We start from the raw sequence: 461,373 nt of genomic DNA, 5'->3' as shown, positions 1-461,373 counted from the left end.
TTTATCATACATAATTGTGTAAAGATATGTATGATAAAATGAAGAAAAGTCTTTAGGAAAGGAAAGATGAAAAATGAGTGTAACTGAACATAAAAAACAAGCTCCAAAAGAAGTGCGCTGCAAAATCGTGACGATTTCCGATACACGTACGGAAGAGACGGATAAGAGCGGACAACTATTACATGAATTATTAAAAGAGGCAGGACATAAAGTGACCTCTTATGAAATTGTGAAAGATGATAAAGAAAGTATCCAGCAGGCTGTGTTAGCTGGTTATCATAGGGAAGATGTTGATGTCGTGTTAACGAATGGCGGAACTGGTATTACGAAACGTGATGTAACGATTGAGGCAGTTTCAGTGTTATTAGATAAAGAAATTGTTGGATTTGGTGAGTTGTTCCGTATGATAAGTTACTTAGAAGATATCGGAAGTAGTGCGATGTTAAGTAGAGCAATCGGTGGTACAATCGGGCGTAAAGTTGTCTTTTCGATGCCAGGGTCTAGCGGAGCGGTTCGTCTTGCGATGAACAAGTTAATTTTACCGGAATTAGGTCATATTACATTTGAGCTGCATCGTCAATGAGTAAGTGTGCTGGAATTGTATTAGCAGGAGGTATGTCGAGCCGATTCGGTGAGCCGAAAGCGTTAGTGGGCTGGAAAGAAAGTACTTTTATTGAGCATATTGTGAAAGTAATGGAAAGCGCTGTGCAAGAAATTGTAGTCATTAGTCATACTGATATAAAAGAGAGAGTAGAGCAATTAGTACAAGTTCCAGTTATAGAAGATATGTCGCACTATAAAGGAAATGGGCCACTTGCTGGAATAGTGTCAGGAATGGAATACATAGATTCAGATTGGTATATTATCATGCCTTGTGATGCACCGAACGTTTCAAATGAATGGATTACCATTTTATTAGAGCAAACGAGCGATGAATATGATGCTGTTGTCCCTATTATTAATGGAAGAAAACAACCGTTACTTGCAGCGTATAATAACCGCGTGAAAGAAAAGATTTATGCTTTGCTTCAAGAAGAAAAAAGAAGTATGGGCCAGCTTTTATCACAATGTAATGTGAAATATATTGCTGGTGAAGATGTACAAGCGAATGTAGATTGGTTTATAAATGTGAATACGAAAGAAGAATATGTGCAGGCTCAAAAAGACCTTTCAAATGAATGAAAGGTTTTTTGGTATACAGAAATTGGAGAACACTTGCTGTATAAAGGTATGTGAGTAAGTTGATTTTAAGGGGATTTCGTGAACTACCCGCCACTTAACGTCCTAAAGGAGTGTTTGAAGTGAGGGCTTCTCGGTTAATCATTACTTCTGATAGCTAACGAATTCGTCCTAAGACAGCCGAGCTAACTCCCTTGTTCCAAAGGTTATTTTATTACAATTTATGCTGACGCTAAAAGACGTATTGCTTCATTTTTGATATTGATGGCTGAGTTATAATCTCTATCGAGATTTACACCGCATATACAAGAATAGATTCGTTCAGACAATGTCAGACTTTTCACATTTCCACAGCTACTACATGTTTTTGTTGCTGGAAACCATTTGTCTATTTTCACAAGTTGTTTTCCTTGTTCGTTTAGTTTATAAGTTAAGAAAGAAGTGAACATACCCCACCCATTATCAGCGACACTTTTTCCAAAATGAAGTGCTTGCGATATTCCTTTCATGTTTAGATCTTCAATAGCTACAACATCAAAATTGGCAGCTAACTTTTTAGACTCATGATGAAGAAAATTCTTACGTTGGTTAGCTACTTTCTCATGTAACGTAGCTACACGAATACGTTGTTTATTCCAACGTTCAGAACCTTTATTGCGTCTTGATAATACTCGTTGAGCCTTTGTTAATCGGTCTAACATGTTACGATAGAACTTAGGATAATTGGCTTTCTCATCCTCAGAACTGACGTATAATCCATCCATTGCAAAGTCTAATCCAACAACTGTTTCTACTTCTTTTTGTACAATCTCTTTTTCGTATTCAGTCAAGATTGACACATAGTATTTACCAGTAGGTGTCATAGAAATCGTACAAGACTTGATCATATAATCTTGTGGTATCTCTCTATGTTTTTTGATACGTACCATTTTCAGTTTTGGCAATTTGATATGACCATTAAGCAACAGAATATTACCGTTTACTACATTCGTTGTATAAGACTTTCTGTCCTTTTTACTTTTGAATGTTGGGAAGTTATTTTGACCACTAAAGAAATTCTTATATGCAGTTTGCAAGTGTAGTTGAGCATTTGCCAAAGCTAATGAATCAACTTCTTTTAACCACTCAAATTCTGCTTTATATTTCGCAGGGGTTGGAGGCTTTTGTTTCTTTAGTTGTTCCTTATCATCTTTGTATTTTTCGTACGCTTCTTTTCGCTCAGCTAACATTCTATTGTACACGAAACGTACACAACCGAAGGTTTTACGTATAAGATTTGCTTGTTCTTCTGTTGGATACAACCGGAATTTATATGCTTTATTCTGCTTTGTCATATCATTTCACCTCACTTTTTACCTTGATTTTCAATATGTTTCTTTACTACGTCTATTGGCGAACTACCAGTAGTTAGTAAGCAAAAACTTCTTGACCAAAACATTTCTTTCTAAAGTTTTTTTCACTTGTGGAAAGTCTTTCTTGATTAGTTGAGAACTTGCACTTTTATAAGCATTAATAAATTTTGTCATTTCTTTTTAAGCGAGTAATTCTGATGCGGTGTGCTGAAGGACTGTTTCATATTGGTCAAGTAAGCCACGAAAGATTCCATCCCAGCTTTTTGATTGGGCATAAGACGAAGCCGCTATACCCATTTGCATAAGTTGATCTTCATTTTGCAATAAAGAATTGATGGAGAATAGAAAGGAATCTGTATCTTTTGGTGGACAAAGAATTCCTGTTTTTCCATCTGTAATAATATTTTTAACCCCGCCACTATTTGCACCAATGACAGGTGTACCGCATGCAAATGATTCAAGTACGACATTTCCGAACGTTTCAGTAGCTGATGGAAATACCATCATATGAGAAGAAGCATATGCTTCAGCTAAATCTGTGGCTTGTAAATATCCAGTAAAAGTGACATTTGTTTTCGGAACAGCTTCACGTAAATTTGTTGCTAGAGGCCCGTCTCCAGCGATGAGCCAATGAATATCGTCACGTTCTTTGTTTGTCGTTTGAATAAGTGTTTGAAGAGTATCGATATCTTTTTCAGGAGCAAGGCGCCCGACGTAGGAAAGAATATATTTCGCTGTAATATTATATTTTTTTCGGAATAGGTCTTTATTGTAAGTTGGATGAAAGAGAGTACAATCTACACCACGTCCCCAAATATAGAGCTGTTGAAATCCTTTTTTCTTTAATTGATGTAATGTTTCAGGAGAAGGAACAAAGTTTTTTTGCATATGACTATGAAACCAGCTTAAATAGTTCCATAGTATATTGGAGAGAAATTCGATTTTGTAATAGCGTAAATAGGCGTCAAAATCAGTATGATAAGAACCGACAACTGGGATATTCAACTTTTTGGCATAATATAACCCACAAAGTCCCATATTGAAAGGCGTAGCGATGTGAATGATATCAGGTTTAAAGGCAAGAAGTTCCCGCTTAATGCGCGGAGTAGGAAAGGCAAAGCGACATTCTGGATATAATATTGTTAACGGGATACTTCTCATTTTGTTCACATTCGCTACGAAATTATCTTCCGCCGTATGCTGAGGGGCGAAAACAGAATAGGCGATATTTTCTTTTTGAAAATATTTAGTTAAACGTTCCAAAGTTTTCGCCACACCGTTGACTTGTGGTGTAAATGTATCGGTAAATATGGCGACTCTCATCATATCGCTCCTTTACATGAGTGGAATGAGTTGATAAAAAGAGATGATGCCAGAGCAAGTGCCAAGGCACATGCCTACAAATACATCTGACGGATAATGAAGCCCTAAATAAATACGGGAAATACCGACGCATAATGCTAACGGTAATAGAAAAGCAAGCAAGTTTGGATTATAGCAAATAAATGGAATGAGGACAGAGAAAACAGCCGTTGTATGTCCGGATGGAAAAGAATGATCTTTTAAAGGCTGTACTGGATATTTCGCATCTTGAATTGTTAAATAAGGACGTTTTCGTGGATACCATCTTTTTAATATTTGCACAGGAATATGGCTAATTGTTAAAGAAATAGCAGTTGCAATTGCAGCTTGATGCAAATTCCCTGTTGCGAAAATTAAAAAGAATAGGGTAAGTGCAATGGAAAAACTTGCACCACCGATATGGGTAATATTGCTGAAAAAGATGTTTAATGTTTTTTGATCAAAGTAGCGATTAATTCCTTTGAAGATGTAACATTCTATTTTATATAGTCCACTGACCTTCATGAGATTTTTCCTCCCTCATTTACATATATATGGAGTTATTAACTTCTATTTTAATAAGATTTTATTGAGGGGATAATAAGGTTTTGTAAAGAAAAAGTTAGATTTTTTCATAAAAAAAGCTGCCAGTCTTATGGCAGCGATAAAATCACTTTTGTAACGATTTATAATATTGTCCTTTTTCAACGTATTGTGTGCGGATACGTTCCATATCTTTACGGTCTTCTTCTGTTAATTCGCGAATGACCTTCGCAGGGCGACCGAAAGCTAACGTATTAGGAGGGATTTTCTTTCCTTGTGAAACGAGACTACCAGCACCGATAAAGGCTCCTTCACCAATTTCAGCACCATCTAATATAATAGATCCCATTCCAATTAAAGCATCGTTTTTAATATGACAGCTATGTAAAATAACTTGATGCCCAACTGTAACATCGTTTTCTAAAATAAGAGGGTACTGCGGGCTTTGATGAAGTGTACATTGGTCTTGTACATTTACTCGGTCTCCAATGATTGTTGGTGACACATCGCCGCGTATGACTGTATTAAACCAAATACTTGATTCCTCACCAATGGAAACATCGCCTGTAATGGTAACATAGTCAGCGATAAAAGCACTACTCGCAATTTTCGGATTTTTTTCTTTGTAAGGGTATATCATGTAAAGCCTTCCTTTCCTAGAGACTAGTTTTAGTGTATCAAATTATGAGAAAGAGTGAAATGGAGGAGGTCCGTATGTGGAATTATGAAGCAGAGGAAGCGAAAGCTGTAGTCGTTATCGTGCACGGCGCAATGGAATATCACGGACGTTACGAAGCTATAGCGGAAATGTGGAATCATATCGGCTACCACGTTGTGATGGGAGACCTTCCATCACATGGAACGACTTCGAGAAATAGAGGACATATTGATTCATTTGATGAATACATAGAGGAAGTTAAATTATGGGTGAAAGAGGCAAGGAAGTATCGATTACCTATTTTTATATTTGGTCATAGTATGGGTGGTCTTATTGTCATTCGTATGATGCAAGAAACGAAGAGAGAAGATGTAGATGGTATTATTTTAAGTTCACCATGTTTAGGTGTATTAACTGGACCTTCTGCTCCGCTTCGAGCTGCCTCAAAAATATTAAATGTCGTTGCTCCAAAATTGCAATTTGCAACGAATCTTACAGTGGAAATGTCCACTCGTAATCATGAAGTTCGGGACGCGATGGAGAATGATTCATTGTTCTTGCGCAAAGTATCAGTACGTTGGTATAGTGAATTGATTAAGTCTATCGAAATTGCTCATAAAAAAATAGATGATTTTCCAGATGTTCCGCTCTTGCTAATGCAGGCGTGTGAGGATAAACTTGTAGATAAAACACGTGTCCGCATGTGGTTTGATAATGTTAAAATGAGTGATAAGGCTTTTAAAGAATGGCCGAATTGTTATCACGAGTTATTAAATGAGTATGAGCGTGATGAAATTTTGAATTATATTCAGTCATTTACTGAAATACGCATCAATAACATAATAGAAACAAATAAGTAAATTATTTGTACATTGAATAGAGGAGATGAAGGAAGAAGTGAACGTACCGAGTAATCCCATAACGCTCATGGCGAAAGTATACCGTGATGTGTTTCCGGTAGTACACCATGAGCTAGCGATGTGGAAAGAGCGTGCCTACCATATTCCGAATGACGAGCTTCATAGTCAGGCAATCGCAAGTATTGAGAATAAAACGTTTCATTGCGAGGGCGGTGGCATTTTAGCGCTACTAGCAAATGAACACCGAGAGGAATGTATTCGTTTTATCGTAGCTTATCAAACGATTAGCGACTATTTAGATAATTTATGTGATCGTAGTACATCACTTGACCCGAAAGACTTTGCGGCTCTTCATGAGTCGATGGTAATGGCATTAAGCCCTGAAGTTGAAGGGGGCGGTAACTATTATCGTTATCGTGATGATCAAGATGATGGTGGTTATTTAGATGAGCTTGTTGAAACATGTCAGGATGTTTTAAAGAAAACGAAGCATTATGATAAAATCGCTCCAATTCTTCATGAACTTGCTTGTTATTATTGTGATTTGCAAATTCATAAACACGTGAAGTTAGAAGAAAGAGAACCACGCTTAAAAACATGGTTTGAAGCGCATAAAGAAAATTTACCACCGATGAGTTGGTTTGAATTTTCAGCATGTGCGGGTTCGACGCTTGGAATTTTCTGTCTTGTCGCATATGCATTTCATGATGAATTACATGATGAAGATATTGTGAAAATTAGACAAGGGTATTTTCCATACGTACAAGGACTTCACATTTTACTTGATTATTTCATCGATCAAGAAGAAGACCGTATCGGCGGAGATTTGAATTTCTGTAGTTATTATGAAAACGAGCAAGCTATATTAGATCGTATGAAACATTTTGTAGAAGAAGCAGAGAAGAGCATTGGTGATTTGCCTCATGCAAAGTTTCATCGTCTCATAAGCCGAGGATTACTTGGTATTTATTTATCAGATCAAAAAGTATCAGCGCAAAAGAATATGCACAAAATGGCACGGCGCATTGTAAAATACGGAGGGCTCACTTCACGATTCTTCTACTGGAACGGGAAGATGTACCGAAAGAAAATGGCGCAGTGATGAAGAGACCATCTCAAAAGGTATTTTGGGATGGTCTTTTCCTATTGTCGTATTTTGTAGTTAAGTCGATATAATTTCATGTGCTGTTGCAATTTTGCTCCATAATGAAAAAGGGACAGTCCAAAATTAGATTTTTTGGACTGTCCCTTTTTACTATGAGCGTATTTTTAAAAATACATATATGAGAAGTTCAATCGCGAGAATAACTAAAACAGATAGTCCGAATAAAGGCATGACAGCGCCTAGTATAACCATCATGATAAAGAAAACGAATGTACTTTTCTTATCTCTTTGCTTAGGAGGTGCTGCTAATTTTCCTTTCGGTTTTCTCGCTAACCACATTTTTACTCCGTAATAAATAAGAAGTAATAAAGATAACGTCGTTAGTAAGCATAATATTTTATTTGGCCATCCGAATAAATGTCCTTCGTGAAGTGGGATACCGTAAGTAAACCATTGTGCAAATAATCCATAATCACGATAGTCCGTTTTCGAAATAAGTTCTCCGCTATATTGATCAAAATAAGCTGTTATTTCTTCATTTGGTGCGACATGCATACCCGTAATACCGGAACCGCTTGATTTCGAAACGGTGAATACACCTTTCGGATCAGCCGGTAGTGAGATAACATATGGCTTCTTTATTTCAATTCCTTTTTGTAATTCATCGACAGAAATTGCTTTTGGCTCATTTGAATTCGATTCAGGAGGAGCTTCTTTTCTTGTTGCCCACGGCAATTCTTTTACCTTTGATTCAGGCGGTACCATATACAACTTTGGATATCCAATCGATTCATTCGACGATGCGATTTTATAAATTTGGTTACCCATAAATCCTGACCACGGCAATCCAGATGCGACTAACAAAACGAGTGGAATTGTAAATATAATACCGATAATAGAATGACGTCGTTTTGCTTTTTCTCGCTTATTGGATGCTGGTGTGTTTTTGAACTGGCGTATACTCATATACAACCCAGTAAAAATTAAAAAGATTGCCCAGCATGCCGCAAGCTCTACAATGTAGTTAACGACAGTACCACCAACTAAAAGAGAACTATGTAATTCCCTCATTATATTGGCAAACGTTTCACTTGCATTTTGATCTCCAACAATTTGATTATTGCTATCTAAATACACATATTTTTGTTGCCCAGTATATTCATTTGCAATAGTAAGCCTCGTATTATAATCCCCATTAAACTCACTAATTTTCGCCACACTATAATGTGGATATTTTTTCTCTGTTAAGAAAAGCGAATCAGCCATCGAAATAGACTCTGTTTGGGCGCTCTTCCCAAAATATAAATCTTTATAGATGAAATCTTCAACCTCTTCCCGAAATAAATACCCAATTCCGCTCAGTGACAATGTAATAAGAAGCGGCGTAATAAAAAGACCGGCGTAAAAATGCCACCTCCAAAAAATATAATGAAGCGAACGATTTTGTTTCATACTTCAGTTCCCCTAACCTTCCCTATATGAATAAACTACTTATTTAATATAGCGAGATTAAGTGTGATTACTTTGAAAGAATTGTGAAAAAAGTTAAAAGTTTTGGTTGTTTTTATCAAACATAAAACACATTTTAAAAAGGATGTGTTCTATGTTTATGAAGACTTTTTTATATTTGATGCATAGATCCTAACAACTGCTTTCGCAAGACATTGAGCGGAATCAACAAAGTCCTCACTCACCACCGCATTCAAATCGGTACATGCGATAATAGCGGTATCTACTTCGTCTTTTAACTGTAAAACGAGCAGACTCCATAATTTACGAGCTTCCTCAATTTCTCCGCCTTTAATACAAGTAATAATTTGATTAATCATTTCTTGCCATTGTTCATTATGAATGTACTCTATATCACGTTTTGTAATTCCATCTTGGTAAATACTTGCTTGAACAGTCGCTTCTGTTGCAAGAAGAGCGACTCTTTTTGTATTTTCAGGAATTGCTTTTAACGTCTCATCGACTATATTCAAAATAGGAATGGTAATAGAACGTTGTAATTCCTCGAAATAAAGATGCGCTGTATTACATGGCATTGCGATGAAATCTACACCAGTACTTTCAAGTTTTTGCGCTCCTTCAATAATCGCTTTTTTCATCGCCACATGATCAATAGGGCGATCCATATAAAACGGTGTTGGGCACGAATAAATCATCATATGAGGAAAGTCTATATCATGCTTTGCTCCATATATTGTTTGGCACTCTGCTACAACTGTATCGACGAATGGTCCGGTTGATTTTGGACCCATTCCTGCTAGTATTCCAATCATTGTTTAGTCCCCTTTAATATGTAATTAAAAACGTTTTCTGCGAACGAGAAAAAGAAATAAAGTAAGTAATAAAAATGAATATACGATAGCCCAAGCTGTAAGCCATAGAGTATGAGTAAGTATATTATATTTGTATTGTCCAAGCATTATAAAGCTTTCGACAGGTGGTAAAAACCATAGTAACTCTTTTTTTAACCGGATTGAGGCAATCGTCATAAGTAATATAAATGTAAGACTAAGCCAAGCGGTGCTTGCTTTCTGAATAATATTTCTAGTAAATAATGTTGCGATTGAAATTCCTAGTATAGATAAAGACATGTGAGCGAGAAATCCGACTAGAAATAAAGAAGCTGTCATTTTTTCATTAAACATTTGCAAAATAATTGGATAGATTACGGATATAAAAGATAAAACAGTACAAATAAGAAGAGCCGTAATATATTTACCAACGTATAATGCCGAAATATTATTTGTATGTGAAATAGTGATTTGTTCTTGTACAGGATCTTCAGTATGAAAAATTGTGACTGTAATCCAGGCAGATAATAAATAAAGTGCGAGTGCTGTTTCTAAGTATGTCGGTACAATGGGAGTTGGTTTATATGTATATACAAAAAGTAAGCTTATGCAGTACATCGCAATAGGAGGAATGTACTTATACGATTTTGTGTAGTCGAGAAAATGGTAACGAATAAGCGCAAACATAATAAACCTTCTTTCGATTTAAAAATTAGGCTGTAGCAGTGTGATAGATGCTTTTTTATGTAATAAAAACTGAAGCATTTCGTTTGTATATTCCTTTTCGATTTGTAATTGAATGAGGTTTTGATTTGAATTGTGTGTAACTTGTATAAATCCTGATTGCTTTTGTAGTTCTATAACTGAAAATGTTTCGTGAACAATTGCCTCAATATAGACCTGTTCTGTTGAGTTTTGCACAGAGGTATCTTCCGCAATTGTATGATTTGCTAATGTCACAATTCTATCGGCGAAGTTTTCTAGTAGTTGTTTTTCGTGACATGTGAAGAGTATAGATATGCCTTGTTGTTTTAATGAGAGTAAAATATGCTCTAATTCTTGCTGAGAGTTAGGGTCGAGCCCAGAAAGAGGTTCATCTAGAATTAATAAATGGACGTCCGTAAGTAATGCTTGCATAATGCCTGTTTTTTGTTTCATACCTTTTGAAAAGTTTCGTACAACGTAATGCTTTGCATGATGTAGATGAAAAGATTCAAGGAGCATCGGAATTTTATTTTTTAAATATTTTGTTGATAAACCGTGAATGTGGCCGAGATGATATAAATAATCCTCTAATGTAAAACGAATTCCTTCAGGAAAATGTTCAGGGACATAACCGATTTGTATATGTTCTTTTCTTTGAAGTGTCCCTGCCGTAGGTGGAATAAAGCCTGCAATTATTTTGAGTAAAGTACTTTTTCCAGTCCCGTTCCCACCAATAATAGCGAGTGCTTCTCCCTCTGGAATGGATAAATCGATGTTGTCTAGTATAAGTGATTTGCCATATTTCTTTTGAATTCCCTTTAGTTCTACTAGCAAAGTTCTATCCTTCTTTCTTCAAATATTGTATACATCCATTATATAGGAGAATAAGAAAAAGACGTGCAATGAGTGCACGTCTTTTTTTGTTATGTTTTGTCGAACAATCGATATATCTGAAAAATCGTTGATATAATTATCCCGCTATTTGCCGGACAGTAAACCTCACTGATTAAAGTTTCACTTTATCGTTTCTCAATCGCCACAATAAATGGCGGGTTATTTTGCTGGTTAATGAAGCCGTATCGCAAAACGTGAGCTTGTTTTTGATCTAATTCTTCTGCAAATTTGAGAACAGCGTCGCGTTCTACTTGTCCTTCTGGATGACCGTGATAAATAACAAGGACGATGATACCCTCTGGTGCCATTACGCCTAGTAATTGTTCGATAGCCGAGAGAGTTGAGTTCGGTTTTGTGACGATATGCTTGTCACCGCCTGGAAGGTAACCTAAGTTGAAAATTGCGCCTGTTACTTTTCCTTTTGCATCTTCTGGTAATACGGATAAGAGTGTGTCGTGACTGTCGTGAACTAAAACAGTGCGTTCGAAAAGTTCTTTTTCTTTTAGGCGGATAGTAGAGCTTTCGATTGCTTCTTTTTGAATATCAAATCCAAATACTTTTCCGTTATCTCCAATGATTTCAGCTAGGAAGCAAGTGTCATGTCCATTGCCAAGCGTTGCATCTACAGCGTAATCGCCTTCTTTAACAGCCGTTTGCAGCAGCGAGCGAGCAAACGGTAATACACGTTCTAATTTCATTTTTGTTTCTCCTCATTTGCATATTTTCCTTGCCAGCTTCCGCGGCGTACAAATTCTGCATCGATGGAATTTAATACTTCCCATTTATTTAAGCTCCACATTGGGCCAATCATTAAATCAGGCGGACCGTCACCTGTGATGCGGTGCACAATTACATCTTCTGGAATAATTTCAAGTTGGTCAACAACGAGACTTACGTAATCTTCAAGAGAAAGGAACTCGAGTTGTCCTTTTTCATATTGCTTCACCATTGGCGTTCCTTTTAATAAATGAAGTAAATGAATTTTAATTCCTTGTACGTCAAGCTTCGCTACTTCACGAGTTGTTTCCATCATCATGTCGTAATCTTCAAGTGGAAGACCGTTAATAATATGAGATCAAACTCTAATGCCATGTTTGCGTAATTTATTTACGCCTTCCACATAAGATGGATAATCGTGAGCACGGTTAATAAGATTTGCAGTGCGTTCATGAACAGTTTGTAGTCCGAGTTCAACCCAAAGGTACGTACGTTTATTTAAGTCCGCTAAATATTCAACGACATCGTCTGGTAAACAATCTGGACGAGTTGCGATAGAAAGACCGACAACGTCTTTTTCTGCTAGAAGCGGTTCGAATTTTTCTTTTAACACTTCAAGTGGTGCATGTGTATTTGTGTACGCCTGGAAATAAGCGATACATTTTCCGTCTTTCCACTTTGAGCGCATTTTTTCTTTCATTTCATGATATTGCGTTATAACATCATCGCGGCGATCACCAGCGAAGTCACCAGATCCAGCAGCACTACAAAACGTGCAGCCGCCGTAAGCAACTGTACCGTCACGGTTCGGGCAATCGAAGCCAGCATCTAATGAAACTTTAAAGATTTTTTCACCAAATTCATTTCGTAAGTGGTAATTCCATGTATGATAACGTTTATTGTCATTTGTATATGGAAAAGGGTTTTGAACCTTCATTATTTTCCCTCCTAAGACGAGTCAAAATGAAACAAAATCCATTATAACATACTCATAAGGTTCATATGGAAGGGACACACTAAAGGGGAATTGAAGCAAGGAGGGACAATTATGGCAGAGCGTCAATCACTTGAAGAGTATATTACACAGGCAGAACAAGCGGTGGAATATGCGAAAGAACAATTAGACCAAGGCATGAGACAGGAGCATTACAATACGATGGAGTATTCGGATGCTCAGTTGCAATTAGAACAAGCATATAATGATTTACAAACGATGCAACAACATGCGAATGATGAGCAACGTGAGCAATTAAATAGAGCACGTATGGCAATTCGCCAATTGCAACATCAAATGATTATTACACCGCACTAATAAGGAGTGAATGTAATGGCGAAACGTTCAGATCAAAATAATCCAGAGCAAAAAACGCAAAATGGACATAACGCTGAGTTTTCAAATGAACTTGATCCAGTTGTTCAAGTGAAACAGCGTAATAGTAAAAAGGGACAACCTCAAAGATCAAAGCAATCAGAGTAAACCAGGTCGCAATATGACCTGGTTTTATTTTGCTATATGACAATAATGTAAGATTTCTGTAAGGTTTGTCGATAGTTGTAAGCTTACTTTTCCAGTAGAGTAAGGGAGGATTTAATTTTGGACAAGGAGTTGTATTATGGGGAACAATATTACAAACAAACGAATTGATGAGTTAGATTACATTCGTGGCTTCGCATTACTGGGGATTATTTTAGTAAATATTCTTGCACTACTGAATATTAAAGTTCCAGATCCTAGTACAGTGGATGCAAGTTATCAAAGGTTTCTATACTTATTTGTAGAAGGTCGTTTCTTCTCAATCTTTTCATTCTTATTTGGAGTAGGATTCTATATCTTCATTACAAGAGCGATTGCGAAAGGGAAGAATGGATATGTTCTATTTCTACGCCGCTTAGTTGCATTATTTATTTTTGGTTTGATTCATCAAATGTTTCAGCCTGGAGAAGCACTAGCGTTATACGCAATTTGTGGATTAGTCACTTTACCATTTTATAAAGTGAAGAAGCAGATAAATTTGGTAGTCGGTCTTATTCTTACGATAGCTTTTAGTATTATGGCAGCTAAGGAATTATTACCATTAGGTTTAATTTTATTAGGTCTTGCTGCAGGACAGTACAAAGTATTTGAAAATCTTTCAGCGAAAATAAAGCAAGTCGCTATTTTTACAGGAGTTATGTTTGTTTTAAGTGTGATAGCTTTATGGTATCAATATGGGCACGTTCCTGCTAATCCATTTGTAAATATGATACTTATGACTGAGGATGGAACAATGGATGCTGCAGGTCAGTTTTTAAAAATTGGTGTTACAGTTGGACCAATTATTTCAGCTTTCTATGTAGGAGCATTAATTTTATTACTTCAGTTAAAACCAGTTCAAACTTTGTTAGCGCCACTGAAATATTATGGTCGTATGGCTTTAACAAATTATATTGGACAAACTGCAATGATTTTAATTGCAGGCAGTGTATTTAATTTTGCAGGAAACTTAACGTACATGCAGACGCTATATGTGTGTATCGCAATTTATGCAATTCAAATTATTTTCAGTGTGATTTGGATGAAAATCTTTAAAATGGGTCCATTAGAATGGATTTGGCGTGTTATTACGTATTGGACGGTAACGCCTTTAAAGAAATAAAGACAGAAATGGGCTGTTCCGCTTGTGGAACAGTCTATTTTTTTGTCAGCTTTTTGCGGTAAATCGCTAATGAAATTTTATCTACTAATGAAGAAAATGAATTTGTTTTAAAAGGATAAAAGCTAAGCTTACACACTCACCTTTTTTATATTACAAAAGTGTAAGGTAATTGTAATGTTAATAAATAGCAGTTCACCTCCAAAAGGCGCAAAATAGGTAATGGAAAAACAAGCGTAGGAGGATATATATGACGAAACCAGTTGTAGACGTGAAAAACGTTCAAAAAGTGTACGGTAAAAAAGGTGAGAATCAATCACATGCGTTAAAAGGTGTATCATTCTCAATTCAAGAGGGTGAATTTGTTGGTATTATGGGACCATCTGGTTCTGGTAAAACGACATTATTAAATGTAATTTCAACGCTTGATAAAGCAACGGGTGGCGTTGTTGAAATTGCGGGTACGGACATTACGAAAATGAAGCAAGGTGAGCTTTCTGATTTCCGTTCGCAAAAGTTAGGATTCATTTTCCAAGACTTCAACTTATTAGAGAACTTATCTATTTATGAGAACATTGCACTTCCACTTTCACTTCAAGGTGTTTCATCACGTAATATTGGACCGAAAGTAGAGAAAGTAGCGGATATGTTAGGGATTACAGAAATTCTTCAAAAGTATCCAACTGAAGTATCCGGTGGACAGAAACAACGTTCAGCAGCAGCACGTGCACTAGTGCATGAACCGGCAATTATTTTAGGAGACGAGCCAACAGGAGCTCTTGATTCGAAAAATGCAGCAAGTTTACTTGATGCGATGACAAACTTAAATGAAGAACAAGGCGTATCTATTATGATGGTTACGCATGATCCATATAGTGCAAGTTACTGTCAGCGTATTTTATTCATTCAAGATGGTGAGCTATATAAAGAAATTCACCGCGGTGGTACGCGTGAAGAATTTTATAAAGAAATTTTAGATGTGCTTGCGGACTTAGGCACACAAAAAGCGTAAGAAGGGAGGTCTAGGGCATGTTATTTAAACTTTCCATGTCAGGGCTAAAGAGTAAGCTGAAAGATTATATTGTCTTACTTGTTGGTCTTGTCATGTCGATTTCAATTTTTTATATGTTCCAAACGTTAGCGCTGAATAAAGCGTTTATCGAATCCAATTCTGTTATTAAGTCTATTGGTTTCGTATTCCAAGCAGGTTCATTTTTATTAGCAATTATAACGTTCTTCTACATTTTATATGCAAACTCTTTCTTATTATCTCTTCGTCAAAAAGAGTTTGGTATGTACATGATGTTAGGTGCAAAAAAGCATAAAGTTACATTACTTATGTTTATTGAAACGATTGTATTAGGTGCTGCGTCTCTTGCGATTGGACTTACAGTTGGTGTAGGACTTGCAGAAGGTATCGGACAGTTATTAATGAAACAATTAGAATTTGCTGGTGAAGGCTATAAGGCATTTTATCTACCATCTATGACTGTTACTTGCATTTTCTTCTTTGCGTTATTTGTATTATCAGCAATTATGAACAGTATTAAGTTATCACGTATTTCAGTACTGCAACTTGTACATGCAGATGCACAAACAGAGCGTGTTGCAGTAAAAGGTAAAATGACAGGTGTCGTTGCAATCCTTGCTGTTATTTTATTAGGAATTGGCTATGCATCAATGATTTACATGGAAAAACTAAGAGAAATGGGAATCCTTATTGCATTAATTACAACAACAGCTGGTACTTACATGCTATTTGGATCACTTCTCCCAGTTATTATTAAAAAGTTAAAGAGCAATAAAAAACGTAGTGAAAAAGGACTTAATGCTTTTACGTTTGCACAATTAAATTTCCGTATTAATAGCTTAACGAAAGTACTTGCAACGGTAGCGATGTTAGTTGCTCTTGGAGCGGGTGCAATTTCAGGTGGTATGGCGTTTAAAAATAACGTTATAAAAATGGTTGATGGTTTAGTAATATATGATTCAGTTATTCATAACCCAACAGCTGAAGAAAAGAAAATTTTAGATGGTATTACATTTAAAGAGAAAAATGAATATCGTTACAAAGTTGATAATAAATACGTTTATTATGTAAAAGAAGATTTAGAGAAAAACCCTCCTTTCGTACAAGATACAAAACAGATGGAAAGTATGAAGGATTTAGGAAAAACAAAGAAAGTTTCAGAGGAACTGCCAGTAGGTGCAGTTTCTAGAGAAATGAATGAAAAAGATGCGAGTGCTAAAGAACTTCCAGAAGAATGGAACGAGGCTTTCAGAACAATTCAGCCATTTTATCTATATGAAGATCATGCAATTAAAATTGTAGATCAGAAAATGTACGATACTGTAAATGGTAAAGAAGGAATCGTAGTTACTGGAAAAACAGACGATTTTGTAGCATACACAAAAGAATGGAAAAAACTTGACGAGTTGCAGCTAGTTAAATATAAAAATGTAAAAGCTGAAAGATTAGATAGTAAATATCAATCTTACAATGGATTCTACGGCATTGCGAGTGGAACAGTATTTATGGGATTCTTCCTTGGAATTGCGTTCTTAGCAATGATGGCAAGTTGTTTAATGTTTAAAATTCTTTCTGGTGCATCAAAAGATATTACGCGTTATCAAATGCTTCGCAAAATCGGTGTGCGCCGTGAGTTATTAACGAAATCGATTTATAAAGAATTATTCTTAGTATTCTTATTCCCAGCAATTGTGGGGATCGCTCACGTATTAGTTGGTATGAATATTTTCGGATTTATTTTAATGGATCCTTACTTCCGTATTTGGGTACCAATCGTAATTTTCGTAGTTATTTATGCGATTTATTACTTCATTACAGTTCAATTGTATAAAGGAATTGTTCTTCCAAAAGAAGATTAATAGGTAAAAAGCCGAGTGAAAGTGCTCGGCTTTTTATATTTTCAGAAAAAACACTTTAATGTTACTGAAATATATAATATAATGTAAATAAGTAACATAATATGAAAGTATCAGCAACCGAAAAATGAAAGGAGGAATCCGATCTGTAGAAAGAAGCTGAACTTGTACTCCCCCTATTTTTTCTACCCACACCGTATTTGTACAATCATAAATTTCCAAATGAAAAATTGTCGTAAGAGTATATTGTGAAAATAATGGATAATACATGGAAATCTCATAGCATGATAAGGTAAAATGGACAGGATAATGAGAAAATTACCGTTCATAAGATGAGGAGATACATGTATGGAAGTTGTAGAGGCATTAAAAGATATAAGCCAAATTGAGGCTATGAAAAAGTATTTAAAAGAGCACTCGCAGCGAGATTATCTTTTATTTGTTATTGGAATTAACACTGGATTAAAGATCACTGAGCTACTTAGTATGAAATTTGAAGAGGTATTAAATGAAGATAAGACTGTTAAAGAGTTTTATTCTCTTCCTGTGAAAGATGAAAAATTTAAACAAGATATTTATTTAAATACAAAAGTAAAAGAAGCCCTTTTAGATTACGTACAATCTATTGATGCTCAAAGAGAAAACTACGTATTTCAATCTAATAAAACGACAAATTCAATCTCACGCCAACAAGCATATCGTGTTATCCATAGCGCAGCTGAAGCGGTTGGGATTGTTGGAAAGATTGGAACGAATTCAATGCGAAAAACATTTGGATTTCATGCGTACAAAAGAGGAATAGCGATTGCGCTATTGCAAAAGCATTTTCATCACGCAACTCCATCAGAGACGCTCAAGTATTTAGGAATCTCAAAAGATGAGAAGTTTAAAACAGAGATTGATGTAGATTTGTAAAAGCCGTAACTAAAAACTTTAGGAGGCGGAAAATATGAATATTAGAGAGAGTGAACTACCGGGCATTGGATGTAAATTCGAAGTGATAACAAAAGGTAATGAAAAAATGGTTATCGTTATTCATGATGATGGCCGAAGAGAAATGTATCATTTTGATGCGGATCACGATGAGAGTATTTCAAGCATTTCTCTTCGTGATTCTGAAGCGAGACAAATTGCGGCTATATTAGGCGGAATGGTATATAGGCCGCAAGCGCTAGACACAATTGAGATGGCTTTTGAAGGATTATCAATTGAATGGTTTAAGGTGGAGAATAATGCACCAGTAGTACAACAAACAATTGGTAGCTTACATGTCAGAAAAACGTATAACGTAACGATTATTGCTATTTTGAAAAAGAATATGAAGAAGTTCTTTAATCCAGGCCCAGATTCTATCATTGAAGCTGGCGATATGCTCGTATTATCGGGCGAAAGACATGAAGTGAAAAGAATCATTAAGGAATTACTTTCGGCAGGAGGTGATTCCTAATCGATGGATACTTTAATTTTGGAAGTTGGAACTGCGTTAGTATTAGTAGCTTTTGCAGCTATCCTCGCTGCGAAGTTAAAGTTCTCGATTATTCCGTTTCTCATTATACTCGGTATGTTAGTGGGGCCTCATGCCCCAGATTTAGGACTTATCGATTTAAGGTTTATTGAAAGCGGAGAAGTTATTTCCTTCCTCGGCCGTGTAGGCGTCATATTCCTCCTATTCTATTTAGGCTTAGAATTCTCAATAAAAAAATTAATTAAATCAGGAAAGTCGATTGCTTTTGGGGGTAGTGTTCATATATCGCTTAATTTCATATTAGGTTTACTTTATGGATATGTTATGGGATTCCCCTTATTAGAAACATTAATTATTGCTGGAATTATTACAATCTCATCGAGTGCAATTGTAGCGAAAGTAATCGTTGATTTAAGAAGATCTGGTAATAAAGAGACAGAGCTAATTTTAGGAATCATTATGTTTGATGATATCTTTTTAGCTGTATATTTATCAGTTGTTTCAGGATTAGTACTCGGAGGTGCAACATCATTTGTAGGTGCTCTTACATCCGTACTAATCGCAGTAGGATATATGCTACTATTCTTTGTAATCGCTAGAAAAGCTACGCCGTTCCTAAATAAAGCATTAGATATTTCGTCAAACGAAATTTTTATTATCGTAATATTCGCTATTTTATTCTTTGTAGCAGGATTTTCAGAAACAATTCATGTTGCGGAAGCGATTGGGGCTTTATTGTTAGGACTCGTCTTTTCAGAAACAGAGCATAGTGACCGGATCGAGCATCTCGTCGTCCCGTTTCGTGATTTCTTTGGAGCTATATTTTTCTTCAGCTTCGGTTTAAGTATAGATCCGTTTTCGCTTGGAGGAGCAGTATGGTTGGCATTAGGAGCAGTTTTCATTACTCTCATCGGTAATTTTACAGCTGGAATGATTGCAGGGCGTAAAGCCGGGTTATCCCATAAGGCTTCTACGAATATCGGTTTAACACTTATATCACGTGGGGAATTCTCCATTATTGTCGCGAATCTCGGAATAGCGGGTGGCTTAATGGCAACGATTAAACCATTCTCAGCTTTATATGTTTTAATATTGGCGTCGTTAGGGCCATTATTAACGAAGGAGTCTGGGAGAATATACTCTCTACTAGACAAAATATTTAAATGGAGTGCGAAAGAAAGTGCAAAACGTAAAAAGGAAGTTGGATAACTTTTCGCGAGGGAACGATTCCATTATTTATAGATTAATATTTTACAAAGACGATTAGAATACATTCTAATCGTCTTTGTGCTATTATCTGAATTTCATCAACTATTAATCAGTTGCCTTCCTATTTAAAAACGACTACAATTTTACTGTTATATATATGAACGAAAAAAAGAGAATAGGAGGGGAGACTATGCCAAGGAAAGTATGGCTATTAGTAGCTGGGATGATTATTAATGTCACGGGTGCTTCTTTTTTATGGCCTTTTAATACAATTTACTTACATGATAGTTTAGGGAAATCTTTATCAGTAGCCGGAATGGTATTAATGATCAACTCGCTTACTGGTGTAATCGGAAACTTGCTCGGCGGTGTTTTATTTGATAAATGGGGCGGTTATAAATCAATTTTAGTAGGGATTGTCATTACACTTGTATCGATTTTAGGTCTTGTATTTTTCCATGGTTGGCCATTATATGTTGTGTGGCTAGCATTAATCGGATTCGGTTCTGGAATGGTGTTTCCATCGATGTATGCGATGGTCGGTACGGTTTGGCCAGAAGGCGGGAGACGAGCGTTCAATGCAATGTATGTTGGACAAAACGTTGGGATTGCGATTGGAACAGCGTGCGGTGGATTAGTTGCGTCTTATCGTTTTGATTATATTTTCTTAGCGAACTTTATTTTATATTTTATTTTCTTCTTAATTGCGTTTATTGGATTTCGTGGTATGGAAGCAAAAAAAGAGCAAGAGGTACAAAAAGAAGCCGAAACGAAAAAAGGTTGGTCACTTACACCTGGCTTCAAAGCGCTTCTAATCGTATGTGTAGCATATGCTTTATGCTGGGTTACATACGTACAGTGGCAAGGGGCAATTGCGACTCATATGCGAGAATTAGATATTAGCCTCCGCCATTATAGTTTATTATGGACGATAAACGGAGCGATGATTGTTTGTGCGCAGCCACTTGTTAGTATGTTAATTCGCTGGATGAAGCGTTCTTTAAAACAACAAATTATGATTGGAATCGTCATTTTTGCGGCGTCGTTTATTGTTTTAAGCCAAGCGCAGCAATTTACGATGTTTCTCGTTGCGATGGTGACATTAACAATTGGTGAATTATTCGTATGGCCGGCAGTTCCGACCATCGCAAATATACTTGCACCGAAAGATAAGCTAGGATTTTATCAAGGTGTTGTAAATAGCGCAGCGACTGTAGGGAAAATGTTCGGACCGGTCGTTGGCGGAGCGATTGTTGACTTATACAATATGGAAGTATTGTTTATTGCGATCATGGTAATGCTTGTAGTAGCGCTTATAGCAACGAGTATTTATGATAGACGAGTAAAAGTAGAAGAAACAGTTGAAGAAAAAATTGCAGTTTAGTTTGACGGAACATGCAACATGTTTTAGAATATATTTAAATAAATAGTAATAAAATATCCTTTGGAACAAGGGAGTTAGCTCGGCTGTCCTAAGACAAATTCGTTAGTTAGCAAGAGTAACGATTAACCGAGAAGCCCTCGCTTCAAGTAAGCTCTTAAGAGATACTAAGTGGTGGGTAGTTCACATTAACTCATATTTGTAATAACAGTGAGAAGGAGTAGTAGTAATAGAAGCTGGTTTAGAGAGTTGACGGTCGGTGCAAGTCAATCCACGTTTCGTTATGAACTCGCCTTTGAGTTGCAGTTGTGAAATCATTAGTAGCAATTGCCGTTAATCCACGTTACGGATCTAAGCGAATGTATTTATTACATTAATTTAGGGTGGTACCGCGGGAATCTATAACCTCTCGTCCCTTTCTAGGGATGAGAGGTTTTTTGTATTTTGGGCGGTGAAAATAAATAGAATTTCAAGGAGGGTATCTCATGAGCTTTAATCATCAAGAAATTGAGAAGAAGTGGCAAGGGCATTGGGAAGAGAATAAAACATTCCGTACGCCAGATGAAACAGAAAAACCAAAATTTTATGCACTAGATATGTTCCCATATCCATCAGGTGCAGGCTTACACGTAGGTCACCCAGAAGGTTATACAGCGACAGATATTTTATCTCGTATGAAGCGTATGCAAGGATATAACGTTCTTCATCCAATGGGATGGGATGCATTCGGTCTTCCAGCAGAGCAATATGCACTTGATACTGGGAACAGCCCGGCTGAATTTACAGAGCTTAATATTAATACGTTCCGTAATCAAATTAAAGCATTAGGCTTCTCTTACGATTGGGATCGTGAAGTAAATACAACAGATCCAACCTACTACAAGTGGACACAATGGATCTTCCTAAAACTATTTGAAAAAGGTTTAGCTTACGTTGATGAAGTACCTGTAAACTGGTGCCCAGCACTTGGTACAGTACTTGCAAACGAAGAAATCATTGACGGTAAGAGTGAGCGCGGTGGACATCCAGTTGAGCGTCGTCCGATGAGACAGTGGATGTTAAAAATTACAGCTTACGGAGATCGTCTATTAGAAGATCTAGATGAGCTTAATTGGCCAGAAAGCTTAAAAGACATGCAACGTAACTGGATCGGCCGTTCTGAAGGTGCAGAAGTACACTTCAACATCGACGGTACAGATGAGAAGTTCACAGTTTTCACAACGCGTCCTGATACACTATTTGGAGCAAGCTACTGTGTACTGGCTCCAGAGCATGCACTTGTTGCTAACATTACAATACCAGAACAAAAAGAAGCTGTAGAAGCTTACATTAACTCTGTTAAAATGAAGAGCGATTTAGAGCGTACAGAACTTGCGAAAGAAAAAACTGGTGTATTTACTGGTGCTTACGCAGTTAACCCAGTAAACGGTGAGAAATTACCAATCTGGATCGCTGATTATGTTCTTGCAACTTACGGAACAGGTGCTGTAATGGCAGTTCCAGCTCACGATGAGCGTGACTATGAATTTGCATCAACGTTCAATCTTCCAATGAAGGAAGTTGTAAAAGGCGGAGACATTTCGAAAGAAGCATATACAGGTGATGGTGCGCACGTAAACTCAGCATTCCTTGATGATTTAAATAAAGAAGAAGCAATTGTAAAAATGATTGAGTGGCTTGAAGTAACAAGCGCAGGAAATCAAAAAGTAACGTACCGTCTACGTGACTGGTTATTTAGTCGCCAACGTTACTGGGGTGAGCCAATTCCAGTAATCCATTGGGAAGATGGTACAATGACAGCTGTGAAAGAAGAAGAATTACCATTAGTTCTTCCGAAAACAGAGAATATTCGTCCTTCAGGTACAGGTGAATCACCACTTGCAAACATTGAAGAGTGGGTAAATGTTGTTGATCCTGAAACTGGTAAAAAAGGTCGTCGTGAAACAAATACAATGCCACAATGGGCTGGTAGCTGCTGGTACTATCTACGCTACATCGATCCAAACAACAGCGAAGCACTTGTAGACCCTGAAAAAGTAAAACAATGGCTTCCAGTTGATATTTATATCGGTGGAGCAGAGCACGCTGTACTTCACTTACTATATGCTCGTTTCTGGCATAAAGTATTATATGATATCGGTGTAGTTCCAACGAAAGAACCGTTCCAACAATTATTCAACCAAGGTATGATCTTAGGTGAAAACAACGAGAAAATGAGTAAATCAAAAGGTAACGTTGTAAATCCTGATGATATCGTAGCAAGCCACGGTGCAGATACACTTCGTCTATACGAAATGTTCATGGGACCATTAGATGCTTCAATCGCTTGGTCTGAAAATGGTCTTGACGGAGCTCGTCGCTTCCTAGACCGCGTATGGCGCCTATTCATTCAAGAGAATGGTGAATTGAGTGAGAAAATTACTGATGCACCAAACAAAGATCTTGAAAAAGCTTACCACCAAACAGTGAAGAAAGTAACAGAAGACTATGCAGAGCTTCGCTTCAACACAGCGATTTCTCAAATGATGGTATTCATCAACGATGCATACAAAGCTGAAACACTTCCGAAAGAATATGTAGAAGGTTTCGTAAAAATGATTGCACCAGTTGCACCTCACATCGGGGAAGAACTATGGAGCAAACTTGGATACAGTGAAACAATCACATATGCAAGCTGGCCAACATTTGATGAGTCTAAACTTGTAGAAGATGAAGTTGAAATCGTTGTTCAAATTATGGGCAAAGTTCGCACAAAACTAACAATGAGTAAAGACGCATCAAAAGAAGAAATGGAACAACTTGCACTTGAGGCAATCAAAGAACAAATTGAAGGAAAAACAGTTCGTAAAGTAATTGTTGTTCCTGGAAAACTTGTTAACGTTGTTGCAAACTAATTAATTATTAATAAAAGCTCAGAGCGTTTATGCTCTGAGCTTTTTTGCGTGAAAAATAAGCTCAGGATCACCTTCATCTAAGTTTTCGATCATTCCACTACGCATAAATCCATTTGCTTTAAAAACTTTTTGTATATTTGTATTCGATTTGTTCGTTGAAGAAAATATTTTTTGAGTAGGAGAATGTCTTAACATATATGAGATTAATGAGCTTGCATGACCTTGTCTTCTTTTCGTTGGCGAAACAATGATTAATGAGAGGAAAGTATAACCAAAGAAATTTGTATCGTATGTTAGAAAACCAGAAATGGAATTGTCCTCTTTTGCAATGATGCAGGTTCCTTCGTCAATAGCACGTTTAATATAATTTCGTCTATTATCATTTCCAATCACGTCGATATCTATATCTCCGATTGAATCTAAATCAGTTATTTCAGCATTTGTTATGATCATCAATACAACGCCCTCCTTTTAGAATGAATAATCAGTTAATTGTTTTTAACACGAATGGAGAACAAATAAAAAAGCGCGGAATTCCCATATAGACAAACACCTATTCTTCTATAGAAAATATGATAAAAAAGGTAGGCTAAATGAGAAGAAGAGGTGAAAGTAATGAAAGGAATGGATAATAATGCACCGCATGGCTTTATGGTAGGTGAGGAAGACGGTTATGCACAGATGATGTTAATGGGGGGCGCTGGACAGCAAGGATATGGAGAAATCCCAATGTGGATGGGAGGAGCAGGAGGAGGCTTTCCAGGGGGAATGGGAGGATTTTCAACATCAGTAGCTGGAGCACAAACAGGCTTTCCAGGGGGAATGGGAGGGTTTCCAACATCAGTAACTGGAGCACAAACAGGCTTTCCGGGGGGAATGGGAGGATTTCCAACGTCGGTAGCCGGAGCACAAACAGGCTTTCCAACATTTGTAGGGGGAGCACAGGGTGGAGTTCCTGTAGGTATGCCAACTACATTCCCATCTTTCGTTGGAGGCGTACAAACAGGATTTCCTGTACCTGGCGTTGGTGTTGTAGCTGGTGGAATCGGCGGCTTCCCTCAAGGTGTTCATGGTCATCATGAGCATCACGGTCATCACGGTCAGCATGTACATCATGAGCATCACGGTCATCACGGCCATCACGGTCATCATCAACAACACGGCCATCATCAGCATCATGGACATCATCAACAACAAGTACATCATCATGGTCATCATCAAATTCATCCGCAGGCTGTCCTTTATCAAACTCATCATCATGGTCACCAAGGCCAGCATCAACACCATGGTCATCATCAACACCACGGCCACCATCAGCAACAAGTACATCACCAAGGTCATCATCAAATTCACCCGCAGGCTGTCCTTTATCAAACTCATCAAGGTCAACATCATCACCAAGGCCAACACCATCACCAAGGTCAACATCATCACCAAGGTCAACACCATCACCAAGGTCAACATCATCACCAAGGTCAACACCATCACCAAGGCCAACACCATCATCAAGGCCAACAGCATCATCAAGGCCAACAGCATCATCAAGGTCAACATCATCATCAAGGCCAACAGCATCATCAAGGTCAACAACAACATCAGGGTCAACAACAATACCAACAGTATCAGCAGCAACAACAGCCTTGGGCAGGTGGAATTGGAGCAGGGACGGCAGCAGGAGGAGCAGCTGGTACTGCAGGAGCAGCAGGACACGCGGGACACGTGGGTCATTAATAGACCAAAGGAAAAAAGACATAATAAAAAACTGCTAGGAGATCCTAGCAGTTTTTTTCTGCCTCTTGACGTTGGCGTTCGATTTCCGCACGAAGTTGTGGTTCCGGTGCTTGCCATCCTTCTGGTTTCATAATTTTGCCGTCGCCCTCGCGGAATCGAGGCTTTCCATCAGGGAATAGTTTTGCCATGTTAGCATTGTTTACAATTTCGAATCCTTTATCTGGACGTACGCCCATTTCTGCAAACGTTCCGAATGCAAAGTAAATAAGGTCAATAAGTGCATCATATTGATCTTCAACAGTTGTTGCTTCTAGAAATTCTTCTAGCTCTTCTTGCATAAAGCTAGCACGAATTTTTGCACGCTCTTCTGTTAGTTTTGTTGGAGTACTTGTCACAGGATGTCCGAATTCTTCATGCATTTTTGCAACAAGTTCGTATCCTTTATCTAAACCTTTTTCGTTTGTCATGTTGTTTCATCCTTTCTTACGTTATGCCGAATTTTATCCCGCATTAACGGGCAGTAAGACTCCCACCTCAAAAGTCGCAAATGCGAGGAAGTGAGGTGGGAGATAACTGCCCGTAAAAGCCCGATTGGTGAAGGCTAATAATCAGTGGGTAATGGACAAAATCCCCACTGATTAAAGTTTCACTTTATTGTAACATAAGGTAGTTATTAAATAAAAAGAACATCTTATGAGAAATAAGATGTTCGCTCGTTATTCTTCTTTCTTAATTAAAACGGATAAAATAAGATCGATGCCAAACATTCCGATGAGTAGCATTGGTATAACTACAAGTAAATAACGTGTGAAAGAAACATTTTTTAAGTATGTATGAGCAAATAAAAAGACGCCGAGAAATAAAATACCATTTAAAATAGGTTTTACTAATTTTTTAGACATAAGCTCCCCCGTAAATATCCCTTTTCTCTATTTAAAAATAAAAACTCCCCTCTCCGTTGTACCATGCCAGAGAGGGGAGTTCAATCATTAACTTATTCAATTACACCAGAATTTGTAATATTGACAGTGTATTTCACCTTAATAGGAACATCTCTATACATTCTTCGCCACTCTTCTAATTTGAATGGACGGTAATGTTCTTTATACCTTGCGCCGAGACCGAGTGGATCCACATTTAAAGATTTAAACTGTTTAATTAATTTGTTAGCCGTTGCACCTAATTGTTTTTCAACTGATTTTTCTATTTTTTTTGTGTTCTTTTTATTTTCTAAGTTGAACTGTTTAGATAGTTCTTGAATACGTGCTTCTAGTTTGACGTGTATGAAAAATGATGGTTTACCATCTTTAATACTTACTTGGTAAGTTGGGACGGATCGAATATTATTAATGATTGTGTATCCTGAGTTTGCTTTAAATTCATGTGAATCTAAGCGATGTTTTTCCAATAAACCTTTAAAGGCGAACATATCGTGATAACTAATTTTACCAATATATTTATCTCCTTTTAAAAGGCCGATGCCAGTAATTTTTATTTTATCTTTATCTTTTTTGAGAATTGGTAAATAGGAATCTTGGCCTTCACGATAATATCGATAAGCTCCTAAATGTAGATTGTCAGTAGGTAAAGGGCCTGTTTGCATATTATGGTCTAACATTTTCTTTATATAAATGGCAACGTTAGATGATGTTGTATATTTACCTTTTAGTAAGTCCATTCCAGTTCCTTCTAATAGACCGACATACATTGAGTTCCCGATGTTCACATCACGAATTAATGTGTCAAAGGAAGTTGACAATCCTTTTTTAGCAATTCTTGTAGTAAATAAAGCAAAACGCATTTGTCCACTTGCAAACGGTTGAGAGGATTCTAAAGAAGTATCCGCTTTTACTTGTTTTACTGCGTTTCCTACTCCTTCAAAGACTTGAACTTTATTACCTTTTTTCTGTATAGGACAAACGAATGTGACTTTTACTTTATTATCTTTTGCTGTATCAAAAACAGTCCCTTGAATTAGGTTGACATCATCGATAATATTTTTTTGTAAGCAACCAGTTAGACTAAGGACGCTGATACAAGAAAGAAGCATTAATTTTCTTTTGATTTTTTCCATTTTCTTTTCACCCACACAATAATAAATAGAATTGGGATGTATATGTAAATAAGCCAAAAACTAACCCTTGATGCATTACTAATAAAGTCATTAATATCATGTCTGTTTGTTAAAAGTTGTGAAACAATGAGGGTAATGAGCAAAAAAGTAATTAAAACACCTCTTTGTTTTACACGAAATATTTCGTGTGTTCCTCTTGTCGCAGCCCATAAAGGAAGAATGAAGCTTGTAACAATAACGAGAGCGTAAGCTGAGATTGCAATGTACTCTAGCCTTTCTATGAAAGGAAGTTGGATAACTTGAGTCATAGAGAGCTGGGCCCAAATTGTTTTGGATAATTGTTTTTCGCTAAAGAATGTAAAAGCTAAGAGGGTACTAAATAAATATAAAAGATTAGAGAATAGCACACCGTATTGTGCAAATTTATGAGATTTCTTAGACTCTTTTACAAATGGATAAATCATAAGAAAAATTTCAAATCCGCTCATAGTATAGATTGATAATTGAGCTGCTTTTAAAATGTCTGAAAGCGAATGTGAAAATACAGGGAGTAAATTAGACCAGTGAGTGTATTTTAGGATAAAAAGGCTAATGAAAAGATATCCGAGTGTCCCGCCGATAGAAATGACACAGATACCAGTAATAACACGAAAACCAGATGAGATAATATAATAACCGACTAAGCATAGAAAAGTTGTTAGCATCCAAATCGAAGCAGAAGGAAACATCCATACTTGAATAATTTCTACATATGTTCGAATAACGGAAATACTAACAGTTAAAAAATACGCCATAAAAATGAGGTTAATACCGTTTCCTAGCCATTTTCCAAATGTTTGTCTTTGTAAATCAATTAAATTTCCGTTTGTTTCTTTTAACAAGAAATACATCATCCATAGGAGAATATGAATGATGATTCCTGTGATGAAAACTCCTATCCAACCGTCATATCCAGCAGCCTTAGCAATAATACGGGCAAACCCAAGAACGCCGGCACCGAATTGTGCACCGTGAATTAAAAAGAAAACGAAGACGGGTGATATTTGGTGTTCTGCTTTAATTTTACTCATCGATGCACCTCATTTCTTAATCATCAAAATCAGATGTATGTTTTGTTGAAATTCCGTTTGCTGATTTCTTAACATGCTGTGGTCTAGCTTGTACATCCCTTGTATCAATCATCGTTAATGGAAAGCGAATCCAAGAGTCCTTTGCTGATTGTTGGCGTGTTGGATAAAAAAGTGCGTACGGTTTACGTAAAGAAGTTAGTCTAAAAAGATGGGTAAATAAAAAGATAAATCCAAGAGAGATACCAAATAGACCACCTATTTCTGCAAAGGCGAGAAATGGGAAACGTAGTAAACGAACGGCGTTACCCATTTTATAAATGGGTGTAATAAAGGAAGCTAACGCTGATAAGGCAACGATAATTAATAAAATGTTACTCGTTAACCCAGCTTGAACGGATGCTTGTCCAATTACGATACCACCTACAATGCCGAGTGTTTGTCCTACTTTCATCGGTAACCTAGCCCCAGCTTCTCTTAATAAATCAATAACTAATTCCAAAAAGAGTGCTTCGATTAAAGGTGGGAATGGTACTTGTGCTCTTGATAAAATCAATGTTTCAAGCAAATCGCTTGGAATGAGTTCGTAATGATAATTTAAAACGGCAACATATAATGGGGCTGCACAAATTGAGAAAAGAACCGCGATAAGTCGTAAAATCCTTGAAAATGTAGCGTACAGCCAAGAGACGTTATAGTCTTCTGGTGAAATAAAGAAATCGAAATATGAGACAGGAGTTAGTAGAACGTTTGGTGAACCGTCAACAAAAATTGCAATTTTTCCATCAATAAGTGCCTTTGTCACTCTATCAGTTCGTTCTGTATTTATATATAATGGAAAAATTGACTTTTCTCCCATTAATTCTTGAAGATAAGCACTATCATTAATTTGATCGTATTCAAGAGCTTGCAATGATTCTTCGAGAAAATCCACATTATCTTTTTCTGCAAGGTTGTCTAAATACATTATTACAACCTTTGTTTTCGAAAAGGAGCCAATTATTATTTCTTTTGTCTGCAGTTCTAATACTGGAAGGCGTTTACGGACTAAATTAATATTTGTATCAATAGCTTCTACAAAACCTTCTTGCGGACCGATAACTGTTGATTCATTTAATGGAGGGCTTGGTGCCCGGTAAGTATCAATTGCAATGTTTGCAAGCATACATTTTTGATCTTGCTGGTGCAATTGAATAATCGCATGTCCCTTTAAAACCATGTCCTCAATTTTTTGTAAGTCGTTCGTAATCGTTATACCACTCATTGGAATATGTTCTTTTAGCTCTTCGAGTGAAGAGCAAGATCGTTCCAAAAGAGTAGGCATTAAATACTTTTGTAGTTTTTCCCCATCAAGTGATGGACGATAGTAAGAAATCCAATAAGGCATCGTTTCATCATCAGATGTATGATAATTAACAAAATCACTAGACTGCTTTAGTTTTGCTATTAAGTCTTGTAGAGAGTGAATATGGTCCTTTTCTGGTTTGCTAAAGTCATAAATGCTGTTACTTCCAGCGCTTTGAGAAGGATTCTTTTGTGCAGCCGGTTGCTGTTTGTCTTGAGAAGGATTCTTTTGTGCAGCCGGTTGCTGTTTGTCTTGAGAAGGATTCTTTTGTGCAGCCGGTTGCTGTTTGTCTTGAGAAGGATTCTTTTGTGCAGCTGGTTGCTGTTTGTCTTGAGAAGAATCTTCTTGTGTAGATTGCTGCTGTTTGTCTTGAGAAGAATCCTCTTGTGTAGACTGTTGCTGCTTGTTTTGAGAAGAATCCTCTTGTGTAGATTGCTGCTGTTTGTCTTGAGAAGAATCCTCTTGTGTAGACTGTTGTTGTTTGCTTTGAGAAGAATCCTCTTGTGTAGATTGCTGCTGTTTGTTTTGAGAAGAACCTTCAGTTTGTTCTACATTTTTTTGCTGGCTATTCTTATCTTGGTTATGTTCCATGCTTCTAGTTTGCTTTTGGTTATTGCCCTTTTGATCGTTAGACTGTTGCTTCGTATCATCTGTCTCTTTTCTATCTGCTGTATTTGAGTTTTTTTTCTTACGTAACCAATTCCAAATCATATGTATGCCCTCTTTGATCTTGTAATATAGTGCTATTTTGTGGCTAATTTTGTATATTATTCATTTATTTATGAAAAGAAGGAGGAGATTGGTTTGTATAGAAAAAATCCTTTAGTAAGCAGTTCATAATATGACGGGAAGAAGGCGAGTCTGTGCAAATTGTAAAAAAGGAGAAGTTTGTTTTAAAAGAATTTGTGTTTGAAAATGGTAGGGGAATTCCTGTTCAAATGGGGTATGAGACGTATGGCACTTTAAATAGAGAAAGATCAAATGCGATTTTGGTTTGTCACTATTTTAGTGCAACAAGTCATGCGGCAGGAAAATATACAGAGCATGATGAGGAAGCTGGTTGGTGGGATGGATTAATTGGACCTGGAAAAGCAATTGATACAAATAAATATTTCGTTATATGCACTGATAACCTTTGTAATGTACAGGTGAAGAATCCCTACGTAATTACAACGGGACCAAAATCGATAAATCCGATGACTGGTTTTGAGTATGCGATGGATTTTCCAGTTTTCACATTTTTAGATGTAGCACGTATGCAATATGAGTTAATAAAAGATATGGGGATTGCTAGGCTACATGCTGTAATGGGACCGTCGGCAGGTGGGATGATTGCGCAGCAATGGGCTGTTCACTATCCTCATATGGTAGAGCGAGTGATTGGAGTTATTACGAATCCACAAAATCCAATTATAACGTCTGGAAATGTAGCGCAAAATGCGATTGAAGCAATTCAGCTTGATCCAAACTGGAAAGGTGGAAAGTATGGAGAAGAGCAGCCAACGAAGGGTCTTCATTTAGCAAATCGAATGATGTTTATGAATGCGTTTGATGAACATTTTTATGAAACGGCATTCCCGCGGAACAGTATAGAAATGGCACCTTATCAGGAATTTTCTGCATTAACATCATTTGAGAAAGAGATTAATAAAGTGACATGCAAAAGTATAGATTTAGTAGATGCAAATTCGTGGATGTACACTGCGAAAGCAGTCTTATTACATGATATTGCGCATGGATTTTCTTCTTTAGAAGAGGCTCTTTCTAATATAGAAGCGAATGTACTCATGATTCCGTGCAAACAAGATTTACTTCAGCCACCTCGTTATAATTATAAAATGGTAGACATTTTGCAAAAGCAAGGGAAGTACGCAGAAGTATATGAGATAGAAAGTATAAATGGGCATATGGCTGGGGCATTAGATGTTCATTTGTTTGAAAAGAAAGTTTACGAGTTTTTAAATCGGAAAGTATCTAGTTTTGTGTAGGAAATAATTAATGTGGAAAGGTGCATGATTTATAGTAGGCACCTTTTTTTACATGATTTGCAGACGGAAAATATATGAAGCGACTGATAAACCGAAGAAAGCTATACTAAGTAATAGAAATAAGAATGACATTTCTTGAGGGGATTTTATCTTTTTATTATTTTTCATACTAAGAGCAATAACTGCAAAAACTAAGAAAATGATGCCCATAATGAAAAGAAAAAGTGTCATTTTAACTGGCTCCTTTCATCAAACAAGTATATTGAGGATACAATGCGTCAGTTATGTTTGTAAAGAATAAGTTTTGCTGGAAAATTGAGAAATAAATGTTCCATTCTTTGCGTTCCTTCCTTCGCGTGCTAAAATTGATGAGAAATGATTGTTTAAAGAAGAAACTGAAGGTTTTATTGTATATAAGGAGGAACTACATATGACAGAAGTAAAAACAATTACTACAGAAGAAGTGCAAGAGCGTTTAGAAAATGGAGAAACATTATTTTTAGTAGATGTAAGGGAAGATGAAGAAGTAGCGGCAGGGAAAATTCCAGAAGCTGTACATATTAAAATGGGCGATATTCCAAATAAAGTGGATTTCTTTGAGAAAGAGAATGAATATATCTTTATTTGCCGTTCGGGAATGCGTAGTGAAAATGTATGCCATTATTTAAATGAGCAAGGATTTAAAACAGTGAATATGGTTGGCGGTATGCTTCAATATGAAGGCGAAACTAAATAAGTAGCTGCAAAAACTTGAAACGAGTCTGTTTCAAGTTTTTTTCTTTTGCATACAGTATACAAAAGGGGGAGGGGAAATGGGAATTAACATGCGTAAAGTAAAAATTATTAATAATACAGGAGCTGTTAATGTCGGCGACTGTTATGATATCTCACCTTTAGCTGTGGCAAAAATATATGCTGGTGCTGGAGGATCGAGTGCGGCTGTGTTTTTAAATGGGAAACGACAGCCAGAAGCTGTGATTAGAACATCAGTGTTTCTTCCGCCATTAGCGACGAGTACACGTACATTAGGTGCATAAAGGAAAGGTAGAGTGTAAGTATGCCTGCACGTATTAAAGAATTTATTATCGTTAATAATACTGGGAATATATTTACAGGTGACAATTTGAGTGATACTTCATTTACTGCTACGAAATCGTATAGTGGTTCAACGGGTTGCACTTGGATTGATGTTGTTACAGTAATAGGGACGGAGACGAAGCTGTGTTTACAACCGGGAGATTCGGTGACGACAACCTATACACGAGGTACCCCTGCTGGTACTTTAACAGGAACAAATATGGGGCAAAGTGTAAATGCATCGGGTATAGCGCAAGCTGTCCCGAATACAGATAATATGGATTCAATTGCGGGACTCCCTTAAGGAATTAAGGGAGTTTTTATTATTTAAAATAAAAATAGTCTTTGAGATTGTTTTTGTAAATACATATTAAGAAGAAGAGGTTTGTTTAAAGTAAAAAAGATGGTGTGTAGGTGGTGAAAGTGTGAAAGAGCGCGATAGACAAAATTCATTAAACTCTAATTTCAGAATTTCACCGAATCTTATTGGACCTACCTTTCCTCCCGTTCCAACGGGATTTACTGGCATTGGGATTACTGGTCCAACCGGTCCACAAGGCCCGACCGGCCCACAAGGACCAAGGGGATTTCAAGGTCCGATGGGGGAGATGGGCCCGACAGGACCTCAAGGAGTGCAAGGGATTCAAGGACCAGCTGGACAAATGGGTGCAACAGGACCAGAAGGACAGCAGGGACCACAAGGATTAAGGGGACCACAGGGAGAAACTGGAGCGACAGGACCTCAAGGAGTGCAAGGGTTACAAGGTCCGATTGGTCCGACCGGAGCGACTGGGGCACAAGGTATACAGGGGATACAGGGATTACAGGGGCCGATTGGAGCTACCGGGCCAGAGGGACCTCAAGGAATTCAAGGAGTGCAAGGGGTACCGGGTGCAACAGGTTCACAAGGAATACAAGGAGCTCAAGGGATACAAGGCCCACAAGGACCGAGTGGAAATACGGGAGCAACAGGAGTGACTGGTCAGGGGATTAGTGGTCCGACTGGAATAACAGGTCCAACAGGGATAACCGGCCCATCTGGAGGACCTCCAGGTCCGACTGGAGCAACTGGTGCGACAGGGCCAGGAGGTGGACCGAGTGGAAGTACAGGTGCGACGGGAGCGACTGGAAATACTGGAGTAACTGGAAGTGCGGGAGTGACTGGAAATACAGGTTCGACTGGAAGTACAGGAGAAACAGGAGCACAGGGCCTGCAAGGAATCCAAGGGGTTCAAGGGCCAATTGGACCAACGGGTCCAGAAGGTCCGCAAGGTATTCAAGGTATTCCTGGTCCGACAGGAGTAACTGGTGAACAAGGAATCCAAGGGGTTCAGGGAATTCAAGGGATAACGGGGGCAACCGGAGATCAAGGTCCGCAAGGTATACAAGGGGCCATAGGACCTCAAGGTATAACAGGAGCAACAGGAGATCAAGGCCCACAAGGAATACAAGGGGTACCTGGTCCAACCGGAGACACAGGTTCACAAGGAGTCCAAGGAATTCAAGGGCCAATGGGTGATATAGGACCAACAGGCCCAGAAGGCCCAGAAGGACTTCAGGGTCCGCAAGGAATACAAGGAGTGCCAGGGCCAGCTGGAGCAACAGGTCCAGAGGGCCCACAAGGAATACAAGGAATTCAAGGACCAATAGGAGTAACAGGTCCAGAAGGTCCACAAGGAATTCAGGGAATACAAGGGATTCAAGGTATAACAGGAGCAACCGGAGCACAAGGAGCAACTGGAGTTCAAGGTGTTCAAGGGAATATAGGAGCAACAGGTCCAGAGGGCCCGCAAGGAGTGCAAGGTACTCAAGGTGATATAGGTCCAACAGGTCCAATGGGTCCACAGGGAGTTCAAGGTATCCAAGGAATTCAAGGACCGACGGGTGCGCAAGGAGTGCAAGGCCCACAAGGAATTCAAGGAATCCAAGGGCCGACAGGAGTAACTGGAGATACGGGTACAACAGGGGCGACAGGGGAAGGGACTACAGGGGCAACTGGAGTAACGGGTCCATCAGGTGTAACGGGTCCATCAGGAGGCCCAGCTGGACCGACTGGCCCAACAGGTCCATCAGGTCCGACGGGATTGACAGGTCCATCCGGTGGACCACCTGGTCCGACAGGAGCGACAGGTGTAACGGGAGGAGTAGGCGATACGGGAGCAACAGGGTCGACGGGTGTGACCGGAGCAACTGGAGATACGGGTGCAACAGGAGCAACGGGGCTGCAGGGTCCACAAGGAATACAAGGAGTACAAGGAGACATAGGCCCAACCGGTCCGCAAGGTGTTCAAGGTCCACAAGGGATCCAAGGTATAACGGGAGCAACGGGAGATCAAGGGCCGCAAGGAATTCAAGGCCCGCAAGGAATCCAAGGTCCAACAGGTCCTCAAGGAATCCAAGGAGGTCAAGGCCCACAAGGGATACAAGGGGCAACAGGTGCAACCGGAGCACAAGGCCCACAGGGAATTCAAGGGATACAAGGAGTGCAAGGTCCGACTGGTCCACAAGGCCCAACCGGAATACAAGGTGTGCAAGGAGAAATAGGTCCAACAGGTCCGCAAGGTGTGCAAGGTTTACAAGGTCCACAAGGCCCAACCGGGGACACGGGAGCAACAGGAGCGACAGGTTCACAAGGAATCCAAGGTCCAACGGGAGCAACAGGAGCGACAGGTTCACAAGGAATTCAAGGTCCAACGGGGGCAACAGGTTCACAAGGTCCAACCGGAGGCACGGGTCCAACAGGTTCACAAGGAATCCAAGGTCCAACGGGAGCAACAGGAGCAACAGGAGCAACAGGAGCAACAGGAGCGACCGGGGTGACTGGAGTTAGTACAACTGCAACGTATTCCTTTGCAAATAATACTTCAGGAAGTGCTATTTCCGTGTTGTTAGGCGGTACGAATATACCATTACCGAACAATCAAAATATTGGACCGGGAATAACAGTTAGTGGTGGAAATACTGTGTTTACCGTTACAAATGCAGGTAATTATTATATAGCCTACACAATTAATATAACGGCAGCTTTACTTGTAAGTTCGCGTATAACTGTAAATGGAAGTCCGCTAGCAGGAACAATAAATTCACCGGCAGTGGCTACAGGTTCATTTAATGCGACAATTATTAGTAATTTAGCTGCGGGCTCTGCTATTAGTTTACAGTTATTTGGATTACTTGCAGTGGCTACATTATCTACGACAACGCCAGGAGCTACTCTAACTATTATTAGATTAAGTTAATAAGCAAAAAAACCTTGGAACTTTTATGTTTCAAGGTTTTTTATCCCTCTATTTGTGGGCTAATAATCAGTGAGGATGGACAAAACCCCCACTGATTAAAGTTTCACTTTATTCACTTGAGCAAAAACATCGCGGTTCAAAAATATATTATAATAGAATGAAGAGAGGTATAAATTTGGCAGAAAGGGAGAGTGGCGATGCAGGAGAAGGTTAAAGATTTTTTCGGACGCCCACTTCAAGATTTACGCATCTCTGTCATTGATCGTTGTAATTTACGGTGTACGTATTGTATGCCAGCGGAAGTGTTTGGTCCTGATTATGCTTTTTTGAAAGATGAGTTTTTACTGACATTTGATGAAATAGAGCGATTAGCAAAAGTATTTGTTAGCATCGGTGTACGGAAAATTAGACTTACTGGTGGCGAACCCTTGCTCCGTAAGGACTTAACAAAACTTATCGAACGTCTCGTGAAAATTGACGGTTTAGTAGATATAGGATTAACGACAAATGCGATTCATTTAACGAAGCAAGCGAAGGCGTTAAAAGAAGCTGGGTTACACCGAGTAAATGTTAGTTTGGATGCGATAGATGATAATGTGTTCCGCGCAATTAATGGCCGGAATATGAATACGAAGCCAGTGTTAAAAGGAATTATGGCAGCGAAAGAAGCAGGCCTTGAAGTGAAAGTAAATATGGTTGTGAAAAAAGGAATGAATGATCATCAAGTACTTCCGGTTGCTACGTATTTTAAAGAACAAGGAATCACGCTTAGATTTATTGAGTTTATGGATGTTGGCAGTACGAATGGATGGAATTTTGATCAAGTTATTACGAAACGAGAATTAATTGATATGATTCATGGGGTGTATCCAATTGAGCCAGCTGAAGCTCATTATTTTGGTGAGGTTGCGAAGCGGTATCGATACGTTGGAACGAATGTAGAGGTTGGTTTTATTACCTCCGTTTCTGAGTCATTTTGTTCTTCTTGTACGAGAGCAAGAATTTCGGCAGATGGAAAGTTTTATACTTGTTTGTTTGCGACAGAAGGAATGGATTTAAGGAAACTTCTCAGGGAAAACCTTTCGGATAATGAGTTATTAAAAGCTATACAATATGTATGGGAGAATAGAAAAGATCGATATTCAGATGAACGGACAGAAGAAAGTGCGAAAAATCGTCCGAAAATTGAAATGTCTTATATAGGAGGATAAGAAAGGGGGATGTCGTATGCAAGAGCGATATTCAAGACAAATGTTATTTTCTGGTGTTGGGGAAGAAGGGCAACGGAAAATAAGAGGGAAGCACGTGCTCGTCATCGGTGCTGGTGCGCTCGGAGCAGCGAATGCAGAAGCAATTGTTAGAGCAGGTGTTGGAAAAATTACAATTGCGGATCGTGATTATGTAGAATGGAGTAATTTACAAAGGCAACAATTATATACAGAAGAAGATGCGAAGCATTATAAACCGAAAGCAATAGCGGCAGCAGAACATTTAAAGGCAATTAATTCCGAAGTAGAAATTGTACCGGTTGTGACTGATGTAACGGTGCAAGAAATGGAAGAATTAATTAAAGGTGTAGATTTAATATTAGATGCGACAGATAATTTTGAAACGCGCCTTCTTATTAATGATATATCGCAGATGTATAACGTTCCGTGGATATACGGAGGATGTGTTGGAAGTTACGGAGTAACTTATACAATCTTGCCAGGAAAAACGCCGTGTTTTCGATGTTTAATGGAACATCCGGCGAGCGGAGCGACATGTGATACGGCCGGTATTATACAGCCAGCAGTGCAATTAGTAGTTGCACATCAAATAACGGAAGCCTTGAAAATATTAGTAGAAGATTTTGAGGCACTTCGTGAAACGATGCTATCATTTGACCTTTGGAATAATCAACAGATGGCATTTAAAGTGAATAGGCAGAAAAAGGATACATGTTTATCCTGTGGAAAGTTACGTACATATCCGAGTTTAACATTTGAAGCACAAACGAAAACAGAAGTATTATGTGGGCGAAATACAGTTCAAATCCGTCCAGGTGTGCGTCAGGGTTTTAATTTAGAAGAAATTAAAAAGCGCTTACAAAAAAGTGTGGATGTAAAAGCAACGCCGTACTTATTATCATTTCCAGTGGAAGAATATCGTTTTGTTTTATTTACAGATGGCAGGGCGTTTATTCATGGTACGAATGATATGAATGTTGCGAAACGACTATATGCAAGATATATAGGTTGAACCTAAAGGGGAATCCTTTAGGTTCAAATGGAAAAGGTAGGATTAAGAATTTCTAATATAATCTCCATTTTTTCCGCCCGTTTTTTCAAGTAAGTACGTTTCGCCAATAATCATACCCTTATCAACGGCTTTACACATGTCATATACAGTAAGAGCGGTAGCGGAAGCAGCTGTTAAAGCTTCCATCTCAACGCCGGTACTACCTTCTGTTTTAACTTTTACTTCAATAAGTAGCCGATATTGTTCTTCTGACTGTTTCCAATCGAAAGAGACATCAACACCTTTTAATAATAAAGGATGGCACATTGGGATAATATCAGAAGTACGTTTTGCAGCCATAATACCTGCGATTTGTGCGACGGCTAATACGTCACCTTTACCAATTTCGTTGCGTGAGATTTTATCGAAAATTTCTTTTGTAACGAGAATGCTAGAGCATGCTATTGCTGTTCGAACGGTTATTTTTTTGTCACTTATATCAACCATTTTAGCGCGCCCTTGGTCGTTGAAATGTGTGAATGAAGACATGGAATTCCTCCTTGAAGTAATTGCGATTTAATATATAAAGTGTAATCGAGATTAGATATTTTGCAAATATGAGGTGAGAAACAATGGTAGAAAAACGAATCCCGATTCAAGTTGCTGAGGCTGTAGAGCGGGTTATGAAATATGCTAAGCATGGTGAAGTAGAAGAAGTTTCTATTACAGAAAGTTATGGTAGGATTCTTGGAGAGGATGTTGTCTCAGATCACGACGTTCCTCACTTTGATCGTTCTCCTTACGATGGTTTCGCAATTCGAGCAGAAGACACGAAGGAAGCGAGTCAAGAGCAGCCGATTGAATTTGAAGTAATAGGAGAGATCGGAGCAGGATCTGTTTTTGCAGAAGAAGTAGGGGCTTTTCAGGCGGTTCGTATTATGACAGGAGCAGCTATTCCAGAAGATTGCAATGCAGTCGTAATGCTAGAACTGACGGAAGGATTCGAGAGGAACGAAAGTACATATATGAAGTTAAAACGTCCTTTCCAAAACGGTGACAATGTGTCATTTAAAGGAGAAGATATAAAACAAAATCAAGTCCTCGTTAAGAAAGGTGTTGTAATCAATCCAGGTGTTGCCGCATTATTAGCGACGTTTGGATATAGCACTGTGAAAGTTGTAAAACAGCCTGTTGTCGGTATTGTAACGACGGGCAGCGAATTACTAGAAGTGCATGAGGCGTTAGAGCCAGGAAAAATTAGAAATAGTAACTCTTACATGATTGCCGCTCAAATTATGAAAGCTGGCGGAAAAGTGCGTTACTATGGACAACTTGCTGATGAGTTAGATGCATGTTTTACAGCCGTTAAATCAGCGATGGGCGAGGTTGATATTTTAATTACAACGGGCGGTGTTTCAGTAGGAGATTACGACTACTTACCGGCTATTTATGCAAGGTTACAGGCGAATGTACTCTTTAATAAAATAGCGATGAGACCTGGAAGTGTAACGACAGTAGCTGAAGTTGATGGAAAGTTACTTTTCGGTTTATCAGGTAATCCGTCAGCTTGTTATGTAGGTTTCGAATTATTTGTACATCCAATTATGAAAACGTATTTACATGCGAAGGAGTCTCACGTATATAGAACTGATGCTATTTTACAAAAAGATTTTCCGAAACCAAATCCGTATACTCGTTTTGTAAGAGCGAAAGCGAGTATTGTTAATGGGGCACTACAAGCGATGCCAGTCGGTTTAGATAAATCGAGTGCGGTCTCTTCACTTGCGGATGCAAATGCTTTTATCGTGCTGCCTGGAGGAACGAGAGGATTTGAAGCAGGAATGAAAGTGTCTGTATTATTGTTAGAATGCTCTGAGGGAAGTGATTGGCCGTGGGCAAAGCCTCTTCAATCTTACAAATAGTAGGGTATCAAAATAGCGGGAAAACAACACTTGTAGAGAAGATGGTACATGCATTAGCTGAAAGAGAAATGAAGGTTGCTACAATTAAACATCATGGTCACGGGGGCTTTCCTGAAGTAGCGCAAAAAGATAGTGAAAGACACCGAAAAGCTGGTGCTGTAGTAAGTAGTGTAGAAGGTGCTGGATTACTATCTTTGTCCTCTTTGCGAGATGAATGGTCCTTGCAAGAAATTATCCGCTTGTACGAATTTTTTGAAGTAGATACGATTTTAATAGAGGGCTATAAAGCTGAGAACTATCCGAAAGTAGTGTTACTTCGTTCTGCGGAAGACGCTGAACTTTTACATAAAGTAGAAAATATAGCGGCAGTTATTACGTGGTATGATGCTTCGTCAAATGTACGAGAAGAATATAAAGTATTTCATATAACAGAAGAAAAATTGTATATAGACTGGTTTTTACAAACGGCTAGGGGTGCAAAATGATAAATACGTATTATGAAGTAATTGATACAGAAATCTCGATTGAAGAGGTGACAAAGAAAGTAGTTCGCCGTGAATGTGGTGCTGTTACAACATTTATCGGGACAGTTAGGGAGTTTACGAAAGGGCGTCGTACACTATACTTAGAGTATGTAGCTTATAAGACGATGGCAGAAAAGATGCTACAGAAAATTGGGTCAGAAGTGAAGGAGAAGTGGCCCGGTACACATGTTGCGATTACGCATCGCATCGGCACGCTGCAAATTTCTGATATAGCGGTTGTTGTTGCTGTATCAACGCCTCATCGCAAAGAGGCTTATGAAGCGAATGAATATATTATGGAGCGTATTAAGCAAATTGTTCCAATTTGGAAAAAGGAGTTTTGGGAAGATGGTGACTCATGGATTGGTGACCAATTAGAAAAAACACCATATCCAGCAGGAGAGCCTGGGAAGGAGTTATAAATATGATTCGAGTATTGTTATTTGCGAACTTGCAAGAAGAAGCAGGAACGAGTGAATTACAAATAGAGAAAGAAGATATTACTGTTGCAGAGTTAAAAGATATTGTTGCGAAAGAATATAATGTACCAGTTTCAGCGCCAATTATGGTTGCGATTAATGAAGAGTACGCAAATGAAGATGACACGATACACACTGGTGATGTAGTTGCACTAATACCACCAGTGAGTGGTGGTTAATATTGGATTTATGCTATGAAAAACGACTTTCCTAAATAGGGAAAGTCGTTTTTTTATGGCATTTTGGAGAACACTATCTTATAGGAAAAGGAGGAAGTTATGAAAAAGATATGTGTAATGATTGCAATGATATGTTCTGTTTTTTTCTTTTCTCCAAGCAATTCTTTGGCAAAAGAATCGACGGAACAGCTTTTAGAAAGTGCGTTACTGAATCGATATTACTCGGTTATAAGGCGAGTGACAGAAGATCAGTATGAATGTGACTCAGTTACAAATATAAAGCGTCTAGGCAAGAAAGATGAGTTTGTTCCTAGGTTTGAAGTTACGATACAATTTCTTACATTTCAAGGGGCACATAATCCGCCGAATGATAAAGTTACACTTACTTTGGAAGACAATTTAGATCACATAAAGATAAAGAAAGTGGAGCGAGAAAAGAATGTTTCTGGTGCTATTGTAGAAAAGATTTGTGCACGAAAAAACGAAAAAATAAAAGCTCACTCTAATGATTTAGAGCGATAACCTATGACATTTTGTAGAGAAAGGTAATGAGCGATGGATATACTTTTAGCGATTTTACCAGCTATATTTTGGGGGAGTATTGTGCTATTTAACGTGAAACTGGGCGGGGGACCGTATAGTCAAACGCTCGGTACAACGTTCGGTGCACTTATCTTCTCAATTGTTGTTTATATTTTTATGAAGCCGGTATTAACTCCGACCGTTATTGGAGTTGGAATTGTATCTGGCTTATTTTGGGCACTTGGTCAAGCGAATCAATTAAAAAGTATTGATTTAATGGGTGTTTCTAGGACGATGCCGATTTCAACAGGGCTTCAATTAGTCGCGACAACATTATTTGGGGTTATCGTGTTTCATGAATGGTCAACGACGATATCGGTCGTTCTTGGAGTTTTGGCGCTCGTTTGTATTATTATCGGGGTTATTTTAACATCGCTGCAAAGTAAAGAAGAGAAGAATGCAGAGCAAGCAGGAAATTTTAAAAAAGGAATTATTATTTTATTAATTTCAACAGTCGGTTATTTAGTTTACGTAGTAGTTATCCGGTTATTTAACGTCAACGGTTGGTCGGCTTTATTACCACAAGCGGTCGGTATGGTATTAGGCGGGATTTTACTCACATTTAAACATCATCCATTCAATAAATATGCGATTCGAAATATTCTTCCAGGATTGATTTGGGCAGCTGGAAATATGTTTTTATTCATTTCGCAGCCAAGAGTTGGGGTTGCAACAAGCTTTTCCCTTTCACAAATGGGAATTATTATTTCGACGCTTGGCGGGATTTTTATATTAGGTGAAAGGAAAACGAAGCGTCAATTAATTGGGATTGTTATTGGTATCGTTTTTATCATTGCAGCTGGAATTATGCTGGGGATTGCGAAAGGTTAAGGAGGTATTAAAATGTATAGCGATTTAGAAGGGAAAGTCGTCGTTATTACAGGATCAGCAACTGGTCTTGGAAGAGCCATGGGAGTAAGATTTGCTAAAGAGAAGGCGAAAGTTGTTATTAACTATCGCTCAAGAGAGTCAGAAGCGAACGATGTATTAGAAGAAATAAAAAAGGTAGGTGGAGAAGCGATTGCTGTAAAAGGTGATGTGACGGTCGAGGCAGATGTTGTGAATCTCATTCAATCTGCTGTGAAAGAGTTTGGTACGCTCGACGTTATGATTAATAATGCAGGGATAGAAAACGCGGTACCGTCGCATGAAATGCCGTTAGAGGATTGGAATAAAGTAATTCATACAAATTTAACAGGTGCTTTTTTAGGAAGTCGTGAAGCGATTAAATATTTTGTGGAACACGATATTAAAGGTTCGGTTATTAATATGTCTAGTGTTCATGAGAAAATCCCGTGGCCATTATTTGTGCATTATGCGGCTAGTAAGGGAGGGATTAAGCTTATGACAGAAACGTTAGCGTTAGAATATGCACCAAAAGGTATTCGGGTAAATAATATTGGTCCTGGTGCAATTAATACGCCAATTAATGCTGAAAAATTTGCTGACCCGAAAAAACGTGACGACGTAGAAAGTATGATTCCAATGGGTTACATTGGAAAACCTGAAGAAATCGCAGCAGTAGCAACGTGGCTTGCTTCAGCAGAGGCAAGTTACGTAACTGGAATTACGTTATTTGCAGATGGTGGAATGACTTTATATCCATCGTTTCAAGCGGGGCGTGGGTAATATGAAAGGCCAAAGAGATTTAACTCTTTGGCCTTTTTTACGCAAAAAAAAATAGCGGTCGGCTATTTTTAAAATTAATGATTGATTGTATCTTGAAGAAATTCTGTTGCTTGATGTTCTGAAACATTCTGTACGAGCGCAACTTCACTAATAACCATTTTACGCGCATTATCTAGCATTTGTTTTTCGCTCGCATTTAATGCTCTTTCTTTATTGCGACGAAGTAAATCACGAACAACTTCTGCACTATCTTGAAGATTGCCGTTCTTCATTTTTTCCATATTCATTGTATATCTTTGTTTCCAAGAGAGTGAGGGGTCTGATTCCCCATGATGAAATTCAAGAAGTATACCATCTAACGTACCTTTATCGACGATATAACGTATACCTGATTTTTGTAATTGATTTATCGGAAGCATTACTTGCATATCTTTACTAATGATGCGTATAACACAATATTGACGCGTAGTGCCTAATATTTCTTTCTCTTCAATTGCTTCGATGATTCCTGCACCGTGCATTGGATAAACGATTTTATCACCAATTTGAAACAAATCATCCACCTCCGTATGTGGTAACTACTTTTAATGATAACATACTAGGATAAAAATGTCAAATTTTATATAATATCACATCTGATATACTGTAGTCAATATATAAAAGTCGTTTTTTTGTTTGTTTTTTTGCTCTTATAAGTTGAATAAATAGGGGGAATTTTTTTAGAAAAATAGTACAGGCGCAGAAAGAGGGCATATCCACTTATTTTTAAGCATAAAATATAAAATCGCTAATACAATATACCTAAATCCGTTCTTTGCAAGGGAGGGAGAGAAGGTGGGGCGCACAATTAGAATTGATATTACAAATAAAGTTGTAGCCAAATTTAGGCAAGATTATTTGGAATTATATACGAGTAAGTTTATGATAGGTAAGTTTTATGTCTATACTGAAGATAAACAATATGTGTTAGAAGACGGATATATATATGAAGATGGAAAGTTTTATCGCATCATAGATACGCACCGTGGCAATAAACAAGCGGCGGAGGGCTGCGATCTAGGATGGTGTTAACATGATTCGTGTGAAAGTGTTTGATGAAAGTCATGAAAAAGACTTAGAAGACGCTGTAAATGTATTTTTGAAAAAAATTGATGATAGTAACTTTGTAGATATTAAGTACCAAGTCGGTGTTTCTATTAACGATGACGAAAACCAAATTTATTGTTTTTCAGCAATGATCGTTTATAAAGCATAAAAAAGAGCTGGGTGAGCCAGCTCTTTTTTATGTTTTATGTTGGGACAACATGTGTCGGTAATACGTTCATAATAGATTGAGTTGTGCCTAATTTCTTTGTCGCTAAAAGAGGCGCCCCTGTTTCATGGTTTTGGGCATCTGTACACATACCAAGGTGATAACGATCACCTAAAAATGGATCAATATAAAAACCGTTTTTGAAAACTTTATCATTCGGGTGTTTTTCATGGTGAATTTCAGAACAGTTAATGCAATAGAACATAGCTTTCATCTCCTTTTTATTTTGTTTAAAAAAGTGGGGAGGTAGTCATTTCGCTCCTAAGGAAATGTTGAGGAGAAGAGAAATAACTACCTACCCAAATGGCGGGCATACTCCTTCTGATTTTTACATATCTCGCGCATTGTCCCCGAGGGAAGGAGGAGAGACGAAGTACAGATGAGATAAGTTAGGCGCTTCTCTCAATAGGAGTGATAGAGTTTCGTATTGAGGGAATTTTCTATTTTTCATTGCCTTTGTGAGTATATTATGAAGGAATGGTGAGAGGGTGTTTGTCCTGTTGAAAAAATGTTGAGAATTTCTCAACAGTGAAAAAGAGTCTTTCTTGACATGAAACCAAAAGGTGTTATATTGTTAATACGAAACTAAAAGGTGTTATATTTTAATGCCGAATAAAGGAGATATAAAATGGAACAACAAAATACATTAAATGATATTAAACAAACAATCGTTTTTAACGCGCCTATTCAAAAAGTATGGAATGTAGTATCGACTGCAGAAGGAATTGCGTCATGGTTTATGCCAAATGATTTCGAATTGGCGGTAGGACATGAGTTTCATGTGCAATCACCTTTCGGACCATCACCATGTAAAGTGTTAGAGATTGATGAGCCGAATTATTTATCTTTCTCATGGGACACAGATGGCTGGGTTGTTTCATTTAATTTGAAAGACCTAGGAGATAATAAAACAGAATTTACGTTAATTCACGGCGGCTGGAAACATCCTGATGAAATCCTTCCGAAAGCGAATGCGAAGAGCTCTATTATTCGCGATAGAATGAATGGTGGCTGGGTAGCGATTGTAAATGAAAAACTGAAAAAGGTTGTCGAAGGTTAAATGTCCTCATCAGCAGCGAAATATGATGTGTTTCAAGCAATTGCTGATCCAACCCGCCGAGAAGTGTTACGGTTATTAAGTGATAAAGAGTTACCAATTTCAAAAATAACGGATCATTTTCCGATGAGCCGTACTGCAGTTGTAAAGCACCTTCATATTCTTTCAGAAGCGAATTTAGTGAGTGGAAGAAAGAGCGGAAGAGAGAAGATATATCGTTTGCATCCAGAACCATTAGAGGAATTACAGCAGTGGCTCTCGTACTATGAACGATTTTGGGATAATAAATTGTCCGTGCTTAAACATATTGTGGAGAATGAAGAGTAGATTTTATGCAAAAAGGATGACCAAAATGGTCATCCTTTTTTTATTGTTCACTTGTTTGTTTAGCTGGCTTTAATAGGATCCAAGCGATAATTAATGTGAATACCGCTAATACGAAAGTGCTCATATAAATGACGTGTACACTTGATGCTAATGCGGATTGTGACTCGGTTGCTACGTTTGCTGTAGCCCCTCCATGTCCGCCAGAAGAAACAAGATCAAGGTTTTTAATGCCACGTGCATGAATCATCGTATTGAAGATCGTTCCGAAGATTGCAGCTCCTAGTGTTTGACTAAATGTATTAATAAATGTATTTAAACCAACTGCCGTTCCGCGCGTATTCGCCGGTACAGCTGCTTGAATTGTTACCATGTAAATTGGTGTAACAAGCCCCATTCCTAAGCCGAATAATCCGACTGCAACATAAATAAGGAATGATGGTGAATCTGTTGATAATGTAAATAATAAGAAAGTAGCAACTGATAAAATGCTAGCTCCAAGTAAAATAATTTGTTTCGTTTGTAACTTGCCAACTAAGTTACCGGAGAAGATAGCACCGAATGTCCACATAACAGGAATCGGCATTAAAATGAGTCCAGCCTCTGTCGCATTTTTTCCTAAAACACCTTGGCTCCAAATTGGAAGATACACTGTAATACTAATAATCATTGCGCCAGCAATAAGTGTTAGTATGTTTATTGTAGATAATGTACGGTTAGAGAAAAGTGCTAGCGGAATTAATGGCTCCGGAGACTTTTTCTCGATGTATAAGAAAATAATGAATGAAACAGCGGCAAAGATTAATAGGCCGATAATTGAAATGTCTCCCCAGTTTTGCTTACTGCTACCTGTTAATAATGCGTATAGTAAAGCAATTGTACTTAATGAGAAAACTGTCGCACCAAGATAGTCGATATGTTGCTTAGCGGCGGACTTAACAGATTCCTTATAAGAAGTGGCAAACATTAAGCAAGCGATAATTCCAAAAGGAACGTTTAAGAAGAAAATATAGCGCCAAGAAAGAGAATCAACTAAAAATCCACCTACTAACGGCCCAATAACACCAGATACACCCCAAACGGCACTCATCCAGCCTTGTGCTTTCGCGCGGTCTTTAGCTTCGCTATATAGATCTCCAATAATCGTCATTGTGATCGGCATAACGGCACCAGCCCCTATACCTTGAAGAGCACGAAAGAAGATTAATTGTTCCATTGATGTAACGACTCCGCAAAGTGCAGAACCGATTAAGAAGATTGTTGCTCCGATGAGCAGAACTTTTTTACGGCCGAATAAATCAGCTAGCTTTCCGTATATTGGAGTCGAAACAGCTGTTGCAAGCATATAGATTGCATATACCCAACTAACAAGTTCGACACCTGACAAATCACTCGTTATACGAGGGATCGCTGTACTAACAATCGTTCCTTCTACCGCAGAAAGAAACGTCATTAGCATTAAAGACATCATGACTTTTTTTCTCATTTGTTTTCCCCTTACCCTTTTTCGAATATTCAACAATATAAAATATAAAGGTACTAAGGTATATAAAGCAACAAAAAAGAAATGGGAAGTTAGGAGGAAGGGATATTTTTGAAGAAACGGTCGATATATTTAAAGTATCGCCAATATAATTTCGTGTACTGCTTTGCTATTTCAACATACTAAAAAAAGAAACAGGAGTCCCTGTTTCTTTTTTAGTATTGCATTTTCGCATTTTGTCCTGCTGTTGTTCCGGCAATTCGGCCAGTAACAAGGGCAGATGTAATGTTATAGCCGCCAGTATAACCGTGAATATCAAGAACTTCTCCGCAGAAGTATAAACCATTCGTGAATTTCGAAGCCATTTCTTTCGGGTTAATTTCTTTAACGGATACCCCTCCGCCAGTAACGAATGCTTTTTCAATTGACTGCGTACCATTTACATGGACGGTAAATTCTTTAAAGTCTTTCACAAGTGCGCGAATCTTCTCATGAGAAACTTGTCCAGCTTGTTCGCTACCGTCAATTTCATTTTTTTCTAATAAGAATAGGAAGTAACGTTCAGGAACATAGCCTTTTAAAACGTTTTTAATTCCTTTTTTCGGATCTTCTTTCATTTGTTTCAGCATGCGCTGGAACAGTTGCTCACTATTTTCTTCTGGCAATGCATCGATACTCATGTGCACTGTGTTCGTTTTAAACTTTTTCATCGCTTTCACAACGAATTGGCTACAGCGAAGAGCAGCAGGACCAGATAGGCCGAAGTGAGTGAAAAGCATGTCCATTTTATGAGAAATGATAACTTTTCCTTTCGGGTTTAATACACTTAAGTTTACATCTCGTAAAGCAAGACCTTGTAATGTGCGGTCACGAATAAACGGTTCGTTTGAAAGAATTGGTACTTCTGTTGGGAAAAGTTCTGTAATTGTATGCCCAGCTTTTTCAGCCCAAGCGTATCCGTCTCCAGTAGAACCAGTTTGAGGAACAGATTTTCCGCCAACAGCGATAACGACGTGATTCGTTTCTAACACTTCACCTGTTTGCAGAATAACAGCCTTCGTTTGACCGTTTTCATACTCAATCGTTTCGACAGGCGTATTCGTACGTATTTTCACACCTAAGTCTTTTAATCGTGTTAACAGTGCATCTACAACAGATTGCGCTTTATTTGATACTGGGAACATGCGGCCATGATCCTCTTCTTTCAGTTGTACACCGAGATTTTCGAAGAATGTAATAATATCTTCATTACTGAAAATAGAAAAAGCACTGTATAAGAAGCGACCATTTCCAGGTATATGTTTAACGATTTCATCAAGTGGTAGACGGTTCGTTACGTTACAACGACCACCACCAGAAATCGCAAGTTTACGTCCTAGTTTATTTCCTTTATCAAGAAGTAAGACGCTTGCGCCTTCTTCAGCAGCACCGATTGCAGCCATTAGCCCTGAAGGACCGCCGCCGATGACAATAACATCATAATGCATAATATATCGACCTCATTTTCTACATTTCCTGCCTAAAAGAATAGCATGTTTTCCCTTAAAAGAAAAATAGAGTGAAGTACTGCTTAAGAGGAGAATTGTGGTACAATACAAAAGTTAGAGTTCAGCATTATCCTGCTATTTATGGGCAATAAGACTACTATCTTAAGATTTATGAGAAGTAAAGAGGGAGTTAAAAAGGTCCGTAAATGCTCGAATGATTAGTAGGAGGGGAGTCTCCCACTAATTATAGTTTCACTTTATGTAGATGTAGGAGGATTTTCGTATGTCCGATTCAAAATTTCTGCGCGGAACGCTTATTGTGACGTTAGGGACATTTTTAGTAAAGTTCTTAGGCATGATTTACGTTTTTCCGTTTCATGCATTAGTAGGCACAGAAGGCGGAACGCTCTATACATATGGATACATTCCATATACGATATTTTTAAGTATCGCAACGGCAGGAGTGCCGCTTGCTGTTTCTAAGTTTGTTTCCAAATATAATGCACTTGGAGATTATAAAACGAGCCGGAGAATGTTCCGCTCGGGAATGGTTATGATGATAGTGACAGGAGTTCTTTCCTTCTTAGTACTGTACATGACCGCACCATTATTTGCAGAAGCAATGCTTGGTAAACAAAGTTTACAAAATAAGGTAGAAGAAGTTACGACGATTATTCGCCTCGTAAGTTTTGCGCTTATTGTTGTGCCGGCAGCAAGTTTGATTCGTGGTTATTTCCAAGGCCACCAATCGATGGGACCGACTACGGTTTCACAAATTATTGAGCAAATTATTCGTATCGTCTTTTTATTAGCGGGTAGTTTCATCGTTATTAAAGTACTTGGCGGTACAGTAGCAACGGCAGTTGGGGTTGCGACATTCGCTGCGTTCGTTTCAGCAGTTGGAGCACTTGGCGTATTAATTTGGTACTGGTTAAAACGTAAAAAATATTTGGATCAATATTTAATTGAGCAAACTGTACCAGAATCGACGGTAAGTACCGCTCAATTGTTTAAAGAGTTGTTTGCATATGCAATCCCTTACGTTGTAATTGGATTAACAATTCCTTTATATCAACAAATTGATACATTGACATTTAACTCTATTATGCAGGCGATTGGTCAAGGAGATATCGCAGAGCGAGCACTCGGTATTTTCACGATGTGGACGCATAAATTAATTATGATTCCAGTATCACTTGCAACAGCGTTTAGTTTAACGCTCGTGCCAGCGATTACAAAGTCGTTTACTGAAAAGCAATACCGTTATTTGAAATTACAAATTACACAAACATTCCAGGCGAATATGTTTTTAACATTGCCAGCAGTTGTAGGTATTTCTACACTTGCATATCCGATTTACACTGCTTTCTACGATTCAGACCCACTAGGTGGACAAGTATTAATGTGGTATGCGCCAGTTGCATTGTTATTCGCTTTATTCACAGTAACAGCAGCAATTCTGCAAGGGATTAACCAGCAGAAACATGCGATTGTTGCGCTTGTGATGGGTGTTATTTTGAAATTTGCATGTAACGTAATCTTTATTCGTTATTTCGGTACAGTTGGGGCGATTTTGGCTACTGCAGTCGGCTTCTTAGCTTCCGTATGGTATACGAATAGACAAATTAAAAAACACGCACACTATTCATTTGGTGTTGTATATAAGAGAACATTCCAAATTGCAGTCTTAACACTTGTAATGGTTATTGCTGTAAAACTATCACAATGGCTTCTATCCTTCATGATTTCGCCTGATGGCCGTATTGGTGCTCTTATTACAGTTGCGATTTGTGCAGGTATTGGTGGTCTTGTTTACGGATTGTTAGCGATTCGCACAGGAGTACTAGAAAGAGTATTTGGCGGAGAAGCTTTAGAGAAAATCCAGCGTAAACTTGGTAGTAGATTCAAAATAAAGTTGAAATCAAAAGGGGCGTAAATACGTCCCCTTTTCTATGATAAATAAAGAAGGTGAAGAACATGAGATTAGATAAATTATTAGCGAATATGGGACACGGAAGTAGAAAAGAAGTAAAGAAATTACTGAAAGACGGCGTTGTGAAGATTGATGGAACGCCAGTGAAAGATGCGAAGTTTCATGTGAATGTAGAAGAGCAAGAGGTTATGATTCACGGTGAAGTTGTGGAATATAAAGAGTTTGTTTATTTAATGATGCATAAACCACAAGGTGTTATTTCAGCGACAGAAGATGATAACCACGAAACAGTAATAGATTTATTAGAATTAGAAGATGCGATTTTCGATCCATTCCCTGTTGGAAGGCTCGATATTGATACAGAAGGTTTCTTATTAATCACAAATGATGGGAAGTTAACGCATCAACTATTATCTCCGAAAAAGCATGTGCCGAAAAAATATTATGCACACATTTCAGGTGTTGTAACGGAAGAGGATGTAATAGAATTCGCTAAAGGTGTTATTTTAGAAGATGGCTATGAAACGAAGCCAGGCGAACTTACAATTTTAAAAAGTGATGATATTTCTGAGATTGAACTCGTTATTACAGAAGGAAAATTCCATCAAGTGAAGCGTATGTTTGAAGCGGTAGGGAAAAAAGTAGTTTATTTAAAGAGAACAGAGATGGGACCTTTAATGTTAGATGAAGAGTTAGAACTTGGGCAATATCGTGAATTAACAGATGAAGAAGTAGAAATGTTAAAGACGTATCAAGTAGATAACGAAAAGTAACGCCAATTTCAGAGCATAGAAAAGACCCCTTTCTAATGAGTTAGAAAGGGGTATGTATTTATTTACATACAATTATTTTTTATTATGAGGTCATTCTCACTTTCTTTCCTGTCGTTGTCCACTTGCCGCGGCAAGGGCTATACACGAGTTCATTAAACTGCAACACATTTAGATCACGTTGTATTGTTCGCGGTGTGATCCCGAACTCATCTACAAGGTCTTTCGTTGTTACCGTACCGTTTTCATTGATGTACATATAAATCGATTTAATGCGTGTTAGCATACGAGTAGTTGTAGGTTTCAAGAGAAAACCGCTCCTCTACTAGTTTTTTTGACCCCATTCAGGAAAGAAGGTCGTTACTACCATTGTACTCTACATGATAAAATTCATGCTTTAATCTACTTAAATTTTACAAAAGTTTAACAAATATTCATATAGAAAAATATTGGTAGTTGACATTATATATTTGGTCAGTCAACTAACTCATAAATTTCTACGTAAAACGCCAAATTCCTGCAAATTTTTTTGAGAAAATAAAAGAAAAACTAATAAGAAATATCTGAAATATTACAATTGTTCGTCATTAGATTTTCATGTATGGCATAAGAGATTTTCGTTTGCTATGATGAAAGAGACAATATAGTGAAGGATGGATGCGTGATGTCAACGATTAATTGGACAGAAGAAGTTACAAAACGAAAAGATGATTTAATTCGTGATACACAAAAATTTTTACAAATTAAAAGTGTATGGGAAGAAGAATCTGCGAAAGAGGGCGCACCATTCGGTGAAGGTGTAGAAGAAGCTTTATCTTTCATGTTACATAAAGGAGAAGCAGAAGGTTTCACTTCTAAAAATTTAGAAGGATATGCAGGTCATCTTGAAATGGGACAAGGAGAAGAGTTAGTAGGTATTCTTTGTCACGTTGATGTTGTACCAGAAGGAGACGGCTGGACAACTCCTGCGTATAGTGCGGATATTCGCGATGGAAAGATTTTTGCACGTGGTGCAATTGATGATAAAGGGCCGACGATGGCAGCTTATTATGCGATGAAAATCGTTAAAGAATTGGGCTTACCTCTTTCAAAACGTGTTCGTATGATTTTAGGAACAGATGAGGAAAGTAATTGGAAGTGTGTAGATCATTATTTTAAAAATGAAGAAATGCCAACAATCGGTTTTGCGCCGGATGCAGATTTTCCGATTATTAATGCGGAAAAAGGAATTTCTGACATACAAGTTGTGCAAAGTGGTGGTGAAGAGAAAGAAGGCACATTTAAGCTTATTTCATTTGAGTCAGGTCGTCGTTTAAATATGGTTCCTGATTTTGCAGAAGCAGTTATTACAGGAGAAGATGTAAATACACTTACAGTAGCATATGAAGAGTATTTACAAACTGCTAAAAAAATAGGTAAAGCAATTGTAGAAGGAAAGACGGTGACGTTGCAAATCAAAGGGATTTCAGCTCACGGATCTACTCCGGAAAAGGGAGAAAATGCAGGTTTATTATTGGTAAACTTCTTAACGAAAGTTTCTCTTGATGGAAAAGGGGCTTCATTTGCCTCGTTTGTAACAGAAACATTTACAGGTGATATTATTGGAGAAAAAGCTGGTATTTCTTATAAAGACGATATTAGCGGGCCGTTAACAGTGAATGTTGGTCGCTTGTCTTACTCGCAAGAAAACGGTGGTAATTTAGGATTAAATGTACGCTATCCAGTTACAACTAACTTTGAAGAAACGATTGCAAAGTTAAAAGAATATGTTGGTACTCATGGATTTGAAGTAGCGGATTATTCTAACTCTCGCCCGCATCACGTTGACAAAGATCATACGTTAATTCGTACTTTGCAACGTGTATATGAAGAACAAACTGGTGAAAAAGCTGAATTGTTAGCAATTGGCGGTGGTACTTATGCTCGTTCATTGAAAGCTGGCGTTGCATTTGGCCCGTTATTCCCAGGAAAAGAAGAACTTGCGCATCAAAAAGATGAGTACATTGAAATTGAAGATTTATTAAAAGCGACAGCGATTTACGCTCAAGCAATTCATGAATTAGCGAAATAAAAGATATTTAAATAATGACCGCTCTCTACTTTAGAGGGCGGATTCTTTTTAGCTGAATGAGATAAGGAAGAAAAGCAACAATAACATAAAGGAGACGATGTAGATGGTGCCGCATTATTTTGTCGCAGTAACTTTACCACGTCATATAAAAGAAATTCTTTCTAATTATAAAGAGGAAATGAAGGATGAATTACCATTTCGCTCGTGGGTACATGAAGAAGACTATCATATTACCCTTTCATTTTTAGGAAGTGCGACAGAGGAACAGTTAGAAGGAATAAAGAATGGATTACAAACACTTACAGAAAAAACGGAATTATCGTTCACGTTACAAGGACTTTCTACATTCGGACAGGTGGACCAGCCGCGTATATTTTGGGCGGGGATAAGTGATAATCAAGATTTGTTTAGTTTACAAAAGCAAGTGCATACAATTTGTGAAGAAAATGGTTTCTCTCTAGATACACGTCCTTATCATCCACATATTACTGTTGCGCGTAAATGGGTAGGAGAAAAAGTGTTTGATCTGACAAATGTAAAAGAGTTACCTGTAACATCATTTCAAGCAGATACGATTACTTTGTATGAATCTCACGTTAAGGAAACGCCGAAGTATAAATCGATTACTGAAATAAAACTACAAAAATAGAATGTATGAAAACGTTTTTTATACAGGTGAATATACTATAGGGAATAATGTGTTACTGTATAGAGCTTCGCTGATAAGAAAAGCCTTATCACTTGCAGCTCGTTTCATTTTAACTTTAAGAATGATGGTGATTTTTTATGTTGAAAGTAAAACGTCCATTTGATGCCTATTTAGATGAAATGAATAAAATTACAATTTTGCTCCCGCATGCGTATGGAACAAGCCGGACATTTCGTTTACAAGAAGGAAGCAATGTGAAAGAGTTACCGATTGTTCATACTATTGCTCTTCCAGATGCAACGAAGTATGAATGCTTTATAGAAGAGCCGATAGATGTGGGGAAGTATTATACAGTACGGGATGAACGGAATGAAGAAACAGATTTACAAATAGGCGCTGTGATTCGAACAGTAGTTTTCGATGAAAAATATTATTACGAAGGTACCGACTTAGGTGCTGTGTATAAAAAAGAAGAAACAATATTTAAAGTATGGGCTCCGACTGCAAGGCTTGCAAAAGTACGGATTTATAAAAGTGATAAAGAATATATTGATTATGAAATGTACAGAGAAGAAAACGGAGTGTGGATTCATACATTACAAGGTGATCATGATGGAGCACGATATACATTCCTTGTTTGTATTAATTTAATATGGAACGAAGCGGTTGACCCTTATGCAAAGTCTGCGACGATAAATGGAAAATACGGCGTCGTTATCGATTTGGAAAAAACGAATGTGACAAAACGATTAGAATTATCACCATTACAGTCAATGACAGATGCCATATTGTATGAACTGCATATTCGTGACGCTACTATTCACCCAAACAGTGGGGTGAATAAGAAAGGAACATATAAAGGGCTAATGGAAGAGGAGACAGTAGGGCGAAATGGGACATTAACAGGATTGTCTCATATAAAAGATTTAGGCGTTACACATGTTGAACTATTACCTTTACATTGTTTTGGTGGTATAGATGAAGTGAATCCTGCTTCCGCATATAATTGGGGCTATAATCCGTTATATTACAATATACCAACAGGATTTTATGTTACAAACCTTTCTGATCCATATAACAGGATAGTAGAGTGTAAACAACTAATTGAAACATTTCATGATCACGGCATCAGGGTGATTATAGATGTTGTATATAATCATGTTTATGAAAGAGAATTATCATCATTTGAGAAGCTTGTCCCGGGATATTATTTTCGTCATGGGGAAGACGGTATGCCTTCTAATGGGACGGGAGTTGGAAATGATATAGCATCTGAACGGAAAATGATGAGGAAATTTATTATAGAATCTGTTTTATATTGGCTTACTGAATACAATGTTGATGGATTCCGATTTGATTTAATGGGAATTTTAGATGTTGAAACGATGAATGAATTAGAAAAAGAAGTACGAAAAATAAAGCAGGATGCGCTGTTATTAGGTGAAGGATGGGATTTGCAAACACCGCTTCCTCTTGAAGAGAAAGCGACGTTAAATAATGCGAATAAAATGCCATGTATCGCACAGTTTAATGATCAATTTCGTGATGGAATAAAAGGAAGTACTTTTAATATAAATAAACGTGGCTTTGCATTTGGTGGGCATGTAGACTGTAATCATTTGCAGTATATAGTAGCTGGTAGCCTTTTAAGTATGAAAGAAACAGGATTGTTCCTAGAGCCAGTACAAAGTATCAACTATGTAGAATGTCATGACAATATGACGATGTGGGATAAACTAGTGCAAAGTAATCCAGAATCAGAAGAAATTTTGAAAAGGCGCCATCGTTTAGCAACTGCAATGGTTATTCTTTCACAAGGGATTCCTTTCTTACATGCGGGGCAAGAGTTTTATCGTACGAAGCAAGGGAATGAAAATAGTTATAATGCAAATGATGAAATTAATCAATTAGATTGGGATCAAAAAGAGAAAGAGATGGAGACCGTTAACTATATAAAAGGGTTAATTGCGATTCGCAAAGGGCACGGGGCATTCCGATTACAAAATGTAGACCTTATAAAAAAGCATATGACTTTTTTGCAAACGTCTACAGAAGTACTGGCATACCACCTAGAGCATGTAGAATTATTTGGACCGTGGAAAGAGATTGTAGTTTTATTTAATAGCGGTTTGGAAGCTAAAACGGTGCAGCTTCCAAAAGAAGAAACGTGGCATGTGTTAGTAAACGAAAAGCAAGCGAAAATAGAGCCAATTTCTTCATTTAGAGGAAAGGAACTTCAATTGGCTCCAATTAGCACGTATATATTGACGATAATGTGACAAATCGCTACTTGACGATGAGAATGTAATAAATGTAGAATTGACAAAGGTGACGATTTTCATAAGTTGTCATTCTATGATTGATTTTGTAAAATAAACTAGAAGAACAGGTGATTTATCCTGTTTTCGGCTTATGCCAAGTTTTTTCATTCAAATACAGTAAAATATATGAATCCACAACATGTGTAGAAATGTTGCGGTTTTTCTTTTCATAACTATAAAAGATAAGGATTTGTTAACGGGTAATGAATATGGAATGGTTGGAACAATTATTAGGAAAAGAGTGGAGTCTTATACCGGCTGGTGGAGTAACGGGCGATGCATATATTGCGCAAAACGGACAACAAAAGTTATTTTTAAAGCGGAATACATCGCCCTTTTTAGCGGTATTGTCAGCAGAAGGAATTGTTCCAAAATTACTTTGGACAAGAAGGGTAACGAACGGTGATGTAATTTCTGCTCAAAAATGGCTTCCGGGACAGAAGTTAGAGCCAGAGGATATGAAACTAGAACGTGTTGCGAAACTTTTGAAGAAAATACACTCCTCTAAAGCGCTTGTGCAGATGATTCAAAGGCTAGGAAAGCAGCCGCTTCATGCGCAAGAGTTATTACAACAATTACAGCTCGTTTTAAGAGGAGATATAAGAGTTGATGAAACAATTCAGCAAGGTCTTCAATATTTAACGGAGTCATTAAAAGATATTGAGTACAATGAATTCGTTGTATGCCATTGTGATGTAAACCATAACAATTGGATATTGTCGGACGAAGATGAATTGTTTTTAATTGATTGGGATGGGGCTGTTATTGCTGACCCAGCTTTAGATCTTGGTATGTTATTATATTGGTATGTTCCGCGCCATGAATGGAGTGAGTGGCTCGGATATTATGAGATTGAACTAGATGAATCATTGCTTAGGCGTATGAGATGGTATGTGATAGCACAAACGATTTTATCTATGCAATGGCACACAACAAAAAAGCAGCAAGCAGAAGCTAAATATTGGCATCAATATTTACAGCAACTACTTGCTTCAGAATAATACTTAAGAAAAATTGTCCATTCCAGCAATCCACTGAGTAAGTTGTTCTTGATTATTGGAAATATGGTTGTCCAAATTAGAGGAAGATTTACCCGATTGACTATAAGAATATACATCGTTTAGCATTACTTTAGTGTCACTACTTATACTATCGTTTGCGAGTAACGATTGAATGAGTCGCTCTAATTGCTCGCATTCAGAAACTGTCCCGCAGCAATCACTTTGATGGTTGATTAAAATATCTTTTAACACTTCTAATTGATGCTGTTGATTAATTGGCATGAACGGATCATCCTTTCGAGTGTTTTTCTCTCCCTAGAAATGTAAGAGAAAAAGCTGTTTCGTCATGGAATGTTTAATGCTTTATGTAGTTTTTATCAAAATGGTACATCTTATACTTGAAAGAAACGGACCGAGTGCTCGTACGTACTTGGTTTTTTGTTTGATAGATTGATTAAAACAGAAAGAAGGAATTTTTCCTTTAAAATAGTTTTGTAAAGAGAGGGAGACATCTATGCGTTTAAGACATAAGCCTTATGCAATGGATCGAATTAATGAGTATTCACATATCGTAATTGGAAACCCAGAGGAGAGCGCTGGTAACTGGAAAGAAATATTTGGAAATGAACAGCCAATTCATATTGAAGTAGGTACAGGACGTGGCCGCTTCATGTATGATATGGCAAAAGCAAATCCGCATATTAACTATATTGGAATTGAAAAATTCACAAGTGTTGTTGTAGATGCACTTGATAAATTAATTGAAGAAGAAGTACCGAACTTAAAGTTAATTAATAAAGATGCTGAAGATTTAACAGTTTTCTTTGCGAAAGGTGAAATTGACCGCGTTTATTTAAACTTCTCAGATCCATGGCCGAAGAATCGTCATACGAAGCGTCGTTTAACGTATAAAACATTTTTACGCAATTATGAAGAAGTGTTAGTAGATGGCGGAGAAATTCATTTCAAAACTGATAACCAAGGTTTATTTGAATATTCTATTATGAGTATGGCTGAGTATGGTATGTTATTAACTTACCTTAGCCTAGATCTTCATAATAGTGATTATGAAGGAAACATTATGACAGAATACGAAGAGAAATTTTCTAGTAAAGGTCATCGTATTTATCGAGTTGAAGCAAAATATCGTACGGAGCCTATGCAGTAATGCATAGGCTTTTTATATGAAAAATAATCGGAATATTATGTTAAAATTAAATAGAAAAGGGGGATGGGATATGGAACAGTTACAAATTGGAAATATAAAAGTGACGTGGCTAAAAGGTGGGAATACACATTTAGATGGAGGCGCGATGTTTGGAGTTGTGCCAAAAGTACTTTGGTCACGAAAATATAAACATAATGATACAAATCATATTTATTTACGAACAGATCCGTTACTCTTACAAACGAAAGAAGGAAACATGCTTATTGATTCAGGGATAGGGAATGGTAAATTGAATGAGAAAATGAAGCGGAATCAAGGTGTAACAGAAGAATCATCAGTTAAGGAATCTTTAGAAAAATTGGGACTGCATAATGAAGATATTCATTACGTCTTAATGACGCATCTTCATTTTGACCATGCATCTGGTTTAACAAAATGGGAGGGAAATCGCCTTGTTCCGGCGTTTCCGAACGCAACGATTTATGTAAGTGAGACTGAATGGAATGAAATGAAAAATCCGAATGTTAGATCGCGTAATACATATTGGAAGGAAAATTGGGAGCCAATCGTTGATAAGATTGTTACGTTCAGGCAAGAAGTAGAAATTACGGATGAAATAAAGATGGTGCATACGGGTGGTCATAGCGATGGACATGCTGTTGTCGTCCTTGAAAGTCAGGGTGAAACGATGCTTCATTTAGCGGACATTTTACCGACGCATGCACATCAAAATGTATTATGGGTAATGGCATACGATGACTATCCAATGACATCGATTGAACATAAACAAAAGTGGATGAAGTATGGTGCTGAAAAAGAGGCGTGGTTTACTTTTTATCATGATGCATATTACCGTGCAGTAAAGTGGAATGAGGAAGGGCATATAGTGGAGAAGATAGAGAGAAAAACAAATATAGAAGCTTAATATTAATAAGAGGAAGGTGTCCAAAAATATTTATTGGAACAATCTCCACTTATTATGTATTGCTGTTATTATCAGCTTTTGTTGGTAATTCTAAAAAAAAGAGGTTCACCTAATGGGAAACCTCTTTTTATGCTGCTATAACCTCTAAAACAGTACCTGTTTTAGCATCAACTAAAAATTCAAATCGTTCTTGTATTTCATCTAACATCGTTGTAAGACCGCCGCGATAAACTTCGTACGCGACATCATATTTTTCAAATGCCTCCGGAACCATATGTACCCAAGAGCCAGTAATTTCACCTTTATGACTTAATGCTTGTTTCACCATTTTCAATGCTTTTTCTGAAGAAATATGGGATTGTTCTTGTACTTTGTTTGCAACGAAATAACCAGCTGCGAACCCAACGCCAAGACCTGTGACTAAACCTTTCCAGCTCATATATTCACCTCAATTCTGTAAAATAAAAATAGTGTACCGATAATAATTATAATGCAAATACAACTAAAAAAGAAGAAACTAGAAACATTTCGAAAATTTCGTTACAATAAAAGAGGTATTCTACTAAGGTTTGAAAGAAGGGGACTTCGTGAATAAAGAGACATTACAATTATTTCGTACGTTAACAGAATTACAAGGTGCATCAGGTTTTGAACATGATGTGCGCAGTTTTATGAAGCAAGAATTAAGCAAATATGCTGATGAGATTGTGCAAGACGGTTTAGGTAGCGTATTTGGTCTGAAAAAAGGGGACGAAACTGGCCCGCGCGTTCTTGTAGCAGGTCATATGGATGAAGTAGGTTTCATGGTTACGCAAATTACGAAAAATGGGATGCTTCGTTTTCAAACGTTAGGTGGCTGGTGGAGCCAAGTACTATTAGCTCAGCGTGTACAAGTTATGACGAAGAATGGTCCTGTTATTGGGGTTGTTGGTTCCATTCCTCCTCATTTATTAAGTGATGCGCAACGTGCAAAACCGATGGATATAAAAAATATGTTAATTGATATAGGTGCAGATAGTTATGAAGATGCGATTGAAATTGGCATAAAGCCAGGGCAACAAATCGTTCCAATCTGCCCATTCACGCCAATGGCAAATGAAAAGAAAATTATGGCGAAAGCTTGGGACAACCGCTATGGATGTGGCCTTGCTATCGAATTGCTAAAGGAATTAAAAGATGAAACATTACCAAACACATTATACTCTGGTGCGACTGTACAAGAAGAAGTAGGTCTTCGCGGAGCACAAACTGCTGCAAATATGATTCAACCAGATATTTTCTATGCGCTTGATGCAAGTCCAGCAAATGATGCATCTGGTGATAAGACGCAGTTCGGTCAATTAGGAAAAGGCGCTCTTCTTCGTATTTATGACCGTACAATGGTAACACATAGAGGAATGCGTGAATTCATTTTAGATACAGCAGAAACACATAACATTCCGTACCAATACTTTATTTCACAAGGTGGTACAGATGCGGGCCGTGTGCATACAAGTAACTCTGGTATCCCATCAGCAGTAATTGGTGTTTGTGCACGCTACATTCATACACATGCTTCTATTTTACATGTTGATGATTATGCGGCAGCGAAGGAATTAATTACGAAGCTTGTGAGAGCGACGGACAAAACGACGTTAGAGACAATTAAGAATAACGCGTAAAGAGGAAGGGGGAAAAACCCTTCTTTTTTTAGGTTGAATAGATGACCCAGCGATGAATGGGAGCGGTCAGTGCCTAGTTGGTGTTCGAATGATGTATTAAGACCTTGGATAGGAAGAGAGAGGAAGGCTGTTTTTGGAAAACCTTTTCTTTTTTTAGGTGGGAGAGGTGAAACAGAGATGCGTGTGTGCGGTCAGGCGCACTACGGTATAAATCTGAGTCATGAAGACTGATTTGGTGTTCGAGGCTAGTATTAGGATAGAATGATGAATTTATATAGAGGTGAATGAAATGAAGGTAGTAGTAGGATCGAAGAATAAGACGAAGGTTGGGGCTGTGGAGAAGGTTTGGGAAGATGCTGAAATTACATCTCTTTCTGTTCCATCAGGAGTAGCAAATCAGCCTTTTTCAGATGAAGAGACGATGCAAGGAGCAGTAAATAGAGCGAAGAGAGCATTGCAGGAAGGTGCAGCTCATATCGGCATTGGGCTAGAAGGCGGCGTTATGAAAACGGAGCATGGGTTATTTATGTGTAACTGGGGTGCTTTAGCGACGATTGAAGGTAAAACATTTGTTGCGGGCGGGGCACGTATTAAGTTACCAGACGATTTTTTAGCACCGCTTGAAGAAGGAAAAGAGCTAAGTGAAGTGATGGAAGAGTTTGTAGAGCGAAAAGATATTCGTAGTCACGAAGGTGCTATCGGTATTTTTACAGATGATTATGTCGACCGAACGGAATTATTTGTACACGTTGTTAAGTTACTTGTTGGGCAATATAAGTATGATGAAAAGCAAGCATAAACCTTGCACCATGCGCGATGTATGGTAGTATAAAGAAAAGATTATAGTGTGAAAAAGTGCACTCGTTAGAGGAGGAAATATAGATGAAATCATTAGAAAGCATGGAACAATTCCAAGAATTAAAAAATGAAGAGAATGTAGTCTTCATGTTCTCAGCAGAATGGTGCCCAGATTGCCGTTTCGTTGATCCATTTATGCCAGAAGTAGAAGAGAAGTATAGTGATTTCTCATTTTACTATGTAGATCGTGATGAATTTATTGATTTATGCGTGAAAGTAGACGTATTTGGCATTCCAAGCTTTGTAGCGTACAATAAAGGTGAAGAAACTGGACGCTATGTAAATAAAGATCGTAAAACACAAGAGCAAATCGAAGAGTTTATTGAAGGTTTAAAATAAGACAATTAGCCAATTGAATTGTAAAAACAACCTCTACCTTCGCGGGGGAGGTTATTTTTTTGGAAGGGAGGAAAAAGAGATGAAAATGACAAGTAAAAAGATGAAAGACGAGTTAATGAAGAAATTATCTCGACCAGAATGGGACTGTCATTATGATAGCGAGAAAGAAGTTCTTCGTATTGAACAAACAGACTCGAAAAAAGGTATTAACGTATCACTTCCAGGAGTAGTTGCAAAATGGGAAGTGAACAAAGAAAAAGCAATTGAAGAGGTCGCTTATTACGTACAAGAAGCGCTAATTGCAATGCATAAAGAAGAAAATAGCACGGCGAAAATTTTACCTGTTATTCGCTCTACTTCTTTCCCGAAACAATCAGAAGAAGGAAATCCGTTTATTATGACGGACCATACGGCGGAAACACGTATTTACTATGCGCTAGATTCTAATAAAACGTATCGATTAATTGATGAGCGCTTATTGCAAAAATTAGAGCTTACAGAGGAACAAGTACGTGAAATGGCATTATTTAATGCTCGCTCATTAGGCTATGAATTTAAGCAGGAGACAGTAGCAGGTAATACATTCTACTTTTTAAACACAAATGATGGATACGATGCGAGTCGTATTTTAAACGAATCGTTACTACACTCGATGCGTGAAAAGATCTCTGGTGATATGGTTGTTGCAGTTCCTCACCAAGATGTATTAATTATTGCTGATATCGTCAACGAAATCGGTTATGATATTATTGCACAAATGACAATGAAATTTTTTGCCGAAGGGCATGTTCCGATTACATCACTTTCATTCGTATATGAAGATGGGGACTTCGAACCAATCTTTATTTTAGCGAAGAATCGGAAGAAGACAGATGGAAAAGAGAAAGGATGAACGAAGTGAACGTTTTTTACAACCTTGAAGGAATTGGTGACACTTTAATTGTTACCTTACAAGATATTACTTTAGAAAACCGTACATTTGACCGTAAAGGAGATGTTGCTCGCGTATACGATCGTGAAAGCAACGTAACAGCAGGATTCAACATCTTTAATGCGTCTTCTTATGTAGAAGTAACAGACAACGGAAACGTTACATTAACGAAAGAGTTTGTTGAAAAAATTAACGGAATTTTAGCGAAGAATGGCTTTGAAGAAAAAGTAGAAGCTGATTTCACGCCGAAATTTGTTGTAGGCTATGTAGCTGAAAAAGAGAAGCATCCAAATGCTGATAAATTAAACATTTGTACAGTAGAAATCGGTACAGAAACATTACAAATCGTATGTGGTGCACCAAACGTTGATGCAGGACAAAAAGTTGTTGTTGCAAAAATCGGTGCTGTAATGCCAAGTGGTATGTTAATTAAACCAGCTGAACTTCGCGGTGTTCCTTCTTCTGGAATGATTTGCTCTGCACGTGAGTTAGAGCTTCCAGATGCTCCAGAAGAAAAAGGTATTCTTGTATTAGAAGATAGCTTTGAAGTTGGACAAGAATTTAAATTTTAATTGATGTTAGAAAAAGTAGTCTCGCATATGTGAGGCTATTTTTTTGTGCGAAATTCCTAGCATTGTAACGTTTCCTCTCAAAATCTATATTGTATTTCAAAAATGGATTAGGTAAAATTCAGAAAAAAGAAGGGGGTAGACGTATGAAACAACAACCAAAAATTGCAGAACTTCTGAAACGAATTGAAACTTCAAAACAGCAAGATATCGAACTAGGTTCCTATGAAATATATGTGTTTAGCGAAAATGAATTAGAAAAAGGACAAATCGGTTATCGATATGATAAACATAAAAATTCATTAATAAGTGAAGAAAGTGGAAAATGGAAAGAGGAATGGATTGTTATCGGATATGAAACGGATATGGGGGATCCTGTTTTCGTAAATGTAGCTGATGATGCGTATCTAGTCTATACCGCAGAGCGTGGTACAGAAACGTGGCAACCCGTTCATATTGGAAATATGGATGAAATTATAAAACAATTATAAGAAAAACTTTGAGACCGGTGCAAAGTGATAGGAGAGAAAAATGAAGTATATAAAAATAATGAGCGCTATTGCAGTCATTGGAATATATATGGGAGGTTGTTCGCAAGAAGAGCCGAAAAAAGAAACAACATCTTCTATACAAGAAAAAAACAAAGATAATAAGGAAGACGCACCGGTAGAAAAGCAGCAAGAAGAACAAGAAAAGAAAGAACAGCCGCAAGCAATTCAAACGAATGAGCAAGTGGAACATAAGCAGGAGGAAGTGCCGGCCGAGGAAAAGAAAGAGGAAACTACGCCGCTGCAGCCAACTGAGCAACCGCTGCAAAATAATGAACAAAAAGTAGAGAGTAATGAAAAACAAGAAAAGTTTCTCGTCGTTATTGATCCAGGGCATCAACAAAAAGCGAATTTAAATTTAGAGGCAATTGGTCCAGGAGCAACTACGCAAAAATATAAAGTAACAGACGGAACAGCGGGAGTTGTAACGAAAAAGAGGGAATCAGTTCTTGTATTAGAGATGGCTTTTATATTGAAAGAAAAACTGGAAGCAAAAGGTATACAAGTATTGATGACGAGAACGTCACATGAGGTTGATATAAGTAATAAGGAACGAGCAACATTCGCGAATGATCATAAAGCGAATTTATTTTTGCGCCTTCACGCAGATGGTTCTGAAAATCCAAATCAAAGTGGATTTGCTGTATTGACACCGGCAGAAGGAAGTCCGTATACGAAAGAGATTTATGCTGAAAGTCTTCAAATCTCTCAAACGATAGTAAATAAAATGAGAGAGAATCATCAAGTGAAAGTAAATGGAATTAAATTTCGGGATGATCTTTCTGGATTTAATTGGTCAAAAGTTCCAGGAGTACTATTAGAACTTGGATTTATGTCAAACCCTGAAGAAGACAAAAAATTATCTGACCCACAGTATGTAAATTCTTTATTGCAAAGTGTAACGGATAGTGTGGATGAATATCGGAAGGGGAAAGATTAAACGAGGTCTTACATGTAAGACCTCGTTTTTCTATATGAAAAACAATCGTGAATTAGAATATTATGGATAAAACTAATATGCTTAATTTTACCTGCACTTTTTGCCGAATGCTGATACAATAAAGGATGTTACTATTTAGTAGAAAGAGTGGTAAACATGTTAGATTGGATGAAAAAGCTGTTTAACAAAGAGGAAGAAAAAACAGTGATGAATAAAGAAGTACCGGCACAAATTGAAAGTCAGCCGAAAATTCCTCGTGTAAACCACTACACTGAAGCAAGAGAAGCACAAATGGCAAGTCGGAATGCAGGGAAATGTCGTTTTCCATTAATACCAGATAATGGCTTCGATGAGGAGGATGTAAGAGAACTGCCTAACTTTGAAGAACAACCTATTCAAAGAGGAGCATATGAAGAACAGCCTACTCAAAGAGGAATAAAAGTGGAAAGAAGCAGACGACCGTATGTGGAAACAGAAGCACCTACATATGAGGAACCGGAATTGCAATATGAACCGGAACCAGAGCCTGTCGTAAAAAAAGCATTCGTACCGTCGCAAGAAAGTAACCGTAGACCATTTCGTCCAACAGAAATGATTTCTCCGATTTATGGATATAACCGTCCTTCAGTAGAAACGAAGGTTGTGCAGGAGGAAGAAAAGGTAAGAGAAGATCTTGAAATATCTGTTGAAGGAAAAGCTGTTGTTGACGCATGGTTAGAGAAAAAGGGATATACATTATCTGACTTTTCGGGAGTTCTACAAGGAAGTTCATCTGTTAAGAACGGAGTGAACGAACGAAGTAATAAAGTAGAAGAAAAATCGGTTGTGGATACATGGTTAGAGAAAAACGGTTACGAAGTTGAACGTCAAGCCCCTTCATTAGAAGAAAGCCTAAGTGATGATTTGCTTCATAAAACAGTAGGACAGCATGTGGAAGAAGAGGCTACAATTGTACAAGCCTTGAAGCAGGAGCAAGATGTAGTAGCGTTATCATCTACAGAAGATAACGAAGAAACTTTACAAGAAGAGTCAATAGATTCTAAAGTAGAGCATGTGTATTCGATATTAACAGAAGAAAATGAATGTAATACAGAAATAGAAGAAACTGTTGCTGAAGTTGCAGCAAATCAAGTCGAAGAAGAAACATTAGAAGATGTAGTGATTGTAAAAGCAGATGAAAAGCTTGAAGAAACAATTACTATAGAAATACCAGATGCTTTTGAAGAAGCTAAGGAAGCAGAAGAAGTTGTGGAATTAGAAGCAACTGAGGAAGCGATAGAAGAAGTTGTGGAATTAGAAGCAACTGAGGAAGCGATAGAAGAAGTTGTGGAATTAGAGAAATCTGAGAAAGCGACAGAAGAAGTTGTGGAATTAGAGAAATCTGAGGAAGCAGCAGAAGAAGTTGTGGAATTAGAGAAATCTGAGGAAGCAGCAGAAGAAGTTGTGGAATTAGAGAAACCTGAGGAAGCGACAGAAGAAGTTGTGGAATTAGAAGAAACTGAGGAAGCAATAGAAGAAGTTGCAGAATTAGAGGAAGCTGAGGAAGCAGCAGAAGAAGTTGTAGAATTAGAAGAAACTAAGGAAGCGACAGAAGAAGTTGTGGAATTAGAGAAATCTGAGGAAGTGACAGAAGAAGTTGTGGAATTAGAAGAAACTAAGGAAGAAGAAGAAGTTGTGGAATTAGAGAAATCTGAGGAAGTGACAGAAGAAGTTGTGGAATTAGAAGAAACTAAGGAAGCGACAGAAGAAGTTGCAGAATTAGAGGAAGCTGAGGAAGCAGCAGAAGAAGTTGTAGAATTAGAGAAATCTGAGGAAGCGACAGAAGAAGTTGTGGAATTAGAGGAAGCTGAGGAAGCGACAGAAGAAGTTGCGGAATTAGAGAAATCTGAGGAAGTGACAGAAGAAGTTGTGGAATTAGAAGAAACTAAGGAAGCGACAGAAGAAGTTGCAGAATTAGAGGAAGCTGAGGAAGCAGCAGAAGAAGTTGTAGAATTAGAGAAATCTGAGGAAGCGACAGAAGAAGTTGTGGAATTAGAGGAAGCTGAGGAAGCGACAGAAGAAGTTGTGGAATTAGAGGAAGCTGAGGAAGCGACAGAAGAAGTTGCGGAGTTAGAGGGTACTAAGGAAGAAGAACCAACTTCTCAAGAAACAGTAATTGAAGAAACGATGAATACAGATTTAGTGGAAAATACACCAGTTGCAGAGCAACCAGTGATTTCTCAACAAGAAACAATTACGTTCAAGGAAGAAAGTGAAGTATTCGTACCAGTTTCAGAAACGGATGAGCAAACAAAAAAAGATGTTCAAAACTTTGCGAACGTTTTAGTTGAAGAAGCGGAAGAAAAGAAGCAAGTTGCTGAAGAACAGCCTGCTTTACAAATAGAAGAACCGAAACGTGAGAAAAAACGTCATGTCCCATTTAATGTTGTCATGTTAAAGCAGGATAGAAAGAAATTAATGGAAAGACATGCGGCAAGAACGAACGTAATGCAATCAACTGTCAGTGAACGAGTGGAAGAAAAGCCAATGCAGCAAGTGGTAGTAGAACCACAAGCAGAAGAAAAGCCAATGCAGCAAGTGGTAGTAGAACCACAAGCAGAAGAAAAGCCAATGCAGCAAGTGGTAGTAGAACCACAAGCAGAAGAAAAGCCAATGCAGCAAATGGTAGTAGACCCGCAAGTGGAAGAAAAACCAGTGCAGCAAGTGGTAGTAGACCCGCAAGTGGAAGAAAGTCCAGTGCAGCAAGTGGTAGTAGAAGCCCAAGTGGAAGAAAAACCGATGCCGCAAGTGGTAGTGGAACCGCAAGTGGAAGAAAAACCGATGCAACAAGTAGTGGTGGCTGGACAAGTACAAGAGCCAATTTCAAGTACGGAAGTACAAGAGAAAGCATATGTTGTAAATCAAAAAGAGAACGATATGCGCAACGTACTACAAGCGCCACCGAAGTATGAACTTCCGCCATTAACGTTGTTGTCAATTCCACAGCAGGCAGCATTAGATAATACGGAGTGGCTAGAAGAACAGGAAGAATTATTAAATACGACATTTAATAATTTCCATGTTGGAGCACATGTGATTAATGTGTCACAAGGGCCGGCGGTAACTCGTTTTGAAGTACAACCAGACCCAGGTGTGAAAGTAAATAAAATTACAAATTTAAGTGATGATATTAAGTTAAGTTTAGCTGCGAAAGATATTCGAATTGAGGCGCCAATTCCGGGGAAGAGTGCAATTGGAATTGAAGTTCCAAACAAGGAAAGTAAGCCAGTATTCCTGCGTGAAATTTTAAGAAGTCCTGTATTTACAAAGAGTGAATCACCGCTTACAGTTGCGCTGGGGCTTGATATTTCAGGTGATCCAATTGTAACGGATATTCGAAAAATGCCACATGGACTTATTGCGGGTGCAACTGGTTCAGGGAAAAGTGTGTGCATTAACGCGATTTTAACGAGTATTTTATATAAAGCGAAGCCGCATGAAGTGAAGTTGATACTAATTGATCCGAAGATGGTTGAGCTTGCACCATACAATTCTGTTCCACATCTTGTAGCACCTGTTATTACTGACGTAAAAGCAGCTACAGCTGCGTTAAAGTGGGCGGTTGAAGAGATGGAACGTCGTTATGAATTGTTTGCTCATGCTGGTGCTCGTGATTTAACTCGTTACAATACGATTGTAAGTGGTAGAGAAATCCCAGGTGAGACATTACCTTATATTGTAATTGTCATTGACGAGCTAGCGGACTTAATGATGGTTGCTCCTGGTGATGTTGAGGAAGCGATTTGTCGTATTGCACAAAAAGCGCGTGCTTGTGGTATTCACTTATTAGTTGCGACGCAGCGTCCATCTGTAGACGTTATTACAGGTTTAATTAAATCAAACATTCCAACGCGTATTGCGTTTACAGTATCATCTCAAGTTGATTCGCGTACGATTATCGATATTGGGGGCGCGGAGAAGTTACTTGGTCGTGGTGATATGCTATTTTTAGGAAACGGCACATCTAAACCAGTTCGTGTACAAGGTGTATACGTATCAGATGATGAGATTGAAAGAACAGTTGATCATGTGAAAAAGCAAATGAAGCCAAACTACTTATTTAAGCAAGAGGATTTATTAGCAAAATCAGAGCAGAGTGAGTCTGAAGATGAACTATTTTTTGATGCATGTCAATTTGTTGTAGAGCAAGGGGGAGCGTCCACATCTTCTGTACAGAGAAAATTCCGCATAGGTTATAATCGCGCGGCACGTCTAATTGAAGAGATGGAGTCGCAAGGGATTATTTCTGAAGGAAGAGGAACGAAACCGAGAGATGTCCTTATTTCTGAGGATGAATTCGCTGCTATGCAGGAAACAAATGTATAGGAAACGGTTTTGCTGTATACTAATAGAAAATGTTGGATAGTAAAGTAGGGAGTAAAGCGACATGAAAGAAATTGAATTAAAATTAAAAGGTGAAATAAATCGACTAACAAATAAAACATTTAAATTTGATGAACGTGTTGGAGAAGGCTGGTTCTCTGCCGTTTACTTTTTAAAAACTAGAGAAATCATTGAAGAATTTCGCCCGAAAAGTGTTGTAACAATGCAGTTTTTTCAAAAAGAACATGCAGTTCTTTGCGGAGCAGATGAGGTAATCGCATTGCTACAAACATTTGCCAAAAATCCTGAGGAATTAGAAATTCATTCTTTAAAGGATGGCGATAATATTAGTCCGTTTGAAACAGTTTTAACAATTCATGGTCCTTATGAATACTTCGGCTTTTTAGAAGGTGTAATTGATGGGATTTTAGCTCGTCGTACATCAGTTGCGACAAACGTATATAACGTTGTCCAAGCTGCACGTAGTGTAGATAAAGAAAAACCGGTTATTTTCATGGGAGATCGTGACGATCATTATACGCAACAAGCTGGTGACGGCTATGCGGCATACATCGGAGGTATGAGCGCGCAAGCGACGCATGCAATGAATGAATGGTGGGGCAGAAGTGGTATGGGGACGATGCCTCATGCTTTAATTCAAATGTTTAATGGTGATGTTGTTGAAGCTGCAAAGGCATATCATAAAAAATTCCCAGAAGATGAATTAGTCGTACTAATTGATTATAACAATGATGTCATTACAGATGCACTTCGCGTAGCGCGTGAATTTGGATCAACATTAAAAGGTGTACGTGTCGATACGTCTCGCACAATGATTGATCAATACTTCATTCGTCACCCAGAAGTACTTGGAACATTCGATCCACGTGGTGTAAATCCATCACTTGTATTTGCACTTCGTAAGGCTCTTGATGAGGAAGGGTTCCAACATGTAGATATCGTTGTAACTGGTGGGTTTGATGAGAAGCGTATTCGTGAATTTGAAGCTCAAAATGTTCCTGTCGATATATACGGAGTAGGAAGTAGCTTATTAAAAATGAATATTGGTTTTACTGGTGATAACGTAGAATTAAATGGAAAACCAGAAGCGAAAGCTGGTCGTAAATACCGTCCAAATTCACGTCTAGAGCGTGTTCAATTAGAAACAAAAGAAGATATGTAAAAGCGAGAAAAACTGATAGGTGATTGACCCTATCAGTTTTTCTGTTATCATAGTATAGCGGCTTGTTTTTTGCTATAATAAATGTGTTATGGACATAAAAGAAGTACGTACGAGTTTATCACTGATAAGTGAATATAAAAAGAAATTCACTGCATCAGAAATGTATGATGATTACCAAAATAAGAAAAGATTCATATACTGTCTTATAGATAGGCCGTTGTATTAGTTCGAAATGTTGGAGGTTCTTTAAGATGACAGTTTACCATTTTGTAGGAATTAAAGGAACAGGAATGAGTTCATTAGCACAAATTCTTCATGACATGAAGCATACTGTTCAAGGGTCTGATTATGAAAAGCGTTTCTTTACACAAACAGCATTGGAAAAGCGTGGTATTTCCATCCTTCCTTTTGATAAGAATAATATTAAAGAAGGACAAGTGATTATCGCAGGAAATGCATTTCCTGATACGCATGAAGAAATCGTAGCAGCAAAAGAATTAAATATCCCAGTACATCGTTACCATCACTTCTTAGGTGATCTTATGAATCAGTACACAAGTGTTGCTGTAACTGGTGCACATGGAAAAACATCAACAACTGGTTTGTTAGCCCATGTAATGCAAGGTGCACACCCAACATCATACCTTATTGGAGATGGAACGGGGCATGGGGTAGAAAATAGTAAGTATTTTGTATTTGAAGCTTGTGAGTATCGTCGTCATTTCTTGTCTTACTATCCAGACTATGCAATCATGACAAATATCGATTTCGATCACCCAGATTACTTTGCAGACATCAATGATGTATTTAATGCATTCCAAGAGATGGCATTGCAAGTGAAAAAAGGTATTATTGCATGTGGTGATGATGAAGAACTTCAAAAAGTTCAAGCGAAAGTACCTGTTATTTTCTATGGATTTGGAGAAGATAACGATTTCCAAGCACGTAACATTCAAAAGAGAACTGATGGTACTATATTCGATGTATTCGTTCGTAATACGTATTATGACACGTTCAAAATTACAGGATACGGCGATCACAGCGTATTAAATGCATTAGCAGTAATCGCGCTTTGCCATTATGAAAACGTTGATGTAGAAGCAGTTAAGCATCAGCTAACAACTTTTGAGGGCGTAAAACGTCGCTTTAATGAAAAGCCAATGGGAGAACAAGTTATCATTGATGACTATGCACACCATCCGACAGAAATTAATGCAACGATTGAAGCAGCACGTCAAAAACATCCAGAGCGTGAAGTTGTCGCTGTATTCCAACCACATACATTCTCACGTACAGAGAAATTTTTAGATGAGTTCGCGGAAAGCTTAAGTAAAGCTGACCAAGTATACTTATGTGATATTTTCGGATCAGCACGTGAAAACAAAGGTGAATTAACAATTGAAGATCTGCAAAAACGTATCGATGGCGCAGAACTAATTACAGATACAACAACGGATGTGTTAAAGAAACATAAAAACGGCGTTCTTATTTTCATGGGCGCAGGTGACATCCAAAAATTCGAAGCAGCTTACGTAAAAGAAGTTCAAGTTGCAGAGAAGTAAGAAAAAAGACGCATAGCTGTGGCTGTGCGTCTTTTTTGTTGTGTTCGATATCTTTTAAAAAGCGTTGATATGTTGGTATTGTTCATTTTTTTTGTATAGTTGTTTTAATAAGAATATATATAGTGAACTAAAAAGTACATATCCAATTAAATAATAGAATGAAAACATATCGAATTGTTTTGTTATCATAATTCGAATAGCGAAAAAGCTGAATGGGAGAGCAATTAGCAGTCTTGAACTGATGAAAATAATTGTTTTAAAGTATTTTAATAAATCTATATTCCAATGGTTTTCTCTAAAGATAAACCAAATGTTGCTTGCAATAAAGGCTAGTAAAAATGGTAAATTAGCAGAAAAATTTATAAAACCGAGTACAATAGGCACTGATAAAGCGCCGAGTGGACCGATAGATAGGCCGGAATAATATTTAATAAATGTATTTGTAGATTGCTGTGCATTTTGAATAACATCTGTATATTCTACTGCAATTTCCTTTGCTAATTCTTTTGGAGGAAGAAATTCTTCAATCACTTGTGAAGGAATGCTTGCTGATGGTATCCCTTCACTTTTTTTACTTAATGCATTTTCATATAAATCGGATTTGATTTCTAGCACATGTTGTTCTCTTGCTGACGTAGGTAAGTTCATTAAACCTTTATGAAGATCGTGTAAGAAAGAAACAATGAGTTCATTTGAAAAGAATTGTTCCTTGTTCATTTTTTATCCTCTCCTTTAGCTAGTAACATTAGAGCTTGGTATACTGCATCATAATCATGTAAGCGACTATTTAAAATTTCTCTCCCTTCGTCTGTAATGCGATAGTATTTTCTTTTTGGCCCATCACCGGACTCTTCCCAATAGGAAACAGCCCAATTGTTTTTCGTGATTCGATTTAATATAGGGTATATCGAACCGTTCGGGATATGAAACACAGGGATATCTTGTAAGGCACTTGTAATTTCGTATCCATACATAGGTTGTTTGCTTATTAAAGACAAAATAGCGAGATCAAAAACACCTTTACGTAATTGAATTATAAAATTATCATTTTTTTCCATACTTTAACTATATATGATTCATATCTAGATATCAATCATATATAGTGATTGTTCTTATATAAAACCGAAAAAGTGCGAATGTTTAACTTTTTTTCACCTATAAGTGTTAGAATAATAGGAAAATTAAAAGGGGCTAAAAAACATGTTCACACTCCGAGTAGATGACGAAATCGAATTACAACTATTAGAAAAACATCATAAAGAGGAACTATATGAATTAATAGACCAAAACCGTAATCATTTACGAAGATGGCTTCCTTGGGTAGATGGGACGAAATCAGCTGATGCGTATAATGAAATTTTTCCGATGTGGTTAAAGAAATTTGCAGAGGGAGATGGGTTTGAGGCTGGTATACGCTATAAAGGAAAACTCGTTGGGATGGTAGGTATTCATCCGGTGAGCTGGGGTAAGAAAGCTACGAGTCTTGGATATTATCTTGCAGAAGATGCTGGCGCGAAAGGTATTATGACGCGAAGTGTGAAGACTGTGCTTCATTATGCATTTGATAATTTAAAGCTGAATAAAATTGAAATTCGTTGCGGTGTTGAAAATGCGAAAAGCCGTGCGATTCCAGAACGTTTAGGTTTTAAATTAGATGGTATTTTAAGAGATGAAGAATGGATATATGATCATTTCCAAGATATCGCTGTGTATAGTTTACTAGCTTCAGAATGGAAGAAGATTCGATGAACGAGAAGATTTGTATTATTCCGTATGAAAGTACGTTTCAAGATGAAGTAGTAGATCTTATCGTTCATATTCAGCGAAAAGAGTACAATGTTCCTATTACGAAAGAAGAGCAGCCGGACTTACTTGAAATAGAAACGTTCTATCAAAGGGACAACGGAAATTTTTGGGTAGCAACTTATGATGGGAAAGTAGTTGGAACGGTAGCTTTATTAGATATTGGGAAGCATCAAGTAGCGCTAAGAAAAATGTTCGTGAAGAAAGAGTTCCGCGGAAAAGAATGGGGCGCATCATATACGCTACTTCAAACGGCAATTTCTTGGGCGAAAGAAAAGAACTTGAAAGACATTTATTTAGGAACAACAGTGAAATTTTTAGCAGCGCATCGCTTTTATGAAAAGAATAATTTCCAAAGTGTGAGTATAGACGAGTTGCCAAAAAGTTTTCCAGTGTTACAGGTGGATAAGAAATTCTATAGATATATTGTTTAAGAAGGTCATGTAGAAATGGCCGTTTTTTATGAACTAAAATGGAAAAAGTGGTATAATTTGGGGTAGGGGGTGCGTGTATGAACATTCCGATTCAAAGAAGTAAATCGGTAGTAATTTTCGTTTGTCTCACGTTAGCTTTTATGTTTGTATATCCACTTGTCATGATTCTCACAAATAAAGAGCAGTGGATGTCAGCGTTAATTGGAATGGGTTTATGTTTCCTTGTAAATGTACCACTCGTTTGGGAAGTATTTATTAAAAAGCATAAAGTAGAAAATGGTGTATTAAAGTACGGCATTTTAAATGACGATATCGTATTGAAAGAGATAAGAATCATTCGTCAAGTGGGAAAATCTCTTGAAATTACGACGAATGCATACAAAGTACATATGGTTGCGATGCCGCAACATATGAATGAATTTTTCGCGCTTATCGAGAAAGAGAACCCAAATGTGAAAATAGCAATGGTAGGTAAGAAATGAAATATGTAAAACCTTTATTCTGTTTAGAAATTTTGTTTGTGCTTGTTGGTTGCACTAGAGTATATATGAAATGGGATCTGCCTCTATATGTACCAATATTAATAGGTACTATTGCAGTGGCGCTTTTATTTTATTTTCATTTCCAGCAAACAAAAAGCGAGGAAAGTAGTTCGATATAGAGTGGAAATAATAACAAAAACGCTCGGATACAATTCCGAGCGTTTTTATTATTATTTTAAGTTCTCTGGGTTTAAAGCTTCTAGTTCAGTTACAACGAAGCGTCCGTCTTTACGGATTAGTACGTCGTCGAAGTAAATTTCGCCGCCGCCGTATTCAGGGCGCTGGATGCATACTAAATCCCAGTGAATGTTAGAGTTGTTGCCGTTCCATGCATCATCATAAGCTTGTCCAGGTGTGAAGTGGAAGCTGCCATCGATTTTTTCATCGAATAGAATGTCACCCATTGGATGTAAGATGTATGGGTTTACGCCGATTGCGAACTCACCAACGTAGCGTGCGCCTTCGTCCGTATCGAAGATTTTGTTAATGCGCTCTGAATCGTTTGCAGTTGCGTCAACGATTTGGCCATTCTCAAATTTAAGTTGTACATTTTCAAATGTATAACCGTTGTAAGGAGATGGTGTGTTGTAAGAAACTGTACCGTTAACAGAATCGCGAACTGGTGCAGAGTATACTTCACCATCTGGAATGTTTAAATGACCCGAGCATTTAATAGCTGGAATGTCTTTAATAGAGAATGTTAAATCAGTTCCAGGGCCAGTTAAGCGAACCTTATCTGTTTTATTCATTAATGTAACAAGGCTATCCATCGCCTTATCCATTTTACCGTAGTCTAAGTTACAAACTTCGAAGTAGAAGTCTTCGAAAGCTTCTGTGCTCATTTTAGCAAGCTGCGCCATAGAAGCATTTGGGTAGCGAAGAACAACCCAGCGTGTTTTCGGAACACGGATGTCTCTATGAACTTTTTTGCCAACTGTTTGGCCGTGAACTTTCATACGTTCACTTGGAACGTCAGCTTGTTCGTTAATGTTATCGCCAGAGCGAAGGCCAATGTAAGCATCCATATCTTTCATTACACTAGCTTCATATGCAGCGATTTGTTCGAAATGTTCTTCAGTAGCACCCATTAATAAAGAGCGATCTACTTGATGATCTTTTAAAGAAACGAATGGGAAACCACCAGCTGCATATGCTTCTTTTACAAGTGCAGTTACAAGTTCTTTTTGTAAGCCAAAGTTTTCAATTAATACTTTTTCGCCTTTTTGTAAACGAATAGAGTAGTTAATTAAATTGTATGCTAACTTTTCAATGCGTGGATCTTTCATATGTAAAGCCTCCCTACTAATTATGTATCCTCTCCTATTGTAACCTACTTAGTGGAATTTGTTGAATCATTTATGTTAAAGTTAACGAATAAGTATGAAAATTCTAATGAAAAGATAGGGATTAGAATGAAACGGAAAATGATTGTATAATGGGAGAAAGTATGAAAAAGATAAAGGAAGTGATGAAATGCAAGTTCTTCTATATGTAAGTGCGGCTATTATCGCGGTTGCTTTCGCAGTATTAGTAGTGTATGTATGCAGAACGTTGTTATCGGTTCAGAAGACGTTAGAAAACGTTGCGAGCACGTTAGAAGGTTTAGAAAAGCAAATGCAAGGAATAAGCGTAGAGACGGAGCAATTATTACATAAGACAAATGCGTTAGCTGATGATATTCAACAGAAGTCACAGTCGCTAAATAAAGTAGTAGAAGGTGTGGATGGAATCGGAACGACGATCCACTCTTTAAATACGAAGCTTCGCAACGTTTCAGAGTCTGTTACGGACGAAATTGAAAATAATGCAGATAAAGTGGCACAAGTTGTACAGTGGAGCAGCGCAGCAATTGAAGTGTATAATCATTACCGTACTACAAGACAAGAGAAAAAGATTGAAAAAGAAGAGCGTAAACTTGAGAAAGCTGAGCAGAAGGCTGAAAAGAGAGAGAAGCGCTCTAGACTTCGCATGAGAGGTGAGTAATGATGAGTATGATGAAGATTGAAACGATTGAAGAACTTGAAGCGTTAGTAGAAAAGAACGAGCCTTACGTTCTTTTTAAACATAGTACGACATGTCCAATTAGTCACGGGGCATATACAGAGTTTCAAGCGTATTGCGGTGAAGAAAGAGAAGTGCCAGCATATTACTTATACGTACAAGAGGCGAGAGATGTTTCGAACCATGTTGCAGAGCAGTACAGCATTAAGCATGAATCTCCGCAAGTGTTATACATAAAAGATGGAATGGTAGTATGGCATACATCGCACTGGAATATTAAAAAAGAAGCTTTAGAAGAGAATGTAAAATAGGGAGAGGCAAGCGAAGGGCTTGCTTCTTTTTTATTTTGTTGCAATATGTTTAGTGGTACACTAGAGATACTTTAAAACTAAGTAAATTGACTTTTGAAAGTGGGTTTTAAGCAATGAAGAAAATGGCATTATGCATCGCAAGTTTAAGTTTATTACTGGGGGCTTGCAGCAATAATACTATTGAGAAGAAGGATGAAGTTGTACAGAAAGATACGAAAGAAAAAAGTATGATTCCAAGAACTGCTGTTTCTAAGGATTACTATAGAACTGTTATTCCTTTAAAAGAACAAAAGGTAATTAATACAGTTAATGTTAAAACTAATTCTAAACTAGATTTAGCAGAATATGAAAATGGTTTAATGGATATTGCTTCAAAACAATTCGATACAGAAAATTACGTATTACAATTAAATCAATATATTCCAGAGAAAACAATTGATGAATTAGTTACGAAACAAGAAGTACCAGTTTTGACTAATATTATAGAACAGGACTACTTCGGCAAACAAAATTCAAATGAACTAAGCTTATCTGGTGTTGTTATTGGTTTATCTATGTCTTCAAGTGTATCTAATGAGGAAGCTATTTCTAAAGGTACTGAAGTCGCTAAGGGGCTTATAGAAGCTATTAATAAAAATGATAAATATAACAAATCTCCAATTACGTTTGCTATATTTAAGCAAGAAAGTACAAGTTCTTTAAAGAATGGTACTTATATTTCAAGCGCTACTGTTCAAAAGAACGAGACTAATCTTGGAAATTGGGATACTATTGATGAAAAGTCGTATTCGTATCCTTCTCAAGAATTTGAGGGGGCACATGGAGAAGATAATGATAAGCTAAAGAATTTTTCTAAAGCAATGAAGGCATTTTCTCCAGGAGATTATATCCCTGTTAATGCTAAGATTTCTTATAAGCAAAATAAGATGGATAAATTAAAGATGGATATTGTCGTTAAATATAACGGTAAGTCAGAATTAATGGCACTCTCTCAAACGGCTGCTCAAAGTATGATAGAACAATTTCCTAAAGATGCTAAAGTTCAATTACAAATAAAGTCCGAGAATAAAATCGAGGCTGTTATTATAAAAGAGAAGAACAGCGATAAACCGTTTGTTTCTTTCCTATAATAAAAAAAGACAGTTTTTAAGCTGAGGCTACTGAAAAAGTGAATACTTCGAGAAAAACATTTTGAATTTCCTAAAGATGTTGAAAGAAGAAAGGAGGTCATTACCTGTACATAGTAGGGAATGACCTCTTTTTTCTTATGAAATAGACTCTTTCAGTGCCTTCTTTAAAGTGTCAGATTATGTTGATGTTATTCAAATTGGCGCTCGCAATATGCAAAACTTTGAACTGTTAAAGGCAGCTAGTGCTGTAAATAAACCAATATTATTAAAGCGTGGTTTATCAGCAACAATTGAAGAATTTATTAATGCAGCAGAATATAGTATGGCAGAGGGGAATGGTAATATCATTTTATGTGAGCATGGTATTCGCACATATGAAACAGCAACGCGTAATACGCTTGATATTTCCGCTGTGCCAATTTAAAAGAAAGAAACACATTTACACCTGTTGTTGTCGATGTAACGCATTCTACAGGGCGACGTGTCCTTCTATTACCGTTTGCGAAAGCGGCTATGGCAATTGGTACTTTTGCTATTATGGCTGAAGTACATCCAGACCCAGCAGTTGCATTATCAGATGCAGCGCAGCAAATGGACATTCCAGAATTCAATGAGTTTATGAAAGAATTAAAATCATTCGGAAGTAAATTATAAAAAGATTTCTTAGTCTATGTAGCCCTTGTTACATGGCTTTTTTACAAAAATTGACCTTTTTTGCATAAAAAATACGAAAATACGAGAAAAGAAGCGAATTTTTTCGAAACTTTTGCGGGAAAATATTGTATGACCCTGTGTTTTTAGCGTATCATTAGTAAAAGGAAGAACTCGGGACGATTGTTGGCATCTGCAAATAGAGTTGATGTCTTTTTTTCATTCAAGTGAACCGATACATAAAAATAGATAACATAAATAGAAGGAGTGTGCGAAGAGATGAACGTAACAATCTATGATGTAGCGCGTGAAGCAAATGTTTCAATGGCTACCGTATCACGCGTTGTGAATGGTAACCCAAATGTAAAGCCTACAACAAGAAAGAAAGTATTAGAAGCAATTGATCGTTTAGGATACCGCCCGAATGCGGTAGCACGTGGACTAGCAAGTAAGAAGACAACTACAGTGGGTGTTATTATTCCTGATATCTCAAATACGTTTTATGCAGAACTTGCTCGTGGAATTGAAGATATCGCAACAATGTACAAATATAACATCATTTTAAGTAACTCTGACCAGAACAAAGAGAAAGAGTTCCACTTATTAAATACGATGCTTGGGAAACAAGTGGACGGGATTGTTTTCATGGGTGAAGATATTACAGATATTCACGTTGAAGAGTTCAAAAAATCTCCAGTACCAATTGTATTAGCAGCGTCATTTGATGAACAAAATGAAACGTCATCAGTAAATATTGATTATACACAAGCGGCTTACGATGCAATGAAGCATTTTATTGAGCAAGGACATAAACGTATCGGTTTCGTCTCTGGTCCTTTCATTAATAAAGCAGGAAGCGCGAAGAAGTTACAAGGTTATAAAAAAGCTTTAGAAGAAGCAGGTATTTCATATGATGAAAATCTTATAATTGATGGAGATTACACATATGATTCAGGTATAGAAGCGTTTGAAAGACTTTGGGGCATGGATGAAAAACCAACAGCAATCTTCGTATCTTCTGATGAAATGGCACTAGGTGTAATCCACGCAGCACAAGACGCGGGATTAAACGTACCAACGGATATCGAAGTGCTTGGTTTTGATAACACACGTCTTGCATTAATGGTTCGTCCGCAACTTTCGACAGTTGTACAACCAATGTATGATATCGGTGCAGTAGCAATGCGTCTACTAACGAAATATATGAACAAAGAAAAAGTAGAAGATCACTCAGTTATCTTACCTCACCGTATCCAATTTAGAGATTCAACGAAGTAAGAATAAGAGAGCTCACAGCGATAGCTGTGAGCTTTTATTCATATTCAGGATAATGGTGTTTAACTACTGTAGCTACACTTTCAGTTTTCTTAACATGTAAAAAGCGTGCATATAATTCTTTTCCTGTCTCAAATGGTGTGTCATCTAATTCGAAAACATGCAACACTTTTCTAAACGTCCATGTTACTTGCTCACCGTACATATTATCGTACGTATCTTCAGACTGTAGAGCTATCTTTTCACCTAGTTCATGAGCTTCCTCTAAACTGTTCGCCTTAACGAGAATGATACTTTCTTCAAAAAGTGTATCGTGATTCTCTTCATAATGTTCATCAATTTTACTAGGATTAGGTTTACCTGAATGGACAGATTCAAATAATAATTTTACAGCATACATATGGGAGAATCTCCTTATGCTGAATGTTTTATTTTATAAACAATACTCGCGATAAGTGAAGCCGGTATTGTAAATACGTTACTTTGATAAGGATAATGTATTTTGGATTCTTCATAAGATATTCGCTACAGTTTGGATTATTCCTTGTTATATGTCACACAAGTGCAAATTTAACTATTATAGGGCAATGTCATGTATAATAGAAAGAAAAGGCTTGTGAGGGGGGAGAAGAGATGATCGTTCTTTGGATAATTACGCTTTGCATGACTGCTATTTTTGCATATATGACGTTAAAACAAAATGGCTTAAAGCGATTTGTTCCAGGAAGTATTCTTGCAGGAATCGCCCTTATCACGTATGTAATTTCTATTTTTATTGAAAGTGTATCAGTGGACATGAGCACAAGTTTAATGTTCATGGGTATTACACTATTTGCAGGTAGTATTATGGTACTTATGGTCGCTGGTATTATTTTATTTATTCATATGAATTCAGAAACGTTATAGCATATAGAAAAGGCATGTCCCGAGGGGGCATGCCTTTTTATCCGTTCAATTATGCTCTATCTTTAGAAGAGTTTTGTTGTTTTAGTAAGTCGCGAATTTCGCCAAGAATTTCTTCTTCTTTTGTTGGTTCTGGAAGTTCTTCTTTCTTTTCTTCTTCTTCTCTTTTAGATGTTAGTTTGTTGAAAACTTTAACAAACATAAAGATAGCAGCTGCAATAATTAAGAAATCAAAAATAGTTTGGATGAAGTTACCATACATAATAGATGATTTACCGAATGTAAGTTTTAAATCTGTAAAGTTAACGCCGCCCAGTACCATACCAAGTAATGGTGTGATGATATCTTTTACTAAAGAACTAACGATTTTACCGAATGCAGCACCGATTACAACCCCGACAGCTAAATCGATTACATTCCCTTTGAATGCGAATTTTTTAAACTCGTTCCACATGTGTTAATCCCATCCTTTCCACGATTCATTATGAAATTTATAATTCCTATCAACATATTCTATAGAAATTTGCGACAGAAATAAAGGGAAAATGGGAATGAAAGTAAATTCTGAAAAATGTATCCGTTTTAATTTTTAGTTGCATTCTCCAGTAGAGATTGCAACAGTTGCTGCGTTTTTAATCCTTCTAATCCATCTACAACAGGTTTTGTATCTCCGTGAACACATTCGATAAAATGATGAACAGCATCTTCAAAACCGCGCTGTTTTAACGTCGTATCCCATGATGGTGAACCGCTTTGCGAAACGGAGTTTTCTTGTTCAATTTCAAATGTGTTCATATTTTTTACGCGAATGATTTTCCCTGTTGTTACAAGTTCAATTTGTTCTAAGTTTGTACCGGCATGGCGATGCATCGCTGTTGAAAGTAACAGTCCATTTGCAGTTGTATATGTATGATGTCCGTAAAGAAGTTCATTCTTTTCATTAATTTGCATCATATTATGAACGACGTTAAGATCATCATTAGCTAACCAGCGAGCAGTATCTACAATATGTAAGTAATCATCTAACATAGTAAAGTCGTACGTATATGGCCCGACTTTATTTGTGCGGTGTTTTTCAATTCGAACCCATGAAATATCATGAGCTTGCTCTTTTGCAGCAACATACATAGGAACGAATCGGCGATTAAATCCGACCATTAACTTTCGGTTATGCTTTTCGCTCAACTCGACTAGTCGCTCAGCTTGTTCCACTGTAGCTGCTAGCGGTTTATCAACATAAACGTCGATTCCTTTTTTCAGAAGTTCAGAAACGATTTCATAATGTGTAGCAGTTGAACTGTGAACGAAGATTGCATCACATTCCGAAGCTAACGTTTCAATAGAATGGAAGTCTTGAATGCGGTATTGTTGGCAAACTTGTTTCCTTTTCTCTGCGTTAGGTGTAAACGCCCCTACAAAATTCCAATCTGTTTCTTTTGTAAGTGTTGGAAGATAGGCCTTTTGCGCAATACTTCCAAGTCCAATCATCCCAATTTTAGGTTTGTTCATGTTTATTCCCACCCTATTAATATTAATGTAACGGGTTAAATGTAGCATAGGGTGGGGGAGGAAGGCAAAAATTAGCTTTTTACTTACGCCCTTCTAACAAAATCTTCTCTATCTCTTCAAAGTTATGAGCGCGAGCATGCTCTAGCGGGGTAACACCATCGTTGTCTGGAATATTTACATCTGCACCGTGCTTAATAAGAAGCTGAATGACTTGTTGCTGTGTTTCGTTTCCGTTACTTAGTACGATGGCTTCCATTAAAGCGGTCCACCCGAGATTATTTACATGGTTAACATCAATAGTTGTTCGCGTAAGGAGTTCTTTAATAACATCAATATAGCCATGTTCTGACGCGGGAATAAGAGCTGTTCCGCCGTAACGATTCGTAAGCGTTGGATCCGCACCAGCATCAATCGTTAGTTTTAAAATGTCCAAGTAACCTTCTGCACCGGCGTATAGAAATGGATTGTTTTTCATATCATCTTGGATATTTACGTCAGCACCAGCGTCGATAAGAGCTTTGGCGGTTTTTACATCATTTTTGTATGTAGCAATCATAAGAGAAGTACGTCCTTTATTGTTTGTTATATTTATGTCAGCCCCTTTTTTGAGTAATGATATAACAGTATTCGTTTCTTGTTTCTCAGTAGCTGTTAGTAGCGCTGTCTCCATGTTTGTCATCTCCTTTTTAACCTCTTGTTCTTGCGAGCATCCTTGCAAAAAAATTACGCAACAGATCATGCTTAATGTTTTTTTGAACATGGAATTTCAACCTCCTCATTGCAACTGTAAAATAAGAACATTAAATTTTTATAAACTGACGCTAAAATTACTATAAAATCGCTTGAGTATTTGAACATATATTTTTATGCTTATGAATAACAAGGTTTGTTAAAGTGAGGATGTAACATATGTCTATTAAAACAAGATTTTTATTCTCTTATATTGCTGTTATTCTCGTTTCCATTACGCTCATATTAGTCGCGGGATTTTTAATTGTTTTTTCCATAACAGGAGACTTGGAATCGGTGAAAAATTTCTATAAAAGTTCCTATATTCAAAAGCCGCTTACGCCAGAAGAAGAGAATACGTATATTGAATTGAAATTAGCGGCAAAGAAAAATCAATCACAACTATTAGATGAATCGTTCGTTTCATCACTTGAAAAAGAAGGTGTGAAAATAGTTGTAAGAAAGGGAGAAACGATTTCTTATGCTACAAAAATATTTGAAGGTGTATCTTTAAAAGAAGCCATTCCGAAATTTGAATCAGCAAATATTAATAGTCGTGGTACAACGGAACTAGGCGATACATTTTATCGATATGTAAAATTTGATTTTTATTTTCCCGGAGATGAAGAAGGGAGTATATTTGTACTAAAAAGGCAAAGTTCATTTGTCGATCTCACACAAAAATTATTTCCAATTTTGTTCGGAGGGCTTTTACTGTTAGCCATTTTACTCATAGGGTTATTAAGTTATTTCGTCTCAAGAAGTGTGATAAAACCAATTTTTGTATTGAAAGATGCGACTGGGAGAATTAAAGAAGGGGATTTAGATTTTCAAATTCCAGTTACATCCCATGATGAGATTGGGCAATTAAATCAAGGATTTGAGGAAATGAGGAAGAAGTTAAAAGGGTCGATTGAGATGCAAACACAATATGAAGAAAATCGAAAAGAGCTCATTTCAAACATCTCTCATGATTTAAAAACACCGATTACATCTATTATTGGATATGTAGAAGGCATAAAAGATGGAGTCGCAAATACGCCAGAAAAAATGGATAAGTATTTAACGACCATTCATACGAAGGCAAAGCATATGGATACACTCATTGATGAGCTCTTTTTGTTTTCGAAGCTTGATTTGAACCGAGTTCCCTTTCAGTTTGAAACGATAGAGTTAAACGTGTTTATGCAAGAATTATTAGAAGAGATGCAGATGGATTTAAGTGAGGGAGGTATAGAAGTTTATTTACAATTACATTCATCACCACTATATGTAACGGCCGATTGTGAAAAGATAAATAGAGTGATATCAAATTTAATTCATAATAGTGTGAAATACATGGATAAAGAAGCGAAGAAAATTACTGTAACAGTATTAAGTGATAACAATAAAGTTATTGTAAAAGTGATGGACAATGGATCAGGTATAGAAGCTGATACGCTGCCGTATATATTTGAGCGGTTTTATCGTGCAGAGCAATCGCGAAATTCTAGCACAGGTGGAAGTGGACTTGGCTTAGCGATAGCGAAGCAAATTGTTGAAGAACATGGTGGGGAAATTTGGGCGGAAAGTAAGCTTGGGGAAGGTACAAGTATTTTCTTCTCATTGAAAAAAGTACAGGAATGTGGTGAGTAGAATGAAGAGAATTTTACTAGTAGAAGATGAAATAAGTATTGCAGAATTACAGCGAGATTATTTAGAAATTAGTGATTTTCAAGTCGATGTAGAGCATTCAGGTGAAATAGGTCTACAAATGGCTCTTCAGGAAGACTATGACTTAATTATTTTAGATATTATGCTTCCGAAAATGAACGGTTTTGAAATTTGTAAACAAATACGTGCTATAAAAGACATTCCTATTTTGCTTGTTTCAGCAAAGAAGGAAGATATAGATAAAATTCGCGGACTCGGATTAGGTGCAGATGATTATATAACGAAACCATTTAGTCCAAGTGAGTTAGTCGCAAGAGTAAAAGCACATATTTCTCGTTATGAAAGATTATCAGGAAATGTGAGTAAGCAACGCGATACGTTATATATTCATGGAATTTCTATCGATCAGCGAGCGAGAAAAGTTTTTATAAACAATGAAGAAATTGCGTTTACAACGAAAGAATTTGATTTATTAACATTCTTTGTAACGCATCCAAACCAAGTATTAAATAAAGAACAGTTATTTGAACGTATTTGGGGACTAGAATCAGCTGGCGATTTAGCCACTGTCGTTGTTCACATTAGAAAGCTACGTGAAAAAATTGAAAGAGATCCTGCTCACCCGCAATATATTGAAACAGTGTGGGGAGCTGGTTATCGCTTTAACGTGTAATGTACCTGCCAAGTAATTGGTAGGTTTTTTATGTTATTCGAACAAAAAGGGAATAATAGGTAATTTATGTTAAAATATAAAGAGAGATAAAACATAGGAGAGCATGAGAGGGCGTGATACATTTTGGGAGATACATTAAAAGATAATAAATCAAACAAGGCTTTAAAGATTGGAACCAATATCATACTTATCTTATTAATTATCGGTGCAATACAAATGTTTTATGATGAAGATTCTACGAATGATCATTTCGGTGGGTTATTTATGATGGTCTTTTTTGGAATTAAAATAATTTCTAATTTTATGATGAGTATAAAAGCAGGAGATAAAAAGTCGATATTCATTGATGTAGGCTTAATGATTTTTTTGTTCTTCTTGTTGTTTCTAGTGTGAAATATTTCTTTTGAAAAAAGTTCATATTCTTATAGAGGCTGTGAGCTTTCCTTAGTAATAACGGTACTAGTGTAACGATTTATAAAATGTTTGAGTAGTAGAAGTAAACTGAGCAGCTTCTTCTAAAAAAGGATAATGGTTACTCTCCTCAAATATCACAAAGATAGAATTACGTATACCCTCATGCATCTCGATAGAATATTGGATCGGGCACTGTACATCATGTCTTCCGCATATAATAAGGGTCTTTGTTTGGATGGAAGGTAAATTCTCTCTTAAATCAAATGACGGATATTCATTGGCGAAAGTGTTCATCCGGCTAGCGGACATTGTTTTTTGGATTGGTTTACAAAAATAAGAGTTGTAGTTTTCTGGTTTATACAATGATAATTTTGTTCTCTTAGTAGATAATTCTTTTCGTTCTGCATTTGTAAGATGAGGGCTTTTCAAGTTTTCGATGAGTTGTTGCATATAATGAAACTGAGGATGTGCTGGGTGATAAATGCAAAATAGTGTTTCGGTATAGTTACTTGCTGCGGCTCCGGCCATGACTAATGATTGTAAGGAATTTGGATATGTAATCGCATATAAAAGTCCAAGCATACCGCCTGTTGAGTGGCCAGCGAAATGCCATGTTGGGAGTTGTAAAGCTTCTCGTATTGCTTCTAAGTCGTGAACGGTTTCAATCATACTTAATTCTTTTTCTGAATGGGCTTTTGCTGAGTTACCAGCGTTTCGTAAATTAATGAGCAATACACGATGCGTAGCAGTGAAAACATCCGCAAAGTAATCGCCAGTTTCATTAAATTGTGAATAGTGATGTGTAATGCAAAGCGGTTCGCCATTTCCTTTTGTAAAGATTTCAAATGTGCCACGTTTCGTGTTGATTATTTGTTGTGTCCACATAATATCACGACCTTTTCTCATAAAAGTTGGACCGGCTAATTCTTAAATAAAATATATCAGCGAATCTCAAAATATATCGACTTACCGACAGAAAACGACAATAATAGCTAGCTATAAATAAAAGGAGGCTGTTCAAAAAGCGAGCCTCCTCTCTGTTTAATATAAAGATTTTGTCATATTATTCCGAATAATTTTAAGAGATTTCGCTACAGTTAATGCATTTTTTTCTTCGATTTCTGGTTTTCTAGGGATAGGTTGATACATGTTGTCTGGATCTTCCCATGTAAGGGGAAGGTCGGTTTCTGCTTGTCCTTTCCAAGCGTCAATCCATTCTGGAGGGAGATAACCTGAGATGTTTTGGATGTTGTTCATTTCGAGCCAAATGAGTGCCCAAGCTCTTGGTACGACGCGCCAGTGATCATAGCCACCACCGCCGACAGCAATCCAGCGACCGTCGCAATATTCATTAGCGATTTCACGAGCGAGCTTCGGTATTTCACGGTAAATATTCATCGTTGCGCAAAGGTGTGTAAGTGGATCGTAATAATGTGCATCAGCACCATTTTGCGTTAAAATAATATCCGGTTTAAAGTATGCTGCCACTTCTTTTACAACTGTTCGATATGAATCTAAAAACGATTCGTCTTCTGTAAAAGCGTCGAGTGGAACGTTAAAAGAATAATTATATCCATTTCCTTGTCCACGTTCATTTACTGCGCCAGTTCCAGGGAATAAATAACGCCCAGTTTCGTGTAATGAAATGGTGCATACGTTAGGATCGTCGTAAAAAGACCATTGTACCCCGTCGCCGTGATGAGCATCTGTATCAATATACAAAACGCGTAAACCGTATTTCTTCTGAATATATTTCATTGCGATAGAGCTATCGTTATAAATACAAAAGCCAGATGCTTTACCACGAAAGCCATGATGTAAGCCGCCGCCTAAATTGAGGGCGTGCTTTACTTTCCCGGAAAGAACAGCATCGACAGCTGTTAATGTTCCGCCAACGAGTAATGCACTTGCTTCGTGCATATTTGGAAACATCGGTGTATCTTCTGTTCCAAGTCCGTATGTCATCGCAATTGATTTTTCTAACTTACCTTCTCCAGCACGTTTTACCGCATTTATGTACTCCGCTGTATGAACGTAGGCAATCTCTTCATCTGTAGCCATCCGTGGCGCGATGACTTGAGAGGGAGAGATAAAACCGCTCTTTTGTAATAAATCATACGTGAGTGTGACACGCAGTTGGTTAAAAGGATGATCAGGGCTAAATGAATAGCCCCGAAAGTCATCCGAATAAATGAAGGCGCTACTCATGCTTGCATCCCCATTATGTTCGGCCATAAAACACGATAGCCTTCTGTTTCAAGTGCTTCAATCACCCTTAAAGGATTCATCGTTTGAATGCGGAAAACGAGTACTTTATCATTCTCATCTTTTGCTGGGTAGACGAGAACGCTCACAATATTTATTTGTAAATCACTAAAAATAGCAACGACTTTTCCAAGAATACCAGGTTCATTTTTCACTTGAATTTCAATTTGTGAACTCGGTTGATGAGCTCCTGTTAATTTTACTAACGTGTGCAGCACTGTAGATTCAGAAATGATACCTACGAGTTTTCCAGCTTTCGTAACAGGAAGACAGCCTATTTTATTTTCAAAAAATAAAGTCGCAATTTCCTCAACGAAATCGAGAGGGTGACAAGTCATAACAGGGTGTTTCATTATGAGTTCAAGCGGTTGCTTCAGCATATCGAGTGAAACTTGTTCATCTAAAATAGACGGACTTGCATCTCTTACATCCCGATCAGAAATAATACCTACGACATGATTATTTTGATCGACAATTGGAATGTGCCGAATGCCTTTCGTACGTATCGTTCGGATTGCTGTTTCAATTGTATCGTTTGGATGCAGTGTCACTACATCTTGATTCATAATTTCTTCTACAATCATTCCAGTTGCCCCCTTTATTAATACATAAAACGATTGTGAAAACGTAGACGATCAAATGCTTGAATAGAATCCGTATCAACACGTTTACCGATGCGAACCATTAAACAGTTGGCAGGATGTGAACAAATTTCAGGATCGTCTGTAGCCATCCATTGTAAACCACCAGCATTCATCATTTTTTCCATTACTTTTCGGTATTCCCAAACATTTAAGCCTGTTTGTTTTAAATCCCAGTGCCAATAATATTCAGTCGTTAATATAATGTAATCTTCCATATGATCGTCCATCATTGAAACTTCTAATAAATTTTTTCCGACAGAGCAACCACGAAAGGCTGGGACAACTTCAATCGCCCCGAGTTCAATTAAGTTTTCAATCTTTCCTTCTGACCATCGCTCGAGCGGATCAGGATATAAGTATGTAACATACCCAACGATCGTTTGGTCATGTCTAGCAATAATGAGACGAGCTTCTGGTAATTTAGAAATTTCGACAATTGCTTTATATTGCTGCTCGGCAGGACGAAACGCAATTAAGTCTGGATGAAATTCATACATTTCAAGATTATGTGTAGAGACAGGACCTTCAATAATTAAAGTGCCTTTCGCTGTTTTTAAGTTTCTGGCATTATATATTTTTTTATGAATCAATTTATTGCTCACCACCTTGAGGGTTTGTGAATCTATTAATATCGTACTTTATAATATATGCGATGTGAATCGAATTTTGTCATTAAAAATTTGTCTAAAAATCAACAAAAATACTGAAAATTTTAAATAATGTCATTATAATAGATAATAGAATACATAGGAGGGGGATGTAAAGTATGAAAGTGGAAACGCTTCCTGTCATTAAAGGAGAAAATAATTTGCCGAATTATGAAGAGGCATACGCGAATTTTAACTGGGAAGAGGTTAATAAAAATTTTACTTGGAATGAAACAGGCCGAGTGAATATGGCGTATGAGGCAATTGATAAGCATGCGAAATCCGATCGAAAGAATAAAGTAGCACTTTATTATCAAGATGGATCGCGAAAAGAGAAATATACGTTTAAGGAAATGAAGGATTTTTCTAATAAAGCAGGAAATGTCCTGAAAAACTATGGCGATGTTGAGAAAGGCGATCGCGTTTTTATTTTTATGCCGCGTTCCCCAGAATTATATTTCGCACTTTTAGGTGCAGTGAAATTAGGGGCAATTGTTGGACCATTATTTGAAGCATTTATGGAAGGCGCAGTTCGCGATCGTTTAGAAGATAGCGAAGCGAAGGTGTTAATTACAACTCCTGAATTGTTAGAGCGCATACCATTAAATGATTTACCTGCTTTAAAAACAGTCTTCCTTGTTGGAGACAATGCAGAAGAAGGCGGTAAAACTGTAGCGTTCAATCCTTTATTTGAACAAGCTTCAAAAGAATTACATATCGAATGGTTAGGCCGTGAAGACGGTTTAATTCTACATTACACATCTGGTTCTACTGGTAAGCCAAAAGGTGTCCTTCATGCTCAAAACGCAATGGTTCAGCACTATCAAACAGCGAAATGGGTATTAGATTTAAAAGAAGATGATGTATATTGGTGTACAGCTGACCCAGGCTGGGTAACTGGAACAGCTTACGGTATTTTTGCACCGTGGTTAGTGGGAGCATCAAATGTTATTTTAGGCGGGAGATTTAGTCCAGAGGCATGGTATGAAGCACTGCAAGATTACGGTGTAACAGTTTGGTATAGTGCACCGACAGCGTTCCGTATGTTAATGGGAGCTGGACAAGACGCAATTAAAAAATATGATTTATCACAAGTGCGTCACGTATTAAGTGTTGGTGAGCCATTAAATCCAGAAGTAATTCGCTGGGGTATGAGCGCATTTGGACTTCGTATTCATGATACGTGGTGGATGACAGAAACAGGCGGACAAGTTATTTGTAACTATCCTTGTATGGAAATCCGTCCAGGTTCAATGGGGAAACCAATTCCGGGTGTGAAAGCAGCGATTGTTGATAATGAAGGAAATGAAGTGCCTCCATACACAATGGGGAACTTAGCGATTGGTAAAGGTTGGCCATCTATGATGCGTGCGGTTTGGAATAACCCACAAAAATATGATTCTTACTTTATGCCGGGAGATTGGTACGTATCAGGTGACTCTGCTTATATGGATGAAGATGGATACTTCTGGTTCCAAGGACGTATTGACGATGTAATTATGACGTCAGGTGAGCGTGTTGGTCCATTTGAAGTAGAAAGTAAATTAATCGAGCATGCTGCTGTAGCGGAAGCTGGTGTAATTGGTATTCCTGATCCAGTACGCGGAGAAATCATTAAAGCATTTATCGCGCTTCGCGTGGGATACGAACCATCTGATGAATTAAAAGAAGAGATTCGTCAATTTGTGAAAAAAGGCCTAGCAGCTCATGCAGCGCCAAGACAAATTGAATTTAGAGATAAATTACCGAAAACGAGAAGTGGTAAAATTATGCGCCGCGTATTAAAAGCGTGGGAATTAAACTTACCAACAGGTGACTTATCGACGATGGAAGATTAAAAGAGGAAGGGTCTGAATGAATACGTTCAGACCCTTCTTTTTTATGTTATTATAAACTTATATATACGTGTTGGGAGGGGAGAAGGAAATGAAAACAGAAAAAGAAAAGATGATACTTGGGGAAATGTACATACCAGCTGATCCTGTTTTGATTCAAGAGAGGGAGCAAGCTCGTATATTAACGAGAAAATTAAATGAAACGCCAGAAGTACAATTAAAAGAGCGTAGCGAAATCGTAAAAGAACTATTCGGAACGACTGGAGATAACATTCATCTTGAATCTTCTTTTAGATGTGATTACGGTTATAACATTCATGTTGGCGAAAATTTTTACGCGAACTTTGATTGTACGATTTTAGACGTGTGTCCGGTGACAATCGGAGTGAACTGTATGTTAGCTCCAGGTGTTCACATTTATACAGCAACGCACCCGCTTGATCCAGTAGAGCGCATAAGCGGATCAGAGTACGGAAAACCAGTTACAATTGGCGATAACGTATGGATTGGCGGAAGAGCGATTATTAATCCAGGTGTAACGATTGGAGATAATGCGGTGATCGCATCTGGCGCTGTTGTAACGAAAGATGTGCCGGACAATGTAGTGGTTGGCGGGAATCCTGCGAAGATTATTAAAAAAATAAAATAATATTTGAACGAAGTGCCTTCCTCGTCTGTATACATTTATGAAAGAATAGATGAGGGAGGCTTTTTTATGTCTAATAAATTACTTCTTGCTTTTGCCGTAATTGGAATTATCGTCGTATTTTCTTGTGGTTTGCTATTACCGATGCCAATCGGATTTAAAGTATCAATGATTACAGCCGGTGTCATGATGATTGTTATGTTTTCAATCATTATTCCGTTTGATAGAAAACATATAGTACGGAAAAAAGGATATAAAATTGATTTTACAAAAACAAAAGTGTATTTTCGCTGGAATGTATTTGATACGATTTCGGCTTGTTTGGCAGTGTATGCGTGCATATGTGTGCAAGCATTAAATATTTTAGTTTCAACCGGACAGACAATTCAAAACCCGTATGTTCAATTTTTTACGAATCAATCGCAAGTATGGATTATTGTCGCAAGTTGCTATTTAATTTCCCGCATTTCATTAACGTTAAAAGGAATAAAGGAGATCAAAAATCATGGCGCAGATTGGGATTGAGGAAGAGCTCATGCTTGCGTATCGAAGTGGAGATAAGCAGGCAGGAGAAAAACTATATGTTTTGATCAAACCAGCGCTATACACATTTTTATATCGATTTAACCGAGATGAACAATTAAGTATCGATCTCGTGCAAGATACATTTTTGACATTAGAACGAAAGAAACATATGTATGAACCTGAAAAAGGTAAAATAAAAACGTATTTATTTCAAATTGGTTATCGTCTTATGATTAATAAATTAAATAGAAGAAAAAAGTGGCGTACGCTTTTGCCGTTTTTAGTGCCGATTCAGGAAAAAGAATTTTCTATCGAAGACCGGCTCACGGTAAGAGCGGCAATTTTGAAAGTTCCTGAAGAACAGCGGGCTGTCCTTATTCTTTCTTATTATCATGATATGCAGCAAAAAGAAATTGCAGAGATATTAAACATTCCCATTGGAACAGTGAAGTCGAGACTCCATAACGGGATAAAGAAACTGAAACAATTGCTGGAGGTGGATGAAATTGAGCGAAAATCCCTTTAAGAGTGAATATAAATTAAAACAGCATTTAGATAGTGACCATGTAGAAATACCGGATTTTCCAAAAACGGTAAGTCGCTTCGATCGATTAATCGGATTTCTTGGTTCTCCAGCGAAAGATCCTGTGGAGGCAACGATTGGAAATGATTTATCGGTTGTGTTTCATGTATCGTTATTAGTTGGAGTTCCAATTCTTTCTCTTATTACGATACTCTTTGCGACGTTGTAAAGGATTGGCAAGGAGAGAAACTCGACCTCTATTTGACACGCCTATATAAATGATGGTATAAAGAAAAGTATATGAATAATTGAGCGTGGAAAGGGAGAAGTAGTGATCATTTCCCTGTTTTAGAGAGCTGATGGTCGGTGGAAATCAGCACATAGATGATCGCGAATTACGCCCCTAGAGCATCTTTTTTCGATTGAATTGTATTCAAAAGGGAAAAGACGGTGCTAAGCCGTTATGTAAATAAGGTGGTAGGCTTTTTTTGTCTGCAACTAGGGTGGTAACGCGATGATCAAAATCGTCCCTTATTTAAAGGGGCGATTTTTTTATGTTTTCAACCTTCACGCCAGTAATGAACTTAAAGGAGAGTATGTAGGATATGGGTATTTTACAAGATCTTGAATTTCGCGGTCTAATTAACCAGCAAACAGATGCTGAGGGCCTTGAGCAATTATTAGAAAAAGAAAGCGTTAAATTATACTGTGGTTTCGATCCGACAGCGGATAGCTTACACATCGGTCATATGTTACCAGTATTAATGTTACGTCGTTTCCAATTAGCTGGTCACCAACCAATCGCACTTGTTGGCGGTGGTACTGGTATGATCGGTGACCCAAGTGGTAAAAAAGCTGAACGTACATTAAATACGAAAGATACAGTTGCTTACTACACAGAAAGCATTAAAAACCAACTTTCAAACTTCTTAGAGTTCGAAAACGTGGACAACCCAGCAACAATGGCTAATAACTATGATTGGCTTGGTAACTTAGATGTAATTTCATTCTTACGCGATATCGGTAAAAACTTCGGTTTAAACTATATGTTAGCAAAAGATACAGTAGCATCTCGTTTAGATACTGGTATTTCATTTACTGAGTTTAGTTATATGATTTTACAATCATACGACTTCTTAAACTTGTACCAAAACCATAATTGCCGTCTACAAATCGGTGGTAGTGACCAATGGGGTAACATTACAGCTGGTCTTGAATTAATCCGTAAATCAGAAGAAGATGCGAAAGCGTTCGGTTTAACAATTCCACTAGTTACAAAATCTGACGGTACGAAGTTTGGTAAAACAGAGGGCGGCGCAATTTGGTTAGACCCAGAGAAAACAACTCCTTACGAGTTCTACCAATTCTGGATTAACACAGATGACCGCGACGTTGTTAAATACTTAAAATACTTCACATTCTTATCTCATGAAGAAATTCTTGAGCTTGAAAAGCAAGTAACTGAAGCACCAGAAAAACGTGCAGCACAAAAATCATTAGGATCTGAAATGACAAAACTTGTTCACGGCGAAGAAGCGTTAGAGCAAGCAATTAAAATTTCAGCTGCATTATTCAGTGGCTCTGTAGCAGAACTTACTGCAAGCGAAATCGAGCAAGGATTCAAAGACGTACCATCTGTAGAACGCACTGCAGAAGATACAGTATTAATCGACTTACTTGTAGAAAGTAAAATTTCACCATCTAAACGTCAAGCACGTGAAGATGTAACTAACGGTGCAATCTACGTAAACGGTGAGCGTACACAAGCGTTAGACTACGTTGTAACAGAAAACGACCGCATCGAAGGTAAATTCACAATCATTCGCCGCGGTAAGAAGAAATATTTCTTAATTCGTTACTAATCAGAAACGAGTGTAAAACAAATAGTACCCCGAATGGTAGGCTGAAAAGTCTATCGTTCGGGGTTTTTATGTATGCATTTAAATTGCCTCATGATTTCTTTTAAATAGAATATGAAGAATTAATACGAGCATGTAAAGTAAGCTAATTTGCATAACGACAAATGCTCCGGGATAAAATTTTGCCGCATATATAAAGAAATCGATTTGATAAATATCGTCATAATGTGAAACGTACCCTTTAAAATAATTCGTAAACTTAGCGCTATATTTCCATTCATCAGGATTATCTATTAAATTACTCCCTTGATACCAACTCATAAGTGCTGAAGTAATAAAAAGCATACAGGCACTACCCAATTGAACCATTTGATTTATTGTCAAAATGAAACAACCTCCTATTTAATGGTTATTATAGCGTGCATTCGTATTCCTGTAACCTTTTTGTTGTAATCTCCTTTTCGAGTTCATACGGAAATCACATGTAAGCGGTATGATAAATGTATAACAAATAGAAAGGAGTGGTAAAACAAAATGTCACTAGAAGCGCTCATTATTTTTTCTTTGCTAAACGCTGGTCAGCTTGCAGAGCATTCGAAGGTTGATGTACATAAAGAGCAGAAAGATGCTTATGTATATGTTCAAAAAGAGGAAAATAAATAATTTTATTTTATATATAAACGAAAAAAGCCAATCCAGAGGATTGGCTTTTTGTCAGGTATTTGGAAAAAGAGTGGGAATTTCTCTCTTTTAAACATTAGCTAAAATTTGATCATAGCAAGAAATAATAAGTGGTTCCAAATCTTTTAAATCATTAACATTATCAATGAAAATTCTACTCACTCCCTGTGATTTTGGAGCCTGTTCAACTACAAAATTAGGGCATAGCTGTTTAGTAGCTTCTAAATCTAATCTTACAACTAAGGATTTTGCTTCTCCATCGAGGAAGAGACGTATAAACCATTTTGTGATTACACGATTCATGATGCAAAAATAACTAATGGTATCTTTATATTTAAGGTCGCTGATGTCTCTGTGATTTTCAGTTAAAATCTCTTTAACAATGTTAAATGCGGTTAGTTCATCTTCGGTAGTGAAAACTCTATCGGGTTTGTCTTCTTTGCTAATGTCTTCAATCATTTCGGTAGAAGCGGCTGCAACCAAGTTTGTTTCTATTTTCTCCGTTGTTTTTGTTTCTTTTGGTGTTAAACCATCACTGATTATTTCTAATAGTGTTTGATTAATTGCTTTTTTAACAATTGGTCGAAATCGCTCTAAAACGTTATTTGTAATTCTAGTTGAGCTAAAGTCTTTAATTAGAAAGCGAAGGAAGTCATCTGAAGGATTTTTAAATAATTCTTTAATTGTAGAGTTTAAATTGGTCATATAAATAAGTTCTTCGGCATATTTCACGATTCCCTCAGCTTCAAAATTTTCTTTTGTAAAAGTTTCAATTGTTTCAATGTCTGTATTGGTTAAATTATCCATGTTAAATGTGAAGAAAGGTTTTTCATCCATCACGTTGTCATTTGTTAAATCAGTATAAAACTTGTATTCTATACCATTAGTTAGCACTCCTACTTTGACATCGGGTAAGGAATTAAAATACCTAGATAATTGTGCATCATGTTTAAGGAGGTTTTCTGTTACGGATTTTGCCTCAATTAAAATAATTGGCACTCCATTTTTGAAAACCGCATAATCGACCTTTTCCCCCTTTTTAGTTCCAAAGTCCGCAATATACTCAGGTCTAACTTCTAAAGGATTAAAAACGTCATAACCTAGCTTTTGAAGAAACGGAATAATTAATGATTGTTTGGTCATTTCTTCATTAGTTATGTACTCTTTTCGTTCTAAAACTTGGTTAGCTATTTTATTTATATCATTTCTAAATTCCATATCCACGTCTCCTTGGTTTTTTTGATTGAAAATTCTTAATATTAATATTATTCTACTATGAAAATTGATAATATAACAGAAGTTCTGTATGAAAATAGGGAGGTTATTTTTGGGGTTTGAATTTGATTAAATAAAAAATATTTGTTTTAAATGGGGGTGAGGAGTATTTTTTATGTTACGTGTGATATAAAAATAATGGTGGGAATTGAAAAAAGCCAATCCAGAGGATTGGCTTTTTGTCATTAACGAGAGTAGAACTCTACGATTAATGCTTCGTTGATTTCAGCTGCTAACTCAGAACGCTCAGCGTGACGAGTGTAAGTAGCTTCTAACTTATCAGCATCGAAAGTTAAGTATTCTGGTACGAAGTTGTTAACTTCGATCGCTTCTTTAACAACAACAAGGCTGTTAGATTTTTCGCGAACGCTGATAGTTTGGTTAGGTTTAACGCGGTAAGATGGGATATCTACGCGAGCGCCATCAACCGTGATGTGACCGTGGTTTACTAATTGGCGAGCTGCACGACGAGTGCGAGCTAAGCCCATGCGGTAAACTAAGTTGTCAAGACGAGCTTCAAGAAGGATCATGAAGTTTTCGCCGTGCTTACCAGGCATTTTACCTGCTTGGTCAAATGTGCGACGGAATTGACGCTCAGTCATGCCGTACATGTGACGAAGTTTTTGTTTCTCTTGTAATTGTAAACCGTATTCTGAAAGTTTCTTACGTTGGTTAGGACCGTGAGGACCTGGTGCGTAAGGGCGTTTTTCTAATTCTTTTCCTGTGCCGCTTAGAGAGATTCCAAGACGACGAGACAGTTTCCATGCTGGACCTGTATAACGAGCCATAGTTGACTCCTCCTTTAAAAATGTTTTTATTTTCGTAAAATAAAAACAGACGTAATCGATATTTACGGGTATTTTGTTTTCATGTACCTTCGCTCCAGCAGCAGGGAGTTACGAGATACACCTCCGCAGAGGAACAAAATACAAACGATAAACTCACATTACAAGGCTGCCTTTTTATTTTACACAAACGCTATTATATCTTTTACTTACAGTTTCGTCAAGAGACTCCCTTTTTGTTTTATGCAGATAAATTTTGGAAATTAACAAGAAGGAATTTAAAACAATATAAAAGAAATGATAGAAACACAAATAAAACGCTTACATAAAATGTAGTAAAGACGTTCATCAGATTTTTCCTGGTGGATATGTGGAAATAAAGACATAAGGGGGATGTTTTTATGAAAAAGAAACATATAGAGACAGCATTAATTCATCACGGATATGAATCAAATGAAAATAAAGGGAGTTTAACACCACCTTTATTTCAAACTTCTACATTTACGTTTGAGACAGCACAGCAAGGAGAAGCGAGTTTTGCGGGAGAAGATCCATCTTATATTTATACAAGGCTTGGGAATCCAACTGTGAAATTATTTGAAGAACGTATGGCTGTTTTAGAAGATGGAGAGGAGGCGCTGGCGTTCGGTTCAGGTATGGCAGCCATTTCAGCAACTTTAATCGGTTTTCTAAAGGCTGGAGATCATATTATTTGTTCAAATGGATTATATGGATGTACGTACGGTTTTTTAGAAGTATTAGAAGAGAAATTTATGATTACGCATTCGTTTTGTGATATGGAGACAGAGACTGATATTGAAAATAAAATTCGTCCAAATACAAAGCTCATTTTCGTTGAAACACCGATAAATCCAACGATGAAATTAATTGATTTAGAAAAGGTGATCGGGGTAGCGAAGCGCAATGATTTGCTTGTTATTGTTGATAATACGTTTTGTTCACCTTATTTACAAAGACCTCTTGAACTTGGTTGTGACGCCGTCGTTCACAGTGCGACAAAATATATTGGTGGTCACGGGGATGTTGTAGCGGGTGTAACAATTTGTAGAACGAAAGCGTTAGCTGATAAAATTCGTCCGATGCGAAAAGATATCGGCGGTATTATGGCGCCGTTTGACGCATGGTTATTGTTACGCGGATTAAAAACATTAGCAGTAAGAATGGATCGGCATTGTGATAATGCGGAAAAAATTGTATCGTTTTTGAAAAATCATGAAGCAGTAGAAGGTGTTTGGTATCCGGAGGGAGAATTAGCATCCCGCCAAATGAAACGAGGCGGGGGCGTTATTTCTTTTTCAATTAAAGGCGGGAAAGAGGAAACACAGTCGTTTATCAATGACCTCCATTTTATTACAATTGCCGTAAGTTTAGGTGATACAGAAACGTTAATTCAGCATCCAGCGACGATGACGCATGCAGCTATTCCAGCTGAACTAAGAAAAGAAATGGGTATTTTCGATAATTTAATACGCCTATCTGTCGGCTTAGAATCATGGGAAGATATCGTTTCTGATTTAGAACAGGCACTAAAGAAGATATCTACTGTGAGTAATCAATAAAGTGAAACTTTAATCAATGGGGGTTTTGTCCATCCCCCGCTGATTATTAGCCCTCACAAATCGGGCTTTTACGGGCAGTTATCTCCCACCTAACTTCCTTGTATTCGCCGAATTTACTGCCCGTTAATGCGGGATAAAAAAGAGTGAGCTATCGGTTTCGTACGTTACGTACGTAATCGATAGCTCACTCTTTTCTTTATTAAATATGTTTTAGGAGTGTTTCCACAAACTTTTCTAAATAGTGCTGATCTACTTCATCGAAACGATTTTTTTCAGGACTATCAATATCAAGCACACCAATGATATTTCCTTCTTTCATAATCGGTACAACGATTTCAGAATTAGAGGCACTATCGCAAGCGATATGTCCTGGGAATTGGTGAACATCTGCTACAAGTTGCGTTGTTTTTGTTTCAGCTGCAACACCGCAAACACCACGTCCGAACGGAATACGCACGCAAGCTGGCATCCCTTGGAATGGTCCAAGAACAAGTTGATTTCCTTCTGTTACATAAAAGCCAACCCAATTAACGCGATCTAAAAATTGATTTAATAGTGCGGACGCATTTGATAAGTTTGCGACTACGTTCGGTTCGCCAGTTAATAATGCATCCAGTTGTTTAATTACTGTCTCATATTGCTCTTCACGAGATCCTGCATAACTTTCTTTTGTAAACATGGAAACAACTCCCTTTTTAGCGAGATATGTAAAACGATAGCAAAATACGATGTATTTCACATGACTTTGTCGATAGAAAATTAAAGGAATTTGTCTTAAAAGTCAAGAAATTTAAACTATAGCTGTTCAGTGAGAGGAAGTGAGCGCATGAAACAGACGAAACAAAAAGTAATTGATGCGGCAATATCGTTGTTTAACACGAAAGGTTATGATGGAACGTCGGTGCGAGAAATTGCAAAGCGAGCGGATGTGAATGTAGCGAATATTTCATATTATTTTGCTGGAAAGCAAGGGTTATTAGAACAGCTTATTACTGATTTTTTAGAAGGATATATTCACGTGATTGAAACGTCATTTGAACAGAGAGAATATTTATCGGCTAAAGATGTGATGGTGCAAATGGTGCGCGGGATTTTACGATATCAATTTGATAATAGAGAACTGACACGTTTTTTTTATAGAGAGCTTTCGCTTGATACGACATTAATTCGTGAAGTGATGACCGTTTATTTTTCTAGAGAAAGATATTATATAGAGCAAATCATTAAACAAGGACAAATGAAGCAAGAATTTAAAAAGGTATCTTTTACAATGTTTATGACGCAATTAAAAGGCATGATGAATATGCCGTTTTTATATCCACAATATATATCAGAGGTGCTACACTCATTTCCGTCTGAGACGTTTTTCTTAGAAATGTATACGAAGGAAATTGAGCAATGGATGGAACGAACATTATATAAAGCGAGTATGTATTATGAACTACCAAGAGCTGTTCATATGTGAAAAATCCCCACCTAACGAACTGAGGTGGGGATTTTTATATGTTGTTTTCTTTGCCATAAATTGTTGCATACTAGCGCAATAATTGTTAATGAACAGCTAATTGTATACCTAGAAATATGTGATGTAAGGAAAATGATTATGAATGTGTTTCAATGTATGGGCGCGAAACCAATAATTGCGGTTGAAACATCTTATGCAGAATCGATGATTGCGATGGTAGGAGCTGGACTTGGTATAACATTGCTTCCGGAAACCGCTTTACAGTAAGCCGTAATGCAAGGTAACGTACGTGCGATTTCTGTAGAACCACCACTAATGCGAAAGATTTATTTCGTCTCTCATATGAAAGAGAGCTCGTTATCCTGCATTAACTGCCCGTAAAAGTCTTACCTTTATTGCATTCATTTGAGGACGGATAATGGAATAAGTGGAATATTAAGAAGTATTACAATTACATGTAAAGAAACATGAAATTTTAAAAAAAACTAGGTCAAAAACACGTCATTACATGGTATGATTAGAACATTGTTAGTTGTTAAATATAGGGGAATTCCCTTTTTATACATAATGCCTTCCATTTCATAAACGGAACGGACAAAAAAAGAGATATAACTAGGAGGCTTTTTTGCATGGATTCTATCCTGACGATCGTTATCATTGTAGTAAGCTCTATTCTAGTGCTGCTCATGATAGAGCTTGTGATAAGAAATCGTTCATATAAAGATATTGAAGCACTGGAGCAGTGGAAACAAGAGATAAAAGATAAACCTGTGGCAGATGAACTAAAGCGGGTAAAAGATTTAAATATGACAGGTCAAACAGAAGAGCTGTTTGGTAAATGGCGTGAAGAGTGGGATGAAATTGTATCAACAACTCTTCCGAAAGCTGAAAAAGATTTAGGGCAAGCGCGAAAATTCGCCTCGCAATTCTCCTTCCGCAAAGCAAAGCATGCGATGAAAGAATCCATAAGTGGTTTAGATGACGCTGATAATCGTATTACAGACATTTTAAATGAATTACAGCAACTGTTAGAAAGCCATGAGAAAAATAGTGCGGAAATTGAAGGGTTACGTGATACATATCGTAGTATGAAAAAGAGCGTTCTTGCTCATCGACACATGTATGGAGCAGCTGAGCAAAAAATTGAAGAGATGTTAGATGTTGAATCCGAGAAGTTCAAAACTTTTGAAGAGGCAACAGATAATGGTGATTATTTAAAAGCGAGAGAAATTGTTATTAGTTTAGAAGAAGGTTTAGCAAGTTTAGAAATCGTTATTCATCAAATTCCGGATTTATTGGTAGAGTGTCAAGCGACATTACCAGTTCAGCTGGAAGATTTATTACAAGGTCATGATGATATGATAAGACAAGGCTATGTATTAGAGTATTTGGAAATCCCTAAAGAAGTCCGCGATATGACGACACAACTACACACATGTTTAATGGATATACAGGAACTTCATATAACAGAAGCAGCAGAAAAAGTAGAGAACTTAAAAACTCGTTTAGACAGTTTTTATGATCAACTTGAACAAGAAGTGCATGCGAAACATTATGTGGAGCAAAAAACACTGTCTGTTTATGAAGATTTAGAAGAAATTCGTACAGAAACAATTGAAACGAAAATAGAAACACAACTTGTGAAACAAAGTTATCAATTACAAGACAAAGATATTGAGTCACAAAAAGTAATTGAAAAGCAAATGCATATTTTAATGAAACGTTTTGAAGTGTTACAAATACGCGTTGCTGAACAAGATATTGCATTCTCTATTATTCGTGAGGAACTAGAAGAGGTTTATGAGCAATGTGAAACTTTAAAAGTACTTCATGCAGAATATAAAGAAATGCTGCAAACGATGCGCAAAGAAGAATTTGAAGCACGTGAGAAATTACAAGAAATGCGAAATACAATTTTTGAGACGAAACGTTTTATGCAAAAGTCGAATTTACCAGGTCTTCCAGAGAGTATTATGGAAGATTTACAAAAAGGGCAAATGGCGATGCAAGCTGTATATGAGCAATTAGAAGTAAAGCCGTTAAATATGAATACTGTAAATAGCAGTTTAGAAGAAGCATACACAGTTGTGAATGGTGTATCTGAAATGACAGAAGAATTAATTGGACAAGCTTATTTAGTTGAAAAACTAATTCAATACGGTAACCGATACCGCAGTCATGATGAGAATCTTGCAGAAAGCTTAAATTATGCGGAGAAATTATTCCGTGAATATCAATACGATGCAGCTTTAGAACAAGCGGCTTCTATATTAGAGCAACTTGAACCTGGTGTTGTTCAAAAAATAGCTGAATATGTAGACAATGAGCAAACCCTTTAATAAAGGGTTTGTTTTTTTGTGTAATTTTGAAGTCGATGTTGCTATAATGAATAGCGGAATACAGTAAGGTTGTTCGTTTCAAAATAAAGTGAAACCATAAGTGATGGGGTTTCATCCACCACTCAGTATGCCTGCAAATGGCCGGGGGAAATGTACACTTTTATATAAAAACGGAACCTTTGAGTAGTCTTAGCGTAATTACACGTATTTGTGATATGATTATATGATGTGATAGCGCTGAAAGGGGAAGAACGATGATCTATTTTGATAATAGTGCGACGACGAAGCCATATCCAGAAGCGCTTCAATCGTACGTAACGGTTGCAGGGAAATATTTTGGTAATCCTTCTTCTATTCATTCGCTTGGAGGAGAGGCAGAGCGTCTATTAACACAATCGAGAACGATTGCGGCACAGCTCCTTCACGTTAAACCTGCTGAAATTATTTTCACATCAGGTGGAACGGAAGGGAATAACCTTGCGATTAAAGGGATAGCGATGAGGAATCGTTCGCGCGGCAAACATATCATTACAACAAATATTGAACACGCGTCTGTGTTTGAAGCATATAAACAATTAGAAGATCTCGGTTTTGATGTAACGTATTTACCGGTTAACGAGCACGGTGTTGTATCGGTAGAAGATGTAAAACGAGCACTTCGTGAAGATACGATTCTTGTGTCAATTATTCACGTGAACAACGAGACTGGAGCGATTCAGCCCGTTACTGAAATTGGAACATTATTAACGAACTATCCGAAAATAAGATTCCACGTGGACCATGTACAAGGGATAGGAAAAGTACCACTTGATTTATACGCTTCTCATATTGACCTTTGTTCAATATCTGGACATAAATTTCATAGCGTAAAGGGGACAGGTCTTCTTTACGTACGTGATGGTGTAAGATTAGATCCAATCTTATCAGGTGGTCAACAAGAGCTCAAGTATCGTTCAGGTACAGAAAATTTACCTGGTATTGTAGCGATGGTGAAAGCACTTCGTATGACGATGGAACAAGTGAAAGAAAAGATAGTTCATTTGCAAAATTTACAAACAGAGCTGGTCCGTTTCTTTAAAGAGATGGAAACTGTAACGATTAATACATCACTTGAATATGCGGCACCGCACATTTTAAATGTATCATTTGTCGGTTTAAAACCAGAAGTAGTCGTTCATGCTTTAGAAGAGCATGGTGTATATGTATCGACGAAGTCTGCTTGTTCTTCAAAAGCAAATGAAGTGAGCAGAGTACTAGTGGCAATGGGAGTACCGCACGCCGCAGCTACAAGTGCGATTCGCATTAGTCTAGCACCAGACAACACGATGGAAGAAGTAAAACAATTTGAAGGTATTGTTAAAGAGACGATGCCAAAATTATATGAAGTGATGAGGTAAAGAAATATGATGACATATGAATATATTTTAGTTCGTTATGGAGAAATGACGACAAAAGGAAAGAACCGTTCTAAGTTTGTAAGTACGTTAAAAGATAATGTGAAATTCAAATTAAAAAAATTCCCAAACATTAAAATTGATGCAACACATGATCGTATGTACATTCAGTTAAATGGTGAAGACCATGAAGCAATTTCTGAAAGATTGAAAGATGTATTTGGTATTCATAAGTTTAACTTAGCAATGAAAGTACCATCAGAATTAGAAGATATTAAAAAAGGTGCGTTAGCAGCTTTCTTACAAGTAAAAGGTGATGTGAAAACATTTAAAATTACAGTGCACCGCTCTGATAAACGCTTCCCAATGAAGACGATGGAGTTACTTCCAGAAATCGGTGGGCACATTTTAGAAAATACAGAGGATATCACAGTAGATGTTCATAATCCAGATGTGAATGTACGTATAGAAATTCGCAGTGGTTACAGCTATATTATGTGTGGTGAGCACATGGGAGCTGGCGGTTTACCAGTTGGCGTTGGCGGAAAAGTAATGGTACTTCTTTCTGGTGGTATCGATAGCCCGGTAGCAACTTACTTAACGATGAAACGCGGCGTATCTGTGGAAGCAGTTCACTTCCATAGTCCACCTTTCACAAGCGAGCGCGCGAAACAAAAAGTAATCGATTTAGCACAAGAGTTAACGCAATACTGTAAACGTGTAACACTTCATCTTGTTCCATTTACTGAAGTGCAAAAAACGATTAATAAAGAGATTCCATCTAGCTATTCTATGACAGTTATGCGTCGTATGATGATGCGTATTACAGAGCGTATTGCAGAGGAGCGTAACGCACTTGCAATTACGACTGGTGAAAGTCTTGGACAAGTAGCGAGCCAAACGTTAGATAGTATGCATACGATTAACGAAGTGACAAACTATCCTGTTATTCGTCCGCTTATTACGATGGATAAATTAGAAATTATTAAAATTGCAAAAGAAATTGGAACGTATGATATTTCAATTCGTCCATATGAAGACTGCTGTACAGTGTTTACACCAGCAAGTCCATCGACGAAACCAAAGCGTGAGAAAGCAAATCGTTTTGAAGCGAAGTACGATTTTGCGCCGTTAATTGAAGAGGCTGTAGCGAACAAAGAAACAATGGTATTACAAACAGTAGAAGTAGTCGCTGAAGAAGAAAAATTCGAAGAACTTTTCTAAACCCATAAATTACCACATTCAAATGTGCATGAAGTCATGTTGTTTATCACACTCTATACTCACAAGGAGGTGATACAACATGGCAAGCACAAATAAATTAGCAGTGTCTGGTGCTCAAGCAGCATTAGATCAAATGAAATACGAAATCGCTCAAGAGTTTGGTGTTCAACTTGGAGCTGATGCAACATCTCGCGCTAACGGTTCTGTTGGTGGCGAAATTACTAAACGTCTAGTTTCACTAGCTGAGCAACAATTAGGCGGTTACCAAAAATAATCCCATATACGATGGCTTAGAAAGAGCGGGTTCTCCCGCTCTTTCTTTTTGTCGTTTTCGTCGTTATTTGCCGATGAATCGTTATGTTAAAAACATCGTCGCTATACATTCATACATCAATTCGACATAAATATAAAAAAATTGTCAAAAGAAGAGGGTTCAAAATTTACTGAAAATTCTTTATTATATAAGGGAGGCATAGAAATAAAGGAGGATGTTTATGAAGAGAGAGGAATTGTTGGCGCCGCAGTCTTATAATTTAGTTTCGGAAATAGAGAAATATACGAATGATAAAGAGAAGCTTGCTTTAATTTGGCAAGATGATAAAGGAAATAGACGAGAGATTACATATTTTGAATTAATGCAAGGTGCGAATAGAATTGGAAACGCTTTTATAAAAAGTGGCTTACAAAAAGGGGACAAGCTCCTTATTATGATACCGCGCTTAATTGAAGCTTACATGACGTATATTGCTGCGATTAAAGCAGGATTTGTCGTTATTCCAAGCTCAGAAATGTTGCGTAAAAAAGATATCGAGTATCGTATTGGGCACGGAGAAGTAAAGGCTATCGTAAGTTACGAACCGTATATTGGACAATTTGACGGCGTAGAAGCGGTGGAATCTCTTCAAAAATTCGTCCTGAGCGAGCGATCAGTAGATGGATGGACGAATTTAAAAACAGCATTAGAAACGGAAAGTGATACGTTAGAAATGGCGAAGACGGATAAAGAAGATATGGTCTTTTTATCTTATACGTCAGGGACGACAGGAAATCCAAAAGGAGTTGTTCATACGCATGCATGGGCATACGCTCATTTACGTACAAGCGCCCCGAACTGGCTCGGAATCGAAGAAGAAGATGTTGTATGGGCAACGGCTAGTCCAGGTTGGCAAAAGTGGATTTGGAGCCCGTTTGTAGCGACTCTCGGTTCAGGTGCAACAGGATTTGTATACAATGGTAAGTTTGAACCAAAAACGTATTTAAATTTATTAGGCGATAACAAGGTGAATGTGCTTTGTTGTACGCCGACTGAGTATAGATTAATGGCGAAGGTAGAAAATTTAAGTGAGTACAATTTAGAAGCGTTACATAGCGCTGTATCAGCTGGTGAGCCGTTAAACAGGGAAGTCATTGAAACGTTCCAAAGGCATTTCGATATTACAGTAAGAGACGGCTATGGGCAAACGGAAAATACATTACTCGTTGGAATAATGAAAGGGATGGACATTAGACCGGGATCAATGGGAAAACCGACGCCAGGAAACCATGTTGATATCGTAAATGAAGAAGGAACTCCTGTACAGGTAGGAGAAGTTGGTGATATTGCAGTTCACATTGAAACACCAGCACTCTTTAAACAATATTATAAAGACGATGAGCGCACAGCGATGCAATTCCGCGGTGATTATTATATTACCGGTGATAAAGCGAAAAAAGATGAAGAAGGCTATTTTTGGTTTGAAGGTCGCGGTGATGATATTATTATTAGCTCTGGTTATACAATCGGACCGTTTGAAGTCGAAGATGCACTTGTAAAACATCCATATGTAAGAGAATGTGCGGTTGTCGCAAGCCCTGATGAAATTCGCGGAAGTGTCGTGAAGGCATTTATCGTATTAAGAGAGAATATAGACAAGAACGAAGAAACATTAATTCCAGTGCTCCAACAACACGTCAAAGAATTGACTGCACCATATAAATACCCTCGCAAAATTGAATTTGTAGATGAACTACCAAAAACGATTTCCGGAAAAATTCGCCGTATTGAACTTAGAAAACAAGAAATGGAGCTTCCTTCAAAATAATTTTGAAAATAGGGAAGTAAATAGTTGAATGAAATGTAAAACGATGATATTATAAAAACGAACACAAGTTCGATTTTATAAACTAAAAAAAGAGGTGTCCGTATGATTTTAGGTATTAATCCGTACTTAGTTTTAGATGGTAGTGGGCAAGAAGCTGTACAGTTTTACAAAGAGGCGTTAGACGCAAAAGTAGAAGTAATGCAAACTTTTGGTGACATGCCTGAAAATCCAGAATACCCAATTCCAGCTGAAGCGAAAGAGCGCGTTTTACATGCTACTTTAAAAGTTGGTAATACGGACCTTATGATTTCTGATACATTCCCAGGTCAAGGGCATGCAATCGGATCTCAAGTAACAATCGCAATTCAAATTAATAATGCAGAAAAAGCGAAAGAAGTATTTGATAAGTTACAAGAAGGTGGAGAAGTTATTATGCCACTTCAAGAAACTTTCTGGAGCCCAGCATACGGACAACTAAAAGATAAATTTAACATTGAATGGCAAGTTACAACGAACCCTACTGAACAAAAATAATTTTTGGAAAAGCACCATTTTTAATCGAAATGGTGCTTTTTTTATACGCTCTAATTTCGTAGACTAAAGGAAAAGGGGGACGAGTATATGGGAGAAATTTGGTATGGCGGCACCATTTACACTATGCGAGAAGAGAATGAAAAAGTAGAAGCTATTTACGTTGAAAATGGCGTCATTGTTCATATGGGGAATAAAGAAGAGTTAGAAAACCGATATTCAGAAGTGAAGTTATATGACTTAAAAGGGAAAACGATGATTCCAGGACTCGTTGATAGCCATATGCATCTTATTGGGCATGGGGAGAGGTTGCTTCGTCTAGATCTATCAAATTGCAAATCTTATAGCGAAGTACTTACTCTTGTTCAGAAGCGCGTAGAAGAAGCGCCAAAAGGATCTTGGATTATCGGAGAAGGATGGAATGAAAATAATTTCACAGATACAAAACAAGTTCATGTACGTGATTTAGATGAAATCTCTAAAGAACATCCGATTTTATTAAAGCGTGTTTGTCGTCACGTGACATGGGTGAATTCATACATATTGCAAGAAGCGAACATAACAGAAGCGACGCAAGATCCAAAGGGCGGAAAAATTGGTCGTGACTCATTAAATAAATTAACAGGACTTTTATATGAGCAAGGACAAGAGTTAATTAAACATGTTCAGCCCGAAATAGATGGAGTGTATTTGCAAAGTGCTCTGCAAACAGCGATTTCAGACTGCTGGCAATACGGATTAGTTGGCGGACATACGGAAGACTTAAATTATTATGGCGGCTTTCAAAAAACGTACAATGCGTTTTCACACGTTATAAAAGAAATGCGGTTTAAAGCGCATTTACTCGTTCACCATGAAGTAGCGAATGAACGAAAAGAATATGAAAATGAGCACTATATTGAATTTGGTGCGATGAAAATTTTTTCTGACGGTTCTTTCGGCGGAAGAACAGCTTTATTAAGTGAACCGTATGAAGATGCGAAGGAAACGAATGGAGTTGCCATTTTCTCACGTGAAGAGCTTGCAGGTTTAGTGAAAAAAGCACGAGATTTACATATGCCAGTTGCCATTCATACAATTGGTGATTTATCGCTTGAATATGTCATTGATGCGCTTGAATTATATCCACCTGCAGAAGGATTACGTGACCGTATTATTCATTGTCAGCTAGCTCGTGAAGAGTTGATTGAAAGAATGAAACACTTGCCAGCTATTATTGATATTCAGCCAGTCTTTGTTTCGTCAGATTTTCCATCAGTTATTGAAAAACTAGGAGAACGCCGTCTTCGTTATGCGTATGCTTGGAAGACGTTACTGGATGCAGGATTACACTGTAATGGAGGCTCTGATGCTCCAATTGAACAAGTGAATCCGTTTTTAGGTATATATAGTGCTGTTACACGTAGAAGTTTTATTGACGGCGTATGCTATATGCCAGAAGAAAGATTAACGGTATATGAAGCTGTCTCTTTATTTACAACAGGAAGTGCCTATGCAATCGGAAAAGAAGCGAAGCGAGGACAAATCGCAAAAGGATATGAGGCAGACTTTACGATATTAGACCGCAATGTTTTTGAAATTGAGGCGGAAGAAATAAAAGAAGTACAGGCAGAAATGACCGTCATTGATGGGAAGATTGTTTATAGAAAAGACGTCTAAAAATTTGAGGGAGCGGCTCCGAAAATACATTTTGGTGCTGCTTCCTCTTTTTAGATAGGTTGATGATGTCGGTAAATTGATATTTTGGGTAAAATCGTTGATATAATTTCATATACTGTTGTCCTGTTCCAAAATGTTTTGTGAAACAGCGTCAAGTTGCATTTGATAAATAAAAAACCCTCGAATTATGGAAATCCCATAATTCGAGGGTTTTTTGATTACTATAAAAACGTTCTCTGTACTTTTTCCCAGAAAGAGTTGTTTTTTAATTTAACAGTTTTAATTTGTTTATCGCTTAAACGAACAACGGCTTTTTCCACTTGTTTAATGCTAAGTGCTTCGTTATCCATTCCGATAACAGGATAATCATTTCCATCTGGTTTAAGTGTTAAAGTTAACGTACGCTCGTGATTTAAAAGGAACGGTGACCCGAGTGTACGGTATGTGTTGTTATTTAAAGATGCTAGTTCGCTTACTTGGAAACATGGGATAAGTGGATCGACAACTGCACCATGTAATGATTTATTGTAAGCGGTACTTCCTGTTGGTGTGGAGATAACTAATCCATCACCTCTAAAGGTTTCGAAATGTAAATTGTCGACGTGTACATCTACGACAAATGTTTTAATGATACTAGAGCGTAATGTGAATTCATTTAAACAATGGAAAGATGTACCGTGATCTACATCTACTTTAATTGTTGGATATTTTCGCACTTCAATTTCGTTTTTTGTAATTTCTTGAAGGGCTGTATCAACGTGATCGATGTGGAAATCGCAGTAGAAAGAAATTTCATCTTTCGTAGAAATACCTGCGTATAAGCAATCTTCTCTAAAGCCGGTTTTACGAACGGCTTGTAAGAAAGTCCCATCATCTCCAACGCTGACGATAGCGTTTGCATTTTTTGGATGATCTAATATGGTAAATCCATTCTCCTCTAAAATACGATATACTGGTTTCATTTTTTCAACGAGCGTTACTTTGTCATCACCATAAAAGAAAAATAAATTGCGACGATTTGCCATTATGTATCCCTCCACTGCAGTTAAATTTTCTAGTCTTAGTGCTACATATCGTCAGAGTATGTTTCTGGATGATATGTTCAAATAGTATATTTCGATATAAATTGTCAAAATTCCTTTTTATTTTTAGAAAAATTTTTATATTCAATTTTATCAAAGTCTGTTTAATGATGAATAAACTTGTCGATAATGGGTATGGAGTGAAAGGATGGTACGAATGAAGTGGCTCGTAATTGGAATGATAATTCTTCTACTTTTTATTTTGCTTATACTATTATCGAAAATATCGCTTAAGGTGACGTTTTTATATTCAGAAATGGAAAAACAATGTTTATTTCAAGTGAAAATATGGATGATTCGATATACGTTTGATGTATTGGAAAGAATTGAAAAACAGCAGAAGAAGACAGGACAAAAAATTAAAAAAGCTGAAGAGGACGGCGGAATAGATAATAAAATTATGGCACAACTCGATAGTATAGGGGAACTGATAAAAAAGCTTCAAGACGTTCATACTATTGTTAAAGATTTTCTCAAAAGAGTGAAAATCAATGGTTGGAAATGGCATACGCAAATTGGAGCAGGCGACGCGGCTAGTACTGGAATTGTCACTGGATATGCATGGGGGACAAAAGGAATGGCTGCTGGAGTTGTAGGACAATATATGCATATTGTCGACATACCAGAATTTGAAATTACTCCTGTTTTTCAAGGAAAGGGATTTGCATCAAGATGCGAGTTAACAGCATCTTTTCGTATATTCCGTACTGTAAAAACAGCGATAAAATTACTCATGTTTATGAGAAAGCAAAGATCTGGTATGACAGAAAAATCTGTTCAAGCATAGGGGGGATATAGAATGGACCATCCAATTCAAGGTTTAATGACAACCGCAATGCAGCATTTAAAACAAATGACTGATGTAAATACAATTGTTGGTGATCCAATTAAAGCGGCAGATGGAAGTGTAATTCTTACAGTTTCGAAAGTCAGTTTTGGATTTGCTGCTGGTGGAAGTGAATTTGGTAAAGTAGAACATTCTGGCCGTCATCCATTTGGAGGAGGTAGTGGTGGTGGAGTTTCCATTAACCCAGTTGCCTTTCTTGTTATAAATGGAGAAGGTGTGAAAGTATTACACTTAGATAAGCAAACACACGTCATCGATAAAATAATTGAATTAGCGCCACAAGCTGTTGATAAAGTGAAAGAAATGATGGATAAACGAAAAGAAGATGATCCTGAATTTCAAATTTAACGAATAAAGAAGCTGATCAGTGGATTAGCTTCTTTAATTTTTTTGTAAATAAAGCGATTTTATTTGCATTATCGATAGGGACAAACTATCATTTACATTGTACATATTTTGTTTAAAATAAGGGAGGATTTTTAAGTGGCAAATGTAACTTTTAAAGGTAACCCAATGACTTTAGTTGGAACAGAAGTTAAAGTTGGCGATCGAGCGCCTAACTTCCAAGTATTAGCAAATGACTTATCTCCAGTAAGTTTAGAAACATACAAAGGTGAAGTGAAATTAATTAGTGTTGTACCTTCAATCGACACAGGTGTATGTGATGCACAAACTCGTCGTTTTAACGAAGATGCAGCAGGTATTGAAAACGCGAAAGTATTAACAATTAGCGCTGATTTACCATTCGCTCAAAAACGCTGGTGTGCAGCAAATGGTTTAGAAAATGTTGTAACACTTTCTGATCACCGTGACCTTTCATTCGGTGAAGCTTACGGCTTAGTAATGAAAGAACTTCGTTTACTTGCTCGTGCAGTATTCGTAGTAGATAGCAATGACAAAGTAGTTTACGCAGAATACGTAGGCGAAGGTACAAGCCATCCAAACTATGAAGCAGCATTAGAAGCAGCTAAATCTGCGAAGTAATGTAAATGAAGACGACCTCTTATTAAAGTTTTACTTTAGAAGAGGTCGTCTTTTCTCATGTATTGTTAACTGAACCAATATATGAGAAAAGACGTTACATCATAAACAACTTGAAGGGGAGCTCTTTGCAAGAGGTCGCTTTTTCTTTTGGGAAAAATTTAGATTATGGTATGATATAAGTTATGTGTAAAAGAGAGAAGGAGGAATGTACGTGAGTCAGGCAGTAGAAACATTATTTTCTATTTTTGATTCTTCTACGGTAGTTTTACGTAAAGAATTAGATGTAACATATTTAGAGGCGCTTGTAGAAACAGGTGATAACTTGTTTGAAGGAGCGATTTTACAAGAGGAATTATCCGAATCAACAATTGAACGGTTGAATCGTGAATATAGTACGTTTAATGAAGAAACATATAAAGGGGAAGAAATTCGTAAAGCATTTCAGCTAGCCATTTTAAAAGGAATGAAAGAGGGCGTACAAGCGAATCACGAAATGACGCCAGATGCAGTTGGAATGTTCATGAGCTACTTATTCCATAAGTTTATGCAAGGTCAAAAAGAAATTACTGTTTTAGACCCTGCAATTGGAACTGGTAACTTAATGACTACATTGTTTAATAGCGCCAAAGAAGAACTAACAATGAGTGGATTTGGTGTAGAAGTGGATGAGGTGTTAATTAAACTTGCTTTAGTAAATGCAAATTTACAAAAGCATGCAATCGAATTCTTCCACCAAGATGGACTAGCACCACTTTATATTGATCCAGTTGATGCAGTCGTTTCAGATTTACCAATTGGTTATTATCCAAATGAAATTGTTGCAAGTGAATATACATTAAAAGCAAATGAAGGAATGTCATATGCACATCACTTATTTATTGAACAAAGTGTGAAACATACGAAAGAAGGCGGGTGTTTATTCTTCTTAGTACCAAACTTCATTTTTGAAAGTGATCAAGCGCCAAAGCTACATGCATTCATTAAAGAGACATGTTTTATTCAAGGATTATTACAGCTTCCTGTTTCCATGTTTAAAAACGAGAAAAATGCAAAAAGTATATTTGTTCTCCAAAAGAAAGGCCAAGGTGTAACAATGCCGAAACAGGCACTACTAGTGGAATTACCTAAATTCTCTAACATGAAGGCTATGGAGAACATTATGGATCAATTGAATACTTGGTTTGCAACACATAAATAATACGATATATATGTAACAGGGTTAGTAATTAATGTAGTACAGTTTTATAGGATATGTAATGTTTTTTAATATATACAAGATTTAACTGAATTTTTTTGAAATCTGTAATATATTTTTTTTCTTGGTGTTACAATTTTTTCACTTGAAATATATGTCGGACGATGTTTAAATTAAAATCGTGAGTATAAAATTTACTAATGATGAAACGTTTTCATAATGAGTGAATTTAATTAGATAAAATCGAGCGGTTTGTGGAATGATCCACACAACTACCAAGAGAAAAAGGGGCGAAAGACTAGATGTCAAAAATCATCGCGATTAACGCAGGAAGCTCTTCGTTAAAGTTCCAATTATTTGAAATGCCAAGTGAAACAGTATTAACAAAAGGTTTAGTAGAACGTATCGGTTTAGAAGATAGTATCTTCACAATTACTGTAAATGGCGAAAAACAAAAAGAAATTACAAACATCCCAGATCATGCAGTAGCAGTTAACATGCTTCTTAAGAAATTAACTGAAAACGGAATCGTAAAATCTCTTGATGAGATTGGCGGTATCGGTCACCGTGTTGTACACGGCGGCGAAAAATTTGCTGATTCTGTTTTAATTGATGCTGAAGTATTAGCTGATATCGAAGAATTAAGCGATTTAGCACCACTTCACAACCCAGCAAACCTTGTTGGTATTAAAGCATTCCAAGAAGTACTACCAAACGTACCAGCAGTAGCAGTATTCGATACAGCATTCCACCAAACAATGCCGGAATCTGCATTCCTATACAGCTTACCATATGAGTACTATGAGAAATTTGGCATCCGTAAATACGGTTTCCACGGAACTTCTCATAAATATGTAACTGAGCGTGCGGCTGAATTATTAGGTCGTCCAATTGAAAGCTTAAGCCTACTTTCTTGTCACTTAGGTAACGGTGCAAGTATCGCAGCAGTAGAAGGCGGTAAGTCTATCGATACTTCTATGGGCTTCACTCCACTTGCTGGTGTAACAATGGGTACACGTTCTGGTAACATTGACCCTGCGTTAATTCCATACATCATGGAAAAAACAGGCCAAACTGTAGAAGAAGTAGTTAGCGTATTAAACAAGAAGAGTGGTATGTTAGGTCTTACTGGTTACTCTAGTGACCTACGTGACATCATTGCGAAAGAAGAAGAAGGCGACCACCGTGCGAAAGTAGCACTTGACGTGTTCGTGAGCCGTATCCATAAATACATCGGTTCTTACACAGCTCGTATGAAAGGCGTTGACGCTATCATCTTTACAGCTGGTGTAGGTGAAAACAGTGCAATTATTCGTGAGCGCGTATTAGAAGGCCTTGAGTACATGGGCGTATACTTCGACGTAAAACGCAATAACGTATTCGGTGAAGAAGCATTCATCAGCTTCCCGCACTCTCCAGTAAAAATTATCGTAATTCCAACTGACGAAGAAGTTATGATTGCTCGTGACGTATTACGTCTTGGAGATATTGGTTAATATACTATATGAAAAAAAGACGAGATCCTATAGGATCTCGTCTTTTTTCTTTTGGATATATTTCAAAATTCCATCCGGATATAGTATTTTTTCCTTCTGAATGAAAGCTGTAATGGGAGTCCATTTCGCATACGATACGGTTTGCTCATCTTGTATATTCATTTTTTCCATTTCATATAGTGATGTGTCTAATAAGCGTAAAGAATATAGCTGAATGATTTCATGACCAATTTCTCCATCTAGATGAAAGATGTTTTCTAAGCAGCCTAAATAATTGGTGATTTCCACTTCTGTGTGAAGCTCTTCTTGAAATTCGCGAATAACAGTATGTGCTGATTTTTCACCAAGTTCAATTGATCCGCCAAGAGGTCGGTAATATGTTTCATCGCCTGTATGATATTCTTGTACGAGAAGGCGACCGTGATGTATAGCAATGCCAAAAGCTTTTGCACGTGGATACATATATAATTACTCCTTATTTATTTTGTATAAGGATGATTATAAGGCAGGGTGTGATAAAAGGTGACGTGTATTTAAGCGTTTGGCCGAATTGTGATGCCATTAAATAAGTCATTCCAAAATGCTTCATTGTACTGGTATATATCCATCACTGGGCATTTTATAACACAAGTATTTTGTAATCCCCAATCTTCTTGGGCGATAGTTGGTACATCTTCAGGAATGAGTAATAGGACAGAGAATGTATGTTTAACTATTTGAGATAAAATTTGTTCCAAGGAACGTGCTTCTTCGTATGTTCCTCCCGTTCGAATAAACAATGTGGATTCTGCCGTTTCGATTGTAGTTAGAAAACGATTAATTCGATGCTCATAGTTTAACTTAATTTCTGTATAAGAAGGCCAGGATGTTGGTGTGTTTACATCTGTTTTAAAGTCGTGACAGGAGTCGATTTCATATACATATAGGTTGTCACGGAGTCTTAATTTCGCATCATCATCCCAAAATGAGATGAAGGATAAGTTTTCGAACTGTAAAAAACGGTCAAATCGATTTTGTAATAATAAATTCACTTTTTCTAATGAAGGGCTTAGCATAAAATCGATAACACCAAAAAATGGTGATAACTCGAATTGATATAAAGCCCAAGCAGGCCAGCAGTTTTGTCCTAAGCTGAATACTGCATTATATTCTTTTTTTATATTGGATAGATTCATGTGATTCATCTCATCCTTTTTGCTAATATTTTATGTCACTAAAAAATGGTATGTGAATAAAGATAGACAAGCATATTTGCAAAGAACAAGCGGAAATATGTTACAATAGGAAAAAATCGAACGAGGTGGTTGTTGTGATGCGATCGAAGCGAGAACAAGCCATTTTAGACAATATAAAAGAGTGGGAAGGGCAATTAGTAGAGCAAGAAGCGACCGATTTTCAAAAGATGTTTGATAAGTGGTTGCATACTACAGTTGCAAAACTACCTGAGAAAAAACGAAAAGACTTTTTTACGAAAGCAGATGGATGGCTCTTTCATTTGCATGCACTTATTCAAAGTTCACAATCACAGCTAGATGCACGTAATCGTATTTTAGGAACATCGAGATTATTTGATGAATCAATTGAGCAACTTGAAGATTTGAAGGCGTTATCTATTGATCAATTAACATACATAGCAGAGCAGCAAACAGCACGTCATCGTCTATATTCATTCGTACAAGGCGGAGCAACTGGTGCTGGTGGTTTATTATTATTAACGGCTGATTTTCCGGTTATGATTGCGTTAAATGTGAAGGCTGTCCAACTTGTTGCGACATCATTTGGGCATGATGTGAACAAGCCGTATGAAATGATGCTTGCGTTAAAGGTATTCCATGCAGCATTATTGCCGGCGAGACTTCAGCAATATGCATGGTACAATTTACTGAGAGAACTCGAACAAGAGGATTCATTCTTCTATGAAGGAGACGAAGCAGTATTAAAGCCAGCTTCTACTGAGGTTGTATTAAAACAAATTTTGAAGACGTTTTCGATTTATGCTCTTCGTCGTAAAGTATTCCAAGGCATTCCTGTACTCGGAATGGCGATTGGCTCTACAGTGAACTATCGCTTAACGAGGAATGTTACTGAATTTGCAAATAAGTTTTATCAAGTACGCTACATATTAGAAAAAGAAAAGAGAGCATGAAAAAAGCGAGAGGCCGAAGCCTTTCGCTTTTTAGTTTGTCGCATGTTTTTTGGATATTGGAATAGAAACGGGTTGCTTTGCTGCTTTCTTTTCTGTTTTTGGATAGTAAATTAAATCCAATGTTTTTGCCTGTACGGCAATCGAAAGAATAGTAAAAGCAATTTCTGTCCAATTTAAATAATATAATGAAAGCGCAAGAACAATCGCGTCAAAGACGAAGAAAATTTGCCCAATTGTAAACCGAGTTCGTTTACTTAATATAATTGTTAAAATATCGTCTCCACCGGTTGCACCGCCAAATCGCAATATAAAACCGAGTCCAATACCAGCTAACGCACCGCCAACTACTGCAGCTACAAATAAATTATTTGATAAATCTACCGTAAAAGGAGAATAATTTTCCATAAGGGAATAAAATACTCCGAATGAAAGTGAACCTAAGAATGAATAGCCAACCATTTTTCTACCTAAAAATGAAGCACATAGTAAAATAATAGGGATATCCATTACTACAGTTGAAATAGATGGTGAAATATCATAAAAATTTTGGATAAATAGTGCAATACCTACAAAGCCACCTTCTGTTAAGTGGTTTTGGAAGTGAATGTGATATAGCGCTGCTGCTAATATAAATGAACCGATTAAAACCATAAAAACTTCTTTAATAATTTGTCGACTTTGGATGTTCCTCATCGTTATTCCTTCTTTCCGTAGTTAGTAGTCCTTTTGGTGTTGTAAACTAACTACGAGCTCACATGTAGCTTTCAGTTAGTTTACGAAAAAAACTAACTACGCTATATGTCGCTGAAGAAATAACGAATAATCCTCTCGTCCATCAATTCTCCCTACCTTCGTTTTAGTTTAAGTCTTAAAGCGACTAAACAAAACGGGGAGTAGGATTCTTCATTTAGCAATCCTGCTCTTCTTTGTTTTGTTTAGCTAGTAACAATTAAGTCCTAAACAAAACGCTATGTGTAAGAAGAGTCTTTTTTTTGCCAAATTATCCTTCGGGCAATCATAATTTCCCCACTCTCGTATTTTTTTCGCTAGACTAAAGTATCTGAGCTGAAAAATACGCTACGTGTATGATTCGTCAATACGATGCCACATGCTCCTTCGAGCGATCATGATATCAAAATCCCTTCCTTCAAGATTTATATTATTATATCATACTTTCAAAAAATACATGCGGATGGAAACCGACAATAACCGAAGAGAATCTACAAAAAATGTTATGTTTAAATATTTTTGTAGAAAAGCCTAAGTTATTTCGTAGAACTGGACAACTTTTAGAAGTTTGTCCAATAAGTAAGAAAAGAAGGGTTTTTATTCAATTGTATTGTTCTCATCACTTTTATCTTTAAAAAATGCATCCCAGCTAATGATACTTAAAAAAGTTAAAGCGATAATAATGAAAGCTCGCATAAGTTTGAGACCTCCTTTTGTACATAGTATATGAATAATTTGTTTCGGAATGTGTCATTTTTTTACAAGCTCTAACTATTATGAGAGTATATTAATATAGATAGATGAGGGGGAGAATGGAGATATGCTAAAAGACATGTTTAAAAGAAAAGAATTAAAATGTGTTTCATGTCAGAAAAAGATTCAATATGAAGAAGAGCTAGTTGCTTTTGTGAAGTTACCGAAAGAAAGAAGTGTATTAGTAGGCCCGTTTGATGTATGTTTAGCAAAAACGGCGCAAGAAATATATTGCAAAGCTTGTTACGACAAAAAAGCATGACCCGAATTAATTGAGGGGCATGCTTTTTTCATTGGTGTGCTTTTCCCTCAGATACGTTTTGGGTTAGACGATACCAAAGCCAAAGATCGTTAATAATTGAAGCAAGATCGGCAATTTCTGAATTTAGCCTGCAAGAAATTTCGAAGTCTTCTTCGTTATTTAAGTGGTGTTGTTTAGCGTTAATATGGTGCTCAAGTTCCTTTATGCGATCAGGTATTTTTCCGCGAACTTGCTCCCATTTTAATAAAATAGAATGCTGCGCTTGTTCAGAGATGTCTTCCCATTTTTTTTGTATGTTCGGTACTTCAATTCCTAGATGTTCATTGTATATAAAATACTTTTTCATAGACACCCCTCCATTTTCCTTCCTCTATTTTACATAAAAAAGAAAGAAGTTCGACGAAATTGTTTGAAAAAATTTTATAAATTCCCCTTGATTCATTTTATGAAAGGTGATAAAGTTTGGATTATTATAAGAAAAGATGAATATTTATTCTTTAGGGGGATGCAAAATGGAGAAGAAAAAAGTTGTATTAGCATATTCCGGAGGTCTTGATACTTCCGTTGCAATTAAATGGTTACAAGAGAAGAATTATGATATTATCGCGCTTTGCTTAGATCTAGGGGAAGGTAAAGACTTAGCGTTTGTAAAAGAAAAAGCACTTTCAGTAGGTGCAATTAAATCATATATGATTGATGTTCAAGAAGAATATGCGAATGAATATGCATTGATAGCGATGCAAGCTCACACGTTATACGAAGGGAAATATCCTCTTGTCTCTGCATTATCTCGTCCGCTTATTGCAAAAAAATTAGTAGAAATTGCAGAGCAGGAAGGCGCAAGTGCAGTTGCACATGGATGTACAGGGAAAGGGAATGACCAAGTTCGTTTTGAAGTTTCTATTCAAGCGTTGAATCCATATTTAGAAGTTATTGCGCCCGTACGTGAATGGAAATGGTCACGTGAAGAAGAAATTGCATATGCAAAAGAAAATGATATACCGATTCCAATTAATTTAGATAGCCCGTTTTCAATCGATCAAAACTTATGGGGACGCAGCAACGAATGTGGAATTTTAGAAGATCCATGGGCAGCGCCGCCAGAAGAAGCATACGAGATGACATTAGCATTAGAAGATACACCGAATAAACCAGAGTTTGTAGAAATCGGATTTGAAGCAGGAGTACCGACGACTTTAAACGGCACTGCATATTCACTTTCAGAACTAATTAAAACGTTAAATGCACTTGCTGGCAAACATGGCGTTGGACGTATCGACCATGTAGAAAATCGCCTTGTCGGTATTAAATCTCGTGAAGTATATGAATGCCCAGCAGCAATGACATTAATAACAGCGCATAAAGAACTTGAAGATTTAACACTTGTGAAAGAGGTTGCTCATTTCAAACCGATGATTGAGCAAAAACTAACAGAATTAATTTATAACGGTTTATGGTTCTCACCTTTAAAACAAGCGCTCAATGCTTTCTTACAAGAAACGCAAAAAAATGTAACAGGTACAGTGCGTGTGAAATTATTTAAAGGTCATGCGATTGTAGACGGGCGTAAATCTGAGTACTCTTTATACGATGAAAAATTAGCAACGTATACTGCCCAGGATGAATTTAATCATGATGCAGCAGTTGGATTCATTTCATTATTCGGTTTACCTACGAAAGTATACAGCCAAGTGAATCAAAAGAAGGTGGAAGCGTGAGCAAACTTTGGGGCGGACGTTTTACAGAAGAAGCGGAAGCGTGGGTTGAAGAGTTTGGAGCATCCATCTCCTTTGATCAACAATTAGTAAATCAAGATATAAAAGGGAGTATCGCACACGTAACGATGTTAGCAAAGCAAGGCATTGTTACGAAAGAAGAAGCAGAGAAAATAAAGATAGGGCTTCAATATTTACTAGAGGAAGCGAAACAAAATAAATTGAATTTCTCAGTCGAGGCTGAGGACATTCATTTAAATATTGAAAAGATGTTAATTGAAAGAATCGGTGAAGTAGGAGGGAAACTTCATACAGGCCGAAGCCGTAACGATCAAGTAGCGACAGATATGCATTTGTATTTAAAAGAAAAAGTAGAAGATATTATAAAAGCTACAAAACAATTGCAAACTGTTCTTGTTCATCAAGCGGAAAATAACATTGAAACAATTATGCCCGGCTATACGCACTTGCAACGTGCACAGCCGATTTCATTTGCGCATCATATTCTTGCTTACTTTTGGATGTTAGAGCGCGATGTGAATCGTTATGAAGATTCGTTAAAGCGTATTAACATTTCACCATTAGGAGCAGGAGCACTAGCTGGTACAACATTCCCGATTGACCGAGAATATAGTGCGGAGCTTCTTGGATTTAATGGAATCTATGAAAATAGTTTAGATGCGGTGAGTGATCGTGATTTCATACTGGAGTTTTTAAGTAACTCATCTATGCTTATGATGCACTTATCACGCTTTTGCGAAGAACTTATTTTATGGAGTAGTCAAGAGTTTCAATTTATTGAAATGAGCGATCAATACGCAACAGGAAGCAGTATTATGCCGCAGAAGAAAAATCCGGATATGGCGGAACTTATTCGTGGTAAAACGGGCAGAGTATACGGTAATTTATTCAGTTTACTTACAGTAATGAAAGGATTGCCACTCGCTTACAATAAAGACTTACAGGAAGATAAAGAAGGAATGTTTGATACAGTGAAAACAGTAGAAGGATGCCTTCATATTATGGCAGGCATGCTTGAAACGATGACTGTAAACAAAGAAAAAATGGGGCAAGCTGTGACGCAAGACTTCTCTAACGCAACAGAAATTGCCGACTATTTAGCAAGCAAGGGACTGCCGTTCCGTCAAGCTCATGAAATTGTCGGGAAACTAGTTCTTCATTGTACGCAAAAAGGAATCTATTTATTAGATGTACCACTTGAAACGTATAAAGAAATGAGTCCGTTATTTGAAGAAGATTTATATGAAGTTCTTTCACCTTATGCAGCTGTAAAGCGCCGTAACAGTGCTGGTGGGACAGGGTTTGAGCAAATTGAAAAAGCTTTGGAGAAAGCGAAGGGGTTAGCAATAGAGTTTGTTGGAAGTTAAATGATATATGATATAGAAGGTAAGGTGCTTTTTTAGAAAGTACCTTACCTTTTTGTATGGATTTAATTAAGCCTAGAACAATATGTTCTAGGCTTAAAGTTTCATCGATTAATCATACTTGTGTCGATCTTCCGTAATCCGAATGTATTCAATATCCATTAAATCTCGAAGCAATGCACCGTGACTTAGTTCAACACCATGTTTTTCTTTAAAATGCTCGCGAATCGTATTTAACATTTCGAGTTCTGTACCGTTCACATCTAAAATAATACGTTCATAATCGTCCATGTAGCATCCTCCTTTTCTAAACACATATATTTTGTCCGTCTATTTCTAAAAAATGTATGTTAACCTAATGTTAGGAAATGGGGAAGGAATGGAAGATGAGACGTATTTATTTTGTAGGGTTAATTTTGTACACGCTAATTGTATTACACGTTGCATTCCCAGAAGTATTTTCATTTGAGAATGTAATAACAATGCATATAGCAATCTTTATCTTTACTTTATTTGTAGTAGATTGCTGTATTTCTGAATGGCTTTCTAGAAAAAAGAAAGTACAAGAAGTAAAAGATAAAAAAGAAATAGGACGGAAAAAGAGAAAACGTTCATTTTGGATGACAACGTATTGTTTTTCTTTAGTGATTGCTGCTGCATTTTTTAGCGAGCATATTCCACTAGAAAGATTGGATATTGAATTTTGGGCAATCGTATTTGCATGTTATTTTTTCATGCACTTTCTTCCTTATATGAAAGAAAGGCGAGGAGAAGAGGAAGATCCGATTGAAGAAGAAGTGAGAGAACAAGAGAGTAAGAGAATAGAAGAAGACATAAAGAAACTTGGCGAACAAAAGTGGTATTTAAAATCAAAAATTATATATGTTCTTTGCTTCATTACGCCGCCAATCGGTTATGTGTATGTTTTCTTACTTCGTAAAAAAATGACAGAAGATGCAAAGCAAACGTACTTAATTGTTGCGACGATAATGATGGCGCTATGGTCTTTGAAATTCCTTCCGCCGTATGTGTTGGCAGGTACCGTTGTTGTTGTAGCTTGTCTTGTATTTATAGTGAAGTTTGTGAAATGAAAAACACCAAGCCTATGTGGACTTGGTGTTTTATTTATAAATTAAAGATCACCTTGCTCCTCGTCACCACGAACAACAAGGACATCGCATTTCGCATAGCGAATAATATGTTCAGAGACGCTACCAATTAGGAAACGTTCTACAGCATTTAAACCAGTTGCACCACACATAATTAAATCCACTTTATGGTTTGGAGCGATTTCTTTTGAAATTTTAGATTTAGGATTACCAAATTCTAATACAGTTTCCACTTTTTCAAGACCAGCTTCAAGCGCAGTTTTTTTGTAGTCTTCTAATAAGTCTTCTGCAAATAGATTTGCACGTTCAGCAATTGCGCGGCTATAAGCCTCTACTGCTGAGTATGCTTTTACATCAACGATATGAGCAATTGTTAATGTTGCGTTGTTTCGTTTTGCAACTTGAATTGCTTTTTTAAAGGCTTTTTCTGCTTCTTTAGAACCGTCCACCGCAATTAAAATATTTGTATATGTATTATTCATAGTAAATTCCTCCCAATCATTTTTATTACCGTTTACAACTTTATTATAAAACAAATTTTGGTAATGTGCTTGTCGGAAACGTTACAGAATTTTGAAAACTTTGCCTTAATTCATTTTAGTTGTAATTGAAGCGAGAACTTGTTACATATGGAGTATAGCAATTTAAAAGGAGGCATGTTTGTGAGACACGCGCTCATTACAGCCGGTACGAAAGGTTTAGGAAAGCAAGTAACAGAAAAGTTATTGGATAAAGGATATTCCGTAACAGTAACATATCATAGCGATACAAGTGCTATGGAAACAATGAAAGAAACATATAAAAATATGGAAGAACGTCTACAGTTCGTGCAAGCTGATGTCACGAAAAAGGAAGATTTACATAAAATAGTAGAAGAAGCGATGAGCCGTTTTGGCAAAATTGACTTCTTAATTAATAATGCTGGTCCTTACGTATTTGAAAGGAAAAAATTAGTCGATTACGAAGAAGACGAATGGAATGAAATGATCCAGGGTAATTTAACAGCGGTGTTTCATTTATTAAAACTTGTCGTCCCGATTATGAGAAACCAGCAATTTGGCCGTATTATTAACTATGGATTTCAAGGGGCAGATAGCGCGCCTGGATGGATTTATCGTTCAGCCTTTGCAGCTGCGAAAGTCGGACTTGTTTCTTTAACGAAAACAGTCGCATACGAAGAAGCTGAATACGGTATTACTGCGAATATGGTATGTCCTGGTGATATAATTGGTGAAATGAAAGAGGCAACGATTGAAGAAGCACGAAATCTGAAAGGTAGTAACACACCAATTGGTAGATCTGGAACAGGGGAAGATATCGCGAGAACCATTTCGTTTTTATGTGAGGACGATTCTGATATGATTACTGGCACGATTATTGAAGTAACAGGCGCTGTTGATGTTATTCATAGACATCGATAGAATTAAATAAAGTGAAGTTTCGAATAATTGGACAGTTTATCCTTTATACTGAGAGGTACGGATAATACTGTCCTTTCATGTAAGATTAAATCTATCGGAAAACTTGTATTAATTTTTTGTCAAATATTGAGATATTATGTTAGAATATAAGAGTATAGAAAGCGCTTTAAAAAAATGATTCAGGGGTCATTTCATAACTCAAGGGGGAACTAATAATGCGTATCGGTATTCCAACAGAAATTAAAAACAATGAAAACCGCGTGGCAATGACGCCAGCGGGAGCTGTACATTTAGTACAAAATGGTCATGAAGTTTTTGTTCAAAAAGGATCAGGTGTAGGATCAGGCTTTACAGATGAAGAATACGTACAAGCTGGTGCGAAACTTGTTGAAACTGCTGAAGAAGCATGGAATCAAGATATGGTTATGAAGGTAAAAGAGCCAGTTGAAAGTGAATACGGTTATTTCCGCGAAGGTTTAATTTTATTCACATACTTACACTTAGCTCCAGAGCCAGAATTAACGAAAGCATTAATTGATAACAAAGTGGTATCAATTGCATACGAAACAGTACAATTAGACAATCGTTCTTTACCATTACTTGCACCTATGAGTGAAGTAGCTGGTCGTATGTCTGCGCAAATCGGTGCACAGTTCCTTGAGAAAAACAAAGGTGGTAAAGGTATTTTACTTGCAGGTGTTCCAGGGGTGAAACGCGGTAAAGTAACAATTATCGGCGGTGGTCAAGCTGGTACAAACGCAGCGAAAATTGCAGTAGGTTTAGGTGCAGATGTAACAATCATCGACTTAAGTGCAGAACGTCTTCGTCAATTAGATGACATTTTCGGAAACCAAGTGAAAACGTTAATGTCTAACCCGTATAACATTGCAGAAGCTGTAAGAGAATCTGACCTTGTAATCGGTGCAGTATTAATCCCAGGTGCAAAAGCGCCAAAACTTGTAACAGAAGAAATGATTCAATCAATGGAACCAGGTTCTGTAGTTGTAGATATCGCGATTGACCAAGGTGGTATTTTCGAAACAACTGACCGTATTACAACTCACGACAACCCAACTTATGAGAAACATGGTGTTGTTCATTATGCAGTTGCAAATATGCCAGGTGCGGTTCCACGTACATCAACTCTTGCATTAACAAACGTAACAGTACCATATGCAGTACAAATTGCTAACAAAGGCTACAAAGAAGCTTGCCTAGGCAACACTGCATTATTAAAAGGTATTAACACATTAGATGGCTACGTAACATTCGAAGCAGTTGCAGAAGCGCACAGCTTACAATATGCAGATGCAAAAGAGCTTCTTGAAAAAGCTCCTGCTTTATCATAATAGAAATACATGTAAGCCCCTCTTTTTGTAAGGAGGGGCTTTTTATTTAGGCTAATTGTCTAGTTTCTTTACAATTCTTAATCCGAACATCATTGTAAAGAAAAGAATACCAAACAAATAATACAAGGCATACTCAACTCGTATCATCGAATTTTTGTCAGTGATATATAAAATAAATAGTATCGCAGAACCGATTAAATGAGAGAGGCCGAAAATTTGCGCCATAAGTTTTAAACTCATCTTCTCGATTCTTTCATCCATCTCAGGTAATGGATATTTCTCGGAATCGTGCTTCTTTTTCTTAAAGAATATTCGTTTCACTATGAATAGTATTAAGGCTAAGAGTATGTATACGCCAGTGAATAGAAGGACAGAACTAATCTTTTCTTCATCATTACTATTGAAATAAAGAAAAATTGAACCTAACAATAAAATGGTAAGATGCGAAATGAACTCTTGATTAAAAGTATTTTTCATTCTTTTTCCTCCCCAGTTTTATCTAATTGAAATAAATCTTCTACTTTACAGTTGAAAAACTCACATAATTTCAATGCTAATTCTAAACTTGGGTTGTATTTATTCTTCTCGATAGCGATGAGGGATTGTCTAGTGATTTGAACAGAGGAAGCTAATTGTTCTTGGGTGATGTCTCTAACGACGCGGAATTGTTTCACCTTATTTTTAATCAAATATACAAAGTCTCCTTTTTGTAAATTTGTTACATTTATAATATCCATTTTTAGGTAAAAAGTAAATAAAACTTTACAAAAAGTAAATGAAACTTCACGAGAAATATTGCTTGTTATGATGTTGTTTTTTGCGATAATTTGGAATTGAATGAAAAATGGAAGTCGATAGAGGAGATTCAATGGGGAGCAAAAAGAGTAAGAAAAAGCAAGCTAAAAGACAAAAGTATATAAAGAAAAAACAGGAACAGAACATACCTCTTTCAAAAAAAGTAGTCATTATGATAGAAAAAACATTTCGGTATATTTGTATGGCTCTGTATGTGATTTTGTGTATGTATTCATTTGGACTGTTTTACAGTTTTGAGATAACTCCTAATATTATTGAGAGTAGTCTAGTTTTTATCCTTGTTGTAATAGAATTAGTCTTATTCGTTATATTCTTTCAGAAAGTATGGCCTAGTTATGAAAGTAAGAGAGATAGGAAAAGAAAAAAGAGAAAAAAATCTTCATCCGATTCAAGCTCATCAAGTGGATTTGGTGATTATAGTAGCAACGATTGTAGCAGCTCAAGTGATGGTGGAGGAGATTGCGGAGGTGGTGGAGACTAAGTTAGTTTTTCAGAAGAACGACTAATGAAAGGGTGGGACGAAAGATGGAAACTGTAAATTTATTAGAACTAACAAAGGACATTCAAGAACAACATAAAAACTTCGTCGTTTCAAATGTAAATAATCATTGCTTACGAATCGCCGTATTTACTGGTGAATATGATTGGCACTATCATTCTAATTCGGATGAATTATTTATTGTGCTAGAGGGAGAACTACTTATCGATTTTGAAGATGGAGAGACGGCGGTTTTAAAGCCAAATGATTCTATCTTAATTCCAGCATGCACGATCCATAGAACGAGAGCATTCAAGAGAACGGTAAATCTTTGTTTTGAAAATATAGAGGCGGATACGGTTATTGTGGAGGTCGTATGAGAAGGTTAGAGATTGAAGAATACGATAAAGTAATTCCACTTTTAGAAGGGAATCAACGAACAACGACTTTTGCGTATGCAGTTTGTGATCAAATCATAGATGGTGAGATTTTTACAAATGAGAAATTAACAGCAGGACTAATTCGTACAGCTAATGGTATCTATTATTTATTTGGTGATACGGATGATCAAAATTATAACGAATATTTATTTGCGTATTTAAAAATGGCTATTGAAAAAACAGAGAAACGATTTACACTGTTCACTTCGAGTGAAGAGTGGGAAATGATGATTGAAGAGTACTTTAGTAATGCATTTCGGAACATCCCACGAATGACATTTCAATTTCAAAGAGAAGTTTTTGAAGATAGAAGAATAGAATTAAACAAAAATACATATGAAATTAAACGTATTGATAAAAGTGATATAGAACGAAGTAATGAATTTACAGAGGATTATTACAAAGAATATTGGGGATCAAAAGAAGTGTTTTTAAATAACGGCTTTGGTTTTTGTATAGAACAAGATGGGATGATTGTAGCCGAATGCGTCTCAATATTTAGAGGGAATGGTTTTGCTGAAATTGATATTGCAACACATGAAGCACATCAAGGAAAAGGATTAGCTCAAGCTGTCGCAACACGTTTCATTGAACAGTGTATACAAAATCATATTACACCATGCTGGGATTGTAATGTAGATAATATTCCTTCGCAAAAATTAGCTAGTAAATTAAGCTTCCATAATCCAGTAGAATATGTTTTGTTTGTCCGCAAGAAAATGGGGAATAAAAGATGAACGTAGAATTAACAAGATTCAAAGTCAAGCCAGGTAAAAGTCATCGCATAGATGAATGGATGCAGCTTCTTAATGATAATATGAAAGAAGTGCTTTTGACATTAAACGACGAAAAGATGTATGTAGAGACAATTTTCCGGGAAATAAGAGATGGAGAAGAGTACTTATATTGGTATTCTGTGCAAGGAGAAGGCGGGGCTCTTGTCGAAAATTCTCATCATGCAATTGATAAAAAGCACTTAGCGTTTTGGTATGAATGTATTGATGAAGAAACACCGTCTGTTGATATGAAAACAGAAGTTGTTATGATTCAAGATGTTGTGAAGGAAGTAATGAAATAATAGAATAGTATGTTGGAGAGAAGCGCATCAAAATAGATGTGCTTTTTATTTTGAAAAAAATTTTAAAGAAAAGCTGTATACATTTTACGCTCTCAAACGTTGAGTATATAGAAAGGAGAGCAGAATGAGCCATGATACGTTTGAATCATTATTAATAGAGAAATCAAAAGCTGTGTTTGGATACTTAATTAAGATTGGAGCAGATAGAAAAGAAGCGGAAGATATTGTGCAAGATACGTTGTATAAGGCTTTATTGCTTATGGAGGAAATACCGTTAGAGCATTTAACACCGTGGCTATTTAGAGTTGCGATCAATCAGCACCGAGATTTACACCGAAAAGAAAAAAGACTAAATCCAATTGCGATTGAATCGGTCGTTCTTATTGGTCAAAAGTCATTAGATGAAGTGCTTTTAACAAGTGAACTGCAAGGAGAAGTACAAGAAATACTGGAGACGATGACGGAGGATTATCGTCATATTTTACTGTTGAAATATGAATATGAACTATCTTATAAGGAAATTGCCATTTTATTAAGTATGAAAGAAGAAACAGTGAAAACAAGTTTGTACCGTGCAAGAAATCAATTTAAAAAATTGTATAGGAGGAGAAATGATGAGTCGGAAGGACTTTGATTTGAATATGGATGATAAGCAGATGAAGACTTTGATGAAGAGAGCGAAGAGGAAGCAGCTTTGGCGAAACTGGCTTATTTCTATTTGTGCGTCCATTATTGTTATAGTAAGTTTGTTTTTGGGGGCAGCTTATTTTTCTCAGCAAACGTTTAGAAAAATGGAAAGAGAAATGAATGCACTACATAGGGTTCAAGGCCCTAATATTCGTTTTAGTGGAAGTATGTATTTAAGTCTCGGTATGACAGGAAGTACAGTAATATACAACTCTTATAAAAATATAGCCGGTCAACCAGTAAAATGGATAAATGATATATATGAATCAGGTATCTGGGGTTATAGTATGAAGCACTACAATGGTGAACTTGTTAGTTTAGATGAAGAGAAAAGGGGGGGAGGGGCTGTTACCATACCAGATTATAATGTACAAACAATGCAAAGAGAAATGAGGTTTTATTTACCTTTCGTTACTTATAAAAATTATGTGGATGATCTGAAAAATATTGGGAATTTGCAAAATAAAGTTGCAGAAGTAGCCTTATCTTTTGATAAATCGTATACAGCTGAACAAATTACTGAGATGCTTCCCAAAAGTGTACAGCCAGTTTGGTTTTGGGTAGATACATATAATGAAAAGAAAAGCGATTTTTATGTAGGGTTAAAAGATCCTAAAGATGGTGCGATATTAAATGCGGAAATGGCAAAAAACGTTTTTGGATTTGAAGGAAGTTATTCAAAAGTGAAAGAAGATATGAAAAACGATATAACAATAAACTCAAAAGAATTTCTATACCAAATGAAGTATTTAGCAAAAAATAGTGAAGGTATACCAAGTGATTATTTTGAACAATATTATAAAGAAATAAAAAACACGAAACCAAAAGACCTACCAATATACGGTGTAGTTGTAACAGGGAAAACAGAGGATTTACAAGGTTTACAAGGAGCACCATATATTAAGGCGGCTGTAAGAGGCGTAACAGTTGAGAAATATTGATTACAATTAATTAATGTGAATAATCAGAAAATTTATGTTATAATATGGGAAAAGGAGGTTTATATGAGGCAAATACATGGAGCAATTTATATTTACATAACAATGTTTTTCGTGGCGATATCCTATGGATTAGGGCACGTGTATTCGCATCCTATACTAACTTTTTTAAGCGGAGCATGTATGGCGTTTGCGCTTCTTGTCCACCTTTTCTCAGTTTGGATCGTGAAATTTCAAATAAATATTAGTGAGATAGAAGAAGGCACTTTTTGAGTGGCCTTCTTTTTTAGTAATAATATTTATGAAGTTCTTGTAGTAATTTTTCAACTTCACGTTCAGTTTTTTTACATATAGACATTGTACGTAATTTGAAAAATAAGCTGCGCAAGAAAGATTTTATATTTCCGTATAGAAATTCATACGAGTCAATATGTAGTGTCGGTTTTTGAACTTGTAATTGAGCTACTAGATCACGAAGGGCTAATATGAGTATTTCTTCCTCCAAGCCATTTTGCAGCATTACGACAATCGGATAAACGAGACGCTCATCCTCTTCATATTTGTAATAAATGGAATGGACACAAACTTTGTTTAATAAAGTTTGTAGTATTTCTTCGTAATGTGAAGTTTCCAGTTTAGGATTATTAACAAGTGCCTCAAATGTATCGGAAGCATGAGCGATACTATGTGCCCAGCCTTGGTCTTGTACATACCCACGGAAATCCTGTTCTTTGTTCATATATAGAATTAATTTATCTTTTACATTTAAAATATCAGTCTGTGATAAGAAATTATGATTTGTATCAGCATCAATAATGAGTGCGATTAATAATGTTGTAAATGCACGGGTAAATACAGCATCGTCTTTATCTGAATGAATCTTATAAAATAAATATTTTTCACTGATGCTTTCTGATAATAGTTTCTGTAAGTGGGTGTGTGAAATATAGTCCTTCTTGATTAGATGATAAAAAGTAGAGTAAATGAGTTTGTCCCTTAAATAGCTATCAGTAACACCGATATGTTGAAGCATACTTGAACTTAAAGAATCAATATTGAGTGCACCATTGATTACGTAATTATTATCACGAATTTCTTCTAACTGTTGTTGTAACATGTAAACCTCCTGTTTTAGAAAATTCTGTATATTAATAGTATAATGAGAGGAAGAAATAGACAAGAAATAAGTGCTTTTGGATGGGGGGGACATTATGAAGAGAGCATTATTCTTTTTTATTAGTATTTTCTTTTTTGGAAGTTGTTCGATTTCGTATGTTACTTTTTCTAGCGAGAGCAAAAGTTGGACGGGGCAATATAAAGGTCATATTAAGGATGACAGTGAAGATGGAGTGTTTACGTTTCAGTATAAGGGCGGAGATGGGAATATAGAATTTGAAAATTTAGAGATTGCTATTAATGAAGCGTTTAGTACAATGACACAAACGTCAGAAAGTCATAAAGGGGCAAGGATTGAAATGAAATCATCTTGTGTAAGTTGTGCGCCTTTATCTAAAGGTGAACCGATAGAGGTTGTGATTAAATGGGATGATAAGTATGAAGAGAAGATGGTTTTAAAGCGGAAATAGCGAAGAGTGAGGGATTAAAAATGAATAGAAATATGAAAATTTCTATGCATATATTTTTAAGTGTACTTCTAATCATATTATCAGCGTGTACTACGAAAACAGTAGAGCAAGTAGGAGTAAAAGAAGAACCTAAAGAAGGGTATGTAATATTGAGAAATGGCACAATATTTTTTGAAAGTGATAAAACTTTTAAAACAAAAGTAGAGCTACAAAATTATATAGAACAACAAATGAATAAAGATCATCCATCACATATAGTCCTGGGTTTTAAGGATAAAGATGCATATAATAAACTAAAAACAGGGGATAAAATAAAAGTATGGTCTTCTCAAACGCTTGAAAGCTATCCAGCAAAAATGATTGTAGAGAAATTTGAAATAGTAGAGAAATAGAAAAAGGCAGCCATCACGCTGCCTTTTTTCTTATTTCACAAATTGTAATTCTTTCGGGAATTTCGTTAAGATTTCTGATCCGTCTTTTGTGATGTAAATATCATCTTCAATACGAACGCCGCCTACGTTTGGTACGTAAATACCTGGCTCGATTGTGAAGACCATACCTTCTTTTAATAGAGACTCATTGCCTTCTTTTACATCTGGATATTCGTGTACGCTAATTCCAAGTCCGTGACCAAGTCGGTGTGGGAAGAAGTCTCCATAACCTGCATCTGCGATAACAGAGCGAGCGGCGTTGTCAATTGCACCAAATGTAACGCCTGGTTTACATGCTTCAACTGCTTGTAGTTGTCCAGCAAGTACAGTGTTGTAAATGCGAGTTTGTTCTTCAGAAATATCACCAAATGCTACTGTACGCGTAATATCAGAGCAATAACCTTCAATGATTACACCTAAATCAAATAGTACGAAATCGCCGCGTTTCATTTTGTTTGCACCTGGAATACCGTGTGGAAGAGCAGAGTTTGCGCCTGCTAATACCATCGTATCGAATGACATTTTATGGATGCCTTTTGTTTTTAATTCATGCTCAATAATTGCTAATACTTCTAGCTCACTACGATTTTCTTTAATTGCATTTACACCAACTTCAACAGCATAATCTGCCATTTTAGCCGCTTCACGCAAAATAGAAAGTTCTTTTTCGTCTTTAATTAAGCGAAGTTCGCGAACTTTCTCTTCAGCTGATTTGAAAGCTGCATTTGGGAATAACTTTGTTAATTCTTCGTAACGTTCTACGTTTAAATGTTCTTTTTCAATTGCAACTGCATTTGCATCAATACCACGATCTTTAATTGCTTTTGCAATCATATCCCATGGTCTGTCCGTATCAGTAAATCCGATAATCTCATGTGCCCAGCCAGCGTTACGTGCTTGGCCTTCTTCCATTTTAGGACAAATTAAAATAGGCTCTTTTTCTTGGAATACAAACATACCAAGTAGTCTTTCATGTGGTTCACAGTGGAAGTTTGTCATGTAGAAGACGTTCGGTGTAGAAGTTAAGAACGCAGCTTCTACGTTTTTTTCTTTTAGCCATTGCATTAAATTTTCTAATCTAGCATTCATCGATTGGCACCCCCGAGATATTTAATTACAAATATAACTTTACATCGGAGGAAAGCGTTATGACAAGTAAATCGATGTTAGAAAAGACAGGGAATTGAGAAATCATGTAGAATAAAAAGTGAGAATGTGAATAGGGAGGAATGTAATGATGAAAGTATCGTATCACGGGCATTCAGTTGTAAAGATTGAAACGAATGGAAAAGTTATTTTAATTGACCCATTTTTAACGGGAAATCCGAAAACAGATTTAAAGGCTGAAGATGTAAAAGTTGATGCGATTATTTTATCGCACGGACACGGTGATCATGTTGGGGATACAGTAGCGTTAGCAAAGAACAATAATGCGGTCGTTGTGGCACCGTTTGAATTAGCGACATTTTTAGGGTGGCAAGGTGTAAATACACATCCAATGCATATTGGTGGTTCACATGAATTTGACTTTGGAAAGGTGAAATTTACTCAAGCATTCCACGGCTCTAGTTATATTGATGAAGAAAAAAAGACGATTACATATACAGGTATGCCAGCTGGTATTTTGTTTACAGCAGAGGAGAAAACGGTATATCATGCAGGAGATACTGCTTTATTCTCTGATATGAAGTTAATTGGAGAACTGAATAATATTGATGTAGCATTTTTACCAATTGGCGATAATTTCACAATGGGGCCAGAAGATGCTGTGTTAGCAGCAAAATGGATAGAGGCGAAAACAGTTGTACCGATGCATTACAATACGTTCCCAGTTATTGAACAAGATCCATATCAATTTGTAGAAAAGCTACAAAATTGTACAGGGAAAGTATTAGAAGCTGGAGAAAGTATTACACTATAAAAAAGAAACCCTTCATTTGAAATGACAAGTGAAGGGTTTTTTATGTGTGTAGTACAGTTTTTAAAGTTTGCGCTTGTTTTGGTGATTCTTTTTTTTCTGGAAGTGGCTGTTCGGGTGTTTCATTCAACTCCATTGCAACTTTTTTCCCATCTACGAAAGCTAAAAATACAGCACCTACAACCTCTAAAAATTTTTTCATAATGTATTCGCTCCTTTGTTTCATTTCTTGTCTTAATTGTATATTGAAGCGTCTGGACAAACTATCGAACGAGATGACAACAGCATTACATTGTTGTAATAGAATGACTGGTGGAATGTAAGGGGTATTTTGTTATAAAAAAAATGGTACAGGCATATAAAGAGAGAGTGTAACAGTTTTGAAAATATAGTATACTGAAAATACAACACATGAAGAATTTAGGGAAAAGAAAGTATGGTGAAACCATTTGGCTACCAAACATAATCAAATTTTAGAACATATTAATAGCCTGCCGGTAGGGCATAAAATTTCTGTGAGGCAAATTGCGAAAGATTTGAGTGTAAGTGAAGGGACAGCTTACCGTGCAATTAAAGACGCAGAAAATAAAGGATATGTTAGTACAATTGAACGTGTCGGAACAATTCGAATTGAACAAAAGAAGAAAGAGAATATCGAAAAACTGACATATGCAGAAGTCGTTAACATTGTCGATGGTCAAGTACTTGGAGGCAGAGAAGGACTACATAAAACATTAAATAAATTCGTAATCGGGGCTATGAAATTAGAAGCGATGATGCGCTATACAGAAGCAGGGAATTTACTTATCATCGGTAACCGTACGAACGCACATCAATTAGCACTAGAAGCTGGGGCAGCAGTGTTAATTACGGGCGGATTTGATACGGAAGATCATGTGAAGAAATTAGCAGATGAATTAAAACTTCCAATTATTTCAAGTAGTTATGATACATTTACGGTCGCAACGTTAATTAACCGTGCAATTTATGATCAACTTATCAAGAAAGAAATTGTACTCGTTGAAGATATTTTAACGCCAATTGAAGAAACGTTATATTTAAAGCCAAATGATACAGTACAGCAATGGCATGCGTATAATGAAGAAACGATGCATGGACGTTATCCAATTGTTGATGAAAATAAAAAGGTGTTAGGTATTGTAACTTCAAAAGATATGATTGGTGTCGTGAAAGAAACACCAATTGATAAAGTGATGACAAAGCATCCAATTACGGTAAACGGAAAAATGTCTGTCGCAGCTGCAGCACGTATGATGGTGTGGGAAGGTATTGAGTTACTTCCTGTTGTGGAAGAAGGGAATAAATTGCAAGGGATCATTAGTCGCCAAGATGTACTTCAGGCGCTGCAAATGATTCAACGTCAACCGCAAGTTGGAGAAACAATTGATGACATTGTAACGAACCAATTTATGACGCCGAAAGAAGCGAAAAATGAGCATTTGTATCAATTTTCAGTGACGCCACAAATGACGAATTCAATCGGGACGTTATCTTACGGTGTATTCACAACAATTGTGACAGAAGCAACAAACCGTGTCATTCGTGCGCAGAAGAAGAGCGATTTAATTGTTGAAAACTTAACCATTTATTTCGTTAAGCCAGTTCAAATTGATAATGTTGTATCAGTTCATCCGAAAGTATTAGAAATTGGGCGTAAATTTGGTAAGATTGATGTAGAAGTGCATCATGAAGGTAATGTTGTCGGGAAAGCATTACTTATGGTGCAGTTGATCGATAAATAAAAAGATGGAGCAGACCGCTTTGGTTTGTTCCATTTTTTTTTAGAACGCTACATTAGGGAGTTTTAAAATGTAGTTAGCAACTGAACCTATCATGCTTTGAATTGCGAAAGAGAAAAATAAATCACGTTTGAAGATGCTTGAACAATAATTGTGGAGGTGTCGAATGGGAGGAATAGTTCTCTTTTTAGGTGTAGTATTTGCAATAACTTTTCATGTGTTAACACATAGAAGAATGGATTCAAATAAAAAGAAGTTGTATGTAGTAAGTTTGATTTTCGCTATTATTTGTTCCTTTACCCCTACAACTGGAGAAAATAATAGCGATTTTCTTTACGTCGGTATACCAGCAGAAAATTTCATTTATTATGGCGGATGGGAAATTTCGTTTAATCCATTAGGCTTTTTCTTTAACTTTATTTTGTTTTATTGGATTTTGAAGCTGTTATTTAAGCTCGGTTTTAGTAGAGAAGTGAAAAAATAGAAGGATATGTATCAATGTGGATAGAAAATTGGTTGTTAGTCGGTTACGCTACTAATCATTAATAGATAAGAATAGTGTAATTGGATAGGGAAACGATGCTTCACTATATGAACTAGGGGGAGAAGAATGGATTTTCACATGAAAGAGCAGTTATGTAAGCAATATAATTTTAATAGTCTTACGAAAGTTTTATTGTTACATGGGGGAGAAAATCAAACATACATATTCGAATCGGACAAAAATAAATTGGTAGTTAGGCAGTATAGAGAGGGACGTTATACAGCCGAGCAAATAGAAGCTGAAATACATTGGTTAATAGCGATACAAAAACAAATGTTAGTACCAGAAGTAGTTGTCAATAAAAGTGGTGATTTGATCACACCTATTATGAAAGGTGAGGGAAGTATCCAGTATTTTGTTGTCTTTAGGTTTATAAACGGAAGTGAAATTTTAGAACCAAAGGATAGGGACTATGAAAAACTCGGATCATTAATGCGAAAGTTTCATGAAAAAACAAATGAAGTGCTCAAAAGAGTGCCGCAAACTTGGAGAGGTTATGAAAGGCCTATATATAGTGAGCAAAAGATAATCCACGAGCCTTTACAACGATTACTAAATGCTTCATTTCTATCGCATGCGGATAAGCATAAATGCATAAGAATTGCAGAAAGAATACAAGAACTTGCAAATTCAACTCAACTAGGAGAAAAACAATTTGTTCATGGTGATATGCATTTTGGTAATGTTCTTGTAGACAAAGAGGATTGGTATTTACTTGATTTTGATGAATGTGGATTTGGGTATAAAGAGTTTGATATGGGTGTTCCGAGATTACATTTAATTGCTTCGGGACAGTTAGAAGACGCATGGGGGAATTTCATGATGGGATATGGGGAAAATATTTCGGAAGCAGCTATTCGACTTGGGACTGCTTCGAGAATTTTTTATATGGCGGGAAAGATTCCGTTAAGGCTTGATATCGAGCCTATTAGAAAAGATCCCGGTGCTTTTATTCGGCGATATGTTCAGTATGCTGAAAAAGAGTTATGTGGAGAGACGGTTATATAAATAAAAGACAGAATAGTGATTCAATTAGGTTATATATTATGTTATGATTATATTGTAAGAAAATGGATTTCGGGAAGGTGGTATGCATTATGTCATCAGAAGTGCTCTTCTTTGGTGGGATCGCACTATTTTACTTTCTTGTGATGATACCAATTCAATACTTATACTTACAAGGATTAAATGAAAAAAAGAAACGAACAGGATTATCTCAGCAAGAACTATACAAACAGATGTCTTTTGGAGAAGAACAATTACATTTTCACGTGCAAGGTAATCCCTTTAATATACCATCTGCGTTTGTTGCATATATGATTTTGAAAGTGAAGGGACGTAAAAAAGCATCACAATGTTGATGCTTTTTTACGTTGTTTTATAAGATTCGGCTTCTTTGACTGCTAATGGTAGAAAATGTTTATATTGGCGGAATCCATTAAATGTACTCGCGCTGCCAAGTAAAATAAACAAAACACCAACGATAATGCGTGCAGTTGAAAGTTCTAAAAAGAATTGGTTTATCCCAAAGAATAGGACGAATAAGCCGAGTGCCATTGCGGATTTTCCTGAGAGCCAACCTTTCTCCATTGGACGGTTTGTACGAAAGAACTTTGTTTTGTAGAAGAGGTACAACACAAATGAGATGATAATACAAAAGACGAATATTGGCATAATACACGCTCCCATCGATTGGTATAAAAATAACAATTTAGAAAAAAGAAAAATCTAAACTTTCTAACTTTTATTATAAAGCAATTGTTCGCATGTATGAAATGTTTTCCGTTATAATGGGGGATAAAGTGAAACTTTAATTAGTGTGGGGAGATCCCACGTACTAATTATTGGCCCTCACCAATCGGGCTTTTACGTGCATCCAGGCTCCAAATTAATTTTGCCCCATTGTTTTTAATATTTTTGAGGTGGGAGTCTTACTACACGTTAATGCGGGATAAAATGAAGAAGTTGAATAAAAAGGAGATTATACATATGCATGAGCAAATTTTAGGAGCAATTAAAGAGTTTGATACAATTATTATTCATCGTCATGTACGTCCGGATCCAGATGCGTTAGGTTCTCAGTGCGGACTTGGTACAATTCTGCAAGAATCGTTTCCAGAGAAAAATATTTATATGGTTGGGTACAACGAGCCTTCTTTATCATTTTTACGAGTAATGGATGATATTGAAGATAGTGTATATGAAGATGCACTTGTTATCGTATGTGATACTGCGAACCAAGAACGTGTTGACGATCAACGCTATGCAAAAGGGAAGATGTTAATTAAAATTGATCATCATCCGAATGAAGATCCGTACGGAGATATTACGTGGGTAGATACGACATCAAGTTCTACAAGTGAAATGATTTATGAGTTTTACAGTTATGGAAAAGATAAAGGATTACAGATAACGAAAGAAGCAGCTCGTCTTATTTTAGCGGGTATTGTTGGGGATACAGGTCGTTTCTTATTCCCGAATACAACAGCGAAAACACTTCGTTACGTAAGTGAGCTTGTTGACATGGATGTAAAATTCACAGATTTATACAATGAAATGTATAAGACAAAAGAAAAAATCGCTCGTTTAAATGGTTATATTTTACAAAACTTCACAATGGTAGAAGAAGGCGCAGCGTACATTAAATTAACGAAAGAGGTACTAGAAGAGTTTGATGTACTTTCTACTGAAGCATCTGGTGTTGTCGGAGCACTTGGTAATATTGATGGATTAAAGGCATGGGTTCTATTTTTAGAGGAAGATGATGTTATTCGTGTTCGTCTTCGTTCAAAAGGACCAGTTATTAATAAGTTAGCAATGCAATATAATGGCGGAGGACATCCGATGGCTTCTGGTGCAAAAGCATCTTCTTGGGAAGAAGCAGATCGCCTGTTTGCTGATTTACGTGAGCTGTGTAGATAAAAATTGTATGTTGAACGAAAGAGAAGGAGAGGCACTGAAGCCCTCCTTTTTTTTATTTTTCTTTCTCTATATCAATACTAATTTCAAGTACGGTATCAAAAGAGACTGTGTCTACTTTAAAGCGGTATATACGATCGTAATGTTTGTACGTTTTATTTTCGATGACTTTTTTGAGCAGGTCTTTATTTTTTGCGATGCTTTGAATGTTTTTCGTTAAAAGATGCTGGAGATCATTATGGATAGAAGTGGTCATGTTTTCAAGTGTAAGATTGTCTAAATCATATTTTTTTCGATTTATAATTTTTATTTTGATTTCTTGAATTGTTAAGAGCCGTTTATTTTCTGTGTTCAATTTCTCTTGGTCTTCGAGAAGGACGTGGAGTTTTGCTTCTTGTTTTTCGATAATTTCTTTTTGTTCTGCTATTTTACTAGTTTGTTCTTCTTGAAAAACACCGTATATGTACAAAAAAACAAACCAGCTCAACACTCCTCCAACAGCAGCACCAGCTAAAACTAAATACCACCTTTTGGCTGTATTGGCACTGGGTACTCTCATACATGTTCCTGTGTAAGCCATTTAATAATAATAAGACCAGTTTGCATACCGCCAGTTGCAAAAAAAATAAGGAGAATTTGTTTTACGATATCTTTCATATCTCCGCCAAAGAAGCTTCTTTCAAAGCTATAAAAGGTATCGAACGTTCCGCCAATTGCTGCAACGAGTGCCCAAATTCTTAAATTTTGGGCGAATTGATTAATATAAGTTAGAGTTGGTTTTCCGATGAGAAATGCACCAAATCCGCCAATTAATGAACCACCAAGTATAACTCCAAAGGCAATAAAATAACTAATAATAAGCAGAGAGAAAAAAGTATGTTCTCTTACATCCATCGTCATTCCCCTTTCTTCTTCATATATATGGACAAAGTATGAGAAGTATGTTTTGATTTCCGCTTTCCTCATCACCTATAATAAAAGTAGTCACATAGGTAAAGAGAGGGTACAACAGTGAAGTTTGTGCATTTACAATGTCAAACCGTTTTTAGTTTATTAAAAAGTGCTTGTAAAATTGATGAGCTTGTCATTCGGGCGAAAGAGCTTGGATTTTCATCGCTGGCCATTACAGATGAAAATGTTATGTATGGAGTTATTCCGTTTTATAAAGCATGCAAGAAAAATGGTATACAGCCTATTATCGGCTTAACAGCTTCTATTTTTAGTGAAGAAGAAGAAAGGTCTTATCCACTTGTCTTACTTGCTGAGAATGAACTAGGCTATCAAAATTTATTAAAGATCTCTAGCAGCATTATGACGAAGTCAAAAGAAGGTATCCCGAAGAAGTGGCTTGCTCATTATGCGAAAGGATTAATTGCAATTTCACCAGGGAAAGACGGAGAGATTGAACAGCTATTATTAGAAGACAAAGAGAGTCAGGCTGAAGAAGTAGCTCGTACGTATCAAAATATGTTCAGCAATTTTTATATAAGTTTGCAGCATCATGCAATTCAAGATGAACTGCTTTTACAAGAAAAACTGCCTGAATTTATTAATAAGGTAAACGTTCCAGTCGTTGCAACAAATGATGTTCGCTATATTAATCAAAGTGACGCACTTGTTCATGAATGTTTATTATCTGTTGAAGGCGGAACGAAAATGACTGATCCAGATAGACCGAGAATGAAAACGGATCAGTATTATTTAAAGTCATCGGATGAAATGGGAGCACTATTTTCTCATGCTGAGGAAGCGGTTCAAAATACAATAACAATCGCGGAACGTTGCCAAGTAGAAATTCCTTTCCATGTAAATCAATTACCGAAATTTCCTGTTCCATCTAACGAGACGAATGATACGTATTTGCGCCGTGTTTGTGAAGAAGGCTTGCAGAAACGCTATGGTACGCCGAAAGAAGCGCATATAGGACGTTTGGATCATGAATTAAATGTTATTTCTCGTATGGGATTTAGCGATTATTTCCTCATCGTATGGGACTTTATGAAATATGCACATGAAAATCATATTTTAACTGGGCCAGGCCGTGGATCGGCAGCTGGTTCACTCGTTTCTTACGTATTGGAAATTACAGATATTGATCCGATTGAATATGAATTATTATTTGAAAGGTTTTTAAACCCTGAACGTGTGACACTTCCAGATATTGATATTGATTTTCCAGATATAAGACGTGATGAGATGATTCGATATGTGAAAGATAAATATGGTCAGCTTCGTGTTGCTCAAATTGTAACGTTCGGAACTCTTGCAGCGAAAGCCGCAATTAGAGACATTGCTCGTGTAATGGGACTCCTGCCAAGAGATATTGACATATTTTCAAAACTTATCCCATCAAAGCTTGGTATAACGTTAAGAGATGCATATGAGGAATCGCAATCGCTCCGTGAGTTTATACAAGGGAATCTGTTACATGAGCGTGTGTTTGAAATTGCAAAACGTGTAGAGGGATTACCGCGTCATACGTCTATTCATGCAGCTGGCGTTATTATGAGCCAAGAACCGTTAACGGGAAGTGTAGCGATTCAAGAAGGGCATAACGATGTCTATGTTACGCAATATCCAGCTGATGCATTGGAAGAACTTGGATTGCTCAAGATGGACTTTTTAGGCTTACGTAATTTAACGTTACTTGAAAATATTATAAAATTTATTGTTGAAAAAACTGGGAAACAAATTGATATAAGAAATTTACCTCTGCAAGATGAAAAGACGTTTCAATTGTTAGGAAGAGGGGATACAACAGGTGTATTCCAGCTTGAATCAGGTGGTATGCGAAATGTACTTCGTGGGTTAAAACCGAATGAATTTGAAGACATAGTCGCTGTTAACTCGTTATACAGACCAGGACCGATGGAACAAATTCCAACCTTTATTGAATCGAAGCATGGGAAAAGACAAATTGAATATTTACATCCGGATTTAAAGCCGATTTTAGAAAGAACATACGGCGTAATTGTATACCAAGAACAAATTATGCAAATCGCATCGAAGTTAGCTGGATTTTCGCTTGGAGAAGCGGATTTGCTGCGCCGTGCAGTGAGTAAAAAGAATCGTGATATTTTAGATCAAGAACGTAAGCATTTTGTTCAAGGTTGTTTGGAAAACGGATACGATGAGACATCTTCAGAACAAATTTATGATTTAATTGTAAGATTTGCGAATTACGGTTTTAACCGAAGTCACGCTGTAGCTTACAGTATGATCGGATATCAGCTTGCATATTTAAAAGCAAATTATACGCTGGAATTTATGACTGCGTTATTATCAAGTGCAATTGGAAATGAAGATAAGATTGTGCAGTATGTACGAGAAACGAAGCGGAAAGGTTTTCACGTTTTACCGCCGTCTCTTCAGAGAAGTGGTTACAACTTCCAAATAGAAGGGAATGCGATTCGATATAGTTTACTTTCGATTCGGAATATCGGAATGGCTACCGTGACGGCATTACTCGAAGAACGAGAGGAAAAAATGTTCGAAGATTTATTTGAGTTTTGTCTTCGTATGCCATCAAAATTTGTAACAGAGCGAAATTTAGAAGCGTTTGTCTGGTCTGGTTGTTTTGACGGTTTTGGTGTTTCGAGGACGACGTTATGGAGAAGTCTTAAAGGAGCGTTGGAGTATGCAAATCTTGCACGTGATTTTGATTTAGGGGATGCTGTTCCGAAATCAAAATACGTACAAGGAGAAGAGCTATCCTTTATTGAACAGTTAAATAAAGAGAAGGAAGCACTCGGTTTTTATTTATCTAGCTATCCGACAGCGCAGTATGCGGAGCTAGGAAAAGAATTAGAAATTCCATCTCTTGCTCAGGCGATGCGACATAAGAAAAAAGTACAAAGAGCGATCGTATATATAACAAGTGTGAAAGTTATTCGTACGAAAAAGTTGCAAAAGATGGCGTTTATTACATTCTGTGATCAAAATGATGAAATGGAAGCCGTTATTTTTCCAGAAACGTATATACATTTTTCGGACAGGTTACAAGAAGGTGCAATCGTTTTAGTTGATGGTACGATCGAGCAAAGAAATCATAAGTTGCAATGGATCGTGAATGGACTATATCCGCTAGAAGAAATGGATGTTTATGAAGGAATGAAAGAAGCATCTGTTTACGTGAAATTGCCGTCTCAATATGAAAAAAAGCTTGTAAATCAAGTTACAAAAATATTGTTTGATTATTCAGGTTTTACGAAAGTACTAATTTATTATGAAAAGGAACATAAAATGGTACAATTATCTCGAAGTTTATCGATTCATCCAAGTGAAGAATGTCTAGGAGCACTTCGTGAAATTGTCGGTGACGAAAATGTCGTTGTGAAAATATAATGGACAATTTCCCTACACTTCGATTATTATAGTAGTAGTGTTCGTGGTCAGACCACTTGGAGAAATTGATATCAGCAAGCATAATTTGAGGAGAGTGGATAGTTTGTCAACACTTCGTGAAGAAGCACTTCACATGCATAAAGTGCATCAAGGAAAATTAGAAACTGTATCAAAAGTAAAAGTAGAAAATGCAAAAGATTTAAGTCTTGCATATTCTCCAGGGGTTGCAGAGCCTTGTAAAGAAATTTATGACGATAAAAGTAAGGTATATGAATATACAATGAAGGGAAATATGGTAGCAGTTGTGACAGATGGAACGGCTGTACTTGGTCTTGGTAACATTGGACCTGAAGCATCTCTTCCAGTAATGGAAGGTAAAGCTGTATTATTCAAGAGCTTTGCTGGTGTAGATGCATTCCCGATTGCCTTAAATACAAACGATGTAGATAAAATTGTTGAAACTGTAAAATTAATGGAGCCAACTTTTGGCGGTGTAAACTTAGAAGATATCGCAGCGCCAAACTGCTTCGTTATTGAAGAACGTTTGAAAAAAGAGACAAACATTCCAATATTCCATGATGATCAACACGGAACAGCTATCGTAACAGTAGCAGGCCTTGTGAACGCGCTGAAGTTAGTTGGAAAGAAAATGTCTGACATTAAAGTTGTCGCAAATGGTGCAGGTGCAGCAGGTATTGCAATCATTAAACTTTTATACCGCTATGGTGTACGTGACGTTATTATGTGTGACCGTAAAGGTGCAATCTATGAAGGTCGTCCTGTCGGTATGAATCCGGTGAAAGATGAAGTTGCAAAATATACAAATAAGAGTCGTATAGAAGGTTCTTTAGCTGACGTTTTACAAGGTGCGGACGTATTCATTGGTGTATCTGCAGCAGGTGCATTAACTGAAGAGATGGTTCGTACAATGAATGACGATGCAATTATTTTTGCAATGGCGAATCCGGTTCCAGAAATTATGCCAGAATTGGCAAAAGCAGCGGGCGCAGCTGTTGTTGGAACAGGTCGTTCTGACTTCCCGAACCAAGTAAATAATGTACTAGCGTTCCCAGGGATTTTCCGCGGTGCACTTGATGTACATGCGACACAAATTAATGAAGAAATGAAGATGGCAGCTGTACAGGCCATTGCAGAGCTTGTATCAGAGGATGAGTTGAATGCAGATCATATCATTCCAGCACCATTTGACGCGCGTGTAGCGCCGCAAGTAGCGGCTTACGTTGCGAAAGCAGCAATGGAGACAGGAGTAGCTCGCCGTCAAGTAGATCCAAATGAAGTCGCTGAGAAAACAAAACAATTAGCGCTGATTGGTAAAGAATAAGCGAGGAATTTCCATTGACATCATCAAATACAAAAGTATATCTCGAAATTGTAAAAAAAATCCGTTCCATTATGGAAGAGGATTGTTTAGTAGCAGGGGATCGTTTGCCATCTGAGCGTGAGTTAAGTTCACGCTTAAATGTTGGACGTTCCTCTGTAAGAGAAGCATTACGTGCGTTAGAGCTGGTAGGATTAATTGAAACGAGACGTGGTGAGGGAACGTTTATTCGAAACTTTTACGATAACGGTCTTGTACAATTAATTGCTCCGTTCTTGCTGCAAGATGAGAAAACAATTCGTGATTTATTACAAACAAAACGATTGCTTGAGAAAGATATGATTCGACTTGTATGTAATTTACCGAAAGAAACGTTTTCTGAAGTACTAAGTAAATTACACCAAGTGCTTGAAGAAAACGAAAGCTCAATTCCGGTGCTTCATCAAACGTTCTTTAAAACACTTATTGAACAATTCGATAATTATTTACTCTATCGCATTTGGATGATCGTAAATGATTACGTTGCAACTCTTTCTTGTGAAGTTTCAGGAGATTCTATCGAAATGTATAGAAAGCTTTATGCTACTTTGGAAGCGAAACAAGAAAATGATGCGTTAAAAATTTACGATGAATTAGTAGAGAATATACAGTTTCACTCGTAATGTATAAAATTTGTCGAAATGACCATGACACGTTATGACAAACATTCTACCGCATAGCGGTTAAAGTTAAACGTAAAGAGAGAGGTTATTAGACAGATTGAGAAGATAAGGCTAACATCAAACATTGGTGTTAGCCCCATTTTCTTCTTACGCTAACCTTAGCTCTCAATGAAGGGGGTCAAATTGTGCTAAGAGATTTATTCGTGAAAAAGAAAAAGTACGCTGCAATACCTTCAGAACAAGTACGAAAAGATGTACCAGATGGCGTTATGACAAAATGTCCGAAATGTAAAAAAATCATGTATACGAAAGAGCTTCTTAAAAATTTAAAAGTATGCGTGAATTGTGGATATCATCATCCGATGAATGCATGGGAACGCCTTGATAGTATATTGGACGAAGGTTCATTTCGTGAGTATGACAAAGAGATGGTTTCACTAAATCCACTTGAGTTTCCGGGATATGAAGAGAAACTAGAAAACGATCGTAAGAAGACTAAATTGAATGAAGCGGTTGTAACTGGTGAAGGAACAATTGATGACATGCTTGTTGTTATTGCAGTAATGGATTCTCGTTTTCGAATGGGCAGCATGGGCTCTGTTGTAGGAGAGAAAATTGCCCGTGCGGTTGAAAAGGCATACGACTTACAAGTTCCATTTATTATCTTTACTGCTTCGGGTGGTGCTCGTATGCAAGAAGGGATATTAAGTTTAATGCAAATGGCAAAAACAAGCGTAGCTTTGAAAAAGCATAGTAATGCAGGAGGGTTATTTATTTCTGTTATGACTCACCCAACGACGGGCGGGGTTTCAGCGAGTTTCGCTTCACTTGGTGATTACAATCTTGCAGAGCCAGGTGCACTTATCGGATTTGCTGGTAGACGCGTAATTGAACAAACAGTGCGTGAGAAACTACCGGAAGATTTCCAAACGGCAGAATTTTTACTAGAGCACGGTCAATTAGATGCGGTGGTGCATCGTGATGATATGAGAGAATCACTCCGTAAGATTTTAGAAGTTCATCAAGGGGGGGAAATGGCTGTATGGCAGAGCTAGAATTTGAAAAACCAGTTGTTGAGCTAAGAAATAAGATTCGTGAACTGAAAGACTATACGAAAAACAGCCAGATGGACTTCAGTGAGGAGATTCGTATTTTGGAAGACAAGCTAGAAAAACTAGAGGAAGATATATACGGCAATATGAAAGTATGGGACCGTGTTCAAATTGCTCGTCATGCAGAACGACCGACAACGCTCGATTATATTGAGCACTTATTTACTAATTTTTTTGAATGTCATGGAGATCGCCTATTTGGCGACGATGCAGCGATTGTCGGCGGCATTGCGAAATATAAGGGGATGCCCGTAACTGTAATTGGGCACCAACGCGGAAAAGATACGAAAGAAAATATTCGTCGTAATTTTGGGATGCCTCATCCAGAAGGATATCGAAAAGCACTGCGTCTAATGAAACAAGCGGAAAAGTTTAATCGTCCCATTATTTGTTTCATCGATACGAAGGGAGCTTATCCTGGTAAAGCAGCTGAAGAACGTGGACAAAGTGAGGCAATTGCCCGTAATTTATTTGAAATGGCGGGTTTAACTGTACCTGTTATTTGTATCGTTATCGGTGAAGGTGGTAGCGGTGGTGCGTTAGGTCTTGGAGTAGGAGATTACATTCATATGCTGGAAAATTCCACTTATTCTGTTATTACACCAGAGGGTGCGGCGGCGATTCTTTGGAAAGATGCTGGTAAAGCAAAAGAAGCTGCAGAAGCGATGAAAATTACAGCATTAGATTTGAAAGAATTAGGTGTAATTGACGAAATTATTCCAGAGGCAAAAGGCGGAGCACATCGTAATGTTTTGAAACAATCAGAAAATATAGATTTAATGCTTAAGAAAACTTTTGAACAATTAAGCGGAATTTCGAAAGATGAATTAATCGAAAAACGTTATGAAAAATATATGAAAATTGGGCAAGTTTCGTTTTCAAACGCTTCCATTGGGATAAAATAAGAAAAGCGTGCGTTCCTCTTCGCGAATGCACGTTTTTATTATGAAAAGACACATCTTCTCCATTGTGTTTTTGTATTTTTTCGTGTTATTTTATTATAAGGCAAATAATCTTTATGAGGTGAGTACAAATGAAACGTATTGGTGTATTAACAAGTGGTGGAGATTCACCTGGTATGAATGCTGCCATTCGTGCAGTTGTTCGTAAAGCGATTTTCCATGATATTGAAGTATATGGTATTTACCATGGATACGCTGGTTTAATTTCTGGTCATATTGAAAAATTAGAACTTGGTTCTGTTGGCGATATTATCCACCGTGGTGGTACAAAATTATATACAGCAAGATGTCCTGAGTTTAAAGACCCAGAAGTACGACTAAAAGGAATCGAGCAATTAAAGAAACATGGTATTGAAGGACTTGTCGTTATTGGTGGAGATGGTTCGTACCAAGGCGCAAAAAAATTAACTGAGCAAGGATTCCCATGTGTAGGTGTACCAGGTACAATCGACAATGATATCCCTGGAACAGACTTCACAATTGGTTTTGATACAGCTTTAAACACTGTTATTGATGCAATTGATAAAATCCGTGATACAGCTACATCTCATGAACGTACATATGTTATCGAAGTAATGGGACGTCACGCTGGAGATATCGCATTATGGGCTGGTTTAGCTGATGGTGCAGAAACTATCTTAATTCCAGAAGAAAAGTATGACATGGAAGATGTTATCGCTCGTCTGAAACGCGGTAGTGAACGTGGTAAAAAGCACAGTATTATCGTTGTAGCTGAAGGTGTTGGAAGTGCAATTGACATCGGTAAGCACATTGAAGAAGCAACAAGCTTTGATACTCGTGTAACTGTATTAGGTCACGTACAACGTGGTGGATCACCAAGTGCACAAGACCGTGTATTAGCTAGTCGTCTTGGCGCAAGAGCAGTTGAATTATTAATTGCTGGTAATGGTGGACGTTGTGTTGGTATTCAAAATAATAAACTTGTTGATCATGACATTATCGAAGCGTTAGCTCAAAAGCATACAATCGATAAAGATATGTATCAATTATCTAAAGAATTATCTATCTAATCGGCTTAATGCCTTGTATTTGGGAACGGTTTCATAATTTTCGGAGGTGCAATATGCGTAAAACTAAAATTGTATGTACTATAGGTCCTGCTAGTGAAAGTATTGAGAAATTAGAGCAATTAATGGAAGCGGGTATGAACGTTGCTCGTTTAAACTTCTCTCATGGTAGCCATGAAGAGCATGGAGCTCGTATTAAAAATATTCGTGAAGCTTCAAAGAAAACTGGTAAAACAGTTGGTATCTTACTTGATACAAAAGGTCCAGAAATCCGTACACATGACTTCGTAGACGGACAAGCTGAGCTTGTAACAGGTGCAGAAGTAATTCTTTCTACTGAACAAGTATTAGGAACTGCAGAGAAGTTCTCTGTATCTTATGCTGGTCTTTATGATGATGTTGATCCAGGCTCTCGTATTCTAATCGATGACGGTCTTATCGAACTAGAAGTAATCGAGAAAGCTGACGGAAACATCCGTACAAAAGTATTAAACAGCGGAACTGTAAAAAATAAAAAAGGTGTTAACGTACCAAACGTAAGCATTAAGCTTCCAGGTATCACTGAAAAAGACGTGCAAGATATCGTTTTCGGTATCGAGCAAAAAGTTGATTTCATCGCAGCATCTTTCGTACGTAAAGCATCTGATGTATTAGAAATTCGTGAATTATTAGAAGGGCATAACGCTCAATACATCCAAATCGTACCAAAAATCGAAAACCAAGAAGGTATCGACAACATCGATTCAATCTTAGAAGTTTCTGACGGTTTAATGGTTGCTCGTGGTGATATGGGTGTAGAAATTCCACCAGAAGAAGTACCATTAGTACAAAAACGTCTAATCAAAAAATGTAACGTATTAGGCAAACCAGTTATTACTGCAACACAAATGTTAGATTCTATGCAACGTAACCCACGTCCAACTCGTGCGGAAGCAAGTGACGTAGCAAACGCAATCTTCGATGGAACAGATGCAATCATGCTTTCAGGTGAAACTGCTGCGGGTCAATACCCTGTAGAAGCTGTAACAATGATGGCTAACATTGCGGTACGTGTTGAAAAATCATTACAATATGAAGATATGTTCAAAAAACGTATTAAAGAGTTCACACCAACAATTACAGATGCAATTAGCCAATCTGTTGCGCACACAGCACTTGCTCTTGATGTAGCTGCAATCGTAGCTCCAACAGAAAGTGGACATACTGCGAAAATGATCTCTAAATACCGTCCGAAATCTCCAATCGTAGCTGTAACATCTGACGAGCAAGTAGGACGTCGTCTTGCACTTGTTTGGGGTGTTCAAGCATTTATGTCTGAGAAACGTGCAGCTTCTACTGACGAAATGTTAGATACAGCAATTCAAACAGGTATGGATGCGGGTCTAATCGGACTTGGAGATACTGTAGTAATCACTGCTGGTGTTCCAGTTGCTGAAACTGGTACAACAAACTTAATGAAAATCCACGTTGTTGGTGAAAAAGTTGCTAAAGGGCAAGGAATCGGTCGTAAATCTGCAAAAGGTAAAGTAGTTGTAGCGAAAACAGCTGCTGAAGCTGTAGCGAACGTAAACAAAGGTGATATCCTTGTTACAACAAGCACAGATAAAGATATGATTCCTGCAATTGAAAAAGCTGCTGCTCTAGTTGTAGAAGAAGGCGGTCTAACAAGCCATGCAGCTGTTGTAGGTGTATCAATCGGTATTCCTGTTATCGTTGGTGTAAACGGCGTAACAACAACTTTAAAAAATGGCCAAGAAGTAACAGTTGATGCAGCACGCGGAATTGTTTATAATGGACATGCGGAAGTGCTATAAGAAGTAATACGGAGAGAAGGATCGGAGTCCTTCTCTTTTTTTTTACACAAAAAAGGATAGAGATAGCTTTAAATACCTGAAATCGCTTTGAAAAACGTTTATTATAATGTTTAGTGGGAGAGGGTTATTTGTCCTTTGTGAAGCTTGTATGAGCGTTTTAAGGGGCTTATAAGGGGTTTTGTAAGGGTGATACTTTCAAACCTTTTAAATGAAATATGAAGGAGTGCGAGCTATGAAGTGGTTACTGTTCTTACTTATTTTAGTGCCGGCGATTGAGATTGCGGTGTTAATAGGATCAAGTCATGTAATAGGTTTATGGTCTACGTTCGCTATGATTGTATTTACGGGTATTGTGGGTGTATATTTGGCGAAACGACAAGGGTTTAAAGTACTTAGAGAGATTCAATTTAGGCTAAATAGAGGAGAAATGCCGGGTGATGCGGTTCTAGATGGTATTTTTATATTCGTAGGAGGTATTCTTTTAGTACTGCCTGGATATGTGACGGATATAATAGGTTTTATCTTTGTTGTTCCTATAACGAGGGCTTTATTGAAGCCGGCAGTTATGAAGTGGATTGATTGGAAATTTAGAAAGAGAACTACTATTATTGTTCAGAAATAACGCGTAGATTATAGCGATCTACGCGTTATTTTTTTATTTTCCACTTATAGTCAATTGTTAGCTTCCTGATCGGGTTAGATTTTTGTTAGTTATTAAACGATAGGATGCAGAGGGTTCTTGTGAATGAAAAGTGTTACATTAGGATGATGTTTTTTGCTTGTAGTAAGATTCGACTAGTGAGCAGAAGTTAGACAGGAGAAGAAAAATTACTGATTAAAGGGTTCATCTGCCTTGTTTTGTATATTTATTCATTTACATAAAAAGTAATAAATGCAAGTAATAATTATAAAGTATATAGAATAAAAATGTGTTTTTGTCCTAAAATATGCGTTTTTATGCAAAAAAATAAGAGGATTATCCTTTTTTAGGAAATTCTCTTGTAGATGTAGGTAGTACAAAAAAGTACAGTGAATAATCAGTGGGAATTTCCCACTGATTACAGTTGATTTTTTATTGTGTATGAATTAGGAAATATTATTTTGATGGTGAACCCTTAATGAATTTCCATAAGTCGTGGAATACATGAGCTTTGTGTAATGTATTAAGTAGTACTAATATGACTGGACCGATGATTAATCCTAAAAAACCAAAGAGCTTAAAGCCGACAAATAGAGCGATGAGTGTCGCTAATGGATCTAGTCCAATATTAGATGAAAGTACTTTTGGCTCCATGATTTGTCTTTGGACAATCACGACGATGTATAGGATGAGAAGACCGATGGCGAATGCAGTATCGCCTGTGAAAAATACGTATATAACCCAAGGAACGAAGACGGCTCCAGTTCCTAAATACGGGAGTAAATCGACAACCCCTGTAATAATCGCGATAGTAATTGCGTATGGCACGCGTAATATTAAAAGGCCGATTAGTACAATGATAGTTGTCATAGATACGAGTGTAAGTTGCGCTTTAACAAAACCAAACAAAGCTTTTCTTAAATCGACAAAAATAGTTTTTCCGTATCCATGCAAACGATTAGGTAGAAGTTTTCTTACTTTATGAGCAAGACGGTGCCAATCGTAACTAATGAAGAAGGTGGCTAATAAGACGAAGACAAGGACAGTTAAAGTTGTTGGTAATGCACTAATGAAATTTGTTAACCCACTTATAATGGCGGTTAAAAGTTCTTTCATTTGTGTCGTTGCTTCGGTGCCTAAGTTTTGAATGTTTTGTGTAATAGTGTATCGCTGTGGTTCTCCGAGATGATTAAATTTAGAGATTAAATCATCATAGAGAGGCATAATATGATTAAGTGCAAATTGTTGGGCGAATGCAACGATATCTGGAAACTTAACTGTAACAATTTGTAGTAAGTACGTTGTGGCAGATATTGCTTCAGTTACAAGGTATGTAACAAGTCCAACGATAGCTCCGAATACGAGAATTAAGCTAACGAGTACCGCTAATGCGCGAGGGAATTGTAGTTTTTGATTAAGGAAATTGACGACAGGATTAATCAAATAAGCGAATGCAAAAGCGATAATAAAAGGGTAGATAAGGCCTGACATGTACAGCAATGCATAGAACCCAACTACCGTTGCTACAATGACAAACATGAGTCGTAATATCATATATAGTAAGTTTCGGTTCAAAGATGTATACCTCCCATTCCAATTTGGATTATCCTAATTCGTTCAACTTATAACTAGTGAGATTCACTGATCAAAGTTTCACTTTATGTTATAGTGGAATGATGGATTTTTCCTGCTTTTTCAATATATGAGTGACCGGAAAAGCTTGGTGTTGATGCTTCTACTATATGGTAAAAACTTCATTTTCTCTTCTTTTTATTTTACCTGTTTCTTAATAGAAAAGAAAGGAGAGACGACCGTTTTTAAAAATGTATACATGCTTAAATTTTTGATGGTTAGAGTTTCAGTTTGTCATTTTAAAATATGAAAAAAATGAAGTGGTTATTGTTGCATATACATCGATATAGCATGTATAACGATAGGTTTAAAGGTATTTTTGTTTGGAAGCGAGTTCATTATTTTCAGAAAGGAAGTGCAAACATGATTAGTCAGTCAACGTTATTTTTATTCATACTACTTATTATAGGACTTATTGCTAAAAACCAATCGCTTACTGTAGCTATTGGAGTGTTATTCTTATTGAAATTTACGTTTTTAGGAGATAAAGTCTTTCCTTATCTACAAACGAAAGGGATTAACCTTGGTGTAACAGTCATTACAATAGCAGTGCTCGTACCGATTGCGACAGGGGAAATAGGCTTTAAACAACTCGGAGAAGCAGCGAAATCGTATTATGCATGGATTGCTTTAGCCTCAGGTGTGGCGGTCGCTTTGTTAGCGAAAGGCGGCGTACAATTATTGACGACGGACCCACATATTACAACCGCACTTGTTTTTGGGACAATTATAGCTGTAGCTTTATTTAATGGAGTCGCTGTAGGTCCATTAATTGGGGCTGGAATTGCCTATGCAGTTATGAGTATTATACAGATGTTTAAATAAGGAATTTTATAGTAATATAAAATTTTTGAATTCTTTCTGTTCACAAAAGTCAGATAATTGTTTATAATAGGATTAGAAACTTTGAAAAGTTACATAACAGCAGAGACTTTACACCAGATAAAATAAAAACAACATAAAACAATTTTATAATGATATTGTTTTATGTTGTTTTTATCATAAACTCTTCGGAATTCATTTTCCTCACTAACTTGTTGTTCTGAGCGTGAGGATTCGGGGAGACATTCACGCTCATGCTTTCCATGTAAGCAATGGACAATAAGAGGGGAACATCGCAATAAATTTGCATGAACGTGCATTTTGCTTGCCTAAAGAGTGAACGAGCGTTCATAATTTATAAGGGGAGCAAATAGATATAAGGAGCAAGGTTGGGAGAATTTTCAGGAAAAGGAGAGAATGTCATGACTGTTATTCGAGGTTTAGAAGGGGTAGTAGCAACAACATCATCTGTGAGCTCTATTATTGATGATACATTAACTTATGTTGGGTATAATATTGATGATTTAGCTGAGAATGCTACGTTCGAAGAAGTAGTGTACTTATTATGGCACCGCAAGCTTCCTAACGAAAAAGAACTAGCGGAATTTAGTGGAACAGTATCTGAATACTATAAGGTACCAGGTGAGGTTTTAACATATTTGAAACAAGTAGATTTAAAAATCGCGCACCCGATGTCGGTTTTACGAACTGCGATTTCCATGCTATCATTATATGATGAGAGCGCTGAAATAATGGATGGAAAGTCTAATTATTTGAAAGCGGTTAAATTACAGGCTCAAGTCGGAACTTTAATTGCGGCTTATGCAAGAATTCGCAAAGGTTTAGATGTTGTTGAGCCAAGAAAAGATCTATCATTAGCTGCAAACTTCTTGTACATGTTAAATGATCGTGAGCCAAATGAAGTTGAAATTGAGGCTTTTGATAAGGCACTTGTACTTCATGCCGATCATGAGTTAAACGCTTCTACATTTACTGCACGTGTTTGCGTAGCTACACTTTCAGATGTGTATTCTGGTATTACAGCAGCAATCGGTGCATTAAAAGGTCCTCTTCACGGCGGGGCAAATGAAAATGTAATGAAGATGTTAACTGAAATTGGCGAAGAAGAAAATGTAGAATCATATATTCATAATGCTCTTCAAAATAAAGTGAAAATTATGGGATTTGGTCATCGCGTATATGAGCATGGTGATCCACGCGCGAAACACTTACGCGAAATGTCTAAGAGATTATGCGTGCTTTTAGGAGAAGACAAATGGTATAATATGTCTATCAAAATTGAAGACATTGTAACAAAAGAAAAAGGTCTTCCACCAAATGTTGATTTCTATTCAGCTTCTGTATACCATTGTTTAGGAATTGACCATGACTTATTTACACCTATCTTTGCAATTAGCCGTATGTCAGGCTGGTTAGCTCATATTCTAGAACAATATGAAAACAACCGTTTAATCCGTCCGCGTGCTGATTATGATGGACCGACACATCAAGTGTACGTTCCGCTAGCGCAACGATAAGCGAAAAACACTATTTTGATAGTGAAAATACGCTTTCAAAAGTCTGATTTTTTTGGGAAGATGTAATGATTAGAATATTTAAATTTGAATAACGGTTTGAACTGAGGGGTTATTCCCTCAGTTTCATACATATGAAATTTCAAACATGGGGGTTATCACATTGACGACAGGTGAAAAAATTACTGTAACTAATGGTGTTATGAATGTACCAAACAATCCGATTATTCCATTTATCGAAGGAGATGGAATTGGTCCTGATATTTGGGCTGCAGCATCTCGCGTAATAGAAGCAGCAGTTGAAAAAGCTTATGATGGTGAGAAGAAAATCGTTTGGAAAGAAGTGCTTGCAGGGGAAAAAGCATTCAACCAAACAGGCGAGTGGTTACCAGAAGAGACTTTAAATTTAATTCGTGAATATTTAATCGCAATTAAAGGTCCACTTACAACTCCAGTTGGTGGTGGTATTCGTTCTCTAAACGTTGCGCTTCGTCAAGAATTAGATTTATATGTATGTCTACGTCCAGTTCGTTACTTTGAAGGTGTTCCTTCACCTGTAAAACGTCCGGAAGATACTGATATGGTTATTTTCCGTGAAAATACAGAAGACATTTACGCTGGAATTGAATATGCACAAGGTTCTCCAGAAGCAGAAAAAGTTCTTGCTTTCTTAAAAGAAGCAATGGGTGTTAATAAAATCCGCTTCCCAGAAACATCAGGGATTGGTATTAAACCAATTTCAGAGGAAGGGACAAAGCGTCTTGTTCGCGCTGCAATTCAATATGCAATTAACGAAAAACGCTCTTCTGTTACATTAGTTCATAAAGGAAACATTATGAAATTTACAGAAGGTGCTTTCAAAAACTGGGGTTACGAAGTAGCGGAACAAGAATTCGGCGACAAAGTATTTACTTGGGCTGAATATGATCGCATTGTTGAAAAAGATGGAAAAGATGTAGCGAATAAAGCGATGGCAGACGCAGAAGTGGCTGGGAAAATCATCGTAAAAGATTCTATTGCAGACATCTTCTTACAACAAATTTTAACTCGTCCACGTGAGTTTGATGTTGTTGCAACAATGAACTTAAACGGAGACTACATCTCTGATGCACTTGCTGCACAAGTAGGTGGAATTGGTATTGCACCTGGTGCAAACATTAACTATGTGACTGGACATGCTATCTTTGAAGCTACACATGGTACAGCTCCAAAATATGCAGGTTTAGATAAAGTAAACCCATCTTCAGTTCTTCTTTCTGGTGTATTATTATTAGAGCACTTAGGATGGAACGAAGCTGCGAATTTAGTAACTGATTCAGTTGAGAAAACAATTGAATCAAAAGTAGTAACTTATGATTTCGCACGCTTAATGGAAGGTGCAACAGAAGTGAAATGTTCTGAGTTCGCTAATGAACTTATTAAAAACATGGATGTAGCGATAATCAAAAACGCATAATTAAAGCGGGGGGTAAATTATGACAATCAAACGCAAGAAAGTTTCAGTCATCGGTGCAGGATTTACAGGAGCAACAACAGCATTCTTATTAGGACAAAAAGAACTTGCAGATGTTGTATTAGTGGACATTCCACAGCTGGAAAATCCAACAAAAGGGAAAGCGTTAGATATGTTAGAAGCGAGCCCAGTACAAGGTTTTGATGCTAACATTATTGGTACATCTGATTACGCAGATACTGCTGATTCTGACGTTGTCGTTATTACAGCAGGTATTGCGCGTAAGCCTGGTATGAGCCGTGATGACTTAGTAGCAACAAACTCTAAAATTATGAAAAGTATTACGCGCGACATTGCAAAACATTCACCAAATGCGATTATTCTTGTATTAACAAATCCAGTTGATGCAATGACATATTCTGTATTTAAAGAAGCAGGATTCCCGAAAGAGCGTGTTATCGGTCAATCGGGTGTATTAGATACAGCTCGTTTCCGTACATTTATTTCACAAGAGTTAAACCTTTCTGTGAAAGACATTACAGGATTTGTTCTTGGTGGACATGGTGACGATATGGTACCTCTTGTACGCTATTCCTATGCAGGTGGCATTCCGTTAGAAACATTAATTCCAAAAGAGCGTTTAGAAGCAATCGTAGAACGTACACGTAAAGGTGGCGGTGAGATTGTAGGCTTATTAGGAAACGGTAGTGCATATTACGCACCAGCAGCTTCTTTAGTTGAAATGACAGAAGCGATCTTGAAAGATCAACGCCGTGTATTACCAGCTATTGCGTACCTTGAAGGTGAATATGGTTATAGTGACCTTTACTTAGGGGTACCAGTAATTCTAGGTGGTAACGGAATTGAAAAAATTATTGAATTAGAACTTCTTGCAGATGAGAAAGAAGCGTTAGATCGCTCTGTAGAATCTGTACGTAACGTTATGAAAGTTCTTGTTTAATAATTAAATATAAGTGGAAAAAGATTCGGGGCCCCGAATCTTTTTCTACTATATATTGAAATGTTTTTTTGAAATAATATGAAAACGCTATCATTTGGTGTATCCTATAATGAAACTATAGACTTATACTATACATTGCCCTCATCACAGTAAATTTCGGATAAGGTATCGCTTTTAGTAGGATAATAAGGTGAAAAAATCGGAGGGGGTTGTAACATGTTAAAGAAAAAAGTTCAAATTGGTCGTAGAATGGATGAAATTACAGTAGGAGAGAAATTATCTATCACTGAAAAAATTGAGGATAAAGATTTGTTATTGTACTTAGGGTTAACGAATGATGCCAATCCATTATATATTCAGCATGATTACGCATCCCAAACTCCGTATGAAAAGCCGATTGTCCCAAGCATTATGCTAACGGGACTGATTACAACGGCGGTTACGAAATATTTACCAGGTCCAGGTAGTCATATTACTAGGAAGGACCTTACGTTCGTGAAACATGTTCACCATTATGAAACGTTACAAATCCACTTTGAAGTTGTGGCTGTTTCAGAGGAGGAACATACAATTGATATGCTTGTATTTGCTCATGATGAAAAAGGAGAAACTGTTGTAAAAGGTTCATTAACAGTAACACCACCTTTTAAATCTGTTTCCATTATGGAAAAAGCATTAGATAATTTTTAAAATATGAAAATATGAATAGCGCTAGCATACCTTTTATAAGGGGCTAGCGCTATTTTAGTTGAAAAATCCTTCTTTGAACCCTTCAGCAAATTCTGAACAACCTGTTTTAATCGTATCCCAGCTAGGTACGTTAAAAGTAAGGAAACATGTTACTACTAAAGTTAAAATAGGTAGTAATATTCGCATAATAGCCCCCTTTTATCGAATTTATTTATATATTTAAATTAATAATATGATTATTGGTAATTGAAGTCAATTAAGGGGGAGGTTTTTTAGATGAAGTGGAAAAGAGAAGACGTTATCTTTGAAACGATAAGAGAAGCTGAAGTATGGGCCGATTCAATCGCGAATGAAATGTACGGGAAAGTATTTGATGGATATGAAACACCAGATTATAAAATAGCGTATGCTCTTTCGTTTTTCCTAGCGCAAAATCGAGAGTTTATAGTTCATACGGAAAAAGAGTTTAAAAAAGATAGATTCATCTATAAAGTTTGGATAGCGACAGGATAGAGGGAATGAAGTTACGATTGCTTTTATTTTCCGAAACTCTAGTACAAACGAGCTCCATGAATAGACAATTATATTGAGGGAGACCTTGTTTTCTAGTATGATGAGAATAACGGGGAAAATACTAGGATGAAGAAGGTTTCAAGTCTATAACTTGGAGGAAAAGAATGAACAATCGTATTTTAGTAGTTGATGATGAGGAATTTATCTTAACTTTAATTGAATTTAATTTACAACAAGCTGGGTTTGAAGTTATTACAGCAATGGATGGAGAAATGGCGCTTCAAAAAGCGACTACAGAACGCCCAGATTTAATTATATTAGATTTAATGCTTCCAAAAATGGATGGTATGGAAGTTTGTAAAGAATTACGATTGCAGCGTATTATGACGCCGATTTTAATGTTAACAGCAAAAGATGATGAATTTGATAAGGTGCTAGGTCTTGAGCTTGGGGCTGATGATTATATGACGAAGCCATTTAGTCCAAGGGAAGTTGTTGCTCGTGTGAAGGCGATTTTGCGCCGTACGAAATTACAGCAGGAAGAACAAGTTTCAGAATCGCCAGATGAAGAGAGCATCAAAATTGCAGAGCTTAAAATTTTACCGGAGTTTTATGAAGCGTACTTCCAAGGAAGGAAACTGGAATTAACACCGAAAGAATTTGAGTTACTTGTTTATCTTGCGAAAAATAAAAGTCGTGTATTAACTCGTGACCAATTATTAAGTGCTGTATGGAATTATGATTTTGCCGGTGATACAAGAATTGTTGATGTCCATATTAGCCATTTGCGCGATAAAATTGAACAAAATACGAAAAAACCGACGTACATTAAAACGATACGTGGTTTAGGTTATAAATTAGAGGAGCCAAAAGTGGATGAATAAGTTTCGTTCCAGGCTTCTTTTTACATTTGTTTCTCTTATCGTTTTTATTTTAGTTGGACTAGGAGTATTATTAGAAACTGTATTTGAAAACTACTATATAGATCATGCTAAAGAGAGAATGATAAAAGAGACACAGTATGTTGCGGTATTAGCAGAAGAGCAAGGGTTTGATGCTGTTTTAAAAAAGCCTTATGTATTTGAAAAGTTAGAAGAAAAAATACCAGCTTCTATTATATTTGTTGATGAAAAAAAGAAAGTTCAATATAGCGGAGGGCAACCATCTGCATTTAATCAAGAGATGATTAAAGAACTTTCTTCTGAAGCAGCAAAACAACGAAGTAAAGTGATTACGCAAGAAACAGATCAAAAGAATGAATTTTATCATGCGGTGTTCGTTCAAGATCTAGCAGGAAAACAAGGATATATTTTGGTGAAAAGTACAATTGAGCCATTGAAAGACGTACATCAAAAAACGTGGGGATTATTAATTATAGGATTTGTTATCGCTTGTCTCGTAGTCGTATTTTTAGGTATGAAAATTACGGGGCAATATATTAGGCCGATTGAATCGGTTACGAAAGTTGCCATTGAATTAGCGAAGGGAAATTATAAAGCACGCGCTTATGAAAGTCATTCGGATGAAACAGGGATGCTGAGTAAAGCGATTAATATTTTAGCTCGTAATTTACAAGAGATGACTCTTGAGCAGGAAATGCAACAGGATCGTCTGCATACGTTAATTGAAAATATGGGAAGTGGAATGATTTTAATTGATAGCCGCGGTTATATAAACCTTGTAAACCGTTCTTATAAGGAAACTTTCCACGTAACAGATGAAGAATATTTAGATCGCTTATATTATGAATCATTTCACCATACAGAAATTATTGAGCTTGTGGAAGAAATCTTTATGACAGAAGTGAAAGTGCGTAAACAAATGTTATTGCCGCTTGGAATTGAGCGAAAGCATTTCGAAGTATATGGAGCGCCGATTATCGGGACGAACCATGAATGGAAAGGTATTGTTCTTGTGTTCCATGACATAACAGAGTTAAAGAAATTAGAACAAATGAGAAAAGACTTTTTAGCGAATGTTTCTCATGAACTAAAGACGCCAATTACTTCTATTAAAGGTTTTTCAGAAACGCTCTTGGATGGGGCTATGGATAATAAAAAATTCTGCGAACATTTCTTACATATTATTTTAAAAGAAAGTGAACGCATGCAAGGATTAATTGAAGATTTATTAGACTTGTCAAAGATCGAGCAACAAGGGTTTAAACTAAATATGGGGACCGTTGATATGAAGGAACTTCTTGAAGATATTCATATGGTGCTTGATAATAAAGCGGGAGAAAAAGAAATCTCTTTACAAGTGAATGCATTGAAACGAGTTTCCGTTATTGGAGATCCAGGCCGCTTGAAACAAATCTTTATTAATTTAATTAATAACGCGATTGTATATACACCGGCTGGAGGCGTTGTTTCTGTTGAATTGGCAGAAGATAAATATAATGCTTATATAAAAGTATCTGATACTGGAATTGGTATTAGTAAAGAGGAAATCCCACGTATTTTTGAACGCTTTTACCGAGTGGATAAAGCAAGAAGTAGAAATACGGGTGGAACGGGTCTTGGTTTATCAATCGTAAAACATTTAGTTGAAGCGCATCAAGGTACGATTACAGTGGATAGTGAGGTTGGGGAAGGAACAACATTTACAGTTGTTTTACCAAAATCAGCTACTGAAAAATAGGATGAAGGATATTTACAATATATTAACAATGGCTTAATTAAATATTAATAAAGCTCTGTTAATATAATATATGAAAACCCCTTCATCCAAGGAGTAATTTTGGACGAGAGTAGTTATGCTATTCTCGTCACTTCCCTTTATGCCAATGTAAGTCTGTTTATATATGATAGAAAAAAACCGTTATTTTTCTTCTCTCTATTAGTCATGTTAATATAGAGAGAGGACAGGAACGGTTTTTTTTCTGTGGAAAAAACCGTTTCAAATATGTATGGGGAGGTTTGTATTTTGGAAAAAAAAGTCGTATTAGTAGATGGTAATAATATCGCGTATCGTGCTTTCTTTGCACTACCGCTTTTAAATAACGACAAAGGTATACATACGAACGCAATTTATGGTTTTACAATGATGTTAATGAGGATACTAGAGGAAGAAAAACCGACGCATATGCTTGTGGCGTTTGATGCGGGGAAAACAACATTCCGTCATAAAACGTATAGTGATTACAAGGGAGGGCGTCAAAAGACTCCACCTGAGTTATCAGAGCAATTCCCGTTTATTCGTGAGGTGCTTGATGCATTCAATGTACCGCGTTATGAGCTGGAAAATTATGAAGCGGATGACATTATGGGAACGTTAGCGAAAGAAGCGAGTGAGCAAGGGTTTCATGTTAAAGTTATTTCAGGAGATAAAGATTTACTGCAACTTGTTTCAGATAATACACTCGTATGTATTCTTCGCAAAGGTATTACGGAAGTAGATGAATATACGAAAGAAGCTTTATTTGAGAAATATAGCTTATCACCAAAGCAAATTATCGATATGAAAGGTTTAATGGGAGACCAATCGGATAACATTCCAGGTGTACCAGGTGTTGGTGAGAAGACAGCCATTAAATTATTAACGCAATTTGAAACGGTAGAAGCAGTATATGAAAACTTAGATCAAGTGAGTGGAAAGAAATTAAAAGAAAAGTTAGAAGCGAATAAAGAACAAGCTCTTATGAGTAAAGAACTTGCGACTATTATTACAGACGCACCGATTACTGTGCATGTAGATGATATGGAATATAAAGGGTATGAAACAAGCGATTTGATTCCAATGTTCGAGAATTTAGGGTTTACATCCCTTTTAAATAAGTTAGGTGTTACGCCGGAGGAAACGGCTCCAGCTGAATTAGATGATATTACATTTGATATTGTAGAAGAAGTTGCAGAAGAAATGCTTCAGCAAGATAGTGCGCTTATTGTTGAAGTGCAAGAAGATAATTATCATAAAGCCGATATTCAAGGTTTTGGTATTCAAAATGAAAATGGTTGTTACTTCATTCCGGCCGATGTTGCTCTTAAATCGGATGCTTTTAAAGAGTGGCTTGCAAATGGAGAAATGAGAAAACATACATTTGATGCGAAGCGTGCTATCGTTGCTCTCAAGTGGAAAGGTGTAGATATTCAAGGGATTGACTTTGATTTATTAATTGCCGCTTATTTACTTGATCCAGCCGATACAGATAAAGATTTCCGTACTGTAGCGAAAATGAAAGAAACGCATGCCGTAAAATCTGACGAAGAAGTTTACGGGAAAGGTGCGAAGCGTGCTGTTCCGGGGCTAGAGGTAGTAGCGGAGCATGTAGCTCGTAAAGTGCATGTATTATATGATGTAAAGCAAACGTTCTTAGAAGAATTAAAAAAGAACGAGCAATATGAATTATTTACGGAATTAGAATTACCACTTGCACGTGTATTAGCTGATATGGAAGTGAAAGGTGTAAAAGTTGATACGGATCGTCTTCGTAATATGGGAGAAGAACTTGCAGGTAGATTAAAGGAAATGGAACAGGAAATTTATAAGCTTGCGGGAACAGAATTTAATATTAATTCACCGAAGCAACTTGGGGTTATTCTGTTTGAGAATTTAAACTTACCAGTTATTAAAAAGACGAAAACAGGTTATTCTACGTCGGCGGATGTATTAGATAAACTTATGGATCGTCATGAAATTATTCCAAATATTTTACATTACCGTCAATTAGGAAAGCTAAATTCAACTTACATTGAAGGTTTATTGAAAGTTGTACATGAAGATTCATCTAAAATCCATACTCGTTTTAATCAAGTGTTAACGCAAACAGGTCGATTAAGTTCAACAGATCCGAACTTACAAAATATCCCGATTCGCTTAGAAGAAGGAAGAAAGATTCGTCAGGCATTCGTTCCATCAGAAGAAGGATGGATCATGTACGCGGCTGATTATTCACAAATCGAACTTCGTGTGCTTGCTCACATTGCAAAAGATCCAGGGTTAGTTGAAGCGTTCCAACATGACATGGATATTCATACGAAAACAGCTATGGATGTATTTGGTGTTGGGAAAGATGAAGTAACATCTAACATGAGACGACAAGCAAAAGCTGTTAACTTCGGAATTGTGTATGGTATTAGTGATTATGGTCTTTCGCAAAACTTAGGAATTACAAGAAAAGCAGCAGCGGAATTTATTGAAAAGTATTTAGAAAGTTTCCCTGGTGTACAAGAATACATGGATGAAATCGTAAAAGATGCGAAACAAAAAGGATATGTGGTTACATTATTAAATCGTCGCCGTTATATTCCGGAAATTACGAGTCGTAATTTCAATTTACGTAGCTTTGCTGAGCGTACAGCTATGAATACACCAATTCAAGGTAGTGCGGCTGATATTATTAAAAAAGCGATGATTATTATGGCGGATCGCTTAGAAGAAGAAGGTCTACAAGCTCGCTTACTTCTGCAAGTACACGATGAATTGATATTTGAAGCACCAAAAGAAGAAATTGAAAAATTAGAGAAGCTTGTACCTGAAGTAATGGAGCATGCAATTGAACTAGCCGTTCCATTGAAAGTTGATTATTCTTACGGTCCAACTTGGTACGATGCGAAATAAGGACGTGATGAAATGCCGGAATTACCAGAGGTTGAAAACGTTAGACGGACGCTTGAAAATCTTGTAACAGGAAAAACGATTGAAGATGTCGTTATTACTTATCCCAAAATAGTAAAACGACCGGATGATGCAGAAATTTTTAAAGAAATGCTAAGAGGCGAGACAATTGAAAATATAAAGCGAAGAGGTAAGTTTTTACTTTTGTATGTAACGAACTATGTAATTGTTTCACATTTGCGCATGGAAGGTAAGTTTTTACTTCATCAAGAGGATGAGCCGATTGATAAACATACGCACGTCCGTTTCTTATTTACAGATGGAACTGAATTACATTATAAAGATGTGAGAAAGTTTGGTACGATGCATCTCTTTAAGAAAGGTGAAGAGTTGAATCAAATGCCTCTTGCTGACTTAGGCCCGGAGCCATTTGATGCTGAATTGACACCGCAGTATTTACAAGAAAGATTGCAAAAAACAAATCGTAAAATAAAAGTCGTATTATTAGATCAGCGTCTTTTAGTAGGGCTTGGAAATATATATGTAGATGAAGTGTTATTCCGTTCTCAAATTCACCCAGAACGAGAAGCTGCATCTTTAACAAAAGAAGAAGTAGAAAGAATTTACGAGGCGATTGTTACAACGCTGGGCGAAGCTGTTAAGCGAGGCGGAAGTACAATTAGAACGTATATTAATTCACAAGGACAAATTGGTTCGTTCCAAGAACTTCTAAATGTATATGGGAAAAAAGGAGAACCGTGTGTTACTTGCGGTACGATATTAGAGAAAACAGTTGTTGGCGGAAGAGGAACGCATTACTGCCCGATTTGTCAGCCGAGAATATAGAAAAGAGATAACATCGGATAGGCATTTGTCATATACATACAGCAGGGCTATGTATAAGGGAGGAGCTTACCGATGTACCTTTATTTATCTCTTATTTTATTAGCTTTTACATTAAGCTTAGATAGCTGTAGTGTAGGGCTAACATATGGTTTAAGAAGCGTAAGAATTCCACTAAGATCAATTATAATTATCGGGATCTGTTCAGCAGCTGTAATGCTCGTTTCCATGGGAATTGGACATATGATCGCGAAAATATTTTCACCTGTTATCGCAACGCGTATCGGTGGGCTTGTTCTTATTGGAATTGGAATTTGGGTATTATACCAATTTTTTCGAAGTGATAAAAAAGAAGAACCGAAGCAAGAGGAGAAGGTTTGGAAATTAGAAATTGCTTCACTCGGGCTAGTGATTCAAATTTTGCGGAAGCCGACAGTTGCGGATTTTGATAAATCAGGAACTATCTCTGCAGGAGAAGCGTTACTTCTCGGTATCGCTCTTTCTATAGATTCGTTTGGTGCTGGAATTGGTGCATCTTTATTAGGTTATGCACCCGCGATGATGGCGGTATTAGTCGCGGTTATGAGTTCTTTATTTTTATTTATTGGAATGAAGCTCGGTACGATTTTATCAAATATGAAATGGTTACAAAAATTTACATTCCTGCCTGGGGTATTACTCATTATTATTGGAATTTGGAAAATGTAAGTATGGGCGTGGAACATTAGTTTCGCGCCTTTAATATTGTGAGGAGGATTATTATGACAGTAGTAATTGGATTAACAGGAGGCATTGCAAGCGGAAAAAGTACGGTATCAGAAATGTTTCGTGAAATGAGTATACCGGTTATTGATGCAGATATTATTGCGCGAGAAGTTGTAGAACGAGGAAAACCGGCATATAACAAAATTGTAGAGGTGTTCGGAACGGAAGTGTTACAAAAAGATGGAGAGCTTGATCGACCAAAGCTTGGGAGTGTCGTTTTTTATAATGAAGAAAAACGATTGCAGTTAAACGAAATTGTTCATCCTGCAGTGCGTGAAGAAATGAATGCACAAAAGGAGATGTACATAAAAGAAGATATGCAAGCGGTTGTGTTAGATATCCCTCTTTTGTTTGAAAGTAAATTAACAAATCTCGTTGATCGTGTTTTAGTTGTAGCAGTCACACCGAATACGCAATTGGAACGTTTAATGAAACGAAATAACTTTTCAGAAGAAGAAGCAAAGGCTCGTATTCAATCTCAAATGCCATTAGAAGAAAAAGTAAAGAAGGCAGATGAAGTAATTTATAATGATGGCACAATTACTGGAACGAAAACACAATTAGCCTCTATTTTGAAAGAATGGAACATTATTGATTAAAAAATTGTGAAATTAATGAAAATGCTTAGTGACATATCTCCTTTTTGTGTTATACTATTATTGGGATTGGAGATAAATAGTATAACGCATTCAAGGGGGATAACATATTATGACTCGTGTGGCAATTAATGGATTTGGACGTATCGGGAGAATGGTATTTCGTCAAGCAATAAAAGAAAGCGCATTCAAAATTGTAGCAATAAATGCAAGCTATCCATCAGAAACGTTAGCGCATTTAATTAAATATGATACAGTTCATGGAAAGTTTGACGGAACAGTGGAAGCATTTGAAGATCACTTACTAGTTGATGGGAAAATGATTCGCCTTTTAAACAACCGCGATCCAAAGGAGTTGCCTTGGAAAGATCTAGGTGTTGAAGTTGTAATTGAAGCAACTGGTAAATTTAACTCGAAAGAAAAAGCAATTCTTCATGTTGAAGCTGGAGCGAAAAAAGTTATTTTAACAGCACCTGGTAAAAATGAAGATATAACAATCGTAGTTGGTGTGAACGAAGACCAATTAGATATTACAAAGCATACTGTTATTTCAAATGCATCTTGTACAACAAACTGTTTAGCGCCTGTTGTAAAGGTGTTAGATGAGCAGTTCGGAATTGAAAACGGTTTAATGACAACTGTTCATGCTTATACAAATGACCAAAAAAATATTGATAACCCACATAAAGATTTAAGAAGAGCGCGTGCTTGCGGACAGTCTATCATTCCAACAACGACGGGTGCTGCAAAAGCGCTAGCAAAAGTTCTTCCACACTTAAACGGAAAACTTCATGGTATGGCCCTTCGTGTACCAACACCAAACGTGTCTCTTGTTGATTTAGTAGTAGACGTAAAACGTGATGTAACAGTTGAAGATATTAATGAAGCGTTCAAAACTTTTGCAAACGGTGCATTAAAAGGAATTGTAGAATTCTGCGAAGAGCCTTTAGTGTCTATCGATTTTAATACAAATACACACTCAGCTATTATTGATGGTTTGTCTACAATGGTAATGGGTGATCGTAAAGTGAAAGTACTTGCTTGGTATGATAACGAGTGGGGCTACTCTCGTCGTGTTGTAGATCTTGTAACGTTAGTTGTTGATGAATTAGCGAAACAAAAAAATGTGCAACATATTTAAGTGAACGAGAGAGGGCAAGTGAAAATTTGCCCTCTTTTTTATTTTTTTCTGAAAAGGAAAAAAATTATATAAGTATATTTTTAAATAGTGGACATACCACGAAACGTTGGGATTACTGTATTCGTGAATCATTAATTTTTTTTAGGGAAAAGTAAAGAGGAAAATATGACAGAAAATCGAAAAAACTGTTGTTGCAAAATGAAAATAAACAAAGTATACTAACACTCGTAAACTTAAGAGCTGAGGTACGTAGTCACTACTTAAAGGGTTAGGACCTCTCTGGACTAACTTTCCCCCGTGGTAGTGGAGCAAGCCAAATTGCAAATTAGTTTTCAATTCGAACAGTTAGAATAAATTTACAAGGGGGAACTGTAGAATGGATACTATGGATACGATGGGTCGTCACGTGATTGCTGAACTTTGGGATTGCGATTTCGACAAGCTTAATGACATGCCGTATATTGAACAATTATTTGTGGATGCAGCACTAAGAGCTGGTGCTGAAGTACGTGAGGTTGCTTTTCATAAATTTGCACCACAAGGTGTAAGTGGAGTAGTAATTATCTCGGAATCACATTTAACAATTCATAGCTTTCCGGAGCACGGTTACGCAAGTATTGATGTTTATACTTGTGGGGATCGTATTGATCCAAATGTTGCTGCAGAATATATTGCAGAAGGTTTAAACGCGAAAACGCGTGAGAGCATCGAGCTTCCTCGAGGCACTGGTAGCTTCGAAATTAAGCAGAGAGAAACAAAAGCTCTTTAAAAAAGAACATAATTGATTTAAAATGTAAAGAGGTGTATAATGCACCTCTTTTTTAGTTTATATAAAATAGGATCACGATATGTAATAACTTAGAGTGGTCATTATAGAAGAATGAGTTATATAATATTGTATATATATTTTCACATGTAGGTGAGTAGCGAAAGAATAAAGATTATAGTGTAAAGGAGTGAATGAATTGCGTTGTCCATCCTGTTTTCATAATGGAACAAGAGTGTTAGATTCGCGTCCGGTAGACGAGGGGCGCTCTATTCGAAGAAGAAGAGAGTGTGAAAGTTGTTTAAGTCGCTTTACGACATTTGAAAGAGTAGAAGAATCACCTCTTATCGTTGTTAAAAAAGAAGGAACACGAGAAGAGTTTAATAAAGAGAAAATTTTACGCGGTTTAATTAAAGCGTGTGAAAAAAGACCTGTATCTTTAAGGCAGTTAGAGGAAGTAACACAAAGTGTGGAGCGTGAACTTCGTAACTTAGGTATATCAGAAGTGAAAAGTGATATGATTGGTGAAATTGTTATGGAAGAACTTCGTGATATTGATGATGTTGCTTACGTACGTTTTGCTTCTGTGTATCGTCAATTTAAAGATTTAAATGTATTTATTGAAGAATTAAAAGATATACTGCAAAAAGAGAGAGAGTAGAAGGAATCTCTTTATATACTGTAAGTAAACGAGATAAGAGAGCTAGAAGCGGAAGCTAATAGCTCTTTTTCGCTAATAAATTATATAATAAAGATAGAACGAGTGAAATGTAGGCTAGATTGGATGAGAGAAAGGAAAAGCAAGAATGGAAAAACAGTCATGGATGGAGCTATTGCCGATTGATCGTTATAAAGTAAGTGCGAAAGGGTTGTTACATAATTACGACCGGAAAGTATTAACGATGTTGTATCAACCGTTAATAGGTAGTAGAGCTTTTAGCTTATACATGACACTATGGGGAGAGTTAGAGCAAGATCGTGTGTTTGGAAAAGAGAATACACATCACTCCCTTATGGTGACTATGCAAATGCAACTTCCTGAAATATATGGGGAACGAGTAAAGTTAGAAGCGATTGGTCTTTTAAATGTATATATTAAGAAAGAAAAAGATATTCGGATGTTTATATATGAATTGCAACCACCTTTATCTCCGAAGCAGTTTTTTGATGATATTGTTTTAAGTATCTTTTTATATAATCGCTTGAGTCGGACAAAATACAACCAAGTAAAGCAATATTTCTTAGAAGAAGAATTCGATTTTGCTTCTTATGAAAATGTTACGCGCTCCTTCAACGATATATTTGATTCGTTTAACCCAGGTCAGTTTGAATATGCGCAAGAAGAACTGCGTATCCCGAAAACGACAATTATGCCAAGTAACGAGAATGGGGATGCTCCGAAAGTTTGGAACGATTTCTTTGATTTCTCTTTATTTGTAGACGGACTATCAGCCCTTGTTCCTAAAAAGGCGATTACAGATCAAGTGAGAGAATGTGTTATTACACTCGCTTATGTGTACGGTGTGGATGTGTTATCGATGCAAAATATCGTTCTTGGCGCAGTGACAGAAGTGCAAACAATTGATATCGAAAGGCTTCGGAAGGGAGCACGCGATTGGTATCAATTCGAAAATGGTCAAGCGTTACCTGTATTAAGTGAAAGAGTGCAACCTCATGCTGCTCGTACAATGAAAGAGAAAGAGCCATCTACGCAAGAAGAGATGCTAATGAAACAGTTAGAGGAAATCTCGCCAAAACAACTATTGAAAGAGATTTCAGGCGGTGCAGAGGCGACGAAAGCGGACTTGCAAATCGTTGAGGATGTAATGATAAATCAAAAGTTAACGCCAGGGGTTGTGAATGTACTTATTTATTACGTTATGCTACGCTCAGATATGAAGCTTGCTAAAACGTATGTCGAGAAGATTGCTGGACATTGGGCGCGAAAAAAGGTCGGTACAGTAGGCGAGGCGATGGCGCTAGCGAAAGAAGAGAATCGTCAATATCAAGAGTGGGCTGAGACGAAGAAAAAAGGTCGTACAGCGAAGAAAACAGTGCGAAAAGAAATGGTACCAGATTGGCTTAAAGAAGAGTCGAAAGAAGAAGAGAAAGAACCTGTAAAAAATGACGTAAGTGCGAAAAAAGATGCAAGTACGTTAGAAGATGAACGGAAACGATTAGAAGAAGTATTGAAAAAATATAAGCGTGATTAATAAAAGAAAATGAACGCTCTTTGAGGTGAGAAAATGGAGCATATTCAAAATTCATTTACGAAATTAATGGAAAATAAAAACTTTAAAAATAGATATGAAGTCTTAAAGGCAGAAGTGATGGCGCACCCTCGTGTGAAAGAATTTATAGACGAACATAAAGGTGAAGTAACGACTTCTATGATTGAACGAAGTCTTGTGAAGTTATATGAATATATTGGACAAAGTGTAGGGTGTGCGGATTGTCCAGATTTAGGGTCATGTAAAAATATGCTACAAGGATATGAGCCGAAGCTCGTTATTCAAGGTAAGATGATTGATATTCAATACGATCGTTGTATTAGAAAAGTAGCATATGATGAGAGAAAAAAATATGAAAAACTCGTTCAAAGTGTATATATGCCAGTTGACATTTTGCAGGCAACTATGGAAAATTTAGACCCTTCAGATTTAGATGCACGTATTGATGCAATAGGTGCAACGAATGAATTTTTAAACACATACGAACCAGGTAAAAAAGCACAAGGTTTATATTTGTACGGTAAATTTGGTGTAGGGAAAACGTATCTTTTAGGGGCAATTGCAAATGAGCTTGCGCGAAAGAAAATTAGTTCGATGCTCGTATACTTCCCTGAATTTTTACGTGAAATCAAAAGTTCGATTCAAGATAATTCGATTAGCGGAAAGATTGATGCTGTCAAACGTGTACAAGTATTAATGTTAGATGATATCGGGGCAGAAGCGATGTCAAGTTTTGTACGTGATGATGTACTCGGTGCAATCTTGCAATTCCGTATGTTGGAAAACTTACCGACGTTCTTTACATCTAACTTTGATTTCAAACAGTTGGAACATCATTTAACGTATACACAGCGCGGTGAAGCAGAAGAGATGAAAGCGGCCCGTATTATGGAACGAATTAAATATTTAGCGAAGCCAATCCCAATTGGTGGGAAAAATCGTCGTAATAAGTAAAGAGCGAGCTGAGAAGCTTGCTCTTTTTTATCCCGCTATTGGCGGGCAGTAAGACTCCCACCTCAAAATTCGGCTGTAAAGCAAAGAAGTTAGGTGGGAGCCCTGCTGCCCGTAAAAGCCCGATTGGTGCGGGCTAATAATCAGTGGAGGATGGACAAAACCTCCACTGATTAAAGTTTCACTTTATTTTAATCATTTTTTCAGAGTAGCTTGTATCATTTTTTTCTCCCTCCCTTAATATATATAAAATTAGCAAGCCATATCGAGTGGATGTTCTAGCGATGGGAGATAGGTTTCTACTAAGAGTGAACTTCCATAGATCGGACTCTTATAGGATTTGTAACGTATAGATGCAATCCTTTAGAGCGGGGATAAAAGGGGGGACAAAAGTGATTGAAATTTGCTTCGAAGAAAAAAATGATGCTGTGTACGTATACAGACAACTAACGAAAAGAACAGAATCCTTATATAAGGAAACAAGTGTATATTTAAACGAACAAAAGGTTGTTATTCATATACCATTATGTGAATCAAATTATATTGAAAAGATTTTATTGCCAGTATTACTATATTTCATTATGAATGTGAAACAAAATGAATGGATTCATACCATTTTAAAGGAAAAGTTTTTTTATGAAGAACAAGAAGAGTGTCATCAAATATTGCATATGGCACATGAGATTTTAAAGGAAAGAAGAAAAGGAGTAGCTAGTGATTTAACACGTCAAAAATTTGAATCTTATATTGCGTCGTCTTTGAATGATTGGCTTTGTGATCCGCTCTCATTCTCGTTTTCATCATACGTTCGTTTTCGTCTTCGTACATATAGGGAAATGGTAACTAAGCTTGCTGAAGTTGCAATTGATGAGTATAAGATGGAGCAGGAATACCAAATATTCATTGAGACACTTCGCCAACAAGTAAGTAGCCGGAAATCACGTTTGTCCTGTGTACATCTTATTTTTGATGAAAGTTTTATTTTCTATGATGATAAAGGTAGGCGTTTAAAACAGGAGAAATTGGTTCAATATATAGATGAAGAATTATTAAAGAAACAGGATGTATATATCGATACGAAAGTAATTGCACCACTTCTTTCTATTTCGCCGAAAAAGATTTATTTATATACGAAAGAACAAGATCATAATATGATTATTACTTTGCGAAATGTATTTCAGGAACGAGTCGAATTACATGGTTTGCATGAGTTTGAGCGCAATGTGAAAAATTTAAAAAATAAAGGTAACGCCCTTGATTTTCTAAGTTTTTGAGCATATAATTACCTACATAAATGAAATATATTGAAATGTCATGATGAGGACATGAGTAGTTATCTACGATTTTCAGAGAGGGAAGCCTTAGGGTGCGAGCTTCCTAGTACGGGATTATTACTTACCACCTCTAAACTTTAGCAGTGAACGTTTTTCTAGTAATTGCTAACGGACAACACCGTTATGTTGAACTTGAGCAATTAACAATAAGGTTAATTGGAACAAGGGTGGAACCACGAATTCAACACTCGTCCCTTTTTATGGGATGAGTGTTTTTTATTTTGAAAAAAAAGAGGAGTGACCAGTGATGGCAGATGTAGTTAAAATTACTTTCCCTGATGGAGCTGTGAAGGAGTTTCCAAAAGGAGTAACAACTGAAGAAATCGCAGCTTCTATTAGCCCAGGCTTAAAGAAAAAAGCTGTGGCTGGAAAATTAAACGATGAGATGATCGATCTTGTTACACCAATCGAAGAAGATGGTGCAGTTTCTATTATTACATTAGATTCTGAGGATGGCTTATATATTTTACGCCACTCAACAGCTCACCTTTTAGCACAAGCGTTAAAACGTTTATATAAAGATGTTAAGCTTGAGCTTGGCATTGGTCCAGTAATCGAAAATGGCTTCTACTACGATATTGATATGGAAGAAGCAATTACAGTTGAAGACTTCAAGAAAATCGAAAAAGAAATGCAAAAAATCGTGAACGAAAACTTAGAAATCGTTCGTCATGAAGTACCACGTGCAGAAGCACTTCGTCGCTTTGAAGAAATCGGCGATGAGTTAAAATTAGATTTAATTAACGATCTTCCAGAAGATGCAGTTATTTCAATCTATGAGCAAGGCGAATTCTTCGACCTTTGCCGTGGTGTTCACCTTCCATCTACAGGGAAGATTAAAGTGTTTAAATTATTAAGTGTTGCTGGTGCTTACTGGCGCGGCGATAGCAATAATAAAATGTTACAACGTATTTACGGTACTGGATTCGTTAAGAAAGCAGAATTAGATGAGCACTTACGTATGCTTGAAGAAGCGAAAGAGCGCGATCACCGTAAATTAGGTAAAGAGTTAAAACTATTTACTAATAGCCAAAAAGTAGGACAAGGTTTACCACTTTGGTTACCAAAAGGTGCAACAATTCGCCGTATTATCGAGCGTTACATCGTTGATAAAGAAGCAAGCTTAGGCTATGATCACGTATACACTCCAGTATTAGGAAGTAGAGAGCTTTATGAAACTTCTGGTCACTGGAACCATTACCGTGATGGCATGTTCCCATCAATGGAAATGGATAATGAAGAGTTAGTTCTTCGTCCAATGAACTGCCCTCACCATATGATGGTTTATAAAAACGATATTCACAGCTACCGTGAATTACCAATCCGTATTGCGGAACTTGGAACAATGCACCGCTATGAAATGTCTGGAGCATTATCTGGATTACAACGTGTACGCGGAATGACTTTAAATGATGCGCACATTTTCGTTCGTCCAGATCAAATTAAAGAAGAATTAAAACGTGTTGTAAACTTAACGTTAGAAGTGTACAAAGATTTCGGTTTAGAAAACTATTCATTCCGTCTATCTTATCGTGACCCAGCAGATACTAAAAAGTATTATGCTGATGATGAGATGTGGGAAAAAGCACAAGGTATGTTAAAAGAAGCTATGGATGAAATGGGTCTTGATTACTATGAAGCTGAAGGTGAAGCGGCATTCTATGGTCCGAAACTTGACGTTCAAGTTCGTACTGCTCTTGGAAAAGACGAAACACTTTCAACTGTACAATTAGACTTCTTACTTCCAGAACGCTTTGAATTAACTTACGTTGGTGAAGACGGTAAACAACATCGTCCAGTTGTAATTCACCGTGGTGTTGTATCAACTATGGAACGTTTCGTAGCCTTCTTAATTGAAGAATACAAAGGCGCATTCCCAACTTGGTTAGCTCCAGTTCAGGCGCAAGTAATTCCAGTTTCTCCGCAAGTACATTTAGACTATGCGAAGAAAGTACAAGATGAATTACGACGTGCTGGTATCCGTGTTGAATTAGACACTCGTGAAGAGAAAATTGGTTACAAAATCCGTGAAGCACAAATGCAAAAGATTCCGTACATGCTTGTAGTAGGTGACAATGAAGTTACTGAAAATGGCGTTAACGTACGTAAATATGGTGAACAAAAATCAGAAACAATCGCATTAGATGCGTTTGTTGACATGATTAAGGTAGAAGGAAAACGATAAGAAAGAGCCGCGGTATACCGCGGCTTTTTTATGTATTATAAAAAAGAAAATCTAGAAAAAATAACCAAACAATACTTATCATAAAAAAGTATTGCAAGTATGCTGGTTGTTTGTTACAATATTTCTTGTTGTTAGTAAAACACATCGCGTCTTCTTGACAGACGTCATGTCCTATGATAAACTCATCAAGGATAATAGAATATGGTTTTGACAAGTAGAAGCACCCGCTTCTCACCTGATGGACGCATTCGCAGTTAGCAGGTAAATGTATTTCTTACTAAAGATATTACAAGTGTGGGTGCCGTGTGCCCGCACTTTTTTTGTTCGGGTTCTACAATTGCAAAACGTATTCTAAGAAAACCTTGGAGGTGGCTTACTATTAGCAAGGATATGATGATTAACGAGCAAATTCGTGCACGTGAAGTACGCTTAGTTGGCGCAAACGGCGATCAACTTGGAATCAAGTCTCGTAATGACGCTTTAGACTTAGCTGCAGGTCTTAATCTTGATTTAGTATTGGTTGCTCCAAATGCGAAACCACCAGTATGCCGCATTATGGACTACGGTAAATTCCGCTTTGAGCAACAGAAGAAAGAAAAAGAACAGCGCAAAAATCAAAAAGTAATTAGCATGAAAGAAGTTCGTTTAAGTCCAACAATTGATGAACATGACTTTAACACAAAACTTCGTAATGCTGTCAAGTTTTTAGAGAAAGGCGACAAGGTTAAAGCGTCAATTCGCTTTAAAGGACGTGCCATTACTCATAAAGAAATCGGTCAACGTGTTTTAGATCGCTTCTCAGAAGCTTGTGCTGAAGTTAGTACAATTGAATCTAAGCCTAAAATGGAAGGACGTAGTATGTTCTTAGTTTTAGCACCGAAAAACGATAAGTAATAGATAGAGGAGGAAATACCTATGCCTAAACAAAAAACTCATCGCGGCGCTGCAAAGCGTTTCAAAAAGACTGGATCTGGTAAACTGAAGCGTTCTCACGCTTACACAAGCCATTTATTCGCTAACAAATCTACAAAAGCTAAACGTAAACTACGTAAAGCTGGTGTAGTTAGCGCTGGTGACTTCAAACGCATTCGTCAAATGCTTGACAACTTAAAATAAGTTCGGCTGATATATAGAACAAACTAGGAGGTAATATTATGCCAAGAGTAAAAGGTGGTACAGTTACTCGTCAACGTCGTAAAAAAGTTATAAAATTAGCAAAAGGTTACTACGGTTCTAAGAGTACATTATTTAAGGTTGCTAACCAACAGGTTATGAAATCTCTAATGTATGCATTCCGTGACCGTCGTCAAAAGAAACGTGACTTCCGTAAATTATGGATTACACGTATCAACGCAGCAGCTCGTATGAATGGTCTTTCTTACAGCCGCTTAATGCACGGTTTAAAAAATGCTGGCATCGAAGTTAACCGCAAGATGCTTGCTGACTTAGCTGTTCATGACGAAAAAGCTTTCGCTGAATTAGCAACAGTTGCAAAAAACAACATTAACTAATTGTTTAAAACCTTAGAAGATTTTCTTCTAAGGTTTTTTTATTTACATTTATTGTAAAATCCTCCACTTATTATCGTTATTTCTTGCTCAAGTATATTAAGATGTGCTTGTAAGAAGTTTTGTAACGATAACGAGGAGACTTTTACATGAAAGTAGGAAAGATTAACGGATGTGTCGTTATCGATATGACAAAATCAATATAAAAGCTATAGCGATATAAAAGAATATATATATAAAGTCAGGAGAATCCTCCTGACTTTTTTTATTTGAACTCATTCGTGAGAAGTGCATCTTTCCTAGCAGAAACGACACTGCTATAATGGAAAGATGATATGGAGCTTTCATCAAGTGAACAATCTATGAGTGATGATTGAAACGTATTTGCAAATTAAGGACAAGCTATCTTTATAAAGATGTAGGTAGCTGACTTGTTAATAAGAAACGAAAAATAATAATGAACTTTGAGATGAAACAACATTGTTGCGGAAAATGCGATGTTGGAGGAGGACAATAGAATGGACTTACTACAACTATTTAAATTACAAAAAGAATTAGATGACCGTATTGTGAAAGAACATGACTTACAACCGAAAAAATTGTTAAAAGAAAAAATGTTAGCTCTTCTTGTAGAAATTGGAGAACTTGCAAATGAAACACGTTGTTTTAAATATTGGAGCAATAAACCAGCTTCAGAACGTGAAGTAATATTAGAAGAATACGTAGATGGTTTACATTTTATTTTATCAATCGGAATCGATTTAGGAATTGATAAAAACTTCTTATTCTATAAATGTGCGCAAACGAATAAAACACAAGTGGAAATTTTCTTAGACACATATGCGAAAGTAATTCGTTTTACAGATCAACCTTCTATTACGAACTATATTGAACTATTTACAAGCTATCTTCGCCTTGGACAAGCGCTTGAATTTGAACAAGATGAAATTGAAAAAGCATATTTAGATAAAAATGAAGTAAATCATCAGCGTCAAACACAAGGATACTAATTTAATTTTTGAATATTTCAATTTCCTTTTGTATAATAAAGTGACTGAAGAAAAAGGAGGGTGTTGGCAATGATAAAATTAGACGAGACATTGACAATGCTAAAAGAATTAACAGACGCACGCGGTATTGCGGGTAACGAGCGCGAACCACGTGAAGTAATGAAGAAATATATTGAGCCGTTTGCAGATGAACTTTCTACTGACAATTTAGGAAGTTTAGTTGCGAAAAAAGTTGGGGAAGAAAACGGCCCGAAAATTATGGTTGCAGGTCATTTAGATGAAGTCGGATTTATGATTACGCAAATTGATGACAAAGGCTTCCTTCGTTTCCAAACGGTGGGTGGCTGGTGGTCGCAAGTTATGCTTGCACAGCGCGTAACGATTGTAACGCGTAAAGGAGATGTAACAGGTGTAATTGGTTCAAAACCACCGCACATTTTACCTCCAGAAGCTCGTAAAAAGCCAGTTGAAATTAAAGACATGTTCATCGATATTGGTGCTTCTAGCCAAGAAGAAGCGATGGAGTGGGGCATACGACCAGGAGATCAAGTTGTACCGTACTTCGAATTCCAAGTGATGAAGAATGAAAAGATGTTACTTGCAAAAGCATGGGATAACCGAATTGGTTGTGCAATTGCAATTGACGTATTAAAACAATTAAAAGATGAAAAGCATCCAAACGTTGTATACGGCGTTGGGACTGTACAAGAAGAAGTTGGTCTTCGTGGTGCGAAAACATCTGCAAACTATATTAAGCCAGATATCGCATTCGCAGTAGATGTAGGTATTGCTGGTGATACACCAGGTGTAACGGCAAAAGAAGCACAAAGTAAAATGGGTGATGGTCCGCAGATCATTCTATATGATGCTTCGGTTATTGGTCATACAGGTTTACGTGATTTCGTTGTTGATGTTGCGGATGAATTACAAATTCCATATCAGTATGATTCTGTAGCGGGCGGGGGAACGGACGCAGGAGCAATTCACATTTCTGTAAATGGTATCCCATCTATGGCAATTACGATTGCGACACGCTACATTCATTCTCATGCAGCGATGTTACATCGTGATGATTATGAAAACGCAGTGAAGTTAATTGTAGAAGTTATTAAACGTCTTGATAAAGAGGCTGTACATAACATTACATTTAATTAATAGAAAGAAGCGAAGGATAACCTCCTTCGCTTTTTTCATTTTTAAAACGGTCTTTCTAATCCTGCTGCAGTATGAGCTCCTAAAATAATTAAGCGAGTTAATTGCATTGCCATGAAATGTGGGGTATAAATCATGCCTCTTTTTAACCATGACATAATCATTCCGATATGAGCGCCTGTAACATAACTAATAAGAATATCACGAGGGACCATAAGGTCTTCATCATCTGGCTGGGAAATAGATAGGCTTAATGTTAAATGTGTTTGAATTGTTTTCATCATTTTATAAGAATAGTTTCCAGCTGCCTTATCGCCGAGCATAACGTTATAGAAATTAGTATTGTCTGCGATATGCTCAAACAAAGCTAAAAAAGTTGGATGCGGTGAATCAAAAGTGAGCTGAAAATCTTCTTTATTTCGATTTTGTGGTTTAATTACTGCAGCTAGTTTTTCTAACATTTCTTCTATGCTTTTTTCTAATAAATCATATTTATCATGGTAATGGCTATAAAATGTAGCACGATTTACAGGAGCGCGTTCCGCGATATGTTGCACAGTTACATTTTCGAAGCCCTTTTCGCCTACTAAAGCGACAAAAGCATCCTGTATGAGTTGTCTCGTTCGTTTTACACGTGGATCATTTGTATTTTTAATAGACATTTTTACTTCACCTCGTTTAATTTTTTAACCTTAAACAACACATGTATAGTGTGATGTTGTTTAAACAACATATAGGTTTAAATTGTTGGTTGTAGATTCGGGATAATTATTTATAATTATAAACGATAGTCCTTTAGAAATCAGCACCGCTAGGATGCAGACAAAACATAGTTTGCGTCGTAAAAGGTGTGCTTTTTTTGTTTAAAGGTTAATATAATTAACAATTAAACAATATAAACACTAAGGATGTAAATAGTTTAGAAAAAAATTATATGCGATATAAGGAGAGGAATGCAATGAATCAGTTTCGAAGAATGGTAATTATCAACATTATCACATTAATTGTATTAGTTGGCGGCGGTATTGGCGGTTATTACTATTACAATCAAGCGGAAAACTATTTAAAAACAGAAAATGCAAAGATTGACGGGAAAGTAATCCCAATTGCATCACCAGTAGCAGGTAAATTAACAGACTGGAAAGCTGAAGTCGGAAAAAATTACAATGAGAACGATAAATTAGGTGCGGTTACTGTAGCAGGAGCAAATGGTGAGCAAACAGTAGATGTAACAATTCCGCAAAATGCAACAGTTGTACAATCAAATGCAACAACTAATGCGTTCGTTGGGGCAGGTAGCCCAATTGCTTATGCATTTGATATGAGCAATTTATGGGTAACAGCAAATATTGAAGAAACAAATATTGATGATGTTCAAAAAGGCCAAACAGTAGATGTGTATGTAGACGCATACCCAGATACAACGTTAACGGGAAAAGTAGAACAAGTTGGATTAACAACAGCGAATACATTCTCGATGTTACCATCAAGTAACGCAACAGCGAACTATACGAAAGTAAAGCAAGTTGTACCAGTTAAAGTTTCTTTAGATCATAGTAAATCAGTAAATATTGTTCCTGGAATGAATGTGTCAGTTCGTATTCATAAGTAAGGGGGAGATGAGATGTCCTCAATTGCAATTGTAGGATATGCACTATTTTGTATAATCGTCTTCTTCCTTGTAAATCGTCTTTTACGAAAGAAAAAAACGAATGTGGGAGAAGAACAAGTCCCAGCCGTAAGTAAGATAGAAGTAAGTCAAGCAGAAACAGTAGAGAAAGAACTTGAACAAAAACAAGAAACAGAAGCTTCTAACGTAGTGGAATTAGAAACAGGGAAGCAAGAGCAAGTAAAACAGGAAAAAGAAATGCTGAAGAGACAATTGCCGGTAGAGAATGTGAATGTAAAGGCAGTTGTAGCTGTATTAATTCTCGGTATGTTCGTTTCTATTTTAAACCAAACGATCATTAATGTTGCACTGCCTCCATTAATGAATGAATTTAACGTATCAACTTCAACAGCACAATGGTTAATTACAGGCTTCATGCTTGTAAACGGAATTTTAGTACCAATCAGTGCATTTTTAGTTTCACGATTTACGTATCGTAAATTATTCATAGCAGCAATGTTATTCTTCACTGTAGGATCTATCATTTGTGCTACATCAGGAAACTTTACAATGATGATGACAGGCCGTGTTGTTCAAGCGGTTGGCGCAGGTATTTTAATGCCAGTTGGTATGAATATCTTCATGACATTATTCCCGCCTAATAAACGCGGAGCAGCTATGGGGTTACTTGGGGTAGCGATGATTTTAGCACCAGCTATCGGACCAACTGTAACAGGTTGGGTAATTGAAAACTATAGCTGGAACTTAATGTTCTATGGGATGTTTGTTATCGGTTTAATTATTACGTTCTTATCTTTTAAATTCTTTACACTAGCTCAGCCAGTGTCCAAAACAAAGTTAGATGTATTCGGTGTTATTAGTTCAAGTATTGGACTAGGTAGCTTACTGTACGGATTTAGTGAAGCTGGAAATAATGGCTGGACTAGTGCAGAAGTTGTTATAACACTTATCATCGGTGTCATTGGTTTAGCTGTATTTATTTGGAGAGAGTTAACAACAGACAATAAAATGCTTGATTTACAAGTGTTTAAATATCCGACGTTCACTTTCACATTAGTAATTAACGCGATTGTAACGATGGCCTTATTCGGAGGTATGTTATTACTTCCAGTATACTTGCAAAACATTCGCGGTTTTACACCGATGGAATCTGGTTTATTATTACTTCCAGGATCATTAATTATGGGGATCATGGGACCAGTTGCAGGTAAACTATTTGATAAGTATGGTATTCGTCCGTTAGCAATTGTCGGATTAGCCATTACAACATTTGCGACATATAAATTTACAACGTTATCGATGGATACACCGTATAGCGTTATTATGACGGATTATATTATACGCTCAATTGGTATGTCATTCATTATGATGCCAATTATGACAGCTGGTATGAATGCACTGCCGATGAAATTAATTTCTCACGGTACAGCAACGCAAAATACGTCAAGACAAGTAGCTGGTTCAATTGGAACAGCGATATTAATCACGCTTATGACGCAACAAACTACTGCTCACGTAGCGGATTACGGCAATATGTTAACAACGTCAAACCCGATTTTAGTTGATAAAGTACACGGTATGGGCCAAAGCTTAGCGGCATTAGCCGGATCAGCTCAAGCAGGAGATGCGATGAGTACACAACTATTATTCGGACAAATTTCAAAGCTATCTGCAATTAACGGTATTAACGATGCCTTCTTAATTGCAACTATATTAGCCGGTATTGCTTGGGTGTTATCGTTCTTCTTACCATCAGGCAATAAACCAAATAGAAAAGCAGGGAATTAATTTCCCTGCTTTTTTGTCTTTTTAAAGAGTGAGATATAAAAAATGATAACCAGCTACGGAGCACAGCCCTGTTATAAACAAAATTGTTCCCATAGCACGAATGCTGGATATTTGTCTTCCACTTATAATAGCTAATAGTCCAGCTAAAGAGAAGAAACACCAATATAAAGTTCCTGAAATTGGAACCATCCCCTCTAAATCTATTCCAAAACCTATACAAATGATAGGAACAAAGATAAGCGATATGCTAATCAAACCAGCTATAATAGTAAGTGATTTACGATATTTAATGCCAGCAATAATTAAAAAAATGCCAACGATGAATTGGCATAACATCAAAGTAAGAGCCAAAACCATCCAAGTTAATATTCCAAACACTTCTGTATTACCTCCGATAAAATATTATATATAGAATGAATCCCCTACAGACATAAGTACCCAGAAAATAACCCCTAATATGCCAGCGATAAAAATAATGAATCCCATATTACGTATACTTTTAATCTTTGCCTGTAATCCATTTAATCCTGCCAATAATCCAGTTAAAGAAAACAGTATCCAATATAAAGTAGTTGAAATAGGGAGGATCGTATCGCTATTCACCCCCATGCCCCAAAAAACAAAAGGTAGTGTGACAAAAGATAGGCTAAGTAGCCCCATTAAACCCACAAATAATTTAAGATGTTTAATGCTAGTAATAATTAAAAAAATACCACCGAAAAATCCGCATAAAACAAGAAGTGGCATATAAAAAATCCAAAGTAAGCTCGACATAAATAATCTCCTTCTATGGTGATGAGTTATATTTTACTACATGAGGTTTATTTTGGATATTATTAATAAATATGTATAAATTGATAGAAATGAGAAGTGATGATACCTCTTTTTAACTCAAGAACGCCAACATATTATTCATAATATGAAATAACATAGCTGGAATAATGGATTTTGTTTTTTTACATAAAATAGCCATTAATAATCCCATGAAGAAAGTAATTACCATTACTTCCAGTGAGTATGTATGAGCGATACCGAAGAAGAAGCTTGTTAAAATGGCTGCAATCCAAAATGGAAAGCGTTCTGAGAAGAAGCGAAGTATAAAACCACGGAAAATAAGCTCTTCAAAAATTGGTGTGAGTATAGCGAAGCCGAGAAGTAATAATATTTGATACTGCTTAAAAACGTCTAAGTTTAGTGCGGAAGATTGCTGCTTTGTTGCGTCTTGGAACACATAATTTAACAAGATGTAATTGAGTATAATGTTTATAGCGAAGAAAAGAAGTAAGTATACGTATGTACGCCATTCTTTAAGTACTTTAAAGTTAAAAGATTTTAGTAGTAATTTTTTTGCGGGTTCGAATTTAAAAATGAAGAATAACAACACGGCTAGTTGTAATACGATACTTGCAGTATTTGCAATAGATTCATACAGGGCAATTTGTTTTTTATCTGTAAGACCGGCTGTATAAATTGTTAAGGGCATTGCGAGGAACACAGTAATAAGTCCGGTTCCGAAAAAAGCGAATAAAACGGAGCTAATAAATTGTCCCCATGACATAGAGTATTTCTGTTCATTAGAAAGTTGTGTAGCGGGTTGCATTTGTAAAATCACCTCTTTATATTTGTATATTTAATTATAAAGTATTTTGCTTTTGAGTGTAACATTTAAATATTACATACAAAGGTGTATTTTTCGCAAAATAATAAAAGAGGTATCACCCTATAGTGATGCCTCTTTCTCATTGATAACTATGTTCTGCCTTGTCATTCAATTTCTTTTGCTCTATTTGTAATTCACGCTCTACCAATCGGTCTAATTGCTGAATAGCTTTAAGTGCTTTTTCGTAAGAAATCGTTCTATAATGGTGCGCTCCGCCCGGTTCTTCATCTGCTTCGTCTGCCCATTTAATAATGTTTTGAAGAGATGTTCTTTCAATTTCTTGCTGTACTAAGAAAGAATCTGTATGAAGAAGAATCGCAATAGAAATTTCTTTTGCTAGTTTAGGATGTTCTCCTAATCTAATAAGCAATTTATGAGATCTTTCTGCCCCTTTAATCGCATGTATATCATTCTTTTTATACAAGTCATAGTCCCATTCGCCGCCTGTGTACCACGTATGATGTCCGATATCATGAAGGAAGCCAGCCTTTGTCGCAGCATCGACTGAGGCGTGATGCTTTTTGGCTAAGTGAAACGCATGGTAAGCGACAGCAATCGCGTGGACCATTCCAGAACGGTTTACATATTTTTGTGTAATGTGATGTTTAAAAACTTGTTCAAGCGTAATACGTTGCATAAAACATTCACTCCTTTTATCTAATGATGTACATGAAGAAAAATCGATCGGTTTAAATGTATTTTGAACATTGTACTCCATCGGGGTAGCGTTAGTAAAGTAGAAATGTTTAGGAGAAGAAAAATTTTATAGACATAAAAGGTCACCTTAGTTTTTTTCTAAGGTGACCTTTTATTGCTTATTTTTTTAATCCTTGCTCCAGTGTTCCTAACATTTCGTGTTTTTCATTTTCATCAGCATTTTTCCAAATGACTTCGAATAAAACGCCAAGACCTGGAAGCATTTTTTCTTCACCGCTTTGAATTGCATCGACAATCGTTTCTTGTAATTGGTCTTGTGAATTTCCAGATACATTCGCTAATACCGCGCCGCGTAAATTAAAACTCATTATTTTCACCTCTTCTTCAGAATTGAAACTGACGTTAGTTTTTGTTCTTTTTTATGTAAATATGTATGAAAAATAGGCTATAATGATAAGACAAGAAGAGAGGGAAATACATATTATGAAAAACATTGATTCAGTACAAAACCCGCGTGTGAAGCAGTGGAAAAAGCTGCAGACGAAAAAAGAGCGCGATAACAAAGCTTTATTTTTTGTAGAAGGATTCCATTTAGTAGAGGAAGCGTTAAAGGCAGGAGTTGTAACAGAACTTATCGTTTCAGATCAGACAGATCTTCCGAAAGATTGGACAGTTAATGATGTTGAAATGTATATTGTGCCTGAAGCAATTGTAAAAGTACTTCGCGAAACAGAAACAACGCAAGGTGTATTTGCTGTTTGTGAGAAACATGAGAAAGAAGTAGCTCTTACTGATGGGAAATTTCTTTTATTAGACGGCCTTCAAGACCCAGGTAATTTGGGAACGATTATTCGTACAGCGGATGCAGCTGGTATTCATGCCGTTGTGCTTGGAGAAGGGTGCGTTGATGTTTATAATAGTAAAGTACTACGATCTACACAAGGTTCTATTTTCCACTTACCGGTTGTAAAAGGGAACTTAGAAGAATGGGTAGACAAGTTAAAAGAAAATAACGTCCCTGTATATGGAACAGCTCTTGAAAATGGAGTTCCATTTGCTGAAGTAACCCCGGCTGGAAGTTTTGCATTAATTGTAGGGAATGAAGGAAGCGGCGTACGCCAAGAAATTCTTGCGAAAAGTGATCAAAACTTGTATATTCCGATTTACGGCGGGGCAGAATCATTAAATGTTGCGGTTGCAGCAGGGATTTTAACGTATTATTTACAAAGCCCAGTTGCGAATCGATAAAAAACTTCTTATAATAAGTTGAAGTGCATGTTCATAAAAAAGTGGTGAAATGAGTATCGAACTTTTTTGAACATATAATAAAAGTATATTAATGAAAAACGTTGATAGAGAAGAGTAGCTTACAAAATCGCCATATAGGGAGAGAGTGCCGTAGACTGAAAGCATTCTTATGGTAGATGGAAGTGAATTCACCTCTGGAGTTGGCGCCAGGACCATTTATATGTAAAGGCGTTCCGGTCAGAATTGATCGTTATAACTAATGAGTGGGCAGACTTGTTCTGTCAATTTAGGGTGGTACCGCGAATTTACCTCGTCCCTTTTTGGGAGCGGGGTTTTTTTATTTTTAAAATTAGGAGGGTTCCAAATGGAAGCACGTTTAAAAGAGCTAAAGCAAAAAGCGTTAGAGCTTATTGAAGAAGCGAAAGAGCTAAAGGGCTTAAACGACGTACGCGTAGCGTATTTAGGGAAAAAAGGTCCAATTACAGAAGTATTACGCGGCATGGGAAAATTATCAGCAGAAGAGCGTCCACGTATGGGAGCATTAGTAAATGAAGTACGTGAAGCGATTCAAACGCGTCTAGAAGACAAAATTGGTAACTTAGAAAAAGCAGTAATTGAGGCGAAATTAGCTACTGAAACAATTGATGTTACACTGCCAGGTCGTCCTGTTGAAACAGGTTGTCACCATCCGTTAACAGCAGTTGTTGAACAAATTGAAGATGTATTCATCGGTATGGGTTATGAAGTAGCTGAAGGAACAGAAGTAGAAAAAGACTACTACAACTTCGAAGCATTAAACTTACCGAAAGATCACCCAGCGCGTGATATGCAAGATACATTCTACATTACAGAAGAAACGTTACTACGTACACATACATCTTCTGTGCAAGCACGTACGATGGAAAAGAATAAAGAAAAAGGACCGATTAAAATTATTTGTCCTGGTAAAGTGTATCGCCGCGATGACGATGATGCAACGCATTCACACCAATTCATGCAAATTGAAGGTCTTGTAATTGATAAAAACATTCGCATGAGTGACTTAAAAGGTACACTGCAAGTATTCGTGAAAAAGATGTTCGGTGAAGATCGTGAAATCCGTCTTCGTCCAAGTTTCTTCCCATTCACAGAGCCGTCTGTAGAGATGGATATTTCTTGTATGATGTGTCACGGTAAAGGTTGTGGCACTTGTAAAGGGACTGGCTGGATCGAAATTTTAGGAGCAGGTATGGTTCACCCGAACGTACTTGAAATGGCTGGTTATGATTCAAAAGAATATCAAGGTTTCGCATTCGGTATGGGCGCAGAGCGTATCGCAATGTTGAAATACGGCGTAGATGACATTCGTCATTTCTATACAAATGATGTACGTTTCTTACAACAATTCAAACGAGCGTAAGGGAAGGAGAGGATAAATATGTTCGTATCATATCGTTGGTTACAAGAGTATGTAGATATTAAAGATGTAACAGCACAAGAACTAGCAGACAAAATCACGAAAAGTGGTATTGAAGTAGAAGGTGTTGAAGTATTAAATAAAGGTGTAAAAGGTGTTGTAGTTGGTCACGTATTAGAATGTGAAAAACACCCAGAAGCTGATAAATTAAGCAAATGCTTAATCGATATCGGTGAAGAAGAACCGGTTCAAATTATTTGTGGAGCTGCTAACATTGCAAAAGGTTTAAAAGTACCAGTTGCAAAAGTTGGCGCTGTGCTTCCTGGTAACTTCAAAATTAAAAAAGCAAAACTACGCGGGGAAGCTTCTCACGGTATGGTTTGTGCTCTTCAAGAGCTTGGTATTGATGGGAAATTCGTTGCGAAAGAATATGCAGACGGTATCTTCATCTTCCCAAGTGATGCTGAAGTTGGTGCAGATGCACTTGAAATTTTAAATTTACATGATGAAGTACTTGAGCTTGGTTTAACACCAAACCGTGCAGATTGCTTAAACATGTTAGGTGTTGCATATGAAGTAGCTGCTATTTACGGCCGTGAAGTAAAACTTCCAGCTATCGACTTACAAGAAACAGCAGAAAAAACTTCTGATTACATTTCTGTAAGTGTAGAAGCGAAAGAAGAAAACCCATTATATATTGCAAAAATGGTGAAGAACGTAAAGATTGGTCCATCACCAATGTGGATGCAAACTCGTCTTATGGCAGCTGGCATTCGTCCAATTAGTAATGTAGTTGATATTACAAACTACATTTTAATGGAATACGGTCAACCGTTACATGCATTCGATTACGATAAATTAGGTTCAAAAGAAATCGTTGTTCGTCTTGCAAAAGAAGGCGAAAAGATTCAAACATTAGATGCTCAAGAACGTACGTTACAAAGCCACCATCTTGTAATTACAAACGGCACAAAAGCGTTAGCTGTTGCTGGTGTAATGGGCGGAGCGGATTCTGAAGTTGATAGCGAGACAGTAAACGTTCTAATTGAGTCTGCATACTTTGCAGGTCAAACAGTGCGTCGTACATCAAAAGACTTAGGTCTTCGTAGCGAATCAAGTGCACGTTTTGAAAAAGGAATCGACCCAACACGTACATTTGAAGCAATTCAACATGCAGCTGCTTTAATGGCAAAATACGCTGGTGGAGAAGCACTTGAAGGTGTAGTAGAAGCTGATAACTTACAAGTACAAGAACGTACAGTATCTGTTACAGCTGAAAAAGTAAACCGTGTATTAGGTACAGATATTTCTGCGAGTGAAATGGGTACAATGTTCACAAACTTAAAATTCCCATTCACAGAAGTAGAAGGAACATTCCATGTAAATGTACCAGCACGTCGTCCTGACATTACAATTTCAGAAGACTTAGTAGAAGAAGTAGGTCGTCTGTATGGTTATGATCACATTCCAGTTACATTACCATCTGGAACAATGACACGTGGTAAATTAACATCAGCACAAACGAAACGTCGTAAAGTACGCCGCTTCCTAGAAGGTGCTGGTTTATATGAAGCAATCACATATTCATTAACAAGCGCTGACAAAGCGAAACAATATATGATTGAGCCGAACGAAAAAGCTCCTGTAAATCTTGCGCTTCCAATGAGCGAAGAGCGTAGCCAACTTCGTTTAAGCTTAGTGCCACAATTGTTAGAAGCAGTTTCATACAATGTTGCACGTAAAAACGACAGCGTTGCATTATATGAAGTAGGTTCTATCTTCTTACCAACAGAAGCAGGAGAACTTCCGAAAGAAGAACAACATCTTGCAGGTGTTATGACAGGTCTTGCTCTTCACCATGCATGGCAAGGTGAGAAGAAAGTTGTAGACTTCTTCGTTGTTAAAGGTGTATTAGAAGGATTATTCGACGTACTTGGTGTGGCAAATCAAATCACTTATGCACCAGCAAAACGTGAAGGTATGCACCCAGGCCGTACAGCTGACATCGTATTAGATGGTGAAGCAATCGGATTCATCGGTCAATTGCACCCGGAAACAGAAAAACAATTAGATGTGAAAAATACATTCGTATTCGAATTATCTCTTGCAAAAGTATTCGGTGCAGACGCTGAGGAAACTTACTACTTAGCAATTCCACGTTTCCCATCTATGACACGTGATATGGCTGTTGTAGTAACAACAGAAACAAAAGCTGGTGAAATGAAGCAAGTCATTGCTGAAGCTGGCGGAGAACTTCTGAAAGACGTAGCACTATTCGACTTATACGAAGGTGAAAAAATGGAAGAAGGCAAGAAATCACTTGCATTCTCTATGAACTACTTCGATGCAGAACGTACATTAACAGACGAAGAAGTAACAGAAGCACATAACCGTGTATTAACAGCGGTAGAAGAGAAATTTGGTGCGGAGTTACGTAAGTAATAAAAAATTGCCGGATTAAGTCCGGCAATTTTTTTATGGCACGATTGTCGGAAAATGTCGGTAAGTCGATATATTATAAAAATCGCTGATATATTTTCTGGCATCTTGCATCTTTCTCTCGAATGTAGTACATTAATTTTAGTTTAACAAAACGAAAGACGATGATAAGGAAAAGTAGTATATACTATAATCCAAAGCGAGTCAGGGACGGTGAGAGCCTGATGAGGCGGTATATGTGAAGAACACCTTGGAGTTGCTAACCGAAATTGAAACTTGTATTCAAGAGTAGGCTTAGACGGGAATCCGGCCTGTTACAAACCGGGAAGTATGTATTACATACGAGTTAAAGTTGGTCTTTATGACAAATTGGGTGGTACCGCGAAGTTTAACCTTTCGTCCCTTTATGGATGAAAGGTTTTTTTGTATTTAAATATATGAGTAAAGGAGAATTTTACTATGGAAAACACATTAGTAAAAAGTCTGTATAGAGATACAGATAAATACGCAGATCAAACAGTACAAGTATCGGGTTGGATTCGTAACTTACGTGATTCAAAAGCATTTGGTTTCATCGAATTAAACGACGGTAGCTTCTTCAAAGGTGTTCAAATCGTTTTCGATACAGAATTAGAGAACTTCAAAGAAATTGCAAAGCTTCCACTAAGCTCTTCAGTTAAAGTAGAAGGTAAAGTAATTGCAACGCCTGGAGCGAAGCAACCATTTGAAATTAAAGCAGAAAAAATTGATATCGAGGGCTTATCAGATTCTGATTACCCACTTCAAAAGAAGCGTCATACGTTTGAATACTTACGTACAATCGCTCACTTACGTCCAAGAACAAATGCATTCTCTGCAACGTTCCGTGTGCGTTCTATCGCAGCATTTGCGATTCACCAGTTCTTCCAAGAGCGTGGATTCGTACATGTTCACACACCAATCATCACTGGTAGTGATACAGAAGGTGCAGGCGAAATGTTCCGCGTAACAACGCAAGATTTAAACAACGTACCTAAAGGTGAAGACGGACAAGTTGACGAATCAAAAGACTTCTTCGGTAAAGAAACAAACTTAACAGTAAGTGGACAGCTTAATGCTGAAGCTTATGCGTTAGCATTCCGTGATGTGTACACATTCGGTCCTACATTCCGTGCAGAAAACTCAAACACAACTCGCCACGCAGCTGAGTTCTGGATGGTTGAGCCTGAGATTGCATTCGCTGAGTTAGGCGATGTAATGGATCTTACAGAAGATATGCTGAAATATGCAATGAAATACGTACTAGAGCATGCACCAGAAGAAATGGACTTCTTCAACAGCTTCGTTGATAAAACAGTTCTAGAGCGTATGAACAACGTGATCAACTCTGACTTCGGTCGCATCACTTATACAGAAGCAATTAAAGTACTTCAAGAATCAGGTGCTGAATTTAAATACCCAGTAGAATGGGGTATTGACTTACAAACAGAGCACGAAAGATACTTATCAGAAGAAATCTTCAAACGCCCTGTATTCGTAACTGACTATCCGAAAGACATTAAAGCATTCTACATGCGTATGAACGAAGATGGTAAAACAGTAGCTGCTACTGACCTTCTAGTTCCTGGCATCGGCGAATTAATCGGCGGTAGCCAACGTGAAGAAAGAATGGACGTTTTAGTAGACAGAATTAAAGAATTAGGTATGAACGAAGAGGACTACTGGTGGTACTTAGAACTTAGAAAATACGGCGGTACAAAACACGCTGGATTCGGTCTAGGTTTCGAGCGCTTCCTAATGTACATTACTGGCATGGCTAACATCCGTGACGTAATTCCATTCCCAAGAACTCCAGGTTCTTCTGAGTTCTAAAATATGAAAAAAGCGAGAGGGTTTCCTCTCGCTTTTTTTATTGGAAAGGGTGTAACTACAAGCCGAATTTTATAAAGTATTTCACGATTGGAAAAGATGTTGTTCATAGTTCCCTTCCCACTTCATATATAAGTAAAACGAATGCGACATTTATAGGGAAGGGGTTTTTGTACAATGGGAGAAATTCCAAGTCATACAAAGTGGACATTGCGTGACAAGTATATAGTAATCACTGGTGCAACAAGTGGTATTGGATTAGCGGCAGCTAAGGTATTTGCAGAACGCGGTGCCAAACTAGGAATCATTGCACGTAACGAAGCAAAAGCGAATGATGTTATGACTTGAATTAAAAATGTAACGAATGGGAATGCAGTGGTAGATATATTTTTAGCTGATATGGCTTCCCAACAATCTATACGCCGGGTAGCTACTAATATTTTAGAAAGGTGTCCGAGAATAGATATATTAGTGAATAATGCTGGTGCTTTATTTCAAACAAGGCAGCTTACGAAGGACGGTTTGGAGATGACCTGGGCGGTAAACCATTTAGGTCCATTCTTACTCACTAATTTGTTGTTGGAGCGTTTAAAAGAAAGTGCTCCTGCTCGTGTCATTACCACTGCATCTCACGGTCACAAAATGGCTAAAAAGGGAATTGACTTCGGTGATCTAGATGCAGAACAACTTTATCGCGGTGTTAAGAAGTTCATGGGCGGTCCCACAATGCGTTATGCGCAAACAAAACTGGCTAACATTTTATTCACCTCTGAATTGGCACAGCGGTTGGAGGGAACGAGTGTTAGTGCCTATAGCTTTGATCCAGGGCTAGTGGATACGAATTTTAACCAGGACAATGGTCTGGTTGCTCGCTTAACTATGGCTGCAATGAAACCTTTCTCTCGTACACCCGAGGAAGGTGCTGAAACTCTAATATGGCTAGCAGAATCAACTGAATTTACTGATCATAGTGGTTATTACTATGCCGATAAGCAAATAGGAAAAATGTCTGAAGCTGCCTTAGATAAGGATGCCGCAAAACGTCTATGGGACATTAGTGAAAAACAGACAGGAGGATAAAAGAGTAGCCAGTATATGTTCAGATGGCTATGCTGAATAGTTTTTTACTCTTAAGTGAAAAGTAATCTTGGGGGTGATTGTAATGAGTAAGAAAGTGAAAACAGACCATTCTAGATCAAGCTTAGGTTCTCCGGAAGTGGAAGGACAAGGAACGACTACGCATGAAACGGGTTCTTATAAAGTACCTTCATCAAATAAGAAGCAGAAACGAAGTTAAACATAAAAAGGGAGTCATGGAGACTCTCTTTTTTTAGTTGAATAGTGAATATATATTGTCCTAAATTTAAATATATATCGATATAACGAAGAAGTGCGACAAAAATAGGAACGTGTGAGATCCTATTTATCCATTTTTCATTCATAAAAGGCGAAAAGAATTCAATTCTTTTCGCCTTGTTTAGTTCATCCATATCCTGTCGATACTAAAAAGTAGTTATTTTTTTAATAAGCGAAACGCCTTCTCTGTATTAGCAAAATGCACTTTCACAAATTCAGGTAGTCTTTCTTTACCGACTTTTTGAATTAATTTAGCAGCGGCAATATCAACTTGTTTACCAGCACCTTTCGGAAGTTGCATACCAGCTTTTTTGCTTAGTTCGTCAAATTGTTTTACGAATGAGTAACGAGCTAAAATAGAAGCGGCGGCTACTGCTAAATGGACACTTTCACCTTTTGTAGCGAAGTAAACATTTTCACGCTGTACCTGTTTTTGTTTCGCTAAATATTTATAGTATGTATCAGGCTGTGTAAATTGGTCGATTAAGATACCCTCAGGTGTTGTAGGTGCAATTTTAGCCAATAAGTTTGTGATGGCTTTGTTATGTAGTAAAGCTTTTAGTTTACCTTGGTTGTTTCCTTTATCAAATAGCTCGTTATATTTTTCATTATGAAGAACGAGGGAGCTGTAAGGAACAACGTGAAGGAGTTGTTTTGCAATCTCAGCAATTTGAGCATCATTTAAGTTTTTGGAGTCTTTTACACCGAGTTCTTTTAAAAGTGGAATTTGCTTCGCATCCACATATACAGCAACAACTGTCATCGGTCCAAAGAAATCTCCAGTACCTACTTCATCGGACCCTAAAATCGACATTGTACCAATAGAAGAAGGTGGTGCATATTGATGCGAATTGACCGATTTTTTTACAGCGGATTTTGGTGTTTGAGAGACAGTTTGCCAACGAGAAGCCTCTGCTTCAGCACGTCCACCTTGAAACATTACTTTCCCTGATTTATAGGCTGTAATTGTGCAAGATGGAACCTTTGCCATAAAGATACCGCCTTGCGGAATTTTGGGGCTAAGTGCTTGTTTGTATTGTTGTTTCATGTCTTCAATTACTGTAGAACTTGTTTGTATTACGATAGAATTTGACAAAATGGTCGCTCCTTTTTTATGTTGTTATTTTTATCATATCGGATTGTTCTTTCTGTTTCCATATTATGATGGTTCATGGTATGATAAACTTTAGGATTCTGTACGTGATTGGAGGCCGGTGAGTTGTCACAACAAAAGGGAAATAAAAGTCGAATTAATGTAGAAATATATGGCCAACAGTATTCAGTTGTTGGCGATGAAAGTACAAGTCATATCCGCATGGTAGCAGCGATTGTGGATGATAAAATGCGCGAACTCAATGCCAAGAATCCTTCGCTTGATACGAGTAGACTAGCGGTATTGACGGCGGTAAACGTCATACACGATTACATAAAATTAAAAGAAGAACATGAGAAGTTGAAAGAAAGTATGACACAAAAAGGAATGGAATAAACATGATTGATATTATTATCATTTTATTGCTTGTTATGGGATTTTTCCTCGGTTTACGCAGAGGATTTATTTTGCAACTTGTAAAGTTAACAAGCTTTATTATCGCATACCTCGTTGCATACTGGTACTGTAAAGATTTAGCGCCAACGCTTGCGAAATTTATTCCGTATCCATTCGATAAGAATGTATCTGTTCCAGAATGGATAGATGCGAATAATATTGAGGGTGTCTTCTATCAAGCAATTGCGTTTATTGTATTATTTATTATTACAAAAATCGCACTTTCACTACTTGGTAATTTACTGAATATGTTTGCAGAAATCCCAGTTTTAAAGCAAGTCAATGCGGTTGCTGGGGCACTTCTTGGCTTTTTAGAAGTGTATATCATTCTGTTTGTCTTAATTATTGTTGGAACAATTCTTCCAATTGAACAAATACAAACACCATTACAAAAATCATCAATTAGCAAAATAATTGTAGACGATACACCGATTCTTTCTGAAAAGGTGAAGGAACTATGGCAGACAGGTAGCAGAGTGTAACTTCTCTTTTTTCGGAAAGAGAAGTTTTTTTCTATGAAAGAAAGGCGGGGCAATGATGAAAGTGAATAAAAAACAAGTTATCAAATTACTAGAGACAATCGGCCTATTTATGGAACTAAAGGGCGCGAATCCATTTAAAATATCTGCATTCCGTAAAGCGGCGGCAGCATTAGAAAGTGACGATCGTAGTCTTTCTGAGATTGAAGATTTCACGAAGATTCCGGGCATTGGAAAAGGAACAGCAGCAGTTATTCAAGAATATATAGAATCGGGAACATCTGAAGTATTACAAGAGCTTGAGAAAGAAGTGCCAAGTAGCTTATTACCGTTATTAAAATTACCAGGCCTTGGTGGTAAAAAGGTAGCTAAGTTATATAAAGAACTTGGTGTTGTTGATATGGAATCGCTAAAAGCGGTTTGTGAGGAAAATAAAGTACAAGCTTTAGCAGGTTTCGGTAAGAAAACAGAAGAGAAAATATTAGAAGCAATTGATCAAGTAGGCTCTCGTCCAGAGCGGTTACCAATTGCGATGGTATTGCCTATTGCCGGGGAAATAGAGGAGAAATTGTCGAATGTTGCTGAAATAATTCGTTTCTCACGCGCTGGTAGTTTACGCCGTGTTCGTGAGACAGTGAAGGACTTAGATTTCATCATTGCAACGACAGAGCCAGCAGTAGTGCGTGAACATTTACTACAATTTGATAATATGATTGAAGTGATTGCAAGTGGAGATACGAAAGTATCTGTTCGTCTTCAATATGAATATGATATTTCAATTGACTTCCGCTTAGTAAAACCAGAAGAATTTATTACAACTCTTCACCATTTCACAGGATCAAAAGACCATAACGTAAAAATGCGCCAAATTGCGAAAGATAGAGGCGAGAAAATTAGTGAATACGGTGTGGAAATCTTAGAGACAGGTGAAGTGAAAACATTCGAAACAGAAGAAGCATTCTTCGCCCACTTTGGCCTTCCATTCATCCCACCAGAAGTGCGTGAAGATGGAAAAGAAATTGAATTAATTAAAGAGTATCCGAACTTAATTCAGTTCTCTGATATACAGGGTGATTTACATATGCATACAACGTGGAGTGACGGTGCTTTTTCAATTGAAGAAATGGTGCAAGCGTGCCGCGCTCGTGGATATAAATTTATGGCAATTACTGATCACTCGCAATACTTGAAAGTAGCAAACGGTTTAACGAAAGAGCGTCTTCGTGAACAAGCGAAAGAAATTGAACGTATGAATGAAAAGTATCCAGACATTACAATTTTGCGCGGGATTGAAATGGACATTTTACCAGATGCGACACTTGATTTTGACGATGAAGTATTAGCAGAACTAGATTATGTCATTGGAGCCATTCACTCTAGCTTCTCACAAGACCGTGAAACGATTATGAAGCGTCTTCGCACTGCACTTGAGAATAAGCATGTCACAATGATTGCTCATCCGACAGGACGTCTTCTTGGGCGCCGTGAGGGTTACGATGTAGATACAGATTTATTAATCCAGCTCGCAAAAGAAACAAATACAGTTTTAGAATTAAATGCAAATCCAAACCGTCTAGATTTAAGCGCGAAATTATTAAAACAAGCACAAGATGCTGGTGTAAAAGTAGCGATTAATACGGATGCCCATACACTTGAAATGTTAGAAGATATGGAAACAGGTGTAGCAGCAGCGCGTAAAGGTTGGATTCAAAAAGATAACGTGATTAACACATGGGATATTGAACGTTTATTAGACTATATTAAACGTAATAAGTAATACAGGGGGGACCTGCAACATGTTAGAACGAACGTTGCGTGTATTAGAATACAATAAAGTAAAAGAACAATTACTTGAACATACAGCATCTTCACTTGGTCGTGATAAAGTGAAGAATTTAGTGCCAAGCACAGATTTTGAAGAAATTGTGGAATTGCAAGAAACAACGGATGAGGCAGCGAAAGTCATCCGTTTAAAAGGACATGTACCACTTGGAGGGATTTCTGATATTCGTGCAAATATTAAGCGTGCGAAAATTGGAAGTATGTTAAGTCCTCATGAATTAATTGAAATCGCAAGTACGATGTACGGTAGTCGCCAAATGAAACGTTTCATTGACGATATGATTGACAACGGTGTTGAGCTTCCAATTTTAGAAACACATGTCGCACAAATTGTGTCTTTATATGATTTAGAAAAGAAGATTACAAATTGTATTGGTGACGGCGGTGAAGTAGTCGATAGCGCAAGTGACAAATTGCGTGGTATTCGTAATCAAATTCGTACTGCGGAAAGCCGTATTCGTGAGAAATTAGAAAACATGACGCGTTCTTCAAACGCGCAAAAAATGTTATCAGATGCAATTGTAACGATTCGTAACGAACGCTACGTAATCCCGGTAAAACAAGAATACCGCGGCGTATATGGTGGTATTGTTCACGATCAATCTGCTTCTGGACAAACATTATTTATCGAACCGCAAGTAATCGTGGAATTAAATAACGCACTTCAAGAAGCACGTGTGAAAGAAAAACAAGAAGTAGAACGCATTTTAATGATGTTAACGGAAGAAGTAGCAGTGGAAGCTGATATTGTTTTATCAAACGTAGAAGTAGTTGCAAATCTTGATTTTATTTTTGCGAAAGCTCTTTATGCGAAGCGAATTAAAGCGACGAAGCCAATCGTAAATAATGAACGCTACATGGATTTAAAACAAGCACGCCATCCGCTTATTGATCCGGAAATTATCGTGCCAAATAACATTATGCTTGGTAAAGACTTTACAACAATCGTTATTACAGGACCGAATACAGGTGGTAAAACAGTTACACTTAAAACAGTCGGTATTTGTGTCTTAATGGCGCAATCTGGTCTTCATATCCCAGTAATGGATGAATCAGAGATATGTGTATTTAAAAACATCTTTGCTGATATCGGTGATGAGCAATCGATTGAACAAAATTTAAGTACATTCTCTTCTCATATGGTAAACATTGTAGATATTTTAGAAAAAGCTGATTTTGAAAGTTTAGTCCTATTTGATGAATTAGGTGCTGGGACAGATCCGCAAGAAGGGGCTGCACTAGCGATTTCTATTTTAGATGAAGTATGTAACCGTGGTGCTCGCGTTGTTGCAACGACGCATTACCCAGAATTAAAAGCATATGGATACAATCGTGAGCAAGTTATTAATGCGAGTGTTGAGTTCGATGTGAATACATTAAGCCCAACGTACAAATTATTAATCGGTGTACCAGGACGTAGTAACGCCTTTGAAATTTCGAAGCGTCTTGGTTTGTCTGATCGCGTTATTGATCGCGCTCGTAACCATATTAGTACAGATACGAACAAAATCGAAAATATGATTGCAAAGCTAGAAGAAAGCCAAAAAAATGCAGAGCGCGAACGAAAAGAAGCGGAAGAGCATCGTAAGCAATCTGAAAAACTTCATCGTGAATTACAACGTCAAATTATTGAATTTAACGATGAGCGCGATGAAAAATTATTAAAAGCGCAAAAAGAAGGGGAAGAAAAAGTCGAAGCTGCAAAGCAAGAAGCAGAAGGCATTATTCAAGAACTTCGTCAATTGCGTAAAGCACAGCTTATAAACGTGAAAGACCATGAGCTTATTGAAGCGAAGAGCCGTCTAGAAGGTGCGGCGCCAGAGCTTGTGAAGAAACAAAAAGTAAACGTGAAAAACACAGCGCCAAAACAACAGTTACGATCAGGTGATGAAGTAAAAGTGTTAACGTTCGGTCAAAAAGGTCAATTGCTTGAAAAAGTAAGTGATACAGAGTGGAGCGTACAAATTGGTATTCTGAAGATGAAAGTGAAAGAATCCAATATGGAATACATTAATACACCGAAGCAAACTGAGAAAAAAGCAGTCGCAAGTGTGAAGGGTAGAGATTATCACGTGTCGTTAGAGCTAGACCTTCGCGGCGAACGTTATGAAGATGCAATGATGCGCGTTGAAAAATATTTAGACGATGCACAGCTTGCAAGCTATCCTCGTGTATCAATTATTCACGGTAAAGGAACAGGAGCGCTTCGCCAAGGTGTACAAGATTACTTGAAGAAACATCGCGGTGTGAAAACCTACCGCTACGGTGACATGGGCGAGGGAGGCCTAGGCGTAACAGTTGTCGAATTAAAATAGCAAACAACCAAACAAAAGGGGAAACCATTATATGTTTATGGACAAACTTGCAAAAGTATTGTTAGCTTGTTGCGGAATATTTTTGGTAATTGGGGTTATTTATTTAGTTGTTTTTGCGAAGTAAAGGAGCGTCAATCTTGGCATAATGATATTGCCATGGATTGACGCTTTTAATCTATAAGAAAAGGAACAAAACATGAAAATCAACCAATACATAAGCGAAGCAAAATCCTGCTCAAGACGTGAAACAGACCGTCTCATTAAAGCAGGACGTGCCTGTATTAACGGTGAAGTATGTACGCACGGTGCACTCGTTAATGAAGGTGATATTGTAACAATTGATGGGCAAGTTATTGCAAAAGAAGAGAAAGAAAAGGTGTATATTGCCTTCCATAAACCAGTCGGAATTACTTGTACAGCAGCCGAACATATTGAAGATAATATTATTGATTATATCGATTATCCAGAACGAATCTTTCCTGTTGGACGATTAGATAAAGCATCGGAAGGACTCATCTTATTAACGAATGACGGTGCGATTGCGAATCAAATTTTGCACGGTGATCATGAGCATGAGAAAGAATATGTTGTCGCTGTTGATAAGCCGTTTACAGATTGGTTTATTGATGAGATGTCCAGCGGTGTAAAGATTAAAGATGGAATGACGAAGCCATGTAAAGTGACGAGAGTTAATCAGTCTACATTCCGCATCGTTTTAACGCAAGGAATGAATAGGCAAATTCGTAGAATGAGTCGTGCTTTCGGATTTACTGTAACAAAGCTAAAGCGAGTACGCATTATGAATATAGAGCTAAATGAGCTTGAAGCTGGAAAATGGCGAGACATTACACCTAAGGAATTAGAAATATTAATAGGGCAGTTATAGGGAGGAAAGTTTTCTCCCTATATTTTTTTGTCAGAAAAAATAAAACTATTGATTTTTTAAAAAATAGCCCATATAATAAAAAACAACAAGTTTCGACAACATATTTTATAAAAGTAATGATGAGGACATGAGTTGTTTTTGACGATTCTCAGAGAGGGAAGCCTTAGGCTGTGAGCTTCCTAATACGGAAAGACAAACTTACCACCTCTAAACTTCAAGAGTGAACTGCAGATGCATTGTAATTCTTGGCGGATAAAACCGTTATCAATTTACACGAGCTATAAAATGAGCTTATTTCGTTATAAATTCATTTTATTAGAATAAGGGTGGAACCACGATTTCAACACTCGTCCCTTTGTTAGGGACGGGTGTTTTTTGCGTTCTTTTACGGGGAAGTATGCTTGAAAGAGGATATGTGACGGATTTTAATTCAGAATATTTTGTCAATAAAATAATTAGGAGGTAGTAGAAATGAAGTCATCTTTAAAGTTTTCTGAGATGTTTGCAATAAGCTTAATGTTATTTGCACTGTTTTTCGGTGCCGGTAATATGATTTTTCCACCAGCGTTAGGGCAAGGTGCTGGAACAGATGTATGGATCGCGTTATTTGGCTTTATCGTAACAGGTGTAGGACTGCCTTTATTAGGAGTTATTGTTATAGCTCTAAAGGGAGATATTAATGAATTAGCAAGACGTGTACATCCTGTATTCGCGCTAATTTTCATTACTGCAATTTATTTATGTTTAGGCGTATTTGTTAGTGTGCCACGTACAGGGACTGTTGCTTATGAAATGAGCATTGCACCATTTTTACCAAGTGAGGTAGCTAGTCAGGCTTATCCACTTGTCATCTTTACATTTATTTTCTTTGCGGTAACTTTCTATTTAGCATTAAACCCATCGAAATTAGTGGGGCGCATTGGTAAAGTGTTAACTCCAATTTTATTAGCTGTTATTGCAATTATTGTAGCGAAAGCAATTATGACTCCAATGGGAGAGTTTGGTGCCCCTACAGAAGCGTATAGTGCCCCGCTCTTTAAAGGTTTTATTGATGGATATTTAACTTTAGATGGACTTGCAGCACTTGTTTTCGGAAATGTTGTGATCAATGCTTTAAAAGCAAAAGGCATTACAAATAAGAACAGTATTGCGAAAGTAACAATCTTTGCAGGATTTATTGCAGCACTTGGCTTACTTCTTGTTTATTTAGCACTTGCTTACCTTGGAGCTTCAAGTGTTTCACTTGGAATGGGAGCAAACGGCGGAATTATTTTAACAAACGTCGTGAATCATTTATTTGGTAGCTACGGAACATTATTACTAGGTATCGCAATTACAGCAGCATGTTTAACAACTTCTGTCGGTATTGTAGCAGCTTGTGGAGAATATTTTTCTTCGTTATTACCAAAGCTTTCTTATCAAAAAGTCATTTTTATTTTCTCTGTATTAGCATTTATGGTAGCAAATCTTGGTTTAACTCAGTTAAACGCATTAGCATTGCCGATTTTAATTGCAATTTACCCAATTGGTATCGTACTGATCGTATTATCACTTGTTGAAAACTATATTCGTCTTCCATTAGCTATGTATGTAGGCGGTATTGTAGGCGCATTTGCAATTAGCTTCTTTGATGGATTGCATAATGCAAATCTTCAAGTAGCGGCCCTTGCTCCTATTTTAGATAAAATTCCATTATATAGTGTAGGGATTGGTTGGCTAGTTCCGGGTATCATTGGAATTGCAATTGGATATGTAGTTTCTTTATTTCAAAAGCAAGAAATTGCTGTAGAAAAATAAGGGAAAGAGGCTTTCTTTAAAAGAAAGCCTCTTTTTTTGTAGAAAAATTATATATAGAAGAATTCAGATATTAAAAATTTTATACGTAATATAGTTGACAAAAAAATTACCAGTAGGCTAAGATTGACTTAGTTGTGGAAATATTGGAAGGGAAGAGGTTTTCTATGACTATATCATTTTTGTAAGAAGAGGTGATAAAACGATAGAATTAGGCGGTTTATTTTTTTTGAAATTCGTTGAGAATGATAATCAATAAAATGATGAAAGAGTTTTATGTTTATTCTTATAGGAAAAATTGGTGGGATTATTTTTTTGTCTATCAATGAGAATGATAATCAATATATTTCTAACTACATAGTGTTACTCGTTATAAAATAGAGATAGAAAGATTATTTTTTTTCTTATATATTGAGAATAATTATCATTTTCAAAAAAGAAAAACAAGGAGGCAGTAAGGTAAATGAGAAAGTTTTCGGTATTACCCGCTTTTATTATGACATTCGTATGTATGCTAGCTTTTCTCGTAGTGCCATTCGGACAAGCTTCGGCAAATGTAGCTGACGGTACTTACGATATTAACTATGTCATACAAAAAGCAGAAAATGATTCAGCTTCAATGGCAAATGATTATTTTGAAAAACCAGCTAAGTTAATTGTAAAAAATGGTGAGATGAGAGTACAAATTCCTATGAATCATAGTGCTTGGATTACAGAATTTAAAGCACCAGAGAACGGGAACTTTGTTGATGCAAAAGTTGTTAGTAAAGATGAATCTGCAGATAAAAGAACTGTAGAGTTTAAAATAGACGACTTATCTAAACCAGCAGCTGTAAAAATTCATGTTGTTGTACCGAACGTAAATTATGACCATAACTACACAATTCGCTTTGCGTTTGATGCAAATGTAAAAGCAGTAGGTGGAGAGAATAAGGCAACTGCTGCAACAAAAAATGAAGATCAAACTCAAAAAAATACACAAGTAAAAGAAGAAGTGAAGAAAGAAGAGAGCAAAGAAACAAACAAAGATGTAAATAAAGGAACAAATGAAAGTGGGAAAGCTGAAAAAACAGATAACCCAAAAACAAGTGATGAAGCACGTATCGGATTATTTGCAGCATTACTTCTTATTTCAGGTGTTTTCTTAGTTCGTAAAGTACGTCAAAACTAAATAAAGGAGCGGTATTCTATTGAATAAATATCTTAAAATTGTTGTTGCGATGTTTTTAATGGTATTTACATTCGCATCAACATTACAACCCCTTGCAGTTCAAGCTGCTAGTCAACTAGCTGACGGTGAATATTCAATCGGTTTCAAAGTTCTTAAAGACACATCAGATGAAGAATCCATGATGAATCAATACTCTGTAAGTCCAGGAACTTTAAAAGTGAAGAATGGGAAAAAGAAAGTATCCTTTACGTTAGAACATAGTTCATGGATTACAAAGTTTGAAACGGAAAAAAGTGGTCAGTTTGTTGCGACAAATGTAATTAGTGAAGATCAAGAAAAAGATACAAGAGTCGTAGAATTTGATGTGGACGATGTAGAGAAGGTATTAAATGCGAAAGTAAAAGTAGACATTGATTTTTTAAATTATCATCATGACTATGATGTGCGTATTGCATTTGATCAAAATAGTATTACACCGATTCATGTAGAACAACCAAATGAAAAAGAGGACCCAGCTAATAAGCTAGATCCAAATGAAAATCCGGATCCGAGTCAGAAGCCCGACCAAAAGCCTGACCCAGATCAACAACCAAATTCTAACACAATTAAAGATGGAGAGTACAGCATTCCATTTAAAGTGTTAAAAGATCAAACAGATGAAGAATCTAAGATGAATACTTACATGGTAAATCCAGGGGTATTAAAAGTAGAAAACGGTAAGAAAAAAGCAATTGTAACGTTAAAAAATAGCTCATTAATTAAAAATTTCCAAACGGAAAAAGATGGCGCATTTGCTGATGCAAAAGTAGTGAGTGAAGATAAAGAAAAAGATACAAGAGTAGTAGAATTTGAAGTAGACGATTTATCTAAAAAACTAAATACAAAAGTATTTATTGAAGTGGCATCACAAGGTTACAAGCAAACACATAATGTACAACTTTTATTTGAACAAGATAAACTTGAACAAATTAAAAATGAAGAGAAACAACCGGAAGTAGAAAAACCAGATACTGAAACAATTAAAGATGGTGAGTACAGCGTTCCGTTTAAAGTGTTAAAAGATCAAACAGATGAAGAATCTAAGATGAATACTTACATGGTAAATCCAGGGGTATTAAAAGTAGAAAATGGTAAGAAAAAAGCAATTGTAACACTAAAAAGTAGCTCATTAATTAAAAATTTCCAAACGGAAAAAGATGGTGCGTTTGTTGATGCAAAAGTAGTGAGTGAAGATAAAGAAAAAGATACAAGAGTAGTAGAGTTTGAAGTAAACGACTTATCTAAAAAACTGAATACAAAAGTATTTATCGAAATGGCATCAAGAAACTATAAGCAAACACATGATGTGCAACTTTTATTTGAACAAGATAAGCTTGAACAAATTAAAAATGAAGAGAAACCAGAAGTAGAAAAACCAGAAGTAGAAAAACCAGAAGTAGAAAAACCAGAAGTAGAAAAACCAGAAGTAGAAAAACCAGAAGTAGAAAAACCAGAAGTAGAAAAACCAGAAGTAGAAAAACCAGAAGTAGAAAAACCAGAAGTAGAAAAACCAGAAGTAGAAAAACCAGAAGTAGAAAAACCAGAAGTAGAAAAACCAGAAGTAGAGAAACCAGAAGTAGAAAAACCAGAAGTAGAGAAACCAGAAGTAGAAAAACCAGAAGTAGAGAAACCAGAAGTAGAGAAACCGGAAGTAGAAAAACCAGATGCTGAAACAATTAAAGATGGTGAATACAGTATCAATTTCAAAGCTTTAAAAGATCAAACAGAAGAAATTTCAATGATGAACACGTATACAAAGAGTCCAGGCGTGTTAAAAGTGAAAAATGGTAAAAAATATGTATCATTCACATTAACGAATAGCGCTTGGATTACAAAGTTTGAATTTGATAAAAATGGTTCGTTTGTTGATGCGAGTGTATTGAGTGAAGATACGAAAGCTGATACGCGTGTAGTGGAAGTGGAAGTAGCAGATTTATCGAAAAAATTGAACGCAAAAGTAAAAGTCGATATCGATTCAATGAATTATCATCATTTCTATGATATTCAATTTGCATTTGATAAAGATAGCATTAAACCGTTAGATAACCAAGGCGGAAACGACAACCAAGGCGGAAACGACAACCAAGGCGGAAACGACAACCAAGGCGGAAACGACAACCAAGGCGGAAACGACAACCAAGGCGGAAACGACAACCAAGGCGGAAACGATAACCAAGGCGGAAACGATAACCAAGGCGGAAACGACAACCAAGGCGGAAACGACAACCAAGGCGGAAATAACAACCAAGGCGGAAACGACAACCAAGGCGGAAATGATAACCAAGGTGGAAACAACAACCAAGGCGGAAACAACAACCAAGGCGGAAACGACAACCAAGGCAATAATACAACAATTGATCCAAACGCTCTTAAAGACGGTGAATACAGCATTGGCTTTAAAGTATTAAAAGATCAAACAGATGAAATATCAATGATGAATACATACACAAAAAGCCCAGGTGTATTGAAAGTAAAAGATGGTAAGAAATATGTATCGTTTACATTAACAAATAGTACATGGATTACAAAGTTTGATTTTGAGAAGAATGGCTCGTTCGTTAATGCAAAAGTATTAAGTGAAAATAAAGAGAAAAATACAAGAGTAGTAGAAGTAGAAGTAAATGATTTGTCTAAAAAATTAAATGCAAAAGTAAAAGTAGATATTGATTCAATGAATTATTACCATTTCTACGATGTTCAATTTGTATTTGATAAAGATAGCATCAAAGCTTTAGGGAACCAAGGCGGAAACGACAACCAAGGCGGAAATGATAACCAAGGCGGAAATGACAATCAAGGTGGAAATAATACACCGAAAGTAATAGTTGATCCGAAAAATTTAGTAGATGGTCAATATGATATTACATTTAAAGTGTTAAAAAACAAAACAGAAGAACTTTCAAAGATGCATGACTATACTGTAAATCCAGCAAAATTAATCGTTAAAGATGGTAAAAAGTACATTGAGATGACGCTGAAAAATAGTGCGTGGATTACGAAATTCCAAACAGAAAACAATAGTCTTTTTGCTGATGCAAAAGTAGTAAGTGAAGATAAAAATGCAAATACGCGAGTAGTACAATTTGAAGTAGAAGATTTATTTAAAAAATTAAATGCAAAAGTGAAAGTAGACATTGATGAGATGAACTACCACCACTTCTACGATGTCCAAATTCAATTTGATACAAATAATATTGGTGCGTTAGGAACGATTAAAGAGGATCCAAAAAAAGATCCGAAAAATGATCCGAACAATCCAGTGATTACACCGAAAGTAGATAATGTAAAAAAAGTAGGTAATCCTGATTTTAACCGAAATGCAGATGATAAGAAGAAAAAAGAAGATCAAAAAAATGATTCGAAAAAAGAGAAAAACTCAAAAACGGCAGATACAGCACAACTAGGTTTATACATGGTGCTATTGCTTGGGTCACTTGCTTTACTAGTTCGTAAATATAGAGCAGGTAGATTGTAATTTTTGGAGTCTTGATGCATGTTTGCATGCATCAAGACTTGTTTCATATTGTTTGGAAAGGAGTGGTGATTAAGAGTGAAGAAAATTGTAAGTGTACTAATGGCTATCATTTTATTAGTAAGTATAGCTGGGTGCTCATCACCAAAAAAAGAAACAGCGAAGCAGGTAAAGAGTGAGGGTAAAGAGAGGATTGTCGCAACGACAGTTGCTGTTACTGAAATTATGGATGCGTTAGAAGTAGATTTAATTGGTGTACCAACAAGTACTAAAGATTTACCAAAGAGATATAAAGGTTTACCTGAAGTTGGGAATCCGATGAGTCCTGATATGGAAAAGGTAAAATCATTAAAGCCGTCAGAAGTATTATCAGTGACAACACTTGAATATGAATTAAAGCCAGTTTTTGCTGGTGTAGGTATGAAAGCAAACTTTTTAGATCTAACAAGTTTAAAAAATATGCAAAATTCCATTAGTAATTTAGGTAAGCAATATGGACGTGAAAAGCAGGCTGAAGCAGTTGTAACTAAGTTAGATAACAAGGTTGCAGAGATTCAAAAAGCAGTAAAGGGAAAGAAAGAACCGACAGTGCTTATTTTATTAGGTGTACCGGGGAGTTATTTAGTAGCAACAGAGCATTCTTATATTGGAGATTTAGTGAAACAATTAGGTGGTAAAAACATTGTACAAGGTGAACAAGTAGAGTATTTAGCTTCTAATACAGAGTATTTAAAAAAAGCTGATCCAGACATTATTTTACGAGCGGCACATGGTATGCCTGATGAAGTTGTAAAAATGTTTGATAAAGAATTTAAAACAAATGATATTTGGAAACACTTCGCTGCAGTTAAAAATAATCGTGTTTACGATTTAGAAGAGCGTTTATTTGGAACGACAGGAAATTTAGCAGCGACTGAAGCGCTAGATGAATTGAAAAAAATGATGTATCCGTGATGCATTTTAATATAAAGGAAGATTAGCATGAATAAAAAATTTTGGAGTTTCTTTATTGTTACTGTATTACTCATCATTATGACTTTGTTGTCAGCGACGAAAGGTAGTTTAGAAGTAGGTATTATTGACCTTGTACAAGGAATATTTACAGGGGCAAATGAAGATGTTGAAGTGATTAAAGATTTACGTTTCCCACGTATTATTATTGCACTATTTACTGGAGCAGCTCTTGCTGTTTCGGGCGTGCTCTTCCAAGCTGTCATGAAAAATCCACTTGCTGATGCTGGGGTAATCGGGATATCTTCAGGAGCAAGTTTTATGACACTTGTTATTATTACGCTATTCCCGCAATTCTTTTTCTGGACGCCGGTATTCGCCTTTCTAGGTGGTGCGTTTGCGTGTTATCTCGTTTATTCGTTTTCATGGAAATCAGGATTAAGTCCGCTTCGCATTATTTTAATTGGTATTGCCATTAATGCGATGTTCACTGGATTAAATGAATCGTTCATTACGATTTGTGGATACTTCATTAAGAGTATTAAGCAAACGACGACTTCTAATATAACGATGAAGACGTGGGGCGATGTAGAAATAATGGTTACTTATGGAACAATTGGTCTTATTCTTGCACTGTTTGTCGGAGCTTGGTGTAACTTATTATCTCTACAAGATAAGACTGCAAAAAACTTAGGCTTGCACGTGACGAGAGTTCGTCTTATTATTTCTGCCATTGCAGTACTCTTAGCGGCAGTATCAACAGCAATTGCAGGTGTTATCGCTTTCGTAGGATTACTCGTTCCGCACATTTCAAGACAACTAGTTGGTTCAGACCATAAAGCATTAATTCCATTTTCTGCTCTTGCAGGGGCGTTATTAATTTTGACGGCGGATACGATTGGAAGGTTAATTGTGCCACCTAACGAAATTCCAGCAGCGACGATTATGGCAGTTATTGGTGGCCCATTCTTAATATTCTTGCTTAGAAAGAGTGATAAAGTTCATGGAAATTAAAAATGTAACCTTTTCGTACGATAATGTAACGGATCGATTAAAGTCGGTTAGTAGTGAAATAGAGATTGGTAAAATTACAACAATTATTGGACCAAACGGTTGCGGGAAATCAACATTACTTGGTGTGATGTCAAGAAATCACGATCCTCGTAGTGGAGAGGTAATACTTGATGGGAAGGCAATTAGCCAATATAAACCGAAAGAGTTTGCTAGAAAGTTAGCCGTTGTCCATCAACAAAATGAAGCACCGGCAGATATGACGGTAGAGAAATTAACAAGCTTTGGCCGTATGCCTCATAAAAATATATTTTCTTCGCAAACTGATGAAGATAGAGAAGCAATAGAAAGGGCTTTAGCATGTACGAATTTGCTAAGTAAACGTGATAAGGAAATTCATGCTTTATCTGGTGGAGAAAGACAGCGTGTTTGGATTGCCATGACGTTAGCTCAGAAGACGCCAATGCTCTTTTTAGATGAACCGACAACATATTTAGATATTTATTATCAACTTGAAATATTAGAGTTAGTAAAAGAATTAAATGAAGCACAAGGATTGACAATCGTTATGGTATTACACGATATTAATCAGGCGATTCGCTATAGTGATCATATCATTGTTATGAAAGACGGCGAAATTGTTACAAAAGGCAAGCCGAATGATGTTGTGACAGAAAGTATGATAAAGACGATATACGGTGTAGATGTCGTTGTAAAGCAAGATGAAGATACAGGATTGTATATGGTCCCAATGGGTATTTAAACATGCGAACAATCCGTTTTGAGGTGATAATTTGAGTAGCAAAAAAGAAAGGAAGAAGAATTCTTTTTTTCAACGAATACTTACAGTTGTTTTTTTAGGTACCTTTTTCTATTCAGTATATGAATTAGGTGATATTTTCATGGATTACTATGAAAATCGTAAAGTAATGGCCGAAGCACAAAACATTTATGAAAAAAGTCCGATGGAAGAGCAATCACAAGACGGGGAAGTACGTAAACAGTTCAAAGTTCTGCAGCAAATTAATCAAGAAATAGTTGGATGGATTACGATGGATGATACACAAATTAATTATCCAATCGTTCAAGCAAAAGACAATGATTACTATTTATTTCGAAATTATAAAGGTGAAGATATGAGAGCAGGAAGCATTTTTATGGACTATCGTAATGATGTGAAATCTCAAAATCGAAATACTATTTTATATGGTCACCGTATGAAAGATGGTTCTATGTTTGGAAGTTTAAAGAAAATGTTGGATGAAGATTTCTTCATGTCGCATCGTAAATTATATTACGATACATTATTTGAAGGATATGATCTTGAAGTGTTTTCGGTGTATACAACAACAACTGATTTTTATTACATTGAAACGGATTTTAGTAGTGATACGGAATACACATCATTTTTGGAGAAAATTCAAGAAAAATCGCTGTACAAAACGGATACAAAAGTGACAGAAAGTGATCAAATCGTAACACTTTCGACGTGTGACTATGCACTTGATCCAGAAGCGGGAAGATTAGTAGTACATGCGAAACTAGTAAAAAGACATTAAATAAAAAAAGTATAGAATATGAGAAGTGGTAACACTCTTCATATTCTATACTTTAAAAAAGAAATATGCTTACTGTGCTGCAGCCATTGGCATACGTACAACTTTTACATCATAGTAAGCAATTTTATTATCAAGAATATAGTCTGGCATCCCGCCTTGATGTGAGTGAGCATCTTTAAATGCTGAGCTCTTTGTCCAACCTTGGAAATCTTCTTTTGCATTCCAGCGAGTGCTAATTGTTACTTCATCATAATCAACTGTATTGTGCGTTAAAAGAACTTCTAATCCTAAAAATCCTGACATTGTTTCGACTTTACCTACTTTATTAAAACGCTCAATTAATTTATGGCCATTTCCCTTTGTAATTTTAGTTGTATTTGTAACAATAATCATGTTTATTCCTCCTATAAATGTGTAGCCTTTATTTTCAAGAACTCATATACATTAAATGATAATGAAAATCATTATCATTGTCAATAGTAATTTTCATATAAATGTAGAATTAAGGATGAATTTACTATTATATAAATAATTTGACCATATAGTTAATGAAGTTATATATTATTAAAATAAAACAAAATAAGAAATATACACAAGCAAAGTATGGTTTATACCTTGCTTTCGCAATACTATGAACAAGGAGGGTATTATGGTCGAATCACTGTTACTTAGTATCGTTATTATTATTACACTAGGCATCGCCTCACAATGGACTGCATGGCGCTTCCAGCTCCCTGCTATTGTTGTTATGGCAGTTGCCGGATTATTAATTGGTCCAGTTTTCGGTATTATTAATCCAAAAGAGGTGCTTGGAGATGTTTTTAGTCCACTCGTATCACTTTCTGTTGCCATTATATTGTTTGAGGGTAGTTTAAGTTTAGATGTACGTGAACTGAGGGGACTATCAAAACCAGTATTTCGTATTGTTACGTTTGGTGCGTTTATTGCTTGGATTGCTGGCTCACTTGCAGCCCATTACGTCGCTGGATTAGATTGGGCGGTTGCATTTATTATTGGAGGACTTTTTATTGTGACAGGTCCAACTGTAATTATTCCGTTGTTACGCCAAGCACGATTAAAGCCAAGGACAGCTGCAATTTTAAAGTGGGAAGGGATTATCGTTGATCCGTTTGGAGCATTACTTGCTGTATTCGCCTTTCAAATTGTAAATTTCTTAACGAAAGAAAATGTACACTTACATACGTTACTATATTTCTTTGCAGGTTCGTTATTTGCAATGGTACTTGGGTATGCGTTTAGTATTTTTATGAGTTATATGATTTTAAAAGGGAAAGTACCAGAATATTTAAAGGCACCGATTTTGCTCGTTACGGTATTACTATGCTTCGGCATTGCAGATGAAGTCATGCATGAAACAGGTATGCTAGCCGTAACAGTAATGGGGATTACACTTGCACGGATGAAGAAATATATTTCTTCTATCGGTGATATTCGTCATTTTAACGAAAATATTTCCGTACTATTAACATCGACTGTTTTCATCATCTTAACAGCATCACTTCCAAGAACGACGATTATGGAGATTTTTAGCTGGCCTATTATTAGCTTCGTACTTATGATGATATTTGTTGTTCGTCCTTTATCAATTTGGGTATCGACAATCGGAACAGAGTTAACAAAATCAGAAAGGGCGCTAGTTGGTTGGATTGCGCCGCGAGGTATTGTTGCATTAACGGTTTCAAGTTACTTTGCGACGGAGTTATTACAAGAAGGGTATAAAGATGCTTCTATATTAACAGCACTTACATTTGCACTTGTAATTACGACCGTTTGTGCTCATGGATTTTCAATTGGATTTTTAGCAAAAAAATTAGGATTAGCCAATACACAGCCACCAGGTATTTTAATTTCAGGAGCTAGTACATTCTCAACTGCATTCGCTATGCATTGTAAAGAGATGGGGATTCCGAGCTTAATCGTAGATGTATCGGAAGAACATTTGCAATGCGCAAAGGTGAATGGGCTTAATACATATAACGGCCAAGTACTCTCAGAGCAGTTGCAATTTGAAGTAGATATGAATCAGTATGAATACTTAATTTCAGTTACAGATACGGATTCTTATAATGTATTAGTCGCAAACACATATGTACCGCAGTTTGGACATCATAATACATTTTTACTTCCGATTCATGATGTGGAAAAGATTGAGCAAGAACGCATCTCTCTTTCGAAAAAAGCTCATTTACTGTTTGGTCAAAATGAAATTTATGAAGAGTTAGATAGAAAAATTGAAGAGGGTTATACATTTAAAACGATACAAGTTGAGGAAGAACAAAAAATTAATAAAGAAGAGAGCGATTCAGAGGATGTAATATTATTTATTCGTCACGATGATGGTAGTCTTACTTTTTCAACATTGTATAAATATATAGCGGTTATACCAGGAGATGAGCTAGTTGTACTAGCAAAGCAATAATATGGTATAGTGAAACGAGGCTTTTTTCAGCCTCGTTTTTTACATTGCTTCCTACTAATTAGAAAGCATTCAAATGGAAAGGAAGACATTACATGCGATCTGAAGTAACTATAAAAATAAAACCGAAGTTTATAAAAGAAATTAAAAGTGGATATCCACTTATTTTAAAAGATGCTATTCAAAATTTAAATGATGTACGTGAAGAAGGAACAATCATCAACGTAGTAGATGAGAAGAACCAATTCATCGGAAAAGGCTATTATGGAAAACAAAATAAAGGATATGGATGGATTTTAACGAGAAAAGAGAAAGAGCAAATTAATCAACCTTTCTTTGAAAGTAAAATCAAATCTGCTTTACATAAACGAAAAGATTTTTATAAATCAAATGATACAACAGCATTTCGTGCCCTGAATGGTGAGGGCGATGGCCTTGGTGGTTTAATCATCGATTATTATGACGGCTATTACGTAATAAGTTGGTATAGTGAAGGGGTTTATACTTTCCGCGATGAGATTATAGCAGCACTTCAAAAAGTAGCAAATTTCAAAGGGATTTATGAGAAAAAGCGTTTTGATACGAAAGGGAAATACATCGAAGGTGATGATTTTGTCGCAGGAGAGCGCGGTGAGTTCCCACTTATCGTAAAAGAGAACGGTGTAAACTTTGCTGTATATTTAAATGACGGGGCGATGGTTGGTGTGTTTTTAGATCAGCGTAACGTTCGAAAACAAATTCGTGATAAATATGCAAAAGGAAGAACGGTTTTAAATATGTTCTCTTATACTGGGGCTTTCTCTGTATTTGCAGCGCTTGGCGGTGCAAGTAAAACAACAAGTGTGGACCTTGCAAATCGTAGTTTAAGTAAAACGATTGAGCAGTTTAGTGTAAATGAAATTGATTATGAAGCACAAGATATTATTGTAGAAGATGTATTTCTGTATTTCAAATATGCAGCTAAGAAAAAGATGAAATTTGATATGGTTGTACTTGATCCCCCAAGCTTTGCACGCTCGAAAAAATATACGTTCAGTGCGGCGAAAGATTATAAAAACTTATTAAAAGAAACAATTGCCATTACAGAAAATAACGGTATTATCGTTGCTTCTACAAATTGTAGCGCATTCGATATGAAAAAGTTTAATGGCTTTATCGATACAGCATTTAAAGAAATGAACGGTAAATATAAAATATTAGAAGAACATTCTTTACCAGAAGATTTCCGTACAATTGATCAATTTAAAGAGGGAGACTATTTAAAAGTAGTTTTCATCGAAAAAATTAAAGGTTAATGAAAATAAGAAAAGGAGCTCAAGTTTAAATGAGCTCCTTTTCTTATTGAATAATATTTTGTACTCTGCCAACCTGTCCGTCTTGCAATCTTACTTTAATGCCGTGCGGATGTGAAGGTGAGTTCGTTAAAATATCTTTTACAATTCCTCTTGTTAGCTTACCTGTACGTTGATCTTGTTTTAATACAATATCGACTTCAAGACCTGATGAAATGTTAGATCGTTTTTGCCCGTTCATTTATACACCTGTACGTCTACGTTGGTTGTTTGTTTTCTTCGTTTGTTGGTTTTGTAATTTTTTCGTTTCTTGACTTTGACTTCCATTATTTGAGCCGTTTCCATTTCCTTGCTTTTTCTTCGCAAGTTGTTCGCGCATTAAATCAGCTAAGCTTACTTTTTTGTTTTCTGACATGATAAGTCTCCTTTATATAAAGTTAATTATGAACAATCGTAGTGAATTTCATCATATCATTGTTAAGGAAGGAAGGGAAGTTGGTTTGAAAATTCATATAATTCTTTCCAGCATTCATTCGTTACGATACAATTAAATTGTTAATGTTTGTTAAAAAAGGGGATAGAAATATGTCACATCATATTTTATTAGTTGAAGATGACATCTCAATTCAAGAGATGGTTGAAACATATTTAGTAAAAGAAGGTTTTCAAGTTACAATCGCATCTGATGGAGAAGAAGGAGTTAACGCATTTTTAAAAGGTTCATTTGATTTGATTATCCTCGATATTATGATGCCAAAGTTAGATGGCTTAGAGGTTGTGCGAATCATTCGAGAAAAAAGTGCCATTCCGATTTTAATGATGTCAGCGAAAGATACAGATGTTGATAAAGCTGTTGGATTAGGACTTGGAGCAGATGATTACATTTGTAAGCCGTTTTCTATGATTGAACTAGCTGCACGTGTAAAAGCGGGTATTCGGAGGTCTACAAAGTATTCAGCTGTGGAATCAAAAGATGAGGCGATTCAGATTGGTGATTTAATAATTGACCCAATTAATTTTACTGTGGAGAAAAAGGGAAGACAGCTTAAACTTACTTTAAAAGAATTTGAGATTTTAAAGCTATTCGTGAAGAATCAAAATCGTGTTTTTACGAAAGCACAAATATATACGCTTGTTTGGAATGAAGAATATTATGGTGATGATAATGTTATTAATGTTCATATGAGAAGATTACGTGAGAAAATTGAAAGTGATCCATCTAATCCAGAATATATTAAAACATTATGGGGCATCGGCTATAAGTTGGAAGTGATGTAGTATGGTTGTATTTTTAACAGTGGTGATTATTATATTGCTTATCGTTATTTACGTGCAATATAAAATTAGGAAAAATAGTAGTAGGAATTTACGCTACACGTATGAGAAGTTAAATCGAATTGTAAAAGAACAAACTGGTGAGAAGCTATTAATTATGACAGATGATCTAGAATTGCAAAAGTTATTAGTGGCGATTAATCATTTATTAGATGCAAAACAGAAAACGAATGCAGATCATGCGAAAGTAGAAATTTCGATGAGAAAAATGCTTTCAAATATTTCACATGATTTGAAAACACCACTAACAGTTATTCTTGGATATACCGAAATGTTAAATAAGGATAAAACGATAAGTGAGGAAGAGCAGCAAATATTACTCGAAAAGGTGCATGTAAAAACACTAGAAGTGATGGAACTGATTCATAAGTTTTTTGATTTAGCAAAATTAGAATCCGGTGACAAAGCAATCGAGATGACAAAAGTAAATATGAATGAAGTTTGCCGCGAGAAGATTTTATCTTTTTATGATTTAGTGACGACGAAAGGTTTTCATGTCCATATTGATATAGCAGAAAGAAATATATATGCACTTGGAAATGTAGAAGTATTAGGCAGAGTATTGAATAATTTAATATCAAATGCGATTACATATGGGGACGATGGAAAGACACTTGGTATGACTTTAAGAGATGATGAAACGAGTGTGTATATAGACGTATGGGATACAGGAAAAGGAATTGATGAATCTCATATTGATAAAGTGTTTGAGCGTATGTACACACTTGAAGATTCAAGAAATAGATTGTACCAAGGAAGTGGTCTAGGGTTAACGATTACGAAAAGGCTTGTGGAAGCGATGGATGGAGAAATTTATCTTTCTAGTAAGCCGTATGAAAAAACGGTTTTTACAGTTGTATTAACAAAGATGCAGTTTTAGCTTGTAGAGAAGTAGATTCTACAAGCTTTTTTGAACGTAAGGAATTTGTAAGGAACGGGTAAGAAAAAAGAGATTTTCGTTGTCTATTATAGAAATATAGAGCAGTGCGAAAGGGGAAAGTGACATGACATATATATTAAAAACGAACCAGTTAACGAAAGTGTTTAAAGGGAAAGAAGTTATTTCTAGTGTTAATATGCATGTGAAAAAAGGAGAGATTTACGGCTTTTTAGGACCGAACGGCGCGGGTAAAACAACGATTATGAAAATGATTACAAATTTAATAAAACCGACGAGCGGTGATATTGAAATTTTCGGTGAGAAGTTAACAGATACATCTTATGAAGTATTAAAAAGAATGGGGACAATTATCGAATATCCAATCTTTTATGATAAATTAACGGCGAAGGAAAACTTAGAATTACATTGTGAATATATGGGGTATTACGATAAAAACGCAATTGATCATGCTTTAAATTTAGTAAAACTGCACGGTATAGATGATAAAAAAGTAAAAGATTTTTCATTAGGGATGAAGCAACGACTTGGTATTGCAAGGGCGATCATGACAAAGCCAGAACTACTCATTTTAGATGAACCGATTAATGGTTTAGATCCAATTGGTATTAAAGAGTTACGAGATTTATTTAAAATGCTTTGCAAAGAATATGGCATTACGTTATTAGTCTCTAGTCATATTTTAGGTGAGATGGAACAAATGGCAGATACAATTGGTGTGATTCAAAATGGAAAACTAATAAAAGAAGTTTCGATGAAGAGTATTAACGGAAAACAAACAGAGTACGTTGAAATCACTGTTCCTGATGTGAAGCGTGCAGCTTATATTTTAGAAGATAAACTCGGTATAAAAAATTACAAAATAATGAGCGGAAATATGATTCGTGTGTATGATACGGTAGCGTCTCAGCAAGCCATTTCAAAAGCACTTATTATGAACGATGTAGAAATTGAAAGTATTAATAAGAAACATAGCTCTTTAGAGGAGTATTTCTTAAATGTAATGGATGGGGAAGGCATTCACGCTTAATGTAATTTCAGCGAGGGGGATATGATGATGAATGCATTAATAGTGAACCTTATAGCGGGATTTATCGTAATGCTCATAAGTGGAATTTTATATTATAAAAAGCCAGAACGAAAGTGGAGTTTAATTTTACTAGTGATAGGGATAGTAAGCGTAGTTACGGCTGGAATTAGAATGTTAGTAGCATAGAGGAAGTTATGTCAGTAATGGAGGCGTGGTTTATATGTTTAAATTAATGAAACTTGAATGGAAGAAACATAAATTATCTAGTTACTTTAAAGGGGTAGCCATTTGTATTATAGCAATTTTTGCTGCGGTGAGCCTTATGGCATTGGGAATGAAAGGTGAAGGAGACGCGGCAATCACTGACTTCACAAAATATATGATTTTAGCAAATCTTATTATTAGGATAACATTCATTATTTTTAGTTCGGTCATTTTATCACGTTTAGTAATTGATGAGTACAAGAATAAAACAATGCAATTATTGTTTATGTACCCACTGCAAAGAAAAGTGGTAATGGGAGCGAAATTAGCAATTGTTTTTAGTTTTTGCTTTGTGAGCACGATTATCGCTACTTTCATTATTAGTTTGCTTCTATTCTGTATGAATCCAATGATGGGCCTACTTGAAACACCTGTTACGATGGGCGAAATAATATCTACTGTTCCGGCTACTTTTATAAATGCATTTATGATATCTGGTATAAGTTTAATTCCTTTATTTTTTGGTATGAGAAAGAAATCGGCACCGACAACGATTACTTCTGCAGTAATAATCGCGATGATAATTAACGGTAACGTTGGTACTGGAAACGGTCAAGTAAGTATGTTTAATTTCATAGCTATCCCAATGGTGTTTTGTTTATTAGGAATTTTCATTAGTTATCTTTCGTATCGTAAAATCGACAAGATTGATGTGGCGTAGTAAAGCAAGCTTAAAACAATAACGAACTGGGGTATGAATAGTGAAAAAAATAATAGTAATTGCAATTTTATTGATTACAATTGCTAGTATGGTTTTTGGTTTTAAGACATTTCATAGGAAAGATTTTAAGAAAGAAAATTCTTTTGAGATAAATAATATAAAAGAAATAGAAGTGGACAATGAAAACTGGGATATTGAATTTAAAAGTACAGACTCTAATAAAATAGTAATTTCCGCTCAAGGTCAACGATTAGATAAAGAGATAGATCCCGTTAAAATAGAAAATGACGGAAATAAAATGATGATTAAGCAAGAACAGAAGATGAACGGATTCGTTAATGGTTTTACGTTTAGGAAGAAGAATATCATTTCTATATTTATTCCGAAGAAAGAAATAGATAAAATTGTATTAAATAATAAATCTGGTGATGTGAAAATAAGCGATATAGCAGTGAAACATATCGTCACAAAAAGCAAGTCTGGAGATGAAATGATTGTAGGACTATCCGCAGAGAAAGGTGAATTCATATCGCAAAGTGGAGAGTTAGTTCTAAAAGATAGTTCAGTACAAGAGTTAAATATAAAGTCTACGACTGGTGATAACTATATAACAAATGTAAGTAACTCAAATATGAACATCACTTCAACATCTGGGGAAGTATTACTGAAAGATATGAAAGAAGGAAAATCATTATTTGTAGAAACAAAATCAGGAGATATTGGCGTAAGGTATAAAGGTGTTCCGGCTTCATTGAAACTTACGGCTAAAAGTAATTCGGCTGACATAATGGTGAATGTAAACGGACTTAAGAAAGATAAAAATACAGAAAAGATAAAAGAAGGAACTATTGGTGATGCAAAAAACAAAGTGGAGATTTTAAGTGAAACAGGGGTAATTTATATCGATTAAAATTTAAATGAAAGGAGGACTATCATGCTACGTCTTATGAAGCTAGAAATGAAGAAGTTTAAGCTTGGATGGTATGTAAGGGGAGTAATTATTGCAAATATCGCTATACTGGCATTATTGACCTCTATGAGCATCGTTTCTCAAATAGAAGGAGATCCAGAAATAAGAGATCCGCAGATGATTTTGTTAGCGGTTAGTACATTAGTAAGAGCAACATTTATTATTTTTGGTAGTGTGTTAATCGCAAGGTTAATAATTAGTGAATATAAAAATAAAACAATACTACTTATGTTTTCTTATCCAATTAACCGAAAGAAAATGATGGTTAGTAAGTTGGCCATTACAGCAACATTAACATTTATAACAGTTATTTTATCGAACATTTTAGTAGTAGGAATTTTCTTTGGGATAGATAGTTATTTTTCAATTCTTCCTAATCCATTTACAGTAGATCAATTGATGCAAGAAGGAATAAAACTGGTTCCTTTAGCCATTGCAACTGCGGGAATGAGTTTAATCCCGTTATATTTCGGAATGCGTAAACGTTCAGTGCCAACTACAATTGTTTCATCCCTTATCGTTGTATCAATTGCAATGAATAGCAACCCAACGTTTCCTACAGCAACTTTTCTTCCCCTTCAACTAGCATTGGCAGCAATTGGATTTGCGATTGCATATTACGGAATTAAAAATATAGAGAAGGAAGATATAACAGTATGACAAGAATACGTAAAAAAGAGTTGGCGTTATACCAACTCTTTTTTGTATATGTATGCTTCGTTACTACTCTGTAAATTTATAGTGTTTGCTTAAATACTCTTGCACTCCTGGAGAAATGTTAAAGTTATTAGGACCTTTATATTCGATAGTAAATTCTCCATCTTCAATTGTTTCAAAGGCGATTGCATAGCTATTCATTTTAGAATCGTAAGAAGTATTTTTGACTTTTGCATCTAGATTAAAGTATTTTGTAATATACTCTTTTGATTCAGCAATTGCTGTTTGTTTTCCCCAAGGGGTACCATAACTTGTGAAATAAAGAGATACACCGATAACTCCAATGATAGAAGTTAGTAAGAGAGTTCTTATTGTTATTTTTTTGTTTTTTGTATTCAATTTAGTTCCCTCCAATTAATATGAATTTATCTTAACGTATTTTCTCATAAAATACCATTTAGTAGAAAATAGTTTCACATGAAACAAGTTACAGAAAAAGACAAGGTGCATAAATTAAATAGACTAAACTAAGAAGAGGATATTATGTTCAATATATGTGCATATATCCTCTTTTCTTATACACATTAGATTAGTTATACAGATATTAAAAATACAGTCCAATATGTATACAATATTCAGAAAAATATGTATCCTTTAGGTGGAGGATGTATCCCATAGCGGGAGGCGTAGTGAGGTCTTTAGACCGAGCGTTAATATTTTTTAGGGGTGAAGTGTTATGCGGGTACAAGAAGTTCTCATAGAGGATAACAACAAAAGATACATATTACTGGATCAAGAAGGATTCCCTGTAATGCCAGTTATGAAATATATAAAGTATTTAGATAAGACAGGAAAAAAACCTAATACTCAAAGAACATATTGTTATTCCTTAAAACATTTTTATACCTACTTAGAAGAAGCAAACAAAGATTACAAGTTTATTAGATTAGAAGATTTAGTTGAATTTGTGGGGTGGTTAAGAAGCCCCTATCAGAGTTCAAATGTCACTCCCCTTCAACAAAAGAAAGCAAAGCGAACTGAAAAAACAATTAACCATACAATTACCGTTATAACAAACTTCTATGACTACCTCTACCGAAATGAAGAAGTACAAAATGACATGATGGAAAAGTTAATGAAGCAAGTATTTACAGGAGGACACTCGCGTTACAAAAGCTTCTTACATCATGTTAATAAGGACAAGCCATTAATCAGAAACATATTGAAATTAAAAGAACCACGCAAAAGAGTAGAAACACTCACAAAAGAACAAGTACAACAAGTATTACAAGCAACTACTAATATACGAGATAAGTTCTTAATTCAATTGTTATTTGAAACGGGATTGCGTATTGGAGAAGCGCTCTCTCTTTTCATGGAGGATTTTGTTTATGACCATCAAAAAGGGCATCGGATTCGTTTAGTAGAAAGAGGGGAATTAGAAAACGGTGCGATGTTAAAAACAGGAGAACGTGAAATTTATGTATCACCATCTTTAATGGATTTATATGATGATTACTTATATGAAGTGCTTGATGAATTAGAATTGGATTCAAACTTTGTGTTTGTAAAACTGAGAGGAAAAGATATGGGAAAACCAATGGAATATTGGAACGTTGAGTCTCTATTTAAGCGTTTAAAAAAGAAAACAGAGATAAGCCTACACCCTCACCTATTTCGTCATACACACGCTACAATTTTCTACCAGAAAACAAAGGATATTAAGCAAGTACAAGAACGATTAGGACATTCTCAAATTCAAACAACAATGAATCTATACCTACATCCTTCAGATGAAGATATTCGAGAAGATTGGAATAAAGCACAATCCGAATTTAACCTAAAGAAAAAAAACTGAAAGGAATTACTGTATGAGGAAAATCAAGAATGTTCAGGTAGAAGAAATAGGCTTTCATGAGGGCTTACAAAGAGAGCTTTCAACATATCCTGAAAAAACAGTATACGAAGATGATTCTGTTTCAATTGAACAAGTAAACAATCCCTATTTCTTAGTTAATGACAAATGGAATATCAATGTTGTAGGTGGAATCAAGCAGTTCGAAGAAGTGGTAGCACACTATAATCATTCCAGTAAAAATATTTACTTTCGACTTAATAATCCTTCACTCAATTTAGAAGTGAAATATATTTATCATCAGAAATTGTTTAATGATCTATGGACAATCAAGAGTATATTTATCGGTCACAATCCATTAAAAAGAATGACAGAGTTCATAAACGAAAAATACCCCGAAATATCATCCTTTTTGAATTTGGATATTGAAAAAGCAGAACGAGAATATGTCTTTTGGTTGAATAAAAAGGGAATCAAAACTTATTACACTAAAAAACATGAAGATTGTAGAGATAGTTATACAAAAACTGCAATAGCAAGATTTTTAAGAACCGTTTATACTGCATTAATCCAATTCACTGATAAGAGAGATGAATGGGAAAAAGACACGTGGGATATTCGTAATTTATATGATAAATATGGTATTGACTACAATAAAAGCTCAAATCTCTACAAACTTGATTTCTTAAAGATCGATAAAATGGTTCGTGAACAAGTAAAAAAATATTTTAAGCAACGATTGATCAGTAAAAACGGATTTTCTACGGCGACAGCACTGCGTTATCTACGACAGATACCAGGGTTTTTTAAGTTTATATTTTCATTGGAAACAACATGGAAAGACTTAAAACCTCTAAGAAGAACACATATTGAGAAGTACATCGAACATTTACATGAATACGCTAAAAATAATTTAAAAAAACGTAATGCTCACCCTGCATGTTATGTTAGGCAATCGCTGTCTTATGTACAAACATTCCTTGAAGACATTCAACGGTATGGGTACGAAATGGCTCCCGAAACTAATGTACGATTATTAATTTTTCCTGAAGATAAACCAAAGCTAAGAAAAAAGTCAATTGAACAAATTGACTATATTCCCGACTATGTATTAGAGCAACTCTTTACTCATATTGATCACTTGCATAAAGAAGTTATCCCTATCGTTTGGATTGCGTTTAAAACAGGACTTAGAATTTCTGATGTATTAGGTTTAATCTCTGATTGTTTAGTAAAACTAAATGGTCAATACTCCATTGAAACCGATATTGAGAAAACATATGTAAAAGGGCATCGAATTCCGATTGACAATGAATTAGCAGATATTCTTGCGGTTCTTATCGAGAAATCAAAAGAACTTAGTAATCAAGACAACAACCCCGAAGGGTATATTTTCGTTCGTTATCGTGGCCAACGGAAGGGAAAACCTTTTACTCAAGATTTTGTAAGAAAACACTTGAATATATTAGCAAATCAAAAAAACATCACCGACGAAAATGGGGAACTCTTCCACTTTAAAAACCACCAGTTCCGACATACTTATGCAGTAAAGATGTTGAACGGTGGTGCGGATATTCTTACGGTACAAGAGTTATTAGCACACTCATCCCCCGAAATGACATTAAGGTATGCCAAGCTATTAGATGATACGAAAAGAAAAGCTTTCGAATCAGTAATAAAGCAAGGTGTTTTTAGTTTTGACTTAAACGGTGAGGTACAAGAAATTAAAGCAGGGGATGATATTCCAACAGACATATTGGATGCCTTATGGCAAGACCACAAGCTAAATGCGATGGACAATCCTTACGGAACGTGTCACGCTCGTCTAAACGGAAATTGCCCTCATATGGAAGCGCCACCTTGTCTAACTTGTGGTGACAATCAAACACCTTGTAAAGACTTAGCAGTAGGGTTTTCGGAATTAGACAAAGAAAAATATGAACTTCACATTAAAACAACCATAAAAGCTATTGAAATAGCAAAACAAAGGAATCGAGAAGATATAGCCGAGAAAAACGAAAAGAATTTACAGCGTTATCAAAACATTTTCAATACCCTCCAAGAAGGAAATATTATCTTTGGCAGACAAGACCGCATGAAACGAAAGTTAGGTGTTAAACATGGCTGAATATGACCGTTCTGCACATTTGAAAGTGATTCATGCCAAACGTAAAGAAAATACCCATAAAAAAGTAGATGAAGCCATTAAAAGGCTTATAAAGGAAAATGAAAAAATAAACTTTAACAGTGTATCTAGCGAAGCTGATGTATCAAAAGCAACACTCTATAACAATAAGGAATTCCGTTCAAGAATTGAAACATTACGAAATCAACAATCACAGGTACCTACACCGAAACAAGTAAAGCGAGAAATGAATGAAAGCAATAAGGATGCACTTATAGCATCACTTAAAAGAAAAAATCAAAAGCTGGAAGAGGAAAACAAGCAATTAAGGAAACAACTGAAAGTAGCTTACGCAGATGTTTACAACAAACTATAAGGGAGAACAACGTTCTCCTCTTCTTAATTTAACTAACGAGGCAGGATTATTGAATAATGAATTTTAAAATTTAACTTATAAGGATGTTATATATGAAACAAAATTCACTCATATTATATGGAAAAAAAGAATTAAAATGGGCACAAAAAGAACTACCTTCTCTTGAAAAAGATGAAGTATTAGTAAAAACAATTGCAGGAGCAATTAGCATCGGAGCAGAACTTCCACAGTATATGGAAACTGATTTAACTGAAAAGTCCCCACACTATCCTAAAGAAACTGGTTATGAAAGTTACGGTGAAATAATTGAAGTTGGTGACGAGGTTAAAACGCTAAAAATAGGGGACAGAGTAGTAGCATTTTACGGACATAAAGATTACGGGGTAATTAAAAACTATAAGGCAATACTTGTTCCAAAAGGTATTCACTACTCAGATGCATTGCTTACCATCTTGTCTTGTGACTCAGCTAAAGGTGTCCTTAAACTTAATCCGAAAAAAGAAGATAAAATAATAGTGACAGGTATGGGTACAATGGGACTTTTAGCAGTTTATTTTCTTAAAGAATATATGAACGTTTATCACGTTGATGTATTGGAACCAAATCAATCAAGAGGAGACTTAGCCAAACTGTTAGGGGCCAAGAATGTTTTTAATGATATGTCGGAGTGTCCACAAGATCTTTATAGTTATGGATTAGAATGTTCAGGATACAAAGAAGCCTTTAACTCTCTACAAAAAGCACTATTGCAGGGTGCTGGGTTATGCATCCTTTCAGATGGAAATAAAGAAATATTTGAACTACAACCAGAATTTTATAAGAAGGAATTAAAAATAATTGGTTCGAGTGATGGGTGGGATTATAAAAAGCATTCGGAATGGTATTTTGAGAACGTAAAACAAAAAGGCTCACTTTTAATTAATCTATTTGAGTTGAAAATTGAGAAAGGGCAATTAATCCAATGTTTTAAGGATTTAAATGAGGGTAAAGTTAACCCATTAAAAGTTTTAATAGAATATTAATGAGAATTTAATATCTGTTTTTATGCTTTTTTAAATGTTTTGAAAGAGTGAGCTTTAGTTTCAGAAGAAAGAGCATAACATATTAGACATATAAAATATGTTATGCTCTTTAATTTATTGACTTTTTTCAATTTAGGTCTTGATAAAATTTACACCTTGTCTTTTTCTGTCGTTACATTTGGGGAGCTTCCATTCCAGTAGCAGCCCATTCTTCTTTGGAAGGACCGTATACGCCAGGGACTTTTAATCCAGCTTGACGCATTAAAACAGTCATCTGCCCGCGGTGGTGATTTTGATGATTAATGAGTGTCATTAAAAATATAGAATTCGGCATAGGGCGACCAAAGAAGTCATTAATAGTAGCTAAGTCTTTATCAGTCCATTCACTTTGAAGCGTTTCAACAAAAGCTGCATTCACATTGCGATATCCATCTGCAATTGTTTTTGCTGAAGTTGGTACAGGATAATCTTTCGTTTCTCCTTCAAACTTAAGTCCTGTGCCAGATAGTATAACTGGAATTGCAGTAACGATATGCCAAGCGACTCTCCCTAAAGTCCAGTGCCCAGGTGCAATTTCTTGTGACAAAGATTCATCTGTTAATGCATCGAGCATCTTCTGAGTAGACTCAGCTTCGTATGTCCATGATTGTAGAAAACCTTCAATAGTTTGGTACATATTTATCCCTCCTAGTTATGTTCATAGGTTACATTCGTGAAAAAAAGATAGTTTCCTTTTAACCTATCAGAACGAATAAAAAAGAGGCTTCTCATATTAAGAAGCCTCTTTTTTTTAACCAACCTTCTTCCCGCTCTTCCTCATCAACCATAAGAAATAAGGTGCTCCAAGTACAGCAACGACAAGACCAGAAGGGATTTCTTTCGGATATGCAATCGTTCGTCCGAGTAAATCAGCAATGGAAAGAAGGATTGCTCCAAACAGTGCTGAACAAACGAATAGTCTTTGATGATTCATACCAACGACGATTCGTGCTAAGTGAGGTGCAACAAGACCTAAAAAGGCAATTGTACCGACAGCAGCAATGTTAATTGATGCAAGTAGTGTCGCTAACACAATTAGAGCAAGACGCGTTTTATTTACAGGCTGCCCGAGTCCGGTTGCTAAATCATCTCCAAGTACAAGAACGTCAAGTTGTTTCATTAAGAAAAAGATAATTGGTATAAGAATAAGAGATGGATATAGAATGATATTTTCTAAGTGATTCCATCCTCTTGCATACGTACTGCCTGACAACCATGTTAAGGCCGCAGCAACATTCAAATTTGCTCTAACGATAAAGATTTGAATAATCGCTGAGCCGAGCGCTGAAATGCCAATTCCTATTAAAGCAAGAGCTGTTGGACTAAATCCTGATTTCCATGAGAAGAAGAGGACAATTCCAACTGCAAGTAGTCCACCAATAAATGCACCAATTGGTAGGAAGAAACCAGGAAGTGCGGGAAAGACATACATAATAGTTAAAGCGCCAACACCTGCTCCCGATGAAATACCAATAATAGAAGGATCGGCAAGTGGGTTTCGTAATATACCTTGGAAAACAAGTCCGCTTATCGCAAGGCATGCTCCAGCAATAGCAGCAACGAGCATTCTTGGTAAACGAAGGTTCATCATCATATTTTTATCAAATTGTGTTAATTGTCCTGATATAACATTTGTAATACTTTCGATATAAGCGTTACTACCGATTGTAACACCAAGAGCAATCGTCACAATGCAAAGTGTGATAGAGATAATGATTACCTTTTTATAAGAGTAATAGCGAGAACTAGCTCCAGCTGCATTTGCGCCGTTATCATTCATATATTGTTTCGATTTCATCATTCGATACACTAAATAAATAAGCCAAGGTGATCCAATCATTGCCGTGACTGCTCCGACAGGAAGTTCAGCCCCAGTTGGATCTATTAGTCTACCAACGACATCAGCTCCAAGTAATAGTACAGCTCCCCATAAGAAAGAAGAGAGAAGGAGAGTAAAGTGTTGACGGTAGCCAATAAGACGCATTAAATGTGGTGCAACTAAGCCGACAAACCCAATCGGTCCAACAACAGTTACAATTACTGCTGTTAAAAAGATCGCAGCAATGAAGGCGATAAGACGTGTTACTGCTGTTTTTTCACCAAGAGAAACAGCAACATCATCACCAAGTAAGAGGATGTTGAGTTTACGAGACATAAATAGTAAAACTAGGAAAGAAATAATGATAAATGGAAAAGCAAATTGAACGCCATCCCAGTTATTTTGAATAAGAGATCCAGCTCCCCATAAAAATAAACCAGCTGTTTCATTTTCATAGAAAAGCTGCATCGTTCCGGTAAAGGCAGAAAGCATTAATGTAACGACCATACCAGCTAGTGCCATTCTAAGTGGGGTTCCCTTTTTCCCACCAGAAATACGGTATACAAATAAAGCAGTAATAGCACCGCCGATAAATGTGAAAAGAAGTGAATTAATTTGCAGACCTTTCGGTAAGAAAATTGTAGCCGCTACTAGAAAGAAATATGCGCCAGAGTGAATACCCATTGTACTGGATTCAGCAAGTGGATTTTTCGTTAATGTTTGTAAAATAACCCCAGATGCAGCAAGAGCACCTCCAGCTAAAATGGCAATTACAGCTCTAGGTAATCGAAGCATGATTAAAGTTTGATGCTCTAGTGATTGGTTCGGTGAGATAAGAGCATCAATAATCATACTATAGGAAATGTTTGCTTGCCCTTGTCCGATATGAATAAAGAAAAGGAGGAGCAAGAGAGCTGCTCCTCCTCCGAATACAAGACTTGCTCGAAGTGTATGTTGTAAGCTATTCATCGTGTAATCACTTCTTCGCTGTCATTACATCTGCTACTTGTGTTGCTAAAGATTTTGCAGACTCAGGACCACCGAAAATCCAAGTGTCGCCTTTTAATTTATACATTTTGTCTTCTTTTTTGAAATTTAACCCTTCCCAAGCAGGGTTACCTTTTAGTTGCGTGTCAAAAATGTTATCATCATCCGCTACAATGTAAATGAAGTTTGAATTTTGTACACTTTGTAATGATTCTACAGTTGTTTGTTTGAAACCATCTGCCTCTGATTTCCCAGCTTCAAAAGTGTTTGTTAAACCTAATTTTTTTGTAACTTGTAAAGCTGTAGAATTGTCAGTCAATATACGGAATGTTGGTACGTTTTTAGCTGTAAATGCTTGTACCATTGCGATGTTTTTATCTTTTAAGTCTGCTTTGTCAATTTTCGCTTTTGCATCTGCAAATGTTTTATCCATATCAGCTAATACTTTTTTACCTTCTTCTTCTTTTCCAACTGCTTTTGCAATTTGTTTAAATGTCTCTGTCATTTCAGCAAAGTGATCGTTATTGCTTGTTGATGGATCGAACATAACTGTAGGAGCGATTTGCTCTAATTCGTTTTTAATAGCTTTACTACGGAATGAAGCTGTGATAATTAAATCTGGTTTTAGACGGCTAATTTCTTCTAAGTTTGGTTGTTGACGTGTTCCTACATCGACAACATCTTTACCTGGTTTTGTTTCTGTATTTACCCATTTATTATAATTCTTAATGTCTGCCATCCCTACTGGCTGAACACCAAGTGCTAATAAGTCTTCTGAATATACCCACTCAAGTACAACAACTTTTTTCGCTGGTTTATCTAACTTTGTTTCCCCTTCAGCATGTTTAATTGTTATAGCTTGATTTTTATTGTCCGCTTTTGTTTCTTTTTTCTCCTCTTTTTGCTGCCCGCATCCAACAGCGAATAGAAGAACTACTATGAAAATACTGAAAATCTTCTTCATCTTCTGCCCCCAAATAAAATGTTTTATTTGCAATATGTACGATATTGAAAATTGTTATCAATTACAACACCCAAATCATACTATGAGGGCGTTTTAAGTGTCAATATTTTTTAAAAATTTTGACTGAAAATAACGATTTATACGGATTTTAATATATCGTATTGAAATGCATACGTGTATCAAGGTTGAAGGAGCTGAAATTCCTTTAATGAGGAAGGCGAAAGTACAAGCGAAAGGAGAGCGTATTGCATGTAATATTTATTAGAATGTAAGGAAAAAAACTTTGTTTATAAAAGGTTTGTTCCAGAGCGGGTAGTTGATAAGGAAAATAAAAACTGATTTTTATTAGAAAGATATTTTTAATTAGTGGGCTTACTTAAAAGATCGAACACGAAGGAGGGTCAACATGTCTTTATGGAGTAATAATCAAAATGGTTTACATGTTGATTCGTGCTGTTTTAGTTGCGATGGGACAGTTCCTAAGCTCGGTCCAACAGGTCCAACGGGTCCAACGGGAGCGACAGGTGATACAGGAGCGACAGGAGTAACGGGAGCAACAGGAGCGACAGGTCCAACAGGCTCAACAGGCCCAACAGGCCCAACAGGAGCAACAGGAGCAACAGGAGCAACAGGAGCAACGGGAGCAACGGGAGCAACGGGAGCAACGGGAGCAACAGGAGCAACGGGAGCAACAGGAGCAACGGGAGCAACAGGAGCAACGGGAGCAACAGGAGCAACGGGAGTAACGGGAGCGACAGGAATAACGGGAGCAACAGGAATAACGGGAGCAACGGGAGCGACAGGAATAACGGGAGCAACAGGAGCAACAGGTCCAACGGGAGCAACAGGTGAAACAGGAGCGACGGGAGTAACAGGTACAAGTATCACGGCAACGTATGCATTTGCGAATAATACATCGGGTACGGCAATATCAGTATTACTTGGTGGGACAAATGTCCCACTTCCAAATAATCAGAATATCGGTCCAGGAATTACAGTGTCGGGGGGGAACACAGTATTTACGGCCGCAAATGCGGGGAATTATTATATTTCATATACAATTAATATAACGGCTTCATTATTAGTTAGTTCGCGAATTACAATTAATGGGGCACCGCTTGCTGGGACTATCAACTCTCCTGCATTAGCAACGACTTCATTTAGTGCAACAATTATTACGACTCTTGCAGCGGGGAGTGCAATTAGTTTGCAGTTGTTTGGATTGTTAGCTGTTGCCACGTTATCAACGACTACACCTGGTGCAGTTTTAACGATTATAAGATTAAGCTAAGTAACGTGAACTCTCTTATTCTTTTAAAATTAAGAGAGTTTATACATATAATAAGAAGTTAACGAAGTAAAGCATAGTTATACAAAAGTCAGAATATTATGATTGTAACGCTGTTCTGACTATAATATAATGAAAACAATCATCATGAATGAACATTCATTTATTTTCACAAGTATTGGAAGGGGGAATGAGAGTGGAAAAACCTTGGTTGCAGAGTTATCCAGAGGAAATCCCAGGTACGATTTCATATGATATTCAGCCACTTCATGGATATTTAGAGAAAATGGCTGCTCGTTATCCAGAAAAGAAAGCGCTTCACTTTTTAGGTAAAGATGTTACATTTTCAGATTTCCATGACAAGGTAAAGAAATTTGCGAATTACCTTCAAAGGCTTGGTATTGAAAAAGGCGATAGAGTTGCGATTATGTTACCGAATTGTCCGCAATCTGTAATTGGTTATTATGGTACTTTGCTTGCGGGGGGGATTGTTGTACAAACGAATCCTCTTTATACAGAAAGAGAGCTTGAGTACCAACTTCATGACTCAGGGGCAAAAGTTATTCTTTGCCTGGATTTAGTGTTTCCGAGAGTTACTAATGTTCAAACTGCAACAAAGCTTGAGCATATTATCGTAACTCGTATTGCAGATTTTTTACCATTCCCTAAAAATTTACTTTATCCATTTGTACAAAAAAAGCAGGCAAATCTTGTTGTGAATGTGTCGGAAAGCGAAACGATTCATCTTTGGAAATCGGTAGAAAGAGAAAGTAATGCTGATGTTGAAGTTCCATGTGATCCCGAAAATGATCTAGCCCTTTTGCAGTATACAGGGGGAACGACAGGGTTTCCAAAAGGGGTTATGTTAACGCATAAAAACCTCGTTTCGAACACTTTAATGGGAGCGCATTGGTTATATAATTGTAAAGAAGGAGAAGAGGTAATTCTTGGTGTTCTTCCGTTTTTTCATGTGTACGGGATGACAGCTGTAATGAATTTAAGTATTATGCAAGGATATAAAATGGTGCTTATTCCGAAGTTTGATATGAAAATGGTTTTTGAAGCAATTAAGAAACATAAAGTTACACTATTTCCAGGAGCACCAACCATTTATATTGCTCTATTAAATAGTCCTCTTTTAAAAGAATATGATATTTCTTCAATTCAGGCTTGTATTAGTGGTTCTGCACCGCTTCCTGTAGAAGTGCAGGAGGAGTTTGAGAGAGTTACAGGTGGTAAATTAGTAGAAGGTTATGGATTAACGGAGTCATCACCAGTTACACATGGGAATTTTTTGTGGGAAAAGCGTGTGCCGGGAAGTATTGGGGTACCGTGGCCGGATACAGAGGCAATCATCATGTCACTTGAAACAGGAGAGTCATTACCTCCAGGTGAAATTGGTGAAATTGTTGTAAAGGGCCCACAAATTATGAAAGGGTATTGGAATAAGCCAGAAGAAACGGCAGCTGTACTGCAAGATGGCTGGCTCCATACAGGTGATGTAGGATACATGGATGAGGATGGCTTTTTCTATGTGAAAGATCGTAAGAAAGATATGATCGTTGCTAGTGGCTTTAACGTATATCCTCGTGAAGTAGAAGAAGTGTTATATGAACACGAAAAGGTGCAAGAAGTGGTAACAATCGGTGTTCCTGATCCGTATCGAGGGGAAACTGTAAAAGCGTTTGTTGTTTTGAAAGAAGGCGCTGAGTGTTCTGAAGAAGAATTAGATCAGTTTGCACGTAAATATTTAGCAGCTTACAAAGTTCCGAAGGTATATGAGTTTAGAAGTGAGTTGCCGAAGACGACAGTCGGAAAAATTTTACGTCGTGTCCTAATAGATGAAGAGAAGAGAAAGAATGAGGATGAGCAAACGGGCTAAGGCCCTTTCTTTTTGAAAAAATAGGATTGACACTTTTCTAAATAGTCAGTATTATAAGAATATGAATGACTATTCATTCAGTCATCTTCTTGAAGGGGACAGTAAAGTGAAGAAAAATAGACCGAAATACAATCAGATTATTGATGCTGCAGTCATTGTGATTGCGGAGAATGGATACCATCAAGCGCAAGTTTCTAAAATTGCAAAGCAAGCTGGGGTAGCTGATGGCACGATTTATTTATATTTTAAAAATAAAGAAGATATATTAATATCCTTATTCCAAGAGAAGATGGGAGAATTTGTTGAAACAATTCGTCAAAAAATAGCAGGAATTGAAAGCGCTGTAGCGAAGTTATTCATGTTGGTAGAAACGCACTTCTTGCTGTTGTCACAAAATGATCCTCTTGCTATCGTTACGCAATTAGAGCTAAGGCAGTCCAATCAAGACTTGCGCCTTAAAATAAATGAAGTATTAAAAGGCTACTTACAAGTTATGGATGAGATTTTAGAGACAGGTATAAAGCAAGGTGAATTTCAGGCGGATTTAAACGTTCGCGTGGCAAGACAAATGATCTTTGGAACAGTAGATGAAGTTGTGACCAATTGGGTAATGAGCGATCATAAGTATGATCTGGTCGCACTTTCAAAAACGGTACATGGGCTACTTATTGCAGCTTGTGGTTATCGTCAATAATGGGAGGGATCATGTTGAAATTCCTATCTGTAAAAGTTGAAGATCATATCGCGGTGGCGACGTTAAATCATGCGCCAGCTAATGCGATGTCTTCACAAGTTATGCATGACGTTACTGAATTAATCGATCAAGTGGAAAAGGATGATAACATTCGTGTTGTTGTTTTACATGGTGAAGGACGCTTCTTCTCAGCAGGGGCAGATATTAAAGAATTTACATCTGTTACTGAAGCGAAGCAAGCAACAGAGTTAGCACAGCTTGGACAAGTTACGTTTGAGCGTGTTGAAAAATGCTCAAAACCAGTTATTGCGGCAATTCATGGAGCGGCACTTGGCGGCGGCCTTGAGTTTGCTATGTCTTGCCACATGCGCTTTGTAACTGAAAGTACAAAGCTTGGTTTACCTGAATTAACACTTGGATTAATTCCTGGTTTTGCAGGTACACAGCGCTTACCACGTTATGTTGGTAAAGCGAAAGCTTGTGAAATGATGTTAACAAGTACACCAATTACTGGTGCAGAAGCATTACAATGGGGACTTGTTAACGGAGTGTTTTCTGAAGAATCCATTTTAGAAGATACGCTTAAAATTGCAAAACAGATTGCTGGAAAAAGCCCAGCAACAACTCGTGCTGTGCTAGAGTTATTACAAACGACAAAATCGTCTCATTATTATGAAGGTGTACAGCGTGAATCACAGATTTTTGGTGAAGTATTTACGAGTGAAGATGGAAGAGAAGGCGTAGCAGCGTTTTTAGAAAAACGTAAGCCTTCATTTAGTGGTAGGTAGTCCAATTATTTTTTTAATAAAAATTAACAGAATTTTAAAATTGATAGAATCTTTCTGAAAAATAAGGGGGTAAATGGAATGAACATCTACGTACTCATGAAACGAACATTTGACACAGAAGAAAAAATCGTAATTAAAAACGGTGCAATTTACGATGGCGAAGCGGAATTCATCATCAACCCTTACGATGAATATGCGATTGAAGAAGCGATTCAAGTAAGAGATGCACAAGGTGGAGAAGTTACTGTTATAACAGTTGGTGGCGAGGATAGTGAAAAAGAACTTCGCACAGCATTAGCGATGGGCTGCGATAAAGCGGTACTAATTAACATTGAAGATGATGTTGAGAATGGTGACCAATTTACAACAGCAAAAGTGCTCGCTGAATATTTAAAAGATAAAGAAATCGATTTAATTTTAGGCGGGAACGTTGCGATTGACGGTGCATCTGGACAAGTTGGTCCACGAGTAGCTGAAGCGTTAAATATCCCATACGTAACGACGATTACGAAGCTTGAAATTGATGGTACAAATGTGAAGATTGAGCGTGATGTTGAAGGGGATACAGAAGTAATTGAATCATCATTACCTCTTCTAGTAACAGCGCAACAAGGTTTAAATGAACCGCGTTATCCATCACTTCCAGGTATTATGAAAGCGAAGAAGAAGCCACTAGAAGAAGTAGAATTAGATGATTTAGATTTAGAAGAAGATGATGTGGAAGCAAAAACAAAAACAATTGAAATCTATTTGCCTCCTAAGAAAGATGCAGGAAAAGTGTTACAAGGCGAGCTGCAAGATCAAGTAAAAGAACTTGTATCGTTGCTCCATACAGAAGCGAAAGTAATCTAATAAAATACGAAATTATATATGCAGGAGGGAAAATCTATGGCTCGTAAAGTATTAGTAATGGGTGAAGTTCGTGATGGATCGCTACGTAACGTTTCGTTTGAAGCGGTAGCAGCAGCAAAAACAATTGCAGAAGGCGGTGAAGTGGTAGGTCTTCTAGTTGGAGACAGCGTTGCCTCTTTTGCAAATGAATTGATTCATTACGGTGCAGATCGCGTTGTGACAGTTGAAAATGATAAATTAAAATCATATACATCTGATGGATATGCACAAGCGTTTTTAGCTGTATATGCTGAAGAAAAGCCAGAAGGCATTGTATTTGGACATACGGCACTTGGTAAAGATTTATCACCAAAATTAGCAGCGAAATTAGAAGCTGGTTTAATTTCTGACGTAACGGCTTTAGAAGTTGAAGGTGGAAATGTTATCTTCACTCGTCCGATTTACTCTGGTAAAGCATTTGAGAAGAAGATCGTAACAGATGGTATATTATTTGCGACAGTGCGTCCAAATAACATTGCAACTCTTGAAAAAGACGAGTCTCGTACAGCTGACGTGTCTTCTATTACAGTTGATGTGAAAGATTTACGTACAATCATTCAAGATGTTGTCCGTAAAACTGCAGAAGGTGTTGATCTTTCTGAAGCGAAAGTTATTATAGCTGGTGGACGTGGTGTGAAGAGTGAAGAAGGATTTAAACCGTTAAAAGAATTAGCTGACGTACTAGGCGGCGCTGTTGGAGCATCTCGTGGTGCTTGTGATGCTGAGTACTGTGATTATTCATTACAAATTGGTCAAACAGGTAAAGTTGTTACACCAGACCTATACATTGCATGCGGGATTTCTGGTGCGATTCAGCATTTAGCTGGTATGTCTAATTCAAAAATAATTGTTGCGATTAATAAAGATCCAGAAGCTAGTATCTTCAAAGTAGCTGACTATGGTATTGTCGGTGATCTGTTTGAAGTATTACCTCTTTTAACAGAAGAGTTTAAAAAGTTAAAAGTACATTCATGATTTGAGTACCCTTGAGTTCCAAGTGAAGTACCCCTATATATAGAAAAAGGTGAGAGATCCCCTGTCTCTCATCTTTTTAGTATTTCATCCATATTTTTATATAGTATAAAGGAACATTTTTTTGTTACAATACATAACGATACATAATATTCGCCACGTATAAAAGTTAATGATATACTCTTGGTAGAATATACTTGAAGGAGGAAATAAAATGGCAATTATAAATGCAAATGACCAAAGCTTCGCGGCTGAAACTAGCGAAGGTGTTGTACTATTAGATTTCTGGGCGCCTTGGTGCGGACCTTGTAAAATGATCGCTCCTGTATTAGAGGAAATCGATTCAGAGTTAGGCGAGAAAGTAAAAGTAGTAAAAGTTGACGTTGATGAAAACCAAGAAACTGCTCGTCAATTCGAAGTAATGAGCATTCCAGCTCTTTTCGTATTAAAAGACGGTAAAGTGGTTGATCAAGCGTTAGGATATAAACCGAAAGAAGCGTTAGTAGAATTAGTTTCTAAACACTTCTAAAATAAAGAAGCTACCATTTGGTAGCTTTTTTTATTTTCTTTTTTACAACCTTTCCGTTACAATAAAAGAACGTATGTTGGGTGTTTTGGCATAGTATGTTTTTATGTGAAAATAAAAATGATAAGCATAAGCATGTAGAAATGGAGGGAGACGAGTGCACGAGCATTTAAAAGAGAAGTTAGCAATTTTGCCCGATCAACCTGGTTGTTATTTAATGAAGGATAAGCAGGGAACGGTTATATATGTCGGAAAAGCAAAGGTACTCAAAAATCGTGTGCGCTCGTACTTTACTGGTTCGCATGATGGGAAAACACTTCGGCTTGTTGGAGAAATTGTTGATTTTGAATATATTGTGACTTCCTCAAATTTGGAGGCTCTTATTTTAGAGTTAAATTTAATAAAAAAATATGATCCAAAATATAATATTCAATTAAAAGATGATAAAACATATCCTTTCATTAAAATTACAGCTGAAAAACAGCCGCGCTTACTCATTACGCGAAATGTAAAAAAGGATAAAGGAAAGTACTTTGGGCCTTATCCAAATGCGCAATCGGCACATGAAACAAAGAAATTATTAGATCGTATGTATCCACTTCGTAAATGTTCAAATATGCCAGATAAAGTTTGCTTGTATTATCATATGGGTCAATGTTTAGCACCTTGTGTGAAAGAAGTAACGGATGAGCAAAACAAAGAAATTGTTGATGAAATTATTAAATTCTTAAACGGTGGGCATAAAGAAATTCGTTCAGAATTAGAAACGAAGATGTATGAGGCTTCAGAAAAGCTAGAATTTGAACGGGCGAAAGAGTTGCGAGATCAAATTGCTCATATTGATGCAATTATGGAAAAGCAAAAGATGATTATGAGTGATTTAGTGGATCGTGATGTGTTTGGATATGCAGTTGATAAAGGGTGGATGTGTGTTCAAGTTTTCTTCGTTCGAAAAGGAAAGCTAATTGAACGTGATGTTTCTATGTTCCCGATTTATGATGAACCAGAAGAGGGATTTTTAACTTTTATCGGTCAATTTTATGAAAACAGTAGTCATTTCAAGCCGAAGGAAATTGTTGTTCCAGGAAGTATAGATTCAGAATTAGTAGAGCGCTTTTTAGAAGTTGAAGCGACACAGCCGAAGCGTGGGAAGAAAAAAGACCTTGTAGAATTAGCAAATAAAAACGCAAAAATTGCACTAGAAGAGAAATTTCACTTAATTGAACGTGATGAAGAGCGGACGGTTAAAGCCATTGATAATTTAGGGAAGCAGCTGGGCATTGAAACCCCATATCGTATTGAAGCGTTTGATAACTCGAATATTCAAGGGACAAATCCCGTTTCCGCAATGATTGCTTTTATCGATGGGAAACCAGCAAAGAAAGAATATCGGAAATATAAAATTAAAACGGTTCAAGGTCCTGATGATTACGAATCTATGAGGGAAGTTGTAAGACGCCGTTATACGAGGGCGCTTAAAGAGAATTTACCTTTACCAGATTTAATCATTATTGATGGTGGAAAAGGCCATCTGGCCGCTACAAGTGATGTTCTGGAGAACGAACTCGGTTTATATATTCCGATGGCAGGGCTTGTAAAAGATGACAAACATAAAACATCACATTTAATTATTGGAGCTCCGCCTGAACCTGTGATGCTTGAGAGGAATAGCCAAGAATTTTATTTATTGCAACGCATTCAAGATGAAGTGCATAGATTTGCAATTACATTCCATCGCCAGTTGCACGGGAAATCGGTCATTCAATCAGCATTGGATGATATTCCAGGAATCGGCGATAAACGAAAAAAGGTATTGCTAAAACATTTTGGTTCATTAAAAAAGATGAAAGAAGCTTCCATATCGGAATTTGTCGAAGCAGGTATGCCGAAAAATGTTGCAGAGATGATTTATACTTATTTAACAGATAAGAAGACGTTGTAGTTTACAACGTCTTCTGTTTTTTGGTATAATTTCTGAATATTTAAAATAAACACACCTAAATGAATATACAAAAAAGTCAACTAAACTTATATGTCTAGTTGACTGTAAGTAGATGCTACACTTCAATGAGATCTTTTATATCCCATTTAACAAGAAATGTAATAGAGTCTGAACGCTTTTTCTGTTCCTCATAGGACTCTGCAACGACGTTTCTTTGTCTTTGAATTTGCTCGGCGATAAATCCAGCTTCTAATTGATAAGATGAATGTCTTTTTTGTTTTTGACGCTCAGTAATAAGTGTACCTTTAAGTTGAAACTGCATTTCACGACGTTTATGTTCAATGATACTTAAAGTGCCCCAACCAGCTTTTTCAAAAAACTGAATGACTTCTTCAATTGTTTCTAGCGGATATTTTCTCGCAAGGTTTCTACCAGCCCAGTATAAAATACCATCTAAATCGTTACCAATTAAATCAGGTAGTAATTCTTCACGTAGCAATTCATAAGCGAAGGCGTTCAATGAAACATCTTCTAAAGATGTTATATCGATTGTATTTTTGCTCACAATATTCCCCTCTTTCTATAGGGATTATTATATAACATTTTTCATTTATAAAAATAGATTTTTCTTTGGGGAAATCTGAATATATAAGAAAAAAAAAGAATTGGCAAATTATATGCAAATTATGTGCAAATTATGTATACGTTTTCTTGACGCTTCGACAAAAATAGGGGTAAAATGAACTTGTTATCAAATTATGCTGAAATATTTTGAATAATTTTTTCAGTTTTTCTTATGCCAATAGTGAAAAAACATTATTGTTGTAAATTAATCTGAAAACAGCAGTCAAACATTCAAGGGGGTAATGGGGACATGAAAGGCCGCGAGTATACGTTTCGTAAGTGGCACTCATTAATGGGGGTCATTCCGGTTGGTGTCTTTTTGACGCAACATTTAATTGTAAACAACTTTGCAACAAGGGGAGCAGAGGCTTTTAACAAAGCTGCAGGCTTTATGGAGCTCCTTCCATTCCGGTATGCGCTAGAAATTTTCATCATCTTTTTACCTATACTGTACCATGCTATATATGGCTTATATATTGCATTTACAGCTAAGAACAATGCGGTATCTTACGGCTATTTCCGTAACTGGATGTTCGTCTTCCAACGAATTTCAGGTATCGTTACGCTGATCTTCATTTCTTGGCACGTCTGGGAAACTCGTATTCAAGCATTGTTAGGTAAAGAGGTAAACTATGATATGATGGCAGATATTTTAAACAACCCATTTATGTTTGGTTTCTATTTAGTTGGTGTTGTTTCAACAATTTTCCACTTTGCAAATGGACTATGGACATTCTGTATAAGCTGGGGAATTACAGTATCTCCACGTTCACAAAGAATCTCTACTTATGTAACATTAGCTATTTTCTTAGGTCTATCTTATGTAGGTGTGAGTGCATTATTAGCGTTCATCGATCCACAGCTAGCAAACCAGTAAGGAGTGGGAGAGCATGAAAGGGAAACTTATAGTAGTCGGCGGTGGCTTGGCCGGCTTAATGGCAACGATTAAAGCGGCAGAAGCAGGAGTAAATGTTGAACTATTTTCTTTAGTACCAGTAAAACGTTCACATTCTGTATGTGCCCAAGGTGGAATTAACGGTGCCGTAAATACAAAAGGTGAAGGGGATTCTCCATGGATCCACTTTGACGATACAATTTATGGTGGGGACTTCTTAGCGAACCAACCACCAGTTAAAGCGATGTGTGATGCAGCACCTGGTATTATTCATTTAATGGATCGCATGGGTGTTATGTTCAACCGTACGGAAGAAGGACTTCTGGATTTCCGTCGTTTCGGTGGAACACAACATCACCGTACAGCATTTGCTGGCGCAACAACTGGTCAACAATTACTATATGCATTAGATGAGCAAGTACGTCGTCATGAAGTAGCAGGACTTGTAACGAAATATGAAGGTTGGGATTTCTTACGAGCTGTTGTAGATGATGAAGGTGTGTGCCGAGGAATCGTCGCGCAAGACTTACAAACTATGGAGATAAAAAGTTTCCAAGCTGATGCCGTGATTATGGCAACAGGGGGCCCTGGTATCATCTTTGGAAAATCAACAAACTCTATTATTAATACAGGTACTGCAGCGTCTGCTGTATATCAACAAGGTGCATATTATGCGAACGGTGAGTTCATTCAAATTCATCCAACGGCAATTCCTGGAGACGATAAGTTACGTCTTATGAGTGAATCTGCACGTGGTGAAGGTGGACGTGTTTGGACGTATAAAGATGGTAAGCCATGGTACTTCTTAGAAGAAAAATATCCAGCTTACGGAAACCTTGTACCTCGTGATATTGCAACGCGTGAAATCTTTGATGTTTGCGTAGAGCAAAAACTAGGTATTAACGGTGAAAACATGGTGTACTTAGATCTTTCTCATAAAGATCCGAAAGAACTAGATATTAAACTTGGTGGAATTATTGAAATCTATGAGAAATTTACAGGTGATGATCCTCGTAAACTACCAATGAAAATCTTCCCAGCAGTTCACTATTCAATGGGCGGATTATGGGTTGATTATAAGCAAATGACAAGTATTCCAGGTTTATTTGCAGCAGGTGAGTGTGATTATTCTATGCACGGTGGTAACCGCCTTGGTGCGAACTCATTATTATCAGCAATTTACGGTGGTATGGTAGCAGGACCGAACGCAATTGAGTATATGAAAGGTCTTTCTAAATCATCTGATGCTGTTTCAACTACTGTATATGAGCAAAATGAATTAATCGAAACAGAGAAATTTAACAATATTTTAATGCTTGATGGTGACGAAAATGCATATGTTCTTCATAAAGAGCTTGGAGAATGGATGACAGATAACGTTACAGTAGTTCGTGAAAATAAAAAGTTACTAGAAACTGATGCGAAAATTGAAGAGTTAATGGCGCGTTACAAACGCATTAACATTAACGATACAGCAAGATGGAGTAACCAGGGTGCTTCATTTACACGCCAACTTGCAAATATGTTCGAGTTAGCACGTGTTATTACAATTGGCGCATATAACCGTAATGAAAGCCGCGGAGCGCATTACAAACCAGAATTCCCAAATCGTGATGATGCAAACTTCTTAAAAACTACGATGGCGAAATTTGAGGGAGAAGGAAAGGCACCAGCATTCCATTACGAAGAAGTGGATGTTTCATTAATTAAACCACGTAAACGTGACTATTCCTCAAAACATGATGTAGCTGCTAAGGGTGAAGAGAAGGGGGATAAGCAACATGTCTGAGAAAACAATCCGCCTCATCATTACGAGACAAGATGGACCAGATGCACAAGAGTTTGATCAAGAGTTTGAAATTCCATATCGTCCAAATATGAACATTATTTCGGCACTGATGGAAATTCGTCGTAATCCTGTTGATTCAAAAGGAAACCAGACGACTCCGATTGCATGGGATATGAACTGTTTAGAAGAAGTATGTGGTGCTTGTTCGATGGTGATTAACGGAAAACCACGTCAATCATGTACAGCTCTTATTGACCAGTTAGAGCAACCAATTCGCTTAAAGCCGATGAAGACATTCCCGATTGTACGTGATTTACAAGTTGACCGTAGCCGTATGTTTAACGCGTTAAAACGTGTTAAAGCTTGGATTCCAATCGACGGTACGTACGACCTAGGGCCAGGTCCAAGAATGCCAGAGAAAAAGCGTCAATGGGCATATGAACTTTCGAAATGTATGACATGTGGTGTTTGCTTAGAGTCATGTCCGAACGTAAACAGTAAGTCTGACTTTATTGGACCAGCACCGCTTTCACAAGCGCGTTTATTTAACTCGCATCCAACTGGTGAAATGCATAAAGCAGATCGCTTACGTGCAATTATGGGTGATGGAGGACTTGCAAACTGTGGTAACTCTCAAAACTGTGTGCAATCATGTCCGAAAGGTATTCCATTAACAACTTCAATTGCAGCATTAAACCGTGATACAACAATTCAATCGTTCAAAGATTTCTTTGGTAGCGATAATAACTATTAATAAATATTGCCTCTTCATGTTGAAGAGGCAATATTTATAACTTTATATTTCTGTTTATTCTGTTTATCCCGCATTAACGGGCAGTAAAACTCCCACCTCAAAATTCAGGTGGAGCAAAGAAGCTAGGTGGGAGATCAACTGCCCGTAAACGCCCGATTGGTTCAACTAATAATCAGTGGGGGATGAACAAAACCCCCACTGATTAAAGTTTCACTTTATTTTAAGGGCGAAAAGGAGAGGGAACGATGAAGAGAATTTCTTATATTGAAGACTTTGAGCAATGGGAAAGTGGTTTTTCATTTTATAATCCTGTCAAAGTTCGTTTTGGTGAAGTAGATATGTTTGGACATGTAAATAATGTCGTTGCTTTTACATATTTTGAAGAAGCGCGTATCGCATTGTTTAAAGAACTCGGATTTATGCAAGAATGGACACATGAATCATCAGAAACGATGATAGTCGTCGCAGATCTACAATGCAATTTTATTAAACAAATTTATTTTGATGAGCAGTTGAAAGTATATGTAAAGGCGGGAGCGGTTGGGAATTCCTCTTTAGATTTACACTATATGGTCAAAAATGCAGAAGGAGAAGTTTGTTTAGTTGGACGCGGTATGATGGTCCAAGCATCGAAAAAAACTGGAAGAGGCGAACCGTGGACTGAGGAATGGAAGGAATTATTACAATAATAGAATAAAAGAAAAATAAGAGGGCGATTCGCTCTCTTATTTTTTGTCCTTCGTTGCCTCTTCTAATGTTAGGTGGTGCTTATATATGTATGCGGCATATGGATTGCCAACGTAGCGTAAGTGCCACGGTTCATATGAATATTCTGTTGTCTCTGTTTTATCCTCTAAATAACGAATGACAAATCCAAACTCATGGGCATGTTCTGCAACCCATTTTCCTTCTGCTGTCTCTCCGAAAATTGGTTCTAATTGGAATTTGGCAGATTTTGAGCTAATATCCATTGCTAGACCAGTTTGATGCTCACTTGTTCCAGGAATTGCACTTACCGAATCAGCCTCAGCTTTTCCTTGGCGTTTAATATATGTATTATGTAATGACTGTTGGCGTTTGTAAGAACGGTAACCTGAAACTGCTGTAAGTTCTAAACCTTCTTCTTTCGCTGCTTGGAACATTTTTTCAAGAGCGTCTGCAGCATCTTTGCGAAGTAATGTTTTCTCTTTATCTTTTGGACTAGTAAATGGTACGTTCGGTTTCGTTAAATCTTCTGGAATGTACCCATTTGGTAATTTACGATGTTTATTGACTAATACAAGAGCAGAATCTGGATTTGTTACAACGGAAAAATTATTATCTAGTTTCTTTGCGTTATGATCAGCTTTTGGAAAAGCAGGAATCTCTTCTTTTGGATGGTTACTATGTTTTTGACTTTCGACAGCTTTCGCCTCATTTTGCAGTGGTGATTTAGAAGCAAAGTAAGCGAAAGATGTGATACCGATTACAATAGTAATGGCAGAAATAATTATTATCTTTTTCATGATACCTTGTAATCACTGTCCTTTCTTAATAAAATATGTATCGCTTTTATTATAAGTTTAGTTTATTGAAAAAGAAATATAAGAGTCATAACGTAATAAAAACGCAAAGAAAATGTCAGAAAATGTGTGAAATTGTAGTATTTTTTCATATAATTCATTTCTTATCTTTCATGAAGTTCATTTTTTATGTAATATATGTATATAAGAAGATGTAGCGATTATCGAGAATAAAAGACCTCTGGTATAGACTAGGAGTGAATGGGAATGGATTTTGCAACAATTATTGGAATCATTTTAGGAGTATTAGCGGTAGTCGTAGGGATGGTCGTCAAGGGCGCTGACATAACAGCCTTACTAAATCCTGCCGCAGCACTAATTATTTTCGTCGGTACATTTGCTGCAGTGTGTATTGCCTTTCCGATGAATCAACTAAAAAGAGTTCCAAAATTATTTAAAGTTCTTTTTGGTACAAATAAAAAAGATTTAAGTTATGAACAATTGCTAGAATTATTTGTTCATTGGACATCTGAGAGTAGAAAATACGGTATTTTGTCTTTAGAGCAACAATTAGATGAAATTGAAGATGAATTTCTTTTGCGTGGTATGAAATTTGTTATTGATGGTGTATCTGCAGAGGATTTAGAACAAATTTTAGAAGCCGAATTAGAAGCGATTGAAGAGAGACATGCAAAAGGGGCTGCTATTTTCTCGCAAGCTGGTACATATGCACCTACACTAGGGGTTTTAGGTGCTGTTATTGGTCTTGTAGCTGCACTTGGAAATTTAACTGATATTGAAAAGCTAGGGCATGCTATTTCAGGTGCGTTTATTGCAACGATTTTCGGTATTTTTTCAGGTTACGTATTATGGCATCCGTTTGCAAATAAATTAAAGCAAAAGTCTGCTGCTGAATTAGAGAAGAAACGTTTAATTATTGATTGTTTATTAATGTTACAAGAAGGTACATATCCGTTTATTATGAAGAACCGCATTTTAGGTGCACTTTCTGCAACTGAGCGTAAAAAGCTAGAAAAAGGAGCAGAAAAAAATGCGGAGTAAGAAAAATAGAAGAGGTAAAAAGAAAAAACATGATGAGCATATCGATGAAACTTGGTTAATTCCATATTCTGATATGTTAACGTTGTTATTTGCATTGTTCATCGTATTATTCGCAATGAGTAGTATAGATGCTGCGAAGTTTAAACAGATGGCAGTTGCTTTTCGAAGTGAGTTAGCCGGTGGAACAGGAAATAAAGAATTTTTAAGCGATCAAAAACCAAATGAGGAAAAAGAATTATCAGCAAATAGCCTTGAGGCAGAACAAGCAAAAAAACAAGCGGAAGATAGAGCTAAAGAAAAAAAAGAAATGGATGAGTTGAAAGCATTACAAAAAAAGATTGATCAATATATTAATGAGAAACAACTATCCTCTTCTTTTCAAACTAAGTTAACTGAAAAAGGATTAATGTTAACGATATTAGAAAATGTACTATTTGATTCAGGGAAAGCAGATGTGAAGTTGGAATCGTTAGGGATTGCAAAAGAGATGTCTAACCTACTTGTTTCAGCATCACCTCGTGAAATTACAGTGTCGGGTCATACAGATACGGTTCCTATCGCAAATGCTCAGTTTGCATCAAACTGGGAGTTAAGTACACAGCGTGCAGTTAATTTTATGCAGGTGTTACTCCAAAATAAAGAATTGCAACCAGAAAAATTTAGTGCAGTTGGTTATGGAGAATACCGTTCAATTGCACCAAATGATACGCCAGAAGGAAAAGCGAAAAATAGACGTGTAGAAGTATTTATTTTACCTTTAACAAGAAATATGCAATAAAAGAGGATGGCGAAGGCCATCCTCTTTGTTATTTTGCATCAAATGATTTTAAATTGTCACGACGGATTTTGTCTTTTTCTGCATCTGATTTTTTGAAATTATAGTCATATAGAGCACCTTCCCAATCACCGTACATTGGATTAGGGAAAATGATGAATTTCTCACCAAATTGTGCTTTTGATTCTGCTACTGTTTCATTGCGATCTTTTACAGATTTTCCATCAAAACCAGTGAAATCAGATAAGTTGTCACCGAAGAATAGGACGATGTCATGTGTTTGAGAAACAAGTTCACGACGCTTTTCTTTCCCTTTTTCTTTCGGGTCCTGTAGTAATATATGTTCTTTCGTCGCTTGAGGAGCACCTACGCGCTCAAGGTTTTTAATTGTTGCATCTAGTTGATTTGTTTTACGATTTGAGATGTAGTAAATATCTACACCTTTAGACTCTGTATATTTTAAGAAATCAATAGCGCCTGGAAGAGCTTCAGCTTCAGCCTTATTAATCCAATCGTCCCATTTATAAGGATAGCCTTTTCCTGTTTTTACGCTCATTGCTTGATGGGGACTGTTATCTAAAACAGTTTCATCTAGATCAAGTACGATAGCAGGTTTTTTTTCTGTCCCTTTTGCAAGAGCTGCATCAAGCTTTAATTGACCAATATTGTAGCCTTGGTAGTAAAGTGCTTTCGTTTCGCCAGCTGTTTGATACCATAAATCGGCCATCAATTGCTGGTCTGTTAATTGTACTTTCTCTTCTTTTGCCACTGTTTTCTCAGCTGTTCCTGAACATGCTACAAGCGATGTGGAAAGAACGGCTATAGATAATAAACTGGTAATACCCCTCTTCATCTTCATATGTATCCTCCTCGATGTTAGAAAATCATCTTATATTATATATTAAAATATAAAAATTTTTTTATGAACATTTGCATATTGTCTTTTGTATATATAGTAGTATGTCCTATATTAGAAAGATGGGGAAAATAACAAAAAGTGATTTGACGTGTTTTATTGTCGAAATGACAATTATAATTGACAAATATATCTTTGTTATTTACAATTTTAACTAAATAAAACAAATGGTGGATGGGGGATCATGATACGTATAAAAGATTGAAATATAGTACTATATTTTATTTCGAACAATCATAGTCTTTAATAGAGAGTACGAATGATACTAAAGGGGAGGCTTTATACATTGAGTTTACAAATTCAAAACTTAACAAAAATATTCGGAGAATCTAAAGCGGTTAATGGTTTGCAAATCTCGTTACCGAAAGGTGAAGTGTTAGGGTTACTTGGCCGAAATGGTGCAGGGAAAACAACGACAATTAAAATGTTACTAGGTTTATTAACGCCAAATGAAGGTTCTATTACGTGGGATGGAAAATCATTTGGTGATAGCGGGGTAACAATTGGATATTTACCAGAAGAAAGAGGCTTATATACAAAAAGTAGAGTAATAGACCAGTTGCGATATTTTGGTAGATTAGAAGGAATGACGAAAAAAGAAGTAGATCTTGCAATTGATCACTGGTTAGAGCGCTTAGCAATCCCAGAATATAAATTCAAAACAGCAGGAGAACTTTCGAAAGGGAACCAGCAAAAAATTCAATTGATTGCTGCTCTTCTTCATGATCCAGAACTTCTTATTTTGGATGAACCATTTAGCGGGCTTGATCCAGTTAATGCTGGAATGTTGGCTAGTATTATTGGAGAACAAGTACAGAGCGGAAAGACAATTATTTTATCTAGTCACCGTATGGAGCAAGTAGAGGCTTTTTGCCAACATGTATGTATTTTGAAAAAAGGTGAAGCAGTCGTAGAAGGACAATTAAGTGATATTAAGAAAGAATACGGTTTTCGTAATTTAACAATCGAAGATATAGCAGAGAATGAAAAGGGATTAGAAGCTATACATGTCCCGTATGAAAAACAACAAGGCCTTCTTTATGTGAAAGTACAAGATGATGCAGAAGCTCTAAAGATTTTGCAACAATTGCAAGAACAAGGTGTTGGTTTACGACAATTTAAAATGTTAGAGCCGACGTTAAACGAAATCTTTGTAGAGAGGGCGAAATAAAGATGCGTAAATTTTCTCATGTATTTTCATTTTATTTTAAAGAAGCATTTTTATCTAAAAAATCATTAATTACGAGTGCGATTTTATTTTTAGTTGTGTTTGGGATTTTTGCATTTAATCATTTTACTTCAGGCGATGATAAAAATAAGGATAAAGATAAAATTGCAGTTGTAGTAGAGAGCTCCACATACAAAGTACAAAAAGAAGAGCTAAATAAGCTATTGCCATCAGCAAAAATAACGGTTGGTTCAAAGGATGATTTTGATAAACTGCATAAGCAAGTAGAAGAAGGCGATTTAGATGGTCTATTCCATGTGACGGAAAAGGATGGGACTCCAGCAGTTACATATATGTATAATGGATTTCCAAGCCAAGCAACTTCTGCGATTATGGCGGGTTATTTAAAACAACAATATACGAAGGTGACGATTGCAAAAAATAATGTTTCACCAGAAATTGCGCAGCAATTACAAGCAGAAATTCAAGTGAAGCAAGAAGCGATAAAAGATCGTACATCTTCTTTCGGAATTGCATATTTCTTTACATTTGCTTTGTATATGTTTATTGTAGCTTTCGGAAATACAATCGCAATGAATATTGCATCTGAAAAGGCGTCACGTGTAATGGAAGTAATGCTTCCGAAAGTAAAGCCTCTTACGATGATGTATGCGAAAATTTTGGCGGTTGTTTCAACGGCGTTATTACAACTTGTAATATTGGCGTGTGGTTATCTTATTCCTTATTTGTTAGGTTGGGTCGATTTAGAAAGTGCTTCATTACTTGGTGTTCCAATTGACTTTACAAAATTAGATGCAAAGGTTATAAGTATGTTTCTTGTTTATTTCATTACGGGGTATTTACTTTATGCGATGATGTACGCTGCGGCTGGAGCTGTTGTGTCTAAGACAGAGGATTTACAAGCTGTATCTTTCCCGATAATGATTTTGATCATGGCTGCATTCTTCATTAGTATTAAATCATTAAGTGATCCAAATAGTACTATTGTTGTTGTAAGTTCGTATGTTCCGTTTTTCACACCAATGGTTACCTTCTCGCGGATTGTAGCTGGTGAAGCAGGTATGTTAGAGATTACGATAACATTAGTAGTTTTATTGGCGACGATTGGTATATTAAATGCGATTACAAGCCGTATCTATGTAAACGGTGTAATGAATTACTCTGATAAAGTGAAGTTTAAAGATTTGGCGAAATTTATAAAGCGTCAATAATAGAGGGAAAGCATGATTTTCTAATGGAATCATGCTTTTTCTTTATGTATAAATTAAAAATAGTATATAATAATAAGAGTTGTCTTTTAATAGAATGAATAAAAAGGAGGGTGTGCAGATGGGAATTAGTAGTCGTTTTACAGTAGGTGTTCATATGTTAACGTTACTTGCAATAGATCGAAACTCTCGCTGTACCTCTGAATGGATTGCTGGTAGTGTGAATACAAATCCAGTTGTGATTCGTCGCATTACAGGAATGTTGAAGAGAGCAGGACTTGTTGATGTACAAGCTGGTAAAGGTGGTACGACACTTGCTCGTGATTTAGATGAAATTACATTACTTGATGTATATAAAGCTGTGGAAGTTGTAGAAGAAGGACATCTATTTTCTTTCCATGAAAATCCCAACATTGAATGTCCAGTAGGAGCTAATATTCAATCGGTATTAGAGATTATTTTAATACAATCGCAAGAAGCGATGGAAAACGTACTTGCAAATGTAACGGTGCAGCAATTAGTTACAAATTTAAAGTCGAAAATTAAAGAATAAAAAAAAGCGAGCTTCCTCATGATGAGGGCTCGCTTTTTTTTATTCGGAAATATTGAAAGTTCTATTTTTCCGTATTTAAAATAAACTTTCCTACAACAGCTGCTACGATACCACCAAAAATTGGGGCAACGATGAACACCCATAGTTGAGAAATTGCTTCTCCGCCAGCGAATAGAGCTGGTGCGATACTACGAGCTGGGTTAACAGATGTTCCAGTTAACGGAATACCTAATAAGTGAATTAATACTAATGTGAAACCAATTACTAGTCCAGCTAAAGAAGAACTTCCCTTTTTACCTGTTACAGCAACGATAACTAAAACAAATACGAAAGTTAAAATGAATTCAACTAAAAATGCTCCAGATAAACCAAGAGTTCCAAAACTATTTTGTCCTAAATTATCTAAAGGTAATTTAGCAGATCGTAAAATTGTTACTAACGTTGCAGTTCCTAATAAACCACCTAAAATTTGAGCTAATAAATAATAGCTAAGTTCCATAGTGTTCATTCTTTTGTTGATGAACATAGCGATTGATACTGCTGGGTTAATATGACATCCAGAAATTGTTCCAATGCTATATGCCATAGCCACGATAGATAATCCGAAAGCCATAGCGATACCTAATGTTCCAATTCCTTCAATTCCGCCACCAATGACAGCTACTCCAGTTCCGAATAATACAAGTACAAATGTACCAATAAATTCAGCAATTGCTTTTTTTAACATAATTTACCTCCTATTAATGCACATGAAACGTATTATAACATAGGTTTTAGTATAAACAGCTAATGAAATACTATTCTGATAAGGCGAAATAGGGAGATAATAAAAATAGATATGGTTCTATGAAGAAGAACCATATCTATTTTTATGCTGATTTTTTTTGTTTAATGACTGGAACAGAACGGTTTAAAACACTATTTACGATCATTCCTAGCATGATAATAATCATCCCAATCAGTGACAGTCCGCTAGGGAATGAACCATTTAAGAAAATAATCTCACCAAGCACAGTGAAGACCATCGTTCCAGCTTGTGTTGCTTCAACAGCTCCAAGTAAAGCAAGATTGTCTTTTGCTAAGTCAGTAGCAAAGAAAAATGTCATCGTCGCAATAACTCCGGAACATAATGCTAACAAAAATCCTTGCATCATTTGACTTGATGATGGAATACCGGTAGTGGAAAATCCGTATATACCAAGTAGGATTGTAATAGGGAGACTTCCGATTGCCATTCCTAATACACGTTGGAATGTATCAAGACGCCCACCAACAAGTTCCATCATTTTTCGGTTACCGAACGGATATAAGAAAGCCGCTAATACGACAGGTAAAAATCCCGAGATGAACTGAGTCATTGTAATATGACCCGCTGCAGTCGCTTGCATACAAATTACACCAAGTAAAATAAATAATGCTACATATAAACTGCGTAGTGGAATTTTTCCACGTACAAGTTTTGTACCTGATTTTGTTTCTATTTTAATGAAGAATAATGGCGATAAAAGTAAACCTGCTAATATCGTAACTTGCCAAGTTCCAGCAACGAGCCAAGCTGGAGAAAAAACAGCTGCGAAACTTAATAAAGAATAGAAGCCGATGCCAGCGACCGAGCCCCACCCGATCCATACAAATGGATGTTTTTTTAATTCTGCCCATAAAGCTCCTAAGTTTTTGCGAAATAAAACGATAAGGAATAAAATAGGGAGAGCAAATAGAAAACGGAAGGAAGCAGTCCAAGCCCAGCTTGTTCCAGATACATTCATTGCTCTGTTAATAATAAAGGTTGCAGAAAAAAAGGCCGATGATAAAAGACCTAGTAATATTGCGCGCATGAAGTATGGCACTCCTTTCGGAATTGAGTATTTATGTATAGTATAATATACTTAAAGGTAATAAAAGTAAACTATTTTATGTTTTAAGGTGGTTTTTATATATGAAAGAAAATGAAGATATGCAAACGAAAGAAGTAATTCAGCAAGTAGGTCAGCTATTAAGACAAATTCGAAATGAACAAAAATTAAGTTTAGAAGAATTAGCCCAAAAAACAGGGGTTAGTAAATTAACATTAGGGAAAATTGAGAGAGGCGAAACGAATCCAACGTTAGCTGTCATTTGGAAAATAACGAAAGGGTTATCGATTCCTTTATCGAGATTAATGGTTGTTGGAGAACCTGTAGCTGTTGCGCGCTGCGGAGAAGGATTTGCAGTAGATGTAGGACAAGCATGGCATTTAGAAACGATGTTCCGTTACACGAAAGAAACGGGGATGGAAATGCACCGTGCTTGTTTAAGAGCGAATAGTATATATGAACCGGAAGCTCATCATGAAGGAGCAATTGAGCTGGTAACAGTAATGAAAGGGAAAGTTTCTATTCAAGTTGAGAATGACGTATATGTGCTAAATGAGTTTGACTCCATTCAGTTTGAAGCTAATAAGAAACATAGTTATAAAAATGAAGAGGATGAAGTAGCGGTATTACATTTAACGATGAAATATTCTTCATGAAAAAATCCCCTATAGATTTTTCTATAGGGGATTTTTTATACGCTATGCTCAAATATATGAAAGAATGTTATTAGTAAGAGCGTGGCATAAGTAATAAACAAATAAAATAAACTAAAAACCCCGTCCCAAAACATAAAATAGCAATGACCCAAAGTATGCGAATGAGAGTAGGGCTAATATCAAAATATTCTCCTAAACCACCGCATATACCAAATAACATTTTATCAGTTTCGGATTTATATAACCTCTTCGACATATTATGATCCTCTCCTTTTTATATCACCGCTGTTATGTATGAGTGATACAGTGTACTTTTATTCTATATGGAAATTTATGAGAAGACCATTAGGTTATATTACATTTTTTTGTGAAAGGACAATACAGTGGATTAATTGTCTTAATTTTCAGTTGGTATTAAAATGAAAATGAGGGTGTGACGTATTTTCTAATATAAGGTGGGGAAATGGTAATGACATTATATTGGTTGACTAATGTAAAGCTTGAAACAGGTTATACATATGAAGAAGCGAAAATTTCACAAACGGAAACTGAGATATGCAGTCTTCTTATTGAAGATGGGCGAATTAAAAGAATTATATCGGGAATCGCCCAAGAGGAAGGAACGTTAACTTTTGATGCTAATCGTTTATTAGTTTTACCAGCTTTTGAAGAGATGCATATTCATATTGATAAAACATATTATAGTGGGCCTTGGAAAGCTTGTATGCCAGGAGAAAATATTTTTACACGTTTTAATGAAGAAAAAACGATTTTACCAAAGCAATTAGCAACTGCTCAAGACAGGGCGGAAAATATGCTAGAGTTATTGCTTCGAAATGGCGCAACAAATATTAGAACGCATTGTAATGTGGATCCGGTTATTGGACTTCGTAATTTAGAGGCAACGTTAGCGGCTTTAGGAACATATAAAGATCGGTTGTCTGGTAGAATAGTTGCATTTCCGCAACATGGATTATTGCGAAGTAATTCTATGCAACTTGTGAAAGATGCGATGCGTATGGGCGCACAATTAGTTGGCGGAGTGGACCCAGCTACAGTAGATAATGATATTGAAAAATCATTACATACGATTATGGACATTGCGGTAGAATTTAATGCGGATGTTGATATTCATTTGCACGATGCGAATAATCTTGGAACGTTTACAATGAAGAGATTAGCAAGTCTAACGGAAGAAGCAGGATGGCAAGGTCGTGTAACAATTAGTCATGCGCTTGGACTTGGTGGTGTTACTGATAAAGAAGCTGAAGAAGTGGCAGAAAGACTAGCAGCATTAAAGATTGATATCACTTCAACCGTTCCAATCGGTAAACAAGTAATCCCAATTCCATTATTAGATCGAAAAGGAGTTAAAGTTTCATTAGGAAATGATAGTATTACAGATCATTGGTCTCCGTTTGGCACAGGTGATATGCTTCAAAAGGCAAATCGATTGGCAGAACGATTTGGTTGGAGTGATGAAAGGTCTTTAGGGAAAGCTCTTCGTTTTATTACTGGAGGGAAAGAAACGTTAAATAATGAAGGGAAACGAGTGTGGCCGAATGTAGGGGATGAGGCAAGTTTTGTTTTAACGAATGCAACATGCGCCGCGGAAGCAGTGGCTCGTCAAACAGAGAAGCGTGTAGTTATGTATAAAGGGAATGTTGTTATAGGGGATTTAAATCAAGTGAAATCTGATAATCTTGTATAGAGGAATCGTTTAGATGTTTTGAGAAGGGTTCTAATTGTGAAAATAGAACCCTTCTTTTTTATTTAGTAGAAACACGGAAGTACTATACTTCCTTATAAGGAAGCAAGAAGGGATGAAAAGTTTGGACAATCAACATAATCAAAATCATATTATGGGAACTTTGCAATGGTTTATTTTTTTATTAGCAAACTCAATCGCGCTACCAATTGTCGTTGGCGGATTATTTCATCTTACGACGGAAGAAGTATTTTATTTAATGCAGCGTACGTTTTTCGTAGTTGGTATATCTTCTTTTTTACAAGGATGGCTTGGACATAAGCTTCCGATTGCGGATGGACCAGCTGGATCTTGGGTTGGTGTATTTACCGTGCTTGCTTATGCAACTGTAGGGCAGGATCAATTACATAGTACATTGCAAATTTTAGAATTAGGAATGATGGTTGCGGGAGTTGTTTTAATAGGGCTAGGAGTAACGGGAGTTATCGGGCGTATTTTATTTTTATTTACGCCGCTCGTGACAGGGACGTTCTTACTGTTATTATGTTTACAATTAAGTGGTGTATTTTTAAAAGGAATGCTAGGAATTACAGCTACTGTTTCTCAAATTGATGGATTTACAGCATTAATTGCTTTTTGCATATTTTTATTCGTAGTCATACTCTCCAACTTCGGAAAAGGGTTTGTTAAAAGTTATGCGGTTTTAATAGGGTTAATTAGTGGCTGGATTATTTTTCTCATTGCAGGAAAAGTGACGATCCCATCTCAAGTAACTCATTTTGTGCAACTTCCACATATATTTGCGTGGGGAATTCCAAAATGGAATACAGGTATGGCTGTATCAAGTTTCGTTATGGTATGTATTTTAGTTTCAAATACAGTGGCAGCTATTATAGCAATCAATCAAGCTACGATTCATAAAGCGACTATTGAACAAAAACAGTTGAGAAATGGTACGTGGGTCGGAGGGATTTCGCATATGATTTCCTCTTTGTTTTCAACTGTAGGTGTCGTTCCACTACCAGCAACGGCAGGTTTCATACGTTTAACAAATCAAAAGTACATGCGTTCATTCTTATTTGCATGTGTACTATTAGTCGGTATGGCGCTGTTTCCAAGTATTATCCGCTACTTAGCCTCTCTGCCATCCGCGGTCGCATCTGCGGTTTTAATGGCTTCGTTCGTGCAGCTTATTGGAATTGGATTTCATAATATAAAACAAGTGGAGCTCAACGAAAGGAATGTAACGATTTTAGGAGTTGCTATATTATTTGGAAGTGGTGTTATGTTTTTACCGTCTGGAGCACTCCAATCCTTGCCGTCTGTGATGCAATATATATTCGGAAATGGTTTGTTCGTAGGTACAGTTGTCAGCATATTACTAGAACAAATATGGCGTACTGAAAAGTAAGTGGATAAAAAGAGTGTACGCACTGTATAAAAGTCTAAAATAACATAAGAAATAAAGCCCATTTTCATTCACCACCTGCACATTTCGTTCATACAATATCTTGACTAAATAAACACCCAACTTACACATATACAGCTCTGGCTTAAGCAAGGAGGGTTATACCAGTTGAAGGAAAAAGCGTATCAATCTAAACCGTTACTCACAAAGAGAGAAAGAGAAGTATTTGAATTACTGGTTCAAGATAAAACGACGAAGGAAATTGCAGGTGAACTGTTTATAAGTGAAAAAACAGTACGTAATCACATCTCAAACGCAATGCAAAAGCTAGGGGTTAAAGGACGTTCACAAGCAGTTGTTGAGCTTCTTCGTATGGGAGAGCTAGAACTATAAGAAAGCAGCCGACTTTTATACAAAAGGTCGGCTATTTTTCTGTTTGTTTCATGCTCCATATGAATGATAAGCATGCTTCATACATAAATAGGTAAGGCTATAAAGAACGCGATAAATAAAATATAGAAATAAAACTCCCGCTATTAATAAAAGTAGCGGGAGTTTTATTTTGAATGAGCATTTTATATAGAAGAAACCGACTTTCATATAGAAGGTCGGTTATTTTTCTGTCTTGCAAATTATGAAAAAAAGGAGCAAAATAAAAAAGGTCCTGATCTATATAGGTACAAATGAAAATTTTTATACAGGGGCACTTTAAGTTAGCGAACTTAAAGTGTGTAAAATATACTGATAAACATAAAAGATGATGAATGAGAAAACGGGTGATTAAGTTGAATAGAGCGATCGGTGTTATTGATTCAGGAGTGGGCGGTTTAACAGTAGCGAAGGAATTAATTCGTCAGTTGCCGAAAGAGCGTATTATATATTTAGGGGATACAGCACGTTGCCCTTATGGTCCGCGTTCTCGTGAAGAAGTGCGTCAATTTACGTGGGAAATGACGGAGCATTTATTAGATTTAAATATCAAAATGTTAGTTATTGCGTGTAATACAGCAACTGCGGTTGTATTAGAAGAAATGCAGAAACAATTACCAATTCCAGTAGTTGGAGTTATTCATCCAGGATCACGTACAGCTTTAAAAGTGACAAATACGTATCATGTTGGGATTATTGGAACGATTGGAACAGTAAAAAGTGGCGCCTATGAAGAGGCGTTAAAGTCTATTAATAACCGTGTTATGGTAGAAAGTTTAGCTTGCCCACCTTTCGTTGAGCTTGTAGAGAGTGGGAATTTCGAAAGTGAAATGGCGTATGAAGTTGTAAGAGAAACATTGCAACCGTTGAAAAGTACTGACATTGATACGCTTATTCTAGGATGTACACATTATCCGATTTTAGGTCCTGTTATTAAAAAGGTAATGGGGGATCAAGTACAATTAATTAGTTCGGGTGATGAAACAGCGCGTGAGGTAAGCACGATTTTATACCATAGTAAGATGCTAAATGAGGGAGAAGAACAAAGTGATCATCTCTTCTTAACGACTGGTAAAATAGGCCTGTTTAAAGAAATTGCATCAAAGTGGTTCGGTCAGCCGATTGAAAATGTGAAGCATATCAATTTAGAAACAGAATAATAGTAGATTCATATAAGAGAACTCCTGAGAAATCAGGGGTTTTTTCTGTATAAGTAGCCATAGCTTGTTCTAAAACATGAAACAGCTCGTATACATAATAGTACAAACTTAGATTTTAGGGGGGAATGGCATGCCTAAATCCACTTTTAAATGGGTTGTTGGTGCTACTGTGAGTGCGATTTTATTATCAGGGTGTGGCTTGTTAAATCAAGAGAAAGCGACAGAACAAATTGATCCGCCAAAAAAAGTTACGTATACAGAAGGTGAAAAGAAAGAAACTGCTAAAAAAGATAAACAAGAGCAAACAGTAAATAGAGAGTTATACCTCGTTGATAAAAATGGATATGTCGTACCGCAAACTATTGCAATGCCTACTCCGAAAGCGAATGAAGTTGTACAGCAAACGTTAGAGTATCTTGTGAAAGATGGACCAGTCACAAATTTATTGCCAAATGGATTTCGAGCAGTCCTTCCAGCGAATACGACGATGACCTTGAATTTGAAAAAAGGCGGGACAGCAGTAATTGATTTCTCTAAAGAAATGAAAAATTATTCAAAAGAAGAAGAACGTCAAATTGTTGAATCAGTAGCGTGGACTTTGACTCAATTTACAGAAATAAAACAAGTGCAGTTCCAAATAAATGGTGAAAAGTTAGCGAAGATGCCTGTTGCGGGTACACCGCTTGGTGAAGGTGTAAGTCGTGCGAATGGAATTAACTTTGATGATGAACAAGTAGCAGATGTGACGCATACAAAACCGGTTACACTTTACTTTATGGCGCAAAATAATAATAAGCAGCAATATTACGTACCGGTAACAAGGCGCGTTGCAGAAGGAAAAGAAAATGATTACTCGGCAATTGTGGATGAGCTTGTAAAAGGTCCGATTCAAGGATCGCTACTAAATGATTTTAATCCAGGAGCTAAGCTTATTACGAATCCAAAAGTGGAGAACGGAAATATTACATTAAACTTTAATGAAAATATATTTGTGAACCCAGACAAAAACATGATTTCAAATTATGTGTTGAAATCGTTAGTCTTATCTTTAACGGAAAAACAAGGTGTGAAAAATGTTTCTATTGAAGTGAATGGGAAAGCAAATCTTATGGATGAGAAAGGTGAAAAGTTAATAAAACCTGTTGATCGTCCACAAAACGTGAATACAGGTAGTTTTTAATCGCGAATAATTTGATATACTTATGTAAGAAAGGGGAATTGCTTTTTGAGTTCCCCTTCTTTTATTGTTATACATAGCGTACATTTAAATTTGGCTATACTAATGAGAGTATTTATGAGGGGGTTATTTTTATGCGAGTAGATGGTAGAGGAAAAGCAGAGCTACGCCATATACATATTCATACAAATTATTTAAAACATCCAGAGGGATCAGTACTAATTGAAGTTGGAGATACAAAGGTAATTTGTTCAGCGACAATTGAAGAGCGTGTACCGCCGTTTATGCGCGGAGAAGGAAAAGGCTGGGTAACAGCAGAATACTCAATGATTCCACGTGCGACAGAGCAACGTACAATCAGGGAGTCAAGTAAAGGGAAAGTAACAGGGCGCACAATGGAAATCCAGCGTTTAATTGGACGAGCATTACGTGCGGTTGTTGATTTAGAAGCGCTTGGCGAAAGAACGGTTTGGATTGACTGTGATGTAATTCAAGCGGATGGCGGAACGAGAACAGCTTCTATTACAGGTGCTTATGTAGCGATGGTATTAGCTTTTGAAAAATTATTGCAAGCAGACAAAGTATCTAAAATTCCGGTGAAAGATTATTTAGCGGCAACGTCAGTAGGTGTTGTTGAAGAACAAGGTGTTGTTTTAGATTTAAATTATGCTGAAGATTCTAAAGCAGACGTTGATATGAACGTTATTATGACTGGAAAAGGTCAGTTTGTTGAAGTACAAGGAACTGGAGAAGAAGCGACGTTTAGCAGAGCTGAATTAAATGAATTACTTGATGCTGCTGAACAAGGGATTTTCCAACTTGTTGAAAAGCAAAAAGAAGCGTTAGGTGACATCGTATCTCATATAGAGTAGAGGTGGAAAATATGAAGCAAGTTGTTGTAGCGACGAAAAATCTTGGGAAAGTACGTGAGTTTGCTGAGTTATTTGAGAGATTTGACTTAGAAGTGAAATCTTTACACGATTTTCCTCATATTGAAGAAGTCGAAGAAACTGGTGAAACATTTGAAGAAAATGCAATTTTAAAGGCGGACAGTCTTAGTAGACAGTTGAATTCCATCGTAATTGCGGATGACTCTGGTCTTATTGTAGATGCCTTAAACGGGAAACCAGGTGTGTATTCAGCTCGTTTTGCTGGAGAGCCGAAAGATGATCAGGCGAATATAGATAAGGTGTTACAAGGGTTAACTGACGTCGATTTAGAAAAACGTACAGCTCGTTTTTACTGTGCGCTAGCAGTTGCTTTCCCTGAAGTGGATAAAGAGCCGGTTATTGTAAACGGAACGTGCGAAGGGAAAATTCTAGAACAGCGCCGCGGGGAAAATGGTTTCGGATACGATCCGATTTTTTATGTAGAAGAATATAAAAAAGCGATGGCTGAGCTAAATTCGGATGAGAAAAATGCGATTAGTCACCGTGGACGCGCTCTTCGTAAATTAGAAGAAAAAATCCCAGAATGGTTTTTAGAAGAATAAGGGAGAGAGATTGATGAAAGCTTTAATCGTAAGCGATAGTCATAGCTCTGTGAAGGAATTACAGCAGTTAAAAGAGAATTACGAAGGGAAAGTAGATGTCATGATTCATTGTGGTGATTCAGAGCTAACGCCTGCTCACGAAGAGCTACAAGGTTTCCAAGTTGTAAAAGGGAATTGTGATTATGCTAACTTTCAAGATGAAATTGTAACTGATGTAGATGGAATTCGTTTCTTAGTTGTACACGGTCATCGTCATAATGTGAAAATGACGTTACAAACGTTAGCGTATCATGCAGGAGAAGTAGGAGCGCAAGTAGCATGCTTTGGACATTCTCATATATTAGGGGCAGAATTAATTGATGGGATTTTATTTATTAATCCAGGAAGTATTTTGCTCCCACGCTCTCGTGTGGAAAAAACATTCGCTTTATTAGAAATGGATGAAAATCATATAGAAGTTCGTTTTGAAACATTAGATGGACAGCTGGTGGAACAAGCAATTTTTAAAAGAGGATAAGAAAAATTATCCTCTTTTAAAAAAGTGTTGACTTTATAAGTAGTTATGAATATAATAAATATTGTCGATAGGGCAACGGCGCTAACGAAGAAAAATAAAATAACATATGCGGGTGTAGTTTAGTGGTAAAACAAGAGCCTTCCAAGCTCTGGTCGAGAGTTCGATTCTCTTCACCCGCTCCATGTCCCAGTAGCTCAGCCGGATAGAGCATACGCCTTCTAAGCGTACGGTCGGGAGTTCGAATCTCTCCTGGGACGCTAACAAAACCTTGTTATCTTTTGATAACAAGGTTTTTTGTTTGTTTTAAATTAGTTATTAATAAATTTTTCAAAGACAAAACCGTAATCTTTCACGTTATATTGCTTTTTCGTATCAACGAGCCAGTTAAAGGCGATCTCGTTCATCTCTTTAAACTGTTCTGCTAAATTTACTTGTGCATTTGAAATACGGCTGAAAGCGTTAGATGCCATGTCTAAACTTTTATGTGCATACTGCAATGTAATGTCGTTGTCGTATGAAATTTCTTCGATTTTAAGAAGAGCCTTATATAAATCTTTTAATTCTTCAATATGTTTTTTATGAACATCAATTGAGTAATGCTCATCTCCCATTTGAAATTTAATTTCTACATCTAAATCAATCGTTCCTGCAGTTTCAAGTGCTACGTTTTTAATTTGATATTTACTATAGCTAAAGCGGCGTAATGTACGTTTTTTGCTTGTGGCACTTGTACCATCTAGGTGAATTAATCCTTTGTTTGTAAAGCAATATTCATCTGATTTTGATTTAATAAGAAAGTAAATTTTCTCCCCATCTTCATGCATCACGTAATCATCAGCATCAACCTTATCATAATCTTTTGGTGTAATGACAGAACCTACATCGCTTAATCCTAAAACATCAGCAGCCATTTTTTTGAACATATATAATCCCCCTTGTAAATTAAATTCTTAATTGTACAAAAATATATTAACATGATTTTAAACTTATTTTTGAAATCTTACAACTCTGTAAGGTAAGTGTAAGGAAGTTCGATGGTAACAAATTACTAATCTTATATAATGAAGATAACAACGATAAATGAGGAGGAAGAGATGATGAAAGGATTAATCGTAACAGGTTTAACAGTAGCTTTTGGGTTTGTGGCGTATGAAAAGTTAACATATGTAATTGATGTTGTAAAACATTTAGTAGCGTAGAAAAAACTGCCATGAGAGGGAAAGGGAATGAGTGAATGAATGGAATGGTTATTTGGAATTATAGGTACTTGTAGTGTAGTTTTATTGTTCTTTGTCCCAAGTGGTATACTTAGTTCGACAACGAGTTTGTTCTTTTTAAGTTTGTTTGCTTGTACGATGCTTATTATTATGTTTTTAATGAAGCGAAGTAAACCAATCTTCTATTTTAGCATGATTGTTATGGCAATTATTGTTCTCCAAATTATTACCCTTGTTATATACCCCACAATTATAAAAGCTTTCCATTAATGATGAACCCTCTGCCGTCTGTTGCTGAGGGTTTTTGTTTGTGAAAAATGAATTTCATTTAGAAGTTTGTTGCTTTTTTGCTATGAAAATAGAATATTCCTATATTTCAAATAAATAATTTTGGAATGTTGTGTTCTCATTACGCATTTGATATATTTACTTTGAAGATCATTAAAATCTAGAAAAAGAGGCGGACGTATGGATAAAAAAGAAAATACGGTCGTATTGTTTCCGCAACTATCAGAACGCTATATTGATAAAGGTTTTTTAGCGTTGAAAGAGCGGGAATTCGAAGATGCATTGCGCTGCTTTGAAATATTACGTCAGTATAATGCAGAAACGGAACAAACAGAATTAGCTTCCGTTATTTGTTTGCTAGAATTAAAACGTATGGAAGAAGCGAAAGAAAAATGTGAGCAGTTGCTTGAAACAGGAGCTGTATTATTTGGTGATATTCTTGAAACGTATGTAACTATTTTAGTTCAAACAAATGATTATGAAGGTGTCATTGAAACTGTTGAGGAAGTTTTGCAAACGAAAGATATAATTCCTGAGCAAAAGGAAAAATTGGCGCAGCTTGCTTTGTTTGCGCAAGGGATGCTGAATGAAGAAGATACACCGCTAGTGGATTCGAATTTTGAATTAGAAGAATTTACCGATGGGCTTTTTGGAGAAAACTTTGGTCAAAAGCTAAGAGTGATCCAGAAACTTTCGTTAAAAGACCTGGATCTCGCACTTCCTACTTTAAAGAAATTTTTAATAGACGAAGATCAGCACCCTTATTTAAAAACTTCTATTTTGTATAAAATGGTAGAAAATCAAATAGAAGAAGAAATAGAAGTAGAGAAGTTTGGAAATACGATAAAGGTGATTCCAGCATTTACAGGTCATAATGAGGAGCAATCCGATAAAATTATACATAAATTCTCAAACCGATTAGAGCAAAGTTATCCAGATATATTTAGTACGATGGTTACATACTGGAAAGAATTACAAATTAGCATTTTTCCGTTCCCTCTATTAATGGATAAAGTAGAAATTTGGGCTGCTGTCTTAGAGAGAATTGGAAGAAAGCGTTTCGGATTGGCTATTGATGAAGAAGAACTTATGACAGCATACAATATTGAGTTTGAGGAATTTCATATTGCCTATCAATGGTTACTGCGCATTGAAAGAGAAGGGTATTTGCCCGTATAATTATGAAAAAGAATCGTTCAGTTATTGAAACGAGCACATTCTATGTTATAATGTAAGGGTTGCAAAAGGCAGAAATCTGCCTGTTTGTAAGAGAAGAGGAGTATAATTCTCTTACTTAATATGTTTCATATTAGTCTCGAACAAAATATACCGTAGTTGTCTTTTAGACAATTAGTAGATTGGAACATTGTATCTGAAAGCTTTTTGCTAGAGGGTTATTTGTACATTTGTTATTTCAAGAAAGAGATAATAAAAATTTTGATCTATAGAGGTATGTGCATACATTATTATAGTTGGAGGGAAAGAATAAATGTCTACAAAATGGGAAAAATTAGAAGGTAACGTTGGCGTTTTAACAATCGAAGTTGATGCTAAAGAAGTAAATAACTCTATCGACGCTGCATTCAAAAAAGTAGTAAAAACAATTAATGTACCAGGTTTCCGTAAAGGAAAAATGCCTCGTCCATTATTCGAACAACGCTTTGGTATTGAATCTTTATACCAAGATGCTTTAGATATCATCTTACCAAAAGCATACGGTGAAGCAATCGATGAAGCTGGTATCTTCCCAGTTGCTCATCCTGAGATTGACATCGAGAAATTCGAAAAAGGCCAAAACTTAATTTTCACTGCAAAAGTTACTGTAAAACCTGAAGTTAAATTAGGTGATTACAAAGGTTTAGCAGTAGAAAAAGTTGAAACAACTGTAACTGACGAGGATGTAGAGAACGAAGTAAAAGCTTTACAAGAGCGTCAAGCTGAACTAGTTGTTAAAGAAGACGGAACTGCTGCAGATGGTGATACAGCTGTAATCGACTTCGAAGGTTTCGTTGATGGCGAAGCATTTGAAGGCGGAAAAGGCGAAAACTATTCTCTTGCAATCGGTTCTGGTACTTTCATCCCAGGTTTCGAAGAGCAAGTAATTGGTCTTAAATCTGGTGATTCTAAAGAAGTTGAAGTATCATTCCCAGAAGAGTACCATGCTGCTGAATTAGCTGGTAAACCAGCAACATTCAAAGTAACAATCCACGAAATCAAAACAAAAGAACTTCCTGAGTTAAACGACGAGTTCGCTAAAGATGCTGACGAAGAAGTTGCAACTCTTGATGAATTAAAAACAAAACTTCGTACAAACTTAGAAGAAGGCAAAAAGCACGAAGCTGAGCACAAAGTACGTGACGAAGTAGTAGAATTAGCTGCTGCTAACGCTGAAATCGACATTCCAGAAGCTATGATCGACACTGAGTTAGATCGTATGGTTCGTGAATTCGAGCAACGTTTAAGCCAACAAGGTATGAACCTTGAGCTTTACTACCAATTCACAGGTACTGACGCTGACAAATTAAAAGAGCAAATGAAAGAGGATGCACAAAAACGTGTAAGAATCAATCTTGTTCTTGAAGCTATCATTGAAGCTGAAAACATCGAAGTTACTGAAGAAGAAGTAACTGCAGAAGTTGAAAAAATGGCTGAAATGTACGGTATGCCAGTAGACGCTATCAAGCAAGCTCTTGGAAGCGTAGACGCTTTATCTGAAGATCTTAAAGTGCGTAAAGCTGTAGACTTCTTAGTAGACAACGCTGCATAATAAAATAACAAGGCGCGATTTTAATCGTGCCTTGTTTTATAAATATAGAAATATATTTATAAAACTTTTCGATGAAGAAGGAAAAGTGCCTTTGTAAGTCGAATATACATATTTCAAAAGTTTTAAAATTTTTTTATTTGTACATAACTAGTCATATTATTTGTATTTCTCGCTACGTAGTGACATAATATGTATTTACATACGATACATTTATCGTGTACATACGAAGGCAAGAGGTTAGCACTTTGTAAGGGGTGTGAAAATATGTTTAAATTTAATGATGAAAAAGGTCAATTAAAATGTTCTTTCTGTGGTAAAACACAAACGCAAGTTCGAAAGTTAGTTGCAGGTCCAGGTGTTTACATTTGTGACGAGTGTATCGAGCTTTGTACTGAAATTGTACAAGAGGAGCTTGCGAAGGACGAAGAAGTAGAATTCAAAGATGTACCGAAACCGGTAGAAATTCGTGAAATCTTAGATGAGTATGTCATCGGACAAGATAACGCGAAAAAAGCACTAGCGGTAGCGGTATATAACCATTACAAACGCATTAATTCTAACAGCAAAATTGATGATGTAGAATTAGCGAAGAGTAATATTTCACTTATTGGGCCAACTGGTAGTGGTAAAACATTATTGGCACAAACATTAGCGCGTATTTTAAATGTTCCATTTGCAATCGCGGACGCAACATCTTTAACAGAAGCTGGATACGTTGGGGAAGATGTAGAAAACATCTTACTAAAACTAATTCAAGCGGCTGATTACGATGTAGAAAAAGCGGAAAAAGGAATTATTTATATTGATGAGATTGATAAAGTGGCACGTAAGTCCGAAAATCCATCAATTACACGTGATGTATCTGGTGAAGGTGTACAGCAGGCACTTCTGAAAATTTTAGAAGGTACTGTAGCGAGCGTTCCACCTCAAGGTGGTCGTAAGCACCCGCATCAAGAGTTTATTCAAATTGATACAACGAACATCCTATTCATTTGTGGTGGAGCGTTTGATGGCATCGAGCCTATTATTAAACGTCGCCTTGGTGAGAAAGTAATTGGATTTGGTGCTGAGAAGAAAAATGCTGATGTAAATGAGAAGCATGTTTTATCTCACGTTTTACCAGAGGATCTTTTAAGATTCGGTTTAATTCCGGAGTTTATCGGTCGTCTTCCAGTTATTGCGAACCTAGAGCCGCTTGATGAAGATGCTCTTGTAGATATTTTAACTAAACCGAAAAATGCACTTGTTAAGCAATTCCAAAAATTATTGGAGCTTGACGATGTTGAGTTAGAGTTTGAAGAAGGTGCACTAGTTGAGATTGCGAAAAAAGCAATTGAGCGTAAAACAGGTGCTCGTGGACTTCGTTCTATTATTGAAGGCTTGATGCTTGATGTAATGTTCGAACTTCCATCTCGCAAAGATATCGAGAAGTGTATTCTTACGAAAGAAACAGTAGCTGATAATGAACCGCCGAAATTGGTGTTACAAGACGGTACTGTACTTGATACAAAAACATCTGCATAATGCGAAGAAGAAACAGCAATTTTTATAATTGCTGTTTTTCTTTATGTTTAGCACTATTCCTCCCAGGAAATACTAAAAGGTAAAACATAGCGGGAGGAAATGAATTATGAGCTGGACAAATATATTTTTACTTGTTCAACTTGTTTTTGGCGTAATTGTCGGATTGTATTTTTGGCATTTACTTCGAAATCAGCGAACACAAAAAGTTTCAATTGATCGAGAATCGAAAAAAGAATTAGAGCAGCTTCGTAAAATGCGTGAGGTTTCTTTAACAGAGCCGCTTGCGGAAAAGGTACGTCCTACATCCTTTATAGACATTGTAGGGCAAGAAGACGGGATTAAGTCGTTAAAAGCGGCTCTTTGTGGTCCTAATCCGCAACATGTGATCATATACGGTCCGCCAGGTGTCGGAAAGACAGCGGCAGCACGCCTTGTATTAGAAGAAGCGAAACGAAATCCGAAATCTCCATTTCGTACAAATGCAACATTTATCGAACTTGATGCGACGACAGCTAGGTTTGATGAGCGTGGTATTGCGGATCCATTAATTGGTTCAGTGCATGATCCTATTTATCAAGGAGCAGGTGCAATGGGACAAGCGGGTATCCCGCAACCGAAAAAAGGGGCTGTAACAGATGCGCATGGTGGTATTTTGTTCATTGATGAGATTGGTGAATTACATCCAATTCAAATGAATAAAATGCTAAAAGTGTTAGAAGATCGGAAAGTGTTTTTGGAAAGTGCGTATTATAGTGAAGAAAATTCGATGATTCCAACGTATATACATGATATTTTTCAAAAAGGTTTACCTGCAGATTTTCGCTTAGTTGGTGCAACGACACGTTCACCAGAGGAAATTCCTCCTGCAATTAGGTCGCGTTGTTTAGAAGTGTTCTTCCGTGAGTTAGATACAGAAGAAATTCAAAAAGTAGCGAAAAATGCAGCTGACAAAGTGGAGATGCAAGTAGGTGAGAACGGTATCGAAATGATTGGAATGTATGCAAGAAATGGGCGAGAAGCAATTAATCTCGTGCAAATTTCTGCTGGTATGGCGATAAATGAAGAACGACCTTTCATTAAAGATGAAGATATTGAGTGGGTTGTTCATTCTAGTCAGCTTACACCAAAGTACGAAAAACGTATTTATCCAATTCCGAGAATCGGTCTTGTGAACGGGCTTGCTGTATATGGGCCGAATACAGGTGCGTTATTAGAAATTGAGGTAACAGCTATTCCTGCGAAAGATAAAGGATCAGTAAATGTCACTGGAATTGTAGAAGAGGAAAGTATTGGAAATCAAACGAAATCAATCCGCCGTAAAAGTATGGCGAAAGGTTCTGTTGATAATGTGTTAACAGTACTTCGTTCTCTAGATGTGTTGCCAGAAGGGTATGATATACATATTAATTTTCCTGGTGGTATCCCAATTGATGGTCCTTCAGCAGGTATTGCTATGGCAACAGGTGTATATTCAGCAGTGCATCGTACGTATGTGAATAATGAAGTAGCGATGACAGGTGAGATAAGTATCCACGGAGAAGTGAAGCCTATTGGTGGTGTGTACGCAAAAATAAAAGCTGCGAAAAAAGCGGGAGCTAAGAAAGTCATCATTCCGGCTGAAAACATGCAACCATTTTTGTACACAATAAAGGGAATTGAGATCATTCCTGTTCGCAAATTAAAAGAAGTATTTGAATTAACATTTATGCAGGAAAATGTGCATCGTGAGCTTGATGCACATAATGATTTGGGCGAAACAGATGCACAATCAATGTGAGAATATACAATAATAAAAATTTGCCAGACTTCGTTTAAGTTTGTATGCTTAAGCGGAGTCTTTTTTCTTTTCGTGAGGCACAAAAAAACAGGGGATTAACAATTGCGAAGAATCTCTGCAATTGCATCTAGATGTATTGTAATATAAAATAGTTGAACAGGAGTTTAATTTATTATGGAGGTGCTATGTCTAGTATGAATACGAATGAAAGAATTGTGCCCCTCCTACCATTAAGAGGCATTCTCGTATATCCAACGATGGTTCTGCATCTTGATGTAGGACGTGATAAATCGATACAAGCACTAGAGCAGGCGGCAATGGATGAAAATATCATCTTTTTAGCAATGCAAAAAGAAATGAATATCGACGATCCGAAAGAAGATGACATATATAGTGTAGGTACAGTGGCGAAAGTGAAGCAAATGTTAAAATTGCCGAACGGTACGCTTCGTGTCCTTGTAGAAGGTTTACATAGAGCAGAAGTAGTAGAGTTTATCGAAGAAGAAAATATAGTGCAAGTTTCTATTAAAACGGTAACTGAAGAAGTAGAAGATGATTTGGAAGAGAAGGCTCTTATGCGTACGTTACTGGAGCATTTCGAACAATATATTAAAGTTTCGAAAAAAGTTTCAAATGAAACATTTGCAACGGTAGCTGATGTAGAAGAACCGGGAAGACTAGCTGATTTAATTGCTTCTCACTTACCGATTAAAACGAAGCAGAAACAAGAGATTTTAGAGATTGTATCTGTGAAAGAGCGACTACATACACTTATTTCAATTATTCAAGATGAACAAGAGTTACTTAGCCTAGAAAAGAAAATTGGACAAAAAGTGAAACGTTCAATGGAGCGCACGCAAAAAGAATATTTCTTACGTGAGCAAATGAAGGCGATTCAAACTGAACTTGGTGATAAAGAAGGCAAGGGCGGGGAAGTTGAAGAACTTCGTGAGAAAATTGAACAGTCGGGAATGCCTGAAGAAACAATGAGGGCTGCACTGAAAGAATTAGATCGTTATGAAAAATTACCTGTAAGTTCTGCTGAGAGTGGTGTCATTCATAATTATATTGATTGGTTATTAGCTCTCCCTTGGACAACAGCAACAGAGGATATGATTGACCTCACTCATTCGGAAGAAATTTTAAATAAAGATCATTACGGTCTTGAAAAAGTGAAAGAGCGAGTACTTGAATATTTAGCTGTACAGAAGTTAACGAATTCATTAAAAGGGCCAATTCTTTGTCTAGTAGGACCTCCTGGGGTTGGGAAAACTTCGTTAGCACGTTCTATTGCAACATCGTTAAACCGTAATTTTGTACGTGTTTCTCTTGGTGGTGTGCGTGATGAATCTGAAATTCGTGGTCACCGTCGTACGTATGTAGGAGCGATGCCAGGACGTATTATTCAAGGTATGAAAAAGGCGAAAACAGTTAATCCAGTCTTCTTATTAGATGAGATTGATAAAATGTCTAACGATTTCAGGGGAGACCCATCAGCAGCGTTACTTGAAGTGTTAGATCCAGAACAAAACCATAACTTCAGTGATCATTACATTGAAGAGCCATATGATTTATCGAAAGTTATGTTCGTTGCAACTGCTAATACACTTGCAAGTGTTCCGGGCCCATTGCTTGACCGTATGGAAATCATTTCAATTGCTGGTTATACAGAACTTGAAAAGGTGCACATTGCTCGTGAGCATTTATTGCCGAAACAATTAAAAGAGCACGGTTTGCGAAAAGGTAATTTGCAAGTACGTGATGAAGCGCTTCTTGCAATTATTCGTTATTATACACGCGAGGCTGGTGTTCGTACGTTAGAGCGTCAAATTGCAAAAGTTTGCCGTAAAGCAGCAAAAATTATCGTTACAGCAGAACGCAAGCGCATTGTTGTAACAGAGAAAAATATTGTTGATTTACTTGGTAAGCATATATTCCGTTATGGTCAAGCTGAAAAAACAGACCAAGTTGGTATGGCAACAGGTTTAGCTTACACAGCAGCGGGCGGCGATACACTTGCAATTGAAGTGTCTGTAGCGCCAGGAAAAGGGAAATTAATTTTAACAGGGAAACTTGGGGATGTTATGAAAGAATCCGCACAAGCCGCGTTTAGCTATATTCGTTCTCGTGCAGAAGAACTTCATATTGATCCGGATTTCCATGAGAAAAACGATATTCATATTCATGTTCCAGAAGGAGCAGTTCCAAAAGATGGACCGTCAGCAGGTATTACGATGGCAACGGCACTTATTTCTGCACTAACAGGTATTCCTGTAAGTAAAGAAGTTGGTATGACAGGTGAAATTACACTTCGTGGTCGTGTATTACCGATTGGTGGTTTGAAAGAAAAAACATTAAGTGCTCACCGCGCGGGATTAACAAAAATTATTTTACCGGCGGAAAATGAGAAAGATTTAGATGATATTCCAGAGAGCGTAAAAGAAAACCTTACGTTTGTGCTTGCATCTCATTTAGACGAAGTATTGGAGCACGCATTAGTAGGAGTGAAACAATGAAAGTAACAAAAGCAGATATTGTAATTAGTGCCGTTAAACCGGAACAATATCCAGACAGTGATTTACCAGAAATTGCCTTAGCGGGTCGTTCTAATGTCGGGAAGTCTTCCTTTATTAATAAAATTTTAAATCGTAAAAAGTTAGTACGTATTTCTTCTAAACCAGGAAAAACGCAAACGCTGAACTTTTTCTTAATCAATGAAATGATGCATTTTGTTGACGTTCCAGGTTATGGATATGCGAAAGTATCTAAAACAGAGCGCGCGGCATGGGGCAGAATGATTGAGACTTACTTTACAACACGTACGCAATTAGACGCAGCTGTATTAGTAGTTGATTTACGTCACCAACCAACAAAAGATGACATTATGATGTATGATTTCTTAAAGCATTATGAAATCCCAACAATTATTATTGCAACGAAAGCCGATAAAATTCCGAAAGGGAAATGGCAAAAGCATTTAAAAGTTGTAAAAGAAACGCTTGCTGTTGAAATTGGCGATGAAATCGTTCTATTCTCTTCTGAAACAGGACTTGGAAAAGAAGAAGCATGGAAAGCAATTCATAAAATGACAAAAACAAAAAACGCGTGACGAATGTCGCGCGTTTTTTTTTATTTACTAAACTTTTAGCGTACGTTTAATGTAACTTCAATATTTCCTCTTGTTGCTTTAGAGTAAGGACATACACCGTGAGCGGCTTCTACAAGTTCTTGTGCTTCGGCATGAGAAACACCAGCAACATGTACGTCAAGTACAGCAGATAGTCCGAAACCACCATCTGTATCTTTACCGATAGAAACGTGTGCAGTCACTTCTGTACTTTCCACCTTCATACGTTTTGTACGAATTACAAGTTGTAATGCACTATCAAAGCAAGCTGCATAACCAGCTGCAAATAATTGTTCTGGATTTGTTGCTTCTCCGCCTGCGCCACCTAGTGCTTTTGGCATTTTTACATCAAGATTTAATATGCCATCATCTGAAACTACCTTACCGTTTCTTCCACCTGTTGCTGTTACTGAAGCAGTATATAATTTATCCATGTTTATTCCCCTTTTCTGTCATTAATTTTTTTCATTGTTTCAATTAATGTGTTTAATTGGATTAATAAAGAATGATATTCTTGCTCTGTAATTCCTAAATTTGTAGCCATCGTTGTTGGTAATGAACAAGCTATTTCTTTTAAATCTTTACCTTGTTCTGTTAATTCAATACAAACTTTTCGCTCGTCTTCTTTTGAACGAACACGTTGTACAAGTTTTAATGATTCCATACGTTTTAACATAGGTGTTAAAGTACCAGAATCTAAAAATAGACGTTCTCCAATTTCTTTTACTGTTAGTCCGTCTTGTTCCCAGAGTACGAGTAAAGTAATGTACTGGGGATACGTAATGCCCATTTCTTCTAAATAGGGGCGGTAAAAACGGGTAACCTCTCTAGAACAAGCGTAAATAGAAAAACAAAGTTGGTTATCTAGATGCAAAGGATTTTCTTTCATAGGCAACTCCTTGTAATTTTTAAATCGTGCACAATTTAATTTTGTAAAACCAATATAACGAAAAAGAAATACAATGTCAAATGCATTGCATCGAGAAAGTGAGTACTATATTTTGGAACAATCATACATATTTTCCTTCATGATGAAAGAAGATAGAAAAGATGATGTTATAATTAATATGGAATAGTTTCCATCACTTGATTATGAGGACTTTTTTTGGTAACGTACAAATAGAGTTATTATTTTATAATTATTATAAAGTAGAAAGTTCTTTATTAATCTTACTGAAGCTCCTTTATTACATATGGAGAATAAATAAAAAATAATCAGTTGTTCACACGATTGTCAGATTCATAAGAGGAAAGTTGTATTATGATAGTAGATAAAGTGATAAAACGGGTGAAGGGGGACATGCTGCGTGCATATTCTTGTTGTTAGTGTAAATTATCGAACAGCCCCTGTAGAATTTCGTGAGAAACTCACATTTCAGGCAGCAGAGCTAGAGCAAGCAATGACTATATTACAAAACCAAAAGAGCGTGCTAGAAAATGTCATTGTATCAACTTGTAATCGCACTGAGATTTACGCTGTTGTCGATCAATTACACACGGGACGGTATTACATTAAGAAGTTTTTAGCTGATTGGTTTCAGCTTGAAATAGAAGAAGTCGCACCATACTTGTCTATTTTTGAACAAGATGGCGCAATAGATCATTTATTCCGCGTAACGTGCGGTTTGGATTCTATGGTTGTTGGAGAGACGCAAATTTTAGGTCAAATAAAAGATAGCTTTTTAGAAGCACAACAAGTAAAAGCGACAGGTACAATTTTTAATGAGTTGTTTAAGCAAGTGGTTACGTTAGCAAAACGTGCGCACTCAGAAACAACGATTGGTGAAAGTGCGATGTCTGTTAGTTATGCTGCTGTTGAGCTCGGAAAGAAAATATTTGGCGATTTAACAGATTGTCATGTACTTATTCTTGGTGCGGGTAAGATGGGTGAACTTGCACTGCAAAACTTATACGGAAGTGGAGCTCGTAAAGTAACGGTTATGAATAGGACGCTTACGAAAGCGGAAGTGATGGCTGAGAAATATATGGGACATGCAAAGCCTTTAAGTGAATTGCAATGTGCATTATTAGAAGCGGATATTTTAATTAGTTCAACGGGTGCATCAGAATATGTCATTACGAAAGAAATGATGACAAAAGTAGAGAGAATGCGCTCTGGTCGTCCGTTATTTATGGTTGATATTGCAGTACCACGTGATATTGATCCGGCGATTGATGAATTAGAAGGCTCTTTCTTATATGATATCGACGATCTGCAAGGTGTAGTTGAAGCAAACCGTGCTGAACGTTTAAAAGAAGCAGAGAAAATTCAATTTATGATTGAAGAAGAAATGGTTTTATTTAAAACGTGGTTAAGTACGCTAGGTGTTGTACCGTTAATATCAGCTCTTCGTGATAAAGCGCTAGCAATTCAAAGTGATACGATGGAAAGTCTTGAGCGAAAAATACCAAACCTTAGTGATCGTGAGAAAAAAGTAATTAGTAAACATACGAAAAGTATTATTAACCAATTGTTAAAAGACCCAATTTTAGTAGCTAAAGAATTAGCTGTTGAAGAGGGAGCTGGCGAAAAATTAGCTTTATTTGCGAAGATTTTTGATTTAGAAGTGGAAGAAGCGGGAAATACGGAAGAAGTAGAACATAAAAGAGCGTGGACACCATCCGTTCCATCTTTATAACTTGGAAGGATGATCGGATGAGTTTTTTAAATAACAGTATTATTTATCATATTGCAATTATTTTATATGCTTGTAGCATTAGTTTATATTTTATAGATTATTTCCAAAGTAACCGAAAGGCGAACCGCTTTGCTTTTTGGTTACTTTCGATTGTATGGGTTCTGCAGTCTATCTTTATGTTGCTTAGGGCTACAGATTCAGAAACGAATCCTATTTTAACTTTATTATCAGGGATTTATTTTTATGTTTGGTTATTGATTACGATGTCATTAGTCATTAATCGATTTATGCGTATTGACTTTTTAGTCTTTTTTACAAATGTTGTAGCATTTGGCGTAAGCGCTTTTTCTATTTTTACACCGCTCGGAAAGATGTCGCCAGTACTTGCAGAGCAATTAGTTTCAGAACTTGTATACGTGCATGTCGGTATGGCGATTATTTCTTATGCAACGTTTACTGTATCGTTTATTTTTTCTATTATGTATTTATTGCAATACCGACTATTAAAAAAGAAAAAGTGGAATGCGAGATTAAGAAGATTAGGAAATTTGCCGAAGCTTGAATCTATGTCTTACGGATTAAATTTATTTTCTGTTCCGTTTTTCTTATTAGCAATTATATTAGGATGCATATGGGGATATACAAAATTGGATAATTTCCATTGGTATGATACGAAAGTAATTGGGTCTTTTGTCGTTCTATTTGTATATTGCGTGGGCTTATATTTACGAGCAGCAGATGTGTTGCAAGGTAAGAAAATTGTGCAGTGGAATATCGGGGCATTTCTCGTAATGCTAGTTAACATTTTTCTATTAAGCAGTTTATCTAATTTCCACTTTTGGTATTTATAATGAGGAGAGAGAATTATGCGCAAAATTATTGTAGGTTCACGAAAGAGTAAACTAGCATTAACACAAACTAATTGGTTTATTGATCAATTAAAAGCGCTTGGTTTACCATATGAATTTGAAGTGAAAGAAATCGTCACAAAAGGTGATGTTATTTTAGATGTTACTCTTTCAAAAGTAGGCGGAAAAGGTTTATTTGTAAAGGAAATTGAACATGCGTTACTTACGAAAGAAATTGATATGGCTGTACATAGTATGAAAGATATGCCAGCTGTACTTCCAGATGGATTAACGATTGGTTGTACGCCAAAGCGCGTTGACCCTCGTGATGCTTTTATTTCTAAAAACGGAGAATCGTTTAAAGACTTAGCAGAAGGCGCGATCTTAGGAACGAGTAGTTTGAGACGTAGTGCACAACTACTAGCTGCGAGACCAGATTTACAAGTGAAATGGATTCGCGGGAATATCGATACACGCTTACGTAAGTTAAAAGATGAAGATTACGATGCAATTATTTTAGCGACAGCTGGATTACAGAGAATGGGCTGGGACGGAGAAGTTATTACAGAACATTTAGATGAAACGTTATGTGTACCAGCCGTAGGACAAGGTGCATTAGCGATTGAATGTCGTGAGGATGATACGGATTTACTTCAGTTGTTAGCACATATTAATGATGCAGTAACAGAAAGAACAGTGGCTGCTGAACGAGTATTTCTTCATAAACTTGAAGGTGGATGCCAAGTTCCAATCGCTGGATATGCAACTCTTAAAGAAAATGATGCAATCGAATTAACAGCGCTTGTCGGTTCTATGGACGGTTCTGTTTTATTGAAAGAGATAGTAGTAGGTAATGATCCGAAGCAAGTTGGATTAGAGGCTGCGGACCGTTTAATTAAACAAGGAGCAAAAGAGCTCATCCTTGCTGCAAATAAGGAGCAACAATAAATATGAACGCTCTCGCTGGCAAAACAGTATTGATTACACGTGCCCAGCACCAAGCGAAACAAATGAGTGTAGCAGTGAAAGAAAGGAGCGGAATTCCATTGGAAATTCCGCTTTTGCGTATGGAAGGTACGTCTCATAGGCAAATTCAACATATAGCAGGGCAGCTACATTCGTATGACTGGGTTATTTTCACGAGTAAAAATGGTGTAGCTTTTTTTCTAGATAGTTTGAGAAAGAAGCTCCCCGGACCGATTAAAATTGCTGCAGTAGGCGTGAAAACAAAGTTAGAGTTAGAAAAGCGAGGCTATCAAGTAGATTTTGTTCCCACTGCATTTGTTGCAGAAGTATTTGCAGAAGAGTTTGTAAAAAAACTAAGTGGAAACGAATGTATTTTATTTCCGAAAGGGAATTTAGCAAGAGATGTTATTCCAGTTAAACTCCGGGAAATGGGTGTTTCTCTAGAGGAGCTAATCGTATACGGTACGAAAGAAAATGTAATGAAAAAGCAAGAGCTTATAGTAGCGTTAGAAGTAGGGAAAGTAGACATTATTACATTTACGAGCCCTTCAACTGTTGATAGTTTTGTTCGTTTACTTGAGGGTACAAACTGGAGAGAATGGACGAAAAAATGTACAATTGCTTGTATAGGGCCTATTACGGAAAAAGAGGCGAACCTCTATTTTCCACATGTTATTGTGCCAAAAGAGTACACTGTAGAAGCATTACTACAATGCATTTGTGAATCTATAAAGTGAAACTTTAATCAGTGGGGTTTTGTTCATCCCCCACTGATTATTAGTTGAACCAATCGGGCGTTTACGGGCAGTTGATCTCCCACCTAACTTCTTTGCTCCAGCCGAATTTTGAGGTGGGGGTCTTACTGCCCGCAAATAGCGGGATAAAATAAAAGAATGGGGATAGAAATCTATGAATTCTTTACAATTTAATCGTCATCGTCGTTTAAGACAAAGCGGGGGCATGCGTGCGCTTGTACGTGAAACATTTTTACATACAGAAGATTTTATTTACCCTATTTTTGTATTAGAAGGAGAAAATACTCGTAATGAAGTTCCTTCTATGCCAGGCGTATATCAAATGTCTTTAGATTTATTGCAAGCTGAAATGCAAGAGGTCGTTGATTTAGGTATTCGTTCTGTTATTGTATTTGGTTTACCTGCTGAAAAGGACGAAGTTGGATCATCGGCATATTGTGAGCATGGAATTGTACAGCGTGCAATTAAGCAAATTAAAGATGAGTTCCCAGAGCTAGTAGTAGTTGCAGATACATGTTTATGTCAATTTACAAGCCATGGTCATTGCGGTGTTATTGAAGATGGCGTTATTTTAAATGATGAGTCTCTTGCAGCTCTTGCAAAAACAGCTGTAAGTCAAGCGAAAGCAGGGGCAGACATTATTGCACCATCTAACATGATGGACGGATTCGTAACAGCAATTCGCCATGCATTAGATGAAAATGGTTTCGCGCACGTACCAGTTATGTCGTACGCTGTGAAATATTCATCAGCATTTTACGGACCGTTCCGTGATGCAGCACATGGTGCACCGCAGTTTGGTGACCGTAAAACATATCAAATGGACCCAGCGAACCGTATGGAAGCATTCCGTGAAGCAGAATCAGATGTAATGGAAGGGGCCGACTTCTTAATTGTAAAGCCAGCTCTTTCTTATCTAGATATCGTTCGTGATGTGAAAAATAACTTTAACTTACCAGTCGTTGCTTATAACGTAAGTGGTGAATATTCGATGATTAAAGCAGCAGCACAAAATGGTTGGATTAATGAAAAAGAAGTTGTACTTGAGAAATTAATTAGCATGAAACGCGCAGGAGCAGACTTGATTATTACGTATCATGCAAAAGATGCAGCAAGATGGTTACAAGAAGGAGGCGCTAAATAATGAAAAAATTTGATAAATCGATTGCGGCGTTTGAAGAGGCTCAAAATTTAATGCCTGGAGGCGTAAACAGCCCTGTTCGTGCTTTTAAGTCTGTTGGTATGAATCCGCTGTTTATGGAGCGCGGAAAAGGCTCTAAAGTATATGATATCGATGGGAATGAATACATCGATTACGTATTATCGTGGGGACCTTTAATTCATGGTCATGCGAATGATCGTGTTGTTGAGGCTTTAAAAGCTGTTGCTGAAAAAGGAACAAGCTTTGGTGCACCAACAGAAATTGAAAATAAATTAGCGCAGCTTGTTATCGAGCGTGTACCATCAATTGAGATTGTGCGTATGGTTAACTCTGGAACAGAGGCGACAATGAGTGCACTACGTTTAGCTCGTGGTTACACTGGACGTAACAAAATTTTGAAATTCATTGGTTGTTATCACGGTCATGGTGATTCTTTATTGATTAAAGCAGGTTCGGGTGTAGCAACGCTAGGTTTACCAGATAGCCCTGGTGTACCAGAAGGTGTAGCGAAAAATACGATTACCGTAGCGTATAACGATTTAGAAAGTGTAAAATATGCTTTCGAACAATTCGGTGATGACATCGCTTGTATAATTGTAGAACCAGTGGCAGGGAATATGGGTGTTGTTCCCCCGCAACCAGGGTTTTTAGAAGGACTTCGTGAAGTGACAGAGCAAAACGGTGCACTACTTATTTTTGATGAAGTAATGACAGGATTCCGTGTTGCTTATAATTGTGGACAAGGTTACTACGGTGTAACTCCTGACTTAACTTGTTTAGGTAAAGTAATCGGTGGTGGCTTGCCGGTAGGAGCATACGGTGGGAAGGCAGAGATTATGCGTCAAGTTGCACCAAGCGGACCGATTTACCAAGCTGGAACATTATCGGGTAATCCACTTGCAATGACAGCAGGTTATGAAACGTTAGTGCAGTTAACGCCAGAATCATATGTGGAATTTGAGCGTAAAGCAGAAATGTTAGAGGCTGGACTACGTAAGGCAGCTGAAAAGCATAATATCCCGCATCACATTAATCGTGCAGGTTCTATGATTGGTATTTTCTTTACAGATGAGCAAGTTATTAATTATGATGCAGCAAAATCTTCAAACTTAGAATTCTTTGCAGCTTACTATCGTGAAATGGTAGAACAAGGTGTATTTTTACCACCTTCTCAATTTGAAGGTTTATTCTTATCGACAGCACATAGTGATGCAGATATTGAGGCGACAATTGCGGCGGCCGAAATTGCAATGTCAAAATTAAAAGCATAATTTCTTAGAGAAAATCGCTTTCCATTAGGGGAGCGATTTTTTTTATTCATAAAGTAGCCTTAGGGAACATAAATCTGTAATGACATATAGTTTGGGAGGGGGAAAAGAAGTGGCAACAGATCATTCATTACGATTTTCATTAAAAGAATCTGTTTGGTTCCAGAAGGGACAGGAAGTCGAAGAACTTTTGTCAATTTCGTTAGATCCAGACGTTGAGATAGAGGAGCTCGATCATGAAGTTATCGTGAGGGGGCAATTAGATTTAACGGGAGAGTACGTTGCAAGGCAAGATGATTCAGCTTATTCGTTAAGAGAGCTATCACCAGCAAAGGCAATTGATTATGTAGAAACAAGGGCAGACGGGGTTAATGAGCTTGTCCATTCCTTTCCGCTCGAAATATCAATTCCAAGAAATCGAGTGAAAGTAATTGAAGAATTATATGTATCAATCGAGGAATTTGATTATGAATTAAAGGAAAATGGTTGCTTACAACTATTAGCGGATATATCTATTACAGGTTTATGTGACGAAGAAAGAACCGAGGATGAAGAGGAAGAGACGGTGTATGCCGAGTTGGAAGCTGATTCAGCTGAAGAAGATGAAAGTAGACCTGCACCGCACGAAGAGGTACCAGCCTATAAAGAATCAGATGGATGGGAAGATTATGCATTTGAGCCGTTTCAGTTAGAAGAAAGAAAAGAGCAAGAAATAGAAGAAGAGGAATTAGAAGAACATGAACTTGTGGAGCGTGAAGAGGAGCAAGAAAAGACGCCACAATTTGAATTGTTCGGGCGGAAAAATTTCAAGAAAGAAAAAGCGAAAAAGCAGGAAGAGCCAGAGGAAGAAGCATATTCACAGCGAGATGAAAATGCACTTTATTTAACGAAATTATTTACGAAAGAACCAGAAGAAGAATTTACGAAGGTAAGAATGTACTTCGTACAAGAAGGAGATACAATTGAATCGGTTGCAGAACGTTATGAAACGACTGTACAAAGCTTATATCGTGTAAATCAATCAGAAGATATATATTTAACTACAGGGCAAATTATATATATTCCTGTTTCAAAAGCAACAGTGAAATAAGTGAGTGAGTTTTTTCACTCACCTCTTTTCTTTTCCTAGAAGCTATGTTTTGAATAAGAAAGGGTTATTCGTATGGATATTGAATTACGAAATCGCTATGAACCCATTGTGAGGCAATATAGATTGGACACTCAGCATATGGAAGAGCACGGAAGTGTAATGAAAATTTATACGAATCAAGGTCCGTATGCGTTAAAGAAAATACAAGATAGAAAATTAGAGCGGAATAATTTTTTACACCATATTCAGTATTTGAAGGAGAAAGGTTTTTCGAATTATGTACCTATCTATCACACGACGGACGGGAATTATGTTTTAAGTGATGGGGCGTATAGCTATTATTTAATGCCTTGGTTAGAACGTGCGGAAGGAAATGGCGAAGATAATGATCAATACCATAAGATGTTTCAAACGCTCGGGACGTTGCATCAAAAAACGGTGAAAGAGGAGACTTATACAGAAGAAGATTTAGAAAAACATTATACAAATATATCCGGCCGTTGGGAAAATGATGGCGAGATATTAGAAGAGTTTCTCATAGAATCTGAAGCGAAGTGGTATATGTCTCCATTTGAATTACAATATTGTACGTATTATCACCACGTTATGAGAGCACGTGAGTTCGCAACGAAACAATTAAGTGAATGGCATGATGCAATGAAAGAAAAGGAAAAAACACGTACTACTTTCGTTCATGGAAATGTATCGCTTAATCACTTTTTATTTGATTATGAACGAAACGGTTATTTTATTAGTTTAGAAAAGTCTCAGTTTGCTACACCGGTACAGGATATCGTCAGCTTTTATTCAAGGTCTTTGAACACATATCCAATTGCGCGGAGCGACCGCTTTGAATGGTATCAAATGTATCAAAAAAATTTTCCATTTACGAAAGAGGAGCAGCTTCTTATGTTTGCGTATATGACGTACCCGTCGCATTTTATTCGGCAAATTCAGTCGTATACGAAAAGAAGAAAGAGTCGTAATGAAGAAAATGAGCTTCGCGGGGTAAAAATTCTGCAGCAATCGCATTGGCTCATTAGTAATACAGAATATTTCCTTTCGCAATTACAAGCTGCCCAGCAAGGGAACGGATAAAGAAGATAAGTAGGGAGAACCCTGCTTATCTTTTTTTATTAGTTCCATAAAGAGATAAAAGCCGTAGTTTCAAATTTATCTTGACGAATAAGGTTTCGTTTTTTACACTATTGTATATAATAATTAACAATCACATAAATGCATTGAAGGGGAAGAGTATAACATGAAACGTCTTCAGAGAGGGGAACCATTGGCTGGGAGGTTCTCTAGATAGTTATGTTAGAAGGTAGCCCTGGAGCATCTTTTCTGAACGGAATGATTCTTATTAGGAAAAGACGGATTTGTCCGTTATCAAATTAAGAGTATAAGCAAATTCTGAATTTGTTTGTAAATAAAGGTGGTACCGCGATGTCCCTCGTCCTTTTTTGGATGAGGGGCATTTTTTATTTTAAGGAGGGAAAATAATGTCAAACACGGAAAATAATTTACCAACTAAATATGATCATATGTCCGTTGAAGAAGGCCTTTACAAGTGGTGGCTTGAAGGCAAATATTTCGAAGCAACAGGAGATGAGAAGAAACAACCATATACAATTGTAATTCCACCTCCGAACGTAACTGGTAAGTTACACTTAGGTCACGCTTGGGATACGACGCTTCAAGATATTCTAACTCGTACAAAGCGTATGCAAGGTTACGATGTATTATGGCTTCCAGGAATGGACCATGCTGGTATCGCAACGCAAGCGAAAGTAGAAGGAAAACTTCGTGAAGAAGGTATTTCACGTTACGATCTTGGTCGTGAGAAATTCCTTGAAAAAGCTTGGGAATGGAAAGAAGAATACGCTTCTCACATTCGTCAACAATGGGGGAAAGTTGGTTTAGGACTAGACTATTCTCGTGAACGCTTCACATTAGACGAAGGTTTATCTAACGCTGTTAATAAAGTATTCGTACAATTATATGAAAAAGACTTAATTTACCGCGGTGAGTATATCATCAACTGGGATCCAGCAACACGCACAGCTCTTTCTGATATTGAAGTAATTCATAAAGAAGTTCAAGGTGCATTCTACCATATGAACTATCCGTTAACAGACGGTTCTGGTCACATTCGCCTTGCAACTACTCGTCCAGAAACAATGCTTGGTGATACAGCGGTAGCAGTTCATCCAGAAGATGATCGCTACAAACATTTAATCGGAAAAACAGTTACACTTCCAATCGTAGGCCGAGAGATTCCGATTATTGCTGATGAATACGTAGAAAAAGACTTCGGAACAGGCGTTGTGAAAATTACACCAGCTCATGACCCGAATGACTTTGAAGTAGGTAACCGTCATGACTTACCACGTATTTTAGTAATGAACGAAGATGGAACGATGAACGAAAAAGCTGGTAAGTATAACGGTATGGATCGTTTCGAATGCCGTAAAGAGTTAGTGAAAGACTTACAAGAAGCTGGCGTATTAGTAGAAATCGAGCCTCATATGCACTCAGTAGGTCATAGTGAGCGTAGCGGTGCAGTTGTTGAGCCTTATTTATCAACACAATGGTTCGTAAAAATGGCTCCACTTGCAGAAAAAGCGGTAGAACTTCAACAAAAAGAAGAAGAAAAAGTAACGTTCGTACCAGAGCGTTTTGAAAACACATACTTACGCTGGATGGAAAACATTCATGACTGGTGTATTTCTCGTCAATTATGGTGGGGACACCGCATTCCAGCTTGGTATCATAAAGAAACTGGTGAAGTATACGTAGGTACAGAAGCGCCAGCAGATCTTGAAAACTGGAATCAAGATAATGACGTGCTTGATACATGGTTCAGTTCAGCATTATGGCCATTCTCAACGCTTGGCTGGCCGAATGAAGATGCAGCAGACTTTAAAAAGTTCTATTCAACAGATGCTTTAGTAACTGGTTATGACATCATCTTCTTCTGGGTATCTCGTATGATTTTCCAAGGTTTAGAGTTTACAGGAGAGCGTCCATTTAAAGATGTATTAATTCATGGTTTAGTTCGTGATGAACAAGGACGTAAAATGAGTAAATCTCTTGGTAATGGTATTGATCCGATGGATGTTATCGAGAAGTACGGTGCAGATGCGATGCGTTACTTCTTATCAACAGGAAGTGCACCAGGTCAAGATTTACGTTTCAGCATGGAAAAAGTAGAATCTACTTGGAACTTCATTAATAAAATTTGGAACGCATCACGCTTCGTATTAATGAACATGGATGACATGAAGTATGAAGAAATCGATTTAACTGGTGAAAAATCAGTTGCAGATAAGTGGATTTTAACTCGCTTAAACGAAACAATCGAAAGTGTAACACGTAACATGGATAAATATGAGTTCGGTGAAGCTGGTCGTTCATTATACAACTTCATTTGGGATGATTTCTGTGACTGGTACATTGAGATGGCGAAACTTCCACTATACGGTGAAGATGAAGCAGCTAAGAAAACAACTCGTTCGATTTTAGCTTACGTATTAGACCAAACAATGCGTCTATTACATCCATTCATGCCATTTGTAACAGAGAAAATTTGGCAGCATTTACCGCATGAAGGCGAGTCTATTACAGTAGCAGCATGGCCAACAGTTCGCGAAGATTTACAAGATAAAGAAGCGGCAGCAGAAATGCACCTTCTAGTTGATATCATTCGCTCTGTTCGTAACATCCGTGCGGAAGTAAATACGCCAATGAGCAAAAAAGTTCAAATGCAAATTAAAGCAAAAGACGAGGTAGTACTAGCTCAGCTTACGAAAAACAGCTCTTACATTGAGCGTTTCTGTAACCCAAGTGAACTAACAATTAAGATTGATTTACAAGCGCCAGAAAAAGCGATGACTGCAATCGTATCAGGTGCAGAGTTATTCTTACCGTTAGCTGATCTTATCAATCTTGATGAAGAGAAAGCGCGTCTTGAAAAAGAACTTGAGAAGTTCGATAAAGAAGTAGAACGTGTACAGAAGAAACTTTCAAACCAAGGATTCGTAGCGAAAGCTCCTGCAGAAGTTATTGACGGAGAGCGTGCGAAAGAGCAAGATTACCTAGAAAAACGCGAAGCGGTTCGTCAACGTCTAGCGGATCTTGAGAAATAAAAATGTTTTTCAGAGACTCACTATATTGGTGAGTCTCTTTTCTTTGCGTATAATAGAATTAAGAAGTTTGTCTTTTGAAAGGGGAATAGCAAACGTGATACATACATACGAAGAAGCGATAAACTGGATTCATAGCCGATTGAAATTTGGGATAAAACCAGGACTAGAAAGAATGCAATGGATGTTAGAAGAACTCGGAAATCCAGAGCGTCATATAAAATGTGTTCATCTAGCCGGCACAAATGGAAAAGGTTCAACCTTAACATACATGCGCTACATGTTAGAAGGTGCGAAATATAAAGTAGGATCGTTTACATCGCCTTACATAGAAACATTCAATGAACGTATTAGTGTAAACGGAATACCGATTGCAGATGAAGAGATTGCAGAACTTGTAAATATGGTAAAGCCAGTCGTTGAAAAATTAGATGAGACGGACTTAGGAGAAGCGACTGAGTTTGAAATTATTACAGTAATGGCAATTTATTATTTCGGTAAAGTTAATTTCTGTGATGTCGTTTTATTTGAAACGGGGCTTGGGGGAAGATTTGATTCTACAAATGTTATTCATCCGGTTCTCACGATTATTACGAATATCGGCCACGATCATATGCATATTTTAGGCGATACACTAGGAGAAATTGCATATGAAAAGGCAGGGATTATTAAGTCTGGTGTTCCAGTTATTACTGGTGTGAAAAATGAAGAAGCATTGCAAGTAATTCAAAAGGTTGCTAAGGAAAATCATGCAAGCTTATATGAACTTGGAAAACAGTTTACAATACTACATAAACATTCTAATAAAGATGGGGAACACTTTGATTTTGATTGTCCATTTGCCTCGTTTGAAAATGTCCGGATTTCAATGAAAGGCATTCACCAAGTAGGCAATGCAGCACTAGCGCTTATGGCAGTAATGTATTTAAAAACATATTTATCATTTTTAATTAATGAAGAGGAAATAAAAGTTGGCTTACAAGAAGCATACTGGATTGGTCGATTTGAAAAGTTACAAAGTAATCCAGATATTATAATAGATGGTGCTCATAATCCAGAAGGTATTGAAAGTCTTGTAAAAACAGTAGAGGCACATTATAAAAAGAAGAATGTAATAGTTTTATTTACTGCTCTTAGTGACAAACAGTTACATAACATGGTAGGGCAATTAGAAAAAGTTGCTGATGAAATAATATTTACGACGTTTGCCTTTGATCGTGCCATTTCTGCTGACAAGCTTGCATCGTATTCACAACAAGAGTCAAAATTAGTTTTTGAAGATTGGAAAGAGGCAATTGATACAAAGGTTGACATGATAGGAGAACATGATGTTTTTATCATAACAGGTTCTTTGTATTTCATTTCCGAAGTTAGAAAATATATTCGCGAGAAAAACTAGATAGTCTTTGCTATCTAGTTTTTTGTTCTACAAATGAAGTCAAATGCATACATATAAGATAATAATATAGGGTTATTTGACGAATTCCTCTGACAAATATCTCGTTTTTTTGTGGAATGAATATGATATGATGCGGACAATGACAAGAGGTGAGGTGTGAGTGTATGGACAAGCAATCACGAACGATCTCGGTGAAAGTAAATGGAACAGAAGCGAAGTATGAGGAAAAAAAGAAGGATGAGTTTGACTGGATGATAGCAGAAAGTGAGAGACCGAAAAATGTCGTTCCGTTTCAAAAAGCGAAATCAGTATCTATGGAAAAATATCGAAAGAAGTGGAGCAATACAATAATCGCAATCGTTGCAACTGCAATAATTATCGGTACTGCATTTGGGATGGGTATGATTCATTTATTAACTGGACAAGGGACGACAGGAGAAGGTAAGGTAACGGCTTCGAAGCAGACAGGTAATGAGGAACAAAAGGTGGGTGGAACGGCAGAACAAACACCAACACCGAAAGAGGAAAAACCAAAAGCACAGGTAGGAACGTCATTAGAACCAATGAAACTATTTTTCGTTCAAGGAGGGCTTTATTCCTCTGAAGAAAAAGGACAGGCTGCTATTGAAGAGTGGAAAAGTAATGGGGGCGTGGCTACTTTGAAACCGAGTGGTGATAAGTATGCGTTAGTTGTTGCTATTACGAGCGATGAACAGGCTGTTAATCAATTAATAGATCAGTATAAGCAAGATGGTGTTTCAGTTTTGAAAAAAAATTGGGATATTACAGATAAAGCATTGCTCAAAAATGATAAAGAAGTAGGAATGTTTTTAGCGAAAGTGCAGCCATTATATACTCATTTAGCAAAATATGTGTCCAGCGTACAAACTAGTGGGAAAAGTAATCCAAAAGATATAGAAGCGATTCAAAAAGAGTGGAAAGCTATTGAAAAGGAAGGGAAGAGTATGAAGCGTGAAGATGCGAAGAAGCTTTATACGTATACGTCAATAGCGGTGCAAACGATTAAGGAAGGGAAGAGCGATAAGGAATCTGTAGCTAAATTAAATCAAGTTATTATTGATGGTATACTTTCGTATGAAAAAATGGTTTCACAAAAAGTGAAATAATAGGATAATGAAATGACGAAGAAAGAAGTACATATACTTCTTTCTTTTCTTTTGAATTTAGAACAAAGTGCTTTCTGTATGGGCAGCATATAATCGTATTTAAAAAGAACTATTATTTTGTTTAGAGAAAATGATATTTCTAGAATTTGTGGGGAAACTATTCCTTTGATACGATTGATTTAAATTATTCTGCTTCATGTGAGAAGGGAAGGAGAAAATATGAGGAAAATTATTTTAGCTTCAGGGTCACCTAGGAGGAAGGAACTGCTTGAATTAGCAGATGTTCCATTTGAAATCGTTGTTAGTGAAGTAGAAGAGACGATTGGTGCATATTCATCACCTTCTGATATTGTTATGTCGCTTGCTTTGCAAAAAGCATCTGCTGTGGCAGAAAACCATAGTAATCAAGTTGTACTAGGTGCAGATACAATTGTTACATATGATTCGCGTATTCTTGGAAAGCCGTCTAATGAGGCTGAGGCGAAAGAAATGTTACGATTATTATCGGGGAAAACACACGAAGTATACACAGGTGTTGCAATTATATCGAAAGAAAAAACGGTAACTTTTTATGAACGTACAGAAGTAACATTTTGGGGATTAACAGAAGAGGAAATAGACGTATACGTTGCATCGAAGGAACCACTTGATAAAGCAGGGAGCTATGGAATTCAAGGTAAAGGGTCTATTTTTGTTCAACATATTCAAGGGGACTACTACAGTGTAGTTGGCTTGCCAATTGCGCGTCTTGTCCGTGAATTAAAACAGTTTGATAGCGATGTAACCCATGCGTAAAATTGCATGGGGTTTTCTTTAGGAGAAATCGTAAAAAAAGGGGTGGAGAGATGAACGGTATTCGTGATGTTGTGAGAGAAGAACAGCCACGGGAGCGTTTATTGTTAGAAGGAGCAGGAAGTTTATCGAATCGAGAACTTCTTGCAGTTTTACTCAGAACGGGTTCTAAAGAAGAAACGGTGTTAACGTTATCAGATAATATTCTCCATCATTTTGACGGCTTACGAATGTTAAAGGATGCAACGTTAGAAGAGATGATGAGCATTCATGGTGTTGGGATTGCAAAGGCGTCGCAGCTTATGGCTGCTTTTGAATTAGGTAGAAGAATGGTACGTTTAGAATATCAAAATAGATATAGTATTCGAAGTCCAGAAGATTGTGCGAGTTATATGATGGAAGAGATGCGTTTTTTGCAACAGGAGCATTTTGTTTGTTTATATTTGAATACGAAAAATCAAGTTATACATAGGCAAACTATTTTTATTGGAAGTTTAAATACGTCGATTGTGCACCCAAGGGAAGTTTTTAAAGAAGCGTTCCGTCGGGCAGCAGCCTCTATTATATGTCTTCATAACCATCCCTCAGGAGATCCGGCGCCGAGCCGTGAAGATATTGAAGTTACAAAACGATTAGTAGAATGTGGTCGAATTATCGGAATTGAAGTACTTGATCATATCATAATAGGTGACCATAAATTCGTGAGTTTAAAGGAAAAAGGTCATATTTAAGACTATTCTTTTTACTTATTTTGTTTTATAATGTGATTTATGAGTTTTTTGTAGAAAATTATCTACAAAAAGGATGCAGATATAAAAAAACGTACTGTTTTTATAAATATAAAGTAAGAAAAATGAGTCCGTGAAAATAAGAAGGGAAGATAAATGATATGTTTGGATTTGGTGGATTTACTCGCGATCTTGGAATAGACTTAGGAACAGCGAATACGCTTGTATATGTGAAAGGGAAAGGTGTAGTTTTACGTGAACCTTCAGTAGTAGCATTACAAACTGATACGAAACAAATCGTTGCGGTAGGTAGCGATGCAAAACAAATGATTGGTCGTACACCAGGAAACGTAGTGGCACTTCGTCCTATGAAAGATGGTGTAATTGCAGATTACGAAACAACAGCAATAATGATGAAATACTACATTCAACAAGCTCAAAAATCAAATGGATTCTTCTCACGTAAACCATACGTAATGGTATGTGTACCATCTGGTATTACAGCTGTAGAAAGACGTGCAGTAATCGATGCGACTCGTCAAGCTGGTGCTCGTGATGCTTATCCAATCGAAGAGCCATTTGCAGCAGCAATTGGTGCAAACTTACCTGTTTGGGAGCCGACTGGTAGTATGGTTGTTGATATCGGTGGTGGTACAACAGAAGTTGCAATTATTTCTTTAGGTGGTATTGTAACAAGTCAATCAGTTCGTGTTGCTGGTGATGATATGGACGATTCAATCATTCAGTACATTAAGAAAAGCTACAACTTAATGATCGGTGAAAGAACAGCAGAAGCATTAAAATTAGAAATCGGTTCTGCAGGCGAGCCAGAAGGTATTGAGCCTATGGAAATTCGCGGTCGTGATTTAGTAAGTGGTTTACCGAAAACAGTACTAATTCAACCAGAAGAAATTGCAGATGCATTAAAAGATACAGTAGATGCAATTGTAGAATCAGTTAAAAATACGTTAGAAAAAACTCCACCTGAATTAGCAGCGGATATTATGGACCGTGGTATCGTATTAACGGGTGGCGGGGCATTACTACGTAACTTAGATAAAGTTATTAGTGAAGAAACAAATATGCCAGTTCTTGTTGCAGAGGATCCATTAGATTGCGTAGCAATTGGAACGGGTAAAGCATTAGACAATATCGATCTTTTCAAAACTGCTGCTCGATAATATTGCAAAATAAAAATCAATGAAATTAAGAGGGTGTGAACGTGCCACAGTTTTTCTTAAACAAAAGATTAATTGTTTTGTTAGTTAGTATTATTCTTCTCGTGGCATTGATTGGAATCTCATTGAAAGAACGGAACAGTTTATCATGGCCAGAGCAGTTTATAAAAGATACTGTCGGTGTTGTAGAACGTGTATTCCAAAAGCCAGCGAATTATGTTGCCGGATTCTTCGAGAACGTAGAAGATGTAAAGCGCACGTATGAAGAGAATAAAAAGCTGAAAGCAAAATTAGATTCTACCGCAGATTTATCTGCAGTAGTGAAAAATTTAGACGATGAGAATAAAAAACTACGAGAATTAACTGGTAAAGAAAAGTCCCGTGGTGATTATACGGAAGTACAAGCTAGTGTGGTTTCTCGTAATCCCGATAAATGGTACGATTTAGTTGGAATTGATAAAGGAGCACAGCAAGGGATCAAAAAAGATATGGCTGTTGTAACTCCGAAAGGTTTAGTTGGACGCGTAAAAAGTGTATCTCAGTTTACATCTTCAGTAGAGTTGTTAAGTTCGATGAGCCGAACAAACCGTGTTTCTGCTATTGTACAAGGACAAGAAAATATCTTTGGATTAATTGAAGGTTACGATAAAGAAAAACAACTACTTCTTTTCACAAAGATTAGCTCTGATGCAGAGGTACAAAAAGATCAACTAGTTGTAACATCTGGACTTGGTGATATCTTCCCTAAAGGTCTTGCGATTGGGAAAATTGTTGATGTTCAGCCAGATCCATACGGTTTAACAAAAACGGCTTATGTAAAACCATCCGCTGATTTGAATGATGTAGAGCATATTATAGTTGCAAAACGTGATATGCCTACAGCGCCGTTAGAATAGGAGGGAGAGAAGAGATGATGACGATTTTAAAAAGAGCAGCTCTTCCTCTTTTGCTCCTTTTTGTTTTTTTATTTGAAAATATGTTCTCTACTGTTGTTCCAACAGACGTCTTTTGGAAAGGCAGTATAGCAGCACCGCATTTCTTTATAATTGTGTTATGTTTTATTACAGTGTACTATAGTCCGGTTCAAGGGATTTACTACGGACTATTATTTGGTTTCTTATTTGATACCGTATACACGGAACTTGTCGGTATATATATATTTGCTTATCCGATTTTAGCTTATTTAGTTTATAGTGTGATGAAAGTATTACAATTGAATTTATTTATTGTCGCTTCTATCGTACTGGCTGGCATTGCAGCATTAGAGTATTATGTGTATGGGTTTTTAACTTTGTTAGGACGTACTCACATGTCAGCATCTGTCTTTTTCACAGATCGTCTCCTTGCTACTTTATTGCTAAATGGAATTTTCTTATTAATAGTTTGTTTCCCACTGAGACGATATTTAGTGCGTCTTTCAAAAGCGATAGAAGAAAAAGAAAAAAGGATTTTCTAATTTTATGTCGAATTGAATCGGTGGGGTGAACTTTAGTGGAAGAAAAAAAGCAACAAAATGTAACGATAAAAGGGACAAAAGATGGAATAACACTTCATTTAGATGATTGCTGTTCATTCTCTGAGCTACTAAAAGAATTGGATGAAAAGCTTTCTACACATTACTATGAGAGTGACGGACGGTCTTTAATTGAAGTGCGTGTTAAAGTAGGAAATCGCTATTTAACAGAAGCACAACAAGAAGAGATTCGTACGTTAATTCGCAATAAGAAGAACCTTGTTGTAGAATCAATCGAAAGTGATGTTATAACAAAAGCAGAAGCAATAGCTTGGAAAGAAGAAACAGAAATTGTCCCTATTTCCAAAATTGTTCGCTCTGGACAAGTGTTACATGTAAAAGGCAATTTATTATTAATTGGAGATGTTAATCCAGGCGGAACGGTTATCGCTGGGGGGAATATTTTTGTCTTGGGATCATTAAGAGGAATTGCACATGCGGGGTATGATGGAGATTCAGAAGCTGTTATTGCTGCATCTATTATGAACCCTATGCAACTCCGAATTAGTGATGTGACAATGCGGGCTCCGGAAGAGAAAGAAGACGGAGCAGAGGCGGCAGAATGTGCGTACATTAATGAGAATAATCACATTGTTGTCGATCGCCTGCAACTTCTCACTCATCTTAGACCTAATTTAACAAAGTTAGAAAGGGGAATTGTATAGCTGTGGGAGAGGCAATAGTAATTACATCTGGAAAAGGCGGAGTAGGTAAAACTACAACGTCTGCGAACATTGGTACAGCCCTTGCGTTATCTGGAAAAAAAGTGTGTTTAATTGATACAGATATCGGTTTACGCAATTTAGACGTAGTAATGGGGCTAGAAAATCGTATTGTATTTGATCTTGTTGATGTCGTTGAAGGACGTTGTCGTTTACCTCAGGCTCTTATTAAAGATAAGCGTTTTGATGATCTTTATTTATTACCTGCAGCACAAACGAGCGATAAATCGGCGGTAACACCTGAACAAATGGATGAATTAATACAAGTATTACGTCAAGATTATGATTACATATTAATTGATTGTCCTGCGGGGATTGAGCAGGGGTTTAAAAATGCAGTAGCAGGTGCGGATAAAGCAATCGTTGTAACAACACCAGAAGTATCCTCAATGCGTGATGCGGATCGTATTATCGGGCTTTTAGAGAAAGAGGATATTGAACCACCGAAACTTGTCATTAACCGTGTGCGTAGTCATATGCTTCATGAACAGGATATGTTAGACGTTGATGAAATCGTACGTACACTGTCAATCGAGCTTCTTGGAGTTGTCGAGGATGATGATGAAGTTATTCGTGCTACGAATACAGGTGAACCTGTAGCGCTGCAACCTAGCGGGAAAGCAGCAATAGCTTATCGTAATATTGCAAGACGCTTGTTAGGTGAGAATGTACCATTACAAGCATTTGAACAAGAAAAAGTATCGGTATTTACAAAGATGAAAAATTTCTTTGGAATCCGTTAAAAGCACTTCGCATAAATGCGGAGTGCTTTCTTTTTTCTTCGCATGAATATCTTCCTTCTATAACTCATACATATGTACAAACTGTATATAACTGTTTCTATTTGAATAAGGCTAACGAAAGAAAGGAGACAGTATGAAGAATAGACGTGTGGAAGAAATTAAAAAGCGGATTGCGAAAAGGAAAGCAGAGCAAGAATTGCTAGAAGAAGAGCAGTATTTTGCGGGAGGAGATTTTGATAGCGAAACGGTCTTTATTGAAGAGGGGGAGAAGGAAATTCATCCTCTATTTCGAAAAGAAGTTTTTCTCTTCAAAGTTTTGCTATCAGCAATATTAGTTCTTTCGGTTGCTATTTTATTTAAGAACGCACCTTCTTCTTTTGATGGTACTAGAGCGGTTACAGAAAAAGTTATGCAAGAAGAATTTCAATTTGCTACTATATCGAAATGGTATGAAAATCAGTTTGGAAAACCTCTCGTGTTCTTTTCTCCAAATGAGAAAAAAGAAGAGGCTATTCAGCAAAAGGATTATGCGATTCCTGCCTCTGGAAAGGTGATGCAAGGATTTCAAAAAAACGGCCAGGGTGTATTTGTTCAAACGGCTACAAATGCAACGGTGGAGTCAGTAAATGAAGGTATAGTTGTTTTTGCGGGCAAGAAAGAGGAACTTGGAAATACAGTTCAAATTCAGCACGCTGATGGTACGGAGTCATGGTATGCAAATTTAAATGATATGTCAGTAAAATTATATGATTACGTTTCAAAGAAACAAAAAATTGGAATAGTGAGTAATGATGAAAATAATAAAAATGGCAAATTTTATTTTGCAATAAAAAAGAATGAGAAATTTATTGATCCAATTCAGGTGATTTCATTTGATTAAATATAGGGATGTTTTCACGAAAATTTCTGTGCATCCGTTGTTTTGGGTTATTATTGTCATTGGTATTTTTACAGCACGTTTTAAAGAGTTACTATTACTATTTTGTATCGTTTTAGTTCATGAACTTGGGCATGCTTTTGCCGCAGCGTATTATAATTGGCGTATTAAACAAATTCAGCTTTTGCCGTTTGGTGGCGTAGTTGAGATGGAAGAACATGGGAACAAATCGTTAAAAGAAGAATTAATTGTCGTTATGGCGGGGCCAATTCAGCATATATGGATGATTGCGGTCGCTTACATTTTGTATAAAGCGGGCTGGGTAACTGACGATTTGTACCATTTCTTTGTATGGAATAATGTCATTATTTTAGGGTTTAATTTATTGCCTATTTGGCCACTTGATGGTGGGAAAGTATTATTTAATGTATTATCATATCGTTTTCCCTATTTACAAGCACATGAAAAGATGATGAAATTGTCATGTGTTTTTTTTAGTGTAATATTAGGATGGCAGTTACTTTGGAATAGTAATAACATTATGATGTGGGTATTACTCGTTTTTCTAGCGATTTCTTTATATCAAGAATGGAAACAAAGACGGTACGCATTTATGCGTTTTTTATTAGAGCGTTATTATGGGAATAAAAGAGATATTGAAAAAATAGCACCTATTGAGGTGAAAACGGAAGATCATTTATATACGATTTTCACAAAATTTCGCAGAGGATATAAACACTCTATTATCGTCCATGGAAAATATAAAGAGCATTACACATTGGACGAAAATGAATTGTTGTATGCGTATTTTGCTGAAAAACGAACAACCTCATCTGTTGAAGAATTAATTGGTTAGTGTTGACGACGACACTAACCTTTTATATTGTAAGGAAAAGAAATGAAAAGTGAGGAAAGAATTTTGAAGACGTTATATATTAACTACACTGGTTCGGAAAAGCGTGTTGCGATAGAAGAGAAACAAAAAATTGTAGAGCTTTTATGGAAACGGAATGAAGAGCAGGAGATTGTCGGACATATTTATGTTGGGCGTATCGTAAGAACAATTGCTGGAATGAACGCAGCCTTTGTAAATATCGGATTAGAAAAACATGCATATCTTTCATTTGATGATGTACCATCTTCATATCGCATACATGAAGGGCAGGCGATACTTGTACAAGTTGTGAAAGAGGCAATTGATACGAAGGGGCCAAAATTAACGGCGAAGATAGAATTTACCGGAAAATATGTCGTTTACATGCCCTATGATGACATGCGCGCTGTTTCTCGGAAAATAAAAAATAATAAAAGAAGACAACAGTTACTGGGAATTGAAGTAGAAGGAACAGGTGGATACATTTTCCGTTCTGCTTCTGAAAAAGGAACAATCGATGAAATACAAGCTGAAATGCAAGGGTTGCAGCAGTTATATGAAGAGTTAAAAAGAAAAGAAGATCAAGGGAAGGCGCCCTTACTACTTCATCAACCAGCGACGTTTTTAGATCGTGTATTTCAGGAGAACCCAATTGAAACAATTGAAAAAATAGTTGTAGATACGAGAAGTATAGTAAAAGAATTAGAAGAAAAAGTAGGGAAAGAAAGAGTATCCTTTTATAATGAAAAATCTTCGATGTTTAACCATTTTGGAATAGATCGTGAAATCGAGAAAGCACTTCAAAAAATTGTGTGGCTACCAAATGGTGCCTATCTAATTGTAGAACAAATGGAGACGATGACTGTAATTGATGTGAATACAGGTAAATTTACTGGAAAACAAAATTTACAAGATACCGTATTTCGCACAAATGAAATGGCTGCTGAAGAGATTGCTCGTCAATTAAGACTTCGTGATATTGGCGGGATGATATTAATTGATTTTATTAATATGAAAAGACGGGAAGATAAAGAGAAGGTAAGAGAGCGTTTAATGATAGCTTTACAAGATGATCGCACATATACAAGAGTGCTTGGGTTTACAGAGTTAGGTATTTTAGAGATGACGCGTAAGCGCAAGAAACATTCGTTACGTGACGTATTATTAGAAGAGTGTGCGCCTTGTAAAGCGACAGGTTACGTTATATCTAATGAAACAATTGCGTATGAGCTAGAGAGAGAGCTTATTACTTATGGTAATATAGAGGATGAAGCTGTATTGATTGGTGCTTCAAAAAAAGTACAAAAACATTTTTCACAAAAAGAATTACAAAAAAATATTCCATTTGAAATTTATTTCAAAGATGATATTATCGAAAAGTACGCTATTATCCGTTTTGGAAGTAAGAAAGAAATTGTAGAACGGAAAAAATAGTTAGCAGAACATTCATTGACAATAGTCAATGAGTCATGGTAATATTTTTATGTTATAGTTTATAGCACCTAAACTGCTATATGCTACAACCGCACAAGACAGGTTCCCTAAAGACATTTTATGTCTACCTCGTTTTTGGCGAGTCTTAGTAATTAAGAGGAGGTGCAAGTATGTACGCAATTATCGAAACAGGTGGAAAACAAATTAAAGTTGAAGCTGGTCAAGCAATCTACATTGAAAAATTAGATGTTGAAGCTGGTGAAACTGTTACTTTTGACAAAGTTCTTTTCGTTGGTGGCGAAAACGTGAAAGTTGGTAGCCCAGTTGTAGAGGGTGCAACAGTTACTGCGAAAGTTGAAAAACAAGGTCGCGCTAAGAAAATCATCGTTTTCAAATACAAAGCGAAAAAGAACAATCGTAAGAAACAAGGTCATCGTCAACCTTACACTAAGCTAGTAGTTGAAGCTATCAACGCTTAATTCTGGTTAAGATGATTAAGATTACGATAAGTCGCACGAAATTAGGAAGTATCCGATCATTTAAAATGACTGGACATGCCAATTATGCGCCACATGGACAAGATCTTGTCTGTGCTGGAACTACAGCGGTTGTGTTTGGTTCTATAAATGCAGTGGAAGAACTTTGTAATGTGCAGGCAACTATTGAACTCGGAAGTGATGGCGGATTCTTGACGTATGAATTGCCTAATGATTTAGACGTTCATACAGCAGAAAAAGCACAAATACTTTTAGAAGGATTGGTTGTTTCACTTAAGACGATTGAACTTGATTACGGAAAGTATATCCGTTTAATAGAAAAAGTGCAGGAGGTGTAACGTATGTTAAGATTAGATCTTCAGTTTTTCGCATCTAAGAAAGGTGTAGGTAGTACAAAGAACGGTCGTGACTCTCAGTCAAAACGTCTTGGTGCTAAACGCGCAGATGGTCAAACGGTTTCAGGTGGTTCAATTCTTTACCGTCAACGCGGTACAAAAATTTATCCAGGTGTTAACGTTGGTCGTGGTGGCGATGACACTTTATACGCGAAAGTTGACGGCGTAGTACGCTTTGAGCGTCTTGGTCGTGACCGCAAACAAGTGAGCGTATATCCTGTTGCTCAAGAAGCATAAGAACTCACGGAAAACTCTAACCTGAGTGCAGGTTAGAGTTTTTCTATATTAAGGGGTATCTAAATGAATGAAAAATGGACAATTATAGATGCGTTGAGCCACTCGAGACATGATTGGCTCAATCGTTTGCAGATGGTTAAAGGAAATCTTTCCCTTGGAAAAGTGGAAGAGATTCATAGGCTCATCGATCGTTTTGTCCAAGAAGCGAGACAAGAATCCAATCTGATGGGGCTATCAATGCCTTTATTTTCAGAGTGGATTTTAACATATAATTGGAAACAGCAACCGTGCTTATTGGAGTACGAAGTATTAGGGAAATTACATAACTTATCTCATCTAGATGAGACTGTATGTACATGGACGAATCAGTTTTTCTTAATGCTTCAGCATAGTTTAGACGTATATGTTGAAAATTATGTTTGTATCACAATTGAAAGTGACGCGGAGAATGCTCGTTTCTTTTTTGATTTTCGTGGAAAGCTAACGAATGTAGAAGAACTACAAACGTGGCTTGCGAACGAAAACAATAAATGGTATTCCATTTCTTATACAGTACGAGACGAAGAAGTCTCAGTTATATTACAACTAATCGAAAAAAGTGTGGTGAAATAATGTTTGTAGATCAGGTCAAGATATATGTAAAAGGCGGCGACGGTGGTAACGGAATGGTTGCGTATCGTCGTGAGAAGTATGTACCTAAAGGTGGCCCAGCAGGTGGCGACGGTGGTAAAGGTGCAGATGTTGTTTTTGTTGTTGAGGAAGGCTTACGTACATTAATGGACTTCCGCTACCAACGTCATTTCAAAGCTGATCGCGGTCAGCACGGAATGAGTAAAGGTCAGCACGGTCGTAAATCTGAAGATTTAATCGTAAAGGTTCCACCAGGAACAATAGTGAAAGATGAAAAAACAGGTGAAATTCTTGCCGATTTAGTAACGCATGAACAAACAGCTGTAATCGCAAGAGGTGGCCGTGGTGGCCGTGGTAATTCACGTTTCGCAACAGCGACGAACCCAGCGCCAGAAATCGCTGAGAACGGGGAACCAGGTCAAGAACGTGATGTCACGCTAGAACTTAAAGTGCTAGCAGATGTTGGACTTGTTGGATTCCCAAGTGTAGGTAAATCTACATTATTATCTGTTGTATCATCAGCGCGTCCGAAAATTGCAGAATATCACTTTACAACAATCGTTCCGAATCTTGGTGTTGTTGAAACTGGTGATAACCGCAGCTTCGTTATGGCTGACCTTCCTGGACTAATTGAAGGCGCACACTCCGGCGTTGGACTTGGACACCAATTCTTACGTCATATCGAACGTACACGTGTAATTGTACACGTTATCGATATGTCTGGTTTAGAAGGACGTGAGCCATATGAAGATTATGTCACAATCAATAATGAACTAAAAGAATACAATATGCGTTTAACTGAGCGTCCACAAGTTGTTGTTGCAAACAAAATGGATATGCCAGATGCAGAAGAAAACTTACAAGCATTTAAAGAGAAATTGGGAGACGAAGTGAAAATTTTCCCAATCTCAGCTGTAACGAAACAAGGTGTTCGTGACTTACTATTTGAAGTAGCGAACTTATTAGAAACAACACCAGAATTCCCAATGTACGATGATGTAGAAGAATCTGAAGCAAGTGTAATGTACAAATTTGAATCTGAATCTAATTTTGAAATTACACGCGAAAGTGATGGCACATTTGTTATTTCTGGTTATGACATTGAGAAAACATTCAAGATGACAGACTTCTCACGTGATGAATCTGTACGCCGATTTGCTCGTCAAATGCGTGGAATGGGTATTGATGAAGCCCTTCGTGCACGTGGTGCAACAGACGGAGATATTGTGAAAATTCTTGAATATCAATTTGAATTTATCGATTAAGACTGCCGAAATATGGCGGTCTTTTTTTTTCGTTATTTGAGTCCAGTGAAAACCCAATTCATATAGGTGAACCATAAGTCGATATAGGAAAAAATCCCCATTGATTAAAGTTTCAATTTATAATAGACAAAGGAGTGATTTTAGAAGAATATTTTATGGGGAGAAAAGGAATATGTATAAAATATTAATTGTAGAAGATGATGAAAAAATTGCAGAGATATTAGAGGAGCATTTAGAAAGGTATGGATATCAATCTTTCAGAGTGAGCGATTTACGGCATATAAAAGATGAGTTTGTAAAAGTAAGTCCTCATCTTGTGTTACTTGATATTAATTTACCATACTTTGATGGCTTCTACTGGTGCCGCCAAATCCGCACTGTATCGAATGCGCCGATTATTTTTGTTTCTGCAAGAACAGGGGAAATGGATCAAGTAATGGCGATTGAAAATGGCGGAGATGATTACATTACGAAGCCATTCCATTTAGATATCGTAATGGCAAAGGTGAAAAGTGCACTCCGCCGCGGGTATGGTGAGTATGCTTTGACCGCGGAAAGTGACTGCTTAGGTGTTAATGGATTGTTATTATTCCCATCACAGCACACAGTAGAGTGGAAAGGTCAACAAACGGAACTTACAAAAAATGAGTTTTATTTATTAGAATGTTTAATGAAACAATCAAATCAATACGTGACACGTGAAGAGCTGTTAGAGGCTTTATGGGATGAAGTAGCTTTTGTTGATGATAATACATTAACCGTGAATGTAAAGCGTGTAAGGAAGAAACTTGAGGAGTTAGGCATTAAAAATGCAATTGTCACAAAGCGTGGGTACGGTTATGCTCTTCTTACTGAGTGGGGCGAAGGGCATGAAGGTTAAAAATTACCTCATAGAACGTTTTTCCTTAATCCTTTCTTACATTATAAGCCTTTGTTTATTTGGACTCGTATTGCAGTTGCAAAGCCTTTTAGAAAAGCGTGCGCTGGACTGGAGTACATGGTTATACGGACTTTTATTAGGGACAGTTGTGTTTAGTGTATACCTTATTTACGATTACCGAAAACGAAGTGTGTTTTTAAAGAGGATAGAACAGTATATTGCCGGTGGACATACATTACATGACTCTTTACTTATCGATACTTCTTATACGTCAGAGCAAGAAATGGTCGTTGAAGCGTTTACGCTATTAAGGCAGCAATATATGAATGAAGTTCATAAGCAGCATGCAAAAGAGCAACAGCAAATGATTTTTATGAACCAGTGGATCCATCAAATGAAAACACCAGTATCCGTTATTGAATTATTGTTACAGAAATATGGTAAGGAACACCGTGAAGCAAGGGGAACGATTGAAAGTATTCGTGAAGAAAATAACCGTATTTTAAATGGGTTAGATTTAGCGTTACATATGGCAAGGTTAGATCAATTTTCGAAAGACTATAAAGTAGAAGTAGTAAATGTTATAGAGGTCATTCGAGATATTATTAATGAAAATCGGAAGTCGTTCATTCAATCTTCTGTATTTCCGAAAATGATGTTTGAAGAAGAGACTTGTATGATTGCGTCTGATAGAAAGTGGCTTAGTATCGCGATGAGCCAAATTGTTGTGAATGCAATTAAGTATACAAAAATTTCAGAAGCAGAGAAAAAAGAAATTCAATTTCAAATTGAAGAGAAAGATCAAAAGGTGTTATTACATATTAAGGACAATGGAATTGGTATTCCAGAGCAAGATGTAAAGCGTATATTTGATCCGTTCTTTACGGGAATAAACGGCCGTAAAACAAGGGAAGCGACAGGTATGGGTTTATATATTACGAAGGAAATTTGCGGTAATTTACATCATGGAGTGTATGTACAATCAACTGAAGGGGAAGGAACAACAGTTACGTTCCAATTTGCAAAAGATGAAGAATATCATACATTAATGAGAAAAATGACAAAACTGTAAGATAACAAAACGTTTTGTAAGGGAAATCACTCGTTTCTTTTTCTTATTTTTCTTATAGTAAATGTAAGAAGAAAACACGTAGGGGGATTAGAAATGAGTGTTCTTGAAGTAAAAGGGTTAACAAAGGTGTATCAATCAAAAGGTTCAGTAGCGACGACTGCTTTAAATGATATAAATTTTAAAATTGAAGAAGGCGAGTTTGTAGGGATTATGGGGCCTTCAGGAAGCGGAAAAACAACGCTTTTAAATTTATTAGCAACAATTGATAAGCAAACTTCAGGTCATGTGCTTGTAAATGGTGAAGAAATTAATCAAATGCGTGCTGCAAAATTGGCGGAATTTCGCCGTACACATCTAGGATTCATTTTCCAAGATTTCAACTTACTTGATACATTATCGATTAAAGAAAATATTATTTTGCCGCTTGTAATGGCGAAGAAATCTGTAAATGAAATCGATGCGAAAGTACTTGAAATTGCGAGGTTTTTAAACATCGAAGAAATTTTAAATAAAAAAGTATACGAAGTATCAGGTGGACAACAACAACGTGCAGCAGCTGCAAGGGCGATTATTCATGAACCAACATTAATTTTAGCGGATGAGCCAACAGGAAACTTAGATTCTAAGTCAGCGAAATCATTAATGGGAGCACTTCAAGATTTGCATGAGCAAAAGAAAGTAACGATTGCAATGGTAACACATGATCCAGTAGCCGCTAGTTATTGCGAACGTATCCTTTTCATACGTGATGGAGAGATTTTTTCAGAAATACATAAAGGAAGAACGAAGCAAGCCTTTTTCCAAGAAATTTTAGACGTACTTGCGATGCTAGGAGGAGAATATCATGAACTTTCGCCAGCTCGCGCTTAATAACGTAAAAGGAAATTGGCGTAATTATAAAGCGTTTCTTATTAGTAGTTGTTTATCGATTGTCGTATTTTTCATGTATGCTTCCTTCATTTATCATCCAGATGTCGTAAGCGGTAATATTAGTATGAAGACGATGATTACAAAAGGGTTAGAATCGATGAATTATATTGTAGTCATCTTCTCAGCACTCTTTATTTTATATGCAAATTCAACGTTTTTACGAGCAAGAAAAAAAGAATTTGGCTTATTAACGTTAATAGGTGGAACGAAGTCTCAGCTCGGCCGAATGATTATATTAGAGCAACTGATGTTAGGGAGTATTGCCATTGTAGTAGGTATTGGGATTGGGATGCTTTGTTCAAAACTTTTCTTCCAAGCACTCACTGTCTTACTAAAAATTGATAAAACACTGCCGCTTGTGTGGAATGGAAAAGCAGTTCTTATTACAGTTGGCATATACTTTGTCCTCTTTTTAATACTATCATTGTTTAGTGTTTGGACAGTAGGCCGCTTGCAAATTATTGATTTATTAAGAGAGGCAAGAAAACAAAAAGTAGAACCTTTTGCATTTACATGGTTAGGGGTAGTTGGTATAGGCTGTATTATTGCTGCGTATATACTTTGTTCCCAAGTAACAATTATGAATTTCATTATGTATTTCTTACCAATTGTCGGACTGACAATTGGCGGAACGTATTTACTATTTACACAAGGAAGTACAGTCGTATTAAAAGCATTGCAAAAACGAAAACAATCTTTTTATACGTATCCCAATATGTTTGTACTTAGCAATCTTATTTATAAAATGAAAGATAATGCTCGTTTTCTATTTGTTATTTCTATTATTACGGCGGTTGTTTCTTCAGCGGTTGGTACGCTTTATGTATATTTTGAAAATATGAGTGCGAAAACGATAGAGCTTACACCGCATGCTATTTCATATGAGGAAAAGGGACTAAATACGCATAGCCTGATTAATGAAGAAAAAGAACAAGAGATTGTAAAAAAACATGGGTTTGAAGATGCACGAAAAGTAATTTACGTAAAACTACCTGCAACACAGAAAATAATGTTGTTTAACAGTGAACGTGAAGTACCAATGACGATTATTTCAGAAAAAGAATATAACGCGGAAGTACGTGAACAAAAGAAAGAGCAAATTACAGAGGTTCATAATGCACCAGGTAGTGCGACGATGGTTATGGTTGATGCAGCAAATGAACTTATGAAGATAGATCGTACGAAACCGTATGAATTTACAATCAACGGACAAACGCAGTCTGTTCAATTAAATGAGCCAACTCCATTTTCTGTTTTTAATGATAGTGAATATCTCATTGTGAATGATCAAGATTTTGAGAAATACGCAAAGCTCGTACCAGATGAAGAAAAGACGAAATATTACGGTTATTATATAGAAGACTGGAAAAGTACGGAAGACCTTGTGCTAGATTTGAAAAAGGAAATTGCACCAGAAAAGCAAGGGGAATTGAGAAACGCTGTGTTCGCTTATAAAGATATAAGAGAAGGTGGAGCGATTACAATGTTCATCGGATTCTTCGTAGCAGTACTGTTCTTCTTCTTTGCGTGTAGCATGACATACTTTAAATGGTTTAATGATAAAGAACAAGATCGTATTCAATTTAAGTCATTAAAAAGAATTGGTATGACAGATAAAGAAATTCGTAAAATTGCAATTCGTCAGATGGGTGTTATCTTCTTTATCCCAATTTTAATCGGTACAATTCATAGTGGGTTTGCTCTTCATACGTTAGGGAAAATGCTTTATATCGATTTATGGAAATCAGGTGCGATTGTAATAGGGGCTTATATTTTAGCTTCTGCCATTTACTTTATGATCGCGCAAAGAGGATATTTAAAACACGTGAAAAGCTAGGGAAACCTCTAGCTTTTTGCCTATGTAGTAAGGTACAGGAGGACGATAGATGAACATTCGGCAACTGGCGCTACAAAATATAAAGGGAAATTGGCGTAATTATAAAGTGTTTTTCTTAAGTAGTTGTTTTGCCATATTTGCTTCTTATGCATATATGTCTGTCATTGTACATCCGTATATGCAAGAGACGATGTGGTATCAAAATGTACGCTGGGGACTTATCATATGTAACGTTATAATTATTTCTTTTTTCGTCATATTTATTTTGTACTCTACTTCTATTTTCATAGAAGCACGTAAGAAAGAATTAGGGTTATATATGTTAATGGGAGCGACGAAGTCTAACGTAATAGGAGTGATTATGACCGAGCAAATATTGATCGGAATTTTCGCTAATATTTTCGGTATCGGGCTTGGCATGATTTTTTTAAAACTCTTTTTTATGGTGTTTAGCATGTTACTTCGCCTTCCGAAAGAACTCCCTGTCATATTTGACATGAGAGCGATTGGTGTAACGTTTGTTATATATATGCTCGTCTTTGTTCTGTTATCTTTTATAAGTGCTTTACGTATATGGAATATAAAAATCATACGGTTATTAAAAGAATTTCGAACAGATAAACGAGAGAGGAAAACATCAAAGTGGCTTTGTTTATTCGGCTTTTCTTGTTTAGGAACGGGATATGCGCTAGCGCTACAAGTGACGATGCCAACGATAGCATTATACTTTTTCCCTGTGTCTATACTTATTTTTTTTGGAACGTATTTTTCTTTTACACATGGTGTTAGCCAATTGTTAGAAGTGATAAAACGAAATAAAAAGATTATGTATACATATCCGTATTTATTTATAGTGAATCAATTGTCACATCGAATGAAGGAAAATAGTCGCTTTTTCTTTCTGTTGTCTATGGCAACAACGTTTGTCGTTACGGCGACAGGTACGGTGTTCTTATATTTTTCTAGCATGCAAGATATGTGGCGTGGCGGAGGAGTACACTCATTTTCATACATAGAAAAAGGCACTTCTGCTCATGAAGTTTTCGAGAAAGACAAGGTTGAAAACTTATTACATCAATATGGATATGATAATTTTCAATATATGAGTTTTGTTGGAGTGTATGCATCCTTTCAGTCCAATAAGGGAGAAACAGAGGTAGCACCGCTTATAAAGGAAAGTGAATACAATCAAGAGGCAAGAAAACAAAAACAGAAAATGTATTATCCTAAAAAAGGAACAGTTACACTTGTCTATTATAATAAACGCAATTATCCAAATGTATATAATCAAAAAGAGATTCAATTGCAAGTAATGAATCAAGCGTATCCATTCGCATTTAACGGTCAGAAAGAAGGGGTACAATTTAACTATCACCCTTCATACATTAATGGTCTGTTTTTTGTCATGAATGATGAAGATTTTAACAGTATAGCAAATACAATTCCGGATTCTGAAAAAATGATATATAGAGGTTACACATTACCAAATATCGAAAATACGAAAGAATTAAACGAAGATTTACGGAAACATATGAAACAAGATAATAATGATGCGTTTCGAAGTAATATGGAATTATATGTGAATATGAAAGAAGGTGGTGATATTACTCTATTTATAGGCTCATTCATTAGCATATTATTCTTCCTTACGTCATGTAGCATCGTATATTTTAAATGGTTTCATAATATTGCATCCGATCGAAAGCAGTACGGGGCGCTCTCTAAACTTGGAATGACGAAGGAAGAAGTGTGGAAGATTTCTCGTTGGCAATTGTGTATGCTATTTTTTGCGCCAATTATAGTAGGGAGTATGCATAGTGCAGTTGCGTTATATACGTTTCATAATACTCTCTTTATGGACGGTTCATTAAGAAAAGTAGGTTTGTTTATTCTGTTTTACATTGCTGCATGTATCATCTATTTCTTCTTCGCTCAAAGAGAATACAAGAAACATTTAGACTAGCGAATGCTAGTCTTTTTTTAATATTCGAAATTCTCATAGAAGAATATTAAAAAGTATGGTATAACAGTAAGAAAACGAAAAAGAGGGAAAAGACGATGATTCGAGTAGGATATTTAGGACCAGAAGCGACATTTACAAATATGGCGGTGAGTCGTTTTTTTCCGGAAGCAGAGCATGTACCGTATCGAACGATTCCAGATTGTATTGATGCAGCCGCAAATGAAAACGTAGATTTCGCAGTTGTACCGTTAGAGAACGCCATAGAAGGTTCAGTTAATATAACGGTTGATTATCTCGTACATGAGCAGCCACTTTCCATTGTAGGAGAAATTACAGTGCCAATTCAGCAACATTTACTCGTACACCCGCAGTACGAAGGAGTGTGGAAAGAAGTATACGCTGTACATTCTCATCCACATGCCATTGCACAGTGCCATAAATTTTTAAATGAGGAATTAAAAGGGGTAACCGTTCGCGATATGACATCAACAAGCGCTGCTGCACAATATGTGAAAGAACATCCTGAAGAAAAAATTGCAGCTATTGCAAATGAAGCAGCGGCAGAAAAATACGGATTAACAATTGTAAGGCGTGATATTCATACTCATAAAAACAATCATACACGTTTCCTTGTTCTCCATAAGAAAAAGAAAGCAGTACTCCCAAATAACGGAGAAAACCGAGGAGAGAAAACGACGCTTATGATAACGTTACCTGCTGATTACGCAGGGGCACTATATCAAGTGTTATCAGCTTTCGCATGGAGAAAATTAAACTTATCCAAAATTGAATCGCGCCCGATGAAAACAGGCCTTGGAAATTACTTTTTCTTAATCGACGTCGACAAAGCATACGATGATGTATTATTGCCAGGCGTAACAATGGAACTTGAAGCACTCGGGTTTTCTGTTACTGTGCTGGGGAGTTATTCTTCTTATTGGTTGTAAGGGGAGTGTTTGTCGTATTTTGTAGTTAAGTCGATATAATTTCGGTCGCTAGTATACCGTATGATAGATAAATAGAGTCCCACCTATAAAAGGTGGGATTTATTATTTTAACTTCGAAAGACGATCCTCTAACTGACCACGCCAAATCTCGGCTAGTTCTTGTACAGCAAGAACCTTCTCAATGCCATCTTTATCTTTCCTATTATGAAAATAAATTTCGTTAGAGAACAAAACAGATACATTGTTTGATGGACGCTCTAGTAATGTAATTTTAGAATCTTTACGCACAGTACCTTCTTGAAGAACGCGGCATAAGTAGCCAGTATATCCAGTTGCTACAATGCGTGGTAAAATGCCAGGAATACCGACACGTTTTGAAATTGTGCTACAAGGTACGCGAGCTTGTGTTACTTGAATGATTGCTTCGCCTAGTTGATATGTATCTCCGATGCAAACATCACGCTCTAACATATTTGTTACGGTAATGTTTTCGCCAAATGTGGAAGCTGGAAGTGTAGTTTGAAATTCCTCTTCCCATAGTGCGTAATGCTCGTGTGGGTACACACAAACTGCGCGATCAGGTCCCCCGTGGTGTTTTAAATCCGCTACATCATCACCACGGAATCCGTCTTTTGAGAGGAAGGCCTCTTCTGTAGGATCTTTACATATACCTGTTATCATTTCTTTATCTTCGCCATATTTCATTTGTTTCGGTTTACCAGTGCTAAAGTGAACGAGTTCAATTCCCATAGTTGATCTCCTTTACAATTGATTTCAATATTATATCACTAAAAAAGCACAGAGAATGATGAAAAACTCTGTGCTGTACATTAATTAATAAACGAGAAATCCAGCTCGATCTAGTGCCTCACAGGCAGCATCTAATTTCTCTTTAGAATCTGCTTCGATTGTATGTAAGTGAATACCATCTGTTAGTTGCGAAAGATAGGAAGCGTTTGTGTTTTCGATTTTTTGTAAATATTGTTCTACATCGAAGCGATTACTTACCATAATCGATGCTGTTAAGTCGCCGTATACAGGATGCTCAACTTTTACGTCTTTAATCGTAACGCCGTGGTCAACTAACATAGTAAGTTCTTGACGTACTTCTGCCGGTTTATGTTGGCATACGATTACGCGTTCGAAAGCTTGTTGTCTTGTTTGTGGCTTTAAATATAAATATCCTTGTGCAGTCGCAATAATTGGTTCATTTCGTGCTTTTAGTAAGGAAATGTCTTGAACGATAACTTGCCTACTTACGTTTGTCTTTTTAGATAGTTCATTCCCTGATAACGGTTCATTTGCAGCAAGAAGCCACTCAAGGATGAGTTGTCGTCTTTCTTCGCCTAAAATCTTTTTTTGATCATTTTGTTTCATTATGATTTAACACCTCTATAAAATTGATTTCCAATTGTGTGTAGTGCATGAATAGTTGTATCAATTTGTTCTTTCGTTGTGTGATGTCCGAAAGAACAGCGGACATATTGTTTTGCCTCTTCATACGTTTTTCCAATTGCAAGCATTGTTTTTGAAGGGTCTTGTTTACCTACTTGGCAAGCACTTCCAGTTGAAATGGCTATACCATGACGGTTACATTCTAACATTGTATACTGACCTTCTATTCCTTTTATTGTAACCCCAATAATATGTGGTAAACAAGAAGTAGAATGTCCTTTCACTTCAATTTCTAGAGGAAGTGTTTGTAATTGCTCTAAAAAATAAGATCGTAATTGTTTAAAACGAAAGCTCTCTTCCTTTTGATTCTTTAATATATGCTCTGCGGCTGTTAAAAAAGCAGCGATTCCAGGAACGTTCACTGTACCAGGGCGAAAGCCTTTTTCATGAGAAGTTCCTGGAAATACTTGTTCCCAGCGAACTTGCGGATTTATATAGCAAGCTCCAACTCCTTTTGGTCCGTATATTTTATGGGCTGAAACAGAGAGGCTATCAATCTCCATCGCTTTAACGTCTATTGGAAGTTTACCAAACGTTTGAACACAATCCGAATGAAATAAAACATTATATTTTTTTAAAAGTGCTCCGATCTCTGCAATGTTTTGAACGGTCCCGATTTCAGAGTTTCCATGCTGTATACTTGCTAGAGCAGTATCTTCTGTAATAGCTGCTTCTAAATCTACTAAATGAATTATCCCACTTTTATCAACAGGAATCTCAGTAATAGTATAACCTTGCGATTGTAAGGATTGAAAATAACTTCGAATCGATGCGTGTTCCATAGGTGTCGTAATAATGTGCTTTCCATTTCTAGCATTTAGAAGGGATTGAATCGCAAGGTAGTTAGATTCTGAACCGCCGCTTGTAAAGAATACACCTTGTTCCTTACCCCCAATCATTTCTGCAAATGTTTCTCTACAAACTTGCAATAAAGATGATGCGCTTCCGCCGATATCGTGTAAACTTTGTTCATTTCCGAAATATTTCTTTGCTGCTTCTACATATGTTTCTAAAGCTTCTTCGCTCATAGGTGTTGTCGCTGCATAATCTAGATATATCATCATGTAATTTCCTCTCTTCAGTAAGAGTGACATTTGTTTTCGTTTTTAGAATGGTAGTGAAAATAAGAATTGTAAAAAAACTCTTGTCATTATTTTAAAACTATGTAAATATAGGTGTCAAGACAGTTGGAAAGTGTAAAGTGGGAGGCAACAATTATGCCAAGTGCAGATGTCTTGATTATTGGAAGTGGCGTTGCGGCGCTTCGTGTTGCGAAAGAGCTTTGTCACGAAAAGAATGTGATAATTATCACAAAAAAAACAGGACGTAATAATAATACACATTTAGCTCAAGGAGGAATTGCAGCAGCAGTTGCTACATATGACGATCCGAGTGGGCATTTTGAAGATACATTAGTGGCAGGTTGCCATTATAACAACGAAGAAGCAGTTCGTTATTTAGTTGAAGAGGGACCGAAAGAAATAAGTAAGCTTATTACGAATGGAATGAAATTTGATGGGGATGAAAAAGGGATCCACCTTGGTAAAGAAGGGGCGCATCGAAAACGGCGCATTTTACATGCCGGAGGAGATGCAACTGGTAAAAATCTATTAGAGCATTTAATACAAGAAGTAGTTCCGAACGTTACTGTCGTTGAGCATGAAATGGTGCTCGATTTTATTATAGAAAATAATAAATGCATAGGAGCTTTAACGCGAAATAGTGAAGGGAAGCTGAAGCGTTACTATGCTGATAATACGGTGTTAGCATCAGGAGGAATAGGTGGTTTGTACGCCTTTACATCGAATGATGAGACAATTACAGGCGATGGACTTGCGATGATATATCGAGCTGGGGGAGAACTTGTTGATTTAGAATTTGTACAATTTCATCCGACGATGTTATACGTGGACGGGCGATGTTGTGGTCTCGTTTCTGAAGCAGTCCGTGGTGAAGGAGCTGTCCTTATAAATGGAAAAGGACAGCGTTTTATGATGGATATACATCCCGGGAAAGATCTCGCACCGCGTGATGTAGTGGCAAGGGCTATTCATGAACAACTTCTTGCAGGTGAAAAAGTGTACTTAAACATCGAAACCATTCAAAACTTTGAACAACGTTTTCCGACCGTCTCATCATTATGTAAAAAGAATGGTATTGATTTAAAAGAAAATTCTATTCCGGTCGTACCGGGCGCTCATTTTCATATGGGCGGCGTGAAGACGAATTGTGACGGAGAGACGTCCATTTCAAACTTATATGCGGTCGGTGAAGTGGCTTGTAATGGAGTTCATGGTGCGAATAGATTGGCGAGTAATTCATTATTAGAAGGTCTTGTGTTTGGAAGACGAATAGGAAAACACATTTTAGCTAAGTCAGCAGAGGAAAGAAAAAATGTGCCGGAAGAGAGAGGGAAAAGTTTTATAGCTCTTAATGATTTACCGTTGAAAGAAGAAATACAAGAATGCATGATGAAATATGTTGGGATTGTGCGAACTGAGAAAAATTTATCATATGCTCAGAGATGGTTTAGTAGGTACGGTGTGCGAAATATGATCTTACAATATGATGCACTTACAAATGAAGAGATAACGCTTATTAATATGTTAACAGTTTGTGAGCTTATAACAGTATCAGCTTTGCAAAGAGAAGACAGTATTGGTGGTCATTATCGCATTGATTATCCAGAAAGAAATAGCGTGAAAAAAGAGATTATCCGAGTGAGAAGAAAACTACAACTTGTTTAATAAGGGGAAGAGGGGTTTTATGAATACGTTAAAAGTTAAGGAAGCATTAAATCGATTTTTTCTAGAAGATATAGGAGAAAGAGATGTAACATCTCAGCTTATCTTTCCCGATAATGCACTTGCGAAAGGAACGTTTCTTGTAAAGGATACAGGGGTATTTGCAGGGTGCTTAGTAATTGAAGAAGGATTTAAATTAATTGATCAGAGAATTGAAGTTGAACTTCATAAAAAAGATGGGGATCTTGTAGAAAAAGGCGAAATAATTGCAACCGTGCAAGGCCCAATCGCATCATTATTAACGGCAGAGCGCGTTATATTAAACGTTATTCAGCGTATGAGCGGGATAGCGACGATGACGCGTAAGGCGGTTTTTGCTTTAGATAGCAGTCATACACGCATTTGTGATACGAGAAAAACGATGCCAGGACTACGTATGTTTGATAAATATGCTGTAGTATGCGGGGGCGGATTTAACCACAGATTCGGTTTATATGATGGTGTCATGATTAAAGACAATCATATTGCTTTTGCTGGCTCGATTACAAAAGCTGTTACATCGGTGAAAGAAAGATTGGGACATATGGTGAAAGTAGAAGTCGAAACAGAGACAGAGGCGCAAGTAAGAGAAGCAGTAGAGGCCGGCGCAGATGTTATTATGTTCGATAATCGTACGCCAGAAGAGATTCGTGAGTTTTCAAAAATTGTACCAAGTGCCATCGTTACGGAGGCTTCAGGTGGTATTACAATTGAAGATTTATCAAAATACGGAAAAACAGGGGTAGATTATATTTCACTTGGAGCGTTAACACATTCAGTGAAAGCACTTGATATTAGTTTTAATATTGAGGCCTAATGAGAGTGGTTTAGAGGGGGAGAATCATAAATGGGTATTTTAGAGAAAGTTCAGCCAATCGAAGTAATGTTACCAGAGCGTTATCAAACGATGTCTATATTAGAGATGGAAGAGCGTGTCCGTGAAATTAAAGAAAAAATGGGGGCATTACTATTTATTCCAGGACATCATTATCAAAAAGATGAAGTGGTGCAATTTTCAGATGCAGCAGGGGACTCACTTCAACTCGCACAAGTTGCAGCGAATAATAAAGAGGCGAAATATATTGTGTTTTGTGGTGTGCACTTTATGGCAGAAACGGCAGATATGTTAACGACAGATGATCAAATTGTCATCTTACCAGATATGCGTGCCGGCTGTTCTATGGCAGATATGGCAGATATTGAACAAACAGAAAGAGCGTGGAAAGAGCTCGCGAAATTATTTGGGGATACGATGATTCCATTAACGTATGTAAATTCAACAGCTGCGATCAAAGCGTTTTGTGGTCGTAATGGAGGGGCAACAGTAACCTCTTCTAATGCAAAACAAATGGTGTCTTGGGCGTTTACACAAAAAGAGCGTCTCGTCTTTTTACCAGACCAACATTTAGGAAGAAATACAGCGTATGATTTAGGTATTCCGTTAGAAAAAATGGCAGTGTGGAACCCGCATACAGATTCATTAGAGTACGATGGAGATATAGAAGAAATTCAAGTGATTTTATGGAAAGGCCATTGTTCTGTTCATCAAAACTTCACTGTGAAAAATATTGAAAATGTGCGAAAAAATCATCCGGATATGAATATTATTGTTCACCCTGAATGTTGTTATGAAGTGGTTGCTGCTTCTGATTATGCAGGATCAACGAAATATATTATTGATATGATTGAAGCAGCTCCGGCGGGAAGTAAGTGGGCGATTGGTACAGAGATGAATTTAGTGAACCGAATTATTCAGCAACATCCAGATAAAGAAATTATTTCGCTAAATCCGTTTATGTGTCCTTGCTTAACGATGAACCGAATTGACTTACCTCACCTGTTATGGGCACTTGAGAACATAGAAAGAGGAGAACAAATTAACGTTATTCGTGTAGAGAAACAAGTAACAGAAGAGGCAGTTCTTGCATTAAATCGTATGTTAGAGCGCGTTTAAAGCAGCGGGATTTCCGTTGCTTTTTTTCGTACATATAATCATAACAAGGATGAAATAGGCATACATTGTGTTGAGGAAATCATTGCGGTTTTTCTATGCTTATTCCACTTCGAATCATATTGAAAATAGAAGAAGTGATAAAAGTAAAAGAAGTTAATGTTGTTTAGAAAGTGTTTTTACTTATAGATAAGTTATACAGGAGGGGGAAAATTTGAAAATTCATATCGTGCAAAAAGGGGAGACCCTTTGGAAAATTGCAAAAAAGTACGGAGTGGATTTTGAAACGCTAAAAAAAACAAATACACAGCTTAGCAATCCAGACCTAATTATGCCAGGGATGAAAATTAAAGTGCCATCGCATAGCGTTCATGTGAAACAACAAACTGGATCGGGTTCAGCGCCCCCGAAACAATATGTAAAAGAGGTGCAGCAAAAAGAGTTTGCATCAACACCAACGCCACTTGCAATAGAAGATGAAGATGAGATCACGTATCAATCAACACCTATTACACAACAACCAGCTATGCAACAAACGCAAAAAGAAATGCAGATAAAACCGCAAAAAGAAATACAGGTGAAGCCGCAAAAGGAAGTGCAAGTGAAGCCACAAAAAGAAGTGCAAAAAGAAATTCCGATTCAAAAAGAGAAGCCAGTTGAAAAGCCGCCTGTCATTCAAAAACCACCTGTTGTAGAGAAAGTAGAAAAACTAAAACCTACTACAAAAGAAAATACTAAATTTTCTATCAATGTGTTACCACAGCCACCGCAACCACCAATTAAAGCGAAAAAAGAATATAAAATTTCAGACGTAATAAAAAAGGGAAGCGAGTTAATTGCTCCTCAAATTAATAAAATGAAACCTAACAATGTCATTTCTCCGCAAACGAAAAAAGACAATATAGGAAACATAGTGTCACCGCAAGTGAAAAAAGACAATATAGGGAATATAGTGTCACCGCAAGTGAAGAAAGAGAATGTAGGGAATATAGTGTCGCCGCAAGTGAAGAAAGAGAATGTAGGGAATATAGTGTCGCCGCAAGTGAAGAAAGAGAATGTAGGGAATATAGTGTCGCCGCAAGTGAAAAAAGAAAATGTAGGAAGCATAGTCTCACCAAACGTATCAAAAGAAAGTGTTATTATCCCGCAAGTAATACCGCCTAATATTCAAGTGCCGAATATAATGCCAATAATGGATAACAATCAACCACCAAATATAATGCCAATAATGGATAACAATCAACCACCAAATATAATGCCAATAATGGATAACAATCAACCACCAAATATAATGCCAATAATGGATAACAATCAACCACCAAATATAATGCCAATAATGGATAACAATCAACCACCAAATATAATGCCAATAATGGATAACAATCAAATATGATGCCGATAATGGATAACCCAAATGCCAAATATGATGCCGATAATGGATAACAACCAAATGCCAAATATGATGCCGATAATGGATAACAACCAAATGCCGATAATGGATAACAACCAAATATGATGCCGATAATGGATAACAACCAAATGCCAAATGCATATGCCGATAATGGATAACAACCAAATGCCAAATATGATGCCGATAATGGATAACAACCAAATGCCAAATATGATGCCGATAATGGATAACAACCAAATGCCAAACATGATGCCGATAATGGATAACAACCAAATGCCAAACATGATGCCGATAATGGATAACAACCAAATGCCAAACATGATGCCGATAATGGATAACAACCAAATGCCAAATATGATGCCGATAATGGATAACAACCAAATGCCAAACATGATGCCGATAATGGATAACAACCAAATGCCAAACATGATGCCAATAATGGATAACAATCAAATGCCGAACATGATGCCAATAATGGATAACAATCAAATGCCAAACATGATGCCAATAATGGATAACAATCAAATGCCGAACATGATGCCAATAATGGATAACAATCAAATGCCAAACATGATGCCGATAATGGATAACAATCAAATGCCGAACATGATGCCATATCAACAGCCAATGATGCCGCCATATCCGCAGTATCAGCAACAAAATCCATACAATCAAATGCCGTATCAACAAATGGCACCGCAATATACTTCTATGCCAAATCCAAATATGATGCCAATGGATAATAATATGCCACCACTCGTACAAGGGGAAGAAGATTGTGGATGCGGAGGAGAGAGTAGGTTATATAGTCCGCAACCGGGTGGACCACAATACGCCAATCCTTTATATTATCAACCAACTCAGCCAGCATATGCACCGCAGCCAGGAACGATGTATTATCAGCCGGACCCACCAAACGTATTTGGAGAACCAGTTTCAGAAGAAGAGGACGAAGAGGAAGTTTAAAAAAGGTGGGGTTATTCCCACCTTTTTTGTATTCGTGATAGTCAGGAATATGGTGAATTTACATTAAGTGCTAGAAAATTCCTAGTGAAATATTAACAGTGTAAAAACCCTCTCTGTTACTCATCATAAGGGGGAGCTTTTCGAAAGAGAAGTTCATTCTAACAGAGGGGGTTTTTGTATTGAATACGAAAGTAAAAGTTATTGCTGCTTCTTTGTTAGTTACCAGTGCATTAGCTGCATGTGGTACACCAAAAGATAATAATGCGATGGATGGACGTAACTACAATTACGAGCGTACATCTTATAATGATACACACCAGTATCGTGATAATGTAGCGCGTAACGATCGTTCTACAGATTATGTAACATATAGAAACGGTCGTAACGATACAGGATATAATAATTATTACCGTGATGTAAATTACAATGGGCAAATTGCTAATCCACATCCAACTCGTAATATTACAATGAACAATTCATACATTAACAATGATGGTAAAACTGCGGAGAAAATTACGAATCGTGTGAAACGTATGAATAACGTAGACCGAGTTTCTACAGTTGTATATGGAAACGATGTAGCGATTGCGGTAAAACCACGTAATACAGCGACGAATGAAACAGCGATGGCGAACGAAATTCGTCAAGCTGTTGTGAATGAAGTTGGAAATAGAAACGTATATGTTTCTGTAAGAAATGACATGTTTACTCGTGTTGATGCAATGAGTACGCGTTTACGTAACGGCACAGCTACAAACGATTTTAATCGTGACATAACAAATATGTTCCGAGACATTCGTTACGGTCTGACTGGTACTATGCGATAACAAATCAAAGAGGAAGGGATAGCCCTTCCTCTTTATTCATCGTCGTCTTGTAAACGTCGTTTTTTTATAAAATAACTAACGGAGTAAGACGCTAAAAAGCATATGAAGAGAATACCACCTGTTAAAATAGCTTCAAATAGAGGTCTTTCTGGACTGAAAATGATATAAATAATAGCCATGATAATTCCTACAATAAGAGAGCGTAAAATAATTTTGTAATAAGGAGTTAACTTTATTTCATTTTCGCTTTCTTCTACATCGATAGAAACGCTTAACTGTAAATAACTAAGTACAATACTTGTAAGAATAAATAATAACCACAATGGAGATTTCGTAATTTGATCCATTCCTTCTGTGAATCCGATATAGCCTAAAATTCCGATTATACCAATTGATTGAAAAAGAAAGGCAATACGTATGTTTTTTAACATTTGAAGTATGAGGCGTTCATCTTTAATTTTTTTCAAGGCATTCATCCCCTGTTTATATTTATAGTGTTAATTGTAACATATATATTACATTAATCAATTTATAATTTACATAAACTTCAATTGGTTGAAAGAGGAAGAAAAATATATTTAGAAATATATTGCGCTTCTACCTTGTTAATGTTATATTAGCAAAGCGATGAGCTAATTTACGTAAGTCGAGAGATATGCTTAAGTGCTAAACACGCGAATGTGGTCGCCTGGTCTTTCGCCGTAAACGCATCAGACGCCTGCTTTGCAGGCGTCTTTCATTTTATATAAAAGTAAATGATACATGCAGATGAGGATTAACCCTTATCTGCATTTTTTGTCCCGCTATTTGTGGGCAGTAAGACTCCCACCTCGAAATTCGGCGAATGCGAGGGAGTTAGGTGGGAGATCAACTGCCCGTAAAAGCCCGATTGGTTTAACTAATAATCAGTGGGGGATGAACAAAACCCCCCACTGATTAAAGTTTCACTTTATTTTCCTTAGAAATTTAATGCTATTGTTTATATGGATAAAACCCCCATTTCCGGAAAAGCTACAAATGAAAGTATGATTTTGCCTAGAAGAGGTGAACGGAAATGAAATGGATGCTAATTGCAGTGCAAGCTTTCGTTGTGATGTTTTGCTTAGCTTATGGATCCGATGTGAGGGCAGAAATAACAGAAAAAGTACCTGAAGTTACAATTTTATTAGAGCGTATGTATGTTGATGGAGAAGTAAGCGAGGAAATACTGACAGAAAAAGTAGCGGATTTAGAAAAGTTTTTGCAGCAATATAAAGAATGGCAACTTGTTGATCGTGATGATGTGCAAATCGTATTACAAAGGAAAGTTGATGATATTTCTCCTTTACTGAAAACGAGCGGTTATTTTGGTGTTTCAGAGGAAGGGATATTGCAAATTTTTAAAGGGGTACCGAAAAGTGATAACGCGATCCATTCCTTCTTTCAAATTGATATGAAAAAGCTTGAGAGTTATGAGCGAGCAAAACTAAAGCGTGGTATTCGTATTAAGTCAAAAGAAGGATTCGTGAAGACAATCGAAAAAATGAAGCAATACGCAGTGCAAAATAATAAAAAAGGCAGCTCAGGGTGAGCTGCTTTTTTTATTTATTCTTAGCTAAAATCTCTTTTGCGATTTCATCAATTAGCATATCTTTTCCGATTGGATTGAATGCTTTCGTATTGAAGGCTTCATTCGATACTTCATATACGTGATTGTTTTTTACTGCTTTATTATCTTTCCAAACCGCACTGTTTTTATAGTCTTCGTACACTTTATCAGCTTCTCCGCCGAAGTTTACAATAAACATTTGATCAGGCTGGAATGCAACAAGACCTTCTAGTGATACTTGTGCCATCGTTTGTTTTAAATCTGTACCTTTTGTTGCTGGAAGCTTTAAGTCGTTAAAGATGATGTCACCGTATCCGAAGCTACCGTATACACGGAAGTTTTGTGGTGTAACTGCAACGAACATAAAGTTCTCATCTTTTGTTTTCTCTTTAATTTTTTTAGATAAAGAGTCTGCTTTTTTATCGTAATCTGCAATCCATTTGTCTGCTTTCTTTTCTTCGTCAAATAGTTTACCTACTTCTTTAAACTTACCGCGCCAGTCTTCTAGATTTGTTTCCAGAACAACTGTCGGTGCCACTTTTTCTAGTTGATCATAAATTTTCAATTGACGATTGTTTAAAATAATTAAGTCTGGTTTTAAAGCAGTAACAGCCTCTAAATCAACTTTAGGTGCCCAATACCAGCCAACTGCTTTTACTCCGTCTAACTTTTCAGTTAAATGATTTTGGATTTTATCTTTATATGTGTTTGCTGTACCGACAGGTTTATGTCCAAGGATTAATAATTCCTCTGTTGATCCAGATAAATCAACAATTCTCTTTGGATTAGCTGGAATTGTTGCTTCCCCTTTAGCATGTTTTACAACTTTCGTTTTCGGTTGTTCTTTTGCTTTTGATTCTTCTTTTTGAGAAGAACAGCCAACGATAGAAAGAACAACTAGCATAATAGTAAATAAAATAAATAGCTTTTGTTTCATCCTGATGTAACCCCTTTAATTAGTATTGATAATCATTATCGACTTCTGTATATTAAGGGGCTTTATCCTTTCTGTCAATGGAAAATAACAGAAGTTTTAAACAGAGAACATTCGTTGGGGTATTCTCGCTTTTCTATCATTAAATATGTTAAAATGGAATACATGATTTAAGAGGGAGAGATCGTATTTTGTTTGAATATGTTACAGGCTACGTGGAGTATGTAGGACCGGAATATGTCGTAATTGATCATAATGGAATTGGTTATCAAATTTTCACACCAAATCCGTATGTATTTCAAAGAAGTAAGCAAGAAATCCGTGTCTATACATATCATTATGTGAGAGAAGATATTATGGCACTTTACGGGTTTAAAACACGTGAAGAGCGTTTATTATTTACAAAATTGTTAGGTGTATCGGGGATTGGACCAAAAGGTGCTCTTGCAATTTTAGCTTCTGGTCAAACCGGACAGGTCGTTCAAGCGATTGAACATGAAGATGAGAAGTTCTTAGTGAAGTTCCCAGGCGTCGGAAAGAAAACAGCGCGCCAAATGATTTTAGATTTAAAAGGAAAACTAGCAGATGTTGTACCAGATGCTTTTGTTGATTTGTTCTCAGATACTGAAAGTTTTGATACGAAGAAAGGTTCATCAGTTGAACTTGATGAAGCACTGGAAGCACTGCGTGCACTTGGCTATGCAGAACGAGAAGTCTCTCGCGTTGTACCAGAGTTATTAAAAGAATCACTAACGACGGATCAATATATTAAAAAGGCACTTAGTCTTTTACTAAATGGTAAGAGGTGAGTATAATGGACGAACGTCTCCTTTCAGGGGAATCTGGATACGAAGATGCGGATTTAGAGTATTCATTACGGCCACAGACGCTCCGTCAGTACATTGGCCAAGATAAAGCGAAACATAATTTAGAAGTGTTTATTGAAGCGGCGAAAATGCGTGAAGAAACGTTAGATCACGTACTTTTATATGGCCCACCTGGACTTGGTAAAACGACGCTTGCGAATATTATTGCCAATGAAATGGGTGTTAACATTCGAACGACGTCAGGTCCCGCAATTGAAAGACCAGGAGATTTAGCAGCTGTATTAACAGCGCTTCAGCCAGGAGATGTATTATTTATTGATGAAATTCATCGTTTGCATAGATCTATTGAAGAAGTGTTATACCCAGCGATGGAAGACTTTTGCCTTGATATCGTTATTGGGAAAGGACCGTCAGCTCGCTCTGTACGTCTAGATTTACCTCCATTTACGCTAGTTGGGGCAACGACGCGTGCAGGTGCATTATCAGCACCACTTCGTGACCGTTTCGGTGTACTGTCACGATTAGAGTACTATACAGTAGATCAGCTTTCTGCGATTGTAGAACGTACAGCAGAAGTGTTTGAAGTTGAAATAGATTCGTTAGCTGCATTAGAAATTGCAAGACGTGCTCGTGGTACACCTCGTATTGCGAATCGTCTATTACGACGTGTACGTGACTTCGCACAAGTTCGCAGTGACGGAACGATTGCGATGGAAATTACACAAATGGCGTTAGAACTATTACAAGTAGATAAATTAGGACTTGATCATATCGACCATAAATTACTGCTTGGTATTATTGAAAAGTTTCGCGGTGGTCCAGTTGGATTAGAAACTGTTTCAGCAACGATTGGGGAAGAATCTCATACGATTGAAGATGTGTATGAGCCGTATTTATTACAAATTGGCTTTTTACAAAGAACGCCAAGAGGCCGGATCGTAACACCGCTCGCATATGAGCATTTCGGAATGGAGATGCCAAAAGTATGACGGAGATGCCAAAGCTGCTTATTACAGCTGGTATTTTGCTCATTGTTGTTGGATTAGCTTGGAAGTTCATAGGAAGGCTTCCAGGCGATATTTTTGTGAAAAAAGGTAACGTTACCTTTTATTTTCCTATCATTACATGTATTGTGTTAAGTATTGTATTATCTTTTATTATGTATATAATAAATCGATTTAAATAAGAAATAGGTGGATACAGTTATGGATATTAATCTGTTTGATTTTCATTTACCAGAAGAACTTATTGCACAAATCCCATTAGAAGATCGTGAAACATCAAGATTAATGGTGTTAGATCGTGAAACAGGCGATATTGAGCATAAACATTTTACAGACATTCTTTCTTACTTACATGAGGGGGATTGCTTAGTTTTAAATGAAACGAAAGTTATGCCTGCTCGTTTGCACGGTGTGAAAGAAGATACAGGCGCGCACATTGAAGTACTTCTTCTAAAACAAGAAGAAGGCGATAAGTGGGAAACGCTTATAAAGCCAGCGAAGCGTGTAAAAGAAGGAACTGTCATCTCTTTTGGTGAAGGAAAGTTAAAAGCAACTTGCATTGGAACAGCAGATCAAGGTGGGCGTCAACTTGAGTTTTCATATGACGGCATCTTTTATGAAATTTTAGACGAGCTGGGAGAAATGCCTCTTCCTCCGTATATTAAAGAGACGCTAGAAGATCGCGATCGTTATCAAACGGTATATGCGAAGGAAATCGGTTCAGCAGCAGCACCGACGGCTGGCCTTCACTTTACAGAAGAGTTACTTGAGAAATTGAAGCAAAAAGGCGTCGGGTTAGCATTCATTACACTCCATGTAGGACTTGGAACATTTAGACCAGTTTCTGCAGATACTATTGAAGAGCATCATATGCACGCAGAGTATTACCATATGTCTGAAGAGACTGCGGCGTTATTAAACCGCGTGAAAGAGAATGGCGGACGTATTATTACAGTAGGTACGACATCAACACGTACGTTAGAAACGATTGCGACAGATCATAGTGGTAAGCTTTGCGCCGCTTCTGGCTGGACAGATATTTTTATGTACCCAGGATATGAATTTAAAGCAATTGATGGTTTAATTACAAACTTCCATTTGCCGAAATCAACATTAATTATGCTTGTAAGTGCATTTTCAAATAGAGATAATGTACTTCATGCTTATAATGAAGCAGTAAAAGAAAAATATCGTTTCTTTAGTTTCGGTGATGCGATGTTCGTTGCATCTCACGCTAAAATGAGAAACAAATAAAAGGAGTAAATTATGACAGCAATTCGTTATGAATTTATTAAAACTTGTAAACAAACGGGTGCGCGTTTAGGTCGAGTGCACACGCCACACGGCTCATTTGATACACCGACATTTATGCCAGTTGGTACACTTGCAACAGTTAAAACAATGTCACCAGAAGAATTAAAAGCAATGGATTCTGGCATTATTTTAAGCAATACGTATCATTTATGGCTACGTCCAGGCCACGAAATTATTCGTGAAGCAGGTGGCTTGCATAAGTTTATGAACTGGGATCGTGCAATCTTAACGGATTCAGGTGGATTCCAAGTATTTAGCTTAAGTGATTTCCGACGCATTGAAGAGGAAGGTGTTCATTTCCGCAATCACTTAAATGGCGATAAATTATTCTTATCTCCAGAAAAAGCGATGGAAATCCAAAATGCATTAGGTTCAGATATCATGATGGCATTTGATGAGTGTCCACCGTTCCCTGCTACTTTTGAATACATGAAAAAGTCTGTAGAGCGTACAAGCCGCTGGGCAGAGCGTTGCCTAAAGGCGCATGAACGTCCACAAGATCAAGGTTTATTCGGTATTGTGCAGGGCGGGGAGTTTGAAGAACTTCGTCGTCAAAGTGCGAAAGATCTTGTTTCAATGGACTTCCCTGGCTATGCTATAGGCGGTCTATCTGTTGGTGAACCGAAGGATATTATGAATCGTGTTCTTGAGTTTACAACACCACTTCTTCCTGATGATAAACCACGTTACTTAATGGGTGTAGGTTCTCCTGACTCGTTAATTGATGGTGCGATTCGCGGTGTTGATATGTTTGACTGTGTACTTCCGACTCGTATCGCTCGAAATGGTACATGTATGACAAGTGAAGGCCGCTTAGTTGTGAAAAACGCGAAATTCGCTAGAGACTTCGGGCCGCTTGATCCGAACTGTGATTGCTACACATGTAAAAACTATTCTCGTGCGTACATTCGTCACTTAATGAAATGTGATGAAACGTTCGGAATTCGTTTAACGTCTTATCACAACCTTCATTTTCTGTTAAACTTAATGGAGCAGGTGAGACAAGCTATTCGTGAAGACCGTCTTGGCGATTTCCGCGAAGAGTTCTTTGAACAGTATGGCTTTAATAAACCGAATGCTAAAAACTTCTAATACATAATTTAAAAGGAGGAACACAAGATGAATGCAGGTATGATGAATATCGTTATGATTGTTGCGATGTTTGCGATTTTCTATTTCTTATTAATTCGCCCGCAACAAAAGCGTCAAAAAGCAGTTGCTCAAATGCAAAATGAAATCAAAAAAGGTGATGCTATCGTAACAATCGGTGGTTTACACGCTACAATCGAATCAGTGGATGAAACGAAAATTGTTGTTAAATCTGGTGGTTCACACTTAACTTTCGATCGCAATGCGATTCGTGAAGTTGTGAAAAACTAATGATGAAGGCCCTGCATGAAATGTGCAGGGCCTTTTTTTAACTATTTTGTTTTGACATATTTACACCGAAAATACCTCCGAGTGTACTCGCACCCATTAATGCTAATTGGTAGAGTAACTGTGAGTTCGATAAAGTTTGAGAGAAGCCTAAATAGTTAACGAGAAAGACGAGAATAGCGAATGTAAGGCCTGTTGTGAAACCTACTAGCCATCCTTTTCCTTGTGCCTTTTTACCAGCAATAAATCCAGACATAAGCATAGATAGAAGGGCTATTATAAAAATAATAATTACTAATGTCCCTTCATTAATATTCGTAAATTTTAATAAAAGAGCCATGACCATACTTGTAATAGATGCGAGGATTAATAGGGTAATAATACCGAAGCCGATTGCGCTCGATAATTTTTTCGTTCCATCCATTATGCATTCCCCCTTTTTAATACAAGCATATTTTCATTTTGTTTAAGTTAGACTAGTTTCTTTTTTGTAGGGGAGCCTATAAGTAAAAAAAGGGGATGTAGAAATGGAATGGGTATCAATAATCGGACGAACAATGCTTTTGTATATAATCATTTTAATTATTTTTCGTCTTATGGGTAAACGTGAAATTGGAGAATTAAGTGTATTAGATTTAGTTGTATTCATTATGCTCGGTGAAATGGCTGTAGTGGCAATTGAAAATACAGATAAATCACTTTGGCATCAATTAGTTCCAATGACTTTTCTTATGTGTATACAAATCATTTTGTCGGTCATTTCTTTAAAGTTCCAGCGTTTTCGGCATTTAATAGAAGGGGAGCCTGCGATTCTTGTGAATGCAGGTAAAATTGATGAAAAAAAGATGCGGAAGCAGCGATATAACATAGATGATTTATTGATGCAACTACGTGAGCAAGGAATCGGAGATGTGCGTGATGTAGAATACGCTATTTTAGAACCATCTGGAAAGTTATCTGTCTTTCAAAAACAAAAAAGTAAAAAGAGCAAAAATGATACACCAATTTTTACACTCCCACTAATTATTGATGGAGAAATTCAATACAATCATTTGCAAATGATCGAACATACAGATGGGTGGCTCGTTGAGAAACTGAATAACTTAGGTTATAAAGATGTGAAACAGATTTTATATTGTAGTTTTCAAAATGGACAGTTTTTCGTTGATTTGAAAGAAAATTAGAGGCTTACCATTTTGAATGGCAAGCCTGCTTATTTCAAAAATGAAAGTTTCCGAATGATAGGGAGACGACTTAATTCTTCTTTTCGAATGAGTTTGAAAACGAAGAGGAGAACGATATAAACGATTGTTGTTAAAGTGATTTCCCATAATGTTTGTATGCCAAGTGAATGAGAAAAAACGATATACTTATGAAGATAAAAACCGAAGGTACCAGCAATCCCGATAGCAATTCCGCCGAAAATATAGTCTTTTGCATAAATGGTAAATGCAATTTTCTTTAAAACAGTGGCGTAGTGAAGGAATGTTACGGTTACTATATTTGCTGCGATGGCGAGGGCAACCCCCATCATTTGGAACTCTGGGCGTGAAGCGAGTACAAAGATAACGATTAATTTTACGATAGCTCCAATAAATGTGTTCATCATAGCAGCGCGTGCTAAGTTTAAAGCTTGCAACACAGATGTAAGGGGGCTTTGAAAATAATGAAATAAAAAGCAAGGTGCAAGAAGCTGGATGAACGCGGCCGCGTTGTCTGATCCGTACATGAGAGTTAAAACTGGAGAAGCAAATACATATAATATAACGACTGACCATCCGCCGGTTATTAAGGAAATTCGAAGTGCTTGTTGTAATCGGTGTTCTACTAATTTGTGTTGTCTCTTTGCCATTGCCTCGCTAATTGATGGGACGAGTGCTGTAGAAAGAGCATATGTAATAAAGGCTGGCAGTGATAGAAGTGGGAACGCATATCCGTTTAATATACCGTATTGCTGAGTTGCGACAGAAGCAGCAACGCCGGCGATCGCTAAGCTTTGCATAACGACGATAGGTTCAAAGAAATAAGAAACGGAACCAATTAAACGGCTTCCTGTAGTTGGTAAAGCAATGTCCATAAGGGAATAAAATGTATTTTTGCTCTCCTTTACAGTAGTGAAAAATCCAGAGCGTATAGATAAATGTTTTTCGCGTTGGAATAAAGTAAGTAAAAATAATAAAGATGCAACTTCACCTAGAACAGCTGATAGCATGGCACCGGCTGCAGCATATTCTACGCCGTAAGGTAAAAATAACCGAATGCATACAGCGATAATTGTAATGCGGACAACTTGTTCTATGACTTGAGCGTAAGCGCTCGGCTTCATGTTTTGTTTCCCTTGGAAATAACCACGTAAAACGGAAGAAACTGCAATAACGGGGACGACAGGTAAAATAGCCATTAATGGATAGTAAGTTCTTTCATCTGTTAATAATGTTTTTGCTAAAATAGGTGTGAGTAGCATAATCCCAATTGTTAAAATGATACTAATAACGGATGTAACAGCTAGGGAGACGGTTAATATTTTTTTTACTCTTTGTTTATCGTTCACTGCTTCCGCTTCTGCTACAAATTTTGCAATCGCAACAGGAAGGCCAATTTGTGTTAATGTAATTGCTAAAATGAAGGTGGGGACAGCCATCATATAAAGGCCAACGCCTTCTTCTCCTAAAATACGTGCCATTACAATGCGGTTAATAAATCCAAGGATTTTTGTAATAAAGCCAGCTATCATTAAAATAAATGCACCTTTTAAAAAGCTTTGTCTCGTCATACTCTTCTCCTACCTTCTCAAAATCAATGGAATGATTTACAATAATTTATATGCACGTATGAGACAAGAATGACAAGCATTTAAGAGAGTGAAGTATGAATGGTACTCTTGAAAGAAGTTATTGCTGTCCATTAGAGCGGGATTAAAAGCGACTTTTCGTGCTGAAATAAGAAGGAGATGTTATATATGTTGGATAAAGAGGCTTTGGTAGAATCATACCGCGGACAGTTACAAGTCGTTTTAGAAAGTAAAGTAGAAGAGTTTCAGTTGTTCGGTTACGACCGAGTGACAGATAATGATATTTGGAAGTTTCTCAAGGCGAAAAAGTGGAAAAAGATAGACAGTGATGTTAGGTTATATGAATTAGTAAATGATGTATTAAGAGTAAGTACTAATGAATATATGAATTATTTAACTGTTGAAGCATATCAAGCGCCACTTTGGTCGTTTGATGAATATGAAAATAAATAACCGACTGTAATTGGTTTGTTCTTCCTTTTGCAGTATAATGATAGGTATTGATAAAGAGGAATTAATTATGTCTAAGATTATATATAAAGGAGGTAGTGAAGAGGAAAAATAAATAATGAATAGTGTAGGTATTGTGAAAAGCTTACCGACACAGCTAGTGATGAACTAGCGGAAATACATGTATTTTATAGAAAGTAAGTCTACTAACTAGGCGTATGCACACGTGCGAAAATGAATCGTAAGAGATTTATTGAAAGTGTTAGTAGCAGAAAGAGGGTACATATGGCAAAGCGTGGTACAAGAATTGCCGCCTTTTTCCTCATCGTTTTATTAATTGGTGGAGTAATTGGTGCGGCAGGAAAAGACATAGCAAAAGGAATTAGTCTAGGACTAGACCTTCGCGGTGGTTTTGAAATTCTGTATGAAGTAAAACCAGCCAAAAAAGGTGATAAAATCGATCGTGATGCACTTGTAAGTACAGTAGGTGCTCTTGAAAATCGTGTCAATGTTCTTGGTGTAAGTGAGCCGAACATTCAAATCGAAGGGGAAGATCGAATTCGTGTACAGCTTGCTGGTGTACAAGATCAGCAAAAAGCACGTGAAATGTTATCAACACAAGCGAAACTAACATTCCGTGATGTGGATGATAATCTGCTTATGGACGGAGCGGATTTAAAAGGCGGCGGAGCGAAGCAAACATTTGATGAGCAAGGCCGTGCGAGCGTAGGTCTTACACTAAAAAGCGCTGAAAAATTCCGTGAAGTAACTGAAAAGATTTCAAAAATGCCACCACCAACGAATTTAATGGTAATTTGGCTTGATTTTGAAGAAGGAAAAGATTCCTATAAAGCAGAAGCTGCAAAACCGAATAATCCGAAGTTTTTATCAGCAGCAACAGTAAGCCAAGTATTTAACCAAGCTGAAGTATCTATCGTAGGTGGAAACTTTACAGTTGAAAGTGCGAAAGAACTTTCATCTTTATTAAATGCAGGTGCACTTCCTGTTGATTTAAAAGAAATGTATTCAACATCTGTTGGAGCGAAATTTGGTCAACAAGCATTAGAGCAAACGATTTTCGCTAGTGCGATTGGTATTGCTATTATCTTCTTATTCATGCTTGTATTCTACCGTTTACCAGGACTTGTAGCGGTTATTATGTTAGGTTTATACATTTTCGTTACATTACTTGTCTTTAACTGGATGCATGCAGTTCTTACATTACCAGGTATTGCGGCATTAGTGCTCGGGGTTGGTATCGCAGTTGATGCGAATATCATTACGTACGAGAGATTGAAGGAAGAGCTTAAAATTGGTAAGTCGATGATGTCAGCATTCCGTGCTGGTAACCATCGTTCATTATCGACAATTTTAGATGCGAACATTACAACAATTGCAGCAGCTGGTGTATTATTCGCTTACGGTAATAGCTCTGTAAAAGGATTCGCAACAAGTTTAATCGTAAGTATTTTAGTTGGTTTCATTACGAACGTATTCGGTACTCGTTTCTTACTAGGTTTACTTGTAAAGAGCCGTTACTTTGATAAGAAACTATCTTACTTTGGTGTTAAGGAAAAGGATATTATTCCATTAACAAAAGGTGCAGTACATCCACCGACGAGATTTGATCGTATTAATTTCGTAAATATCGGTCATAAATTTTTCTTATTCTCAATTGTAGTTGTAATTGCTGGGGCAATTATATTACCGATTTTCAAAATGAATCTTGGTATTGACTTTGCAAGTGGTACACGTATTGACTTGCAATCAAAACAAGCAACTACTGTTTCTAATATTCATAAAGATTTGAAAGAATTGAACATCGATGTGAAGGAAGAAGATATTGTACCGACCGGAGATGACAATAAAGGTTTTGCTGTTCGTACGTTAGGAGTTTTATCGAAAGATGAAATTGCGAAAACAAAAACATTCTTTAACGATAAATACGGTACAGAGCCAAACGTAAGTACAGTTTCGCCGACAATCGGTAAAGAGATTGCACGAAATGCATTCATCGCGGTTCTGATAGCTTCATTGGTTATCATCTTATACGTAAGTATTCGTTTCCGCTTCACATATGCATTATCTGCGGTAATCGCATTATTACATGATGCATTCGTTATGATTGTTATGTTTAGTCTTTTCCAGATAGAGGTAGACTTAACGTTTATCGCTGCGATATTAACGATTATTGGTTACTCTATCAATGACTCAATCGTTACGTTTGATAGAAACCGTGAGTTATACAAACAGAAAAAACGAGTTCGCGACATAAAAGACCTAGAAGAAATCGTAAACTCAAGTATTCGTCAAACAATTGGTCGTTCAATTAATACAGTGTTAACAGTGTTATTCCCAGTAATCACACTACTTATTTTCGGTAGTGAATCACTGCGTAACTTCTCACTTGCATTATTAATTGGATTAGTTGTAGGTACGTACTCTTCTATTTTCGTTGCTTCTCAAATTTGGTTAATGCTTGAAAACCGTCGTTTGAAAAAGGGAAAAAACAAGAAAAAGGTTGAGAAAGAAGAACCTGAACCGCAAGTATAAAAAAGATGATGTCTCATTATGAGGCATCTCTTTTTTCGTTTGTGGATACAATAAGATAGCAACTTTTGAAAGAATGAAATGGAATAAAGTGGTGATGTTATCGCTGATTTTGTTAAAATAAAGTGAAACTTTAATAAGTGGGGGTTTTGTTCATCCCCACTTATTATTAGCCCTCACCAATCGGGCTTTTACGGGCAGTTGATCTCCCGCCTAACTTCCTTGTATTTGCCGGATTTTGAGGTGGGGGGCTTACTGCCCGCAAATAGCGGGATAAAAAGATAGGTTAAGAAAAGAAGGGATTTCAATTATGGAAAAAGATGAACGTTTTAAACAGGCCGAGTTTGGTGCTATTGTCGGAATCGTTGGTAATATTATATTAGCGATTGTAAAAGCGGTAATTGGTTATATTGGAAACAGTAAGGCGCTTTTAGCGGATGCAGTGCATTCTGGATCAGATGTAATTGGCTCGTTAGCTGTACTTTTTGGATTACGAGCGGCAAAGCAACCGCCTGATGAAGATCATCCGTATGGTCATGGTAAAGCGGAATCGATTTCAGCGATTATTGTTGCGGTATTATTATTTATTGTTGGAATAGAGATAGCGATTTCGTCTATAAAAGCTTTTTCACAAGATTTAGAACCACCAAAAGGAATTACGATTTTTGCAGTTATTCTTTCGATTGTAGTGAAAGAAGGGATGTTTCAGTATAAATATCGATTAGGGAAGAGGATAAATAGTGCTGCAATTATTGCAAATGCATATGAGCACCGTTCGGATGTGTTTTCTTCAATTGCAGCTTTAATCGGCATTTGTGCAGCTATTATCGGTGGTAAGTTAGGTATAGATTGGCTTGTATATGCCGATCCAATTGCAGGATTATTTGTCTCAATTCTCGTTGCTAAGATGGCGTGGAGTATTGGAGCAGAAGCTATTCATGCAACGCTCGATCATGTTCTGCATGAAGAAGATGTTGTTCCGCTTAGGGAGGCAGTTTTTCAAGTGGAAGGTGTGAAAAAAATAGGCTCTTTATATGCAAGAGAACATGGCCACTATGTTATTGTCGATATTAAAGTATCTGTAGATCCATATATCACTGTAGAAGAAGGTCACCGCATCGGAAAACATGTAAAAGAAAAACTTATGAAACAAGATAACGTACAAAACGTTTTTGTACATATTAATCCGTATTCTCCAAATTAAACATAACGGATATTTAATTATATAGATATCGAATCGTAGTTTGCATTATATTGTCACCCCTTAATCTGTCTTGTATAATGGATAGGTTAAGGGGTGATTTCGTGTTACAACCGAAGACGCGTTGGAAAGAAAAAGAATATAATGAGGAACTAGTGAGTGAATTAGCAAATAAATTGCAACTATCACCTCTTGTGACTTCATTATTTCTTGGCAGAGGCCTAAATACAGAAGATAAGATTGTAGACTTTTTAAATACAACAGATCAAGAATTTCATGATCCATTTTTACTTGAAGGAATGGATCGGACTGTAGAACGTGTGAAAAAAGCTATTGAAAACGGAGAACAAATATTAATATTTGGCGATTACGATGCGGACGGAGTAAGTAGTACGACTGTGTTATATCTTGCTCTCAAAGAATTAGGTGCAGAAGTAGAGTTTTATATTCCAAATCGTTTTACTGAAGGCTATGGGCCAAATGAAGAAGCGTTTCGTTGGGCGCACAGTGCAGGGTTCTCACTAATTATTACTGTCGATACTGGTATCGCAGCGGTACATGAAGCGAAGGTAGCGAAGGAACTTGGAATAGATCTTATTATTACAGATCATCATGAGCCACCACCAGAATTACCAGAGGCACTTGCGATTATTCACCCGAAATTAGAAGGCGGTGTTTATCCGTTTCATTATTTAGCGGGTGTTGGTGTTGCATTTAAAGTTGCACATGCACTTTTGGGCCGTGTGCCAGAGCATTTGTTGGAAATTGCAGTAATCGGTACGGTAGCCGATTTAGTATCGCTTCATGGTGAAAATAGATTGTTAGTACAGCGTGGACTGAAGCATATGCGAATGACTCGGAATATCGGTTTAAAGGCGTTATTTAAAGTTGCTAACGTTTCGCAAAGCGAAATTACAGAAGAAAGCATCGGGTTCGCACTCGCACCTCGTATTAATGCAGTTGGTCGTTTGGAAGATGCAACACCTGCTGTACACCTTTTATTATCAGAAGATCCAGAGGAAGCGAAAGAACTCGCTGAAGAAATTGATGAGCTGAACAAACTTCGAAAAGATATTGTAAAGCAAATTACTGAAGAAGCTATCGCTGAAGTCGAAAATAATTTCCCGCCAGAAGAAAATAAAGTATTAGTCCTTGCAAAAGAAGGTTGGAATCCAGGGGTAATTGGAATTGTCGCTTCTAAGTTAGTTGAACGTTTTTATCGTCCAACGATTGTATTAAGCATTGATCCTCATAAAGAAACAGCAAAGGGATCGGCTCGTAGTATTGCAGGATTTGATTTGTTTGCAAACCTTTCAGATTGCCGTGAATTGTTACCGCATTTCGGAGGTCATCCGATGGCAGCGGGAATGACGCTTAATATGAATGATGTGGATGAATTAAGACGCAGGTTAAATGAGCAAGCAGATGTAATTTTAACAGCAGAAGATTTTATTCCGATTACAGCAGTGGATGCATTTTGTAAAGTAGAGGATGTAACGCTTGCCGCGATTGAGGATATGCAAAAGTTAGCGCCATTTGGCGTAGGAAATCCGAAACCGCGTATTGCGGTGAAAGATGCCGAATTAGAAAGTATCCGTGCAATTGGATCTGATGGTTCGCATTTAAAAATGGCTCTTCGTGATGGACAAGCAACACTGGACACGATTGGATTTGGATTTGGTACTTATGCGAAAGAAATCTCTCCAGTTGCGAAGGTTTCTGTAGTAGGAGAAGTGTCCATTAATGAATGGAATAACTTTAAAAAGCCGCAATTAATGGTGCAAGATATTGCTGTAGAGGCATGGCAATTATTTGACTGGCGTAGTATGCGTAATGTAGAAGCAAATTTAGCAGAACTTCCGAAAGAAAAAATAACATTGGTGTATTTTTCTGAAGAGGTATTGAATAAATTTTCTTTAGAAGGCTATAAAGAGCATATCGTGCATGCATCAGAGGTAGCTCATTTTGATGATCAATACATTGTGCTACTTGATTTGCCGAACGGAACAGATGAATTAGGTGATGTATTTAAGGCTGGATTCCCAGCTCGAATTTACACGCTATTTTATCAAGAGAATAATCATTTATTTAGTACGGTCCCAACGAGGGAACATTTTAAATGGTACTATTCTTTCTTAAGCCAAAAAACACCATTTTCTTTAAGGCAATATGGGGAACAACTGTGTCGTCATAAAGGTTGGTCAAAAGATACAGTAAATTTCATGACGCAGGTGTTTTTTGAGTTAGAATTTGTTACAATAAAAGACGGTGTCATTTTTATGGCAGACAAAAAACAAAAGCGTGATTTAATTGAATCGAACACATATCGTGAGAAAATGAACCACTTACAATTAGAGAAAGAATTGGTTTATAGCACATATCAGCAACTATATACATGGTTTGAAACGATTCGTGATCATAAATAAGTAGAACAGTTAGGGTAAAGGATTTGTATTTACAAACCTTTTATATCTGAGGAGGATTCAGAAATATGGATTTCAAGCAACATATCGCAATTGTACCAGATTATCCGAAAGAAGGTATTGTGTTTAAAGACATTACACCTTTAATGAACGACGGAAAAGCATATAAAGCAGCAACAGATGCAATCGTTGAGTATGCAAATAAAAGAGACATTGATGTTGTAGTAGGACCAGAAGCTCGTGGTTTTATTATTGGTTGCCCAGTTTCTTATGCATTAGAAGTAGGTTTCGCACCAGTTCGTAAATTAGGAAAATTACCACGTGAAGTAATTACAGTTGACTACGGTAAAGAATATGGAACGGATGTTTTAACAATCCATAAAGATGCAATTAAGCCCGGCCAACGTGTATTAATTACAGATGACTTATTAGCTACAGGTGGAACAATCGAAGCGACAATTAAACTAGTTGAAGAACTTGGTGGAGTTGTAGCAGGAATTGCATTTTTAGTAGAGCTTACTTACTTAGATGGTCGTAAAATGTTAGATGGTTACGATGTATTAGTATTAGAAAAATACTAATCATTATATAGGTGAAACTACGGTGATAAAAAAGTACCCGTGAATCTCTTGGAGAGGAACGGGTACTTTTGTATAATTGCACAAAAAAACATGGTGAAATGTCAGTAAAATCTTTTCCTTTTCACAATTCACAATCATTGGGTTATAATGATAGAATATAATTTATTCTATTCAATAAAGATAAAGTCAATTTTCAATAAAAGGTGATTCGATGGCAAATGAGCAAGTACTAACAGCTGAACAGGTACTCGAGAAAGCAAGTCAATATTTAGCGGATGGAGATATTGAGCTAGTGGCACGTGCCTATGAATATGCGCGTGATGCACATAGCGAACAATATAGAAAATCGGGTGAACCATATATTATTCACCCAATTCAAGTTGCAGGTATTTTAGTTGATTTACACATGGATCCGGCTACAGTATCGGCAGGTTTCTTACATGATGTAGTGGAAGATACAGAAATTACATTAGAAGACATTGAACGGGAATTTAATAAAGAAATCGCTATGCTTGTCGATGGTGTTACAAAGCTTGGAAAGATTAAATACAAATCCCATGAGCAGCAACAAGCAGAAAACCATCGCAAAATGTTTATTGCAATGGCTCAAGATATTCGAGTTATTTTAATTAAACTAGCTGATCGTCTTCATAACATGCGTACATTGAAACATTTGCCTCAAGAGAAGCAGCGTCGCATTGCGAATGAAACGTTAGAAATCTTTGCACCTTTAGCACATAGACTCGGAATTAGTACTATTAAATGGGAGTTAGAGGATACGTCACTTCGCTATTTAAACCCGCAGCAATATTATCGTATTGTGAATTTAATGAAGCGTAAACGTGCAGAGCGTGAAGAATATTTAGATGAAGTAATGACTGGCATTCGCGAGAAATTAAAAGAGGTTTCAATTCAACCTGAGATTTCTGGAAGACCAAAACATATTTACAGTATTTATCGTAAAATGGCATTGCAAAATAAACAATTCAATGAAATTTACGATTTACTAGCTGTACGTGTCGTTGTGAATAGTATTAAAGATTGCTATGCGGTGCTTGGAATTATTCATACGTGCTGGAAACCAATGCCAGGTCGTTTTAAAGATTATATTGCAATGCCGAAAGCAAATTTATATCAATCTCTTCATACGACTGTAATTGGACCAAAAGGTGATCCGCTAGAAGTGCAAATTCGTACGAAAGAAATGCATGAGATTGCAGAATTCGGAATCGCGGCACATTGGGCGTATAAAGAAGGTAAAGCAGCAGAAACAACGGGTACATTAGAGAAGAAACTAACTTGGTTCCGTCAAATATTAGAATGGCAAAATGAAGCTTCTAATGCAGAAGAATTTATGGAGTCATTAAAAATTGATTTATTCTCTGACATGGTATTCGTCTTTACACCAAAAGGCGATGTAATGGAATTACCACTTGGCTCTGTTCCAATTGATTTTTCGTATCGTGTCCATTCGGAAATTGGAAACAAGACAATTGGTGCAAAAGTAAATGGGAAAATGGTGACGCTTGATTATAAGTTGAAAACTGGTGACATCATTGAAATTTTAACATCGAAACATTCGTATGGTCCAAGTCAAGATTGGGTAAAGCTTGCTCAAACATCTCATGCGAAAAATAAAATCCGTCAATTCTTTAAGAAACAACGTAGAGATGAAAATATTGAAAAAGGCCGTGAACTTGTTGAAAAAGAAGTGCGTGGCTTAGAGTATGAGATGAAAGAAGTATTAGCGCTTGATAATTTAAAACGTGTCGCTGAGAAGTTTAACTTTGCAAATGAAGAAGATATGTTTGCAGCAGTTGGATATAACGGAATTACAGCAGCGCAAATTGTTACGCGACTAACGGACAAGTTCCGTAAACAACGTGAAGAAGAAGACATCGTTGAAGTTAAAGAAGTTCGTAAACCGATGAAAATTCGAAAATGGGATTCTGGTGTAAAGGTAAGTGATGCAGATAATTTGTTAATTCGTTTATCAAAATGCTGTAACCCAGTTCCAGGAGATGATATCGTTGGGTATATTACGAAAGGTCGAGGCGTATCAATTCACCGTTGCGATTGCGTCAATGTGCATACAGAAGAAGCGGTGGAGCGTTTACTAGAAGTAGATTGGGAAGGTAGTCCTGAAAAAGAAATTGAGTACAATGTTGATATTGAAATTTCAGGCTATGATCGTCGTGGTTTATTGAATGAAGTATTACAAGCTGTTACAGAAACGAAGACGTATATCTCAGCTGTTTCTGGTAGAAGTGATCGTAATAAGATGGCAACGATTAACATGTCGATTTCTATTCGAAACTTACAACACTTGAAAAAAGTAGTAGAGCGCATTAAACGTGTTCCAGAAATTTATGCCGTACGACGCATGATGCATTAATAGGGAGTGTAGAAAAGATGAGAGTTGTTTTACAACGATCAAAGGAAGCGTCTGTCACAGTAGATGGCGAGATTGTAGGACAAATTCCATTCGGTTTAACATTACTAGTTGGCATTACGCATGAAGATACAGAAAAAGATGCAACTTATATCGCAGAAAAAATTGCAAACCTACGTATTTTTGAAGATGAGAGCGGAAAGATGAACCACTCTGTACTTGATATGAAGGGACAAGTTCTATCTATTTCGCAATTTACATTATACGGAGATTGCCGTAAAGGAAGACGTCCAAACTTTATGGATGCTGCGAAACCTGATTATGCAGAACATTTATATGATTTCTTTAATGAAGAAGTTCGTAAACAAGGACTGCATGTGGAGACAGGACAGTTCGGAGCAATGATGGACGTTTCTTTAATCAATGATGGTCCGGTGACCTTAATTGTAGAAAGTAAATAGTGTTGCCGAAGAAGAGAGGATTATAGGTCCTCTCTTTTTTCATACATTGTTGTATGTTTTGTTCATTTATCCCGCTATTTGTGGGAGATCCACTGCTCGTAAAAGCCTGATTAGTGAGGGCTAATAATGAGTGGCGATGGACAAAACCCCTATTCATTAAAGTTTCACTTTATTTGGAATCAATAGCTGTTTCGGTTATGTATAACTCTTTCATCAATATGGAACAATAAAAAGTAAAACATCTATATTGAATGTGAGGGATATACGTATGCGTATGAATGAAAAAGGGCATTCTGTTACAAATGGTGCAAATCAACTGTTTAACGTAAATTTTCATGATTTTATTTCAAAAGAACAAAACAATACTTCAATGGAGCTTGCTTCTGAGTTTGGAATTTCACTACAAGATGTAAAGCGCCTAAAGAAGCAAATTGAGCGCTCTTAGAGCACTTGACAATCCTACTCAACAAACGTATAGTAATTTTATATTTACATATGAATATAGCCGTTGATAGAGGAGAGTAAATGAGATACACATGGAAAGAGAAGAAATGTCCTAGGCTGAAAACATTTCTACATGATGACTGATTGAATGACACTCTGTAGGTTTCAACTTGAAAGGCTTATACGCTTAGTAGAGATGAACGCAAATTTAAGCGTTATTAAAAAAGTGGAAGCATACGTGCTTCAATTAGGGTGGCACCACGGGTATAATACTCTCGTCCCTACTGTTCAAACAGTAGAGGCGGGAGTTTTTTTATTTTTATTAAGATTAAAACAATTTGAGGAGGAACTGAATATGTCTATTCAAATCCCACGCGGAACGCAAGATATTCTTCCAGGTAGTGTTGAGTTATGGCAGTATATCGAAGGGCAAGCGCGCGACATTTGCCGTCGTTACAATTATAAAGAAATTCGTACACCAATTTTTGAGCATACAGAGCTATTTTTACGTGGTGTTGGTGATACGACAGATATCGTACAAAAAGAAATGTATTCATTCCAAGACCGTGGAGAGCGTAGTTTAACATTACGTCCAGAAGGTACTGCACCTGTTGTACGTTCTTACGTTGAAAACAAAATGTTCGGTGATGCAACACAACCAACGAAATTATACTATATCGGTCAAATGTTCCGTTACGAAAGACCACAAGCAGGTCGCTATCGTCAATTCGTACAATTCGGTATTGAAGCAATTGGTAGTAACGATCCAGCAATTGATGCAGAAGTAATTGCACTTGCTGTAGAGTTTTACCGCGGCATGGGCTTAAAAAATATTAAAGTTGTATTAAATAGCTTAGGTGATGCAGCGAGTCGTCAAGCGCACCGTGATGCGTTAATTGCTCACTTTGAGCCGCGCATCGGAGAATTCTGTTCTGATTGCCAATCTCGCTTAGAAAAAAACCCTCTTCGTATTTTAGACTGTAAGAAGGACCGTAATCATGAATTAATGAGCACGGCACCATCTATTACAGAATACTTAAACGAAGATTCAGCAGTATACTACGACAAAGTACAAGAACTACTAACGATGATGGATGTTCCATTTGAGAAAGATCCGAATTTAGTACGTGGTTTAGATTACTACCAACACACTGTTTTTGAAATTATGAGTGAGGCAGAAGGTTTCGGTGCTATCACAACATTAAGTGGCGGTGGCCGTTATAACGGACTTGTACAAGAAATCGGTGGACCGGAAATGCCAGGTATCGGTTTTGCGATGAGTATTGAGCGTTTAATTATGGCGCTGAAGGCTGAAAATATTGAGTTACCAATTGAACATAGTATTGATTGTTACGTTGTAGCACTTGGTGAAAAAGCGAAAGACCGTGCTGCAAAAGTTGCGTTCGATCTTCGTAAAGCTGGATTATCAGTTGAAAAAGATTATTTAGATCGCAAAATGAAAGCACAATTTAAATCTGCAGATCGTTTAAATGCGAAATACGTAGCTGTATTAGGGGAAGATGAGCTAGATAAAGGCATCATTAACTTAAAAGATATGGCAACAGGCGGACAAGAAGAAGTAGCGTTAGATGTATTTGCTTCATATGTAGCAGAGAAATTAATATAGGGGGAACTTAAAGTGGCTGAAAGAACACATGCATGCGGAAAAGTAACAGTAGAAGCGGTTGGACAAACAGTTCAATTAAAAGGTTGGGTACAAAAACGCCGTGATTTAGGCGGATTAATCTTTATCGACTTACGTGACCGTACAGGTATCGTACAAGTTGTATTTAATCCAGAAACATCAAAAGAAGCGTTAGAAGTAGCAGAAACGATTCGTAGCGAATACGTATTGCACGTAGAAGGTACAGTTGTTGAACGTGGTGAAGGCGCAATTAATGATAATATGGCAACTGGTCGTATTGAAGTACAAGCATCGAAAGTAAATGTATTAAACGCAGCGAAAACAACGCCAATCATTATTGCTGATGATACAGATGCATCAGAAGATGTGCGTTTAAAATATCGTTACTTAGACTTACGTCGTCCTGCAATGTTCAACACATTCAAAATGCGTCATGACGTAACGAAAACAATTCGTAACTTCTTGGATACAGAAGAGTTCTTAGAAGTTGAAACACCAATTTTAACGAAGAGCACGCCAGAAGGAGCTCGCGACTATTTAGTACCAAGCCGTGTGCATGATGGTGAATTTTATGCATTACCTCAATCTCCGCAGCTATTTAAACAGCTTCTTATGGTCGGTGGATTTGAGCGTTACTATCAAGTAGCACGTTGTTTCCGTGATGAAGATTTACGTGCGGACCGTCAACCGGAATTCACGCAAATTGATATCGAGGCATCATTCTTAACACAAGATGAAATTTTAGAAATGATGGAGCGTATGATGACGAAAGTCATGAAGGATGCAAAAGGTGTAGAAGTTAGTGCACCATTCCCTCGTATGAAATATGCTGATGCAATGGCTCGCTTTGGTTCTGATAAGCCGGATACACGCTTTGAAATGGAACTAAAAGACCTATCTGAATTTGCAGTAGGTTGTGGATTTAAAGTATTTACAAGTGCTGTAGAAAACGGCGGACAAGTAAAAGCGATTAACGCAAAAGGTGCAGCGAGCAAATACTCTCGTAAAGACATCGATGCATTAACTGAATTCGCCAAAGTATACGGTGCAAAAGGTCTAGCTTGGCTTAAAGTTGAAGAAGACGGCTTAAAAGGACCGATTGCGAAATTCTTCGGTGAAGAAGAGGCAAACGTGTTAATGAGTACATTAGAAGCGGATGCTGGTGACTTATTACTATTCGTAGCAGATAAGAAAAGTGTTGTTGCAGATAGCTTAGGTGCACTTCGTTTACGTCTAGGTAAAGAACTTGAGTTAATTGACGAAAGTAAATTTAACTTCCTATGGGTAACTGATTGGCCACTTCTTGAGTACGATGAAGATGCAGATCGTTACTTCGCAGCTCACCACCCATTCACAATGCCATTCCGTGAAGACGTTGAGTTATTAGAAACAGCACCAGAAAAAGCACGTGCACAAGCATATGACCTTGTATTAAACGGTTATGAGCTTGGTGGTGGATCACTTCGTATTTACGAGCGTGACGTACAAGAAAAAATGTTCAAAGCACTTGGATTCTCACAAGAAGAAGCACAAGAACAATTCGGATTCTTATTAGAAGCATTCGAATACGGTACACCACCACACGGCGGAATCGCATTAGGTTTAGACCGTCTTGTTATGTTACTTGCAGGTCGTACGAACCTTCGTGATACAATTGCATTCCCGAAAACAGCAAGCGCAAGCTGCTTATTAACAGAAGCGCCAAGCCCAGTTGCAGAAGCTCAGCTTGAAGAGCTAAGCTTAAAATTGAGCTTGAAAGAAGAGAAGTAAGAATAGAGTCTAGATGGTTATACTATAGCCGTCTAGGCTTTTTTTGAAGGGAAGTTTAAAAAGTCCGGTTCAGATAACTGTCGCATCTCATCGTTACGTATGCTAGTCCGGTGCTCGAGTAGTACTCCTACACTGCGCTCCTCCTAGCATACGTGCCTCAATCTGCTAGGTTCTCTAAATCCTCCTTTTTAAACGTATACGTAAGAAAAAGGTCCGGTTTTACATTATTTTTTCCTTGTTTGAAATACGTATTTTTAGGAATTATATAACTTTTTCTATACAAATAGTCGGAAAAACGCTAGAATACATGGTAGACCATTTTTGTAATAGGAGTGTAGAGCTGAATGTTACATCAATTTTCACGTAATGAATTAGCCTTTGGAAAAGAAGGCCTTGAAATATTAAAAAATAGTACAGTCGGTATTTTAGGTATTGGCGGCGTAGGATCATTTTCGGCAGAAGCGTTAGCACGTTCTGGCGTAGGACGTCTTGTATTAGTTGACAAAGATGTTGTAGATATTACAAACGTAAACCGTCAAATTCACGCGTTAGTATCTACTGTAGGACGTTCAAAAGTAGAATTAATGAAAGAGCGTATTGCAGATATTAATCCAGAGTGTGAAGTAATTGGACTAGAGATGTTTTATACAGATGAAACATATGAAGAGTTCTTTAAACACGGTTTAGATTTCGTAGTAGATGCATCTGATACGATTACGTTCAAAATTCATTTAATTAAACAATGTTTACGTCGTAAAATCAAAATTATCTCATGTATGGGTGCGGCAAATAAAATGGACCCAACTCGTTTCCGTATTGCGGACATTTCTAAAACACATACAGATCCAATTGCGAAAGTAATTCGTACGAAGCTTCGTAAAGATGGTATTAAAAAAGGTGTAAAAGTTGTCTTCTCTGACGAAAACCCAATCGTAATTCGTGAAGAAGTACGTAAAGAAATCGTACCAGACGAAAATGCAAAAATTCGTAAAGCGAAATTACCACCTTCATCAAATGCGTTCGTACCATCTGTGGCTGGTTTAATTATGGCAAGTCACGTTGTACGTGAGCGTATTAAAAACGTAGAAGTCAAGCGTGTAGGGCAAGAATAAAAAGGAAGCATATATCGTTTAGGATATATGCTTTTTGTATGTTTTAAAGAAATATCGATGTCGAATCGTTAATATAATTTCATTTACTGTGGTGCTTTTTCACTAAGGGAAAATAAACAGGGATGTCACTTAGTTGAAAAAGTGGCATCCCTGTTTTTAGTTTTCTGCAGAATATATAATATCTAAATTTCCATTTTGATCGGTTTTGAAAATTGGAGCGATCTGTTCTTCTTGTTCTTCAACTGAAACAAGTTTTCGAGCACGATCCATAATTCTAACAAGCATTGCATAATCTTCTTCGATTGCTTGTTGTTTTTTTGTGAGAACAGCTAATTTTGCTTCAAGTTCATTATTCATTTTTTGCAGGGAAGTGAGCTGATCTTGTAATACGTCATTTTCAGTTTGTAACTTTGCGAGTGAAGGGTTATTGTGCTCCAAGTTTTGCAAAAATGAGATGACATTTTGCATTGTAAGATCTTGTTTATTTGGGACAATATCTTCTGAAAACTCGGCATCGATTACGAGCTGCCGAGTTTGTGTGAACTGCTCTTTTTCTATTTTAGCTTCCGAACGCTTTAATTCTTTACGTTGTTTTTTTGCGATTTGCACCGCATCTTCATAATATGGTCTTACTTCAGCATTCCATCTAAAGCCACAAGCTGCTGAAGTTCGGTTTAATGTATCACCAACTTCATCGAATGCTTTTATTTGTGTACTTCCGCTGCGAATATGTCGTAAAACAGTTTCTGCTAAAAGGAGATCGTCTTCTTTTGTCCATGCATCTTGACGTGTTTTCATAAGCGAACCCTCCGTAATGGTGACGTTTTCGCTTATATTACCCTTTATTCTTCGTTTTATGCGAACTTTGTAATCTTTCATAAACAGTAGAAAGTGCTTGTTCAAATTTTCCTGTCGTTTTCGGTTTATAATATTGCTTGTTTTTAATTTTATCAGGTAAGTATTGTTGTTGTACCCAACCGTTTGGGTGATCGTGTGGATATAAGTATCCGATGCCTCTTCCTAACGATTCGGCTCCTTTATAATGACTATCTTTTAAATGACTTGGAATATCGCCTGTTTGGCCATTACGTAAATCGTGTAGTGCGGCATCGAGTGCTTTATAGGCCGAGTTTGATTTCGGTGATAGACAAAGTTCAATAACAGCATTTGCAAGTGGTATGCGTGCCTCTGGGAAGCCGACCCGTTCAGCTGATTCAATCGCTGCAAGTGTACGTTGTCCAGCTTGTGGGCTAGCAAGTCCGATATCTTCATATGCCATAATAAGCAGACGTCTACCGATGCTTTGTAAGTCACCAGCTTCAATAAGACGTGCTAAATAATGAAGTGCGGCGTTCACATCACTTCCGCGTACTGATTTTTGAAAAGCAGATAAAACGTCATAGTGAGCATCGCCACCTTTGTCGTGAACGAAACTCTTTTTCTGTAAGCATTCTTCTGCGATTTCAAGTGTGATTTCCACGGCTTTGTCGTCAGTTGTAAAGCTAGATAAAACAGCTAGTTCAAGTGCATTATAAGCTGAGCGCATATCTCCGCCTGACGCATTTGCAAAGTGATGTAATGCTTCATCCGTAACAGTTACATCATATTCCCCAAGCCCTTTTTCTTTATCTTCAAGCGCTCGTTTTAAGCCAATTAAAATATCATCTTCTGTTAATGCGTGTAATTCGAAGATTTGACAACGACTTCGAATAGCAGAATTAATAGCATGGAACGGATTGCTTGTCGTTGCACCAATTAAAGTAAGAAGTCCGCTTTCTAAATGGGGTAATAGAAAGTCTTGCTTCGCTTTATCTAGCCTATGAACTTCATCCAAAATTAAAACGAGGTGCCGATGCATCTTCGCTTCTTGTACGACAACTTCCATATCTTTTTTATTATGAGTAACAGCGTTTAAGAGGCGAAACAGGGTTCCAGTACTTCCTGCAATTGCGCTGGCGATTGATGTTTTTCCTGTGCCTGGAGGACCGTATAAAATCATTGATTGAAAATGATTTGCTTGGACCATTCGCCATAAAATCTTGCCTTCACCAACTAAATGCTGTTGTCCGATAATTTCTTGAATATTTGTAGGGCGCATTCGATGTGCGAGTGGTTGTTTCATTTGACCCTCTCCCTTAATGTATAATCTCATTCTATCGTATCATTTTTTTTGATGAAATTTGAAATAGGATGCTGTTTTATGGGAAAAACGAAGGATAATATTTTCATTTTTCTTTCAATTGTAATAATTTCCGAGTTTTTCAATGTGATTTTATGTTATCATTTTGATACACAAGTTGAAATTTCTTATAATACTATATTATGCTATAATTTCATAGGATTTTAAATTGTGTTCTTTTATAAATAAGATATAACCAATAGAAGTGAAAATTTGAAATGAGGTGCAAATAGATGAAGATTTCAACGAAAGGCCGCTACGGCTTAACAATTATGATCGACCTTGCAAAAAAGTTTGGTGAAGGCCCAATTTCATTAAAATCAATTGCGCAGGCGCATGACCTATCTGAGCATTACTTAGAGCAATTAATTTCACCACTTCGTAACGCTCGTCTTGTAAAGAGTACGCGTGGTGCATATGGTGGATATGTATTATCTGATCAGCCAGTCAACATTACAGCTGGAGATGTAATCCGTGTACTAGAGGGTCCAATTAGTGTTGTAGAAATGATAGAAGAAGAAGAACCAGCACAACGCCAATTATGGATGCGTGTTCGTGATGCGGTGCAAGAAGTATTAGATAGTACAACTTTAGAAGATTTAGTACGTTATGAGGAAGAAAATCACGGGGGCTATATGTTTTACATTTAATTCCTTGTGAAACGATTTGGAAAGAAGGAGATTTAATGGAACGCATTTACTTAGATCATGCTGCGACATCTCCGACTCACCCAGAAGTGGTCGAAAAGATGATTCCATATATGACAGAAACATTTGGAAACCCGTCTAGTATTCACTTTTATGGGCGTCAAACGCGCCATGCGGTAGATGAGGCGAGACGTGTGTGTGCACGTAGCATTCACGCGAGTCCAAATGAAATTATATTCACGAGCGGTGGTACAGAAGCTGATAATTTAGCACTTATAGGTGTAGCGCGCGCGAATCGTCATAAAGGTAACCATATTATTACAACGCAAATTGAACATCATGCGATTTTGCATACGTGTGAATTGTTAGAGCGTGAAGGATTTGAAGTGACGTATTTACCTGTTGATGAAACAGGGCGTGTTCAAGTTTCTGACATACAAAAGGCACTAACGGAAGAGACGATTCTTGTATCTATTATGTTCGGGAATAATGAAGTAGGGACAATACAACCAATTGTGGAAATAGGTAAGTTGTTAAAAGAGCATCAAGCTTATTTCCACACAGATGCTGTACAAGCTTACGGTTTAATAGAAATAGATGTGAAAGAGTTTGGTATTGATTTATTATCGATTTCCGCTCACAAAATTAACGGCCCAAAAGGTGTAGGGTTCCTATATGCTGGTGCAAATGTGAAATTTGAACCGTTATTAATAGGCGGAGAGCAAGAAAGAAAACGTCGTGCTGGTACTGAAAATATACCTAGTATTGTTGGACTTCAACATGCAGTTTCGCTAGCTGAAAAAACTCGTGAGCAAAAAAATGCCCAATATGAAGAGTTTAAAGATATAATGGTATCTGTCTTCAAAAATGAGGACATTCATTTCGAGGTAAACGGAGACTTGGAATATCGCTTACCACATGTGTTTAATATAAGTTTTACAGGAATGAATATTGAACCGTTTCTTGTAAACCTAGACTTAGCTGGTATTGCAGTATCAAGTGGCTCTGCTTGTACAGCTGGTTCGATTGATCCATCACATGTATTAGTGGCGATGTTCGGAAAAGACTCCGATCAAATACGTTCATCCGTACGCTTTAGTTTCGGACTTGGAAATACGAAAGAGCAAATTGAAAAAGCGGCGTACGAAACAGTGAAAATCGTGAAGCGATTAACACAAAATTAGCATGGGAGGTGACATGATGAACAAACTACCTCAAGAAACACGCGTTGTCATCGGGATGTCCGGTGGCGTCGATTCATCTGTAGCAGCTCTTTTATTAAAAGAGCAGGGTTATGATGTAATCGGAATTTTTATGAAAAACTGGGATGATACAGATGCAAATGGTGTCTGCACAGCAACAGAAGATTACAATGATGTAATTGAAGTGTGTAACCAAATCGGCATTCCGTATTATGCAGTAAACTTTGAAAAACAATACTGGGATAAAGTATTTACGTACTTTTTAGATGAGTACCGAGCTGGTCGTACACCAAACCCAGATGTAATGTGTAACAAAGAAATTAAATTTAAAGCATTTTTAGAGCATGCAATTGCACTTGGTGCTGATTATGTAGCAACAGGTCATTATGCACGCGTTGCTTATATGGACGGCGAATATAAAATGCTTCGCGGCGTTGATGACAATAAAGATCAAACATATTTCTTAAATCAATTAAGCCAAGAGCAACTATCAAAAACAATGTTCCCATTAGGTGAATTAAAGAAACCACAAATTCGCGAAATGGCGACAGAAGCTGGTTTAGCGACAGCGGCGAAGAAAGATAGTACTGGTATTTGCTTCATCGGTGAGCGTAACTTTAAAGGTTTCTTAAGTAACTATTTACCGGCGCAACCAGGTGTGATGCAAACATTATCTGGTGAAGTGAAAGGGAAACATGATGGTTTAATGTATTATACAATTGGACAACGTCATGGCCTTGGTATTGGTGGTAATGGTGATCCGTGGTTTGCTGTGGGAAAAAACTTGAAAGAAAACATTTTATATGTTGATCAAGGATTCCATAACGAACTTCTATATGGTGATGAAGTTATTGCTACGAATGTAGGCTGGGTAAGTAATAAAGCGAAGGAAAAAGAATTTACGTGTACAGCGAAATTCCGTTATCGTCAAGCAGACAATAAAGTAACGGTTCAAATCGTTGATGAAAATACAGTTCGTATTCTTTGTGATGAGCCAATTCGTGCGATTACGCCAGGCCAAGCAGTTGTTTTCTATGATGGAGATGAGTGCTTAGGCGGCGCTACAATTGATGAAGTATATCATAGTGGTAAGAAATTAGATTATTTAGGATAACACGAGAAGCCTCTGCCGATTAGCGGTTAGAGGTTTCTTTTACATAAAGCGAATTTTCGTTCGCTTGGAAAATACATTCTTTGTTATAATTTGTTGTAGAGGTGAAGGATATGTCAAACAAACTTGAAACAGGTATTAAATATATGCAAGAAGGAAACTGGGAAGAAGCAGCTAAAAATTTCACAGAAGCAATCGAAGAAAATCCGAAAGATGCGCTTGGATACATTAACTTTGCGAATTTATTAGATGTATTAGGTGATAGTGAGCGAGCAATTGTATTTTATAAACGTGCATTAGAATTAGATGGTAAATCTGCTGCTGCTTATTATGGCTTAGGAAATGTATATTACGGTCAAGAGCAATTTGCAGAGGCGAAGGCTGTATTTGAACAAGCGATGCAAGTGGGATTACAATCAGCTGACGTAACATTTATGTTAGGTATCACACATGTGCAACTTGGAAATGATCGTCTTGCACTTCCATTTTTACAAAGAGCGACGGAATTAGATGAAGGCGATGTAGAAGCTGTTTTCCAATGCGGACTTTGCTTCGCACGACTAGAACATATTCAAGAGGCAAAACCTTATTTTGAAAAGGTGTTAGAAATGGATGAAGAGCATGCAGATGCGTATTATAATTTAGGTGTTGCGTACGTATTCGAGGAGAATAACGAGAAAGCTCTTACTTTATTTAAGAAAGCGACTGAAATTCAAGCAGACCACTTTTTAGCTGGTAATGGTATTCGTTTATTAGAGCAAGAAGCTGAATAAAGTGAAATTATAGTTTAATGCGCAGTTACCCCTCATCTAAAGATTGTGAAAGAGGTGGGGGATGTACTGCTCATTAAAGTGAAAAGAACTCGGAAAGGAGAGGAAATATGGGAAATCAACATGCAATGGATTTGTTTGAGGAAGAAAAAAAATTTATAAAAGCGCAAGTTCTTCATACCATTTTCCACAACGAAGAAAACCTCTATTCCGTTGTCAGTATGAAAGTCATTGAAACGAATGAAACATACGACGAAAAAAAAGTAATGATAAACGGTCATTTTCCCCGTATGCATGAAGATGAAGTGTTTACATTAACAGGTCATTTTAAAGACCACCCAAAGTATGGAAAACAATATTTAGTTGAAACGTTTAAAAAAGAACTGCCACAAACAAAAGCAGGTATGGTGCAATATTTAGCGAGCGATTTATTTAAAGGGATTGGAAAGCGTACAGCCGAAAAAATCGTGGACCATCTTGGTGAGCATGCGATTTCTAAAATTATGGATGATCCGGATGCGTTAAGTGGTGTTGTAAACAAGCAAAAAGCGCAGGAAATATATGAGACGATTATTGAGCATCAAGGGCTCGAGAAAGTGATGAGTTTTTTAAATGGTTACGGTTTTGGAACAAAACTTTCTATTAAAATTTATCAGCAATATAAAGAGATGACATTAGAAGTGATTCGTAATAATCCGTATAAACTTATTGAAGAAGTGGACGGAATTGGATTTGGAAGAGCAGATGATATAGGGCGTGCAATCGGAATAACGGGCAATCACGACGACCGTGTACGTGCAGGGTGTTTTTATACGTTAGAGAATATTTCATTACAACTCGGTCACGTGTATATGGAAAAAGGTCAGCTTGTAAGAGAAACGATGTCACTTTTAAATAATCAAGAAGGCAGAGTGACTGAGGAAGATATTGTAGGCTGCGTTGAAATGATGCAAAGCGAAGGGAAAGTCATTATAGAAGAAGAGCGAGTGTATTTAGCTTCTTTATTCTATTCTGAGAAAGGCGTTGTAAAGTCAATTCGTCGTCTTATGAATCAAGAAGAAACCCCTGCATTCCCTGAAGCAGAAGTGTTAAAAACATTAGGAGAAATTGAAGAACAGCTCAAGGTACAGTATGCGCCGCTTCAGCAAGAAGCAGTTCAAACTGCACTTCATAAGCCGATGATGTTGTTAACAGGTGGACCAGGGACGGGGAAAACAACAGTTATTAAAGGAATTGTTGAAATGTATGCGTCACTTCACGGAGTATCATTAAATCCGAATGAATATAGTGATGATAATCCATTTCCAATATTATTAACGGCCCCAACTGGAAGAGCGGCGAAGCGCATGAGTGAATCGACAGGACTTCCAGCTTGCACAATTCATCGTCTGCTTGGATGGACGCCAGAAGGATCTTTTCAGCGCAATGAAACAGACCCTGTACAAGGGAAGCTCCTTATTATTGATGAGTTTTCAATGGTAGATATTTGGCTTGCAAATCAGCTATTCAAGTCACTTCCGACAAATATTCAAGTTATCGTTGTAGGTGATGAAGATCAGTTGCCATCTGTAGGACCTGGACAAGTGTTAAAAGATTTATTGAATGCAGGTGCGGTTCCAACGGTCAAGCTTACAGAAATTTATCGTCAAGCGGAAGGGTCATCTGTTATTCAACTTGCCCATGCGATAAAGGACGGAACGCTTCCGCCAGATTTAGCACAAAATAAAAAAGATCGTTCATTTATCAGCTGTGCAGGTGCTCAAATTGTTGAGGTTGTTAAAAAGGTTTGTGAAAATGCTAAGACAAAAGGCTTTAGTGCAAGAGATGTACAAGTGTTGGCACCAATGTACCGCGGACCAGCAGGTATTAATGTGTTAAATGAAGCTCTTCAAGAAGTGTTTAATCCGAAAAAAGAAAAGAGTAAAGAAATTGCCTACGGTGACGTTGTATACCGCAGAGGTGATAAAGTACTTCAATTAGTCAATCAGCCGGAAAGCCAAGTGTTTAATGGTGATATTGGAGAAATTGTTTCAGTATTTTATGCGAAAGAAAATGTCGAGCAACAAGATATGATTATCGTTTCATTTGATGGAATTGAAGTAACATATACAAAGCCGGATTTAAATCAAATTACGCATGCCTATTGCTGCTCGATTCATAAATCACAAGGTAGTGAATTCCCAATAGTTATTATGCCAATTGTAAAGAGTTACTACCGTATGTTACGTCGTAATTTAATTTACACGGGTATTACAAGGAGTAAGAAATTCCTTATTATTTGCGGGGAGGAAGCAGCGTTTCAATCCGGTGTAAATCGCCTTGATGATGCAATGCGTCAAACGACTTTAGCTGGCCGATTGCAAGAATCACAAGGAGAAGTGCAGATGGTGACGGTTAATGGTGAAGAAATGGACGTGGAAAACATTTCACCGTATGATTTCATGTAACAAGGTGAAATTATATAGTGAACCTTTCAAACGTATAACGTTGAAAGGTTCTAGCAATGTATAAATGAATGCAGTTTGGACATAATGGCGAATAGAATCTGGGAGACTGTAAGGAGATGAAAGCCATATGTTCAGTTGTCCAAATTGCAAAGGGAAAGACATCGGAAAAATAGGTGTCAACCAATTTTATTGCTGGAATTGTTATATCGAATTATCGGTTTCAAAGGGGAAAATCCATACACATCAAGTAGAGGAAGATGGTTCATTAAGCTCTCTTGATGATTTATTTGATGATAATGAAAGAACGATCGGATAACGAAAAGGGGGATTTACTTTGAATCTACGCAATTCATTAATCGCATTAGGTGTTGGAGCTGCAGCGTATCAATATGCTCGCAAACAAGATGTATTCTCAAAACGCAATGTGAAAAAAGCACGTAAGATGATTAAGTCTTATTTATAAGGCGTAAAAAACTCCCTTTATGATAAGGGAGTTTTTTTATGCGCTTGTATGCAAATATAAAAGTCCGATTTCAGAGAAGAGATAAGATAAACCGTAGCATCCAACGCCAAGCATTCCATAATGCCATAAGTGCTTAGCTCTTTCCTTTCGTGAGGAACGAATAAAGAAGCCTTTCCAAATACCAAACCCGATACAAATCCATTCAAGAAGCATAAAAAGTGCGGATAATGCAAGCATAAATAAGATCATTATGAGCCCTCCAGATTATATTTTGACATTTTGTATTTTCAGGGGTGGTTGTCCTTATTATGTTAAATATATGTATGTCTTTAAAAAACAGTATGGTCTGTATAAAAAGATTTTAAAACTTTTGCACATAACCTAACCTATTTATTTTCAAAATAAAGGTGGAGGAGGTTTTTCGTGTGAAGAATCTTAAAATCATTTGGATATATCGTTTAGGATTATTGTTACTCGTTTTTCTTTGTTTGCTCGTCTTTTTAAAAATTAAGCCACTATGGGCACCGATTATTTTTGTATTTAAAGTGGCGATCACACCGTTCTTTATTGCTTGTTTTATTGCTTATTTATTACACCCTTTAATTGAAAAAATCCATAAGGAAGGAATGCCACGCACACTTGCTATTTTGCTCATTTATATTCTTTTCTTTGGCGGAATTGGCTATGGAATTTATAAAGGAACGCCAGTTGTTATTAAACAGTTACAAGAAATTAATGAACAATTTCCGCAGTTTACAAAAATGTACGATTCTTGGATGGATGGAGTTACAGAACAAACAGCGAATTTCCCATCATTTATTCATGAAAAGGTGAAACAAATTTTTGGTGGTGTAGAAACGAAGATTCAAGCGCTTTTAAATAAAGTCATGAGCACAGCTCGTGGTGTACTGGATTCGTTACTCATTATTTTCTTAATTCCGTTCATTGTATTTTACATATTAAAAGATTACGGTGAGTTTTATCATATATTTTGGAAATTAGTCCCGAGTAAGTGGCGTAGTACGGGGCAAATGCTTGCGAAAGAAATTGATAAATCACTCGGAAGTTATATTCGAGGGCAGTTATTTGTTTGCTTAGTATTAGGGGGAGTATCTGTTCTTTCTTTTTGGTTTATCGGTATGAAATATCCATTGCTGCTCGGCATTATTATTGGGGTAACGGATATAATCCCGTACTTTGGTCCTATTTTAGGGGCGATTCCGACGTTGATGATTGCGGCAACGGTATCAACGAGTTTACTCATTAAGGCGGGGATTACAATTGCTATTTTGCAATTTTTGGAAAGTAACATTTTATCGCCTTACATCGTTGGTAAGTCGCTTCGTATGCATCCTGTGATCATTATGTTTGCATTACTAGTAGGGGGAGAAGTTGCGGGGATTGTAGGATTACTAATATCGGTTCCTATTTTAGCGGTCATTCGGACAGTGGTCGTTCATGTGAGACCTCTTTGGAAAAAAGAAGATGTGTAATATGATAGCCCTCTACTTATAAAAGTAGAGGGCTATCATTATTTAGAGAGTTGCTCGTGTATTTGTTGAACGAGAGAGCTTACATCATTTGTTTGAATATGTTTTATTTTTTTCCATTCATTATCGTACATAAATATAATTTGATTGCTGAAAAGACGCTTTTGCTCTTGTAGATTAGAAATGTTTGCAAAAGAGTACTCTTCAAATATTGGGTTCTTACTTACATCTGGTCCATAAAAGAAGAGCCGTTTGTTCGTTAAAATTAACAGTCCTGGTCTTGCGACGGAACGATATATAAATATATTTAATGAGCATGCTGCATAAAAAAGGATTTTTTCATCAGTTGTTAACATTTCTTTAGCTTGATTCAATAAGGTTGTCATTGTAATCGCTCCTTTATTGTTAATAATTTAATTATAACAAATAATGTAATATTTAGAAATTTGCATAAAGTATTTTTTGAGAGAAGATTCCTATTTAGTAATAAATGCATAATATATTTAAAGGCTGTTAAGAATGAATAGTAGAATAACTATGATTAATAAGCAATTGATACAATATAAATGATTATCTACATTGACAAACTTAAGAGAATTCTATTATATTTAGTCATATAATACATTAAATCAATGACGGAACAAGTACGTTACAGTCCATTTATAGAGAGAAGCTTCCAATGGCTGAAAGAAGCTTTAAATGAAGGGTAACAGAAAGCTAATCCTGAGAGCAGCTAACCACTGCCGTCTTGCCACGTTACGGCACCATGAGGTGATGAATTGATTGTTATAATAATCAATTCATAATTAGGGTGGTATCGCGAGTTAACTCTCGTCCCTTTTATTAGGGGCGGGAGTTTTTTATATTTAAGGAGGAAAATACAATGAAACAACTAACAGGCGCACAAATTCGTCAAATGTTTTTAGACTTTTTCCAAGAAAAAGGACATGCAGTAGAACCAAGTGCATCACTAGTTCCTCATGAAGATCCATCTCTGTTATGGATTAATAGTGGTGTAGCGACATTAAAGAAATATTTTGATGGTCGTGTAATCCCACAAAATCCACGTATTACAAATGCACAAAAATCAATTCGTACAAACGATATTGAAAACGTTGGGAAAACGGCTCGTCACCATACATTCTTTGAAATGTTAGGGAACTTCTCAATCGGTGATTACTTCAAAGAAGAAGCAATTACTTGGGCTTGGGAATTTCTAACGAGCGACAAATGGATCGGATTCGATAAAGAATTACTATCTGTTACAATTCATCCGGAAGATGAAGAAGCATTCACAATTTGGAATGAGAAAATGGGTGTTCCAAAAGAACGCATCATCCGTTTAGAAGAAAACTTCTGGGATATCGGTGAAGGACCAAGTGGACCGAATACAGAAATTTTCTATGACCGCGGTGAATCTTACGGTAATGACTTTAGTGACCCAGAATTATATCCGGGCGGAGAAAACGAGCGTTACTTAGAAGTATGGAACCTTGTATTCTCTCAATTTAACCATAATCCAGACGGTTCATATACGCCACTTCCTAAGAAAAACATCGATACAGGAATGGGTCTAGAGCGTATGACATCTATCGTTCAAGATGTACCTACGAACTTTGATACAGACCTATTCATGCCGATGATTGGTGCAACAGAATCAATTTCTGGTGAGAAATATCGTAATGGCGATTTAGAAAAAGATATGGCGTTTAAAGTAATTGCTGACCATATCCGTACAGTAACATTCGCTGTTGGTGACGGTGCTCTTCCATCTAACGAAGGCCGTGGTTATGTATTACGTCGTTTATTACGCCGTGCTGTTCGTTATTCTAAGAAATTAAACATCAACCGTCCGTTCATGTTTGAATTAGTACCGGTTGTTGGAGAAGTAATGAAAGACTTCTATCCAGAAGTACTTGAAAAGAAAGATTTCATCGCAAAAGTTGTGAAGAATGAAGAAGAGCGTTTCCATGAAACACTTCATGATGGTGAATCAATTTTAGCTGAAGTAATTGCAAAAGCGAAAGAAGAAAAAACAACTGTTATTTCTGGCGTAGATGCGTTCCGCCTATACGACACGTACGGTTTCCCAATTGAATTAACAGAAGAATATGCAGAAGAAGCTGGTATGACAGTTGATCAAGCGGGCTTTGAAAATGAAATGGAGAAACAACGTGAGCGTGCACGTGCTGCTCGTCAAGACGTTGATTCTATGCAAGTTCAAGGCGGTGTACTTGGTGAAGTTAAAGTAGCGAGCGAATTCGTTGGTTACGGTACAGTTGCAACAGAAAGTAACGTTGTTGCACTTGTGAAAAATGGTGAGTATACAGATAGCTTACAAGCAGGTGAAGAAGGACAATTAATGCTTGATGTAACGCCATTCTACGCTGAGAGCGGTGGGCAAATTGCAGACCGTGGTTACCTTCTTGCTGACGGCGTGAAAGTTGTTGTAAAAGATGTACAAAAAGCACCAAATGGTCAAAACTTACACAAAGTAGTTGTGGAAGAAGGTACATTAACGAAAGATGCGGCTGTAAAAGCTGTTATTGATACAAAGAACCGTAGTAGCGTTGTGAAAAACCATACAGCAACTCACTTACTACACCAAGCATTAAAAGATATACTTGGAACGCATGTTAACCAAGCTGGTTCTCTTGTAACATCTGAACGTTTACGTTTTGACTTCTCTCACTTCGGTCAAGTACAAGCTGATGAATTAGAAAAAATTGAGCGTATCGTAAACGAAAAAATTTGGGAAAGTATTGATGTTGCGATTTCTCAAAAAGCAATCGAAGAAGCGAAAGAAATGGGCGCAATGGCATTATTCGGTGAAAAATACGGCGATGTTGTACGCGTTGTGCAAGTAGGCGATTACAGCTTAGAGCTTTGCGGTGGTTGTCACGTTGATAACACAGCTTCTATTGGTATTTTCAAAATCGTTGCTGAGTCTGGTATCGGTGCAGGAACTCGTCGTATTGAGGCGGTAACTGGTAAGTCTGCATACGAATTAATGAACGATCAAGTAGGTTTATTAAAAGAAGCAGCAGGAAAAATGAAAACAAATCCAAAAGATATTTTAACAAGAGTTGATGGTTTATTTACTGAAGTAAAACAACTTCAAAAAGAAAACGAATCTCTTGCTGCGAAATTAAGCAATATCGAAGCTGGAAACTTAACTGATTCAGTAATGACAGTTGATGGCGTGAACGTATTAGCGGTGAAAGTAAATGTTGCAGATATGAACAACTTACGTACAATGATGGATGACCTTAAAAATAAATTAGAGTCTGCAGTTGTTGTATTAGCGTCTGTAAATGACGATAAGGTAAACATTTTAGCTGGCGTAACGAAAGATTTAATTAGTCAAGGTTACCATGCGGGTAAACTTGTGAAAGAAGTAGCTTCTCGTTGTGGAGGCGGCGGTGGTGGCCGTCCTGATATGGCACAAGCAGGCGGTAAAAACCCAGCGCAAGTAGAGGAAGCTTTAGCGTTTGTACAAGAGTACGTTAAATCTGTTTCAAAATAAAGAGATAGTAGTGTACAATGGTAGGGAGAGGAGAAGTTCTTCTCCCTATACTTACTACTTACAAGTGAGGTGCTTGAAATGGACGGTTTTGATAAGACAATGAAGTTTAGCATTCAAGATGAAAAACAGAGTGTCCATGTAAATGATGTACTTTTAACTGTGTATGATGCACTTCAAGAAAAAGGTTATAATCCGATTAACCAAATCGTCGGTTATTTATTAAGTGGAGATCCAGCATACATACCTCGCCATAAAGATGCACGAAGCATCGTTCGCAAGCTTGAACGTGATGAGATAATTGAAGAGCTTGTGAAGTCTTACTTGAAACATCATCGTGAGGAGTAGTTTATGCGGATATTAGGTTTAGATGTTGGTACTAAAACAGTCGGTGTTGCAATGAGCGATGAAATGGGCTGGACAGCACAAGGGCTGGAAACAATCAGGATTAACGAAGAACGAGGCCACTTTGGTTTTGACCGTATTTCTGAGTTGGTAAAACAGTACAATGTGGACAAAATAGTAGTAGGTTTACCTAAAAATATGAATGGTACAATCGGCCCTCGTGGTGAAGCGTGCCAGCAATTTGCAGAAAACCTGCGAAATCTGTTACAATTAGAAGTTGTAATGTGGGACGAGCGTTTGTCGACGATGGCAGCGGAACGTCTGCTCATTTCAGCTGATGTGAGCCGTAAGAAGCGAAAACAGGTAATCGATAAGATGGCTGCAGTCGTGATCTTACAAGGATTTTTAGATAGTAAATAAGAGGTGACCAAAATGGAAGAAAATCAAATTACAATTGTAGACGAAAAAGGAAACGAACATTTATGTGAAATTATTTTCACTTTTGATGCTGAAAAATTCGGCAAAAAATCTTACGTAGTCTTCTCTCCAATCGGTGAAGTAGACGAAGATGGAGACCAAATCTTCGATGCAATGGCATATGAGCAAAGTGAAGAAGAGGGCGGAACATTACTTTCAATTGAATCTGAAGAAGAGTGGGAAATGGTACAAGAAATGTTTAACACTCTTGCTGATGAGCAAGAAGAAGAATAGTAATGGATAAAAAGGCGAACTGTGTACACAGTTCGCCTTTTTTGTATTTATATGCAACATGACAGATTTTTTGTCGAAACTACGTAATTGTTTATAGTATAATAAGACGGGTTGTATGAAAAAAGGCTTTAAATAAGTAGCTGTCACCGATTATTTAGAAATGATTGGTTTTGCTTTATGTTTGTAGGGCATTGTATAGAGGAAGTGTATACGGTCTACAATTGAATAAGGAGGAAGAATTTTGGTAGAGAATCAAGTGAAGAAGAAGCGTAGACGTATTTTTTTAATTTCGATTATCGCACTGCTTTTAGTTTGTGGATCAGTCTATGCGTATATTTCATCTGCATTAGGACCAGTTGATAGTGGAAATAAAAAAGAGATTGAGGTAGAGATTCCAAAGGGGTCATCTACAAGTAAAATCGGTGAGATTTTAGAAGAAAAAGGTGCTGTGAAAAGCAGTACAGTTTTTAGTTTTTATACGAAATTTAAGTCGAAAAGCTTACAAGCAGGTACATATTTATTAAATCCTTCGATGAGTGCTAACGATGTCATTGAACAAATGTCATCTGGCAACGTACATCGTCCGGCTCTTTATAAAGTGACGATTAAAGAAGGGGCACAAGTAACTGAAATTGCTGAAGTGATTGCGGCAGAATTAAAGTGGAATAAAGATGATGTTGTGCGTCAATTAAACGATAAAGCATTTATTCAAAAAATGCAGCAAAAGTATCCGAAGCTATTAACAGATAAAATTTTTGATAGCAACATTAAATATCCACTAGAAGGATACTTATATCCAGCAACGTATTCTTTCTATAAAAAGGATACAGAATTAGAAGAAATTGTAATCCCGATGCTTGAGAAAACAAATGCAATTATTGTTCAAAATGAGGCGAAAATGAAAGCGAAGAACTGGGATGTTCATCAACTTCTCACGTTGTCTTCACTTATTGAAGAAGAGGCTACTGGCTTTACTGATCGCCAAAAAATCTCTAGTGTTTTCTATAATCGTCTAGCGAAAGGCATGCCGCTTCAAACGGATCCGACGGTATTATACGCGCTTGGAAAGCATAAACAACGTGTATTATACGAAGACTTGAAAGTAAACTCACCGTACAATACGTATGTTGTGAAAGGGTTGCCGGTTGGACCGATTGCAAACTCTGGTAAACATTCAGTGGAAGCAGCGTTAGATCCTGCGCAAACAGATTATTATTATTTCTTAGCTGCACCAAGTGGTGAAGTGTATTATGCGAAAACATTAGAAGAACATAATGCATTAAAGCAAAAATACATTACGAAAAAACAGTGAAATGGGGAGGGATAGCGAAAAGGGTCGCATATCCCTCTTTTTTGTGGTAAAATATATCGGGTTAAAAACTGGCAGAAGAATCGTTTTTAATATCAAAACGGGACGTACAAGCTAAGGGTGAAACTGGCTTGTATTTTTATTGCATTCTATGTGTGAAAAGACAAAGGTTGACGCGTCATAGAGGCACTTCTCCATGTAAATAAGGAGGACCAATTATGGAGGATGCAGTTAACGAGTACCTATTATCATTTATTGATCCAAAAGATAAATTAATTCTTGAAATGGAAGAGTATGCAACTGAAAACCATGTGCCGATTATGGATCGACTTGGAATGGAATTTATGCTGCAATTTTTACGTTTAATTGGACCGGAAAGTATTTTAGAACTTGGAACAGCAATCGGTTATTCTAGTATTCGTATGATGCAAGCTATTCCGAACTCTCGCATTGTGACAGTAGAGCGCAATCGTGAACGATATGAAAAGGCACTTGAATATATAGAATGTTCCTCGGTAACAGACCGTATTTCTGTTATTTACGGTGATGCTTTAGAAACGGGCGAACAAGTGAAAGAACATGGAACATTTGATGTTATTTTTATTGATGCAGCGAAAGGGCAGTATCGTCGCTTTTTTGACTTATACGAACCGTTATTAAATCCTGGTGGCGTTATTATTTCAGATAACGTTATGTACCATGGTCTTGTGACGACAAAAGAGAAAATTGAAAATAGACGTACCCGTGGTTTGATTCGTCGTATTAAGACGTACAATGAATGGCTTATGAATCATGAAGGATATGATACAACGATTTTCCCGATTGGCGATGGAGTGGCTGTAAGTAAAAAGAGAGGGTGACAAAAGTATGAAGAAACCTGAATTGTTAGTAACGCCTAGAGCGGTGGCGGATATTGAACCTCTTGCGAAAGCAGGGGCAGATGCAGTAATGGTTGGTGAACAAAAGTTTGGTTTACGTTTGGCAGGAGAGTTTTCACGTGAAGATGTGAAACAAGCTGTAAACATTGCGCATGAAAATGGTGTGAAAGTATACGTTGCAATGAATGCAATGTTCCACAATGATAAAGTAGAAGAATTAACGGACTATGTTGCCTTTTTAAATGAGGTAAATGTAGATGCGATTGTTTTCGGAGATCCAGCGGTATTAATGGCTGTTCGTGAAGTTGCACCAAATATGCAACTTCACTGGAATACAGAAACGACAGCAACAAACTGGTTTACTTGTAACTATTGGGGGCAAAGAGGAGCGAAACGCGCTGTATTAGCTCGTGAGCTTAGCTTAGATGAAATTGCTGAATTAAAAGAAAATGCTGAAGTGGAACTTGAAGTACAAATTCACGGTATGACTTGCATGTTCCAATCGAAGCGTTCACTAGTAGGAAACTACTTTGAGTATCAAGGGCGTAATCTCGACATCGAAAAGAAAAAGTATGAAGAGAATATGTTCTTATACGACCCGGAACGTAATAACAAATATCCAATTTATGAAGATGAAAATGGTACTCACATTATGAGTCCGAATGATATTTGTTTCATCGATGAGTTAGAGGAACTAATCGATGCTGAAGTCGATAGCTTAAAAATTGATGGTGTCCTAAAAAGTTCTGAGTACATTATTGAGGTAACGAAGAAATATCGTAAGGCGATTGATTTATGTGTAGAAGATCGTGATGCGTATTATGACGTGAAAGATGATTTATTTAAAGAGATAGAAGAAATACAACCGGTAAATCGTCCGTTAGATACAGGATTCTTCTTTAAAGAAACGGTTTACTAAACGAGGAGGGTGTAGGAAATGACTGTACAAGAAATTTCACGAGTGATCGATGGCAAACGCGTTATTGTGAAAAAACCTGAACTGTTAATCCCTGCGGGTAACTTAGAAAAATTAAAAGTAGCTATCCATTATGGGGCAGATGCTGTATATTTAGGTGGACAAGAATTTGGTCTTCGTTCTAATGCAGGTAACTTTACGCTGGAAGACATGGCAGAAGGCGTTGAATTTGCAAAGAAATATGGAGCAAAAATATACGTAACAACAAATATTTTTGCACATAATGAAAATATGGATGGGCTAGAGGAATATTTAAAAGGGATTGAAAAAGCTGGCGTAACGGGAATTATCGTTGCCGATCCGCTTATTATTGAGACATGTAAACGTGTGGCGCCTTCTGTTGAGGTGCATTTAAGTACACAACAATCACTATCCAACTGGAAAGCAGCACAGTATTGGAAAGAAGAAGGTTTACATCGTCTTGTATTAGCTCGTGAAGCAAGCTATGAAGAAATGAAAGAAATTAAAGAAAAAGTTGATGTTGAAATTGAAGCATTCGTCCATGGTGCAATGTGTATCGCGTATTCAGGGAGATGTACATTAAGTAACCATATGACAGCGCGTGACTCTAACCGTGGTGGTTGTTGTCAATCTTGCCGCTGGGATTATGATTTAGTTCAAACGGTATCACAACATAAAGATGCAAAAGAGCTTCCTCTATTCCAAGAAGAAGATGCTCACTTTGCGATGAGTCCAAAAGATTTAAATTTAATCTTATCAATTCCGAAAATGATTGAAATTGGAATTGATAGCTTAAAAGTTGAAGGACGTATGAAATCTATCCATTACGTAGCGACTGTAGCAACTGTATATCGTAAAGTAATTGATGCGTATTGTGCGGATCCGGATAACTTTGAGTTTAAACAAGAATGGTTAGATGAACTTGATAAATGTGCAAATCGTGATACAGCTCCTGCATTCTTTGAAGGGGTTCCAGGACATCAAGAGCAAATGTTTGGAAATCATAGTAAGAAAACAACGTATGATTTTGCTGGTTTAGTGTTAGATTATAATGAAGAAACGGGCATCGTAACGCTTGAGCAACGTAATCACTTCAAACCAGGACATGAAGTGGAGTTCTTTGGGCCAGAAATAGAAAACTTTACGCAGACGGTGGAGAAAATTTGGGATGAGGATGGAAACGAATTAGATGCAGCGAGACATCCGTTGCAAATCGTGAAATTCAAAGTGGATCAACCAGTGTATGTGAATAATATGATGCGCAAAAACATACTTCAATAAGAAAGAGTGGTAGTCGAATGGGGACGAATAAGCCTGTTGTAATTGGAATCGCTGGTGGTTCAGGATCAGGAAAAACAAGTGTAACGAAAGCGATTTTTGACCATTTTAAAGGTCATTCCATTTTAATCTTGGAGCAAGATTATTATTACAAAGATCAAAGCCATTTACCAATGGAAGAACGTTTAAAAACAAATTACGATCATCCGTTAGCGTTTGATAATGATTTGTTAATTGACCATTTGCAGCAGTTGCTTGCATATGAGCAAGTGGAAAAGCCTATATATGACTATACATTGCATACGCGTTCAGAAAAAATTATTCCAGTTGAGCCGAAAGATGTAATCATTTTAGAAGGAATTCTTATTTTAGAAGACCCACGTCTTTGTGAGTTAATGGATATTAAGGTGTTCGTTGATACAGATGCAGACCTTCGTATTTTACGCCGCATGCAGCGCGATATTGAAGAGCGCGGTCGTACAATGGATTCAGTTATCGACCAATACGTAAACGTTGTACGTCCAATGCATAATCAATTTATTGAGCCTTCTAAGAAATTCGCGGATATTATTATCCCTGAAGGTGGACAAAACCATGTTGCAATTGATATTATGGTTACAAAAATTGCAACAATTCTTGAACAAAAAGTAAATTTGTAATAGCATAGTAAAAGATATACGATAGGAAGGGATTTTTTCCCTTCTTATCGAATACAATGAAACATGAAACCTCACCTACCAATAGGTGAGGGCATATTTATATCAACTTTCCATACATACCTTCTTTATATAAGGAAGAATTGGAGAATAAGGGGTTGTATGTGACAACTCCACTAGTGCTACGTGTGCTAGAAACCTCCGCTATATAAGCGGAGGAGTTTTCATATGGAACTCCTCTTTTTTTCGGGGGATTGGTATATAAAAGGAGTGGAAAACATGGCAACAGAAAAAACATACCCTATGACGCAAGAGGGTAAGCAAAAACTAGAGAACGAAGTTGAACAATTAAAAACAGTAAGACGTAAAGAAGTTGTAGAGCGTATTAAGATCGCACGTAGCTTCGGAGATCTTTCTGAGAACTCTGAGTACGATGCAGCGAAAGATGAGCAAGCATTCGTAGAAGGACGTATTACACAACTTGAAAACATGATTCGTAATGCGGTTATCATTGAAGACAATGGTGAAGAGTCTACAGTTGTAACATTAGGTAAAACAGTAACATTTAAAGAGTTACCAGGTGGAGACGAAGAAGCATACATAATCGTAGGTAGCGCAGAAGCCGATCCATTTGAAGGAAGAATTTCTAACGATTCTCCAATCGCAAAAAGCTTATTAGGTAAGCAAATTGGTGAGAAGGTAGCAATCCAAACACCAGGTGGAGAAATGCAAGTAGAGATTATCTCTGTAAAATAACGTAAAAAATCACTCGTGTAAAAACGAGTGATTTTTTATTTGTATAAAAGGTGAAACACCTCGTCTAAACTACAATAGACGAGGTGTTTTTTATGAAAATGAAACGGAGAATTATAATTGTTTTAATTTGTTTTATGGGTGTGATTTTTTTATTACTTTGTCGTTTAATCCAAATACAGATTATAGATACGGAATCATTTACTGACCGAAATATCAATCTGATTGAAAAAAGTGTTACGCAACGAACACAATCACTTACAGTAGATAATGGAAGAGGGCATTTTACAGATCGAAATGGTAAGGAAATTGGTGAAGAGAAATATCCAGTCTTAATTATTTTTCCATTTTTACAAATAAAAAATGACATGTTAGAGAAAATTGCGCATATCATTGGTGTGTCGAGACAAGAGATAAGACTGCAAATGAAAAATAAGAATCAAGCATTTATATTACGAAGGGAGAATACCCCATTTCAATTAACGCTCGAGCAGATGAAGAAGGTAAATCAATTAGATATTTTAGGTATTGTAGCAGCAGAAGTTCGACTGAAGCAAATGGGAGAGGCAGATCATTTAATTGGTGATGTGGGAGAGAATGAACAGGAATTTCAAAAGCGTTATGGAGAAATGAAAAAAACTTCGAAACAAACGCCAATTGGTATTTCTGGATTGCAACAATCATTTGATGAATTTTTACTGACTGATGGAGAAGCGAAAGTACTATATCAAGTGGATCGACAAGGAGAACCGATTTTTGGGAAGCAGGCGAAATACACTTCACCAGGAAATCCATTTTATCCAGTTACTATTCAAACAACAATACATAAAACATTGCAACGACGAGCAGAGAAGATTATAGATGAAAACGGAATAAAAAAAGGTGGGTTAGTATTACTAGACATAAAGAATAGTGAAGTTGTAGCAATGGTAAGTAGGCCTTCTTTACAGATGAATGATAGGAGGATATATAAAGCTACACTTGAAAATCAAATGTTAACTCCTCATTTTCCGGGGTCTGTTTTTAAAACAGTAGTTGCAGCAGCAGGAATTGATGAGAATTTGGTGCGGTTTAATCGTACATTTAACTGTAATACGGATTTATACGGTGAAAATCTTCCACAAGTTATGATGGGGTCATTAAACTTTAAGGAAAGCTTTGCTAGAAGCTGTAATCGTACGTTTGCCGTATTAGGTGGTGAACTAATGCAAAAGGATAGTGAAGTGTTAGAAACGTATTTAGAGGCCTTAGGAGCACGTGAGAAGGTAGGTTGGAAAGGTTCGGTATTTCATACACCAGAATTTGAGCAATTGCCAGAAGAAAAGAGTGCTATTATTTGGGAAAGCGAAGAAAATAAAGATAGTAGAAAAGCGATTGCTCAAACGATGGTCGGACAAAAAGATGTACGTGTGTCACCTCTAGCTATAGCGAATATGATGGCGACAATTGCTAGAGGTGGAGAGAAGATGGAAGTGAAAGTCGTTAAAAAAATAGTGTATAAAAATGGAACCGACTTTTTTACATTTGAAAATCATAAATTAAATGGGAAACAGCTTTCTTATGAAACGATGAAAAAATTACAACAGTTGTTAAGAGGCGTTGTAACGATGGAGAAAGGAACGGGAACCGCATTCCGTTCGTTGCCACTAACTGTCGCTGGAAAATCTGGGACGGCACAAACAGGAAAAGGAGAGAGGGTGAATCGCTGGTTTGCAGGTTATTTTCCATATGAAAACCCAAGATATGCTTTAGTTGTAGTTGATATAGAAACAGATAGTAATGAAAATGTAGTCACACCAGTTTTTGCAGAAATGGTAGAGGCAATTCATCAATTAGAAATTGAAAAGTAATCTTGCAATTATTTATGAAATGTTTTCATTTCGTGAAAATATTATTGTAAATGTTCAACCTTTCTAGATTTAATGTTACAATAGCAAGTATGAAAAACTGCATGGAGGTTTGAAGAATGGCAGGAGGATCTAGATTCCAACAGAAACAACAAAAACGTCGTCAAAACGGTGTTTTAAATATTGCAATCGCTATTGTATTAGTAGCAGTAGCTATTGTAGCATATCAATTGTTTGTTCCTGACACAAAAGAGCAAGCGTCTTCTAATGATAAAAAGGTAGCTCAGCAAACAACAAAAGAAAATAAAGCTGAGAAAGCAAAAGGTAAAGAAGAGACGAAGAAGAACGAGCAAGATAAGACAGAGGCTAAGAAGAAGGAAGAAGAAGAGAAGCAAAAGGCTGAGGAAGAAAAGAAAAAAGCTGAAGAAGAAGCGAAAGCTAACGAGAAAGCACCAGCTGAAAAAACACAGTCACAGGCAACAGATGCTTATACGAAATCTTCTTGGAAGCCAGTAGGTACAGAGCAAGGTGCAACACCTGCGATGACGTTTAAAAAAGGTACAGCAGATTGGAATGAGATGAATCAAGCGATTTCAGCTGCAATTGACGTTCCAGTAAATCAATTAGTTATCCATAGAATTGGAAATAACGGTAAGAATAAAGCTTACGGTAACGTACAAGATAAACAATCAGGTAAAAAATATTATGTAAATATTGATTGGGTAGACAATGAGGGCTGGAAACCAGTACTCGTTCAAACTCTAAACTAAAAAAAGAGAGGCTCTTAAGAGCCTCTCTTTTTTTAGTTAGCGTAATTTCTTTAATTTAAAATGAACAACCGCACTATAATAAGGTCTTTTGCTTTCAGGATCCATAATCATTTGGTGAGAAATATGATTAACTTCGAGCATAAGTGCTTTATTATTATCGATTTGTTCGTTAATTTTTTTTTCTAGAGAAACTAAGTTTGCAGCTTCGAAAAATTCTACTTTATCTTCTAACATTTCAAAGGTAAATGACACGAAGATGCCCCCTCTCCTATGATAATCACCTATAGTGTAACAAAGAAAAGAAGGAAATACTACGTACATTTCAATTGACATTTTTAGAAAGAGAGAATATCATACTGATAAAACCGATAAGAAAAAGGGGAATTTTTATGGGAACAGAATTTAATGGTTTATTTGATGAATGGGCTCATACGTACGACTCATTTGTACAAGGCGAAGATATACAATATAAAGAAGTTTTCGCCCATTATGAGGACATTTTAGAGGATGTAGTTAACAAGTCATTTGGCAACGTATTAGAATTCGGTGTTGGTACTGGCAATTTAACAAATAAATTATTACTTGCTGGTCGCACAGTTTACGGTATAGAACCGTCACGCGAAATGCGTACTATTGCAAAAGAGAAATTACCAAAAGAGTTTTCAATTACAGAGGGTGATTTTCTTTCATTTGAAGTCCCAAATTCAATCGATACTATTGTGAGCACTTACGCATTTCATCATTTAATAGATGAAGAAAAAGACGTAGCAATTGCGAAGTATAGTCAATTGCTAAACAAAGGTGGTAAAATAGTGTTTGCTGATACGATATTTGCAGATCAAGATGCATATGATAAAACTGTCGAAGTAGCAAAACAAAGAGGTTTTCATCAGTTAGCAAATGATTTGCAAACAGAATACTATACACGTATTCCGATCATGCAATCTATTTTTGAAAACAATGGCTTCCACGTAACGTTTACGAGATTAAATCATTTCGTTTGGGTAATGGAGGCAACTAAGCAATAGAAAGAGGGATTAGATTGAGAATTGCTGTAATTGGAGCAATGGAAGAAGAAGTACGTATTTTACGTGACAAACTAGAACAAGCAGAAACAGAAACTGTTGCAGGTTGTGAATTTACGAAAGGGCTATTGGCAGGACATGAAGTAATCTTGCTAAAGTCTGGTATTGGTAAAGTAAATGCAGCGATGTCAACGACAATTTTATTAGAAAAATATAAGCCTGAAAAAGTAATTAATACTGGTTCAGCTGGTGGATTCCATCACTCTCTAAATGTTGGTGATGTAGTTATTTCAACAGAAGTTCGTCACCATGACGTAGATGTAACAGCATTTAACTACGAATATGGTCAAGTGCCAGGAATGCCACCTGGATTTAAAGCTGATGAGGCATTAGTTGCATTAGCTGAGAAATGTATGCAGGCAGAAGAAAATATTCAAGTTGTAAAAGGTATGATTGCAACAGGTGATTCATTTATGAGTGATCCGAACCGCGTTGCAGCAATTCGTGATAAATTTGAAGATCTTTATGCAGTAGAAATGGAAGCAGCAGCTGTTGCGCAAGTATGCCACCAATATGAAGTTCCGTTTGTTATTATTCGTGCACTTTCTGATATTGCTGGTAAAGAATCAAATGTTTCATTTGATCAATTTTTAGATCAAGCAGCTCTTCATTCTACAAACTTTATCGTAAAAGTACTAGAAGAGTTAAAGTAATGTAACAAAAAGGCAACTGTCTCATATAAAGAAAATACATACAGTTGCCTTTTCTTTATTGGCAAATAAGGGGGAGAACACGATGAATGTATATCGTGGAGTTCATGAGTTGATTGGTCATACACCAATCGTGGAAATTACTCGTTTTTCACTTCCGAAAGGAGTCCGTTTATTTGCAAAGCTTGAATTTTACAACCCAGGCGGAAGCGTTAAGGATCGTTTAGGAAGAGAATTAATCGAAGATGCACTAGAAAAAGGGCTTGTTGCAGAGGGCGGAACAATTATTGAACCGACGGCTGGGAATACTGGCATTGGACTGGCACTTGCAGCGTTAGAACATGATTTACGCGTCATTGTTTGTGTACCAGAGAAATTTAGTATTGAAAAACAAGAATTAATGAAAGCGCTAGGTGCAACGGTCGTGCATACACCGACTGAGCAAGGAATGACCGGCGCAATTGCAAAGGCAAAAGAATTAGTAAAGGAAATACCAAATTCATACTCTCCAAGTCAGTTTGCTAATGAAGCAAACCCTCGTGCTTATTTCAAAACACTAGGTCCTGAACTTTGGGATGCGCTGAATGGAGAGATTAATATATTTGTTGCAGGGGCAGGAACTGGCGGTACGTTTATGGGAACTGCGTCTTATTTAAAAGAAAAAAATATTGATATTAAAACGGTTATTGTAGAACCAGAAGGATCTATTTTAAATGGCGGTAAAGCTGGTTCACATGAAACAGAAGGTATTGGTCTTGAATTCATTCCACCATTTTTAAAAACATCTTATTTTGATGAAATTCATACGATTTCTGATCGAAATGCATTTTTACGCGTAAAAGAATTGGCGCAAAAGGAAGGCCTTCTCGTTGGAAGCTCTTCAGGAGCGGCATTTCATGCAAGCTTACTTGAGGCAGAAAACGCAGCACCAGGTACAAATATTGTAACGATTTTTCCGGATAGCAGTGAGCGCTATTTAAGTAAAGACATATACAAAGGATGGGAATAAAAAATGAGAGCAAAGACAAAGTTAATTCATGGTATTCGCATAGGAGAACCTTCAACTGGATCTGTAAACGTGCCGATATATCAAACGAGTACGTACAAACAAGAAGCAGTTGGTAAGCATCAAGGATATGAATATTCACGAACAGGTAATCCAACTCGTTCAGCTTTAGAAGAAATGATTGCAGTGTTAGAAAATGGTCATGCTGGATTTGCATTTGGTTCAGGGATGGCAGCTATTACAGCAACTATTATGCTATTCTCAAAAGGAGATCACGTCATTTTAACAGATGATGTTTATGGCGGTACGTATCGCGTTATTACAAAAGTACTAAACCGTTTCGGCATTGAGCATACATTTGTAGATACAACAAACCTAGAGGAAGTTGTAGAAGCAATTCGCCCAAATACGAAAGCGATTTATGTGGAAACACCAACGAATCCATTACTGAAAATTACTGATATTAAGAAAATATCCGCTCTTGCTAAAGAGAACGATTTATTAACAATTATTGATAACACATTCATGACGCCATATTGGCAGTCGCCAATTTCTTTAGGAGCAGACATTGTACTTCATAGTGCAACGAAATATTTAGGTGGGCATAGTGATGTAGTTGCAGGCCTAGTAGCTGTAAATAGCCCGCAACTAGCAGAAGACCTTCATTTCGTACAAAACTCAACAGGAGGTATTCTTGGACCACAAGACAGCTTCTTACTACTTCGTGGTTTAAAAACATTAGGAATTCGTATGGAGGAGCATGAAATAAATTCACGCGCAATTGCTGAGTTTTTAAATAACCATCCGAAAGTAAATAAAGTATATTATCCAGGTCTTGAATCACATCAAAATCATGAATTAGCAAAAGAACAGGCGAACGGATTTGGTGCAATCATCTCATTCGATGTAGATAGTGAAGAAACATTAAATAGAGTACTTGAGAAGTTACAGTACTTTACACTTGCTGAAAGCTTAGGAGCAGTAGAAAGTTTAATTTCCATTCCATCACAAATGACACATGCATCAATCCCAGCAGATCGCCGTAAAGAATTAGGAATTACAGATACATTAATTCGAATCTCTGTTGGTATTGAAGATGGAGAAGATTTAATTGAAGATTTGGCACAAGCACTAGCATAATAAAAATGCACTGCTAATATAGAGCAGTGCATTTTTATTATATTAATTTGTGAAATGTTTCACAAATTAGACATACACAAATGAAATGATTTCATGTATATTGAATTCATGAAATGTTATTCACGAACAAGCTTGTGAAATGTTTCACAAGTAATGGGATTCATGTAGGAAGGTAACTCTATTTTTTTACGCTAATCGGGACTTTTTATGACCTATAGGGACTTATGAAGTCCAAGATAGCAGAATAGGAGGAAATTTACATGGTAGTCAAAGAGAAAGTTGTAAATGAAATGCAAGAGGTAAAAGAGATGATTGATACGTTAGTAGATAACGGTCAAAAAGCTTTACAAGCATTAGAAAGTTTTACACAAGAGCAAATTGACAACATTGTTCATGAAATGGCGCTTGCGGGTGTCGATCAACATATGCCGCTTGCGAAGTTGGCTGTTGAAGAAACGGACCGTGGCGTATATGAAGATAAATGCATTAAAAATATTTTTGCCACTGAATATATTTGGCATAGTATAAAGAAAGATAAAACGGTAGGAATTATTCATGAAGATCCTCATGAAGAAATAATAGAAATCGCAGAACCTGTCGGTGTAGTAGCTGGGGTAACGCCAGTAACGAACCCAACATCGACAACAATGTTTAAAGCATTAATCGCGATAAAAACGAGAAATCCAATTATTTTCGCATTTCATCCTTCTGCACAAAACTGTTCCGTTGCAGCGGCAAAAACAGTATATGATGCAGCAGTGAAAGCTGGTGCACCAAAGCATTGTATTCAATGGATTGAAAGACCTTCTGTGGAAGCAACGAAACAATTAATGAACCATGATGGTGTCGCACTCGTTCTAGCAACTGGAGGGGCTGGTATGGTGAAATCGGCTTATTCTACTGGTAAACCCGCGCTAGGTGTAGGGCCAGGTAATGTACCATGTTATATAGAGAAATCGGCACATGTAAAACGTGCTGTTAATGATTTGATTTTATCGAAAACATTTGATAACGGTATGATTTGTGCGTCAGAACAAGCCATCATTGTAGATAAGGAAATCTATAATGATGTTAAAGCAGAAATGATTGCAAATAATTGTTATTTTGTAACAGAGGAAGAGAGAAAGAAATTAGAAAAGCTTGTTATTAATGAAAATACATGTGCAGTAAATAGTGATATTGTTGGGAAATCAGCACAGTATATTGCTGAATTAGTAGGAATTACTGTACCTGAACATACAAAAATGCTTGTAGCTGAAATTAAAGGCATCGGAGCAGCGTATCCACTATCTCGTGAGAAACTGAGCCCAGTGTTAGCTTGTGTAAAAGCAAATTCATTAGAAGAAGGATTTACATATTGCGAAGAAATGTTAGAGCTTGGTGGCCTAGGGCATTCAGCGGTTATCCATTCTACAAATAAAGAAGTACAAAAACAATTTGGGTTACGTATGAAAGCCTGCCGTCTCATTGTAAATGCACCTTCATCACAAGGTGGAATTGGTGATATATATAATGGATTTATTCCATCACTTACGCTTGGTTGTGGCTCCTACGGGGAAAACTCAGTTTCCCAAAACGTAACGGCGACTCATTTATTAAATATAAAAAGGTTGGCAAATAGAAAAAAGAATATGCAGTGGTTCAAATTACCACCCAAAATTTATTTTGAAAAACATGCGACAGCATATTTAGCAAACATGCCTAACATTTCCCGCGCATTTATTGTAACGGATCCAGGGATGGTTGAGCACGGTTATGTAGATACAGTTACGCACTATTTACGTAAGCATGCAAATGATGTGAAAGTTGAAGTTTTCTTTGAAGTTGAGCCAGATCCATCAGATGAAACTGTATTTAAAGGTGCGGACATGATGAAAAGCTTTAAACCAGATGTAATTATCGCGCTTGGTGGCGGTTCAGCTATGGATGCAGCAAAAGGGATGTGGCTATTCTATGAGCACCCAGAAACGACATTCTATGGAATAAAACAGAAGTTTTTGGATATAAGAAAACGTACATGTAAGTATCCGAACTTGGGAAATAAAGCACAATTTGTTGCCATTCCAACAACATCAGGGACGGGATCAGAAGTGACGCCATTTGCGGTTATTACAGATAAGAAAAATAATATTAAATACCCGCTTGCGGATTATGAATTAACACCAGATGTAGCGATTGTTGATCCGCAATTTGTAATGACAGTACCACCTCATGTGACGGCAGATACTGGTATGGACGTATTAACACATGCAATTGAAGCGTATGTGTCTGTTCTGGCAAATGACTATACTGATGGTTTAGCATTAAAAGCAATTGATCTCGTATTTAAATATTTACCGAGAGCATATAAAAATGGAAATGATGAAGAAGCACGAGAAAAAATGCATAATGCTTCCGCAATCGCAGGGATGGCATTTGCAAATGCTTTCCTAGGTATTAATCATAGTTTAGCGCATAAAATTGGACCGGAATTCCATATTCCGCATGGACGTGCGAATGCAATTCTTATGCCGCACGTAGTTCGCTACAATGCTATTAAGCCAAGAAAACACGCATTGTTCCCAAAATATGAGCACTTTGTGGCTGATGAACGCTATGCACATATTGCGAGAATGCTCGGGCTTCCAGCAAGCTCAACAGCGGAAGGTGTGGAATCACTCATCCAAGCAATTATTGAGCTTGGAAAAAGCTTAAATATAAATATGAGTATTGCAGGACAAGGAGTGGCCAAAGACCAATTTGAAGGGGTTGTTGGATTATTAGCAGAAAGAGCTTTTGAAGATCAATGTACAACAGCTAATCCAAAATTACCGCTCATTTCAGAGCTGAAAGAAATCTATATGGAAGCATATAAAGGCGTATAATAGATAAAAAAGAGCCGCGAGTAAGCGGCTCTTTTTTACTTTGGAAAACATCTCCCAGATTGGTTCTATTTACTTGTCTTTAAGCTTGATAGAATGTGATAAAGTGAGGATGGGAGTGATAAGCAGATGAAAGAATTACAAGAAAAAATAGCAGATTATACCCGGTTTGCACAAGTACTTTTAGCTATAAGTACATTTTTAATGATCGGTTTATTAATTCCAAGTGGAATAAAAAGTATGGTACAGTCTTTTGTTATGATGGGGAGTATTATTGTATTTTTAGTTCTTGCTTTTTTCTTCTTTAAGCGTGTTAGAACGATGCGTGATCAATTAGAGGAGAGCGAATATGAAGAAAATTGTTAAATAGGGCGCTACGAAAAGAAGAAATCTTTTTGTAGCGTTTTTTCATTTTTGTAGAAAATGTATGCGTTTCATATTGACAATGATAATCCTTATCAATTAAAGTATAATAGTAGTTAATGATTATTATTATCAATTAGAGGTGAAAGAATGAACAAATCTATTACGCTGTTCACAGCGATCTTATCTATTTTTTTCTTATTAATAGGTTGCAGTGCAAAAGAAAACGAAAAAGCATCCGCAACAAAAACAGACAAAGGAACAGACAAAATCGAAATTACCGATCTCTCAGACAGAAAGATAACATTCAATAAAGTTCCTGAAAGTTTTGCTACGTTGAGTATGGGAGACATGGATATTATTCATGCTTTAGGTGGAAAAATAGTAGGTCGTCCTGATACAAAATTAACTCTCCCAGAGGAATTAAAGAAAGCACAAGTAATCGGGAATGCACATCAACCGAATTTTGAGCAAATTGCTAGTTTAAAACCGGATGTACTTGTTGCTAACAATGGATTCCAAAAGAACATTCCAACGGTCGAAGGACAAGGAACAAAAGTAATCATTTCTTCAGCCAACTCTGTAAAAGATATTCAAAAGGGTATTGAAATGTATGGAACAGTAATGAAGAAAGAAGATAAAGCAAAAGAGCTTAACCAAAAAATTAATGATCAAATGAAGAAATATGAGAAAAAGAGTGATGTTAAAGCGTTGCTAGTTTATGGAGCACCAGGCACTTATTTAGCAGCATTACCAACATCTCTATCAGGGGATATTTTAGAAAAAACAGGCGGGAAAAATATCGCAGCTAGTTTTCCAGAAATGAAAGAGTATCCGCAATATGCACAGCTAAGTGTAGAACGTATTATTGAAGCAAATCCAGATGTGATTTATTTAATTACACATGGAGATCCCAATAGTGTGAAAAAAGCATTTGAAGGCGAAATGATGAAAAATGAAGCATGGAAAAATTTAGATGCAGTAAAACAAAATCGTGTAGTTATTTTACCACCAGATTTATTTGGATCAAATCCTGGGACGAAAGTTACAGAAGCGATGGACTTTATGTATAAAAGTATACAAGATGTAAGGAAATGATAAGTATGGAGAGTAGTGAAATAGTAAGAGAAAAGGAACATCCTTTTGCGAGAAAAAGGTGGATAATAACAGTTACTTTAGTCGTATTAACTGTTCTAGGTCTTTTTTATGGCCTTTTTGCAGGGAGCTTATCTTTTTCTTTACGAGACATTATAGAAGGTATACAAGATGAAGGTTCGACAGTTCATCGAATTGTATGGGATCTTCGTATACCGAGAGTGCTCGTTGGTTTTATAGTAGGAACGTGTTTAGCTGCATCAGGAGCATTATTGCAAGGGGTTATGAGAAATCCTCTTGCAGATCCTGGAATTATCGGAGTTTCATCAGGAGCAGGTCTTGTAGCAATTATAATCATGATTTTATTTCCTCAACATATGGCATTCTTACCACTAGGAGCGTTTTTAGGAGCTTTTATTACAGCAATGGTCATTTACGCACTATCATGGCAAAAGGGGGCGCCACCTTCACGAATTGTATTAGTAGGTGTTTCAATAAACGCCTTAATTGGTGCAGCGACTTCAGCGCTAATGTTATTACATAGCGACAAAGTACAATCAGTTTTACCGTGGTTAGCTGGTGGTATTGGTGGTGTTAGTTGGGCACATTTAAATATGATTATTTACTATGCGATATTCGCTATTATATTAGCTTTCTTCGGTATTAAACATATTCGAGTATTAATGCTTGGGGATGAAATGGCAAAATTATTAGGATATAACGTGGAAAGAAGTCGGTTTTATTTAATAGTAGTAAGTACAATGTTAGCTGGAATAGCAGTTAGTGTTTCTGGTCTTATTGGATTTGTCGGTCTTGTTGTACCGCATATGTTACGTTTATTAGTTGGAAATGACTATAAATATTTACTGCCATTATCATGCCTTGGCGGTGGGATATTACTTGTTTTTGCGGATGCGATAGCTCGAAGTTGGTTCGATCCAATCGAATTGCCTGTTGGTATTTTATTGTCCTTCTTAGGTGGTCCGTTCTTCTTATATTTAATCCATAGAGGAGGAAAACAACGTGATTTCCGTTAACAAAGTGTTTTACGCACATTCTGAAAGATTTCAAATGCAAAATATGAATGTACATATTAAAGCTGGAGAAATCGTTAGTTTAATCGGTCCGAATGGATCGGGGAAATCTACTTTGCTTCGTTTAATAGCACGGCTACTTAAACAAAGCGAAGGAGACATCATTTTAGATGGGGAAAATATTTATACGATGAAGAGTGCAGATGTAGCGAAGCAATTAGCGATGTTACCACAAATGCACGATCATCAATTAGATTTAACAGTGAAAGAACTAATAGAGTTCGGAAGAGGTCCTCATAAATCATGGAGTAGTCGCTTAAATAAAGAAGATGAAGAAATTGTTGATTGGGCATTGTCTGTTACAAAGCTTGAAGGGTATGAATATCGTCTTTTACAATCCTTATCAGGAGGAGAAAGGCAACGTGCTTGGATTGCAATGACGCTTGCACAACGCACAAATGTCTTACTATTAGATGAACCAACAACCTTTTTAGATATCGTCCATCAGTTAGAAGTAATGGAACTTGTTAAACGATTAAACGAAGAGTTTGGTATGACGATTGTAATGGTTTTACATGATATTAATCAAGCGGCTCAATATAGCGATCGTTTACTCGTATTAAAACAAGGGAAGATTCAGTATGATGGCGTACCAGAAGAAGTACTATGTCATCAAATGTTTCAGCGTGTATTTGGAATTGAAGTTGATATATTCCAAGGGAGTGACAAGCCATTTTTTACACCGAAACGAATTTGTGAAAAGGGAGAAGAGAGATGCAAACAGACGAGCGTATTACCACTGAGTTAGTAAGGGAATTTGTTATGGCAGCTCACGGAGATCTAGAAAGAGTACAGGAGCTTTTGGCCGAATCACCGAGCTTACTTCATGCTTCTTATAATTGGGGTGGCTCAGATTGGGAAAGTGCCTTAGGAGCAGCGGCCCATGTAGGCCGTAAAGATATTGCTCTTTATTTACTGGAAAAGGGAGCTCGGATGGATATTTTTGCAGCAGCTATGCTGGGTGAACTTGAAGTCGTACAAGCCATTTTAGTAGCACAACCAGAAGCATTACGTGCATCTGGCCCACATGGCATCTCTCTTCTTCAACATGCACGAATGGGTGGAGAAAAAGCTCAGCGTGTATTTGAGTACTTAACAGTGCTTTCTTAATGACCGCAAAGTTCTTATGTGCGGTAAACTTTCCACTCAAAGGATTGGAAGGTTTACCGCCCGTTAGAACGGGATAAGTATCTAGTATATTTGAAAATCCTACACCCCCTCAATTGTAGTTTTCTTTATACTAGTTATGATATGGATGCAGTAGACACTCTTTTGTCTACTGCTTTTTTTTGATATAATACACTTTTATAAGATTGAATTTTCTTTCTTTTTGGTAACTTTCTTGATATGAATTATTCAACACTTACGTAGTTTGAAATATGTTGTTATGTAATGAGGTTCAAAGTGATGGGAGTGAATAAAAGAGTGTTCCATACAGATCGCTTACAATTTCGCAAATATACAATGGATGATTTACCATTTTATGCTTCTTTATGGGGGGATGAGAAGGTAATGCGCTATATTGGAAATGGAACGTTAAAAACATTTATGCAATGTAAAAAAAGTTTGGAGGAGAGGGTACTTCCAAATTATAAAAATGGTCTCGGTTTATTTGTAATGATTGAAAAGGAAACTGGGATAAGAATTGGTCATGCAGGACTTGTCAAGCAGAAGGTAGATGGAAAAGAGGAAATTGAGATTGGCTATTGGCTACTTCCTAAGTATTGGGGGAAAGGGTATGCGAAAGAGGCTGCGGCGGCATTTCGAGACTATGGTTTTCAAGCATTACAAATGAATAAATTAATTTCACTTATTAATCCGAACCACCCAGCTTCAATATTTGTTGCTAGAAAAACAGGGCTTAGTTATGAGAAAACAACTTCATTTCATGAGATGGATGTTCTCGTTTATTCCATTAAGCGGGTTGGATGAAAAAAGGTGAATTGCATTTTTTGGAGAATGGTATATAAAAAATAAAGGGAGGGATTACATGTATATTTATCATAGTGGACTAATTATTCGTGAAGGAACGAATGGAGTGCCAGCATATGCGATTAAGACATTATTTGAAGATGCTGGCTGGAGTAATGATAATATCCCTTCTTGGCAAATTGAAAAGTTTACGATTGCATTTGAAAATTCAACATGGGCTTTCACAATTTGGGATGAAGAAGAAATGGTCGCGATGGTTAGAGTTATTTCTGATCAAATCATGGTTGCTAACATAGTAAATTTAGTTGTGAAGTGTGAGTATAGGGGGAAAGGGTTAGGTAAGAAACTTGTAGCTCTTTGTTTACAAAAGCTTCCGCATGGCGATTGGTTTGCGCATACGTCCGCTAACAATTTTGATTTTTATAGAAGTTGTGATTTTGAAGTAAGAGAGTTATCAAGAAATGGAACATGTGCGTACTATGGGTATCAAGTGGCAAAAAAGGAAGGGCATCGATAACTTATAAGGTAATAAAGAAAAAGGATTGCTATTTTAATAATATAAACTGAACTGAGACTCATTTTGTGGTAAAATAAAAGAAAATTCAGTTTATTAAACGGGGGATAAAAATGAATGTAAAAGTTGGGGATATATTTAAATACGAAAGAAGATTTACCAAGGAAGAAGTTTTTGAATTTGCAAATATTACAGGCGATAAAGGTAGACATCATATGGAATATGATGAGAATGGACGATTAATGGTCCATGGTTTATTGACTGCTAGCATTGGGACGAAAGTAGGCGAAGAGTTACATTACATAGCGAGGGAATTAGTAAGTGAGTTTATTAGACCAGTTTTTACAGGGGATACGGTTACTTGTGAATTAACTTTAACAAATATTGAGCAAATGGAAGGATATAAAAAAGTTTCAATTGAGTCAGTTTATCGCAATCAACATGAAAAGACCGTACTAGTTGGGACGAGTTATGGAATTATAAGGGAATAAAAAAGAAGCCTGTTACGTGCAGTGACCCCTGTCAAGTAGACAGTATTAAAAAAGCGCAACTAAGCAACCTGAGTTCTATATTTATATGGACTCAGGTTATTTAATTTCTTTTGAAATCTTTGATGATTATAAAAGTACATATATTTACGCACGGCAAGTTTGACCTCATTCGCTTTACGGAAGGAGTGTAAATGAAAACACTCTGCCTTAAAGTGACTGAAGAAGTTTTCCATACAAGCATTATCCCAACAGTTGCCTCTTCGAGACATACTTGCCTTCATCTGATATTTTTTAAGTAATTGATTATATTGACGAGATGTATACTGGGACCCTTGATCACTATGTAAGAGGATTCCCTTCACATTTCGTTTTTTCTTTGCCTTTTTAAGTGTATCTAACACAAGTTTTAAGTCGTTTCTACGACTGGTTTCATAGGCAACAATTTCATTATTGTATAAATCCTTAATAGCGGATAAGTACAAGCGCTGTCCATTGAAAATCAAATAGGTGATATCGGTTACCCATTTCTCATTCGGTTTTGAAGCTTGAAACTGCCTATTGAGATGGTTTTCTGAAAGCACATAAGCCTCTTTTTTTCCGTAATAAGGTCGTTTTTTTCTAATTACGGCTTTGATACCTAGTTCACTCATCAATCTTTGGATGCGCTTATGATTCAAATGAAGGTTATATGTGGCTTTCAGCCACACTTGTATTCTTCTATATCCATAAATTCCTCTTAATTTTTTATGACACTCCAATATCTTTTTCTTAATTTCGATATCCTCTGATTGTTTTTTTGAAGGCGTCGTATGCCGTTTTATCCATTTGTAGTACCCACTTCTGGTTACACCAGCAATATCGCATAGAATGGTCACTGTATAACCTGTTTTTGTCATTTCATGGATGACTTCGAATTTTTTCGTTTTGGATACGACTTTCATTCCTCCTTTTACATCCCTAAGAGCTTTTTTAACATTTCATTTTCCGCTTCTAATCGTCGGATCTTAGCTTCAGGATCTTCGGGTCTAACCCTTGGTCTACCTAAACCTGGTCCTTTCGCTTTACCGCGTTTTTCTTCTAGTCCTTTGATTCCTTCAGCTTCAAAGTATTTCACCCAACGACTTACAACCGAGTGATGAATACCTAATTCTTTCGCAATGGTTTTATAGCTCATGCCTTCTTTTAAGTATAAATCTATAGCTTTTTTCTTAAATTCTACATCGTAAGTGACTCTAATTTTTCCCATAAAAAAAATCCCCTCCATAGTAAACAGGTTAATGTTCTTTCTTTTTCCTGTCTACTATAAGGGGATCATATCAACGAAACAGGCTTCTTTTTTATCGTTTAGTAAACACGTTTTCGATTTTCCGCATGACTAGAGATAAGTAATAATGCAGATTCTTCACCTATATTGCGAACAATATGAGGAACGCATGCATTCCAAGAGAAAGAATCACCTTCTTCTACAATCGCAATATCTTCTCCATGTTGAACTTCTAGTTTTCCGCGTAATACAAGATGACACTCTTCACCTTCATGAGCATTTGGTGAGTTTTCTTTCGGGAATCCGGCAGAAATTTCTACTAGAGATAGGCGGAGACCACCTTGCTCCGCAACATGCTCAATTCTTTGTTCATCTTTTCCATACACACTGTATTTACGCTCTTCTTTTTTTACAATTTTCAAACGATCTTTTTGTTCTAACAATAAATATGGAAGGGGAACATTTAAAAAATTAGCGATCATTTCTAAAGTTGAGATAGATGGTGATGTTTTATTGTTTTCAACCTGACTCATAAAGCCTTTAGAAAGACCTGTTCCTTCACAAATTTGGGCAATCGTAATTCCTCTACGTTGACGAATTTCACGAATCGCAGAACCGATATTCATAAAATCATGCTCCTTTTTGTAAACAACTATTTGTATCATAGCAAAAAAAAAATATTTTTTCTCATGAAAAATGAATTGACGAATAAAAATAATTAGTGTATGTTTTGTAATGTAAATAAAAGTTTTGTATAACAAAACCATAAAGGAGAGAAAGAAATGAATCAACATATTGGTAACTTAATTATTCGTATCGTGTTAGGGGTAACGTTCTTTATGCACGGTTTAACAAAATTCCAATCAGGAATTGACAATATTGCAGGGTGGTTTACAAGCATTGGTTTACCAGGAGGACTTGCATACGGTGTAGCAACAGTTGAATTAGTTGGAGGTCTATTGTTAATTCTAGGTTTAGGCGTAAGGTATATTGGCTTATTATTTGCACTTGTTATGGTTGGAGCGATTGTGAAAGTAAAATGGTCAGCTGGTTTGTTAGGAGACGGGAAAAATCCTGGATTTGAGTTAGAACTTGCATTATTAGCGATGGGTGCTTACTTATTTGTTGCGAAAGCTAATGGTTTTGTAGATGATTTCTTAAAAGAGAAAATGTTAAAGAAGAATTAATTAAAATGGGGGTATAACAAAATGGGCTTTCCACTTCATCCCGAAACAACACTTGGGGTTGTTCATTTATATGTATCAAATTTAAAGAAATCGCTAGAGTTTTATACAGAAGTATTGCGTATGAAGGTACTGGAAGAAAAAAGTACAATCGTTACGTTTGGTAATGAGGACAATGAGCCACTTCTCATAATAGAAGAAAAGGAAGACGCTCTTCCGAAGCAAAGAGGTCGAACTGGTTTATATCACTATGCAATTTTATTACCAAACAGACAAGACTTAGCAAATATTCTTCGTCATTTTGTTGAGAGAGTACACCCATTACATGGTGGGGCTGACCATTACTTTAGTGAAGCTCTTTATTTAGCTGATCCAGATGGAAACGGGATTGAAATTTATCATGATCGCCAAAAAGAAGTTTGGCATGATGAAAATGGAGAGCTACCATTTGTTAGTAACCCGTTAGACGGCGAAGGATTATTACAGCAAGGAAGTACATGGAATGGGTTCCCGGCTGGTACTGTGATGGGGCACATTCATTTACATGTAGCTGACTTAGAAGAAGCGAAACGTTTCTATGTTGATGGCCTTGGTTTTGATGTAACGATTCCAGCTCGTAATGGAGCGTTGTTCGTATCAGCAGGTGGTTATCATCACCATATCGGTTTAAATACATGGCAGGGTGAAGGTATACCACCACAAATGCCAAATTCCGTTGGTTTGAAATATTTCACAATTGTACTAGCAGATGAAAAACAAAAAGAGCAAGTGTGTGAAAGTTTAAAATATATTGGCGTAGTTGCTACGTATAAAGATGGAATATTACAGGCCAAGGATCCGTTTGGACATTGTATACATTTTAAAGTGAAAGGAGAAGCCTAAAAAGGCTTCTCTTTTTTCACTTTCTTATAATAGCTTTTTCATTTTGTAAAAATAGGTCATCAAATTGCTTTGCAAGGTCAAAATCTAGTTTCGTTAAACCTTTTGCATTCCATGATGACAAAGTAATAATGACTGCTTTATACTGGATAAGGATAAATGGGTGGTGATTATGTTCTTCTGATAGTTTGGCGGCTTCAGAGACAAATTCGACTCCTTTTAAGTAGTCGGAAAACATATATTTTCTTTCAATCCATTTTTCATCTTTCACTGTCCATTTATCCAGCTTTGTTAATTCCTCTTGTACTTCTTCATTAGTTAATCGTAGCATCATTTTTCACATCCTTTACCTGCAGTAACGCAAGACCATTGTTAATAAGACGTGTTACAGATTCTTCAGTTGTGAAAGTAGAAAGTTGTTGTAATAATGCTGCTGATGCTTCGTGACCTTTGTTATGTTCTAAAAGCAATTCTAAAATTTCAAGACGAAGCAACCATTCTTTCGGATAAAATTTATTTAATACTTCTTGAATAGCTATTAATTGATCAGTATGAGTATCGTGTAAAATACTATCGTTACGTATATCTCGAACTGTTTGATACATACGTTCAAGCTTATTCAGTACAAGTGGATCAGGCGTTTCTTGTACTTCTTCATTCATCGGGAAAAATGCAGCCGCATCTGCCGCTCCTGGGAATACAGAAGTGATTTGTGAGCCGACAGCCATATCAAATGCTCCCCATGAAGGATCAAATAATAAGCGATCTTTATGAGTAACTGCACAATTTATAAAGGAGATAAGAGCAATTTTTTTATCATTCTTTACAATGTCTGTTACTGTTCCTTTTACATGAATGCCACTTGCAAAAGTAAACTCTGCACTGCTTCCAATTGTAATGCCTAATGATTGTAATTGTTCTTCTGTACAATTTTCTAATGCAATATCTCCATCTAGTAATCCGATTGGTGTCCCGAATCCATCGCTGTGCACAGATGTAGAATGATTTGCTAGTTGTTTATTATGAATTGCTAATGCAGTTGGTGAGCTTGTTCGTGTGTAAATAACTTCACCAGTATCATTTTTAATTGTCTCTGTAAATGTACCCGTAATTTGTAATCCACTACTTAGCTCAGTTGTAGCATGATTTTCGGAGCGGATTGCTTTTTCTAATCCTTCTGTTCCACCTGTTTTAAATGCCATCGTTGTAGAGAACTGCTCAAGGGCCTCAGTCAATTCTTCAAATGATTCACAAACAAATAGCTGTGGTTGCATTTTTGTTACATCATAAGTTGTCCCGGTGCAAGCTTCAATTGAGAATGGGACTTTCTTTACAGCGTTTGTTAAGCACTGCTTACTTTCACCGACAGAGGAAAGGAGACCAGCACCGTAAATTTTCGGATCATTTATATTGCCGATTAAGCCGTATTCCACTGTCCACCAGAATAAACGTGAAATTTGTTCTGCTTCTGATAAACCAGAAACTAAGTTTTGTTTTTCGATTACAGCATTTTCAGCAACTGCAACTTCTTCAGGTGTAGAAGTAGGGCTTTCTTTTACGATCGTTAATGTACGAACGGCTTCAAAAGCATCATGTTCTTCTTTTGTGGAGAAAGCTTTCGCTCCAATTTGTCCAAAGCGTTTCACATATTTTGCATATGTAGAATCAAGCAAAATCGGTGCGTGGCCTGCAGCTTCATGAACGATATCAGGAGCGGGTGTATACTCGATATTTTCTACTTTACGAATATCTGTTGCGATTGGTAGTAATCCATGACCTTGAAAATCGAAGAATGCGACGCCGGGAATAAGTCCGTCAATCGTTACGGCACCCCAGCCGCTTGGTGCTAAACAGTCATTCATTTCTTCTACTTTTGGAATTGCATCTATATTAATACCAGATGATTGTAGTCCGTTAACATAGGATGGATGAGCAACATCTTTTAAGAAGCTATGGTTTTGTCTCATAATGTAACGCCAAACAGCGTGATTCACCGGTGTGTATTGATCATAATGCTGTGTGGATACGAATGGTTTTAAATGTGATGGAATTTCTTTTTTCTTTGTCATTTAGACGTCCTCCTTTTTCTCTATAAAAATGAATACCAGTTTTGTATAGCTTGTACCACCTCCTTTCAGAATTGTAAGCGCTTATAAAATTTTATCATAACATTCGAAATTCTTTAACAACTGTTTGCGTGAGAAATAGAAAAATCCCCTATCGGAAAATCCGATAGGGGCGAAAAAATCGCGGTACCACCCTATTTGTAAGTGAAAATATACTTACATCTCAACTAATGATAACGGAAAAATTCCGTCTTTTCCTTCATGCATAAAAGCACTACGAAAAAGAAGCTCCAGAATTGTAATTCGTACTTATATATGTGCTAATTTCCACCGATCATTAGCTCTCTGAAACAGGGATACAAGATACTACTGCGATTCTTTCAACGCGTATATATGAAGTTATTTAAAAGGGAAGGACGCAAAAAAGCCCCTATCGGAAAATCCGATAGGGACGATAAAAATCGCGGTACCACCCTATTTGTAAACAATTAATTGTTTACCACTTACTTTAAGATAACGGAAAGATCCGTCTTTCTCTTCATGCATAAAAAGCATTACGGGAAAGAAGCTCCAGAATTGTAATTCACGCTTGTATATGTACTGATTCGCACCAACCATCAGTTCTCTGAGACAGGGATATAAGTCGCTACTAGTATTCCTTCAAAGCCGATATATAATTCGTTCAACTAAACTATGTTTTGTATTATAAAACTATATTTAAAAGCTTGTCAACAATAATTTTATTATCTCACTTCTAAATCGACGTTTAAATTAGACTTATTTCCAGCTGCATCGGTTGCTACAATATGAATTATATTTTTTCCTTGTTGTAATTGGTTACGATCGAAGTAAATGTCGTAACTTTTCTCCCAAGGGTTCAGGAACGCACTTTCCCACACGCCATTTCCGTTAATTTCATATTGTATCGTTACTGGATGTCCTGGAGCAACCCATCCAGATTCTGTCATCCAATCTAAAAGTATATCATCTACTTTCCCTCTAATTACGAGGTTTTCTTGATCTACTTCAGACGATAACTTCGGTGCAGTACGATCGACAAATACAGCTCCTGTTTGCTTTGTTTCTCCACCAGAGTTAGAAGCAACAGCTTCGATTTGGTATAAGCCATCAGGTAGAGGAGATCCGTCAGTTTTCGTACCATTCCATTTGAAAGATTTATAACCAGGTGTTTCATTTTTCCCTTGATGTATCATGCCTTGATATGCTACACGGTCTTTCGTAATTAAATTAGCGTGAAATGTTACATCCTCAACTGGTGTAACTAAATAGTAATTGATCAGGTTGTCATCTAGTATTTTGTCATTATTTGGACTGAAAGTAGAATTAACGATTTCAAGGCCATCAATACGCTTGTATTCTTTCGGATCGATGCTAAATGTAAATGGAATACGCATTTCTTCAGTCTTCCCTTGCTCTTTTACATATAGATTTCCTGTATATACACCTTGTGGTAAGGAGCTATCTACAGTAATAGTAAAAGGCTTTTCGATGTTACTATTAGGTTTCATACTAATAGAAGAAGAGAAAGAAGTCTGGACTTTTGTTTTTGTATCTAGTAATTCAATACGAGTTGAAAAGTTTTTCTTTTTGTTAGAAAGATTTTGTAACGTAACATTTTGTGTTAACTTCACTTTACCGCTATTAGGTTTAATAAGACCGAAACTTACATTGTTAGGTTTCACTAATGCATCTGTTTGAGCGGCTTTTGGAATGTTAATTAAACCAGAGCCTTGTGCCATAACAGGATATGTATTTTCATTGACATCCTTTAATGTTTTTGCAGTATTGGCAAGAGCTGCTTTCAATTGTTCTGTCGTCCAATCAGGGTGCATTTGACGGAGTAGGGCAACAGCTCCTGTTACTTGCGGCGCAGCCATACTTGTCCCGTTGTGAGATTCATAGCCACCTCCCGGCACTGTACTAGTAATTTTCACTCCAGGTGCAACTATATCAGGTCTTATAAGCCAACTACCTTGTGATGGTCCTCTTGAACTAAAGTTACCAATAAGTTCTGTTTGCTTTGGTTGTCCAATTTTTATATTTTTCTTTCGTTTTGTAATTAAAGTTTTTAACTCTTCGCCATTTGTATTTGATAGTTGCATAACTGGAAGAGCTACATCTTCACGTGCAAAATATTCGGGCATAATATTAATTTCTTTTTCGTTAGAAATTAGTAGCACGCCAAGAGCGCCAGCTTGTTTCGCTTGTTCTGCTTTTACTAATGTGCTCGAAGTTCCTTGTAAAACAAGGGCGAACTTACCTTTTACATCTTGTTTAGCGTAATCGCTTGAATTACCGTAGCCAACATAGACAAGCTGAGCATCGTTTCCTACTTGGAAGTCTGCTTTTGATAACGGTAATCCTTGGTAAGATTTATTGGAACCAGCTACTTGGAATGTTGGAAATGGAATAGAAACTGTAGATGCTCCAACAGAGATGACACTACCTGCGTTACCAGGAGCGTCAACAGACCAAGGTTTTGGTCCATCATTTCCATTTGAGACGACCGCAGTAACACCAAGTTTTGCTGCGCGTTCTAACGTCATTGTTACAGGTTGATCAGGTACATTCAAATCTTGACCAAGAGATAGATTTAAAACATCGGCACCATCTTGAATAGCGCGCTCAATACCTTGAATAATATCTTCGGTCGTACCAGTACCACCATCATTCATGACACGGTAAGCAAGTATAGAAGCATTCGGAGCAATCCCCTTTATTTTTCCGTTACCAGCAATAATTCCTGCAACATGGGTACCGTGAACGTTTCCATCCATCGGATCATTATCCTCATCGACTGTATCATAGCCACCGATATAATTTGCTTGTAAATCAGGATGGGTATAGTCGACACCTGAATCGATAATAGCGACTTTCATCCCTTTTCCATCAAGGGATTTGCCAGTCGGATCTTTTAAATTCCAAGCTTCAGGTGCACCAACTGTAGGGCCTCCAACGTTTGGTGTTTCTTGATCTGCTAGGCTTTTTGACGTTTCATGTAATTTATATGTTAAGTTCGGATAAATTGCTTTTACTTCAGGTAAAGAAGCTAGAGCGGCAATTTGATCCCCTGGGATAGAAATAGAAAATCCAGAAAATAACGTACTATACGTTTCTTTTATGGTTGCTTTCGGTGCTTTTTCTTTTATTTTCTCTGTTGTATCCTCTTGTGCTTTTTTTAGTTGTGCATGGTATGATTGCACATTGCTATTTTGTAGGTCCGGAGCATGTTGAATGTTACTTTGTGAAGCGAGTGGAGCATGTTGCAATTCTACAATAACTGAAATTTCTTTTGATGTTTTTGTTTCAACATTTTGCGCGATTTTGTTTTCTCCCCATTGTTCAATATTTACTTTTAACTGTGGGCTAAATTGCTTCTCTTTTTGCAGTGATTCATCATGGGCGCTTAATGCTCCAAAGCTCGAAAAGACGAGCGCCATACTTAATAGTGTTGATGTAGTTTTCTTCATTGAAACTCCCCTTAATAAAAAGTGCCAATTTTCTGAAAATAAATATTACATTTTTATCGTTAATTATAGGAACGGATGTTAGCTAAACTATACATTCGACATAATTCATACCAAACCTCTTTGAATTGAAAATTTCTTGGGAAATTTTTTGGAATTATGTCGAATGGATAATATTTGCATATATTAAGCGGAATATGAGGAATGCTAAAGGGGGAAATGGGGGTGATATATGAAAAGGTTTATAGTAAGTGGAATCGTGATTTTGTTCCTTTTTTTCTGTTCAAGTTCTATTACTAGCGCAGAAAACAATGGAGTAAAAGTTGCCTTTATTCGTAATCATAATCTTTGGATTAAAGTCGGTGAAAAAGAAAAACAAATTACAAAAGGAGAGTACATAACAGGGCCGAAATGGTCACACAATGGAGAATGGCTTGCATATGCAAAAGGAAAGAAGCGAAATCACTTTGAACTGTATCGGCTGAAAGATGGAAAGAAAGTTACGCCATCTCAATCAGAAGCATCGAATTATCAATGGTCACCAACAGAGAATATAATTGCATTTGTATTTGCACGCACATTAAATACATTTGATGCTGAAAAAAAGAAAGCAGATTTTGAAAACGTAGCTAATGGTGTAGGTGACTATGCATGGTATCCTGATGGTAAGAAGTTTCTTGTATCATCAGAAGCGTACTTGCTTCCAACAGGATGGACAGGTGCTCAGTTATATGAAATACAAAAGGATGCAAATATGAATCCTCATAAGATGAAACATTTATATGCACTACCGAATGAGCATGATGACTTTTTAGCATTAGTTGGAAGTGGATTTAAGTGGTCGCCAGATCAAAAATGGATTTCGTTTTTGGCAGTACCAACAGCTTCTTTGTCAGCTGATGGTAATACCCTTTGCTTAATTCGAGCAGAGGGCAGTCGTTTTGAAACAGTAGATCAAATGTTATTAAACACACAATGGTTCAAATGGGCGCCATCAAAGAATATATTAGCCTATATTGAAGGAAGCGGGAGAGTGGCTTTAGAGAATAAGCATTTAAAAATAAAAGAATTGCCGGCTCTCCAGCAAAATACATTTACTCCAAAAGGCTATGTTGATTGGGATTTCACATGGAAGAACGATAATGTAATTATCGTTTCAAGGGCAAAGGAAGCAGAGCTATCGGTCCCTCTAGAAAAAAGACCACTACCATCTTTATATGAAATAAATAGTACAACAGATGAACAACATCAAATTACAAAGCCATTAAATAGCCAAGGCGATTATAACCCTATTTTTAGTAAGAAAAGCAACCAATTAATGTGGCTCCGTTCAAATCGTAAGAAAGCTGATGTATGGCTTGCTCATAGCGATGGAAAACATGAAAAGAAGTGGATTGAAAATATAGATGTGCCAGAGTGGTATTATGAGAAATGGAATTGGGAAGATGTCGTTTCGGTTAAAGACGAGTAAAAAACCTGCCTAAAATATAATTTTCAGGCAGGTTTTTCAATGTTATTTATGTGTTTTATTTGGCTTTTTTTTCGCAGGGTTTCCGTTCCCTTGGCGCTTTCTATTTTGTTCATCTTTTGCTTGTTTTTCATGTAATGTATCTAAAAAGTCATTTGAGTTACTCATTTTTATATCTCTCCTTTTTTCATTGCGTCCTAGTTACTATAACCATTTAGGAGGATAATCATGAGATAAAAGTTAAGCGCTTAGTTTTCTTCGGTAGTATAAGTAAAATAGTCCATACGTAATGAATAACATAAGTAAAACTTGTAACTCTACATTTTCTTTTAAAATAGTTGTGACAGAAGATGGTAAGTAAGGTGATGTATCGCTCGTTCCTGAACCTAACCATTTGTTTAAGAGGTTAATGATACAAAATATGAAAACACCGGACCAGCTTGCGATAATTGCTTTTTGTTTAATTTTTGTTTCACGCTCATCATCTGTAATCCAAGGATTAGCAGTTTTATCACTATTAAAAAAGCCATTTATGTATCCACATATGATCATTCCCATAAAGACGATAATCCATTTCATATTTGTAATCCTCCTCTTCTTGTAAAAAGTATTTTACATATATAATTGTAATATTTTCCAAACGTTGATATCAAACACTTTTTACATTCTGCTTTTTAAAATAGCAGGAGTAAAGAAAAAAATAGGGAAGAAATATGTGAGACTATTTCCTAGTGAGAGGAAGAGGAGAATGAAACTTATTTTTGTTCGGCATGGTGAAGGTGAACATACGAAAGATTTACCATTAAGTTTACAAGCAGTGAATCCGCCATTGACGGGCGTGGGAAAGAAGCAGGCTAAATTGCTTCAGTGCGATGTACCATTACAAGAAAAGGATATATTAATTGCTAGTCCTACACTTCGAACTTTACAAACTGCGACAATATGGAGTGCGGAAGTTGCTTGTCAAAAAATTGTTCACCCATATATATCCCCGCGTATTTTTCCTTATCGGGAATCCGCTAAAACATTACCGTGCGATCAATTGTTAGATCGAAAGATAATACAAAATTTATTTCCACATTTTTCATTAGAAAAAAGTAGAAATGAATTGTTATGGAATGAGGGAGTCAATATCATCTCGGAGATGGAATTTCAGCAAATAGTAGATGAATTTCTGCACTGGTGCTATCAGTTAAAAGCAGAAAAAATTTGTATCGTTGCACACGATGGAACAATTACAGCGTATAGGCAATATTTACAGAAAGTCGCTTTAACTAGAGCTGATTTTTTGAAAGAAACGGGTATATATGAAATGGACTTATAGGAGAGAAAATTTGTAATGGAAGAGCTAGGAGAAGATGTGTACGACTTAAATGGGCCGGGAGTATACTTTAGCGTAGCAGAAATTAAGTAATATGCAAAATTGCATATTACACATATTGTAAATGGTTGGTATAAGTTTGGGGAGTTGAAACTAGTAGAATCCTTTTTACATAGTGGTGTAAAATCATATGTTGGATTGATAGATTATGTAGATGGAAATGTAGCACTTATGTTTACAATACGCCTATTTTACGGGTTTATTAACCATGACAAAACGTTAGAAGAAGTTGTTCGAGAAGCGAGATTAACCGATGAGGAGACATGTACATTTCGAGTATATAAACAATATGAAACGGATTTATTCTATATTCGAATGAATGCGTTTCACATTTAACTCACAGTTTTTTTACATTTTCTTCAATGAAAATGATTATCACCTGTGGTATGATATGTTCAAGTTTTTACAGGTAATAAAAGTTACTATATAAACGTTAGTATGTAATGTTTTTTATGTATGTCACAAATTATTCACGATTAACGTTTTAAAAGTAAGTAACTAATGTTATTATATTATCTGTAACTGATTTAATTACAACTTTAGGAGGAAGATATGATTATTCAATTTTTAAGAGAAAACAAAGCAGTTTCTTTTGTATTAGCGATAATTCGAGTGTATCTTGGTTACACATGGGTAATGGCTGGAATCGGTAAACTACAAGGGAAAGGCTTCGATGCAACTGGTTATTTACAAGGTGCAATTGAAAAATCTAAAGGAGCACAACCAGCTGTTCAATCTTGGTGGGCATCATTCTTACAAGATTTTGCAATTCCAAACGTTGATTTATTTAATACACTTGTGACGTGGGGAGAAATTTTAGTCGGAATTGGTTTAATTGTAGGCTGTTTAACAAAAACAGCGGTCTTTTTCGGTCTTGTAATGAACTTTTCCTATATGTTTAGTGGGTCAATTGGTGTAAACCCTGAAATGGTTATCTTATCCATGTTCGTTCTTGTTTCTGGTATGAATGCTGGAAAACTTGGAATTGATGGCTTAGTTATTCCAAAAGTACTAGGATCAAAAATTCAAAAACGCCAAAAGCAAGCTGCTTAATATATGAAAACGGGTATCTCAAAATGAGATACCCGTTTATTTTTCAGCACTTATAGGATTTTTCTCGAAGAAATCTTTTACATACCCTACAAATTCTTGTGGCTCTTGACGAAATGGAGCATGATAACCTTTTTCAATAATATGGAAAGTGCTGTTTTTTAAGAATTGATGATAAGTTTCTCCTTCTTTCCAAGAAACGCTACTATCATTTCTTCCCCATATAATTAAAGTTGGTTGCTTGATTTCAGTTGCATTGATTTTAAGACGCCTAGGCCATAATTTCATTTTATTATAATGCTCTTCATCATTACGCTTGAATTTAACTTTGCTCTCATCATAATCTGCAATAGAAGAAACGGCACTTAAATCAGTCGACAACTTTGGTTTTGGTGAACCTTGTTTATTAACGAACGTATGAGGGCCGCCTGTAGCATCAGTTAAAATAAGGTGGGTAACCGCTTCGGGGTATAAATATGTTAAATTAAGAGAAATTTCTCCGCCCATAGAATGTCCCAGTATTGCGAATGAGTCATACCCTAATTTTTTCATTAACTTATAATACAAATTTGCATGAGTTGGGAAAGAATAATAAAAATCCATCGGTTTAGAGGAACGTCCGAATCCTAAAGCATCAACAGAAATAATCGTATGATCTTTTGCTAAATCTGAGTAAACCTTTTGAAAACCATTGGATGATCCTCCAAATCCATGGATCATAAGTAAAGGTGGTTTTTCATCACCAATCTTTTTAAAGTAAATCGTTTGACCATCTATCTCTACCATTTTTTCCTCGGTAGCTAGTTTCGCTGTAATTGTATTTTTAACTTGTTTTACTTGTTCTACTGGCTTTTCTGCTGCACTACATCCTACTAATAGTGTAAGAGTAAGACAACCTACCATAAAATAGCTAAATCGCTTCAATTAGGTGTCCCCTTTCTAACATAACGCTGCATCTATCATAGCAAATAGTATATTACGATTTCCAGGAAGTTGATTACCGTTCTTTATCATAAGAGGTGAAAGGAGCGTTTCCTGGAAATTTTCTGTTTGAAGAAATTGACGGAAAATGAATTGTGAGTGAGGAACATCAATGCGTATTGTCCCATTCCACGAGTTGCAAATTATTTCTAATAACTGAATAGCGTCTTTTTCTTTTTTTGAAATAAGCGGAGTGATACATAGTACATTTCCTTTTTGTATGCATAAAGCAAAAGCATCTATTTGATTATCCCGCTCTATTTTAAAGGAGTAAGTTGCTCTCGATAGTAGTGATAAATAAAGCTTAGAACGATCTGCACCAGTCGCAGTTTGATCAAGAAAAATGAGAGATTGAAGATCGGCTTGCTGAATTTGTTTTATGGGAAAAGAATTTGTACTTATATGAGCCGCTTGTTTTTCGAAACGATGAATTGTTGTTATTGATTGAAATCCATAAGATTCATATAAGGATTCACCAGCTTTTGTTGCAATGAGCGTAATAGGGAGCGATGGATAAGTTACTTTTAAGCTATTGTTTAACAAAATACGGCCAATTCCTTTTCTTTGAAAATCAGGATGCACGATTAACATACCGATAGAAGAAAATCCAGGGGCAAACGAAAAGACCCCGCCCGCTGCAATAAGTTTATTCTCATGTACATAGCCAAAAATTGTGCCAATGGAAAGGTACATATGGAATTGCTCTTTCATAAAACTCTCATACTGTAACCACCCAACTGATTCGCAAAGAGAGAGTAAATCTGGAATGGAAGATTCGTCTAGTTTTACTGTTTTCATAAAGTTCACCATATTTCTATTTAAATTAGAAAAAATAAGAATAATATTAAGAAATGTAAAATAATAGGTTCGTATTAAAAGAAATCCAACATGTTTATATTTATCTTTGTAAAGGGGAGTATGCTTGATATGAAAAGACAAACTTATACAAATTATAACTTAAATTTACATAAGTTAACAAAAAATTTACATATAACTCATTTTCTCTTAACAGTCTTCTATTAAATTTGATAGTGGGAAATGAATAACCTAATTAGGGGGACAAGACAGTGAAAAAGTTTGTAAAAAAAGCATGGCCATTTGCAGTTGTGGCGTCGTTAGCAGTTACTTCGGTAGCAACATGGAATTTTACGCGTTCTAGTGAGGTTAATGCAGATGAGAACGGAAACAATGCAAAAATTAAAAATGTCATTGTATTAATTGGGGACGGTATGGGGCCTTCATATATGACAGCTCATCGTTATATGAAAGATAATCCAAAAACATTTGAGATGGAATCTACAGAATTTGATAAGCATCTTGTAGGAACACAAAAAACATATCCAGAAGATGAACATGAAAATATTACAGACTCTGCATCGGCAGCTACTGCGATGTCAGCAGGTATAAAAACATATAACGCAGCTATTGCAGTAGATAATGATAAAGCTGAAGTGAAAACAGTATTGGAGCAAGCGAAAGAAAAAGGGAAGTCAACGGGACTCGTTGCAACTTCTGAAATTACGCATGCAACACCAGCTGCATTCGGTGCACATGATATTAGTCGTAAAAATATGGACGCAATTGCAAATGATTACTTTGATGAAAAAATTAAAGGTAAGCATAAAATAGATGTTATGCTTGGCGGGGGCGTAAAGAACTTTGTTAGAAAAGACCGCAATCTTACAGAAGAATTTAAGCAGTCTGGTTATAGTTATGTAACAGATCGTAATCAATTATTAAATGATAAAAGCGATCAAGTTCTTGGCTTATTTGCACCAGGTGGTTTAGACAAAATGATTGACCGTACTGACAAAACACCTTCATTAGAAGAGATGACAAATGCAGCGATTGAGCGCTTGAACAAAAATAAAGACGGTTTCTTCTTAATGGTCGAAGGTAGTCAAATTGATTGGGCTGGACATGATAATGATATTGTCGGTGCAATGAGTGAAATGGAAGACTTCGAAAAAGCGTTTAAAGCAGCAATTGAGTTTGCGAAAAAAGATAAGAACACATTAGTTGTTGCAACTGCAGATCATTCTACTGGCGGATTATCTTTAGGTGCGAATGGTGAGTATAATTTTAAAGTAGATCCGATTAAAGCTGCGAAACGTACGCCAGACTTTATGGCAAGTGAGATTGTAAAAGGTGCAAATGTAGAAGAAACATTGAAAAAGTATATTGATCTACAATTAACACCAGAAGAAATTAAAGCTGTAAATGATATAGCTCCATCAAAAGATGTAACAAAGATTGATAATGCAATTGAAGATATCTTCAATAAGCGTTCGGTTACAGGTTGGACAACGGGTGGACATACAGGTGAAGATGTGAACGTATATGCATTCGGACCAGGTAAATACTTATTCTCTGGCGTTCAAGAGAATACAAATATAGCTAAACGTGTCTTTGACATCGTTGGCGGTGGCGATCCGAATAAAGGAAGACGCTAATTATAAATGAAAGTGAGGCGAAATGCCTCACTTTTCTTTTTAGGAGATGGAAAGATGAGATTTTTTTTAGGGAAATTAAGATTCCTTCTAGTATTCGTATTATTGCTAGTTGGATGTCAATCTCAAGAGAATAATATAGAACAAAAATCTGCTGGGAAAACTGAGGAAAAGGTACATATAACGAAAGAAGAAGAGAAATCCATTCAAGATGTTATTGAGGCATTTGTACGGACGACGAATGAAAAAAATCTTGCTGAGCATATGGAGTTATTTTCAAAGAAGATGCCTAGTGCTGAAGACTTAAAAACACAAAAGGAAGCGGCATTTCAAAAGGGAAATAAGAAAATAGAATTGGAACATATGAATATGAAAGCTCTTAAAGGTGGGCTTGTTATTGTTGAAACGGAGGAAAAAGAAGTAGATGGAGGGGTTACTCTCCAAAAGAAAATGCAGTATGCACTTGGAAAAGAAGACGAAGGGTGGAAGATTGAAGAGGTTCGTACGATAGAGAAGAAATAAAAAGGTTCTCATAGGAGAGAACCTTTTTATAGTGGTAATAAAATTTGATTTGAACATGCTTCAATGTCATCAATATCTTGACGGATTGTTGCCATCTTATTATCGAGGTCTTCAGCTTTCATAGCAGCGTCATGTAGTTCATCTTTCAAATAGTCAGGTATATTTCCTTCATATTTGTAGTAAAGTTTATGTTCTAAACTTGCCCAAAAGTCCATGGCAAGTGTACGTAATTGAATTTCTGCAAAGACATCTTTCGTACCAGAATTTAGTGACAATGGATATTTAATAATCATATGCAAACTTTTATAGCCATTTCCTTTTGGATTAGCAATATAATCTTTTACTTCTACAATTTCCATGTCTCCACGATTTTCAATAACTTCTTTTAAATGATAAATATCTTCTACAAAGCAACATGTAATACGGATGCCAATAATATCTTGTAATTGTGTTTGAGCATTTTCAACTGTTGGTGATAAGTTTTTACGCTCAAGCTTCCTAATGATACTTTCGGGTTGTTTAAGTCTTGTTTTTATATGTTCAAACGGGTTGTAGTCTTCTAAAAATTGAGCTTCCCGGTTCATAATTTCAAATTTAGTTTTTAACTCTTCTAAAGCGAATGTATAAGGTAATACAAAAGCTTTCCAGTAGTTAACTGTTGATTGGTTATATTCCATTTCTATACACACCTTTTCTTATTTACAAGTGAAGTTGTTATTATACTAAACACCAAATCATGTAGGCGCAAGCAGCAAATGATGAGATCATAAAGCGATATTTAGTTTTCATCTTTTCAACCCCTTTCAAATGAAATTATATATGAATAAACGTCATTGTTAGTAATTTCACTATGTACAATTCTTATAGTAATAGATTCATGTGAAATTCGTATGAACTAATTGTTTCAGCTTTTTGTCTTTTTGCTAATGAATTTTGGTTTTGTTTGTTATAATTACCTTAAATTGTAATAAAGGAGAGGGTATGATGAATCCAAAAGATAAAAAAAGAAAAGAGCAAGTGGCCCATATTATTGAAATTCCAGATGAATATAGGCTTGTTGTAGATGATCAAGAAGGAGTGGATGATCCGTATCATCTATTATGGTGGGGGCATAAAGAGGATGAGGAGAAAAAGATACAAATTACATTAAATAGGCATACTGGTAATTTATTCGAATTCAGGATAGATGATGAAAATTATTTTTCGAGTGATAAAGAAGTGATAGAGGAGAATAAGGCAAGAGAGATTGCAAATGTATTTATAAAAAAATATGTGGAAGAAGAATTAGAATTTTATACATATGTGTCAGTTAAGGATGACTGGCGTGGTTGGAAAGAAATAAATTATATGCAGGAAGTGAATGGATATCCATTGCCGAATACAGGATGTGTTGTGCGAATTCATCCTTCAGGTAATGTTGTGCATTTTCATTACAATGGACAAAAAGCTATAGGGAAAAAACCGTTATGGCCAATTGAAATTGTTGAGGAGAACGTCGTTTTAGAAACTTTGAGAGCTAGACAAGATATGAGACTTGTATTTGTGGATTTAACACATTCTTCATGTAAATATGAAAATGGTGAGGAAGTAAAAGGCTATCATCTTGTATATGAACCAGAACCTAGTCATGCGTTTATTGATGCAAGTACAGGTAAAGATTTATTTGACCCAGATCATTATAAATTGCCTCCAACTGTAGCTGTTGAAAAACCGAAAAAAGGTAGTCAACAAGATGATATATTCGATTTATTTGACTGGGATAAAGAAAGTTTTACAAAAGTGGCTGAGACAGAAAATGAAGATGGAATAAGGATGAAATTTGTTTCGAAAGAGGAATTACAAAAACAGAAAGAAGAAAAGAATCCATATTTAATGAATGAATTCTTTAAAAAGCATTTACCGATGTTAAAATATAATAATTTAGTTGGCATTACGATTGATAAATCAACCAAGGAATTAATTGGTTTTATAAAACTGGCAGACGATAAAGAAGTAAAACAAATACTGTCTAGAGAGGAATGTTTACAAAAAGCACTTCAATTTTTAGAACATGTTATTCCAGATGTTACACAATATCTTCGCCTTTGGGATGAACGTGACGAAGATGAAGGGATTGAAAGATTTGTCTTTTCAGTATATGTGAATGAAATTCCGGTAGAGTATAGGGAATTCATGGTCAACATTAATACAGAAAATGGTGCTGTGATGCATTACTCGGGAAAACCTAGCAATATAATAAAAGAGTTACTTGCACATGAAACAGCACAAAAAGTAACAAAAGAAAAAGCGTTAGAAATATATAAAGAGGTCATTCGAGTAAAATTAGAATGGTGTATAGATCATGATGCAGAGGAAATGAAATATAAACTGCTGTATAAACAAACGAGAAGTGAAAATCATAAAGAATCCGTCGATTGTAGTCGGAAAATTCGTTACATAGATGCGCATACTGGAGAGAAAATTTGGAGTGAATATTAGTAAAAGCCAATCGATACGTTTCGATTGGCTTTTACTATGTTTATAGAAAAATTTAATGATTAGCGTTGAGTGGTTTAAGAATGCCATTAAGTTAAGAGTTCCATATTTACATCGTACAGACACAAACAACCTCAAGCCCACATACACATAGTAAAGACCACTATTTTGGCGGAGGTGAAAGGTTTGAGTCTATTCGCCGCAATTGGATATATGGTTCGAGAAGTGTTTGTATTTGTTTCTTATGTGAAGAACAATGCGTTCCCGCAGCCGTTATCATCAGATGATGAGAGAAAGTACTTAGAGTTAATGGAGCAAGGTGATGCTCAAGCGAGAAATCTTTTAATTGAACATAATTTACGGCTTGTAGCTCATATTGTTAAGAAATTCGAAAACACTGGTGAAGATGCAGAAGATTTAATTTCAATTGGTACCATTGGGCTTATTAAAGCGATTGAAAGCTATTCAGCAGGGAAAGGAACTAAGCTTGCAACATATGCAGCGCGCTGTATCGAAAATGAAATTTTGATGCATTTACGTGTGCTGAAGAAAACGAAAAAAGACGTTTCACTTCATGATCCGATTGGGCAAGATAAAGAGGGTAATGAAATATCGCTTATTGATATATTAAAATCAGAATCTGAAGATGTAATTGATATGATTCAGCTTAGTATGGAGTTAGAAAAAATTAAAGAGTATATCGATATTTTGGACGAACGAGAGAAAGAAGTAATTGTGAAGCGTTTTGGACTTGGGCTTGATAAAGAGAAAACACAGAGGGAGATTGCGAAGGCACTCGGTATTTCAAGAAGCTACGTATCGCGAATTGAAAAGCGTGCTTTAATGAAAATGTTCCATGAATTTGTGCGGGCTGAGAAAGAGAAAAAAGCAAAAGAATAATGTGTATTGTAAGCAGCTACACTTTAAAAGTGGCTGCTTTTCTTTCGGGAAAACGGAAAGAAAACGAGCTGTTCTAAGAAGAAATACATGTTCACTGTTGAAAATGGTGGGTTCTATCTGTAATATTAGAAGGTGCTAAACAATTTAAGAATAAAAATTATACTTAGTTTTTCTTCGTGTATAACGAGACGGCTCCATTCTATATGTGGGAATAAGAACCAATTTTACATATGATATAGAGAGAAAAGAAGGGGAAACTAAAGTTATAGGCTGATTAGGAGGTTTCGTAATTTGCGACGGACATTATATCGACTTATGATCGAACTTACAAATGGTCGTTTTACTTCTTATATATTACGTAAATTTGCACAATCTCGTTTGAGCTCTATCATTATTCCATCGTATGTGAAAGTTTTTCAAATTAATCAAGATGAGATGGAAAAGGGTTTGAAGGAATATGGAACATTGCATGATTTATTTACACGTAGGCTAAAAGAAGGAAAGCGTAGTATTGATACTGATGCATCGAGTATCGTTAGTCCTGTTGATGGTGTTTTTGCTGATCAAGGTCCTATTGAGGATACAAAAACATTCGATATAAAAGGAAAGCGTTATTCAATTGTGGATATGCTAGGTAATGAAGAGCGTGCAAAGCGATATGCAGGCGGTACATATATGGTGATTTATTTGAGTCCAAGTCATTATCATCGCATTCATAGCCCGCTTTCTGGCTCTGTGACTGAAAGATTTGTACTCGGTAGAAAATCATATCCGGTAAATGCAGCGGGTATGGAGTATGGGAAAGAACCATTGTCAAAAAATTATCGCTCTGTTACAGAAGTAAATAGTGACGGCGAACATATGGCACTTGTAAAAGTAGGTGCTATGTTTGTTAATAGTATCGAGCTCCTTCATGAAAGAAGTACTGTTCAAAAAGGTGAAGAGATGGCATACTTTACATTTGGCTCAACAGTTGTTTTATTATTTGAAAAAGATATGATTAAAGCAGTGCAGGAATTGACAAGTGGGCAAGAGCTGCGTCTTGGTGAAAAAATTGCAACCCGAGTATCTCATAAGTAAAGAAAAGGTTTTATAATATACTTATGAAGCTCTAATTAAGAAATGTGGACAAAGATGCTTAATGAAGAAATCCCCTAGATGGGAGTACTTGTTTATTCGAGAGCCATCGCAGGATGGCTCTTTTTACAGGTCAATCAGCAATCTATATGTACTCAAGAAGATTTGACGAGCTTGTCCTCTAACGAGCGTCTAATAATTTCTTGTTTTATAAGTAAAATGAAGTCGGGATTTAATTTTAGTTCTTTTGCTTTATAATAAGACTCAGTGAGTAAATCAGTAGATAACTGTTCCATATGTTTTGTTTTCAAGGTGAGTCACCTCCTAATAATATAAGGATTGATTCGTTGTTGCATTTAATGTACCAAAAAAATATGACAGTCACAAACAAGAGGTTATCCACATAACTCAGTGGATAAAATGTGGATAGATTGTTAGTAAATTCCAAATTGACTGAAAAATTAACGTGGAAAGTGTGTACAAGTTTATCCACAGGTTATCTATCGAAAAATGTTGTCGAAAAATTTTATGAAAAATCCTCAAAGAGGTGAAAGAAATTGAAGTTATTTTTACCAAATGAATATGTGAAAAATATATATCATATTCAACCAGAAGATTTGAAAAAACGTGGAATTAAAGGAGTTATTACTGATTTAGATAACACTTTAATTGAATGGGATCGTCCAAACGCAACGCCACAGCTTGAAGAGTGGTTTTTGAAAATGAAAGAAAATGATATTCAAGTAACGGTCGTTTCAAATAACAACGAGCAACGCGTTAAAGACTTCGCTGACCCATTAGGTATTCCGTTTATTCATAGTGCGCGCAAACCGTTTGTTCGCGCATTTAAGCGTGCGATACATGAGATGCACCTGCAGCCAGATGAAGTTGTAGTAATTGGAGATCAGTTACTAACGGATGTGCTCGGCGGGAATCGTGTGGGACTTCATACAATTTTAGTTGTACCGGTAGCGCAAACGGACGGATTGGTGACACGATTTAATCGAAAAATTGAACGAAGAATTATGAGAAACATGAAGAAAAAAGGCTTAATTAACTGGGAGGAATAAAGTTTGACTGAAACAATTAAATGTATTGGTTGCGGTGTAGAAATTCAAACAGAAAATAAAAATGAAGTAGGATACGCTCCTGTATCATCTTTAGAAAAAGAACAAGTAATTTGCCAACGTTGTTTTCGTTTGAAACATTATAACGAAATTCAAGATGTATCTTTAACAGATGATGATTTCCTTCGTATTTTGAACGGAATTGGACAATCAGACGCACTAGTGGTTAAAATCGTAGATATTTTCGATTTCAATGGTAGCTGGTTACCGGGCTTACATCGTTTTGTAGGGAACAATAAAGTATTACTTGTAGGGAATAAGGCTGACTTAATTCCAAAGTCAGTTAAGCATGATAAAGTAAAACATTGGATGCGCTATAGTGCAAAGCAACTTGGTTTAAAACCAGAAGATGTCTTTTTAATTAGTGCAGCTAAAGGACAAGGAATCGCTGAACTTGCTGATGCAATTGAGCATTACCGCGAAGGTAAAGATGTTTATGTTGTTGGATGTACGAATGTTGGTAAATCAACATTTATTAATCGTATGATTAAAGAGTTTAGTGATGAGACTGAGAATGTAATTACAACATCACATTTCCCAGGAACAACGCTTGATTTAATTGATATCCCATTAGACGAAACGTCATCTTTATACGATACACCAGGTATTATTAATCATCATCAAATGGCGCATTATGTTGGGAAACAAAGCTTAAAGCTTATTACACCGACTACAGAAGTTAAGCCAATGGTATTCCAATTAAATGAAGAACAAACATTATTCTTTGGTGGATTAGCACGATTTGATTATGTAAGTGGGGGCCGTCGTGCATTCACTTGTCATTTCTCAAACCGTTTAACAATCCATCGTACAAAGCTTGAAAAGGCTGATGAATTGTACGAAAAACACGCTGGAGAATTATTGAATCCACCGACACCAGAAGAATTAGAAAATATGCCTAAGTTTGTGAAATATGAATTTAATATTCGTGAGCCGAAAACGGATGTTGTATTCTCTGGGTTGGGCTGGGTTACTGTAAATGAATCAGGAGCGAAAATTGTTGCTCATGTACCAAAAGGAGTAAGTGTTTCATTACGTAAATCTTTAATTTAATATGGAGAGGGATTTATGAAACAATTATATGGTGTAATCGGAAATCCAATTGGACATTCATTATCACCCGTTATGCATAACGATGCATTTGAACACTTGAATATGGATGCCCATTATCATGCGTTTCTTGTAGAAGAAGAAGCGCTAGGGGAAGCAGTAAAAGGTTTGAAAGCATTAGGTATTTCAGGATTTAATGTAACGACTCCGCACAAAGTTGCAATTATGGAGTACTTGGATGAGATTGCCCCGTTAGCAAGGCAAATCGGTGCGGTAAATACAGTAGTTCATCGAGATGGAAAATTGATTGGGTATAATACAGATGGAATTGGTTTTGTTCGTGCCCTGCAGTCAATTAGTGAAGATCCACTTCAAGAGAAACGTATTTTATTAATCGGTGCAGGTGGTGCTAGCCGAGCTATTTACTTCTCGCTTGCCGATGTAGGTGTGAAAGAAATTGATATTGCTAATCGTACGAGAGATAAGGCGAAAAACCTTATCTCTGGGTGCATGGCAAATGTTAATTCGCATGCTCTATCGTTAGAATGTGCAGCAGAAAATCAAGGGGAATATGATATTATCATCCAAACAACAACGATAGGTATGCATCCACATGTTGAGTATACGCCGCTGGAAATTCGTTCATTGAAACAAGGAACGATTGTTTCTGATATTATTTATAATCCATTTGAGACGAAAATTTTAGGCGATGCGAAAGAACAAGGTGCAATAATTCAAAATGGAATCGATATGTTCGTTTATCAAGGTGCACTTGCGTTTGAAATGTGGACAGGGTGTGTGCCGAATATTGATAGAATGAAACAATTAGTAATGAGAGAGCTTGGAGGCTAATTATATGTTAACAGGAAAACAAAAAAGATTTTTACGTGCAAAGGCACATCATTTAACACCGATTTTTCAAGTTGGAAAAGGTGGCGTGAATGAAAATATGGTGAAACAAATTGGAGAAGCATTAGAAGTTCGTGAACTATTTAAAGTGAGCGTATTACAAAACTGTGAATTTGATCGTAGTGAAATTGCAGAAGAGCTTGCACAAGGTGCACGAGCTGAAATCGTTCAAGTAATCGGAAGCACAATTGTTTTATACAAAGAATCAAGAGAAAATAAGCAGATTAAGCTTCCTCGATAAAAGATATACGTGAGTTATTTCGTAATGGACGCTTGATATGTAGAAAGCGAAACCAATTGAACTTTTATTAACAGTGGGCTCTCTTCGAATTTGTATGGGGAGAGTTGCTGTATGTAAAAGGAAGGGGCGTTTCTTTTGAGAAAAATTGGCATTATTGGTGGCACGTTTGATCCACCTCATAATGGACATTTGTTAATTGCAAATGAAGTGTATCATGCTTTAGGGTTGGAAGAGGTATGGTTTTTGCCGAATCAAATTCCACCGCACAAGCAAGGACGTAACATTACGAGTGTGAAAAGTCGATTAAACATGCTGCAAATAGCGATTGAGGAAGAAGCATACTTTTCAATTTGTTTAGAAGAGCTAGACAGAGAAGGCCCATCTTATACGTACGATACTATGGTACAATTAACGGAGAAGTATCCGGATGTGCAGTTTCACTTTATTATTGGCGGAGACATGGTTGAGTATTTGCCGAAGTGGTATAACATTGAAAAGTTACTTAAGCTTGTGACTTTCGTTGGAGTTGCAAGACCAGGTTATACATTACATACGCCTTATGATATCGTAAAAGTGGAAATTCCGGAGTTTGCAGTTTCTTCTTCTCTGTTACGTGAGAGATATATGACGAAGAAAACGTGCAAATATTTACTCCCCGAAAAAGTACAGGTATATATCGAGAGGAATGGGTTGTATGAATCGTGAGGAAGCACTTAGTATTGTCAAACAACAAATGCATGAAAAACGTTATATACACACGGTTGGTGTAATGGAAACAGCGATTGAACTTGCTAGGTTATATGGTGTAGATGAGAAAAAGGCAGAGACGGCTGCTATATTTCACGATTATGCAAAATGTAGAGCGATTCCAGAAATGGAAGAGATTATCAAGAGAGAAGCTTTGCCAAAGGATCTACTGCACTATAACAAAGAGTTATGGCATGCACCTGTTGGGGCATACTTAGTAGAAAAAGAAGTAGGCATTACTGATCCTGAAATTCTACAAGCTATTACATATCATACAAGTGGTCATGAAAAAATGACAATGTTAGATAAAGTTATTTATGTAGCAGATTACATTGAACCAGGACGTAAGTTTCCTGGTGTGGAAGAAGCGAGGAAACTCGCATATAAAGATATAAATCAAGCTTTACTGTTTGCTTTAAAGCGAACAATTCAATTTTTAATGGAAAAAGATCAAACGATTTATCCATTAACATTCCAAACATACAATGAAGTTATCAAGGAGGAAATTAATAAATGAAAGATAAAGAGTTATTAGTATTAGCGGCAAAAGCAGCTGATGATAAGAGAGCAGAAGATATGGTTGTACTAAATATGCAAGGTATTTCACCGATTGCAGACTATTTTATTATTTGTCACGGAAATTCAGACAAGCAAGTACAAGCAATTGCACGTGAAATTAAAGCGAAGGCACATGAGTTCGAAATTAACGTACAACGTATGGAAGGCTTTGATGAAGCACGTTGGGTTTTAGTAGACCTTGGTGATGTGGTTGCTCATGTATTCCATAAAGATGAGCGTAATCACTATAATTTAGAGCGTCTATGGGGCGATGTGCCGCGTGAAGATATTGCAGATGAGCTAGATCAATGAAATACGAACAATTTGCTTTGCTGTATGACGAACTGATGAATGATGTCCCTTATGATAAATGGGTGGAATTCACAGAGGAAAGTTTACAACAGGCATCTATGAAAGAGGCAAGAATCCTTGACGTAGCATGTGGAACTGGTAACGTAACACTTCCGCTTGTGCGAAAAGGTTATGATTTAATTGGTGTAGATCTTTCGGAAGAAATGTTAACTGTCGCGCAGCAAAAATTGGGGGGAGAAGGATATTTTATTCCTTTTTACCAACAAGACATGAGAGAGCTCGATGTTCCTGGTGAATTTGATTGTGTGACAATCTTTTGTGACTCATTAAATTACGTATTGCAAGAAGATGGAGTGCAAGAAACATTTAGAAGAGTTTTCCACCATTTACGTCAGGATGGCTTGTTTTTATTCGATGTACACTCTTTATATAAAATACATCACGTATTTCAAAATGAAACATATACAGTGAACGGCGAAGAAATATCACTTATTTGGAACTGCTTCCCTGGAGAAGAATCAGATAGTGTGGAACATGATTTGACATTCTTTGTACAAGATTCAGAAGAAGATGTGTATCATCGTTTTGACGAATGTCACGTGCAACGTGCGTATTCGGTTGAAGTGTTAACAAAATGGCTTGAAGAAGCTGGGTTTACAGTGCTTCGCGTCACAGGTGACTTTGAACGAATTGAAGTGACAGAACAAACAGAGCGCATCTTTTTTATGGCGAAGAAGAATGGATAAAAGAAAAGCAACCGATAAGGTTGCTTTTCTTTTATAGAAAAGATGTAGTTTTAGTTCTAGAAAAATAAAAAGATGATATGTGTAAAGTGTAAAAATGCTAGTTTTAGTGAAAATGTAGCATGAAAAAGATAAGTATTAATAAAAAGGGTTTGGGATTACGATGGCGTATTTATTATGTGTGTTTATCGAATTGCTGCTCAACGCATTTTAAGTCTTCATCAAATTTCTCATGTGTCCGTTCGATTAATTTATGAAACATATCCCCAACGTGCTCTTCTAAAATACGAATACCTTCTCCTGTAACACCGCCTTTAACGCATACCTTTTCTTGTAAAGTAGGTAATGTGAAAATTTCTTTTTCGAGTAATTTCCCCATTCCAATGACCATTTCACTTACTAAAGTAGTGGCTTCTTCATGTGTAATATTTGTTTTATCTACAGCAGCGTTAATGAAACATTGTAATAAATAACTAAAAAAAGCAGGGCCGCAGCTTGCTATATCAGATGAAACGCGCGTTATATCTTCTTCTATAACAAGGGGAGTAGAAATGTTTTTGAATAGACGAAGTAGTTTTTGTTGCCATTCTAGAGAGCAGTTATTTCCAAATGTAAATAGTGATGCGCCGGATAAGGCGCGGTTTGTGATGCTTGGAATGATACGAGCGACGTGGCAAGGTATAAGTGTTTCTAATTGTGATGGAGATATGGGGCTTGTGATAGAAACTAAGCAATCTTCGTCTGAAAAATGGTCAGCGTATTTTTGTAGAATAGGGTATATGTCTATCGGTTTTACGCAAATGAAAATAAGCTGGGATTGTTCGATTACCTCTTGGATTGTTTTGGCTATATGAACAGAAGGGTATTTTTCTTTTATATGATATGCTTTGGCAGGCGTCCGATTAATAATAGTAAGGCACGAAGGTTTGACAGCACGGGTTTCTAAAAATGCATCGATTAGTATATTCCCCATGTTCCCTGTCCCTATAATTCCTATGTTCAATGTTTCATCCCTCCTTCGTAACAGCTTTCTCCTAAACAATATGAATGATGTTATAAATTTATGATTAGAGGTGTAAAATGATGTGGGATTTTCCGAAAAAATGGTTGGGATTAGTGGTTATTATTGGCACTTTGATTTTTCTTTTTTTCTGGAAAACGAATCAGCAAACAGAGCGATCGCTCATTACAACGGAAGTTCAAGTAAAAGATGTGGAGAAAAAAAGTAAACCGAAAGTATTGGATACAAAGGAGCAGAAAAAAATAATTATAATTGATGTGAAAGGGGCGGTTTTTAAAGAGGGTGTGTATGAAATGAAGGAAGGGGACCGGGTGAAGGAGGCGGTTGAAAAAGCTGGTGGTTTGTTGCCGGATGCAGATGTGAAGAAAGTGAATTTGGCGCAAATGGTCCAAGACCAAATGCTTCTTTATGTTCCTAACAAGAATGAGCCAGTGCAAGAAGGGACTACTTTTTCAAAAAGCGAGGGTAAAGTGCAAATAAATACAGCTTCTAAAGAGCAACTTGAAAAAATAACAGGCATTGGTTCTCGGAAAGCGGAAAGTATTTTGAAATACCGAGAAGAACATGGCCCGTTTCAGAAAATAGAAGATTTATTAGAAATTGATGGGATTGGTGCGAAGTCTTTAGAGAAAATAAAAGATCAAATTATTATTCCATAAAAGATTGACGAAGTTTTTCTTTTTTCGCTACACTACAAGTAGACAAAAAAGAAGGTGGAAAATATGGAACGAATTTCATGGGATCAATATTTTATGACGCAAAGCCATCTACTATCTTTACGTAGTACATGTACAAGGCTTGCGGTAGGAGCGACAATCGTTCGTGATAAACGAATTATTGCTGGTGGATATAACGGTTCAATTAAAGGTGGTGTGCATTGTATAGACGATGGTTGCTATGTCATTGATAATCATTGCGTTCGTACAATTCATGCTGAAATGAATGCTTTATTGCAATGTGCGAAATTTGGTGCAAAAACAGAGGAAGCGGAAATTTATGTCACACATTTTCCTTGTTTGCAGTGCTGTAAGGCGATTATTCAAAGTGGTGTTACAGCGGTTTATTATGCACAGGACTATAAAAATCATCCGTATGCCGTAGAGTTATTTGAACAAGCGAGTGTAACAGTAAAGCACGTTCCGCTAGAATACGATATTACATCGCTAGAGGAACAAGAGCGTCATTTACAGCTAAAGGAATTATTCGCAGCTTTAGAAAAAGATAATTTATCAATGGAAGAATTACAGCGTGTATTCACTAAAGCGAAAATGATGCTATAAGGAGTGAGTATGAGTTGAATGGGCAATGGGGCTATGTTGCAATCTCGTTTATAATTGGGATTGCAATTACCTTTTCCGCATCGCATTTGTTGGCTGCTTGTTGTTTCGTTTGTTATGTTTTATTTTGTTTATATCGTACTTCGCGTAAAACCTTCATATTTTGTATAATAGCGTGTTTTAGTGGCGTTATGTACACCACGTATGTTCAGAGTCTAAATAAGCCGCTAGGGGAGTCCTATGAAGTTACACGAGGGGTCGTGCAAAATACACCTCTAATTAATGGGGATCGTCTCTCTTTTCAAATTGAAGATCAGAATAAAAACTTAGTGCAGTTAAATTATAAAATACAATCTGCTTCGGAAAAGAAGCAGTTGCAACAATTACATGCAGGTATATCGTGTACATTTAAAGGGGAGGTGAAAGAACCACAAACTGCCCGGAATTTTCATGTTTTTGATTATCGTAATTATTTATATCAGCAAAAAATACATTTTATATTTGATGTGACATACATTTCTGAATGTCAAAAAACATCGTTGTCACTCGTGCAATGGATTTTCCTTCTCAGGCAACAAACAATCTCGAAAGTTACAGAAATGTTCCCGGAACAATCAGGTGCATTTATGAACGCATTATTATTTGGAGATCGACAACAAATGACGTTTGAAGTAGAAGAGCAATATCAACAATTTGGTCTTATACATTTGTTAGCAATTTCAGGATCGCATATCGTATTATTAATGGTTATAATGTATTTTGTTTTGCTAAGAAGTGGTGTGACGAAAGAGATAGCAACAGTATGCCTTATAGTTTGCATTCCTCTGTATATGATCATAGCTGGGGCGTCGCCATCTGTTGTGAGGGCTTCTATAACAGGAGTTTTATTATTGGTAGCTTTCATATGCTCTGTTCGCTTATCTAGTCTAGACGCCTTAAGTATAACGGCTATATGTATGCTTATATACGATCCGTATCTTATTTTCAACATTGGATTTCAATTCTCATTTGTAGGTAGTTTTTCTTTACTACTATCTGCGCCGATATTATTAGGGCATAGTAATGGGATAGTTCGAAATTCTATTTACATTTCTATAATTTCACAGCTCGCTAGTACCCCCATCTTGTTATATCATTTTGGTTATTTTTCTCCTTATAGCATTTTCCTCAATCTTATATATGTTCCTTTTCTATCCATTATTGTATTGCCATGTAGCATCATTATTCTTATATGTATGCCGGTTATTCCATTTTTCGCAAAAGGAATTGCATATGTACTTTCACTATGTTTAACCATTTCTAATGATTTTCTAAGTTACTGTGAAAGTTTCCCTTTCATCCGACTTACTTTTGGTCAAACTCCTTTATTTCTTGTGGCTATATATTGTTTTAGTATCGTTAGTATATTTGTGATTTGGGAAAGGGTAATAACGAAAAAAATTTTGTGCATAGTTGTGGGTGTGTTTCTTTTTATTAGTACTTGTCATTATGTATATCCATATTTTCGCGAAAGTGGGAGTGTTACATTTCTTGATGTTGGACAGGGAGATGCGATATTAATTCGTCTTCCATACGATAAAGAGGTTTATCTTATTGATACAGGAGGAGCCCTTTCTGTTAAGAAGGAAGCGTGGCAACAGAAAAAGCATGAATTTTCTGTTGGGCATGATATTCTTGTTCCTTTTTTACAAAAAGAAGGTATAAAAACGATTGATAAATTAATTGTAACGCACGGAGATGCGGATCATATAGGTGCTGCGCTGGATTTGCTGTCATCTATTATTGTAAAAGAAGTTGTATTTGGGAGAAAGGAACAAGATGCTGTATTGGAAAAAGTGGTGAAGAAAAAGGCGTTAGAAAAGAGCGTGAAGATAAGTGTAGTAGGAGAAGGGGAAGGTTGGAGGGTAAATGAAGCGGAATTTTTCGTATTAGCTCCAAAGGGGAAAGAAAAGGGAGAAAATGACTCTTCGATTGTACTATGGGCCAGACTAGGGGGACTAACATGGCTATTTACGGGTGATCTAGAAGAAGAAGGAGAAAAGTTTATAGTATCAACATATCCTGATTTGCGGGCTAATATTTTAAAAGTTGCCCACCATGGGAGTAAAACATCGTCTACAGACCCATTTTTAAGCCTTGTACAGCCTGCTGTAGCGATTATTTCTGTGGGGGAGCGTAATAGGTATGGGCACCCGCATAAGGAAGTTATAGAGCGTTTTAAGAAGATGGGTATTGATATATGGCGTACGGATAAGCAAGGTGCTATTTCCTATGTTTTTAATGGAGAAAAAGGAACCTTTCAAAGTAAAATCACATATGATGAAACACATAGAAGATGAAAAAAAGAAGACTGCCGTTAAGCAGCAGCCTTTAAGAACCGATGAATTTAATAACAGTTGCAATAATGAAAAGTGTTGCGAAAAAACCAAATGAGACGATAAATCCTACCCCTGAATCAATAGCGTCATTGCGTTTACTTTGAACGTTTTGTTCAAAATCATTCATTTAGAATCCCTCCCCAACATTCCATTTTAGTATAAAATATTGTCAGAAAAAAATCTACAATTTCCATATGAAGTGAAATAGAGTATTTGTATACTTTTTCTAGTTAGTTAAGTAGCGTGAATTTTTCATTTCCAATCATGTTAACAGTTGGCACTTATACTAAGATTATTATTGTAAATAATAAAGGGAAGGTGATTACCGCACACCAATAAGAAATCCGGGGCTTATTGCGTGGCGTTTTATATAAATAAAGGGGCGGGTTATAAAGACCGTCCCTTTGTACTTGTAAAACAAAAGCTAGGGCATTAGTATAAATATATATTGCCAAGTTAGGGAGTAGGAAAAAATATGAGTGATATACATAAGAAGATTAAAAAGAAACAGTTCGCTCCGTTGTATGTACTGTATGGAACGGAAGCCTATTTTATAAATGAAACGATAAAGCTTATTATAACGGAAGCGCTTGAAGAGGAAGATCGAGAGTTTAATGTTGTGACATACGATTTGGAAGAAGCGTATTTAGAAGATGTAGTTGAGGATGCGCATACGCTTCCTTTTTTTGGAGAGCGTAAAGTTATATTAATAAAATCACCACTATTTTTAACGGCACAAAAAGAAAAATTAGAACAAAATATAAAAATTTTAGAAGAATATATTGGGGAGCCCTCTCCTTTTTCTATTCTTGTTTTTGTTGCGCCTTATGAAAAATTAGACGAACGAAAAAAAATTACAAAACTATTAAAGAAAACAGCGGATGTAATAGAAGCAAATGCGATGCAAGTGCAGGATGTTCAGAAGTGGATTGTTTCTCGTGCGGATGAGGTGCATGTGCATATTGATAATGCAGCTGTTAGTTTATTGTTAGAGCTTGTGGGAAGTAATGTAACAATGTTGGCGAAGGAAATGGACAAGTTAACGTTATACGTCGGTATGGGCGGAGAAATTACGCCAAAACTTGTCACGGAACTTGTGCCGAAATCTGTTGAGCAAAACGTGTTTGCTTTAACAGAAAAAGTGGTGAAAAAAGATATCGCTGGTGCGATGCAAATTTTAGACGGATTATTTACACAGCAGGAAGAACCGATTAAACTGCTCGCTTTATTAGTAAGTCAGTTCCGCTTGCTACATCAAGTGAAAGAGTTGCAACAGCGTGGTTACGGACAAAATCAAATCGCGTCCCATATTGGTGTACATCCGTACCGGGTAAAGTTGGCGATGAATCAAACGAAGTTTTTCTCTTTTGAAGAATTAAAAAAAGTTATTATAGAATTGGCGGAAGCTGATTATAGTATGAAGACTGGAAAGATGGATAAGAAACTTGTGCTTGAGTTTTTCTTAATGCGGTTAAATCATATGTAGTGACACAAAAAAGTTCACGTACTTAGTACGTGAACTTTTTTGTGTATATAAAAAACGATCCGAATGGATCGTTTTTTAAACGCCTTACGCGTTTACTTGTTTCGCTAAGCGAGATTTTTGACGAGCTGCAGCGTTTTGGTGGATAAGACCTTTACGAGCTGCTTTGTCAAGTTTTTTAGAAGCAGTTTTGAAAGCTTCTTTAGCATTTTCAAGATCGTTATTAGTAACTAAAGTTTCTACAGTTTTAACAGCAGTACGCATGTCAGACTTGATAGAAGCGTTATGTGAACGACGCTCTTCGCTAAGTTTAGCGCGTTTGATAGCAGATTTGATGTTTGCCATACTTTTCACCTCCCTGGTGCAATCGAATGACTCGATTCTTACATAGAACAAGTGATATTTTATCAAACGGTGAAGAGAATTGCAATAGTATATCAATGAAATTTCACGTAAAGGAAAGAATGACCTAATATAACTTGGGGAAATCTAACGATATTTACTATGAATTACGGAGGAGATACGATGAAAGAACCATTAGATTTAAGTAAATATAGTGTTAGAACTGACCTTGCTGTAGAGGCGCACCAAATGCTACAAGAGCGCCAAGAAGAACAAAAAGGGATACAGGGAGTTATTGTAAAAGAGAGGGAAGAAGAGGGAGTTACAATTACAAAAGTAACTATTGATGAAATTGCATCTGAGTCGATGGGGAAAAAACCTGGAAGTTATTTAACTCTTGAGGTGCAAGGCATACGACAACAAGATACGGAACTTCAGCAAAAGGTAGAGCGTATTTTTGCAAAAGAATTTTCTTATTTCTTAGAAGAGGTTGGAGTTTCAAAAGAAGCGAGTTGTTTAATCGTAGGTCTTGGGAATTGGAATGTAACGCCGGATGCACTCGGACCGATAGTTGTAGAGAACGTATTGGTGACGAGACATTTGTTTAAATTGCAGCCTGAAAGTGTGGAAGAAGGGTTTAGACCTGTTAGTGCCATTCGTCCAGGGGTAATGGGAATTACAGGGATTGAAACGAGCGATGTCATTTACGGAATTATTGAGAAGACAAAACCAGACTTTGTCATCGCAATTGATGCATTAGCTGCGCGTTCTATTGAACGAGTAAATAGTACGATACAAATTTCTGATACAGGAATTCATCCAGGATCTGGTGTTGGGAATAAGCGTAAGGAACTAAGTAAAGAAACATTAGGTATTCCTGTTATCGCAATTGGTGTGCCAACTGTGGTAGATGCTGTTTCGATTACGAGTGATACAATTGATTTTATTTTGAAACATTTTGGCCGGGAACTGAAAGAAGGAAACAAACCGTCACGCTCTTTATTGCCAGCAGGTTTTACATTTGGAGAAAAGAAAAAATTAACAGAAGAAGATATGCTAGATGAAAAGAGTCGAAATATGTTTTTAGGAGCTATTGGTACGTTAGAAGAAGAAGAAAAGAGAAAGTTAATTTATGAAGTGTTATCTCCTCTTGGTCATAATTTAATGGTAACTCCAAAAGAAGTAGATGCGTTTATTGAGGATATGGCAAATGTAATAGCCAGCGGTTTAAATGCAGCGCTGCATCATCAGATTGATCAGGATAATACAGGGGCATATACACATTGATGGAAAGAGGCAGAAATAGCTTGAGTCAATTTACGCTGTTATGTATATGCGGTACAGTCTTATGTTTGCTTATGATGATAGCTGGAGTGGGACTCGCTAATCATGGTCTAAAAAGTATGAAGGGATATCGTCAGCTGTCATATGAACAAATTGCTCATATGACAGGAACAGAAGGCGATGGGGCTGAATCGGAAATTTCGGGAGAGACGTTTTCGACTATTGAAAAACAAAAACAGTTAGAAAGCTTAAGAAGTTTTAATGTTGTAGAAGGTATCGGTATGGCGATAGCAAGTGTTGCTCGTGATATGACAAAGTTTGGAACGGATATAGTTGTTGGGGCAATAAAAGGAATTTTTAGTTAAGGGTAGCGGGAAGGATGGTTGTCTTATGTTTGTAAGAGAGCTGTCTTTTAATTTGAAAAAGGTTTGTCTCTTATGGTTTGTTCGCATAAGATATAGATAGAGTGATTTGTATTGTAAGCAGCACGAGTTTTCATTGAATCTTTGCTGCTCTATTGATATAATCAGTGCTAGTGTATATTGGCGAGACTATTAGGAGTTGAGAACATAGATGAATAAAGAAGAAAGAGCAAAAAGACAGTCCAAAATTCGTAACTTCTCCATCATTGCTCACATTGACCACGGGAAATCAACGTTGGCAGACCGTATTTTGGAGAAAACAAACGCGTTGGCACAGCGCGAAATGAAGGCGCAATTGCTTGACTCTATGGAGTTGGAGCGTGAGCGTGGTATTACAATTAAATTAAATGCAGTACAACTAACGTATAAAGCGAAAGACGGTGAAGAGTATATTCTTCACTTAATCGATACTCCAGGACACGTCGATTTTACGTACGAAGTATCTCGTAGTTTAGCGGCTTGTGAAGGTGCAATTCTTGTAGTGGATGCAGCGCAAGGAATTGAGGCGCAAACATTAGCGAACGTATATTTAGCGCTTGATAATAATTTAGAAATCTTACCAGTTATTAATAAAATCGACTTACCAAGTGCAGACCCAGAACGCGTACGTCAAGAGGTAGAAGATGTAATTGGTTTAGATGCATCGGAAGCTGTACTTGCTTCAGCGAAAGCTGGCATTGGTATTGAAGATATTTTAGAACAAATCGTTGAAAAGGTACCAGCTCCAACAGGTGATTCAGAAGAGCCGTTACAATGTATGATTTTCGATTCTTTATATGATCCGTACCGTGGTGTAATTGCATATATCCGTGTTGTAAATGGAACGGTAAAAGTTGGCGATAAAGTACGTATGATGGCAACTGGAAAAGAATTTGAAGTAACAGAAGTAGGTGTGTTTACACCGAAAACGACGCAACGTGACGAGTTAACAGTAGGTGATGTAGGTTTCTTAGCGGCATCTATTAAAAACGTAGGTGATACACGCGTAGGTGATACGATCACACATGCGAAACGTCCGGCTGCAGAGCCGTTAAAAGGGTATCGAAAATTAAACCCAATGGTATTCTGTGGTTTATATCCAATCGATTCTGCACGTTATAACGACTTACGTGATGCGTTAGAAAAACTAGAATTGAATGATTCTGCTCTTGAATTTGAGCCTGAAACATCTCAAGCTTTAGGTTTTGGTTTCCGTTGTGGTTTCTTAGGGCTTCTTCACATGGAGATTATTCAAGAACGTATTGAACGTGAATTCAAGATTGACTTAATTACAACAGCGCCAAGTGTTATTTATAAAGTGTATTTAACAAACGGTGAAGATTTTATTGTTGATAATCCATCTAATATGCCAGATCCACAGACTATCGATCGTGTAGAAGAGCCGTTTGTGAAGGCTGCAATTATGGTTCCGAATGACTATGTTGGAGCTGTAATGGAAATTTGCCAAGGGAAACGTGGAACGTTTATTGATATGCAATATTTAGATGAAACACGTGTTACATTGACATATGAAATCCCGTTATCAGAAATCGTATATGATTTCTTCGATCAATTGAAATCAAATACGAAAGGATATGCATCATTTGACTACGAGTTAATTGGTTATAAACCATCTAAACTTGTGAAAATGGATATTCTTTTAAATAATGAACAAGTGGATGCTTTATCATTTATTGTACATCGTGATTCAGCGTATGACCGTGGTAAAGTAATTGTAGAGAAATTAAAGAAATTAATTCCAAGACAACAGTTTGAAGTGCCAATTCAGGCGACTATCGGAAATAAAGTTGTATCTCGTTCTACAATTAAGGCGATGCGTAAAAACGTACTTGCAAAATGTTACGGTGGTGACATTTCTCGTAAGCGTAAACTTCTTGATAAGCAAAAAGAAGGTAAAAAACGTATGAAGTCTGTTGGTTCTGTAGAAGTGCCGCAAGAAGCATTCATGGCTGTACTGAAAATGGATGATAACTAATGGAGTGAACTATAATTAGTGGAGATTTTTCTATTCTTTGCTAATTATTAGCCCGCACCAATCGTGATAAAAGTAGAAGCCGTTCGTTCGGCTTCTTTTTTATATGCTACTTTTTAGACATCTTATCATCTCTCATTTACAATAGTGAGAGAGCTTTTTAGTGATTGATATAGAGTTAGGAGACTATTAATGTCCGAAAATATTCGAAAAGATATTCGAGAGAAAATACAAAAAGGTAATTTTAATTGCGAAAAGGAACTGACGCTTTCTATAATTAGTGGGAAGTGGAAAGTTGTGATATTGTGGCACTTAGGTGTGGAAGGTCCGCATCGTTTTAGTGAATTGCAACGTCTGTTCCCGAGCATTTCTCATAAAGTTTTGTCAAATCAATTGAAAGAGTTAATGGAGGACGGGATTGTTGATCGAACGGTATACCCGGAAATTCCTCCGCGTGTTGAGTACTATATGACGGAATTAGGTATGTCGCTTTTACCGATCGTTGAAATGATGTATGATTGGGGAAAAATGCGAATGGAACAAATCCGTAATACAGTAGAGAAGTAAAGAATCCTCCGGAGTGCGGAGGTTTTCTTTTTAGAAAGGTAGGAGTTATATTTGGTACAAGCTGCATATATTCATATTCCATTTTGTCAGCATATTTGTCACTATTGTGATTTTAATAAAGTATTTATTGAACGCCAACCGGTTGATCAATACTTACAATATTTAGAGAAAGAAATAATAAATACGGTTCAAAAAGTACCGTTTGAAAGTATGAAAACGATTTTTGTTGGCGGAGGAACTCCGACAGCTTTAAATATGGAGCAAACAAAAAAACTACTCGACATCATTAACCGTCGTTTGCGTCCATTTGCGCCGAATTGTGAATTAACATTTGAAGCGAATCCAGGTGATTTACCGAAAGAGAAGTTGAACGTATTGCTAGAAGGTGGAGTAAACCGAATTAGTTTTGGTGTGCAAACGTTTCGTGATGAGCTACTTGAGAAGATTGGACGCAGACATACGAGAGAAGATGCATTCGTAGCGATTCGAGAAGCGCAGGAAGTCGGTTTTACAAATATTAATGTAGATTTAATTTATGCTCTGCCAGGACAGACGATAGAAGATGTAAAGGAAACATTAGACATTGCCTTTACGCTTGGTGTACAACATTTCTCGGCATATTCCTTAATTGTGGAACCGAAAACCGTGTTTTATAACTTAATGAATAAAGGGAAATTAAGACTTCCAGGTGAAGACCATGAAGCGAAAATGTACGAAATAGTAATGGATGAAATGGAGAAGCATGGTTATAACCAGTATGAGATTAGTAACTTCTCAAAAGGTAATAATGAAAGTAGACATAATCTCACATACTGGAATAATGAAGAGTATTATGGATTTGGAGCTGGAGCGCATAGTTATGTGAACGGGGAACGAATTCAAAATGTAGGTCCGCTCAAGCAATATTTCACTAAAATTGATGAGACAGGATTTCCATATTTAGATGTTCACCCAGTGACAGAGAAAGAAAAAATGGAAGAAGAGTTGTTCTTAGGACTTCGAAAAACAAAAGGTGTTTCTAAGCTAGAATTCCAAAAGAAATTTAATGTGGAGATGGACCATGTTTTTGCAAAGCAGTTACAAAGTAATCAAGAGCAAGGATTACTTGAAAACAGAGATGGACATGTTTGTTTAACGAGGAAAGGGAAGCTATTAGGGAATGAAGTATTCCAGTCATTTTTGATTGATTAATTAAATGTGCCATAAGCGCGAAAATTTTTTGTTATTTCGTGACGTTTCCGTTGACAATTGAATGTCAATTTTGGTAAGTTATTAATAGATTTAGCACTCGAAGACAAAGAGTGCTAACAGAGGTGATGATGAGATGCTTACGGAACGTCAGCTCTTAATTTTACAAACAATTGTTGATGACTTTATTGGATCAGCGCAACCAGTTGGTTCGAGGACGTTGGCTAAGAAAGATGAAATTACGTTTAGTCCAGCTACTATTCGAAATGAAATGGCTGATTTAGAAGAATTAGGATTTATTGAAAAAACGCATAGTTCTTCTGGGCGTGTTCCTTCTGAAAAAGGATACCGATTTTATGTAGACCATCTTTTAGCGCCGCAAAACTTACCGACCGATGAAATTGTACAAATTAAAGATTTATTTGCTGAAAGAATTTTTGAAGCAGAAAAAATTGCACAACAATCAGCTCAAATTTTATCAGAGCTTACGAATTATACGGCCATTGTTCTTGGTCCCAAATTGAGCACAAATAAACTTAAAAATGTACAAATTGTACCGCTTGATCGTCAAACAGCAGTCGCTATTATTGTAACAGATACAGGGCATGTGCAAAGTAAAACGATTACCGTTCCGGAATCTGTTGATTTATCAGATTTAGAAAAAATGGTTAATATTTTAAATGAAAAGCTATCTGGTATACCTATGGCAGAACTTCATAATAAAATCTTTAAAGAGATTGTTACAGTCTTGCGTGGGTATGTTCATAATTACGATAGTGCAATAAAAATGTTAGATGGTACATTTCAAGTCCCTTTATCGGAAAAGATATACTTTGGAGGAAAAGCAAATATGCTTTCGCAACCAGAGTTCCATGACATTCACAAAGTAAGATCTTTGCTGACGATGATCGATAATGAGGCTGTGTTTTATGACATTTTGCGTCATAAACAAGTCGGAATTCAAGTGAAAATTGGTAGAGAAAATTCTTCTACGGCAATGGAGGATTGCAGTTTGATTTCTGCAACGTATTCGATTGGAGAAGAGCAACTTGGAACAATTGCAATTTTAGGTCCGACGAGAATGCAATACTCTCGTGTAATTAGTTTACTGCAGTTATTTACAAGACAATTTACAGACGGACTTAAAAAGTAAATGAGAGTAATACATTCGCTCAAGTGATGAAATTTTCATTGCTGTGTGTAATATATAATGCTTAGGTAATCATGCTAAGCATGATACCTAATACCTTTTAAGGAGGTGAAAATTGTGGAAGAGCGTAACGAACAAGTGGTAGAAGAAGTGAAAGAAGCGCAAGTTGAAGAAGCTGTCACGCCAGAAAACAGTGAAAAAACTGTAGAAGAAAAAAGTGAGGCTGCTCTTTTACAAGAAAAAGTAGATGAGTTACAAGCGAAACTAACGGAAACGGAAGGTCGCACATTACGTCTACAAGCTGATTTTGAAAATTATAAGCGCCGTGTCCAAATGGATAAACAGGCTGCTGATAAATATAGAGCACAAAGTCTAGTTTCAGATATTTTGCCAGCTCTTGATAATTTTGAAAGAGCGATGCAAGTGGAAGCGACTGACGAGCAAACGCAATCCTTGTTACAAGGTATGGAAATGGTGCATCGTCAATTGCTAGAAGCGTTGACTAAGGAAGGTGTTGAAGCGATTGAAGCTGTTGGTAAACAGTTTGATCCGAATGAACACCAAGCTATTATGCAAGTGGAAGACAGTGAATTTGAATCAAACGCGGTAGTTGAAGAATTCCAAAAAGGTTATAAACTAAAAGACCGTGTGATTCGCCCATCAATGGTAAAAGTAAATCAATAATTTACATAAAAGTAGGAGGATTCGCCATGAGTAAAATTATCGGTATTGACTTAGGTACAACAAACTCTTGTGTAGCTGTTATGGAAGGTGGAGAACCAAAGGTTATCCCAAATCCAGAAGGAAATCGTACAACACCTTCTGTTGTAGCTTTCAAAAATGAAGAGCGTCAAGTTGGGGAAGTTGCGAAGCGTCAAGCAATTACAAACCCAAATACAATCATGTCTGTTAAACGTCATATGGGTACAGACTACAAAGTAGAAGTTGAAGGTAAAGATTTTACACCTCAAGAAATTTCTGCAATCATTTTACAAAACTTAAAAGCTTCTGCTGAAGCATACTTAGGTGAAACAGTAACGAAAGCTGTTATTACAGTACCTGCATACTTCAACGATGCAGAGCGTCAAGCAACGAAAGATGCTGGTCGTATCGCTGGTTTAGAAGTTGAGCGTATCATTAACGAACCAACAGCCGCAGCACTTGCTTACGGTTTAGAAAAACAAGATGAAGAGCAAAAAATCTTAGTATATGACTTAGGTGGCGGTACATTTGATGTATCTATCCTTGAGTTAGCAGACGGCACATTCGAAGTTATTTCAACTGCTGGTGACAACCGTCTTGGTGGAGATGACTTTGACCAAGTTATCATCGATCATTTAGTAGCTGAATTCAAAAAAGAAAATAGCATTGATTTAAGCCAAGATAAAATGGCACTTCAACGTCTGAAAGATGCAGCTGAAAAAGCGAAGAAAGATCTTTCTGGTGTAACACAAACACAAATTTCATTACCATTCATTAGTGCTGGAGCTGCTGGCCCATTACACTTAGAATTAACGTTAACAAGAGCTAAATTCGAAGAAATTTCAGCTGGTCTTGTTGAAAGAACATTAGAGCCAACTCGTCGTGCATTAAAAGACGCTGGTTTTGCTCCAAGCGAATTAGATAAAGTTATCCTTGTTGGTGGATCTACTCGTATCCCAGCTGTACAAGAAGCAATTAAACGTGAAACTGGTAAAGAGCCATACAAAGGTGTAAACCCAGATGAAGTTGTAGCATTAGGTGCTGCAGTTCAAGGTGGCGTACTTACTGGTGATGTAGAGGGCGTTCTATTATTAGACGTAACTCCACTTTCTTTAGGTATCGAAACTATGGGCGGTGTGTTCACGAAACTAATCGAGCGTAACACTACAATTCCGACAAGTAAGTCACAAGTATTCTCAACAGCTGCTGATAACCAACCAGCGGTAGACATTCACGTACTACAAGGTGAGCGTCCAATGTCAGCTGACAACAAAACGTTAGGTCGTTTCCAATTAACAGACCTTCCGCCAGCACCACGTGGAATTCCACAAATCGAAGTAACATTCGATATTGATGCGAACGGTATCGTTAACGTACGTGCAAAAGACTTAGGTACAAGCAAAGAGCAAACTATTACAATCCAATCTTCTTCAGGTCTTTCTGATGAAGAAGTAGATCGTATGGTACAAGAAGCTGAATCAAATGCTGATGCTGACCAAAAACGTAAGGAAGAAGTTGAACTTCGTAACGAAGCTGACCAACTTGTATTCCAAACAGACAAAGTTGTAAAAGATTTAGAAGGTAAAGTAGATGCAGCTGAAGTAGCGAAAGCAACGGAAGCGAAAGAAGCATTACAAGCGGCAATCGAGAAAAACGAACTTGAAGAAATCCGTGTGAAAAAAGATGCTCTTCAAGAAATCGTACAACAATTAACTGTTAAATTATACGAGCAAGCTCAAGCGGCTGCAGGGCAAGCAGAAGGTGCACAAGGAGCACAAGACGCTGGCGCGAAAAAAGATAATGTAGTAGACGCTGAGTTTGAAGAAGTAAAAGAAGACAAGTAATACAGTGAAATAAAATAAGTAAGATGACAAAAAGTCAAAGTCAAGCGTGCCTTGGCTTTGGCTTTTTTCACGAATAAGAAGAAATGTGTGAGGATCTTAAGTTTTTTATTTTGCATACTGTAAGTGAGGAAACTTTGTTGCAAAGCACTTTCTTTCGGTGTTAAAATTACGTTTATGTGAAAGATTCGGGGGTTGTAAATTTATGAATAAACGAGACTATTATGAGGTCCTTGGACTTAGCCAGGGCGCTTCAAAAGATGAAATTAAAAAAGCGTATCGTCGTTTGGCTAAAAAGTACCATCCAGACGTAAGTAAAGAAGAAAATGCAATTGAAAAGTTTAAAGAAGTACAAGAAGCATACGAAGTATTAAGTGACGATCAAAAACGCGCGCAGTATGATCAATTTGGTCACGCGGGTCCGAATCAAGGTTTCGGTGGCGGAGGAGACTTCGGCGGTGGCTTCGGTTTCGAAGATATCTTTAGTTCATTCTTTGGCGGTGGCGGCGGAAGACGTCGTGATCCAAATGCTCCACGTCAAGGTGCTGATTTACAATATCAAGTTACTTTAGAGTTTGAAGAAGCTATTTTTGGTAAAGAATTAAACGTTGAGATTCCAGTGGAGGATCCATGTGATACTTGTAAGGGTAGTGGAGCAAAACCAGGGACTTCAAAAGAAACATGTAAACATTGTTCAGGATCAGGGCAAGTAAGTGTAGAACAAAATACACCATTTGGGCGTATTGTAAACCGTCAAGCTTGTGGACATTGTTCAGGAACAGGTCAAATGATTAAAGAGAAATGTACGACATGCCATGGTTCTGGTAAAGTTCGTAAACGTAAAAAAATCAATGTTAAAATTCCAGCGGGTATCGATAATGGTCAACAAATTCGTGTATCTGGAAAAGGTGAAGCAGGCGTAAATGGCGGACCGGCAGGTGACTTATATGTTGTTGTTCATGTGAGAAATCATGAATTCTTTGAACGCGAAGGGGATCACATTATTTGCGAAATGCCAATAACATTTGCGCAAATGGCACTTGGTGCGGAAGTAGAAGTTCCTACAGTTCATGGCAAAGTGAAGCTGAAAATTCCAGCAGGAACACAAACAGGAACAGAATTCCGCTTAAAAGGAAAAGGTGCTCCGAACGTACGTGGATATGGTCAAGGAGATCAATATGTAGTCGTTCGTGTTGTTGTGCCGACGAAATTAACTTCACATCAAAAAGATTTATTGCGTGAATTTGCAGGGCAAGAAGAGCAGGATGATAGCTTATTCAGAAAGCTTAAACGTGCTTTCAAAGGGGAATAATGGAAATAAAAAATGGAGTTGGTAAATTGTGAAATGGTCAGAAATTAGTATTCATACAACAGAAGAAGCAGTAGAAGCTGTCTCTCATATTTTGCATGAAGCAGGCGCTAGCGGGGTTGCGATTGAGGACCCAGCGGAGTTGACGAAAGAGCGCAAGCAACAATACGGTGAGATTTATGCACTTAACCCAGATGAATATCCAAGTGAGGGTGTTTTGGTAAAAGCATATTTCCCACAAACGGATTCTTTACACGAAACGGTTGCAGGTGTAAAATCATCTATTGATGCACTACCATCTTTCGACATCGAAATTGGTAAAGGAACTATTACAATTAATGAAGTCGATGAGGAAGATTGGGCTACTGCTTGGAAGAAGTATTATCATCCAGTTCAAATTTCTGATACATTCACAATTGTGCCGACGTGGGAAGAGTATACACCGTCTTCTCCAGATGAAAAAATTATTGAATTAGATCCAGGTATGGCGTTTGGTACAGGGACACATCCAACAACGACGATGTGTATTCGTGCGTTAGAAAAAACGGTTCAGCCAGGTGATACTGTGATTGATGTGGGGACAGGTTCGGGGGTACTTAGTATTGCTGCGGCAAAATTAGGTGCGGCTTCTGTTCAAGCGTATGATTTAGACCCAGTTGCAGTTGAAAGTGCAGAAATGAATGTGCGCTTAAATAAAACAGATGACATTGTCAATGTTGGACAGAATAGTCTATTAGAAGGTATTGAAGGTCCGGTTGATTTAATCGTAGCAAATTTACTAGCGGAAATTATTCTTCTATTCCCTGAAGATGCAGCGAGAGTTGTGAAGCCAGGTGGATTATTTATTACATCTGGTATTATTGGGGCGAAAGAAAAAGTAATTTCTGAAGCGTTAGAAACAGCTGGATTTTCAATTGAAGAAGTACTTCGAATGGAAGATTGGGTAGCAATTATTGCACGAAATGCGTAATATAGATTTTAGTCTATAAAGAACAGGGGAGTCTCTCACCGTATAAGGTGAGGGACTTGCCGTTTGTTATATGAAAATGATAACGTTTCGTTCTTTTCGTAAGTGTTGACTTACGAAAGGAACGAAACTCTACTAAGGTGATTATATGCAACGTTATTTTGTAGAAGAGAAATATGTAAATGAGACAAGTATTCGCATAATGGGTGACGATGTCCATCACATCGCAAGAGTGATGCGTATGTCAGCTGGTGACCACATTTATTGCTGTGTAAATGGTAAAACAGCAGAGTGTTCAATTGCTGAAATTACCAGTGAATTTGTGGATACCACTATTGTAGAATGGGTAGAGGCGTCAAGCGAACTTCCTGTGTTCGTGACGATTGCAAGTGGACTGCCGAAAGGAGACAAGCTAGAGTTAATTTTTCAAAAAGGAACTGAGCTTGGGGCAGCTGCATTTTTACCATTTCAAGCATCTCGATCTATTGTAAAGTGGGATGCGAAAAAAGCAGATAAAAAAGTTGAGCGTTTGAAAAAAATTGTAAAAGAAGCTGCGGAACAATCGCATAGAAGTGAAATTCCAGAAGTACACGTTCCCTCATCATTTAAACAACTGCTGTCGATGAGTAGCGAGTATGATGTTTGTCTTGTTGCGTATGAAGAAGAAGCGAAACAAGGTGAGAAATCTAATTTTGCGAAAGCTTTAGCGACGATTAAACCAGGCCAAAAGCTGCTGATTGTATTTGGACCAGAAGGCGGTTTAGCGGAGGAAGAGATAACCGCACTTCGTGAACATAAATTTGTACCATGTAGTTTAGGACCAAGAATTTTAAGAACAGAAACGGCTCCGCTTTATGCGTTAAGTGCCGCTTCTTATCATTTTGAATTGATGGGGTGATAATCAATGGCAACTGTTGCGTTCCACACGTTAGGTTGTAAAGTAAACCACTATGAAACAGAAGCGATTTGGCAATTGTTTAAACAAGGTGGTTATGAAAGAACTGAATATGAAAAAAAATCTGATGTATACGTTATTAACACATGTACAGTAACGAATACTGGAGATAAAAAAAGCCGTCAAGTAATTAGACGTGCTGTACGTCAAAATCCAGATGCGGTAATTTGTGTAACTGGATGTTATGCACAAACATCTCCAGCGGAAATTATGGCGATTCCAGGTGTAGATATTGTTGTTGGTACGCAAGATCGTGAGAAGATGTTAGGATACATCGAAGAATTCCGTAAAGAGCGTCAACCAATTAATGCTGTCCGCAATATTATGAAAACACGTGTATATGAAGAGCTCGATGTACCATATTTCACGGACCGTACACGTGCATCTTTAAAAATACAAGAAGGTTGTAATAACTTCTGTACATTTTGCATCATTCCTTGGGCGCGCGGTTTAATGCGTTCTCGTGATGGAAAAGAAGTTATTAAACAAGCGCAGCAATTAGTAGATGCGGGCTATAAAGAAATCGTATTAACAGGTATTCATACAGGTGGATACGGTGAAGATATAAAAGAGTATAACTTAGCTGGATTACTGCGCGATATGGAAGCGGAAGTAGGCGGATTGAAACGCCTTCGTATTTCTTCTATTGAGGCGAGTCAAATTTCTGATGAAGTAATTGAAGTGTTAGATAAATCAGAAGTAGTTGTACGTCACTTGCATATTCCATTACAGTCAGGATCTAATACTGTATTGAAACGTATGCGCCGTAAGTATACGATGGAATTTTTCCAAGAGCGTTTAGATCGTTTGAAAGAAGCGTTACCAGGTCTTGCGATTACATCAGACGTAATTGTTGGATTCCCAGGCGAAACAGAAGAGGAATTCATGGAAACGTACAATTTCATTAAAGAGAATCGTTTCTCTGAATTACACGTTTTCCCTTATTCGAAACGTACAGGTACTCCAGCAGCACGTATGGAAGATCAAGTTCCTGAAGACGTGAAGAACGATCGTGTTCACCGTCTAATTGAGCTATCAAATCAATTAGCGAAAGAGTATGCTTCTAAATTTGAAGGTGAAGTACTTGAAATCATTCCGGAAGAGACATTTAAAGATGGTGACCGTGAAGGTTTATATGTAGGTTATACAGATAACTACTTAAAAATTGTGTTTGAAGGATCTGAAGAATTGATTGGTAAGCTAGTAAAAGTGAAAATTACAAAAGCTGGTTATCCATATAACGAAGCGCAGTTTGTTCGTGTTCTTGAAGATGATGTAAAAAAAGAATCAGCAAGCGCATAAAATGAAACTTTAATCAGTGGGGGGTGTTCATCCCCGCTGATTATCAGCCTGACCCCCGCCTAAGTTCTTTGCTTTCGCTGAATTTTGAGGTGGGGGTCTTACTGTCCTGGCAAATAGCGGGATAAAAAAGCATGCAAACGGAAACGATTTGCATGCTTTCTTGTATTAAAAAAGGTGTTATTATAAAAAATATAGTTGTCTTCAGGGGAAAAGGATAATAGCTATCTACATAGCTTTTGAACAGGTAAGGGCATCTATTCTTCTTTTATTCTGCCAAATAGTTGACCTGAAGTGATAAAATGTATTATAATCGTAAAAGACATGCTGAAGAAGGGTTTCTTTTTGCATGCTGAAATTAGTATGTAAGTGTGATGTTTCGGAGGGAGGGAAAGAGAATGTCAAAAACAGTCGTTCGTAAAAACGAGTCTTTGGAGGATGCACTTCGCCGTTTTAAAAGATCGGTTTCTAAAACTGGTACACTTGCTGAAGCAAGAAAGCGCGAGTTTTATGAAAAGCCAAGTGTAAAACGTAAGAAGAAATCTGAAGCGGCAAGAAAGCGTAAGTTCTAAGAGAGGGTGTAAGTTATGAGTCTTCTCGGTCGTTTAAACGATGATATGAAACAAGCGATGAAGAATAAACAAAAAGAAAAATTAACCGTTATTCGTATGGTTAAGGCTGCTTTACAAAATGAAGGTATTAAACTGCAACATACTCTTACTGAAGAAGAGGAATTAACAGTTTTAGCTCGTGAAGTAAAACAGTATAAGGACTCCCTCCTTGAATTTAAAAAAGCTGGTCGTGAAGACCTTGTTGATAAACTGCAAAGTGAAATTCAGATTTTAAGCGCATATTTGCCGGAGCAATTAACAGAAGAAGAACTAGCGGATATAATTAAGCAAGTTATTTCTGAAGTTGGTGCTACATCTAAAGCAGATATGGGTAAAGTGATGACTGCTGTTATGCCGAAAGTAAAAGGTAAAACAGACGGATCACTTGTGAATAAGCTGGTTATCCAGCTATTAGCATAAAAAAGCGTCTCATTTCGTATGAGACGTTTTTTTATGCTTTTTTCAGTTTGGACGTGATATTACAAGCTCTTTTTTCATACATATGGGATGAGAGGGGGTCTTTTGAGATGAAAAAAATAGAACAAATGAAGAATTGGTTAACGAAGCAAATAGACCTGCCAGTGGATGTGTTAATGGATCTACCTCGGATCACGCTTGTTGGGCAAGTACATATCTATATAGAAAATCATCGAGGATTATTAGTGTTTTCAGATAAAGAGGTAAGATTGCTATTGAAACATGGTCAATTATTAATTAAAGGTCAATCCTTTGTTATTAAAACAATCCTTCCAGAAGAACTGTTGCTTGAAGGGATTATTGAACAAGTGACGTTTTTAGAAAATGAAAAGAAAGAGGAGTGAGGAGAAACTTCCGTTTGTGGAGTTTTTCTTCGTTACCTTGTATTAACAGGCGGTAACGTTCTGGCCTCAATATTCGGTTCGTACAAAGAGGATAGGTGGGAATTGAGTTCCACGTAAAAAACTGGCTCGTGAAGGTTAATAATTAGTGAGGATCAAGGAATCTGCTAATTAAAATTTTAGTACGAGCTAGTTTGATAATCGAATTGAAAAGTAGTGTATCTACTTTTAGAAAGGTAGTGGAGATAGTCGATGAAAAATAAATGGTTTATAAAATGGCTTGGGTATGTAAAGGTGCGAATTGAAGGTAGAGGAGCGGAACGCTTTGTTAACGAGTGTGTGCGGAAGAAATTACTCGTTTGGGATGTAAAGAAGATAGCTGATGAAACGTTAGTTTTTTGTATGTTATTACGAGATGTGAAAAAGATAAAACCAATTTATAGAAAAAATGAATGTAAATTATATTTTATTGGACGTTACGGTTTTCCTTTTTGGAATAAGCGTGTAATTAAAAATAGTGGATTTTTAATTGGGTTTTTAATATTTTTTTTCGGAATGATCGCATTGTCAAATATGGTGTGGAAAATTGAAATTACAGGAGCAAAACCTGAAACAGAATATATATTGATGAAAGAATTGGACAAAATGGGTATAAAAAAAGGTAAATTACAATTCCAAATGCTGAGTGTAGAAGATGTTCAACGTCATTTGACAGACAATATTAATGCGATTACTTGGGCGGGATTAGAAATAAGAGGGACAACATATCATTTTAAGATTGTTGAAAAAAATGAACCGAAAAAAGAAAGTGAACAACAGCCACAAAACTTAGTAGCAAAAAAAGAAGGGATTATTACAAAAACATTTGTGGAAGTTGGGAAGCCGGTTGTCATGAAAAATGACCATGTGGAAAAGGGGCAACTTCTCGTATCCGGGATGTATGGTAATGAGGAGAATCCGACAGTTGTTTCGGCTAAAGGGATTGTATATGGAGAAACGTGGTATAAATCTGAGGTGGATGTTCCGTTAAAGACACAATTTCAAGTGTATACTGGTAATTCATACAATGAACATTTCCTTAAATTTGGGAGTACTAAAATAAAAATATGGGGATTTCTACAGGATAAGTATAAGCGCTCTCGTACTGAAAGTGTAAAACATGATGTGAAATTATTTGGATTTACATTACCAATTGCATACGAGAAAGATATTGTACGAGAAGAGGAAGAAGCGAACCGAGAATATACCGAAAAACAAGCAATGAAAGTAGCGAAAGAAATGGCAGAAAAAGAACTGAAGAAAAAATTGGATGAACATGCTATGATTGTAAGTGATAACATTTTGAGTAAAGAGGTTGAGGCGGATCACCTAAAGGTCACATTACATTATACAGTGATTGAAAATATTGCAGAGCCACAACCAATATCTGAATCCGATATTCAAGGAGACTGAGTAATGGCAGAACAATTAGTAGAAATGAACCAACAATTGGAAAATCCCAACGAAGCAATCGCTCTTTTTGGGGTAAATGATGCTCATTTAAAAGTAATTGAACGAGAACTTAGTGTATCGATTGTGACTAGAGGAGAATCTGTTCGTGTATCTGGGGCAGATGAAACTGTGGTGCTCGTAGAAAAAATCTTACAACAGTTACTTGTTGTTATCCGTAAAGGTGTATCAATTTCGGAAAGAGATGTTGCGTATGCGATTCAGCTTGGGCAACAAGGGAAAATTGCTCAATTCGAAGAATTATATGAAGAGGAAATTTTTAAAACGGCAAAAGGTAAATCCATTCGTGTGAAAACGATGGGGCAAAGACGATATATTCATGCAATGAAAAAGAATGATATTGTATTTGGGATAGGACCTGCTGGGACAGGAAAAACATACTTAGCCGTAGTAATGGCTGTGAGAGCTTTAAAGCAAGGGTATGTAAAGAAAATTATTTTAACAAGACCTGCTGTAGAAGCTGGAGAGAGCTTAGGGTTTTTACCAGGTGATTTGAAAGAAAAAGTAGATCCGTATTTACGTCCACTATATGATGCGTTACATGATATTCTTGGACAAGAATATACACAACGTATGATGGAACGTGGTGTAATTGAAATTGCACCTCTTGCTTATATGAGAGGGCGTACTCTGGATGATTCATTTGTTATATTAGATGAGGCGCAAAATACAACTGGTGTTCAAATAAAAATGTTTTTAACACGATTAGGTTTTAGTTCTAAAATGGTTATTACGGGGGATCCCTCACAGGTAGACTTGCCAAAAGGGGTAAAGTCAGGTCTTTCTATTGCTGCTAATATTTTATCTGGTGTATCAGGTCTTTCGTTCATAACATTGGAACAAACGGACGTTGTGAGACACCCATTAGTGCAACGTATTATTGAGGCATATGATAAAATGGAATGATCCTATTTGTCAGGATCATTTCTTTTTGTATGATAAGGTTGGCGAATGACATATTTTTTACTATCATTAAAGACGAGGGAAATAAACTATAGGTGATAGTGGATAAAAATGTTGTCCAAAAAGTATCGTTACCTAGAAGAAATGAAAGCTATAAATAGTTTCACTTTATTTCTGGAGAGGAGAAGGTATTGAAATCATGTCAAGATCTCAAGAAATTTCTAAGTGGTTTCGTAATTTACAACATTCGAAAAAACTAAGTTGGATTTCTTACGTTTTATTAGGGGCAGTGCTGTTTTTTGCACTTATGAATAATGTAAAACCAGAGCAATTAGATGTTACAACATATTCTATTGCGAAAAAAACAATCCATTCTCCTATTAAAATTGAAGATAAAGTTACAACGGACAAAAAGAAAAAAGAAGCCGCTACAAAAGTTGAAGATCAATATACATATAAAAGTGAGTATAAACAAAATAAAGTGGATATTGTGAATGACGTCTTTGCTAAAGTAGATGAAGTGATACAAGAGATTAAAGCGGTTGGACCGGATGAGCAAAAAAAGATTACTGATGCTGAAAAAGTGGACAAGTTGAAAAAAAAATTGCCTACTGATTTAACGAAAGAATTATCTGATTCAAACTTACTAAACTTAATTAATGCGGATTCGAACCAATTAGTATTAGCGAAAGATGCAACAGTTACAGCTATTAATAGTATCATGACTGAGCATGTTAAAATGGATGAATTGAAGGATGCGAAGGAACGATATGTAAGTGAGATGAATAGTGTTAATGTTGATAATGGTTTAAAGGAATCTATTAAGGCGTTAGGGAAATATGCGATTTCTGCAAACTATTTTTATGATCCGACCTTAACAAAAGAGAAGAGAAAAGCGGAAGAAGATTTAGTTCCACCTGTTTATATTCTTCAAGGGCAAGTCCTTGTTAGAGAAGGTGAAACGATTTCAAGTGATATGTACAATCAGTTGAAATTAGTTGGCCTGTTAGAAAAAGGGAACAGTTTTCAACCCTATGTTGGGTTAGCGGTACTCATTGGTGTGCTATTGTACTTTATGCATAAGCAGTTTGAAGTGTTTTTACAGCGGAAAAGAGAAGATAGGCCGTATGTCTTAGCGTATATTACAATTTTGTCTATCACGATCGTTTTAATGAAAATCATTAGTTTGTTTCAAAAGCTTGAGTATGCAGGAATCGCGTATGTTGTTCCAGTTGCAATGGGAACAATACTTGTAAAATTAATGATTGGTGATCGATTTGTATTTTTAACGAGTATGATCTTTTCTGTATGCGGAAGTATTATGTTTAATGAAGGTGTAACGAGTACACTGAATTATAGTGTGGGGATTTATGTTTTATTAAGTTCATTATCAGTTAGTATTTTCTTGAGAGAAAAAAATCGTCGTACGATGATTTTACAAGCTGGTATACTCGTTTCTGTATTAAATGTAGTCGTATTAGCGGCTTTGCTATTATTACGTAACGGGAATTTTTCGCCTCTTGAAATTGGGGTGCAATTATTAATGGCTGCTGTTTCGGGTATTATCTCTTCTGTTCTAGCTATGGGGATTTTACCGTATTTAGAAAGTGGTCTTGGGATTGTATCGAGTATGAAATTGATGGAACTTTCAAGTCCGAATCACCCGCTTTTGCGTAAAATTTTATTAGAAGCACCAGGTACATATCACCATAGTGTAATGGTAGCTAATCTCTCAGAAGCTGCTTGTGAAGCAGTTGGAGCAAATGGAGTATTAGCGCGTGTAGGGGCGTATTATCATGATGTAGGGAAAACGGTACAACCACAGTTTTTTATTGAAAACCAAATGGGTATTGAAAACCCGCATGATAGATTAGACCCTGTAACGAGCAAAGATATTATAATTGCTCATGTAACCGATGGGGTGAGAATGTTAGAAGAACACCATATACCTCAAGAAATTATCGATATTGCTGGACAGCATCATGGTACAACGTTACTTAAATATTTTTATTATAATGCGATTAAAGAAGATAAAGAGAAATATACGGAGGAAATGTTCCGCTATCCAGGATCAAAAGCAACTTCTAAAGAGTCGGCGATCGTTGGTATTGCTGATAGTGTGGAAGCGGCGGTACGTTCGATGAACCATCCAACACCAGATCAGATTAATAATTTAGTGCAAAGTATTATTAAAGATCGCCTGCAAGATGGTCAATTTAGTGAATGTGATTTGACATTTAAGGAACTACAAATCGTTGGAAAAACGTTATGTGAAACGTTAAATGGTATTTTCCATTCCCGTATTACATATCCGGAACCGCCGGAAGAAAAGGAGAAAGAATGAGTTTATTAATTGATTTTATTGATGAAACAGAAGAAGTGAAAGACGAATATATAAGTTTGATTCGAGGTTTAGTAGAGAAAGCAGCCCAAATGGAGAACATAGAAGAAGGCGCAGAATTATCGGTTACATTTGTAGATAATGAACGTATTCGTGAAATAAACCGTGATTACCGAGATAAGGATCAGCCTACGGACGTTATTTCTTTTGCTATGGAAGAAATGGGAGAAGGCGAAATGGAAATTGTCGGTGCAGAGATGCCGCGTATGTTAGGAGATCTTATTATTTCTATTCCAAGAGCAAAAGAACAAGCTGAAGAATATGGACATTCTTTTGATCGAGAACTTGGGTTTTTAGCACTACATGGCTTTTTGCATTTGCTTGGTTATGATCATATGACAGAAGAAGATGAGAAAGAAATGTTTGGAAGACAAAAAGAAATTTTAGAGGCCTTTGGATTAGGACGATGAAAACAGGAAAACTTTTAGATAGTTTTGGATATGCTATAGCTGGTATATACTTTTGTCTTCGTCATGAACGAAATATGAAAATTCATTATTTAGCCGCAGTCATCGTTATATGCTGCGGCTTTTATTTCCATATTACAACAATGGAATGGATTGTCGTACTTATTGTGATAGGGATTGTAATGAGTTTAGAGATGGTGAATACGGCTATTGAAAAAACAGTAGACTTAGCAACCGTCGATATTCATCCGGTTGCAAAAATTGCAAAGGATGTTGCAGCAGGGGCAGTTTTATTATTTGCAATTATAGCTGCTGTAATTGGTGCTATTATCTTTTTACCGTATATGGTATAGTTGCATTCCGAAGCTTTTATTAAGCTTTGGGAGCGCCGTGAAGGCCTTTAATGAAAGAGTGTATCTATTCACATCTATGAACGGAAAGGATGCGGGAATATGAATAGCAAACAATTAATTCAAGAAGCAACCGAAGCGCGTAAACGAGCGTACGTACCATATTCTAAATTTCAAGTAGGTGCAGCTTTACTAACTCAGGATGGAAAAATATATCGTGGATGTAATGTTGAAAATGCATCATATGGTTTATGTAACTGTGCAGAACGAACAGCTTTATTTAAGGCAATTTCTGAAGGGGATAACGAGTTTGTAGCTATTGCAGTCGTAGCGGATACAAAGCGTCCAGTACCTCCTTGTGGAGCATGTCGACAAGTTATGATAGAATTATGTAAACAGGATACGAAAGTATACCTATCAAACTTACATGGTGATGTTCAAGAGACAACAGTCGGAGAATTGTTACCAGGAGCATTTTTAGCGGAGGATTTACATGAATAGAAAAGGTTATAAATCAGGTTTTGTCTCTATTATTGGCAGACCGAATGTTGGGAAATCTACATTTTTAAATCGTATTATTGGCCAAAAAATTGCCATTATGAGCGATAAGCCACAAACAACTCGTAATAAAATTCAAGGTGTATATACAGAAAATGATTCACAAGTAGTTTTCATTGATACACCAGGAATACATAAACCTAAACATAAACTAGGCGATTTCATGGTGAAGATGGCTCAAACGACATTAAAAGAAGTTGATATTGTTTTGTTTATGGTCAATGCAACTGAAGGATATGGTCGTGGTGAGGAATTTATTATTGAGAAATTACAAGAAACGAAACAACCGGTATTTTTGGTAATTAATAAAATTGACCAACTTCATCCAGAGCAATTGCTGGAGTTGATTGATCAATATCGTAAATTATATGAGTTCGCGGAGATTGTGCCAATTTCTGCATTGGACGGTAATAACGTTGAAGCGTTAATCGGAGCAATTAAAAAGTATTTACCAGAAGGACCGCAATATTACCCGGATAATCAAGTAACGGATCATCCAGAGCGATTTATTATTTCAGAGCTTATTCGTGAAAAAGTATTACATTTAACACGTGAAGAAGTACCGCATTCTGTAGCGGTTGTTATTGATGCAATTCAAAAGCGTGAGGGCGGAGCGGTTTATATAAACGCAACGATTGTTGTTGAACGTGCATCACAAAAAGGAATTATTATAGGTAAGCAAGGGAAGATGTTAAAAGAAGTTGGTAAGAGAGCTCGTTTTGACATTGAAGCACTTCTTGGTTCTAAAGTATTTTTAGAAGTATGGGTGAAAGTGCAAAAAGATTGGCGTAATAAGATGTCACAGCTTCGTGACCTTGGTTTCCGTGAAGACGAGTATTAATATGAAGTAAAGTTGTGATCAGTGGATGTTTTGTTCATCCGCTGATTATTGGTTTTTATGAACCTTGATAAATTAGGAAAAATTTTTCTCACATGAAAATGAACAAAATGGGTCAACTTAATAACAACAAAAGAAATTGGTTTATAGGCTACGCTTATTGAGAAAGGTGGATTCTTATGCTAGATTTTACCTGGAAGTTTTTCTCCAAAACAGGAAGCATTGAAACGTATTTGCTTTTGAAAGAAATGGAAAAAGACGTAAACGATGAGATGGATCAACATGAAGAGGAGTTAGCGCATCTAGACTCTCCAATTTCTTGACCCGTTTTGTTCAAACCTTGGATGGTGACGAACATGTTTCAAAAAGTTGAGGGCATTGTTATCCGTACGACAGATTACGGAGAAACAAATAAGATTGTTACAATATACTCACGGGAATTTGGTAAGGTAAGTGCAATGGCAAGAGGGGCGAAAAAGCCGAAGAGTCGGTTAGCAGCTATTTCGCAACTTATGACACATGGTCATTTTCTTATTCAAATGGGATCTGGACTTGGAACTTTGCAACAAGGCGAGATTATTTCATCTATGAAAGAAATTCGCGAGGATATATTTTTAACTGCTTATGCATCATTTATTATTGAATTAACCGATAAAGCAACAGAAGATAAGAAGCATAATCCGTATTTATTTGAAATGTTATATCAAACGTTGCATTATATGTGTGAGGGTGTTGATCCAGAAGTATTATCATTAATTTATCAAACGAAAATGCTTCCGGTATTAGGGATGCGCCCGTACTTTGATACATGTGCTATTTGTCATCAAGAAACAGATTTTGTCGCCTTCTCTGTCCGGGAAGGCGGTTTTCTGTGCTCGCGTCATGCGGAGCAAGATCCGTATCGTATTCCGGTGGGAGAGGCTGTTCATAAATTATTACGTCTCTTTTTTCACTTTGATTTACACCGGCTCGGTAATGTATCGGTGAAGGATAGTACAAAAAAACAAATGCGCACAGTATTGAATACATATTATGACGAATATTGTGGGATTTATTTGAAAACAAGGCGTTTCTTGGAACAACTTGATAAGTTTCAAATATAAAAAGGGCCGTATACGGTCCTTTTTACATACTTTCTTTTTCGAATAGCATATTTAGTATATAATATTTAAGAGATAGTATAACTTTTTTCGTTGTGCATTAAAGGTGGTGATTATCATAGAGCTGAATAAACGGCAAGAGCATATCATTCAGATTGTAAAAGATCACGGTCCTATTACAGGGGAGTCAATTGCTGGGCAATTGGGTTTAACACGTGCAACGCTAAGACCAGACTTAGCAATTTTAACGATGGCTGGTTATTTAGAAGCGCGTCCACGTGTAGGTTATTTTTATACGGGTAAAACCGGGGGACAGCTATTATCTGAAGCTGTTAAGAAAATTAAAGTGCAAGATTATCAATCTAGACCGGCTGTAATTGATAAAAATGTATCAGTATACGATGCAATCTGTACTATGTTTCTAGAGGACGTTGGTACATTATTTGTTGTAGATCAAGCTACTTTATTAGTTGGCGTTGTATCTCGTAAAGATTTATTACGAGCTAGCTTAGGAAAGCAGGATTTAACCTCTCTTCCGGTTAATATTATCATGACAAGGATGCCAAACATTGCGATGTGTCGCAGGGAGGATTCTTTATATGATATTGCGATGGAATTAATAGAAAGACAGATTGATGCGATGCCGGTTGTGAAGGATACGAAACAAGGTTTAGAAGTGATTGGACGAATTACAAAAACAAATATTACACGTGCGTTTGTAAATTTAGTAAATAACGAATAAGTGTAATTTGTTTAAAGTGAGGTAATGTAATGGATAATAAAATCGTATATGTCGTATCTGACTCTGTAGGAGAAACGGCTGATTTGGTTGTTAGAGCGGCAATGGGACAGTTCCCATTCGCTCCTGATATTAGGCGTGTACCGTATGTAGAAGATACAGGGACATTAAAAGAAGTAATCTCGATTGCCAAGAGCAATCAAGCGCTTATTTGTTTTACGTTAGTAAAGCCTGATATGCGTCAATATTTATTGACAGAAGCGGCAAAAGAAGGAGTAGAGGCATACGATATTATCGGACCTCTTATCGATCAAATTGAAGGAATTACAGGGCAAGTACCAAGGTATGAGCCAGGTGTCGTTCGAAGATTAGATGAAGAGTACTTTAAAAAAATAGAAGCGATTGAATTTGCAGTTAAGTATGATGATGGTAGAGATGCACGTGGTATTTTAAAAGCTGATATCGTGTTGATTGGAATTTCACGTACATCAAAAACACCACTTTCACAATATTTAGCGCATAACAAACGTTTGAAAGTTGCTAATGTACCACTTGTACCGGAAGTGGATCCGCCTGAGGAATTATATCAAGTGGCAAAAGAGAAATGTTTCGGTTTGAAAATTATACCAGATAAGTTAAATCATATTCGAAAAGAACGATTGAAATCACTTGGATTAAGTGATGGAGCAACATATGCAAATATTAATCGTATTCAAGAAGAAATTGATCATTTTGAGGAAGTAATTAGTAAAATAAATTGTCAAGTGATTGATGTATCAAATAAGGCAATTGAAGAAACAGCAAATATTATTGTGAATGCAGTGCAAAACCAAAAAATGTTTTAGCACATTTACCAAAGGTGAATGTGCTTTTTTCGCTCGTGAGAAGGCGTTAGAGGAAGATGCGAAGTAGAGCATGAACTTTCGGCTTAGTAATAGAATATAGCGGAATGGTTATACTTATATTCTTCTGTTTTTTTAATTATGCTAAAGGAACGATTTCGTTATCTTTAAGTGTAAGATGAAAATTAAAGGGATATGTAGCGTAGTTGAAGAAAATATATTATAATAAAAAATTGTGATAAAAACCTATATTTTACGTTTAGACTTTAATTTTTCAGAATAAACTAGGGATAGGATTTTCGAAAAAGACATGTATTTACGTTAAATCGACAAAATCTAGACAAGAAAACGCACATTATGGAAGGATTCACAGAAGGGATGTAGAATACAGAAATATGCAAAACATCAGATAAGATATTATTTGATGCAGATGCGTATCCCGTGAAGAATGCAATTGTGCAAGTTGGAACAAAATTTTATGTCGAAATTTTGTTTGTCGTATCCTATGCTCATCGTTCAAGAAAACAGCAAGGTAATTGGGTCTATGTAGATTCTGAGCAAGATGAAGTTGACTGTTATATTTATTAACAGGCAAAAGCTACAGATCTCATGATCATACAGGCTATAGTGCTTCTTGCTAGTCTTCTTGTGAAAAAGGAGTATATGTATTGTCTCCAAGAGATACATTTGTAACAGATGAGCAAATGTATACAATTTTATATAGTAGTATGATCTGCGAATTTACGCAGACTGGGGACTTATACGAAAGGTCCAAAATCGTTTACACAATGTGATCGACAGTACTTTCTAACAAATTTAGAAAAATATTGTCGAATTATAAAGGAATCTTTTAATTTATATCGAATACAAAATACGACACGGAGATGGAGTTATGGGGAACAGAATTCCTGAAGAAGTTGTTGAACAGATTCGGACATCATCCGATATTGTAGAAGTGATTGGTGAGTATGTTCAACTTAGAAAGCAGGGGCGTAACTATTTCGGCCTTTGTCCATTTCATGGTGAGAATTCTCCTTCATTCTCTGTTTCATCTGATAAGCAAATTTTTCATTGTTTCGGATGTGGAGAAGGTGGAAATGTATTTTCTTTTCTTATGAAAATGGAAGGACTTGCTTTCACAGAGGCTGTTCAAAAGCTTGGCGAAAGAAATGGAATTGCAGTTGCAGAATATACATCAGGGCAAGGACAACAACAACAAGAAGACATATCTGATGACACTGTCATCATGCAACAGGCTCATGAACTTTTGAAAAAGTATTATCATCATTTATTAGTAAATACAGAAGAAGGAAATGAAGCACTTTCATATTTATTAAAACGTGGTATTACAAAAGAGATGATTGAGAAATTTGAAATTGGTTATGCATCACAAGCTTGGGATGCAGCAACGAAAATTTTACAAAAAAGAGGTTTGTCGCTATCTAGTATGGAACAGGCTGGCCTTCTTGTAAGAAGTGAGAAGGATGGCAGTCATTATGACCGCTTCCGCGGAAGAGTTATGTTTCCGATTTATACTTTACAAGGTAAGGTGATAGCGTTTAGTGGAAGGGCATTAGGAGATGACACTCCGAAATATTTGAATAGTCCTGAAACACCGATTTTTTACAAAAGTAAGCTGTTGTATAATTTCCACCAAGCAAGGCCGTTTATTAGAAAACGTGGGCAGGTTGTCCTTTTTGAAGGTTATGCCGATGTACTAGCCGCGGTGAAAAGTGGTGTGGAAGAAGCTGTTGCGACAATGGGAACAGCTTTAACCGAAGAACAAGCGAAACTTCTGCGACGTAACGTTGAAACTGTTGTTCTTTGCTATGATGGTGATAAAGCAGGGCGAGAAGCGACGATGAAAGCAGGGCAATTACTATTGCAAGTTGGTTGCCAAGTGAAAGTTACATCCTTGCCAGATAAGCTTGACCCTGATGAATATGTGCAACAATATGGGACAACCGCTTTTGAAAATCTTGTGAAATCAAGTATAAGTTTTGTTGGTTTCAAAATAAATTATTTGCGTTTAGGGAAAAATTTGCAAGATGAGTCTGGCAAAGAAGAATATGTAAAAAGTGTTTTAAAAGAGTTATCATTGCTACAGGATGCGATGCAGGCGGAATCATATTTAAAATCATTATCGCAAGAATTTTCGTATTCAATGGAAACACTTTTGAATCAATTGCACCAATATCGCAAAGAACAAAAGGTACAGCAAAAACAAATAAAGCAGGTTTCTAAGCCATCTCAAATTGTTCAAACGAAACCGAAATTAACAGGTTTTGAAAGGGCAGAAAGAGAAATTATTTACCATATGTTGCAAAGTGCAGAAGTGACAGTGCGTATGGAACCTCATATAGAAGATTTTTATACAGAAGAACATAAAGGGATTTTATATGAACTATACGCATATTATGAAAAGGGAAATGAACCTTCAGTCGGAACATTTTTAAGTTGGCTCTCTGATGAAAAGTTGAAAAATATTATTACTGATATTTCGACGGATGAATTTATTAATCCAGAGTACACAGAAGAAGCGTTACAAGGTCATTTGGAGGCGCTAAGACGCCATAAAGAAAAACTTGAAAAGATGGAAATTATCTTTAAAGTAAAACAAATGGAAAAAACAGATCCTGTAGAGGCTGCTAAATATTATGTGGCATATTTACAAAGTCAAAAAGCAAGAAAATAGCTTTTTCGATAAAGTTTTAGTATAATGAATGTTTGTATCTCGCGTAAGGAGGGGAACAGATGGCTGATAAACCAGCTCGTTCTAAACAAATTGAAACTGAAATGACCCTTGAGCAAGTGAAAGAACAACTCACTGAGCTCGGAAAAAAACGTGGCGTTCTTACATATGAAGAGATTGCAGAACGCATGAATGGATTTGAAATTGAATCCGATCAAATGGATGAATACTATGAATATTTAGGTGAACAAGGGATTGACTTAGTTGGTGACAATGACAACGACGAAGGTCCTAATAATCGTCAAATTACAAAAACGGAAGAAGAATTTGACCTTAATGATTTAAGTGTGCCGCCAGGTGTGAAAATCAATGACCCTGTTCGTATGTACTTAAAAGAAATTGGTCGTGTAGACTTACTATCTGCTGAAGAAGAAATTCGACTTGCGACACGTATTGAAGAAGGCGATGAAGAAGCAAAACGCCGTCTTGCAGAAGCAAACTTACGTCTTGTAGTAAGTATTGCAAAGCGCTACGTGGGCCGTGGTATGCTTTTCTTAGACTTAATCCAAGAAGGAAATATGGGTCTAATTAAGGCAGTTGAAAAGTTCGACTACCGTAAAGGTTTTAAATTTAGTACGTATGCAACTTGGTGGATTCGCCAAGCTATTACACGTGCGATTGCAGACCAAGCGCGAACAATTCGTATTCCAGTTCATATGGTTGAAACAATTAATAAGTTAATCCGTGTACAACGTCAATTATTACAAGATTTAGGACGCGAACCATCTCCTGAAGAGATTGGTGAAGAAATGGATCTTGCTCCAGAAAAAGTACGCGAAATCTTAAAGATTGCACAGGAGCCAGTTTCTCTTGAAACACCAATTGGTGAAGAAGACGACTCCCATTTAGGTGACTTTATCGAAGACCAAGAAGCAACATCGCCTGCGGACCATGCAGCGTATGAATTGCTAAAAGAACAATTAGAAGATGTGTTAGATACACTAACAGATCGTGAAGAAAATGTTCTGCGTCTTCGTTTTGGTTTAGATGATGGACGAACTCGTACGCTTGAAGAAGTTGGGAAAGTATTCGGCGTAACGAGAGAACGTATTCGTCAAATTGAAGCGAAAGCACTTCGCAAATTAAGACATCCAAGCCGTAGTAAGCGTCTTAAGGATTTCTTAGAATAGGCTACCTTTAAGTTTACTTCACTTTTGTGAAGTAAACTTTTTTGTTTTGTTAATTTTTGTTAAAATTTAGCTATCGGCAACGATTACAATTTCTTGTAATTTATTTTACAGAATTGTCTTTTGATTTGCAAATGCTCATTTTTCGATTTTTCGATTTATTTTGTTTATTATATACAAAATAATATGTAGAAAAGTAAAAAATATGATGAGAAACGTTAGTAATTATCGAAATAATATGCGATATAATAGTGAAAATCAATAAAATGAATTTACGGAATATTTTTAACAAGTAGTAGTTTGCTCTTTTCTGATAGGGCGTTTTCAAGTACAATATAAATGACTGAATCATCTAACTATTTAGCGGTATAGAGGGGGGAGAAGAGATATGAAACGTAATCCGTTGATTCCGTTCGCTCTTATTGCAGCATTAGGTATTATCGTTATGTTTGTATTTTCATTTCAGGGGCTAAATAAATCTAAAGAGTTAGCTGATGCAAAAAATGGTGGGAAACCAGCACAAACAGCATCAAAGCCAGAGGATATTGTAAAGCAAAGCTGTACGAGCTGTCATGGTGATCAGTTACAAGGAGCGGTAGGCCCTAATTTACAAAAAATTGGTGGGAAACTTTCAAAAGATGAAATTAAAGAAGTTATTTCAAAAGGAAAAGGAAATATGCCGCCAAATATAGTTCCAGCTGATCAAGCGGCAAAAGTAGCTGATTGGTTATCGAAGAAAAAATAAAGTATAGAAAAACAAGCCTTTTGCTTTTTGCAAAAGGCTTGTTTTTCTATACTATCTAAAATACGATTAGTAATAGAGAATTGAAGTATTGTTATGGACTTGCAACAACTACTATAAATTCATTATCATGGAGACAGACTGAGAAGAGAAGGAGTAATGGAAATACATGAATGAAGTAAAGCTTTCGAAACGATTAGAAGAAGTTGTGAGGGAGATTCCGGTAGGCTCTACAGTAGCTGATATTGGATCGGATCATGCGTATTTACCGTGTTATACAATTATAAATAATATTGCTACAAAAGCAGTTGCAGGAGAGGTTGTAGATGGACCGTTTCGCTCTGCACAAGCAACTGTAGCTGAAAGTGGCTTACAAGATAAAGTAGACGTTCGTAAAGGGAATGGATTAGCTGTTATAGTGCCAGGAGAAGTAGATGTTATTACGATTGCTGGTATGGGTGGAGCGTTAATTCGTGACATTTTAGAAAGTGGTAAAGAAAAATTAGAAGGTGTAACACGTTTAATCTTACAGCCGAATATTGCAGCACACCATATCCGTGAATGGTTTATTGAAAATGGATGGGAGCTTATCCGTGAGAAAATTGTAATAGAAGACGGAAAGATTTACGAGATTTTAGTCGGAGAGCGAGGAGATACAGCAGTACCTTACTCTGGAAATAAACAAGCTGAATTGTTTATGGGTCCATTTTTAATAAAAGAAAAAAGTGAAGCTTTTATTGAAAAGTGGGAAGGGGAATTGAAAAACTTCCAAAATATTTTAAAACAGTTAGAACGTGCAGCAGAGTCTGAAGAGACAAAAGCGAAGCGTGCAGAAGTAGAAGCGAAAATGAAAATGATAGGAGAGGTTTTATCATGAGTAAAATTCCGAATGGTCATGAAATTATTTCTTTGTTTGAAGGTATGTATCCGAAGCATTTAGCGATGGAAGGGGATAAGATTGGCTTACAGATTGGAGCGCTTAATAAACCTGTGCAGCACGTATTAATCGCGTTAGATGTAACTGAGGAAGTTGTGGACGAGGCGATCCAATTAGGAGCGAATATCATTATAGCGCACCATCCTTTAATCTTTAATCCATTAAAAGCGATTCATACAGATAAGGCGTACGGAAGAATTATTGAAACATGTATTAAAAATGATATTGCGGTTTATGCCGCACATACAAATGTAGATATTGCTAAGGGCGGGGTAAATGATTTACTTGCTGATGCGTTAGGGTTACAAAATACAGAAGTATTAGCTCCTACATATGCAGAAGAAATGAAAAAAATTGTTGTATTTGTTCCAGTAACCCATGCAGAAGAAGTGCGCAAAGCTCTTGGAGATGCGGATGCAGGTCATATCGGTAATTATAGCCACTGTACGTTCGGTAGCGAAGGGGTAGGTACGTTTATCCCTCAAGAAGGTACAAATCCTTATATCGGAGAAACTGGGCAGTTAGAACGTGTGGAAGAGATACGTGTCGAAACGATTATTCCAGCTTCATTACAAAGAAAAGTTATTAAAGCGATGTTGGCAGCCCATCCATATGAAGAAGTGGCATATGATGTATATCCGCTTGATAATAAAGGTGAAACATTAGGTCTTGGTAAAATAGGGTATTTACAAGAAGAAATGACGCTTGAGCAGTTTGCTTTACATGTGAAACGATCATTACATGTAAAGGGTGCAAGAGTTGTTGGGAAGTTAGATGATAAGGTGCGTAAAGTAGCTGTACTTGGTGGTGACGGTAATAAATATATAAACCAAGCGAAATTTAAAGGAGCAGATGTATATGTAACAGGTGATATGTATTATCATGTTGCTCACGATGCGATGATGATTGGTTTAAATATAGTCGATCCAGGACATAACGTTGAAAAAGTAATGAAGCAAGGTGTACAAAAACAATTGCAAGAAAAAGTAGATGTGAAGAAATTCAATGTACACATTCACGCTTCGCAGTTACATACAGATCCATTCACATTTGTATAAGAAAAATAAAAACCGTTGCTCATGTAGGCAACGGTTTTTATTATTGTTCTTTTTTCACTTTTACACGAGGTAGTATCTTTTGAAGTGGTACTTTTCGAATTCTGTCCCATGTAGCTGGATTCATTGGGTCATATTGATCTAAGAAAGCAATAACTTCTTTTGTAATTGGCGTTGGAGTAGAAGCACCTGCTGTAACAGCTACGTTTTCTACACCTTGTAGCCATTCTAATTGGATTTCACTTACGTCTGCAACGCGGTATGCTGTCGTACCAGCTATTTCTTGTGATACTTGTGCTAAACGGTTTGAGTTGTTACTTTTCGGATCACCGACAACAATTGTTAAATCTGCAACATCAGCTTGTTTAGCGACAGCTTCTTGGCGAACTTGAGTTGCTAAACAAATTTCCTTGTGGAATTCTGCTGTTGGGAATTTTTTCTGAATGTCCTCCATTAAATGTTGAACATCCCATTGACTCATTGTTGTTTGATTCGTAACTAAAATTTTATCCGTTGGAATTTCTAGTGTTTTTAAATCATCAGCTTTTTCGATAAGATGAACGATATCAGGTGCGATACCAACTGCGCCTTCTGGTTCTGGATGATTTTTTTTGCCGATATAAATGACATGGTATCCTTCAGCTTTCTTTGCTTCGATAAGGTCATGTGTTTTTGTAACATCTGGACAAGTTGCATCAATTGTCGTTAAACCTTTTTCTTTTGCACGTTGTTTAACTTCTGGAGAAACACCGTGTGCAGTGAAAATAACAGTACCAGAATCGATTTTATCTAAAATTTCTAATCGACTTGGACCGTCTAATGTAATGATGCCATCCTCTTCGAAAGCATCTGTGACATGCTTATTGTGAACAATCATACCTAAAATATAAATGGGTCTCGGTAATGATTTATCTAATGCGGCGTTACGTGCAATAACCATTGCGTCAACAACACCGTAGCAATAACCACGAGGGGAAATTTTAACAATCTTCATGTGAGTAATCCTCTCCTTCTAAACAAGGGATACTTTTGTGCATAGTCCATTACATTATAAAGGAGGAGTGGATAGAAAACAAAGGATTGTTACACATATAGTTTTGGTTTTGTTGCTGATTGTTGAACGGGTTCTTTCGGAACCTCTTTTTCTATTACCGGTTCAAGCACTATTTTTTTTCGTTTCCTTTTTGGAGGTGGAGGAGGTGGAGTTGCTACCTCAACCTGTTCTGTTGCATCTTCAGTTTGATTTTCTTCCGTACTTTTTCCAGAGGTGAGGATTTTAACAATGCTTGGTAGACTACGCATAATGGGACCGTACTGTTCGACAACAGGACCGACAGATTGCACGACTTGAGATACTTTTTCGATATTATTTATCATATTAGTTGGGTTCGAAATTAAATTTGAAAAAAAACTACCGATGCCGCTGCTAGATGCCGCTGCAGTTGTAGCTGACGCAGCACCACGTGTATCATTTGATTCATACATTTGAGGTGGTATCATCTGCTCTGGATATTGCTGCATGTATGGCTGATATTGTTGTGTATATTGTTGTTGGTATGGCTGTTGCTGTTGATATTGGGGCGGCGGTTGTTGGTGCATCATCGGTGGCCCTTCCATTTGTCGATAAGGAGGGACCATTTGCATGAAAGGTTCGGTTGGATCGTGTTTTTTAAAGAGTTTAGCAAGGAAACCTTTCTTTTTTTGAGCCATCGGTGGTAGTTGTGGAATCGGATATGGTGTGTAAGATTGTTGTCCTCGATTCGGATACATTTGTCTTATAGGGGATTTCGGAAACATGTGGGAAATCCTCCTTTCTTCAGTTAGGTATATACACATACAATATGCAATGGAAGGAAAGAAGGTTAGTTTTTGAGATAAAAACCTAAACTAAAGATGGATTTTACTTGTAGATTTCGATATAATGTAGACTTGACTGATTTGTGCGCAGTAGAAATTTTAGAAAGAAGGTGTAACTTATGACACTACAAACTTTTACACAGTATGATTTTAAACCATTTTTAATAGATGCAGTTCGTGAACTACGCTTTACAGAGCCAACAGGAATTCAAAAGAAGATTTTCCCGGTCGTGAAAAAAGGTGTGAGTATAATTGGACAATCCCAAACTGGTTCTGGGAAAACACATGCATACTTACTTCCTACATTAAACAGAATTGATGCAAGTCGTGAAGAGGTACAACTTGTTATTACAGCGCCTACTCGTGAGTTAGCACAACAAATTTACGAAGAAATTGTGAAACTAACAAAGTTCTGTGCAGAAGATCAAATGATTACAGCACGCTGTTTAATTGGTGGAACTGATAAACAACGATCAATTGAAAAGTTGAAAAAACAACCTCATATTGTAGTTGGAACGCCAGGACGTATTAAAGATTTAGTAGAAGAAAAGGCGCTATTTGTCTATAAAGCGGATACTATTATTGTCGATGAAGCGGACTTAATGCTTGATATGGGATTCATTCAAGATGTAGATAAAATTGCGGCACGTATGCCTAAAAATCTGCAAATGTTAGTTTTCTCTGCAACAATTCCTCAAAAATTAAAACCATTTTTGAAGAAATATATGGAGAATCCAGAACATATTCATATTAATCCGAAGCAAGTTGCAGCAGGAAATATTGATCATTACCTTGTGCCTTCAAGACACCGTAATAAAACTGAATTAGTGAAAAATATGCTACTTCAATTTAAACCATATTTAGCAATTGTCTTTACAAACACAAAGAAGAAGGCTGACGAAGTAGCCGATGGATTAGCAGAACGTGGATTAAAAGTAGGGCGTATACACGGTGATTTATCACCACGTGATCGTAGAAAAATGATGAAACAAGTTCGTGATTTAGAGTTCCAATACATTGTCGCAACAGATTTGGCGGCACGCGGTATTGATATTGAAGGAATTAGCCATGTTATTAACTATGAACTTCCACCAGATTTAGATTTCTTCGTTCACCGTGTTGGAAGAACTGCACGTGCGGGTCATTCAGGTATTGCAGTGACGATTTATGATCCAGCAAATGAAGAAGCGTTAGATAGTTTGGAAAAACAACGTCATATCGAGTTTAAACATGTAGATTTACGCGGAGATGAATGGGCGGATTTAGGTGACCGTCGTCGTCGTAAGAGCCGTAAAAAACCAAGTGATGGACTAGATGTTATGGCAACAAAAGTTGTTAAGAAGCCGAAAAAAGTAAAACCAAACTATAAACGAAAACTTGCAACAGAACGTGACAAAGTGAAGAAAAAATATAGCAATAAAAAAAGATAAGGGATTTCCCTTATTTTTTTTTATCTCACTGCTTGAGAGAAAGTCGATTAATGCAGACTAATAATTAGTGAGGGGTAGAAAAAACGTTGACTAAAGTTTCGCTTTATTGGGTTAATTTAAGTATAGAGCGAAAATTGTTTGAATAGTCTGTTTGATTTATGTAGTGCCTTTTGTGTGAACACACAATTCGCTACATATTTCTACAAATTATGCTATCATTATATCTATTGTATATTGAAGAGGTGATTGTATGTTAAAGATTGGATCTCATGTTTCTATGAGTGGTAAGAAAATGTTATTAGCAGCAAGTGAAGAGGCTGTTTCATACGGTGCAACGACGTTTATGATTTATACAGGTGCACCGCAAAATACACGAAGAAAACCAATTGAAGAATTGAACATAGAAGCAGGAAGAAAACATATGGAACTAAACGGTATTGAAGAAATTATCGTACATGCGCCATACATTATTAATCTTGGGAATACGACGAAGCCAGAAACATTCCAATTAGGTGTAGACTTCCTTCGCATGGAAATTGAAAGAACATCGGCATTAGGTGTAGCGAAACAAATCGTTCTTCACCCAGGTGCGCACGTTGGTGCAGGAGCGGATGCTGGTATTCAACAAATTGTTAAAGGGCTTAATGAAGTATTAACGCCAGAGCAGACGGTTAACATTGCGTTAGAAACGATGGCAGGAAAGGGAACGGAATGCGGTCGTAGCTTTGAAGAAATTGCGAAAATTATTGATGGTGTGAAATATAATGAAAAACTATCCGTATGTTTTGATACGTGTCATACGCATGATGCAGGTTATGACCTTGTAAATGATTTTGACGGTGTGTTAAACGAATTTGATAAAATTGTTGGGATAAATCGTTTACAAGTACTTCATATTAACGATAGCAAAAATGTACGCGGAGCTGGAAAAGACCGTCATGAAAATATTGGTTTTGGTCATATTGGCTATAAGGCATTGCATCACATTGTGCATCACCCACAACTTACGCACGTACCAAAAATTCTTGAAACGCCGTATGTAGGTGAAGATAAAAAAGATAAGAAGCCACCATATAAATTAGAAATCGAAATGCTGAAAAATGGTACTTTTGATGAAGGAATTCTTGAAAAAATTAAAGCACAATAAGGAGGGGATTTTCCCCTCCTTATTTTAATAGTTGCTGAAATAAAATATTTACTTGTTGGGCAGTGGCAGGAGTAGTTACTTTAGCGATTTGTTTTAACAAATCTAGTCGCTCGGTATTATCGTAAATGTTAATGTTTTTCCCTTTCATAAGTAAAACGATTTTATCAGCTTGTGCAGTTGTGATTGGAACTTCGTATTCTTTACTATATTTCAATAGTTCTTTTGTAGAAATATGATTTAATTTTTTGTTCACAAGTTGTTTAATGAGGTTCATCGTGTTGTCCTCCTTCACACGTTCTTCTATCGAAATATATGTACGCATAGCTTGTACATATTCGTATCAAGGTGCATTTTTTCAATGGGGAAAAGAAGCTTATGTTATAATATAAGAACAAAACTATAGATAAAGAGTATAAGGAGGACTTATGGAAAAAAAGCAACATCGAAAAGAAAGTGTTATTCATCTTGTATATCGTTTAGTTATGATTGTCTTTGGGGCAGCGTGTGCGGCGGTAGCGATTGAACTGTTTTTAATGCCAAATAAAATTATTGATGGTGGAATTATTGGTATTTCTCTTATATTAGATTATCTTACTCCTAATATTTGGTGGTTAAGCTTTTCTACTTTAGTTGTTATCCTCAACATTCCTTTTATGTACTCCGGGTATAAGCAAATTGGAAAAACATTCATGTTATCTTCAGCATTTGGAATTGTAGCTTTAGCATTTATTGAATCAACGTTGCATGCTATCCCGCCATTTACAACAGAGCCGATTTTAGCAACAGTTTTCGGCGGTCTTATTTTAGGGATTGGTGTAGGACTTGTTATTCGTCATGGTGGATCGTTAGACGGGACCGAGATTATGGGAATTCTATTAACGAAGAAATTACCGTTTTCTGTTGGTGAATTCGTAATGTTTGTGAACTTATTCATTTTTGCATGGGCAGCATTTGTTTTTGGTGTTGAACAAGCGATGTATTCTGTTATGACGTACTATATCGCATTCAAAACAATTGATACGGTAATTCAAGGATTAGACGAAACGAAAGCAGTTTTAATAGTATCGGATCAACATGAGGAAGTATCAAATGCAATTTTACACCGCCTTGGTCGTGGAACAACAAAACTTGTTGCTAAAGGTGGCTATACAGATAAAGAAAAAGAAGTTATTTATGCAGTTGTAACACGTCTGGAAGTGACGAAGTTAAAATCAATTGTGCATGAAATTGATGAAAACGCATTTGTTACGATTATGAATACACAAGAGACAAATGGTGGTAAGTTTAAATCAGCAATTCACTAAAAAGTTAATTGTAATATCTTTTGAAAGCAGAGAATTATTCTCTGCTTTTTGTTATAATAATAAGGTTTCTTGAAATAAAGAATATATTTTAGGCAGATTGGTTTACAACTATAATAAGCTGTACTATAATTCAAATAGAGATAAATCGGAATCATTCTGAATTAAAATAGGTGAGATGCTATGAATAATATATTGGAAATAGAAGGATTAACGTTTCGGTATGAAGATCGCAACGTGTTAGAAGATATTAATTTGCAAGTTCCGAAGGGAGCTTTTTTAGGTTTAGTTGGACCGAATGGTTCAGGGAAATCGACTTTACTTAAATGCTTATTGGGTGTTTTAAAACCAAAGCAAGGAAGTATTAGATTGTTTGGCATTGATAGTAAGAAATTTAAAGAGTGGAATAAAGTTGGTTATGTATCCCAAAAGGCAAGTAGCTTTAACTCAGGTTTCCCGGCAACTGTTTTCGAGGTTGTTTCAATGGGGCTCGTTTCGAAAAAAGGGCTTTTTCGCTTTTTTACGAAAGACGATAATGCGAAAGTAGAAAAAGCGATTGCTGATGTAGGTATGAGCGAGTTTCGAGGTCGCAACATTGGAGAACTTTCTGGTGGACAACAGCAGCGTGTATTTATTGCTCGTGCACTTGTAAGTGATCCGGAATTGCTTATTTTGGACGAGCCTACTGTTGGGATTGATGTGAAAAATGTGGCAAGTTTTTATGAGATACTAGAGGATTTAAACAAAAGATTGGGAATTACGTTAATTCTTGTTACGCACGATATGGGTGCTGTAACAGAGAAGGTGACGCATGTTGCATGTTTGAATCAGCATTTACATTTCCATGGGAATGTAGAGAAATTCCGAGAGTTAGAAGATGCAGAAATGTCGATTTTATATGGACATCATGTTCATCGCTTAGAACATGAACATGGGCATCACGGGAGGATATAATGATACAGGATTTTTTACAATATGATTTTTTACGTAATTCCTTATACGCTGGTATTTTAATAGGGCTTGTCGCACCACTTATCGGCGTGTTCGTTGTAATTCGCCGCATGTCGCTTATTGCGGATGCATTAAGTCATGTGACGTTATCAGGAATTGCAGCAAGTTTATTACTTGAAAAGACAATCTTTACCGGTGGGTTTTTAAACCCTTTATATATGGGGATGTTTTTTTCAATCGGTGGAGCATTGCTAATTGAAAAATTACGTACTGTATATAAACATTATCAAGAGTTAGCAATCCCGATTATACTTTCAGCAGGGATGGGGATTGGAGTTATCTTCATCTCACTTGCTAATGGATTCAATACGGATTTATTTAGTTATTTATTTGGTAGTGTAAGTGCTGTAACAAGTGCGGATTTAATTATTATTGGTATAGTAGCAATTGTTGTTATTGCGACGATTGTTTTATTATACAAAGAGTTGTTTTTACTATCATTTGATGAGGAATACGCTGTATCAACCGGTTTAAGTGCAAAGTGGATTCACTTTATCTTCATTATATTAGTTGCTCTTGTAATTGCGGTATCAATGCGTGTTGTAGGTGTTCTTCTCGTATCATCTTTAATGACGTTACCAGTTGCAGCAAGTATTCGTATTGCAAAAGGATTTAAACAAACAATTTTCTTTTCCATTTTATTTGGTGAAATTGCAGTAATTGGTGGAATGTTTGCTTCGTATCAACTTGATTTAGCTCCAGGTGGTACAATTGTTATGATAGCGGTTCTTATTTTAATTGGTGCAATTTTATGGAAAAAGAAAAAAACTGCATAAAGTAGGGATAGGTATGAATCTAACAGAAGCTTTACGCCTAATGAAGGAAAAGGGATACAAACATACAGGGAAAAGGGAAGAAATGCTGAGATTATTCGCAGCTCATAATCGTTATTTAACTGCGAAAGATGTTTTAGAGCATATGAAGGGTGATTATCCAGGACTTAGTTTTGATACGATTTATCGTAACTTAACGGTTTTTGCTGAAGTCGGTGTTTTAGAGCAAACGGAATTAAATGGTGAAAAGCATTTCCGTTTTACATGCTCCATTATGGAACATCATCATCATTTCATTTGTTTAGATTGTGGTGGTACAAAAGAGATTAATTCCTGCCCGATGGATTTTATGAATAAAGATTTTAAAGGTTATGAGGTAACGGGGCATAAGTTTGAAATATATGGTCGTTGCCCAAAATGTGCAAAATGAGAGGGCTCGTCAGTTATATAACTGACGAGTTTTTAATTTGAATGTAAAAAAAGGTTGCTCACAAAAATTGTGGCAACCTTCTTTTTATTGTTCTTGTTTTTCTTTTTCTTTTTCTCGTTCGGCAGCCATTTCAGCAGCGATTACATCAATTTCTTTTTTCAGTTCTTCTACCATTGTTTCTTCTGGTACTTTACGAACGACTTGCCCTTTACGGAATAATAAACCTTCTCCGCGTGCACCGGCAATACCGATGTCAGCTTCACGAGCTTCACCAGGACCGTTTACGGCACAGCCGAGTACTGCAACCTTAATTGGAACTTTAAGTGTGGAGATGTATTCTTCGACTTCATTAGCAATGCTAATTAGGTCGATTTCAATACGACCACAAGTTGGACAAGAAATAAGTGTTGCGGCATTAGATGCAAGACCGAATGATTTTAATAGTTCACGTGCAACTTTTACTTCTTCAACTGGATCAGCGCTTAAAGAGATACGAAGTGTATTTCCGATGCCTTTACTTAAAATTGCTCCAAGACCGGCGGCGCTTTTTACAGTCCCAGCAAACAATGTTCCTGATTCTGTAATACCTAAATGTAATGGATAATCAAAAGCGCGAGCAGCTTTTTCGTATGCTTCAATTGCTAAGTTAACATCAGAGGCTTTCATTGATACGATAATATCGTGGAAATCTAAGTCCTCTAAAATTTTAATATGGTGCAGTGCGCTCTCGACCATACCATCAGCAGTTGGATATCCATACTTTTCTAAAATATGACGTTCTAATGAGCCGGCATTTACACCGATACGGATTGGAATGCCACGCTCTTTCGCTGCATTTACAACAGCTTCTACTTTATGGCGACGTCCAATGTTACCTGGATTGATACGTACTTTATCAATGCCGCCTTCGATTGCTTTTAAAGCAAGGCGATAATCAAAATGAATATCAGCAACAAGTGGAATGTTGATTTGTTTTTTAATATCAGCAATAGCATTTGCTGCGCGTTCGTCTGGAACAGCAACACGAACAACTTGACAGCCAGCTTCTTCTAAACGTTTAATTTCAGCAACTGTAGCCTCAACATCATGCGTTTTTGTTGTCGTCATACTTTGTATAATTAATTCATTGTTACCGCCAATTGTTAAATTACCGACTTTAACTGGACGTGTTTTTGTGCGTTGAGTCATTTCATTCACGAATTGATCGCTCTCCTTATAAAAGAAGTTTCTTATTTTAGTCCCTTACATCAATGATAGTATGTGTGAGAAAGGGCTATAGAAACCAAAGTACTCGGTTTCACTTTTACTATTGTATCAGCGCCTTTATGTAATTGACAAGGATTAAGTGATTGCTTATTGATATAAGGGGAATTTATAAGACTTTCCAACTTGGATTTTTGTAGCAGATGTATTTTTATTTAATTGCTTAAAATCATCAATTACTTTTTCAATAGAAGGAATTTTTTTCTTATTAATCGCTTCTGTAATAGAAAGAACTGTATCGCCAGTTTTTACTTCGATTGCTTTATAAGCTGTATCCGTTTCTTTTTCTGTTTCTTTCTCTTTATTTTGTTTTGTATCTGTATTTTCTTGTTTTATCGTTTGGGCAGCAGATGTTTTTTTGTATGAACTTAACATCGGTAAAGTGCCGATTTTTATGTCGTAATAAAATATATAACCGAGGACAAGCACGAATAAGAGTACACCTAATCTCTTCATATCCTTCACTCCTTTGCTAGGAATATATGCTTGTCCAAAAAAAAAATGCCTATTTAGGCATTTTTTTATAGTTCTTGTTTTTCTTTCGGCTTTGGAACTTCTTTAATTGTTAAGTATAGAACGATTAAAACAACTGCAATGTAAATGAATGTTGCGCCAGGTACGTTTATTTTGAATAAATCCATAATCATAAAGAAGATTGTTGGAATTGTGTAGCTGTAAGCAGTTAATGTCCAAACTTGTTTATAAGATAATTTGCGTTGACCGCTCATCGCAGAACCGATGAAGGCAAGCAATGTAACTCCTACAAAGGTAATAAATAATTGGAACAAGTACAGTAAGAACCCAATAACGAATAATAAGATTGGATAAATACTGTCAAATAACGAAATGAAATCTTGTAAATCTTTTTTCTCAAGAGATGCGCCTAATAAGTCATTATAGGAGTATGTTTGTGTTTGACCATTCCCCATGGAGACTACTTTATCTTTTAAAACAAATAAACCTGTTTTATTTTGATATTTTTCTAAGTCTGTTGAATTTGGATCAAATACGAAAAGGGCATTTCCATCTTCTTTTTCGATAGGTTGATCAATATCAGCTGTTAGCTCGCCATTTTCAATTTTAAAATCAGGTAAATCTTTTTCGATTACTTTATTTACCATGTTAACACCATCTTGAATAACGCTACCGTACAAGAAAGTTCTTGGAATAGTAGTGATTAGGCAAAGAAGCATAATATACAAAATGGTTTTACCGATTTTTTGAAAACGGAAAAGCGCCATATCTTTAGGCGAATATACGCTTTTTGCTAGCTGTGTAAAAATGGACATAGATTCACTTCCTTTATGTATGTATAAAATCATTGTAACGTACGAATCTAGAGAAGCTCAAGATATATTATATTTACATATAGTAGAGAGGACTAAATTCCTTCTTATTAATTTACTTCTTTTAGTAGATAAAAATACAATTGACACTTTTCTTTCGTATATGGTAAATTTATCTTACATTTTTCAAACGATATATCTGATTGGAATTTAGTTGTTTTTAATGGTACATACATAATCGTGGACCCTTAGCTCAGTTGGTTAGAGCAGACGGCTCATAACCGTCCGGTCGTAGGTTCGAGTCCTACAGGGTCCATATCCATTTCATATGTTTATTATGTCAGCAGGAAGCTTCCTTGTAGAAGGAAGCTTTTTTTCGGAATATATGAGCATTTTAATTGAAAAGAAGTGGGAATTTTGCTACTTTAATGATAGCAAGACAAAGCGATTTATTTGTTTGCACCCTATGGCAATTAGGGTAGAATGAAGTTGTATGTCACTTAAGTGGCAATACATAAACCGGGAGGAATATAACAATGGCAAAACACGAATTACCAAATTTACCTTATGCGTATGATGCTTTAGAACCTCACTTTGATAAAGAAACAATGAACATCCATCATACAAAACATCACAACACGTATATTACAAACTTAAACGCTGCTTTAGAAGGTCATGCAGAATTAGCTGACAAAAGTGTTGAAGAATTAGTTGCAAACTTAAACGAAGTACCTGAAGCAATCCGTACAGCAGTACGTAACAATGGTGGCGGACATGCTAACCATACATTCTTCTGGACAATCCTATCTCCAAACGGCGGGGGACAACCAGTAGGCGAACTTGCAACTGCAATTGAAGCGAAATTCGGTAGCTTCGATGCATTCAAAGCAGAATTCGCAAAAGCTGGCGCAACTCGCTTCGGTTCTGGTTGGGCTTGGTTAGTAGTAAACAATGGTGAGTTAGAAGTAACAAGCACTCCAAACCAAGATTCTCCTCTAACTGAAGGTAAAACTCCAGTTATCGGTTTAGATGTTTGGGAGCATGCTTACTACTTAAATTACCAAAACCGTCGTCCTGACTACATCGGTGCATTCTGGAACGTTGTAGATTGGAACGTTGCTGAAAAACTTTACCAAGAAGCAAAATAATTAAAGTTAATACAGCTAGAAAAAAGCTAGGGGGTTTTCTCCTAGCTTTTTTCTATGTTCTCCTTTTACATAATTGAGCTTGTCTTTGGAAGACTAGAACATGAAGTAAAGGAGAGTTGTGTATGAAGTGGAAACATGTAATCGGTGATGTTGAAGTGAATCGGGATTTAGTATTATTGCTCGTTATAGGAGGTTTATACACGCTCGCAATTTCTTTATCGAATACGTTTGTAAACATTTATTTATGGAAGCAAACACAAAATTATGTGAATCTGGGCTTGTATAATTTGGCCAGCGTTGTATTGCAACCTCTAACATTTCTTGTGGGCGGGAAATTAGCGAAACGTATTGATCGCTCGATTTTATTGAGAATCGGTGTAGGCACATTAGCTGTTTTTTTTATCGTCGTTTTAGTAGCGGGAAAAAGTGCATCTCACTATATTTTATTAATGGGAGCTCTTTTAGGAGTTGGTTATGGTTTTTATTGGCTCGCTTTTAACTTGTTGACATTTGAGATTACAGAACCAGAAACAAGAGATTTTTTTAACGGTTTTCTAGGACTTCTTACATCGTTCTCTGGAATGATTGGGCCGATAGCAGCAGGATATACAATTTCACGTATGGAAAAATGGAGTGGTTATACTGTCGTTTTCTTCCTCTCGTTAATGCTATTTGCGGTTGCAGTCGTTCTAAGCTTTTTTTTATCGAAGAGGGAATGTGAAGGACGCTATGAAATTGTGCAAGTATTGAAAGAGCGGCAAGTTGATGAAAACTGGGGAAGAATTACGCGCGCTCATTTCTTCCAAGGTTTGAGAGAGGGAACGTTTATTTTCGTTATTTCGGTATATGTCTATTTAGCATCTGGTAGCGAGTTAGCACTAGGGAAATATAGTTTAGTGAATTCTGCAGTATCATTTGTATGCTATTATTTAGTTGCTCGTATGTTAAAGAAAGAATGGCGAAAAAAAGCAATTTTACTTGGTGGCATTATTTTATATGCGGTCGTATTTTTAGTTATTTTTAATGTTACATATACGAAATTACTTATTTATGCAGCATGTATTGCGGTTGCATATCCGATTTTACTCGTTCCGTACGGCTCAATGACATACGATGTAATTGGTAGAGCAAAACAGGCGAGAGAATGGCGTGTAGAATATATAGTGGTCAGGGAATTATGGTTAAATGCCGGAAGAATTTGTTCCATTTTAAGTTTTTTATGTGCTGTCATATTTTTTCCGCCTGAAAAAAGTTTACCTTTCTTACTATGTATTTTAGGAGCTGGACATTTTCTTATTTATTTTGCAGTTAAAAATGTCAAATATGATGAGGGGAATGTGAACAAAACCAGTGTTGTAGCGCAAGGAAGCACACAGAATCAAACTGAACCAGAAGGTTAACTTATCGCGTGTTTTATGCTAGAATAGAAAAAGATGTAAGACAGCAGTGAGGGCACCTGTATGAAGGTGTCCCTTTCACATTACATAGCTGTTGGTAGAGGGGGTTTGTATGAGCAAGAAGCAGAAACAACAAAAGAAAAAGACCCACGTTCCTTTTCGGTTAAACGTGTTGTTTTTTTGCGTGTTTTTAATGTTCTCCGCGGTTATTGTAAGGCTTGGATACGTACAAATTGTTCGTGGTGAGGAATATAAAAATGAAGTTGAGAAAAAAGAAAACTCAACGATAAGTAATCCTGTACCACGCGGGAAAATATTTGATCGTAATGGAGAAGCGGTCGTAGATAATGAGCCTATTCGTACAATTACATTTACAAAAATGAAGGGATCAACTGCAGCAGATCGCTTAGAGACGGCGAAAAAGTTAGCAGATTTAATTGAAGTCCCAACAGATAAGTTAACAGATCGCGATAAGAAAGATTATTGGCTTGCTTTACATAAAGAAGAAGCAGAAGCAAAAATCACAAAAAAAGATCGTGAAGAGTTTAAAGCGAATAAAATTGACGATAAAGAACTAGATGAACGTCAACGAAATCGTGTAACAGAAGAAGAGATTAATCAACTGTCAGCAAAAGATTTAGAAATATTGGCGATCAAAAGTAAGATGGAAAGCGGATATGCAATGACGCCGCAAATCGTTAAAAAAGGTGCAACAGAAGAAGAATACGCGATTATTAGTGAAAATTTGGCAAAATTGCCAGGTGTAGATACAAATGTCGACTGGGAACGAAAATATAAGTATGATGATATGTTCCGAAGTGTACTTGGTGGTGTAACTTCTTCTGATGAAGGGTTACCGAGAGAAAGATTAGATTACTATCTTGTTCGTGATTATAATCGTAATGATCGCGTAGGAAAAAGTTACCTTGAGCAACAGTACGAAGATAGTTTACACGGCACAAAAGCTGAAGTTAGAAATGTTACAGATAAAGACGGTAATATTTTAGAAACTATTAATGTGTCACAAGGACAACGAGGTAACGATCTGAATTTAACGATTGATATGAAATTACAAAAGCGCGTAGAAGAAATTCTTACAAAAAACTTAATGAGATTTAAAGGGAGCGAGCCTCTTTTAGACCGTGCATTCGTTGTAATGATGAACCCGAAAAATGGTGAAGTTTTATCTATGGCGGGGAAACAATTAGTAAATAAAGACGGCGAAACGAAAGTAGAGGATTTTGCATTAGGAACGATGACAAGTTCTTATCCGATGGGTTCAACTGTAAAAGGCGCGACAGTACTTACGGGATATCAAACTGGTGCGATTCAGCCTGGAGCTGTACAGTATGATGAACCGATTAAATTAAAAGGAACACCTATGAAGTCATCTTGGAAAACGATGGGGTATATTAATGACCTTACAGCGTTAAAAATGTCTTCTAACGTTTATATGTTTAAAACAGCGATGAATATCGCTGGGGTTCCATATGTACGAGGCGGTACGTTAGATATTCCGAAAAGTGCGTTCGATACTATGCGTTACTATTTTGGTCAGTTTGGACTTGGTGTGAAAACAGGAATTGATTTGCCAAATGAAACTGCTGGTCAAATAGGTAAAGGAAATCAACCAGGTTTCTTATTAGATTTATCAATCGGGCAGTATGATACGTATACACCGCTTCAATTAGCGCAATATATTTCGACGATTGCAAATGGTGGATATCGTATGCAACCCCAAGTTGTAAAGGAAATTCGTCAGCCATCGGCGAAGCCAGAGGAAGTTGGAAAAGTTGTCCAATCCATGGAACCGAAAGTATTAAATCGTGTTGATATGCCTGAATCACAAATTAAACGTGTTCAAGAAGGATTTAGACAAGTGTTTAACGATACAGGTGGTACAGCTGCAAAATACTTTACTGGTGCAAAATATAAAGCTGCAGGGAAAACTGGTACAGCGCAAACTGTATATGGCGGAGATAAAGAGATTGGTAAAAAAGCAGATGGTCAGCGTGTGGAGACTTATAACTTAACATTAGTAGGTTATGCCCCGCTCGAAGATCCAGAAGTAGCATTCTCTGTTGTTGTTCCGTGGGTACATGATGATAAGACTGGTATTAATGGATATATTAGTCGTGAAATTATGGATGCTTACTTTGATTTGAAAAACCAAGAAATAAATGGTGAAGCTCCAAAAGATAATAAAAATCAAAAAGAAGATCAAGATGATGAATAAAAAAGTTGTAAAAAAAGCACACTATCTGAAAAGATAGTGTGCTTTTTTTTATGCCTTACGCATATGGTTTAGTAAATGTGGACAAGCATAAAATATTGAAAAAACATGTAGTTTCAAAAACGATGAACACAACAAGATTAGTGCATACGCTCTAAGTTTGTTGTGTGTGATAGGCGATAGCAGTTTTATCCCGCGTTTGAGGGCGGTAAAACTCCCACCTCAAAATTCAGCTGGAGCAAAGAAGTTAGGTGGGAGCCCTGCTGCCCGTAAACGCCCGATTGGTGAGGGCTAATAATCAGTGGGGGGATGAACAAAACCCCCACTGATTAAAGTTTCGCTTTATGGATGATTAGAAAATTTCCTGCATCTAAAGTACAAAAGTGAAAATAAAGTTTGTGTATACAGTTGTTTTTGTGGGACTTTACAAAACTTTTACAAATAATTAAAACCGAATTAATAGTTTAGCAGTATTCTTATATCTGTAATCCTGTTATTTCCGGTTACTTCTAGGAGGAAGAACACGTGAAATGGATGAGCGCATCGATTAAAGTTTTGACATTATCGACATGTTTCCTTTGTTTTAATATGTCTACTGCATTCGCTACAAATGAAATGGGAGAAGTGAGAGTTGATGGATCCTCAACGGTTTTCCCCATTATAGAGGCAGTAGCAGAGGAATATACAAAGGCCCATCCAAACGTGAAAATTTCTATTAGTATTTCTGGGACAGGGGGAGGATTTAATCGTTTCAGTAAAGGAGAAGTAGATATAAACAATGCTTCGAGATTGATGAAACCGGTAGAAGAAAAAGCAATGCAGAAAAAATTCATTCAATTTACACCATTTGAGGTTGCTTATGACGGTCTAACGATTGTTGTGAATCGTCAAAATACGTGGGTAAACAATATGACGATAGACGAGTTACGTCTATTATGGAGTGAAAATGGAAGATTGAAACGATGGTCACAAATTCATTCATCATGGCCTCGTGAACAAGTTAAATTTTATGCGCCAGGCGTAGACTCTGGTACTTATGATTATTTCCAAAATGTTGTCTTACAAAATAATCGCCTTGTAAAAACGGTTTCTTTGTCTGAAGACGATCAAGTTATTATGCAAGGGGTAATGAATGATAAAAATGCCATTGCTTTTGTAGGATATGCTTATTATATGGCCAATCGAGATAAGGTAAAAGCAATACAGGTGGATGGTGTATTTCCAACGAAAGAGACCATTCAGTCGGGTACGTATAAGCCATTATCTAGGCCGCTATTTACGTATGTGAATCATGCATCTATCAGAAATAAAATTAATGTAGCAAATTATGTTGAGTTTATGATTAAGCATGTTGGAAGCCTTGCTGAAGAGGTCGGATATGTAAAATTACCAAAAGAAAAATATAATGAACAGCTGCGAATGTTAACAGAAATAAAAAGGTAATGTCAGGGTGGAAAGGGGTTTTCATCTTTGGCTCATAATGACAAAAGTCAAATTACATTTTCTGTACAACATTTGATTGAGAGAAATACAAATAGAAGAAAAAAAACGCAGCGAATCAATCGAATTGTTCCGTTAATACTAAAAGCCATTGCTAGCGTGTCCATTGTAACGACACTTGGAATTATTATTACGTTGGCAAATGAAACAATCATGTTTTTTCAAAAGATATCATTGTATTCTTTTTTGACAGAGAAAGAATGGTTACCTTTTTTTGAAGATCCAAAATTCGGTATATTACCACTTATATGTGGAACAATCCTTGTAACAGCAATTGCCATGTTCGTAGCAATTCCTATTGGTTTAGGTTGTGCCGTATTTTTAAGCGAATACGCTTCGAATGGCGCTCGGAAAATATTAAAACCGTTGTTAGAGCTACTAGCAGGCATCCCGACAATTGTATATGGTTTTTTCGCGTTAACAGTTGTCACACCACTTTTACAACGGGTTATACCAGATTTGCAGTTTTTTAATGCTATTAGTCCAGGTATTGTTATAGGGTTTATGATGATACCGACGATTGCATCTCTCTCTGAAGATGCGATGAGAGCTGTAGCGAAAGGAATTAAAGAAGCCTCATTAGCGCTAGGAGCAACTCGTTTTGAGATGGTAAAACAAGTGGTGTTTCCATCGGCTTTTACGGGCATAATGGCAGCGATTATATTAGCAGCTTCCAGGGCAATTGGTGAAACGATGATTGTTGTTATTGCAGCTGGATCAACACCTAATGTATCGATAGATCCGACTCATTCTATTCAAACATTAACAGCCTATATTGTACAAGTGAGTTTAGGTGATGCTCCGCACGGAACGATTACTTATTACAGCATGTATGCTGTAGGTGCAACGTTATTTATGTTTACTTTTATTATGAATATCATTTCGCAATATATTATGCGCCGTTTTAGGAGGTTGACATAATATGCGAATGTTAAACCATAAGAACATACAAGAAAATATGGCGTCGCGTTTTTTAAAGGATCGGATTTACAAGTGTTTGTTTTATATAGCAATTTTGTTTTCAGTAGTAATACTTTTTATATTGCTTTTTCAAATTTTTGAAAAAAGTATAAGTTATCTTTCAATAGATTTCTTTACAAACTTCGCCTCACGTAATCCGAGAGAAGCTGGGATTGTCGCTGCTTTGTCAGGAACAATACTATTTATGAGCATTGTTATACCAGTCTCTTTTATATTTGGAGTCGGAACAGCTCTTTATTTAGAGCATTATGCGAAGGAGTCCGTTTTTAAAAAGTTAATTGAATTAAATAATCAAACATTAGCAGGGGTACCTTCCGTTGTGTTTGGTTTACTCGGGTTAACTATTTTCGTATACGCTCTCCATTTGGGAGAGAGCATAATGGCAGCGGCACTGACGATGAGCTTACTCGTCTTACCAACTGTTGTTGTAGCTAGTCAAGAAGCGATTAGAACTGTGCCGAGCTCATTACTAGAGGCTTCTTACGGATTAGGTGCTACGAAATGGCAAACGATGTATCAAATTGTATTGCCAGTCGCTTTGCCAGGGATTGTAACGGGATGTACGTTAGCGGTATCGAGAGCAATTGGTGAGGCAGCACCATTATTAGTTATTGGGGCCCTTGCCTTTGCAAATTATGTTCCGTTCAGTATGTTTGATAGATTTACGGTTTTACCAATTCAAATTTTTAATTGGATGAGTAGACCACAAGAAGAATTTCAGTATGTAGCAGCAGCTGGGATGATTGTTTTGCTAGGATTGTTGCTCTTTATAAATATATTTGTCTTATGGTTACGAAATCGAAAATAAGTTGGAAGTGGATGAAAGGGGAATTCAAATGGTAGCAACAGTAGTAAATGTACAGGTGAAAAATGAGAAAAAGATTGAGACAGCACCAAAAAAAATAGTATTTGATACGAAAAATTTAAATTTATGGTACGGAGAAGACCATGCTTTAAAAGATATCAACTTAAGTATTCATGAGAATGAAGTAACAGCGATTATCGGTCCAAGTGGTTGTGGGAAATCAACATACTTAAAAACGCTAAATCGTATGGTAGAGTTAGTGCCTATCGTTCGAACTACGGGCGTTATCGAATATAGAGAACGAAACATATTTGATAAATCATATCCGGTTGAAGAATTACGTACGCATGTGGGTATGGTGTTCCAAAAGCCAAATCCATTCCCAAAATCTATTTATGAAAATGTAGCATATGGTCCGAAAATCCATGGTGTTCGTGACAAAAAAACACTTGATGAAATTGTTGAAAATAGCTTGCGCGGCGCAGCTATTTGGGATGAGTTAAAAGATCGTTTGCATGATAATGCATACGGTTTATCTGGTGGTCAGCAACAACGTCTATGCATTGCACGCTGCTTAGCGATTGAGCCAGACGTAATTTTAATGGATGAGCCAACATCGGCGCTAGATCCAATTTCAACATCAAAAGTAGAAGAATTAATTCAGGAGTTAAAGAAAGATTTTAGTATTGTTATCGTAACGCACAACATGCAACAAGCAGCACGAATTTCAGATAAAACTGCTTTCTTCTTAAGTGGAGAAGTTGTGGAATATACAGATACGAACAAATTATTTACAACACCTGCAGATAAGCGTACAGAAGACTACATTACAGGACGATTTGGTTGATATCGCTAGCAAGGCTAAGAGTAAATGCCCTCTTAACAGAGGGCATTTCTCATTTTCACCTTATTTTAAATAGGGGAGTAATATTTCTCTTTTCTCAAGGCTTAATAAACGTACAAGAGGCTGGGTA

470 protein-coding genes, 3 tRNA genes, 8 pseudogenes and 13 other annotated features are annotated in these 461,373 nt (G+C 36.8%); of the genes and pseudogenes, 366 read left to right on the top strand and 115 right to left on the bottom strand.

Annotated elements, in window-relative coordinates; genetic code table 11:
• The first annotated feature begins 73 nt into the window (after positions 1-73).
• Positions 74-583 carry a MogA/MoaB family molybdenum cofactor biosynthesis protein gene (locus tag NSQ08_RS22460; protein WP_002034407.1) on the top strand — a complete coding sequence of 170 codons (510 nt, stop codon included), beginning with the start codon at positions 74-76 and terminating at the stop codon, positions 581-583.
• Positions 580-1,182, top strand: coding sequence for a molybdenum cofactor guanylyltransferase (locus NSQ08_RS22455; RefSeq protein WP_002190967.1), 603 nt, complete (start codon positions 580-582; stop codon positions 1,180-1,182). The genes NSQ08_RS22460 and NSQ08_RS22455 overlap by 4 nt, the downstream gene beginning before the upstream one ends.
• A 218-nt stretch (positions 1,183-1,400) precedes the next feature.
• On the opposite strand, the gene NSQ08_RS22450 is transcribed toward NSQ08_RS22455, so the two are convergent.
• The 5 genes and pseudogenes from NSQ08_RS22450 to NSQ08_RS22430 all read right to left on the bottom strand — a co-directional run bounded on the left by NSQ08_RS22450 (position 1,401) and on the right by NSQ08_RS22430 (position 5,055).
• On the bottom strand, positions 1,401-2,513 hold the full coding sequence (locus NSQ08_RS22450; RefSeq protein ID WP_340778912.1) for an RNA-guided endonuclease TnpB family protein: 1,113 nt from the start codon (positions 2,511-2,513) through the stop codon (positions 1,401-1,403).
• Between the two features lie 11 nt (positions 2,514-2,524).
• Positions 2,525-2,708 (bottom strand): annotated as a pseudogene (locus tag NSQ08_RS22445) (IS200/IS605 family transposase); the annotation flags it as partial.
• Between the two features lie 3 nt (positions 2,709-2,711).
• The gene (locus NSQ08_RS22440; RefSeq protein ID WP_340778910.1) at positions 2,712-3,854 is read right to left on the bottom strand and encodes a glycosyltransferase family 4 protein; all 1,143 of its coding nucleotides are present in this window, start codon (positions 3,852-3,854) and stop codon (positions 2,712-2,714) included.
• A 12-nt stretch (positions 3,855-3,866) separates the two neighbouring features.
• On the bottom strand, positions 3,867-4,397 hold the full coding sequence (locus tag NSQ08_RS22435; protein ID WP_002167520.1) for a phosphatase PAP2 family protein: 531 nt from the start codon (positions 4,395-4,397) through the stop codon (positions 3,867-3,869).
• 145 nt (positions 4,398-4,542) lie between these two features.
• Positions 4,543-5,055 carry a gamma carbonic anhydrase gene (locus tag NSQ08_RS22430; RefSeq protein ID WP_088032209.1) on the bottom strand — a complete coding sequence of 171 codons (513 nt, stop codon included), beginning with the start codon at positions 5,053-5,055 and terminating at the stop codon, positions 4,543-4,545.
• 74 nt (positions 5,056-5,129) lie between these two features.
• On the opposite strand from NSQ08_RS22430, the gene NSQ08_RS22425 reads away from it, so the two are divergent.
• Both NSQ08_RS22425 and NSQ08_RS22420 read left to right on the top strand, forming a co-directional pair.
• Positions 5,130-5,933 carry an alpha/beta hydrolase gene (locus tag NSQ08_RS22425; protein WP_131246881.1) on the top strand — a complete coding sequence of 268 codons (804 nt, stop codon included), beginning with the start codon at positions 5,130-5,132 and terminating at the stop codon, positions 5,931-5,933.
• A 37-nt stretch (positions 5,934-5,970) separates the two neighbouring features.
• Positions 5,971-7,035 (top strand): tetraprenyl-beta-curcumene synthase family protein, encoded by a 1,065-nt coding sequence (locus NSQ08_RS22420; RefSeq protein ID WP_113734057.1) that lies wholly within the window; start codon positions 5,971-5,973, stop codon positions 7,033-7,035.
• Between the two features lie 153 nt (positions 7,036-7,188).
• Here NSQ08_RS22420 and NSQ08_RS22415 read toward each other — a convergent pair whose 3' ends face one another.
• The 6 genes and pseudogenes from NSQ08_RS22415 to NSQ08_RS22390 form a co-directional block, all read right to left on the bottom strand.
• Positions 7,189-8,490, bottom strand: a complete 1,302-nt coding sequence (locus NSQ08_RS22415; protein ID WP_340778900.1) for a PepSY-associated TM helix domain-containing protein — start codon at positions 8,488-8,490, stop codon at positions 7,189-7,191.
• Positions 8,491-8,645: 155 nt separating this feature from the next.
• Complete coding sequence (locus tag NSQ08_RS22410) at positions 8,646-9,320, bottom strand: aspartate/glutamate racemase family protein (protein ID WP_340778898.1); 675 nt, start codon at positions 9,318-9,320, stop codon at positions 8,646-8,648.
• 24 nt (positions 9,321-9,344) lie between these two features.
• A complete protein-coding gene (locus tag NSQ08_RS22405; protein WP_002067629.1) occupies positions 9,345-10,025 on the bottom strand; it encodes a hypothetical protein in 681 nt (226 codons plus the stop codon).
• 18 nt (positions 10,026-10,043) lie between these two features.
• Positions 10,044-10,877 carry an ABC transporter ATP-binding protein gene (locus tag NSQ08_RS22400; RefSeq protein ID WP_340778894.1) on the bottom strand — a complete coding sequence of 278 codons (834 nt, stop codon included), beginning with the start codon at positions 10,875-10,877 and terminating at the stop codon, positions 10,044-10,046.
• 185 nt (positions 10,878-11,062) lie between these two features.
• Positions 11,063-11,635, bottom strand: a complete 573-nt coding sequence (locus NSQ08_RS22395) for a class I SAM-dependent methyltransferase (protein ID WP_340778892.1) — start codon at positions 11,633-11,635, stop codon at positions 11,063-11,065.
• Positions 11,632-12,591: pseudogene (locus tag NSQ08_RS22390) on the bottom strand (TIGR01212 family radical SAM protein). The gene NSQ08_RS22395 and the pseudogene NSQ08_RS22390 overlap by 4 nt, the downstream one beginning before the upstream one ends.
• Before the next feature lie 111 nt (positions 12,592-12,702).
• On the opposite strand from NSQ08_RS22390, the gene NSQ08_RS22385 reads away from it, so the two are divergent.
• The 10 genes from NSQ08_RS22385 (at position 12,703) to leuS (ending at position 24,122) form a co-directional block, all read left to right on the top strand.
• On the top strand, positions 12,703-12,966 hold the full coding sequence (locus NSQ08_RS22385) for a YtzC family protein (RefSeq protein WP_002089099.1): 264 nt from the start codon (positions 12,703-12,705) through the stop codon (positions 12,964-12,966).
• Positions 12,967-12,981: 15 nt separating this feature from the next.
• A complete protein-coding gene (locus tag NSQ08_RS22380; protein ID WP_001129345.1) occupies positions 12,982-13,131 on the top strand; it encodes a hypothetical protein in 150 nt (49 codons plus the stop codon).
• A 136-nt stretch (positions 13,132-13,267) separates the two neighbouring features.
• Positions 13,268-14,290: a DUF418 domain-containing protein gene (locus NSQ08_RS22375; protein WP_340778890.1), complete on the top strand. Its 1,023-nt coding sequence runs from the start codon at positions 13,268-13,270 to the stop codon at positions 14,288-14,290.
• 247 nt (positions 14,291-14,537) lie between these two features.
• The gene (locus NSQ08_RS22370) at positions 14,538-15,299 is read left to right on the top strand and encodes an ABC transporter ATP-binding protein (RefSeq protein ID WP_002129519.1); all 762 of its coding nucleotides are present in this window, start codon (positions 14,538-14,540) and stop codon (positions 15,297-15,299) included.
• A gap of 17 nt (positions 15,300-15,316) precedes the next feature.
• Positions 15,317-17,176: an ABC transporter permease gene (locus tag NSQ08_RS22365; protein WP_340778888.1), complete on the top strand. Its 1,860-nt coding sequence runs from the start codon at positions 15,317-15,319 to the stop codon at positions 17,174-17,176.
• A 345-nt stretch (positions 17,177-17,521) separates the two neighbouring features.
• A complete protein-coding gene (locus NSQ08_RS22360; protein ID WP_002143468.1) occupies positions 17,522-18,088 on the top strand; it encodes a tyrosine-type recombinase/integrase in 567 nt (188 codons plus the stop codon).
• Between the two features lie 34 nt (positions 18,089-18,122).
• Entirely contained in the window at positions 18,123-18,620 is a 498-nt protein-coding gene (locus NSQ08_RS22355; protein ID WP_060750062.1) for a cation:proton antiporter regulatory subunit, read from the top strand.
• Positions 18,621-18,623: 3 nt separating this feature from the next.
• Complete coding sequence (locus tag NSQ08_RS22350; RefSeq protein ID WP_340778882.1) at positions 18,624-19,847, top strand: cation:proton antiporter; 1,224 nt, start codon at positions 18,624-18,626, stop codon at positions 19,845-19,847.
• Positions 19,848-20,037: 190 nt separating this feature from the next.
• Entirely contained in the window at positions 20,038-21,231 is a 1,194-nt protein-coding gene (locus NSQ08_RS22345) for an MDR family MFS transporter (protein WP_002089089.1), read from the top strand.
• A 198-nt stretch (positions 21,232-21,429) separates the two neighbouring features.
• Positions 21,430-21,648, top strand: a binding site (T-box leader).
• Between the two features lie 65 nt (positions 21,649-21,713).
• Positions 21,714-24,122 carry a leucine--tRNA ligase gene (leuS, locus tag NSQ08_RS22340; protein ID WP_340778878.1) on the top strand — a complete coding sequence of 803 codons (2,409 nt, stop codon included), beginning with the start codon at positions 21,714-21,716 and terminating at the stop codon, positions 24,120-24,122.
• A 27-nt stretch (positions 24,123-24,149) separates the two neighbouring features.
• Here the strand turns inward: leuS and NSQ08_RS22335 are convergent, their stop codons facing one another.
• A complete protein-coding gene (locus NSQ08_RS22335; protein ID WP_340780218.1) occupies positions 24,150-24,575 on the bottom strand; it encodes a GNAT family N-acetyltransferase in 426 nt (141 codons plus the stop codon).
• A 162-nt stretch (positions 24,576-24,737) separates the two neighbouring features.
• Here NSQ08_RS22335 and NSQ08_RS22330 point away from each other — a divergent pair, with 162 nt between their 5' ends.
• A complete protein-coding gene (locus NSQ08_RS22330; RefSeq protein WP_340778876.1) occupies positions 24,738-25,853 on the top strand; it encodes a VrrB protein in 1,116 nt (371 codons plus the stop codon).
• Between the two features lie 44 nt (positions 25,854-25,897).
• On the opposite strand, the gene NSQ08_RS22325 is transcribed toward NSQ08_RS22330, so the two are convergent.
• The 5 genes from NSQ08_RS22325 to NSQ08_RS22305 all read right to left on the bottom strand — a co-directional run bounded on the left by NSQ08_RS22325 (position 25,898) and on the right by NSQ08_RS22305 (position 31,050).
• Positions 25,898-26,320, bottom strand: coding sequence for a haloacid dehalogenase (locus NSQ08_RS22325; RefSeq protein WP_002034433.1), 423 nt, complete (start codon positions 26,318-26,320; stop codon positions 25,898-25,900).
• 249 nt (positions 26,321-26,569) lie between these two features.
• Positions 26,570-26,755, bottom strand: a complete 186-nt coding sequence (locus tag NSQ08_RS22320) for a hypothetical protein (RefSeq protein ID WP_002129504.1) — start codon at positions 26,753-26,755, stop codon at positions 26,570-26,572.
• A gap of 92 nt (positions 26,756-26,847) precedes the next feature.
• Positions 26,848-27,927 (bottom strand): Ger(x)C family spore germination protein, encoded by a 1,080-nt coding sequence (locus NSQ08_RS22315; RefSeq protein WP_340778872.1) that lies wholly within the window; start codon positions 27,925-27,927, stop codon positions 26,848-26,850.
• Positions 27,903-28,997, bottom strand: coding sequence for a spore germination protein (locus tag NSQ08_RS22310; RefSeq protein ID WP_002143458.1), 1,095 nt, complete (start codon positions 28,995-28,997; stop codon positions 27,903-27,905). The genes NSQ08_RS22315 and NSQ08_RS22310 overlap by 25 nt, the downstream gene beginning before the upstream one ends.
• A gap of 16 nt (positions 28,998-29,013) precedes the next feature.
• Positions 29,014-31,050 (bottom strand): spore germination protein, encoded by a 2,037-nt coding sequence (locus tag NSQ08_RS22305; protein ID WP_340778869.1) that lies wholly within the window; start codon positions 31,048-31,050, stop codon positions 29,014-29,016.
• Between the two features lie 152 nt (positions 31,051-31,202).
• Here NSQ08_RS22305 and NSQ08_RS22300 point away from each other — a divergent pair, with 152 nt between their 5' ends.
• Positions 31,203-32,327 carry an alpha/beta fold hydrolase gene (locus tag NSQ08_RS22300; protein WP_340778868.1) on the top strand — a complete coding sequence of 375 codons (1,125 nt, stop codon included), beginning with the start codon at positions 31,203-31,205 and terminating at the stop codon, positions 32,325-32,327.
• A gap of 48 nt (positions 32,328-32,375) precedes the next feature.
• Here NSQ08_RS22300 and NSQ08_RS22295 read toward each other — a convergent pair whose 3' ends face one another.
• Positions 32,376-32,558, bottom strand: a complete 183-nt coding sequence (locus NSQ08_RS22295; RefSeq protein ID WP_002015640.1) for a hypothetical protein — start codon at positions 32,556-32,558, stop codon at positions 32,376-32,378.
• Between the two features lie 199 nt (positions 32,559-32,757).
• Here NSQ08_RS22295 and NSQ08_RS22290 point away from each other — a divergent pair, with 199 nt between their 5' ends.
• The 6 genes from NSQ08_RS22290 (at position 32,758) to NSQ08_RS22265 (ending at position 38,884) form a co-directional block, all read left to right on the top strand.
• Complete coding sequence (locus NSQ08_RS22290) at positions 32,758-33,063, top strand: rhodanese-like domain-containing protein (RefSeq protein WP_000141214.1); 306 nt, start codon at positions 32,758-32,760, stop codon at positions 33,061-33,063.
• A gap of 76 nt (positions 33,064-33,139) precedes the next feature.
• Entirely contained in the window at positions 33,140-33,364 is a 225-nt protein-coding gene (locus tag NSQ08_RS22285; protein ID WP_000512595.1) for a spore germination protein, read from the top strand.
• Positions 33,365-33,384: 20 nt separating this feature from the next.
• Positions 33,385-33,708: a hypothetical protein gene (locus NSQ08_RS22280; RefSeq protein ID WP_002143452.1), complete on the top strand. Its 324-nt coding sequence runs from the start codon at positions 33,385-33,387 to the stop codon at positions 33,706-33,708.
• Positions 33,709-33,829: 121 nt separating this feature from the next.
• A complete protein-coding gene (locus NSQ08_RS22275) occupies positions 33,830-36,643 on the top strand; it encodes a BclA-related collagen-like exosporium protein (RefSeq protein ID WP_340778863.1) in 2,814 nt (937 codons plus the stop codon).
• Between the two features lie 197 nt (positions 36,644-36,840).
• Entirely contained in the window at positions 36,841-37,854 is a 1,014-nt protein-coding gene (moaA, locus tag NSQ08_RS22270) for a GTP 3',8-cyclase MoaA (protein ID WP_002138702.1), read from the top strand.
• Positions 37,855-37,870: 16 nt separating this feature from the next.
• Positions 37,871-38,884, top strand: coding sequence for a molybdopterin-synthase adenylyltransferase MoeB (locus tag NSQ08_RS22265; protein ID WP_002067678.1), 1,014 nt, complete (start codon positions 37,871-37,873; stop codon positions 38,882-38,884).
• Positions 38,885-38,926: 42 nt separating this feature from the next.
• Here NSQ08_RS22265 and moaC read toward each other — a convergent pair whose 3' ends face one another.
• Complete coding sequence (gene moaC, locus NSQ08_RS22260; protein ID WP_002129484.1) at positions 38,927-39,412, bottom strand: cyclic pyranopterin monophosphate synthase MoaC; 486 nt, start codon at positions 39,410-39,412, stop codon at positions 38,927-38,929.
• Positions 39,413-39,495: 83 nt separating this feature from the next.
• Between moaC and NSQ08_RS22255 the strand changes: the two genes are divergently transcribed.
• The 7 genes from NSQ08_RS22255 to NSQ08_RS22225 all read left to right on the top strand — a co-directional run bounded on the left by NSQ08_RS22255 (position 39,496) and on the right by NSQ08_RS22225 (position 44,178).
• Complete coding sequence (locus NSQ08_RS22255) at positions 39,496-40,785, top strand: molybdopterin molybdotransferase MoeA (protein WP_340778857.1); 1,290 nt, start codon at positions 39,496-39,498, stop codon at positions 40,783-40,785.
• On the top strand, positions 40,749-41,270 hold the full coding sequence (mobB, locus tag NSQ08_RS22250) for a molybdopterin-guanine dinucleotide biosynthesis protein B (RefSeq protein ID WP_002143449.1): 522 nt from the start codon (positions 40,749-40,751) through the stop codon (positions 41,268-41,270). Before NSQ08_RS22255 ends, mobB begins: the two co-directional genes overlap by 37 nt.
• Positions 41,267-41,731 (top strand): molybdopterin synthase catalytic subunit MoaE, encoded by a 465-nt coding sequence (gene moaE, locus NSQ08_RS22245; RefSeq protein ID WP_002129479.1) that lies wholly within the window; start codon positions 41,267-41,269, stop codon positions 41,729-41,731. The genes mobB and moaE overlap by 4 nt, the downstream gene beginning before the upstream one ends.
• A gap of 2 nt (positions 41,732-41,733) precedes the next feature.
• Positions 41,734-41,967 (top strand): molybdopterin converting factor subunit 1, encoded by a 234-nt coding sequence (gene moaD, locus NSQ08_RS22240; RefSeq protein WP_002015653.1) that lies wholly within the window; start codon positions 41,734-41,736, stop codon positions 41,965-41,967.
• Positions 41,968-42,066: 99 nt separating this feature from the next.
• A complete protein-coding gene (locus tag NSQ08_RS22235; protein ID WP_340778854.1) occupies positions 42,067-42,489 on the top strand; it encodes a DUF3888 domain-containing protein in 423 nt (140 codons plus the stop codon).
• Between the two features lie 33 nt (positions 42,490-42,522).
• Positions 42,523-43,380, top strand: coding sequence for a glucose uptake protein GlcU (glcU, locus tag NSQ08_RS22230; RefSeq protein WP_002129475.1), 858 nt, complete (start codon positions 42,523-42,525; stop codon positions 43,378-43,380).
• A gap of 12 nt (positions 43,381-43,392) precedes the next feature.
• Positions 43,393-44,178 carry a glucose 1-dehydrogenase gene (locus NSQ08_RS22225; protein ID WP_002015659.1) on the top strand — a complete coding sequence of 262 codons (786 nt, stop codon included), beginning with the start codon at positions 43,393-43,395 and terminating at the stop codon, positions 44,176-44,178.
• Positions 44,179-44,252: 74 nt separating this feature from the next.
• Here NSQ08_RS22225 and NSQ08_RS22220 read toward each other — a convergent pair whose 3' ends face one another.
• Entirely contained in the window at positions 44,253-44,732 is a 480-nt protein-coding gene (locus tag NSQ08_RS22220) for a CarD family transcriptional regulator (protein WP_002143447.1), read from the bottom strand.
• 280 nt (positions 44,733-45,012) lie between these two features.
• Here NSQ08_RS22220 and NSQ08_RS22215 point away from each other — a divergent pair, with 280 nt between their 5' ends.
• A complete protein-coding gene (locus tag NSQ08_RS22215) occupies positions 45,013-45,249 on the top strand; it encodes a DUF2553 family protein (protein WP_002089059.1) in 237 nt (78 codons plus the stop codon).
• A 1-nt stretch (position 45,250) separates the two neighbouring features.
• Positions 45,251-45,433 (top strand): sporulation protein Cse60, encoded by a 183-nt coding sequence (locus NSQ08_RS22210; RefSeq protein WP_000621751.1) that lies wholly within the window; start codon positions 45,251-45,253, stop codon positions 45,431-45,433.
• 34 nt (positions 45,434-45,467) lie between these two features.
• Here NSQ08_RS22210 and NSQ08_RS22205 read toward each other — a convergent pair whose 3' ends face one another.
• Entirely contained in the window at positions 45,468-45,695 is a 228-nt protein-coding gene (locus tag NSQ08_RS22205) for a DUF3973 domain-containing protein (protein WP_002129470.1), read from the bottom strand.
• A 423-nt stretch (positions 45,696-46,118) separates the two neighbouring features.
• Here NSQ08_RS22205 and NSQ08_RS22200 point away from each other — a divergent pair, with 423 nt between their 5' ends.
• On the top strand, positions 46,119-46,550 hold the full coding sequence (locus NSQ08_RS22200; protein WP_002015664.1) for an SRPBCC family protein: 432 nt from the start codon (positions 46,119-46,121) through the stop codon (positions 46,548-46,550).
• Positions 46,551-46,874, top strand: a complete 324-nt coding sequence (locus NSQ08_RS22195) for an ArsR/SmtB family transcription factor (RefSeq protein WP_002015665.1) — start codon at positions 46,551-46,553, stop codon at positions 46,872-46,874.
• A gap of 40 nt (positions 46,875-46,914) precedes the next feature.
• On the opposite strand, the gene NSQ08_RS22190 is transcribed toward NSQ08_RS22195, so the two are convergent.
• Together NSQ08_RS22190 and NSQ08_RS22185 are read right to left on the bottom strand one after the other, a co-directional pair.
• Complete coding sequence (locus NSQ08_RS22190; RefSeq protein ID WP_002143445.1) at positions 46,915-48,357, bottom strand: MDR family MFS transporter; 1,443 nt, start codon at positions 48,355-48,357, stop codon at positions 46,915-46,917.
• Between the two features lie 212 nt (positions 48,358-48,569).
• On the bottom strand, positions 48,570-49,841 hold the full coding sequence (locus NSQ08_RS22185) for a BaiN/RdsA family NAD(P)/FAD-dependent oxidoreductase (protein ID WP_002034390.1): 1,272 nt from the start codon (positions 49,839-49,841) through the stop codon (positions 48,570-48,572).
• 283 nt (positions 49,842-50,124) lie between these two features.
• Here NSQ08_RS22185 and NSQ08_RS22180 point away from each other — a divergent pair, with 283 nt between their 5' ends.
• Complete coding sequence (locus tag NSQ08_RS22180) at positions 50,125-51,777, top strand: putative polysaccharide biosynthesis protein (protein WP_002034389.1); 1,653 nt, start codon at positions 50,125-50,127, stop codon at positions 51,775-51,777.
• Positions 51,778-51,818: 41 nt separating this feature from the next.
• Positions 51,819-52,547 carry a pseudouridine synthase gene (locus NSQ08_RS22175; protein WP_002034388.1) on the top strand — a complete coding sequence of 243 codons (729 nt, stop codon included), beginning with the start codon at positions 51,819-51,821 and terminating at the stop codon, positions 52,545-52,547.
• 82 nt (positions 52,548-52,629) lie between these two features.
• On the opposite strand, the gene NSQ08_RS22170 is transcribed toward NSQ08_RS22175, so the two are convergent.
• Positions 52,630-52,851 (bottom strand): DeoR family transcriptional regulator, encoded by a 222-nt coding sequence (locus tag NSQ08_RS22170; RefSeq protein WP_000805512.1) that lies wholly within the window; start codon positions 52,849-52,851, stop codon positions 52,630-52,632.
• Between the two features lie 357 nt (positions 52,852-53,208).
• On the opposite strand from NSQ08_RS22170, the gene pepV reads away from it, so the two are divergent.
• The 4 genes from pepV (at position 53,209) to NSQ08_RS22150 (ending at position 58,586) form a co-directional block, all read left to right on the top strand.
• Positions 53,209-54,615 carry a dipeptidase PepV gene (gene pepV, locus NSQ08_RS22165; RefSeq protein WP_002143444.1) on the top strand — a complete coding sequence of 469 codons (1,407 nt, stop codon included), beginning with the start codon at positions 53,209-53,211 and terminating at the stop codon, positions 54,613-54,615.
• A gap of 103 nt (positions 54,616-54,718) precedes the next feature.
• The gene (gene thpR, locus NSQ08_RS22160) at positions 54,719-55,264 is read left to right on the top strand and encodes an RNA 2',3'-cyclic phosphodiesterase (protein WP_002143443.1); all 546 of its coding nucleotides are present in this window, start codon (positions 54,719-54,721) and stop codon (positions 55,262-55,264) included.
• A gap of 137 nt (positions 55,265-55,401) precedes the next feature.
• Positions 55,402-57,543, top strand: a complete 2,142-nt coding sequence (gene pulA, locus NSQ08_RS22155) for a type I pullulanase (RefSeq protein WP_002143442.1) — start codon at positions 55,402-55,404, stop codon at positions 57,541-57,543.
• 245 nt (positions 57,544-57,788) lie between these two features.
• Positions 57,789-58,586 (top strand): phosphotransferase family protein, encoded by a 798-nt coding sequence (locus NSQ08_RS22150; RefSeq protein ID WP_002034382.1) that lies wholly within the window; start codon positions 57,789-57,791, stop codon positions 58,584-58,586.
• Between the two features lie 3 nt (positions 58,587-58,589).
• Here NSQ08_RS22150 and NSQ08_RS22145 read toward each other — a convergent pair whose 3' ends face one another.
• Entirely contained in the window at positions 58,590-58,868 is a 279-nt protein-coding gene (locus NSQ08_RS22145; protein WP_002015625.1) for a YtzH-like family protein, read from the bottom strand.
• A gap of 232 nt (positions 58,869-59,100) precedes the next feature.
• Between NSQ08_RS22145 and trmB the strand changes: the two genes are divergently transcribed.
• Both trmB and NSQ08_RS22135 read left to right on the top strand, forming a co-directional pair.
• Positions 59,101-59,754 (top strand): tRNA (guanosine(46)-N7)-methyltransferase TrmB, encoded by a 654-nt coding sequence (gene trmB / locus NSQ08_RS22140; RefSeq protein WP_002015624.1) that lies wholly within the window; start codon positions 59,101-59,103, stop codon positions 59,752-59,754.
• Positions 59,755-59,824: 70 nt separating this feature from the next.
• A complete protein-coding gene (locus NSQ08_RS22135) occupies positions 59,825-60,679 on the top strand; it encodes a YtnP family quorum-quenching lactonase (RefSeq protein WP_340778841.1) in 855 nt (284 codons plus the stop codon).
• Positions 60,680-60,806: 127 nt separating this feature from the next.
• Here the strand turns inward: NSQ08_RS22135 and NSQ08_RS22130 are convergent, their stop codons facing one another.
• Entirely contained in the window at positions 60,807-61,118 is a 312-nt protein-coding gene (locus tag NSQ08_RS22130; RefSeq protein ID WP_002015622.1) for a PepSY domain-containing protein, read from the bottom strand.
• 148 nt (positions 61,119-61,266) lie between these two features.
• Here NSQ08_RS22130 and NSQ08_RS22125 point away from each other — a divergent pair, with 148 nt between their 5' ends.
• From NSQ08_RS22125 to murC, 10 genes are all read left to right on the top strand, one after another.
• Positions 61,267-62,340, top strand: a complete 1,074-nt coding sequence (locus NSQ08_RS22125; RefSeq protein ID WP_002089046.1) for a M42 family metallopeptidase — start codon at positions 61,267-61,269, stop codon at positions 62,338-62,340.
• Between the two features lie 289 nt (positions 62,341-62,629).
• A complete protein-coding gene (locus NSQ08_RS22120; protein WP_002089045.1) occupies positions 62,630-63,139 on the top strand; it encodes a DUF84 family protein in 510 nt (169 codons plus the stop codon).
• An 83-nt stretch (positions 63,140-63,222) separates the two neighbouring features.
• Positions 63,223-63,537 (top strand): thioredoxin family protein, encoded by a 315-nt coding sequence (locus NSQ08_RS22115; protein ID WP_002015619.1) that lies wholly within the window; start codon positions 63,223-63,225, stop codon positions 63,535-63,537.
• A 79-nt stretch (positions 63,538-63,616) separates the two neighbouring features.
• Positions 63,617-64,429 carry a DUF1444 domain-containing protein gene (locus tag NSQ08_RS22110; protein WP_002089043.1) on the top strand — a complete coding sequence of 271 codons (813 nt, stop codon included), beginning with the start codon at positions 63,617-63,619 and terminating at the stop codon, positions 64,427-64,429.
• Positions 64,426-65,040 carry a YtpR family tRNA-binding protein gene (ytpR, locus tag NSQ08_RS22105; RefSeq protein WP_002089041.1) on the top strand — a complete coding sequence of 205 codons (615 nt, stop codon included), beginning with the start codon at positions 64,426-64,428 and terminating at the stop codon, positions 65,038-65,040. The genes NSQ08_RS22110 and ytpR overlap by 4 nt, the downstream gene beginning before the upstream one ends.
• Before the next feature lie 143 nt (positions 65,041-65,183).
• Entirely contained in the window at positions 65,184-65,528 is a 345-nt protein-coding gene (locus tag NSQ08_RS22100; RefSeq protein ID WP_002015616.1) for a hypothetical protein, read from the top strand.
• A gap of 40 nt (positions 65,529-65,568) precedes the next feature.
• Positions 65,569-66,525, top strand: a complete 957-nt coding sequence (locus tag NSQ08_RS22095; RefSeq protein ID WP_012261847.1) for an N-acetylmuramoyl-L-alanine amidase — start codon at positions 65,569-65,571, stop codon at positions 66,523-66,525.
• Positions 66,526-66,681: 156 nt separating this feature from the next.
• On the top strand, positions 66,682-70,890 hold the full coding sequence (locus tag NSQ08_RS22090; RefSeq protein WP_340778832.1) for a DNA translocase FtsK: 4,209 nt from the start codon (positions 66,682-66,684) through the stop codon (positions 70,888-70,890).
• A 61-nt stretch (positions 70,891-70,951) separates the two neighbouring features.
• A complete protein-coding gene (locus NSQ08_RS22085) occupies positions 70,952-72,070 on the top strand; it encodes a nicotinate phosphoribosyltransferase (protein WP_002015597.1) in 1,119 nt (372 codons plus the stop codon).
• A 251-nt stretch (positions 72,071-72,321) separates the two neighbouring features.
• Positions 72,322-73,632 carry a UDP-N-acetylmuramate--L-alanine ligase gene (gene murC / locus NSQ08_RS22080; RefSeq protein ID WP_002015598.1) on the top strand — a complete coding sequence of 437 codons (1,311 nt, stop codon included), beginning with the start codon at positions 72,322-72,324 and terminating at the stop codon, positions 73,630-73,632.
• A 54-nt stretch (positions 73,633-73,686) separates the two neighbouring features.
• Here murC and NSQ08_RS22075 read toward each other — a convergent pair whose 3' ends face one another.
• Together NSQ08_RS22075 and NSQ08_RS22070 are read right to left on the bottom strand one after the other, a co-directional pair.
• Positions 73,687-74,349 carry an HAAS signaling domain-containing protein gene (locus NSQ08_RS22075; RefSeq protein WP_012261845.1) on the bottom strand — a complete coding sequence of 221 codons (663 nt, stop codon included), beginning with the start codon at positions 74,347-74,349 and terminating at the stop codon, positions 73,687-73,689.
• Positions 74,346-74,690, bottom strand: a complete 345-nt coding sequence (locus tag NSQ08_RS22070) for a PadR family transcriptional regulator (protein WP_012261844.1) — start codon at positions 74,688-74,690, stop codon at positions 74,346-74,348. Before NSQ08_RS22070 ends, NSQ08_RS22075 begins: the two co-directional genes overlap by 4 nt.
• A gap of 142 nt (positions 74,691-74,832) precedes the next feature.
• On the opposite strand from NSQ08_RS22070, the gene NSQ08_RS22065 reads away from it, so the two are divergent.
• The 4 genes from NSQ08_RS22065 (at position 74,833) to NSQ08_RS22050 (ending at position 76,530) form a co-directional block, all read left to right on the top strand.
• On the top strand, positions 74,833-75,381 hold the full coding sequence (locus NSQ08_RS22065) for a GNAT family N-acetyltransferase (protein WP_002138671.1): 549 nt from the start codon (positions 74,833-74,835) through the stop codon (positions 75,379-75,381).
• Positions 75,378-75,869 carry a GNAT family N-acetyltransferase gene (locus tag NSQ08_RS22060; protein ID WP_193652341.1) on the top strand — a complete coding sequence of 164 codons (492 nt, stop codon included), beginning with the start codon at positions 75,378-75,380 and terminating at the stop codon, positions 75,867-75,869. Before NSQ08_RS22065 ends, NSQ08_RS22060 begins: the two co-directional genes overlap by 4 nt.
• 77 nt (positions 75,870-75,946) lie before the next feature.
• Positions 75,947-76,351 carry a PH domain-containing protein gene (locus NSQ08_RS22055; RefSeq protein WP_193652342.1) on the top strand — a complete coding sequence of 135 codons (405 nt, stop codon included), beginning with the start codon at positions 75,947-75,949 and terminating at the stop codon, positions 76,349-76,351.
• Positions 76,348-76,530 carry a hypothetical protein gene (locus NSQ08_RS22050; RefSeq protein ID WP_088293513.1) on the top strand — a complete coding sequence of 61 codons (183 nt, stop codon included), beginning with the start codon at positions 76,348-76,350 and terminating at the stop codon, positions 76,528-76,530. Before NSQ08_RS22055 ends, NSQ08_RS22050 begins: the two co-directional genes overlap by 4 nt.
• 51 nt (positions 76,531-76,581) lie before the next feature.
• On the opposite strand, the gene NSQ08_RS22045 is transcribed toward NSQ08_RS22050, so the two are convergent.
• Positions 76,582-77,697 carry an aminopeptidase gene (locus NSQ08_RS22045; protein WP_002034367.1) on the bottom strand — a complete coding sequence of 372 codons (1,116 nt, stop codon included), beginning with the start codon at positions 77,695-77,697 and terminating at the stop codon, positions 76,582-76,584.
• Positions 77,698-77,884: 187 nt separating this feature from the next.
• On the opposite strand from NSQ08_RS22045, the gene NSQ08_RS22040 reads away from it, so the two are divergent.
• From NSQ08_RS22040 to ccpA, 5 genes and pseudogenes are all read left to right on the top strand, one after another.
• Positions 77,885-78,394: a DUF948 domain-containing protein gene (locus tag NSQ08_RS22040; protein ID WP_012261840.1), complete on the top strand. Its 510-nt coding sequence runs from the start codon at positions 77,885-77,887 to the stop codon at positions 78,392-78,394.
• 2 nt (positions 78,395-78,396) lie between these two features.
• A complete protein-coding gene (ytxJ, locus tag NSQ08_RS22035; protein WP_002067603.1) occupies positions 78,397-78,723 on the top strand; it encodes a bacillithiol system redox-active protein YtxJ in 327 nt (108 codons plus the stop codon).
• Positions 78,724-78,836: 113 nt separating this feature from the next.
• On the top strand, positions 78,837-79,853 hold the full coding sequence (locus NSQ08_RS22030; RefSeq protein WP_061674727.1) for a CamS family sex pheromone protein: 1,017 nt from the start codon (positions 78,837-78,839) through the stop codon (positions 79,851-79,853).
• Between the two features lie 211 nt (positions 79,854-80,064).
• Positions 80,065-80,507: pseudogene (locus tag NSQ08_RS22025) on the top strand (hypothetical protein).
• 276 nt (positions 80,508-80,783) lie between these two features.
• Complete coding sequence (ccpA, locus tag NSQ08_RS22020; protein WP_002034370.1) at positions 80,784-81,782, top strand: catabolite control protein A; 999 nt, start codon at positions 80,784-80,786, stop codon at positions 81,780-81,782.
• A 34-nt stretch (positions 81,783-81,816) separates the two neighbouring features.
• Here ccpA and NSQ08_RS22015 read toward each other — a convergent pair whose 3' ends face one another.
• Together NSQ08_RS22015 and NSQ08_RS22010 are read right to left on the bottom strand one after the other, a co-directional pair.
• The gene (locus NSQ08_RS22015; protein ID WP_137075980.1) at positions 81,817-82,179 is read right to left on the bottom strand and encodes a DUF4288 domain-containing protein; all 363 of its coding nucleotides are present in this window, start codon (positions 82,177-82,179) and stop codon (positions 81,817-81,819) included.
• Between the two features lie 14 nt (positions 82,180-82,193).
• Positions 82,194-82,301, bottom strand: a pseudogene (locus NSQ08_RS22010) (DUF3949 domain-containing protein); the annotation flags it as partial.
• A gap of 111 nt (positions 82,302-82,412) precedes the next feature.
• On the opposite strand from NSQ08_RS22010, the gene NSQ08_RS22005 reads away from it, so the two are divergent.
• Complete coding sequence (locus tag NSQ08_RS22005) at positions 82,413-82,685, top strand: DUF3917 domain-containing protein (protein ID WP_000636592.1); 273 nt, start codon at positions 82,413-82,415, stop codon at positions 82,683-82,685.
• Positions 82,686-82,734: 49 nt separating this feature from the next.
• Here NSQ08_RS22005 and mscL read toward each other — a convergent pair whose 3' ends face one another.
• From mscL to NSQ08_RS21990, 3 genes are all read right to left on the bottom strand, one after another.
• A complete protein-coding gene (gene mscL / locus NSQ08_RS22000) occupies positions 82,735-83,136 on the bottom strand; it encodes a large-conductance mechanosensitive channel protein MscL (RefSeq protein ID WP_002015591.1) in 402 nt (133 codons plus the stop codon).
• 128 nt (positions 83,137-83,264) lie between these two features.
• Entirely contained in the window at positions 83,265-84,191 is a 927-nt protein-coding gene (locus NSQ08_RS21995; RefSeq protein ID WP_002143411.1) for a Gfo/Idh/MocA family protein, read from the bottom strand.
• A gap of 79 nt (positions 84,192-84,270) precedes the next feature.
• A complete protein-coding gene (locus NSQ08_RS21990) occupies positions 84,271-84,951 on the bottom strand; it encodes an ankyrin repeat domain-containing protein (protein WP_340778820.1) in 681 nt (226 codons plus the stop codon).
• Between the two features lie 149 nt (positions 84,952-85,100).
• On the opposite strand from NSQ08_RS21990, the gene NSQ08_RS21985 reads away from it, so the two are divergent.
• The 3 genes from NSQ08_RS21985 (at position 85,101) to NSQ08_RS21975 (ending at position 87,639) form a co-directional block, all read left to right on the top strand.
• Positions 85,101-86,555 (top strand): sensor histidine kinase, encoded by a 1,455-nt coding sequence (locus tag NSQ08_RS21985; RefSeq protein WP_002034337.1) that lies wholly within the window; start codon positions 85,101-85,103, stop codon positions 86,553-86,555.
• 1 nt (position 86,556) lies between these two features.
• Positions 86,557-87,246, top strand: coding sequence for a response regulator transcription factor (locus NSQ08_RS21980; RefSeq protein ID WP_002034338.1), 690 nt, complete (start codon positions 86,557-86,559; stop codon positions 87,244-87,246).
• A gap of 123 nt (positions 87,247-87,369) precedes the next feature.
• Positions 87,370-87,639 carry a hypothetical protein gene (locus NSQ08_RS21975; protein WP_002129432.1) on the top strand — a complete coding sequence of 90 codons (270 nt, stop codon included), beginning with the start codon at positions 87,370-87,372 and terminating at the stop codon, positions 87,637-87,639.
• A 66-nt stretch (positions 87,640-87,705) separates the two neighbouring features.
• Here NSQ08_RS21975 and NSQ08_RS21970 read toward each other — a convergent pair whose 3' ends face one another.
• The 4 genes from NSQ08_RS21970 to acuA all read right to left on the bottom strand — a co-directional run bounded on the left by NSQ08_RS21970 (position 87,706) and on the right by acuA (position 91,159).
• Positions 87,706-88,566: an alpha/beta fold hydrolase gene (locus tag NSQ08_RS21970; RefSeq protein ID WP_063218502.1), complete on the bottom strand. Its 861-nt coding sequence runs from the start codon at positions 88,564-88,566 to the stop codon at positions 87,706-87,708.
• 135 nt (positions 88,567-88,701) lie between these two features.
• Positions 88,702-89,868, bottom strand: a complete 1,167-nt coding sequence (acuC, locus tag NSQ08_RS21965; RefSeq protein ID WP_340780216.1) for an acetoin utilization protein AcuC — start codon at positions 89,866-89,868, stop codon at positions 88,702-88,704.
• Positions 89,865-90,509, bottom strand: coding sequence for an acetoin utilization AcuB family protein (locus tag NSQ08_RS21960; protein ID WP_000634567.1), 645 nt, complete (start codon positions 90,507-90,509; stop codon positions 89,865-89,867). The genes acuC and NSQ08_RS21960 overlap by 4 nt, the downstream gene beginning before the upstream one ends.
• A 17-nt stretch (positions 90,510-90,526) precedes the next feature.
• Positions 90,527-91,159 (bottom strand): acetoin utilization protein acetyltransferase AcuA, encoded by a 633-nt coding sequence (gene acuA, locus NSQ08_RS21955; RefSeq protein WP_002112293.1) that lies wholly within the window; start codon positions 91,157-91,159, stop codon positions 90,527-90,529.
• A gap of 176 nt (positions 91,160-91,335) precedes the next feature.
• Here acuA and acsA point away from each other — a divergent pair, with 176 nt between their 5' ends.
• The 6 genes from acsA (at position 91,336) to tyrS (ending at position 96,607) form a co-directional block, all read left to right on the top strand.
• Positions 91,336-93,054: an acetate--CoA ligase gene (gene acsA, locus NSQ08_RS21950; protein WP_002015579.1), complete on the top strand. Its 1,719-nt coding sequence runs from the start codon at positions 91,336-91,338 to the stop codon at positions 93,052-93,054.
• 88 nt (positions 93,055-93,142) lie between these two features.
• Entirely contained in the window at positions 93,143-93,700 is a 558-nt protein-coding gene (locus NSQ08_RS21945) for a maltose acetyltransferase domain-containing protein (protein WP_061674735.1), read from the top strand.
• Positions 93,701-93,766: 66 nt separating this feature from the next.
• Positions 93,767-94,222 carry a hypothetical protein gene (locus NSQ08_RS21940; RefSeq protein ID WP_061674736.1) on the top strand — a complete coding sequence of 152 codons (456 nt, stop codon included), beginning with the start codon at positions 93,767-93,769 and terminating at the stop codon, positions 94,220-94,222.
• Complete coding sequence (locus NSQ08_RS21935) at positions 94,203-94,748, top strand: RNA polymerase sigma factor (RefSeq protein ID WP_061674737.1); 546 nt, start codon at positions 94,203-94,205, stop codon at positions 94,746-94,748. Before NSQ08_RS21940 ends, NSQ08_RS21935 begins: the two co-directional genes overlap by 20 nt.
• Positions 94,729-94,974: a hypothetical protein gene (locus NSQ08_RS21930; protein WP_001293781.1), complete on the top strand. Its 246-nt coding sequence runs from the start codon at positions 94,729-94,731 to the stop codon at positions 94,972-94,974. The genes NSQ08_RS21935 and NSQ08_RS21930 overlap by 20 nt, the downstream gene beginning before the upstream one ends.
• Before the next feature lie 77 nt (positions 94,975-95,051).
• Positions 95,052-95,280 (top strand) — a binding site (T-box leader).
• A gap of 70 nt (positions 95,281-95,350) precedes the next feature.
• Positions 95,351-96,607: a tyrosine--tRNA ligase gene (tyrS, locus tag NSQ08_RS21925; protein ID WP_002015575.1), complete on the top strand. Its 1,257-nt coding sequence runs from the start codon at positions 95,351-95,353 to the stop codon at positions 96,605-96,607.
• Positions 96,608-96,685: 78 nt separating this feature from the next.
• On the opposite strand, the gene NSQ08_RS21920 is transcribed toward tyrS, so the two are convergent.
• Entirely contained in the window at positions 96,686-96,988 is a 303-nt protein-coding gene (locus NSQ08_RS21920) for a YjdJ family protein (RefSeq protein ID WP_340778807.1), read from the bottom strand.
• 150 nt (positions 96,989-97,138) lie between these two features.
• On the opposite strand from NSQ08_RS21920, the gene NSQ08_RS21915 reads away from it, so the two are divergent.
• Positions 97,139-97,267 (top strand): hypothetical protein, encoded by a 129-nt coding sequence (locus NSQ08_RS21915; protein WP_000050938.1) that lies wholly within the window; start codon positions 97,139-97,141, stop codon positions 97,265-97,267.
• Positions 97,268-97,354: 87 nt separating this feature from the next.
• Here NSQ08_RS21915 and NSQ08_RS21910 read toward each other — a convergent pair whose 3' ends face one another.
• Positions 97,355-98,503, bottom strand: a complete 1,149-nt coding sequence (locus NSQ08_RS21910; RefSeq protein WP_340778804.1) for a type I restriction endonuclease — start codon at positions 98,501-98,503, stop codon at positions 97,355-97,357.
• 242 nt (positions 98,504-98,745) lie between these two features.
• A complete protein-coding gene (gene rpsD / locus NSQ08_RS21905) occupies positions 98,746-99,348 on the bottom strand; it encodes a 30S ribosomal protein S4 (protein ID WP_002015568.1) in 603 nt (200 codons plus the stop codon).
• 398 nt (positions 99,349-99,746) lie between these two features.
• Here rpsD and megL point away from each other — a divergent pair, with 398 nt between their 5' ends.
• Entirely contained in the window at positions 99,747-100,925 is a 1,179-nt protein-coding gene (gene megL, locus NSQ08_RS21900; RefSeq protein ID WP_340778802.1) for a methionine gamma-lyase, read from the top strand.
• Positions 100,926-101,124: 199 nt separating this feature from the next.
• On the opposite strand, the gene NSQ08_RS21895 is transcribed toward megL, so the two are convergent.
• Positions 101,125-101,604 (bottom strand): GAF domain-containing protein, encoded by a 480-nt coding sequence (locus tag NSQ08_RS21895; protein WP_002138633.1) that lies wholly within the window; start codon positions 101,602-101,604, stop codon positions 101,125-101,127.
• Positions 101,605-101,751: 147 nt separating this feature from the next.
• On the opposite strand from NSQ08_RS21895, the gene refZ reads away from it, so the two are divergent.
• From refZ to NSQ08_RS21850, 9 genes and pseudogenes are all read left to right on the top strand, one after another.
• The gene (gene refZ, locus NSQ08_RS21890; RefSeq protein ID WP_002088994.1) at positions 101,752-102,390 is read left to right on the top strand and encodes a forespore capture DNA-binding protein RefZ; all 639 of its coding nucleotides are present in this window, start codon (positions 101,752-101,754) and stop codon (positions 102,388-102,390) included.
• An 87-nt stretch (positions 102,391-102,477) separates the two neighbouring features.
• Positions 102,478-102,771 (top strand): annotated as a pseudogene (locus NSQ08_RS21885) (LysR family transcriptional regulator substrate-binding protein); the annotation flags it as partial.
• 248 nt (positions 102,772-103,019) lie between these two features.
• Positions 103,020-104,729: a septation ring formation regulator EzrA gene (gene ezrA / locus NSQ08_RS21880; RefSeq protein WP_002129414.1), complete on the top strand. Its 1,710-nt coding sequence runs from the start codon at positions 103,020-103,022 to the stop codon at positions 104,727-104,729.
• A 254-nt stretch (positions 104,730-104,983) separates the two neighbouring features.
• Positions 104,984-106,126, top strand: coding sequence for a cysteine desulfurase family protein (locus tag NSQ08_RS21875; protein ID WP_002015559.1), 1,143 nt, complete (start codon positions 104,984-104,986; stop codon positions 106,124-106,126).
• 6 nt (positions 106,127-106,132) lie between these two features.
• On the top strand, positions 106,133-107,347 hold the full coding sequence (thiI, locus tag NSQ08_RS21870) for a tRNA uracil 4-sulfurtransferase ThiI (protein WP_002034334.1): 1,215 nt from the start codon (positions 106,133-106,135) through the stop codon (positions 107,345-107,347).
• Positions 107,348-107,426: 79 nt separating this feature from the next.
• Positions 107,427-107,621 (top strand): alpha/beta-type small acid-soluble spore protein, encoded by a 195-nt coding sequence (locus tag NSQ08_RS21865; protein ID WP_000168891.1) that lies wholly within the window; start codon positions 107,427-107,429, stop codon positions 107,619-107,621.
• Between the two features lie 220 nt (positions 107,622-107,841).
• Positions 107,842-109,428: an acyl-CoA synthetase MbcS gene (gene mbcS / locus NSQ08_RS21860; RefSeq protein WP_340778794.1), complete on the top strand. Its 1,587-nt coding sequence runs from the start codon at positions 107,842-107,844 to the stop codon at positions 109,426-109,428.
• Between the two features lie 102 nt (positions 109,429-109,530).
• Positions 109,531-109,962: a VOC family protein gene (locus NSQ08_RS21855; protein ID WP_002034332.1), complete on the top strand. Its 432-nt coding sequence runs from the start codon at positions 109,531-109,533 to the stop codon at positions 109,960-109,962.
• Between the two features lie 87 nt (positions 109,963-110,049).
• Positions 110,050-111,618, top strand: coding sequence for an amidohydrolase (locus NSQ08_RS21850; protein ID WP_002034331.1), 1,569 nt, complete (start codon positions 110,050-110,052; stop codon positions 111,616-111,618).
• Positions 111,619-111,839: 221 nt separating this feature from the next.
• On the opposite strand, the gene NSQ08_RS21845 is transcribed toward NSQ08_RS21850, so the two are convergent.
• The gene (locus NSQ08_RS21845) at positions 111,840-112,643 is read right to left on the bottom strand and encodes an NAD kinase (RefSeq protein ID WP_002015552.1); all 804 of its coding nucleotides are present in this window, start codon (positions 112,641-112,643) and stop codon (positions 111,840-111,842) included.
• 205 nt (positions 112,644-112,848) lie between these two features.
• On the opposite strand from NSQ08_RS21845, the gene NSQ08_RS21840 reads away from it, so the two are divergent.
• The 5 genes from NSQ08_RS21840 to ackA all read left to right on the top strand — a co-directional run bounded on the left by NSQ08_RS21840 (position 112,849) and on the right by ackA (position 117,222).
• Positions 112,849-113,487 (top strand): DUF2953 domain-containing protein, encoded by a 639-nt coding sequence (locus NSQ08_RS21840; protein WP_113935736.1) that lies wholly within the window; start codon positions 112,849-112,851, stop codon positions 113,485-113,487.
• A gap of 12 nt (positions 113,488-113,499) precedes the next feature.
• Positions 113,500-113,895 (top strand): GerW family sporulation protein, encoded by a 396-nt coding sequence (gene ytfJ / locus NSQ08_RS21835; RefSeq protein WP_000350005.1) that lies wholly within the window; start codon positions 113,500-113,502, stop codon positions 113,893-113,895.
• Positions 113,896-114,030: 135 nt separating this feature from the next.
• Positions 114,031-114,531, top strand: a complete 501-nt coding sequence (tpx, locus tag NSQ08_RS21830; RefSeq protein ID WP_340778784.1) for a thiol peroxidase — start codon at positions 114,031-114,033, stop codon at positions 114,529-114,531.
• Between the two features lie 211 nt (positions 114,532-114,742).
• Positions 114,743-115,729, top strand: a complete 987-nt coding sequence (locus NSQ08_RS21825) for a class I SAM-dependent methyltransferase (protein ID WP_340778781.1) — start codon at positions 114,743-114,745, stop codon at positions 115,727-115,729.
• 299 nt (positions 115,730-116,028) lie between these two features.
• Positions 116,029-117,222 carry an acetate kinase gene (ackA, locus tag NSQ08_RS21820; RefSeq protein ID WP_002015546.1) on the top strand — a complete coding sequence of 398 codons (1,194 nt, stop codon included), beginning with the start codon at positions 116,029-116,031 and terminating at the stop codon, positions 117,220-117,222.
• A gap of 27 nt (positions 117,223-117,249) precedes the next feature.
• Here the strand turns inward: ackA and NSQ08_RS21815 are convergent, their stop codons facing one another.
• Together NSQ08_RS21815 and NSQ08_RS21810 are read right to left on the bottom strand one after the other, a co-directional pair.
• On the bottom strand, positions 117,250-117,684 hold the full coding sequence (locus NSQ08_RS21815) for an NUDIX hydrolase (RefSeq protein ID WP_340778778.1): 435 nt from the start codon (positions 117,682-117,684) through the stop codon (positions 117,250-117,252).
• A 71-nt stretch (positions 117,685-117,755) separates the two neighbouring features.
• Positions 117,756-118,397, bottom strand: a complete 642-nt coding sequence (locus tag NSQ08_RS21810; RefSeq protein WP_340778776.1) for a DUF1796 family putative cysteine peptidase — start codon at positions 118,395-118,397, stop codon at positions 117,756-117,758.
• Positions 118,398-118,534: 137 nt separating this feature from the next.
• Between NSQ08_RS21810 and NSQ08_RS21805 the strand changes: the two genes are divergently transcribed.
• On the top strand, positions 118,535-119,368 hold the full coding sequence (locus NSQ08_RS21805; RefSeq protein ID WP_016102963.1) for an EcsC family protein: 834 nt from the start codon (positions 118,535-118,537) through the stop codon (positions 119,366-119,368).
• Between the two features lie 30 nt (positions 119,369-119,398).
• On the opposite strand, the gene NSQ08_RS21800 is transcribed toward NSQ08_RS21805, so the two are convergent.
• Positions 119,399-120,061: a YitT family protein gene (locus tag NSQ08_RS21800; protein WP_002015542.1), complete on the bottom strand. Its 663-nt coding sequence runs from the start codon at positions 120,059-120,061 to the stop codon at positions 119,399-119,401.
• Positions 120,062-120,917: 856 nt separating this feature from the next.
• Here NSQ08_RS21800 and NSQ08_RS21795 point away from each other — a divergent pair.
• Complete coding sequence (locus tag NSQ08_RS21795; RefSeq protein ID WP_002015541.1) at positions 120,918-121,112, top strand: hypothetical protein; 195 nt, start codon at positions 120,918-120,920, stop codon at positions 121,110-121,112.
• Positions 121,113-121,140: 28 nt separating this feature from the next.
• On the opposite strand, the gene NSQ08_RS21790 is transcribed toward NSQ08_RS21795, so the two are convergent.
• Positions 121,141-121,458: a hypothetical protein gene (locus NSQ08_RS21790; RefSeq protein WP_002034320.1), complete on the bottom strand. Its 318-nt coding sequence runs from the start codon at positions 121,456-121,458 to the stop codon at positions 121,141-121,143.
• A 166-nt stretch (positions 121,459-121,624) separates the two neighbouring features.
• Here NSQ08_RS21790 and NSQ08_RS21785 point away from each other — a divergent pair, with 166 nt between their 5' ends.
• Together NSQ08_RS21785 and argH are read left to right on the top strand one after the other, a co-directional pair.
• The gene (locus tag NSQ08_RS21785) at positions 121,625-122,830 is read left to right on the top strand and encodes an argininosuccinate synthase (protein ID WP_340778771.1); all 1,206 of its coding nucleotides are present in this window, start codon (positions 121,625-121,627) and stop codon (positions 122,828-122,830) included.
• Positions 122,827-124,215, top strand: a complete 1,389-nt coding sequence (gene argH / locus NSQ08_RS21780) for an argininosuccinate lyase (protein ID WP_002143374.1) — start codon at positions 122,827-122,829, stop codon at positions 124,213-124,215. The genes NSQ08_RS21785 and argH overlap by 4 nt, the downstream gene beginning before the upstream one ends.
• Positions 124,216-124,323: 108 nt before the next feature.
• On the opposite strand, the gene NSQ08_RS21775 is transcribed toward argH, so the two are convergent.
• Complete coding sequence (locus NSQ08_RS21775; RefSeq protein WP_002034316.1) at positions 124,324-124,503, bottom strand: hypothetical protein; 180 nt, start codon at positions 124,501-124,503, stop codon at positions 124,324-124,326.
• Positions 124,504-124,598: 95 nt separating this feature from the next.
• Here NSQ08_RS21775 and NSQ08_RS21770 point away from each other — a divergent pair, with 95 nt between their 5' ends.
• On the top strand, positions 124,599-125,303 hold the full coding sequence (locus tag NSQ08_RS21770) for a hypothetical protein (RefSeq protein WP_340778767.1): 705 nt from the start codon (positions 124,599-124,601) through the stop codon (positions 125,301-125,303).
• A gap of 41 nt (positions 125,304-125,344) precedes the next feature.
• On the opposite strand, the gene NSQ08_RS21765 is transcribed toward NSQ08_RS21770, so the two are convergent.
• A complete protein-coding gene (locus tag NSQ08_RS21765; RefSeq protein ID WP_001066676.1) occupies positions 125,345-125,803 on the bottom strand; it encodes a universal stress protein in 459 nt (152 codons plus the stop codon).
• Positions 125,804-125,950: 147 nt separating this feature from the next.
• On the opposite strand from NSQ08_RS21765, the gene NSQ08_RS21760 reads away from it, so the two are divergent.
• Positions 125,951-126,742: an SDR family oxidoreductase gene (locus NSQ08_RS21760; RefSeq protein WP_002015530.1), complete on the top strand. Its 792-nt coding sequence runs from the start codon at positions 125,951-125,953 to the stop codon at positions 126,740-126,742.
• A 215-nt stretch (positions 126,743-126,957) separates the two neighbouring features.
• Positions 126,958-128,091: an alanine dehydrogenase gene (gene ald / locus NSQ08_RS21755; protein WP_002015529.1), complete on the top strand. Its 1,134-nt coding sequence runs from the start codon at positions 126,958-126,960 to the stop codon at positions 128,089-128,091.
• A 51-nt stretch (positions 128,092-128,142) separates the two neighbouring features.
• On the opposite strand, the gene NSQ08_RS21750 is transcribed toward ald, so the two are convergent.
• Both NSQ08_RS21750 and NSQ08_RS21745 read right to left on the bottom strand, forming a co-directional pair.
• Positions 128,143-128,568 (bottom strand): hypothetical protein, encoded by a 426-nt coding sequence (locus NSQ08_RS21750; RefSeq protein WP_149190983.1) that lies wholly within the window; start codon positions 128,566-128,568, stop codon positions 128,143-128,145.
• Positions 128,565-128,828, bottom strand: coding sequence for a helix-turn-helix transcriptional regulator (locus NSQ08_RS21745; RefSeq protein WP_002003636.1), 264 nt, complete (start codon positions 128,826-128,828; stop codon positions 128,565-128,567). The genes NSQ08_RS21750 and NSQ08_RS21745 overlap by 4 nt, the downstream gene beginning before the upstream one ends.
• A gap of 131 nt (positions 128,829-128,959) precedes the next feature.
• On the opposite strand from NSQ08_RS21745, the gene NSQ08_RS21740 reads away from it, so the two are divergent.
• The 7 genes from NSQ08_RS21740 (at position 128,960) to NSQ08_RS21710 (ending at position 132,801) form a co-directional block, all read left to right on the top strand.
• Positions 128,960-129,388, top strand: a complete 429-nt coding sequence (locus NSQ08_RS21740) for a hypothetical protein (protein ID WP_340780214.1) — start codon at positions 128,960-128,962, stop codon at positions 129,386-129,388.
• A 44-nt stretch (positions 129,389-129,432) separates the two neighbouring features.
• Positions 129,433-129,765, top strand: coding sequence for a cupin domain-containing protein (locus NSQ08_RS21735; RefSeq protein WP_137057443.1), 333 nt, complete (start codon positions 129,433-129,435; stop codon positions 129,763-129,765).
• Complete coding sequence (locus tag NSQ08_RS21730; protein ID WP_340778757.1) at positions 129,762-130,562, top strand: GNAT family N-acetyltransferase; 801 nt, start codon at positions 129,762-129,764, stop codon at positions 130,560-130,562. The genes NSQ08_RS21735 and NSQ08_RS21730 overlap by 4 nt, the downstream gene beginning before the upstream one ends.
• Entirely contained in the window at positions 130,559-130,903 is a 345-nt protein-coding gene (locus tag NSQ08_RS21725) for a DUF6176 family protein (protein WP_340778755.1), read from the top strand. Before NSQ08_RS21730 ends, NSQ08_RS21725 begins: the two co-directional genes overlap by 4 nt.
• Before the next feature lie 124 nt (positions 130,904-131,027).
• Positions 131,028-131,537, top strand: coding sequence for an RNA polymerase sigma factor (locus NSQ08_RS21720; protein WP_061688722.1), 510 nt, complete (start codon positions 131,028-131,030; stop codon positions 131,535-131,537).
• Positions 131,518-132,531: an anti sigma factor C-terminal domain-containing protein gene (locus tag NSQ08_RS21715; protein WP_061688723.1), complete on the top strand. Its 1,014-nt coding sequence runs from the start codon at positions 131,518-131,520 to the stop codon at positions 132,529-132,531. Before NSQ08_RS21720 ends, NSQ08_RS21715 begins: the two co-directional genes overlap by 20 nt.
• A gap of 63 nt (positions 132,532-132,594) precedes the next feature.
• Positions 132,595-132,801 (top strand): hypothetical protein, encoded by a 207-nt coding sequence (locus tag NSQ08_RS21710; RefSeq protein WP_002088956.1) that lies wholly within the window; start codon positions 132,595-132,597, stop codon positions 132,799-132,801.
• Positions 132,802-132,814: 13 nt separating this feature from the next.
• Here the strand turns inward: NSQ08_RS21710 and NSQ08_RS21705 are convergent, their stop codons facing one another.
• A complete protein-coding gene (locus NSQ08_RS21705; protein WP_340778751.1) occupies positions 132,815-133,645 on the bottom strand; it encodes a DUF2785 domain-containing protein in 831 nt (276 codons plus the stop codon).
• A 94-nt stretch (positions 133,646-133,739) separates the two neighbouring features.
• Between NSQ08_RS21705 and NSQ08_RS21700 the strand changes: the two genes are divergently transcribed.
• Together NSQ08_RS21700 and NSQ08_RS21695 are read left to right on the top strand one after the other, a co-directional pair.
• Positions 133,740-134,114 carry a hypothetical protein gene (locus tag NSQ08_RS21700; RefSeq protein WP_340778750.1) on the top strand — a complete coding sequence of 125 codons (375 nt, stop codon included), beginning with the start codon at positions 133,740-133,742 and terminating at the stop codon, positions 134,112-134,114.
• A gap of 20 nt (positions 134,115-134,134) precedes the next feature.
• Positions 134,135-134,506, top strand: a complete 372-nt coding sequence (locus NSQ08_RS21695; RefSeq protein ID WP_340778749.1) for a DUF3221 domain-containing protein — start codon at positions 134,135-134,137, stop codon at positions 134,504-134,506.
• 30 nt (positions 134,507-134,536) lie between these two features.
• On the opposite strand, the gene pepQ is transcribed toward NSQ08_RS21695, so the two are convergent.
• Positions 134,537-135,634: a Xaa-Pro dipeptidase gene (pepQ, locus tag NSQ08_RS21690; protein ID WP_002088955.1), complete on the bottom strand. Its 1,098-nt coding sequence runs from the start codon at positions 135,632-135,634 to the stop codon at positions 134,537-134,539.
• A gap of 148 nt (positions 135,635-135,782) precedes the next feature.
• Between pepQ and NSQ08_RS21685 the strand changes: the two genes are divergently transcribed.
• Positions 135,783-136,466 (top strand): metal-dependent hydrolase, encoded by a 684-nt coding sequence (locus NSQ08_RS21685; RefSeq protein ID WP_340780213.1) that lies wholly within the window; start codon positions 135,783-135,785, stop codon positions 136,464-136,466.
• Between the two features lie 40 nt (positions 136,467-136,506).
• Here NSQ08_RS21685 and NSQ08_RS21680 read toward each other — a convergent pair whose 3' ends face one another.
• Entirely contained in the window at positions 136,507-136,665 is a 159-nt protein-coding gene (locus tag NSQ08_RS21680; RefSeq protein WP_340780287.1) for a hypothetical protein, read from the bottom strand.
• A gap of 247 nt (positions 136,666-136,912) precedes the next feature.
• On the opposite strand from NSQ08_RS21680, the gene NSQ08_RS21675 reads away from it, so the two are divergent.
• From NSQ08_RS21675 to NSQ08_RS21660, 4 genes are all read left to right on the top strand, one after another.
• A complete protein-coding gene (locus NSQ08_RS21675; protein ID WP_002088951.1) occupies positions 136,913-138,226 on the top strand; it encodes a CBS domain-containing protein in 1,314 nt (437 codons plus the stop codon).
• A gap of 163 nt (positions 138,227-138,389) precedes the next feature.
• The gene (locus tag NSQ08_RS21670; RefSeq protein WP_340778745.1) at positions 138,390-138,707 is read left to right on the top strand and encodes a hypothetical protein; all 318 of its coding nucleotides are present in this window, start codon (positions 138,390-138,392) and stop codon (positions 138,705-138,707) included.
• A 126-nt stretch (positions 138,708-138,833) separates the two neighbouring features.
• A complete protein-coding gene (locus NSQ08_RS21665) occupies positions 138,834-139,775 on the top strand; it encodes a phosphotransferase enzyme family protein (protein ID WP_098635283.1) in 942 nt (313 codons plus the stop codon).
• Positions 139,776-139,864: 89 nt separating this feature from the next.
• Complete coding sequence (locus tag NSQ08_RS21660; RefSeq protein WP_061688728.1) at positions 139,865-140,128, top strand: DUF3949 domain-containing protein; 264 nt, start codon at positions 139,865-139,867, stop codon at positions 140,126-140,128.
• A gap of 7 nt (positions 140,129-140,135) precedes the next feature.
• On the opposite strand, the gene NSQ08_RS21655 is transcribed toward NSQ08_RS21660, so the two are convergent.
• Complete coding sequence (locus NSQ08_RS21655; RefSeq protein WP_002138595.1) at positions 140,136-140,441, bottom strand: YtpI family protein; 306 nt, start codon at positions 140,439-140,441, stop codon at positions 140,136-140,138.
• Positions 140,442-140,756: 315 nt separating this feature from the next.
• On the opposite strand from NSQ08_RS21655, the gene NSQ08_RS21650 reads away from it, so the two are divergent.
• A complete protein-coding gene (locus NSQ08_RS21650) occupies positions 140,757-141,689 on the top strand; it encodes a DHH family phosphoesterase (protein WP_012261810.1) in 933 nt (310 codons plus the stop codon).
• Positions 141,690-141,741: 52 nt separating this feature from the next.
• On the opposite strand, the gene ytrI is transcribed toward NSQ08_RS21650, so the two are convergent.
• The gene (gene ytrI / locus NSQ08_RS21645; RefSeq protein ID WP_002088948.1) at positions 141,742-142,245 is read right to left on the bottom strand and encodes a sporulation membrane protein YtrI; all 504 of its coding nucleotides are present in this window, start codon (positions 142,243-142,245) and stop codon (positions 141,742-141,744) included.
• A complete protein-coding gene (locus tag NSQ08_RS21640; protein ID WP_002015507.1) occupies positions 142,242-142,655 on the bottom strand; it encodes a YtrH family sporulation protein in 414 nt (137 codons plus the stop codon). The genes ytrI and NSQ08_RS21640 overlap by 4 nt, the downstream gene beginning before the upstream one ends.
• Positions 142,656-142,697: 42 nt before the next feature.
• Between NSQ08_RS21640 and dnaE the strand changes: the two genes are divergently transcribed.
• The 8 genes from dnaE to NSQ08_RS21600 all read left to right on the top strand — a co-directional run bounded on the left by dnaE (position 142,698) and on the right by NSQ08_RS21600 (position 153,569).
• Positions 142,698-146,030: a DNA polymerase III subunit alpha gene (gene dnaE / locus NSQ08_RS21635; protein WP_137076053.1), complete on the top strand. Its 3,333-nt coding sequence runs from the start codon at positions 142,698-142,700 to the stop codon at positions 146,028-146,030.
• A 133-nt stretch (positions 146,031-146,163) separates the two neighbouring features.
• Positions 146,164-147,372, top strand: coding sequence for an NAD(P)-dependent malic enzyme (locus tag NSQ08_RS21630; RefSeq protein ID WP_161793975.1), 1,209 nt, complete (start codon positions 146,164-146,166; stop codon positions 147,370-147,372).
• Between the two features lie 14 nt (positions 147,373-147,386).
• A complete protein-coding gene (locus NSQ08_RS21625; protein WP_113734121.1) occupies positions 147,387-148,031 on the top strand; it encodes a FadR/GntR family transcriptional regulator in 645 nt (214 codons plus the stop codon).
• Positions 148,032-148,216: 185 nt separating this feature from the next.
• Positions 148,217-149,086, top strand: coding sequence for an acetyl-CoA carboxylase, carboxyltransferase subunit beta (accD, locus tag NSQ08_RS21620; RefSeq protein WP_340778731.1), 870 nt, complete (start codon positions 148,217-148,219; stop codon positions 149,084-149,086).
• Positions 149,074-150,048 (top strand): acetyl-CoA carboxylase carboxyl transferase subunit alpha, encoded by a 975-nt coding sequence (accA, locus tag NSQ08_RS21615; RefSeq protein ID WP_000818787.1) that lies wholly within the window; start codon positions 149,074-149,076, stop codon positions 150,046-150,048. Before accD ends, accA begins: the two co-directional genes overlap by 13 nt.
• A gap of 128 nt (positions 150,049-150,176) precedes the next feature.
• Positions 150,177-151,136, top strand: a complete 960-nt coding sequence (gene pfkA, locus NSQ08_RS21610) for a 6-phosphofructokinase (protein ID WP_002034288.1) — start codon at positions 150,177-150,179, stop codon at positions 151,134-151,136.
• A gap of 53 nt (positions 151,137-151,189) precedes the next feature.
• Complete coding sequence (gene pyk, locus NSQ08_RS21605) at positions 151,190-152,947, top strand: pyruvate kinase (RefSeq protein ID WP_002015497.1); 1,758 nt, start codon at positions 151,190-151,192, stop codon at positions 152,945-152,947.
• Positions 152,948-153,179: 232 nt separating this feature from the next.
• Positions 153,180-153,569 (top strand): FxsA family protein, encoded by a 390-nt coding sequence (locus NSQ08_RS21600; RefSeq protein ID WP_061673943.1) that lies wholly within the window; start codon positions 153,180-153,182, stop codon positions 153,567-153,569.
• Positions 153,570-154,043: 474 nt separating this feature from the next.
• Here NSQ08_RS21600 and ytvI read toward each other — a convergent pair whose 3' ends face one another.
• A complete protein-coding gene (gene ytvI / locus NSQ08_RS21595) occupies positions 154,044-155,162 on the bottom strand; it encodes a sporulation integral membrane protein YtvI (protein ID WP_002143350.1) in 1,119 nt (372 codons plus the stop codon).
• Positions 155,163-155,582: 420 nt separating this feature from the next.
• Between ytvI and NSQ08_RS21590 the strand changes: the two genes are divergently transcribed.
• The 5 genes from NSQ08_RS21590 (at position 155,583) to NSQ08_RS21570 (ending at position 160,680) form a co-directional block, all read left to right on the top strand.
• Positions 155,583-156,044, top strand: a complete 462-nt coding sequence (locus NSQ08_RS21590) for a DUF441 domain-containing protein (protein WP_000625507.1) — start codon at positions 155,583-155,585, stop codon at positions 156,042-156,044.
• Positions 156,045-156,463: 419 nt separating this feature from the next.
• A complete protein-coding gene (gene citZ, locus NSQ08_RS21585; RefSeq protein WP_012261808.1) occupies positions 156,464-157,579 on the top strand; it encodes a citrate synthase in 1,116 nt (371 codons plus the stop codon).
• Between the two features lie 160 nt (positions 157,580-157,739).
• Complete coding sequence (gene icd, locus NSQ08_RS21580) at positions 157,740-159,032, top strand: NADP-dependent isocitrate dehydrogenase (RefSeq protein ID WP_340778723.1); 1,293 nt, start codon at positions 157,740-157,742, stop codon at positions 159,030-159,032.
• Positions 159,033-159,051: 19 nt separating this feature from the next.
• The gene (gene mdh / locus NSQ08_RS21575; protein WP_002131240.1) at positions 159,052-159,990 is read left to right on the top strand and encodes a malate dehydrogenase; all 939 of its coding nucleotides are present in this window, start codon (positions 159,052-159,054) and stop codon (positions 159,988-159,990) included.
• 216 nt (positions 159,991-160,206) lie between these two features.
• Positions 160,207-160,680, top strand: a complete 474-nt coding sequence (locus NSQ08_RS21570; protein ID WP_002015489.1) for a MaoC/PaaZ C-terminal domain-containing protein — start codon at positions 160,207-160,209, stop codon at positions 160,678-160,680.
• Positions 160,681-160,734: 54 nt separating this feature from the next.
• On the opposite strand, the gene NSQ08_RS21565 is transcribed toward NSQ08_RS21570, so the two are convergent.
• The gene (locus tag NSQ08_RS21565; protein WP_002015487.1) at positions 160,735-160,866 is read right to left on the bottom strand and encodes a hypothetical protein; all 132 of its coding nucleotides are present in this window, start codon (positions 160,864-160,866) and stop codon (positions 160,735-160,737) included.
• A gap of 90 nt (positions 160,867-160,956) precedes the next feature.
• On the opposite strand from NSQ08_RS21565, the gene NSQ08_RS21560 reads away from it, so the two are divergent.
• From NSQ08_RS21560 to NSQ08_RS21470, 19 genes are all read left to right on the top strand, one after another.
• A complete protein-coding gene (locus NSQ08_RS21560) occupies positions 160,957-161,193 on the top strand; it encodes a hypothetical protein (protein ID WP_061673942.1) in 237 nt (78 codons plus the stop codon).
• Between the two features lie 164 nt (positions 161,194-161,357).
• A complete protein-coding gene (gene phoP / locus NSQ08_RS21555) occupies positions 161,358-162,077 on the top strand; it encodes a two-component system response regulator PhoP (protein ID WP_002015484.1) in 720 nt (239 codons plus the stop codon).
• Positions 162,070-163,833 (top strand): sensory box histidine kinase PhoR, encoded by a 1,764-nt coding sequence (phoR, locus tag NSQ08_RS21550; protein ID WP_002167588.1) that lies wholly within the window; start codon positions 162,070-162,072, stop codon positions 163,831-163,833. Before phoP ends, phoR begins: the two co-directional genes overlap by 8 nt.
• Before the next feature lie 285 nt (positions 163,834-164,118).
• Entirely contained in the window at positions 164,119-166,752 is a 2,634-nt protein-coding gene (polA, locus tag NSQ08_RS21545) for a DNA polymerase I (protein WP_340778717.1), read from the top strand.
• A 12-nt stretch (positions 166,753-166,764) separates the two neighbouring features.
• Positions 166,765-167,595, top strand: a complete 831-nt coding sequence (mutM, locus tag NSQ08_RS21540) for a DNA-formamidopyrimidine glycosylase (RefSeq protein ID WP_002034280.1) — start codon at positions 166,765-166,767, stop codon at positions 167,593-167,595.
• 72 nt (positions 167,596-167,667) lie between these two features.
• Positions 167,668-168,300 carry a sporulation membrane protein YtaF gene (gene ytaF / locus NSQ08_RS21535; RefSeq protein WP_002034279.1) on the top strand — a complete coding sequence of 211 codons (633 nt, stop codon included), beginning with the start codon at positions 167,668-167,670 and terminating at the stop codon, positions 168,298-168,300.
• Positions 168,301-168,353: 53 nt separating this feature from the next.
• Positions 168,354-168,956: a dephospho-CoA kinase gene (coaE, locus tag NSQ08_RS21530; RefSeq protein ID WP_002034278.1), complete on the top strand. Its 603-nt coding sequence runs from the start codon at positions 168,354-168,356 to the stop codon at positions 168,954-168,956.
• A gap of 109 nt (positions 168,957-169,065) precedes the next feature.
• Positions 169,066-170,094: a glyceraldehyde-3-phosphate dehydrogenase gene (locus tag NSQ08_RS21525; RefSeq protein ID WP_340778713.1), complete on the top strand. Its 1,029-nt coding sequence runs from the start codon at positions 169,066-169,068 to the stop codon at positions 170,092-170,094.
• Between the two features lie 385 nt (positions 170,095-170,479).
• Positions 170,480-170,863, top strand: coding sequence for an adenosylmethionine decarboxylase (gene speD, locus NSQ08_RS21520; RefSeq protein ID WP_002003660.1), 384 nt, complete (start codon positions 170,480-170,482; stop codon positions 170,861-170,863).
• A 196-nt stretch (positions 170,864-171,059) separates the two neighbouring features.
• Entirely contained in the window at positions 171,060-171,521 is a 462-nt protein-coding gene (gene nrdR / locus NSQ08_RS21515; protein ID WP_001203686.1) for a transcriptional regulator NrdR, read from the top strand.
• 145 nt (positions 171,522-171,666) lie between these two features.
• The gene (locus NSQ08_RS21510) at positions 171,667-173,073 is read left to right on the top strand and encodes a replication initiation and membrane attachment family protein (protein ID WP_002015474.1); all 1,407 of its coding nucleotides are present in this window, start codon (positions 171,667-171,669) and stop codon (positions 173,071-173,073) included.
• A gap of 33 nt (positions 173,074-173,106) precedes the next feature.
• Positions 173,107-174,045 carry a primosomal protein DnaI gene (dnaI, locus tag NSQ08_RS21505; RefSeq protein ID WP_002015473.1) on the top strand — a complete coding sequence of 313 codons (939 nt, stop codon included), beginning with the start codon at positions 173,107-173,109 and terminating at the stop codon, positions 174,043-174,045.
• 389 nt (positions 174,046-174,434) lie between these two features.
• The gene (gene ytxC, locus NSQ08_RS21500) at positions 174,435-175,316 is read left to right on the top strand and encodes a putative sporulation protein YtxC (RefSeq protein ID WP_033709482.1); all 882 of its coding nucleotides are present in this window, start codon (positions 174,435-174,437) and stop codon (positions 175,314-175,316) included.
• Positions 175,317-175,347: 31 nt separating this feature from the next.
• Positions 175,348-175,575, top strand: a binding site (T-box leader).
• Positions 175,576-175,623: 48 nt separating this feature from the next.
• Positions 175,624-177,561, top strand: coding sequence for a threonine--tRNA ligase (thrS, locus tag NSQ08_RS21495; protein WP_002034275.1), 1,938 nt, complete (start codon positions 175,624-175,626; stop codon positions 177,559-177,561).
• Between the two features lie 206 nt (positions 177,562-177,767).
• Positions 177,768-177,888 (top strand) — a sequence feature (ribosomal protein L20 leader region).
• A gap of 63 nt (positions 177,889-177,951) precedes the next feature.
• On the top strand, positions 177,952-178,455 hold the full coding sequence (infC, locus tag NSQ08_RS21490) for a translation initiation factor IF-3 (RefSeq protein WP_002015470.1): 504 nt from the start codon (positions 177,952-177,954) through the stop codon (positions 178,453-178,455).
• 21 nt (positions 178,456-178,476) lie between these two features.
• On the top strand, positions 178,477-178,677 hold the full coding sequence (rpmI, locus tag NSQ08_RS21485) for a 50S ribosomal protein L35 (protein ID WP_001125945.1): 201 nt from the start codon (positions 178,477-178,479) through the stop codon (positions 178,675-178,677).
• 38 nt (positions 178,678-178,715) lie between these two features.
• Positions 178,716-179,072 (top strand): 50S ribosomal protein L20, encoded by a 357-nt coding sequence (gene rplT / locus NSQ08_RS21480; RefSeq protein ID WP_001138364.1) that lies wholly within the window; start codon positions 178,716-178,718, stop codon positions 179,070-179,072.
• A 515-nt stretch (positions 179,073-179,587) separates the two neighbouring features.
• The gene (locus NSQ08_RS21475; protein ID WP_002015469.1) at positions 179,588-180,079 is read left to right on the top strand and encodes a dUTP diphosphatase; all 492 of its coding nucleotides are present in this window, start codon (positions 179,588-179,590) and stop codon (positions 180,077-180,079) included.
• A gap of 69 nt (positions 180,080-180,148) precedes the next feature.
• Complete coding sequence (locus NSQ08_RS21470; protein ID WP_002088917.1) at positions 180,149-181,234, top strand: M42 family metallopeptidase; 1,086 nt, start codon at positions 180,149-180,151, stop codon at positions 181,232-181,234.
• Positions 181,235-181,275: 41 nt separating this feature from the next.
• Here NSQ08_RS21470 and NSQ08_RS21465 read toward each other — a convergent pair whose 3' ends face one another.
• Positions 181,276-181,893 carry a TetR/AcrR family transcriptional regulator gene (locus NSQ08_RS21465; RefSeq protein ID WP_002015467.1) on the bottom strand — a complete coding sequence of 206 codons (618 nt, stop codon included), beginning with the start codon at positions 181,891-181,893 and terminating at the stop codon, positions 181,276-181,278.
• A gap of 296 nt (positions 181,894-182,189) precedes the next feature.
• Here NSQ08_RS21465 and NSQ08_RS21460 point away from each other — a divergent pair, with 296 nt between their 5' ends.
• Together NSQ08_RS21460 and NSQ08_RS21455 are read left to right on the top strand one after the other, a co-directional pair.
• Positions 182,190-182,843, top strand: a complete 654-nt coding sequence (locus NSQ08_RS21460) for an HlyD family secretion protein (protein ID WP_002190842.1) — start codon at positions 182,190-182,192, stop codon at positions 182,841-182,843.
• A gap of 12 nt (positions 182,844-182,855) precedes the next feature.
• The gene (locus NSQ08_RS21455) at positions 182,856-184,649 is read left to right on the top strand and encodes a DHA2 family efflux MFS transporter permease subunit (RefSeq protein ID WP_002143335.1); all 1,794 of its coding nucleotides are present in this window, start codon (positions 182,856-182,858) and stop codon (positions 184,647-184,649) included.
• A 21-nt stretch (positions 184,650-184,670) separates the two neighbouring features.
• On the opposite strand, the gene NSQ08_RS21450 is transcribed toward NSQ08_RS21455, so the two are convergent.
• From NSQ08_RS21450 to sspI, 5 genes are all read right to left on the bottom strand, one after another.
• Positions 184,671-185,027: a hypothetical protein gene (locus NSQ08_RS21450; protein ID WP_016092408.1), complete on the bottom strand. Its 357-nt coding sequence runs from the start codon at positions 185,025-185,027 to the stop codon at positions 184,671-184,673.
• Positions 185,028-185,051: 24 nt separating this feature from the next.
• Positions 185,052-185,423, bottom strand: coding sequence for a hypothetical protein (locus NSQ08_RS21445; RefSeq protein WP_002165001.1), 372 nt, complete (start codon positions 185,421-185,423; stop codon positions 185,052-185,054).
• Positions 185,424-185,535: 112 nt separating this feature from the next.
• Complete coding sequence (locus NSQ08_RS21440) at positions 185,536-186,249, bottom strand: CPBP family intramembrane glutamic endopeptidase (RefSeq protein WP_340778692.1); 714 nt, start codon at positions 186,247-186,249, stop codon at positions 185,536-185,538.
• A gap of 139 nt (positions 186,250-186,388) precedes the next feature.
• Positions 186,389-186,946: an HD domain-containing protein gene (locus tag NSQ08_RS21435; RefSeq protein WP_002143328.1), complete on the bottom strand. Its 558-nt coding sequence runs from the start codon at positions 186,944-186,946 to the stop codon at positions 186,389-186,391.
• Positions 186,947-187,124: 178 nt separating this feature from the next.
• The gene (gene sspI / locus NSQ08_RS21430) at positions 187,125-187,334 is read right to left on the bottom strand and encodes a small acid-soluble spore protein SspI (protein ID WP_000009511.1); all 210 of its coding nucleotides are present in this window, start codon (positions 187,332-187,334) and stop codon (positions 187,125-187,127) included.
• Positions 187,335-187,416: 82 nt separating this feature from the next.
• Between sspI and NSQ08_RS21425 the strand changes: the two genes are divergently transcribed.
• The 6 genes and pseudogenes from NSQ08_RS21425 (at position 187,417) to NSQ08_RS21400 (ending at position 195,194) form a co-directional block, all read left to right on the top strand.
• Entirely contained in the window at positions 187,417-188,214 is a 798-nt protein-coding gene (locus NSQ08_RS21425; RefSeq protein WP_002034240.1) for a TrmH family RNA methyltransferase, read from the top strand.
• 92 nt (positions 188,215-188,306) lie between these two features.
• Positions 188,307-188,535 (top strand) — a binding site (T-box leader).
• A gap of 43 nt (positions 188,536-188,578) precedes the next feature.
• Entirely contained in the window at positions 188,579-189,613 is a 1,035-nt protein-coding gene (gene pheS, locus NSQ08_RS21420) for a phenylalanine--tRNA ligase subunit alpha (RefSeq protein WP_002015457.1), read from the top strand.
• An 18-nt stretch (positions 189,614-189,631) separates the two neighbouring features.
• A complete protein-coding gene (gene pheT, locus NSQ08_RS21415; protein ID WP_340778686.1) occupies positions 189,632-192,052 on the top strand; it encodes a phenylalanine--tRNA ligase subunit beta in 2,421 nt (806 codons plus the stop codon).
• Positions 192,053-192,204: 152 nt separating this feature from the next.
• Positions 192,205-192,456 (top strand) — a binding site (T-box leader).
• Between the two features lie 52 nt (positions 192,457-192,508).
• Complete coding sequence (gene asnS, locus NSQ08_RS21410; RefSeq protein ID WP_002034242.1) at positions 192,509-193,900, top strand: asparagine--tRNA ligase; 1,392 nt, start codon at positions 192,509-192,511, stop codon at positions 193,898-193,900.
• 174 nt (positions 193,901-194,074) lie between these two features.
• Positions 194,075-194,977, top strand: a pseudogene (locus NSQ08_RS21405) (SDR family oxidoreductase).
• An 82-nt stretch (positions 194,978-195,059) separates the two neighbouring features.
• Complete coding sequence (locus tag NSQ08_RS21400) at positions 195,060-195,194, top strand: YuzL family protein (RefSeq protein ID WP_002112167.1); 135 nt, start codon at positions 195,060-195,062, stop codon at positions 195,192-195,194.
• 216 nt (positions 195,195-195,410) lie between these two features.
• Here NSQ08_RS21400 and rnhC read toward each other — a convergent pair whose 3' ends face one another.
• Entirely contained in the window at positions 195,411-196,349 is a 939-nt protein-coding gene (gene rnhC, locus NSQ08_RS21395) for a ribonuclease HIII (RefSeq protein ID WP_340778681.1), read from the bottom strand.
• A gap of 123 nt (positions 196,350-196,472) precedes the next feature.
• Here rnhC and zapA point away from each other — a divergent pair, with 123 nt between their 5' ends.
• The 12 genes from zapA (at position 196,473) to srtB (ending at position 212,321) form a co-directional block, all read left to right on the top strand.
• Complete coding sequence (zapA, locus tag NSQ08_RS21390) at positions 196,473-196,742, top strand: cell division protein ZapA (RefSeq protein ID WP_002088902.1); 270 nt, start codon at positions 196,473-196,475, stop codon at positions 196,740-196,742.
• A 2-nt stretch (positions 196,743-196,744) separates the two neighbouring features.
• Positions 196,745-197,284 (top strand): CvpA family protein, encoded by a 540-nt coding sequence (locus NSQ08_RS21385; protein WP_002034246.1) that lies wholly within the window; start codon positions 196,745-196,747, stop codon positions 197,282-197,284.
• Positions 197,285-197,339: 55 nt separating this feature from the next.
• The gene (gene polX, locus NSQ08_RS21380) at positions 197,340-199,058 is read left to right on the top strand and encodes a DNA polymerase/3'-5' exonuclease PolX (protein ID WP_033709473.1); all 1,719 of its coding nucleotides are present in this window, start codon (positions 197,340-197,342) and stop codon (positions 199,056-199,058) included.
• Between the two features lie 19 nt (positions 199,059-199,077).
• The gene (locus NSQ08_RS21375) at positions 199,078-201,438 is read left to right on the top strand and encodes an endonuclease MutS2 (RefSeq protein ID WP_012261787.1); all 2,361 of its coding nucleotides are present in this window, start codon (positions 199,078-199,080) and stop codon (positions 201,436-201,438) included.
• A 196-nt stretch (positions 201,439-201,634) separates the two neighbouring features.
• Entirely contained in the window at positions 201,635-202,324 is a 690-nt protein-coding gene (locus NSQ08_RS21370) for a 23S rRNA pseudouridine(2604) synthase RluF (RefSeq protein WP_002034249.1), read from the top strand.
• A 107-nt stretch (positions 202,325-202,431) separates the two neighbouring features.
• Positions 202,432-202,682, top strand: a binding site (T-box leader).
• A gap of 113 nt (positions 202,683-202,795) precedes the next feature.
• Positions 202,796-204,121, top strand: a complete 1,326-nt coding sequence (gene brnQ6, locus NSQ08_RS21365; RefSeq protein WP_061673924.1) for a branched-chain amino acid transport system II carrier protein BrnQ6 — start codon at positions 202,796-202,798, stop codon at positions 204,119-204,121.
• 460 nt (positions 204,122-204,581) lie between these two features.
• Positions 204,582-205,289, top strand: coding sequence for a heme uptake protein IsdC (isdC, locus tag NSQ08_RS21360; RefSeq protein ID WP_113768855.1), 708 nt, complete (start codon positions 204,582-204,584; stop codon positions 205,287-205,289).
• Positions 205,290-205,308: 19 nt separating this feature from the next.
• Complete coding sequence (locus tag NSQ08_RS21355; RefSeq protein WP_340778671.1) at positions 205,309-208,803, top strand: NEAT domain-containing protein; 3,495 nt, start codon at positions 205,309-205,311, stop codon at positions 208,801-208,803.
• Positions 208,804-208,878: 75 nt separating this feature from the next.
• Positions 208,879-209,754, top strand: a complete 876-nt coding sequence (gene isdE, locus NSQ08_RS21350) for a heme ABC transporter substrate-binding protein IsdE (RefSeq protein WP_340778669.1) — start codon at positions 208,879-208,881, stop codon at positions 209,752-209,754.
• A gap of 27 nt (positions 209,755-209,781) precedes the next feature.
• Positions 209,782-210,765, top strand: a complete 984-nt coding sequence (locus NSQ08_RS21345) for a FecCD family ABC transporter permease (protein WP_002034255.1) — start codon at positions 209,782-209,784, stop codon at positions 210,763-210,765.
• Positions 210,755-211,525, top strand: a complete 771-nt coding sequence (locus NSQ08_RS21340) for an ABC transporter ATP-binding protein (protein WP_002088890.1) — start codon at positions 210,755-210,757, stop codon at positions 211,523-211,525. Before NSQ08_RS21345 ends, NSQ08_RS21340 begins: the two co-directional genes overlap by 11 nt.
• A gap of 31 nt (positions 211,526-211,556) precedes the next feature.
• Complete coding sequence (srtB, locus tag NSQ08_RS21335; RefSeq protein WP_002129321.1) at positions 211,557-212,321, top strand: class B sortase; 765 nt, start codon at positions 211,557-211,559, stop codon at positions 212,319-212,321.
• A gap of 69 nt (positions 212,322-212,390) precedes the next feature.
• Here the strand turns inward: srtB and isdG are convergent, their stop codons facing one another.
• Positions 212,391-212,714, bottom strand: coding sequence for a heme oxygenase (isdG, locus tag NSQ08_RS21330; protein ID WP_002143312.1), 324 nt, complete (start codon positions 212,712-212,714; stop codon positions 212,391-212,393).
• A gap of 256 nt (positions 212,715-212,970) precedes the next feature.
• Between isdG and NSQ08_RS21325 the strand changes: the two genes are divergently transcribed.
• Together NSQ08_RS21325 and NSQ08_RS21320 are read left to right on the top strand one after the other, a co-directional pair.
• Complete coding sequence (locus tag NSQ08_RS21325) at positions 212,971-214,761, top strand: cation:proton antiporter (protein WP_193652376.1); 1,791 nt, start codon at positions 212,971-212,973, stop codon at positions 214,759-214,761.
• Between the two features lie 92 nt (positions 214,762-214,853).
• Positions 214,854-216,053, top strand: coding sequence for a class I SAM-dependent rRNA methyltransferase (locus NSQ08_RS21320; RefSeq protein WP_002067464.1), 1,200 nt, complete (start codon positions 214,854-214,856; stop codon positions 216,051-216,053).
• 43 nt (positions 216,054-216,096) lie between these two features.
• Here NSQ08_RS21320 and NSQ08_RS21315 read toward each other — a convergent pair whose 3' ends face one another.
• Positions 216,097-216,291: a YwbE family protein gene (locus NSQ08_RS21315; protein ID WP_001014315.1), complete on the bottom strand. Its 195-nt coding sequence runs from the start codon at positions 216,289-216,291 to the stop codon at positions 216,097-216,099.
• Positions 216,292-216,465 carry a hypothetical protein gene (locus NSQ08_RS21310; RefSeq protein WP_002015431.1) on the bottom strand — a complete coding sequence of 58 codons (174 nt, stop codon included), beginning with the start codon at positions 216,463-216,465 and terminating at the stop codon, positions 216,292-216,294.
• Between the two features lie 170 nt (positions 216,466-216,635).
• Here NSQ08_RS21310 and NSQ08_RS21305 point away from each other — a divergent pair, with 170 nt between their 5' ends.
• The 7 genes from NSQ08_RS21305 to NSQ08_RS21275 all read left to right on the top strand — a co-directional run bounded on the left by NSQ08_RS21305 (position 216,636) and on the right by NSQ08_RS21275 (position 221,868).
• Positions 216,636-217,328 carry a response regulator transcription factor gene (locus NSQ08_RS21305; protein WP_012261779.1) on the top strand — a complete coding sequence of 231 codons (693 nt, stop codon included), beginning with the start codon at positions 216,636-216,638 and terminating at the stop codon, positions 217,326-217,328.
• Between the two features lies 1 nt (position 217,329).
• Positions 217,330-218,265 (top strand): HAMP domain-containing histidine kinase, encoded by a 936-nt coding sequence (locus tag NSQ08_RS21300; protein WP_340778664.1) that lies wholly within the window; start codon positions 217,330-217,332, stop codon positions 218,263-218,265.
• Positions 218,266-218,389: 124 nt separating this feature from the next.
• Positions 218,390-219,313 carry an ABC transporter ATP-binding protein gene (locus NSQ08_RS21295; RefSeq protein ID WP_340778662.1) on the top strand — a complete coding sequence of 308 codons (924 nt, stop codon included), beginning with the start codon at positions 218,390-218,392 and terminating at the stop codon, positions 219,311-219,313.
• A gap of 27 nt (positions 219,314-219,340) precedes the next feature.
• Positions 219,341-219,499 (top strand): hypothetical protein, encoded by a 159-nt coding sequence (locus tag NSQ08_RS21290; RefSeq protein WP_162181133.1) that lies wholly within the window; start codon positions 219,341-219,343, stop codon positions 219,497-219,499.
• Between the two features lie 34 nt (positions 219,500-219,533).
• Entirely contained in the window at positions 219,534-220,238 is a 705-nt protein-coding gene (locus NSQ08_RS21285) for an ABC transporter permease (RefSeq protein ID WP_002034266.1), read from the top strand.
• Positions 220,239-220,278: 40 nt separating this feature from the next.
• On the top strand, positions 220,279-221,148 hold the full coding sequence (locus NSQ08_RS21280; protein WP_002034267.1) for a DUF4097 family beta strand repeat-containing protein: 870 nt from the start codon (positions 220,279-220,281) through the stop codon (positions 221,146-221,148).
• 24 nt (positions 221,149-221,172) lie between these two features.
• Positions 221,173-221,868 (top strand): ABC transporter permease, encoded by a 696-nt coding sequence (locus NSQ08_RS21275; protein ID WP_137076766.1) that lies wholly within the window; start codon positions 221,173-221,175, stop codon positions 221,866-221,868.
• 63 nt (positions 221,869-221,931) lie between these two features.
• Here NSQ08_RS21275 and NSQ08_RS21270 read toward each other — a convergent pair whose 3' ends face one another.
• Positions 221,932-222,264 (bottom strand): YfjL-like protein, encoded by a 333-nt coding sequence (locus NSQ08_RS21270; protein ID WP_033709478.1) that lies wholly within the window; start codon positions 222,262-222,264, stop codon positions 221,932-221,934.
• Between the two features lie 337 nt (positions 222,265-222,601).
• On the opposite strand from NSQ08_RS21270, the gene NSQ08_RS21265 reads away from it, so the two are divergent.
• The 4 genes from NSQ08_RS21265 (at position 222,602) to NSQ08_RS21250 (ending at position 227,243) form a co-directional block, all read left to right on the top strand.
• On the top strand, positions 222,602-223,723 hold the full coding sequence (locus tag NSQ08_RS21265; RefSeq protein WP_240380542.1) for a tyrosine-type recombinase/integrase: 1,122 nt from the start codon (positions 222,602-222,604) through the stop codon (positions 223,721-223,723).
• 13 nt (positions 223,724-223,736) lie between these two features.
• Positions 223,737-225,848 carry a tyrosine-type recombinase/integrase gene (locus NSQ08_RS21260; protein WP_340778656.1) on the top strand — a complete coding sequence of 704 codons (2,112 nt, stop codon included), beginning with the start codon at positions 223,737-223,739 and terminating at the stop codon, positions 225,846-225,848.
• Positions 225,841-226,221: a DUF6262 family protein gene (locus tag NSQ08_RS21255; RefSeq protein WP_240380544.1), complete on the top strand. Its 381-nt coding sequence runs from the start codon at positions 225,841-225,843 to the stop codon at positions 226,219-226,221. Before NSQ08_RS21260 ends, NSQ08_RS21255 begins: the two co-directional genes overlap by 8 nt.
• 92 nt (positions 226,222-226,313) lie before the next feature.
• A complete protein-coding gene (locus tag NSQ08_RS21250; protein WP_328069126.1) occupies positions 226,314-227,243 on the top strand; it encodes a zinc-dependent alcohol dehydrogenase in 930 nt (309 codons plus the stop codon).
• A 172-nt stretch (positions 227,244-227,415) separates the two neighbouring features.
• On the opposite strand, the gene NSQ08_RS21245 is transcribed toward NSQ08_RS21250, so the two are convergent.
• The 3 genes from NSQ08_RS21245 to NSQ08_RS21235 form a co-directional block, all read right to left on the bottom strand.
• Positions 227,416-227,919: a DinB family protein gene (locus NSQ08_RS21245; RefSeq protein WP_002034270.1), complete on the bottom strand. Its 504-nt coding sequence runs from the start codon at positions 227,917-227,919 to the stop codon at positions 227,416-227,418.
• Positions 227,920-228,033: 114 nt separating this feature from the next.
• Positions 228,034-230,070, bottom strand: coding sequence for a Fe(3+)-hydroxamate ABC transporter permease FhuB (gene fhuB / locus NSQ08_RS21240; protein WP_002034271.1), 2,037 nt, complete (start codon positions 230,068-230,070; stop codon positions 228,034-228,036).
• A gap of 7 nt (positions 230,071-230,077) precedes the next feature.
• Positions 230,078-231,052 (bottom strand): ABC transporter substrate-binding protein, encoded by a 975-nt coding sequence (locus NSQ08_RS21235; RefSeq protein ID WP_033709479.1) that lies wholly within the window; start codon positions 231,050-231,052, stop codon positions 230,078-230,080.
• 406 nt (positions 231,053-231,458) lie between these two features.
• Here NSQ08_RS21235 and NSQ08_RS21230 point away from each other — a divergent pair, with 406 nt between their 5' ends.
• The 8 genes from NSQ08_RS21230 (at position 231,459) to uvrC (ending at position 240,035) form a co-directional block, all read left to right on the top strand.
• Positions 231,459-232,343 (top strand): BclA C-terminal domain-containing protein, encoded by an 885-nt coding sequence (locus NSQ08_RS21230; protein WP_340778648.1) that lies wholly within the window; start codon positions 231,459-231,461, stop codon positions 232,341-232,343.
• 193 nt (positions 232,344-232,536) lie between these two features.
• Positions 232,537-234,222, top strand: a complete 1,686-nt coding sequence (locus NSQ08_RS21225; RefSeq protein ID WP_002088870.1) for a long-chain-fatty-acid--CoA ligase — start codon at positions 232,537-232,539, stop codon at positions 234,220-234,222.
• Between the two features lie 106 nt (positions 234,223-234,328).
• Positions 234,329-234,916, top strand: a complete 588-nt coding sequence (locus NSQ08_RS21220; RefSeq protein WP_012261773.1) for a TetR/AcrR family transcriptional regulator — start codon at positions 234,329-234,331, stop codon at positions 234,914-234,916.
• Between the two features lie 11 nt (positions 234,917-234,927).
• A complete protein-coding gene (locus NSQ08_RS21215; RefSeq protein ID WP_002088868.1) occupies positions 234,928-235,704 on the top strand; it encodes an enoyl-CoA hydratase in 777 nt (258 codons plus the stop codon).
• 78 nt (positions 235,705-235,782) lie between these two features.
• Positions 235,783-236,556, top strand: a complete 774-nt coding sequence (gene etfB / locus NSQ08_RS21210) for an electron transfer flavoprotein subunit beta (protein WP_002088867.1) — start codon at positions 235,783-235,785, stop codon at positions 236,554-236,556.
• Positions 236,557-236,592: 36 nt separating this feature from the next.
• Positions 236,593-237,570 carry an electron transfer flavoprotein subunit alpha gene (gene etfA / locus NSQ08_RS21205; protein ID WP_002015402.1) on the top strand — a complete coding sequence of 326 codons (978 nt, stop codon included), beginning with the start codon at positions 236,593-236,595 and terminating at the stop codon, positions 237,568-237,570.
• A 211-nt stretch (positions 237,571-237,781) separates the two neighbouring features.
• The gene (gene trxA, locus NSQ08_RS21200; RefSeq protein WP_000974757.1) at positions 237,782-238,096 is read left to right on the top strand and encodes a thioredoxin; all 315 of its coding nucleotides are present in this window, start codon (positions 237,782-237,784) and stop codon (positions 238,094-238,096) included.
• Between the two features lie 154 nt (positions 238,097-238,250).
• Positions 238,251-240,035: an excinuclease ABC subunit C gene (gene uvrC, locus NSQ08_RS21195; RefSeq protein WP_340778644.1), complete on the top strand. Its 1,785-nt coding sequence runs from the start codon at positions 238,251-238,253 to the stop codon at positions 240,033-240,035.
• 115 nt (positions 240,036-240,150) lie between these two features.
• Here the strand turns inward: uvrC and NSQ08_RS21190 are convergent, their stop codons facing one another.
• Positions 240,151-240,600: a YslB family protein gene (locus tag NSQ08_RS21190; RefSeq protein WP_002015405.1), complete on the bottom strand. Its 450-nt coding sequence runs from the start codon at positions 240,598-240,600 to the stop codon at positions 240,151-240,153.
• Positions 240,601-240,909: 309 nt separating this feature from the next.
• On the opposite strand from NSQ08_RS21190, the gene sdhC reads away from it, so the two are divergent.
• The 4 genes from sdhC (at position 240,910) to NSQ08_RS21170 (ending at position 244,786) form a co-directional block, all read left to right on the top strand.
• Entirely contained in the window at positions 240,910-241,536 is a 627-nt protein-coding gene (gene sdhC / locus NSQ08_RS21185) for a succinate dehydrogenase cytochrome B558 (RefSeq protein ID WP_002015407.1), read from the top strand.
• Between the two features lie 13 nt (positions 241,537-241,549).
• Positions 241,550-243,343 (top strand): succinate dehydrogenase flavoprotein subunit, encoded by a 1,794-nt coding sequence (sdhA, locus tag NSQ08_RS21180; RefSeq protein ID WP_340778642.1) that lies wholly within the window; start codon positions 241,550-241,552, stop codon positions 243,341-243,343.
• On the top strand, positions 243,336-244,097 hold the full coding sequence (gene sdhB / locus NSQ08_RS21175; RefSeq protein ID WP_002088861.1) for a succinate dehydrogenase iron-sulfur subunit: 762 nt from the start codon (positions 243,336-243,338) through the stop codon (positions 244,095-244,097). Before sdhA ends, sdhB begins: the two co-directional genes overlap by 8 nt.
• Positions 244,098-244,342: 245 nt before the next feature.
• Positions 244,343-244,786, top strand: a complete 444-nt coding sequence (locus NSQ08_RS21170) for an acyl-CoA thioesterase (protein WP_002034215.1) — start codon at positions 244,343-244,345, stop codon at positions 244,784-244,786.
• A gap of 36 nt (positions 244,787-244,822) precedes the next feature.
• On the opposite strand, the gene NSQ08_RS21165 is transcribed toward NSQ08_RS21170, so the two are convergent.
• A complete protein-coding gene (locus tag NSQ08_RS21165) occupies positions 244,823-245,602 on the bottom strand; it encodes a M15 family metallopeptidase (RefSeq protein ID WP_215590228.1) in 780 nt (259 codons plus the stop codon).
• Between the two features lie 264 nt (positions 245,603-245,866).
• Between NSQ08_RS21165 and motA the strand changes: the two genes are divergently transcribed.
• Positions 245,867-246,661: a flagellar motor stator protein MotA gene (motA, locus tag NSQ08_RS21160; RefSeq protein WP_215590227.1), complete on the top strand. Its 795-nt coding sequence runs from the start codon at positions 245,867-245,869 to the stop codon at positions 246,659-246,661.
• Positions 246,651-247,439, top strand: a complete 789-nt coding sequence (gene motB, locus NSQ08_RS21155) for a flagellar motor protein MotB (RefSeq protein ID WP_002184884.1) — start codon at positions 246,651-246,653, stop codon at positions 247,437-247,439. Before motA ends, motB begins: the two co-directional genes overlap by 11 nt.
• A 28-nt stretch (positions 247,440-247,467) precedes the next feature.
• On the opposite strand, the gene NSQ08_RS21150 is transcribed toward motB, so the two are convergent.
• Positions 247,468-248,295, bottom strand: coding sequence for a 5'-nucleotidase, lipoprotein e(P4) family (locus tag NSQ08_RS21150; RefSeq protein ID WP_002129299.1), 828 nt, complete (start codon positions 248,293-248,295; stop codon positions 247,468-247,470).
• A gap of 343 nt (positions 248,296-248,638) precedes the next feature.
• Here NSQ08_RS21150 and NSQ08_RS21145 point away from each other — a divergent pair, with 343 nt between their 5' ends.
• The 3 genes from NSQ08_RS21145 to NSQ08_RS21135 all read left to right on the top strand — a co-directional run bounded on the left by NSQ08_RS21145 (position 248,639) and on the right by NSQ08_RS21135 (position 251,302).
• The gene (locus tag NSQ08_RS21145) at positions 248,639-249,523 is read left to right on the top strand and encodes an ABC transporter ATP-binding protein (RefSeq protein ID WP_215590226.1); all 885 of its coding nucleotides are present in this window, start codon (positions 248,639-248,641) and stop codon (positions 249,521-249,523) included.
• Between the two features lie 2 nt (positions 249,524-249,525).
• Complete coding sequence (locus NSQ08_RS21140) at positions 249,526-250,752, top strand: ABC transporter permease (protein ID WP_002015418.1); 1,227 nt, start codon at positions 249,526-249,528, stop codon at positions 250,750-250,752.
• Between the two features lie 118 nt (positions 250,753-250,870).
• A complete protein-coding gene (locus NSQ08_RS21135) occupies positions 250,871-251,302 on the top strand; it encodes an Rrf2 family transcriptional regulator (RefSeq protein WP_002088848.1) in 432 nt (143 codons plus the stop codon).
• 61 nt (positions 251,303-251,363) lie between these two features.
• On the opposite strand, the gene NSQ08_RS21130 is transcribed toward NSQ08_RS21135, so the two are convergent.
• Together NSQ08_RS21130 and NSQ08_RS21125 are read right to left on the bottom strand one after the other, a co-directional pair.
• On the bottom strand, positions 251,364-252,029 hold the full coding sequence (locus NSQ08_RS21130) for an MIP/aquaporin family protein (RefSeq protein ID WP_340778628.1): 666 nt from the start codon (positions 252,027-252,029) through the stop codon (positions 251,364-251,366).
• 142 nt (positions 252,030-252,171) lie between these two features.
• On the bottom strand, positions 252,172-253,137 hold the full coding sequence (locus NSQ08_RS21125; RefSeq protein ID WP_033709464.1) for a DMT family transporter: 966 nt from the start codon (positions 253,135-253,137) through the stop codon (positions 252,172-252,174).
• A 101-nt stretch (positions 253,138-253,238) separates the two neighbouring features.
• Between NSQ08_RS21125 and NSQ08_RS21120 the strand changes: the two genes are divergently transcribed.
• The gene (locus tag NSQ08_RS21120) at positions 253,239-253,811 is read left to right on the top strand and encodes a helix-turn-helix domain-containing protein (protein WP_002034214.1); all 573 of its coding nucleotides are present in this window, start codon (positions 253,239-253,241) and stop codon (positions 253,809-253,811) included.
• Positions 253,812-253,881: 70 nt separating this feature from the next.
• Here NSQ08_RS21120 and NSQ08_RS21115 read toward each other — a convergent pair whose 3' ends face one another.
• A complete protein-coding gene (locus tag NSQ08_RS21115; RefSeq protein WP_340778624.1) occupies positions 253,882-254,067 on the bottom strand; it encodes a PspC domain-containing protein in 186 nt (61 codons plus the stop codon).
• A gap of 213 nt (positions 254,068-254,280) precedes the next feature.
• Here NSQ08_RS21115 and NSQ08_RS21110 point away from each other — a divergent pair, with 213 nt between their 5' ends.
• The 10 genes from NSQ08_RS21110 to NSQ08_RS21065 all read left to right on the top strand — a co-directional run bounded on the left by NSQ08_RS21110 (position 254,281) and on the right by NSQ08_RS21065 (position 261,959).
• Entirely contained in the window at positions 254,281-255,522 is a 1,242-nt protein-coding gene (locus tag NSQ08_RS21110) for an amidohydrolase family protein (protein WP_340778621.1), read from the top strand.
• Positions 255,523-255,634: 112 nt separating this feature from the next.
• The gene (locus tag NSQ08_RS21105) at positions 255,635-256,930 is read left to right on the top strand and encodes a purine/pyrimidine permease (protein ID WP_340778619.1); all 1,296 of its coding nucleotides are present in this window, start codon (positions 255,635-255,637) and stop codon (positions 256,928-256,930) included.
• Between the two features lie 165 nt (positions 256,931-257,095).
• Positions 257,096-257,320: a spore germination transcription factor GerE gene (gene gerE, locus NSQ08_RS21100; RefSeq protein WP_000659484.1), complete on the top strand. Its 225-nt coding sequence runs from the start codon at positions 257,096-257,098 to the stop codon at positions 257,318-257,320.
• A gap of 383 nt (positions 257,321-257,703) precedes the next feature.
• Positions 257,704-258,516, top strand: coding sequence for a glutamate racemase (racE, locus tag NSQ08_RS21095; RefSeq protein WP_002015338.1), 813 nt, complete (start codon positions 257,704-257,706; stop codon positions 258,514-258,516).
• A gap of 130 nt (positions 258,517-258,646) precedes the next feature.
• On the top strand, positions 258,647-259,696 hold the full coding sequence (locus tag NSQ08_RS21090) for a GerMN domain-containing protein (RefSeq protein ID WP_002143278.1): 1,050 nt from the start codon (positions 258,647-258,649) through the stop codon (positions 259,694-259,696).
• A 131-nt stretch (positions 259,697-259,827) separates the two neighbouring features.
• Complete coding sequence (gene rph / locus NSQ08_RS21085; RefSeq protein WP_002138500.1) at positions 259,828-260,565, top strand: ribonuclease PH; 738 nt, start codon at positions 259,828-259,830, stop codon at positions 260,563-260,565.
• An 11-nt stretch (positions 260,566-260,576) separates the two neighbouring features.
• Positions 260,577-261,185 carry an XTP/dITP diphosphatase gene (locus NSQ08_RS21080; RefSeq protein WP_002088834.1) on the top strand — a complete coding sequence of 203 codons (609 nt, stop codon included), beginning with the start codon at positions 260,577-260,579 and terminating at the stop codon, positions 261,183-261,185.
• 13 nt (positions 261,186-261,198) lie between these two features.
• A complete protein-coding gene (locus NSQ08_RS21075) occupies positions 261,199-261,702 on the top strand; it encodes a metallophosphoesterase (RefSeq protein WP_002034207.1) in 504 nt (167 codons plus the stop codon).
• A 108-nt stretch (positions 261,703-261,810) separates the two neighbouring features.
• Positions 261,811-261,884, top strand: a tRNA-Gly gene (locus NSQ08_RS21070).
• A gap of 1 nt (position 261,885) precedes the next feature.
• Positions 261,886-261,959: transfer RNA gene (locus NSQ08_RS21065), tRNA-Arg, on the top strand.
• Between the two features lie 51 nt (positions 261,960-262,010).
• Here the strand turns inward: NSQ08_RS21065 and NSQ08_RS21060 are convergent.
• Positions 262,011-262,625, bottom strand: a complete 615-nt coding sequence (locus NSQ08_RS21060; RefSeq protein ID WP_000473869.1) for a PH domain-containing protein — start codon at positions 262,623-262,625, stop codon at positions 262,011-262,013.
• 315 nt (positions 262,626-262,940) lie between these two features.
• On the opposite strand from NSQ08_RS21060, the gene NSQ08_RS21055 reads away from it, so the two are divergent.
• The 7 genes from NSQ08_RS21055 to yihA all read left to right on the top strand — a co-directional run bounded on the left by NSQ08_RS21055 (position 262,941) and on the right by yihA (position 272,384).
• Positions 262,941-263,189 carry a hypothetical protein gene (locus tag NSQ08_RS21055; RefSeq protein ID WP_001983650.1) on the top strand — a complete coding sequence of 83 codons (249 nt, stop codon included), beginning with the start codon at positions 262,941-262,943 and terminating at the stop codon, positions 263,187-263,189.
• Between the two features lie 198 nt (positions 263,190-263,387).
• Entirely contained in the window at positions 263,388-264,386 is a 999-nt protein-coding gene (locus tag NSQ08_RS21050) for a hypothetical protein (protein ID WP_044442379.1), read from the top strand.
• A gap of 310 nt (positions 264,387-264,696) precedes the next feature.
• Positions 264,697-265,974: a trigger factor gene (gene tig / locus NSQ08_RS21045; protein ID WP_002015345.1), complete on the top strand. Its 1,278-nt coding sequence runs from the start codon at positions 264,697-264,699 to the stop codon at positions 265,972-265,974.
• A gap of 264 nt (positions 265,975-266,238) precedes the next feature.
• The gene (gene clpX / locus NSQ08_RS21040) at positions 266,239-267,498 is read left to right on the top strand and encodes an ATP-dependent protease ATP-binding subunit ClpX (protein WP_000472285.1); all 1,260 of its coding nucleotides are present in this window, start codon (positions 266,239-266,241) and stop codon (positions 267,496-267,498) included.
• 106 nt (positions 267,499-267,604) lie between these two features.
• On the top strand, positions 267,605-269,275 hold the full coding sequence (gene lonB / locus NSQ08_RS21035) for an ATP-dependent protease LonB (protein ID WP_002015346.1): 1,671 nt from the start codon (positions 267,605-267,607) through the stop codon (positions 269,273-269,275).
• A 185-nt stretch (positions 269,276-269,460) separates the two neighbouring features.
• On the top strand, positions 269,461-271,791 hold the full coding sequence (gene lon, locus NSQ08_RS21030) for an endopeptidase La (RefSeq protein ID WP_340778608.1): 2,331 nt from the start codon (positions 269,461-269,463) through the stop codon (positions 271,789-271,791).
• Positions 271,788-272,384 (top strand): ribosome biogenesis GTP-binding protein YihA/YsxC, encoded by a 597-nt coding sequence (gene yihA, locus NSQ08_RS21025; RefSeq protein ID WP_002088829.1) that lies wholly within the window; start codon positions 271,788-271,790, stop codon positions 272,382-272,384. Before lon ends, yihA begins: the two co-directional genes overlap by 4 nt.
• A 35-nt stretch (positions 272,385-272,419) precedes the next feature.
• Here the strand turns inward: yihA and NSQ08_RS21020 are convergent, their stop codons facing one another.
• Positions 272,420-272,836 (bottom strand): organic hydroperoxide resistance protein, encoded by a 417-nt coding sequence (locus NSQ08_RS21020; RefSeq protein WP_002015349.1) that lies wholly within the window; start codon positions 272,834-272,836, stop codon positions 272,420-272,422.
• Between the two features lie 2 nt (positions 272,837-272,838).
• On the bottom strand, positions 272,839-273,291 hold the full coding sequence (locus NSQ08_RS21015; protein ID WP_002015350.1) for a MarR family winged helix-turn-helix transcriptional regulator: 453 nt from the start codon (positions 273,289-273,291) through the stop codon (positions 272,839-272,841).
• A gap of 418 nt (positions 273,292-273,709) precedes the next feature.
• On the opposite strand from NSQ08_RS21015, the gene hemA reads away from it, so the two are divergent.
• The 32 genes from hemA (at position 273,710) to pheA (ending at position 307,315) form a co-directional block, all read left to right on the top strand.
• The gene (gene hemA, locus NSQ08_RS21010; RefSeq protein WP_002015353.1) at positions 273,710-275,041 is read left to right on the top strand and encodes a glutamyl-tRNA reductase; all 1,332 of its coding nucleotides are present in this window, start codon (positions 273,710-273,712) and stop codon (positions 275,039-275,041) included.
• 17 nt (positions 275,042-275,058) lie between these two features.
• A complete protein-coding gene (locus NSQ08_RS21005) occupies positions 275,059-275,892 on the top strand; it encodes a cytochrome c biogenesis protein (protein WP_002015354.1) in 834 nt (277 codons plus the stop codon).
• 15 nt (positions 275,893-275,907) lie between these two features.
• The gene (gene hemC / locus NSQ08_RS21000; RefSeq protein WP_002034194.1) at positions 275,908-276,837 is read left to right on the top strand and encodes a hydroxymethylbilane synthase; all 930 of its coding nucleotides are present in this window, start codon (positions 275,908-275,910) and stop codon (positions 276,835-276,837) included.
• A gap of 2 nt (positions 276,838-276,839) precedes the next feature.
• A complete protein-coding gene (hemD, locus tag NSQ08_RS20995; RefSeq protein WP_002088828.1) occupies positions 276,840-277,592 on the top strand; it encodes a uroporphyrinogen-III synthase in 753 nt (250 codons plus the stop codon).
• Between the two features lie 172 nt (positions 277,593-277,764).
• On the top strand, positions 277,765-278,754 hold the full coding sequence (hemB, locus tag NSQ08_RS20990) for a porphobilinogen synthase (protein WP_002015358.1): 990 nt from the start codon (positions 277,765-277,767) through the stop codon (positions 278,752-278,754).
• Positions 278,754-280,043 (top strand): glutamate-1-semialdehyde 2,1-aminomutase, encoded by a 1,290-nt coding sequence (gene hemL / locus NSQ08_RS20985; protein WP_002034163.1) that lies wholly within the window; start codon positions 278,754-278,756, stop codon positions 280,041-280,043. Before hemB ends, hemL begins: the two co-directional genes overlap by 1 nt.
• Positions 280,044-280,122: 79 nt before the next feature.
• Complete coding sequence (gene spoVID, locus NSQ08_RS20980; protein ID WP_170969887.1) at positions 280,123-281,130, top strand: stage VI sporulation protein D; 1,008 nt, start codon at positions 280,123-280,125, stop codon at positions 281,128-281,130.
• 72 nt (positions 281,131-281,202) lie between these two features.
• Entirely contained in the window at positions 281,203-282,228 is a 1,026-nt protein-coding gene (gene ysxE / locus NSQ08_RS20975; protein WP_002190786.1) for a spore coat protein YsxE, read from the top strand.
• 134 nt (positions 282,229-282,362) lie between these two features.
• Positions 282,363-282,594 (top strand) — a binding site (T-box leader).
• Positions 282,595-282,632: 38 nt separating this feature from the next.
• A complete protein-coding gene (locus NSQ08_RS20970) occupies positions 282,633-285,278 on the top strand; it encodes a valine--tRNA ligase (RefSeq protein WP_002129263.1) in 2,646 nt (881 codons plus the stop codon).
• 94 nt (positions 285,279-285,372) lie between these two features.
• Entirely contained in the window at positions 285,373-286,674 is a 1,302-nt protein-coding gene (locus NSQ08_RS20965) for a bifunctional folylpolyglutamate synthase/dihydrofolate synthase (protein ID WP_340778596.1), read from the top strand.
• A gap of 164 nt (positions 286,675-286,838) precedes the next feature.
• Positions 286,839-287,801: a stage II sporulation protein B gene (locus NSQ08_RS20960; protein WP_085312439.1), complete on the top strand. Its 963-nt coding sequence runs from the start codon at positions 286,839-286,841 to the stop codon at positions 287,799-287,801.
• 219 nt (positions 287,802-288,020) lie between these two features.
• Positions 288,021-288,596: a Maf family protein gene (locus NSQ08_RS20955; RefSeq protein ID WP_012261761.1), complete on the top strand. Its 576-nt coding sequence runs from the start codon at positions 288,021-288,023 to the stop codon at positions 288,594-288,596.
• A 50-nt stretch (positions 288,597-288,646) separates the two neighbouring features.
• A complete protein-coding gene (radC, locus tag NSQ08_RS20950; RefSeq protein WP_002015368.1) occupies positions 288,647-289,324 on the top strand; it encodes a DNA repair protein RadC in 678 nt (225 codons plus the stop codon).
• A 158-nt stretch (positions 289,325-289,482) separates the two neighbouring features.
• Complete coding sequence (gene mreB, locus NSQ08_RS20945; RefSeq protein WP_002015369.1) at positions 289,483-290,502, top strand: cell shape-determining protein MreB; 1,020 nt, start codon at positions 289,483-289,485, stop codon at positions 290,500-290,502.
• Positions 290,503-290,543: 41 nt separating this feature from the next.
• Positions 290,544-291,395, top strand: coding sequence for a rod shape-determining protein MreC (gene mreC, locus NSQ08_RS20940; protein ID WP_002129256.1), 852 nt, complete (start codon positions 290,544-290,546; stop codon positions 291,393-291,395).
• A gap of 14 nt (positions 291,396-291,409) precedes the next feature.
• The gene (mreD, locus tag NSQ08_RS20935; protein WP_002015371.1) at positions 291,410-291,955 is read left to right on the top strand and encodes a rod shape-determining protein MreD; all 546 of its coding nucleotides are present in this window, start codon (positions 291,410-291,412) and stop codon (positions 291,953-291,955) included.
• A 35-nt stretch (positions 291,956-291,990) separates the two neighbouring features.
• Positions 291,991-292,677, top strand: a complete 687-nt coding sequence (gene minC, locus NSQ08_RS20930; RefSeq protein ID WP_002034146.1) for a septum site-determining protein MinC — start codon at positions 291,991-291,993, stop codon at positions 292,675-292,677.
• 2 nt (positions 292,678-292,679) lie between these two features.
• On the top strand, positions 292,680-293,477 hold the full coding sequence (minD, locus tag NSQ08_RS20925; protein ID WP_000503308.1) for a septum site-determining protein MinD: 798 nt from the start codon (positions 292,680-292,682) through the stop codon (positions 293,475-293,477).
• 133 nt (positions 293,478-293,610) lie between these two features.
• Positions 293,611-294,357, top strand: a complete 747-nt coding sequence (locus tag NSQ08_RS20920; protein ID WP_002034147.1) for a M23 family metallopeptidase — start codon at positions 293,611-293,613, stop codon at positions 294,355-294,357.
• On the top strand, positions 294,350-295,210 hold the full coding sequence (locus tag NSQ08_RS20915; protein WP_002088816.1) for a M50 family metallopeptidase: 861 nt from the start codon (positions 294,350-294,352) through the stop codon (positions 295,208-295,210). Before NSQ08_RS20920 ends, NSQ08_RS20915 begins: the two co-directional genes overlap by 8 nt.
• A gap of 42 nt (positions 295,211-295,252) precedes the next feature.
• Entirely contained in the window at positions 295,253-296,662 is a 1,410-nt protein-coding gene (locus tag NSQ08_RS20910; protein WP_340778586.1) for an Rne/Rng family ribonuclease, read from the top strand.
• A gap of 77 nt (positions 296,663-296,739) precedes the next feature.
• Positions 296,740-296,818, top strand: a sequence feature (ribosomal protein L21 leader region).
• Positions 296,819-296,832: 14 nt separating this feature from the next.
• Complete coding sequence (rplU, locus tag NSQ08_RS20905; protein ID WP_000270907.1) at positions 296,833-297,141, top strand: 50S ribosomal protein L21; 309 nt, start codon at positions 296,833-296,835, stop codon at positions 297,139-297,141.
• Between the two features lie 11 nt (positions 297,142-297,152).
• Complete coding sequence (locus tag NSQ08_RS20900) at positions 297,153-297,497, top strand: ribosomal-processing cysteine protease Prp (RefSeq protein ID WP_002138477.1); 345 nt, start codon at positions 297,153-297,155, stop codon at positions 297,495-297,497.
• 3 nt (positions 297,498-297,500) lie between these two features.
• Positions 297,501-297,791 (top strand): 50S ribosomal protein L27, encoded by a 291-nt coding sequence (gene rpmA, locus NSQ08_RS20895; RefSeq protein WP_000944957.1) that lies wholly within the window; start codon positions 297,501-297,503, stop codon positions 297,789-297,791.
• A gap of 63 nt (positions 297,792-297,854) precedes the next feature.
• The gene (locus tag NSQ08_RS20890; RefSeq protein ID WP_002015377.1) at positions 297,855-298,403 is read left to right on the top strand and encodes a sporulation initiation phosphotransferase B; all 549 of its coding nucleotides are present in this window, start codon (positions 297,855-297,857) and stop codon (positions 298,401-298,403) included.
• On the top strand, positions 298,403-299,686 hold the full coding sequence (gene obgE / locus NSQ08_RS20885) for a GTPase ObgE (protein WP_002015378.1): 1,284 nt from the start codon (positions 298,403-298,405) through the stop codon (positions 299,684-299,686). The genes NSQ08_RS20890 and obgE overlap by 1 nt, the downstream gene beginning before the upstream one ends.
• 172 nt (positions 299,687-299,858) lie before the next feature.
• On the top strand, positions 299,859-300,566 hold the full coding sequence (locus tag NSQ08_RS20880; RefSeq protein ID WP_340778580.1) for a response regulator transcription factor: 708 nt from the start codon (positions 299,859-299,861) through the stop codon (positions 300,564-300,566).
• Positions 300,556-301,638: a HAMP domain-containing histidine kinase gene (locus NSQ08_RS20875; RefSeq protein ID WP_033707976.1), complete on the top strand. Its 1,083-nt coding sequence runs from the start codon at positions 300,556-300,558 to the stop codon at positions 301,636-301,638. The genes NSQ08_RS20880 and NSQ08_RS20875 overlap by 11 nt, the downstream gene beginning before the upstream one ends.
• 93 nt (positions 301,639-301,731) lie before the next feature.
• Positions 301,732-302,508: an ABC transporter ATP-binding protein gene (locus NSQ08_RS20870; RefSeq protein WP_002190773.1), complete on the top strand. Its 777-nt coding sequence runs from the start codon at positions 301,732-301,734 to the stop codon at positions 302,506-302,508.
• Positions 302,483-304,405 (top strand): ABC transporter permease, encoded by a 1,923-nt coding sequence (locus tag NSQ08_RS20865; protein ID WP_340778574.1) that lies wholly within the window; start codon positions 302,483-302,485, stop codon positions 304,403-304,405. The genes NSQ08_RS20870 and NSQ08_RS20865 overlap by 26 nt, the downstream gene beginning before the upstream one ends.
• 49 nt (positions 304,406-304,454) lie before the next feature.
• Positions 304,455-306,368, top strand: a complete 1,914-nt coding sequence (locus NSQ08_RS20860; RefSeq protein WP_340778572.1) for an ABC transporter permease — start codon at positions 304,455-304,457, stop codon at positions 306,366-306,368.
• A 95-nt stretch (positions 306,369-306,463) separates the two neighbouring features.
• Positions 306,464-307,315, top strand: a complete 852-nt coding sequence (gene pheA / locus NSQ08_RS20855) for a prephenate dehydratase (RefSeq protein ID WP_002034155.1) — start codon at positions 306,464-306,466, stop codon at positions 307,313-307,315.
• 102 nt (positions 307,316-307,417) lie between these two features.
• On the opposite strand, the gene NSQ08_RS20850 is transcribed toward pheA, so the two are convergent.
• The 3 genes from NSQ08_RS20850 to NSQ08_RS20840 all read right to left on the bottom strand — a co-directional run bounded on the left by NSQ08_RS20850 (position 307,418) and on the right by NSQ08_RS20840 (position 309,834).
• Positions 307,418-308,065 (bottom strand): MOSC domain-containing protein, encoded by a 648-nt coding sequence (locus NSQ08_RS20850; protein ID WP_002129246.1) that lies wholly within the window; start codon positions 308,063-308,065, stop codon positions 307,418-307,420.
• An 84-nt stretch (positions 308,066-308,149) separates the two neighbouring features.
• Positions 308,150-308,692, bottom strand: a complete 543-nt coding sequence (locus tag NSQ08_RS20845; RefSeq protein ID WP_002034157.1) for a transcription repressor NadR — start codon at positions 308,690-308,692, stop codon at positions 308,150-308,152.
• The gene (locus NSQ08_RS20840; protein ID WP_340778566.1) at positions 308,692-309,834 is read right to left on the bottom strand and encodes an IscS subfamily cysteine desulfurase; all 1,143 of its coding nucleotides are present in this window, start codon (positions 309,832-309,834) and stop codon (positions 308,692-308,694) included. Before NSQ08_RS20840 ends, NSQ08_RS20845 begins: the two co-directional genes overlap by 1 nt.
• A gap of 153 nt (positions 309,835-309,987) precedes the next feature.
• Here NSQ08_RS20840 and nadB point away from each other — a divergent pair, with 153 nt between their 5' ends.
• From nadB to NSQ08_RS20815, 6 genes and pseudogenes are all read left to right on the top strand, one after another.
• The gene (nadB, locus tag NSQ08_RS20835) at positions 309,988-311,517 is read left to right on the top strand and encodes an L-aspartate oxidase (RefSeq protein ID WP_340778564.1); all 1,530 of its coding nucleotides are present in this window, start codon (positions 309,988-309,990) and stop codon (positions 311,515-311,517) included.
• A 19-nt stretch (positions 311,518-311,536) separates the two neighbouring features.
• Entirely contained in the window at positions 311,537-312,370 is an 834-nt protein-coding gene (gene nadC / locus NSQ08_RS20830; protein WP_002184918.1) for a carboxylating nicotinate-nucleotide diphosphorylase, read from the top strand.
• A gap of 30 nt (positions 312,371-312,400) precedes the next feature.
• A complete protein-coding gene (nadA, locus tag NSQ08_RS20825; protein WP_002192476.1) occupies positions 312,401-313,507 on the top strand; it encodes a quinolinate synthase NadA in 1,107 nt (368 codons plus the stop codon).
• 211 nt (positions 313,508-313,718) lie between these two features.
• Positions 313,719-314,897, top strand: a complete 1,179-nt coding sequence (gene safA, locus NSQ08_RS29940; RefSeq protein ID WP_445686303.1) for a SafA/ExsA family spore coat assembly protein — start codon at positions 313,719-313,721, stop codon at positions 314,895-314,897.
• Positions 314,898-315,179: 282 nt separating this feature from the next.
• Positions 315,180-315,881 (top strand): annotated as a pseudogene (gene exsA, locus NSQ08_RS29935) (spore coat assembly protein ExsA); the annotation flags it as partial.
• Positions 315,882-316,060: 179 nt separating this feature from the next.
• Positions 316,061-316,708 carry a YhcN/YlaJ family sporulation lipoprotein gene (locus NSQ08_RS20815; RefSeq protein WP_002034140.1) on the top strand — a complete coding sequence of 216 codons (648 nt, stop codon included), beginning with the start codon at positions 316,061-316,063 and terminating at the stop codon, positions 316,706-316,708.
• 32 nt (positions 316,709-316,740) lie between these two features.
• Here the strand turns inward: NSQ08_RS20815 and NSQ08_RS20810 are convergent, their stop codons facing one another.
• Positions 316,741-317,175 (bottom strand): hypothetical protein, encoded by a 435-nt coding sequence (locus NSQ08_RS20810; RefSeq protein WP_002129237.1) that lies wholly within the window; start codon positions 317,173-317,175, stop codon positions 316,741-316,743.
• A gap of 587 nt (positions 317,176-317,762) precedes the next feature.
• Here NSQ08_RS20810 and NSQ08_RS20805 point away from each other — a divergent pair.
• Positions 317,763-318,278, top strand: coding sequence for a BofC C-terminal domain-containing protein (locus NSQ08_RS20805; RefSeq protein WP_002034126.1), 516 nt, complete (start codon positions 317,763-317,765; stop codon positions 318,276-318,278).
• 10 nt (positions 318,279-318,288) lie between these two features.
• Here the strand turns inward: NSQ08_RS20805 and NSQ08_RS20800 are convergent, their stop codons facing one another.
• Entirely contained in the window at positions 318,289-319,233 is a 945-nt protein-coding gene (locus NSQ08_RS20800) for an iron-hydroxamate ABC transporter substrate-binding protein (protein ID WP_002034128.1), read from the bottom strand.
• 188 nt (positions 319,234-319,421) lie between these two features.
• On the opposite strand from NSQ08_RS20800, the gene ruvA reads away from it, so the two are divergent.
• The 6 genes from ruvA to yajC are packed head-to-tail and all read left to right on the top strand — an operon-like array spanning position 319,422 to position 323,755.
• Positions 319,422-320,039, top strand: a complete 618-nt coding sequence (gene ruvA / locus NSQ08_RS20795) for a Holliday junction DNA helicase RuvA (protein ID WP_002088786.1) — start codon at positions 319,422-319,424, stop codon at positions 320,037-320,039.
• Positions 320,040-320,044: 5 nt separating this feature from the next.
• Positions 320,045-321,046, top strand: a complete 1,002-nt coding sequence (gene ruvB, locus NSQ08_RS20790; protein ID WP_000344470.1) for a Holliday junction branch migration DNA helicase RuvB — start codon at positions 320,045-320,047, stop codon at positions 321,044-321,046.
• The gene (locus tag NSQ08_RS20785) at positions 321,043-321,243 is read left to right on the top strand and encodes a DUF2905 domain-containing protein (protein ID WP_000138162.1); all 201 of its coding nucleotides are present in this window, start codon (positions 321,043-321,045) and stop codon (positions 321,241-321,243) included. Before ruvB ends, NSQ08_RS20785 begins: the two co-directional genes overlap by 4 nt.
• 19 nt (positions 321,244-321,262) lie before the next feature.
• Positions 321,263-322,315, top strand: a complete 1,053-nt coding sequence (gene queA / locus NSQ08_RS20780; protein WP_002129232.1) for a tRNA preQ1(34) S-adenosylmethionine ribosyltransferase-isomerase QueA — start codon at positions 321,263-321,265, stop codon at positions 322,313-322,315.
• A gap of 12 nt (positions 322,316-322,327) precedes the next feature.
• On the top strand, positions 322,328-323,467 hold the full coding sequence (gene tgt, locus NSQ08_RS20775) for a tRNA guanosine(34) transglycosylase Tgt (RefSeq protein ID WP_002015319.1): 1,140 nt from the start codon (positions 322,328-322,330) through the stop codon (positions 323,465-323,467).
• A gap of 27 nt (positions 323,468-323,494) precedes the next feature.
• Complete coding sequence (gene yajC / locus NSQ08_RS20770) at positions 323,495-323,755, top strand: preprotein translocase subunit YajC (protein WP_002034132.1); 261 nt, start codon at positions 323,495-323,497, stop codon at positions 323,753-323,755.
• A gap of 37 nt (positions 323,756-323,792) precedes the next feature.
• On the opposite strand, the gene NSQ08_RS20765 is transcribed toward yajC, so the two are convergent.
• Complete coding sequence (locus tag NSQ08_RS20765) at positions 323,793-324,176, bottom strand: TIGR04086 family membrane protein (RefSeq protein WP_002034133.1); 384 nt, start codon at positions 324,174-324,176, stop codon at positions 323,793-323,795.
• 103 nt (positions 324,177-324,279) lie between these two features.
• Here NSQ08_RS20765 and NSQ08_RS20760 point away from each other — a divergent pair, with 103 nt between their 5' ends.
• A complete protein-coding gene (locus NSQ08_RS20760) occupies positions 324,280-324,936 on the top strand; it encodes a DUF421 domain-containing protein (protein ID WP_002015314.1) in 657 nt (218 codons plus the stop codon).
• A gap of 29 nt (positions 324,937-324,965) precedes the next feature.
• Here NSQ08_RS20760 and spoVB read toward each other — a convergent pair whose 3' ends face one another.
• Positions 324,966-326,525: a stage V sporulation protein B gene (gene spoVB, locus NSQ08_RS20755; protein ID WP_002034136.1), complete on the bottom strand. Its 1,560-nt coding sequence runs from the start codon at positions 326,523-326,525 to the stop codon at positions 324,966-324,968.
• 186 nt (positions 326,526-326,711) lie between these two features.
• On the opposite strand from spoVB, the gene NSQ08_RS20750 reads away from it, so the two are divergent.
• The 11 genes from NSQ08_RS20750 to NSQ08_RS20700 all read left to right on the top strand — a co-directional run bounded on the left by NSQ08_RS20750 (position 326,712) and on the right by NSQ08_RS20700 (position 341,572).
• Positions 326,712-326,996 carry a post-transcriptional regulator gene (locus NSQ08_RS20750; protein ID WP_002015311.1) on the top strand — a complete coding sequence of 95 codons (285 nt, stop codon included), beginning with the start codon at positions 326,712-326,714 and terminating at the stop codon, positions 326,994-326,996.
• 282 nt (positions 326,997-327,278) lie between these two features.
• On the top strand, positions 327,279-329,546 hold the full coding sequence (gene secDF / locus NSQ08_RS20745; RefSeq protein ID WP_002129230.1) for a protein translocase subunit SecDF: 2,268 nt from the start codon (positions 327,279-327,281) through the stop codon (positions 329,544-329,546).
• A 307-nt stretch (positions 329,547-329,853) separates the two neighbouring features.
• Positions 329,854-330,747 (top strand): cation diffusion facilitator family transporter, encoded by an 894-nt coding sequence (locus NSQ08_RS20740; protein ID WP_002034095.1) that lies wholly within the window; start codon positions 329,854-329,856, stop codon positions 330,745-330,747.
• A gap of 101 nt (positions 330,748-330,848) precedes the next feature.
• Complete coding sequence (gene recJ, locus NSQ08_RS20735; RefSeq protein ID WP_033709438.1) at positions 330,849-333,170, top strand: single-stranded-DNA-specific exonuclease RecJ; 2,322 nt, start codon at positions 330,849-330,851, stop codon at positions 333,168-333,170.
• Between the two features lie 65 nt (positions 333,171-333,235).
• Positions 333,236-333,748, top strand: a complete 513-nt coding sequence (locus NSQ08_RS20730; RefSeq protein WP_002015305.1) for an adenine phosphoribosyltransferase — start codon at positions 333,236-333,238, stop codon at positions 333,746-333,748.
• A 211-nt stretch (positions 333,749-333,959) separates the two neighbouring features.
• Positions 333,960-336,143 (top strand): GTP diphosphokinase, encoded by a 2,184-nt coding sequence (gene relA, locus NSQ08_RS20725; protein ID WP_340778545.1) that lies wholly within the window; start codon positions 333,960-333,962, stop codon positions 336,141-336,143.
• Positions 336,144-336,160: 17 nt separating this feature from the next.
• Entirely contained in the window at positions 336,161-336,601 is a 441-nt protein-coding gene (locus NSQ08_RS20720) for a D-tyrosyl-tRNA(Tyr) deacylase (protein WP_002015302.1), read from the top strand.
• Positions 336,602-336,869: 268 nt separating this feature from the next.
• A complete protein-coding gene (locus NSQ08_RS20715; RefSeq protein WP_001242605.1) occupies positions 336,870-337,046 on the top strand; it encodes a hypothetical protein in 177 nt (58 codons plus the stop codon).
• A gap of 54 nt (positions 337,047-337,100) precedes the next feature.
• Positions 337,101-337,331, top strand: a binding site (T-box leader).
• A 69-nt stretch (positions 337,332-337,400) separates the two neighbouring features.
• On the top strand, positions 337,401-338,672 hold the full coding sequence (gene hisS, locus NSQ08_RS20710) for a histidine--tRNA ligase (protein ID WP_012261743.1): 1,272 nt from the start codon (positions 337,401-337,403) through the stop codon (positions 338,670-338,672).
• A gap of 12 nt (positions 338,673-338,684) precedes the next feature.
• A complete protein-coding gene (aspS, locus tag NSQ08_RS20705) occupies positions 338,685-340,460 on the top strand; it encodes an aspartate--tRNA ligase (RefSeq protein ID WP_002015297.1) in 1,776 nt (591 codons plus the stop codon).
• Between the two features lie 344 nt (positions 340,461-340,804).
• Positions 340,805-341,572, top strand: a complete 768-nt coding sequence (locus NSQ08_RS20700; RefSeq protein WP_000903181.1) for a tRNA threonylcarbamoyladenosine dehydratase — start codon at positions 340,805-340,807, stop codon at positions 341,570-341,572.
• Between the two features lie 156 nt (positions 341,573-341,728).
• On the opposite strand, the gene NSQ08_RS20695 is transcribed toward NSQ08_RS20700, so the two are convergent.
• Both NSQ08_RS20695 and NSQ08_RS20690 read right to left on the bottom strand, forming a co-directional pair.
• Complete coding sequence (locus NSQ08_RS20695) at positions 341,729-342,370, bottom strand: RsfA family transcriptional regulator (protein ID WP_002034101.1); 642 nt, start codon at positions 342,368-342,370, stop codon at positions 341,729-341,731.
• A 37-nt stretch (positions 342,371-342,407) separates the two neighbouring features.
• Positions 342,408-343,694, bottom strand: coding sequence for a replication-associated recombination protein A (locus NSQ08_RS20690; protein ID WP_002015295.1), 1,287 nt, complete (start codon positions 343,692-343,694; stop codon positions 342,408-342,410).
• 290 nt (positions 343,695-343,984) lie between these two features.
• On the opposite strand from NSQ08_RS20690, the gene cymR reads away from it, so the two are divergent.
• The 7 genes from cymR to NSQ08_RS20655 all read left to right on the top strand — a co-directional run bounded on the left by cymR (position 343,985) and on the right by NSQ08_RS20655 (position 350,391).
• Positions 343,985-344,401, top strand: coding sequence for a cysteine metabolism transcriptional regulator CymR (gene cymR / locus NSQ08_RS20685; RefSeq protein WP_000704117.1), 417 nt, complete (start codon positions 343,985-343,987; stop codon positions 344,399-344,401).
• 35 nt (positions 344,402-344,436) lie between these two features.
• Complete coding sequence (locus NSQ08_RS20680) at positions 344,437-345,582, top strand: cysteine desulfurase family protein (RefSeq protein WP_002143221.1); 1,146 nt, start codon at positions 344,437-344,439, stop codon at positions 345,580-345,582.
• Between the two features lie 16 nt (positions 345,583-345,598).
• Positions 345,599-346,714 (top strand): tRNA 2-thiouridine(34) synthase MnmA, encoded by a 1,116-nt coding sequence (mnmA, locus tag NSQ08_RS20675; protein ID WP_033709440.1) that lies wholly within the window; start codon positions 345,599-345,601, stop codon positions 346,712-346,714.
• Positions 346,715-346,824: 110 nt separating this feature from the next.
• A complete protein-coding gene (locus NSQ08_RS20670; protein WP_002143220.1) occupies positions 346,825-347,484 on the top strand; it encodes a tetratricopeptide repeat protein in 660 nt (219 codons plus the stop codon).
• A gap of 107 nt (positions 347,485-347,591) precedes the next feature.
• Complete coding sequence (gene recD2, locus NSQ08_RS20665; RefSeq protein ID WP_002034106.1) at positions 347,592-349,928, top strand: SF1B family DNA helicase RecD2; 2,337 nt, start codon at positions 347,592-347,594, stop codon at positions 349,926-349,928.
• 127 nt (positions 349,929-350,055) lie between these two features.
• Complete coding sequence (locus NSQ08_RS20660) at positions 350,056-350,244, top strand: hypothetical protein (RefSeq protein ID WP_002015288.1); 189 nt, start codon at positions 350,056-350,058, stop codon at positions 350,242-350,244.
• A gap of 18 nt (positions 350,245-350,262) precedes the next feature.
• On the top strand, positions 350,263-350,391 hold the full coding sequence (locus NSQ08_RS20655; protein ID WP_002015286.1) for a YrzQ family protein: 129 nt from the start codon (positions 350,263-350,265) through the stop codon (positions 350,389-350,391).
• A gap of 36 nt (positions 350,392-350,427) precedes the next feature.
• On the opposite strand, the gene NSQ08_RS20650 is transcribed toward NSQ08_RS20655, so the two are convergent.
• Positions 350,428-350,640 carry a hypothetical protein gene (locus NSQ08_RS20650; RefSeq protein WP_002015285.1) on the bottom strand — a complete coding sequence of 71 codons (213 nt, stop codon included), beginning with the start codon at positions 350,638-350,640 and terminating at the stop codon, positions 350,428-350,430.
• A gap of 176 nt (positions 350,641-350,816) precedes the next feature.
• On the opposite strand from NSQ08_RS20650, the gene NSQ08_RS20645 reads away from it, so the two are divergent.
• Positions 350,817-351,884, top strand: coding sequence for an AI-2E family transporter (locus tag NSQ08_RS20645; protein ID WP_002129216.1), 1,068 nt, complete (start codon positions 350,817-350,819; stop codon positions 351,882-351,884).
• Positions 351,885-351,922: 38 nt separating this feature from the next.
• On the opposite strand, the gene NSQ08_RS20640 is transcribed toward NSQ08_RS20645, so the two are convergent.
• Positions 351,923-352,267, bottom strand: a complete 345-nt coding sequence (locus NSQ08_RS20640) for a PH domain-containing protein (protein ID WP_002034108.1) — start codon at positions 352,265-352,267, stop codon at positions 351,923-351,925.
• A gap of 237 nt (positions 352,268-352,504) precedes the next feature.
• Positions 352,505-352,723 (top strand) — a binding site (T-box leader).
• Between the two features lie 41 nt (positions 352,724-352,764).
• Here NSQ08_RS20640 and alaS point away from each other — a divergent pair.
• From alaS to NSQ08_RS20580, 12 genes are all read left to right on the top strand, one after another.
• Positions 352,765-355,407, top strand: a complete 2,643-nt coding sequence (gene alaS, locus NSQ08_RS20635; protein ID WP_340778533.1) for an alanine--tRNA ligase — start codon at positions 352,765-352,767, stop codon at positions 355,405-355,407.
• 78 nt (positions 355,408-355,485) lie between these two features.
• Positions 355,486-355,752, top strand: a complete 267-nt coding sequence (locus tag NSQ08_RS20630) for an IreB family regulatory phosphoprotein (protein ID WP_000348591.1) — start codon at positions 355,486-355,488, stop codon at positions 355,750-355,752.
• Between the two features lie 3 nt (positions 355,753-355,755).
• Positions 355,756-356,169, top strand: a complete 414-nt coding sequence (gene ruvX / locus NSQ08_RS20625) for a Holliday junction resolvase RuvX (protein ID WP_001221204.1) — start codon at positions 355,756-355,758, stop codon at positions 356,167-356,169.
• Positions 356,170-356,181: 12 nt separating this feature from the next.
• Positions 356,182-356,460 (top strand): DUF1292 domain-containing protein, encoded by a 279-nt coding sequence (locus NSQ08_RS20620; RefSeq protein ID WP_002034112.1) that lies wholly within the window; start codon positions 356,182-356,184, stop codon positions 356,458-356,460.
• A 241-nt stretch (positions 356,461-356,701) separates the two neighbouring features.
• Positions 356,702-357,772: an endolytic transglycosylase MltG gene (gene mltG / locus NSQ08_RS20615; RefSeq protein WP_002034113.1), complete on the top strand. Its 1,071-nt coding sequence runs from the start codon at positions 356,702-356,704 to the stop codon at positions 357,770-357,772.
• A 215-nt stretch (positions 357,773-357,987) separates the two neighbouring features.
• Positions 357,988-358,629, top strand: a complete 642-nt coding sequence (locus NSQ08_RS20610) for an O-methyltransferase (RefSeq protein WP_002034114.1) — start codon at positions 357,988-357,990, stop codon at positions 358,627-358,629.
• 7 nt (positions 358,630-358,636) lie between these two features.
• Complete coding sequence (locus tag NSQ08_RS20605) at positions 358,637-359,566, top strand: peptidase U32 family protein (RefSeq protein ID WP_002015276.1); 930 nt, start codon at positions 358,637-358,639, stop codon at positions 359,564-359,566.
• Positions 359,567-359,584: 18 nt separating this feature from the next.
• Entirely contained in the window at positions 359,585-360,865 is a 1,281-nt protein-coding gene (locus NSQ08_RS20600; RefSeq protein ID WP_002015275.1) for a peptidase U32 family protein, read from the top strand.
• A gap of 17 nt (positions 360,866-360,882) precedes the next feature.
• The gene (udk, locus tag NSQ08_RS20595; RefSeq protein WP_002015274.1) at positions 360,883-361,521 is read left to right on the top strand and encodes a uridine kinase; all 639 of its coding nucleotides are present in this window, start codon (positions 360,883-360,885) and stop codon (positions 361,519-361,521) included.
• 276 nt (positions 361,522-361,797) lie between these two features.
• A complete protein-coding gene (greA, locus tag NSQ08_RS20590; protein ID WP_105584419.1) occupies positions 361,798-362,274 on the top strand; it encodes a transcription elongation factor GreA in 477 nt (158 codons plus the stop codon).
• A gap of 92 nt (positions 362,275-362,366) precedes the next feature.
• The gene (locus NSQ08_RS20585) at positions 362,367-364,121 is read left to right on the top strand and encodes a peptidoglycan D,D-transpeptidase FtsI family protein (RefSeq protein ID WP_340778515.1); all 1,755 of its coding nucleotides are present in this window, start codon (positions 362,367-362,369) and stop codon (positions 364,119-364,121) included.
• 116 nt (positions 364,122-364,237) lie between these two features.
• Positions 364,238-364,888 (top strand): YrrS family protein, encoded by a 651-nt coding sequence (locus NSQ08_RS20580; protein ID WP_002034119.1) that lies wholly within the window; start codon positions 364,238-364,240, stop codon positions 364,886-364,888.
• 36 nt (positions 364,889-364,924) lie between these two features.
• Here NSQ08_RS20580 and NSQ08_RS20575 read toward each other — a convergent pair whose 3' ends face one another.
• Positions 364,925-365,140 carry a YrzA family protein gene (locus tag NSQ08_RS20575; RefSeq protein WP_340778510.1) on the bottom strand — a complete coding sequence of 72 codons (216 nt, stop codon included), beginning with the start codon at positions 365,138-365,140 and terminating at the stop codon, positions 364,925-364,927.
• A 137-nt stretch (positions 365,141-365,277) separates the two neighbouring features.
• Between NSQ08_RS20575 and NSQ08_RS20570 the strand changes: the two genes are divergently transcribed.
• From NSQ08_RS20570 to NSQ08_RS20510, 13 genes are all read left to right on the top strand, one after another.
• Positions 365,278-365,916 (top strand): class I SAM-dependent DNA methyltransferase, encoded by a 639-nt coding sequence (locus NSQ08_RS20570; protein ID WP_002015267.1) that lies wholly within the window; start codon positions 365,278-365,280, stop codon positions 365,914-365,916.
• 14 nt (positions 365,917-365,930) lie between these two features.
• Complete coding sequence (mtnN, locus tag NSQ08_RS20565) at positions 365,931-366,626, top strand: 5'-methylthioadenosine/S-adenosylhomocysteine nucleosidase (protein ID WP_002015266.1); 696 nt, start codon at positions 365,931-365,933, stop codon at positions 366,624-366,626.
• A gap of 82 nt (positions 366,627-366,708) precedes the next feature.
• The gene (locus tag NSQ08_RS20560) at positions 366,709-367,632 is read left to right on the top strand and encodes an O-acetylserine dependent cystathionine beta-synthase (protein ID WP_002034120.1); all 924 of its coding nucleotides are present in this window, start codon (positions 366,709-366,711) and stop codon (positions 367,630-367,632) included.
• Between the two features lie 3 nt (positions 367,633-367,635).
• Positions 367,636-368,769 (top strand): bifunctional cystathionine gamma-lyase/homocysteine desulfhydrase, encoded by a 1,134-nt coding sequence (locus tag NSQ08_RS20555; RefSeq protein ID WP_002034121.1) that lies wholly within the window; start codon positions 367,636-367,638, stop codon positions 368,767-368,769.
• Between the two features lie 260 nt (positions 368,770-369,029).
• On the top strand, positions 369,030-371,633 hold the full coding sequence (adhE, locus tag NSQ08_RS20550) for a bifunctional acetaldehyde-CoA/alcohol dehydrogenase (protein WP_340778497.1): 2,604 nt from the start codon (positions 369,030-369,032) through the stop codon (positions 371,631-371,633).
• Between the two features lie 126 nt (positions 371,634-371,759).
• Positions 371,760-371,996: a YrhC family protein gene (locus NSQ08_RS20545; protein WP_002034123.1), complete on the top strand. Its 237-nt coding sequence runs from the start codon at positions 371,760-371,762 to the stop codon at positions 371,994-371,996.
• Positions 371,997-372,143: 147 nt separating this feature from the next.
• Positions 372,144-373,091, top strand: coding sequence for an ABC transporter substrate-binding protein (locus NSQ08_RS20540; RefSeq protein WP_002015260.1), 948 nt, complete (start codon positions 372,144-372,146; stop codon positions 373,089-373,091).
• A gap of 5 nt (positions 373,092-373,096) precedes the next feature.
• Positions 373,097-374,125 carry a FecCD family ABC transporter permease gene (locus tag NSQ08_RS20535; protein ID WP_002015259.1) on the top strand — a complete coding sequence of 343 codons (1,029 nt, stop codon included), beginning with the start codon at positions 373,097-373,099 and terminating at the stop codon, positions 374,123-374,125.
• Positions 374,112-374,930 (top strand): ABC transporter ATP-binding protein, encoded by an 819-nt coding sequence (locus NSQ08_RS20530; protein ID WP_002129193.1) that lies wholly within the window; start codon positions 374,112-374,114, stop codon positions 374,928-374,930. The genes NSQ08_RS20535 and NSQ08_RS20530 overlap by 14 nt, the downstream gene beginning before the upstream one ends.
• On the top strand, positions 374,897-375,292 hold the full coding sequence (locus tag NSQ08_RS20525; protein ID WP_002129192.1) for an ankyrin repeat domain-containing protein: 396 nt from the start codon (positions 374,897-374,899) through the stop codon (positions 375,290-375,292). Before NSQ08_RS20530 ends, NSQ08_RS20525 begins: the two co-directional genes overlap by 34 nt.
• A 294-nt stretch (positions 375,293-375,586) precedes the next feature.
• Positions 375,587-376,114 carry a GNAT family N-acetyltransferase gene (locus tag NSQ08_RS20520; protein ID WP_002015253.1) on the top strand — a complete coding sequence of 176 codons (528 nt, stop codon included), beginning with the start codon at positions 375,587-375,589 and terminating at the stop codon, positions 376,112-376,114.
• A gap of 58 nt (positions 376,115-376,172) precedes the next feature.
• Positions 376,173-376,631 (top strand): GNAT family N-acetyltransferase, encoded by a 459-nt coding sequence (locus NSQ08_RS20515; RefSeq protein ID WP_340778483.1) that lies wholly within the window; start codon positions 376,173-376,175, stop codon positions 376,629-376,631.
• Positions 376,632-376,741: 110 nt separating this feature from the next.
• Positions 376,742-377,119 carry a MaoC/PaaZ C-terminal domain-containing protein gene (locus NSQ08_RS20510; protein ID WP_131246314.1) on the top strand — a complete coding sequence of 126 codons (378 nt, stop codon included), beginning with the start codon at positions 376,742-376,744 and terminating at the stop codon, positions 377,117-377,119.
• 59 nt (positions 377,120-377,178) lie between these two features.
• Here the strand turns inward: NSQ08_RS20510 and NSQ08_RS20505 are convergent, their stop codons facing one another.
• From NSQ08_RS20505 to NSQ08_RS20495, 3 genes are all read right to left on the bottom strand, one after another.
• Positions 377,179-378,060: an IS3 family transposase gene (locus NSQ08_RS20505; RefSeq protein WP_215589307.1), complete on the bottom strand. Its 882-nt coding sequence runs from the start codon at positions 378,058-378,060 to the stop codon at positions 377,179-377,181.
• A gap of 8 nt (positions 378,061-378,068) precedes the next feature.
• A complete protein-coding gene (locus NSQ08_RS20500) occupies positions 378,069-378,365 on the bottom strand; it encodes a transposase (protein ID WP_002170592.1) in 297 nt (98 codons plus the stop codon).
• Positions 378,366-378,463: 98 nt separating this feature from the next.
• A complete protein-coding gene (locus NSQ08_RS20495; RefSeq protein ID WP_002015249.1) occupies positions 378,464-379,009 on the bottom strand; it encodes a helix-turn-helix domain-containing protein in 546 nt (181 codons plus the stop codon).
• A 156-nt stretch (positions 379,010-379,165) separates the two neighbouring features.
• Between NSQ08_RS20495 and NSQ08_RS20490 the strand changes: the two genes are divergently transcribed.
• Both NSQ08_RS20490 and NSQ08_RS20485 read left to right on the top strand, forming a co-directional pair.
• The gene (locus tag NSQ08_RS20490) at positions 379,166-379,570 is read left to right on the top strand and encodes a DoxX family protein (RefSeq protein ID WP_340778469.1); all 405 of its coding nucleotides are present in this window, start codon (positions 379,166-379,168) and stop codon (positions 379,568-379,570) included.
• A 21-nt stretch (positions 379,571-379,591) separates the two neighbouring features.
• Complete coding sequence (locus NSQ08_RS20485; protein WP_002015247.1) at positions 379,592-380,449, top strand: VOC family protein; 858 nt, start codon at positions 379,592-379,594, stop codon at positions 380,447-380,449.
• Between the two features lie 16 nt (positions 380,450-380,465).
• Here the strand turns inward: NSQ08_RS20485 and NSQ08_RS20480 are convergent, their stop codons facing one another.
• From NSQ08_RS20480 to NSQ08_RS20470, 3 genes are all read right to left on the bottom strand, one after another.
• Positions 380,466-380,780, bottom strand: a complete 315-nt coding sequence (locus NSQ08_RS20480) for a 4a-hydroxytetrahydrobiopterin dehydratase (protein ID WP_002143198.1) — start codon at positions 380,778-380,780, stop codon at positions 380,466-380,468.
• A complete protein-coding gene (locus NSQ08_RS20475; RefSeq protein WP_098635924.1) occupies positions 380,761-382,515 on the bottom strand; it encodes an aromatic amino acid hydroxylase in 1,755 nt (584 codons plus the stop codon). Before NSQ08_RS20475 ends, NSQ08_RS20480 begins: the two co-directional genes overlap by 20 nt.
• A gap of 162 nt (positions 382,516-382,677) precedes the next feature.
• Positions 382,678-382,905: a binding site (T-box leader), on the bottom strand.
• 51 nt (positions 382,906-382,956) lie between these two features.
• Positions 382,957-383,185: a binding site (T-box leader), on the bottom strand.
• Between the two features lie 70 nt (positions 383,186-383,255).
• Complete coding sequence (locus NSQ08_RS20470; RefSeq protein WP_340778460.1) at positions 383,256-386,003, bottom strand: S8 family peptidase; 2,748 nt, start codon at positions 386,001-386,003, stop codon at positions 383,256-383,258.
• Between the two features lie 229 nt (positions 386,004-386,232).
• Here NSQ08_RS20470 and NSQ08_RS20465 point away from each other — a divergent pair, with 229 nt between their 5' ends.
• Positions 386,233-387,471: a TolB family protein gene (locus NSQ08_RS20465; RefSeq protein ID WP_340778455.1), complete on the top strand. Its 1,239-nt coding sequence runs from the start codon at positions 386,233-386,235 to the stop codon at positions 387,469-387,471.
• A gap of 42 nt (positions 387,472-387,513) precedes the next feature.
• On the opposite strand, the gene NSQ08_RS20460 is transcribed toward NSQ08_RS20465, so the two are convergent.
• The gene (locus NSQ08_RS20460; RefSeq protein WP_000071861.1) at positions 387,514-387,636 is read right to left on the bottom strand and encodes a DUF4023 domain-containing protein; all 123 of its coding nucleotides are present in this window, start codon (positions 387,634-387,636) and stop codon (positions 387,514-387,516) included.
• Between the two features lie 72 nt (positions 387,637-387,708).
• On the bottom strand, positions 387,709-388,047 hold the full coding sequence (locus tag NSQ08_RS20455; RefSeq protein WP_002034089.1) for a hypothetical protein: 339 nt from the start codon (positions 388,045-388,047) through the stop codon (positions 387,709-387,711).
• Positions 388,048-388,216: 169 nt separating this feature from the next.
• Here NSQ08_RS20455 and NSQ08_RS20450 point away from each other — a divergent pair, with 169 nt between their 5' ends.
• The 3 genes and pseudogenes from NSQ08_RS20450 to NSQ08_RS20440 all read left to right on the top strand — a co-directional run bounded on the left by NSQ08_RS20450 (position 388,217) and on the right by NSQ08_RS20440 (position 389,902).
• Complete coding sequence (locus tag NSQ08_RS20450) at positions 388,217-388,792, top strand: histidine phosphatase family protein (protein WP_002034088.1); 576 nt, start codon at positions 388,217-388,219, stop codon at positions 388,790-388,792.
• Positions 388,793-389,185 (top strand): annotated as a pseudogene (locus tag NSQ08_RS20445) (hypothetical protein); the annotation flags it as partial. It abuts the gene before it with no gap.
• A gap of 216 nt (positions 389,186-389,401) precedes the next feature.
• Positions 389,402-389,902 carry a DoxX family protein gene (locus NSQ08_RS20440; RefSeq protein WP_002015237.1) on the top strand — a complete coding sequence of 167 codons (501 nt, stop codon included), beginning with the start codon at positions 389,402-389,404 and terminating at the stop codon, positions 389,900-389,902.
• A 36-nt stretch (positions 389,903-389,938) separates the two neighbouring features.
• Here NSQ08_RS20440 and NSQ08_RS20435 read toward each other — a convergent pair whose 3' ends face one another.
• Complete coding sequence (locus NSQ08_RS20435) at positions 389,939-390,823, bottom strand: alpha/beta fold hydrolase (protein ID WP_340778451.1); 885 nt, start codon at positions 390,821-390,823, stop codon at positions 389,939-389,941.
• 15 nt (positions 390,824-390,838) lie between these two features.
• Positions 390,839-391,678: a GNAT family N-acetyltransferase gene (locus NSQ08_RS20430; RefSeq protein WP_201031802.1), complete on the bottom strand. Its 840-nt coding sequence runs from the start codon at positions 391,676-391,678 to the stop codon at positions 390,839-390,841.
• A 269-nt stretch (positions 391,679-391,947) separates the two neighbouring features.
• On the opposite strand from NSQ08_RS20430, the gene NSQ08_RS20425 reads away from it, so the two are divergent.
• The gene (locus NSQ08_RS20425; RefSeq protein WP_002034084.1) at positions 391,948-393,333 is read left to right on the top strand and encodes an alkaline phosphatase; all 1,386 of its coding nucleotides are present in this window, start codon (positions 391,948-391,950) and stop codon (positions 393,331-393,333) included.
• 54 nt (positions 393,334-393,387) lie between these two features.
• A complete protein-coding gene (locus tag NSQ08_RS20420; protein ID WP_002143183.1) occupies positions 393,388-393,852 on the top strand; it encodes a hypothetical protein in 465 nt (154 codons plus the stop codon).
• A gap of 26 nt (positions 393,853-393,878) precedes the next feature.
• On the opposite strand, the gene NSQ08_RS20415 is transcribed toward NSQ08_RS20420, so the two are convergent.
• Positions 393,879-394,529, bottom strand: a complete 651-nt coding sequence (locus NSQ08_RS20415; protein WP_002015229.1) for a GTP pyrophosphokinase — start codon at positions 394,527-394,529, stop codon at positions 393,879-393,881.
• Positions 394,530-394,833: 304 nt separating this feature from the next.
• Here NSQ08_RS20415 and NSQ08_RS20410 point away from each other — a divergent pair, with 304 nt between their 5' ends.
• The 3 genes from NSQ08_RS20410 (at position 394,834) to NSQ08_RS20400 (ending at position 398,307) form a co-directional block, all read left to right on the top strand.
• Positions 394,834-396,330 carry a YcdB/YcdC domain-containing protein gene (locus tag NSQ08_RS20410; protein WP_340778439.1) on the top strand — a complete coding sequence of 499 codons (1,497 nt, stop codon included), beginning with the start codon at positions 394,834-394,836 and terminating at the stop codon, positions 396,328-396,330.
• Positions 396,331-396,513: 183 nt separating this feature from the next.
• A complete protein-coding gene (gene sigK, locus NSQ08_RS20405; protein ID WP_000051382.1) occupies positions 396,514-397,227 on the top strand; it encodes an RNA polymerase sporulation sigma factor SigK in 714 nt (237 codons plus the stop codon).
• 291 nt (positions 397,228-397,518) lie between these two features.
• Positions 397,519-398,307, top strand: a complete 789-nt coding sequence (locus tag NSQ08_RS20400) for a phosphatidylserine decarboxylase (RefSeq protein WP_002129166.1) — start codon at positions 397,519-397,521, stop codon at positions 398,305-398,307.
• Positions 398,308-398,459: 152 nt separating this feature from the next.
• On the opposite strand, the gene NSQ08_RS20395 is transcribed toward NSQ08_RS20400, so the two are convergent.
• Complete coding sequence (locus NSQ08_RS20395; protein ID WP_002015226.1) at positions 398,460-398,615, bottom strand: sporulation histidine kinase inhibitor Sda; 156 nt, start codon at positions 398,613-398,615, stop codon at positions 398,460-398,462.
• A gap of 246 nt (positions 398,616-398,861) precedes the next feature.
• Here NSQ08_RS20395 and NSQ08_RS20390 point away from each other — a divergent pair, with 246 nt between their 5' ends.
• The 8 genes from NSQ08_RS20390 (at position 398,862) to NSQ08_RS20355 (ending at position 403,994) form a co-directional block, all read left to right on the top strand.
• Complete coding sequence (locus NSQ08_RS20390) at positions 398,862-399,374, top strand: YqeG family HAD IIIA-type phosphatase (RefSeq protein WP_002015225.1); 513 nt, start codon at positions 398,862-398,864, stop codon at positions 399,372-399,374.
• Positions 399,375-399,377: 3 nt separating this feature from the next.
• Positions 399,378-400,484 (top strand): ribosome biogenesis GTPase YqeH, encoded by a 1,107-nt coding sequence (yqeH, locus tag NSQ08_RS20385; RefSeq protein WP_002015224.1) that lies wholly within the window; start codon positions 399,378-399,380, stop codon positions 400,482-400,484.
• A gap of 15 nt (positions 400,485-400,499) precedes the next feature.
• Positions 400,500-401,333: a shikimate dehydrogenase gene (gene aroE, locus NSQ08_RS20380; RefSeq protein ID WP_002015222.1), complete on the top strand. Its 834-nt coding sequence runs from the start codon at positions 400,500-400,502 to the stop codon at positions 401,331-401,333.
• A 4-nt stretch (positions 401,334-401,337) separates the two neighbouring features.
• Entirely contained in the window at positions 401,338-401,631 is a 294-nt protein-coding gene (gene yhbY / locus NSQ08_RS20375) for a ribosome assembly RNA-binding protein YhbY (protein WP_201034325.1), read from the top strand.
• 135 nt (positions 401,632-401,766) lie between these two features.
• Positions 401,767-402,336 carry a nicotinate-nucleotide adenylyltransferase gene (locus NSQ08_RS20370; protein WP_002067321.1) on the top strand — a complete coding sequence of 190 codons (570 nt, stop codon included), beginning with the start codon at positions 401,767-401,769 and terminating at the stop codon, positions 402,334-402,336.
• Positions 402,326-402,895, top strand: a complete 570-nt coding sequence (yqeK, locus tag NSQ08_RS20365; RefSeq protein ID WP_002143180.1) for a bis(5'-nucleosyl)-tetraphosphatase (symmetrical) YqeK — start codon at positions 402,326-402,328, stop codon at positions 402,893-402,895. Before NSQ08_RS20370 ends, yqeK begins: the two co-directional genes overlap by 11 nt.
• A complete protein-coding gene (gene rsfS, locus NSQ08_RS20360) occupies positions 402,892-403,248 on the top strand; it encodes a ribosome silencing factor (protein ID WP_000653209.1) in 357 nt (118 codons plus the stop codon). Before yqeK ends, rsfS begins: the two co-directional genes overlap by 4 nt.
• Entirely contained in the window at positions 403,245-403,994 is a 750-nt protein-coding gene (locus NSQ08_RS20355; RefSeq protein WP_002088700.1) for a class I SAM-dependent DNA methyltransferase, read from the top strand. The genes rsfS and NSQ08_RS20355 overlap by 4 nt, the downstream gene beginning before the upstream one ends.
• 172 nt (positions 403,995-404,166) lie before the next feature.
• Here NSQ08_RS20355 and comER read toward each other — a convergent pair whose 3' ends face one another.
• The gene (comER, locus tag NSQ08_RS20350; RefSeq protein ID WP_016100601.1) at positions 404,167-404,994 is read right to left on the bottom strand and encodes a late competence protein ComER; all 828 of its coding nucleotides are present in this window, start codon (positions 404,992-404,994) and stop codon (positions 404,167-404,169) included.
• A 77-nt stretch (positions 404,995-405,071) separates the two neighbouring features.
• Here comER and NSQ08_RS20345 point away from each other — a divergent pair, with 77 nt between their 5' ends.
• The 3 genes from NSQ08_RS20345 (at position 405,072) to NSQ08_RS20335 (ending at position 408,628) form a co-directional block, all read left to right on the top strand.
• Complete coding sequence (locus NSQ08_RS20345) at positions 405,072-405,671, top strand: helix-hairpin-helix domain-containing protein (RefSeq protein ID WP_063218883.1); 600 nt, start codon at positions 405,072-405,074, stop codon at positions 405,669-405,671.
• Positions 405,672-405,734: 63 nt separating this feature from the next.
• The gene (locus NSQ08_RS20340; protein WP_002088698.1) at positions 405,735-406,292 is read left to right on the top strand and encodes a ComE operon protein 2; all 558 of its coding nucleotides are present in this window, start codon (positions 405,735-405,737) and stop codon (positions 406,290-406,292) included.
• 14 nt (positions 406,293-406,306) lie between these two features.
• Entirely contained in the window at positions 406,307-408,628 is a 2,322-nt protein-coding gene (locus NSQ08_RS20335; RefSeq protein WP_340778408.1) for a DNA internalization-related competence protein ComEC/Rec2, read from the top strand.
• A gap of 31 nt (positions 408,629-408,659) precedes the next feature.
• Here NSQ08_RS20335 and NSQ08_RS20330 read toward each other — a convergent pair whose 3' ends face one another.
• Entirely contained in the window at positions 408,660-408,794 is a 135-nt protein-coding gene (locus NSQ08_RS20330; RefSeq protein WP_000997609.1) for a YqzM family protein, read from the bottom strand.
• 348 nt (positions 408,795-409,142) lie between these two features.
• Between NSQ08_RS20330 and holA the strand changes: the two genes are divergently transcribed.
• Positions 409,143-410,153 carry a DNA polymerase III subunit delta gene (gene holA / locus NSQ08_RS20325; RefSeq protein WP_340778406.1) on the top strand — a complete coding sequence of 337 codons (1,011 nt, stop codon included), beginning with the start codon at positions 409,143-409,145 and terminating at the stop codon, positions 410,151-410,153.
• 84 nt (positions 410,154-410,237) lie between these two features.
• On the opposite strand, the gene rpsT is transcribed toward holA, so the two are convergent.
• A complete protein-coding gene (rpsT, locus tag NSQ08_RS20320; protein ID WP_002088694.1) occupies positions 410,238-410,495 on the bottom strand; it encodes a 30S ribosomal protein S20 in 258 nt (85 codons plus the stop codon).
• 180 nt (positions 410,496-410,675) lie between these two features.
• Between rpsT and gpr the strand changes: the two genes are divergently transcribed.
• The 31 genes from gpr to NSQ08_RS20165 all read left to right on the top strand — a co-directional run bounded on the left by gpr (position 410,676) and on the right by NSQ08_RS20165 (position 441,840).
• Positions 410,676-411,779, top strand: coding sequence for a GPR endopeptidase (gene gpr / locus NSQ08_RS20315; protein WP_340778402.1), 1,104 nt, complete (start codon positions 410,676-410,678; stop codon positions 411,777-411,779).
• A gap of 20 nt (positions 411,780-411,799) precedes the next feature.
• Positions 411,800-412,141 (top strand): DUF3679 domain-containing protein, encoded by a 342-nt coding sequence (locus tag NSQ08_RS20310; RefSeq protein ID WP_002143172.1) that lies wholly within the window; start codon positions 411,800-411,802, stop codon positions 412,139-412,141.
• A 208-nt stretch (positions 412,142-412,349) separates the two neighbouring features.
• A complete protein-coding gene (gene lepA / locus NSQ08_RS20305; RefSeq protein WP_002034072.1) occupies positions 412,350-414,173 on the top strand; it encodes an elongation factor 4 in 1,824 nt (607 codons plus the stop codon).
• Between the two features lie 189 nt (positions 414,174-414,362).
• Positions 414,363-414,737, top strand: coding sequence for a winged helix-turn-helix transcriptional regulator (locus tag NSQ08_RS20300; protein ID WP_002015203.1), 375 nt, complete (start codon positions 414,363-414,365; stop codon positions 414,735-414,737).
• 51 nt (positions 414,738-414,788) lie between these two features.
• Positions 414,789-415,928, top strand: coding sequence for a radical SAM family heme chaperone HemW (gene hemW / locus NSQ08_RS20295; RefSeq protein WP_137076040.1), 1,140 nt, complete (start codon positions 414,789-414,791; stop codon positions 415,926-415,928).
• Between the two features lie 133 nt (positions 415,929-416,061).
• On the top strand, positions 416,062-417,078 hold the full coding sequence (gene hrcA / locus NSQ08_RS20290) for a heat-inducible transcriptional repressor HrcA (protein ID WP_340778385.1): 1,017 nt from the start codon (positions 416,062-416,064) through the stop codon (positions 417,076-417,078).
• Between the two features lie 114 nt (positions 417,079-417,192).
• Positions 417,193-417,759 carry a nucleotide exchange factor GrpE gene (grpE, locus tag NSQ08_RS20285; RefSeq protein WP_002165061.1) on the top strand — a complete coding sequence of 189 codons (567 nt, stop codon included), beginning with the start codon at positions 417,193-417,195 and terminating at the stop codon, positions 417,757-417,759.
• A gap of 26 nt (positions 417,760-417,785) precedes the next feature.
• On the top strand, positions 417,786-419,621 hold the full coding sequence (dnaK, locus tag NSQ08_RS20280; protein WP_002015198.1) for a chaperone protein DnaK: 1,836 nt from the start codon (positions 417,786-417,788) through the stop codon (positions 419,619-419,621).
• A gap of 202 nt (positions 419,622-419,823) precedes the next feature.
• A complete protein-coding gene (gene dnaJ / locus NSQ08_RS20275) occupies positions 419,824-420,930 on the top strand; it encodes a chaperone protein DnaJ (protein WP_002015197.1) in 1,107 nt (368 codons plus the stop codon).
• 28 nt (positions 420,931-420,958) lie between these two features.
• Positions 420,959-421,897 (top strand): 50S ribosomal protein L11 methyltransferase, encoded by a 939-nt coding sequence (prmA, locus tag NSQ08_RS20270; protein ID WP_002067162.1) that lies wholly within the window; start codon positions 420,959-420,961, stop codon positions 421,895-421,897.
• A gap of 145 nt (positions 421,898-422,042) precedes the next feature.
• On the top strand, positions 422,043-422,792 hold the full coding sequence (locus NSQ08_RS20265) for a 16S rRNA (uracil(1498)-N(3))-methyltransferase (RefSeq protein ID WP_002015195.1): 750 nt from the start codon (positions 422,043-422,045) through the stop codon (positions 422,790-422,792).
• A 6-nt stretch (positions 422,793-422,798) separates the two neighbouring features.
• Positions 422,799-424,151, top strand: a complete 1,353-nt coding sequence (mtaB, locus tag NSQ08_RS20260) for a tRNA (N(6)-L-threonylcarbamoyladenosine(37)-C(2))-methylthiotransferase MtaB (protein WP_002067163.1) — start codon at positions 422,799-422,801, stop codon at positions 424,149-424,151.
• 395 nt (positions 424,152-424,546) lie between these two features.
• The gene (gene rpsU / locus NSQ08_RS20255) at positions 424,547-424,720 is read left to right on the top strand and encodes a 30S ribosomal protein S21 (protein ID WP_000048061.1); all 174 of its coding nucleotides are present in this window, start codon (positions 424,547-424,549) and stop codon (positions 424,718-424,720) included.
• Between the two features lie 15 nt (positions 424,721-424,735).
• Positions 424,736-425,179: a GatB/YqeY domain-containing protein gene (locus tag NSQ08_RS20250; protein ID WP_000054578.1), complete on the top strand. Its 444-nt coding sequence runs from the start codon at positions 424,736-424,738 to the stop codon at positions 425,177-425,179.
• A gap of 107 nt (positions 425,180-425,286) precedes the next feature.
• Complete coding sequence (yqfC, locus tag NSQ08_RS20245; RefSeq protein ID WP_002067170.1) at positions 425,287-425,580, top strand: sporulation protein YqfC; 294 nt, start codon at positions 425,287-425,289, stop codon at positions 425,578-425,580.
• Between the two features lie 249 nt (positions 425,581-425,829).
• Positions 425,830-427,029, top strand: a complete 1,200-nt coding sequence (gene yqfD / locus NSQ08_RS20240) for a sporulation protein YqfD (RefSeq protein WP_340778369.1) — start codon at positions 425,830-425,832, stop codon at positions 427,027-427,029.
• A 3-nt stretch (positions 427,030-427,032) separates the two neighbouring features.
• Positions 427,033-427,992 carry a PhoH family protein gene (locus tag NSQ08_RS20235; RefSeq protein ID WP_002015189.1) on the top strand — a complete coding sequence of 320 codons (960 nt, stop codon included), beginning with the start codon at positions 427,033-427,035 and terminating at the stop codon, positions 427,990-427,992.
• Positions 427,993-428,188: 196 nt separating this feature from the next.
• The gene (locus NSQ08_RS20230; protein WP_002015188.1) at positions 428,189-430,333 is read left to right on the top strand and encodes an HD family phosphohydrolase; all 2,145 of its coding nucleotides are present in this window, start codon (positions 428,189-428,191) and stop codon (positions 430,331-430,333) included.
• Positions 430,330-430,800 carry an rRNA maturation RNase YbeY gene (gene ybeY / locus NSQ08_RS20225; protein WP_002088675.1) on the top strand — a complete coding sequence of 157 codons (471 nt, stop codon included), beginning with the start codon at positions 430,330-430,332 and terminating at the stop codon, positions 430,798-430,800. The genes NSQ08_RS20230 and ybeY overlap by 4 nt, the downstream gene beginning before the upstream one ends.
• A complete protein-coding gene (locus tag NSQ08_RS20220; RefSeq protein ID WP_002143170.1) occupies positions 430,797-431,150 on the top strand; it encodes a diacylglycerol kinase family protein in 354 nt (117 codons plus the stop codon). Before ybeY ends, NSQ08_RS20220 begins: the two co-directional genes overlap by 4 nt.
• 99 nt (positions 431,151-431,249) lie before the next feature.
• The gene (locus tag NSQ08_RS20215; RefSeq protein WP_002015184.1) at positions 431,250-431,648 is read left to right on the top strand and encodes a cytidine deaminase; all 399 of its coding nucleotides are present in this window, start codon (positions 431,250-431,252) and stop codon (positions 431,646-431,648) included.
• Positions 431,641-432,546, top strand: a complete 906-nt coding sequence (gene era, locus NSQ08_RS20210; protein WP_002088672.1) for a GTPase Era — start codon at positions 431,641-431,643, stop codon at positions 432,544-432,546. The genes NSQ08_RS20215 and era overlap by 8 nt, the downstream gene beginning before the upstream one ends.
• A 176-nt stretch (positions 432,547-432,722) precedes the next feature.
• Positions 432,723-432,866: a YqzL family protein gene (locus tag NSQ08_RS20205; protein WP_000883924.1), complete on the top strand. Its 144-nt coding sequence runs from the start codon at positions 432,723-432,725 to the stop codon at positions 432,864-432,866.
• A gap of 33 nt (positions 432,867-432,899) precedes the next feature.
• Entirely contained in the window at positions 432,900-433,646 is a 747-nt protein-coding gene (gene recO / locus NSQ08_RS20200; protein WP_002129136.1) for a DNA repair protein RecO, read from the top strand.
• 106 nt (positions 433,647-433,752) lie between these two features.
• Positions 433,753-434,385 (top strand): helix-turn-helix transcriptional regulator, encoded by a 633-nt coding sequence (locus tag NSQ08_RS20195; protein ID WP_002015181.1) that lies wholly within the window; start codon positions 433,753-433,755, stop codon positions 434,383-434,385.
• 29 nt (positions 434,386-434,414) lie between these two features.
• Positions 434,415-435,227, top strand: coding sequence for a pyruvate, water dikinase regulatory protein (locus NSQ08_RS20190; RefSeq protein WP_070144890.1), 813 nt, complete (start codon positions 434,415-434,417; stop codon positions 435,225-435,227).
• Between the two features lie 889 nt (positions 435,228-436,116).
• Positions 436,117-437,919 (top strand): DNA primase, encoded by a 1,803-nt coding sequence (gene dnaG / locus NSQ08_RS20185; RefSeq protein WP_002015179.1) that lies wholly within the window; start codon positions 436,117-436,119, stop codon positions 437,917-437,919.
• A 59-nt stretch (positions 437,920-437,978) separates the two neighbouring features.
• Positions 437,979-439,106: an RNA polymerase sigma factor RpoD gene (gene rpoD / locus NSQ08_RS20180; RefSeq protein WP_000764062.1), complete on the top strand. Its 1,128-nt coding sequence runs from the start codon at positions 437,979-437,981 to the stop codon at positions 439,104-439,106.
• A 385-nt stretch (positions 439,107-439,491) separates the two neighbouring features.
• Positions 439,492-439,848, top strand: a complete 357-nt coding sequence (gene cccA, locus NSQ08_RS20175) for a cytochrome c550 (protein ID WP_002129130.1) — start codon at positions 439,492-439,494, stop codon at positions 439,846-439,848.
• A gap of 166 nt (positions 439,849-440,014) precedes the next feature.
• Positions 440,015-440,722, top strand: coding sequence for a tRNA (adenine(22)-N(1))-methyltransferase (locus tag NSQ08_RS20170; RefSeq protein ID WP_002034049.1), 708 nt, complete (start codon positions 440,015-440,017; stop codon positions 440,720-440,722).
• On the top strand, positions 440,719-441,840 hold the full coding sequence (locus NSQ08_RS20165) for a Nif3-like dinuclear metal center hexameric protein (RefSeq protein WP_340778346.1): 1,122 nt from the start codon (positions 440,719-440,721) through the stop codon (positions 441,838-441,840). The genes NSQ08_RS20170 and NSQ08_RS20165 overlap by 4 nt, the downstream gene beginning before the upstream one ends.
• 40 nt (positions 441,841-441,880) lie before the next feature.
• Here the strand turns inward: NSQ08_RS20165 and NSQ08_RS20160 are convergent, their stop codons facing one another.
• Together NSQ08_RS20160 and vrrA are read right to left on the bottom strand one after the other, a co-directional pair.
• Entirely contained in the window at positions 441,881-442,831 is a 951-nt protein-coding gene (locus tag NSQ08_RS20160) for a 4-hydroxy-3-methylbut-2-enyl diphosphate reductase (protein WP_002015175.1), read from the bottom strand.
• Positions 442,832-442,920: 89 nt separating this feature from the next.
• Positions 442,921-443,634, bottom strand: a complete 714-nt coding sequence (gene vrrA / locus NSQ08_RS20155) for a VrrA/YqfQ family protein (protein WP_002138368.1) — start codon at positions 443,632-443,634, stop codon at positions 442,921-442,923.
• Between the two features lie 179 nt (positions 443,635-443,813).
• Between vrrA and NSQ08_RS20150 the strand changes: the two genes are divergently transcribed.
• Both NSQ08_RS20150 and NSQ08_RS20145 read left to right on the top strand, forming a co-directional pair.
• Positions 443,814-445,124: a DEAD/DEAH box helicase gene (locus tag NSQ08_RS20150; protein ID WP_002015172.1), complete on the top strand. Its 1,311-nt coding sequence runs from the start codon at positions 443,814-443,816 to the stop codon at positions 445,122-445,124.
• 250 nt (positions 445,125-445,374) lie between these two features.
• Positions 445,375-446,271: a deoxyribonuclease IV gene (locus NSQ08_RS20145; RefSeq protein ID WP_340778336.1), complete on the top strand. Its 897-nt coding sequence runs from the start codon at positions 445,375-445,377 to the stop codon at positions 446,269-446,271.
• Between the two features lie 19 nt (positions 446,272-446,290).
• Here NSQ08_RS20145 and NSQ08_RS20140 read toward each other — a convergent pair whose 3' ends face one another.
• Positions 446,291-446,545, bottom strand: coding sequence for a DUF2624 domain-containing protein (locus NSQ08_RS20140; RefSeq protein WP_340778330.1), 255 nt, complete (start codon positions 446,543-446,545; stop codon positions 446,291-446,293).
• A 151-nt stretch (positions 446,546-446,696) separates the two neighbouring features.
• Between NSQ08_RS20140 and NSQ08_RS20135 the strand changes: the two genes are divergently transcribed.
• The 4 genes from NSQ08_RS20135 to NSQ08_RS20120 all read left to right on the top strand — a co-directional run bounded on the left by NSQ08_RS20135 (position 446,697) and on the right by NSQ08_RS20120 (position 449,786).
• The gene (locus NSQ08_RS20135; protein ID WP_340778327.1) at positions 446,697-447,575 is read left to right on the top strand and encodes a YitT family protein; all 879 of its coding nucleotides are present in this window, start codon (positions 446,697-446,699) and stop codon (positions 447,573-447,575) included.
• A 180-nt stretch (positions 447,576-447,755) separates the two neighbouring features.
• Entirely contained in the window at positions 447,756-448,526 is a 771-nt protein-coding gene (locus tag NSQ08_RS20130) for a metal ABC transporter ATP-binding protein (protein WP_002015167.1), read from the top strand.
• Positions 448,526-449,359 (top strand): metal ABC transporter permease, encoded by an 834-nt coding sequence (locus NSQ08_RS20125; protein WP_002015165.1) that lies wholly within the window; start codon positions 448,526-448,528, stop codon positions 449,357-449,359. The genes NSQ08_RS20130 and NSQ08_RS20125 overlap by 1 nt, the downstream gene beginning before the upstream one ends.
• A gap of 13 nt (positions 449,360-449,372) precedes the next feature.
• Complete coding sequence (locus NSQ08_RS20120) at positions 449,373-449,786, top strand: Fur family transcriptional regulator (protein ID WP_002015164.1); 414 nt, start codon at positions 449,373-449,375, stop codon at positions 449,784-449,786.
• An 84-nt stretch (positions 449,787-449,870) separates the two neighbouring features.
• On the opposite strand, the gene ispG is transcribed toward NSQ08_RS20120, so the two are convergent.
• From ispG to yqgB, 3 genes are all read right to left on the bottom strand, one after another.
• On the bottom strand, positions 449,871-450,974 hold the full coding sequence (gene ispG, locus NSQ08_RS20115) for a flavodoxin-dependent (E)-4-hydroxy-3-methylbut-2-enyl-diphosphate synthase (protein WP_161793976.1): 1,104 nt from the start codon (positions 450,972-450,974) through the stop codon (positions 449,871-449,873).
• 165 nt (positions 450,975-451,139) lie between these two features.
• Positions 451,140-451,505, bottom strand: coding sequence for a hypothetical protein (locus NSQ08_RS20110; protein ID WP_340778319.1), 366 nt, complete (start codon positions 451,503-451,505; stop codon positions 451,140-451,142).
• 65 nt (positions 451,506-451,570) lie between these two features.
• Positions 451,571-452,338 carry a protein YqgB gene (yqgB, locus tag NSQ08_RS20105; protein ID WP_002034056.1) on the bottom strand — a complete coding sequence of 256 codons (768 nt, stop codon included), beginning with the start codon at positions 452,336-452,338 and terminating at the stop codon, positions 451,571-451,573.
• 239 nt (positions 452,339-452,577) lie between these two features.
• On the opposite strand from yqgB, the gene NSQ08_RS20100 reads away from it, so the two are divergent.
• The 8 genes from NSQ08_RS20100 (at position 452,578) to pstB (ending at position 461,246) form a co-directional block, all read left to right on the top strand.
• Positions 452,578-452,651 (top strand) — tRNA-Ile (locus NSQ08_RS20100).
• Positions 452,652-452,871: 220 nt separating this feature from the next.
• Positions 452,872-453,483 (top strand): superoxide dismutase [Mn], encoded by a 612-nt coding sequence (gene sodA / locus NSQ08_RS20095; protein ID WP_001052029.1) that lies wholly within the window; start codon positions 452,872-452,874, stop codon positions 453,481-453,483.
• 122 nt (positions 453,484-453,605) lie between these two features.
• A complete protein-coding gene (locus NSQ08_RS20090; RefSeq protein ID WP_002015154.1) occupies positions 453,606-454,883 on the top strand; it encodes an MFS transporter in 1,278 nt (425 codons plus the stop codon).
• A 109-nt stretch (positions 454,884-454,992) separates the two neighbouring features.
• Positions 454,993-457,116 carry a peptidoglycan D,D-transpeptidase FtsI family protein gene (locus NSQ08_RS20085; protein WP_340778311.1) on the top strand — a complete coding sequence of 708 codons (2,124 nt, stop codon included), beginning with the start codon at positions 454,993-454,995 and terminating at the stop codon, positions 457,114-457,116.
• A gap of 522 nt (positions 457,117-457,638) precedes the next feature.
• The gene (locus NSQ08_RS20080; RefSeq protein WP_340778308.1) at positions 457,639-458,556 is read left to right on the top strand and encodes a PstS family phosphate ABC transporter substrate-binding protein; all 918 of its coding nucleotides are present in this window, start codon (positions 457,639-457,641) and stop codon (positions 458,554-458,556) included.
• 27 nt (positions 458,557-458,583) lie between these two features.
• Entirely contained in the window at positions 458,584-459,534 is a 951-nt protein-coding gene (gene pstC, locus NSQ08_RS20075; RefSeq protein ID WP_002088646.1) for a phosphate ABC transporter permease subunit PstC, read from the top strand.
• Between the two features lies 1 nt (position 459,535).
• Positions 459,536-460,402 (top strand): phosphate ABC transporter permease PstA, encoded by an 867-nt coding sequence (pstA, locus tag NSQ08_RS20070; protein ID WP_340778302.1) that lies wholly within the window; start codon positions 459,536-459,538, stop codon positions 460,400-460,402.
• 28 nt (positions 460,403-460,430) lie between these two features.
• On the top strand, positions 460,431-461,246 hold the full coding sequence (gene pstB, locus NSQ08_RS20065) for a phosphate ABC transporter ATP-binding protein (protein WP_002088644.1): 816 nt from the start codon (positions 460,431-460,433) through the stop codon (positions 461,244-461,246).
• Positions 461,247-461,373 lie beyond the last annotated feature (127 nt).

The sequence above is a fragment of the Bacillus sp. FSL E2-8887 genome, from assembly GCF_038007205.1.
GTDB lineage: Bacteria > Bacillota > Bacilli > Bacillales > Bacillaceae_G > Bacillus_A > Bacillus_A mycoides.
This window is presented reverse-complemented; position numbering and strand designations above follow the sequence as displayed.

Excerpts from the sequence above, each read along its gene's own strand:
- NSQ08_RS22460 (WP_002034407.1), top strand. The coding sequence starts at position 74 with ATGAGTGTAACTGAACATAAAAAACAAGCTCCAAAAGAAGTGCGCTGC.
- NSQ08_RS22455 (WP_002190967.1), top strand. The coding sequence starts at position 580 with ATGAGTAAGTGTGCTGGAATTGTATTAGCAGGAGGTATGTCGAGCCGA.
- NSQ08_RS22450 (WP_340778912.1), bottom strand. The coding sequence starts at position 2,513 with ATGACAAAGCAGAATAAAGCATATAAATTCCGGTTGTATCCAACAGAA.
- NSQ08_RS22440 (WP_340778910.1), bottom strand. The coding sequence starts at position 3,854 with ATGAGAGTCGCCATATTTACCGATACATTTACACCACAAGTCAACGGT.
- NSQ08_RS22435 (WP_002167520.1), bottom strand. The coding sequence starts at position 4,397 with ATGAAGGTCAGTGGACTATATAAAATAGAATGTTACATCTTCAAAGGA.
- NSQ08_RS22430 (WP_088032209.1), bottom strand. The coding sequence starts at position 5,055 with ATGATATACCCTTACAAAGAAAAAAATCCGAAAATTGCGAGTAGTGCT.
- NSQ08_RS22425 (WP_131246881.1), top strand. The coding sequence starts at position 5,130 with ATGTGGAATTATGAAGCAGAGGAAGCGAAAGCTGTAGTCGTTATCGTG.
- NSQ08_RS22415 (WP_340778900.1), bottom strand. The coding sequence starts at position 8,490 with ATGAAACAAAATCGTTCGCTTCATTATATTTTTTGGAGGTGGCATTTT.
- NSQ08_RS22410 (WP_340778898.1), bottom strand. The coding sequence starts at position 9,320 with ATGATTGGAATACTAGCAGGAATGGGTCCAAAATCAACCGGACCATTC.
- NSQ08_RS22405 (WP_002067629.1), bottom strand. The coding sequence starts at position 10,025 with ATGTTTGCGCTTATTCGTTACCATTTTCTCGACTACACAAAATCGTAT.
- NSQ08_RS22395 (WP_340778892.1), bottom strand. The coding sequence starts at position 11,635 with ATGAAATTAGAACGTGTATTACCGTTTGCTCGCTCGCTGCTGCAAACG.
- NSQ08_RS22385 (WP_002089099.1), top strand. The coding sequence starts at position 12,703 with ATGGCAGAGCGTCAATCACTTGAAGAGTATATTACACAGGCAGAACAA.
- NSQ08_RS22380 (WP_001129345.1), top strand. The coding sequence starts at position 12,982 with ATGGCGAAACGTTCAGATCAAAATAATCCAGAGCAAAAAACGCAAAAT.
- NSQ08_RS22375 (WP_340778890.1), top strand. The coding sequence starts at position 13,268 with ATGGGGAACAATATTACAAACAAACGAATTGATGAGTTAGATTACATT.
- NSQ08_RS22370 (WP_002129519.1), top strand. The coding sequence starts at position 14,538 with ATGACGAAACCAGTTGTAGACGTGAAAAACGTTCAAAAAGTGTACGGT.
- NSQ08_RS22365 (WP_340778888.1), top strand. The coding sequence starts at position 15,317 with ATGTTATTTAAACTTTCCATGTCAGGGCTAAAGAGTAAGCTGAAAGAT.
- NSQ08_RS22360 (WP_002143468.1), top strand. The coding sequence starts at position 17,522 with ATGGAAGTTGTAGAGGCATTAAAAGATATAAGCCAAATTGAGGCTATG.
- NSQ08_RS22355 (WP_060750062.1), top strand. The coding sequence starts at position 18,123 with ATGAATATTAGAGAGAGTGAACTACCGGGCATTGGATGTAAATTCGAA.
- NSQ08_RS22350 (WP_340778882.1), top strand. The coding sequence starts at position 18,624 with ATGGATACTTTAATTTTGGAAGTTGGAACTGCGTTAGTATTAGTAGCT.
- NSQ08_RS22345 (WP_002089089.1), top strand. The coding sequence starts at position 20,038 with ATGCCAAGGAAAGTATGGCTATTAGTAGCTGGGATGATTATTAATGTC.
- leuS (WP_340778878.1), top strand. The coding sequence starts at position 21,714 with ATGAGCTTTAATCATCAAGAAATTGAGAAGAAGTGGCAAGGGCATTGG.
- NSQ08_RS22335 (WP_340780218.1), bottom strand. The coding sequence starts at position 24,575 with ATGATCATAACAAATGCTGAAATAACTGATTTAGATTCAATCGGAGAT.
- NSQ08_RS22330 (WP_340778876.1), top strand. The coding sequence starts at position 24,738 with ATGAAAGGAATGGATAATAATGCACCGCATGGCTTTATGGTAGGTGAG.
- NSQ08_RS22325 (WP_002034433.1), bottom strand. The coding sequence starts at position 26,320 with ATGACAAACGAAAAAGGTTTAGATAAAGGATACGAACTTGTTGCAAAA.
- NSQ08_RS22320 (WP_002129504.1), bottom strand. The coding sequence starts at position 26,755 with ATGTCTAAAAAATTAGTAAAACCTATTTTAAATGGTATTTTATTTCTC.
- NSQ08_RS22315 (WP_340778872.1), bottom strand. The coding sequence starts at position 27,927 with ATGGAAAAAATCAAAAGAAAATTAATGCTTCTTTCTTGTATCAGCGTC.
- NSQ08_RS22310 (WP_002143458.1), bottom strand. The coding sequence starts at position 28,997 with ATGAGTAAAATTAAAGCAGAACACCAAATATCACCCGTCTTCGTTTTC.
- NSQ08_RS22305 (WP_340778869.1), bottom strand. The coding sequence starts at position 31,050 with ATGATTTGGAATTGGTTACGTAAGAAAAAAAACTCAAATACAGCAGAT.
- NSQ08_RS22295 (WP_002015640.1), bottom strand. The coding sequence starts at position 32,558 with ATGACACTTTTTCTTTTCATTATGGGCATCATTTTCTTAGTTTTTGCA.
- NSQ08_RS22290 (WP_000141214.1), top strand. The coding sequence starts at position 32,758 with ATGACAGAAGTAAAAACAATTACTACAGAAGAAGTGCAAGAGCGTTTA.
- NSQ08_RS22285 (WP_000512595.1), top strand. The coding sequence starts at position 33,140 with ATGGGAATTAACATGCGTAAAGTAAAAATTATTAATAATACAGGAGCT.
- NSQ08_RS22280 (WP_002143452.1), top strand. The coding sequence starts at position 33,385 with ATGCCTGCACGTATTAAAGAATTTATTATCGTTAATAATACTGGGAAT.
- moaA (WP_002138702.1), top strand. The coding sequence starts at position 36,841 with ATGCAGGAGAAGGTTAAAGATTTTTTCGGACGCCCACTTCAAGATTTA.
- NSQ08_RS22265 (WP_002067678.1), top strand. The coding sequence starts at position 37,871 with ATGCAAGAGCGATATTCAAGACAAATGTTATTTTCTGGTGTTGGGGAA.
- moaC (WP_002129484.1), bottom strand. The coding sequence starts at position 39,412 with ATGTCTTCATTCACACATTTCAACGACCAAGGGCGCGCTAAAATGGTT.
- NSQ08_RS22255 (WP_340778857.1), top strand. The coding sequence starts at position 39,496 with ATGGTAGAAAAACGAATCCCGATTCAAGTTGCTGAGGCTGTAGAGCGG.
- moaE (WP_002129479.1), top strand. The coding sequence starts at position 41,267 with ATGATAAATACGTATTATGAAGTAATTGATACAGAAATCTCGATTGAA.
- moaD (WP_002015653.1), top strand. The coding sequence starts at position 41,734 with ATGATTCGAGTATTGTTATTTGCGAACTTGCAAGAAGAAGCAGGAACG.
- NSQ08_RS22235 (WP_340778854.1), top strand. The coding sequence starts at position 42,067 with ATGAAAAAGATATGTGTAATGATTGCAATGATATGTTCTGTTTTTTTC.
- glcU (WP_002129475.1), top strand. The coding sequence starts at position 42,523 with ATGGATATACTTTTAGCGATTTTACCAGCTATATTTTGGGGGAGTATT.
- NSQ08_RS22225 (WP_002015659.1), top strand. The coding sequence starts at position 43,393 with ATGTATAGCGATTTAGAAGGGAAAGTCGTCGTTATTACAGGATCAGCA.
- NSQ08_RS22210 (WP_000621751.1), top strand. The coding sequence starts at position 45,251 with ATGATTCGTGTGAAAGTGTTTGATGAAAGTCATGAAAAAGACTTAGAA.
- NSQ08_RS22205 (WP_002129470.1), bottom strand. The coding sequence starts at position 45,695 with ATGTTCTATTGCATTAACTGTTCTGAAATTCACCATGAAAAACACCCG.
- NSQ08_RS22200 (WP_002015664.1), top strand. The coding sequence starts at position 46,119 with ATGGAACAACAAAATACATTAAATGATATTAAACAAACAATCGTTTTT.
- NSQ08_RS22195 (WP_002015665.1), top strand. The coding sequence starts at position 46,551 with ATGTCCTCATCAGCAGCGAAATATGATGTGTTTCAAGCAATTGCTGAT.
- NSQ08_RS22190 (WP_002143445.1), bottom strand. The coding sequence starts at position 48,357 with ATGAGAAAAAAAGTCATGATGTCTTTAATGCTAATGACGTTTCTTTCT.
- NSQ08_RS22185 (WP_002034390.1), bottom strand. The coding sequence starts at position 49,841 with ATGCATTATGATGTTATTGTCATCGGCGGCGGTCCTTCAGGGCTAATG.
- NSQ08_RS22180 (WP_002034389.1), top strand. The coding sequence starts at position 50,125 with ATGTCCGATTCAAAATTTCTGCGCGGAACGCTTATTGTGACGTTAGGG.
- NSQ08_RS22175 (WP_002034388.1), top strand. The coding sequence starts at position 51,819 with ATGAGATTAGATAAATTATTAGCGAATATGGGACACGGAAGTAGAAAA.
- pepV (WP_002143444.1), top strand. The coding sequence starts at position 53,209 with ATGTCAACGATTAATTGGACAGAAGAAGTTACAAAACGAAAAGATGAT.
- thpR (WP_002143443.1), top strand. The coding sequence starts at position 54,719 with ATGGTGCCGCATTATTTTGTCGCAGTAACTTTACCACGTCATATAAAA.
- pulA (WP_002143442.1), top strand. The coding sequence starts at position 55,402 with ATGTTGAAAGTAAAACGTCCATTTGATGCCTATTTAGATGAAATGAAT.
- NSQ08_RS22150 (WP_002034382.1), top strand. The coding sequence starts at position 57,789 with ATGAATATGGAATGGTTGGAACAATTATTAGGAAAAGAGTGGAGTCTT.
- NSQ08_RS22145 (WP_002015625.1), bottom strand. The coding sequence starts at position 58,868 with ATGCCAATTAATCAACAGCATCAATTAGAAGTGTTAAAAGATATTTTA.
- trmB (WP_002015624.1), top strand. The coding sequence starts at position 59,101 with ATGCGTTTAAGACATAAGCCTTATGCAATGGATCGAATTAATGAGTAT.
- NSQ08_RS22135 (WP_340778841.1), top strand. The coding sequence starts at position 59,825 with ATGGAACAGTTACAAATTGGAAATATAAAAGTGACGTGGCTAAAAGGT.
- NSQ08_RS22130 (WP_002015622.1), bottom strand. The coding sequence starts at position 61,118 with ATGAGCTGGAAAGGTTTAGTCACAGGTCTTGGCGTTGGGTTCGCAGCT.
- NSQ08_RS22120 (WP_002089045.1), top strand. The coding sequence starts at position 62,630 with ATGAAGGTAGTAGTAGGATCGAAGAATAAGACGAAGGTTGGGGCTGTG.
- NSQ08_RS22115 (WP_002015619.1), top strand. The coding sequence starts at position 63,223 with ATGAAATCATTAGAAAGCATGGAACAATTCCAAGAATTAAAAAATGAA.
- NSQ08_RS22110 (WP_002089043.1), top strand. The coding sequence starts at position 63,617 with ATGAAAATGACAAGTAAAAAGATGAAAGACGAGTTAATGAAGAAATTA.
- ytpR (WP_002089041.1), top strand. The coding sequence starts at position 64,426 with ATGAACGAAGTGAACGTTTTTTACAACCTTGAAGGAATTGGTGACACT.
- NSQ08_RS22100 (WP_002015616.1), top strand. The coding sequence starts at position 65,184 with ATGAAACAACAACCAAAAATTGCAGAACTTCTGAAACGAATTGAAACT.
- NSQ08_RS22095 (WP_012261847.1), top strand. The coding sequence starts at position 65,569 with ATGAAGTATATAAAAATAATGAGCGCTATTGCAGTCATTGGAATATAT.
- NSQ08_RS22090 (WP_340778832.1), top strand. The coding sequence starts at position 66,682 with ATGTTAGATTGGATGAAAAAGCTGTTTAACAAAGAGGAAGAAAAAACA.
- NSQ08_RS22085 (WP_002015597.1), top strand. The coding sequence starts at position 70,952 with ATGAAAGAAATTGAATTAAAATTAAAAGGTGAAATAAATCGACTAACA.
- murC (WP_002015598.1), top strand. The coding sequence starts at position 72,322 with ATGACAGTTTACCATTTTGTAGGAATTAAAGGAACAGGAATGAGTTCA.
- NSQ08_RS22075 (WP_012261845.1), bottom strand. The coding sequence starts at position 74,349 with ATGAACAAGGAACAATTCTTTTCAAATGAACTCATTGTTTCTTTCTTA.
- NSQ08_RS22070 (WP_012261844.1), bottom strand. The coding sequence starts at position 74,690 with ATGGAAAAAAATGATAATTTTATAATTCAATTACGTAAAGGTGTTTTT.
- NSQ08_RS22065 (WP_002138671.1), top strand. The coding sequence starts at position 74,833 with ATGTTCACACTCCGAGTAGATGACGAAATCGAATTACAACTATTAGAA.
- NSQ08_RS22060 (WP_193652341.1), top strand. The coding sequence starts at position 75,378 with ATGAACGAGAAGATTTGTATTATTCCGTATGAAAGTACGTTTCAAGAT.
- NSQ08_RS22055 (WP_193652342.1), top strand. The coding sequence starts at position 75,947 with ATGAACATTCCGATTCAAAGAAGTAAATCGGTAGTAATTTTCGTTTGT.
- NSQ08_RS22050 (WP_088293513.1), top strand. The coding sequence starts at position 76,348 with ATGAAATATGTAAAACCTTTATTCTGTTTAGAAATTTTGTTTGTGCTT.
- NSQ08_RS22045 (WP_002034367.1), bottom strand. The coding sequence starts at position 77,697 with ATGAAAGATCCACGCATTGAAAAGTTAGCATACAATTTAATTAACTAC.
- NSQ08_RS22040 (WP_012261840.1), top strand. The coding sequence starts at position 77,885 with ATGCAAGTTCTTCTATATGTAAGTGCGGCTATTATCGCGGTTGCTTTC.
- ytxJ (WP_002067603.1), top strand. The coding sequence starts at position 78,397 with ATGAGTATGATGAAGATTGAAACGATTGAAGAACTTGAAGCGTTAGTA.
- NSQ08_RS22030 (WP_061674727.1), top strand. The coding sequence starts at position 78,837 with ATGAAGAAAATGGCATTATGCATCGCAAGTTTAAGTTTATTACTGGGG.
- ccpA (WP_002034370.1), top strand. The coding sequence starts at position 80,784 with ATGAACGTAACAATCTATGATGTAGCGCGTGAAGCAAATGTTTCAATG.
- NSQ08_RS22015 (WP_137075980.1), bottom strand. The coding sequence starts at position 82,179 with ATGTATGCTGTAAAATTATTATTTGAATCTGTCCATTCAGGTAAACCT.
- NSQ08_RS22005 (WP_000636592.1), top strand. The coding sequence starts at position 82,413 with ATGATCGTTCTTTGGATAATTACGCTTTGCATGACTGCTATTTTTGCA.
- mscL (WP_002015591.1), bottom strand. The coding sequence starts at position 83,136 with ATGTGGAACGAGTTTAAAAAATTCGCATTCAAAGGGAATGTAATCGAT.
- NSQ08_RS21995 (WP_002143411.1), bottom strand. The coding sequence starts at position 84,191 with ATGAACAAACCTAAAATTGGGATGATTGGACTTGGAAGTATTGCGCAA.
- NSQ08_RS21990 (WP_340778820.1), bottom strand. The coding sequence starts at position 84,951 with ATGTTCAAAAAAACATTAAGCATGATCTGTTGCGTAATTTTTTTGCAA.
- NSQ08_RS21985 (WP_002034337.1), top strand. The coding sequence starts at position 85,101 with ATGTCTATTAAAACAAGATTTTTATTCTCTTATATTGCTGTTATTCTC.
- NSQ08_RS21980 (WP_002034338.1), top strand. The coding sequence starts at position 86,557 with ATGAAGAGAATTTTACTAGTAGAAGATGAAATAAGTATTGCAGAATTA.
- NSQ08_RS21970 (WP_063218502.1), bottom strand. The coding sequence starts at position 88,566 with ATGAGAAAAGGTCGTGATATTATGTGGACACAACAAATAATCAACACG.
- acuC (WP_340780216.1), bottom strand. The coding sequence starts at position 89,868 with ATGAGTAGCGCCTTCATTTATTCGGATGACTTTCGGGGCTATTCATTT.
- NSQ08_RS21960 (WP_000634567.1), bottom strand. The coding sequence starts at position 90,509 with ATGATTGTAGAAGAAATTATGAATCAAGATGTAGTGACACTGCATCCA.
- acsA (WP_002015579.1), top strand. The coding sequence starts at position 91,336 with ATGAAAGTGGAAACGCTTCCTGTCATTAAAGGAGAAAATAATTTGCCG.
- NSQ08_RS21945 (WP_061674735.1), top strand. The coding sequence starts at position 93,143 with ATGAAAACAGAAAAAGAAAAGATGATACTTGGGGAAATGTACATACCA.
- NSQ08_RS21940 (WP_061674736.1), top strand. The coding sequence starts at position 93,767 with ATGTCTAATAAATTACTTCTTGCTTTTGCCGTAATTGGAATTATCGTC.
- NSQ08_RS21935 (WP_061674737.1), top strand. The coding sequence starts at position 94,203 with ATGGCGCAGATTGGGATTGAGGAAGAGCTCATGCTTGCGTATCGAAGT.
- tyrS (WP_002015575.1), top strand. The coding sequence starts at position 95,351 with ATGGGTATTTTACAAGATCTTGAATTTCGCGGTCTAATTAACCAGCAA.
- NSQ08_RS21915 (WP_000050938.1), top strand. The coding sequence starts at position 97,139 with ATGTCACTAGAAGCGCTCATTATTTTTTCTTTGCTAAACGCTGGTCAG.
- NSQ08_RS21910 (WP_340778804.1), bottom strand. The coding sequence starts at position 98,503 with ATGGAATTTAGAAATGATATAAATAAAATAGCTAACCAAGTTTTAGAA.
- rpsD (WP_002015568.1), bottom strand. The coding sequence starts at position 99,348 with ATGGCTCGTTATACAGGTCCAGCATGGAAACTGTCTCGTCGTCTTGGA.
- megL (WP_340778802.1), top strand. The coding sequence starts at position 99,747 with ATGAAAAAGAAACATATAGAGACAGCATTAATTCATCACGGATATGAA.
- NSQ08_RS21895 (WP_002138633.1), bottom strand. The coding sequence starts at position 101,604 with ATGTTTACAAAAGAAAGTTATGCAGGATCTCGTGAAGAGCAATATGAG.
- refZ (WP_002088994.1), top strand. The coding sequence starts at position 101,752 with ATGAAACAGACGAAACAAAAAGTAATTGATGCGGCAATATCGTTGTTT.
- ezrA (WP_002129414.1), top strand. The coding sequence starts at position 103,020 with ATGGATTCTATCCTGACGATCGTTATCATTGTAGTAAGCTCTATTCTA.
- NSQ08_RS21875 (WP_002015559.1), top strand. The coding sequence starts at position 104,984 with ATGATCTATTTTGATAATAGTGCGACGACGAAGCCATATCCAGAAGCG.
- thiI (WP_002034334.1), top strand. The coding sequence starts at position 106,133 with ATGATGACATATGAATATATTTTAGTTCGTTATGGAGAAATGACGACA.
- NSQ08_RS21865 (WP_000168891.1), top strand. The coding sequence starts at position 107,427 with ATGGCAAGCACAAATAAATTAGCAGTGTCTGGTGCTCAAGCAGCATTA.
- mbcS (WP_340778794.1), top strand. The coding sequence starts at position 107,842 with ATGAAGAGAGAGGAATTGTTGGCGCCGCAGTCTTATAATTTAGTTTCG.
- NSQ08_RS21855 (WP_002034332.1), top strand. The coding sequence starts at position 109,531 with ATGATTTTAGGTATTAATCCGTACTTAGTTTTAGATGGTAGTGGGCAA.
- NSQ08_RS21850 (WP_002034331.1), top strand. The coding sequence starts at position 110,050 with ATGGGAGAAATTTGGTATGGCGGCACCATTTACACTATGCGAGAAGAG.
- NSQ08_RS21845 (WP_002015552.1), bottom strand. The coding sequence starts at position 112,643 with ATGGCAAATCGTCGCAATTTATTTTTCTTTTATGGTGATGACAAAGTA.
- NSQ08_RS21840 (WP_113935736.1), top strand. The coding sequence starts at position 112,849 with ATGGTACGAATGAAGTGGCTCGTAATTGGAATGATAATTCTTCTACTT.
- ytfJ (WP_000350005.1), top strand. The coding sequence starts at position 113,500 with ATGGACCATCCAATTCAAGGTTTAATGACAACCGCAATGCAGCATTTA.
- ackA (WP_002015546.1), top strand. The coding sequence starts at position 116,029 with ATGTCAAAAATCATCGCGATTAACGCAGGAAGCTCTTCGTTAAAGTTC.
- NSQ08_RS21815 (WP_340778778.1), bottom strand. The coding sequence starts at position 117,684 with ATGTATCCACGTGCAAAAGCTTTTGGCATTGCTATACATCACGGTCGC.
- NSQ08_RS21810 (WP_340778776.1), bottom strand. The coding sequence starts at position 118,397 with ATGAATCTATCCAATATAAAAAAAGAATATAATGCAGTATTCAGCTTA.
- NSQ08_RS21805 (WP_016102963.1), top strand. The coding sequence starts at position 118,535 with ATGCGATCGAAGCGAGAACAAGCCATTTTAGACAATATAAAAGAGTGG.
- NSQ08_RS21800 (WP_002015542.1), bottom strand. The coding sequence starts at position 120,061 with ATGAGGAACATCCAAAGTCGACAAATTATTAAAGAAGTTTTTATGGTT.
- NSQ08_RS21795 (WP_002015541.1), top strand. The coding sequence starts at position 120,918 with ATGCTAAAAGACATGTTTAAAAGAAAAGAATTAAAATGTGTTTCATGT.
- NSQ08_RS21790 (WP_002034320.1), bottom strand. The coding sequence starts at position 121,458 with ATGAAAAAGTATTTTATATACAATGAACATCTAGGAATTGAAGTACCG.
- NSQ08_RS21785 (WP_340778771.1), top strand. The coding sequence starts at position 121,625 with ATGGAGAAGAAAAAAGTTGTATTAGCATATTCCGGAGGTCTTGATACT.
- NSQ08_RS21775 (WP_002034316.1), bottom strand. The coding sequence starts at position 124,503 with ATGGACGATTATGAACGTATTATTTTAGATGTGAACGGTACAGAACTC.
- NSQ08_RS21770 (WP_340778767.1), top strand. The coding sequence starts at position 124,599 with ATGAGACGTATTTATTTTGTAGGGTTAATTTTGTACACGCTAATTGTA.
- NSQ08_RS21765 (WP_001066676.1), bottom strand. The coding sequence starts at position 125,803 with ATGAATAATACATATACAAATATTTTAATTGCGGTGGACGGTTCTAAA.
- NSQ08_RS21760 (WP_002015530.1), top strand. The coding sequence starts at position 125,951 with ATGGAGTATAGCAATTTAAAAGGAGGCATGTTTGTGAGACACGCGCTC.
- ald (WP_002015529.1), top strand. The coding sequence starts at position 126,958 with ATGCGTATCGGTATTCCAACAGAAATTAAAAACAATGAAAACCGCGTG.
- NSQ08_RS21750 (WP_149190983.1), bottom strand. The coding sequence starts at position 128,568 with ATGAAAAATACTTTTAATCAAGAGTTCATTTCGCATCTTACCATTTTA.
- NSQ08_RS21745 (WP_002003636.1), bottom strand. The coding sequence starts at position 128,828 with ATGGATATTATAAATGTAACAAATTTACAAAAAGGAGACTTTGTATAT.
- NSQ08_RS21740 (WP_340780214.1), top strand. The coding sequence starts at position 128,960 with ATGGGGAGCAAAAAGAGTAAGAAAAAGCAAGCTAAAAGACAAAAGTAT.
- NSQ08_RS21735 (WP_137057443.1), top strand. The coding sequence starts at position 129,433 with ATGGAAACTGTAAATTTATTAGAACTAACAAAGGACATTCAAGAACAA.
- NSQ08_RS21730 (WP_340778757.1), top strand. The coding sequence starts at position 129,762 with ATGAGAAGGTTAGAGATTGAAGAATACGATAAAGTAATTCCACTTTTA.
- NSQ08_RS21725 (WP_340778755.1), top strand. The coding sequence starts at position 130,559 with ATGAACGTAGAATTAACAAGATTCAAAGTCAAGCCAGGTAAAAGTCAT.
- NSQ08_RS21720 (WP_061688722.1), top strand. The coding sequence starts at position 131,028 with ATGAGCCATGATACGTTTGAATCATTATTAATAGAGAAATCAAAAGCT.
- NSQ08_RS21715 (WP_061688723.1), top strand. The coding sequence starts at position 131,518 with ATGAGTCGGAAGGACTTTGATTTGAATATGGATGATAAGCAGATGAAG.
- NSQ08_RS21710 (WP_002088956.1), top strand. The coding sequence starts at position 132,595 with ATGAGGCAAATACATGGAGCAATTTATATTTACATAACAATGTTTTTC.
- NSQ08_RS21705 (WP_340778751.1), bottom strand. The coding sequence starts at position 133,645 with ATGTTACAACAACAGTTAGAAGAAATTCGTGATAATAATTACGTAATC.
- NSQ08_RS21700 (WP_340778750.1), top strand. The coding sequence starts at position 133,740 with ATGAAGAGAGCATTATTCTTTTTTATTAGTATTTTCTTTTTTGGAAGT.
- NSQ08_RS21695 (WP_340778749.1), top strand. The coding sequence starts at position 134,135 with ATGAATAGAAATATGAAAATTTCTATGCATATATTTTTAAGTGTACTT.
- pepQ (WP_002088955.1), bottom strand. The coding sequence starts at position 135,634 with ATGAATGCTAGATTAGAAAATTTAATGCAATGGCTAAAAGAAAAAAAC.
- NSQ08_RS21685 (WP_340780213.1), top strand. The coding sequence starts at position 135,783 with ATGAAAGTATCGTATCACGGGCATTCAGTTGTAAAGATTGAAACGAAT.
- NSQ08_RS21680 (WP_340780287.1), bottom strand. The coding sequence starts at position 136,665 with ATGAAAAAATTTTTAGAGGTTGTAGGTGCTGTATTTTTAGCTTTCGTA.
- NSQ08_RS21670 (WP_340778745.1), top strand. The coding sequence starts at position 138,390 with ATGGGAGGAATAGTTCTCTTTTTAGGTGTAGTATTTGCAATAACTTTT.
- NSQ08_RS21665 (WP_098635283.1), top strand. The coding sequence starts at position 138,834 with ATGGATTTTCACATGAAAGAGCAGTTATGTAAGCAATATAATTTTAAT.
- NSQ08_RS21660 (WP_061688728.1), top strand. The coding sequence starts at position 139,865 with ATGTCATCAGAAGTGCTCTTCTTTGGTGGGATCGCACTATTTTACTTT.
- NSQ08_RS21655 (WP_002138595.1), bottom strand. The coding sequence starts at position 140,441 with ATGCCAATATTCGTCTTTTGTATTATCATCTCATTTGTGTTGTACCTC.
- NSQ08_RS21650 (WP_012261810.1), top strand. The coding sequence starts at position 140,757 with ATGCATGAGCAAATTTTAGGAGCAATTAAAGAGTTTGATACAATTATT.
- ytrI (WP_002088948.1), bottom strand. The coding sequence starts at position 142,245 with ATGAGAGTACCCAGTGCCAATACAGCCAAAAGGTGGTATTTAGTTTTA.
- NSQ08_RS21630 (WP_161793975.1), top strand. The coding sequence starts at position 146,164 with ATGCATAAAGTGCATCAAGGAAAATTAGAAACTGTATCAAAAGTAAAA.
- accA (WP_000818787.1), top strand. The coding sequence starts at position 149,074 with ATGGCAGAGCTAGAATTTGAAAAACCAGTTGTTGAGCTAAGAAATAAG.
- pfkA (WP_002034288.1), top strand. The coding sequence starts at position 150,177 with ATGAAACGTATTGGTGTATTAACAAGTGGTGGAGATTCACCTGGTATG.
- pyk (WP_002015497.1), top strand. The coding sequence starts at position 151,190 with ATGCGTAAAACTAAAATTGTATGTACTATAGGTCCTGCTAGTGAAAGT.
- NSQ08_RS21600 (WP_061673943.1), top strand. The coding sequence starts at position 153,180 with ATGAAGTGGTTACTGTTCTTACTTATTTTAGTGCCGGCGATTGAGATT.
- NSQ08_RS21590 (WP_000625507.1), top strand. The coding sequence starts at position 155,583 with ATGATTAGTCAGTCAACGTTATTTTTATTCATACTACTTATTATAGGA.
- citZ (WP_012261808.1), top strand. The coding sequence starts at position 156,464 with ATGACTGTTATTCGAGGTTTAGAAGGGGTAGTAGCAACAACATCATCT.
- mdh (WP_002131240.1), top strand. The coding sequence starts at position 159,052 with ATGACAATCAAACGCAAGAAAGTTTCAGTCATCGGTGCAGGATTTACA.
- NSQ08_RS21570 (WP_002015489.1), top strand. The coding sequence starts at position 160,207 with ATGTTAAAGAAAAAAGTTCAAATTGGTCGTAGAATGGATGAAATTACA.
- NSQ08_RS21565 (WP_002015487.1), bottom strand. The coding sequence starts at position 160,866 with ATGCGAATATTACTACCTATTTTAACTTTAGTAGTAACATGTTTCCTT.
- NSQ08_RS21560 (WP_061673942.1), top strand. The coding sequence starts at position 160,957 with ATGAAGTGGAAAAGAGAAGACGTTATCTTTGAAACGATAAGAGAAGCT.
- phoP (WP_002015484.1), top strand. The coding sequence starts at position 161,358 with ATGAACAATCGTATTTTAGTAGTTGATGATGAGGAATTTATCTTAACT.
- phoR (WP_002167588.1), top strand. The coding sequence starts at position 162,070 with ATGAATAAGTTTCGTTCCAGGCTTCTTTTTACATTTGTTTCTCTTATC.
- mutM (WP_002034280.1), top strand. The coding sequence starts at position 166,765 with ATGCCGGAATTACCAGAGGTTGAAAACGTTAGACGGACGCTTGAAAAT.
- ytaF (WP_002034279.1), top strand. The coding sequence starts at position 167,668 with ATGTACCTTTATTTATCTCTTATTTTATTAGCTTTTACATTAAGCTTA.
- coaE (WP_002034278.1), top strand. The coding sequence starts at position 168,354 with ATGACAGTAGTAATTGGATTAACAGGAGGCATTGCAAGCGGAAAAAGT.
- NSQ08_RS21525 (WP_340778713.1), top strand. The coding sequence starts at position 169,066 with ATGACTCGTGTGGCAATTAATGGATTTGGACGTATCGGGAGAATGGTA.
- speD (WP_002003660.1), top strand. The coding sequence starts at position 170,480 with ATGGATACGATGGGTCGTCACGTGATTGCTGAACTTTGGGATTGCGAT.
- NSQ08_RS21510 (WP_002015474.1), top strand. The coding sequence starts at position 171,667 with ATGGAAAAACAGTCATGGATGGAGCTATTGCCGATTGATCGTTATAAA.
- dnaI (WP_002015473.1), top strand. The coding sequence starts at position 173,107 with ATGGAGCATATTCAAAATTCATTTACGAAATTAATGGAAAATAAAAAC.
- thrS (WP_002034275.1), top strand. The coding sequence starts at position 175,624 with ATGGCAGATGTAGTTAAAATTACTTTCCCTGATGGAGCTGTGAAGGAG.
- infC (WP_002015470.1), top strand. The coding sequence starts at position 177,952 with ATGATGATTAACGAGCAAATTCGTGCACGTGAAGTACGCTTAGTTGGC.
- rpmI (WP_001125945.1), top strand. The coding sequence starts at position 178,477 with ATGCCTAAACAAAAAACTCATCGCGGCGCTGCAAAGCGTTTCAAAAAG.
- rplT (WP_001138364.1), top strand. The coding sequence starts at position 178,716 with ATGCCAAGAGTAAAAGGTGGTACAGTTACTCGTCAACGTCGTAAAAAA.
- NSQ08_RS21475 (WP_002015469.1), top strand. The coding sequence starts at position 179,588 with ATGGACTTACTACAACTATTTAAATTACAAAAAGAATTAGATGACCGT.
- NSQ08_RS21470 (WP_002088917.1), top strand. The coding sequence starts at position 180,149 with ATGATAAAATTAGACGAGACATTGACAATGCTAAAAGAATTAACAGAC.
- NSQ08_RS21465 (WP_002015467.1), bottom strand. The coding sequence starts at position 181,893 with ATGTCTATTAAAAATACAAATGATCCACGTGTAAAACGAACGAGACAA.
- NSQ08_RS21460 (WP_002190842.1), top strand. The coding sequence starts at position 182,190 with ATGAATCAGTTTCGAAGAATGGTAATTATCAACATTATCACATTAATT.
- NSQ08_RS21455 (WP_002143335.1), top strand. The coding sequence starts at position 182,856 with ATGTCCTCAATTGCAATTGTAGGATATGCACTATTTTGTATAATCGTC.
- NSQ08_RS21445 (WP_002165001.1), bottom strand. The coding sequence starts at position 185,423 with ATGTCGAGCTTACTTTGGATTTTTTATATGCCACTTCTTGTTTTATGC.
- NSQ08_RS21440 (WP_340778692.1), bottom strand. The coding sequence starts at position 186,249 with ATGCAACCCGCTACACAACTTTCTAATGAACAGAAATACTCTATGTCA.
- NSQ08_RS21435 (WP_002143328.1), bottom strand. The coding sequence starts at position 186,946 with ATGCAACGTATTACGCTTGAACAAGTTTTTAAACATCACATTACACAA.
- sspI (WP_000009511.1), bottom strand. The coding sequence starts at position 187,334 with ATGAGTTTTAATTTACGCGGCGCGGTATTAGCGAATGTATCTGGAAAT.
- NSQ08_RS21425 (WP_002034240.1), top strand. The coding sequence starts at position 187,417 with ATGATAAGACAAGAAGAGAGGGAAATACATATTATGAAAAACATTGAT.
- pheS (WP_002015457.1), top strand. The coding sequence starts at position 188,579 with ATGGAAGCACGTTTAAAAGAGCTAAAGCAAAAAGCGTTAGAGCTTATT.
- pheT (WP_340778686.1), top strand. The coding sequence starts at position 189,632 with ATGTTCGTATCATATCGTTGGTTACAAGAGTATGTAGATATTAAAGAT.
- asnS (WP_002034242.1), top strand. The coding sequence starts at position 192,509 with ATGGAAAACACATTAGTAAAAAGTCTGTATAGAGATACAGATAAATAC.
- NSQ08_RS21400 (WP_002112167.1), top strand. The coding sequence starts at position 195,060 with ATGAGTAAGAAAGTGAAAACAGACCATTCTAGATCAAGCTTAGGTTCT.
- NSQ08_RS21385 (WP_002034246.1), top strand. The coding sequence starts at position 196,745 with ATGATTGATATTATTATCATTTTATTGCTTGTTATGGGATTTTTCCTC.
- polX (WP_033709473.1), top strand. The coding sequence starts at position 197,340 with ATGAAAGTGAATAAAAAACAAGTTATCAAATTACTAGAGACAATCGGC.
- NSQ08_RS21375 (WP_012261787.1), top strand. The coding sequence starts at position 199,078 with ATGTTAGAACGAACGTTGCGTGTATTAGAATACAATAAAGTAAAAGAA.
- NSQ08_RS21370 (WP_002034249.1), top strand. The coding sequence starts at position 201,635 with ATGAAAATCAACCAATACATAAGCGAAGCAAAATCCTGCTCAAGACGT.
- brnQ6 (WP_061673924.1), top strand. The coding sequence starts at position 202,796 with ATGAAGTCATCTTTAAAGTTTTCTGAGATGTTTGCAATAAGCTTAATG.
- isdC (WP_113768855.1), top strand. The coding sequence starts at position 204,582 with ATGAGAAAGTTTTCGGTATTACCCGCTTTTATTATGACATTCGTATGT.
- NSQ08_RS21345 (WP_002034255.1), top strand. The coding sequence starts at position 209,782 with ATGAATAAAAAATTTTGGAGTTTCTTTATTGTTACTGTATTACTCATC.
- NSQ08_RS21340 (WP_002088890.1), top strand. The coding sequence starts at position 210,755 with ATGGAAATTAAAAATGTAACCTTTTCGTACGATAATGTAACGGATCGA.
- isdG (WP_002143312.1), bottom strand. The coding sequence starts at position 212,714 with ATGATTATTGTTACAAATACAACTAAAATTACAAAGGGAAATGGCCAT.
- NSQ08_RS21325 (WP_193652376.1), top strand. The coding sequence starts at position 212,971 with ATGGTCGAATCACTGTTACTTAGTATCGTTATTATTATTACACTAGGC.
- NSQ08_RS21320 (WP_002067464.1), top strand. The coding sequence starts at position 214,854 with ATGCGATCTGAAGTAACTATAAAAATAAAACCGAAGTTTATAAAAGAA.
- NSQ08_RS21315 (WP_001014315.1), bottom strand. The coding sequence starts at position 216,291 with ATGAACGGGCAAAAACGATCTAACATTTCATCAGGTCTTGAAGTCGAT.
- NSQ08_RS21310 (WP_002015431.1), bottom strand. The coding sequence starts at position 216,465 with ATGTCAGAAAACAAAAAAGTAAGCTTAGCTGATTTAATGCGCGAACAA.
- NSQ08_RS21305 (WP_012261779.1), top strand. The coding sequence starts at position 216,636 with ATGTCACATCATATTTTATTAGTTGAAGATGACATCTCAATTCAAGAG.
- NSQ08_RS21300 (WP_340778664.1), top strand. The coding sequence starts at position 217,330 with ATGGTTGTATTTTTAACAGTGGTGATTATTATATTGCTTATCGTTATT.
- NSQ08_RS21295 (WP_340778662.1), top strand. The coding sequence starts at position 218,390 with ATGACATATATATTAAAAACGAACCAGTTAACGAAAGTGTTTAAAGGG.
- NSQ08_RS21290 (WP_162181133.1), top strand. The coding sequence starts at position 219,341 with ATGAATGCATTAATAGTGAACCTTATAGCGGGATTTATCGTAATGCTC.
- NSQ08_RS21285 (WP_002034266.1), top strand. The coding sequence starts at position 219,534 with ATGTTTAAATTAATGAAACTTGAATGGAAGAAACATAAATTATCTAGT.
- NSQ08_RS21275 (WP_137076766.1), top strand. The coding sequence starts at position 221,173 with ATGCTACGTCTTATGAAGCTAGAAATGAAGAAGTTTAAGCTTGGATGG.
- NSQ08_RS21265 (WP_240380542.1), top strand. The coding sequence starts at position 222,602 with ATGCGGGTACAAGAAGTTCTCATAGAGGATAACAACAAAAGATACATA.
- NSQ08_RS21260 (WP_340778656.1), top strand. The coding sequence starts at position 223,737 with ATGAGGAAAATCAAGAATGTTCAGGTAGAAGAAATAGGCTTTCATGAG.
- NSQ08_RS21255 (WP_240380544.1), top strand. The coding sequence starts at position 225,841 with ATGGCTGAATATGACCGTTCTGCACATTTGAAAGTGATTCATGCCAAA.
- NSQ08_RS21250 (WP_328069126.1), top strand. The coding sequence starts at position 226,314 with ATGAAACAAAATTCACTCATATTATATGGAAAAAAAGAATTAAAATGG.
- NSQ08_RS21245 (WP_002034270.1), bottom strand. The coding sequence starts at position 227,919 with ATGTACCAAACTATTGAAGGTTTTCTACAATCATGGACATACGAAGCT.
- fhuB (WP_002034271.1), bottom strand. The coding sequence starts at position 230,070 with ATGAATAGCTTACAACATACACTTCGAGCAAGTCTTGTATTCGGAGGA.
- NSQ08_RS21235 (WP_033709479.1), bottom strand. The coding sequence starts at position 231,052 with ATGAAGAAGATTTTCAGTATTTTCATAGTAGTTCTTCTATTCGCTGTT.
- NSQ08_RS21230 (WP_340778648.1), top strand. The coding sequence starts at position 231,459 with ATGTCTTTATGGAGTAATAATCAAAATGGTTTACATGTTGATTCGTGC.
- NSQ08_RS21215 (WP_002088868.1), top strand. The coding sequence starts at position 234,928 with ATGTTGAAATTCCTATCTGTAAAAGTTGAAGATCATATCGCGGTGGCG.
- etfB (WP_002088867.1), top strand. The coding sequence starts at position 235,783 with ATGAACATCTACGTACTCATGAAACGAACATTTGACACAGAAGAAAAA.
- etfA (WP_002015402.1), top strand. The coding sequence starts at position 236,593 with ATGGCTCGTAAAGTATTAGTAATGGGTGAAGTTCGTGATGGATCGCTA.
- trxA (WP_000974757.1), top strand. The coding sequence starts at position 237,782 with ATGGCAATTATAAATGCAAATGACCAAAGCTTCGCGGCTGAAACTAGC.
- sdhC (WP_002015407.1), top strand. The coding sequence starts at position 240,910 with ATGAAAGGCCGCGAGTATACGTTTCGTAAGTGGCACTCATTAATGGGG.
- sdhA (WP_340778642.1), top strand. The coding sequence starts at position 241,550 with ATGAAAGGGAAACTTATAGTAGTCGGCGGTGGCTTGGCCGGCTTAATG.
- sdhB (WP_002088861.1), top strand. The coding sequence starts at position 243,336 with ATGTCTGAGAAAACAATCCGCCTCATCATTACGAGACAAGATGGACCA.
- NSQ08_RS21170 (WP_002034215.1), top strand. The coding sequence starts at position 244,343 with ATGAAGAGAATTTCTTATATTGAAGACTTTGAGCAATGGGAAAGTGGT.
- NSQ08_RS21165 (WP_215590228.1), bottom strand. The coding sequence starts at position 245,602 with ATGAAAAAGATAATAATTATTTCTGCCATTACTATTGTAATCGGTATC.
- motA (WP_215590227.1), top strand. The coding sequence starts at position 245,867 with ATGGATTTTGCAACAATTATTGGAATCATTTTAGGAGTATTAGCGGTA.
- motB (WP_002184884.1), top strand. The coding sequence starts at position 246,651 with ATGCGGAGTAAGAAAAATAGAAGAGGTAAAAAGAAAAAACATGATGAG.
- NSQ08_RS21150 (WP_002129299.1), bottom strand. The coding sequence starts at position 248,295 with ATGAAGATGAAGAGGGGTATTACCAGTTTATTATCTATAGCCGTTCTT.
- NSQ08_RS21140 (WP_002015418.1), top strand. The coding sequence starts at position 249,526 with ATGCGTAAATTTTCTCATGTATTTTCATTTTATTTTAAAGAAGCATTT.
- NSQ08_RS21135 (WP_002088848.1), top strand. The coding sequence starts at position 250,871 with ATGGGAATTAGTAGTCGTTTTACAGTAGGTGTTCATATGTTAACGTTA.
- NSQ08_RS21130 (WP_340778628.1), bottom strand. The coding sequence starts at position 252,029 with ATGTTAAAAAAAGCAATTGCTGAATTTATTGGTACATTTGTACTTGTA.
- NSQ08_RS21125 (WP_033709464.1), bottom strand. The coding sequence starts at position 253,137 with ATGCGCGCAATATTACTAGGTCTTTTATCATCGGCCTTTTTTTCTGCA.
- NSQ08_RS21120 (WP_002034214.1), top strand. The coding sequence starts at position 253,239 with ATGAAAGAAAATGAAGATATGCAAACGAAAGAAGTAATTCAGCAAGTA.
- NSQ08_RS21115 (WP_340778624.1), bottom strand. The coding sequence starts at position 254,067 with ATGTCGAAGAGGTTATATAAATCCGAAACTGATAAAATGTTATTTGGT.
- NSQ08_RS21110 (WP_340778621.1), top strand. The coding sequence starts at position 254,281 with ATGACATTATATTGGTTGACTAATGTAAAGCTTGAAACAGGTTATACA.
- NSQ08_RS21105 (WP_340778619.1), top strand. The coding sequence starts at position 255,635 with ATGAAAAGTTTGGACAATCAACATAATCAAAATCATATTATGGGAACT.
- NSQ08_RS21090 (WP_002143278.1), top strand. The coding sequence starts at position 258,647 with ATGCCTAAATCCACTTTTAAATGGGTTGTTGGTGCTACTGTGAGTGCG.
- rph (WP_002138500.1), top strand. The coding sequence starts at position 259,828 with ATGCGAGTAGATGGTAGAGGAAAAGCAGAGCTACGCCATATACATATT.
- NSQ08_RS21080 (WP_002088834.1), top strand. The coding sequence starts at position 260,577 with ATGAAGCAAGTTGTTGTAGCGACGAAAAATCTTGGGAAAGTACGTGAG.
- NSQ08_RS21075 (WP_002034207.1), top strand. The coding sequence starts at position 261,199 with ATGAAAGCTTTAATCGTAAGCGATAGTCATAGCTCTGTGAAGGAATTA.
- NSQ08_RS21060 (WP_000473869.1), bottom strand. The coding sequence starts at position 262,625 with ATGTTCAAAAAAATGGCTGCTGATGTTTTAGGATTAAGCGATGTAGGT.
- NSQ08_RS21055 (WP_001983650.1), top strand. The coding sequence starts at position 262,941 with ATGGAATGGTTATTTGGAATTATAGGTACTTGTAGTGTAGTTTTATTG.
- NSQ08_RS21050 (WP_044442379.1), top strand. The coding sequence starts at position 263,388 with ATGGATAAAAAAGAAAATACGGTCGTATTGTTTCCGCAACTATCAGAA.
- tig (WP_002015345.1), top strand. The coding sequence starts at position 264,697 with ATGTCTACAAAATGGGAAAAATTAGAAGGTAACGTTGGCGTTTTAACA.
- clpX (WP_000472285.1), top strand. The coding sequence starts at position 266,239 with ATGTTTAAATTTAATGATGAAAAAGGTCAATTAAAATGTTCTTTCTGT.
- lonB (WP_002015346.1), top strand. The coding sequence starts at position 267,605 with ATGAGCTGGACAAATATATTTTTACTTGTTCAACTTGTTTTTGGCGTA.
- lon (WP_340778608.1), top strand. The coding sequence starts at position 269,461 with ATGTCTAGTATGAATACGAATGAAAGAATTGTGCCCCTCCTACCATTA.
- yihA (WP_002088829.1), top strand. The coding sequence starts at position 271,788 with ATGAAAGTAACAAAAGCAGATATTGTAATTAGTGCCGTTAAACCGGAA.
- NSQ08_RS21020 (WP_002015349.1), bottom strand. The coding sequence starts at position 272,836 with ATGGATAAATTATATACTGCTTCAGTAACAGCAACAGGTGGAAGAAAC.
- NSQ08_RS21015 (WP_002015350.1), bottom strand. The coding sequence starts at position 273,291 with ATGAAAGAAAATCCTTTGCATCTAGATAACCAACTTTGTTTTTCTATT.
- NSQ08_RS21005 (WP_002015354.1), top strand. The coding sequence starts at position 275,059 with ATGAGTTTTTTAAATAACAGTATTATTTATCATATTGCAATTATTTTA.
- hemC (WP_002034194.1), top strand. The coding sequence starts at position 275,908 with ATGCGCAAAATTATTGTAGGTTCACGAAAGAGTAAACTAGCATTAACA.
- hemD (WP_002088828.1), top strand. The coding sequence starts at position 276,840 with ATGAACGCTCTCGCTGGCAAAACAGTATTGATTACACGTGCCCAGCAC.
- hemB (WP_002015358.1), top strand. The coding sequence starts at position 277,765 with ATGAATTCTTTACAATTTAATCGTCATCGTCGTTTAAGACAAAGCGGG.
- hemL (WP_002034163.1), top strand. The coding sequence starts at position 278,754 with ATGAAAAAATTTGATAAATCGATTGCGGCGTTTGAAGAGGCTCAAAAT.
- spoVID (WP_170969887.1), top strand. The coding sequence starts at position 280,123 with ATGACATATAGTTTGGGAGGGGGAAAAGAAGTGGCAACAGATCATTCA.
- ysxE (WP_002190786.1), top strand. The coding sequence starts at position 281,203 with ATGGATATTGAATTACGAAATCGCTATGAACCCATTGTGAGGCAATAT.
- NSQ08_RS20970 (WP_002129263.1), top strand. The coding sequence starts at position 282,633 with ATGTCAAACACGGAAAATAATTTACCAACTAAATATGATCATATGTCC.
- NSQ08_RS20960 (WP_085312439.1), top strand. The coding sequence starts at position 286,839 with ATGGACAAGCAATCACGAACGATCTCGGTGAAAGTAAATGGAACAGAA.
- NSQ08_RS20955 (WP_012261761.1), top strand. The coding sequence starts at position 288,021 with ATGAGGAAAATTATTTTAGCTTCAGGGTCACCTAGGAGGAAGGAACTG.
- radC (WP_002015368.1), top strand. The coding sequence starts at position 288,647 with ATGAACGGTATTCGTGATGTTGTGAGAGAAGAACAGCCACGGGAGCGT.
- mreB (WP_002015369.1), top strand. The coding sequence starts at position 289,483 with ATGTTTGGATTTGGTGGATTTACTCGCGATCTTGGAATAGACTTAGGA.
- mreD (WP_002015371.1), top strand. The coding sequence starts at position 291,410 with ATGATGACGATTTTAAAAAGAGCAGCTCTTCCTCTTTTGCTCCTTTTT.
- NSQ08_RS20920 (WP_002034147.1), top strand. The coding sequence starts at position 293,611 with ATGAAGAATAGACGTGTGGAAGAAATTAAAAAGCGGATTGCGAAAAGG.
- NSQ08_RS20910 (WP_340778586.1), top strand. The coding sequence starts at position 295,253 with ATGAAAAGTGAGGAAAGAATTTTGAAGACGTTATATATTAACTACACT.
- rplU (WP_000270907.1), top strand. The coding sequence starts at position 296,833 with ATGTACGCAATTATCGAAACAGGTGGAAAACAAATTAAAGTTGAAGCT.
- NSQ08_RS20900 (WP_002138477.1), top strand. The coding sequence starts at position 297,153 with ATGATTAAGATTACGATAAGTCGCACGAAATTAGGAAGTATCCGATCA.
- rpmA (WP_000944957.1), top strand. The coding sequence starts at position 297,501 with ATGTTAAGATTAGATCTTCAGTTTTTCGCATCTAAGAAAGGTGTAGGT.
- NSQ08_RS20890 (WP_002015377.1), top strand. The coding sequence starts at position 297,855 with ATGAATGAAAAATGGACAATTATAGATGCGTTGAGCCACTCGAGACAT.
- obgE (WP_002015378.1), top strand. The coding sequence starts at position 298,403 with ATGTTTGTAGATCAGGTCAAGATATATGTAAAAGGCGGCGACGGTGGT.
- NSQ08_RS20880 (WP_340778580.1), top strand. The coding sequence starts at position 299,859 with ATGTATAAAATATTAATTGTAGAAGATGATGAAAAAATTGCAGAGATA.
- NSQ08_RS20875 (WP_033707976.1), top strand. The coding sequence starts at position 300,556 with ATGAAGGTTAAAAATTACCTCATAGAACGTTTTTCCTTAATCCTTTCT.
- NSQ08_RS20870 (WP_002190773.1), top strand. The coding sequence starts at position 301,732 with ATGAGTGTTCTTGAAGTAAAAGGGTTAACAAAGGTGTATCAATCAAAA.
- NSQ08_RS20865 (WP_340778574.1), top strand. The coding sequence starts at position 302,483 with ATGAACTTTCGCCAGCTCGCGCTTAATAACGTAAAAGGAAATTGGCGT.
- NSQ08_RS20860 (WP_340778572.1), top strand. The coding sequence starts at position 304,455 with ATGAACATTCGGCAACTGGCGCTACAAAATATAAAGGGAAATTGGCGT.
- pheA (WP_002034155.1), top strand. The coding sequence starts at position 306,464 with ATGATTCGAGTAGGATATTTAGGACCAGAAGCGACATTTACAAATATG.
- NSQ08_RS20850 (WP_002129246.1), bottom strand. The coding sequence starts at position 308,065 with ATGGGAATTGAACTCGTTCACTTTAGCACTGGTAAACCGAAACAAATG.
- NSQ08_RS20845 (WP_002034157.1), bottom strand. The coding sequence starts at position 308,692 with ATGAAACAAAATGATCAAAAAAAGATTTTAGGCGAAGAAAGACGACAA.
- NSQ08_RS20840 (WP_340778566.1), bottom strand. The coding sequence starts at position 309,834 with ATGATGATATATCTAGATTATGCAGCGACAACACCTATGAGCGAAGAA.
- nadB (WP_340778564.1), top strand. The coding sequence starts at position 309,988 with ATGCCAAGTGCAGATGTCTTGATTATTGGAAGTGGCGTTGCGGCGCTT.
- nadC (WP_002184918.1), top strand. The coding sequence starts at position 311,537 with ATGAATACGTTAAAAGTTAAGGAAGCATTAAATCGATTTTTTCTAGAA.
- nadA (WP_002192476.1), top strand. The coding sequence starts at position 312,401 with ATGGGTATTTTAGAGAAAGTTCAGCCAATCGAAGTAATGTTACCAGAG.
- NSQ08_RS20805 (WP_002034126.1), top strand. The coding sequence starts at position 317,763 with ATGAAATGGATGCTAATTGCAGTGCAAGCTTTCGTTGTGATGTTTTGC.
- NSQ08_RS20800 (WP_002034128.1), bottom strand. The coding sequence starts at position 319,233 with ATGAAACAAAAGCTATTTATTTTATTTACTATTATGCTAGTTGTTCTT.
- ruvB (WP_000344470.1), top strand. The coding sequence starts at position 320,045 with ATGGACGAACGTCTCCTTTCAGGGGAATCTGGATACGAAGATGCGGAT.
- NSQ08_RS20785 (WP_000138162.1), top strand. The coding sequence starts at position 321,043 with ATGACGGAGATGCCAAAGCTGCTTATTACAGCTGGTATTTTGCTCATT.
- queA (WP_002129232.1), top strand. The coding sequence starts at position 321,263 with ATGGATATTAATCTGTTTGATTTTCATTTACCAGAAGAACTTATTGCA.
- tgt (WP_002015319.1), top strand. The coding sequence starts at position 322,328 with ATGACAGCAATTCGTTATGAATTTATTAAAACTTGTAAACAAACGGGT.
- yajC (WP_002034132.1), top strand. The coding sequence starts at position 323,495 with ATGAATGCAGGTATGATGAATATCGTTATGATTGTTGCGATGTTTGCG.
- NSQ08_RS20765 (WP_002034133.1), bottom strand. The coding sequence starts at position 324,176 with ATGGATGGAACGAAAAAATTATCGAGCGCAATCGGCTTCGGTATTATT.
- NSQ08_RS20760 (WP_002015314.1), top strand. The coding sequence starts at position 324,280 with ATGGAATGGGTATCAATAATCGGACGAACAATGCTTTTGTATATAATC.
- spoVB (WP_002034136.1), bottom strand. The coding sequence starts at position 326,525 with ATGACGAGACAAAGCTTTTTAAAAGGTGCATTTATTTTAATGATAGCT.
- NSQ08_RS20750 (WP_002015311.1), top strand. The coding sequence starts at position 326,712 with ATGTTGGATAAAGAGGCTTTGGTAGAATCATACCGCGGACAGTTACAA.
- secDF (WP_002129230.1), top strand. The coding sequence starts at position 327,279 with ATGGCAAAGCGTGGTACAAGAATTGCCGCCTTTTTCCTCATCGTTTTA.
- NSQ08_RS20740 (WP_002034095.1), top strand. The coding sequence starts at position 329,854 with ATGGAAAAAGATGAACGTTTTAAACAGGCCGAGTTTGGTGCTATTGTC.
- NSQ08_RS20730 (WP_002015305.1), top strand. The coding sequence starts at position 333,236 with ATGGATTTCAAGCAACATATCGCAATTGTACCAGATTATCCGAAAGAA.
- relA (WP_340778545.1), top strand. The coding sequence starts at position 333,960 with ATGGCAAATGAGCAAGTACTAACAGCTGAACAGGTACTCGAGAAAGCA.
- NSQ08_RS20720 (WP_002015302.1), top strand. The coding sequence starts at position 336,161 with ATGAGAGTTGTTTTACAACGATCAAAGGAAGCGTCTGTCACAGTAGAT.
- NSQ08_RS20715 (WP_001242605.1), top strand. The coding sequence starts at position 336,870 with ATGCGTATGAATGAAAAAGGGCATTCTGTTACAAATGGTGCAAATCAA.
- hisS (WP_012261743.1), top strand. The coding sequence starts at position 337,401 with ATGTCTATTCAAATCCCACGCGGAACGCAAGATATTCTTCCAGGTAGT.
- NSQ08_RS20700 (WP_000903181.1), top strand. The coding sequence starts at position 340,805 with ATGTTACATCAATTTTCACGTAATGAATTAGCCTTTGGAAAAGAAGGC.
- NSQ08_RS20695 (WP_002034101.1), bottom strand. The coding sequence starts at position 342,370 with ATGAAAACACGTCAAGATGCATGGACAAAAGAAGACGATCTCCTTTTA.
- NSQ08_RS20690 (WP_002015295.1), bottom strand. The coding sequence starts at position 343,694 with ATGAAACAACCACTCGCACATCGAATGCGCCCTACAAATATTCAAGAA.
- cymR (WP_000704117.1), top strand. The coding sequence starts at position 343,985 with ATGAAGATTTCAACGAAAGGCCGCTACGGCTTAACAATTATGATCGAC.
- NSQ08_RS20680 (WP_002143221.1), top strand. The coding sequence starts at position 344,437 with ATGGAACGCATTTACTTAGATCATGCTGCGACATCTCCGACTCACCCA.
- mnmA (WP_033709440.1), top strand. The coding sequence starts at position 345,599 with ATGAACAAACTACCTCAAGAAACACGCGTTGTCATCGGGATGTCCGGT.
- NSQ08_RS20670 (WP_002143220.1), top strand. The coding sequence starts at position 346,825 with ATGTCAAACAAACTTGAAACAGGTATTAAATATATGCAAGAAGGAAAC.
- recD2 (WP_002034106.1), top strand. The coding sequence starts at position 347,592 with ATGGGAAATCAACATGCAATGGATTTGTTTGAGGAAGAAAAAAAATTT.
- NSQ08_RS20660 (WP_002015288.1), top strand. The coding sequence starts at position 350,056 with ATGTTCAGTTGTCCAAATTGCAAAGGGAAAGACATCGGAAAAATAGGT.
- NSQ08_RS20650 (WP_002015285.1), bottom strand. The coding sequence starts at position 350,640 with ATGATCTTATTTATGCTTGCATTATCCGCACTTTTTATGCTTCTTGAA.
- NSQ08_RS20640 (WP_002034108.1), bottom strand. The coding sequence starts at position 352,267 with ATGACAACCTTATTGAATCAAGCTAAAGAAATGTTAACAACTGATGAA.
- alaS (WP_340778533.1), top strand. The coding sequence starts at position 352,765 with ATGAAACAACTAACAGGCGCACAAATTCGTCAAATGTTTTTAGACTTT.
- NSQ08_RS20630 (WP_000348591.1), top strand. The coding sequence starts at position 355,486 with ATGGACGGTTTTGATAAGACAATGAAGTTTAGCATTCAAGATGAAAAA.
- ruvX (WP_001221204.1), top strand. The coding sequence starts at position 355,756 with ATGCGGATATTAGGTTTAGATGTTGGTACTAAAACAGTCGGTGTTGCA.
- NSQ08_RS20620 (WP_002034112.1), top strand. The coding sequence starts at position 356,182 with ATGGAAGAAAATCAAATTACAATTGTAGACGAAAAAGGAAACGAACAT.
- NSQ08_RS20610 (WP_002034114.1), top strand. The coding sequence starts at position 357,988 with ATGGAGGATGCAGTTAACGAGTACCTATTATCATTTATTGATCCAAAA.
- NSQ08_RS20605 (WP_002015276.1), top strand. The coding sequence starts at position 358,637 with ATGAAGAAACCTGAATTGTTAGTAACGCCTAGAGCGGTGGCGGATATT.
- NSQ08_RS20600 (WP_002015275.1), top strand. The coding sequence starts at position 359,585 with ATGACTGTACAAGAAATTTCACGAGTGATCGATGGCAAACGCGTTATT.
- udk (WP_002015274.1), top strand. The coding sequence starts at position 360,883 with ATGGGGACGAATAAGCCTGTTGTAATTGGAATCGCTGGTGGTTCAGGA.
- greA (WP_105584419.1), top strand. The coding sequence starts at position 361,798 with ATGGCAACAGAAAAAACATACCCTATGACGCAAGAGGGTAAGCAAAAA.
- NSQ08_RS20585 (WP_340778515.1), top strand. The coding sequence starts at position 362,367 with ATGAAAATGAAACGGAGAATTATAATTGTTTTAATTTGTTTTATGGGT.
- NSQ08_RS20580 (WP_002034119.1), top strand. The coding sequence starts at position 364,238 with ATGGCAGGAGGATCTAGATTCCAACAGAAACAACAAAAACGTCGTCAA.
- NSQ08_RS20570 (WP_002015267.1), top strand. The coding sequence starts at position 365,278 with ATGGGAACAGAATTTAATGGTTTATTTGATGAATGGGCTCATACGTAC.
- NSQ08_RS20560 (WP_002034120.1), top strand. The coding sequence starts at position 366,709 with ATGAATGTATATCGTGGAGTTCATGAGTTGATTGGTCATACACCAATC.
- NSQ08_RS20555 (WP_002034121.1), top strand. The coding sequence starts at position 367,636 with ATGAGAGCAAAGACAAAGTTAATTCATGGTATTCGCATAGGAGAACCT.
- adhE (WP_340778497.1), top strand. The coding sequence starts at position 369,030 with ATGGTAGTCAAAGAGAAAGTTGTAAATGAAATGCAAGAGGTAAAAGAG.
- NSQ08_RS20545 (WP_002034123.1), top strand. The coding sequence starts at position 371,760 with ATGAAAGAATTACAAGAAAAAATAGCAGATTATACCCGGTTTGCACAA.
- NSQ08_RS20540 (WP_002015260.1), top strand. The coding sequence starts at position 372,144 with ATGAACAAATCTATTACGCTGTTCACAGCGATCTTATCTATTTTTTTC.
- NSQ08_RS20535 (WP_002015259.1), top strand. The coding sequence starts at position 373,097 with ATGGAGAGTAGTGAAATAGTAAGAGAAAAGGAACATCCTTTTGCGAGA.
- NSQ08_RS20525 (WP_002129192.1), top strand. The coding sequence starts at position 374,897 with ATGCAAACAGACGAGCGTATTACCACTGAGTTAGTAAGGGAATTTGTT.
- NSQ08_RS20515 (WP_340778483.1), top strand. The coding sequence starts at position 376,173 with ATGTATATTTATCATAGTGGACTAATTATTCGTGAAGGAACGAATGGA.
- NSQ08_RS20510 (WP_131246314.1), top strand. The coding sequence starts at position 376,742 with ATGAATGTAAAAGTTGGGGATATATTTAAATACGAAAGAAGATTTACC.
- NSQ08_RS20505 (WP_215589307.1), bottom strand. The coding sequence starts at position 378,060 with ATGAAAGTCGTATCCAAAACGAAAAAATTCGAAGTCATCCATGAAATG.
- NSQ08_RS20500 (WP_002170592.1), bottom strand. The coding sequence starts at position 378,365 with ATGGGAAAAATTAGAGTCACTTACGATGTAGAATTTAAGAAAAAAGCT.
- NSQ08_RS20495 (WP_002015249.1), bottom strand. The coding sequence starts at position 379,009 with ATGAATATCGGTTCTGCGATTCGTGAAATTCGTCAACGTAGAGGAATT.
- NSQ08_RS20490 (WP_340778469.1), top strand. The coding sequence starts at position 379,166 with ATGAATCAACATATTGGTAACTTAATTATTCGTATCGTGTTAGGGGTA.
- NSQ08_RS20485 (WP_002015247.1), top strand. The coding sequence starts at position 379,592 with ATGGGCTTTCCACTTCATCCCGAAACAACACTTGGGGTTGTTCATTTA.
- NSQ08_RS20480 (WP_002143198.1), bottom strand. The coding sequence starts at position 380,780 with ATGATGCTACGATTAACTAATGAAGAAGTACAAGAGGAATTAACAAAG.
- NSQ08_RS20475 (WP_098635924.1), bottom strand. The coding sequence starts at position 382,515 with ATGACAAAGAAAAAAGAAATTCCATCACATTTAAAACCATTCGTATCC.
- NSQ08_RS20470 (WP_340778460.1), bottom strand. The coding sequence starts at position 386,003 with ATGAAGAAAACTACATCAACACTATTAAGTATGGCGCTCGTCTTTTCG.
- NSQ08_RS20465 (WP_340778455.1), top strand. The coding sequence starts at position 386,233 with ATGAAAAGGTTTATAGTAAGTGGAATCGTGATTTTGTTCCTTTTTTTC.
- NSQ08_RS20460 (WP_000071861.1), bottom strand. The coding sequence starts at position 387,636 with ATGAGTAACTCAAATGACTTTTTAGATACATTACATGAAAAACAAGCA.
- NSQ08_RS20455 (WP_002034089.1), bottom strand. The coding sequence starts at position 388,047 with ATGAAATGGATTATCGTCTTTATGGGAATGATCATATGTGGATACATA.
- NSQ08_RS20450 (WP_002034088.1), top strand. The coding sequence starts at position 388,217 with ATGAAACTTATTTTTGTTCGGCATGGTGAAGGTGAACATACGAAAGAT.
- NSQ08_RS20440 (WP_002015237.1), top strand. The coding sequence starts at position 389,402 with ATGATTATTCAATTTTTAAGAGAAAACAAAGCAGTTTCTTTTGTATTA.
- NSQ08_RS20430 (WP_201031802.1), bottom strand. The coding sequence starts at position 391,678 with ATGAAAACAGTAAAACTAGACGAATCTTCCATTCCAGATTTACTCTCT.
- NSQ08_RS20420 (WP_002143183.1), top strand. The coding sequence starts at position 393,388 with ATGAGATTTTTTTTAGGGAAATTAAGATTCCTTCTAGTATTCGTATTA.
- NSQ08_RS20415 (WP_002015229.1), bottom strand. The coding sequence starts at position 394,529 with ATGGAATATAACCAATCAACAGTTAACTACTGGAAAGCTTTTGTATTA.
- NSQ08_RS20410 (WP_340778439.1), top strand. The coding sequence starts at position 394,834 with ATGATGAATCCAAAAGATAAAAAAAGAAAAGAGCAAGTGGCCCATATT.
- aroE (WP_002015222.1), top strand. The coding sequence starts at position 400,500 with ATGAAACAATTATATGGTGTAATCGGAAATCCAATTGGACATTCATTA.
- yhbY (WP_201034325.1), top strand. The coding sequence starts at position 401,338 with ATGTTAACAGGAAAACAAAAAAGATTTTTACGTGCAAAGGCACATCAT.
- yqeK (WP_002143180.1), top strand. The coding sequence starts at position 402,326 with ATGAATCGTGAGGAAGCACTTAGTATTGTCAAACAACAAATGCATGAA.
- rsfS (WP_000653209.1), top strand. The coding sequence starts at position 402,892 with ATGAAAGATAAAGAGTTATTAGTATTAGCGGCAAAAGCAGCTGATGAT.
- NSQ08_RS20355 (WP_002088700.1), top strand. The coding sequence starts at position 403,245 with ATGAAATACGAACAATTTGCTTTGCTGTATGACGAACTGATGAATGAT.
- NSQ08_RS20345 (WP_063218883.1), top strand. The coding sequence starts at position 405,072 with ATGATGTGGGATTTTCCGAAAAAATGGTTGGGATTAGTGGTTATTATT.
- NSQ08_RS20340 (WP_002088698.1), top strand. The coding sequence starts at position 405,735 with ATGGAACGAATTTCATGGGATCAATATTTTATGACGCAAAGCCATCTA.
- NSQ08_RS20330 (WP_000997609.1), bottom strand. The coding sequence starts at position 408,794 with ATGAATGATTTTGAACAAAACGTTCAAAGTAAACGCAATGACGCTATT.
- holA (WP_340778406.1), top strand. The coding sequence starts at position 409,143 with ATGAGTGATATACATAAGAAGATTAAAAAGAAACAGTTCGCTCCGTTG.
- rpsT (WP_002088694.1), bottom strand. The coding sequence starts at position 410,495 with ATGGCAAACATCAAATCTGCTATCAAACGCGCTAAACTTAGCGAAGAG.
- gpr (WP_340778402.1), top strand. The coding sequence starts at position 410,676 with ATGAAAGAACCATTAGATTTAAGTAAATATAGTGTTAGAACTGACCTT.
- lepA (WP_002034072.1), top strand. The coding sequence starts at position 412,350 with ATGAATAAAGAAGAAAGAGCAAAAAGACAGTCCAAAATTCGTAACTTC.
- NSQ08_RS20300 (WP_002015203.1), top strand. The coding sequence starts at position 414,363 with ATGTCCGAAAATATTCGAAAAGATATTCGAGAGAAAATACAAAAAGGT.
- hrcA (WP_340778385.1), top strand. The coding sequence starts at position 416,062 with ATGCTTACGGAACGTCAGCTCTTAATTTTACAAACAATTGTTGATGAC.
- dnaK (WP_002015198.1), top strand. The coding sequence starts at position 417,786 with ATGAGTAAAATTATCGGTATTGACTTAGGTACAACAAACTCTTGTGTA.
- dnaJ (WP_002015197.1), top strand. The coding sequence starts at position 419,824 with ATGAATAAACGAGACTATTATGAGGTCCTTGGACTTAGCCAGGGCGCT.
- NSQ08_RS20265 (WP_002015195.1), top strand. The coding sequence starts at position 422,043 with ATGCAACGTTATTTTGTAGAAGAGAAATATGTAAATGAGACAAGTATT.
- mtaB (WP_002067163.1), top strand. The coding sequence starts at position 422,799 with ATGGCAACTGTTGCGTTCCACACGTTAGGTTGTAAAGTAAACCACTAT.
- rpsU (WP_000048061.1), top strand. The coding sequence starts at position 424,547 with ATGTCAAAAACAGTCGTTCGTAAAAACGAGTCTTTGGAGGATGCACTT.
- NSQ08_RS20250 (WP_000054578.1), top strand. The coding sequence starts at position 424,736 with ATGAGTCTTCTCGGTCGTTTAAACGATGATATGAAACAAGCGATGAAG.
- yqfC (WP_002067170.1), top strand. The coding sequence starts at position 425,287 with ATGAAAAAAATAGAACAAATGAAGAATTGGTTAACGAAGCAAATAGAC.
- yqfD (WP_340778369.1), top strand. The coding sequence starts at position 425,830 with ATGAAAAATAAATGGTTTATAAAATGGCTTGGGTATGTAAAGGTGCGA.
- NSQ08_RS20235 (WP_002015189.1), top strand. The coding sequence starts at position 427,033 with ATGGCAGAACAATTAGTAGAAATGAACCAACAATTGGAAAATCCCAAC.
- NSQ08_RS20230 (WP_002015188.1), top strand. The coding sequence starts at position 428,189 with ATGTCAAGATCTCAAGAAATTTCTAAGTGGTTTCGTAATTTACAACAT.
- ybeY (WP_002088675.1), top strand. The coding sequence starts at position 430,330 with ATGAGTTTATTAATTGATTTTATTGATGAAACAGAAGAAGTGAAAGAC.
- NSQ08_RS20220 (WP_002143170.1), top strand. The coding sequence starts at position 430,797 with ATGAAAACAGGAAAACTTTTAGATAGTTTTGGATATGCTATAGCTGGT.
- NSQ08_RS20215 (WP_002015184.1), top strand. The coding sequence starts at position 431,250 with ATGAATAGCAAACAATTAATTCAAGAAGCAACCGAAGCGCGTAAACGA.
- era (WP_002088672.1), top strand. The coding sequence starts at position 431,641 with ATGAATAGAAAAGGTTATAAATCAGGTTTTGTCTCTATTATTGGCAGA.
- NSQ08_RS20205 (WP_000883924.1), top strand. The coding sequence starts at position 432,723 with ATGCTAGATTTTACCTGGAAGTTTTTCTCCAAAACAGGAAGCATTGAA.
- recO (WP_002129136.1), top strand. The coding sequence starts at position 432,900 with ATGTTTCAAAAAGTTGAGGGCATTGTTATCCGTACGACAGATTACGGA.
- NSQ08_RS20190 (WP_070144890.1), top strand. The coding sequence starts at position 434,415 with ATGGATAATAAAATCGTATATGTCGTATCTGACTCTGTAGGAGAAACG.
- dnaG (WP_002015179.1), top strand. The coding sequence starts at position 436,117 with ATGGGGAACAGAATTCCTGAAGAAGTTGTTGAACAGATTCGGACATCA.
- rpoD (WP_000764062.1), top strand. The coding sequence starts at position 437,979 with ATGGCTGATAAACCAGCTCGTTCTAAACAAATTGAAACTGAAATGACC.
- cccA (WP_002129130.1), top strand. The coding sequence starts at position 439,492 with ATGAAACGTAATCCGTTGATTCCGTTCGCTCTTATTGCAGCATTAGGT.
- NSQ08_RS20170 (WP_002034049.1), top strand. The coding sequence starts at position 440,015 with ATGAATGAAGTAAAGCTTTCGAAACGATTAGAAGAAGTTGTGAGGGAG.
- NSQ08_RS20165 (WP_340778346.1), top strand. The coding sequence starts at position 440,719 with ATGAGTAAAATTCCGAATGGTCATGAAATTATTTCTTTGTTTGAAGGT.
- NSQ08_RS20160 (WP_002015175.1), bottom strand. The coding sequence starts at position 442,831 with ATGAAGATTGTTAAAATTTCCCCTCGTGGTTATTGCTACGGTGTTGTT.
- vrrA (WP_002138368.1), bottom strand. The coding sequence starts at position 443,634 with ATGTTTCCGAAATCCCCTATAAGACAAATGTATCCGAATCGAGGACAA.
- NSQ08_RS20150 (WP_002015172.1), top strand. The coding sequence starts at position 443,814 with ATGACACTACAAACTTTTACACAGTATGATTTTAAACCATTTTTAATA.
- NSQ08_RS20145 (WP_340778336.1), top strand. The coding sequence starts at position 445,375 with ATGTTAAAGATTGGATCTCATGTTTCTATGAGTGGTAAGAAAATGTTA.
- NSQ08_RS20140 (WP_340778330.1), bottom strand. The coding sequence starts at position 446,545 with ATGAACCTCATTAAACAACTTGTGAACAAAAAATTAAATCATATTTCT.
- NSQ08_RS20135 (WP_340778327.1), top strand. The coding sequence starts at position 446,697 with ATGGAAAAAAAGCAACATCGAAAAGAAAGTGTTATTCATCTTGTATAT.
- NSQ08_RS20130 (WP_002015167.1), top strand. The coding sequence starts at position 447,756 with ATGAATAATATATTGGAAATAGAAGGATTAACGTTTCGGTATGAAGAT.
- NSQ08_RS20125 (WP_002015165.1), top strand. The coding sequence starts at position 448,526 with ATGATACAGGATTTTTTACAATATGATTTTTTACGTAATTCCTTATAC.
- NSQ08_RS20120 (WP_002015164.1), top strand. The coding sequence starts at position 449,373 with ATGAATCTAACAGAAGCTTTACGCCTAATGAAGGAAAAGGGATACAAA.
- ispG (WP_161793976.1), bottom strand. The coding sequence starts at position 450,974 with ATGACTCAACGCACAAAAACACGTCCAGTTAAAGTCGGTAATTTAACA.
- NSQ08_RS20110 (WP_340778319.1), bottom strand. The coding sequence starts at position 451,505 with ATGAAGAGATTAGGTGTACTCTTATTCGTGCTTGTCCTCGGTTATATA.
- yqgB (WP_002034056.1), bottom strand. The coding sequence starts at position 452,338 with ATGTCCATTTTTACACAGCTAGCAAAAAGCGTATATTCGCCTAAAGAT.
- sodA (WP_001052029.1), top strand. The coding sequence starts at position 452,872 with ATGGCAAAACACGAATTACCAAATTTACCTTATGCGTATGATGCTTTA.
- NSQ08_RS20090 (WP_002015154.1), top strand. The coding sequence starts at position 453,606 with ATGAAGTGGAAACATGTAATCGGTGATGTTGAAGTGAATCGGGATTTA.
- NSQ08_RS20085 (WP_340778311.1), top strand. The coding sequence starts at position 454,993 with ATGAGCAAGAAGCAGAAACAACAAAAGAAAAAGACCCACGTTCCTTTT.
- pstA (WP_340778302.1), top strand. The coding sequence starts at position 459,536 with ATGCGAATGTTAAACCATAAGAACATACAAGAAAATATGGCGTCGCGT.
- pstB (WP_002088644.1), top strand. The coding sequence starts at position 460,431 with ATGGTAGCAACAGTAGTAAATGTACAGGTGAAAAATGAGAAAAAGATT.